Annotated in this window: 405 protein-coding genes, 12 pseudogenes, 5 riboswitches and 1 other annotated feature (2 of these 423 cut by a window edge); of the genes and pseudogenes, 290 read left to right on the top strand and 127 right to left on the bottom strand. The window is 57.3% G+C overall.

Features of this window, described 5'->3' with window-relative positions; all coding sequences use genetic code 11:
- From PD282_RS23610 to PD282_RS23595, 4 genes are all read left to right on the top strand, one after another.
- Positions 1-654, top strand: partial view of a type 2 periplasmic-binding domain-containing protein gene (locus tag PD282_RS23610; protein ID WP_274653753.1) — the final stretch only. It extends 993 nt beyond the left edge of the window; the window shows 654 of its 1,647 coding nt (coding positions 994-1,647); its start codon lies off the left edge, out of view; its stop codon occupies positions 652-654.
- An 80-nt stretch (positions 655-734) separates the two neighbouring features.
- Complete coding sequence (locus PD282_RS23605; RefSeq protein WP_420832324.1) at positions 735-1,706, top strand: ABC transporter permease; 972 nt, start codon at positions 735-737, stop codon at positions 1,704-1,706.
- A 16-nt stretch (positions 1,707-1,722) separates the two neighbouring features.
- Entirely contained in the window at positions 1,723-2,607 is an 885-nt protein-coding gene (locus PD282_RS23600; RefSeq protein WP_274653751.1) for a carbohydrate ABC transporter permease, read from the top strand.
- Positions 2,608-2,783: 176 nt separating this feature from the next.
- A complete protein-coding gene (locus PD282_RS23595; protein WP_274655446.1) occupies positions 2,784-3,878 on the top strand; it encodes a M24 family metallopeptidase in 1,095 nt (364 codons plus the stop codon).
- Positions 3,879-3,987: 109 nt separating this feature from the next.
- Here the strand turns inward: PD282_RS23595 and PD282_RS23590 are convergent, their stop codons facing one another.
- On the bottom strand, positions 3,988-4,719 hold the full coding sequence (locus tag PD282_RS23590; protein ID WP_274653750.1) for a PHP domain-containing protein: 732 nt from the start codon (positions 4,717-4,719) through the stop codon (positions 3,988-3,990).
- On the bottom strand, positions 4,691-5,767 hold the full coding sequence (locus PD282_RS23585; protein ID WP_274653748.1) for an ATP-grasp domain-containing protein: 1,077 nt from the start codon (positions 5,765-5,767) through the stop codon (positions 4,691-4,693). The genes PD282_RS23590 and PD282_RS23585 overlap by 29 nt, the downstream gene beginning before the upstream one ends.
- Positions 5,768-5,934: 167 nt before the next feature.
- On the opposite strand from PD282_RS23585, the gene PD282_RS23580 reads away from it, so the two are divergent.
- The 7 genes and pseudogenes from PD282_RS23580 to PD282_RS23555 all read left to right on the top strand — a co-directional run bounded on the left by PD282_RS23580 (position 5,935) and on the right by PD282_RS23555 (position 12,844).
- Positions 5,935-6,636: a PIG-L deacetylase family protein gene (locus PD282_RS23580; RefSeq protein ID WP_274653746.1), complete on the top strand. Its 702-nt coding sequence runs from the start codon at positions 5,935-5,937 to the stop codon at positions 6,634-6,636.
- A gap of 31 nt (positions 6,637-6,667) precedes the next feature.
- Positions 6,668-7,396, top strand: a complete 729-nt coding sequence (locus tag PD282_RS23575; RefSeq protein WP_274653744.1) for a glycosyltransferase family 2 protein — start codon at positions 6,668-6,670, stop codon at positions 7,394-7,396.
- A gap of 19 nt (positions 7,397-7,415) precedes the next feature.
- Positions 7,416-8,135 carry a glycosyltransferase family 2 protein gene (locus tag PD282_RS23570; protein ID WP_274653742.1) on the top strand — a complete coding sequence of 240 codons (720 nt, stop codon included), beginning with the start codon at positions 7,416-7,418 and terminating at the stop codon, positions 8,133-8,135.
- A 287-nt stretch (positions 8,136-8,422) separates the two neighbouring features.
- Positions 8,423-9,811, top strand: coding sequence for an RCC1-like domain-containing protein (locus tag PD282_RS23565; protein ID WP_274653741.1), 1,389 nt, complete (start codon positions 8,423-8,425; stop codon positions 9,809-9,811).
- A 24-nt stretch (positions 9,812-9,835) separates the two neighbouring features.
- Positions 9,836-10,627, top strand: a complete 792-nt coding sequence (locus tag PD282_RS23560) for an RCC1 domain-containing protein (protein ID WP_274653739.1) — start codon at positions 9,836-9,838, stop codon at positions 10,625-10,627.
- Between the two features lie 92 nt (positions 10,628-10,719).
- A pseudogene (locus PD282_RS27490) lies at positions 10,720-10,839 on the top strand (hypothetical protein); the annotation flags it as partial.
- A 169-nt stretch (positions 10,840-11,008) separates the two neighbouring features.
- On the top strand, positions 11,009-12,844 hold the full coding sequence (locus PD282_RS23555) for an RCC1 domain-containing protein (RefSeq protein WP_274653737.1): 1,836 nt from the start codon (positions 11,009-11,011) through the stop codon (positions 12,842-12,844).
- A gap of 33 nt (positions 12,845-12,877) precedes the next feature.
- On the opposite strand, the gene PD282_RS23550 is transcribed toward PD282_RS23555, so the two are convergent.
- On the bottom strand, positions 12,878-13,753 hold the full coding sequence (locus PD282_RS23550) for an SDR family oxidoreductase (RefSeq protein ID WP_274653735.1): 876 nt from the start codon (positions 13,751-13,753) through the stop codon (positions 12,878-12,880).
- Between the two features lie 112 nt (positions 13,754-13,865).
- Between PD282_RS23550 and PD282_RS23545 the strand changes: the two genes are divergently transcribed.
- The 4 genes from PD282_RS23545 (at position 13,866) to PD282_RS23530 (ending at position 22,921) form a co-directional block, all read left to right on the top strand.
- A complete protein-coding gene (locus PD282_RS23545) occupies positions 13,866-17,270 on the top strand; it encodes a DEAD/DEAH box helicase (RefSeq protein WP_274653733.1) in 3,405 nt (1,134 codons plus the stop codon).
- A gap of 97 nt (positions 17,271-17,367) precedes the next feature.
- Positions 17,368-18,666 (top strand): MFS transporter, encoded by a 1,299-nt coding sequence (locus PD282_RS23540; RefSeq protein ID WP_274653731.1) that lies wholly within the window; start codon positions 17,368-17,370, stop codon positions 18,664-18,666.
- A gap of 46 nt (positions 18,667-18,712) precedes the next feature.
- On the top strand, positions 18,713-19,723 hold the full coding sequence (locus PD282_RS23535) for an MsnO8 family LLM class oxidoreductase (protein ID WP_274653729.1): 1,011 nt from the start codon (positions 18,713-18,715) through the stop codon (positions 19,721-19,723).
- 423 nt (positions 19,724-20,146) lie between these two features.
- On the top strand, positions 20,147-22,921 hold the full coding sequence (locus tag PD282_RS23530) for an adenosylcobalamin-dependent ribonucleoside-diphosphate reductase (RefSeq protein WP_274653727.1): 2,775 nt from the start codon (positions 20,147-20,149) through the stop codon (positions 22,919-22,921).
- 124 nt (positions 22,922-23,045) lie between these two features.
- Here the strand turns inward: PD282_RS23530 and PD282_RS23525 are convergent, their stop codons facing one another.
- Complete coding sequence (locus PD282_RS23525) at positions 23,046-24,170, bottom strand: sensor histidine kinase (RefSeq protein ID WP_274653725.1); 1,125 nt, start codon at positions 24,168-24,170, stop codon at positions 23,046-23,048.
- Positions 24,167-24,850: a response regulator transcription factor gene (locus PD282_RS23520; protein ID WP_274655444.1), complete on the bottom strand. Its 684-nt coding sequence runs from the start codon at positions 24,848-24,850 to the stop codon at positions 24,167-24,169. Before PD282_RS23520 ends, PD282_RS23525 begins: the two co-directional genes overlap by 4 nt.
- Positions 24,851-25,120: 270 nt before the next feature.
- Here PD282_RS23520 and PD282_RS23515 point away from each other — a divergent pair, with 270 nt between their 5' ends.
- A complete protein-coding gene (locus PD282_RS23515) occupies positions 25,121-25,525 on the top strand; it encodes a DUF6223 family protein (protein ID WP_274653723.1) in 405 nt (134 codons plus the stop codon).
- A gap of 37 nt (positions 25,526-25,562) precedes the next feature.
- Positions 25,563-25,946 (top strand): VOC family protein, encoded by a 384-nt coding sequence (locus tag PD282_RS23510; protein ID WP_274653721.1) that lies wholly within the window; start codon positions 25,563-25,565, stop codon positions 25,944-25,946.
- Between the two features lie 73 nt (positions 25,947-26,019).
- Here the strand turns inward: PD282_RS23510 and PD282_RS23505 are convergent, their stop codons facing one another.
- A complete protein-coding gene (locus tag PD282_RS23505; protein WP_274653719.1) occupies positions 26,020-26,607 on the bottom strand; it encodes a helix-turn-helix domain-containing protein in 588 nt (195 codons plus the stop codon).
- Between the two features lie 263 nt (positions 26,608-26,870).
- Between PD282_RS23505 and PD282_RS23500 the strand changes: the two genes are divergently transcribed.
- Both PD282_RS23500 and PD282_RS23495 read left to right on the top strand, forming a co-directional pair.
- On the top strand, positions 26,871-27,455 hold the full coding sequence (locus PD282_RS23500) for a dihydrofolate reductase family protein (protein WP_274653717.1): 585 nt from the start codon (positions 26,871-26,873) through the stop codon (positions 27,453-27,455).
- 301 nt (positions 27,456-27,756) lie between these two features.
- Entirely contained in the window at positions 27,757-30,513 is a 2,757-nt protein-coding gene (locus PD282_RS23495) for a carbohydrate-binding protein (protein WP_274653715.1), read from the top strand.
- Positions 30,514-30,619: 106 nt separating this feature from the next.
- On the opposite strand, the gene PD282_RS23490 is transcribed toward PD282_RS23495, so the two are convergent.
- Complete coding sequence (locus PD282_RS23490) at positions 30,620-31,822, bottom strand: ROK family protein (protein ID WP_338045221.1); 1,203 nt, start codon at positions 31,820-31,822, stop codon at positions 30,620-30,622.
- Positions 31,823-32,099: 277 nt separating this feature from the next.
- Here PD282_RS23490 and PD282_RS23485 point away from each other — a divergent pair, with 277 nt between their 5' ends.
- From PD282_RS23485 to PD282_RS23475, 3 genes are all read left to right on the top strand, one after another.
- The gene (locus PD282_RS23485; protein ID WP_274653713.1) at positions 32,100-33,548 is read left to right on the top strand and encodes an MFS transporter; all 1,449 of its coding nucleotides are present in this window, start codon (positions 32,100-32,102) and stop codon (positions 33,546-33,548) included.
- 85 nt (positions 33,549-33,633) lie between these two features.
- A complete protein-coding gene (locus PD282_RS23480) occupies positions 33,634-33,984 on the top strand; it encodes a YidH family protein (RefSeq protein ID WP_274653711.1) in 351 nt (116 codons plus the stop codon).
- 399 nt (positions 33,985-34,383) lie between these two features.
- Positions 34,384-35,613 (top strand): chromate transporter, encoded by a 1,230-nt coding sequence (locus tag PD282_RS23475; protein WP_274653709.1) that lies wholly within the window; start codon positions 34,384-34,386, stop codon positions 35,611-35,613.
- Positions 35,614-35,683: 70 nt separating this feature from the next.
- Here PD282_RS23475 and arsC read toward each other — a convergent pair whose 3' ends face one another.
- The 3 genes from arsC to PD282_RS23460 are packed head-to-tail and all read right to left on the bottom strand — an operon-like array spanning position 35,684 to position 37,736.
- Positions 35,684-36,106 carry an arsenate reductase (thioredoxin) gene (arsC, locus tag PD282_RS23470; RefSeq protein WP_274653708.1) on the bottom strand — a complete coding sequence of 141 codons (423 nt, stop codon included), beginning with the start codon at positions 36,104-36,106 and terminating at the stop codon, positions 35,684-35,686.
- Positions 36,107-36,133: 27 nt separating this feature from the next.
- Positions 36,134-37,426 carry an arsenic transporter gene (locus PD282_RS23465; RefSeq protein WP_274653707.1) on the bottom strand — a complete coding sequence of 431 codons (1,293 nt, stop codon included), beginning with the start codon at positions 37,424-37,426 and terminating at the stop codon, positions 36,134-36,136.
- 13 nt (positions 37,427-37,439) lie between these two features.
- A complete protein-coding gene (locus PD282_RS23460; protein ID WP_274655440.1) occupies positions 37,440-37,736 on the bottom strand; it encodes an ArsR/SmtB family transcription factor in 297 nt (98 codons plus the stop codon).
- A 196-nt stretch (positions 37,737-37,932) separates the two neighbouring features.
- On the opposite strand from PD282_RS23460, the gene PD282_RS23455 reads away from it, so the two are divergent.
- From PD282_RS23455 to PD282_RS23430, 6 genes are all read left to right on the top strand, one after another.
- A complete protein-coding gene (locus PD282_RS23455) occupies positions 37,933-38,370 on the top strand; it encodes a MarR family winged helix-turn-helix transcriptional regulator (RefSeq protein ID WP_274655438.1) in 438 nt (145 codons plus the stop codon).
- 69 nt (positions 38,371-38,439) lie between these two features.
- Positions 38,440-39,504 carry an NAD(P)-binding domain-containing protein gene (locus PD282_RS23450; protein WP_274653705.1) on the top strand — a complete coding sequence of 355 codons (1,065 nt, stop codon included), beginning with the start codon at positions 38,440-38,442 and terminating at the stop codon, positions 39,502-39,504.
- Positions 39,505-39,742: 238 nt separating this feature from the next.
- Positions 39,743-40,294, top strand: a complete 552-nt coding sequence (locus PD282_RS23445) for a methylated-DNA--[protein]-cysteine S-methyltransferase (protein WP_274653703.1) — start codon at positions 39,743-39,745, stop codon at positions 40,292-40,294.
- Positions 40,295-40,767: 473 nt separating this feature from the next.
- Entirely contained in the window at positions 40,768-42,666 is a 1,899-nt protein-coding gene (locus PD282_RS23440; RefSeq protein ID WP_274653700.1) for a PrkA family serine protein kinase, read from the top strand.
- A 23-nt stretch (positions 42,667-42,689) separates the two neighbouring features.
- Positions 42,690-43,943 (top strand): sporulation protein YhbH, encoded by a 1,254-nt coding sequence (yhbH, locus tag PD282_RS23435; protein ID WP_274653698.1) that lies wholly within the window; start codon positions 42,690-42,692, stop codon positions 43,941-43,943.
- 16 nt (positions 43,944-43,959) lie between these two features.
- On the top strand, positions 43,960-45,210 hold the full coding sequence (locus tag PD282_RS23430) for a SpoVR family protein (RefSeq protein WP_274653696.1): 1,251 nt from the start codon (positions 43,960-43,962) through the stop codon (positions 45,208-45,210).
- 103 nt (positions 45,211-45,313) lie between these two features.
- Here the strand turns inward: PD282_RS23430 and PD282_RS23425 are convergent, their stop codons facing one another.
- From PD282_RS23425 to PD282_RS23410, 4 genes are all read right to left on the bottom strand, one after another.
- Complete coding sequence (locus PD282_RS23425; protein WP_274653694.1) at positions 45,314-46,432, bottom strand: acyltransferase family protein; 1,119 nt, start codon at positions 46,430-46,432, stop codon at positions 45,314-45,316.
- Positions 46,433-46,495: 63 nt separating this feature from the next.
- Positions 46,496-46,861, bottom strand: coding sequence for a GntR family transcriptional regulator (locus PD282_RS23420; protein ID WP_274653692.1), 366 nt, complete (start codon positions 46,859-46,861; stop codon positions 46,496-46,498).
- Positions 46,858-47,520: an ABC-2 transporter permease gene (locus PD282_RS23415; RefSeq protein WP_274653690.1), complete on the bottom strand. Its 663-nt coding sequence runs from the start codon at positions 47,518-47,520 to the stop codon at positions 46,858-46,860. Before PD282_RS23415 ends, PD282_RS23420 begins: the two co-directional genes overlap by 4 nt.
- Positions 47,513-48,367, bottom strand: coding sequence for an ABC transporter ATP-binding protein (locus PD282_RS23410; RefSeq protein ID WP_274653688.1), 855 nt, complete (start codon positions 48,365-48,367; stop codon positions 47,513-47,515). Before PD282_RS23410 ends, PD282_RS23415 begins: the two co-directional genes overlap by 8 nt.
- Positions 48,368-48,647: 280 nt before the next feature.
- Between PD282_RS23410 and PD282_RS23405 the strand changes: the two genes are divergently transcribed.
- The 12 genes and pseudogenes from PD282_RS23405 (at position 48,648) to PD282_RS23350 (ending at position 65,973) form a co-directional block, all read left to right on the top strand.
- Complete coding sequence (locus tag PD282_RS23405) at positions 48,648-49,514, top strand: carbohydrate ABC transporter permease (protein ID WP_274655436.1); 867 nt, start codon at positions 48,648-48,650, stop codon at positions 49,512-49,514.
- Between the two features lie 14 nt (positions 49,515-49,528).
- The gene (locus tag PD282_RS23400; RefSeq protein ID WP_274653686.1) at positions 49,529-50,404 is read left to right on the top strand and encodes a carbohydrate ABC transporter permease; all 876 of its coding nucleotides are present in this window, start codon (positions 49,529-49,531) and stop codon (positions 50,402-50,404) included.
- 112 nt (positions 50,405-50,516) lie between these two features.
- Complete coding sequence (locus PD282_RS23395) at positions 50,517-51,677, top strand: efflux RND transporter periplasmic adaptor subunit (RefSeq protein ID WP_274653684.1); 1,161 nt, start codon at positions 50,517-50,519, stop codon at positions 51,675-51,677.
- A 132-nt stretch (positions 51,678-51,809) separates the two neighbouring features.
- Positions 51,810-53,090, top strand: coding sequence for an ABC transporter substrate-binding protein (locus PD282_RS23390; protein ID WP_274653682.1), 1,281 nt, complete (start codon positions 51,810-51,812; stop codon positions 53,088-53,090).
- Positions 53,091-53,497: 407 nt separating this feature from the next.
- Positions 53,498-54,496 carry a glycoside hydrolase family 43 protein gene (locus PD282_RS23385; protein ID WP_274653680.1) on the top strand — a complete coding sequence of 333 codons (999 nt, stop codon included), beginning with the start codon at positions 53,498-53,500 and terminating at the stop codon, positions 54,494-54,496.
- 113 nt (positions 54,497-54,609) lie between these two features.
- Positions 54,610-54,750: a hypothetical protein gene (locus PD282_RS23380; protein ID WP_274653678.1), complete on the top strand. Its 141-nt coding sequence runs from the start codon at positions 54,610-54,612 to the stop codon at positions 54,748-54,750.
- A complete protein-coding gene (locus PD282_RS23375) occupies positions 54,734-59,170 on the top strand; it encodes an OmpL47-type beta-barrel domain-containing protein (RefSeq protein ID WP_274653676.1) in 4,437 nt (1,478 codons plus the stop codon). Before PD282_RS23380 ends, PD282_RS23375 begins: the two co-directional genes overlap by 17 nt.
- A gap of 379 nt (positions 59,171-59,549) precedes the next feature.
- Positions 59,550-60,308, top strand: a complete 759-nt coding sequence (locus tag PD282_RS23370) for a cyclase family protein (RefSeq protein WP_274653674.1) — start codon at positions 59,550-59,552, stop codon at positions 60,306-60,308.
- Positions 60,309-60,458: 150 nt separating this feature from the next.
- Positions 60,459-62,426 carry a dihydroorotate dehydrogenase gene (locus tag PD282_RS23365; protein WP_274653673.1) on the top strand — a complete coding sequence of 656 codons (1,968 nt, stop codon included), beginning with the start codon at positions 60,459-60,461 and terminating at the stop codon, positions 62,424-62,426.
- A 446-nt stretch (positions 62,427-62,872) separates the two neighbouring features.
- Positions 62,873-64,164: pseudogene (locus tag PD282_RS23360) on the top strand (ABC transporter substrate-binding protein).
- Positions 64,165-64,241: 77 nt separating this feature from the next.
- Entirely contained in the window at positions 64,242-65,135 is an 894-nt protein-coding gene (locus PD282_RS23355) for a carbohydrate ABC transporter permease (RefSeq protein WP_274653671.1), read from the top strand.
- Between the two features lie 43 nt (positions 65,136-65,178).
- Positions 65,179-65,973: a carbohydrate ABC transporter permease gene (locus PD282_RS23350; protein WP_274655434.1), complete on the top strand. Its 795-nt coding sequence runs from the start codon at positions 65,179-65,181 to the stop codon at positions 65,971-65,973.
- Here PD282_RS23350 and PD282_RS23345 read toward each other — a convergent pair.
- Positions 65,970-66,890 carry a LysR family transcriptional regulator gene (locus PD282_RS23345; protein WP_274653669.1) on the bottom strand — a complete coding sequence of 307 codons (921 nt, stop codon included), beginning with the start codon at positions 66,888-66,890 and terminating at the stop codon, positions 65,970-65,972. The genes PD282_RS23350 and PD282_RS23345 overlap by 4 nt on opposite strands.
- 131 nt (positions 66,891-67,021) lie before the next feature.
- On the opposite strand from PD282_RS23345, the gene PD282_RS23340 reads away from it, so the two are divergent.
- From PD282_RS23340 to copZ, 4 genes are all read left to right on the top strand, one after another.
- Entirely contained in the window at positions 67,022-67,957 is a 936-nt protein-coding gene (locus PD282_RS23340) for a cupin domain-containing protein (protein ID WP_274653667.1), read from the top strand.
- 9 nt (positions 67,958-67,966) lie between these two features.
- Positions 67,967-68,200, top strand: a complete 234-nt coding sequence (locus PD282_RS23335; RefSeq protein WP_274653665.1) for a DUF1450 domain-containing protein — start codon at positions 67,967-67,969, stop codon at positions 68,198-68,200.
- Positions 68,201-68,354: 154 nt separating this feature from the next.
- The gene (locus tag PD282_RS23330) at positions 68,355-68,735 is read left to right on the top strand and encodes a metal-sensitive transcriptional regulator (protein ID WP_274653663.1); all 381 of its coding nucleotides are present in this window, start codon (positions 68,355-68,357) and stop codon (positions 68,733-68,735) included.
- Between the two features lie 14 nt (positions 68,736-68,749).
- The gene (copZ, locus tag PD282_RS23325; RefSeq protein WP_274653661.1) at positions 68,750-68,953 is read left to right on the top strand and encodes a copper chaperone CopZ; all 204 of its coding nucleotides are present in this window, start codon (positions 68,750-68,752) and stop codon (positions 68,951-68,953) included.
- 49 nt (positions 68,954-69,002) lie between these two features.
- On the opposite strand, the gene PD282_RS23320 is transcribed toward copZ, so the two are convergent.
- On the bottom strand, positions 69,003-69,155 hold the full coding sequence (locus tag PD282_RS23320) for a hypothetical protein (RefSeq protein ID WP_274653659.1): 153 nt from the start codon (positions 69,153-69,155) through the stop codon (positions 69,003-69,005).
- 454 nt (positions 69,156-69,609) lie between these two features.
- Here PD282_RS23320 and PD282_RS23315 point away from each other — a divergent pair, with 454 nt between their 5' ends.
- Positions 69,610-70,188 (top strand): YdhK family protein, encoded by a 579-nt coding sequence (locus PD282_RS23315; protein WP_274653657.1) that lies wholly within the window; start codon positions 69,610-69,612, stop codon positions 70,186-70,188.
- A gap of 160 nt (positions 70,189-70,348) precedes the next feature.
- Here PD282_RS23315 and PD282_RS23310 read toward each other — a convergent pair whose 3' ends face one another.
- Together PD282_RS23310 and PD282_RS23305 are read right to left on the bottom strand one after the other, a co-directional pair.
- Positions 70,349-70,639, bottom strand: a complete 291-nt coding sequence (locus tag PD282_RS23310) for a hypothetical protein (protein WP_274653655.1) — start codon at positions 70,637-70,639, stop codon at positions 70,349-70,351.
- A gap of 18 nt (positions 70,640-70,657) precedes the next feature.
- The gene (locus tag PD282_RS23305; RefSeq protein ID WP_274653653.1) at positions 70,658-71,938 is read right to left on the bottom strand and encodes an ArsB/NhaD family transporter; all 1,281 of its coding nucleotides are present in this window, start codon (positions 71,936-71,938) and stop codon (positions 70,658-70,660) included.
- A gap of 437 nt (positions 71,939-72,375) precedes the next feature.
- Here PD282_RS23305 and PD282_RS23300 point away from each other — a divergent pair, with 437 nt between their 5' ends.
- Positions 72,376-73,230, top strand: coding sequence for a manganese catalase family protein (locus PD282_RS23300; RefSeq protein WP_274653651.1), 855 nt, complete (start codon positions 72,376-72,378; stop codon positions 73,228-73,230).
- Between the two features lie 237 nt (positions 73,231-73,467).
- On the opposite strand, the gene PD282_RS23295 is transcribed toward PD282_RS23300, so the two are convergent.
- The 4 genes from PD282_RS23295 to PD282_RS23280 all read right to left on the bottom strand — a co-directional run bounded on the left by PD282_RS23295 (position 73,468) and on the right by PD282_RS23280 (position 77,880).
- Positions 73,468-74,325 carry an MBL fold metallo-hydrolase gene (locus tag PD282_RS23295; protein WP_274653649.1) on the bottom strand — a complete coding sequence of 286 codons (858 nt, stop codon included), beginning with the start codon at positions 74,323-74,325 and terminating at the stop codon, positions 73,468-73,470.
- A gap of 81 nt (positions 74,326-74,406) precedes the next feature.
- Positions 74,407-75,873 (bottom strand): purine-cytosine permease family protein, encoded by a 1,467-nt coding sequence (locus PD282_RS23290; protein WP_274653647.1) that lies wholly within the window; start codon positions 75,871-75,873, stop codon positions 74,407-74,409.
- A gap of 98 nt (positions 75,874-75,971) precedes the next feature.
- Positions 75,972-76,550 (bottom strand): cysteine hydrolase family protein, encoded by a 579-nt coding sequence (locus PD282_RS23285; protein ID WP_274653645.1) that lies wholly within the window; start codon positions 76,548-76,550, stop codon positions 75,972-75,974.
- Positions 76,551-76,689: 139 nt separating this feature from the next.
- A riboswitch (guanidine-I (ykkC/yxkD leader) is annotated at positions 76,690-76,798 on the bottom strand.
- Between the two features lie 272 nt (positions 76,799-77,070).
- Positions 77,071-77,880 (bottom strand): AraC family transcriptional regulator, encoded by an 810-nt coding sequence (locus PD282_RS23280; RefSeq protein WP_274653644.1) that lies wholly within the window; start codon positions 77,878-77,880, stop codon positions 77,071-77,073.
- 121 nt (positions 77,881-78,001) lie between these two features.
- Here PD282_RS23280 and PD282_RS23275 point away from each other — a divergent pair, with 121 nt between their 5' ends.
- From PD282_RS23275 to PD282_RS23245, 7 genes are all read left to right on the top strand, one after another.
- The gene (locus tag PD282_RS23275) at positions 78,002-80,251 is read left to right on the top strand and encodes an FAD-dependent oxidoreductase (RefSeq protein WP_274653642.1); all 2,250 of its coding nucleotides are present in this window, start codon (positions 78,002-78,004) and stop codon (positions 80,249-80,251) included.
- Positions 80,252-80,428: 177 nt separating this feature from the next.
- Complete coding sequence (locus PD282_RS23270; protein ID WP_274653640.1) at positions 80,429-82,057, top strand: response regulator; 1,629 nt, start codon at positions 80,429-80,431, stop codon at positions 82,055-82,057.
- A gap of 12 nt (positions 82,058-82,069) precedes the next feature.
- Positions 82,070-83,833, top strand: a complete 1,764-nt coding sequence (locus PD282_RS23265) for a cache domain-containing sensor histidine kinase (protein WP_274653638.1) — start codon at positions 82,070-82,072, stop codon at positions 83,831-83,833.
- A 245-nt stretch (positions 83,834-84,078) separates the two neighbouring features.
- A complete protein-coding gene (locus PD282_RS23260) occupies positions 84,079-84,939 on the top strand; it encodes an ABC transporter permease (protein WP_274655432.1) in 861 nt (286 codons plus the stop codon).
- Positions 84,933-85,793 carry a carbohydrate ABC transporter permease gene (locus PD282_RS23255; protein ID WP_274653636.1) on the top strand — a complete coding sequence of 287 codons (861 nt, stop codon included), beginning with the start codon at positions 84,933-84,935 and terminating at the stop codon, positions 85,791-85,793. The genes PD282_RS23260 and PD282_RS23255 overlap by 7 nt, the downstream gene beginning before the upstream one ends.
- A 76-nt stretch (positions 85,794-85,869) precedes the next feature.
- Positions 85,870-87,417, top strand: coding sequence for an extracellular solute-binding protein (locus tag PD282_RS23250; RefSeq protein WP_274653634.1), 1,548 nt, complete (start codon positions 85,870-85,872; stop codon positions 87,415-87,417).
- An 18-nt stretch (positions 87,418-87,435) separates the two neighbouring features.
- Positions 87,436-88,263 (top strand): phytanoyl-CoA dioxygenase family protein, encoded by an 828-nt coding sequence (locus PD282_RS23245; protein WP_274653632.1) that lies wholly within the window; start codon positions 87,436-87,438, stop codon positions 88,261-88,263.
- A 284-nt stretch (positions 88,264-88,547) separates the two neighbouring features.
- Here PD282_RS23245 and PD282_RS23240 read toward each other — a convergent pair whose 3' ends face one another.
- The 5 genes from PD282_RS23240 to PD282_RS23220 all read right to left on the bottom strand — a co-directional run bounded on the left by PD282_RS23240 (position 88,548) and on the right by PD282_RS23220 (position 94,782).
- Positions 88,548-90,218, bottom strand: a complete 1,671-nt coding sequence (locus PD282_RS23240) for a CehA/McbA family metallohydrolase (protein WP_274653630.1) — start codon at positions 90,216-90,218, stop codon at positions 88,548-88,550.
- 127 nt (positions 90,219-90,345) lie between these two features.
- Positions 90,346-91,215, bottom strand: a complete 870-nt coding sequence (locus PD282_RS23235; protein WP_274653628.1) for a carbohydrate ABC transporter permease — start codon at positions 91,213-91,215, stop codon at positions 90,346-90,348.
- A gap of 3 nt (positions 91,216-91,218) precedes the next feature.
- Positions 91,219-92,094, bottom strand: a complete 876-nt coding sequence (locus PD282_RS23230) for an ABC transporter permease subunit (RefSeq protein ID WP_274653626.1) — start codon at positions 92,092-92,094, stop codon at positions 91,219-91,221.
- Positions 92,095-92,225: 131 nt separating this feature from the next.
- Positions 92,226-93,707, bottom strand: coding sequence for an extracellular solute-binding protein (locus PD282_RS23225; RefSeq protein WP_274653624.1), 1,482 nt, complete (start codon positions 93,705-93,707; stop codon positions 92,226-92,228).
- A 37-nt stretch (positions 93,708-93,744) separates the two neighbouring features.
- Positions 93,745-94,782: a LacI family DNA-binding transcriptional regulator gene (locus tag PD282_RS23220; RefSeq protein ID WP_274653622.1), complete on the bottom strand. Its 1,038-nt coding sequence runs from the start codon at positions 94,780-94,782 to the stop codon at positions 93,745-93,747.
- 346 nt (positions 94,783-95,128) lie between these two features.
- Here PD282_RS23220 and PD282_RS23215 point away from each other — a divergent pair, with 346 nt between their 5' ends.
- On the top strand, positions 95,129-95,998 hold the full coding sequence (locus tag PD282_RS23215) for an SDR family oxidoreductase (RefSeq protein ID WP_274653620.1): 870 nt from the start codon (positions 95,129-95,131) through the stop codon (positions 95,996-95,998).
- A gap of 18 nt (positions 95,999-96,016) precedes the next feature.
- On the top strand, positions 96,017-96,994 hold the full coding sequence (locus PD282_RS23210; RefSeq protein ID WP_274655430.1) for a helix-turn-helix transcriptional regulator: 978 nt from the start codon (positions 96,017-96,019) through the stop codon (positions 96,992-96,994).
- 9 nt (positions 96,995-97,003) lie between these two features.
- Here the strand turns inward: PD282_RS23210 and PD282_RS23205 are convergent, their stop codons facing one another.
- The 4 genes from PD282_RS23205 to PD282_RS23190 all read right to left on the bottom strand — a co-directional run bounded on the left by PD282_RS23205 (position 97,004) and on the right by PD282_RS23190 (position 99,877).
- Positions 97,004-98,017: an SPL family radical SAM protein gene (locus PD282_RS23205; RefSeq protein WP_274653619.1), complete on the bottom strand. Its 1,014-nt coding sequence runs from the start codon at positions 98,015-98,017 to the stop codon at positions 97,004-97,006.
- 228 nt (positions 98,018-98,245) lie between these two features.
- Entirely contained in the window at positions 98,246-98,782 is a 537-nt protein-coding gene (locus PD282_RS23200; protein ID WP_274653617.1) for a chromate efflux transporter ChrA, read from the bottom strand.
- A complete protein-coding gene (locus PD282_RS23195) occupies positions 98,770-99,393 on the bottom strand; it encodes a chromate efflux transporter ChrB (protein WP_274653616.1) in 624 nt (207 codons plus the stop codon). The genes PD282_RS23200 and PD282_RS23195 overlap by 13 nt, the downstream gene beginning before the upstream one ends.
- Position 99,394: 1 nt before the next feature.
- Positions 99,395-99,877 carry a chromate efflux transcriptional regulator ChrS gene (locus tag PD282_RS23190; protein WP_274653614.1) on the bottom strand — a complete coding sequence of 161 codons (483 nt, stop codon included), beginning with the start codon at positions 99,875-99,877 and terminating at the stop codon, positions 99,395-99,397.
- A 186-nt stretch (positions 99,878-100,063) separates the two neighbouring features.
- On the opposite strand from PD282_RS23190, the gene ggt reads away from it, so the two are divergent.
- The 4 genes and pseudogenes from ggt to PD282_RS23170 all read left to right on the top strand — a co-directional run bounded on the left by ggt (position 100,064) and on the right by PD282_RS23170 (position 104,387).
- Complete coding sequence (gene ggt / locus PD282_RS23185) at positions 100,064-101,650, top strand: gamma-glutamyltransferase (RefSeq protein WP_274653612.1); 1,587 nt, start codon at positions 100,064-100,066, stop codon at positions 101,648-101,650.
- Between the two features lie 273 nt (positions 101,651-101,923).
- Positions 101,924-102,274: pseudogene (locus PD282_RS23180) on the top strand (amidohydrolase family protein); the annotation flags it as partial.
- A 16-nt stretch (positions 102,275-102,290) separates the two neighbouring features.
- Entirely contained in the window at positions 102,291-102,911 is a 621-nt protein-coding gene (locus tag PD282_RS23175; protein WP_274653611.1) for a nucleotidyltransferase family protein, read from the top strand.
- Positions 102,912-103,145: 234 nt separating this feature from the next.
- Positions 103,146-104,387, top strand: coding sequence for an MFS transporter (locus PD282_RS23170; RefSeq protein WP_274653609.1), 1,242 nt, complete (start codon positions 103,146-103,148; stop codon positions 104,385-104,387).
- 162 nt (positions 104,388-104,549) lie between these two features.
- Here the strand turns inward: PD282_RS23170 and PD282_RS23165 are convergent, their stop codons facing one another.
- Positions 104,550-105,206, bottom strand: a complete 657-nt coding sequence (locus PD282_RS23165) for an MgtC/SapB family protein (protein WP_274653607.1) — start codon at positions 105,204-105,206, stop codon at positions 104,550-104,552.
- 164 nt (positions 105,207-105,370) lie between these two features.
- On the opposite strand from PD282_RS23165, the gene PD282_RS23160 reads away from it, so the two are divergent.
- The 9 genes from PD282_RS23160 (at position 105,371) to PD282_RS23120 (ending at position 116,124) form a co-directional block, all read left to right on the top strand.
- The gene (locus tag PD282_RS23160) at positions 105,371-106,099 is read left to right on the top strand and encodes a spermidine synthase (RefSeq protein ID WP_274653605.1); all 729 of its coding nucleotides are present in this window, start codon (positions 105,371-105,373) and stop codon (positions 106,097-106,099) included.
- Between the two features lie 51 nt (positions 106,100-106,150).
- Positions 106,151-107,074, top strand: a complete 924-nt coding sequence (locus tag PD282_RS23155) for a nucleoside hydrolase (protein ID WP_274653603.1) — start codon at positions 106,151-106,153, stop codon at positions 107,072-107,074.
- Positions 107,075-107,689: 615 nt separating this feature from the next.
- Positions 107,690-109,300, top strand: coding sequence for a response regulator (locus PD282_RS23150; protein ID WP_274653601.1), 1,611 nt, complete (start codon positions 107,690-107,692; stop codon positions 109,298-109,300).
- Positions 109,301-109,315: 15 nt separating this feature from the next.
- Positions 109,316-111,094: a cache domain-containing sensor histidine kinase gene (locus PD282_RS23145; protein ID WP_274653598.1), complete on the top strand. Its 1,779-nt coding sequence runs from the start codon at positions 109,316-109,318 to the stop codon at positions 111,092-111,094.
- Between the two features lie 101 nt (positions 111,095-111,195).
- Positions 111,196-112,536: an ABC transporter substrate-binding protein gene (locus PD282_RS23140; RefSeq protein ID WP_274653597.1), complete on the top strand. Its 1,341-nt coding sequence runs from the start codon at positions 111,196-111,198 to the stop codon at positions 112,534-112,536.
- 32 nt (positions 112,537-112,568) lie between these two features.
- Positions 112,569-113,519, top strand: coding sequence for a carbohydrate ABC transporter permease (locus PD282_RS23135; protein ID WP_274653595.1), 951 nt, complete (start codon positions 112,569-112,571; stop codon positions 113,517-113,519).
- A 6-nt stretch (positions 113,520-113,525) separates the two neighbouring features.
- Positions 113,526-114,362 carry a carbohydrate ABC transporter permease gene (locus PD282_RS23130; RefSeq protein WP_274653593.1) on the top strand — a complete coding sequence of 279 codons (837 nt, stop codon included), beginning with the start codon at positions 113,526-113,528 and terminating at the stop codon, positions 114,360-114,362.
- Positions 114,363-114,503: 141 nt separating this feature from the next.
- Positions 114,504-115,025, top strand: a complete 522-nt coding sequence (locus tag PD282_RS23125; RefSeq protein ID WP_274653591.1) for a hypothetical protein — start codon at positions 114,504-114,506, stop codon at positions 115,023-115,025.
- Positions 115,026-115,083: 58 nt separating this feature from the next.
- Positions 115,084-116,124, top strand: a complete 1,041-nt coding sequence (locus tag PD282_RS23120; protein ID WP_274653589.1) for a phosphotransferase — start codon at positions 115,084-115,086, stop codon at positions 116,122-116,124.
- A 12-nt stretch (positions 116,125-116,136) separates the two neighbouring features.
- Here PD282_RS23120 and PD282_RS23115 read toward each other — a convergent pair whose 3' ends face one another.
- The 4 genes from PD282_RS23115 to PD282_RS23100 form a co-directional block, all read right to left on the bottom strand.
- Complete coding sequence (locus tag PD282_RS23115) at positions 116,137-116,499, bottom strand: VOC family protein (protein WP_274653587.1); 363 nt, start codon at positions 116,497-116,499, stop codon at positions 116,137-116,139.
- 28 nt (positions 116,500-116,527) lie between these two features.
- Complete coding sequence (locus PD282_RS23110) at positions 116,528-117,433, bottom strand: ArsR/SmtB family transcription factor (protein WP_274653586.1); 906 nt, start codon at positions 117,431-117,433, stop codon at positions 116,528-116,530.
- 171 nt (positions 117,434-117,604) lie between these two features.
- Positions 117,605-118,396: a peptidylprolyl isomerase gene (locus PD282_RS23105; RefSeq protein WP_274653584.1), complete on the bottom strand. Its 792-nt coding sequence runs from the start codon at positions 118,394-118,396 to the stop codon at positions 117,605-117,607.
- 182 nt (positions 118,397-118,578) lie between these two features.
- Entirely contained in the window at positions 118,579-119,394 is an 816-nt protein-coding gene (locus PD282_RS23100) for a helix-turn-helix domain-containing protein (RefSeq protein WP_274653582.1), read from the bottom strand.
- 185 nt (positions 119,395-119,579) lie between these two features.
- Here PD282_RS23100 and PD282_RS23095 point away from each other — a divergent pair, with 185 nt between their 5' ends.
- Positions 119,580-120,389 (top strand): phytanoyl-CoA dioxygenase family protein, encoded by an 810-nt coding sequence (locus PD282_RS23095; protein WP_274653580.1) that lies wholly within the window; start codon positions 119,580-119,582, stop codon positions 120,387-120,389.
- A 174-nt stretch (positions 120,390-120,563) separates the two neighbouring features.
- Here the strand turns inward: PD282_RS23095 and PD282_RS23090 are convergent, their stop codons facing one another.
- The gene (locus PD282_RS23090) at positions 120,564-121,193 is read right to left on the bottom strand and encodes a DUF6518 family protein (protein WP_274653578.1); all 630 of its coding nucleotides are present in this window, start codon (positions 121,191-121,193) and stop codon (positions 120,564-120,566) included.
- A gap of 207 nt (positions 121,194-121,400) precedes the next feature.
- Here PD282_RS23090 and nfsA point away from each other — a divergent pair, with 207 nt between their 5' ends.
- From nfsA to PD282_RS23060, 6 genes are all read left to right on the top strand, one after another.
- Positions 121,401-122,147: an oxygen-insensitive NADPH nitroreductase gene (nfsA, locus tag PD282_RS23085; RefSeq protein ID WP_274653576.1), complete on the top strand. Its 747-nt coding sequence runs from the start codon at positions 121,401-121,403 to the stop codon at positions 122,145-122,147.
- Positions 122,148-122,387: 240 nt separating this feature from the next.
- Positions 122,388-122,552, top strand: coding sequence for a hypothetical protein (locus tag PD282_RS23080; RefSeq protein ID WP_274653574.1), 165 nt, complete (start codon positions 122,388-122,390; stop codon positions 122,550-122,552).
- Positions 122,553-122,688: 136 nt separating this feature from the next.
- Positions 122,689-124,440 carry a sensor histidine kinase gene (locus PD282_RS23075; protein WP_274653572.1) on the top strand — a complete coding sequence of 584 codons (1,752 nt, stop codon included), beginning with the start codon at positions 122,689-122,691 and terminating at the stop codon, positions 124,438-124,440.
- A complete protein-coding gene (locus PD282_RS23070) occupies positions 124,437-126,074 on the top strand; it encodes a response regulator transcription factor (protein ID WP_274653570.1) in 1,638 nt (545 codons plus the stop codon). Before PD282_RS23075 ends, PD282_RS23070 begins: the two co-directional genes overlap by 4 nt.
- Positions 126,075-126,180: 106 nt before the next feature.
- Positions 126,181-127,851, top strand: a complete 1,671-nt coding sequence (locus PD282_RS23065) for a type 2 periplasmic-binding domain-containing protein (protein ID WP_274653568.1) — start codon at positions 126,181-126,183, stop codon at positions 127,849-127,851.
- Between the two features lie 326 nt (positions 127,852-128,177).
- Positions 128,178-130,199: a beta-galactosidase gene (locus tag PD282_RS23060; RefSeq protein ID WP_420832373.1), complete on the top strand. Its 2,022-nt coding sequence runs from the start codon at positions 128,178-128,180 to the stop codon at positions 130,197-130,199.
- A gap of 433 nt (positions 130,200-130,632) precedes the next feature.
- Here PD282_RS23060 and PD282_RS23055 read toward each other — a convergent pair whose 3' ends face one another.
- A complete protein-coding gene (locus PD282_RS23055; RefSeq protein WP_274653564.1) occupies positions 130,633-131,004 on the bottom strand; it encodes a winged helix-turn-helix transcriptional regulator in 372 nt (123 codons plus the stop codon).
- A gap of 146 nt (positions 131,005-131,150) precedes the next feature.
- On the opposite strand from PD282_RS23055, the gene PD282_RS23050 reads away from it, so the two are divergent.
- The 5 genes from PD282_RS23050 (at position 131,151) to PD282_RS23030 (ending at position 134,688) form a co-directional block, all read left to right on the top strand.
- Entirely contained in the window at positions 131,151-131,879 is a 729-nt protein-coding gene (locus tag PD282_RS23050) for an NAD(P)-dependent oxidoreductase (RefSeq protein ID WP_274653562.1), read from the top strand.
- A gap of 13 nt (positions 131,880-131,892) precedes the next feature.
- Complete coding sequence (locus PD282_RS23045) at positions 131,893-132,354, top strand: DUF2269 family protein (protein ID WP_274653560.1); 462 nt, start codon at positions 131,893-131,895, stop codon at positions 132,352-132,354.
- A 229-nt stretch (positions 132,355-132,583) separates the two neighbouring features.
- A complete protein-coding gene (locus tag PD282_RS23040; protein ID WP_274653557.1) occupies positions 132,584-132,931 on the top strand; it encodes a hypothetical protein in 348 nt (115 codons plus the stop codon).
- A 210-nt stretch (positions 132,932-133,141) separates the two neighbouring features.
- Positions 133,142-133,669 carry a TetR/AcrR family transcriptional regulator gene (locus PD282_RS23035; protein WP_274653555.1) on the top strand — a complete coding sequence of 176 codons (528 nt, stop codon included), beginning with the start codon at positions 133,142-133,144 and terminating at the stop codon, positions 133,667-133,669.
- 125 nt (positions 133,670-133,794) lie between these two features.
- Entirely contained in the window at positions 133,795-134,688 is an 894-nt protein-coding gene (locus PD282_RS23030) for a hypothetical protein (protein ID WP_274653553.1), read from the top strand.
- A 200-nt stretch (positions 134,689-134,888) separates the two neighbouring features.
- Here the strand turns inward: PD282_RS23030 and PD282_RS23025 are convergent, their stop codons facing one another.
- The 8 genes and pseudogenes from PD282_RS23025 to PD282_RS22995 all read right to left on the bottom strand — a co-directional run bounded on the left by PD282_RS23025 (position 134,889) and on the right by PD282_RS22995 (position 140,994).
- Positions 134,889-135,728 (bottom strand): sugar phosphate isomerase/epimerase family protein, encoded by an 840-nt coding sequence (locus PD282_RS23025; protein WP_274653551.1) that lies wholly within the window; start codon positions 135,726-135,728, stop codon positions 134,889-134,891.
- A 35-nt stretch (positions 135,729-135,763) separates the two neighbouring features.
- On the bottom strand, positions 135,764-136,516 hold the full coding sequence (kduD, locus tag PD282_RS23020; RefSeq protein WP_274653549.1) for a 2-dehydro-3-deoxy-D-gluconate 5-dehydrogenase KduD: 753 nt from the start codon (positions 136,514-136,516) through the stop codon (positions 135,764-135,766).
- Between the two features lie 14 nt (positions 136,517-136,530).
- Positions 136,531-137,286 carry a DeoR/GlpR family DNA-binding transcription regulator gene (locus PD282_RS23015; protein ID WP_274653547.1) on the bottom strand — a complete coding sequence of 252 codons (756 nt, stop codon included), beginning with the start codon at positions 137,284-137,286 and terminating at the stop codon, positions 136,531-136,533.
- A gap of 34 nt (positions 137,287-137,320) precedes the next feature.
- Positions 137,321-138,157 carry a 5-dehydro-4-deoxy-D-glucuronate isomerase gene (kduI, locus tag PD282_RS23010; protein ID WP_274653545.1) on the bottom strand — a complete coding sequence of 279 codons (837 nt, stop codon included), beginning with the start codon at positions 138,155-138,157 and terminating at the stop codon, positions 137,321-137,323.
- Between the two features lie 207 nt (positions 138,158-138,364).
- Complete coding sequence (locus tag PD282_RS23005) at positions 138,365-138,667, bottom strand: hypothetical protein (RefSeq protein WP_274653543.1); 303 nt, start codon at positions 138,665-138,667, stop codon at positions 138,365-138,367.
- 104 nt (positions 138,668-138,771) lie between these two features.
- Positions 138,772-139,104 (bottom strand): annotated as a pseudogene (locus tag PD282_RS27485) (copper amine oxidase N-terminal domain-containing protein); the annotation flags it as partial.
- 429 nt (positions 139,105-139,533) lie between these two features.
- The gene (locus tag PD282_RS23000) at positions 139,534-139,845 is read right to left on the bottom strand and encodes a hypothetical protein (RefSeq protein ID WP_274653541.1); all 312 of its coding nucleotides are present in this window, start codon (positions 139,843-139,845) and stop codon (positions 139,534-139,536) included.
- Between the two features lie 135 nt (positions 139,846-139,980).
- The gene (locus PD282_RS22995) at positions 139,981-140,994 is read right to left on the bottom strand and encodes a LacI family DNA-binding transcriptional regulator (protein ID WP_274653539.1); all 1,014 of its coding nucleotides are present in this window, start codon (positions 140,992-140,994) and stop codon (positions 139,981-139,983) included.
- Positions 140,995-141,144: 150 nt separating this feature from the next.
- Between PD282_RS22995 and PD282_RS22990 the strand changes: the two genes are divergently transcribed.
- From PD282_RS22990 to PD282_RS22975, 4 genes are all read left to right on the top strand, one after another.
- The gene (locus tag PD282_RS22990; RefSeq protein ID WP_274653537.1) at positions 141,145-142,641 is read left to right on the top strand and encodes a tagaturonate reductase; all 1,497 of its coding nucleotides are present in this window, start codon (positions 141,145-141,147) and stop codon (positions 142,639-142,641) included.
- Complete coding sequence (locus tag PD282_RS22985; RefSeq protein WP_274653535.1) at positions 142,638-144,203, top strand: UxaA family hydrolase; 1,566 nt, start codon at positions 142,638-142,640, stop codon at positions 144,201-144,203. The genes PD282_RS22990 and PD282_RS22985 overlap by 4 nt, the downstream gene beginning before the upstream one ends.
- Positions 144,204-144,238: 35 nt before the next feature.
- Positions 144,239-145,645 carry a glucuronate isomerase gene (gene uxaC / locus PD282_RS22980; protein ID WP_274653533.1) on the top strand — a complete coding sequence of 469 codons (1,407 nt, stop codon included), beginning with the start codon at positions 144,239-144,241 and terminating at the stop codon, positions 145,643-145,645.
- 566 nt (positions 145,646-146,211) lie between these two features.
- Positions 146,212-149,619, top strand: a complete 3,408-nt coding sequence (locus tag PD282_RS22975; RefSeq protein ID WP_274653531.1) for a X2-like carbohydrate binding domain-containing protein — start codon at positions 146,212-146,214, stop codon at positions 149,617-149,619.
- 164 nt (positions 149,620-149,783) lie between these two features.
- Here the strand turns inward: PD282_RS22975 and PD282_RS22970 are convergent, their stop codons facing one another.
- From PD282_RS22970 to PD282_RS22950, 5 genes are all read right to left on the bottom strand, one after another.
- Positions 149,784-151,280, bottom strand: a complete 1,497-nt coding sequence (locus PD282_RS22970; RefSeq protein WP_274653529.1) for a response regulator transcription factor — start codon at positions 151,278-151,280, stop codon at positions 149,784-149,786.
- Complete coding sequence (locus PD282_RS22965; protein WP_274653528.1) at positions 151,277-153,007, bottom strand: cache domain-containing sensor histidine kinase; 1,731 nt, start codon at positions 153,005-153,007, stop codon at positions 151,277-151,279. Before PD282_RS22965 ends, PD282_RS22970 begins: the two co-directional genes overlap by 4 nt.
- A gap of 78 nt (positions 153,008-153,085) precedes the next feature.
- Positions 153,086-153,904: a carbohydrate ABC transporter permease gene (locus PD282_RS22960; protein WP_274655428.1), complete on the bottom strand. Its 819-nt coding sequence runs from the start codon at positions 153,902-153,904 to the stop codon at positions 153,086-153,088.
- 5 nt (positions 153,905-153,909) lie between these two features.
- Positions 153,910-154,839 (bottom strand): carbohydrate ABC transporter permease, encoded by a 930-nt coding sequence (locus tag PD282_RS22955; RefSeq protein WP_420832372.1) that lies wholly within the window; start codon positions 154,837-154,839, stop codon positions 153,910-153,912.
- Positions 154,840-154,914: 75 nt separating this feature from the next.
- Positions 154,915-156,252, bottom strand: coding sequence for an ABC transporter substrate-binding protein (locus PD282_RS22950; protein ID WP_274653524.1), 1,338 nt, complete (start codon positions 156,250-156,252; stop codon positions 154,915-154,917).
- 292 nt (positions 156,253-156,544) lie between these two features.
- Between PD282_RS22950 and PD282_RS22945 the strand changes: the two genes are divergently transcribed.
- The 4 genes from PD282_RS22945 (at position 156,545) to PD282_RS22930 (ending at position 161,774) form a co-directional block, all read left to right on the top strand.
- A complete protein-coding gene (locus tag PD282_RS22945) occupies positions 156,545-158,095 on the top strand; it encodes an NAD(P)H-hydrate dehydratase (RefSeq protein ID WP_274655427.1) in 1,551 nt (516 codons plus the stop codon).
- 376 nt (positions 158,096-158,471) lie between these two features.
- Positions 158,472-159,515 (top strand): LacI family DNA-binding transcriptional regulator, encoded by a 1,044-nt coding sequence (locus PD282_RS22940; protein WP_274653522.1) that lies wholly within the window; start codon positions 158,472-158,474, stop codon positions 159,513-159,515.
- 295 nt (positions 159,516-159,810) lie between these two features.
- The gene (locus tag PD282_RS22935; protein ID WP_274653520.1) at positions 159,811-160,455 is read left to right on the top strand and encodes a GntR family transcriptional regulator; all 645 of its coding nucleotides are present in this window, start codon (positions 159,811-159,813) and stop codon (positions 160,453-160,455) included.
- Between the two features lie 137 nt (positions 160,456-160,592).
- Positions 160,593-161,774, top strand: coding sequence for a helix-turn-helix domain-containing protein (locus PD282_RS22930; protein ID WP_274653518.1), 1,182 nt, complete (start codon positions 160,593-160,595; stop codon positions 161,772-161,774).
- 196 nt (positions 161,775-161,970) lie between these two features.
- Here PD282_RS22930 and PD282_RS22925 read toward each other — a convergent pair whose 3' ends face one another.
- Positions 161,971-162,801, bottom strand: a complete 831-nt coding sequence (locus tag PD282_RS22925) for a lipoate--protein ligase family protein (protein ID WP_274653516.1) — start codon at positions 162,799-162,801, stop codon at positions 161,971-161,973.
- Between the two features lie 28 nt (positions 162,802-162,829).
- Positions 162,830-163,222 (bottom strand): glycine cleavage system protein GcvH, encoded by a 393-nt coding sequence (gene gcvH, locus PD282_RS22920; protein ID WP_274653514.1) that lies wholly within the window; start codon positions 163,220-163,222, stop codon positions 162,830-162,832.
- 271 nt (positions 163,223-163,493) lie between these two features.
- A riboswitch (glycine riboswitch) is annotated at positions 163,494-163,592 on the top strand.
- A 3-nt stretch (positions 163,593-163,595) separates the two neighbouring features.
- Positions 163,596-163,705, top strand: a riboswitch (glycine riboswitch).
- 95 nt (positions 163,706-163,800) lie between these two features.
- Here gcvH and gcvT point away from each other — a divergent pair.
- The 4 genes from gcvT (at position 163,801) to fdhA (ending at position 169,283) form a co-directional block, all read left to right on the top strand.
- Entirely contained in the window at positions 163,801-164,910 is a 1,110-nt protein-coding gene (gene gcvT, locus PD282_RS22915) for a glycine cleavage system aminomethyltransferase GcvT (protein WP_274653512.1), read from the top strand.
- 5 nt (positions 164,911-164,915) lie between these two features.
- The gene (gene gcvPA, locus PD282_RS22910) at positions 164,916-166,274 is read left to right on the top strand and encodes an aminomethyl-transferring glycine dehydrogenase subunit GcvPA (protein WP_274653510.1); all 1,359 of its coding nucleotides are present in this window, start codon (positions 164,916-164,918) and stop codon (positions 166,272-166,274) included.
- The gene (gene gcvPB, locus PD282_RS22905) at positions 166,271-167,734 is read left to right on the top strand and encodes an aminomethyl-transferring glycine dehydrogenase subunit GcvPB (protein ID WP_274653508.1); all 1,464 of its coding nucleotides are present in this window, start codon (positions 166,271-166,273) and stop codon (positions 167,732-167,734) included. The genes gcvPA and gcvPB overlap by 4 nt, the downstream gene beginning before the upstream one ends.
- Positions 167,735-168,065: 331 nt before the next feature.
- Entirely contained in the window at positions 168,066-169,283 is a 1,218-nt protein-coding gene (gene fdhA / locus PD282_RS22900) for a formaldehyde dehydrogenase, glutathione-independent (RefSeq protein ID WP_274653506.1), read from the top strand.
- A 229-nt stretch (positions 169,284-169,512) separates the two neighbouring features.
- Here the strand turns inward: fdhA and PD282_RS22895 are convergent, their stop codons facing one another.
- On the bottom strand, positions 169,513-169,932 hold the full coding sequence (locus PD282_RS22895) for a GlcG/HbpS family heme-binding protein (RefSeq protein WP_274653504.1): 420 nt from the start codon (positions 169,930-169,932) through the stop codon (positions 169,513-169,515).
- Between the two features lie 348 nt (positions 169,933-170,280).
- Here PD282_RS22895 and PD282_RS22890 point away from each other — a divergent pair, with 348 nt between their 5' ends.
- From PD282_RS22890 to PD282_RS22785, 22 genes and pseudogenes are all read left to right on the top strand, one after another.
- Entirely contained in the window at positions 170,281-171,387 is a 1,107-nt protein-coding gene (locus tag PD282_RS22890; protein WP_274653502.1) for a GntR family transcriptional regulator, read from the top strand.
- A gap of 510 nt (positions 171,388-171,897) precedes the next feature.
- Positions 171,898-173,334 carry an extracellular solute-binding protein gene (locus PD282_RS22885; protein ID WP_274653500.1) on the top strand — a complete coding sequence of 479 codons (1,437 nt, stop codon included), beginning with the start codon at positions 171,898-171,900 and terminating at the stop codon, positions 173,332-173,334.
- Between the two features lie 79 nt (positions 173,335-173,413).
- On the top strand, positions 173,414-174,334 hold the full coding sequence (locus PD282_RS22880) for a carbohydrate ABC transporter permease (RefSeq protein ID WP_274653498.1): 921 nt from the start codon (positions 173,414-173,416) through the stop codon (positions 174,332-174,334).
- A 33-nt stretch (positions 174,335-174,367) separates the two neighbouring features.
- Entirely contained in the window at positions 174,368-175,213 is an 846-nt protein-coding gene (locus PD282_RS22875; protein WP_274653496.1) for a carbohydrate ABC transporter permease, read from the top strand.
- Between the two features lie 425 nt (positions 175,214-175,638).
- On the top strand, positions 175,639-176,205 hold the full coding sequence (locus PD282_RS22870; RefSeq protein WP_274653494.1) for an AraC family ligand binding domain-containing protein: 567 nt from the start codon (positions 175,639-175,641) through the stop codon (positions 176,203-176,205).
- Positions 176,162-176,491: a helix-turn-helix domain-containing protein gene (locus PD282_RS22865; RefSeq protein ID WP_274653492.1), complete on the top strand. Its 330-nt coding sequence runs from the start codon at positions 176,162-176,164 to the stop codon at positions 176,489-176,491. Before PD282_RS22870 ends, PD282_RS22865 begins: the two co-directional genes overlap by 44 nt.
- Before the next feature lie 132 nt (positions 176,492-176,623).
- The gene (locus tag PD282_RS22860; protein WP_274653490.1) at positions 176,624-178,012 is read left to right on the top strand and encodes a family 4 glycosyl hydrolase; all 1,389 of its coding nucleotides are present in this window, start codon (positions 176,624-176,626) and stop codon (positions 178,010-178,012) included.
- A 68-nt stretch (positions 178,013-178,080) separates the two neighbouring features.
- A complete protein-coding gene (locus PD282_RS22855; RefSeq protein WP_274653488.1) occupies positions 178,081-179,424 on the top strand; it encodes an ABC transporter substrate-binding protein in 1,344 nt (447 codons plus the stop codon).
- Between the two features lie 84 nt (positions 179,425-179,508).
- Positions 179,509-180,401: pseudogene (locus PD282_RS22850) on the top strand (carbohydrate ABC transporter permease).
- Positions 180,402-181,241 (top strand): carbohydrate ABC transporter permease, encoded by an 840-nt coding sequence (locus tag PD282_RS22845; protein WP_274653486.1) that lies wholly within the window; start codon positions 180,402-180,404, stop codon positions 181,239-181,241.
- 21 nt (positions 181,242-181,262) lie between these two features.
- Positions 181,263-182,009 carry a glucosamine-6-phosphate deaminase gene (locus tag PD282_RS22840; RefSeq protein ID WP_274653484.1) on the top strand — a complete coding sequence of 249 codons (747 nt, stop codon included), beginning with the start codon at positions 181,263-181,265 and terminating at the stop codon, positions 182,007-182,009.
- 18 nt (positions 182,010-182,027) lie between these two features.
- Positions 182,028-183,044, top strand: coding sequence for an NAD-dependent epimerase/dehydratase family protein (locus tag PD282_RS22835; protein ID WP_274653482.1), 1,017 nt, complete (start codon positions 182,028-182,030; stop codon positions 183,042-183,044).
- Position 183,045: 1 nt separating this feature from the next.
- Positions 183,046-184,116 carry a dihydrodipicolinate synthase family protein gene (locus tag PD282_RS22830; RefSeq protein WP_274653480.1) on the top strand — a complete coding sequence of 357 codons (1,071 nt, stop codon included), beginning with the start codon at positions 183,046-183,048 and terminating at the stop codon, positions 184,114-184,116.
- Between the two features lie 230 nt (positions 184,117-184,346).
- Positions 184,347-185,393, top strand: a complete 1,047-nt coding sequence (locus PD282_RS22825; protein ID WP_274653478.1) for an amidohydrolase family protein — start codon at positions 184,347-184,349, stop codon at positions 185,391-185,393.
- 17 nt (positions 185,394-185,410) lie between these two features.
- Positions 185,411-185,815: a Rieske (2Fe-2S) protein gene (locus tag PD282_RS22820; RefSeq protein WP_274653476.1), complete on the top strand. Its 405-nt coding sequence runs from the start codon at positions 185,411-185,413 to the stop codon at positions 185,813-185,815.
- Positions 185,816-185,997: 182 nt separating this feature from the next.
- Complete coding sequence (locus PD282_RS22815; RefSeq protein ID WP_274653475.1) at positions 185,998-187,326, top strand: extracellular solute-binding protein; 1,329 nt, start codon at positions 185,998-186,000, stop codon at positions 187,324-187,326.
- A 56-nt stretch (positions 187,327-187,382) separates the two neighbouring features.
- A complete protein-coding gene (locus PD282_RS22810) occupies positions 187,383-188,342 on the top strand; it encodes an ABC transporter permease (RefSeq protein ID WP_274653473.1) in 960 nt (319 codons plus the stop codon).
- Between the two features lie 19 nt (positions 188,343-188,361).
- Positions 188,362-189,243, top strand: a complete 882-nt coding sequence (locus tag PD282_RS22805) for a carbohydrate ABC transporter permease (RefSeq protein ID WP_274653471.1) — start codon at positions 188,362-188,364, stop codon at positions 189,241-189,243.
- A gap of 92 nt (positions 189,244-189,335) precedes the next feature.
- Positions 189,336-191,642, top strand: a complete 2,307-nt coding sequence (locus PD282_RS22800) for a helix-turn-helix domain-containing protein (RefSeq protein WP_274655425.1) — start codon at positions 189,336-189,338, stop codon at positions 191,640-191,642.
- Positions 191,643-191,767: 125 nt separating this feature from the next.
- Positions 191,768-192,754 carry a prenyltransferase/squalene oxidase repeat-containing protein gene (locus tag PD282_RS22795; RefSeq protein WP_274653469.1) on the top strand — a complete coding sequence of 329 codons (987 nt, stop codon included), beginning with the start codon at positions 191,768-191,770 and terminating at the stop codon, positions 192,752-192,754.
- A 127-nt stretch (positions 192,755-192,881) separates the two neighbouring features.
- Complete coding sequence (locus PD282_RS22790) at positions 192,882-193,265, top strand: hypothetical protein (RefSeq protein ID WP_274653467.1); 384 nt, start codon at positions 192,882-192,884, stop codon at positions 193,263-193,265.
- Positions 193,266-193,474: 209 nt separating this feature from the next.
- A complete protein-coding gene (locus tag PD282_RS22785) occupies positions 193,475-194,428 on the top strand; it encodes a Gmad2 immunoglobulin-like domain-containing protein (RefSeq protein ID WP_274653465.1) in 954 nt (317 codons plus the stop codon).
- A gap of 88 nt (positions 194,429-194,516) precedes the next feature.
- On the opposite strand, the gene PD282_RS22780 is transcribed toward PD282_RS22785, so the two are convergent.
- Positions 194,517-195,020 carry a DUF2690 domain-containing protein gene (locus tag PD282_RS22780; RefSeq protein ID WP_274653463.1) on the bottom strand — a complete coding sequence of 168 codons (504 nt, stop codon included), beginning with the start codon at positions 195,018-195,020 and terminating at the stop codon, positions 194,517-194,519.
- Between the two features lie 220 nt (positions 195,021-195,240).
- Here PD282_RS22780 and PD282_RS22775 point away from each other — a divergent pair, with 220 nt between their 5' ends.
- From PD282_RS22775 to PD282_RS22755, 5 genes are all read left to right on the top strand, one after another.
- The gene (locus PD282_RS22775) at positions 195,241-195,429 is read left to right on the top strand and encodes a hypothetical protein (RefSeq protein ID WP_274653461.1); all 189 of its coding nucleotides are present in this window, start codon (positions 195,241-195,243) and stop codon (positions 195,427-195,429) included.
- 262 nt (positions 195,430-195,691) lie between these two features.
- Positions 195,692-196,423 carry an alpha/beta fold hydrolase gene (locus PD282_RS22770; RefSeq protein WP_274653459.1) on the top strand — a complete coding sequence of 244 codons (732 nt, stop codon included), beginning with the start codon at positions 195,692-195,694 and terminating at the stop codon, positions 196,421-196,423.
- Between the two features lie 205 nt (positions 196,424-196,628).
- Positions 196,629-197,012, top strand: coding sequence for a VOC family protein (locus tag PD282_RS22765; RefSeq protein WP_274653457.1), 384 nt, complete (start codon positions 196,629-196,631; stop codon positions 197,010-197,012).
- Between the two features lie 363 nt (positions 197,013-197,375).
- On the top strand, positions 197,376-198,497 hold the full coding sequence (locus PD282_RS22760; RefSeq protein ID WP_274655423.1) for an NADH:flavin oxidoreductase: 1,122 nt from the start codon (positions 197,376-197,378) through the stop codon (positions 198,495-198,497).
- 305 nt (positions 198,498-198,802) lie between these two features.
- Complete coding sequence (locus PD282_RS22755) at positions 198,803-199,645, top strand: alpha/beta fold hydrolase (RefSeq protein ID WP_274653455.1); 843 nt, start codon at positions 198,803-198,805, stop codon at positions 199,643-199,645.
- 66 nt (positions 199,646-199,711) lie between these two features.
- On the opposite strand, the gene PD282_RS22750 is transcribed toward PD282_RS22755, so the two are convergent.
- Positions 199,712-200,074, bottom strand: a complete 363-nt coding sequence (locus tag PD282_RS22750; protein ID WP_274653453.1) for an SRPBCC family protein — start codon at positions 200,072-200,074, stop codon at positions 199,712-199,714.
- Positions 200,075-200,282: 208 nt separating this feature from the next.
- Between PD282_RS22750 and PD282_RS22745 the strand changes: the two genes are divergently transcribed.
- The 4 genes from PD282_RS22745 (at position 200,283) to PD282_RS22730 (ending at position 204,353) form a co-directional block, all read left to right on the top strand.
- The gene (locus PD282_RS22745; protein WP_274653451.1) at positions 200,283-200,612 is read left to right on the top strand and encodes an ArsR/SmtB family transcription factor; all 330 of its coding nucleotides are present in this window, start codon (positions 200,283-200,285) and stop codon (positions 200,610-200,612) included.
- Between the two features lie 340 nt (positions 200,613-200,952).
- The gene (locus tag PD282_RS22740) at positions 200,953-201,393 is read left to right on the top strand and encodes an acyl-CoA thioesterase (RefSeq protein ID WP_274653449.1); all 441 of its coding nucleotides are present in this window, start codon (positions 200,953-200,955) and stop codon (positions 201,391-201,393) included.
- A 34-nt stretch (positions 201,394-201,427) separates the two neighbouring features.
- Positions 201,428-202,666 (top strand): beta-ketoacyl-ACP synthase II, encoded by a 1,239-nt coding sequence (fabF, locus tag PD282_RS22735; RefSeq protein ID WP_274653447.1) that lies wholly within the window; start codon positions 201,428-201,430, stop codon positions 202,664-202,666.
- Positions 202,667-202,691: 25 nt separating this feature from the next.
- Positions 202,692-204,353, top strand: coding sequence for a class I adenylate-forming enzyme family protein (locus tag PD282_RS22730; RefSeq protein WP_274653445.1), 1,662 nt, complete (start codon positions 202,692-202,694; stop codon positions 204,351-204,353).
- Positions 204,354-204,588: 235 nt separating this feature from the next.
- Here the strand turns inward: PD282_RS22730 and PD282_RS22725 are convergent, their stop codons facing one another.
- From PD282_RS22725 to PD282_RS22705, 5 genes are all read right to left on the bottom strand, one after another.
- Entirely contained in the window at positions 204,589-205,377 is a 789-nt protein-coding gene (locus tag PD282_RS22725) for an alpha/beta hydrolase (RefSeq protein ID WP_274653443.1), read from the bottom strand.
- A 191-nt stretch (positions 205,378-205,568) separates the two neighbouring features.
- Positions 205,569-206,474, bottom strand: a complete 906-nt coding sequence (locus PD282_RS22720) for an RraA family protein (protein WP_274653441.1) — start codon at positions 206,472-206,474, stop codon at positions 205,569-205,571.
- 35 nt (positions 206,475-206,509) lie between these two features.
- Positions 206,510-207,898 (bottom strand): mandelate racemase/muconate lactonizing enzyme family protein, encoded by a 1,389-nt coding sequence (locus tag PD282_RS22715; protein ID WP_274653439.1) that lies wholly within the window; start codon positions 207,896-207,898, stop codon positions 206,510-206,512.
- Positions 207,899-207,933: 35 nt separating this feature from the next.
- Positions 207,934-208,716 (bottom strand): SDR family NAD(P)-dependent oxidoreductase, encoded by a 783-nt coding sequence (locus tag PD282_RS22710; RefSeq protein WP_274653437.1) that lies wholly within the window; start codon positions 208,714-208,716, stop codon positions 207,934-207,936.
- Positions 208,713-209,513: an SDR family NAD(P)-dependent oxidoreductase gene (locus tag PD282_RS22705; protein ID WP_274653436.1), complete on the bottom strand. Its 801-nt coding sequence runs from the start codon at positions 209,511-209,513 to the stop codon at positions 208,713-208,715. Before PD282_RS22705 ends, PD282_RS22710 begins: the two co-directional genes overlap by 4 nt.
- A gap of 303 nt (positions 209,514-209,816) precedes the next feature.
- Between PD282_RS22705 and PD282_RS22700 the strand changes: the two genes are divergently transcribed.
- From PD282_RS22700 to PD282_RS22685, 4 genes are read left to right on the top strand one after another with little or no spacing between them, the layout of a single operon-like run.
- Positions 209,817-210,731 carry a carbohydrate ABC transporter permease gene (locus PD282_RS22700; RefSeq protein ID WP_274655421.1) on the top strand — a complete coding sequence of 305 codons (915 nt, stop codon included), beginning with the start codon at positions 209,817-209,819 and terminating at the stop codon, positions 210,729-210,731.
- The gene (locus PD282_RS22695) at positions 210,728-211,567 is read left to right on the top strand and encodes a carbohydrate ABC transporter permease (protein WP_274653434.1); all 840 of its coding nucleotides are present in this window, start codon (positions 210,728-210,730) and stop codon (positions 211,565-211,567) included. Before PD282_RS22700 ends, PD282_RS22695 begins: the two co-directional genes overlap by 4 nt.
- Positions 211,568-211,603: 36 nt before the next feature.
- On the top strand, positions 211,604-212,935 hold the full coding sequence (locus PD282_RS22690) for an ABC transporter substrate-binding protein (RefSeq protein ID WP_274653432.1): 1,332 nt from the start codon (positions 211,604-211,606) through the stop codon (positions 212,933-212,935).
- Positions 212,936-212,978: 43 nt separating this feature from the next.
- On the top strand, positions 212,979-213,968 hold the full coding sequence (locus PD282_RS22685; protein WP_274653430.1) for a mannonate dehydratase: 990 nt from the start codon (positions 212,979-212,981) through the stop codon (positions 213,966-213,968).
- A 155-nt stretch (positions 213,969-214,123) separates the two neighbouring features.
- On the opposite strand, the gene PD282_RS22680 is transcribed toward PD282_RS22685, so the two are convergent.
- On the bottom strand, positions 214,124-214,624 hold the full coding sequence (locus PD282_RS22680; protein WP_274653428.1) for a DinB family protein: 501 nt from the start codon (positions 214,622-214,624) through the stop codon (positions 214,124-214,126).
- 103 nt (positions 214,625-214,727) lie between these two features.
- On the opposite strand from PD282_RS22680, the gene PD282_RS22675 reads away from it, so the two are divergent.
- From PD282_RS22675 to PD282_RS22665, 3 genes are all read left to right on the top strand, one after another.
- Positions 214,728-215,696, top strand: coding sequence for a helix-turn-helix transcriptional regulator (locus PD282_RS22675; RefSeq protein WP_274653426.1), 969 nt, complete (start codon positions 214,728-214,730; stop codon positions 215,694-215,696).
- Between the two features lie 17 nt (positions 215,697-215,713).
- On the top strand, positions 215,714-216,421 hold the full coding sequence (locus PD282_RS22670) for an HAD family hydrolase (protein WP_274653422.1): 708 nt from the start codon (positions 215,714-215,716) through the stop codon (positions 216,419-216,421).
- 102 nt (positions 216,422-216,523) lie between these two features.
- Entirely contained in the window at positions 216,524-217,369 is an 846-nt protein-coding gene (locus PD282_RS22665; RefSeq protein WP_274653420.1) for an aminoglycoside phosphotransferase family protein, read from the top strand.
- A gap of 46 nt (positions 217,370-217,415) precedes the next feature.
- On the opposite strand, the gene PD282_RS22660 is transcribed toward PD282_RS22665, so the two are convergent.
- Positions 217,416-218,201 (bottom strand): hypothetical protein, encoded by a 786-nt coding sequence (locus PD282_RS22660; RefSeq protein ID WP_274653418.1) that lies wholly within the window; start codon positions 218,199-218,201, stop codon positions 217,416-217,418.
- A gap of 299 nt (positions 218,202-218,500) precedes the next feature.
- Here PD282_RS22660 and PD282_RS22655 point away from each other — a divergent pair, with 299 nt between their 5' ends.
- From PD282_RS22655 to PD282_RS22615, 9 genes are all read left to right on the top strand, one after another.
- Positions 218,501-219,517, top strand: a complete 1,017-nt coding sequence (locus tag PD282_RS22655) for an alpha/beta hydrolase family protein (RefSeq protein WP_274653416.1) — start codon at positions 218,501-218,503, stop codon at positions 219,515-219,517.
- 307 nt (positions 219,518-219,824) lie between these two features.
- Positions 219,825-221,063: an ATP-binding protein gene (locus tag PD282_RS22650; protein ID WP_274653415.1), complete on the top strand. Its 1,239-nt coding sequence runs from the start codon at positions 219,825-219,827 to the stop codon at positions 221,061-221,063.
- Positions 221,060-221,959 carry a response regulator gene (locus tag PD282_RS22645; RefSeq protein ID WP_274653413.1) on the top strand — a complete coding sequence of 300 codons (900 nt, stop codon included), beginning with the start codon at positions 221,060-221,062 and terminating at the stop codon, positions 221,957-221,959. Before PD282_RS22650 ends, PD282_RS22645 begins: the two co-directional genes overlap by 4 nt.
- 425 nt (positions 221,960-222,384) lie before the next feature.
- Complete coding sequence (locus PD282_RS22640; protein WP_274653411.1) at positions 222,385-223,596, top strand: branched-chain amino acid ABC transporter substrate-binding protein; 1,212 nt, start codon at positions 222,385-222,387, stop codon at positions 223,594-223,596.
- Between the two features lie 30 nt (positions 223,597-223,626).
- A complete protein-coding gene (locus PD282_RS22635) occupies positions 223,627-224,613 on the top strand; it encodes a branched-chain amino acid ABC transporter permease (RefSeq protein WP_274653409.1) in 987 nt (328 codons plus the stop codon).
- A 10-nt stretch (positions 224,614-224,623) separates the two neighbouring features.
- Positions 224,624-225,916 (top strand): branched-chain amino acid ABC transporter permease, encoded by a 1,293-nt coding sequence (locus PD282_RS22630; protein ID WP_274653407.1) that lies wholly within the window; start codon positions 224,624-224,626, stop codon positions 225,914-225,916.
- Positions 225,913-226,698 (top strand): ABC transporter ATP-binding protein, encoded by a 786-nt coding sequence (locus PD282_RS22625; protein ID WP_274653405.1) that lies wholly within the window; start codon positions 225,913-225,915, stop codon positions 226,696-226,698. Before PD282_RS22630 ends, PD282_RS22625 begins: the two co-directional genes overlap by 4 nt.
- Positions 226,695-227,399 (top strand): ABC transporter ATP-binding protein, encoded by a 705-nt coding sequence (locus tag PD282_RS22620; RefSeq protein WP_274653403.1) that lies wholly within the window; start codon positions 226,695-226,697, stop codon positions 227,397-227,399. Before PD282_RS22625 ends, PD282_RS22620 begins: the two co-directional genes overlap by 4 nt.
- 1 nt (position 227,400) lies before the next feature.
- Entirely contained in the window at positions 227,401-228,387 is a 987-nt protein-coding gene (locus PD282_RS22615) for a DMT family transporter (protein ID WP_274653401.1), read from the top strand.
- A 39-nt stretch (positions 228,388-228,426) separates the two neighbouring features.
- On the opposite strand, the gene PD282_RS22610 is transcribed toward PD282_RS22615, so the two are convergent.
- The gene (locus PD282_RS22610; protein ID WP_274653399.1) at positions 228,427-229,626 is read right to left on the bottom strand and encodes a branched-chain amino acid ABC transporter substrate-binding protein; all 1,200 of its coding nucleotides are present in this window, start codon (positions 229,624-229,626) and stop codon (positions 228,427-228,429) included.
- Positions 229,627-229,757: 131 nt separating this feature from the next.
- On the opposite strand from PD282_RS22610, the gene PD282_RS22605 reads away from it, so the two are divergent.
- Positions 229,758-230,669, top strand: coding sequence for a LysR family transcriptional regulator (locus PD282_RS22605; protein WP_274653397.1), 912 nt, complete (start codon positions 229,758-229,760; stop codon positions 230,667-230,669).
- 116 nt (positions 230,670-230,785) lie between these two features.
- Here PD282_RS22605 and PD282_RS22600 read toward each other — a convergent pair whose 3' ends face one another.
- Both PD282_RS22600 and PD282_RS22595 read right to left on the bottom strand, forming a co-directional pair.
- Positions 230,786-231,157 (bottom strand): ArsR/SmtB family transcription factor, encoded by a 372-nt coding sequence (locus PD282_RS22600; protein ID WP_274653396.1) that lies wholly within the window; start codon positions 231,155-231,157, stop codon positions 230,786-230,788.
- 2 nt (positions 231,158-231,159) lie between these two features.
- Positions 231,160-231,588 carry an SRPBCC family protein gene (locus PD282_RS22595; RefSeq protein ID WP_420832371.1) on the bottom strand — a complete coding sequence of 143 codons (429 nt, stop codon included), beginning with the start codon at positions 231,586-231,588 and terminating at the stop codon, positions 231,160-231,162.
- Between the two features lie 184 nt (positions 231,589-231,772).
- Between PD282_RS22595 and PD282_RS22590 the strand changes: the two genes are divergently transcribed.
- Positions 231,773-232,426, top strand: a complete 654-nt coding sequence (locus PD282_RS22590; protein WP_274653393.1) for an HAD family hydrolase — start codon at positions 231,773-231,775, stop codon at positions 232,424-232,426.
- A gap of 53 nt (positions 232,427-232,479) precedes the next feature.
- On the opposite strand, the gene PD282_RS22585 is transcribed toward PD282_RS22590, so the two are convergent.
- Positions 232,480-232,929 (bottom strand): GNAT family N-acetyltransferase, encoded by a 450-nt coding sequence (locus PD282_RS22585; protein ID WP_274653390.1) that lies wholly within the window; start codon positions 232,927-232,929, stop codon positions 232,480-232,482.
- A 285-nt stretch (positions 232,930-233,214) separates the two neighbouring features.
- On the opposite strand from PD282_RS22585, the gene PD282_RS22580 reads away from it, so the two are divergent.
- Together PD282_RS22580 and PD282_RS22575 are read left to right on the top strand one after the other, a co-directional pair.
- Positions 233,215-234,471: an FG-GAP-like repeat-containing protein gene (locus PD282_RS22580; RefSeq protein ID WP_274653388.1), complete on the top strand. Its 1,257-nt coding sequence runs from the start codon at positions 233,215-233,217 to the stop codon at positions 234,469-234,471.
- Between the two features lie 33 nt (positions 234,472-234,504).
- Entirely contained in the window at positions 234,505-235,563 is a 1,059-nt protein-coding gene (locus PD282_RS22575) for a Gfo/Idh/MocA family protein (RefSeq protein ID WP_274653386.1), read from the top strand.
- Positions 235,564-235,602: 39 nt separating this feature from the next.
- Here PD282_RS22575 and spoVB read toward each other — a convergent pair whose 3' ends face one another.
- Positions 235,603-237,153, bottom strand: a complete 1,551-nt coding sequence (gene spoVB, locus PD282_RS22570; RefSeq protein ID WP_274653384.1) for a stage V sporulation protein B — start codon at positions 237,151-237,153, stop codon at positions 235,603-235,605.
- Positions 237,154-237,554: 401 nt separating this feature from the next.
- Positions 237,555-237,808, top strand: a binding site (T-box leader).
- A gap of 167 nt (positions 237,809-237,975) precedes the next feature.
- On the opposite strand from spoVB, the gene asd reads away from it, so the two are divergent.
- Entirely contained in the window at positions 237,976-239,061 is a 1,086-nt protein-coding gene (gene asd / locus PD282_RS22565; RefSeq protein ID WP_274653382.1) for an aspartate-semialdehyde dehydrogenase, read from the top strand.
- 210 nt (positions 239,062-239,271) lie between these two features.
- Here the strand turns inward: asd and PD282_RS22560 are convergent, their stop codons facing one another.
- The 7 genes from PD282_RS22560 to PD282_RS22530 form a co-directional block, all read right to left on the bottom strand.
- Positions 239,272-240,171: a LysR family transcriptional regulator gene (locus tag PD282_RS22560; RefSeq protein ID WP_274653380.1), complete on the bottom strand. Its 900-nt coding sequence runs from the start codon at positions 240,169-240,171 to the stop codon at positions 239,272-239,274.
- Between the two features lie 198 nt (positions 240,172-240,369).
- Positions 240,370-240,885 carry a hypothetical protein gene (locus PD282_RS22555; RefSeq protein ID WP_274653378.1) on the bottom strand — a complete coding sequence of 172 codons (516 nt, stop codon included), beginning with the start codon at positions 240,883-240,885 and terminating at the stop codon, positions 240,370-240,372.
- Positions 240,886-241,021: 136 nt separating this feature from the next.
- Complete coding sequence (locus tag PD282_RS22550) at positions 241,022-241,903, bottom strand: CgeB family protein (protein WP_274653375.1); 882 nt, start codon at positions 241,901-241,903, stop codon at positions 241,022-241,024.
- A gap of 5 nt (positions 241,904-241,908) precedes the next feature.
- Positions 241,909-242,985 (bottom strand): polysaccharide pyruvyl transferase family protein, encoded by a 1,077-nt coding sequence (locus PD282_RS22545; protein WP_274653373.1) that lies wholly within the window; start codon positions 242,983-242,985, stop codon positions 241,909-241,911.
- A gap of 56 nt (positions 242,986-243,041) precedes the next feature.
- A complete protein-coding gene (locus PD282_RS22540; RefSeq protein WP_274653371.1) occupies positions 243,042-244,115 on the bottom strand; it encodes a polysaccharide pyruvyl transferase family protein in 1,074 nt (357 codons plus the stop codon).
- A gap of 22 nt (positions 244,116-244,137) precedes the next feature.
- On the bottom strand, positions 244,138-244,845 hold the full coding sequence (locus PD282_RS22535) for a glycosyltransferase family 2 protein (RefSeq protein ID WP_274653369.1): 708 nt from the start codon (positions 244,843-244,845) through the stop codon (positions 244,138-244,140).
- A gap of 55 nt (positions 244,846-244,900) precedes the next feature.
- Positions 244,901-246,190: a glycosyltransferase gene (locus tag PD282_RS22530; protein ID WP_274653367.1), complete on the bottom strand. Its 1,290-nt coding sequence runs from the start codon at positions 246,188-246,190 to the stop codon at positions 244,901-244,903.
- 314 nt (positions 246,191-246,504) lie between these two features.
- Between PD282_RS22530 and PD282_RS22525 the strand changes: the two genes are divergently transcribed.
- The gene (locus PD282_RS22525) at positions 246,505-247,575 is read left to right on the top strand and encodes a branched-chain amino acid aminotransferase (RefSeq protein ID WP_274653365.1); all 1,071 of its coding nucleotides are present in this window, start codon (positions 246,505-246,507) and stop codon (positions 247,573-247,575) included.
- A 71-nt stretch (positions 247,576-247,646) separates the two neighbouring features.
- Here the strand turns inward: PD282_RS22525 and PD282_RS22520 are convergent, their stop codons facing one another.
- The gene (locus tag PD282_RS22520) at positions 247,647-249,770 is read right to left on the bottom strand and encodes a beta-galactosidase (RefSeq protein ID WP_274653363.1); all 2,124 of its coding nucleotides are present in this window, start codon (positions 249,768-249,770) and stop codon (positions 247,647-247,649) included.
- 264 nt (positions 249,771-250,034) lie between these two features.
- On the opposite strand from PD282_RS22520, the gene PD282_RS22515 reads away from it, so the two are divergent.
- From PD282_RS22515 to PD282_RS22485, 7 genes are all read left to right on the top strand, one after another.
- Positions 250,035-251,804: a sensor histidine kinase gene (locus tag PD282_RS22515; protein WP_274653361.1), complete on the top strand. Its 1,770-nt coding sequence runs from the start codon at positions 250,035-250,037 to the stop codon at positions 251,802-251,804.
- A gap of 22 nt (positions 251,805-251,826) precedes the next feature.
- Positions 251,827-253,359: a response regulator gene (locus PD282_RS22510; RefSeq protein WP_274653359.1), complete on the top strand. Its 1,533-nt coding sequence runs from the start codon at positions 251,827-251,829 to the stop codon at positions 253,357-253,359.
- 206 nt (positions 253,360-253,565) lie between these two features.
- Positions 253,566-254,900, top strand: coding sequence for an ABC transporter substrate-binding protein (locus PD282_RS22505; protein ID WP_274653356.1), 1,335 nt, complete (start codon positions 253,566-253,568; stop codon positions 254,898-254,900).
- A gap of 28 nt (positions 254,901-254,928) precedes the next feature.
- Positions 254,929-255,816 (top strand): carbohydrate ABC transporter permease, encoded by an 888-nt coding sequence (locus PD282_RS22500; protein ID WP_274653354.1) that lies wholly within the window; start codon positions 254,929-254,931, stop codon positions 255,814-255,816.
- Positions 255,806-256,633: a carbohydrate ABC transporter permease gene (locus PD282_RS22495; RefSeq protein ID WP_274653353.1), complete on the top strand. Its 828-nt coding sequence runs from the start codon at positions 255,806-255,808 to the stop codon at positions 256,631-256,633. Before PD282_RS22500 ends, PD282_RS22495 begins: the two co-directional genes overlap by 11 nt.
- A gap of 35 nt (positions 256,634-256,668) precedes the next feature.
- A complete protein-coding gene (locus PD282_RS22490; RefSeq protein ID WP_274653350.1) occupies positions 256,669-256,995 on the top strand; it encodes a beta-galactosidase in 327 nt (108 codons plus the stop codon).
- Positions 256,932-258,608, top strand: coding sequence for a beta-galactosidase trimerization domain-containing protein (locus PD282_RS22485; RefSeq protein WP_338045218.1), 1,677 nt, complete (start codon positions 256,932-256,934; stop codon positions 258,606-258,608). Before PD282_RS22490 ends, PD282_RS22485 begins: the two co-directional genes overlap by 64 nt.
- A gap of 171 nt (positions 258,609-258,779) precedes the next feature.
- Here the strand turns inward: PD282_RS22485 and PD282_RS22480 are convergent, their stop codons facing one another.
- Positions 258,780-259,289 carry a DUF2690 domain-containing protein gene (locus PD282_RS22480; protein WP_274653347.1) on the bottom strand — a complete coding sequence of 170 codons (510 nt, stop codon included), beginning with the start codon at positions 259,287-259,289 and terminating at the stop codon, positions 258,780-258,782.
- Between the two features lie 307 nt (positions 259,290-259,596).
- Positions 259,597-259,812, bottom strand: a complete 216-nt coding sequence (locus PD282_RS22475; protein ID WP_274653345.1) for a CDGSH iron-sulfur domain-containing protein — start codon at positions 259,810-259,812, stop codon at positions 259,597-259,599.
- 191 nt (positions 259,813-260,003) lie between these two features.
- Between PD282_RS22475 and PD282_RS22470 the strand changes: the two genes are divergently transcribed.
- The 9 genes from PD282_RS22470 (at position 260,004) to PD282_RS22430 (ending at position 270,641) form a co-directional block, all read left to right on the top strand.
- Complete coding sequence (locus tag PD282_RS22470; RefSeq protein WP_274653343.1) at positions 260,004-260,888, top strand: carbohydrate ABC transporter permease; 885 nt, start codon at positions 260,004-260,006, stop codon at positions 260,886-260,888.
- A gap of 14 nt (positions 260,889-260,902) precedes the next feature.
- Entirely contained in the window at positions 260,903-261,727 is an 825-nt protein-coding gene (locus PD282_RS22465) for a carbohydrate ABC transporter permease (RefSeq protein WP_274653341.1), read from the top strand.
- Between the two features lie 121 nt (positions 261,728-261,848).
- Complete coding sequence (locus PD282_RS22460; protein WP_274653339.1) at positions 261,849-263,210, top strand: ABC transporter substrate-binding protein; 1,362 nt, start codon at positions 261,849-261,851, stop codon at positions 263,208-263,210.
- Positions 263,211-263,311: 101 nt separating this feature from the next.
- Entirely contained in the window at positions 263,312-265,138 is a 1,827-nt protein-coding gene (locus PD282_RS22455; protein WP_274653337.1) for a cache domain-containing sensor histidine kinase, read from the top strand.
- A complete protein-coding gene (locus tag PD282_RS22450; RefSeq protein ID WP_274653335.1) occupies positions 265,116-266,720 on the top strand; it encodes a response regulator transcription factor in 1,605 nt (534 codons plus the stop codon). Before PD282_RS22455 ends, PD282_RS22450 begins: the two co-directional genes overlap by 23 nt.
- A 43-nt stretch (positions 266,721-266,763) precedes the next feature.
- Entirely contained in the window at positions 266,764-267,570 is an 807-nt protein-coding gene (locus PD282_RS22445; RefSeq protein ID WP_274653332.1) for a sugar phosphate isomerase/epimerase family protein, read from the top strand.
- 22 nt (positions 267,571-267,592) lie between these two features.
- Entirely contained in the window at positions 267,593-268,675 is a 1,083-nt protein-coding gene (locus PD282_RS22440) for a Gfo/Idh/MocA family protein (protein ID WP_274653330.1), read from the top strand.
- A 385-nt stretch (positions 268,676-269,060) separates the two neighbouring features.
- On the top strand, positions 269,061-269,618 hold the full coding sequence (locus PD282_RS22435) for a GNAT family N-acetyltransferase (RefSeq protein ID WP_274653328.1): 558 nt from the start codon (positions 269,061-269,063) through the stop codon (positions 269,616-269,618).
- Between the two features lie 81 nt (positions 269,619-269,699).
- Entirely contained in the window at positions 269,700-270,641 is a 942-nt protein-coding gene (locus tag PD282_RS22430) for a LysR family transcriptional regulator (RefSeq protein ID WP_274653327.1), read from the top strand.
- A gap of 20 nt (positions 270,642-270,661) precedes the next feature.
- On the opposite strand, the gene metE is transcribed toward PD282_RS22430, so the two are convergent.
- On the bottom strand, positions 270,662-272,932 hold the full coding sequence (gene metE / locus PD282_RS22425) for a 5-methyltetrahydropteroyltriglutamate--homocysteine S-methyltransferase (protein ID WP_274653326.1): 2,271 nt from the start codon (positions 272,930-272,932) through the stop codon (positions 270,662-270,664).
- A gap of 228 nt (positions 272,933-273,160) precedes the next feature.
- Here metE and PD282_RS22420 point away from each other — a divergent pair, with 228 nt between their 5' ends.
- On the top strand, positions 273,161-273,502 hold the full coding sequence (locus PD282_RS22420) for an ArsR/SmtB family transcription factor (RefSeq protein ID WP_274653325.1): 342 nt from the start codon (positions 273,161-273,163) through the stop codon (positions 273,500-273,502).
- 40 nt (positions 273,503-273,542) lie between these two features.
- Positions 273,543-274,049, top strand: coding sequence for an SRPBCC domain-containing protein (locus PD282_RS22415; protein WP_274653324.1), 507 nt, complete (start codon positions 273,543-273,545; stop codon positions 274,047-274,049).
- 78 nt (positions 274,050-274,127) lie between these two features.
- Here the strand turns inward: PD282_RS22415 and PD282_RS22410 are convergent, their stop codons facing one another.
- The 3 genes from PD282_RS22410 to PD282_RS22400 form a co-directional block, all read right to left on the bottom strand.
- A complete protein-coding gene (locus PD282_RS22410) occupies positions 274,128-274,421 on the bottom strand; it encodes a YciI family protein (protein ID WP_274653323.1) in 294 nt (97 codons plus the stop codon).
- A gap of 111 nt (positions 274,422-274,532) precedes the next feature.
- On the bottom strand, positions 274,533-275,390 hold the full coding sequence (locus PD282_RS22405; RefSeq protein WP_274653322.1) for a helix-turn-helix transcriptional regulator: 858 nt from the start codon (positions 275,388-275,390) through the stop codon (positions 274,533-274,535).
- 289 nt (positions 275,391-275,679) lie between these two features.
- Complete coding sequence (locus PD282_RS22400; protein ID WP_274653321.1) at positions 275,680-276,738, bottom strand: ATP synthase beta subunit C-terminal domain-containing protein; 1,059 nt, start codon at positions 276,736-276,738, stop codon at positions 275,680-275,682.
- A gap of 211 nt (positions 276,739-276,949) precedes the next feature.
- Here PD282_RS22400 and PD282_RS22395 point away from each other — a divergent pair, with 211 nt between their 5' ends.
- Positions 276,950-277,897, top strand: coding sequence for a phosphotransferase family protein (locus PD282_RS22395; protein ID WP_274653320.1), 948 nt, complete (start codon positions 276,950-276,952; stop codon positions 277,895-277,897).
- A gap of 535 nt (positions 277,898-278,432) precedes the next feature.
- Positions 278,433-278,828: a hypothetical protein gene (locus PD282_RS22390; protein WP_274653319.1), complete on the top strand. Its 396-nt coding sequence runs from the start codon at positions 278,433-278,435 to the stop codon at positions 278,826-278,828.
- Positions 278,829-278,886: 58 nt separating this feature from the next.
- Here PD282_RS22390 and PD282_RS22385 read toward each other — a convergent pair whose 3' ends face one another.
- The 3 genes from PD282_RS22385 to PD282_RS22375 all read right to left on the bottom strand — a co-directional run bounded on the left by PD282_RS22385 (position 278,887) and on the right by PD282_RS22375 (position 282,348).
- On the bottom strand, positions 278,887-279,153 hold the full coding sequence (locus PD282_RS22385) for an AbrB/MazE/SpoVT family DNA-binding domain-containing protein (protein WP_274653318.1): 267 nt from the start codon (positions 279,151-279,153) through the stop codon (positions 278,887-278,889).
- Positions 279,154-279,339: 186 nt separating this feature from the next.
- On the bottom strand, positions 279,340-280,734 hold the full coding sequence (locus PD282_RS22380; protein ID WP_274653317.1) for a glycine--tRNA ligase: 1,395 nt from the start codon (positions 280,732-280,734) through the stop codon (positions 279,340-279,342).
- A 312-nt stretch (positions 280,735-281,046) separates the two neighbouring features.
- On the bottom strand, positions 281,047-282,348 hold the full coding sequence (locus tag PD282_RS22375; RefSeq protein ID WP_274653316.1) for a CapA family protein: 1,302 nt from the start codon (positions 282,346-282,348) through the stop codon (positions 281,047-281,049).
- 189 nt (positions 282,349-282,537) lie between these two features.
- On the opposite strand from PD282_RS22375, the gene PD282_RS22370 reads away from it, so the two are divergent.
- From PD282_RS22370 to PD282_RS22360, 3 genes are all read left to right on the top strand, one after another.
- On the top strand, positions 282,538-283,416 hold the full coding sequence (locus PD282_RS22370; protein ID WP_274653315.1) for an ROK family protein: 879 nt from the start codon (positions 282,538-282,540) through the stop codon (positions 283,414-283,416).
- Positions 283,417-283,844: 428 nt separating this feature from the next.
- Positions 283,845-285,923, top strand: coding sequence for a serine hydrolase domain-containing protein (locus tag PD282_RS22365; protein WP_274653314.1), 2,079 nt, complete (start codon positions 283,845-283,847; stop codon positions 285,921-285,923).
- A 238-nt stretch (positions 285,924-286,161) separates the two neighbouring features.
- On the top strand, positions 286,162-287,355 hold the full coding sequence (locus tag PD282_RS22360; protein WP_274653313.1) for a MalY/PatB family protein: 1,194 nt from the start codon (positions 286,162-286,164) through the stop codon (positions 287,353-287,355).
- A gap of 34 nt (positions 287,356-287,389) precedes the next feature.
- Here the strand turns inward: PD282_RS22360 and PD282_RS22355 are convergent, their stop codons facing one another.
- Positions 287,390-287,875: a hypothetical protein gene (locus PD282_RS22355; RefSeq protein ID WP_274653312.1), complete on the bottom strand. Its 486-nt coding sequence runs from the start codon at positions 287,873-287,875 to the stop codon at positions 287,390-287,392.
- A 155-nt stretch (positions 287,876-288,030) separates the two neighbouring features.
- Here PD282_RS22355 and PD282_RS22350 point away from each other — a divergent pair, with 155 nt between their 5' ends.
- The 4 genes and pseudogenes from PD282_RS22350 to PD282_RS22335 all read left to right on the top strand — a co-directional run bounded on the left by PD282_RS22350 (position 288,031) and on the right by PD282_RS22335 (position 290,152).
- Positions 288,031-288,258 carry a helix-hairpin-helix domain-containing protein gene (locus tag PD282_RS22350; RefSeq protein WP_274653311.1) on the top strand — a complete coding sequence of 76 codons (228 nt, stop codon included), beginning with the start codon at positions 288,031-288,033 and terminating at the stop codon, positions 288,256-288,258.
- A 127-nt stretch (positions 288,259-288,385) separates the two neighbouring features.
- On the top strand, positions 288,386-288,769 hold the full coding sequence (locus tag PD282_RS22345; protein WP_274653310.1) for a VOC family protein: 384 nt from the start codon (positions 288,386-288,388) through the stop codon (positions 288,767-288,769).
- A gap of 66 nt (positions 288,770-288,835) precedes the next feature.
- Positions 288,836-289,546, top strand: a pseudogene (gene thyX / locus PD282_RS22340) (FAD-dependent thymidylate synthase).
- 36 nt (positions 289,547-289,582) lie between these two features.
- A complete protein-coding gene (locus PD282_RS22335) occupies positions 289,583-290,152 on the top strand; it encodes a histidine phosphatase family protein (protein ID WP_274653309.1) in 570 nt (189 codons plus the stop codon).
- Positions 290,153-290,191: 39 nt separating this feature from the next.
- Here PD282_RS22335 and leuB read toward each other — a convergent pair whose 3' ends face one another.
- Complete coding sequence (leuB, locus tag PD282_RS22330; RefSeq protein ID WP_274653308.1) at positions 290,192-291,292, bottom strand: 3-isopropylmalate dehydrogenase; 1,101 nt, start codon at positions 291,290-291,292, stop codon at positions 290,192-290,194.
- 111 nt (positions 291,293-291,403) lie between these two features.
- Here leuB and PD282_RS22325 point away from each other — a divergent pair, with 111 nt between their 5' ends.
- Positions 291,404-292,381 (top strand): phosphotransferase family protein, encoded by a 978-nt coding sequence (locus tag PD282_RS22325; protein ID WP_274653307.1) that lies wholly within the window; start codon positions 291,404-291,406, stop codon positions 292,379-292,381.
- Between the two features lie 62 nt (positions 292,382-292,443).
- Positions 292,444-294,135, top strand: a complete 1,692-nt coding sequence (rlmD, locus tag PD282_RS22320; RefSeq protein WP_274653306.1) for a 23S rRNA (uracil(1939)-C(5))-methyltransferase RlmD — start codon at positions 292,444-292,446, stop codon at positions 294,133-294,135.
- Between the two features lie 161 nt (positions 294,136-294,296).
- On the opposite strand, the gene PD282_RS22315 is transcribed toward rlmD, so the two are convergent.
- Entirely contained in the window at positions 294,297-294,884 is a 588-nt protein-coding gene (locus PD282_RS22315; RefSeq protein ID WP_274653305.1) for a TetR/AcrR family transcriptional regulator, read from the bottom strand.
- Positions 294,885-295,099: 215 nt separating this feature from the next.
- On the opposite strand from PD282_RS22315, the gene PD282_RS22310 reads away from it, so the two are divergent.
- A complete protein-coding gene (locus PD282_RS22310; RefSeq protein WP_274653304.1) occupies positions 295,100-295,822 on the top strand; it encodes a DsbA family oxidoreductase in 723 nt (240 codons plus the stop codon).
- 136 nt (positions 295,823-295,958) lie between these two features.
- Positions 295,959-297,080, top strand: a complete 1,122-nt coding sequence (locus tag PD282_RS22305; RefSeq protein WP_274653303.1) for an NADH-dependent flavin oxidoreductase — start codon at positions 295,959-295,961, stop codon at positions 297,078-297,080.
- 168 nt (positions 297,081-297,248) lie between these two features.
- Here PD282_RS22305 and PD282_RS22300 read toward each other — a convergent pair whose 3' ends face one another.
- Positions 297,249-297,752: an Rrf2 family transcriptional regulator gene (locus tag PD282_RS22300; RefSeq protein ID WP_274653302.1), complete on the bottom strand. Its 504-nt coding sequence runs from the start codon at positions 297,750-297,752 to the stop codon at positions 297,249-297,251.
- A gap of 220 nt (positions 297,753-297,972) precedes the next feature.
- On the opposite strand from PD282_RS22300, the gene PD282_RS22295 reads away from it, so the two are divergent.
- The gene (locus PD282_RS22295; protein ID WP_274653300.1) at positions 297,973-298,416 is read left to right on the top strand and encodes a carboxymuconolactone decarboxylase family protein; all 444 of its coding nucleotides are present in this window, start codon (positions 297,973-297,975) and stop codon (positions 298,414-298,416) included.
- Between the two features lie 63 nt (positions 298,417-298,479).
- Positions 298,480-299,235, top strand: coding sequence for a YjjG family noncanonical pyrimidine nucleotidase (locus PD282_RS22290; protein WP_274653298.1), 756 nt, complete (start codon positions 298,480-298,482; stop codon positions 299,233-299,235).
- Positions 299,236-299,281: 46 nt separating this feature from the next.
- Here the strand turns inward: PD282_RS22290 and PD282_RS22285 are convergent, their stop codons facing one another.
- The 4 genes from PD282_RS22285 to PD282_RS22270 all read right to left on the bottom strand — a co-directional run bounded on the left by PD282_RS22285 (position 299,282) and on the right by PD282_RS22270 (position 300,754).
- Positions 299,282-299,674: a hypothetical protein gene (locus PD282_RS22285; protein WP_274653296.1), complete on the bottom strand. Its 393-nt coding sequence runs from the start codon at positions 299,672-299,674 to the stop codon at positions 299,282-299,284.
- A gap of 52 nt (positions 299,675-299,726) precedes the next feature.
- Positions 299,727-299,918: a YgaP family membrane protein gene (locus tag PD282_RS22280; protein ID WP_274653294.1), complete on the bottom strand. Its 192-nt coding sequence runs from the start codon at positions 299,916-299,918 to the stop codon at positions 299,727-299,729.
- A 166-nt stretch (positions 299,919-300,084) separates the two neighbouring features.
- The gene (locus PD282_RS22275; RefSeq protein ID WP_274653292.1) at positions 300,085-300,336 is read right to left on the bottom strand and encodes a Crp/Fnr family transcriptional regulator; all 252 of its coding nucleotides are present in this window, start codon (positions 300,334-300,336) and stop codon (positions 300,085-300,087) included.
- A gap of 250 nt (positions 300,337-300,586) precedes the next feature.
- Complete coding sequence (locus PD282_RS22270) at positions 300,587-300,754, bottom strand: hypothetical protein (RefSeq protein WP_274653291.1); 168 nt, start codon at positions 300,752-300,754, stop codon at positions 300,587-300,589.
- A 231-nt stretch (positions 300,755-300,985) separates the two neighbouring features.
- Between PD282_RS22270 and PD282_RS22265 the strand changes: the two genes are divergently transcribed.
- From PD282_RS22265 to PD282_RS22225, 9 genes are all read left to right on the top strand, one after another.
- On the top strand, positions 300,986-301,951 hold the full coding sequence (locus PD282_RS22265; RefSeq protein ID WP_274653289.1) for a LacI family DNA-binding transcriptional regulator: 966 nt from the start codon (positions 300,986-300,988) through the stop codon (positions 301,949-301,951).
- A 157-nt stretch (positions 301,952-302,108) separates the two neighbouring features.
- Positions 302,109-303,395, top strand: coding sequence for a sugar ABC transporter substrate-binding protein (locus PD282_RS22260; RefSeq protein ID WP_274653288.1), 1,287 nt, complete (start codon positions 302,109-302,111; stop codon positions 303,393-303,395).
- A 97-nt stretch (positions 303,396-303,492) separates the two neighbouring features.
- Positions 303,493-304,368 carry a carbohydrate ABC transporter permease gene (locus PD282_RS22255; RefSeq protein ID WP_274653287.1) on the top strand — a complete coding sequence of 292 codons (876 nt, stop codon included), beginning with the start codon at positions 303,493-303,495 and terminating at the stop codon, positions 304,366-304,368.
- Positions 304,368-305,204, top strand: a complete 837-nt coding sequence (locus tag PD282_RS22250) for a carbohydrate ABC transporter permease (RefSeq protein WP_274653286.1) — start codon at positions 304,368-304,370, stop codon at positions 305,202-305,204. The genes PD282_RS22255 and PD282_RS22250 overlap by 1 nt, the downstream gene beginning before the upstream one ends.
- Positions 305,201-306,463: a sulfatase family protein gene (locus PD282_RS22245; protein ID WP_274653285.1), complete on the top strand. Its 1,263-nt coding sequence runs from the start codon at positions 305,201-305,203 to the stop codon at positions 306,461-306,463. The genes PD282_RS22250 and PD282_RS22245 overlap by 4 nt, the downstream gene beginning before the upstream one ends.
- A 53-nt stretch (positions 306,464-306,516) precedes the next feature.
- Positions 306,517-308,292, top strand: coding sequence for a metallophosphoesterase family protein (locus tag PD282_RS22240; RefSeq protein ID WP_274653284.1), 1,776 nt, complete (start codon positions 306,517-306,519; stop codon positions 308,290-308,292).
- A gap of 146 nt (positions 308,293-308,438) precedes the next feature.
- Entirely contained in the window at positions 308,439-308,939 is a 501-nt protein-coding gene (locus PD282_RS22235) for a hypothetical protein (protein WP_274653283.1), read from the top strand.
- Between the two features lie 229 nt (positions 308,940-309,168).
- Positions 309,169-311,262, top strand: coding sequence for a hypothetical protein (locus PD282_RS22230; RefSeq protein WP_274653281.1), 2,094 nt, complete (start codon positions 309,169-309,171; stop codon positions 311,260-311,262).
- 261 nt (positions 311,263-311,523) lie between these two features.
- A complete protein-coding gene (locus PD282_RS22225; protein WP_274653280.1) occupies positions 311,524-312,375 on the top strand; it encodes a DMT family transporter in 852 nt (283 codons plus the stop codon).
- 27 nt (positions 312,376-312,402) lie between these two features.
- On the opposite strand, the gene PD282_RS22220 is transcribed toward PD282_RS22225, so the two are convergent.
- Positions 312,403-313,167, bottom strand: coding sequence for an AAA family ATPase (locus PD282_RS22220; RefSeq protein ID WP_274653279.1), 765 nt, complete (start codon positions 313,165-313,167; stop codon positions 312,403-312,405).
- A 170-nt stretch (positions 313,168-313,337) separates the two neighbouring features.
- Between PD282_RS22220 and PD282_RS22215 the strand changes: the two genes are divergently transcribed.
- Positions 313,338-313,904, top strand: coding sequence for an HAD-IA family hydrolase (locus PD282_RS22215; RefSeq protein ID WP_274653277.1), 567 nt, complete (start codon positions 313,338-313,340; stop codon positions 313,902-313,904).
- Between the two features lie 10 nt (positions 313,905-313,914).
- On the opposite strand, the gene PD282_RS22210 is transcribed toward PD282_RS22215, so the two are convergent.
- The 3 genes from PD282_RS22210 to PD282_RS22200 all read right to left on the bottom strand — a co-directional run bounded on the left by PD282_RS22210 (position 313,915) and on the right by PD282_RS22200 (position 316,777).
- A complete protein-coding gene (locus PD282_RS22210) occupies positions 313,915-314,736 on the bottom strand; it encodes a nucleotidyltransferase domain-containing protein (protein WP_274653276.1) in 822 nt (273 codons plus the stop codon).
- A gap of 205 nt (positions 314,737-314,941) precedes the next feature.
- A complete protein-coding gene (locus PD282_RS22205) occupies positions 314,942-315,469 on the bottom strand; it encodes a hypothetical protein (RefSeq protein ID WP_274653275.1) in 528 nt (175 codons plus the stop codon).
- Positions 315,470-315,685: 216 nt separating this feature from the next.
- Positions 315,686-316,777 carry a DUF3626 domain-containing protein gene (locus PD282_RS22200; RefSeq protein ID WP_274653274.1) on the bottom strand — a complete coding sequence of 364 codons (1,092 nt, stop codon included), beginning with the start codon at positions 316,775-316,777 and terminating at the stop codon, positions 315,686-315,688.
- A 222-nt stretch (positions 316,778-316,999) separates the two neighbouring features.
- On the opposite strand from PD282_RS22200, the gene PD282_RS22195 reads away from it, so the two are divergent.
- Positions 317,000-317,701 (top strand): class I SAM-dependent methyltransferase, encoded by a 702-nt coding sequence (locus tag PD282_RS22195; protein WP_274653273.1) that lies wholly within the window; start codon positions 317,000-317,002, stop codon positions 317,699-317,701.
- 816 nt (positions 317,702-318,517) lie between these two features.
- Here the strand turns inward: PD282_RS22195 and PD282_RS27400 are convergent.
- Positions 318,518-318,781, bottom strand: a complete 264-nt coding sequence (locus PD282_RS27400; RefSeq protein ID WP_338045217.1) for a PIN domain-containing protein — start codon at positions 318,779-318,781, stop codon at positions 318,518-318,520.
- 57 nt (positions 318,782-318,838) lie between these two features.
- Positions 318,839-319,072 carry a hypothetical protein gene (locus tag PD282_RS22190; protein ID WP_274653272.1) on the bottom strand — a complete coding sequence of 78 codons (234 nt, stop codon included), beginning with the start codon at positions 319,070-319,072 and terminating at the stop codon, positions 318,839-318,841.
- A 418-nt stretch (positions 319,073-319,490) separates the two neighbouring features.
- Between PD282_RS22190 and PD282_RS22185 the strand changes: the two genes are divergently transcribed.
- The 5 genes and pseudogenes from PD282_RS22185 to PD282_RS22165 all read left to right on the top strand — a co-directional run bounded on the left by PD282_RS22185 (position 319,491) and on the right by PD282_RS22165 (position 322,675).
- Positions 319,491-319,907 (top strand): hypothetical protein, encoded by a 417-nt coding sequence (locus PD282_RS22185; RefSeq protein ID WP_274653271.1) that lies wholly within the window; start codon positions 319,491-319,493, stop codon positions 319,905-319,907.
- 15 nt (positions 319,908-319,922) lie between these two features.
- Positions 319,923-320,345: a hypothetical protein gene (locus PD282_RS22180; protein WP_274653270.1), complete on the top strand. Its 423-nt coding sequence runs from the start codon at positions 319,923-319,925 to the stop codon at positions 320,343-320,345.
- Positions 320,346-320,672: 327 nt separating this feature from the next.
- Positions 320,673-321,092: pseudogene (locus tag PD282_RS22175) on the top strand (transposase).
- Between the two features lie 128 nt (positions 321,093-321,220).
- Positions 321,221-322,129, top strand: a complete 909-nt coding sequence (locus PD282_RS22170; RefSeq protein ID WP_274653269.1) for a sugar phosphate isomerase/epimerase — start codon at positions 321,221-321,223, stop codon at positions 322,127-322,129.
- 45 nt (positions 322,130-322,174) lie between these two features.
- Positions 322,175-322,675 (top strand): GNAT family N-acetyltransferase, encoded by a 501-nt coding sequence (locus PD282_RS22165; RefSeq protein WP_274653268.1) that lies wholly within the window; start codon positions 322,175-322,177, stop codon positions 322,673-322,675.
- A 66-nt stretch (positions 322,676-322,741) separates the two neighbouring features.
- On the opposite strand, the gene PD282_RS22160 is transcribed toward PD282_RS22165, so the two are convergent.
- On the bottom strand, positions 322,742-323,920 hold the full coding sequence (locus PD282_RS22160) for a hypothetical protein (RefSeq protein WP_274653267.1): 1,179 nt from the start codon (positions 323,918-323,920) through the stop codon (positions 322,742-322,744).
- A 334-nt stretch (positions 323,921-324,254) separates the two neighbouring features.
- Here PD282_RS22160 and PD282_RS22155 point away from each other — a divergent pair, with 334 nt between their 5' ends.
- The 16 genes from PD282_RS22155 (at position 324,255) to PD282_RS22080 (ending at position 342,228) form a co-directional block, all read left to right on the top strand.
- Positions 324,255-325,445 carry a copper amine oxidase N-terminal domain-containing protein gene (locus PD282_RS22155; RefSeq protein WP_274653266.1) on the top strand — a complete coding sequence of 397 codons (1,191 nt, stop codon included), beginning with the start codon at positions 324,255-324,257 and terminating at the stop codon, positions 325,443-325,445.
- Between the two features lie 110 nt (positions 325,446-325,555).
- Complete coding sequence (locus PD282_RS22150; protein ID WP_274653265.1) at positions 325,556-326,074, top strand: hypothetical protein; 519 nt, start codon at positions 325,556-325,558, stop codon at positions 326,072-326,074.
- Entirely contained in the window at positions 326,071-326,637 is a 567-nt protein-coding gene (locus PD282_RS22145) for an SLOG family protein (RefSeq protein WP_274653264.1), read from the top strand. The genes PD282_RS22150 and PD282_RS22145 overlap by 4 nt, the downstream gene beginning before the upstream one ends.
- A 262-nt stretch (positions 326,638-326,899) precedes the next feature.
- Entirely contained in the window at positions 326,900-327,328 is a 429-nt protein-coding gene (locus tag PD282_RS22140) for a BlaI/MecI/CopY family transcriptional regulator (RefSeq protein ID WP_274653263.1), read from the top strand.
- A gap of 2 nt (positions 327,329-327,330) precedes the next feature.
- On the top strand, positions 327,331-328,206 hold the full coding sequence (locus PD282_RS22135) for a M56 family metallopeptidase (protein ID WP_274653262.1): 876 nt from the start codon (positions 327,331-327,333) through the stop codon (positions 328,204-328,206).
- 164 nt (positions 328,207-328,370) lie between these two features.
- Positions 328,371-329,735: an MATE family efflux transporter gene (locus PD282_RS22130; RefSeq protein ID WP_274653261.1), complete on the top strand. Its 1,365-nt coding sequence runs from the start codon at positions 328,371-328,373 to the stop codon at positions 329,733-329,735.
- Between the two features lie 209 nt (positions 329,736-329,944).
- Entirely contained in the window at positions 329,945-330,412 is a 468-nt protein-coding gene (locus tag PD282_RS22125; RefSeq protein WP_274653260.1) for a 2-thiouracil desulfurase family protein, read from the top strand.
- Between the two features lie 261 nt (positions 330,413-330,673).
- A complete protein-coding gene (locus tag PD282_RS22120) occupies positions 330,674-332,077 on the top strand; it encodes an FAD-binding oxidoreductase (RefSeq protein ID WP_274653258.1) in 1,404 nt (467 codons plus the stop codon).
- Positions 332,074-333,486: a (Fe-S)-binding protein gene (locus PD282_RS22115; RefSeq protein ID WP_274653257.1), complete on the top strand. Its 1,413-nt coding sequence runs from the start codon at positions 332,074-332,076 to the stop codon at positions 333,484-333,486. Before PD282_RS22120 ends, PD282_RS22115 begins: the two co-directional genes overlap by 4 nt.
- 531 nt (positions 333,487-334,017) lie before the next feature.
- A complete protein-coding gene (locus tag PD282_RS22110; protein ID WP_274653256.1) occupies positions 334,018-338,163 on the top strand; it encodes a LamG-like jellyroll fold domain-containing protein in 4,146 nt (1,381 codons plus the stop codon).
- Positions 338,164-338,602: 439 nt separating this feature from the next.
- The gene (locus PD282_RS22105; RefSeq protein ID WP_274655420.1) at positions 338,603-339,613 is read left to right on the top strand and encodes an LLM class flavin-dependent oxidoreductase; all 1,011 of its coding nucleotides are present in this window, start codon (positions 338,603-338,605) and stop codon (positions 339,611-339,613) included.
- Positions 339,614-339,832: 219 nt separating this feature from the next.
- Positions 339,833-340,585: a nucleotidyltransferase domain-containing protein gene (locus tag PD282_RS22100; protein WP_274653255.1), complete on the top strand. Its 753-nt coding sequence runs from the start codon at positions 339,833-339,835 to the stop codon at positions 340,583-340,585.
- A gap of 229 nt (positions 340,586-340,814) precedes the next feature.
- Entirely contained in the window at positions 340,815-341,192 is a 378-nt protein-coding gene (locus PD282_RS22095; protein ID WP_274653254.1) for a MerR family transcriptional regulator, read from the top strand.
- Complete coding sequence (locus tag PD282_RS22090) at positions 341,170-341,487, top strand: thioredoxin family protein (RefSeq protein ID WP_274653253.1); 318 nt, start codon at positions 341,170-341,172, stop codon at positions 341,485-341,487. The genes PD282_RS22095 and PD282_RS22090 overlap by 23 nt, the downstream gene beginning before the upstream one ends.
- 98 nt (positions 341,488-341,585) lie before the next feature.
- On the top strand, positions 341,586-341,723 hold the full coding sequence (locus tag PD282_RS22085) for a hypothetical protein (RefSeq protein ID WP_274653252.1): 138 nt from the start codon (positions 341,586-341,588) through the stop codon (positions 341,721-341,723).
- Positions 341,707-342,228: a DUF6886 family protein gene (locus tag PD282_RS22080; protein WP_274653251.1), complete on the top strand. Its 522-nt coding sequence runs from the start codon at positions 341,707-341,709 to the stop codon at positions 342,226-342,228. The genes PD282_RS22085 and PD282_RS22080 overlap by 17 nt, the downstream gene beginning before the upstream one ends.
- Positions 342,229-342,264: 36 nt before the next feature.
- Here PD282_RS22080 and PD282_RS22075 read toward each other — a convergent pair whose 3' ends face one another.
- On the bottom strand, positions 342,265-343,014 hold the full coding sequence (locus tag PD282_RS22075) for an SDR family NAD(P)-dependent oxidoreductase (protein WP_274655419.1): 750 nt from the start codon (positions 343,012-343,014) through the stop codon (positions 342,265-342,267).
- 82 nt (positions 343,015-343,096) lie between these two features.
- Positions 343,097-343,570 carry a heme-degrading domain-containing protein gene (locus PD282_RS22070; RefSeq protein WP_274653249.1) on the bottom strand — a complete coding sequence of 158 codons (474 nt, stop codon included), beginning with the start codon at positions 343,568-343,570 and terminating at the stop codon, positions 343,097-343,099.
- Positions 343,571-343,763: 193 nt separating this feature from the next.
- Here PD282_RS22070 and PD282_RS22065 point away from each other — a divergent pair, with 193 nt between their 5' ends.
- The 10 genes from PD282_RS22065 (at position 343,764) to PD282_RS22020 (ending at position 353,790) form a co-directional block, all read left to right on the top strand.
- On the top strand, positions 343,764-344,801 hold the full coding sequence (locus PD282_RS22065) for a LacI family DNA-binding transcriptional regulator (RefSeq protein ID WP_274653248.1): 1,038 nt from the start codon (positions 343,764-343,766) through the stop codon (positions 344,799-344,801).
- 207 nt (positions 344,802-345,008) lie between these two features.
- The gene (locus tag PD282_RS22060; RefSeq protein ID WP_274653246.1) at positions 345,009-345,890 is read left to right on the top strand and encodes a TolB family protein; all 882 of its coding nucleotides are present in this window, start codon (positions 345,009-345,011) and stop codon (positions 345,888-345,890) included.
- A gap of 94 nt (positions 345,891-345,984) precedes the next feature.
- Positions 345,985-347,094, top strand: coding sequence for a Gfo/Idh/MocA family protein (locus PD282_RS22055; protein ID WP_274655417.1), 1,110 nt, complete (start codon positions 345,985-345,987; stop codon positions 347,092-347,094).
- Positions 347,095-347,222: 128 nt separating this feature from the next.
- Positions 347,223-348,902, top strand: coding sequence for an extracellular solute-binding protein (locus tag PD282_RS22050; RefSeq protein ID WP_274653244.1), 1,680 nt, complete (start codon positions 347,223-347,225; stop codon positions 348,900-348,902).
- Positions 348,903-348,985: 83 nt separating this feature from the next.
- On the top strand, positions 348,986-349,903 hold the full coding sequence (locus tag PD282_RS22045; RefSeq protein ID WP_274653242.1) for an ABC transporter permease: 918 nt from the start codon (positions 348,986-348,988) through the stop codon (positions 349,901-349,903).
- A gap of 16 nt (positions 349,904-349,919) precedes the next feature.
- Positions 349,920-350,819: a carbohydrate ABC transporter permease gene (locus PD282_RS22040; RefSeq protein ID WP_274653240.1), complete on the top strand. Its 900-nt coding sequence runs from the start codon at positions 349,920-349,922 to the stop codon at positions 350,817-350,819.
- A gap of 18 nt (positions 350,820-350,837) precedes the next feature.
- Complete coding sequence (locus PD282_RS22035; protein ID WP_274653238.1) at positions 350,838-351,740, top strand: NAD-dependent epimerase/dehydratase family protein; 903 nt, start codon at positions 350,838-350,840, stop codon at positions 351,738-351,740.
- A gap of 40 nt (positions 351,741-351,780) precedes the next feature.
- Positions 351,781-352,233 carry a VOC family protein gene (locus PD282_RS22030; RefSeq protein ID WP_274653236.1) on the top strand — a complete coding sequence of 151 codons (453 nt, stop codon included), beginning with the start codon at positions 351,781-351,783 and terminating at the stop codon, positions 352,231-352,233.
- A 424-nt stretch (positions 352,234-352,657) separates the two neighbouring features.
- A complete protein-coding gene (locus PD282_RS22025; RefSeq protein ID WP_274653235.1) occupies positions 352,658-352,921 on the top strand; it encodes a hypothetical protein in 264 nt (87 codons plus the stop codon).
- Positions 352,922-352,968: 47 nt separating this feature from the next.
- The gene (locus tag PD282_RS22020; protein ID WP_274655415.1) at positions 352,969-353,790 is read left to right on the top strand and encodes an aldo/keto reductase; all 822 of its coding nucleotides are present in this window, start codon (positions 352,969-352,971) and stop codon (positions 353,788-353,790) included.
- Positions 353,791-353,954: 164 nt separating this feature from the next.
- Here PD282_RS22020 and PD282_RS22015 read toward each other — a convergent pair whose 3' ends face one another.
- From PD282_RS22015 to PD282_RS22005, 3 genes and pseudogenes are all read right to left on the bottom strand, one after another.
- Complete coding sequence (locus PD282_RS22015; protein ID WP_274655413.1) at positions 353,955-354,170, bottom strand: S-layer homology domain-containing protein; 216 nt, start codon at positions 354,168-354,170, stop codon at positions 353,955-353,957.
- Between the two features lie 6 nt (positions 354,171-354,176).
- A pseudogene (locus PD282_RS22010) lies at positions 354,177-354,230 on the bottom strand (S-layer homology domain-containing protein); the annotation flags it as partial.
- 13 nt (positions 354,231-354,243) lie between these two features.
- Positions 354,244-354,621, bottom strand: a complete 378-nt coding sequence (locus PD282_RS22005; protein WP_274653234.1) for a hypothetical protein — start codon at positions 354,619-354,621, stop codon at positions 354,244-354,246.
- Between the two features lie 279 nt (positions 354,622-354,900).
- Between PD282_RS22005 and PD282_RS22000 the strand changes: the two genes are divergently transcribed.
- Genes PD282_RS22000 through PD282_RS21990 form a run of 3 tightly spaced genes read left to right on the top strand, consistent with a single transcriptional unit; the run spans position 354,901 to position 356,706 of the window.
- Positions 354,901-355,632, top strand: a complete 732-nt coding sequence (locus PD282_RS22000; RefSeq protein ID WP_274653233.1) for a glycerophosphodiester phosphodiesterase — start codon at positions 354,901-354,903, stop codon at positions 355,630-355,632.
- Between the two features lie 43 nt (positions 355,633-355,675).
- Complete coding sequence (locus tag PD282_RS21995) at positions 355,676-355,828, top strand: hypothetical protein (RefSeq protein WP_274653232.1); 153 nt, start codon at positions 355,676-355,678, stop codon at positions 355,826-355,828.
- 14 nt (positions 355,829-355,842) lie between these two features.
- A complete protein-coding gene (locus tag PD282_RS21990; RefSeq protein ID WP_274653231.1) occupies positions 355,843-356,706 on the top strand; it encodes a phosphotransferase family protein in 864 nt (287 codons plus the stop codon).
- Positions 356,707-356,930: 224 nt separating this feature from the next.
- On the opposite strand, the gene PD282_RS21985 is transcribed toward PD282_RS21990, so the two are convergent.
- Positions 356,931-358,004 (bottom strand): permease, encoded by a 1,074-nt coding sequence (locus PD282_RS21985; protein ID WP_274653230.1) that lies wholly within the window; start codon positions 358,002-358,004, stop codon positions 356,931-356,933.
- Between the two features lie 147 nt (positions 358,005-358,151).
- On the opposite strand from PD282_RS21985, the gene selD reads away from it, so the two are divergent.
- The 3 genes from selD to PD282_RS21970 all read left to right on the top strand — a co-directional run bounded on the left by selD (position 358,152) and on the right by PD282_RS21970 (position 361,193).
- A complete protein-coding gene (gene selD / locus PD282_RS21980) occupies positions 358,152-359,204 on the top strand; it encodes a selenide, water dikinase SelD (protein WP_274653229.1) in 1,053 nt (350 codons plus the stop codon).
- A gap of 25 nt (positions 359,205-359,229) precedes the next feature.
- Positions 359,230-360,270, top strand: coding sequence for a tRNA 2-selenouridine(34) synthase MnmH (gene mnmH, locus PD282_RS21975; RefSeq protein ID WP_274653227.1), 1,041 nt, complete (start codon positions 359,230-359,232; stop codon positions 360,268-360,270).
- A 74-nt stretch (positions 360,271-360,344) separates the two neighbouring features.
- Positions 360,345-361,193 (top strand): alpha/beta hydrolase, encoded by an 849-nt coding sequence (locus PD282_RS21970; protein WP_274653225.1) that lies wholly within the window; start codon positions 360,345-360,347, stop codon positions 361,191-361,193.
- A gap of 90 nt (positions 361,194-361,283) precedes the next feature.
- On the opposite strand, the gene murQ is transcribed toward PD282_RS21970, so the two are convergent.
- Entirely contained in the window at positions 361,284-362,201 is a 918-nt protein-coding gene (murQ, locus tag PD282_RS21965; protein WP_274653222.1) for an N-acetylmuramic acid 6-phosphate etherase, read from the bottom strand.
- A 53-nt stretch (positions 362,202-362,254) separates the two neighbouring features.
- Complete coding sequence (locus PD282_RS21960) at positions 362,255-363,175, bottom strand: BadF/BadG/BcrA/BcrD ATPase family protein (RefSeq protein ID WP_274653220.1); 921 nt, start codon at positions 363,173-363,175, stop codon at positions 362,255-362,257.
- Positions 363,176-363,496: 321 nt separating this feature from the next.
- On the opposite strand from PD282_RS21960, the gene PD282_RS21955 reads away from it, so the two are divergent.
- From PD282_RS21955 to PD282_RS21925, 7 genes are all read left to right on the top strand, one after another.
- Complete coding sequence (locus PD282_RS21955) at positions 363,497-364,702, top strand: exo-beta-N-acetylmuramidase NamZ family protein (RefSeq protein ID WP_338045257.1); 1,206 nt, start codon at positions 363,497-363,499, stop codon at positions 364,700-364,702.
- Entirely contained in the window at positions 364,674-365,795 is a 1,122-nt protein-coding gene (locus PD282_RS21950; protein WP_274653216.1) for a serine hydrolase domain-containing protein, read from the top strand. Before PD282_RS21955 ends, PD282_RS21950 begins: the two co-directional genes overlap by 29 nt.
- 40 nt (positions 365,796-365,835) lie before the next feature.
- Positions 365,836-367,152 carry an ABC transporter substrate-binding protein gene (locus PD282_RS21945; RefSeq protein WP_274653214.1) on the top strand — a complete coding sequence of 439 codons (1,317 nt, stop codon included), beginning with the start codon at positions 365,836-365,838 and terminating at the stop codon, positions 367,150-367,152.
- 41 nt (positions 367,153-367,193) lie between these two features.
- On the top strand, positions 367,194-368,135 hold the full coding sequence (locus PD282_RS21940) for a carbohydrate ABC transporter permease (RefSeq protein WP_274653212.1): 942 nt from the start codon (positions 367,194-367,196) through the stop codon (positions 368,133-368,135).
- Between the two features lie 18 nt (positions 368,136-368,153).
- Complete coding sequence (locus tag PD282_RS21935) at positions 368,154-368,978, top strand: carbohydrate ABC transporter permease (protein ID WP_274653210.1); 825 nt, start codon at positions 368,154-368,156, stop codon at positions 368,976-368,978.
- Positions 368,979-369,028: 50 nt separating this feature from the next.
- Complete coding sequence (locus PD282_RS21930) at positions 369,029-369,871, top strand: MurR/RpiR family transcriptional regulator (RefSeq protein WP_274653209.1); 843 nt, start codon at positions 369,029-369,031, stop codon at positions 369,869-369,871.
- Between the two features lie 138 nt (positions 369,872-370,009).
- Positions 370,010-370,777 (top strand): HAD family hydrolase, encoded by a 768-nt coding sequence (locus tag PD282_RS21925; protein WP_274653208.1) that lies wholly within the window; start codon positions 370,010-370,012, stop codon positions 370,775-370,777.
- Positions 370,778-371,001: 224 nt separating this feature from the next.
- Here PD282_RS21925 and PD282_RS21920 read toward each other — a convergent pair whose 3' ends face one another.
- A complete protein-coding gene (locus PD282_RS21920) occupies positions 371,002-371,418 on the bottom strand; it encodes a VOC family protein (protein ID WP_274653207.1) in 417 nt (138 codons plus the stop codon).
- 13 nt (positions 371,419-371,431) lie between these two features.
- Complete coding sequence (locus PD282_RS21915) at positions 371,432-371,578, bottom strand: hypothetical protein (RefSeq protein ID WP_274653205.1); 147 nt, start codon at positions 371,576-371,578, stop codon at positions 371,432-371,434.
- A 125-nt stretch (positions 371,579-371,703) separates the two neighbouring features.
- On the opposite strand from PD282_RS21915, the gene PD282_RS21910 reads away from it, so the two are divergent.
- From PD282_RS21910 to PD282_RS21895, 4 genes are all read left to right on the top strand, one after another.
- Positions 371,704-372,237: a CYTH domain-containing protein gene (locus PD282_RS21910; protein WP_274653203.1), complete on the top strand. Its 534-nt coding sequence runs from the start codon at positions 371,704-371,706 to the stop codon at positions 372,235-372,237.
- The gene (locus PD282_RS21905) at positions 372,234-372,830 is read left to right on the top strand and encodes a P-loop nucleotide/nucleoside kinase family protein (protein WP_274653201.1); all 597 of its coding nucleotides are present in this window, start codon (positions 372,234-372,236) and stop codon (positions 372,828-372,830) included. The genes PD282_RS21910 and PD282_RS21905 overlap by 4 nt, the downstream gene beginning before the upstream one ends.
- Before the next feature lie 397 nt (positions 372,831-373,227).
- A complete protein-coding gene (locus PD282_RS21900) occupies positions 373,228-373,599 on the top strand; it encodes a hypothetical protein (RefSeq protein WP_274653200.1) in 372 nt (123 codons plus the stop codon).
- 155 nt (positions 373,600-373,754) lie between these two features.
- Positions 373,755-374,162, top strand: coding sequence for a winged helix-turn-helix transcriptional regulator (locus PD282_RS21895; protein ID WP_274653199.1), 408 nt, complete (start codon positions 373,755-373,757; stop codon positions 374,160-374,162).
- A gap of 53 nt (positions 374,163-374,215) precedes the next feature.
- Here the strand turns inward: PD282_RS21895 and hxlB are convergent, their stop codons facing one another.
- On the bottom strand, positions 374,216-374,776 hold the full coding sequence (hxlB, locus tag PD282_RS21890; protein ID WP_274653198.1) for a 6-phospho-3-hexuloisomerase: 561 nt from the start codon (positions 374,774-374,776) through the stop codon (positions 374,216-374,218).
- A gap of 6 nt (positions 374,777-374,782) precedes the next feature.
- Positions 374,783-375,404, bottom strand: a pseudogene (hxlA, locus tag PD282_RS21885) (3-hexulose-6-phosphate synthase).
- Between the two features lie 503 nt (positions 375,405-375,907).
- Positions 375,908-376,007: riboswitch (purine riboswitch) on the top strand.
- A 124-nt stretch (positions 376,008-376,131) separates the two neighbouring features.
- Between hxlA and PD282_RS21880 the strand changes: the two are divergent.
- The gene (locus PD282_RS21880) at positions 376,132-377,559 is read left to right on the top strand and encodes an NAD(P)/FAD-dependent oxidoreductase (RefSeq protein ID WP_274653197.1); all 1,428 of its coding nucleotides are present in this window, start codon (positions 376,132-376,134) and stop codon (positions 377,557-377,559) included.
- Positions 377,560-377,773: 214 nt separating this feature from the next.
- Here the strand turns inward: PD282_RS21880 and PD282_RS21875 are convergent, their stop codons facing one another.
- Positions 377,774-378,442 (bottom strand): TetR/AcrR family transcriptional regulator, encoded by a 669-nt coding sequence (locus PD282_RS21875; RefSeq protein ID WP_274653195.1) that lies wholly within the window; start codon positions 378,440-378,442, stop codon positions 377,774-377,776.
- Positions 378,443-378,675: 233 nt separating this feature from the next.
- Between PD282_RS21875 and PD282_RS21870 the strand changes: the two genes are divergently transcribed.
- Positions 378,676-379,845 carry an MFS transporter gene (locus PD282_RS21870; RefSeq protein WP_274653193.1) on the top strand — a complete coding sequence of 390 codons (1,170 nt, stop codon included), beginning with the start codon at positions 378,676-378,678 and terminating at the stop codon, positions 379,843-379,845.
- Positions 379,846-379,887: 42 nt separating this feature from the next.
- The gene (locus PD282_RS21865; RefSeq protein WP_274653191.1) at positions 379,888-381,321 is read left to right on the top strand and encodes an aldehyde dehydrogenase family protein; all 1,434 of its coding nucleotides are present in this window, start codon (positions 379,888-379,890) and stop codon (positions 381,319-381,321) included.
- Between the two features lie 116 nt (positions 381,322-381,437).
- On the opposite strand, the gene PD282_RS21860 is transcribed toward PD282_RS21865, so the two are convergent.
- Positions 381,438-383,501, bottom strand: coding sequence for a GxGYxYP domain-containing protein (locus PD282_RS21860; RefSeq protein WP_274653189.1), 2,064 nt, complete (start codon positions 383,499-383,501; stop codon positions 381,438-381,440).
- A 444-nt stretch (positions 383,502-383,945) separates the two neighbouring features.
- Here PD282_RS21860 and PD282_RS21855 point away from each other — a divergent pair, with 444 nt between their 5' ends.
- From PD282_RS21855 to PD282_RS21825, 7 genes are all read left to right on the top strand, one after another.
- Positions 383,946-385,115, top strand: coding sequence for a GntR family transcriptional regulator (locus PD282_RS21855; protein WP_274653187.1), 1,170 nt, complete (start codon positions 383,946-383,948; stop codon positions 385,113-385,115).
- A 488-nt stretch (positions 385,116-385,603) separates the two neighbouring features.
- Positions 385,604-388,807 (top strand): alpha-mannosidase, encoded by a 3,204-nt coding sequence (locus PD282_RS21850; RefSeq protein WP_274653185.1) that lies wholly within the window; start codon positions 385,604-385,606, stop codon positions 388,805-388,807.
- Between the two features lie 79 nt (positions 388,808-388,886).
- Positions 388,887-389,804 (top strand): ABC transporter permease, encoded by a 918-nt coding sequence (locus PD282_RS21845; protein WP_274653183.1) that lies wholly within the window; start codon positions 388,887-388,889, stop codon positions 389,802-389,804.
- A 23-nt stretch (positions 389,805-389,827) separates the two neighbouring features.
- On the top strand, positions 389,828-390,724 hold the full coding sequence (locus PD282_RS21840) for a carbohydrate ABC transporter permease (RefSeq protein WP_274653181.1): 897 nt from the start codon (positions 389,828-389,830) through the stop codon (positions 390,722-390,724).
- 95 nt (positions 390,725-390,819) lie between these two features.
- Complete coding sequence (locus PD282_RS21835) at positions 390,820-392,490, top strand: extracellular solute-binding protein (RefSeq protein ID WP_274653179.1); 1,671 nt, start codon at positions 390,820-390,822, stop codon at positions 392,488-392,490.
- Between the two features lie 151 nt (positions 392,491-392,641).
- The gene (locus PD282_RS21830) at positions 392,642-394,846 is read left to right on the top strand and encodes a hypothetical protein (protein WP_274653177.1); all 2,205 of its coding nucleotides are present in this window, start codon (positions 392,642-392,644) and stop codon (positions 394,844-394,846) included.
- A gap of 147 nt (positions 394,847-394,993) precedes the next feature.
- On the top strand, positions 394,994-396,121 hold the full coding sequence (locus tag PD282_RS21825) for an N-acetylmuramoyl-L-alanine amidase family protein (RefSeq protein WP_274653175.1): 1,128 nt from the start codon (positions 394,994-394,996) through the stop codon (positions 396,119-396,121).
- Between the two features lie 255 nt (positions 396,122-396,376).
- Here PD282_RS21825 and PD282_RS27480 read toward each other — a convergent pair.
- Positions 396,377-396,724: pseudogene (locus tag PD282_RS27480) on the bottom strand (hypothetical protein); the annotation flags it as partial.
- Positions 396,693-396,941, bottom strand: coding sequence for a ribbon-helix-helix domain-containing protein (locus PD282_RS21815; protein WP_274653172.1), 249 nt, complete (start codon positions 396,939-396,941; stop codon positions 396,693-396,695). The pseudogene PD282_RS27480 and the gene PD282_RS21815, both read right to left, overlap by 32 nt.
- Before the next feature lie 279 nt (positions 396,942-397,220).
- On the opposite strand from PD282_RS21815, the gene PD282_RS21810 reads away from it, so the two are divergent.
- The 16 genes from PD282_RS21810 (at position 397,221) to PD282_RS21735 (ending at position 418,823) form a co-directional block, all read left to right on the top strand.
- Positions 397,221-398,645, top strand: a complete 1,425-nt coding sequence (locus PD282_RS21810; protein WP_274653170.1) for an ABC transporter substrate-binding protein — start codon at positions 397,221-397,223, stop codon at positions 398,643-398,645.
- 202 nt (positions 398,646-398,847) lie between these two features.
- Positions 398,848-400,077 carry a ParB/RepB/Spo0J family partition protein gene (locus PD282_RS21805; protein ID WP_274653169.1) on the top strand — a complete coding sequence of 410 codons (1,230 nt, stop codon included), beginning with the start codon at positions 398,848-398,850 and terminating at the stop codon, positions 400,075-400,077.
- A gap of 114 nt (positions 400,078-400,191) precedes the next feature.
- Entirely contained in the window at positions 400,192-400,980 is a 789-nt protein-coding gene (locus PD282_RS21800) for a 3'-5' exonuclease (protein WP_274653167.1), read from the top strand.
- A 219-nt stretch (positions 400,981-401,199) separates the two neighbouring features.
- Complete coding sequence (locus PD282_RS21795; RefSeq protein WP_274653165.1) at positions 401,200-401,949, top strand: IclR family transcriptional regulator; 750 nt, start codon at positions 401,200-401,202, stop codon at positions 401,947-401,949.
- Positions 401,950-402,173: 224 nt separating this feature from the next.
- A complete protein-coding gene (locus tag PD282_RS21790; RefSeq protein WP_274653163.1) occupies positions 402,174-403,631 on the top strand; it encodes an NAD-dependent malic enzyme in 1,458 nt (485 codons plus the stop codon).
- Between the two features lie 397 nt (positions 403,632-404,028).
- Complete coding sequence (larB, locus tag PD282_RS21785) at positions 404,029-404,709, top strand: nickel pincer cofactor biosynthesis protein LarB (RefSeq protein WP_274653161.1); 681 nt, start codon at positions 404,029-404,031, stop codon at positions 404,707-404,709.
- Positions 404,706-406,187 carry a nickel pincer cofactor biosynthesis protein LarC gene (larC, locus tag PD282_RS21780; RefSeq protein WP_274653158.1) on the top strand — a complete coding sequence of 494 codons (1,482 nt, stop codon included), beginning with the start codon at positions 404,706-404,708 and terminating at the stop codon, positions 406,185-406,187. Before larB ends, larC begins: the two co-directional genes overlap by 4 nt.
- A 277-nt stretch (positions 406,188-406,464) precedes the next feature.
- The gene (locus PD282_RS21775; RefSeq protein WP_274653156.1) at positions 406,465-407,721 is read left to right on the top strand and encodes a nickel pincer cofactor-dependent isomerase, group 22; all 1,257 of its coding nucleotides are present in this window, start codon (positions 406,465-406,467) and stop codon (positions 407,719-407,721) included.
- A 63-nt stretch (positions 407,722-407,784) separates the two neighbouring features.
- Positions 407,785-408,786: a 4-hydroxythreonine-4-phosphate dehydrogenase PdxA gene (gene pdxA / locus PD282_RS21770; RefSeq protein WP_274653154.1), complete on the top strand. Its 1,002-nt coding sequence runs from the start codon at positions 407,785-407,787 to the stop codon at positions 408,784-408,786.
- Between the two features lie 483 nt (positions 408,787-409,269).
- Positions 409,270-410,277: a Gfo/Idh/MocA family protein gene (locus PD282_RS21765; RefSeq protein ID WP_274653151.1), complete on the top strand. Its 1,008-nt coding sequence runs from the start codon at positions 409,270-409,272 to the stop codon at positions 410,275-410,277.
- An 8-nt stretch (positions 410,278-410,285) separates the two neighbouring features.
- Positions 410,286-411,155: an aldo/keto reductase gene (locus tag PD282_RS21760; RefSeq protein ID WP_274653149.1), complete on the top strand. Its 870-nt coding sequence runs from the start codon at positions 410,286-410,288 to the stop codon at positions 411,153-411,155.
- Positions 411,156-411,185: 30 nt separating this feature from the next.
- A complete protein-coding gene (locus PD282_RS21755; RefSeq protein WP_274653148.1) occupies positions 411,186-413,336 on the top strand; it encodes an alpha-amylase family protein in 2,151 nt (716 codons plus the stop codon).
- Positions 413,337-413,510: 174 nt separating this feature from the next.
- Positions 413,511-414,221, top strand: coding sequence for a cyclase family protein (locus PD282_RS21750; protein WP_274653146.1), 711 nt, complete (start codon positions 413,511-413,513; stop codon positions 414,219-414,221).
- Positions 414,222-414,439: 218 nt separating this feature from the next.
- Positions 414,440-416,224, top strand: coding sequence for a family 10 glycosylhydrolase (locus PD282_RS21745; RefSeq protein WP_274653144.1), 1,785 nt, complete (start codon positions 414,440-414,442; stop codon positions 416,222-416,224).
- 578 nt (positions 416,225-416,802) lie between these two features.
- Positions 416,803-417,819 carry a methyltransferase domain-containing protein gene (locus PD282_RS21740; protein ID WP_274653142.1) on the top strand — a complete coding sequence of 339 codons (1,017 nt, stop codon included), beginning with the start codon at positions 416,803-416,805 and terminating at the stop codon, positions 417,817-417,819.
- A gap of 140 nt (positions 417,820-417,959) precedes the next feature.
- Entirely contained in the window at positions 417,960-418,823 is an 864-nt protein-coding gene (locus tag PD282_RS21735; RefSeq protein WP_274653140.1) for a protein phosphatase 2C domain-containing protein, read from the top strand.
- An 18-nt stretch (positions 418,824-418,841) separates the two neighbouring features.
- Here the strand turns inward: PD282_RS21735 and PD282_RS21730 are convergent, their stop codons facing one another.
- Positions 418,842-419,177, bottom strand: coding sequence for an ArsR/SmtB family transcription factor (locus PD282_RS21730; RefSeq protein WP_274653139.1), 336 nt, complete (start codon positions 419,175-419,177; stop codon positions 418,842-418,844).
- 264 nt (positions 419,178-419,441) lie between these two features.
- Between PD282_RS21730 and PD282_RS21725 the strand changes: the two genes are divergently transcribed.
- Positions 419,442-419,864: a DnaJ family domain-containing protein gene (locus PD282_RS21725; protein ID WP_274653136.1), complete on the top strand. Its 423-nt coding sequence runs from the start codon at positions 419,442-419,444 to the stop codon at positions 419,862-419,864.
- A 118-nt stretch (positions 419,865-419,982) separates the two neighbouring features.
- Here PD282_RS21725 and PD282_RS21720 read toward each other — a convergent pair whose 3' ends face one another.
- Positions 419,983-420,480: a hypothetical protein gene (locus PD282_RS21720; protein WP_274653134.1), complete on the bottom strand. Its 498-nt coding sequence runs from the start codon at positions 420,478-420,480 to the stop codon at positions 419,983-419,985.
- Between the two features lie 197 nt (positions 420,481-420,677).
- Between PD282_RS21720 and PD282_RS21715 the strand changes: the two genes are divergently transcribed.
- The 15 genes and pseudogenes from PD282_RS21715 (at position 420,678) to PD282_RS21645 (ending at position 439,090) form a co-directional block, all read left to right on the top strand.
- Positions 420,678-422,216 carry a spore germination protein gene (locus PD282_RS21715; protein WP_274653132.1) on the top strand — a complete coding sequence of 513 codons (1,539 nt, stop codon included), beginning with the start codon at positions 420,678-420,680 and terminating at the stop codon, positions 422,214-422,216.
- A 25-nt stretch (positions 422,217-422,241) separates the two neighbouring features.
- On the top strand, positions 422,242-423,420 hold the full coding sequence (locus PD282_RS21710) for a Ger(x)C family spore germination protein (RefSeq protein ID WP_274653130.1): 1,179 nt from the start codon (positions 422,242-422,244) through the stop codon (positions 423,418-423,420).
- On the top strand, positions 423,417-424,526 hold the full coding sequence (locus PD282_RS21705; protein ID WP_274653128.1) for a GerAB/ArcD/ProY family transporter: 1,110 nt from the start codon (positions 423,417-423,419) through the stop codon (positions 424,524-424,526). The genes PD282_RS21710 and PD282_RS21705 overlap by 4 nt, the downstream gene beginning before the upstream one ends.
- A gap of 70 nt (positions 424,527-424,596) precedes the next feature.
- The gene (locus tag PD282_RS21700) at positions 424,597-425,229 is read left to right on the top strand and encodes a phosphatase PAP2 family protein (protein WP_274653126.1); all 633 of its coding nucleotides are present in this window, start codon (positions 424,597-424,599) and stop codon (positions 425,227-425,229) included.
- Positions 425,230-425,295: 66 nt separating this feature from the next.
- The gene (locus PD282_RS21695) at positions 425,296-425,868 is read left to right on the top strand and encodes an RNA polymerase sigma factor (protein WP_274653124.1); all 573 of its coding nucleotides are present in this window, start codon (positions 425,296-425,298) and stop codon (positions 425,866-425,868) included.
- A 513-nt stretch (positions 425,869-426,381) separates the two neighbouring features.
- Positions 426,382-428,667: an AraC family transcriptional regulator gene (locus PD282_RS21690; RefSeq protein WP_274653122.1), complete on the top strand. Its 2,286-nt coding sequence runs from the start codon at positions 426,382-426,384 to the stop codon at positions 428,665-428,667.
- Positions 428,668-428,830: 163 nt separating this feature from the next.
- Entirely contained in the window at positions 428,831-430,408 is a 1,578-nt protein-coding gene (locus PD282_RS21685) for a type 2 periplasmic-binding domain-containing protein (RefSeq protein ID WP_274653120.1), read from the top strand.
- A 27-nt stretch (positions 430,409-430,435) separates the two neighbouring features.
- Positions 430,436-431,386 (top strand): ABC transporter permease, encoded by a 951-nt coding sequence (locus PD282_RS21680; protein WP_274653118.1) that lies wholly within the window; start codon positions 430,436-430,438, stop codon positions 431,384-431,386.
- 23 nt (positions 431,387-431,409) lie between these two features.
- A complete protein-coding gene (locus tag PD282_RS21675) occupies positions 431,410-432,264 on the top strand; it encodes a carbohydrate ABC transporter permease (RefSeq protein ID WP_274653116.1) in 855 nt (284 codons plus the stop codon).
- A gap of 82 nt (positions 432,265-432,346) precedes the next feature.
- Complete coding sequence (locus PD282_RS21670; RefSeq protein WP_274653114.1) at positions 432,347-434,365, top strand: alpha-amylase family protein; 2,019 nt, start codon at positions 432,347-432,349, stop codon at positions 434,363-434,365.
- Between the two features lie 196 nt (positions 434,366-434,561).
- Positions 434,562-434,672: pseudogene (locus tag PD282_RS21665) on the top strand (ABC transporter permease); the annotation flags it as partial.
- Between the two features lie 180 nt (positions 434,673-434,852).
- Entirely contained in the window at positions 434,853-435,128 is a 276-nt protein-coding gene (locus tag PD282_RS21660; RefSeq protein ID WP_274653112.1) for a TolB-like translocation protein, read from the top strand.
- Positions 435,129-435,140: 12 nt separating this feature from the next.
- Positions 435,141-436,307, top strand: coding sequence for an oligogalacturonate lyase family protein (locus PD282_RS21655; RefSeq protein WP_274653110.1), 1,167 nt, complete (start codon positions 435,141-435,143; stop codon positions 436,305-436,307).
- A gap of 100 nt (positions 436,308-436,407) precedes the next feature.
- Positions 436,408-437,681, top strand: a pseudogene (locus tag PD282_RS21650) (alkaline phosphatase).
- A 152-nt stretch (positions 437,682-437,833) separates the two neighbouring features.
- Positions 437,834-437,935, top strand: a riboswitch (purine riboswitch).
- A gap of 111 nt (positions 437,936-438,046) precedes the next feature.
- Entirely contained in the window at positions 438,047-439,090 is a 1,044-nt protein-coding gene (locus tag PD282_RS21645) for an aromatic ring-hydroxylating oxygenase subunit alpha (protein ID WP_274653108.1), read from the top strand.
- Between the two features lie 128 nt (positions 439,091-439,218).
- On the opposite strand, the gene PD282_RS21640 is transcribed toward PD282_RS21645, so the two are convergent.
- From PD282_RS21640 to PD282_RS21625, 4 genes are read right to left on the bottom strand one after another with little or no spacing between them, the layout of a single operon-like run.
- Positions 439,219-440,328 (bottom strand): GerAB/ArcD/ProY family transporter, encoded by a 1,110-nt coding sequence (locus PD282_RS21640; protein ID WP_274653106.1) that lies wholly within the window; start codon positions 440,326-440,328, stop codon positions 439,219-439,221.
- 52 nt (positions 440,329-440,380) lie between these two features.
- Complete coding sequence (locus tag PD282_RS21635) at positions 440,381-440,611, bottom strand: hypothetical protein (protein ID WP_274653104.1); 231 nt, start codon at positions 440,609-440,611, stop codon at positions 440,381-440,383.
- 15 nt (positions 440,612-440,626) lie between these two features.
- Positions 440,627-441,826 (bottom strand): Ger(x)C family spore germination protein, encoded by a 1,200-nt coding sequence (locus PD282_RS21630; protein ID WP_274653102.1) that lies wholly within the window; start codon positions 441,824-441,826, stop codon positions 440,627-440,629.
- Positions 441,827-441,839: 13 nt separating this feature from the next.
- Positions 441,840-443,399, bottom strand: coding sequence for a spore germination protein (locus PD282_RS21625; RefSeq protein ID WP_420832323.1), 1,560 nt, complete (start codon positions 443,397-443,399; stop codon positions 441,840-441,842).
- Between the two features lie 329 nt (positions 443,400-443,728).
- Here PD282_RS21625 and PD282_RS21620 point away from each other — a divergent pair, with 329 nt between their 5' ends.
- The 3 genes from PD282_RS21620 (at position 443,729) to PD282_RS21610 (ending at position 445,757) form a co-directional block, all read left to right on the top strand.
- The gene (locus PD282_RS21620; RefSeq protein ID WP_274653098.1) at positions 443,729-444,547 is read left to right on the top strand and encodes a class I SAM-dependent methyltransferase; all 819 of its coding nucleotides are present in this window, start codon (positions 443,729-443,731) and stop codon (positions 444,545-444,547) included.
- Positions 444,544-445,371, top strand: coding sequence for a serine/threonine-protein kinase (locus PD282_RS21615; RefSeq protein ID WP_274653096.1), 828 nt, complete (start codon positions 444,544-444,546; stop codon positions 445,369-445,371). Before PD282_RS21620 ends, PD282_RS21615 begins: the two co-directional genes overlap by 4 nt.
- 200 nt (positions 445,372-445,571) lie before the next feature.
- Positions 445,572-445,757 (top strand): hypothetical protein, encoded by a 186-nt coding sequence (locus tag PD282_RS21610; protein ID WP_274653094.1) that lies wholly within the window; start codon positions 445,572-445,574, stop codon positions 445,755-445,757.
- 21 nt (positions 445,758-445,778) lie between these two features.
- Here the strand turns inward: PD282_RS21610 and PD282_RS21605 are convergent, their stop codons facing one another.
- Positions 445,779-447,233, bottom strand: coding sequence for a SulP family inorganic anion transporter (locus PD282_RS21605; RefSeq protein ID WP_274653092.1), 1,455 nt, complete (start codon positions 447,231-447,233; stop codon positions 445,779-445,781).
- A 295-nt stretch (positions 447,234-447,528) separates the two neighbouring features.
- The gene (locus PD282_RS21600) at positions 447,529-447,861 is read right to left on the bottom strand and encodes a winged helix-turn-helix transcriptional regulator (RefSeq protein WP_274653090.1); all 333 of its coding nucleotides are present in this window, start codon (positions 447,859-447,861) and stop codon (positions 447,529-447,531) included.
- A gap of 167 nt (positions 447,862-448,028) precedes the next feature.
- On the opposite strand from PD282_RS21600, the gene PD282_RS21595 reads away from it, so the two are divergent.
- The 8 genes from PD282_RS21595 (at position 448,029) to PD282_RS21560 (ending at position 459,214) form a co-directional block, all read left to right on the top strand.
- Positions 448,029-448,967, top strand: coding sequence for an aldo/keto reductase family protein (locus PD282_RS21595; RefSeq protein ID WP_274653088.1), 939 nt, complete (start codon positions 448,029-448,031; stop codon positions 448,965-448,967).
- A gap of 217 nt (positions 448,968-449,184) precedes the next feature.
- A complete protein-coding gene (infC, locus tag PD282_RS21590) occupies positions 449,185-449,676 on the top strand; it encodes a translation initiation factor IF-3 (RefSeq protein ID WP_274653086.1) in 492 nt (163 codons plus the stop codon).
- 85 nt (positions 449,677-449,761) lie between these two features.
- Positions 449,762-450,811 carry a LacI family DNA-binding transcriptional regulator gene (locus PD282_RS21585; protein WP_274653084.1) on the top strand — a complete coding sequence of 350 codons (1,050 nt, stop codon included), beginning with the start codon at positions 449,762-449,764 and terminating at the stop codon, positions 450,809-450,811.
- 320 nt (positions 450,812-451,131) lie between these two features.
- Entirely contained in the window at positions 451,132-454,134 is a 3,003-nt protein-coding gene (locus PD282_RS21580; protein ID WP_274653082.1) for a beta-galactosidase, read from the top strand.
- On the top strand, positions 454,131-455,099 hold the full coding sequence (locus PD282_RS21575; protein ID WP_420832322.1) for an ABC transporter permease: 969 nt from the start codon (positions 454,131-454,133) through the stop codon (positions 455,097-455,099). Before PD282_RS21580 ends, PD282_RS21575 begins: the two co-directional genes overlap by 4 nt.
- Before the next feature lie 20 nt (positions 455,100-455,119).
- Positions 455,120-456,028 carry a carbohydrate ABC transporter permease gene (locus tag PD282_RS21570; protein WP_274653080.1) on the top strand — a complete coding sequence of 303 codons (909 nt, stop codon included), beginning with the start codon at positions 455,120-455,122 and terminating at the stop codon, positions 456,026-456,028.
- Positions 456,029-456,218: 190 nt separating this feature from the next.
- A complete protein-coding gene (locus PD282_RS21565) occupies positions 456,219-457,829 on the top strand; it encodes an ABC transporter substrate-binding protein (RefSeq protein WP_274653078.1) in 1,611 nt (536 codons plus the stop codon).
- 410 nt (positions 457,830-458,239) lie between these two features.
- Complete coding sequence (locus tag PD282_RS21560; RefSeq protein ID WP_274653076.1) at positions 458,240-459,214, top strand: aldo/keto reductase; 975 nt, start codon at positions 458,240-458,242, stop codon at positions 459,212-459,214.
- 96 nt (positions 459,215-459,310) lie between these two features.
- Here the strand turns inward: PD282_RS21560 and PD282_RS21555 are convergent, their stop codons facing one another.
- The 3 genes in view from PD282_RS21555 to PD282_RS21545 are tightly spaced (at most 15 nt apart) and all read right to left on the bottom strand, a layout consistent with a single transcriptional unit that may run on beyond the window.
- Positions 459,311-459,526, bottom strand: coding sequence for a hypothetical protein (locus PD282_RS21555; protein WP_274653074.1), 216 nt, complete (start codon positions 459,524-459,526; stop codon positions 459,311-459,313).
- Positions 459,527-459,541: 15 nt separating this feature from the next.
- Positions 459,542-460,735 (bottom strand): Ger(x)C family spore germination protein, encoded by a 1,194-nt coding sequence (locus tag PD282_RS21550; RefSeq protein ID WP_274653072.1) that lies wholly within the window; start codon positions 460,733-460,735, stop codon positions 459,542-459,544.
- A protein-coding gene (locus PD282_RS21545; protein ID WP_274653070.1) for a GerAB/ArcD/ProY family transporter crosses the window boundary here: on the bottom strand, positions 460,732-461,373 show its 3' portion. 456 nt of this gene lie beyond the right edge of the window; 642 of the gene's 1,098 nt are visible here — the last part of the coding sequence; its start codon lies off the right edge, out of view; its stop codon occupies positions 460,732-460,734. The genes PD282_RS21550 and PD282_RS21545 overlap by 4 nt, the downstream gene beginning before the upstream one ends.

The raw sequence follows: 461,373 nt of genomic DNA, 5'->3' as shown, positions 1-461,373 counted from the left end.
GTGCAGGCCGCGGACCCGAAAGCGAAGCTGATCGGCGTTCCTTATCCGGTCTTGAAGAAAGGGGATATCGCCCCGTTCGGCCAGAAGGATTCCGCTTATTCCTACGGCGGCTCCGTCGCCATCTCCGCCCAGTCGAAGAACGCCGAGCTCGCCGCCCGGATGCTCGATTACGGGTATTCGGAGGAAGGAAGCCTGTTCTTCAACTTCGGCACCGAGGGCGTCAGCTACAAGATGGATAACGGGTATCCCCGCTATACCGACCTGATCATGAAAAATCCGGATAACCTCGCGCCGGCGCAGGCGATGTCGATGTATATCCGGGGCAATTACAACGGGCCGTTCATCCAGGATAAACGGTACATCGAGCAGTATCTCGCCCTGCCGACGCAGCGCGACGCCGTGAAGACGTGGCAGAAGACGGACGAGGACAAGCACCAGCTGCCGCCGGTCACGCCGACCCCGGAGGAAAGCACCGAATTCGCCAAAATCATGAACGACGTCAATACGCTCGTCGACGAAATGACGCTCAAGATCATCCTCGGCGTCGAACCGGTCAGCAGCTTCGATTCCTATGTCGCCAAGATGAAATCGCTGAAAATCGACCGCGCGCTGGAAATTCAGACGGCTGCGCTGGAACGGTACAACAATCGTTAACGCACGGCGCGGAGAGCCGGGAGGGCGCCTGCTCTCCCGCTTCCGGGGCGTGATCTGCCAGGCACAAAGGAGACGATCGGATGGACAAATCCGCCGCAAGCCGCGCTGCCGCGCCCGCTGACGTGCGGCTCCGCAGCACTTCAGGCTTTATCGCCCGCTTCACGCGGGATTTTGCGATCAACAAATATTTGTACGCGATGATGCTGCCGGTTATCGCCTATTACGCCGTTTTTCATTACGCGCCGATTTACGGCGCGCTGATCGCCTTCAAGGATTACTCCCCGATGAAGGGGATTCTCCACAGCGAATGGATCGGGCTGGCTAATTTTCGGGATTTCTTCACCTCGTATTATTTTTGGCGCATCCTGAAAAACACGCTGCTCATCAGCTTTTATACGCTGCTGTTCGGATTTCCCGCGCCGATCCTCCTTGCGCTTATTCTGAACGAGGTGCGCGGCCGGTTTTTCAAGAACTTTGCCCAAATGGTCAGCTATATGCCGTATTTTATTTCGCTCGTCGTCATTTGCGGGATGATCGTCAGCTTCACGAACAACGGCGGCGTCGTCAACAACCTGCTCACGCATTTCGGCTACGACGGCCAGGCGATGCTGCAGAAGCCGGGACTGTTCCGGCCGATCTACGTGCTGTCGGAAATCTGGCAGAAAATCGGCTGGGAATCGATTATCTATATCGCGGCGCTGACCGCCATCGACCAGGAGCAGTACGAAGCGGCAAGGCTGGACGGCGCGAGCCGCCTGAAGCAGATGCGGTACATTACGCTGCCCGGCATCATGCCGACGATCACGATCATGTTCATTCTTCGTATCGGCAACCTGCTCAACGTCGGCTTCGAGAAAATCATTTTGCTCTACAACTCCGTGACGTACGAGACGGCCGACGTCATCGCCTCCTTTGTCTACCGGAAGGGGCTGATCGAGTTCGGGTGGAGCTACAGCGCGGCGGTCGGCCTGTTCAACTCCGTCGTCAATCTGGCGCTGCTGATCGGAGCGAACCGCATGGCCCGCAAGCTGAGCGAGAACAGTCTATGGTAAGGAAGGGGGATGGACGATGAAACGAAAAGATTTCGGCCGGGCGGACCTCTTGTTCGATACGGTCGTATACGCCGTGCTGCTTGTGCTGATCGTCGTCACGCTCTATCCGCTGCTGTATGTCGCGTTCGCGTCGTTCAGCGACGCCGGAAAGCTGGTGGCGCACACGGGCTTCCTGTATGCCCCGCTCGGCTTCAGCCTGGAAGCGTACAAGAGCGTGTTCAAGAACCCCGGCATCCTGACCGGGTACCGCAATACGCTGTTCATCCTGGTGTTCGGAGTGGCCGTCAACCTGATCGTGACGGGGCTCGGCGCGTATGTCCTGTCCCGCCGGGGCGTCATGTGGAACCGCTTCTTCATGATCGTCATCGTGATGACGATGTTTTTCAGCGGCGGGCTCATTCCGCTATACCTGATCGTGAAGGACGTCGGCATGATCGATACGCTGTGGTCGACCATCATTCCGTTCGCGGTCAACACGTTCAACCTGATCATCATGCGCACGGCGTTCCAGTCCGTGCCCGAAAGCCTGGAGGAGTCCGCCAAAATCGACGGCGCGGGCCATATGACGATCCTGCTGCGCATCATCGTGCCGCTGTCGATGCCGGTCATCGCCGTCATGATTTTGTATTATGCGGTGGAAAAGTGGAACGGCTGGTTCTACGCCTCGATTTTCCTCAAGGATCACGACCTGTACCCGCTGCAGCTCGTGCTGCGCGAAATTCTGATTTCCAACTCGACGGAGAGCATGTCGACCGATTCGTCCAACGCCGACCGGTTCCAGATCGGGGAGACGATCAAATACGCGACGATTATGGTCGCTACGGTGCCGATCCTGTGCGTCTACCCGTTCGTGCAAAAATATTTCGTGAAGGGCGTCATGGTCGGAGCGCTGAAGGGGTAACGGTCCAGGCAGGCGGGAGGCCGGGGCGAGGCCGCCGCAACGGATGGCGTTTTCCGCCGCATTCGGCAGCCGCTTCCCGTTCGCGATTGACGTCCCGAAGCCGTTTCTCTACACTGAAGGGTAACAACAACTGACCGAACAGCGAGCGCAAATTCAGGAGAGAAAAGGTGATCCGGATGAACGAGCGAATACGCGGACTCGAGGCGTATATGGAACGCGAAGGACTGGATGCGGCGGTCGTGACGCTGCCGAAGCACGTGTATTATTTGACCGGTTATTTGAGCGATCCGCACGAGCGGTTTCTCGGAGTCGCGCTGCGGCGCGGCGAGGAGCCGTTCCTGCTCGTGCCGGAGCTGGACGCGGAGGCCGCGCAGGCGGCATCGGCCGTGAAGACGATCTACACCCACAGCGACACCGGCAATCCGTTCGAGGTGCTGCGCGAGGCGCTGGGGACCGCGGCGCAGGGCCGGATCGGCATCGAGAAGAGCAGCATGACGGTCGAGCGTTATGAACGGTTGACGGAAGCGCTGAAAGCGAAAAGCTTCGCCGCCGTCGACGATGCGCTGCGCGATATGCGGGCGGTCAAATCGGCGGACGAAATCGCGCGGATGAAGCATGCCGTCCGGCTCATCGAGGACGTGCTGCGGGACACGCTGCCGCTCGTGAAGCCCGGCGTGACCGAGATCGAGCTCGCCGCCGAAATCGACTACCGGATGAAGAAGCTCGGCGCCGACGGGCCGTCCTTCCCAACGACGGTGCTCGCCGGCGAGAAATCGGCGCTGCCGCACGGCAGCCCGGGCAGACGCAAAATCGCCGCAGGCGAGCTGCTGCTGTTCGATATGGGCGTCTATGCGGACGGCTATGCGTCGGATATTACGCGCACGTTCGCGGTCGAGGACATTTCCGATACGCTGAAGACCGTGTATCATGCGGTGCTGGAAGCGAATCGGCGCGGGATCGGCGCCGTCCGCGCGGGCGTGCGCATCGCGGAGGCGGACCGTTCGGCGCGCCGGGTCATCGAGGATGCGGGCTACGGGGCGTATTTCACCCACCGGCTCGGCCACGGCCTCGGACTGGACGTGCACGAGTACCCGTCCGTGCATGGCGCGAACGAAGAGCTGCTGCGCGAGGGAATGGCCGTCACCATCGAGCCGGGCATCTATTTGCCCGGCGCCGGCGGCGTCCGGATCGAGGACGACGTGATCGTCACGCGGGACGGCGCCGAGGTGCTCACCTCGTTCCCGAGAGAGCTGACGGTGATCGGCGGATAAAGCAGTGGCACGAACAAAATAACGGCAGCGCCAACAAGCGCCATGCTTTGCGAAGCATGGCGCTTGTTCGCGAAGAAGCATCCCAGCCGCCGCGGACCGGGCCGGGCGGTCAGGGGGACGAGGAGGTCCGGAAGCTTAAATACCGGTCGATATCGACGATGCGGAAATGCTCCTTGTCCATGTACTCCCGGACGAGCCTGCTGTTTGCGATCAAATCCGGTACGGCGTGGCTGTCGGAGGAGATGAGGAAAACGGCGCCTTTATCCGCGGAAATCCGGATGACCTGCTGGTCCGGGGTGTTGTAGCGGACGTTCAGCTCGAGAATTTTGCCCGAGGCCGCGATCCGGTCGGTTATTTCCGCCATCGGCAGATCCGTTTCCCGGACTCCGAATCCATTCAGCTCCGACAGCGGATGGGCGATAATATCGACGCGCGGATTTTGGAGCAGCCCGTAGAACGCCTGGAGCCAGTCCCCGATAATCTCGCTTTTCTTCGCCTTCTCCCGGTCGGATTTCGACCAATATCCGCCCGTCTTCGGAATGCGGTGGATGGAGCCGAGAATGAGATCCACCAGCGCGTCAAAGGACGGATCGGCGTCGATATCGCCGTCCAGCGAGGTGACCTTCGCTTCGATTCCCGAATAAAGCCGGATCCGCGGCCGGCAGCGCTCCTTTAACGCTTCCAGATGCGCGGCGTAGGCCGGTACCCAGTCGCTCGTTCGCCAGACGTGATCGGTGATCGCGACCGCTTCGTAGCCGATGCCGGCGGCGGCTTCGATCATCTCTTCCGGCGTATTCCTGCCGTCCGAGTAACTAGAGTGCATATGAAGATCCATGAACATCGTAGAACACCTCCTGCCAATAGCGCGTCATCCGGGTTCCCCATTTGACGTCGAGCTCATCCGGCCGCGGGGCGATGCCGAGCGCCAGTTTGGCGGCAAGCGCCGGAAGATTGACCCCGGCCGCCGTGCAGTGAACGATGGTGCCTTGAATTCGCGGATTGATCTCGACGATTTTCGGCCGGCGATGCCGGTCGCGCCGCACCTGCACGCCGATGTTTCCGTTCAATTGCAGGCGCTCCGCGGCCGCGACGGCATAATCGATCACATCCTGCTCCTTGACGATCAGTCCCTTGGTCGTAATGCCTCCCGCAGTGCTCTCCCGGAGCCTCGGAACGGCCGCGACGGCTTTACCGTCCGCGACGAGAAGGTCCACGCTGTACTCCTCGTAGGGCAAATATTCCATGACGAGCGTTTCTGGAATGGCGGGATGACCGTGCAAAATCCGCTTCAATTCTTCCTCGCTGATATGCGCCGAGCTCGGCTTTTCCCGGAAAAGCGCCTGAAACCGGTCGGCGCCGCGGTCGACGATATGAAACCCGCGGCTGCCGTCGGATACGACCGGCTTGAAGCATACCGGAAGAGCGGGATAGCCGAGCTCGTACATGGCCTGGATCAGCGCTTCCGGTGTATTCGCGAGCCGGAAATCGGGCACGGCCATTCCGCAGCTTTGAAGCGTTTGGTACAGTTGCCCTTTGTGAATGACGCCCCGCAGCGAATCCGCCGAAGAGATCAGCATCCGCGTTCCGCCCCGCAGCAGCTCCTCTTTCGCCTCCGCAAGCTTGACGAGCTCATCCGTAACGAGCGAAAAGATCACATCCACTTTTTCTCTGGCGCACAGATCCCGTACAAACGGAATGAACGACGCTTCCGACGCTAAGGGGCCGGCGGTATGCCGGTCGGTCAGATGAAATCCGGCGGCGTCCGGATTGCAGTCCATGCCGATCAGAACGCATTCCAGATCCGGACTGGACCGGAGCGAGCGGACGACGCCGGAAGCGGCGGGTGAGCCGGCTCCTGTCAGAAGAACGCAAACGGGCCGTTTAGCCATATCGATCACCATCTCTCTGTTTCTTCTCTCCCACTATATAAACGGAGAAAGCTTTAAGCGCCGGACAGGCGACCAATTTTCGGATGAATTGGGGCGAAGCATAGGAATCTGTTACAGCTTCCACATAAATTAGGTTTGATCAACCCGCAAAGAAGGTGCCATATCTAATGGACGTTTTTCTCTGCTCCGGGCAGCGTGCGCTGGTCCTCGCTCCTCATGCGGACGACGAGACGCTGGGCTGCGCCGGTGTCATTCAAAAATATGTAAGCCAGGGCAGCCCGGTTCGAGTCGTGGTCGCCGCATTAACCATCAGCGATTCCAAACGCTACCGTAAGGAAGAGAGCGGCTATGGCACCTATAGCGGAACGAAGCGAATAACGGAATTACAGGAAGCGATGCGCCGGCTGGGCGTGACGGATTATCACATTCTTTACCCGGATCGGACCGGCAGGCAGCTGTACGACAGCAAGCTCGACCGGATCCCGCGTGCGGAGCTGGTCGGAAAAATCGAACGCCAAATCGAGGCGTTTCGTCCGACGGTCCTGTACATTCCGTCCCTGACGAAACACCAGGACCACGAAGCGATTCATCAAGCGGCCGTAACGGCGGCGCGTCCCTACTTCTGGAACGGCAGCGTTCTGATCTACGAGACCGACGGCGAGCTTTCCTTTCAGCCGAATCTCTATATTTCGCTGACGGAAGAAGAGATGAAGCGCAAAATGACGGCGCTGGAGGCGTATAAAACGCAGCTTGGAACGATACGCCATCCGGTGCATCCCGATAGTCTCCTGCATAAAGCCAAATTCCGCGGCCAGCAAATTTACGAGGAATTTGCGGAAGCCTTTCAAGTCATCCGGATGCGCGGGTAAACTTTCAAATGGAACGGGAGGATGCATGGACATGGCGATAAGGCGCAGCGCGGCGCCGGCCCGGGCACCGGGAATCAGCGTGGTGACCTGTACGAACAAGCCGGCCTTTCTGCACATGCTGCTGAGCAATTACGGGCGCCAGACGTACCGCAAAAAAGAGCTCATCATTGTCGTGAACAACGACAGGGCCCGGCTGAGCCGTTATCGACGAATGGCGGCCCGATACCCCAATGTCCGTGTTTACCGGCTTCCCGCCGGCCGCACGTTGGGAGCCTGCCTGAACTATGCTTCGGCGCTGGCCCGTTACGCCTATATTGCCAAAATGGACGACGACGAGTATTACGCTCCCCGTTATCTGTACGATATGATGCGGTCCTTCGGCAGATCGGGGGCCGACGTCGTCGGCAAACGGGCCTATTTTATTTATTTGAAAGGAAGCCGTCTGCTCATCCAGCGGTTCTCAGCGCAGAACCGGTTCGTTTCGATCCTTGCCGGGGGCACGCTGGTTTACAAGAAGCACGTATGGAGGCGGGTGAAGTTTACGAACCGCTCATTGGGAGAGGATGTGCTGTTCTGCCGGGGCTGCAGGAGGAAAGGGTTTAGGCTGTACGCCGGCGACCGGTACAACTTTTGCGCCCTGCGGCGGGAGCGGCACGACAGCCACACCTGGAAAAACAGCGATAGAGCGTTTCTGGCCCATCCTCAAACCCGGATCATTGCGCGAGGCGCCAATTACAAGCCGTACGTCGTGCGTTCATAGAAAAGAAAGGAGGGGCATCATGAATGTCCATGCAAGGCGATTCGCCGGCGTCTCGGTTATAACCTGCACGAACCGTCCGTCGTTTTTCCGGATGCTAATCGATAATTACAGAAGGCAGCGTTACGGGACGAAGGAGCTGATCGTCGTGCTGAACAAAAACAGCATGAACCTGCAGGAATACCGCCGGAAGGCCGCTTCTTACCGCAATATTTCGGTCTACAAGGTGCCGGAGAGCTTTTCCTTGGGCAAATGCTTAAATTACGGGATCGGCAAAGCGGTTTACCCGATGATCGCCAAATTCGACGACGACGACTACTATTCGCCCAATTATTTAATCGAGCAGGTCCGGGCGCTGCATCGTACAGGCGCCGGCATCGTCGGCAAAGCGGCGCATTTGAAATATTTTCAGGGGAGACGCCTTCTGGTCATCGTAACGCCCGGCCGAAGGAATACCTTCGTGAAATACGTGGCCGGAGGAACGCTCCTGTTCCGAAAGCGGCTGCACAGGCGAATCCGTTTCGCGCCGAAAACGGTCGGCGAAGATATCGACTTTATGCGCAGGAGCCGGGCCGCGGGCTGGAGGCTGTTTGCCACGTCGCCCTACAATTTTGTAGGCATTCGAAGGAAAAACAAACGGAGTCATACATGGAAGGCGAAAGACGAGTTGATCTTGAAGGGAAGCAGGTTTGTCGCCAAAACGGCCCGATACCGCATATGGGCGGACCGGCCGGTAACCTGAAGCTCCCGGTCCCGACAGTTCCGATGACAGGCGCGGAGCTGTCTTTTTTTTCAAATTTTAACGATATTGGCAGGGGTTAATTTGGTATACTTGATAGACGAAGGAGGACTAGATTGCCGTATCGCAATCCATAGCGTTTGAAGTCACGAGACGAATGGAGATTGGAAGCGGCTGTTGGTTTGAAGAAGTCCATCGTAGACGAAACCTCACCGTCCAATATACATACACCTGCCCCTGCAATCATTCCTGCTTGGCTTCTTCAAGCTGAAATCGACAGGAGGGAAATAATGAGAAGAATATCTATTTTCGGCATACTGTGCCTGGTTGTTCTGCTTTTCGCCAGCCCTGCGGCTGCGCAGTCCGTTCAACAAGCCGGCGGCAAGGCCGTCATTGCGGCAGGGAGCGGCAGCTTGGCCGGTATAGGCGGCGGCGTATGGGCTTGGGGGTCCAACGAGTATGGGCAATTGGGAGTCCCCCAAAAAAACGGGATTCATCTAACGCCCGGACAAGCCGTCCAATTGAACGATATCAAGGCGGTAAGCGGCGGCTGGCAGCACAGTCTGGCCCTGAAAAAAGACGGAACGGTGTGGGCGTGGGGAAACAATTCGAACGGCGATCTCGGCTACGGCTATGACAGCGCGCAGGCGCGCACCGTTCCGGTTCAAATCCCTTCGCTCGATTCGGTGACCGGTATCGCGGCGGGCTTGTATCAAAGCCTGGCCGTAAAAAGCGACGGGACGGTGTGGGCGTGGGGAGGGAACGATTTTGGAGAACTGGGAGACGGCACCCATACTTCCCGCTCCGTTCCCGTTCAAGTGAAAAATCTCGATTCGGCAGCCGCCGTCACGACGGGCGGGACCGTGAGCCTGGCGTTAAAAAAAGACGGAACGGTCTGGGCGTGGGGAGAGTCGCTGTCCAGGGACTGGAATTATGGCCCGAATGCCAAGCAGGTGGCCGTTCTCGACTCGGTGACGGCCGTCGCCGGAGGCATGTCGCACGCGATTGCCTTGAAACGGGACGGAACGGTATGGGCGTTCGGTGATAACGGTTACGGCCAGCTCGGCAGCGGGACGGTAACCGCCGTCGAACTCAATCCGGTTCAGGCAGCCCATCTCGATTCGGTCGTTTCCGTGGCGGCGGGCGATGACCACAGTCTGGCTCTACGAAGCGACGGAACGGTATGGGCGTGGGGACGCAACAATTTTGGCCAGCTTGGGGATGGAAGCACCCAAGACAGCAATACCCCCAAGAAGGTAGCGGGCCTGGATTCCGTCGTCGCCATTGCCGGGGGCGCCGATTTCAGTCTGGCCGTGAAAAGCGACGGCACCGTATGGGCGTGGGGCGATAATGGATCCGGCCAGCTGGGGAGCGGGGATACGGCGGCGCATTCGACCCCCGTACAAGTAACCCGTCTCGGCGGGGCCGTTTCCGTTTCCGGCGGCACGGATTTCAGCCTGGCGGCCGACAAGGACGGCCGGGTGTGGGCGTGGGGCAATAACGGCAATGGCCAGCTTGGCGACGGCAGCCCGATCAATCATTCCATCCCGGTGCTGAGTAAGCTCATGCAGCCCGTTGCGCTCGCTTCCGCAAGACAAGGGGATTTTACCTTGGCCGTCGATCCGGACGGTTCGGTATGGGCGTGGGGCAATAATGGTAAAGGCCAGCTTGGCGACTGAACCACGGAGGACCGGTCCACGCCGATGAAGGTCCCCCGCCTCGATTCAGCGGCAGCCGTTGCCGGGGGGTACGGGCATAGCCTGGCGTTAAAAAAAGACGGAACGGTGTGGTCGTGGGGGCTGAACAATTGGGGCCAGCTCGGTGACGGAACGACAACGGACCGTTTGACGGCGAAACCGGTGCCCCGCCTGACATCGTCGGTTTCCATCGCGGCGGGCTATGGCCATAGTTTGGCGTTAAAAAGCGACGGGACCGTCTGGGCGTGGGGTGAAAACGGCGGGGCGCTCGGAAACGGAAGCGCTGTCAACAGCTCCGTCCCTGTCCGGGTGTCCGGTCTTGATTCGGCGCTCGCGATCGCCGCGGGCGACAACCACAGCATGGCCTTAAAGCGCGACGGGACGGTTTGGACGTGGGGAGATAACTTTAACGGCCAGCTTGGGGACGGAAAAACGTTCGAAATGCAGCATAACTCGCTCATTCCCGTCCAGGTAACCCATCTGGCTTCCGTCATCGCCGTCTCTGCGGGAAGCTTTCATAACCTCGCGTTGAAAAGCGACGGCACCGTATGGGCGTGGGGCGATAATTTCAGCGGCCAGCTTGGGGATGGAAGCACAAACGGCTCCGCAGTTCCCGTTCAGGTCTCGGGTCTGGATTCGGTCGTTGCCATCGCTGCGGGCGATTCCCAAAGCCTCGCCTTAAAAAGCGACGGCACGTTATGGGCATGGGGGAACAATTCCGAAGGCCAGCTTGGCGATGGAACGTTCACCGACCGGTTAACGCCCGTCCGGATTACGCATTTGCCTTTGGCGCGGTGAGGAAGCCATCGGTTCTTTTTGATGGAGGAGGGACTTATCCGTGAATCGTTTGTACCGGATTTTCAGTATCGTGAGCTTGATGATCTTTCTATTTGCCAATTCGGCGGCTGCACAAGATAAAGGACTCGGAAAGCGACGGAACCGTCTGGGCATGGGGGGATAATTCCGACGGTCAGCTCGGCGACGGGAAGACGACGACGGGCTGTCACCCGTCCGGATTACCCGGCTGCCTTTATAGCGGCAAGGACAGAACGGGAAATCATCGTCGCTGCTGCACAAAGCAAGTCAAAGCCTTGAGGGGTTGTCCTTCAAGGCTTTGGCATGCCCAACGCGAACCGGTTATCCGGTCATTCTGTTTCATCCAGGGGAGGCATACCAATCGTGAATCGAATCTATCGAATATTCGGTGCCGTCTGGTTCATTTCTTTTCTTATTGTTCATTCGGCGGCCGCTCAGACGGACAGGCAGCCGGGAGAAGCAAGTCTATTAGCCGGCACAACGCCCGGACAAGCCGCCGGTCCTGGCGGTACCGCCGCGGTCAGCAGCAGCGGCAGTCACAGTCTTGCGCTCCGGAACGACGGGACGGTGCAGGCATGGGGGGCGAACGATTTCGGCGAGCTTGGAGATGGAAGCGCTTTATTATACCGGACCGTTCCCGGCCCGGTTCCTGGCCTTGAGGACGTAACGGCCGTCGCCGCGGGAACGACGCATAATCTGGCGCTGAAAAGCGACGGAACCGTCTGGGCCTGGGGACGGGATACTTACGGCCAGCTGGGCGACGGAAGCGGCTGGTCTTGGGAAAAGAACTATAACGGTCCGCACAGCGACCGGAACTTCGTGGACCAGATCCATCCGGTTCCCGGACAGGTGCAAAATCTGGATTCCGTCATTGCCGTCGCGGCGTCAGATGCATTAAGCCTTGCGCTGAGAAGCGACGGGACGGTATGGGCATGGGGAGACGCCCAGCCGTTCGGTCTTGGCATCACGGCCGTTCCCGCTCCGCTGCCGGGTCTCGATCAGGTCGTTGATATCGCGGCGGGCAGCGGCTATATGCTGGCGCTGAAAAACGACGGGACCGTCTGGGCGGCGGGATACAATACGCTCGGAGAATTGGGCGTCGGAACGGCGGTAGATCATCCCGCTCCGGTCCGGGTAACCGGTCTGGATTCGGTGGTATCCATTGCCGCCGGCGGGCTTCATAATCTGGCGCTCAAACGGGACGGTACGGTATGGGCGTGGGGCAGCAATGCGTGGGGAGCGCTGGGGGACGGAAGCACTGTGGCGCGGTACGTTCCCGTGCAAGTATCGGGACTGGGTTCGGTCGTTTCCATCGCCGCAGGCAGCGATCACAGCCTTGCGGTAACTAGCGACGGATCGGCATGGTCCTGGGGAATCAATATTTTTGGCCAGCTGGGGGATGGGGGCACGGCGATCCGAACCGTTCCCGTCCGGATACAAGGTATCGGCTCGATCCGGGCCGCGGCCGGAGGGGAAAGCCACAGCTTGGCGGTCGGACCGGACGGGCGGGTATGGGCGTGGGGCGCCAACGGGCTCGGCCAGCTTGGCGACGGCACGACGACGACGCGCTTGACGCCCGTGCCGGTCGCGGAATTGCCCGCGCCGTCCGTCGACCGGACGCCGCCCGTCACTGCAGCGGTACTCGACCCGGCCAGCCCTAGCGGCCGGAACGGCTGGTATACGCAGGACGTCACGGTGACCCTCTTCGCCAAGGACGATGCATCCGGCGTGAGCGCAACGGTCTACCGCATCAACGGCGGGAACTGGGGCCCGTATACCGGACCTGTGACGGTTAATCGCGACGGGGCCTATACGTTTGAATACCGCAGCACGGATCATGCGGGAAACGCCGAAGCTCCCCGGCAGATCGGCTTCCTTGTCGATCAAACGGCGCCGGACTTAAGCGTTCAGCCGGCTAGGACCGTTTTTCGGCCGCAGAGCCAAATGCAGTTTCCCAAAATGACGATCAAGACGTCCGATGCCGGATCCGGGGTCGACTCGGTCGTGCTGACCGCCATAACGTGCAGCATGCCGAACGACGTTCATGGCGGGAAGCGAGCGGATAAGGGGCCCGGCCCGATGACAGAACGGCCCGGAAGCAGGAACGGTCGCGTCTGCGCCATCACGTATACGGCGACGGACAAGGCAGGCAATCGGACGAACGCCACGGTCGCAGTCCCCGTTCAACCGGCCGATTGAATCGGCGGCGGACCAAGCCGTCCGGAACGGCCGTTATTCGGCCGAAGCGGCCTGTTTGAAATAAGCCGCGAGGTCCCGGCTGCCGTAACAAGGCGCCGCCATATCGCGGGTCATGACATGATAAACGAATTCGAACGCGCCGGCATTACCCGGGCTCAGCCGCTTCATGACCGGGATAACCGGCCTTATCAGCCATGCCGGAACGGCTGCGATCCGTTCCGGTTTGCCGGCCGCTCGGAACGCAAGCCCTGCGATCTGCCGGTGGGTCAGCATTTGCGGACCGCCCACCGGGAGCTCCGCATTGCCGGCTGCCAATCCTTCGGCGCAAAATGCAGCCAGATCGGCGCCGTGGATCGGATTCATTTTCCGGTCTCCCGTTCCGAACAGGTAGACGCGCCCCTTGCGGGCCATTTGCAGAAAATCCTCCATATCGGAAAAATAGCCGGTCGGCCGAACGACCACATGACCGAGCTCCGACTGCTTCAACCGGCGGACGAATCGTTCCTTCGCGGCGGTCAGCGAGCCCGGTATCTCGCCGCCTTTAAACACGGAAATGTACATGAACCTGTCCGTTCTTTCGCTTGCTTCGGCTTCCCGCAGCACATTCAGATTCCCCTCGTAATCGACATCCATATAAGTCGCGCCGTCTTTTTGACGCGTGATGCCGATCGCGGAGATGACTGCATCCACCCCGTCGCACGCCCCTTCAAGGGTCGAAGGCTTCGTCGCCTCGCCCTTGAAGACTTCGTCCGTATACGACCGGACGGACGGGGACCCGTGCGGCCCCGGCTGGGCAAGCGATTCCGGGTTTCTCGCCAAAGCCCGCACCCGATAACCGCGTTCCTTCATCGCCTTGACCAAATACCGTCCCAAATATCCGGTAGCGCCGGCTATCAGCACCGTTTGCATTCGTCAGCCCCTCTTCCGGTTTTTTCCTATTGTACCACTTGCGGGTTCATCTTACCTGCCGATTCTGTTATCATAGACGGATAAGAAATAGCGAAAAGGAAGGTCGGACGGCATGAGCGTTAAGCTGACGGAGCGGGTGATCAAGCTGCTGTGCGGGCGCCGGGCATTCGAGGAAGGCGAGGCTTGCGTCCGGGCGGACAAGGTTACGCTGACCGGCAGCGATCCGGATGCGCCGGTCTACGAGGCGGCGGTTGCAGGGCGGGGGCGGGCGATAAGCCGGGTCACGGTCGAAATCGACGGCGACGGGGACGTCTATGCGGACTGCGACTGCCCGGCATTTTGCGGTTCGGGCGTCTACTGCGGGCATATTGCCGCCGTATTGATATACCTTCATGACCGGGACAACGGCAGCCGGCCACCAATCCGCGCGGCCTTGCCGCCGCTTGAAACGCACGAAGACTTCTCCGGCAAGCGGGACCGCCGCGAGCCCCGGACGACCGGCGCTTCGCAGCCGGACGGGGCGGCAGCGGCGGAACGCCTCCGCGCGGCACGCGACGCCGAGCTCGTCAGCGGCCTCATCGGCCTGTTCGGCGATCGGCCGCTCCGCCCGAGCGGGGCGGGAGCGTTCGTCGATACGCGCGAGCCGCTGAAGGCCGAATTTACGCTAAGAACGGTGCCTTCCGGCGGCCAAACGATGTTCGGCGTCGAAATGAAAGCCGGGACGAAGCGCCTTTATCCGGTGTCCAACATCGCCGATTTTCTCGAAGCGGTCAGCCGGCGCGAGCCCTTCACGGTCTCCCGGCATTTTAGGTACGAGCCCGGGATGTTTTGCTTCGGAAAAGAAGACGATGCGGTGCTCCGGCAGCTGGTTGACATCGCGCAGAACGAGTCAGTGTTTCGCGAGCCTGCTGCCGGCCGTTACGCCGCGCGGCCGTCCCGGGCGTCCGGCAGCAGGCTGCTGCTCGTTCCCCCTTTCGCCTGGGAGCCGCTGCTCCCGCTGCTCGCGGCCGTGCCGTCGGCAAGGCTGGAAACGCCGGATGGCACGGCCGAAGGGATTCGCGTATCGGACGAGCCGCTGCCGGTCCGCTTTGAATTCGGAGAAGCGGAGCCGGAGCCGGACGGGCAGGGGGACTGCACGCTGGAGGTGCACGGCTTGGAGACGCTGACCGTGATGGAGCCGTACGGCGTCGTCCTGTTCGCAGACCGGCTGCTGCAGCCGGGGGCGGAAGCGTGCAGGCGGCTTGCGGAGCTGAACCGGATGCTTGCAGGCGCCGGCATACGGCACATCCGGGTCCCCGCGAAAGACGCCGAGCTGTTTCTGGAGAAGGCGGTTCCGGGCCTGATGAAGCTCGGCAGCGTTCGCATCGCGGCGTCGCTGTCCGAAAGGATCGTCCGGCTGCCCCTCAAAGCGCGCGTCTATTTGGACCGGGTCCGGGACCGGCTGCTGGCCGGGCTGGAATTTCAGTACGGCGACATCGTCCTGAACCCGCTGGACGGGAGCGGCCGGCAGCGCGGCGAGGAACGCATTTTGATGCGGGACGGCGAACGGGAGGAGCGAATCCTCGGGCTGATGGACCAAGGGGACGCGGTCAAAACCGAAGGCGGCTATATTCTGGCCGGCGAAGAAGCGGAATACGAATTTCTGTACCGGATCGTGCCGGAGCTGGAGAAGCTGGCCGATATCTATGCCACCTCGGCGGTAAAGTCAAGGCTGCATGCCGGCCGGCCGCCGAAGGTGACGGTGGAGGTCGACGAACGGACCGACTGGCTGGAGGTGCGATTCGATCTCGAGGCGATTCCGCCGTCGGAAATCCGGGAGGTGCTGCGGTCGCTTGAAGAGAAGCGCAGGTTCCACCGGCTGCCGAGCGGGGCGCTGATGCCGCTCGAGACCGCCGAGCTGCAGGCGATCGCCCGCGTCCTGAACGAGCTGGGCACGCTGCGCGGCGGCATTCCGGGCATGGACGCCCCCGGCGTCTTTCGCCTGCCGGCGCACCGCGGCCTGCGCCTGATCCATTCGGACCTGGAGGGCGGCGCCGTCAGGCTCGGCAAATCGCTGCGCCGCCTGCTGGACGACATGCGCAGCCCGGACAGCCTCGATTTTCCCCTTCCGGACGGGCTGAAGCCCGTGCTCCGGGACTACCAGCGGCTCGGCTACCAGTGGCTGCGCACGCTCGCCCATTACCGCTTCGGCGGCATCCTGGCGGACGATATGGGCCTCGGCAAAACGGTGCAAAGCATCGCCTTCCTCGTCTCCATGCTGCCCGAGATCCGTGCGCGGAAGCAGCCGGCGCTTATCGTCACGCCCGCTTCCCTGATGTACAACTGGCTCGGCGAGCTCGGCAAATTCGCGCCCGAGGTGCGGGCCGTCGTCGCGGACGGCGGCAGAGCGGAGCGCGGCCGGGAGCTGCGGCGGGCGATGGCGGAGGCGGATGTCGTCATCACGTCGTATCCGCTGCTGCGCAGAGATGTGGAGCGGTATGCGGAGCATCGGTTTCACACGCTCATTCTGGATGAAGCGCAGGCGTTCAAAAATTACGCCACCCAAACGGCGCAGGCGGTCAAGGCCGTGTCCGCCGCGCACCGCTTTGCGCTGACCGGAACGCCCGTCGAGAACCGCTCCGAGGAGCTGTGGTCGATTTTCGATGCGGTGTTTCCGGAGCTGTTCCAGGACAGGCAGTCGTTTCTCGACCTGTCCCGGGAAGCGGCGGCGAAGCGGGCGCGCCCGTTTCTGCTGCGCCGTCTCAAGTCCGACGTGCTGTCGGAGCTGCCGGAGAAGATCGAGACGGTGCAGTCCTCGAAGCTGCTGCCGGAGCAGAAGAAGCTGTACGCGGCCTACCTGGCGCAGCTGCAGCATGAGACGCTGAAGCATTTGAGCGAGGACGGCTTTCAGAAGTACCGGATCAAAATTTTGGCCGGACTGACCCGGCTCCGCCAGCTTTGCTGCCATCCCGCTCTGTTTGTGGAGGGATACAAAGGCGGCTCCGCCAAATTCGAGCAGCTGCTGGAGATCGTGGAGGAATGCCGGAGCGCGGGCAAGCGGCTGCTCGTTTTCTCGCAGTTCACCTCCATGCTGCGGCTGATCGGAAGGGAGCTCGGCGTGCGGGGCGTCCCCTTCTTCTATCTCGACGGCGAGACGCCAGCGGACGAGCGGATCCGGCTGTGCGACCGGTTCAACGCGGGCGAGCGCGAGCTGTTCCTTCTCTCGCTCAAGGCCGGCGGAACCGGACTGAACCTGACCGGTGCGGACACCGTCATTTTATACGACCTGTGGTGGAATCCCGCCGTCGAGCAGCAGGCGGCGGACCGCGCGCACCGGATCGGGCAGCGCAGCGTCGTTCAGGTAATCCGGCTCGTGGCGCAGGGCACGGTGGAGGACAGCATGTACAAGCTGCAGCAGCGGAAGCGGAGCCTGATCGACGAGATGGTCGCGCCGGGGGGCGGAGACGAGCTGTCCGCGCTCGGCGAGCGCGAGATCCGGGACATTTTGCAGCTGGAGCAGACGGGAGAAAAGGGGTAAGCCTCCGTTTTCATTCGTATTCATGCATAGGCCGGGGTAACGAGAATAAATAGAAATAGAACGTATTCCAACCGACATCGGCGTAGGAGGCAACAGCATGCGGAACAAATGGCGCAATACCCCGGCTGCGTATGCGCTCGGCATGTTTGCCATGATGGTGCCGAGCCAAGCGTTCAGCTCCTTTTACAGCTATTATTACGTGGATAAGCTCGGTCTCGGCATCGGGCTGGCCACGCTCGCCCGCACGATTTACATGATTTGGGACGCCGTTAACAATCCGCTCGCCGGCTACTGGTCCGACCGCACCGATACACGCTACGGCAGGCGCAAGCCGTGGATCATAGCCGCCGTGCCCTTCATGATGCTGACCTTCATCATGATTTTCGCCGTGCCGCCTGGCTTGCGGGGGACCGGGCTGTTCTGGTGGTTTCTCGCCGCGCTGATCCTGTTCGAGGGCGTCGCGACGATTCTCTGGGTCAATTACGGCGCGCTTTTCCCGGAGCTGTTTCGCGGCAACCGGATGCGGGCGAAAGCGTCCGCCGTGCAGCAGGCGTATCAGATTGCGGCGCTGCTGATCGCCACCGCGCTGACGCCGATTTTGTTCGGTGCGATCGGCTTCGGACCGATGGCCGTCCTGTATTCGCTGGTGTTCGCCGCCGCGATGCTCCTGTGCGTTCGGCTGGTCGAGGAAGACAAAGAGTCGCGGCGGGAGCAGCCGCTTCCGCTGCTTGAGGCGTTTCGCGCCACGCTGACGAACAAGCCGTTCTGGCTGTTCAACATCGCCAATTCGTTCGCGCAGACGGTCAACGGTCTGCTTGCTTCGATCATCCCGTTCTACGCCAAATATGCGCTGCACATTCCCGAATCCCAGGTCTCGCTGCTGATGGCGTCCATTTTCGTTTCCGTCATTCCGCTCGTGTCCGTCTGGTATATCATCGTGCGCAGGCTCGGCGGATTCCGCAGCTGGCGCCTGTCGCTTATCCTTTACGGCTTGTCCGCCGTTCCGCTTTGGTTCGCGGGTAACCTGGCTGAGGGAATTGCGGCGGGCATCGCCATCGGCTTCGGCCTTACCGGATTTCTCGTCACTCCGAACGTGCTGAGCAGCCGGATCATCGATCTCGACGCGGAGAAGACCGGCCGGCGGCGCGAAGGCATCTATACGGCGGTGAGCGGTTTTATCACCCGCTCGAGCGGGCTGATCTCCGCGCTGGCCTTCTGGATTGTCGGCATCCTATTCGGCTATGTCAGCGGCGAAAATCCGGGCCCTCATGCGGAGACGGCGTTCCGCGTGCTGATCAGCGCCGTGCCCGTGCTGCTGCTCGCCGTATCGGTGGCGATTTCGCTGTTTATGCGCGACTTTTCCGAAGAGCCGGTGCGGACGGAGGCGGAAAGCTGAACGCCTTATTCAATAAGTCCGGTGCCGGGCACTGCCGTTTAACTATGTGACGCAAAGGAAGGGATTCGCCATCGCAAACGGACAACCATTGAAGCTCGGCGTGCTGGACCTCGTTCCCGTCTTGAACGGGGCGGACACTTCCGCGGCACTGGAGCAGGCCGCGCGGCTCGCCCAGGCAGCCGAAGCACTCGGCTACGGCCGCTATTGGGCGGCCGAGCATCACGATATGCCGGGATTGGCCTGCACGGCGCCGGAGGTGCTGCTCGCGCATGTCGGAGCGAGGACGCGGCGGATCCGGCTCGGGTCCGGAGCGCTGCTGCTGCCGCACTACAGGCCGCTGAAGGTGGCGGAATCGTTTCATATGCTCGCGAGCCTGTATCCGGGCCGGATCGACCTTGGCATCGGCCGCGCGCCCGGCGGCACGGCGCACGTCAGCATGGCGATGAGCGGCAACTTTCTGGAGCATGTCCGGGAGATGCCGGAGCTGCTGCGCAGCTTGACCGAGCTCGTCGGCGGACGCTACGAATACGAGGGCGTGCCCGTCACGGCCAGGCCGGTTCCCGCCGAGCCGCCCGAGCTGTGGCTGCTCGGCACGAATGCGCGCAGCGCCGGCTACGCCGCGCAGTTCGGAACCGGCTACGTGTTCGGCCAGTTCATGAGCGACGCGGGAGCGGAGGAAGCGCTGGCCGCCTACCGCGGCGGGTTTGTCCCGTCGCGGCTGTGCCCGTCGCCCCGCGTCATGATCGCGGTCGGCGCGGTATGCGCCGAGACGGAAGCGGAGGCGCGGCAGCTGGCCGCGTCCGCCGGCGCCCTGTTCCGCCCGGAGGGAGCCGGAGACTCGGCGGCGGACTCCACGCCGCTTCCGGGCGACTCGCCCGCCGGGGGGCCTGCCGAGGGCCGGAGGCTGCTTGCCGGCAGGCCGGAGGACGTGGCGGCGCAGCTAAGGGAGCTGTCGCGGCGGTACGGCACGGACGAATTCATCGTCGTGACGATGACCGGCGATTACCGCAAACGGCTCCGGTCGTACAAGCTGCTGGCCGAAGCGTTATGGGGCTGACGCGGCCGAAGCGGCTTGGCATCCGCGGACCGAAAAGCACGCCGGCGAATTTCTCGATTTCCATAAGGTCAGGCTGTCCAAACGGCAGTCCGGAATGCGTCTCTTCGCATCTCGGACTGCCGTTTTATGCTTGTGCGCCGGTTTTGGGAAGCTTTGCATATTCAGCGGTTACTTTTCCAAAATGATGCAACACTAATAACGCATGAATGTCCGCGGCATCGTTCACAGGCTTCCGTAAAGGAAAACCGGCCGTCCGAGGCCGATAAACCGCGTGCGCGGGAGCAAGAGGAAGCTTGCTCCGCAGCAGCCGGCGTAAACCGCCGTTAACGGCAGGCGGTTCGTTTCAAATCAATATATTGTGTGTTATAATAATTTTTATAACTATATATTGTGTTAATTGAGGGGAACGGAGGTTGTGACGGGATGGCATCCGGCAATGGAACGAAGCGTCTTGAAGGGCTGAGCGAGAAAATCTTTTTGGACCGTTACGCGTGGAAAAACCCGGATCCGAAGCAGGCGAAGCCGGGTGATATCGTGCTGGTCATGACGAAGGACGACCCGAAGTTTCCGGTGAAGGAGGTCGGGGAGGTCGCGGCGGTCGACGGCGGAGAAGCGACGATCCGGCTGCGGAATGGCCAAACGGTGCAATCTCCGGTGGAAAAGCTGACGCTGACGATCGAAGGAACGCCGGAGGAAATGTGGGACCGGCTGGCGGACTCGATCGCTTCCGTCGAGCGGACGGAAGAAGCGCGCCGGCTGTGGCGGGAGCGGTTCCGCTTCGCGCTGGACGACTGGAAGCTCGTCCCGGGCGGGCGGATTGCCGCCGGAGCGGGCGCGAGCGACGAGCTGACGCTGTTTAACTGCTACGTCATTCCGTCGCCGCACGACAGCCGGGGCGGTATTATGCGCACGCTGACGGAAATGACGGAAATCATGGCGCGCGGAGGAGGCGTCGGCATCAACCTCTCCTCGCTGCGGCCCCGCCGGGCGGTCGTCGCCGGGGTGAACGGCTCTTCGAGCGGCGCGGTGTCGTGGGGCGGGCTGTTCAGCTACACGACGGGACTGATCGAGCAGGGAGGCAGCCGCCGGGGCGCGCTTATGCTCATGATGAACGACTGGCACCCCGACGTGCTCGACTTTATTACCGTCAAGCAGACGATGGGCCAGGTCACAAACGCCAACCTCTCCGTATGCGTCAGCAACGCGTTTATGAGGGCGGTGAAGGAAGACCTCGAGTGGGAGCTCGTGTTCCCCGATACGAAGGATAAGGCGTACGACGAACGGTGGGACGGCGATCTTGACAAATGGCGGCGAAGCGGCGGCAGAGTCGTTCCCTACAAAACCGTACGCGCCCGCGACGTCTGGCACACGATCATCGAATCGGCCTGGAAGTCGGCCGAGCCGGGCGTCGTTTTTATGGAATATTACAACGAGGTGTCGAACAGTTGGTACTTTAATCCTATAATAAGTACTAATCCATGCGGCGAACAAGGACTTCCGGCATGGGGTGTTTGTAACCTGTCGGCGATCAATCTGTCCAAGTTTTACGATGCCGCGCGGCACGACGTCGATTGGGAGGAGCTCGCCAAGGTGACGCGGTGGTCGGTACGCTTCCTCGACAACGTCATCGAGGCGACGCCGTATCATTTTGAGGAAAACGAGCGGAATCAGAAAAAGGAGCGGCGCATCGGCCTTGGTTCGATGGGATTGGCGGAGCTGATGATCCGGCTTGGCATCCGTTACGGAAGCCCGGAATCGCTGGCGTTTCTCGATAAGCTGTACGGCTTCGTCGCGCGCGAAGCGTATCTGGCTTCGGCCGAAATCGCCGCGGAGAAAGGCTCGTTCCCGGCGTTCGAGGCGGAGCCGTTCCTGCAGAGCGGCTTCATGCGGGCGATGACGGAGGCGTATCCGGAGGTCGCCGCGGCGGTGCGGGAGCGGGGGATGCGCAACGTCACGGTCATCACGCAGGCGCCGACGGGCAGCACCGGCACGATGGTCGGGACGTCGACCGGGATCGAGCCGTATTTCGCCTTTGAATATTTCCGCCAAAGCCGGCTCGGCTACGACAAGCAGTACGTGCAGGTTGCGCAGGACTGGAAAGAAGCGCATCCCGGCGAAGAGCTGCCGGACTATTTTGTGACGGCCATGGACTTGACGGCGGAGGAGCATATCCGCGTGCAGGCCGCGATCCAGCGCTGGGTCGACAGTTCGATTTCCAAAACGGCCAACTGCCCGAACGATTTTACGGTTGAGGAGACGAAGCGGCTGTACGAGCTGGCGTTCGAGCTCGGATGCAAGGGCGTCACCATTTACCGCGACGGCAGCCGCGACGTGCAGGTGCTGTCGACGGCGAAGGAGGAGAAAACCGGCGAATCCGGGCGGCCGGCCGGCTCCGAAGCCGGGGCGTCCGAAGCCGCACGAGCCGGCTCCGGTGCAAGCGAAGGCGAAGCCCGCACCAGTACCGAGACGCTTAGCGCCGGGCAGGCCGGCACCAATGCCGGGCCGGCGGGGAACGCAAGCGGCAGCTCCTCAGCCGCCGAATGGCCGGCAGTCGCTCCGGCCGGGGGCGAGTACGGCAGCTTCGCAGCCGCCGAATGGCCGGCAGCCGCTCCGGCTGCCGCAGTTCCTGCACCCGAGCCCGACGTCGTCGACAAGGCGTACCGGAACCGCCCGCAGGTGCTGCGCGGCGCGACGTACAAAATCAACACGCCGTTCGGCATGGCGTACATTACAATCAACGACCTGAACGGCTCGCCGGGCGAGATTTTCCTGAACGTCGGCAAAGCCGGCTCGGACGTGTTCGCCATGTCGGAGGCGCTCGGCCGCGTATGCTCGCTGTTCCTGCGCTACGGCGACCACGGGAACAAAGTGAAGCTGCTCATCAAGCATTTGAAAGGGATCGGCGGCACCGGCGCGATCGGCTTCGGCGCGAACCGCGTGGAGTCGATCGCCGATGCGGTCGCCAAGGCGCTGGAAATGCATGCGCAAACCGGCGAGCAGGCAGCTGCGATCGAATCGGCTGAACCGCATGGGGTCGCCGGTTCGGAGCTTGGCCGCGCCGCCCATGAACAACCCGCGCATGGAAACGAAGGCGGCCCGTTCCCGCTCGACTTGTGCCCGTCCTGCGGCGCGGCGGCGCTGCTTAACGCGGAGGGCTGCCGGACATGTGCCAGCTGCGGCTACAGCCGCTGCAGCTGAAGCGTATTTTTGATGCTTAAAAAATGCAAACAGGCCAGGCATAAAAAATGCCTGGCCTGTTTTATTTTACGGTGAAGCCGTTGTTAAACCGCCTAATCGTTTATCTTGATGAACCGGAAATTGGTTATCCGTCATTACCCGAAGGCAAATAAACGGTAAAAGTCGTACCTTGATCAGGCTCACTCTCGACCCGGATAAACCCGCCGTGGGCTCTGACAAAATGATGCGCTATCGATAATCCTAGCCCCGTTCCGCCCGTATATCGCGATCGGGCCTTTTCAACGCGGTAAAAGCGATCAAACAGGTGGACCAGCTCTTCGGCCGGAATACCGATACCGGTGTCGGTCACCGAGACACAGGTATAGAATTTATTCCGATCCAAGACCTTGTCTTTCATGACCGCCGATATTTTACCGCCCTCAGGCGTGTAGCGGATTGCATTCGTCAATAAATTAATGAACACCTGCGTGATCCGTCTCGCGTCGGCCATCACCGTTACCGGCCTTGCGTTCGAATCGAAACGCAATTCCAGTCCGTTTTCCTCAGCCTCCATTTTCACATCATCAACGATTTGTTCAAGTCTTGCCGATAGGTCGAGCGGTTTGCAATCCAATGCCAAACGACCCGCCTCAGCCAACGATAAGACATGAAGATCTTCCACAAGCAGTCCCAAGCGGATCACTTCGTCATGGAGCCTGAGCAGCATGTCCGGAGGGGCGTACTGATCGGACTGTTGGGCATTTTCTAATTTGAGCTGCATGATCGAAAGCGGAGTTCGAAGCTCATGAGCGACATCCGCTACGAGCCGCCTGCGGGCGTCCTCAGCTTCCCGGAGGCGAAGCGTCATTTCGTTGAATGTCTGGATGACTTTGCCGTATTCGTCCTTGGATTGTACAGGAACGTTCACGTTCAGATCCCCCTGCTTAACGCGCTCGATAGCGGCAACGAGCTTTCTAAGCGGGATCGTCAGCACTCCTGAAATCCATAAACTGAAAAGCAGCCCGATTGCGAGGAAAAAGATTAAATTCTCAAGCCCGAATTTCTGCATCCTGCCTGAAACATACGTTTTCAACATCTCGATTTGTTCCCCGGGCGGTGCGTTCAAATAAGAGGCACTGATTTCTTCCTTACGAAATTGATCGAATAAAGATTCCATGTAAACCTGTTTGGTTACGGCATGAGCACCGCCGATAATAACAACGAGCAGTCCCATGCAAACAAATATTTTTTGGCGTGCCGTCAGCTTCATGATCGTTCGCCGAATCGGTACCCGAAACCGTATACCGTTTGAATATAACGAGGATTGGCCGGATCGTCCCCAAGCTTTCGGCGAAGATTCCGGATATGGGAATCCATCGTTCTTTCGTATCCCGTATACTCGTCCTCGAGTGCGACTTTTAATAAATGCAGGCGGGTGAAAACCATTCCGGGACGCGCAGCCAATGTGTACAGTATTTTGAATTCCGTCGGTGTCAGCTGGATCTCCTTGCCGTCCATGAATACCTGACATTTGGACTCGGAAATAATCAAGTTGTCTCTTTCCAACATCGACCTGTCTTCCGGTCCATGCAAGCGGCGAAGTAAAGCTCGGATGCGCGAAGAGAGCTCGCGTAAGCTGAACGGTTTTGTCAAATAATCGTCCGCACCGATTTCCAGACCGACGATTTTATCCGATTCATCCGATCGCGCCGTGACCATAATAATACCGCAATGCGAGGTTTGCCTTAATTCTCTGCAAACATCGATGCCGCTTTTCTCGGGAAGCATCCAATCGAGTACGACGAGCTCAGGCCGTTCGGACCGGGCAATCGCGAGCGCTTCCTTGCCGGTACAGGCGGTCAATACCCGAAACCCTTCACGCTGCAGGTAGGTGTGCATCTCCTCAAGCATTTCCGGTTCGTCCTCCACAAGCAACAATTTCGGATCCATTCCAATCACCTCTTTCCAGTCTGCTCCCAGTTCGAGGATACACCGCTTACCGCAAATTATAACGTGAATTAACATGCTCATGAAGGAATCCGCACAAAAAGAAGAAGATCTGCATAAGTTCTCGACATTTATTGTTTAAACTGACTGTGAAACGGGAGAAAAAGCCAACGAAAGCGAGGATTCAAAGATGAGCAACTCGTGGTTTCATTCATCGCTCGGCTGCCGCTTGCCCTTCGGGCGCCAAAATCAACAAAGAGGTGAAATTAACAAATGAAAATAAAGCTGGTTTCATTCATCGTACTTTGTGCATTTCTACTTGTGCCGACGATTGCGTCTGCTGCAGTGACCAACGGTAATGTCGGATACGGATTAACCCCCGGGCGGCTCTGGGCCTCGCTGGACGCGGTGGCGGGGCTGATCAGCGCGGTCATCGGCGGGCTGTCTCTGGCCCGTTCCGCCGGTCGTTTCGGCACCGGAAGCGGGCGGCGCGGGGCGATCGCGGCCGCGGTGACGGGACTGATCGTCATACTCTACGCTTTGCTGCATCTGATCCTATTTACAGGTGATTTCGGCTCTGGCGCCGGGCGAGCCGGAGTCATCATTGCCATCGTGGTGGGGCTGGCCGGCATGGTCCTCGCTGGGTTCACTCTGGCCCGCCCCAGCCGCACCAGCTGACCCGGTCCAAATCATTGTATGTATAGGAGGAGAAAGAATGGCCCCTATCAGGGTACGTTACATTGTCGACGATGCAGATGCGACAATCGCGTTCTACACACAGCATCTTGACTTCATTGTCAAAGCACATCCAGCACCCGGTTTTGCCGTTTTGCAGCGAGGTGATTTCAGCCTTCTTGTGAATGCCAAAAATGGTCAAGGCGGAGCCGCTCAAGCCATGCCGGATGGGCGAAAACCGGAACCCGGCGGCTGGAATCGGATTCAAATCGAGGTCGATGACCTGGACGGCTTGGTCGAGACCCTGCGTAAAGCCGGCCTGCGCTTCCGAAACGATATGGTCACCGGTTTTGGCGGCAAGCAAATCTTGCTGGATGACCCATCGGGTAATCCGATCGAACTTTTCGAGCCTGCAGGCAAATGAATGTTGATGTGTTTGTGTTAATAAAGGAGAATCGACTTGAAGGATCGAGCACTCATCCCGGCCGTGGACAGAGCTAAGCGAAGCACGAAGCTCCTATTTGATCGTGGTGAAATTGGTTGACCTTCTGAGAAATACGCTTGGGAGTAATGCCGGAAAATTGTTTGATATCTCGAATAAAATGCGATTGATCGTGAAAGTTGAGCGCATAAGCAACATCGCTTAACCGCACGTATTTTCCGGTATCCATTAACCTTATCGCTTCGTTAAACCGTTTCACCCGAATATAAAATTGCGGCGTAACGCCGACCGTTTGCATAAACCTTTTTTCAAGCTGCCGTTCCGATAGATTTAAATGTCCGAGCAAATCTTTTACCGTGACTGCATAAATGTTGTCCTGGATGAAACGCAGGCCTTCTTCAACCAAAGCATCCCTGGTTTGGGCATGCCGCAGCCTTGCAGATAAAAAAGCGGACATCAGCTTCACGCATTCTTCGCCGCTCTTTGCATCGATCAATTGCTCGTTAAGCTCTTCTCCTGCGAAATCAGGATACCATCGATTTGAATTGGTCAGAACGGACGCGTCCATACCGAACAGCGATTTGAGCGCATGCGGTTTCAGTACGGCTTGCACCGTTAGGAACGGCCCGCTGTTGAAATGCATGACCGCAAGCTCCATGGAGAAATAAAGTCGGCAGATGTACGATGCGTCCGGAGGCGGTGACGATACTTTTAATGGCCGAATTCCCGTTAAGGTGCTGAAATACAAGACCGGGCATGCCGTTTGGACATACTTTGATCGCCACTCCTTCCGAACCTGCGTATTCCGAAAATCGAAAATACTCCACATCGCTTTCAAGCCTTTCTGGAGGGGGAACATGCCGAAAGGTAATCGATCTCACGACATCGCGAATAGGAGGAGAAAAAATGAGCAGGATCGTAGTGATCGAGCATCTGACGCTTGACGGTGTCATGCAAGGGCCGGCCAGGCCTGACGAGGATACCCGTGACGGCTTCGAAAACGGTGGATGGGGGATCGCCGGCAACGATCCCGTCATGATGCCGGTGCTTGGCGCGCGAATGGGCAGCGCGTGGTCGCTTTTGGTCGGGCGCACCACCTACGAGGACTTCGCCAAGGTTTGGCCCAACCAGCCGGAGCCGACCCCCTTTACCGAAGCACTTAACAATGTGGAGAAGTTCGTCGCCTCGACTACCTTGACGGAGCCGCTGCCCTGGATGAACTCCACGCTTCTGAAAGGAGATGCTGCCGAAGCAGTCGCCGAGCTGAAGAGAGTGCATAATAAAAACCTGGTGGTCTTCGGCAGCGGCGTGCTGGTCCAGTCGCCGATGCGGCGGAACCAGGTCGACGAGTACGTTCTGCAGATTCACCCGCTGGTGCTCGGCAGAGGGCGCCGCCTGTTTCCGGACGGCAGCCCGAGTTCGCGTCTCAAGCTTGTCGAATCGGTAACGACGGATACCGGCGTCATCATCGCGACCTATCAGCCGGGTTAGGCATACTGAGCGGTATTCCGATTCTAAATTTCCGCCGCTGCTGTCATCATCCGAAACCATATACAGGAGCCGCGCGGCCCCGCTATTACGCATAACCGCATTCCCGAAAGCATTCGGGAGAGCGGTTATTTTATTTTGCGCTGAACTTATCGGGAGGGGGAGTCGATACAAGTAGTAGGGAGGCTAGAACGAAATGAGGAATCTTGTAATAGGTTATAGAAACGGTATATGGATACTCCTATTGGCATTTGTTACCGCGGCAATGGTTATTCCCGCCGTAAAAGCGAGAGGTGAAGGTACGATGCTGAAAACGGGAAATTATGTTTACAGCCCTGCAACGGACGGAGGCAATTCGCCCGATCTGAGGGCGACCGGGCTCATTTCTTCAGCCAATGGCGTATTGTTTGACGGAACGGCGGCTTATGCCGGCTGGATGGGGCGCGCGGGAGCGCCGTCGACGGTGCATGTGGTGATCGACCTGCTGAAGGACTACCCCCTGGACCGGATCCGCATGGTGATGAATTCGCCGAACAAATATTGGGGCTTTAAGGACATCACCGTCAAATTTCGTCCGGAGGCGGCAGCGGGTTATTTCATTGCGGACCGGCATGTCAGGCAGGGGACCGATTTGAATTACGCGGTATCCGTACCGATGCTGAACCGGACGGCCAGGTTCATCGTGCTGGACATCCGGCGGACGCAGCCGTTCCAGCATATTCCCCTTACGGAAGTCGAAATCTTCAGAGGCACCGGCGATGAAGGGCAGAATCCGACGCCCGCTTATAACGCGCAGCAATTGAAAGACGAGCTGAACAAAGACGCCCTGATCGCGGACCGGTACGGCCAATGGGCCAATGACAGCTGGCCGGGCAAAGTGACCTCCGACGCGCAGCTGAAGCAGGAATACGCGGACGAGGCCGCCGCTTTGGCGAACGCTGCGCGGGATCCGTCAATATACGACCAATATGGCGGCATCAAAAGCATCGGCCAATACGCGAGCACCGGGTACTTCAGGCTTCAAACAATTAACGGCAAATGGTGGTTCATCACGCCGGACGGGTATCCCTTTATCTTAAAAGGCGTCGACGCCGCAAGCCTGTGGGATTCCGGCTACAAAACGCTCGTCGAGGACGCGAACGGCAACCCCAGGCAGATTTTCGAGCAGCTGCCCGACCGGACGGCTTACGCTCCCGCCTATACGCGGGATGCGAACGGGGTCTATCTCAGCTTCGTCGTAGCGAACGTCATGAAAAAATACGGCAGCGATTTCGAAGCGAAATGGGAGGATATCACGAAAAAAAGGCTGATCCAGTGGGGGTTCAACGCCTTCAGCAAGTGGACGAAGCCGAAAAGCATCGCGTTTCCGTATATTCAAACGCTTCAGGATCCCCCGAATTTGAGGCGAATTTTGTGGACGTACGACGTGTTCGACCCGCAGAGCGAAACCATCATCGAGAATGCGATCAAGACCCAGCTTATCAATTCGCGGAGCAGCAAGTGGCTGATCGGTTACGTCTACGATAACGAAGCGGGCTGGGACTCCGAAGTCGTGGGGCAGGTGCTGAAGTATACGTCCGGTTCCCCGGCCAAAAGCGCATTTGTCGATTTTCTCGCGCAGAGGTACGGCGGCGATCTGGCCGCCGTCAACCGGCTTCTGGGCACGAATGCCCCAACGTTCGCCGCGCTGAAGGATATCCAGCTGAATATTACCCGGGTTCCCGCCGCAGATGTATCGGAATATATCCGCCTGGCATCCCGGACCTACTTTTCAATGATCCGGAACATTATTAAAAAATACGACTCCAACCATCTGTTCCTGGGCGCTTCAATTGTTCCGACCTGGCGGACCAGCTTGGACTGGGATCAGGCGGCTATGGATTACGTCGATGCGTTCTCCGTGGACAGCTATACGAGGAACGCCGATTGGATCGCGAGGTACGAAAAGTACGGGAAGCCGCTGCTCAATCTGGAGCACTCCTTCGGCTCATCCGACCGCGGACTTTCCTATATCAGCGCGCCTACGATGACGACCAGCATTGTGGACCGGGGTATCGCGTATCGCGAGTTTGCCGAGAGCCAGGCTGCCGATCCGCTCTTTGTCGGCTCCGGCTGGTACGCCTATTACGATCAGCCCGTCACCGGACGCCCGGACGGCGAGAACTATAACATCGGGCTTGTCAACCAGCAGGACCAGCCGTACACGGAGCTGGTGAACATCATGAGAGCCGCTCACGCCGGCTTGGAAAATGTCCATCTCTACGGGACGAACCTCGCCTTGAACGCATCCGCCGCGGCAAGCTCCTCCTATTCCGCCGCGTTCGCCGCCGGGAATGCGTTCGACGAGGCGGCCGGAACGCGATGGGCATCGAAATATACCGATAACGAGTGGATCTACGCCGATCTCGGCTCCGTCCGGGAGGTAAGCAGAGTAAGGCTGAGCTGGGAAGCGGCATACGGGAAGGCATACAACATCGAGGTGTCCGACGATACGATCAATTGGCGAAACGTTTACGCCGCCAACGCGGGAGACGGCGGCATCGACGACATCGCATTCGCGGTTGTCGCCGCAAGATATGTGCGCATGCGGGGCATTAAAAGGGGGACGCAGTTCGGCTATTCCTTATGGCGATTCGAGGTATACGCTCCGCCTGCCGCGAAGCTGGCCCCCGGACCGGTCAAAATCGAAGCCGAGAATTTCAGCTCGCAAATGGGGGTGACGGTACTTCCGTTATCGGCGGGCTCCGAAGCGATGAAAATCGGTTCGCTCCAGCCCGGAGACTGGGCGGCTTACGACGGCATCGATCTGACGGGGATGCTCAGCATCGATTTCAGGCTTTCCTCGGCCGCTTCGGGCACGATGCGGGTACGGCTGGAAAGCCGTACGGGTCCCGTAATCGGCACGTGCAGCGTCGTTTCCACGGGCGGCTTGCAAAACTGGACGATCACGAGCGTTCCGATTGCGCCGACCGTCGGCATCCAGAACCTCTACTTGACGTTTGAAGGCGCCGCGGAGCAGGAGATCGCCAATATCGACTATTTTATCGTCCGTCCGAATTAAAAGAACGATTGTCATTCCGGCCGCAGCGCCGGATATTTTTTTGCCGGATGCTTGTCCCGGGCGGTTCGTGACCGGCGCGCGGGGCGTATCTTTACGCCGCAACGGTTTAAAGCTCCAATTGGTCCCGCACGATCAGCGCCGCCCCGGTCACAACCGCGTCTTCCTTAAGCTCGCCTTTCGAAAACCGGGGCTCGTAAGCGGGGTAATAATAGGTGTTTTTCCGTGCGATCTCCGTTGCGGTCTCGTAATACATCGGATTCGAGTTAATCAGCGCGCCGCCCAGAAAAACGATTTCCGGATGGAAGACGTTAATCAAATTCGCGAGACCTACGCCGAAATAAACGGCCGATTCGCGAAACCATTCGCGTACGGCAGGCTCATCCGCCGCCAGCGCCTGCACGAGCACCTCGAAGCTCAGCTGCTCGGGCGAGACGCGATATTTCTCCGCCAGCGGGCTGTTCCCCATTTTCGCCTGGGTACGGGCCTGTTTCTCCAGCGCCTGCACGGAGGCCAGAGCTTCCAGCGCCCCGTAATTTCCGGCGGCATAGAGCCGCGGACCGTCGGTTTGAATGATCATCTGCCCGATCGACCCTTCCATATCGACCGTGCCGTGAACGATCTGGCCGTACGACATCATCGCCGAACGCAGGCTCATTCCGGCATGGACGTAAAGGGCATGCTGGATTTTTTCATGGCGGATCGACCACTGTTCCCCGATTAGCGCCGTATTCGCCCCGTTTTCGAGCAGGGCCCGAAACCCGGTTTCTTCTTCGAACATCCGGCAGATCGGAGCCTGCGCCCACCCTTTGGCCGGGAAGTACAGCGGATCCAGGATGACGCCGTTCTTCCGGTCCAGCGGGCCGACCGCCCCGATGCCGAGCCCGAGAATCCGGTCCGGTCCGATCCGGTGATCCTTCAAAAAGCTCCGCATCAGCCGGGCGGCGTATTCGACGAGCCGGGCGGGCGTAATCGATTCGTCCATCCGCCACCGGACGAGCGATTTCGGATTCATCTGCAAATCGAACAAGCCGAGCGTCGAAGTCAGCCTCGAAATTTCCAAGCCGAAAATATAGCCGTAATCCCGGTTGATTTTGTACAGGATGGGCCGCCTCCCGCCGCTGGAGGGACCGAGTCCGGTTGTTTCGATCAGCCCTTCGGCGAGCAAGTCCTCCAACAGCCGGGTCAGAGTGCTGCTCGTCAGCCGGCTGGACGACAGCAGCTCCGCTTTGGAAACCGTATCCCGGTCGGCAATTTGCTGATAGATGCGTTTTTTGAGTGAAGGAATCGATCGTTCCGGTTCGTTCATCATGAGTCCCCGCTTATCCGCGTATTTGAATGGGAAACATTCAGTTCGATTATAGCCCAACCTTGGCGGTTTCGCTATTTCAATCGGTACAAGGACGGCAACTTAATTTCAATTTGGATAAAAAAGCGGGTATTCAAGGAGACTTCAGGGACAATCCATGAATTTAACCGGGCGATTTATTTATTTTTTCTCTTTTTGAAAGAAAGTTCGTCTCAAAATGGATGAAAGATGATAAACTTGAAGGAGACGAACGTCGGTATTTTTTGAAGGGGGGCACCCGGTGCAGCATTCATTGAGAAGGTTTATAGATCCGGCCGAGCGGATTGCGAACCGTAAAGGGTATTATTGGTATGTCGTGTTCACGGTCTGTATCGGCGCGTTTATGGCGGCGCTGGATGCCAGTATCATCAATTTGTCGCTCCCTCTTCTGGTCAATCAGTTTCACGTTTCGATGCGCGATGTGGAATGGGTCAGCCTTGTTTATTTATTGACGCTGGCCTCCCTGGTCATTACATTCGGAAGAATCGCGGACATGGTGGGCCGAAAATGGATGTATGCCTTCGGTTTTCTCGTGTTTTTGATCAGCTCCGTGTTTTGCGGGTTGTCGGACAGCCTGCCGGCTCTGCTCGTGTCCAGAGTGTTTCAGGCTGTGGGCGCAGCAATGCTGCAGGCGAACAGCGTATCCATCATCACCGGCGCCGTACCGTCGGTTCACCGGGGCAAAGCGATCGGCATTCAGGCCGCCGCTCAAGGAATCGGACTGAGTCTCGGTCCGGTGCTGGGCGGAGCCATCCTGTCGCTCGGAAGCTGGCGCTGGCTTTTTTTCGTCAATGTGCCGATCGGCATTGCGGGGACGCTGCTGGCCGTGCTGCTGCTGCCGAAAGACGCCCGCAAACGGGGCAGGGAGCCGTTCGACATCTGGGGCTTTATGTTCCTGACGCCTGCGCTTGTGCTCTTGATTTACGTTCTCAATAAGGGAGCTGCGGCAAGCTGGTCTCCTTTCTATACGCTCTGCGCGTTTGCGTCGCTGTTGGCTTTTATGGCTTTCATCCGGGAAGAACGAAGATCGGCGCATCCGCTTCTGGATGTGACGTTATTTTTCAACCGCATTTTTTCCGTGGGAAATGTGCTCGGGCTTCTGTCCTTTACGTCGATGTACGGCGTTCTGTTTCTCAGCCCGTTTCTGATCGAAAGAATGTTCCACATCTCGACCTTAATGACCGGCCTTTATTTAGCGCTGGTGCCGGTCAGCATGACGTTCTTCACCCCGATTTCGGGCTATTTATCCGACCGCTTGGGGCCGAAGAAGCCCGCCGTTTGGGGACTGGCCGCGATTACCGCGGGATGCCTGCTGACCGGTTTCATTGCCGGCGGCCGCCTGGAGCCGCTGCTGATCGGCCTGCTGCTGACCGGGGCCGGAATGGGGATGTTTACCCCGCCGAACAACAGCAATGTGGTCGGCACGGTGCCGTTTGAGCGGCTGGGCGTGGCGGGAGCGACGTTAAATATGAGCCGGACGCTGGGCATGGGCATGGGCGTTACGATCAGCGGGCTGCTGTACCAGCTGTTTTCGAACATGTGGGATTCGGGCTCGGGAGAAAGCATCGGCGCGTTCCGGGCCGCCTATTTGTGTATGGCCGCCATCGGCATGATTGCACTGATCGTGCTGCTTTTGCAGAAGCATCAGGGAAGACGGTATTCGGACGAATACATTGAATATTATATTTGAATAGGATCAGGCGGAATGGGCCAAGCTTCAAAGGAAAACAAAAACAAAGACTGTCCGGAGACGACCTCGAAGGAGAGTATGAAGCTTGCGGAATACGTCAAACGATTCCAGGTTTATTCAGCAGCATTTGGCCAATGAACGCACCTATTTGGCGTGGGTTCGAACATGCATCGCCATTATCGGTCTCGGATTTTTGGCAACCGGCCTGTTGTTCCGTTCCAATATCGAGCATTGGATCTCGATGACTGCGGGCGTTGGAGCCGTGTTTTTGGGGATAGGGATCCTTGCGATGGCGACGAGGGATTTTTTCTGGAAACGAAAAGCCATCAACGAGGAGCGGTTTCGATCTCCCGCATTTATGATCGGGTTCGCTTTTTTCTCCCTGGGATGTATCGGCGCTCTGCTGGCCGTTTTGATCCTGATCTTGGCGGTCTAAGCCGAAAATGCGTTAAAAATGCGGACTGGACATTGAATAGTGCTATACTTTACGAAGAATGATAAGATTTTGATAGCACCATCTAAACAGCGGCTGGCTCAGACTCGAAAAACGAGTTTTGACTGCCGCTGTTTTTATGTCCCGTCCTATCTACCCATGTCACCCTGCAGGATCGCAAACGGCTTTTTCCTTCGAAAGACGGCCAGCACCGCTTTTCCGGCAATACGACGGTCCAACAGGCTCCGGGCGGCACGGCGATTTGGGTTGAGTTAATAGAGGCAGAAGAAAAAGGGAATTAAGCGCGGGAACCGAATATCTCAATATGCACAGCATGGAGTCAACCGGGTTAATAAAGGATTAACGCCAACAAATGAAAATACGCAAAGGGGCGGGGAAAAGATGCCTGAACCGGTAAACGGTAACTCGCAGCGCACTTCAGCAATCGTAAAGGAAAAGCCCAAGGGCCGGATTCTGGAAATTCTCGCTGCATCGACAAAGCTGGGATTGACGTCATTTGGCGGTCCCATCGCGCATTTAGGCTATTTTCGGGAGGAATACGTCAAACGCAGAAAATGGCTGGATGAAAAAAGCTATGCCGATTTGGTCGCCTTATGTCAATTCCTTCCGGGACCCGCCAGCAGCCAGGTCGGGATCTCCATCGGAATCATGCGCGGCGGACTGCTCGGCGGGATCGCATCCTGGTGCGGTTTTACCTTACCGTCCGCATTGGCCTTGATGATCTTCGCTTATGCGCTGAAAAACTACGATGCGGGTAATGCCGGCTGGCTTCATGGGCTAATGATCGCGGCCGTTGTCGTCGTCGCCCAAGCCGTCTGGGGAATGGCGCGAACCCTTGCTCCCGATCGTACTCGGGGAACCATTGCCATCTTGACGGCCATCATCACCTTGCTGTGGCCCTCCGCTTACGGCCAACTGATTCTGATCGCGGCGGCGGGGCTGTTCGGAAGGTTTTTTCTGCCGAAATCCGAGCTGCCGGAAACCCCTCGTCTTGGCTTGCCGATCAGCCGTCGTACAGCGGCTGCCGCCTGGATCGTCTTTTTCGGATTATTGATCGGATTGCCGCTGCTGAGACAAGCTGTCGCTTCCCATTCATTAGCGGTGTTCGACAGCTTTTTCCGGGTTGGCTCACTTGTTTTCGGCGGCGGTCATGTCGTGCTGCCGATGCTTCAAGCGGAAGTGGTGCCGCCCGGCTGGCTGACGGATTCCCAGTTTCTTGCCGGTTACGGAGCGGCACAAGCCGTGCCTGGCCCGTTGTTCACCTTCTCGGCCTACTTGGGAACGGTTATGAACGGGTGGCAGGGAGCGCTGATCGCGCTGATCGCCATGTTTTTGCCGTCCTTTTTATTAATTGCGGGCTCATTGCCGTTTTGGGATGCGGTCCGCCGCCGTCCCAATTTCCAATCGGTCCTGAAAGGGATCAACGCTGCCGTGGTGGGCATTTTGCTAGCCGCCTTGTTTAATCCGGTATGGATGAATGCCATTCATACCCCTTACGATTTTTGTCTTGCGGTTGCGGCATTCGGGCTTCTTATGCTGTGGAAGCTGCCGCCTTGGGTTGTCGTACTATTTTCCGCAGCGGGCGGCGCTTTGATCGCATATCTTTCCTAGAACAACGTCAGGGAGTTCCCAGGATCCGAATCATTTACGGCAGCATGCATCCGTTTGACGGCCGTCAAGATTATTTTCCTTCCTTCACGAACAATTCGATCCGCGCTTTAATCGCATCGCGAACGGCGCGGAACTGCGCCATGATTTCCTCTTCGGTACCCGTCGCTTTGGCCGGATCGTCGAAGCCCCAGTGCCATTTGATCACATTCGGGTTGGAGATGACCGGGCAGTGCTCGTCCGCATGGCCGCACAGCGTAATGACATACGCGGCCCGGTTCAAAATCTCGGGATCGATCACGTTCGATTCGTTGCTCGAAATGTCGACGCCGGCTTCTTTCATCGCTTGAACCGCGCGGGGATTGAGGCCGTGCGCTTCCAGGCCAGCGCTTTTCACCTCGTACACATCGCCGCCGATCGTATTCAGGAACCCGTCCGCCATTTGGCTGCGGCAGGAGTTGCCCGTGCACAGGAAATAGACCAGTTTCTTCTCCATGATTTTAATCTCCTTTTTATCGAGGGTTTAACTGATGATTTTAAGCCAAAGATACAGGCCGGTCAGCGTGATGAACAAGACCGGAACGGTCAGGACGATACCGGTTTTAAAATACGAGCCCCAAGTGATTTTGACGCCTTTGCGCGAGAGCACGTGCAGCCAAAGCAGCGTCGCCAAGGAACCGATCGGCGTGATTTTAGGCCCCAAGTCCGAACCGATGACATTGGCGTAAATATAGGCTTCCCGCAGCAAACCGGCCGAATTTGTGCCTTGAATCGCCAGCGCGTCGATCATGACGGTCGGCATATTGTTCATGATCGAGGACAGAAACGCCGCGATAAAACCGGCGCCAATCGTTGCCGCATACAGACCCTGCCCGCCGACCCGCTCAAATACCTTCCCCAGCTCATCGGTCAGGCCGACGTTGCGCAGGCCGTAAACGACGACATACATCCCGATGGAGAACACGACAACCGCCCACGGGGCTTCTTTGATAATCGTTCCGGTTTTGATTTCCGGACTTCTTCGGGCGACGAGAATAAAGACGATTGCTGCCGCGCCTGCAATGATGGAGACCGGCACATGAATATACTGGCTCGTTAAATAGGCAGCCAGCAAAACAGACAAAATAATCCAGGAAACCTTAAATAAGAACGGATCTTTGATCGCTTCTCTCGGCGTTTTGAGCTGGAGTAAATCATACTGCTTCGGTATTTTTCGGCGGAAGAACAGGTACAGTACAAGCAGGCTGGCCCCGACGGAAAAGAGATCCGGCACGATCATCCGGCTGGCATACTGCACGAATCCGATGCCGAAGAAGTCGGAGGATACAATGTTGACCAGGTTGCTGACGACAAGGGGCAGCGAAGCCGTGTCCGAGATGAACCCGCTGGCGATGACGAAGGGCAGGATCATCCGTTCGTCGAGCTTCAGCGCTCGCACCATGGCCAGCACGATCGGCGTCAGAATCAGCGCGGCGCCGTCGTTGGCGAAAAATGCGGCAACCGCGGCGCCGAGAAGGATGACATAGACGAACATGAGGCGTCCGTTCCCTCCGGCAAAACGCGCCATATGAAGCGCCGCCCACTCGAAAAATCCGATTTCGTCCAGCAGCAGCGAAATGAGGATGACGGCGACGAAAGCGAGCGTCGCGTTCCAGACAATTTGGGTCACATCCCAGACGTCATGGATGCTCACAACGCCGAAGATCAGGGCAAGAACTGCGCCGCCGATGGCGGACCAGCCTATATTCAGTCCCCGAGGCTGCCAAATCACAAAGATTAACGTAATCAGAAAGAGAACGGAAGCTAGTGCAAGCATAGAACCTCCATAGTTAGCAGCAGCTATTGGGTTTATGGGCATTCACGATTTCCTTCATGGACGGAAGCCGGCTCAAGATATCGTTTAAATACGGTTTGTCTTCCACATGAAGCGAATAATAAATCCATTGGCTGCGCCGGGTTTCATTCACGATCCCGCCGGTTTTCAGCTTCTTTAGATGCTGACTGATATTCGGCTGGGTCGTCTCGAGGATATCCACGATATCGCAAACGCACATTTCTCGTTCCTTCAGCAGGGCGACGATCGTTAATCGGGTTTTATCGGAGAGTAATTTTAGCCTATCGGCCATTTCAGCGATGGACGATTCAATGGAAACCACGTTCTGCACTCCTTTCCCTTGGCGAGTCTCTAACTCTCGCCCATTATATAATTGAGTGATTATATTATCAAGTGCTTATATTGTATACGGCAGCAAAGATAAACGTTGCGAATATATACTTGAATTTTTCAACTAAATGAAGTATAACAAGAACGAGGTGATTCAAGTGGAAGAAGTGCGGCTCCTGTTGCACCGGATATATCGGCATTTCGGGCTGTTAAACAAAAATTGCTGCTCGGTCGGAGGACATGATGTATCCCTGCTTCAAAGTCAAATTCTATACGAAATCGACCGTTCGCATCAACCGTCCATGCAGCAGATTGCGTTTAGTCTGGGGCTCGATATTACGGTATTCAGCCATCAAGCGCAAACGCTGATCCGCAAAAATTTGGTGGCGAAGCAAGCATCCGAGTCAGACAGAAGGGTGTACATTTTAAAGCTGACGACTGAAGGAAAGTTTGTTACAACGGTCATTAACGAGCAGATTCATGCTTATTTGGATCGGATTTTTGCCGGCATGTCCGAATCGGAAAGGGATACGGTCGTTCGCGGGTTAACGACTCTTAACGGAGCCATGGAGAAATTTCCGATTTGCTGCGAATAGCCCGGGAGAGAGCGGTGTTCTCTCTTTTACGAAAAACTTGAAATTTTCAACTAAAGGAGCGGTAAAACCATGTATGAGCAAGCAGATGTTGTCGTTATTGGCGGTGGTCAAGCCGGCCTCGCTGCGGGGTATCATCTGGCGAGAAAAAAAATTGCTTATATAATTCTCGAGTCGCAGGCACAGTCGGCTGGCTCATGGCCGAATTATTACGATCGTCTCAAGCTGTTCTCGCCTGCACGGTTTTCATCACTGCCCGGAATGAAAATGCCGGGCAACCCCGCCCGTTATCCTCATCGCGACGAAATTGTCCAGTATTTGCTTGCTTACAAGGATGCCTTCGACTTGTCCATTATCGCGAACCAACAGGTGCATAGCGTCAGGAAGGAAGGGAATCAGTTCGTCGTTTTTACGGCAGAAGGGAAGGCATTTCGGTCGAAGGCCGTCATCAACGCGACCGGATCGTTCCGCAACCCGTATATACCGGGCATAACCGGCCAGGAACGATTTCGCGGCATCACGCTTCACTCGTCCGAATATCGCAATCCCAAGCCCTTTGAACAGAAGCGCGTCGTCGTCGTGGGGCGAGGCAATTCGGCCGTCCAAATCGCGGTGGAATTAGCGGATGTCAGCGACACCAGCTTGGCGGTTTTAAAGCCTGTTCAATTCACGAAGCAGCGTCTTTTCGGTAAGGATGCCCATTTCTGGCTCCGGGTAACGGGATTCGACACATTCCCGTTTTGGCGGTTCGGTTTATCTGCTCCAAACCCGGGAGCTGTCATCGATCTTGGGAAGTATCAGGAGCGCTTGCAAGCGGAGAGGCCCTATCAACAGCGGATGTTCACGGCGTTTTATGAGGACGGGGTAATTTGGCCGGACGGGAGCAAGGAGAAAATAGACGCCATCATTTGGGCTACGGGGTACCGCCCGGGGCTTGACCACCTCCGATCAACGAGAGCGCTCGAACAGGATGGGAAACCTCTCCACACTGCAGGAGTCAGCATAAGCGAGCCCGGCTTATATTATGTCGGACTTCAGGGACAACGCTCATTCGCTTCGGCAACGCTGCGCGGCGTTGGAAGCGATGCAAAATACGTCGTTCGACAGCTGTGCAAGAAGCTTCAAAGCCGAAATTGAAAAAAAGCGGATTCCGAATGTGGTAGCAGAGCCTAAGGATGATTCGAAGCCGTTGGATTGGATGCGGGGACGGGCGTTGAATACTGCATTGCTTCGGCAGTAATCAAAGCAATCCGTCCTTGATTCCCTTTCGAATTGTTGCCTCTCCATTCGACATTGCGTACAAAGGCCCCGTTTTGGGATTATACTGTTCGTAAGGAATAGGATAGGCAAGAACCCGACAGGGAGGACTCATTATATGAAAAACGACACGAATGCGCCGATCTATTGGACGCAGCTTCAGCTTCAGGAATGGAATCTGCACCTTGCGGCGACTTCGAACGGGCTATGTTATGTAGGCTCTCCAAATAAGCCCTTCGGCGAGCTGGCCGATTGGGCCGCCGCCAAGTTTTCCGGCCGTCCGCTGGTCCGGGACGACGACAGCCTGAAGCCTTATGCCGGCGGGCTCGCCGAATATTTACAGGGGAAGAGCCGCGGCTTTACTCTCCCGGTCGACTTGACCGGAACGGCGTTCCAGCTTGACGTCTGGAAAGCGCTGCGGAATATCCCGTACGGACAGACGAAATCGTATTCGGACATTGCGCACGAGATCCAAAAACCGGCCGCTGTGCGGGCGGTAGGCGCGGCTATCGGCGCGAATCCCGTGCTGATTGCGGTTCCGTGCCATCGGGTCATCGGCAAAAACGGGGCGTTAACCGGCTATCGCGGAGGCATGGACATGAAAACAAAGCTGCTGGAGCTGGAATGCGGCGCCGTACCAGCAGCAGCCGGCAGCCTGCGGCGTGTCTGAAGCTCCGGCGGACGCATCAAACGCAGGACAGCTTTCAATGAACTCATTGGCCCGGTTCAGCCGTTCGAACGGAGGAACCGGCCGATCGGCCTCAGACTCCGCGGTGCGGAGTTTTTTGTTGATGGCGCGACTTGCGACTGTTCTAATGTCCCGGTTTCCAGCCCTCTCTGCCGTCGAATCGAGGATTTCCCGCGCCGCATGTTTCTCCCTTTTTTTGCCGTCGATACAGGTTTAGAGCGAATCAATCCCGTACATACTAGAAGCAAAGACTATGAATACAGAATATTCATATTTATCTGACAATTGAAAAATGCTATAATTACAGTTACAAAGAGTTGCCTAGCAGCCGCATAATTCGCCGTTTAGACGCCGTTCACGATTTCCACGGGCACGCACACACATGCGATACCGAGAGATCCGGATTGTGTCTATTTGCCGTTCTCTCGAATCTCTAAACCGAGGAGGAACCAAAAATGCTGTTTCTGGATAAGCTGGTCGACTACCGGGAGAAGGAGCATCAGCTGCATTGGGAAGGGACGTTTGCCGATTATGTGGAGCTGGTGCGGGAACATCCGGGCATTGCCGCGCTCGGTCACGAGCGCATTTACCGGATGATCGAATCCGCTGGGATTGAGGAACGCGAGGAAGGCCGCCGCGAATACAAGTTTTTCAGCTCCGCGCTGTTCGGCCTGGAGGACGATCTGCAGACGCTGGTCGAGGAATATTTCCGCCCGGCGGCGCAGCGGCTCGATGTGCGCAAACGGCTGCTGCTTTTGATGGGGCCGGTCAGCGGCGGCAAGTCGACGCTGGTCGCGCTCCTCAAGAAAGGACTGGAGCAGTTCTCGCGGACGGACGAAGGCGCCGTTTATGCGATCAAGGGCTGCCCGATGCAGGAGGAGCCGCTCCATCTGGTGCCGCACGAGCTGCGCGGTGATTTTCACCGCGAGTTCGGCGTGAAGATCGAAGGCGATCTTTGCCCGGTCTGCCGCATGCGACTGGAGACGGAATTCGACGGGCGGATCGAGAACATGCCGGTTACGCGCGTCCTGTTCTCGGAGGCCGGCCGCGTCGGCATCGGCACCTTCGCCCCTTCCGATCCGAAGTCGCAGGATATCGCCGACCTGACCGGCAGCATCGACTTTTCCACCATATCGCAGTACGGCTCCGAATCCGACCCGCGCGCGTACCGTTTTGACGGAGAGCTGAACAAGGCCAACCGGGGCCTGATGGAATTCCAGGAAATGCTCAAATGCGACGAGAAATTTTTGTGGAATTTGCTGTCCCTGACGCAGGAGGGCAATTTCAAGGCCGGCCGCTTCGCGCTGATCTCGGCGGACGAGCTGATCGTAGCGCATACGAACGAGACGGAATACCGCTCTTTTATCGCCAACAAGAAGAACGAGGCGCTGCACTCCCGCATGATCGTCATGCGCATCCCCTACAACCTCAAGGTGAGCCAAGAGGAACGCATCTACACCAAGCTGATCGAGCAGTCGAATATCCAGAACGTTCATATTGCGCCCGGCGCGTTGTGGACGTCCGCCGTATTCAGCGTCCTGTCGAGACTGAAGGAGTCGAAGAAGCCCGGCATGGATCCGGTGAAGAAAATGTACCTCTACGACGGTGTCGAAATGGACGGCGTCAACAGCGGCGATCTGCAGGAGCTGAAGAAGGAGTTCCAGGATGAGGGCATGTCCGGGGTTGACCCGCGTTACGTCATCAACCGCATTTCCAGCGCGCTGATCAAGGGCGACAAAAAATGCATCAACGCGCTCGACGTGCTGAAATCGATGAAGGAAGGGCTCGACCAGCATGCCTCGATTACGAAGGAAGAGCGTGAGCGGCTGCTGAATCTCATTACCCTCGCCCGCAAGGAATACGATCATAAAGCGCGGACGGAAGTGCAGCGCGCCTTCGTCTATTCGTTCGAAGAATCGGCACACACGATGCTGAACAACTATTTGGACAACGTCGAGGCGTACTGCAACGGCTTCAAAATGAAGGATCCGATCACCGAGGAGGAGCGGGAGCCGGACGAGAAGCTGATGCGCGCCATCGAAGAGCAGATCGGCGTGACGGAAAATCAGAAGAAGGCGTTCCGCGAGGAAATTTTGATCAAAATCTCGTCGCTGGCGCGCCGGGGCCGGAAATTCGATTATACGTCCCACGAGAAGCTGAAGGAAGCGATCGAGAAAAAGCTGTTCGAGGACCTCAAGGACGTTGTCAAAATTACGACCTCGGTGAAAAATCCGGACGAAAATCAGCTCAAACGGATCAACGAGGTTTCGGGGCGCCTGATCGAGCATCACGGCTACTGCGCGGTTTGCGCCAACGAGCTGATGAAATATGTGGGAAGTCTGCTTAACCGGTAAGCAACGAAAGCGGGGTGGATCCGATGCATGAACCTTTGTTCGTATTGTCACAGGAGGACTGGTCGCTTCATCGTAAAGGCGAGCTTGATCAGCAGCGGCATTCCCGCAAAATCAAAGAAGCGATTAAAAACAACCTGGCCGATCTGGTCAGCGAGGAATCGATCATTACGTCCCAAGGGGGCCGCATCCTGAAGGTGCCGATCCGCGGGATGGACGAGCCGAGGTTCCGCTACGATACGAGCGGCAAGAAGCAGGTCGGGCAGGGGAACGGCGGCACGCAGCCGGGCGACGTGCTCGGACAAGCTTCGCCGGGACAGCAGCCCGGGCAGGGAAAGGGCCAGGCCGGCGATCAGCCCGGCGTCGACTACTACGAGGCCGAAATTACCGTGGACGAGCTGGCGGAGCTCATCTTCGAGGACCTTCAGCTGCCGCGGCTGAAGCCGAAAAGCGAAACGGATCTGACGGTCGACGACATCCGCTTTAACGATATCCGCCGCAAAGGCATGATGGGCAACATCGACAAACGGCGCACGCTGATGGAAGCGGTGAAACGTCGGGCGCTCTCCGGTTATACAGGAGCCGGTCCGGATGAGCCGGCTGCGTCCGGTCCGAGGTACGGGGCGGCCGCAGAAGCGCGGTTCCCCGCTGCGGGCGGAGACGGCGTCCGGCCGGAGCCGGGCATGCCGGCCTTAATCACGAACGAGGATTTGCGCTTCAAGACGTGGGAGGATATCCGCAAGCCGCAGAGCTCGGCCGTCGTGCTGGCGATGATGGATACGTCGGGCTCGATGGGATCGTTCGAGAAATATTTGGCTCGCAGTTTCTTCTTCTGGATGGTCCGGTTTTTGCGGACCAAATACGAGCAGGTGCAGGTTTGCTTCCTTGCCCACGATACCGAAGCGAAGCAGGTCGACGAGGAATCGTTTTTTACGAAAGGCGAAAGCGGCGGCACGCGCTGCTCCTCCGTCTACGAGCTCGCGCTCGAGGTGCTGGAGAAGCAGTACCCGCCGCAGCATTATAATGCGTACGCGTTTCATTTTTCCGACGGCGACAATCTGGACTCGGATAACACGGCCACCGTCGGCCTGGTGCAGAAGCTGCTGGAGCAGGTGAACATGGTCGGCTACGGCGAGATCCGGCGGTACGGCCTGGGGGGAAGGCTGTGGGACTCGATGTCCCAGGTCGAGCATGAGGGCTTTATCCGTTCGGTGCTCCGGGAGAAAAGCGACGTGTACCGCACGCTGAAAGACTTTTTCGGCGAATCGGCTGCGGTGTGAAAGGGGAGAACGGCGGGTGAAGCAATTGGAATACGACCGGCTGGAGCAGGCGATCGGAGAGATTACGGGAATGGCGGCGGAGGAAGGACTGGACTTCTTCCCGATGCGATACGAAATTTGTCCCGCGGAGGTGCTGTATTCGATCGGCGCTTACGGCATGCCGACGCGGTTCTCCCACTGGAGCTTCGGCAAAGCGTATCAGCGCATGAAGTCCGAATACGATTACGGCCTCAACCGGATTTACGAGCTGGTCATCAACTCCGATCCGTGCTACGCCTTCCTGCTCGACCGCAACACCCTGTTGCAAAATAAACTGATTGTCGCCCATGTGCTGGGACACAGCGATTTTTTCAAGCATAATGCGATGTTCGCGGGAACCGACCGGAAAATGGTCGATCGGATGGCGGTATTCGCCGAGCGCATACGCGAATTCGAGCAGGCGTACGGGGCGGACGAGGTGGAGCTGATTTTGGACGCGGGATTGTCGATCCAGGAGCATGTCGATCCCCACCGCCGTTTCGGGCGCAAGGAAGGCTTCAGCGAATCGGAAGGCGGCAGCAAGGACGTCATCGGCTTCATTGCCGGCGGCAGCCGGACGCTGCAGGATTGGCAGCGCGAGATCCTGTACATGCTGCGCGAGGAGATGCTCTATTTCTGGCCGCAGATGGAGACCAAAATTTTGAACGAGGGCTGGGCCACCTACTGGCATCTGCGCCTCGTCCGGCAGCTCGAGCTCGGCGATGCGGAAATCCTTGAATTCGCCAAAATGAACGCCGGCGTCGTGCAGCCGGGAGCCGGAAGCCTTAACCCGTATTATTTGGGACTGCGCATGCTGGAAGCGATCGAACGCGAGGAAGGACGGGAAGCGCTGTTCGAGATCCGCGAGACGGAATCGGACGTCTCGTTCCTGCGGAACTATTTGAACCGGGCGATGATCGAAGAGATGGATCTGTTTCTTTTCCAGCGGGAGGGCGCCGTCTATAAAGTGACGGACAGGGACGCCGCGCAGGTGCGCGATACGCTGATCCTCCAGCGGACGAACGGGGGCTTCCCATATATTACGGCGATGGACGGCGACTATCACAGCCGGGGAGAGCTGCTGCTGGTGCACCGGTACGAGGGGCTTGCGCTCGACCGCAAATACGTGGACCGGACGCTGCCGCTGATCCACCGTCTTTGGGGGCGACCGGTACACCTGGAGACCCGTACCGAAAGCAATCATCCGCTTCGATACCTCTGCACGGGGCAATACGTAACGACGGAATGAGCCGCGATAGGCGAGGGGCGGGAACCCGGCAGGGTTCCCGCCCCATTTTCATTAGCGGCTTGATCGTCTTGTTCCGCCGCCGAAAGACGGCGTCAGGCCGGATCTAACGTTTGATTGCTTTCATGCCGAACAGGACGCGCAGGACGTTCAGCTTTCGGATCACGAAATGATAGAGCGTAAAGATAACCAGACCGACCGCCGTGACGAGAAAAACCAGTTTAACCGGGACCGGCCAGTTCAGCGCATAAATCAGGTAACCGGTCGTGACGATCACAGGCTGATGCAGCACATAAATCGGCATCGAGGCTTCCATGAAGTACGAAAGCGCCGGTCCGCGGGTGTTCTTCAAATAGCGGTCCGCAAGGAAGAAAATAAAGATCAGCCCGCACCAGCAGCTGACGGCGCGGTCGAACACGAAGAGCGCCGACAGAGCGGTTCCGCTTGCCGGAATGCCGCGCCACATCCAAAACATGAACGCGATCGTGGCGATAACGGCCGCAGTCCCCATCACCCCGCCCGTTCTTCGCACAAACGCCTTGAACGGCTCCTTGGAAAAGATATAAAATCCGCCGATATAGACCGGTAAATAAACCAGCAGCCCCCAGCCGCCCAAATCGGCAATGTCGTTGAACAAAGCGGCCAGCACGAACAACGATACGAGCAGGAGGGCAAAATGTCCCCATCCGAAAGCGTTCGGTTTTCCTGCATGCCGGGTTTTAACGAATAACGGCAGAGTCAGCAGCGAGAACAGAAGCAGAGCAAACAGATACCACAAATGCAGGCCGGTAAAAGCAAAGTTCCCCTTTCCGCCGATATCCAAATAGAGGCCGTCGAACATATGCGGAAGAAAATCAATCAGCGAGCCGTGGAATTGATGGTGGCTCGATTTTTCCATATAAACCTGCGGCGGCGATAACAGGAATACGCCGAATGCGAGCGGAATGCCAAGCCGCAGCAATCGTTCCTTCAGAAAGCTTTTCCCGTCCCTTTTTCTGAGCGAGTAATAAGCGCTGATGCCCGAAACGGCAAAGAAGACAGGCATCATCCAATTCACGACCAAATTCGTATAAGCGAAGATGTAGGTATTGTTCATGGAATTGTTTTTGACATGCCAAGGAAGCGGATTGAAAAACATGGAGCAGTGATACAAGACGACCACGAACGTCACGATAATCCGAATCCAATCCAAATCCGTTTGGCGCACGGTTCCGGCAGGTTGCACGGCCTCAGCCCCTCCGAATGAATATTCCTGATGCCAGGAATGGCTCCTTGTTCAATAAATCGTTCAATAAATCTTTTTTAACAGCTCGATCACTTCGTCCAAGGTGAGGCCGAAGGATTTGTAGTAGGAGGTGTCGCTTTCCATTTGCTTCAAAATCATATCATTGCGCATTTGAAGCATCTCCTCAGGAGAAAATTCGGCGACAAAGCAACCCTTGCCGGTAACGGTGTTGATCAGACCGCATCGTTCGAGCTCCTCCCACGCTTTCTTGACGGTGATGACACTGACGCGCAGCTCCTGGGCCGCCTGCCGAATGGGCGGCAGAACGTAGCCGCTTGGAAGCTCGCCTTTCAAAATTTGGGCGCTGATCTGATCGAATAGCTGCTGATAAATCGGTTTCTCTGAGGCGTTCGAAATCAATACGTTCATAAAATTTCGACTTTGAGGAATCGTTTCGCCGCAATCCGGTAAGCGATCAGGTTGAATGCCGCAAAAATTACGATTCCTGCGATCAGAATGGAGGCGTGAAAGGCTATATGTTTGGCGGCGGTAACATTGAAAATGTTGGATACGGACGGAATATCGATGCCCAGCCATTGTACAATTCCGGTAAAAAGCATGGCGGCTATAATGGCTGCAGCCAGTGCCCCGCCATATTTGTACGCCGTTTTGTAATACAAGGGAATAAAGACGATGTTGAAAATCGCCAGCATGACCATACAGAGTCCCCAGAAACCCATCGTCGGGGCGAAGAACAGGTAGGTGATGTGCATGTTCGAGTAGAGAAGATTATGAATCACGCCGAAAATCATCGCAAATCCGACGTGCAGAATCTCCAGGATGACAATTACGGCTATCCTCGCTTTCACCATATCTTTCTTGGTTACGGGCAGCATCGAGGTAAACGTCAGGTCATTGTGCATTCTAAAATTGCCAAACATGTTCGGGAGCGAGATCCAGCAAAAATACATCGGGACAATAAAATAGACCCAGCTGGGAATGAGCATTAACATCGCAATCAAAAAAGGGAAGACGAACATAATCGGCTGAATGCCTAATTTCAAATCCTTCATCACCAGATTATACATACGCAGGCTCCTTTTTCGCGAAGTAAATCATAATTTCCTCCAGATTCGGCGTGGTGGCGTTGATGCCGGAGGAAGGATCGAAATCTTGCGAGCGAATCAATCCCGTAAAGCCGAACGAATTGACTTTGTAGGAAATCATCCCGTCTTTCACCTGGTCCAGCTCGCTTTCATCACCGTTCAGCAAGCGATAAGACTGCTTAAACTCTTCTTTCTCGGCGCTGTTAATGATTTGTCCGTCCGCGATAAAAGTAATGAAATCCGCGCACTTTTCCAAATCGGAGGTAATATGGGTCGAGAAAAGAATACTGATCTCGCCGCCTGCGACAAGCTCTTGAAAAAGATCCAGCAGATCGTCTCTGGCCACCGGATCGAGCCCGCTTGTCGGTTCGTCGAGAATAAGAAGCTTTGCGCCATGGGATAAGGCAAGAGCCAGACTGTACTTGACTTTCATCCCCGTTGACAATTCGGCGACTTTTTTATTCTCATCCAATTTGAATCGTCTCAAATAACCGGAGTAGGCCTTTTCGTCCCAATTTTTATAGAAGCTCTTGATCGTATCGGTCAGCGTTTTGATCCTGCTGCGCGTATAAAAGTCGATGCCGCCGAATGCGCATCCGATTTCTTGCTTCAATTCGAGTTCGTGTTCGGCCATGTTCTTGCCCAGAATATGAACCTCTCCGCCATCGGTACGAATCATATTCATGATCGATTTGATGGTGGTGGTTTTCCCCGCTCCGTTGGCTCCGATAAAGCCCATAATATAACCCCGTTCCAGCTGAAACGATACGTCCCTCAACTGAAAATGGGGGTATTTCTTGTTTAAGTTTCGAATGTCTAATGCCAGCATACCGTACCACCTCGCAAAATTGTGTATATCGTATAACCACAATATAACACGGGTAAGTTTAGGAAGTCAATGACCAAATATTTTTCCAAAGGCATCCAAACATGGACCTTATGCCCGCGGCGGCGAGTGTTCAATTTTTGGAAAATTTTATCTTTTACCCGCTTATTATTTTAAAAGTTCCTCCTATTCTACATGTAGGTATGAATGGAGGAAACGGAGCATGAAGAAGCGGTTTTTTGCGCATGGCGTCTACGCGGGGAGCTTCGGTGCAGGGAGCAAAATGAAGAAATGGATTCGCGGCGATTCAGCGGCCGCATGGCTGTTTCTCGTTCCGAGCGGAGCCGGATTTGCGCTGTTTTACCTGATACCGTTTGTCAGAGCCGTATTCGATTCGTTTACGGACGGCACGGCGGACAGCCATTTTGCCGGATTGGCCAATTACCGCGGGCTGCTTGCGAGCGAGTCCTTCCGCAAGGCGGCGTCCAACACGTTTTATTTCAGCGCGGTTAGCGTTCCGCTTATCCTTGCGCTGTCGTTAGTTTTGGCGATGCTGCTCAACAAAAATCTGTATGTGAGAAGTTGGCTGCGAACCGCATATGTGCTGCCGCTTGTCGTTCCCGTCGCCTCGATTGTTCTGATCTGGCAGATTCTGTTCGATTGGAACGGCTCCGTAAACGCCTGGCTGAGCGGCTTCGGATACGAACGCGTGGATTGGATGGAGACCGATGCGGCCCGGGTGGTCGTCCTCGTCGTTTATTTATGGAAGAACATCGGCTATAACGTCATTTTATTGTTGGCTGGACTGCAGCAAATTCCGAAGGAGTATTACGAAACCGCCCAAATTGAAGGCGCCGGGCGTTTCCGGCAGTTTCGCAGCATTACGATGGTTTATTTGACGTCCGCCATGTTCTTTGTCGTCATCATGTCGATTTTGAATTCGTTCAAGGTTTTCCGGGAAACGTATTTGATCGCAGGCGATTATCCGCATGACAGTATCTATATGCTGCAGCATTATATGAACAATATGTTCGCGTCGCTGGACATTCAGAAGCTGACGGCCGCGGCAGCTTTGATGGCCGGAAGTATTCTTCTGATCGTCACGGGATTGTTTACGCTTGAACGCCGGTATCGGCGGTTCATGGAATAGGGGGAAGGAAGGGAGTGCCAGCTGCCAAAGGAGTGAAAAAAATCGCGTTAACCGTTGCCGCTGCTGCAATAGCCGTTCTGTTTTTGTTCCCGGTCGGGATCACGTTTACAAATTCGCTCATGACCGGGCAGGAAATAAGCATCGATTACGGGCCCATCGGGCAGATGAACGAAGAAGCAGCCAGGAGAGCGGCCTCTTTTTCGAATTTAAAGCTCGTGCCGGATCAAGTGACCTTGGAGCAGTATGGCAAAGTGCTGGCGGGCAGCCCGAAATATTTGATGATGTTTTGGAATTCGGTTTTTATGGTCGTGCCGATCGTCGCCGGACAAACGTTTGTCGCAGAGCTTGCCGCTTATGCGTTCTCCAAGCTGCGGTTCCATGGGCGGGATCGCCTGTTTCTCGTCTATGTATTGACGATGCTGATGCCGTTTCAAGTGACACTGGTGCCGAATTACCTGATGGCGGATGAGCTTGGGCTGCTGAATCGGGCAGGTGCGATGATATGGCCCGGCATATTCGCGCCTTTCGGCGTGTTTATGCTCCGGCAGTTCATGCTGGATATTCCGTATGCCTACATCGAGGCGGCCAAAATGGATGGAGCGGGACATGTGCACATTTTCGGCAAAATTATCATTCCGATGATCAAACCGGCCCTCGCTGCCCTTGTTGTTCTCCTGTTCGTCGATTACTGGAACATGGTGGAGCAGCCGCTCGTTTTTCTGGACGATCCGTTCAAGCAGCCTTTATCGGTCTATTTATCCAGCATCAACGGAGATACCGGGATTGCTTTCGCTGCGTCCATGCTCTATATGACGCCGATGGTGCTGCTGTTTCTGTACGCGGAATCGTATTTCGTTCAAGGCATCCAATTGTCCGGCATTAAGGGATAAGGTTTGCGAAGAGCGCAAATTTGGCTTTAGGCGAACTCTTACCATGCGCGAGCAGCGGATTTTTCAACGGAAATTTTGTAGCGAAATGCTTTTAGGAGGAGAAAGACCGGAGATGGAGCTGGCTAAAGAACCGGGTGTTCGCAGGCGCAAACGAAGCATTCAAATCGTGACCGCTGCGTTTATGGGGCTGTTACTCTTTTTTACGCTGTTCAGCAGCACGCTGCAAACGCTGACTTTGCCGAAGGTCATAACGGAACCGCTGGCAAGCGGAAGCCTTTTATTTACGATCGAGGGCAGCGGCACACTGCAGCCGGTCGCCGAAGCGAGATTATCGAACCCGGCCGGGTTGAGCGTCCGGAAAATCCTCGTCAAAGAAGGAGACTCGGTAAAGAAGGGACAAAAGCTGATTCAATATGACAGCGATACGCTCAAAGAGGAATTGGAAGACGAAACCGCCAGCCTGGAGAAACTGAAAATCGAGCTGTTGAACGCTCAGGACGCGTTCATCCGGTCGACGAAGGGAGGAGATGACAACGATATCCGGAGTGCGGGACGCGCGATCGAAACGCTTAAACTCGATGTAAGCTCGCAGGAACGCAAAATCATCGAGCTGAGAGACAGCCTGGCAGGCAAACAGGAGCTGACTGCTCCGTTCGACGGCAGGATAACACAATTGAATGCCGTCGAAGGGCTGGCATCATCGGGAGAACCGGATGTTCAGATCTCGAATACCAGCCTTGGCTATGAGCTGGCGATATCCGCCGATGCCGCGCTTTTGTCCGGCTTGGGGATTTCGGTCGGATCGAAGGTCGGGGTGGAGGTCCGGCCTGCCCAGGAACGGCAGCCCCGTATCATCGACGGCACGATCGCTGAAATGGACCCTGCTGAACCCGGAAACGCGAGCTCGTCCGGAGATGAGAGCGGCCAGACCTTACCGGTTCCTCAGCAGGTCATTCGCATCAAGGTCGCGGATCCGGAGCTTAAAGGAGGTGAGCAGGCACGGGTCAAAATCGAGAAACGCTCCCTCGCGGAAGGAAAGGTTATATCCAGCGAGGCTGTGCATCAGGACCGTGACGGCAATTTTGTTTATAAAATGGACGAGCAGAGAGGAGCTCTGGGAAATGTTTTCATTGCCCGCAAAGTCCGCGTTCAGTCCATCAGGGCGAATGGCAGCGAGACGATGATTCAAGCCGACAGCCTCTATAAGGGCGATCTGATTATTCTGGAAAGCAGCGAGCCCTTACAGGACGGAAACCGTGTTCGTTTGCAGTAGTTATGTGCGAAGGAGTCCAAAGGGATAAGCCTTTTATACGAAAGGACCGGGCGGGAATCTCAAAGAAGCTGCTTGATGGAAAGCCGGCGGTTTCGCGCGGAATCGAGTTCGATTAGGGGAGAAAATGATGCAATGAAAAAGTGGCTGTACAGCTTGGGGACCGGTATGTTAATCCTATCGATCTCCGCATGCAGCTCCGGAGGCGGCGGGGATACGGCAACTAAAGACAAACCGGGTGTCAAAGCGGGGAAAACAACCGTTACGTTGGCGGTCCAGCAGCCGAGCGCCTTTTATGAGACGGCGAAGAAGAAGTTTGAAGCCAAGTATCCGGACATCGATCTTCAAATTCAAGTTACGGAAGATTATGAAAAATACCAAAAAACGATCAATGCGGCCATCCTTTCGCGGAAAGGCCCGGATCTATTCGAAATAAGCGACTTGCCTCTCGATGATTATGTGAGCAAACATCTTCTCCTGAACATGGAAGAACCGATGGAGCAGTGGAATAAAAACGATTACCAAATGAACATTTTGGACGCGTTGAAGTCAAATGGCGGTTTGTATGCCATGCCGATCGGGTTCTACCTGCGGGCGTTCGTAGGCGATGGAGACATGCTTAAGAACGTGAACATCGACGATAAGCATTGGACTTGGAAGGAGTTTGAGGAGATTTCGAAGAAACTGGGAGAGAGCGGTACGGAACGCCGTTACGCGATGGCAAGCGAGCCTCCGGAGGTTCTTCTTCAAGAAAGGATCGTGGATCAATACACGGCGTTCGTGGATCAAGCCGCAAAAAAGGCGAAATTCGACGCTCCCCAATTCGTGGAAACGATGGAGCAGATTAAAAAAATGTACGATAATCAAGTCATGACTTCGGAACCGGCGGATGCAGGCAGGCAAATGTTCTATTCGACCGTTTTGCAGTCGCCGGCGGATTTGATCAAAGGTCTGTATGGCATTTTCCCAAATCCGAAGCTGCTGCAAAAACCGGAACAACCCGGCGGAACGCGAATTGTCCCCGCATCGGAGTTCGCCATTCAAGCCCAATCTCCGGTTAAAGAGGAGGCTTGGAAGTTTATTGCCTTCTTGTTATCCGGCGAAGGGCAGTCCCTGCAAGAAAGACAAGGATTTTCACTGCTTAAATCGGTGAATGAGAAGCAGCTGGACGATATTCAGAAACAGGTCGGAAGCGGAACGTACAAGCTTCCGGACGGGACAGCGCCCAAAGTGCCGAACGAACAATTCACCTCGTTCAAGCAGTTCATCAATACAGCGGATTATTATTCGGATGCCGACGGTAAAGTGATTTCCATTATCGGAAACGACTCCAGCGCGTTTTTCGGCGGGCAAAAGTCTGCCGGGGAAGTCGCCAAGCTGATCCAGAATAAAGTGACAACCGTGTTAAACGAATAGCAAGTATGGAGCTGAAGCAGCGCACCTCGTGCGCTGTTTTCTCAAATTCCGCCAAGTATAAGCGCGAATGCGGAGACCAATATACAGATCGGCTGTACAAGCATGACGATCAAAAGGTAAGGGCCATGCGACCGGAGCTTGAGAACAAAACGTTGAACAAGGAAAAATAGAAGGAGATTGCCGGCAGGTTCCTGCCATGGCAGCGCTGGAAGATATGTCCGATACCGGCTGTCAGCCTATAAAAAGACGAGTATTGACAGATTTGGCAGGGAGGCGTAACATGGGGTCTGTAAGCGCTTTCCAAATGCAGCGGATCCATCGCAATTAGCATGATGACTAGCTTGCGATTCGAGCCTTCATTCATTTATGAAACCCATTTCATAACAAGCAAGGGAGGAGCTGTCGATATGCCGGTTTATAACGCCGCTTCGGACGCGGCCAATCCGCGCAAGGGCCATCGGCTGAAGGATATCCCGGTACACGATCCATTTGTAGTGGCCGATAAGGAGAACCGCGTTTATTATCTGTACACCAGCGCGATTCCCCGGTTCACCGGCCTCGACCGGCACGGCGTGCTGATGTATAAAAGCGCGGATTTGCTGGACTGGGAAGGCCCTTTTGTCGTTTTTACCGTTCCCGACAACGTGTGGGCGCATCCCGGCCACGGGACATGGGCCCCTGAGGTGCACGCGTACCAGGGCCGATATTATTTGTTCGTCACTTTACATAATCAGGAACGTATTCTCGCGGAGCCTCCCGAGGTGTGGAAAATCAATCACATGCGGGGCACCGCCATCGCGGCGAGCGACTCCCCGGAAGGGCCGTTCCGCCTGCTGCAGACGGACGGCCCGGTTCCTCCGGCCGATTTTATGACGCTTGACGGCACGTTGTACACGGACGAGGACGGCCAGCCGTGGATGGTGTATGCCCACGAATGGATTCAGCTCATTGACGGCACTTTTGAAGCGATTCGGCTGCGCGGCGATTTGACGGAAGCGGGCGGCGAGCCGGTTCATCTGTTCAAGGCTTCGGACGCCCCGTGGATCAAAGCGGAGGCGAAGCCGGACACGAAGCACCGCGTCTATGTGACCGACGGCTGCCAGCTGTACCGGACGTCGGGCGGCCGCCTTGTCATGCTGTGGTCCAGCTACAATAAGGACGGCTACGTGCAGACGATCGCGCGGTCCCGCTCGGGCAGGCTGGAAGGACCTTGGGAACAGCTCGAACCGCTCGTCTATGGAGACAGCGGGCACGGGATGCTTTTCGAAACCTTCGCGGGAGAGACGCTGCTCATTTTACACCGGCCGTTCCGGATGCCCGAGTCCAGAGCGAACATTTATGCCATGCGCGATACCGGCGTCAGCTTCGAAGTCGTGCGCGCACGCGATGACCTCCACGGCAGCTAGCGGGAGGGAAGCCTCCCTGTACGTGCAGGCGGGGCATTTGTTTTCGAGTTTAGTGAAACCGGTTTCACTTATGCCGGGTTCATCAAACGATAGCTGTTGGGTGAGAGGAGGAGATGATCGATCCGAAGGGAGGAGGAGCCGCTGAGCTGCCTTCGGCCGCTTCGGCAAAGACCTTTGAAGCAATACAACGCTTGCACTACCGCTTAAGTGACGAACGCGATAAAGGAGAGGGATTTCGTGAAGAAAAGGTATAACAAGCCGGCATGGCTGCCGCTGCTGCTTGCCCTGATCATACCGCTCCAGTTTGTGCAGCCGAAGAGCGTTTCGGCTGCGCCCGCAGCGCCGCCGGTCATGCTGCAGGACGACTTCTCGGACGGGGATTATACGGCGAATCCGGTATGGACCGTTGCTTCGGGCACATGGACCGTCGCCGCGGACCCGGCCGATTCCGGGAACAAGGTGCTGCGCCAGACGGATACCGGGGAGGGCATTATTACCGCAGGGGATCCCGCCTGGACGGATTCCTCGATATCGATGCGTTTCAATACCGGGGACGGCGGAGGCTATCCGGGTATTTTGGCGCGCGTTCAGGATGACAAGGATTTTTATTATTTTCAAATGCAGGCCACCGGAACGCTGGTGCTCTCCAAGCGGATTGACGGCACCGACACCGTGATCAAGAGCGCCGCTTACCCGATGAGCAAAAACACGTGGTATACGCTTAAAATGGTGCTCGTCGGCAGCTCGATCAAGTGCTATATCGTGAGCGGAGGGACGGACAAGCTCGTTTTCGATGCGGCCGATACCACCTATGCCGGCGGCAAAATCGGCATCCGAAACAAGTGGCAGGCGATCCAGGCCGACGACGTGACGGTCGCGGGCGCACCGCCTGCCAACGCCTCCGCCGTTCGGTCCGACGCTCAAACGGGCTCCTCGATCGCCCTTCAATGGGATCCGGCCGACGGAGCCTCCAGCTACAACGTGTACCGTTCGACGACGCCGGGCAGCGGCTACGCTTTCGTGGCGAACACGACGGACACCGGCTTCACGGACACGGGCCTGACCTCCGATACCGCCTATTATTATAAAGTGGCTTATCTGTACGGCGGGTTGACGGAATCCCAGTGGTCGTCCGAGCTGAGCGTGCGGACGAAGCAGGTGCCGCCCGGCGCGCCGACCGGGCAGACGGCGGCCGCTATCGATTCGTCTTCGGTCGGGTTAAGCTGGACGGCCGTTCCCAAGGCGACCGGCTACAGGGTTTACCGCTCGGCGGACGCCGGCCAGACCTTCGCCAAGGTATACGACGGAACGGCGACCAGCTGCACGGATACGGGACTCGCTCCCGCTGCGGCTTACCGGTACAACATCACGGCCTATAATCCGAGCGGCGAATCGCCGGCCGCCGCCGCGCAGGCGACGACCTACCGGTACGACGCTCCGGCGAACTTCAAAGCGGCGTCGACGACCGCTTCTTCCGCAGCCTTGACCTGGGACCCCGTGAAAGGAACGGCGGTCAGCTACAAGGTGAGCCGGTCGTCAAGCGCGGACGGGACGTACGTCCAGCTGTACAGCGGCACGGACACGTCGTTTACCGATACCGGTTTGACGCAGGGCACCGGATATTTCTATACCCTTAGCGCCGTAATCGACGGGACGGCAACGGCCGTATCGAAGCCGCTCGGCGTCGGCACGGTGCGGACCGCTTATACTCCCGACCAGATTTGGGCGGATACGAGCGGCAATCCGATCGATGCGCACGGGGCAGGGTTCCTGTACGATCCGAAGACCAAAAAATATTACTGGTACGGCGAATATCATAAAGGCGCGTGGCCCTCATCGGGCGTCAGAGTCTATTCCTCGACCGACCTGCTCAACTGGAAGGACGAAGGCATGGCGCTGACGATGGTCAAATCGATGGACGATTTTACGAACGATCCGCTGATTTCCAAGCTGTATGCGGGCAGGACCGATACGGTCGACATTTGGGCGGACATCCGGCTGGGGCGGATTATCGAGCGGCCGAAGGTCATTTACAATGACAAAACGAAAAAATACGTCATGTGGGCGCATATCGACGGGGACAAAGACCCTTACAACGACAATGCGAACTACGGCAAAGCCCAGGCGGGCTATGCGCTGAGCGATTCGCCGACCGGCCCGTTCGTGTATCAGAAGAGCTACCGGATGGACCAGTGCCCGCCGGATCAGACCGATTATCAGCCGGGCAATCCGGGGATGGCGCGCGATATGAACCTGTTCAAGGACGACGACGGCACGGCTTATCTGATTTACTCCAGCGAAGAGAACCGGACGATCTATATCTCCAAGCTGACGGACGATTATACGGACGTGACCGGATGGCATAAGGACGGCCGCGTGGACGCAAACGGCAATCCGGTGCGCGATTCGACCTATAAAGGCGTGTACGGCGTCGATTATATCCGCGTATATCCGGGCGGCACGCGCGAGGCTCCGGCGGTGTTCAAATATAACGGCAATTATTATCTGCTGACCTCGAGCGCAACCGGATGGTCGCCGAACGAGAATATGGTCAGCGTTTCAAGCAGCATGCTGGGTCAGTGGTCGCCGCAGGTCGACCCGTTCGTCCGGACGTCGCCTTCCGACCCGAACCCGTTGACGTCGTTCAACTCTCAGACGGCCTCCGTCCTTCCGGTCGACCCGGCCAAAGGCAAATTTATCTACGTGGGCGACGACTGGAACGGCGGCAATTTCTCGGCAAACGGCGGCGCAAAATACATTTGGCTGCCGATCGAATTCGGGCAGGGCTCGGATATGACCATCAAATGGTACGACAGCTGGACCAAGGATCTGCTGGACCATATGGGCAGCGTGTCGACAAACGTCAAGCTTCCCGAGGTGATCACTACCGGAACGGCGCTTTCGCTTCCGCAGCAAATCGAAGTGACGCCGAGCGGCGCCGCCGAAGCGATAACGACGCCGGTCTCGTGGACGGTCGACGCGCAGCCGGTGACGGCGGACACCTTCGCGCAGCCGGGTCCGTATACGCTGCAGGCGACGCTTCCGGCGTTCAACAACAAGACGCTGAATTTTAAACTGTATGCGATTCCGGACAAAACGGTCTATTTCGTCAACAGCGGCGGCTATGCCACAAGCGATTATACGCTGATGACCGCTTACATGCAGGATACGCTGATCAACAAGGATGCCGTCGAGCAGCCGTACAATCCGGCGGACGCCGTTCCGTGGGGATACACAGGCACGAACTCCAATCCGGCCGGTTCGACGAGCGGAGATATTTTCAACACGCTCCGGTATTTGAACGGCGGCAATGTCGTCCATTCGCCGGCAGGTACAGACCTGACGTACAAGTTTACGGTCCGAAACGGAACCTACACGGTATACACGGGCTTTAACGATATTTGGAGCAACAGCACCCGGAAGGCGGACTTGTACATCAACGGCGCGAAAAAGAACGCGATCACCTTCATCTCCGACAAGGTGTACGCCAACACGGTCGACGTCACGGACGGCACGATCAACGTTACGGTGCGAAATACGGCGGCGCAGGATCCGCTCATCAACTGGATCATGATCGTCGACCCGGCGCAGACGCGCGACCACGCGATGGGGCTGAAGGCCGTGCCATCCGGGGCCGGTTCGGCGGCGATTACCTGGAACAAAACGCCGGGCGCTCTGACGTATACGCTGTACCGTGCGGCAGGCCCGGATGGAACGTATTCGCCGGTATATAGCGGGAGCGAGGCGGAATTTCACGACACCGGACTTGACCCCGAAGTCACGTATTATTACAAGGTCAGCTCAACCGGCCTCTCGTCGCCGGAATCGCCGGTGTCCGAGCCGGTCACGCTGGAATTCGATCATACGAAGCCGGTGACGACGCTTGCGCTGACCGGAACCGCAGGCAGCGGCGGCTGGTATACGTCGGAGGTGACCGCGGCACTGACCGCGTCGGACGATTCGTCGGGGGTGGCCAAGACCGAATACCGGCTTGGGGACAGCGGCGACTGGACCGTCTATTCGGAACCGATTAAGCTCGCCGATGACGGCTTGTACACGCTGCAGTTCCGCTCCACGGACCAGGCAGGCAATGTGGAGGACGCCAAGACGTCAGCGGTCAAGGTGGACAAAACGGCGCCGGCATTCAAGCTTTTCGCGGACGGGCGCGAGCTGCAAGCCGGGGATTCGATCAGCGACGACCAGCCGGTCACGTTCGAGGTTTACGATAACCTGTCGGGCGTTGTTTCGGGCCAAATCAGCGTAAGCGATCTGGTGTACGCGATCGATCCGGCCAAAGGACCGAGCGTCACGATCGATATGGCGGGCATGCCGGGAACCCATGCGGTGGCGGTCCAAGCCGCGGATGCCGCCGGAAACAAGCTTCAAAGCGGCCTGCAGTTAAACGTCACGACGAGCATCGATTCCATAGAAGCGCTGCTCGGTCGCTACCGGGCGGAGCTGAGGGAGCCTTTGGCGCAGCAGCTCGGCAGCAATCTTGCGCAGGCCCGGCACCAGCTTGAGCTGGGACGGCCGGACCAAGCTGCGAAGATGATGGGCGACTTCGCGAAGCATTTGAACAACGGCGCGCTCGGAACGGATGGCGACGAGCACGCGAAGGCGGTTCTGAACGCGGACGCCCTTGCGCTGATCGCGCAGTGGTCCGGCGTGTCATAATCCGCCGGCTGCCGCGCCATATCGGCACGCGGTTTTTGCAGCGGCCTGCCCCGCCCGCGCCGGGGGCCGTACGAGATCCGCGCGGCGCGCGGGTTGGCGCAGCGGCACTACCCGCCCGCGGCCAGGTCCGACTGAGCAGGGGCTTGCTTCATCCGCGCGGATTGCGGGTTGACGCGGCGGCAATACCCGCCCGCGGCTTGCTCCGGCCGAGCGGCGGCCTTGCTAGATGCGTTGCGGCATGAACCATGTTTGCGGCCTTTGTCCGGCGATTGCCGGACAAAAGCCGTTTTTTTCGGCGCGGTATGCGGGTTGAGCCGGGGATGACTTCCGCGGCGCGGCGGGATATAATGTGAACGTTAAAGAGAGGGGAGAGAAATCGATGAAGCTGATAGACTTAAGCGTGCCGCTCAGCCCGCGCATCCGCGAGCCGCTGCCGGCCAAAATCGACTACGCCTCCCACGAGGCGGGGGCGCTGCAGGCGGCTGCCGTGCTCGGCCTTAAGCCGGATGATTTTCCGGAAAGCAGGGCATGGGCGACGGAAACGGTGACATTGAATACGCATGCAGGCACACATATCGACGCGCCATGGCATTACTGGCCGACGTCGGAAGGCCGTCCGGCCAGAACGATCGATGAATTGCCGCTGGAGTGGTTTTTCTCCGACGGCGTTCTGCTCGATTTCAGCGCCAAGCCGCCGGGCTACGAGATTACGGCGGACGATCTCGCCGCCGAGCTGGAGCGGATCGGCTATGCGCTGAAGCCTTACGATATCGTGCTCATCCGGAGCGATGCGGACAAACGGCTGTACGACGAGCATTATGCTTATCTTCATGCCGGCGTTTCGGCGGAAGCGACGCTGTGGCTGCTGGACCAGGGCATCAAGGTCGTCGGCACGGACGGCTGGGGCTGGGACATTCCGCTCAACCTGCAGGCCGAGGCGTATAAAAGGCAGCCGCGGGACGGCGTGCTCTGGGCGGCGCATTTTATCGGCAAGGACCGGGAATATTGCCAGATCGAGAAGCTGGCCAATTTGGACCGCATTCCGAAGCCGTTCGGGTTTAAAATCAGCTGCTTCCCGGTCAAAGTGGAGAAGGCGAGCGCCGGCTGGGCGCGCCCGGTCGCTATCCTGGAGGACTAGGAAGCGCCTTTCCGTCATCGCGCCGAACGGATAGCATCGCCATCTGATCTGCCGCAGCAGACAGATACTGGAGCAGGCGGCGGTTGCGCCATTCATTTTTCAATCGATTTCGGGAATGGAAGGCGAATTTTCGAGGGGAGTGAACATGCGATGCCGGACTGGTCGTATCAAACGATCTTTCGCCCGCTGCTGTTCCGCCTGCCGGCGGAAACGGCCCGCGATATCACCTTGGGCGCGATGGGAACGCTGAGCCGTCTGCCCTTCGGCCAGCTGGTCATCCGCACGCTCGGCCATATGGAGTTCAGCGGCGCGCTTGTCAGCGACAAGCTCGGTTTTCCGGTCCGTTACCCGGTCGGCCTCGCCGGACCGGTCGACCCGCGGCTTACCGCCCGCAAAGCGATGTCCCCCTTCGGCTTCGGGTTCATGGAGATCGGGCCCGTCACGCCCGAACCCTGCGGCGAAAACGAAGAAGTGCGGCTGTCTCCCCGCGAGGAAGCGATCTTCTACCCTTCTCCCTTCCGCAGCGAAGGGATCGACCGAATCGAGCGGCGGCTAAGAAAATCGCGGCCTTCCGCCCTGCCGAATATCGTGCGGATCACCCCGATGCCCGGGAGCGGCCCGGAGCAGGCCGCCGGGCAGCTGCTCGAGCTGATGCGCCGGCTCGAGCCGTACGCGGCGGCTTTTATCGTCGACGGCTGCGTGGAGGCGGGGGAGCCGGAGCGGACCCGGCGTTTGCTGCGCGAGCTTAGGGCGAAGCTGGCCGGGACGAACGATTCCCCTTCGAACGGCAAGCCGCTGCTGCTCGCCCTGCCGCTGCAGCCGGATGCGGAAACGCTGGCGGCCGCGGTCGATGCCGTACTTCATGCCGGCTGGCGGGGCTTCTATATCGCGGACGGCATCTATAGCGGCGGCGGTTTCGTCGTCTCCGGCGAAGCCAAACGGCCGGGGCTTGAGCTGCTGCGCCGCTTGCGCCTGCTTGCGGGAGAAGCGCCGGCGGTGCTGGCGGCATGCGGCGTGCACGAGCCGCAGGACGCGCTCGAGCTGCGCAAGGCCGGCGCCGACGCGGTATTGCTGCACAGCGGGCTGGTATATGCCGGCCCTGGCTTGCCGAAGCGAATTAACGAGGCGCTGATCTACGAAACGGAGCAGTCGTCCCCGGAGGATGACGACCGCCGTGCGAAGCCCGGCTTCTTCGGCGGCTGGGGGTGGATGACGCTGCTCGGCCTCGGCATGATCATCGGCGGCATTCTGGCCTGGATCGTCGCGTCGACGAGCGTCATGCTGCCCTACGACGCCGCCTTCCTGGGGGAGGACCGGTCCGAGCTCATCCGGGCCAATCCGCGGCTGCTCGGCTTTATGTCCCACGACCGCGTCACGCTCGCGGGGACGATGATCTCAATCGGCGTGCTGTATGCGATGCTCGGCCGGTACGGGCTTGGCCGGGGGCTGCATTGGGCCAAAACGGCGCTGCTCGTTTCGGGCATCGTCGGCTTCAGCTCGTTTTTCCTGTACCTCGGCTACGGCTATTTCGATCCGCTTCATGCCTTGGCGGCCGCGCTGCTGCTACCGCTTTTCGTCCTCGCCATGCGGGGCCGCGCCGAACGGGCGGTGGACCGCCTTCCCGCGCTGACGAACGGCGGTGTCTGGAAGCGGGCTCTGTGGGGCCAGCTTTGCTTCGTCGCGCTCGGCGCCGGGCTTGGAATCGGCGGGATCGTCATTGCCTTGGTCGGCATCACGAACGTCTTCGTGCCGGAGGATCTCATGTACCTGTGCACCTCCGCCGACACCTTGCGGCAGCTGAATGAGCGGCTGCTTCCGCTCATCGCTCACGACCGGGCCGGCTTCGGCGGCGCGCTGTTCTCCGATGCGGCGGCGCTGCTGGCGACGGCCCTGTGGGGCGTGCAGGAAGGCCGGCGCTGGCTCTGGTACATGCTGCTGGCGGCGGGAACGCCCGCATTTGCCGCGGGGCTGTCGGTACATCTGTCGATCGGGTACACGAATTTCTTCCATCTGCTCCCGCTGTATGGGGCGCTGGCCGTCTACATCGCGGGGCTGATTCTGCTCTATCCGTATTTGACCCGGCGGCCCCTATCGTCCGCTCTAGGGACGGACCGGTAATCGCCGGCGTTCAGATGGCAGTCCCTTAGAGAGCCGGCCCTTCGATCCTCCGGTGTGTAAGAACACAGGAACAGGAACGCGCGGGGTGTTCAACCGCCAGAATCCAGCGTCTCGCTATTACGCCAGCCCTTCGGCATCAGCTGCCGAAGGGCTGGTTTTTTTTCGGCTGCTTGCCGGCTTAAGGCGGCGTTCAATTGGGTTTGGTTTATATGAATTAAGTAATATTATTGCAATTGAATATCTACACCTTCTCTTAAGCGGCTTACGACCAATAGATTAATGAATTTATAATTATATTAATACAAGTATTTACATGGCAGGAGCAATGTGCTATTTTAGATTTCGGAAACGTTTTCAATTCGGTCCGATGCGAAACCTGACGATTTTATTTATTCGAGGGAGGTTGCAGGATGAAGAGATTTTTGGCGGGATTTTTAATTTTGACCATGGGGTTTCTGTTGTTCGGATGCGGCAAATCTTCCACGGCTACCGGGGCGAAAACGAGCGTCATGGACGGGGGAGCGGGGGATAAGGCGACAACGCTCAAATATTGGACGTTCGTCGAGCTGCACGGGAAGCATTTCGAGTCGATGCTGAAGAAATGGAACGAAAAATACCCGGACCGGCAAATCAAGCTGGAAGTATCGGTCATGCCTTACGACGATATGCATAACAAGCTGTCGATCGCCCTTCAAACCGGCCAGGGCGCGCCGGATATCGCGGATATCGAGGTCGGCAAATTTCCCGATTTTCTGAAAGGCACTCCGCAGCTCGAAACGCTGAACGATATCGTGGAGCCTTATCGGGATTCGATCGTCAAGTCCAGGCTCGATCTCTATACGAAGGACGGGAACATTTACGGCATTCCGACCCACGTCGGCGCCGCAATGGCGTTCTACAACACCGAAATTCTGGACAAGGCCGGCGTGAATTACAAGGACATCGTCACCTGGGACGATTACAAAAAAGCGGGCATCGAGGTATACAAAAAAACCGGCGTACATATGGGCACGGCGGACACAAGCGCATCCTGGCAGGAATCCATGATGCTGGCGCAGCAGGGAGCCGACTATACGGACGACAAGGGCAACCCGATCGTCAACTCGCCGCAAATGATCAAGGGCCTCACGATCCTGAAGGATTTGCAAAAAAATAACGTCATCGCCACGATTGCCGGCGGACAGCCGGATACGGAGGAAGCGTACGGCGAATTCAACACCGGCAAATACGCGAGCATGATGATGCCGTTCTGGATCATGTCCCGCTTCGTCAATTACATGCCCGATCTGAAGGGCAAGATCGCAATTGCGCCGATCCCGGTCATCGAGAAGGGAATGCCGACCTCCTACGGCGGCGGCGGTACCGGCACGGTCGTTACGAAATCGTCGAAAAATATCCAGCTGGCGAAAGACTTCCTGGCCTTCTCCAAATTGACGGTGGATGCCGAGATCGTCATTTGGAACACGCTCGGCTTTGATCCGTCAATACGAAGGTTTGGGACATGAAAGAGGTAACGCATAATCCGAACAACCAGTTCGTGCAGTACTTCGAGAACAACCCGTTCGACGTATTGAATCAAATTAAGGACGGTATCCGGCTGATCAAGTCGACTCCCGCTTCGCCGACGATCAACAACGTGCTGGACACGACGACGCTTAACGAGATATTCGAAGACGGCAAAGATGTCAAGCAGGCGCTGGACGAGGCGCAGGACCAGATTGTGCAGCAGCTGAAGTAGGGGAACGCCGGCGGCGCGCGCGGGCCGCCCTGCCGCAGGGCGGCCGTATTCCAGGATAGAGAGGAGATGGACGGAGCATGGTCAAACGGTTCCTCTACTCGCAAAAGGTCGCTCCTTATATATTTGTGCTTCCGTTCGTATTGATTTTTCTGGTGTTTTGGCTGTATCCGCTGCTGAACTCGGTGGAAATGAGCTTTCAGCAGACGACGCTGGGCCAGCCGGCGCAGTGGATCGGGACGGACAATTACGCCAAGCTGCTGGGGGATACGATCTTTCTGAAGGCTGTCGAGAACAGCGCGCTTTATATGGTACTGACCCTGATCATCCTCATTCCGTTTCCGATGCTGTTCGCCGTGTTCATCAACTATAAATTTATGTGGGGCAGAGAGTTTTTCAAATCGGCCTTTTTCTTTCCGGCGCTGACATCGGTCGTCGTGGCGGGCACCATTTTTCGGCTGATGTTCGGGGAAATGGACGGCTCGCTGATGAACAGCGTGCTGAAGCTGTTCGGAGCGGGGCCGGTCAAATTTCTGAAGGAGCAGTCGACAGGCTTCGTCGCGCTTGTTTCCTTGGCGGCCTGGCGCTGGACCGGCGTTAATATCCTGTATTTTCTGGCGGGACTGAAAAACATTCCGGACGAATATTACGAGGCCGCCTCCATCGACGGCGCCTCCTCGTTCCAGAAGTTTACCCGCATCACGATGCCGCTGCTGAAGCCGACCACCGTCTACGTGCTCACGATCAGCATTTACGGCGGGATGGCGATGTTCGTCGAGAGCCTGATGCTGTGGAACGGCAACAATTCGCCCAAAAATATCGGGCTGACGATCATCGGCTATTTGTACCGGCAGGGCATCGAGAAAAACGATCTGGGCTACGCCGCCACCGTCGGAATCGTGCTGCTGCTGGCGACGATGATCGTGAACCTGACGCAGCTGACCTTTACCGGCCTGTTCAGGAAGGAGGAATAACGTGGAACAGAGACAGCGCATCGCCCAAATCCTGCTGCTTGCGATGTTTGCGATTCTGAGCGTGCTGGTCATCCTGCCGTTCTATGCGATTACGATCGCTTCCTTCAAGCCGGGGCAGGAGCTGATCCGGTACGGGCTGAATTTGAAGCTCGATTTCTCGGTTATGACGCTTCACAATTTCGTTTTCTTGTTTACGGGCGACAATTCGTATTTCGTCTGGTTTTTCAATTCCGTTACGCTGACTGTGGTGCAGGTCGCGCTCACGCTGCTGGTCAGCTCCGCCGTGGCGTACGGGTTTGCCGCTTACGATTTTAAGGGAAAGAACGTCCTGTTTATATGCGTGCTGATGATCATGATGGTGCCGTTTGAAATTTTGCTGCTGCCTCTGTATACCCTGACCTATGACCTGGGGCTGATGAATACGTACACCGCGATCATCCTGCCCGGTGTGGCCAGTGCAGGCACCATCTTCTTCTTCAGGCAGTATTTGATCGGCGTCCCGAAGGAAATGATCGCGGCCGGCAGGGTGGACGGCGCGAGCGAATACGGGATTTACGTTCGTCTTATTGTGCCGGTCATGAAGCCGGCCTTCGCGGCGATGGGGATCCTGAATGCGATGCAAAGCTGGAACAACCTGCTGTGGCCGTTCATGGTGCTGAGCGATCCCGGCAAATATACGCTGCCGATCGGTCTGAAAACGCTGCTCACGCCTTACGGCAACAACTACGATTTGCTCATCGTCGGTTCGTTCTTCTCGATTTTTCCGATCTTCATCCTGTTCCTGGCGTTCCAGCGCTATTTCGTCGACGGAATGACCGCGGGGGCGGTAAAAGGTTAGCCGCCTGCATTCTTCTGCTCCCCGCTCGGGCCGATGGTTCGCGCGCATTTTTCGGCGATTTGCAAAAAATTGACCAGCAGTTGGGAGCGGTCCGATTTGCGCCAGGCGATGCCCATGGCGATTTCCGGCAGCGAGCTGCCGAGGCTGATATAGCTTACGTGCTGCGTATGAAGATTCATCGCCGAAATGGGCACCATGGCGACGCCGATTCCGGCCGCCACCAGGCTGATGACCGTTTGAAACTCCAGCGCCTCCTGCACGATATTCGGGTGAAAGCCGGCCTCCATGCAGGTGCCCAGCACGACGTCGTAGAAGCCGGCCCACGTTTTTCTGGACAGCATGACAAACGGGGAGCCGGCGAAATCCGCGAGGCTGAGCGGGCTTTTGCGGGCGAGCGGATGGGTATGCGCTACGGCAATTACCGACGGCGACGATGCAAGAATGGACGTCGATATGGAGTCGTCCGATACGGGCGGCCGCAAAATCGCGACATCGATCCGGCCTTCGCGCAGCGCTTCGATCTGGGCCGGCGAAGACAGCTCGGAGAGCGACAGCTGCACGGCGGGGAACAGCGACCGGTATTCCCGGATGACGGCCGGCAAAATGTCGTACGTGGCGGAGCCGACGAACCCGACCGCCAGGGAGCCGAATTCGCCCCGGTGCGCGCGCTGCGCGATTTCGGCGGCCTGCTCGATGCCGGCCAATATTTTTCGGACCTCGATCAGAAAATATTTGCCCGCTTCCGTCAGCGCGACCCTGCGGTTCGTGCGATGGAACAAAACGACGCCGAGCTCATGCTCCAGCTGCTGAATCTGCATGCTGAGCGGGGGCTGGGTCATATTCAGCCGCTGCGCCGCTCTGCCGAAATTAAGCTCCTCCGCAACCGCCGCAAAATACTCCATGTGCCGGATTTCCAATGGGTTTCTCCTCCTGTACGATTCGCGCTGCGAATTGTTTATCATGTAATTATATATTAGACGCACTTATTATGCCGGATATACAATACTCCTTGCAAGGTGATTTCGACACATCGAAGGAGGAGTAAACCGTGAGCGATACGGCGCAGAAGAACGGCTGGACGGCGGCAGCCCGTCTTTACGAATACTCGAAGGCGGCGGACCCGGTCGGATCCGGGACGATCAAGCCGGTGGCCATGAAGGAGTTTTCGCCCGGCTTATATGCCGGCGGTCCTTCCCGGATCGTACCGCTCGATCTGTCCGCGGAGCTGGGAACCGGTTATCCCGCCACCGCCCCGTCGCTGCTGGCGAATTTCGTTCGCATTCTCGCAGGGGAGAGCCTGAAAACGAATCCGAATGCCACGAGCGAGCTGTATTATGTCATCTCCGGCAAAGGGCATACCGATATCGGCCGCGATCAAGTGAGCTGGAAGCAGGGCGATTTTATCGTGCTGCCGACGGGCTTTGCAAGCGTTCATACCGCGGAAGAGGAGACCGCGCTTTATTACGTGGTCGATACGCCGCTGCTTCAATATCTCGGCGTCACCGCCGACAAGCCGCGCTTCCGCCCGACTCTGTTCTCGGGGGACGAGGTTCGCGCCGAGCTGAAGCGGATCGCGTCGGCGCCGGGAGCCACGAGCAAAAACCGGCTTTCCGTACTGCTGAACAACGAGGAATTCGAACAGACGCTGACGGTGACGGAGACGCTGTGGGCGATGTACGGGCTGGTGCCGGCGGGCGAGGTGCAGATGCCTCACCGGCACAATTCGGTGGCGCTCGATTTTATCGTCGATTGCAAGCCGGGCGTGTATACGCTGGTCGGTGAACAGATCGACCGGAAGACGAAGCAGATCATCGACCCGGTGCGCGTCGACTGGGAACCGGGCAAAGCGTTCGTGACGCCACCGGGCTTGTGGCACGCGCATCACAACGAATCCGGGGAAGAGGCATACGTGCTGCCGATTCAGGATGCGGGGCTGCAAACGTACCTCCGCACGCTGGATATCCAGTTTCTATTCCGCGATTGATGAAGGACCATGAAACCGGCCGTCCTTTTTTGCGCGCGAAATCTTAAGGCAGCCGGGGCCGGCGAAGCGCTGAGCAGCCTGCGGCGCGATAACCGGGCCGACTGCGATACGTATGTGTTCGAATGTCTGAACCGCTGCATCGAATGCGGGAAAGCTTCGTTTTGCAAAATTCGCATGAACGTGATCCAGGACCCGGACCGGGAGCGTTTCCTGCGAAGGATCCGCGAAACAATCTCGAAATAAGGAACGATGCCCTTACCTGCTGCCCGGGTAAGGGCATTTTTCATGCGCCGGATAGGGCGGAGGAAACCGGTACATGCTAAAACCGGTATTTTGTGATTGGGGATTGATATACCCTAATGGGGTATGGTATGATTGCGAGCAAGGGAGGGTTGATATGGAGCAGCACGACGAACAAGAACTTCATCTCGATACCGGTTCCGCTCAAGAGCCGGAGCACGTTCACAGATCGGATGACGCCTGCCGCACCGAAGCGGGTGAACGCAGAAGCCATCATTCCGAGAAAGTCAAAAGCAATCTGACATCGCGTCTTAACCGGATCGAAGGCCAAATTCGCGGACTGAAGGGCATGATCGAGCGGGACACATACTGCGACGACGTGCTGAACCAGATTGCGGCCGTCCAATCCGCGCTGAACAGCGTCGGCAAGCTTCTGCTCGAGCATCATATGAACAGCTGCGTCGTCGAGCGCATTCAGGAAGGGGATCATGAGGTTATTAAGGAACTGATGATTACGATGAACAAATTAATCAAATAAAGGAGAGACGGAGCATGCAAAAGACGACTTTTCAAGTGGAAGGAATGTCCTGCGGCCACTGCGTGAATGCAGTGGAAGGCGCGGTGAAGAAAGCCGGCGCATCCGGCAAAGTCGATTTGAATGCAGGATCGGTCACGGTGGAGTACGACGAATCCAAAGTAACGCTGGCTGCGATTAAAGAAGCGATCGAGGACCAGGGGTACGATGTCGCGAAGTAACGGGGCTGCGTGACCGTTTTTTTTACCGGCCATGGACAGGGAGGCTTCTCTATTTGATCGAAGAGAAGAATCGTGTTCCGCTGCCGGAAGACGGCGTCAGCCGTTTCTTTTTGTCTTCAATATACCCCATATGGGTATTTTGGATGACGATAACGAGGTGGGTCAGCATGAAAAACAGCCGGATCAGCAGACAACGCTTCAAATTGCCGGGATGACCTGCGCGGCTTGCGCCAATCGGATGAGAAAGGGCTGCGGAAGCTGGAAGGGGCTGGCGAAGCGACGATGGCGCTCCGCTCCTTTTCGGTCGTGCTAAACGCGCTGCGGCTCAGCGGGTGAAGCTATGCAATTCTTTTCGAACGGGGTATCTTGCAATTCAGCCCTTCGGACGACGTTTATAAATCCGAAAATCCGGCAAGCCTTACACCGAACGTATAAAAATGGCTGCCGGCCGCAGCGAGGCACCTCAGCGGAACGTTTACGCCGGAGGGACGGGGCGGGCGAGTGCCCGGACTCGTTTTTGATGGCGATGCGTGCGCAACTATATATTAAAAAGCTTTCATCAGTCGTGAACACGCTATTGTTCTGCACAGGATTTTCATAAAGTACGGGGGGAGAAGAAAAATTTTGAAAAACGATTTAAGAAAGGGTGTGACATCATGAAAAAAAAGCTGTTGATGCTGATCGTCCTTGCCGCCGTTCTCACGCTGAGCGCATGCGGGAAGCAGGCCGATTCCGACAAGACGTCCGATGCCGGTAACGGAAGCGGGCATTCGGATATGGGGAATATGGAGAGCATGGATATGAATCATTCCGGCTCCGGAGCGGTGCCACAAGGGTTAATGGAGGCTAAACATCCGACGTTTAAGGCGGGAGATCACGTTGTCATCCATGCCGATCATATGGAAGGGATGAACGGCGCCCAAGCTACCATCGACGGCGCGTACGATACGATCGCCTACGCAGTCACTTATACCCCGACAACCGGCGGCGCGAAAGCGCCCGGCCATAAATGGGTCGTGCAGCAAGAAATCAAAGGCGCCGGTAGCGAGCCGTTGAAGCCCGGGACGGCCGTTACGCTCGAAGCCGATCATATGGAAGGCATGAACGGCGCGCAGGCGACCATCGATTCCGCCGAGAAGACCACCGTCTACATGGTCGATTACACGCCAACGACAGGCGGCGAACCGGTCAAAAATCACAAGTGGGTCGTCGAAAGCGAGCTTTCGAAAAACTGAATCCGTATGCAAAAGACCGGGGGCGATATTCCCCGGTCTTTGAGCCGATTTCATCGCCGTTACCCGCGAGAGTGTCACGAAACGAATGGGCCGAAAACATGCCTTAAATCCATGCAGCCCGGCGGCAAGCCGGGCTTATTCGTTTTCGCCCGAACCCGGTTCAACCCGGCTCCTCCGTCCACTCCACGCTGCGCAGGAAGCGCCGCTTAAACAACTCCGCGATGAAATCCGCGACATGCTCCGGCTTCACGATCACTTTGTAGACAAGGTTTGGATAGGCGTAAAACAGCACATCCGTAAAATCGTCGTTATGCTCGAACGTTTCCTTCACCCGGTTCAAACGGTCGCCGTACGGCGTTTCCCGCAGCAGCCGGATCGTATATTCGACGCCGTCGTCATAGGGCGTTTCGCGGATGTCGACCGCATCCGGGTCGAATCGGTAGTTCAGCATATGTCCGGGCCTCCTTTTTCAGATTAAATACCTGAGATAAATGTAAACAGCCGATAATGCAATCGAAAGCAGCATAAGCGGGAACCCGATTTTCAGATACGGCAGAAACCGGATCGGGTGGCCTTCTTTGCCGGAAAGCCCGGCGACGATCAGATTCGCGCTTGCGCCGATCAGCGACCCGTTGCCGCCGAGACATGCGCCAAGCGCCAGGCTCCACCAGAGCGGCTCGAGATTGTCGACGCCCATTTTTCCCATTTCCTGAATAAGCGGAATCATCGTCGCCACGAACGGAATGTTGTCGAGGAAGGCGGAGGCGATGGCGCTGAGCCACAGAATAAGCATTGAAGCGGCCAGCAGGTCGCCTCCGGTCCATTCGATCGCGCGGACGGCCAGCTCGTCGATGACGCCGGTCTCGATCAGCCCGGACACCAGCACGAACAGTCCGATGAAGAAGAAGATCGTAGTCCATTCGACGCGGGCGAACGCCTGCTCCATAATGTGCTCCCCCGTCAGCAGGAGAAGCAGGAAGGCGCCTGCAAGCGCCACCGTCGCCGATTCGAGATGCAGCGTCTGATGCAGGAAAAAGCCGAGAATGGTCAGGCCCAGCACGGTCAGCGACTTCTTCAGCAGCTTGCGGTTCGTGATCAGCGCGGTCGCATCCTGCTCCATCAGGCTTCGTTTCCGCTCGTCCGTCGTACGAATCTGCTTTCGAAACAGCAGGATGAAGAGCGGAATGTAAACGAGCAAAATGATGGCTGCGATCGGCGCCAGATTGACGATGAAATCCATGAACGACAGCTCCCGGACGGCGCTGCCGATCATAATGTTCGGCGGATCGCCGATCAGCGTCGCCGTTCCGCCGACATTGCAGGCGATAATCTGGCTGATCAGAAATGGGACCGGGTTTACCCGCAGCTGCCGCGTGATGCTGAACGTCACCGGCACCATCAGCAGCACGGTCGTCACGTTGTCCAGGAAGGCCGAGCCGACGGCCGTAATCAGTGCGAGCGCGGTCAGGATGCGCAGCGGCTCGCCTTTCGCTTTTTTGGCGGCAACCACTGCGATATACGCGAACAGACCGGTTTCCGCCGTAATGCCGACGATGATCATCATGCCGATCAACAGCCCGAGCGTATTGAAGTCGATGTGATGCAGCGCCGTCTCCTGATCGACAATGCCCAGTACGACCATCAGGATGCCGCCGATCATGGCGACGATCGTCCGGTGAATCTTCTCCGTCATGACGAGCGCATAAATAACAAGGAAAATTCCGATTGCCCAATAAGCCTGCTGCTCCATACATGCCCCCCATTGAACGAATAATGTTATTTTGCCCAAAAAAGACAAAAAGAGCCCGCTGTTGGCAGGCTCCTCCGGTACTGCATTCGTATGATGTTGTTCATGAAAATTATATACCGCCGCCCAAGGGGATGTAAAGCCGGGCCGCGGCCCGGCATGTCCCTATTTCGCCTTTACCTGGACCCAATCAAGCCCCGAGAAGTCCCATTGCTGCAAGTTTCTTGGTTCCGGTTACCGGGGAACATCCGCATAAGAAGCATCCGCACAGGACAAGAAGCATCCAAACCTTCATCATGGATCGTCCTTCCGCATTTTAAAACTAAGACGTGGTAACGAAGCAAAAGGTTTCCAGATAGCCGCCGAATAGTTCTCAAACAGAAGCTCAAACTAACCCATGTTAAACCTAATTTGGCAACCATGGAGGTCGCATACAGCCTATGTATTTCTATAAAGAAGACCTGATCAACCTGATTGTGCCGGACAAGCCGGATCCTTCGGCGGCCCGGGTCATTCAGGAAATTCTCGGCGGCCGCTTCGGCGAAATGCGCACGATGATGCAGTTCTTTTTCCAGAGCAACAATTTCCGGGGCAATGCGCTTCAGTACCGCGACCTCCTTCGCGGCATCTTTCTGGAGGAGCTGAGCCATGTCGAGCTCGTTCAGCATACGATCAACCAGCTGCTGACCGGCACCGGAGAAGAAATGCCGGGCAATGCGGGGACCGATGCGGCTCCGCTGGACGAAGCGGTGAAGCATGCGAATCCGCACCATTTTATCGTCGGCGCGCAAAGCTCGCTGCCGGTGGATGCGGCCGGCAACCCGTGGATGGGCAATTGCGTGTACAACCACGGCAACCTGATCACGGACCTGCTGAATAACCTGATGCTGGAATCCACCGGCGTGCTGCAAAAATCGCGGATTTACGAAATGAGCTCGAACAAAACGTTCCGCGAAACGCTGGCATTCCTGATCGTCCGCGACAACGCCCACCAGAATGCGTTCGCCAAGGCGCTTGAGACGCTCGGCGTCGACTGGGGCAGGCTGTTCCCGGTCCCGAACTACGATCTGAACAAATATCCGGAGTGCCGAAAGTATGTGGAAATGGGCTTCCACAACGCCCAGTTCAACTTCCGCCTCGATCAGACGCGGATTGGAGAAATTTTCACCGGCGAATCGCCGAGCCGCGACGACGGTACCTTGCAGGTCGTTCAGCCGCCGGACGGGTATCCGCTGCCCGTCATGCCGGAGCTGCCGAGCGAACACAGCCCCGGATTGTACGACCTGAATCAATAAAGCGAATCTTCGGAGGGGAAGCGGATGCGCTTCTCCTCTTGCTTTTCTCGGTTGCCTTGCTTAAAATTCCAGCGTCCCAGTTTGGTTCATTTTATCGCGATGCCAAAGGATCGCAAAAGCAAAATCCCGCCTTCGAGAGCGGGATTATTTGTGCGGGTTGTATTCTTTTTCATGGGAAGCAGACACTCCCGATTCGATCTTTACCGCTGGGATCACGGTCATATGAAGCCGCACGAGTCAGAGCTTTTGCACCATATTCTCACGGGAGGCGAGCAGCTCCGCATGGACCAGTTTTAAATTATACTGGTGAAAATGATGAATACCGATCGCGATCGGCTGGCCGTCAAACAGGAAATCGTCGCCGGATTGAACGATTTCCTCCACGGTTAACCCGCGTTCGATGCCGTCGCTTACAAGCTGTACGGCCCGGTTCAAATAATCGCTGGATATGTCGATACGCCGCTGAATTTCCCGACGGCCTAAAGCCGCCGGGCCATGCTGCGTGATCACCGTATCGATGGCATGCGTTTCAACGATCTCGCTAAACAGCGATAGCGTGTCCATATAGGCGCGGTATGACGCAAACACAAAGGGGAATTCGACTTCCGACAGATAGTCGCCGACAATGGCGGTTTGGCCGTAAATCGAAACCAGCCCGTCCCACGTGTGCCCCTGAGCGTGGTAGAACGTCATCTTTCCCATCTGCTGACCGTGACGGACCTTATCGTCGATCGGAACGCGCGGCATTTTCCCCGTCCACTTCCGGTCGACGTAGAACTCGCTGTCGAATTTCTCGACCTTCCCGATATGATTCATTTCATTGGATTCATCCCACTTGCCGGAAGCGATAACGGTATATCCGGGGAACTCAAAAACGCCGGCGATGTGATCCCAGTCGGAATGCGTGAGGATCAAGTATTTTTTCCGGTCCGGCGTCTCGAAGCTTCGGGCGAGCTCCCGGATTTCGCCGATTTCGTCGGGAAAATAGCAGGGGTCGAACACATAGATGGACGCTTCGTCGACCAATACGACACATTGCAGCTTTTGGATGTGGCCGGTTCGGACGTACACGCCGGGGCGCAATTCGTGAATCATGTTAACACGCTCCTCTTTTTGACCTATGGGAGATCTAACGGGATGCCTTTTCAACATAAATCGGCCTCCCTTCCCGTCGGCTCACAATTTATTTGAATCGTACGTGGCTCTGGCGCTCGCAGTAAATTTCTTCGCTTCGCCGACCCGGGCCGACAACGCCGCGTAAAGGGCACCGGCAACCAGCGGACCGACAAACGGGCTAAGATCCATTCCGGACAGCACATGGGTGGAGAAGGGGCTTGCCCACAAGGTGGAATTGGCACACATGAAGGCAGCCGCTGCGCCGACAATAAGGGCGGCAAAAGCTTTCCCGTTAACGCCGGAGGAATACCAGTATCGGCTGGACGGATTCAGGGTGACCAGATCCGCGCTGTAATAGTTTCCTTTATGGATCCAGTGATGCACCAGATAGATGCCGGTCCAGGGGCCGATAAAGACGATGGAGAGACTTAAAAATTGGACGAAAAAATCAACGAAGCCGGGACTGAAGAATAGCGCGTAGCAGCCGACGCCCACCGCTAGAGCCGCGTCGATTACGACGGATATATAACGCTTCATCCGAATGCCTATGGCGAGGAAGCTCATAGCCGAGCTGTACGAGTTCAAATAGTTGTTGGCCACCTGGCCGAGGATGATCACGAGCAGAAAGGGGATGGCGAACCATGTCGGCAAAACGTTTCCCATCGTCGAGACCGGGTTGGCGCTAAATGCGGAGCCGTTGATGAAGGTACCCAGCAGAACCCCGATGGACTGGAAAAGAAGCGATGCAATGCCGCCGCCGATGCTCGTATACCAGACGATCGCTTTCGGGTTCGTCTTCGCGTTCAGGTACCGCGAATAATCCGCCGCGTAGTTGGTCCACGTCATGGAAGTCGACATGACGCCGATTGCGGCGGCAAGCACAAGGGTCGGAACGAGTCCTGCGGCTGCATAGCTCGAAGCGGCCGGATGGAAGCTAAAATCGACTTTCGGCAGCAGCAGCAGAGTCATGACGATGGCCAGTACCCCGACGGCATAAGACAGATACCGCTGCACGACAAGCACCAGGGCGTGCCCGATAATCGGGACGCTGAACGTAAGAACGACAGCGACCAGAACCCCGATGAGCGTAGGTCCCGTTCCGGTCGCAGGAATTCCGATTTTCGAACCGAGCCCGAGCAGCGCGTCGACGGTAAGCACAATCGTCACGCTTTCCCATCCGACGAGGTTCAGCCAGCTTAAAAAGGACGGCACCGCATTTCCTTTCACGCCGAACGAAGCCCGCGAAATCGCCAGCGTAGCCGTACCCGCGCGCGGGCCAGGCGTACCGCATAGTCCGACCAAAACAAAAGTAAGGCTGCAGAACAAACAGATGGCCAGCGCTTCAACCAAGCTCAGCCCTAACGTCGTATACAGCTGCCCCACGATTACCCCGCTAATGGTTAATTGCCCGGCCATCCACACCCAAAACAGCGACCGTGGCGTTCCGTACCGGTCTTGTTCGGGCACGATGTCAATACCGTACTTTTCCATTTGAAACGCGCCCGCTTTCTCCGCCTCCAAGCTCATGATCATCACCCCGCGAAATAAAATGTTTCGTAGACCGTAAATCGTTTCGATCATGCTGTGCCGAAAAGGACTAAGCCGGCCTTCGATTGTTTCGAAGATCAGCTGCGGGCCGCTGCTGTTGTCAGCTGCCCGATCGTTTGGTTCGTTTCCGTCAAGGCCTCCCGCTGCAGGTAACGAATGGCACGGAGCGACGCTTCATGCGCTTCCCTTGTGGAGCCGCTCACCGCATCGGCGACCACTTTCAGAAAGTAATTATGCTGGTGCGCATCCGCGCACGTGTAATGCACGCAGACGTCCGTCATGAAGCCGCAAACGATCAAGGTCCGCACCCCGAGCCCTTTCAGCAAAATTTCCAGATCCGTTGCGAAAAAGGCGCTGTATCTCCTTTTCACGATGATATACTCGCCCTCCAGCGGACGAAGCTCGTCGACGATATCGACATCTTCCGAACCTTCGAGACAGTGAATGCCTTCGGCGCCGTCCAGCTCCCTTCCAAAGTCCACCAGACTCGGCCTGTGCATCTCCTGAGTCTGAATGACCGGAAGCTTAGCTTCGCGCGCGGCTTCCAGCAGCCGCCTAATGTTGCCGATCGCTTCGGAAGCGTCAAAAACATCGTTCATAAACCCTTTCTGAGCGTCGATAATCAACAGCGCAGCGCTGCCATGCCCATCGTTCATTTCGAAACCTCCCATCGATTTGGTTTGACCGTACCGATTGCTGCCCGCATCATGCCTGACCATCTCCGGTTCCATGGATCCGTCACATCCGTTCACATTCTTGCGGGAAAATAAAAAAGCCCGGGGAAATCTCATTGAGATCTCCCGGGCTTTTTCCCCTCCGTGTACACGTCGGACGGACGTGCGTTTTCTCTCGGACCAGCCGGCTCTTCCAGCAAAAGAGACGCGGAACCCTAGAAAACTGACATGAAAATATGCGGTTTCATAAAACCTGCTCTTAATTTAGCATGGGCCGGTTTTATATGTCAATATATATTACATGAATTTGTTTAAAAATGGATATAATTTGTTTGGACACAATAAATACTTACCGTAATATGTTAGTTATAGATGATGTCTGATGATGTGCTCATTTGACTTGGAATATGCCTCTGACCCTTGCATAAATAAAGAGGTACGGAGGCAAGCCAGAACAAATCATTTCTTCCCCCGCGGGAACTTATAGAAGAGGGGCATGCCGCTAGACCCGGTGCGCTTTCCGGTAATGGGAAGGCGTCATGCCGCGTTTTTGACGGAAAATGCGGCTCAAATAAAACCCGTTTTCGTAGCCGCACGACTGCGCGATCCGGTCGATGGTCAGCTCCGTTTCCGCGAGCAGCCGGCATGCCCGGGCGAGGCGCTGCTCCGTGACGAAGCCGGAGGGCGTCATGCCGTAGGCGGTCCGAAACCGCCGGGTCAGCTGAACCGGCGTGAGACGCAGGGAATGGGCCAACTCGCCGAGATCGATCCGGCCGCAGGCATGTTCAAGCATGAACTGCCTTGCCATGTACATATCGGGATCGGTGTCCGCGCGGTCCGTCTCCTCCGACCGAAGGCTTCGCTCCATCTGGAAGGCGGCGAACAGGTCGGTCAGCAGATGCTGCTGATACAGCCGGAAGCCGGCGTTTCGTTCCCGCGCGAGCCGCTGCAAATACCGGTAGTCCGACGTCAGACGGGACGTGTCGGACAACGTGATTTTGCCGAAAGGAAGCGGCCCTTCCCCGGAATTTCCGTCCTCCGATTCCAAGCTGCCCGTGTGCAGCGAAAAATGAAAGAAGTGAAACGAGAGCGGGTCCAGCACTCTGCGGTGAAACCACGTATCCGGCGGGCACACGACCAAATCGCCGAATGCCGCCTCGCCTTCGCTTCCGCGGATCGTATAGGCGAACCGTCCTTCCTGAACGGCGAACAGGGTCCAATACGGGTAGAGATCGCGGTCCAGGGCGAACCGCTCCTTCCGGTGCCAGTAGACGTGCGAAACCAGCTTTACGGCTGAAAATCCGGCTTCCATACTTGCCCCACCTTTGAAATAACAGATATGTCATATCGTAACAGGGTGTATGTTATTTGCAAAGAGGGTGAGCTAATATGAAATCAAGGATATGAAATTTAGGGCAGAGGGAGTGTGGAAGGTGAAGCGGGAAGTCGTACAATCGGATATTACGGTGATCGGCGGCGGGCTTGCAGGCGTTTGCGCGGCGGTAGCCGCCGCCCGTTTGGGCAGGACGGTCTCGCTTGTTCAGAACCGCCCGGTGCTCGGCGGAAATTCCAGCAGCGAGGTGCGGGTCTGGGTGTGCGGGGCGACCGCCCACGGCACGCAGCGTTATGCCCGGGAAACCGGGATCATGGGGGAAATGTTCGTCGAGAACCAGTTCCGCAACAAGGACGGCAATCCGTATTTCTGGGACCTGGTCGTGCTGGAGACGGTGCGGGCGGAGCCGAATATCCGGCTGTTCCTGAATACGGACGTGCACGAGGTGGAGGCGGACGGCGGCGAGAACGACCGGACGATTCGCTCCGTTACCGGCTGGATGATGGGCTCGGAACGCCGGATCCGTTTTGAAAGCGGATTCTTCCTCGACTGCACCGGCGACGGGCTGGTCGGCTTTCTGGCCGGCGCCAAGCACCGGGTCGGCCGCGAGGCAAGGGACGAATATAACGAAGAGTGGGCTCCCGAGCAGGCGGACGGCATTACGCTCGGCAGCACGCTGCTTTTTTACACGAAAGATGCGGGACATCCGGTCGCCTACCGGCCGCCGAGCTTCGCCAAGGACATTACGCAGACGTCGATTCCGATCAAGCGGGTCATCCGCAGCGGCGACAACGGCTGCGCCTACTGGTGGATCGAATGGGGCGGCGAGCTGGACACGGTCCATGACAACGAGCGCATCCGCGACGAGTTGTGGGCGGTTATTTACGGCATTTGGGACTACATCAAAAACTCGGGCAAATTCGACGCCGACCGGATGACGCTGGAATGGGTGGGCTCGATGCCCGGAAAACGCGAGTACCGGCGGTTCGTCGGCGATTACGTGCTGAACCAGAACGATATTATCGCCCAGCGCGAATTCGAGGACCGCGTCGCCTTCGGCGGCTGGTCGATCGACCTGCATCCGCCGCAGGGGATGTATTCAGTCGAAAGCGGCTCCAAGCACTTGTATTCGGACGGCGTTTATCACATCCCGTTCCGGTCGCTTTATTCCGCCAATGTCACTAATATGCTGATGGCCGGACGGGATATCAGCGCTTCGCACGTCGCCTTCGGCACGACGCGCGTCATGGCGACCTGCGCCGTCATCGGCGAGGCCGCCGGCACAGGAGCCGCGCTCTGCGCGGCGAAAGGCGTCACGCCGCGGGAGCTGCACGCCAGGCATATGCGCGAGCTGCAGCAGCTGATGCTGAAGCAGGACGCTTCGATCATCGGCCTGGGCAGCGAAGATCCGGCCGACCTGGCCCGGATGGCCGGCGTAACCGCATCCAGCACGCTGACGAGGCTGGCCGTGGAAGAGCCGTCGGAGGCGTATCCGCTGAAGACCGACGTCGGTCTGCTGCTGCCCGCCGACCCGGAAATTGCCGGCATCGAGTTTCTGGTGGATGCCGAAGAACCCGCGGCGCTCCGGGTGGAGCTGTGGGATACCGGGCGCGGCGAGAACTGCGTGCCGCATGCGCTGCAGGCGGAAGCAGCGACGCACGTTGCGAAGGGAGCCGGGCAGTGGGTGAGGCTGGACCTCCGCTGGAGGCCGGATACTCCGCGGAACGCGTTTCTGATCGTAAAAGCGGGCGAAGGGCTGTCGCTTCATCTGTCCGCGGAGCCGCAGACGGGCGTGCTGACCTTTATGAAAGGGCCGAAGCCGATCGTCTCGTCGAATCTCGAGGACCATCAGCCGGATCAGCCCGTCGTCCAGTGGAGCATGCGGCCGCTGGTGCGGAAGCCGTTCTGCTTCCGGCTGCTGTCCGAAACGCAGGCGTTCTCCCCGCAAAAAGCGGTCGACGGCTATCACCGCCCGTATGCCGGACCGCACATGTGGTCGTCCGCCGCAATGTCGTCCGATCGGCCGGAATGGCTGGAGCTGAGCTGGCCCGCGCCGGTCAACATCGGCTCCGTGCACCTGACGTTCAACGACGACGTGAACGAGGATCTGATCAATCTGCATCATCATTCGACGCCGTTCGAGGCGATTCCGGAGCTGATCCGGGACTACGGCGTTCAAGTTTACGTCGGCGGCGAATGGCGAACAACCGCCGAAGGGCGGGACAATCACAAACGCAAGCATGTGCACGTCTTCGATTCGGCGCTTACCGCGGACCGGATCCGCATCGCGGCATACGCGACCAACGGCTGCCCGCGCGCCGAAATCGTCGAGGTTCGCGTCTACGAATAGCATGACGCCAGGCTGCTCAAGATGGTTCTGCCTCTTTCGGCGGAACCATCTTCTTCTTATTTCCAAATGCAAACATCTTCGTCGCTATTTGGTATAGTGGTGCATATATGCTTGCAACAAGCATGGCGTGCATAACATATAATAATGCAAGCGTTTTCGTAAAAGGAGTGCAGCTTGATGAAAAACGAATCGATGACCGTGCTGGTAGTAGACGACGAACTGCCGATCCGCGAGGAGCTGCGGCTGTTCGACTGGGCGTCCCGGGGCGTAAGCTGGATCGGCGAGGCGGACAACGGCGAAGAGGCGCTGAGGCTGTGCCGCAGCCGCACGCCGGATATCGTCATCACCGACATCACGATGCCGGCAATGAACGGCATCGAGCTGGTTCGAAGACTGAAAGAGGAGCTCCCGCGCACTCAGGTCATTCTGCTGACCTGTCATTCGGAGTTCAAATATGCGCAGGAGGCGGTCGGGCTCGGAGCGGTCGAATATTTGCTCAAGGTCGCGATGGACGACGACGATCTCGCGCGGGCGCTGCAGAAGGCGAAGGAAGCGGCAAGCCGGGCCTGGTCGCTGGAGCGGGAAGCGGCGGACCGGCGGCGGCGGGACGTTTCGGAGCAGCTGCTCCGGCTTCTTGCCGGGCCGGCCGGGCAATGCGCGGATGCGGACGCTGCGCTGGAAGCCGCTCTGCAGGCGCTGCCCGTCGGCCGGCGGCCGCAGATCGCCGCGCTTCACGCCGAGACGGGCAGCCGCGGCCGCGGCTTGACGGCTCGCGAAATCGAAGACCGGCTGACGCCGCTGGAACGGCTCCATTCGTTTGCATGGATTCCCGCTTCGGACGGCATCTACTGGCTGCTCTTCGAGACGCAGAGCGAAGGCCGGCCGCTGCCCGGCGCATACCGCCGTCTCGAGGCGATTATCGAAGCGCTGCAGAGCTCGCTGGATGAGCGGCATGCCTTTCCCGGCGGCGCGGACCGCCTGCATGCCGTCGCGGGAGGCTGCGCCCGCCCGGCCGGCCGCGCCTGCACCGGGGGCGCCGGCCCCGCAAGCGGCGCGGGCGAGCTCTCCGGTCTGCTGCGCGGCGTCTGCGAGAAGCCGGCCGCGGCGTTCTATGACGGCGAACGCCGCGTATTCACCGTGCAGGCGGAGCTGCCGGCTCCGCTGGACGACCGGGCCGGGAAGGAGCTCGCCGATTTGCTGGACGGGGCGCGGTGGGACCGGGAGCAGCTGGCGCGGACGATTCGCGGCGGCTGGCTGCAGCTGGCGATGCGGCGGCGCATCGATCCCGGGGAGCTGAAGGCGTTCGCCGCGGATTGGATGAGCGCCTGGCGGCGAAGCGAAACGCCGCTTGAACCGGGATGGAAAGGGGCGCGGCGGATCGAAGCCGCGGCAACCGCGGCCGAGCTGGCCGAGGCGATGATCCATGAAATCGAAACGGCAGGCGGCGGACGGAAAGCCCGGCTGGAAATCGCGGAGGCGAAGCGGTACATCGAGGCGAACCTGAAGCAGCCGCTCACGCTGGCGGTCGTTTCCGCTCAGGTCGGGCTGAGTCCGCATTATCTCAGCAAGCTGTTCCGGGAAGAAACCGGCATCCCGTTCAACGATTACGTCACCGGCAAACGAATCGAGCGGGCGGCTTATCTGCTGCGGAACACGGCGCTGCGGGTATACGAGGTGGCGCAGGAGGTCGGCATTCCGAGCTACCGGTATTTTGCCGGCGTTTTTCGCGAGGTGACGGGCGTATCTCCGACCGAACTGAAGAAATCCGCCCAGGAGCAAGGACGGCCGGGCGAGCGGAACGGCTGAGGAGGCGGAGCGATGCGAGCGTTTGTCAAATGGTACAGGAGCTGGAGCCTCGCGACGAGGCAGTTCCTTTTTTTGTTTATCGTCACGTTTGCGTTTCTCGCTCTGCTGGCCTGGAACAATTACAACCGGGCGGCGGAGCTGTTCCGCGACCAGATGGTATCCGACTCCGGTGAACTGATTGCCCGGACGAACCAGTTTCTCGATACATATTTGAACAGCAGTCAGAACGTGCTGCTGCTTTTATCGACGAACGCAGACCTTATCGCCGGCGGGGAAGACAGGAAGATTTCAGGCGAGCTGAGCCAGATCGCCAAAAACAACAGCACCTTCGTCAAAACGCTCTACATCGTCCGCAAGGACGGGAAGGTCTATGCGAGCGATCAGATGGTGTACGACGTAATCGGCAATCCGGAGCTGAAAAACGTGTACCGCAACTCGCAGCAAAGCTACGGGGCCGTCGTGATCAGCCAGCCTTACGTCTCCCCTGTATCGGGGCCGACGGTGGCGATATCGCTTCCGGTGAGCGACGGAAACGGCACGTTTATCGGGGTCGCGGCGGTCGAGCTCGATCTCGACAAGCTGAACCGGCAAATCGGCGAGCTGACCTCCGATGCCTACAAGACGTTCGTCGTGATGTCCGACAAAAACAAGGTGGTCACGTTCGACCGGGACAGCGAGCTGCTGCCGCAGAAGCCGGCCAGCTATCACGAGGACCTGCCGGACCCGTTTGTCGAGCAGTTGGCCGCGCTTCCCATAACGGCGAGCGAGCTTACCGAATCGACGGGAAGGTTCGTCGTCGTGAAGTCGGGCCAGAACCGGCTCGGCTGGACGCTGATCGTCCTCATGAAGGACAGTTATTTCTACAAAAACGTCATCCGCCTGTTCGACAATTACAAAACGGCCGCCGGCATCTGGGTCGTCATGCTGCTGTTTCTGGCGTTCGCCATGTCCCGCTACATGACGAAGTCGGTCCGCACGCTCGCCGTCAAAATGGACCGCGTCCGCGACATGGGCGTCGTCCCGAGCCTTGCCGTGAAGCGGGAGGATGAAATCGGGCGGCTCGCCCGCAGCTTCAACGCGATGATGGAGCGCATCGGCAACCTGCTGGACGAGACGAAGCGGATGGAGGAGCGCAAGAAGCGGCTGGAGCTGAAGGTGCTGCAGAGCCAGATCGCGCCCCATTTTCTGTACAATACGCTGGCGTGTATCGGCAGTCTGGCCAAGCAGCACCGGACCGAGGAGGTGAAGGAGACGATCCGGTCGCTCGTCGGCCTGCTGTCGCTCAGCTTCGACCGGACGGCGGAATTTATTACCGTCCGCGAAGAGCTGGAAGGGCTGAAGATGTATATTCAAATTCAGCGTATCCGCTACGGGGACAAATTCGGCTGCGAGATGGACGTCCCGGAGGAAGCGATGTCCTTCGGCATTTTGAAGCTGACGCTGCAGCCGATCGTCGAGAACGCGATCTTCCACGGCATCGCCCCCAGGAGCGGAGGCGGGACGATCCGCATCCGGGGCTCGATTCGCAGAGGGAAGCTGCGCTTCTTCATTCGCGACAACGGCACCGGCATGGAGCCGGCAAAGCTTGCCGATATGCTGGACGAGCGGCAGCCGGAGGAGAACGATGGGCATTTCTCCGGCATCGGGATGACCAACGTGCACCAGCGGCTGCGGCTCCGCTACGGCTCGCCGTACGGGCTGCGTATCGGCAGCGTGCCGGGGGCGGGGACGGTCGTCTGCGTCACGGTTCCCGCACGTCCGCTGCCGGCGGAATAAATTGTAGAATCTGTGCATCATTTTGCAATAATGCTGTATAGTTGGCAGCCTGTCCGCCTTGCTATACTTGATTTGCGCAGACTGAATGCGCTTACAAGGAAAGTGAGGTGAGCCGCCGCTTGAGCCGTATGAGTCAGCCAAACCGGACGGAACGTTTGGAAGGGCTTTATCCCGGGGAAGCCGCCGGGCCGTCCGCCCGTGCCGGAATTCTCCGTACCGTCTGGCGCTTCCGTGCCTTCTATTTGATGCTTCTGCCAGGCGTCATTTATTACATCGTGTTCAAATATATCCCGATGTACGGCGTTGTCATCGCGTTTAAAGATTTCAACATGTCGGACGGCATCCTGCTGAGCCCGTGGGCGGACCCGTGGAACAAATATTTTTTGCAGTTTTTCCACTCGCCGTATTTCACCCAGCTGCTGACCAACACGTTCCTGATCAGCGTCTACAAACTGATTTTCGGCATGGCGCCGCCGATCCTGATGGCGCTGCTGCTGAACGAATGCCGCGTGAGATGGCTGAAATCGCTCATCCAGACGCTGACGTATATGCCCCATTTTCTGTCCTGGGTCATTATCTACGGCATTCTGCTCGCGCTGCTGTCGCAAAGCTCCGGCCTTGTCAACCAGTGGATCGAGAACGCGGGCGGGCAGTCGATTCCGTTCCTGACGTCGACCTCCTATTTCCGCTCGATTCTCGTCGGCTCCGAAATATGGCAAAATCTCGGCTGGGGCGCGATCATCTACTTGGCCGCCATTACCGGCATCGACCCGACCCTGTACGAGGCGGCGCGGTCGGACGGCGCGGGCCGGCTGCGGATGATCTGGCATATTACGCTTCCCGGCATCCGCAGCGTCATCGTCATGCTGCTCATTCTGAACCTCGGCCATCTGCTGGATGCGGGCTTCGAGCAAATTTACATCATGTATAACATTCAAGTATATGCCGTGGCGGACATTCTTGACACCTGGGTGTTCCGGACCGGCCTGCAGCAGCTGAACTTCAGCCTCGCTTCGGCGGTCGGGCTGTTCAAGGCGGCGATCGGGCTCGTGCTGGTATTGGCCTCGAACAAACTCGCGAAGCGCTGGGGGGAAGGCATATGGTAAAAAGCCTGGACGACCGCATTGCCGGCGCCGTCGTGATCGTCATTTTGCTGCTGTGCGGGGCCGTGGCGGTATTCCCGCTCCTGTACGTGCTGTCCGTGTCGATCACGCCGTTCAGCGAAGTGCTCAAGAACGGCGGCTTCATTCTCATTCCGAGAGCGGTTACGTTCGATGCTTATAACAAGCTGCTGACCGAATCGAACATCCCCCGCGCGTTCGGCGTGACGGTTATCGTGACGGTCGTCGGGACGATTCTCAACCTGGCGATCACGGGGCTTATGGCGTACCCGCTCAGCCGCAGGCAGCTGCCGGGCCGCAGCCTGTTTCTGATGATGGTCGTGTTCACGCTGCTGTTCAGCGGCGGCATCATTCCGACCTATCTCGTGGTCAAGTCGCTTGGACTGCTGGATTCGATCTGGGCGATGATCCTGCCGAATCTCGTCTGGAGCTTCAACGTGCTCATTATGAAAAGCTTCTACGAAAGCCTCCCGGAGGAGCTGTTCGAATCCGCGCGGATGGACGGCGCGGGCGAATTCCGCATCCTGTGGCAGATCGTCGTGCCGCTCTCGGTGCCGGTCACGCTCACCATCGGCCTGTTCTACGCCGTGGGCCACTGGAACGAATTTTTCCAGGCGATCATGTACGTGACCGACCGGACGCTGTTTCCGCTGCAGGTCATCGTCCGCGAAATATTGGTCCAGACGCAGCAGCCGCTCGAGAATGCGGAGAACATGACGCCGACGCAGACGCTGCAGATGGCGTCCGTCATTATGGCCAGCCTGCCGATCATCGTCATCTATCCGTTTCTGCAGAAGCATTTTACGAAAGGCATGCTGCTCGGCTCGGTCAAAGGTTGAAGCCCGGCCGCCCGTTCGTTAAAGGGAATAGGGCCGGTTCAATAATATCATGCGCATGAAGAGAGGGGTTTACGGGATGAAAACAAGAAAAACGTTAGCCGCCGCACTCGCCGTTTTGCTGCTGACCGTCGGCCTGCTTGCCGGCTGCTCGCCTTCCGGCAAATCGACCAATGGCGAAGGAGCTTCCGCGCCTTCGAACGAAGGCGGCTCCGCGCCTACCGGCGGGACGTCCGGTGCGGTGAAGCTGGACATTATCGAGACCGGCAACAACTTGCCGACTCCGGATAAAGACTACATCAAGGAAGCGCTCGACAAGGCGCTCGGGACCGACCTGAACTTGACCGTCTACGCATCGGCCGACGATTACAAGAACCAGCTGAACGTCAGGCTCGCGTCGGGCAATTCTCCCGATCTGTTCCAGGTGCCGGACCGCGCTTCGCTGAAGCAGTTCGCGCAGCAGGGATTGCTGCTGGATCTGACGCCGTATATGGAGCAGCTTCAGCCGGTCAAGTCGTTTATCGGGGACGAAAGCCTCAAGAAAACGACGATCGACGGCAAAATCTATGCCATCCCGAAAGCGCCGAACATTCCGTATAACACGTACTGGATCCGCAAGGATTGGCTCGACAAGCTCGGCCTGCAGCCGCCGCAGACGATCGACGAATTTCTGAATGTCGTGAAAGCGTTCGCAGAGAAGGATCCGGACGGCAACGGCAAGAAGGATACGATCGGGCTGACCGGCAGCAAGCTGTCGACGTTCTCGCCGATTTTCGGCGCCTTCGGCGTCGGGGACCCGAATACGTTCTACGTCAAGGACGGCAAGCTCGTCAATTCCCTGTACGACCCGGCGATGAAGGACGCGCTTGCGTTCATCAAGAAGCTGAACGACACCGGCGCGGTCGATCCGGAGATTATGGCCAATACCGGCCTGCAGCATCAGGAGAAAGCGATCAAGGGCCAGGCGGGCATCGTCTGGATCGACTGGCCGAACATGAGCAAGGACCAGTTCACTGAGCAGATCAAGAAGGTGAACCCGAACGCGGACTGGATTCAGCTGGCCCCGCCGAAAGGACCGGGCGGCCAATACGACGGCCCGTTCGATATCGGGGGAACGTCCGGCATCTATGCGATTCCGAAGGCGCTGGAGAAAAACAAAGACAAACTGCAGAAGGTGCTGGACCTGCTTAATTACGTCTCCGGCAAGGAAGGCTCGATGCTGGTGCAGTACGGCATCGCGGGCAAGCACTATAATCTGGAAGGCGATAAAGTGGTGCCGACCGATCTGATGGCCAAGGAAGGCGGCTTCACCTGGCTGTACCAGTTTACCGGGCGGCCGGAAATGTCCTACCTGCAGACGAAATTCGCTCCGCAGGCCAAATATATCGAATTCGCCAACAGCCAGCCGCGGATCCAGATTTTGAACGGCTTCCTGACCAATCCCGACGGCTTTAATCCGGCGGACGCCACGCGGTTCATCGAGGAAAATTTGGTGCAGTTCATTTACGGAAAAGCACCGTTGGACGGCTATGACAACTTCCTGAAAACGCTGGAAACGAGCATGAATTTTAAAACGTACATGGACGATTCGATGAAGCAGCTGCAGGATCTCGGGTACGGCAAATAAGAAGGAGGAAGCTTGATCATGACGCAATTGCAGGACATTCCGGAGCTGGTCCGCCGGTTCCGCCGGGACGGTTATCTGATTTTGCGCGGCGTGCTCCCGGAGGAAAAGGCGGCAAGGCTGAATTCCGCCATCGACGGCATCCTTGAAGAGGAGCCGGAGGCGTTGTCCTACAATATTTACAACAGCGTGGAGCGGCATCCGGAGCTGATCGACGAACCGGCGCTGCTGCCGCTCATGGTCAACCTGATCGGCTACAACATCCAGCTGCATATCTCGCATTTGACCGTGCGAAAGCCCAATCCGGATGGCGTGAGGACGGAGTCCCAAAGCTTCATCCATTGGCATCAGGACGGCCCGCATCCGCAGTTCCCGCGCATTCACGGGCTGACCTCGACCTATTACGTGAAAATCGGGTACATCCTGAGCGACATGTCGCAGCCGGACCGGGGCAATACGAAAATCATCCCCGGCAGCCACCTGAAGTCGGATTTCGCTCCGGTGCAGAAGGATGTGAACGTGCCGGTCGACGGGGAAATGCAGGTGTGCGGCAAGCCGGGCGACGTCTTCATTTTCGCGCAAAACCTGTGGCATGCCGGGGCGCCCAACCGCTCCGGGTTTACGAGGCGGCAGCTGTTCATGGGCTACAGCCCGATCTGGATGCGGCCGATCGATTACCACAAAGCGTCGGACCGGCTGCTGGCGGGAGCGAGCCCGTTCCGCCGCCAGCTGCTGGGCGATATCAGCAGCAACTGTTTCAAATATTACGTGCCCGAGGAATCGATGGTGCCGCTAAAAGCGTTATGGCTCGGCGGCGAGCTCGGGGAGGACGCGTATTCGGTGGAATAGAACGAAACAGCGGGCAGCCGGTTGAGGGCTTCCCGCTGTTTTTTCTTTCCATTTGCATCGGGTAAAAGGTACGAGAAGCGGCACCGTTCGGGATTTTGACAAGGAGGCCTTTTCTACGCATGCATAGTAAAGGGAACCAAGCGAATTCATTTTTAAATCAACACTTTGCCATTTCGTCGGCAAGGCGGTTTTTGATGAAAGGCAGAACGGAACGCGCTATTCAAAAGGGAAAGTTGCTCACTCGATTGAAAAGCGGAAACAGGACAATTCCGGCCCAGTCTAATCTAGCGATTCTTGATAAAAATCGGGTTCGTAAGGCAGGTCATGACGGATACGTCCGTGTCCGGCACGAAACGGCGAGCTTCCAAACGGTAAAAGAGGCGATCCGCCGAGCCGGCGAAGATCAGCCGGGCGCTCCCGCCGGGGCCGGTCTGTACAAGCAGCGGCTCCGGCAGGCAGCCGAAACCGGTGCCGGGCCTTGCCATTAGGGCCGCGGAGCTGGTCGCTGCCGCTGTCCTGTCTGCCGCGCTTTCCGCAGCGGCAGTTTCGCCGGCAGCAGGCCCGTACGCTTCGGTTCCGGCAGCAGCATTCCGGCCACCGGCCAACGCGTTCGCGGCCGAGATGTCTTCGGCGGCAGCTTCCGCCGCCGACCTGCAGCCGGCCGGCGCTGCCGTTGCAGCTGCCTGTGTATCCGCCAGCGCCCGCAGCTCGCGGCCGCCGGCGAAGCCGGCAAGCTTCCGCGCCGCTTCGGCCCATTCGGCCTCCCGGTCCGCCGGCCCTTCCAGCCGCCACTGCGCTTCGATGCCGCGGTCGGACCAGAGCGCGAGAACGTCGCCGGCCGCGCCCGACACTTCGATCGTAAGCGGCACGGCGCCGTCCTCATCCGGCAGCGCGATATCGCCGCTGCCGCTGCCGCGGGAGTCCATTGACGCGAACGTGCCGTCCGGCGCGTACGACAGCACGACCCGCCCGGCGCGGATGCCGTCCATGATGCCGGACACCGTGTCCGTCTCGGACCGGACGAAAGCGGTCGGCCCGCCGTGCCGCACGACGCTGTTTGGGCGGTGCGTATCGCTGCCGCCGAGGGCGATAATCCGATGGCCGGAAGCGAGCTGCTCCTGCCACCAGCGGACGGCCGTTTCGTTCAGGCCGCGCCACGGCCCGTTCCATACCTCGATCGCATCGAACGGAACGTCGAAGCCGAGCAGCCACGGGCAGTCGGGGCAGAAGGGGTGGTTGAGCGAAACGAAGGCGCCGCGCTCCCGGGCTTTCGAAAGCCCATCCGCCGCGTCCGCGCCGTTCAAGACGCGAAAATCGTCCAGCGCGTCGGGCTGTCCGAGCAGGTTCACATGCCCCATGTAGCTCGTCAGCTCCACGCCCGGAATGACGAGCAGCTTCTCGTCCGGAACGCGCGCCGCCGCGTTCTGGGACGCAGTATTATGGTCGGTCAGCGCGATAAAATCGAGCCCAAGCGACCGACAGCTGTCGAGCGCGCCCGCGATCGTGTACGTGCCGTCGCTGTGGACGCTGTGCGTATGAAGATCGCCCTTCAGCCAGCGGGGGACGGGCGGCGCGAGCGTCACCTCCAGCTTCGCAAGACATCCCGCTTCCGGCACGCGGTAGGCGCCGAGCAGTACGGCCCATGTGCCCGGCGCGACCGGTCGGGGCAGGTAGCCGGGCGTCGCTTTTTCCGCCGAGACGAAGACTCGATCGCGCGCGCCGCCGCTCCAGCCGACGATCCGTTCCGGGGATCGCAGGCCGAGATCGACGACGCAAGGTCCGCCGCCGTCATCGGAGCCGGTGACGGACAGCCGCACTTCCACGCGTTCGTACCCTTCGCCAATCTCGAACGGAACCTCCAAATAAGTGCGTTCTTCGCTTTTATCGATAAGCCGCTCCAAGGTGAATCGCTTTTCCTGCCGCGTTTCCATCTGCCGTTCCAACTCCTTCCGCAATGGGCCGGCTCCCGAAGGCCGGCTGTATCTGCAACCTTATAAGCTTCGAGCCGCCGCGTCCTGCCGCCGATTCATGCCGCGAACTGAAGCCGGGCGCCGGCAGCTGCGCGAAGCGCCATTACCGCCGCTATTCTTTGCTCGCCCCGAGCAAAATGCCCTTCATGAAATATTTTTGCACGAACGGATAGACGGCCAAGAGGGGCAAAATGCTGATGATAATGCCGGCCATCCGCACGTTTGTCGTGATCAGGTAGTTGCTCGACACCGCGCCGGTATCGACGATCATCGATTTAAGTGCCAGCTGCAGCGTATATTTCATGCTGTCGTTGATGAACATGACGGCGGCGGTGAAGGCGTTCCAGCGGCCGACGAATTCGAACAGCGTCACCGTCGCGAGCCCGGCCGTGGCCAGCCGCATGTACATCGTCAGAAAGATGCGGAACTCGCCCGCGCCGTCGATTTTGGCCGATTCCGCCATTTCGTACGGGACGCCGAGAAAAAAATTGCGCATCAGCAGGATCGAGAAGCCCGATACGAGCCCGGACAGCACCAATACGCTCAGCGTGTTGATCAGGTGCAGGTCCTTGTTCACGATATAAAGCGGGATCATGACCGCTTCCTGCGGCACCATCATCGTAATCAGGATAAACGTGACCATGATCCGTTTGCCGGGCAGCTCCGGGTGAATGAGCACGTAGCCGGCCAGGCAGGACAGCAGCACATGCAGCGCGGTGCCGGCAACCGTCACGATCGCGCTGTTCAGGAACGGCCGCCACAAGTCGAGATTTTCCCATACGGTGCGGAAGCCCTCCAGGCTGAACGATTTCGGGAACAAAATAATGTCCGGCTGCATCGAGGCCACTCCGGACGAGAACGCCAGCGCAATGACGTTCAGAAACGGTATGATCATGGTCAGCATCAGCGCGAGCAGAAACAGCGCGTTCAGCGCGTCGAAGCATTTGTTCGCCCAGCCGAGCCGGTCGTATCGTTCGCTCATCGTTTACACCTCATCGAAGCGCGTGACCCATCGTACGACGAGCGTCAGCGCCAGCGTTAACAGGACGACGAAGAAGCTGGCCGCGGCCGCCGTCCCGATTTGAATATCCACCATGCCTTTTTGGAACGTATACATCATCAGGACGTCGACCTTCGGTGCCGTCGTCGGATTCCGCAAAATGAATACCTCGTCGAAAATCCGCAAAATGCCGAGCGTGTTGAGCAGAAAAATGACCTTCATCGTGCTCGACAGCTGCGGCAGCGTCACGAAGCGCACCTGCTGCCAGCGCGAGGCGCCGTCCATCCGGGCGGCTTCATAAAGCGACGGATTGATCGACATGATGCCCGCCAGAAACAGGATGCAGTTGTAGCCCATGTCCTTCCAGACCGCGAGCAAAATCATGATCCAGCGCGCCCAGCCGGGATCCGCGAGGAAATTGACCGGCTGATCGAGCCCGGCTTTGACGAGCAGCAGGTTGACCAGTCCGTTGTCCGGCGACAGCAGAAAAATCCACATGCCGCCGATGACGACCCAGCTCAGCAAATGGGGGATGTACAGCACCATTTGCGCCAGCTTCTTGTACCAGGCCTGCAGCACCTCGTTCAGCGACAGCGCGACGACAAGCGGAGCGGCAAAGCCGATCAGCAGGATGCTGCCGCCGATGATGAACGTATTGACGAGCGCCTCCTGGAACGACGTATCATGCAGCACGGCGCTGTAGTTGGACCATCCGACATAAGGCCGGTCGCCCATCAGCCGGTAATCCTGAAAGCTCGTCTGCAAGCCGCGGACAAGCGGGTAATAGGCATAGACGAGAAAATAAACGACGACCGGCACCATCATGACGTACAGCGGCCCGTATTTGCGGAGCGTTCTCACCGCATTTGCACTTCCTTTCCGGTCAAATCGACCCGCAGGCGAAGATTGCAAGCCGGAGAGAGAACTCCAAGCTTGCGGGCGGGCGTACGGCCGGATTCAGCCATACGCCCGCCCTCATGCCTCGGCCTGCGCTATTCGTCGATCAGCTTCTTCGCAAACAGCTCGTCGCGCATTTTTTTGACGGCTTCCTCGGCGTCCATCTGGCCGGCCATCGCTTTCAGCGCATAGTTTTGCACGATTTTCTCGGCGTCGGACCAGCCCGGCAGCGCCAGCTCCAGCGTCGCGTATTTTTTCGCCAGGTCCTGTGCTTCCTGCACGCCCGGCAGCCCGGGGAACGGCGGCTTCACGTTCTGGTTGTACCAGAACGGCACGCCGTGGTCCATGTTATGCTGCTTGCCGGTATCCGTCAGCGTATACGTATCGCCGCTTTTCGTATAATCCACGTCTTCGATGCCGATACTGCCCAGCATAATGCCCGGCTGCGTGTTCCAGAATTCCAGAAACTTCTTCGCCGCGTCCGGATGCTCGGCGTTTGCCGGAATGAACCAATAGTCCGGGTCGCCGCGGCGCATCAGAATCGTGCCGCCCGGCCCTTCGGCCGAGGTGATGCCTTCGGCCTGGAACGACGTATTCGGGTCTTCCTGCTTCTTCAGGCTGTTGAACATGCCGACCCAGGCGTCCCAGTACGTAATTATGCCGACGCGGTCCGTCAGAAACAGGTTGCGCATTTTGCCGGTGTCGTTCGTGATGAAGTTCGGATCCATGATGCCTTCCTTGGTCAGCTTCGCAAACCACTGATACATCGGAACGGCCGCTTCGGTCGCGTACGGAATCGTCCGTTTCCCGTCCTTCATGACGTAGCGGTATTTGAGGCCGGCGGCGCTCATGAAGCCCTGAATATCGTAGAGGCCCGACGTGCTGAGACCGTAAGTGTCGGCTTTCCCGTCGCCGTCCGGGTCCTGCTCTTTGAACGCTTTGAGCACGTTGTAATAATCGTCCAGCGTCTTCGGCTCCTGCAGGTGGAGCTTGTCGAGCCAGTCCTTGCGGACGATCGGCATCGTGCCGCCCTGGAATTTGCTGAATACGGCAACGATGCGGCCGTCCTTGTCCTTCAGCTGATCCCATTCGCTAGTCGGAATGACGGACGGATCGGAGAGCACCTTGGACGATTTGACGAAATCGGTCAAATCCGTCACGACGCCCTGATCGACGAATTCGGCGAGCTTGCCGAGGTCGCTGCCTTCAATCAGGTCGTATTTCTCGCCGGAGCCGAGCGCCGTCAGCACCTTCTGGTCGTAGTCGCTCGCCGGGCGCTCAAGCGTGGCGTCGATGCCGGTCAGCTTCTTGATCTCGGCTTCGAACTGCTTGTTCTCCTCCGGCGTTTTGCCGCCGACGTTCGCCGTCAGGATGCGCAGCTTCATATCGGCGGCCGGCTTATCCGAAGCCGATGCTCCGCTGCCCGATGAGGACGCGCCCGAACCGGTGGAACCGTTCCCACCTGCGGATGCGTTCCCTCCGGCCGCGTTTTGGCCGCTGCCGCCGCACGCCGAAAGCACCAGCGTGCCGGCCAGCGTCAGTGCGGACAGCGCGGCCCATGTTTTCTTCATTGTCATGTCAATCCCATCCCTTTCACGTGGACTTGATTTATGGTTAGCGGGGCGGACCCGAGCAGGAACCGCGCACGACAAGCCCGGCCTGCACGAGTACGCGCCGCACGGCATTCGCGCTTTCCGAGAGCTGCCCGATCAGCAGCTTGGCGGCTTCCATGCCGAGCTGCTCCGCATGCAGCCTGACGCCGGTAAGCGGCGGCGAAAATTCGGGAAACAGCACGGAATCGTCGCTGAAGGCCAGCACCGACAGCTCCCCGGGAATGCGGCGGCGGCACAGCTCCGCCGCTTTGTAGACGCCGAGCGCCATCGTGTCCGAATCGGCGATGACAGCCGTCACGCCGCGGCGCGCCTCCAGCAGCTTCACTACTGTTTCGCGGGCAAAGTCATAGGAAGATAATCCTTCGCTGCCGCTCTCGGGCAGATGATGGACCAGCAGCTCTTTGTCCGGTTCCAGACCTATCGCGCGAAAGGCGTTCCAGTAGCCTGCGGCGCGGTCCGCCGCCACCGTTCGCACGGCGGGCGCGTTCAGAAACAAAATATCCCGGTGCCCCATCCCGAGCAGATGACGTGTGACCAGCTCGGCCATGCCGGCATTGTCGTTGTCAACGTAGCTGATCTGCGACTCGTACGGCTTGGGCGGCCGTCCGATGATGACAACCGGCACGCCGCCGACGATCCGTTCCTCGATTCGGACGTCGCCGCTTTCGGGATCGAGGATGATTTCGCCGTCCACCGGACTCGAGGTCATATGCTCCACTTGCGAGCTGAACGCTTCGGACAGCGAATTGACGAGCAGCCGGTAGCCGTGCGCGTAGCATGCGCTCAGCACGCCGTTCAGCAGCGACAGCTGGAACTGGCCGAATTTGAACGATTCGCCCCGAAGATTCAAGCCGATGATGCGGGTCGAGCGGTTCGCGAGGCTTCTCGCCCAGTAATTCGGCTTGTAGTTCAGCCGTTTGGCCGCCGCCAGCACACGCTCGGTCACTTCCTTGCTGATCGGGCGCTTTCGGCTGAACACGCTCGAAACCGTGCTCTTCGAAACGCCTGACGCCCGGGCGACATCATCGATCGTTGCCAACTTCCTTCTCGCCCTCTTTCCTCTTCGTGCAGCGGCAAACGGAGCTGGCCGATTCCCCATGCTGCACCCCAAGATTAAACCGGTTTTGTCATACCTGTTTAAAACCGGCGTGTTGGTTTTGTAAATCGGAACGAAACGGCGTATTAGTTCTGTAAATCGGAACGAAACGCCGGGGCGGGAGCGGGAAATGGGCGGGTGAACCGCTTGTCGGCCATTAAACCGCTTTAATAACGTTTTCATTGTATTCGCTTCCTTTTTCATATATGACAAAGGGTGTCATGAAGGCTCGGGTATACTTGAATCGTACCGGTACGAATTTTTCGAAGCGGGAGGAGCAGCCTGAGCTATGAAACCTTTGCAAGGAAAAGTGGCGGTTGTGGCCGGAGCGACGCGGGGAGCGGGACGAGGGATCGCGGTGGCGCTCGGCGAAGCGGGAGCCGTCGTTTACTGTACGGGCCGAAGCGTGAGAGGAAATCTGTCCGGGATGAACCGGAAGGAAACGATCGAGGAGACGGCGGAAATGGTGACGGAAGCCGGCGGAACGGGCATTCCGGTCCGGACGGATCACACCGCGGAAGAGGAAGTGAAGGCGCTGTTCGAGCGCGTTGCGGATGAACAGGCGGGAAGGCTGGATATTTTGGTCAACGACATTTGGGGCGGCGATCCGCTTACGGAATGGGGAAAGCCGTTCTGGGAGCATTCGCTTGCGGACGGGCTGCAGATGCAGCGTCTCGCGGTCCGTACGCACATGATTACGAGCCGTTACGGCGCGCCGCTCATGGTCGCCGGAAAGAAGGGACTGCTGATCGAGATTACCGATGGCGTCGATTACCGGTACCGCGGCAATATATATTACAGTTTGGCCAAAATATCGGCGATCCATCTGGCGGAGGCGATGGCGGAGGATTTGCGGCCCTTCGGGGTGACGGCGGTGGCGCTTACCCCCGGTTTTCTCCGATCGGAGGCGATGCTTGATCATTTCGGCGTATCGGAGGACAATTGGAGGAAAGCAGCGCGGACCGACCCGCATTTTCTCATGTCGGAAACGCCGGCGTTTGTCGGGCGGGCGGCGGCCGCATTGGCGGCCGATCCGGACGTGTTCCGCAAAACGGGGCAGGCTCTCAGCAGCTGGTCGCTATCGGACGAATACGGATTTACCGATTGCGACGGAAGCCGCCCGCATTGGGGCAACTATGCGAAGGAGCAGGGATTTTAAGCAGGGGAGGGACGGAATCTGAGAGCGGACCGGCTGATTGCCATTCTGATGTTTCTGCAAAACCGCGGCCGAATGACGTCGCGCGAGCTGGCGGATAAGCTCGAGGTGTCCGAGCGGACCGTTCACCGCGACATGGAGGCGCTGAGCGCGGCCGGCATTCCGGTCGTCGCCGAGCGGGGGAGCGGCGGCGGATGGTCGCTGGCGGAAGGCTACCGGACGGATTTGACCGGGATGAAAAGCAAAGAGATGCAATCGCTGCTTCTCGCTCAGCCCTCTTCCGTCCTGCACGATCTGGGCATGACCGGCGTATTCGAAGGGGCGTTCCGAAAGCTGCTCGCCTCGCTGCCGGAGGCGCTTCGGCAGGAAGCGGAGGTCGTCCGCCGGCGCATTCACGTGGACGGCGCGGGATGGCATGAGGCGGCCGGCGAGCAGGTTCCTTCGCTGCCGCTCGTTCAGGAGGCGGTATGGGCGGAACGTACGCTGCGCTTCCGGTACCGGCGCGGTGATGGGACGGAGTCGGCGGAGCGTATCGTCTGTCCGCTCGGTCTGGTGGCGAAAAACGGCATCTGGTACCTGGTCGCCGCGGCGGATGACGAGGTGCGCACCTTCCGCATTTCGCGCATGAGCGGAGCGGCGATGGGGGACGAACCGTTCGAGCGGCCCGAGCCGTTCGACTTGGCGGCTTACTGGGAGGAATCGACCGCGCGCTTCAAGGCTTCGCTTCCGCGCTATCCGGCCCGGATCCGGGTGCGCGAGGAGAAGCTGGAGCGATTGGCCGCGCACCGGTACGTGAAGCTGGTGAAGGTATCGCCGGCGAATGCCGGCTTCGCGGAGGCGGAAGCCGAATTTAACACGCTGGAGTCCGCCGTCGAAATCCTGCTCGGCTTCGGCGCTTCCGTTGAAGCCGTTGAGCCGGCGGAGCTCCGGGCGGCGGTGCTGGCCGAAGCGCGGGCGATCGTAACGCGGCATGCCGGGAAGTCGGAGCCGGACCGCTGACGTTGCGGTTTAAAACGTAAACTGCAGCTGCTCCACGGCTTCGGGCCGGGAGGACTGCTTTGGTGCAGCCTGCTCCCCAGCGAATTCGTTAATGGTAGCGGCCGCCATTCCGCCGGCCTCGTCCGGACGCACCGCGTCACGGCGCATACCCCTTCCTGCAAATCCGTACCGTTCCAAAAGCTTCTTGGCCAGTTCCATTACACGGTCGGCGTACGCGCGATTGGCGTACGCGCCGGCATACAGGCTGCCGTATGCCCGCAGCAGGTGGGGAAAATGCGTTTCCAGCGTATGCATGTACCACGCCTTCACATCCGGCGACAGCCGCAGCACGGACGCATAGGCGAAGGCGGCGCGGTGCGCTTTGGCGGCGGAAATCAGCTGCTCCAGATCTTTGGCCGAATCGGTCAGGCAGGGAAGGATCGGCGCGATGAAAAGGCCCGCCTTGATGCCGCTGCGGCAGAGCGTCTCGACCGTTTCCAGCCGTTTGGCGGGAAACGGCGACGCGGGCTCCAGCTTGCGGGAGATGTCGGCGCGCAGCGTGTTGATGCTGATGTTGACCGACTCGATGCGCATCGCGGTCAGCACGTCGAGATCGCGCAGAATGAGCGGAGAGCGCGTCGTAATCGAGGTCCGGAGTCGGTATTTGGCCAGCACCTTCAGGCACTCCCGCGTGATGAACGCTTTGCCTTCGACCGGCTGGTACGGGTCGGTGGCCGTTCCGATGGCGACCGTGCCGATTTCGCGCGCCATCGCTTCGAGGCCGCCGCCGTGCCGTTTTAGCTTTTTGGCCAATTGAGCCTCCAGCGCTTCGGCGGCATTTTGCTTGATCGTGATCCGGTTCTGGAATTCGTCGTCCGCTTCCCGCCCGATGAAGCTCTGGAACGCCCGCGCATAGCAGAAGCTGCATCCGTGCGCGCAGCCCCGGTACGGATTGATCGACCAGTCGAACGGCATCGATTTCGCCGTGACGCGGTTCAGCGTCATCTTCGTCTCGACGGGCTCGTAGCTTTTCTTCGCCGCCATCTCGTTTGCCCCCAGTCCACGCAGAACATACGTTCTGTTTTGACCCAGTATACCACATGACCGGCGGCGGAAGCCACCTTCGGGGGAACGGTAAATATTAGGCGCGTGCCCGTCTGCCGAAACCGCGGCGATTCCCGAGACCTCCGCGCTTAGACGCGAAAAGCGAAAACGACCGCCGAGCGCTCCGCGCTTAGACCGTGAAAAACGAAAACGGCATGTGCCCAATGGTCATACGTGCGACAATACCAACCCGCCGTAAGCGAAAGCGGCGAGAATGACGAAGGCGGGATGGATTTTGCGGATGCCCATCGCCCAGAACGCGACGGCCGCAATGCCGAGCGACTGCCAGATGCCGATGCCCTTGATCGTGCCCGCCGCCATCTGCCACGTCAGCACGACCATCATGATCGCGATGACCGGCTGCACGAGCAGCGTCATGCCTTTGACGACGACCGACTGCCGGTATTTGTGCAGCAGGCTGAGCATGAAGATCAGCGCTGCCGCAGACGGGATGGCCGTCGCCGCGAGCGCGGCGATAAGCCCGACCGTTCCGGCCTGGTTGAAGCCGACGAAGGCGGCGATTTTGGTGGCGATCGGTCCGGGCAGCGTGTTGCCGAGCGCCAGCATGTTGGAAAACTGCAAATCGTTCAGCCAGCCGTAATGCGTTACAATTTCCCTGTACATGAGCGGGATCGACGACGGACCGCCACCGTAGCCGAGCGCGTTCGCAAGGAAAAAACCGATGACGATTTTCAGCCACTCCATGTCGACGATTCCCCCTTGCGGCTTTTTCGTTTCAGGCGCCAGGCTTGCAGACGCTCCGTGGTTTTGAAATGAACGGCCCCGTAAGCCAGAAACAGCACGATGACGATGGCCGGGTGAACGGGGACGACCTCCAGCAGCAGGAAAGACACGGCGAACATGGCCGCGCCCATCCATTTGCCCATTCCTTTGACCGTGCGCTGCGCGAACTCGTACGCCATCATGCCGATCATGACGGCGATGACCGGCGTTACGGCATGGATCATGCCGGCGACAATGCGCGATTTGCTCAGCAGCTGCACGATCGACATGAGCGCGATCATCGCCGCCGCGGAGGGAAGAATGTGGGCGAGCATCGCGACGGCCGCGCCGGGCCAGCCTTTTTCCCGGTACCCGAGGTAAGCGGCGATCTTCGTGGCGATCGGCCCCGGCAGCGCGTTCGCGATGGCGAGCACCTCGCCGAACTCCTCGTCCTTCAGCCAGCCGTAGCGGGTCACCGCCTCGTAGCGGATGAGCGGGATGACCGACGGGCCTCCGCCGTAGCCCAGAATCCCGGTCCGCGCCATGGCCGAGGCCAGCTGCCGGTAACGGTTGTCTTTTCCAAATACACTCATATCATAACCTCAATCCCATGCGGCTCTTATGCCGCGTGATCAGTACCTGGCAGTCGACGCTTGTGATGCCCGGCAGCGGGTACAGCTTTTCCTTCAGAAACGATTCCATCTCCTGGTTGTCGGCAAAAAGGCCGTGCATGTGCAGCTTGCTGGGCCCGGTCATATGATACAGGCTCGTCACGGCCGGCTCCTCCGCCAAAATGTCCGCGATTTGCTGCAGCGATTTCGGCTCGACTTCGACGTTGAAAAAGGCCGAAACGGTGATCCCCATTTTCGCGGGATTGACGACCGCCGTAAACCTTTCGATGACGCCCTGCTCGATCAGCGTATTGATCCTGGCCTGAACGGCGACGCGCGAAAGGCCGATTTCCTTGGCCAGATCCGTATACGAGATGCGGGCGTTCGCAAGCAGCTCGCCGATAATTTTCCGGTCGATTTCGTCGATGTGCACGTTCGGGAATTCGGATAAGGACTTGTTCTGCATCGACTTCCCCTCCCAATTGTAATTAAAACGGGAATTTTGATTACCATCTGTTTAAATATAACGGCATACCTATGCAATTTCAATAAAAATTTGCAAATTTCATTGCGAGATATCAAATTGATATTGAACCGCGGCGCTCCGGTATGTTATGTTGATTGACATATAGCGGGAGGGGGGTTTGGGACCATGATAAAACAAGTACCGGCGATCGGAACGGAGACGATGGTCGTCAGTCCGCATTATTTGGCATCGGCGGCCGGTGCCCGCATGTTGGAGAGGGGCGGCAACGCCTTCGACGCGGCGGTGGCGGTCAGCGCCTGCCTGGCCGTCGTTTATCCGCATATGACCGGAATCGGCGGCGATTCCTTCTGGTTGACGTACCAGCCTTCCGAGAAGCGCGTCCGGGGCTACAACGGAAGCGGCCGCTCGGGACAAAAGGCGGTGCGGGAAGCGTTCGCGGACTGCGATCGGATTCCGATCCGCGGCATCCGCGCCGCGCTCACCGTCCCGGGCATGGTCGATGCATGGGATGCGGTGCATCGGACGTACGGGCGTCTGAGCTTTGCGGAGGTGCTTGAGCCCGCCATCGGCTATGCGGCGGACGGGTTTCCGTTGTCGCCGCACCAGCACGCGAATTCGGTACAGGCCGCGGACGTGCTGGCCGCAGCTCCGGAAACGGCCGCTGTCTTTCTGCCGGGCGGCCGCGTGCCCGCGGCCGGCTCGCGGTTCGTTCAGACGCAGCTGGCGCGCACGCTGCGGGAGCTTGCCGGCGGCGGCCGGGACGCCTTCTACAAGGGCGTGATCGCCGCGGAGATCGTCCGGTTCATGGAGCAGAACGGCGGCCTGTTGGACGCCGACGATTTCGCAAGTCACCGCGGCGAATGGGTGACGCCGCTCGTAAGCGGGTACCGCGGGCTCGACGTCTGCCAGATGCCGCCGAATTCGCAGGGCTTTTCCGGGCTGATGGCGCTGAACGTGCTGGAGCGTTTCGACCTTGCCCGCCTCGGACACGGAACGTACGAGTATTATCACCTGCTGGTCGAAGCGCTCAAGCTGAGCTTCCGCGACCGCGACGAGTTCCTCACCGACCCGGCGTTTCGGGATATTCCGCTTGCGCGGCTGCTCAGCAAGGAATATGCGGCGTCGCTTGCCGCCGAGATCCGGATGGACAGGACCGTTGAGCAGGAAGCCCGGCCGGCGGGCAGCGACACGGCTTATGCCGCCGTCGTCGACCGGGACGGGAACGCCGTCTCTTTCATCCAGAGCATCTATTTCGATTTCGGCTCCGGCGTATCGGCGGGCGATACAGGCATTCTGCTGCAAAACCGCGGCTCCTTCTTCTCGCTCGACCCGGAACGCGCCAACTGCCTGGAGCCGCGCAAGCGGTCGTTCCATACGCTGATGCCGGCGATGGCGCTGCAGGGCGGCAAGCCGTACCTGCTGTACGGCACGCAGGGCGGCGAGGGCCAGCCGCAGACGCAAACGGCCATTTTCACGCGCATGGTCGACTTCGGCATGAATCCGCAGCAGGCGGTCAGCGAGCCGCGCTGGGTGTGGGGCCGGACGTGGGGCGAGCCGACGGCGGAGCTGAAGCTGGAGTCGCGCATCGACGCGGCCGTCGCGGAATCGCTTGCCGCCGCCGGCCACCTGGTGCGCATCGTCGGCGCATTGGACGGCGCCATGGGCCACGCCCATGCGATCAAGGCCGACGAGAACGGCTTCCTGCAGGGCGGCGCCGATCCGCGCAGCGACGGGGCCGCCATCGGCTGGTAACAAGCGGCCGCATGCATAAAAACCTCCGGATTTCCTTCCCGTAAGGAAGCCCGGAGGTTTTTTGCCGTGCCGAAAGCCGCGCCGCGGGCGGCTTATTGATGGGCCAGCGCCTGCTTAAACAGCTGCACAAGCTTTAATTTCAGCAGTTCCTGCGCGGAATCGGGCGCTTTGTCAATCAGCGGCGGCAAGGCGGCATTATATTCGGGAAAATGGACAAAATCGCTTCGTCAACGAGGGAATGCATGCTCTTCAGATACTTCAGCCGCAGACGCAGCCTCGGAAAATCGCGGCGAAATCGCCTTTGTCGAAGCCGACCGCGAAATATTCAACGTGGTCTATCTTGATCATATCAGCATGGCAAGGCCAAATTTGATTTTAGCCCGCAGTATCTGGTTGAATGAAGAGGAGAAAGAAATTATTCGCCGCCGGGGCGTCAAGGTGACGCACTGTCCAGGCTCGAATTTGAAGCTGGCTTCGGGCGTGGCGGACATTCCGGATCTGTTCGCGCCTGGCGTGAAGATGAGGCCGGCCAAGACGGTGGGCCCTGCAACAACAATCTCGACATGTTCCAGGAATCGGCTGTCCGCTTACATCCAAAAGGTGAAGCACGGCCCCGGCGCGCTTCAGAAAGGGAAGAAAGATGAATATTACGGGCATTTATTTGGCGGCGGGCGCCGGGTCGAGGCTCGGCGGGAACAAGCCTTCCGCCGAGCTGGCTCCCGGCGTCCGTCTGGGCGGCGCCGGGCTGAGGACCTTCATGGCCGCCGGATTCGAACGCATCGTTCTCGTCGTACGAAGCGGGGATCGGCTGGACTGGCTGCGGGAAGTAACGAACGAGCGCACGCTCGCGCCCGAAATCGCGGTCTGCGCGGATGCGGACAAAGGGATGGCGCAGTCCCTGAAGTGCGGGATCGGCAGAGCGGAGGCCGCCGGCGCGGACGCAGCCGTCGTCATGCTCGCCGATCAGCCCTTCGTCACGGCGGAGCTGCTGCGCGCCCTTGCGGAGAGCCTGCAGGCGGATCCAGGCATCGATTACGCGGCCAGCGGGCATGCGGACGTGGTCGGGCCTCCCGTTCTGCTGACGAAATCGATGTTTGCGGCCGTCCGGAGCCTGGAAGGCGATCAAGGGGCGAGACGGCTGCTGAAGGATTCGAATTTTAGAGGAAAGGTAATCCGGGTTTCCGTCCCGGAACAGCTGATGGACGTGGATACGCCAGAAGATCTGCGGGCTGCCCGCCTGTATGCGGCTGGCCTTAAGTGATTGGGACGGCGTAACGGCCGGGCTTCTTCTTCGCCCAGCCGGAACCCGGCGCAAAAAAACGTATAGGCAACCGCTGTGCCAAGTGGTACACTGAGGTTAACTAAGTTTGGGATTCATCCCAGCGATATGAACCTTCCCGACGATTGAAAAAGCGTATGAAACCGCCGGCCGAATGCATTCGTCGCCGGCGGTTTTCTGCTGCGTTCACGGGGAGTGAAAACGGAGGTTGTACCCGTGATCACATCGGCAGAAACGGCCAAAGAAGTGAAGGCGCAGGCGATCCGGACCGGGACCGTATACTCGATCCTGTTTGCGGTCAGCGCCGTGCACATGCTCAACGATTCCATGCAGTCCGTCGTCAGCGCGTTGTTCCCCGTTCTCGAAGAATCGCTCCATTTGAACTTTACGCAGGTGGGCTGGATCGCCTTTACGCTGAACATGACCTCGTCGGTCATGCAGCCGGCCGTCGGCATCGTCTCCGACAAGCGGCCGTCACCATGGATGCTCCCGGTCGGCATGGCCATGAGCATGCTCGGGATGGCCGGTCTCGCGTATGCGCCCGGCTTCCTGATGCTCATTGTGGCCACCGTCTTCGTCGGCCTCGGCTCGGCGGTGTTTCACCCTGAAGGCTCGCGGGTCGTCTATTTCGCCGCGGGCGCCCGCCGGGGACTTTCCCAGTCGATCTACCAGGTCGGGGGGAACTTCGGCCAGTCGCTGGCGCCGCTGATGACGATGTTCATCTTCCTGCCGCTCGGGCAGCGCGGAGCCGTCTGGGGCACGATCCTTGCGGCTTTTGCCATCATCATTTCACTGAAAGTGATGCCCTGGTACGCTTCGCAGCTCGCCGAGCACGGCAAGCCGGTCAAGCGGAAGCCGGCCGCGGGCGAACGGCTGGCGCAGTCGAAGGAAAGCCGCACGATCGCCTTCGCGCTCGGTCTGCTCATTCTGATCGTTTTCGCCCGTTCGTGGTACGGCGCGGCGATCGGCACCTTTTACCAGTTTTATACGATGGATGTTTACGGGTTATCGAAGGAAGCGGCTCAAATTCCGCTGTTTCTGTTCATGGCGGCGGGCGTGGCCGGCACCTTCTTCGGCGGGATGATGGCCGACCGCTTCGGACGGAAAAACATGATGTTCTACTCCATTGCGGGGTCCGCGCCGTTTGCGCTGCTCCTGCCGCACCTCCCGCTCGCATGGATGTACCCGCTGATCGTCGTGCTCGGCTTTATTTTGCAGTCCGGCTTCTCGGTCAGTGTCGTCTATGCGCAGGAGCTGCTGCCGGGTAACGTCGGCATGGCCTCGGGGCTGATCACCGGGCTTGCCTTCGGGATGGGCGCGCTGGGCGCGGTCATTCTCGGCAAAATGGCGGACGTCTACGGCCTTGCCGACGTCATGATCTGGTGCAGCGTGCTGCCGGTGCTCGGCATCCTCGCCGTCTTTATGCCGTCGGACCGGAAGCGGCCGTCCGTACAATAAGATCGGGAAAAACAAGCCTTGGCGGCGGCGCCAAGGCTTATTTTTTCCAAAATATAAGTTCCGAAGTGACCCTTCTTATAATTCCAAGCGAAGAAATGGCTAATACGCCATAGACGGCGTCAGCCGTTTCTTCTTGCTTTGCCCGGAGCCGGGCTGCCTCTTTCAATGAACCTCCACGGTATGGACGAACGCCGCGTCCTGGATGAGCGGCAGCAGCTGCTCGGCCTCCATGCCGGCGGGCATTCGCACCGTAATGTCCAATTGAATGTCCGAGACGCCTTTTTCCGCATGAAAGGTTAAAATCGCGACGTCCTTGCCGCGCAGCAGCTGCTCGATGCGGCCGACGGCGCCGGGCTCGTTCGCCAGACGGATGGCGAGCTGATCGGTCTTCGGCGTGGCGAGCCAGCTGAAATGGCTGTGCAGCAGCAGCTGCGCGGCAACGATCAGCACGGTCACGCCGATGCCGATGACGAACAGGCCCGAGCCGATCGCCATGCCGATGCCGGCAGTCGCCCATAAGCCCGCGGCGGTCGTCAGGCCTTTAACCGTCTGCCGCTGCATGAAAATCATGCCCGCGCCGAGAAAGCCGATGCCGCTGACGACCTGCGCCGCCACCCGCGACGGATCGAGCGCAACCGAGGCGGAACCGGTCATATCTCCGAAGCCGTATTTGGACACCACCATCATGAGAGCCGCCCCGATCGCGACGACGAAGTGCGTTCGTATGCCCGCTTCCTTCATCCGGCTTTTCCGTTCGTAGCCGATCACGATGCCGCAGACACCGGCCAAAACGATCCGCAGCAAGTACTCGTATTCCATGATGACATCCCGCCTTTCGACATGCTCGTGCCGCGAATGCGCCTTCATTTATCTTATCACAATCCGCTTTGAACGGGAGCCATGACGTTTGCCTGATTATTGGCCGTTTCGGCCCGGACCGCACTGTGCTACACTCTCTTTGACGGAAGGAGGAGAAGAAAGAAGTGCGCGTGCTGTTCAGGCAGCCCGGCGAAACGGGCGAGATTACGGTTTGCGAAACGGCGGAGCTGTACAGCGAAAAAGGCCGCTTCCGGGTGCTGCAGTTTGCGGACGGGGCGGTGCAGGGAGCGATCGATCTGGACCGGCCGGAACGCATCGTGCTCGAGTATCCGCAGGCGATCCTGCATTTGATGGCTTGCGGCGATCCCGCTTACGAGGACGTTTTTCTTATCGGGCACGGCATCGGGACGATTGCCGGGCACGCGGCCGGGAAGCGGGTAAAGTCCGCGGAGCTGGACGGAACCATAGCGGAGCTGAGCCGGACGTATTTCGGATTCCGCGGGGATCGCGTACATATCGGCGACGGGCGCCGCCTGCTCGAACGGGAGCGGGCGAATGCGTACGATTATATCGTCGTGGATGCGTTTACGGAGAAAGGCACGCCGGCTCATCTAACATCGGAGGAGTTTTTTGCGCTGGCCGGCGGCAAGCTCGATGCGGACGGGGCGGTCATCCTGAACCTCGCAGGGAAAGGAGCGGACGATCCGCGGATTCATGCCGTTTATATGTCGCTCGGCGCGGTGTTCGCTTATACGAAAGCGTTTGCTCTGCCGAAGGACGGGGCTGCCGGGCTCCAAAACATCCTCTTGATGGGCAGCCGCCGCCCGATTGTTTATCGTGCGCGCCGGATGGCGGGTTTTGCTGAAATCCGGATCGGCGCAGGGCTGTACTGATGCGAGATACGACAAAAAAAGACGGACGTGAATTGAAGGAGGTTAACGGTTATGCTGAGGTATGCAGAGATGACCGAGGACAAGCGGATCCGGCGGCTCGCTTTTCCGAACGGGCGCATCCGCATGGTGCTCGATACGGATACGTACAACGAAATCGACGACCAGTTCGCCATCGCGTATGCGGTCAAATCCCCGGAAAGGTTGAAGATCGAAGCGTTCTATGCGGCGCCGTTCCATAACGAGCTGTCGAGCGGACCGGAGGACGGCATGGAGAAGAGCTACCGGGAGCTGCACAAAATCGCATCGCTGCTGCCGGAAATGTCCGGCACCCCGATCCTTCGTGGCTCCACGGCGTACTTGCCGGGCCCCGATACGCCTGTGGAAAGCGAGGCGGCGCGCGATTTGGTCCGGCGGGCGATGGCTTCGCCGGATGACGACCCGCTCTACGTCGTCGCGATCGGGGCGATTACCAATATCGCCTCGGCGATTGCCATGGAGCCGCGCATTGCCGGGAAGATCGTCATCGTCTGGCTCGGCGGAAATGCGCTTCATTGGCCGGACACGAACGAGTTTAATTTGGCGCAGGACCTTCACGCTTCGCGCATCGTATTGGACAGCGGCGTTCCGCTCGTGCTGATTCCGTGTATGGGCGCAGCCTCCCATTTGCTGACGACGCTTTCGGAAATGCGCGATTATGTGCGGGGTAGCGGCCAGCTCGGCGATTATTTATACGAGACGTACAAAGCATGCAGCGCGGACCATTTCGGCTATTCCCGCGTTATCTGGGATATTTCGGCGGTCGCGTGGCTGCTGAACGACGGCTGGTGCCCGAGCTCGCTCGTCCACAGCCCGGTGCTCTCCGCGGACTTTCGCTGGAGCGCCGACCCTACGCGGCACCTGATTCGCGTTGTCCGCCATATTCACCGCGACCAGGTGTTCACCGATCTGTTCGGCAAACTGCGGAACGCGGACTGACCGTAACCCGCATTGCCGCCATGCCTTTTTGCCTGGGTTAAAACGCATCCCCCCGCCTGACAAGGCGGGCCGCTGAGTTAGGCAGCCCAGTCGGAACGCTTTCGGCTGTACGTGAAGCCGCCGCCGGGTCCCCCGGCGAATGCAGCAATTTCAGCTTAGTTTCAATGGAATCGCGCTCGAAAGAGACAGCGCCAAACGTACTTGTACGCTTGGGGCTGTCTTTTTTTGTGTCGTGAAAACACACCCGTTTGCCCGCCCTGGCGAAGCCTTGCGCCCGGGTTCCCGCCGTAGGCAGGGAGAAAGGGAATCTGTGGAAAGTGAACCGGACATAACGGATCAATTGGCAGCTCCGCCATATCCTGCTAAGGGAGGAAAAAGGTCAAAATTCACGACATCCGGCTGCGAAATCCAACGAATAATGTCGCAATTTTGAATAAAATGAATCCACAAATTCCTAATGCGGGCATCGAGGCCTATATGTTAAATTATTGGGTACATCTGAGTCCTGCAATGTGACGAAATCTGACGTGAAGGAGCGGATGAATAAGAAAAATCGGAGTGAACGGACCCTACAAAAATCGGTTGTGAAAGCGAATACAAAAAAGGAGGAATAACATGTTTTCCTTGCTGATCGTAGAGGACGAGCGTTGGATTCGAAAAGGGCTGTGCGGGACGATCGACTGGGAGGCCGAAGGCATCCGCCTGATGGGCGAGGCAGCGGACGGCGAGGAGGCGCTCCGGATGGTCGAATTGCACGCGCCGGACATCATCATTACCGACATCGTCATGCCCGTTATGGACGGTATCGCTTTGCTGCAAGAGCTGAGGAAGCAGAAGCTGGAAACGAAGGTGATCATCATGAGCGGCTACAGCGAATTCGAGTATGCGCGGGACGCGCTGAAAAACGGGGCGTTCGACTATATCCTCAAGCCTTTTCAGGAGGAAAGTATCCTGGACGTCGTTCGGCGCTGCGTGCGCGAGCTGAAGCAGGAACGGGCGAAGGAGGCGGAGCTGCACACGCTCGCCCGGTCGGCACGCGAATCGATGCTGCTCGCCAGGCAGCGGCTGTTCGACATGCTGCTCTCGCGCGAGCCGTATACGGCCGGCAGGCTGGAGGAGCAGCTGCGCGCGCTGCGGCTCGATCTCGATCCGCGCGCAATTCGCGCCTTCGCCGTTAAGGTGACGGATTGGGGGAGGAAGGCGGAGACGGCCCGCGACCGAGCGCTCATCCTATACGCCCTGGGCAACATAATGGAAGAAACGGGGCGCCGCTTCGGTCCCCTGCTGGCCATCCCGCTCGCGGAACGGAAAAGCGCCGGCGAAGCCGATCTCGCCCTGCTCCAGTCCGAATCGCCTCCGGCCGGCCTTGCGGAACCGGCTATCGCTTCCAGGCTGCCGTGGCTGATTGCCCAAGCCGGCCAGATGCTCGGCATCCGGATCGCCATCGGCTATTCGGAGAGGGAGGCTGATCTCGCCCAGCTTCCGGAGCTTTACGAGGAGGCGCTGCACGGCGTCTCTTTCTGGTTTTACGACGGCGGAGGCATTGCGAAAGGCGCTCCTTCGCAGCAAGCGGGCGCGCCTTATTTCGGCCCCGCCGGCTGGGACACGCGCTTCGCATCCGCGCTGAAGGCGGGCGACGCCAAGCTGCAGGAGCAGCTGGTCCGCGAGCTCGTCGCGCATGTACACGCCGAGCGGGAGCGTTACCTTCCTTTGACGGTCATCCGAGGCTTAAGGCTGCTGTTTCAAAATGTCAACGCCAAGCAAAATTCGCATCTTTGCCGCCGCCCTTCAACCGAAGAGCAGGCCGTTTCCTTCCGCCTTCCGCTGTGCACGTTGAGCGGGCTTGAGGAGGCGCTGCTCGCCGAGCTGCGCCGGCAGCGTCCGGAGAGCCGGCCGCAGCGCAGCCGCAAATGGATTATCGAGCGGGCGCTGCAGTATATGGATCAGCACCGGGACGAGCCGGTCACCCTGGGCGACGTAGCCGAGCATCTCTATTTGAACCACTCCTACTTCAGCAAAATATTCCACGAAGAAATGGGCGAAACGTTCAGCAAATATATCGTCCGGTCGCGCATCGAGCGGGCGAAGCAGCTGCTGAAGGAAACCACGCTCAAAATTTACGAAATTTCCGCCGCCGTCGGCTACACCGACGTTCGTCATTTCACGAAAGTATTCAAGGAGCTGGAAGGGATACCCCCGGTTCAGTTCCGCGAGCACGGACTGTAAGGGGGCGGCCGGAGGATGAAATGGCTGCCGAAATTTCAATGGACGTCCGTCGGACACCGCTTGTTTTTTCTCTGTTTTGTGGGCATTTCCGTCAGCATCGCGATCATGGGCTTTTATTTTTACAACAAATCGACCCGCATCATTCAGGAGAAGGTCGGCTCCATTACGCAGCAGGCGATCCGGCAGTCGGGCGAGCGTCTCGACCTGATCATGGAGGAATACAGCACCAGATCCTTCTATTTATTAGGAAGCAAGAAGCTGCAGCAAAGCATTAAAGACGATTTCACGGACAATTACGAGCGGGACGAGACGAACAAAGAAATCGGCGATTTTATCGCCAACCTGCTCAATTCGAAAAATGATTTGGTCAACCTGTACATTTTCGGCGAATATGCGAATTCGTACAAATATTCGACCGGCTACAGTCCGATTCCGGCCCCGACGGCTGCGATCCGGTCGCAGGCGTGGTATCGGGACATCATTCGCGGGGACGGCCGCGTCGTCTGGTTCGGCATGCGGAAATCGCTGGTTCCAAAGCCTTGGGCGGACGACCGCTGGCAGGGGCCTGTATTCTGCTTCGGCCGGGCGATCAAGGACATGAACAATCTCAACCGGATCATCGGCGTCATGCTGATCGAAATCGATCCGGCAACCATTTTGTCGCAAATTAATTTGGGCGATTCGGGCAGCACGATGATCGTGGACGGGAACAACCGGATCGTCGGCAACCGGGACAGCCGCATGCTGCTGCAAACGATTCCGTTCCGGCTGTCCGGCCAGGATTCCCGGATCGAAACGAAGAAGATCGGGCGCGAACGGATGATGGTTATGCACGCCGGACTGTCGAACGGCTGGAAGCTGGTCGGCCTCGTGCCTGCGGAAGAGCTCGTTCAGGAATCGCGGATGGTGGGGCGGTTTACGCTTTATTTGGCCGCCGGATTTATGACCGTGGCCGTCGGGTACGCCCTGTTCGCGGCGTGGCAGCTCAACAAGCCGGTGCAGCAGCTGCTGCGGGGCATGCAGGAAGCAAAGAAGGGCAATTTCGAGATTCAGATCAGCGCCCACCGCAAGGATGAATTCGGCATTTTGTCCCGCGGCTTCAATGGGATGATCGCGCGGATCAAAGCTTTGATCGACGAGCTGTACGTGCAGCGCCTGCTGCAGCAGGAACTCCAGCTCAAGATGTTCGCCTCCCAGATGAACGCCCATTTCTTGTACAACACGCTCGATTCGATTCGCTGGATATCGAAAATTTACAAGGTGGACGAGATCGGCACGATGATTTTTTCCTTGTCCAATTATTTCCGGGCGAGTCTCAGCGAAGGCCGGGAGTTTGTCAAGGTGAGCGAAATTATGACGCTGATCGACAACTATTTCGAGATCCAGAAAATCCGCTTCGGGGACCGGATCGAAACGTCCGTCTCCGCCGACCGGGAGCTGGCGGAATGCGAGGTGCTGAAGTTCGCGTTCCAGCCGATCGTGGAGAACGCCATTTTCCATGGGCTGGAGAAGAAGCGGGGCAAGGGCAGCGTCGCCATCGCGTGGAACCGGGTCGGGGATAACCTGCAGTTTGTCGTCACCGACGACGGTGTCGGCATAACCCCGGGCAAATTGAACGAAATCCGGGAAGCGCTGAAGGATGGCGAAAAGAACCGGGAGGGCAGCAATTTTGCGCTGAAAAACATCAATTCCCTCATTAAATTGATTTACGGCAGCGGGTTCGGACTCGAGATCGAGAGCGTGCTCGGCGCGGGCACGAAGGTGACGGTGCTGCTGCCGATGAACAGAAAATGACAAAATCACACCCGGTAAAAACAAAAATCACCTGCCATACAGGACCAAAGTAAGCCTTTACAATAAGAAAGAAGCATTCGAAACCAAAAGGGAGGATCTTCATGATCAATCGGAAACCGTTCATTCTTTTTTCCACTACGCTCTTGACGGCCGCAGTAGCGCTTTCGGGATGCGGCAGCGGCGGCAACTCCGCCGAAGGAGGCACGTCGGACAGCGGAGGCAGCAGCGGAAAGAGCGGCGAACAGACGACGACCGTCGATTTCTGGGTCAACTGGGGCGGCGATTTCAAGAACGATTACCAGAAATATGTCATTGACGAATTCGAAAAAACCCATCCGAATATTAAGGTGAAAATGACCTACGTCGAGGGGACGGACAAGCTGCTGACGTCGATTGCCGGCGGCAATCCGCCGGATGTCGCGCAGCTCGACCGGTTTATGGTCGGCTCCTGGGCCGCCAAAGGCTCGCTTGAGGATCTGTCGCCGCTGATCGACCGGGACGGAATCAACAAGGACGATTATTACCCCGGCGTATGGGCGGAAGCGACTTACAACAACAAGGTGTACGCGCTGCCTTGGGGAACGGACGCCCGGGCGCTTTATTATAACAAAACGCTGATGCAGAAAGCGGGCCTCGACCCGAACAAGCCGCCGAAAACGATGGACGAGCTGGACGCGATGTCGGCAAAAATGTTCAAAAAAGCCGGCGGCGGCAAATACGACGAAATCGGCTTCATTCCCTGGATGAACCAAGGCTTTATTTATACGTACGGCTGGGCGTTCGGCGGCAAATTCGAAGAAAACGGCCAGCTGACGCCGAACAATCCGGAGAACGTCAAGGCGCTGGAATGGATGGTCAGCTACGCGAAGAAGTACAATATCGCAACCTTGTCGAGCTTCTCCAACGCGATGGGCCAAACCGGCATCAATCCGTTCTGGACCGGCAAAGTCGGCTTTATCGTCGACGGCAACTGGATCCTGAACGATTTGGCGAAAATGAAGCCGAACTTCGAATGGGGCGTGACGCCGATTCCGTCGCCGGCAGGGCTGCCGTCCACGACCTGGTCCGGCGGGTTCTCGTACGCGATTCCGAAAGGCGCCAAGCATAAGGAAGCGGCATGGGAGCTGATGAAATTTATCGCCGGCCATGACGGAACGCTCCTTTGGGCGAAGCGTCCGGACGGCACGAACGATATTACCGCAATGCCGAAGGTCAACGAAGAGCTGAAGATGGACCAGAACCCGAACCTGAAGGTGTTCCTTGACCTGATGCCGACGGCGAAATTCCGCCCGGTCACGCCGGTCGGCCAGAAGCTGTGGGACGAACTGGCCCGGGTGCAGGATCTCGCGATCAACGGCAAGGGCCAGCCGCAAGCGCTGCTGGATGAAGTGAAGAAGAACGTGGATAACGAACTGGCAAAAGTATCTCAACCGCAATCCTGACGTCCCTGGCGTTCCGGAGAAAGGAGACGAAAATGGCCGCAAACGACAATGTGGCAGGCACGGTCAAAACCGTTCGGGCAGCCAAGCGAGGGTCCTCCTCGTACGAGCGAAAAATGTCGTTGTACGGCTTCCTGTTCGCTCTGCCATGGATACTCGGCATTCTCATATTCAGCGCCTATCCGCTCGTGATGTCGATTTATTACAGCTTTACGACGTACAGCATTCTCGACCCGGGGCAATGGGTTGGCGGCGGTAACTACAAGGATCTCATGGCCGACGGCACGTTCTGGATCAGTATTTACAATACGCTGTACTATACATTCATTTCCGTGCCGCTTAACATTCTGGTCGGCGTCGGCCTGGCGCTGATGCTGAATACGAAGATTCGGGGACAAGGCATCTACCGGACGATCTTCTTTCTGCCCAGCCTCGTTCCCGCCGTCGCGACGACGATCATTTGGCTCTGGCTGCTCAATCCGCAGTTCGGTCTGGTCAACTATTGGCTGGAGAAGATCGGCATTTCCGGACCGGGCTGGCTCGGCGACGAGCATTGGTCCAAGCCGTCGCTCATTCTGATGGGCGTATGGGGCGTGGGGCAGGCGATCGTCATCTACCTGGCCGGGCTGCAGGATATCCCGCAGGATTATTACGATGCGGCGGAGGTGGACGGCGCAGGCACGGCGCTGAAGCTGCGCCATATCACGCTTCCGCTCATGACGCCGGTTATCTTCTTTAACCTCATCATGGGCACGATCGGCGCCATGCAAAATTTCGTCCTGCCGTATACGCTGACGAACGGTACCGGTTCGCCGGCTAACTCGCTGACGATGTACGTCATGTATTTGTACCAGAACGCCTTCAATTATTTGAAGATGGGGTATGCTTCGGCCATGGCGTGGATTCTGTTCCTCATTGTGGCTTTGCTGACGGTGCTCATATTCATCACGCAGAAACGCTGGGTCCATTACCAGGGAAAGGAATGAGCCGCTATGAAAAATATGACCGCGCAGCGATCCAAAAATCTGGTCACGCATCTGTTTCTCATCCTATTCGGGCTGTTCTTCCTTTCTCCGTTTCTGTGGCTCGTCTCGACGTCGCTGAAGCCGGATACCGAGCTGTTTCTGTGGCCGCCGAAATGGATTCCGAGCACGCTCATGTGGAGCAATTACCCGGATGCGATTGGTTATTTTCCGTTCTTCACCTATTTGCGCAACACGCTCGGCATCACGGCGCTGGCAACGATCGGCGTCCTGCTGTCCTGCCCGGTCGTCGCCTACAGTCTGGCGCGCATTCCGTGGAAGGGCTCGAAGCCGCTGTTTGGGATTACGCTGATCCTCATGATGCTGCCGTATCAGGTGACCATGATTCCGATCTTTATCGTCTTTAAAAAATTGGGCATGGTCGGAACGAACGTCCCGCTGTGGCTGCCTGCGTTCTTCGGGGCTCCGTTCTACATCTTTCTGCTGCGCCAGTTTTTTATGGGCCTGCCGAGGGAGCTGGAGGACGCGGGACGGATTGACGGCGCTTCGGAGATGCGCATTTATTCGCGGATCATGCTTCCGCTGTGCAAGCCCGCGCTGCTGACGGTCGCGCTGTTTCAAATTATCGGCAGCTGGACCGATTACCAGGGACCGCTCATTTACTTGTCGGATGAATCGCAGTATACGCTGATGCTCGGTCTGTCCTCGTTCCTGACGCAGCACGGCGCGGAGTGGCAGATGATGATGGCGGCCAACGTCATGATTACGCTGCCGATCATCGTTCTCTACTTTGTCGTACAGAAGGCGTTTATCCAGGGCATTACGTTCTCGGGAATTAAAGGATAAATTCCTTCCCAATATCGCTATCCATGAAAGCCCCGATTCCATTTGCGAATCGGGGCTTTTATGTCCGCCGATTATGCTTGGCGAATTTTAGGGAATAATCGATGGTGAACGATCACATTCTGCTAAAAGGAGCTTGCATCGATGCGAATCAGAATGAGAAGAACGATAACCGTTTTGACGGCGGTACTTCTGCTGACGACGGGGATGTTTACCGGATCCTCGCTCGCATTCGCCGAACCGGATACCCAGCGGCCCGACGACAAAAAGTCCGGGCTGGAAGTGACGACGGATTATCTGTTCGCTTTGCGCACCGCCGACCAGTTTCTGCAGGCGTGGCTGAACCGCGATCTTGCGGCCGGAACGGCGCTGGTCACCGACAAAGTGAAACGGGAAGCGGGCGAAAACGGCTTGTTCGCGTTTTTCGTCGGCACGTCCAATCCGCATCACGAAGCCTTCGAGCTGAAGGGGAAACGGCAGGCCGACGCGAATACGTATATATTCCGGGCTTGGCTGTACGAGCATGTGACGGGCCAGCAAATTCAGCCTTTCAAGCGGGGCAAAGGCAGCGCGTTCGAAGTAGTCAAAACGGGCGTGAACGAAGCGGGCGAGGGAATTTGGAGGGTGAACAGCCTGCCGCAGGAAGCCGGCAATCCCGTCCGTTAAGAGCTGCCCGCCGTCAAACGGGGCGTTCATCCGCTGAGCCCGGCGGGGAGGGGAAAGAATGAAGGTCAAGTACGCGATACGGGACAATGTGCTGATCGACGGTTTGAACCGACATTACGGGCTGCATATTCGGGAGCTGTCGTTCATTCCGCATGGGGACTCCGCCTATTCGTACCTGGCGTCGGACGGGGAGGGACGGCGCTGCTACATGAAGCTGTTCGACCTGGCCAACGCGCGCCAGAAGGCGGGAGCCGAGCGGCTCGACCTGTATATGCCGTTTATTTGGAACGTATACGAGCGCGGAATTTTCACGCGGCTGTCGTGTCCGATCCGCACGGCTGAGGGCCGTTTCAAGGCGGAGCTCTCCCGCGGGCTGACCGTGGCGCTGTTTCAATTTATCGACGGGGAAACGCTGGCCGGGGCTTACCCGTTCCCGGAAGCGGTTATGAGGAGAATCGCCGATTCCACCGCCATGATCCACCAGTCCTTCGCCCCGCTCCCGAAGGCGGATGCGCCGTACGAACGCGAGACGTTCGATCTCTCGTTCGCGCCGGACTTGACGGGCTATTTGCGGGAACTGGACCGGAATGGAACGGGCGGAGATCCGTACCGGACCCGGCTGCGGGAATTGGTGCTGCCCCAACAGGCGGAAATTGCCGGGCTGCTGGAGCTTTTGCAGGACATTCGTTCGAATGCGAGTTTCACCGAATCGGAAAAGGTGTTCTGCCACGGGGATATTTGGGGAGGCAACCTGATCTCGGCTCCGGACGGAGAGCTTTATTTTATCGACTGGGAGGCGATGATTTACGCCCCGCGCGAACGCGATTTGTTCCCGTTCCTCGGGGAAACGTTCACGGCATTTATCGCTTCGTACCGGAAGCGGCTCGGCCGGCCGGTCTCGCTCCAAGCCGGCCTCCTCCGCTTTTACATCTACCGTCATCATCTCAGCAATTTGACGAATTGGATCGCGAACATCCTGCACCGCAATACGAACGCCGAACAGACGGTCAACGATTTGGAAATGATCGAACATCACTGCCTGGACCGGTGGCAAAGCGCGGAATCCGATATCGGGCGGGTGCAGCAGCAGCAGGAATAGGCTTTCGTCCGGCTAACGGGCCGGTTCGGAGAAATGCCAGCAGACTCCCGCAGGATCGATCAGATGTATTTCGCGTTTTCCCCAAGGGTAAACCGTCGGCGGCTTCACCTTGATCGGGTATTTTTCCGTCAGCTCTAGGGCCTGAATGTGCGCCCACCATTCATCGAGGCTGTCGACGGCAAGCTCGAGCATATAATTCTGCTGGAACTCCTCGTGATGAAAATGCTGCAATAAAAATTCCTGTTCTCCCGTCCGGTAAACGGTCAGGCTGTCGTCGGAATACGTTCGTTCGAATCCAAGCTCCTCGAAAAAGCGCTGAGCAAGCGAATAATCCTTGCCCGACGGAACGAACGGGCGCAGTTTGACGGTTTTCATGCTCGTGATTCCTCCCCGAGAATCGAGATTAATCTTCGTAATACACGGCTACTTCGATTTCTTGATCGTAATTGCCGAACTGCCGGCCGAACAGGCTGACGCCGCCGCAATGGCGGGCCGAATCGTGGCAGGCGATGCGAAAGCGGATGTCTTCGCCGACGCCGATGGACAGATCGCCGGCTTTCACGTCGGACATTCGAACGCCGTCCATATACGAGCCGTCCGGCCGGAGATGGATCGTTTTGAGCAGCCCGTGCTGGGTGCCGTGCGCCCACCACTGCGGCGTATAGACTCCGGGCGTGCTGCCGAAATCGCCGGGGCACGTCCAGGTGCCGACAGCCATCCCGTTCAAGTAAAAGGTGAGGTCGGACGGCCAGTTTTCGTTGTAGCCGGGCGCTTCCGAACATATCTCCAGCGAAATCGACAGGCTGCGCACCTTTTGGCTGCCGACCAAATAATTCGGGATGCGGTATTCGAGATAGCCGCTGCCGAACCAGATGTGCTTGGCCCGGATATGGTCCGGGTCCGAAAAATAACGCGGGTCGTCGATCATGCCGATTACGGCGTCTTCCGACGCGAGACCGCACGTCGGCTTGACCTGACAGGCCGAGTACTGCCCGATCGGGATCGAAACCTCGTAGCGGTCGCGGTCCGACAGCTCGCGCGTCTTGAACTGCAGCGTGACCGATTCCGGAAGGAGCCGGCACACCTTCCGCCGGCCTCTCGTGCCGGATACGCTTTCGGTGCCGACGATGCCGGCGTCCTCCAGCTTCTGGATATGCTTGGTTACGATAGCGGAGGAGATGCCGAGCGCTTCGGCAAGCTCTTTAATGTTCATCGGCTGCTCGCCGAGCAGCTCGATGATTTTGACGCGCGTTTCCGACGAGAAGCATTCGAGAAACGGCATGTTGCGGCTGTGAACCTGCACGTTCATCCTTTAGCCTCCGGCATTCATTTTTCTCCATTATATAACCCTGTAGTTAACTAATCAACTTATTTGTTTAGAAAAGCAGGCGAAAAAAAGCCCCGCTCGCTCGGTTCTGCGGAACAGAATCGGGCCGGGGCGAAACGTGCTATTTGATCACGTCCGGGTGTCCTTGCGGCGCTATTTGATGACGTCCGGTTCCTTGTAGTCGACGCCCTTCGTATCGACCGTCACTTTCTTCATGACCGGCGGCGTAAGCGGCTTGTCGTTCGCATCGCGCTGCAGGTTGACGATGTCGTCCGCCGTGTCCATGCCTTCGATCACTTTGCCGAAGGCGGCGTACTGCCCGTCAAGGTAATCCGCGTCCGCCACCATAATGAAGAACTGGGACCCCGCCGAATTCGGGTCCTCGGCGCGGGCCATCGAGATGACGCCGCGGGTATGCTTCAGGTCGTTCTGGACGCCGTTGCCCGAGAACTCCCCTTTGATGCCGTAGCCGGGTCCGCCTGCGCCCGTTCCGTCCGGATCGCCTCCCTGAATCATAAAGCCCGGAATGACGCGGTGAAAAATCGTGCCGTCATAAAACCCTTTCTTCACGAGCGATATGAAATTGTTCACGGTGTTCGGCGCGACCTTCGGGAACAGCTCGATCTTGATCGTTTTGCCGCTGTCCATCTCGATCGTGACGATCGGGTCGTTCTTGGCGCCGAATTTCTGGATGTCCGGATCGACTTTGGAGTCGTTTGTCCCGGGCGAAGCCGCGTTCGTATCCGAAGTCCCGGCTCCGGCGTTCGTGCCCGAATTTCCCGCGCCGGCATTCGCATACCCGTTCGTGCCGGCTGCATTCGAGCCTGCGGCCGATGATCCCGCATTCGCGTTCGAAGCGGGCTTCGTCCCGCAGCCGGCCGCGAGCAGGACGAAAGCCGCCAGCATGATCAGCCATGCCGCGCGCCGCGTCATGATGTTGCGCATAGCGAAATCCTCTCAACCTGTATTGTCCTTCCACATCATAGCACAGCGCGGGAGGTCATCTCCAGCTTGTCCGGGAGGGGGCGGGAGGAGCGGCCGTAAAGTTATAAATTCGAGGACTGAAGCTGAGGGTAAAGAAAAGGCGCATCCAATTTTACGAGCTGTAATTTCAATCGGTTTTCCCGCTAGCCCTCCGGCCGCATCCGTTTCTTATACGCGCTCGGGCTCATGCCGGCCCATTTGCGGAACTGGTTGATAAAATGGTTATAGTTCTGGAAGCCGGCGTCGTAGCAGACCTCGGCGGCGCTGCGGCCGGAATGCTCGAGCAGGAGGGCCGCCTGGCGGACGCGCATCCGGTTCAGCGTATCGACGATGGACAGACCCGTCTCCGCCTTGAACAGGTGCGACAGCCGCGACGTGGAGACGCCGACCGCCTTCGCCAGCTCGCCTACGCGCACAGGCTCGCGCATCCGCAGCGACAGCAGGTGCAGCGCCTCCTCGACGCGGGGGTCGATGCCCCGGCGCTTCCGCTGGGCGAGCAGCATAAGCACTTCGCGCAGCGCGTTCAGGCACAGCTCGTTCCAATAATCGCTGCGCTCGCGCGAATCGGCCAGAATGCGCCTGAACGCCCGGTAAATCCGTTTGCGGACGTGCTCGTTCTCGATTCGCTGCTGCGACAGCGGCTCCTCCGGCAGCAGCCCGGACTCCACCTGCCCCGGCGAGAAATGCGCCCATACGAAATGCCATTTCGCGTCCTTCGCCGTGCCGTACCGGTGCGGCGTATCGGGCGCGAGCAGCGTGACGTCCCCCGCCCCGCACCGCAGCGGTTCCCGCCCGGGAACGGCGAAATATCCTTCGCCCCCAAGCGTATACGCGATCAGCCAGTCCCGAAAGCCTTGGGGACGCCGAATGGCGTACGTATCCGGCTCGTGAAAATAGCCGGCGATGACGATGCCCTGCGGTTCGCCGTCGTCCGCGGCCGGACGTTCGATATCTTTCACTTGCTCCGCTCCTTTCCGGTTAACCGTTTCCTCCGTCCAGCATACCCGATATCCGCCCCGGAGCGCCAGCATAATAGCAGAATCGTGTGACTTTTTGACAGCATTGATCATTCCTGAAGGGCGCTTCCCGCGGTATGCTGAATACAAGGCATCCATCGCCATGACGAACAGGAGGGACCGTAAAAATGAACACGACGCTGCGCTCGCTGACACCGGAGCAGAAACGCCATTTTGACACGGAAGGCTATTTGATCGTAAAAGGATTGTTTAGGGACGAGGAGCTGCGCGAAATCGACCGGACGTTCGAGCACATCGGCAGCCGGACGGTGCCGGGCTACTTTGAGCCGGATATGTCCCCGGAGAACACCGACCCGCTGAAGCGGTTTCCGCGTATCGTGCATCCGCACCGGTTCGACGAGACCGCCAAAAAATATATGCTGCACCGGCCGGTCCTGGACGTACTTGCCGATTTGTACGGTGAGGAAGCGCTCGCCGCGCAGAGCATGTTCTATTACAAGCCGCCGGGCTCGCGCGGACAGGCGCTCCATCAGGACAACTTCTACTTGAAGGTCGAGCCGGGCAACTGCATCGCGGCCTGGACGGCGATCGATGCGGCCGACGAAGAGAACGGCGGGCTGTTGGTCGTGCCGAAAACGAACGATTACGAGATCGTTTGTCCGGAGCTTGCGGACGCGAAGGAATCGTTTACGTCGCATTATGTAAAACCGCCGAAGGAGGAGAAAGCGATCCCGGCCATTATGGACCGGGGGGACGTGCTGTTCTTCAACGGCAATCTCATCCACGGCTCCTACCGGAACAAATCGAAGGACCGCTTCCGCCGGGCGTTCATTTGCCACTACGCGAACGAGTCTGCGACCGCCATTTCGGGCTATTACCGCCCGCTGTTCCGGGCGGACGGCTCCGCGGTCGACCTTGAGGCGAACAGCGACGGGGGGCCGTGCGGCTCCGAATTTGCGCCGCTCTACCCGCACTGATTATGCCGCGTAAGCCGGCAGTGAGGACGTTTGGCTGCGGTGTATGCCGCGTAAGCCGGCTGTAAATTGCACATAGGGGACCGCCCTGTTTTCCAGGACGTTCTCCTTTTTGCGTTCGCGAAACAATCGGATGCCGGCGGGCTGCCGCCTTGTATATGAGGCGATTTCCGTGCGTCAGCCCGTCAGACTGTCCAGGATTTGATAGCCGATGAGGCCCAAAGATACGACGGGAAGCATCGCGATCAGCGCGGCGCCGCGGGCTTTGAGCGATCGTTCCAGTCCGAGCGCGAGGACGAACCCGATCGCGACTTGCGCAGTCCCGACATCTGTCATATGGCTGTAATCGGCAAAGTTCATAAACAGATGCAGGCCCTCCGCTACGAATGCGCCGCCTATTATCGCGCTGCCGCAAGCACGGCTTCGGCCGCCGCCGTTTTTCCACAGGCAGCCTGCAATTCCGAACACGATTCCCCCGGCGACCGCCGCTCCGCTCCAGACCAGCATATAATACGCCGAGTGCGCAACGCCCTGAACGAACATGGCATAGACGTAGTAGCCGGCCACCATTCCAAGCAGCGCGAAGATGCCGGCCATGGCGGCCCGCGTTTTCGAGGAGCCCGGTGCCGCGGCAAAGAAAGCGGGCGTCAACCAGACGGATACGGAATTGGCAAGCGAATTCCATTGCCCCGGAAGCACCTGCTGGCCGAACACCGTCAATATGCCGATGGTAAGCCCGATGACGGCAGCGCCGATTTCGATCCATTTTCGATACAGATTCCCCAGCGAAACCATCTCCTCCTGCAACTCTATGCTCCGGCATCTCCTTTTGAGCCGGCCGGACGGGCAGCCCTGAGCGGAAACGGCCCGAAACCGGCCGATGTCTCTCGTTCATTAGATGACGAGATCGGTCCCGATTAAGTTTGGCCGGCGTTTCGACTGGCAAAAAACCGCTTGCCGGGAGTACAATGGGAGGGAAACGGACTTAATTTAGAACGAATGGAGGAAACCATCATGAACGGTACAATCGAAAGGCTTCTCGCCCACCGGTCTATCCGCAAATACAAGCCGGATGTTCCCGTTACGCAGGAGCAGCTGGAGACGATTATCGCCGCCGGGCAGGCGGCGTCCACGTCGTCGAACATTCAGGCGTACAGCATCGTCGGCGTGACGGATCCGGAGCGCAAAGCGCGGCTGGCCGAGCTGGCGGGAAACCAGAAGCATATCGTCGAATGCCCGCAGTTTCTCGTCTGGTGCGCCGATTTGAACCGGCTCCAGACGGCGGCCAAGCTGCACGACGCGGATGCGGAAATCCACATGACGACGGAAGCGTTCGTGCTCGCGACGGTCGATACCGCTCTCGCCGCGCAGAATGCCGCCGTCGCCGCCGAGTCGCTCGGCTTCGGCATCGTCTATATCGGCGGCATCCGCAACAATCCGCGGGACGTCGCGCAGCTCTTGCAGCTTCCGAAGCTGGTCTACCCGCTGTTCGGCATGTGCATCGGCGTGCCGGATCAAGAGCCCGACCACCGGCCGCGCCTGCCGCTTTCGGCGGTTTATCACCGCGAGTCGTATTCCGGCGAAGTGATCGAAGACGGCATCCGTCAGTACGACGAGACCATGCAAGCGTATTATAACAGCCGCGCAGGCGGCGGACGGGATACGGTCTGGTCGAAGGAAGTGGCCGCGCGTATGGCGCAGGGTCCGCTGCGCCCGCATTTGCACGATTTTTTGCATGGACAAGGCTTTCGTTTGATCTGAGATCCATACTCGGGAGCCGGCTCCGACCTGCTTGAAATGCAGGCGGCGGCCGGCTCTTTTTTTTATTCCGGGCAAAGTTAAGCGGGGACGGCGGATGCCTCTTCTCTTATCGTTCTCATAGTGGATATGAAAAGTGCGTATACCTTGGATTTATGCCATGTTGCCCCTTCGCGGCTCCGCCTAAAATGGATAGTGGAGATACGCGGCTGCAAGCGTACCATTTCAGAGGAGGGGTTCAATGTGAAACGAGTTCGGAGAACGGCAGGCTTTATCCTGATGCTTGTCCTCGCCGTCTGCACCGCGGCGGGCGGCCTCACACCCGGGCGTGCGGCGGCGGAGGCGGCGAAGCGCACGGACAACGGGGATCGGGGCGGGCGCATTGACGATTTCCGCGTTTCCCGGTAACGGCCGCAAATATGGGCGATTAGAGCACAGCGGCCCTGGCCCCTTACCCTCCGGGCGAGGGGCCGGTTTCCATTGCCTAGGCCCGCCGTCTTCCTTACAATGAGGCTATCGACACCATTCGACGAGGCGGTGCCTAATGCCCCAGTACAATCTGTTCAAAAAAATGGTCGTCCTGCTCCTCATTATGCTCGTCCCGATCGTCGGACTTTATTTTTACTCGAATCAGACCAGCACGCGCGTATTGAGGTCGGAGCTAAACCGGTCCAATACGAACCAGCTTGTATTTTTTCAAAATCAGGTAAACGCTAACATGGATAATCTGGCGCTTTGGCCGAACCTGCTGATCCAGGATCCGGACATTTTGAGCCTGAAGGACATTTATTCGTACGAGCGGTATTTGGACCTGGATACGATTACGCTGGTCAAGCGCATCCAGACGAAGCTGAACATTCAGGAAAGCTCGTCGAACTGGCGGAGCAGCCTGTTCATCTATTCGCCGGCGCTGCGGCGGGTTATTACGGTGAACGATGTGCGCCGGTATGACGAACAAGAGCTGAAAAAGCGGCTGAAGCCGGGCTGGCAGGTGATCCGGACGGGGAACCCGGGACAGGAAGCGTATAAATTTTCGCTCATCACCGTGTATCCCTATTCGGACCTGCCGCATCCGGAGAACGCGGATATTATTATCGAGGTGCAGTTCGACAGCGCCAGCATCCAGGACATGCTCGACAAGTTCAAAAGCGCCGGCCGCAGCGATCCGCTGCTGTACAAGAAAGGCACGGGCACGATTTATAACCGGACGGCCGACCGGAAGCTGGCGGACCGGCTGGTCGCCGCGCTGTCGGCGGACAAGCTGCAGGACGAAAGCCGGACGATCCGCCTGGGCGGCAGCTCGTACCTGGTCAACGTGGTCAGCTCCGAGACGACGGGCTGGTACCTGATCGACTATATGCCGCTTGCGACGATCGTGAAGCCGATCGAGCAGACGAACCGGCTGTTTTATTACGCGGTCGGCTGCCTGCTGCTCATGAGCTGCCTGGCCGCCTATTTGCTCTATGCGCAGGTGCAGGTGCCGCTGAAACGGCTGGTGCACAGCTTCCAACGACTGAAGAACGGCGATTATTCCGTCCGCCTGACCGGGCGGGGACCGGGCGAGTTCGGCTTCGTCTTCACCCGCTTCAACATGATGGTCGAGCAAATTCAGGATTTGTTCGAAAAGGTGCTGATGGAAAAAATCCATGTGCGCGAAGCCCGGCTGAAGCAGCTTCAGTCGCAGATCAACCCTCACTTTTTTTACAACTGCTTCTCGTTCATTTCGAGCATGGCGAAGCTGCGCAATCACGGGGCCGTCGTCGCGATGGCGGAGAACCTGTCCCGCTATTACCGGTATACGACCCGGCAGGAGCGCGAGCTGGTGCCGCTTGCCGAAGAGCTCGACTTCGTCAGCAGCTACCTGAGCATCCAGAACATGCGGATGAGCCGCCTGCAGGGCGAAATCGACATCCCGCTGCGCATGAGGAGGCTGAGCATCCCGCCGCTGGTGCTGCAGCCGCTTGTCGAAAATGCGGTCATCCACGGCATCGAAAGACGCGCGAATGCGGGGCGCATTCGCATTGCCGGGGAATATGCGGAGGGCGAATTCCGCATTTCGGTCGAGGACGACGGCGCCGGAATGAGCGAAGCGGACCGGGAGCTTCTGAAGCGCAAGCTGGGCATGCCGATGGACGAAGAAATGGGGTGCGGCCTCTGGAACGTGCATCAGCGGCTGCAGCTGCGGTTCGGCCAGCGGGCGGGGCTTGAGCTTGACCAATCTCCGCTCGGCGGCATCAAGGCGACGATCGCCTGGACGACGCGGGAGCAGAGCGAAACGGATGGAGAGAGCGCATGATTGAAATTTTGCTTGTCGATGACGAAGCTTATGTGACGGAAAGCCTGGAGCTGACGATCCCGTGGCGCGAGATCGGGATTTCGAGCGTCTACCGGGCGGCCTCGGCGCAGGAGGCGCTGGACATTTTGGCCGAGCAGTCCGTGGACATTCTCGTGACGGATATCCGGATGCCGGAGATGGACGGGCTGCAGCTGATCGAGGAGGCGCTGAGACGCTGGCCGGATCTGAGGTGCCTGCTCCTGACGGGCCATTCCGATTTCGAGTATGCCAAAAGAGCGGTTCAGCTGAAGGCGTTCGATTATATCCTGAAGCCGGTCAGCGACGAAGAATTTGTGCTGAGCGTGACGAATGCGATCGAATCGCTCAAGGACGAGTGGAACCAGTCGGATAAATACAACCAGCTGCTCTACAAGCGGAAAACGGACCTGACGGTCCTTCGCGCGAACTTCATGCAGGACCTGCTGCTCGGCAGAAGGATGTCGCGCCGGACGGTGCAGAGCAAGCTGAGCCAGTACGAGCTGCCCTTTCAGGCCGGAGACATTGCCGTCCTGCTGCTCGTTCAGCCGGAGACGGCATTTGCCGGCCTCGATCACCATTCGATGTCGCTCATGGAATATGCCGTCGGCAACATCGCGGAGGAGGTGTTCGCCGGCGAATATCACCTGACGCATACGAAAACGCCGCATAACTGCCTGGCGCTGCTCGCGGCGATCAAGCCCGATTTTCGCCGGAGCATTGAGCGCGGCGATTACGAAGAGCGGCGGCGGGCGAGCCTGGAAAATAAAGTGCGCGCGTTTCAGCGTAATGTCGGCAACTATTTGAAGGCGGATATCTCCATTCACGTGACCGAATGGTTCGCGTTTCCCGACGATATCGCCGAGGCTTACCGCACCGGGTTGAGCGCCCAGCTGCTGGACAGGCAGGGGGAGCCGGGGGCGATCTATTTTGCCGGCGACCGGTACATGGACCGCGGCTCGTCGGTCAAATCGATCGAGCTGCTGTACAAGCCGCCGGCGCTGATCCACCTGCTCGAATCGAATCAATGGGACGCCGCGCAGCGGAAAATAACCGACGTGTTCGACGATCTGGAGCAGAGGCGATATACCGGGGAAAACCTGGTGGAGGTTTTCTTGTCCGTCACGAATGCGTTCATGTATATGGCGCACAAGCAGGGGCATTCGATCTACCGCCTCGACCGGACGGGAGGAAATCCTCTGGTGGATCCGAGCCTGATCCATTCGCTCGATTACGTAAGGCAGTGGTCGATCGGCATGCTGGATACGATCAGGACGGAGCTGTCCGCCAGCGACACGCATACGAAGAGCTTCATTATCCGCCAGGTGCAGGAGATCGTCTCCGGCGAACTGGGGCACGAGATGTCGGTCAAGACGATCGCCGACCGCGTCTTTCTCCATCCCGTCTATTTGTCCAAAATTTACAAGGCGGAGACGGGTGAAAGCCTTGGTGATTATATGATCCGGATGCGGATGGAGAAGGCGCTGTACCTGCTGAAGAACAGCAACAAAAAAATATATGAGATCACAAGCGAGCTCGGCTACCAGAATCCGCAATATTTCAGCAAAATGTTCAAAAAGGCGTACGGCGTGACGCCGAACGAATTTCGCGACCAGTGACGGGCAGGCTTGAAGGCGCGGCCGCGGCTGCAGGGCGGGGGCTGCGGCTGCCGGGGCGGCCCCCGGCGGGCAGACAGGCGGCGGATACGAGGGGAGGAGGTGCGGCATGAGGCTGTTATCGGGAACAGCGGTGCTGGCAACATTGCTGGCGGTGCTGCTTACGGGCTGCGACGGCGGGGGAAACGGGGGCGCGGCCGTCCGGCCAAGCGATCCGGCGCAGGAGACCGGCGTCATGAAGGCCAAATACGATCCGCCGGTCACGATTTCGACCGTATGGGCCGTCGATCCGGCGCTGGCGTTCAAAAACAACGAAACGATCGAGAACAACGTCGCGACGAGATGGGCGCTCCGTCAGTTCGGCATCAACATCCGGACGCTCTGGTCCGTGACCGATACGAACGGCGCCTTCGCCACGAAGCTGCGCCTGGCTTTGTCCTCCGGCCAGGAAATGCCGGACGTCGTGACGATCGGCGACGCGCAGCTCGCCCAGGACATGATCGACTCGGGCGTCTTCGCCGACGCCGGCGCCCTGTTCGATAAATACGCGAACGCAACCTGGAAGAAAGCGATGAACCTTGACCCGACAGTCTGGGATCCGTATATCCGCGGCGGCAAGCGAATGGGCATTCCGGTGCTCGATTACGCCTACAACCACGATTACCTGCTCTGGATCCGCCAGGACTGGCTGGACAAGCTGGGCCTGAAAGCGCCGCGGACGATCGGCGAGCTCGAGCAGGTGATGGACGCGTTCAAAAACCACAACCCGGACGGCCTTACGCCGGACGAGGTTATCCCGCTCAGCATCGGCTTCAAAAATTCGATGAATACGTGGATGGGCGACCCGTCCTGGATTTTCGGCGCCTACGGCACCATTCCGCAGCAGTGGAACCTCGGCAAAGACGGCAGGCTTGCCTACGGCTCGATCCAGCCGGGCATGAAGATGGGCCTGCAGAAGCTCCATGAATGGTACGAAAAAGGCTATATTCCGAAGGAAGCGGCGCTGTGGGACGAGAACAAGACGGCGGAGCCTGCGGTCGAAGGGACGGCGGGCATCATTCCGGGGCCATACTGGATGAGTGGCTGGCCCTTGCAGGATACGGCGAAGAACGCCCCGAACGCCGTATGGAAGCCGTACCCGATCCCGACCGGTCCAAGCGGCAAAGCGCTTCGCCACGGCACGAATTATACGAACGGGGTCGTGCTGATCAACAAGAAGATGAAGCACCCCGAGGCGCTGTTCACGTATGAAAATTACCTCTTCGACAATTTTGCCGATCCGCAGCCGGGAAGCCCGTTCGATCTCGGCTTGTTCAAGGGCTACGATTACGACATCGACGCCAACGGCAGCCCGCTGTTCGGCAGCAAAATTCCGGGCGGCTACGTTAACTCGGTGCGGTATCTGCTCATCCGCGACGGCGCCCGCATTCCGGACGCCCAGATGAGGTCGATCATGAAGCTTGCCGGCGGGCAGAAGCCGGTGACGCGCCTGGAGACGGAGATCGCCAACACCTACGGCCCGGAAACGGCGGACGCGGCCAAGGTGCTCCTGTCGCAGCCGGGCATTTCGCTGACCGACAAGTTCACCGGCCCGATGACGCCGACGATGAAGAGCAAGCTGGATTATTTGAACAAGCTGGAGCTGCAGACGTTCAACGAAATCATTTACGGCAGCAAAAGCGCCGCCGCCTTTGACAATTTCGTGCATGCGTGGAGAACGTCCGGCGGCGATGCGATGACGAAGGAAGTGAACGGCTGGTACGCCGGCGTTCATTACTAACGGCGATTCCGCTGGCGGAGCGACGGCCCGGGCGGCGCAGGCGGTGCGGCGTTTGCGCAGTCGTGCAGGCCGCTTTCCACAAACGTGCAGATCAAATTTTTATAGGTGCGCTCCAGGTCCCGATCCTGTATCCTTTTTTACAGAACGTTTGTGTACGGCCTATGGGCGGCTTCTGTCCGGAAACGCTCGTTATGGCATAAGGAATCAGCGGCGTTTGTTCGGCTCGCTGTATGACGGACTCATTGTTATATTTTAACCGGAAAACGAGAGGAGAAATTCCATTGACGACCAAATTTCCGCCGATCAGCGGCAAGCTTCCGGCCTTTATGCACGGGGCCGATTACAACCCGGACCAATGGCTGCACGACCCGGAGGTGCTGCGGGAAGACATCCGGCTTATGAAGCTGGCCAAATGCAACGTGATGTCCGTCGGCATTTTCGCGTGGAGCGCACTGGAGCCGGAGGAGGGCGTGTTCACGTTCGGATGGCTGGACCGCTTGCTGGATACGTTCGCGGAGAACGGCATTTACGCCTGGCTGGCGACGCCGAGCGGCGCGCGTCCGGCCTGGATGTCGCAGCGCTATCCGGAGGTGCTTCGCGTCCGCGCGAACCGGGTGCGCAATCTGCACGGCGCGCGCCACAACCACTGTTACAGCTCGCCGGTTTACCGCGAGAAGACCGCGGTCATGAACCGCAAGCTGGCGGAGCGCTATTCGCAGCACCCGGCGGTCGTCGGCTGGCACGTGTCCAACGAATACGGCGGCGAGTGCCACTGCGATTACTGCCAGGAGGCGTTCCGCGGCTGGCTGAAAAACAAATACGGCTCGCTGGACGCGCTGAACCTCGCCTGGTGGACGTCGTTCTGGAGCCATACCTATACGGACTGGGCGCAGGTGGAATCGCCGTCCCCGCAAGGCGAAAATGCGGTGCACGGGCTGAATCTCGACTGGCGGCGCTTCGTCTCCGACCAGACGATCGATTTCTGCAAGGCGGAAATCGCGCCGCTTAGAGCCGTGAACCCGGATCTTCCCGTTACGGCGAACATGATGGACCTGTTCGACGGGCTCGATTACCGGCAGTTCGCCGAGATTCTCGACGTCATTTCGTGGGACGCTTACCCGACCTGGCATGAGGCCGCAAGCGACCGTGAGGTTGCCGCCTGGTTTGCGTTCGACCACGACATGTTCCGCTCGCTGAAGGGACGCCCGTTCATGCTGATGGAAAGCACGCCGAGCCAAACGAACTGGCAGCCGGTCAGCAAGCTGAAGCGGCCGGGCATGCACCGTCTGTCCTCGCTGCAGGCGGTCGCGCACGGCTCCGATACGGTGCAGTATTTCCAGTGGCGCAAAAGCCGCGGTTCCTCCGAGAAATTTCACGGCGCGGTCGTCGACCATGCCGGCCACGAGCATACGCGGGTATTCCGCGATGTCGCCGGGCTGGGAGAGACGCTGTCGAAGCTGACGGAGGTGCTCGGTACGGGCGTAAAGGCGGAAACCGCCATACTGTTCGATTGGGATAACCGCTGGGCGGTTAAGGATGCGCAGGGTCCGCGCAATAAGGATATCGGCTATGAACGGACCGTGATGCAGCATTACCGGGCGTTCTGGGATATGGGCGTGCCGGTCGACGTCATCGGCGCGGCAGGCGACTTCGGCGGCTACAAGCTCATCGTGGCTCCGATGGTTTATCTGCTGCGGGAAGAGACGGGCAGGCGGCTCGAACGGTTCGTCGAAGGCGGCGGAACGCTCGTCGTCACGTACTGGTCGGGCGTCGTCGACGAGAACGACCTGTGCCACCTCGGCGGCTTTCCCGGCCCGCTGCGGAAGACGCTCGGCATCTGGGCCGAGGAGATCGACGGGCTGCACGATCACGACCGCAACGGCATTGCGCTGCTGGAGGGCAATGCGCTCGGGCTTGGCGGCTCGTACGAGGCCCGCGAGCTGTGCGAGCTGATTCATACCGAAGGCGCCGAGACGCTGGCAGTGTACGAGGACGACTTTTACGCCGGCCGCCCGGCGCTGACGGTTAACAGGTTCGGGCATGGCAAGGCGTATTATTTGGCGGCGCGGACGGACGAGCCGTTCTACGGCGCCTTCTACGGCAGGCTCGCCGCCGAAGCCGGCATCCGCCGTGCGCTTGACACCGAGCTGCCGGCCGGCGTGACGGCGCAGGTGCGCACGGACGGGGAGCGCGATTACGTGTTCGTTCTCAATTTCAGCGGCGCAGCGCAGCGGATCGAACTGGACGGCTGCGCCTACACGGACGTCGAGTCGGGCGAACCGGTAAGCGGCGAGCTCGCCCTCGACATGCACGGCGTGCGGATTTTGAAGCGCGCGGCACGGGGCTGATCGCAGCGGCCGCCGGTGCGGCAAGCCTGCGTGAGCGGGGGGCGGTGCGCCCGGCTTACGTCGTGCAAATGCGGCGGCAGGCTTTGAAGAAGATGCCTCGCGGCGAGCAAATGCGACAGCAGGTTTTTGAAGAAGATGCCTCGCGGCGAGCAAATGCGGCAGCAGGTTTTGAGGACGATACCTCGCGGCAATATGTGCGGCGGCAGGCACTTCGAAGACACGAAAATTTAAGGCATCATTGCATGTAATATCGGACTTCGCGGGGCGGTAAGCCTATACGGCTTGCACCGCATGCCCTTTGACCTCGGCAGGAATGCTTGCCGGGGTCATTGGCATGTGCGGCGACAGGCGTGTTTGAAGGATTCGATTCGGAGTGTATCGGGAAACGAGAAAGAGAATTGAAACGGACTGCCGCAGCAGCCGGCTTTGTATGTTAAGGAACAGACAGCGGACTTGCGGGCTGCTGGGCAGCCGGCTTTAAGCCCGCCCCGTTATGATTTTCACCCCATTGGCACATGACTTCCAACACCGGGACCAGCGTCCGGCCATATTCGTTCAGCTCGTATTCCACTTTTGGAGGGACCGAAGGATAAATCGTTCGTGTTACCAGCCTGTCGTTCTCCAGCTCCCGAAGATGCTGCGACAGCATCTTCTGCGTTACCTCGGGAATCCGCTTCTCCAGTTCGCTGAACCTTTTGGCGGAGTCGAGCAAATGCCAGATGATTAATGGCTTCCATTTCCCGCCTAAAATTTGAATCACCGTCTCGATCGGGCATTTCCGTTCCTCAATCTCTGCACGGATCAACAACATATCCCTCCCCGCTCAAGGCTTACTTTCAAGTAAGTACCCTACAAAATAGTGGGTTCTTATCAAGATTTTAGAGCGATGCTATGCTTAAGTCAATCCAGGGATGGAAATTTTGAGCATACGTAGAAAGAGGGAAAAGGACGATGAAAATCATCGTTTTCGGAGCAACGGGAAATACAGGACGAAGAGTGCTGGCGCAGGGCGTTAAAATGGGACACGAAATGACGGCATTCGTTCGCAGCCCCGAGAAGCTGTACGAGCAGCAAGGCGAGCATACGATGCGGCAGGTGAAGGTGATCGTTCGGGACATCCTGGATCCGGCAAGCGTATGTGAGGCGCTTTCGAATCAAGACGCCGCCGTTATTGCAGCCGGCAACGCGGGCCAGGGAGAAGAATTCGTCCGTATCGTCGACAATATTGTAAGCCAGTGCGAGAACCAGCCAAGCTTTGCGGGGCGGGTTTGGTTAATGGGAGGCGCCGGCCTGCTGGATATTCCTTATACCGATCTCATCGGCAACCATTTGCCCGGTTTCCCGCCCATGTATAAAACGCATAACAAAAATTTCGAACGGCTGCAGCGGACTCGGCTCGATTGGTCTGTGATGTGTCCGGGAACCATGCTTGATTCGATCGGGCAATCGGCGCCGGTTCGGCTGCATGTGACAACGGAAATTTTGCCGGTGCCCATTCCGGAGACGATACGGGAATTTTCCGAGGCTGAAATAGCCGGTCACTTATTCAGCCGGTTTCAGGAGCTGGATGTCACTTACGATGATGTGGCGAATTGGATGTTAAATCATATCGAGACCGGAGGGCCGTTTAAAGGGAAAAGAGTCGGCCTTGCCTACCGGAGCGAATTGCCGCTGCGCTGAGGAGGGAGAAGAAATGGTCGGTTCATTTGGCTGGCTGCTCGTTTTTCATCTTTTTGCGGCGATAACCGTAATCGGGCCTGCTTTTGTGGCGCCCGTCATCCGAAGATCCGCCAAAACCGCCGTCCAGGCGCGCTTTGCTTTGGACATCACGGCCAAGCTTGCCTGGGTGCCGAAAATTGGCGGAGCCGTGCTGATTATCACCGGGGTTTGGCTCATGATCATAGCGAAGATGGGGTTAACCCAGCTGTGGCTGAATCTATCCATTCTTTTATCGCTGCTCATGGTTGTCGTCATTGACGCATGCATCGAACCCCGCATCAATAAGATCGCGCGGATCGTATCTGAAAGTCAAGGGCAGGGGGATGAAGTACCCGCCGAGTTCGCGCAAGCTATGAAAAAAATCGCGCCGCTTGAATCGGCGGCACAGCTGATGATGATGATCATCGTCGTATTTATGGTGATGAAACCATTTTAAAGGCCGGACGCCCTGCCCGATCGGGAGCATTTGCCCATCTGTTCATAGCCGGGATGCACAAGCACATTCTCTTTCCTCTGACGCGATCGCCTCATGGGGTCAAACAGACGCTTGATTTAATATCGATCGGGGCATGCCGATTTGCGGCTTCTTCATTTTATTTCCGGGCGGTATGAACAAAACGGAGGGGCTGTACGTCTTATTGACATCATGAAAGGAGGCTGCAAAGATGTCGCGGTCGATTGAACTTACTGAAGAAAAGCTCATTCTTCATCTCACTGGACTGACTGTCGCCGCTGCTTTGAAAAAGGAGATCGAAGTGCCTTATTCGTCGATCCGGAGTGTGACTGTCGAGGATTTTCAAGTGTCCATGCTGAAATTCAGGATCGGTGCCTCGATTGCGGACATACGAGAGGGACGCTTCCTGATCGGCGATCGTTGGTGCTTCATTTCCTATGAGAATCATAACCATGTCATCGTTCTGGAATTAACGGATCATAAATTTGGCAAGGTCGTGTTCCAGACGGAGAACCCGGAGGAAACCAGAGACCTTATCCTGGAAAAAATGTCCCGCTGACCGCTACATCCGGAAAAGTACGGACTCAACTCCACTTCCTGCAGGATTCGGCCTGGATAATGGACGTGTCGAGAGGATGCCAGAGCATTCCGAATCCTTTTAATTGTCAAATGGAGCAGGAAGCAGACAACAATTTTCCGCTTGACGGTCGCCATTTATTCCCTTATATTTTATTTATTAATCAATAAATAAAATATAAGGAGGACGACGATGGTTGTCCGCGAAGACCGGAAAGAACTGATCATTGACAACGCCGTGGGGATTTTCGCGGAAAAGGGATATTACAAGGCGACAACGGCAATGGTGGCCGCCGGTGCAGGTGTGACGCAGCCGTACGTGTTTCATTTTTTCCGAAATAAAGAAGAGCTGTTTAACGCGGTCGTAACCCGGGCGGCAGGACGAATCTGCGAAATCTTCAACCGCATCGAAGCGCCGGCGGACCGGCTGATGGATACGATGGGGAATGCGTTTTTGCAAATTATGAGTACCCATCGCGACGAGATTTTGCTGCTGATGCAGGCGTACACGATCGCCGAGCCGGGAATCCGCGCGGTCGTCCGGGAAAAATTCGGCATGATTTACGATGAGGTCGTCGCTAAATTCGAACAGGCCCGAGTGCCGAACGTGAGAGAGGCGGCCAGTCAATTTATGGGGACCGGTCTCCTGATTGCGCAGTCGGAGGTGCTGGAGCTGCCGCGGCTCCTTTGGTGCAATCACAAAGCCGCGCAGCCGGAGTGACGGGCATCTGAAGTGCGGGAAGCGATAAACATATCGGATCGAAGGAGGACAGTAAAGGCTGTCCTTTTATCGGGACAGGTATTTATTTATCAATCAATAATAGAAAAGGAAGGGGATGATTGTTCATGGCTATGGAGAACAACGGCGCTGCGGCGTCCAATCGGAAAATGAAACTGTTCGAAGGGGAAAAATGGCTGGTCCTTATCGGTCTGCTCGGCTTTGCGCTGGCTGCGTTTGCCGGCGTCTACGTGCTGCGTTACGGTGCGGTTGTATTGCCGGAAGGCGACGTAAGCAGAGCCTTCTCGTTCGATGCGGCGATTGGGATATTCGCGATTTCGATCGCGGCGATTCTGCCGCTGGCTTCCCTCAGCCCCCGCGCACGGAAAAGGTTCCGCCTATTCTATGCCGCTTCGCTCCTGTACGGTTATGCGGTGGAGACGATCCAGCATTTTCGCGGCATCAATCCGCGGTTCACGAAGGTTGGAACGGTCGGCGATTCCATCGCGGGCGGCTTGTTCGGTCTGGAAGCGATACTGATTGTGGTTGTCACGCTGCTGCTGGCCGCGGCTTATTTTCGCCCGAGACAGCCGCATGAGCGCCCGCTCGTCGCACTCGGTATCCGGTATGCGTTTCTTTCGCTGCTGTTTGCTTTCGCGGCCGGAACGTGGATGATTATCATGCAGAGCCGGTATACGGGGATGTCCGGCAACCTGATCGTGCTTCACGGGCTCAGCTTCCATGCGCTTCAGGCGCTCCCGCTGCTCGGGTGGCTGCCGGAAAGGGCATTGACCGGAGTCAAAACGGCGCGGCTGCGCCTCCACATCGGCGGCATCGCCTGGATGGCTGCCATGGCGCTGCTGTTCGTGCAAACCGCGCTCGGGCATACCGTATTCGAATGGACGGCGCTGCCGGTCGCCGCCGGCGTGATGCTGGCCGTCTGGCTCGGCACGGCGATCGCCGCCGCGGCGGAGCTGCTGAAGCCGGCAGCGGCGCAGTCCGACGCCGGCTTTCGGCGTTAACGGCCCGGTCCGGCGCAAAGCTGCGCGGGCCGGGCGCCGGGCACGCGGCGGCTCAGCGCATCCGCGGCCGGGCGGCGGCTGAGCGCCGCACAGGCACGGCGGCGAAGCCGAAGCCATGCGGCGCGCGCAGGCGGCTTGCGGCCCGCAGCCGCGGCCAATACAAAACGCGGCGGGCATGCGATCCCGCCGCGCTTTTGCCGTTACAGTGCGGCGGTCATCGCCTTCACGCGCTGTACCGCCGGCCCGATCGTCTCGCCGGTCAGGCATTCGAGCGAGATGTCGACGAGCGGTTTATGCGCCTGCAGCTTGCGCAGAAACCGTTCCGTCCGGAACGCGCCGCCGCCGGCCGGAACCTGCAGCAGCCGCCCGTCCCCGCCGGGCTGCGCATCCTTCAAGTGGGCGAGCACAATGCGGTCGCCGAGCAGCTCGAAGGCGCGGTTGACGACGGCGTCCTGCTCGCCGAAATTGTCCGGCGACAGGAGATTGACCGGGTCGAGCACGATGCCGACATTCGGCGACGGCACCTCCGTCAGCAGACGGGCCGCCTTGTCCGGCGTCGAAAGCGTATGCGGGGCGGCCGGCTCGATGCCGACGAACACGCCGCGTTTCTCGGCTTCCTCGGCAAGCTCCTCGGCCGACCTTCGCAGCGCTTCCCAGCCGAGCTCCTCGTACCGCTCAGGGTCCGCCCCGGCGAATGTCCGCAGATCGCCGGTCTCCGTGGCGACGATCGGGGCGCCGAAATCGCGCGCGAAGCGGAGATGCTCCTTGAAGCGCGCGATTTCCAGCCGGCGCCGCTCCGGGTCCGGATGAACCGGGTTGATATAGCAGCCGAGGACGCCGATACGAATGCCCGCGCGCGCAAAACGTTCGGCAATCGCATTCGCCAGCCCCGGGCTCAGCCTGCCGGGACCGGTATCGATGTCGGCGATCGCCTTGGACAGCGCGAGCTGGACGAAGTCGATGCCGCTGCCTTTCAGCCGTTCGGTCAGCTCCTCAAGCGGCAGTCTGCCGACGGTGTGCGCCAGCGTGCCGATTCCCATATACATCGTCCTTTCTTGGTTCCGTGGATCCGGGATTATCGGGCCATCCAGCCGCCGTCCACGCACAGGACGTGGCCGTTCATATAATCCGATGCGGAGGAAGCGAGGAAAATGGCCGGACCGACCAAATCCTCCGGCGTTCCCCATCGTCCGGCGGGAATGCGTTCGGTGATCGACCGGTAACGGTTCTCGTCCGCGAGGATCGGCGCCGTGTTGTTCGTCTTCATGTAGCCCGGAGCGATGGCGTTCACCTGAATGCCGCGGCCGGCCCATTCGTTCGCAAGCGCTTTCGTAATGCCGGTTACACCGTGCTTGCTCGCCGTATAGCCGGGCACGTTGATGCCGCCTTGAAACGAAAGCATCGACGCGATGTTGATGATTTTGCCGCTGCCCCGGTCAAGCATGCGCTGTCCGGCCAGCTGGCACAGGAAAAAGACCGCGTTCAGATTCAGCCCGATCACCTCGTGCCAATCCTCGCGGCTGTGATTCGCAGCCGGCGTGCGGCGGATAATGCCCGCATTGTTGACGAGAATGTCGATGCCGCCGAAAAAGCCCGCCGCGTTCTCCACGACGTCCTCCAGCACATCCTCGTTCCGCAGGTCGGCCGCGATCAGCTCCGCGCGTCCGCCTTTGGCACGGATGGCTTCGACCGTTTCGGCGCTTTCGGAGGACGCCACGGCGACAACATTGGCGCCGGCTTCGGCAAAGCCGACGGCCATCGCCCGGCCCAGGCCGCCGGACGCGCCGGTGACCAGCGCCGTTTTGCCGGATAAGTCAAACAAATTCATAGCGGGAAGCCTCCCTATTCATATTCAACCTCTACCCCCGCCTTGCGGAACCGCTCCGCCGTTTCGGGCGGCAGTCCGCCGTCGGTGATCAGCTTCGATACTTCCGTAACCGCCGCGAAGGTGCGCAGCGCGCACTGTCCGAATTTATAATGGTCGGCGACGGCGTATACCGTGCCGCTCGTTTCGATCAGCGCCCGCTTGAAAGCGATGAGATCGCCCGTATAAATCGTAAATCCGTATTCCGGATGAACGCCGGTCGCGGACAGGAACGCCTTGCGGATATTCAAGCCTTTCACGAACGCGGCGGCTTCCGGCCCGGCCAGCATGTTGCGGATACGCGTGCCGCCCGGCACGACGAGCCGGATCTCGTCCTTGCGCACAAGCTCGGCGATGATGTGCAGGTCGTTTGTCACGACCGTGAGCGGGCGGTTGTCGAGCCGCCGCGCAATCTCCAGCGTCGTGCTGCCGCCGTCGAGCGCGATGATGTCGCCCGGCTCGATATAGCGCAGCGCCCGCTCGCCGATCTCCGCCTTCTCGGCGGCGTGCTTCACGTTCGGCTCCCTGCCGGGCAGAAGGCCGAGCTGGTCGATCTGGGCGAGCACCGCTCCGCCGTGCACGCGGACGAGCAGTCCTTTCGCTTCGAGCTTGGCCAGATCCTCGCGGACCGTTTTGCCCGTGACCTGCAGCCGCTCGCTCAGCTCGCCGACGCTGATTTCCTTTTGCGCAAGCAGCATTTCCATGATTTGTTCATGTCTGCGTAGGGGGTTCATCGGCACTCTTCCGTTTCTGAATGGAGTATACCGATTATTTTAAATCCTTCATGGCGACGGCGTCCATGTCGTCGAAGATTTGATTTTCGCCGCCCATTCCCCAGATGAACGTATAGCTGTTCGCGCCGACGCCGGAGTGGATCGACCAGCTCGGCGAAATGACGGCCTGCTCGTTGCGGACGACCAAATGGCGCGTCTCCTGCGGCTCGCCCATGAAATGAAATACGGTGCCTTCCGCTTCCGGCATATCGAAATAGAAATAAACCTCCGAGCGCCGGTTGTGCGTATGGCACGGCATCGTGTTCCACATGCTGCCCGGCTTCAGCAGCGTCATGCCCATGACCAGCTGACAGCTTTCGACGCCGCCGGGAAGGATGTAGCGGTAGATCGTGCGCTCGTTCGACTGCTCCAGGCTTCCCAGGTGCCGCGGCGACGCGTCGCCGATGGCGATTTTTACGGTCGGGTACGTTTTGTGGGCAGGCGTGGAGTTCAGGTAAAAGCGGGCGGGGGCGGCCGGATCCGCGCTTGCAAACTGCACGTCCTTCGCTCCGAGGCCGATATACAGGCCGTCCTTCGTCTCCATGTCGTAAGCGGCTCCGTCCACGGTCACCGTGCCTTTGCCGCCGACGTTGATGATGCCGATTTCGCGGCGCTCGAGGAAGAAATCCGAGCCCATCTCCTGTTTATCCGCTTCCAGCCGCACCGGCTCGCGAACGGGCAGCGCCCCGCCGACGACGAAACGGTCCGTGTGCGAGTATACCAGCGTGAGCCGGTCCGTCTCGAACAAACGCTCAATCAGAAATTCCTCGCGCAGACGGGCGGTGTCGAACTGTTTCACCTCGCGGGGATGAGAGGCATAACGAATGTCCATTTTTGCACAGCGCTCCTTTTAGGTTCATATGGGTTCATATAAGTTCATTACAGGTTTAAATTAATCCATAATCGGTTTGAATACAAGAGAAAATTTGGAAAAGGCGAGCGGGAATTCAGTGTTGAATGAGCTGCTTAAGCCCGCTGTTAGCGCCGAGGCGATACAAAAGGAGGGGAAGCCCCCTCCTTCTATATGATGATTAATGAATTATTGGCTGTCTTTTTCATTAGGCTGGATAATGTCTGTGTATAAATCACTAGTGTAAGTTTTCCGCAAGCTTGAATCCCCTAGAATGGTACCGTAGCTTATAAGGCCTGTACTTTCTCGATAGAAAGCAAGCAAACCAGGGAAGTCATTTAAATTTTGATGGATCCCTGCTTCTGAACGATAACTATTTCCAACGGCTGAATAGATAGCTTGCCATACCACCTCTGCCATTCCATCATGGATTTTAATATATGAAATCGCATTTCCTCCGTTATAGAAGTAAGCTGAAGCATCATTCGGCATAAAAAAGTAACCGTAGCCCGTATGAAACGGTTGCAAAGCTTCTGGAAGCGGTTTGAAGCTTTTGTATGTCCATGGAAGGAGAAGCGCTTGTCTTCGTTTTTCAGCTAAGGTATCGGACGGTTTTGTTGTGGTTTGTAATCTGTGGTTTCAAGAAACAACATGTCTCGTTCCGGCTGGTAATTCAAATTCAAGGAAAATTGCTCGGTTATAAACCGAATGGGAACCATCGTCAAACCATTCATAATGTGAACAGGAACATCGAGAGAAACAGGTGTATCGTTTTTATAGGCAGCATTTGTATCGATAAGCAGCTTTAGTACATCATTTGTCTTAGGATTGGCAATAGTGACTTGTTTTGTTGTTTTATTATAATTGTAGATCAAGCCGAGAGAAGATAATATTCGAATAGGTAGGAGTGAACGATTGGCGATAATGACAGGCTTGTATTCTGGAGCTGCTAAAACTTCCGTTTATAATTACCGTCATGGGAAGGCCCTGAGCAGAACCTGGTTTTGTACTTGCCGCAAAGACGGTAGAAGCGCTTGTTAGTAAAAATACAACTGACAGCAGGCATAAAAATAATTTTTTCATAGTTTTATCCTCTCCACCGATGGTCTTTCTATATGATTACATATAAGAGGTTTAATGTAATTTTTTTACAATCGGTAGGATTTTGTTTCCCTAAAATATTTCCTTGTTGAGTTAAACCTCTGTACGTTTTCCCGCACCAAACACTTTATGTGTCTTCGTTTATGTACAAGCTCGCGGCATTTAAAGTTGCGCAGGAATAGTTATTTCTTGCATTCTTTACAGATGAGGGGTTTCATTATAGGATTTATTGAAATTTATCCTTGGAAGGACTGATTTTAGGATGGAATGGGGAACTGCCATTTCGCAGCTTTTAAGCTTTGTTTTTTTTGGTCTTGGTAATCGTAATTATTGTGAGCTGCTTCAAAAGAATGAAACGGATGGAAGAAAAAATAGCCCGTCTTGAGGTTCAAATCGAGCAATTGCAAAGCCATAAAAAAGTGAATTAAAAACGCCGGGATGCAGCTTTTACTCTGGATCTGTTGCTGCGGAAATGGATTGATCACAAGCCGCCGGCACGCAGCTTTTACTCTGAATCTATTGATCGTGAAACCGCGGGCTGCAGCTTTTACTCTGAATCGATTGATCATGGTGCCGCCGGGAAACAGTCTATGCTCCTGGACCGGCCGATCGTGAAACCATAGTGCTTACATTCCGGCATCCGCGAAGCTTCACCAAGGCCGTTCGTGACGCAAGTACAGCGCCTGCCGGCGGGCTGCGCCGGGTTATACCGCCTCGTCCCGAGTCGACCGGCGGCCGGCGAATTCGGGCTCGAGCGCCACGCTCGCCGGGCGGCCCGGGAAGCCTCCGTCCTCCGCGGCATCCTCCGGCGAAAGCAGCCGCTGCAGCAGCCCGACCGTCTCCGCGGCGATGCGGGCGACAGGAGCGCCGACGGCGGAAACGGGCACTTCGAGCCGCTCCATGTGCGGGATGTTGTCGTAACCGATCAGCGCCATGTCGCCGGGCACGCGCACGCCCGATTCCTGCAGCGCCCTCAGGATGCCGCCCGTCAAATCGAAGCCGCCGGTGATGACGGCCTGCGGGCGCCGCGGACCGGCCAGCAGCCGCTTGGCGGCCGTGTAGCCCTGCTCCCAGTTCGAGCTCTCCGTGCGCACGATCCAGTCCTGGTTCAGCGGCAGCTTCCGCTCAAGCATTTCTTCGACGAAGCCGAGATATTTGTCGGCCTGCTGGGTCGACGCGCCCTGAAAGCCGACATAGGCGATATCGGTAACGGCTTGCTCGGCCAGCCGGGAGACCGCCAGCCGGATCGCCTGCTTCCGGCCGAGGTCGACGTAAGGCACGGCCATGTTGTCCGGCTTGCCGATGGACAAGAGCGGAATGCCGGCCGGCGGAGCAAGCGGAACGGACGGCTCCAGCTCGTTCTCGAACAGCAGAATGCCGTCGACCTGCAGCCGCTCGAACAGCTGGATCGCCTCCTGCCCGACCAGGATCGACAGCAGCATCGTCAGTCCCCGCTTCTGCAGCTCGCGATGGATCTCGTTCAGCAGCGCGGTCAGCGCGGTCCGTTCGACCGTCGGCCAGACGACGCCGATCATCCCCGTTTTCTTGGTCACGAGGCTCCTTGCCGCGAAATTCGGCTTATAGCCGAGCCTGCGTGCCGCCTGCACGATTTTCTCCCGAGTATCGTCTTTGACGAGCGGACTTCCGTTCAGCGCCTTGGCGACGGTCGAGTAGCTGACGCCGACGTAGCGCGCGATGTCTTTAATGGTTATGCCCATCCGATCTTCCCCCCGAATCTTTCACTCCATATTATCGGAAAGCGATGTAATTATCAATCCGTGAATCTAAAATAATCATTGTAATTATGCGGATTTTGGCCTATAATCCAAAAATAACAACGTTGTTATTCATGAGGAGGAAATTCGGGAATGGGAGAGCGGCCCTTATTGACGGGCGCCTTACTGGAAGGCGAGGAGCGCAGCCGGTACGAGGCGATGCGCCGGAGCCCGGTGACGGTGCTGCAGATCGGGGAAGGCAATTTTTTGCGCGGGTTCGTCGACTGGATGCTCCATGAATGCCGAAAGCAAGGCGTTTATGACGGCAGCGTCGCGGTCACGCAGCCGCGCGCAGCCGGGAAGGCGAAGCTGGACGCGATCCGGCGCCAGGACGGGCTGTATACGCTTGTCGTTCGCGGGCTGGAAAGCGGAGAGCAGGTAAACCGCAGCGAACGGGTGACGGTCTTCTCGGAAGCGATCGACCCTTACGAGGAATGGCAGCGTTTTCTTGCGCTGGCGGAGCTGCCGAGTCTGCAGTTCGTCGTCTCGAATACGACGGAGGCGGGGCTTGCCTATTCGCCGGAGCGTTACGGCCCGGGCGAGCCTGTGCATTCGTTTCCGGGCAAGCTGACGGCGCTGCTGCACAAGCGGTACGAGCATTTCGGCGGCGCGGCGGACAAAGGGCTCGTCATGCTGCCGTGCGAGCTGCTCGAACGCAACGGCGACGAGCTGAAGCGATGCGTGCTGCGGTATGCGGCGGATTGGGGACTGCCGGCCGGGTTTGTGCGCTGGGCGGAAGAAAGCTGCCGGTTTTTGAACGGTCTGGTGGACCGGATCGTGCCCGGCCATCCGGGAGAGGAAGCCGCCGGGGAGCTGCAGGACGGGCTCGGCTACGAAGACCCGCTGCTTATTACGGCCGAGCCGTATTACATTTGGGCGATCGAGGCCGAAGCCGGCATGGACGAGCTGCTGCCGCTGCGCAAAGCGGGGCTGAACGTCCACTGGGTGGACGATCTGAAGCCGTTTCAGCTGCGCAAGGTGCGCATTCTGAACGGGGCGCATTCGCTCATGACGCCGCTCGGGCTGCTGAACGGGATCGAAAGCGTCCGGGAAGCGATGGAGCATCCCGAGCTCGGGCCTTTCATCACCGGCGCGGTCGAGGAGGAAATCGTACCGGCCGTGCCGCTGGACCGCGAGGAGCTGATGAGCTACGCCCGGCAAACGTACGACCGTTTCCGCAATCCGTACCTGCACCACAGGCTTGCGGATATTTCGATGAACGGCGTGAGCAAGTTCAAAGCGCGGCTGCTGCCGACGCTGGAGTCGTACGCGGAGCAGCGCGGCGCGGTTCCGCGGCGCATTGCGCAGGCGCTGGCCGGACTGCTTCGCCTGTACAAGGTGAAGCGGACGGAGAACGGCTTTGAGGGCCGGAACCTGCTCGGCGGCAGCTACGCCGTGCGCGACGACACGGCCGTGCTCGGCGAGTTTGAAGCCGCCTGGGCGGCTGCGGACCGCGGCGCTTCGGCCGCGGATATGGCAGCGGCGCTGCTCGGAAACGAGGCGATTTGGGGAACGGACTTGACGCGCATCGGCGGCCTGGCGGACACCGTGGCGGAATTTTTGACGGCAATGGAGCGGAGGCAGCGATGAACGATTGGATACGGCTTCATCCGAGCGACCATGTCGTCGTGGCGCTGCGGACGCTGGCGCCGGGAGAAACGATCGATCTCGGCGGGCCGGGTGCCGCAGCCGCCGCCGGAGTTGACGCCGGTTCAACCGAGGCGGCCGAATTTTCGCAAGCCGAAGGAAGCCGGATCGTCACCGTACTCGACGAAGTGCCCAAAGGACACAAGCTGCTGACGAAGCCGGTCCGGCAGGGCGAGCATATCCTCAAATTCGGCTATTCGATCGGCGTCGCGAAGGACGACCTCCAGCCGGGCAGCTGGTTGCATACGCACAATATCGGCACCGGGCTGAAGGGAATGATCGACTATACGTACGAACCGGTTCCTCCCGCCGTCGTTCCGAAGCCGGGCGCGGAGCGGACGTTCCAGGGATATATCCGGGAAAACGGCGAGGCGGGCATCCGCAACGAAATTTGGATCGTCAACACGGTCGGCTGTATCAACAAGACGTGCGAGACGCTTGCTCGGATGGGTTCGTCCCGGTTCGGCGGGCGGGTGGACGGCGTGTACCATTTCGCGCATCCGTTCGGCTGCTCGCAGCTTGGCGACGATCTGACGTATACGCAGAAGCTGCTTGCTTCGCTTGTGCGCCATCCGAATGCGGCCGGCGTGCTCGTCGTCGGTCTCGGCTGCGAGAACAACCAGATCGAGTCGTTCAAGCAGGCGATCGGCGGCGTTCCCGAAGGGCGCGTCTTGTTCCTGAAATCGCAGGAGGCCGAGGACGAGCTGGAGGAAGGCTTGGAGCTGCTGGAGCAGCTTGTCCGGTATGCGGAGCGGTTTAAGCGCGGGCCGGTTCCCGTCTCCAAGCTGAGAATCGGCCTGAAATGCGGCGGCTCGGACGGCCTCTCTGGCATCACGGCCAACCCGCTTGTCGGCCGGGTTGCGGACTGGATCGTCGCCGAAGGCGGCAGCGCGATTCTGACCGAGGTCCCCGAAATGTTCGGAGCGGAGACGATTCTGATGAACCGCGCGCAGGACGAGGAGGTGTTCGGCCAAATCGTCCATTTGATCAACGATTTCAAGCACTATTTTATCCGCCACAATCAGGAGATTTACGAGAATCCGTCCCCGGGCAACAAGGACGGCGGCATCAGCACGCTGGAGGAAAAGTCGCTCGGCTGTACGCAGAAGGGCGGCCGTGCGCAGGTGAGCGGCGTCTGGCCGTACGGCGAGCGGATCGGGCGGAGCGGCCTCAATCTGGTGGAGGCGCCGGGCAACGACCTCGTCTCCGTCACGGCGCTGGCGGCGGCGGGCGCGCATGTCGTGCTGTTTACGACGGGCCGGGGAACGCCGTTCGGCGGGCCGGTGCCCACGGTGAAAATATCGACGAACAGCGAGCTCGCGCAGAAGAAGCGGAACTGGATCGATTTCAATGCCGGGAGGCTGCTGGAAGACCGCAGCATGGAGCAGCTCGGCGAAGAGCTGGTCGACGCTATCGTGGCCGTTGCATCGGGTGAGGAGCAGACGATGAACGAGCGGAACGGCTTCCGCGAGATTGCGATTTTCAAGGACGGCGTTATTTTGTAAAGATCATTTATTCTAATTCAGAGGTGAACGAGAAAATGAAAGCTTTTCTGGACGACAATTTTTTGCTGAACAACGAGACGGCGGTTCGACTGTACCACGACTATGCGAAAACGATGCCGATCATCGATTATCACTGCCACCTCAGCCCGCAGGAAATTTACGAAAACAAGCGGTTCGGCAATTTGACCGAAGCTTGGCTGTACGGCGATCATTATAAATGGAGAGTGATGCGCGCGGCCGGCTTCGCGGAGGAGCTGGTGACCGGCGGTCCCGGGGCAAGCGACTATGACCGTTTCCTCGCCTGGGCGAAAACGGTGCCGCAGTCGCTCGGCAATCCGCTGTACCAGTGGTCGCACCTGGAGCTGCAGCGTTTCTTCGGCATTTACGACCTGATTAACGAGAAGACGGCGCCGGCGATCTGGGAAAGCACGAAAGCGCAGATGGAAGCCGGAGGCTTCGCCGCGCGCGACCTCATTTCGAAATCGAACGTCAAGGTCATCTGCACGACGGACGACCCCGCCGACTCGCTCGAATATCACGCCGGCATCGCAAAGCTGGACGGTTTTGACACGAAGGTGCTCCCGTCGTTCCGTCCGGACAAAGGGCTTGAGATCAATCGTCCGACCTTCCTGCCCTGGCTGAAGCGGATGGAGGAAGCGACCCAGTCGGGCATTACCGATTACGACAAGCTGCTGGCGGCGATCGAGTCGCGGATCTCGTTCTTCCATGAGGTTGGCTGCCGGGTATCCGACCATGCGCTCGATTTCGTGCCGTATGCGGAGACGACGAAGCAGGAAGCGGCCGCGATTTTCGCCAAAGCGCTGCAGGGAGGCGCCGTCAGCTTCGAAGAAGAGAACAAGTACAAGACGTACACGCTGTTATTCCTCGGCGCGCAGTACGCACAGCGGGGCTGGGCGATGCAGCTGCACATCAATGCGCTGCGCAGCAATAATACCCGGATGCTCCGCGAGCTCGGCCCGGATACCGGCTACGATTCGATTAACGACAGCAGCGTCGCGTTCCCGCTGATGAAGCTGCTCGATTCGCTGGAGCAGGATAACGCCCTGCCGAAGACGATCCTGTATTCGCTCAACGCGAACGACAATTACATTCTCGCAGCGGTCATGGGCAGCTTCCAAGGCGGAGGCGTCCCGGGCAAAATGCAGCTCGGCTCGGCCTGGTGGTTTAACGATACGAAGGACGGCATGCTGGACCAGATGAAGGCGCTGGCCAACGTCGGTCTCCTCAGCCGCTTCGTCGGCATGCTGACCGACTCCCGCAGCTTCCTGTCCTACACGCGTCATGAATATTTCCGCCGCCTGCTGTGCAACCTGCTCGGCGAATGGGCGGAGAATGGCGAAGCCCCGCACGACATGGAGCTGCTCGGCGGCATGGTGCAGGACATTTCGTACAATAACGCCAAGGCATATTTCGGGTTTTAACCAATTATCCCCAGGTACCCGGCGCCGTCCTCGGACGTGCGCCGGGTTTTTGCTTGCCGTCTCTGATCAAGCCTATCGGGAAATGTTACCTCTTGTGAAAACCCCCTGTTTTAGCCGATCCACGGAAATGCGGCACCGCCGTCCCCGCTGCATGAAACGCAAAATGGACGTTTGATTCCAAACTGCACCCCGCAAAATGGAAGAAATGTACGTCGAAAGACCGAACTGTACCTACCCGGAATGGACCGCAGCCACTATGATGACTGATGTGATAACGCTGTCATAAAGCGATGCCCGGTTCTCGGCGAGAAGGATGCAGGACGGGCGGATTGGTCCGCGCAGGCGCCCGCTGAAGCGGAACCCCGGGTTGAACGGCGGTACCGTCAGCTATCGTCCGTTTCCGTTATTGTCCGCCAATGAAAGCGATATCATTTTTTGCAAGGCCCATGGAAGCGGAAGCGTACATGGGGTTTTTTCGGCTTGCTCCGGCTTGTCGACCACGGCTTATCGGCCGGGGCAAGCCGGCCGGAACGTTCATTTTAATTCAGAAGGAGATGAGGGGAATTTTGAATCGCCTAGTACGAAAAACATGGCTCGGCCTGCTGCTGGCCGCGGTCATCATCGGGCAGTTCGGCTACATATCGCCTGCGCGCGGCGCGGCGGAAGCGGCCGACAACGGATTGGCCCAGAAGCCTTACATGGGGTGGAGCAGCTACAGCATGCAGGTGTACGACGGCCAGGGCAACTGGACGTCGGAGGAAAAGATTAAAGCGATGTCCGACGCCATGCACAAGAAGCTGCAGTCTCACGGCTACAACTATATCAACGTCGACGCGGGCTGGAACGGCAGCATGGACGAATACGGCCGTCCGGTTCCGAGCACGACGCTTTATCCGCACGGCTTCCAGAATCTGATCAATTACGTGCACCATAACGGGCAGAAGATCGGCATTTATATGATTCCGGGTCTTTCGAAGGATGCCTATGCGCAAAACTTGCCGATTTACGGCACGCAGTGCCATATGCAGGACATAGCGGCGCAGCCGCTCCGTACGGCGGACTACTGGAATATCGGCTATAAAATCGACTTCAGCAATCCTTGCGCACAGAAATATATCGATTCGATTGCCGACGAGCTTGCGGCTTGGGGCATCGATTTCGTGAAGTTCGACAGCGTGACGCCGGGCTCCGGCCATAACGACACGACGATCGACGCGCGCGACGACGTAGCAGCCTGGTCGAAGGCGCTGAGCAGGCACCACATCTGGTTCGAGATTTCCTGGGCGCTCGACCATAATTATGTCGATTATTGGAAAAAGTACGCCAACGGCTGGCGCGTCGACTGGGACGTGGAGGCGTATAACCCGGAGGTCGGCCTGACGCAATGGGCGAACATCGCCCGGCTGTTCCCCGACGCCGCGCTTTGGTGGCGCGATGCGGGGCCGGGCGGCTGGAACGATTTCGACTCGCTCGATATCGGCAACGGCGAAACGTCCGGTCTGACCCGGGACGAGCGCCAAACGGCGATGACGCTCTGGGCCGCATCGGCGGCGCAGCTGTACATCGGAGACGACATTACCAACTTGGACGATTACGGACTGCAGCTGCTGATGAACGACGAAGTGATCGCCGTCAATCAGGCCGGCCATCCGATCCATCCGGTTTCGACCGCGACCAACCGGCAGGTATGGTACGCCAACAACGGCGACGGCACGTATACGGTGGCGCTGTTCAATCTGGGCACAAAAGCCGCGAGAATCGGCGTCAATTGGAGCGATATCGGCTTGAATGGATCGGCCTCCGTGCGCGACCTGTGGAAGCATAAAGAGCTCGGCACGTTCAAGACCGGTCTGGATCCGGTTTATTTGGAGCCTCATGCTTCGGCACTGTTCAAGGTGACGGCGAAGAGCGGCACCTCCAGCGTGAACGACGACGACACCGGCGTCCGTTATACCGGCAATTGGGCCCGTAACGGCGGCAAAGAGCTGGTGCACGACTCGCAGGACCTGACGGTCACGATCGGCGATTCGGCCGTGCAAAACAGCGGCGCCGGCGGTACGAGCAGCACCGCCGCTGCCGCCAATGCGGCCGAATCGGGCGATGTCGTCAATCCGGGTACGGTAACCGCTGCCGTATACGACAGCGATACGGTCTCGCATTCTGTCTATCTCAACGATACGGAGCCGTCCGTTTCCTACAGCGGCACGTGGGGATACAGCTCGGGAAGACCGGCCGGCAATAACGATTATATGAACGACGTGCATTACGGCCAAAACAGCGCCGAGTTCCAGTTTACGTTTACCGGCACGGGCGTTGAATTTTTGACCGAACAGGATGCCGCCGGCGGCAGCATCGATATCGATGTCGACGGGCAGCAAAAACAGGCGGCAACCGCCTATGACGGCAGTGCGCATAACGTCGGGCAGTACGTCGTCTACAGCGTTTCGGGCCTGCCGAACGTCCAGCATACGCTGAAAGGCGTGAAAACGGGCGGCACCTATTTGATCGTCGACGGCTTCAAGGTGACGGCGGACTCGCTTCTCGGGACGGCATCCGGCAGCCTCGACCGGGATCAGCCGGCCGATGTCACGGTAACGCTGCCGAACGGCACCGCATCCTTGACGGGAATCAAGAACGGATCGGCGGCACTTGCGAAGGATACCGACTATACAGTTTCCGGCAATAGCGTGACGATCAAGAAGGACTATCTGTCCCTGCAGCCGAACGCCGAAACGAATTTGAGCTTTGCCTTCGCGGGCGGCGATTCGCAAACGTTCGCCATCGCGGTTACCGGCGCGTCGGCAAGCACGATCGATCCGGCTGAAGCGACCTTCGACAAGAAAACGTCGGCACAGGCGGACGTGACAACGAAGCTTGCCCTGAACGGAAATACGCTGACCGGCATTCAAAACGGCGGCGCCGCCCTCACCGAAGGCACCGATTACACGGTCTCGGGCGACACGGTAACGATCGGCAAATCTTATTTGGCGCAGCAGCCGGTCGGGGATCTCGCGCTGACGTTCGAATTCAGCGCCGGAGCGGCGCAAACGTTGACGATTCACGTCATCAACTCGGCGTCGCCCGGACGTTTTCTGACGCTGAACAACGACGCGCCGGGCATCAGTTATACGGGCTCGTGGAATCACAGCGGCGGCCGGAACTTCGGCGACTATATGGACGATGTGCAATGGACGGAAACGAACGGGGATTTCTTTGAATATACGTTTAAAGGCACGGGCATCCAGTATATAACGGAAATCGATCCGTCTGAAGGTTTGGCCGATGTCTATATCGACGGCGTGTTGACGAAAACGATCGATACGCATGCCGATGTGCGGCAGCCGCAGCAGGCCGTGTTCAGCGCGACCGGTCTGACCGACGGACTGCATACGATCAAGGTTGTGAAAAAATCCGGCCAGTTCATGCTGCTCGACACGCTGAAGGTGCAGAAGCCGGATCTGATCGACATCTCCGAGGCCGATTTCAATCCGTCCGCCCCGGCCGACGTGACGGTGAACGTCATCGGCAGCATTGCCAACCTGGACGGCATCGCCAATGGAACGCAGGCACTTGTAAACGGCGAGGATTATACGGTGTCGGGAAATGCCGTCACGATCAAGAAGGAGTACCTCGCGGCACAGCCGGCCGGTACGACGAACCTGACGTTCAGCTTCAAAGGGGACTATATGGACGACGTGCATTACACGGAAACGAACGGCGATTATTTTGTATACGGCTTTAAGGGAACGGGCATTGATCTCATCATGCCGATGGGGCCGAATCAAGGCGAAATGGACGTTTATATCGACGGCAGTCTCCGGAAAACGGTGAACGCCTTTGCCGAAGCCCGCAGCTCGCAGCAAACCGTATTCTCCGTTTCCGGTCTGAAGGCCGGTACGCACAGCATAAAAGTGGTCAAAAAATCGGGAGGTCTGATGCTGGCGGACGAACTGAAGTTTACGGTTAGCCGGTAATGACAAAGGCCAAGGGAAATAAAGGCTTCTCCGGAAATGCCGTGAGCCTGCCCATGGCTTGCGGATTCGCATAAGCAAACGAGCCGCACGAGAGCAAGTGAAAAAAGGAAGTCAAGCAATCGACGGTAGTCGGTGGAAGACGGGAGAATGGGGGCGTGAAGCCCTTATTCCCCCGTCTTTTCGACTTTGCGGCAGTCGGACGGATATTTGCCGAACGTTTCCGTGAACAGCTTGGTGAAATGGCGCGTGCTGTAATAGCCGACCCGCTCGGCGACCTGCTTGATGTGCAGGTTCGTATTGAGCAGCAGCTCCTTCGCCTGAAGCATGCGGATGCGCGTCAAATATTTAATAAAGGTTACGCCCGTTTTCTTGTGAAACAGCGTGCTCAGGTAGGTGACCGAAACGTTCAGCTCGCCGGCGATCTGCCCGATCCCGATATCGTCCGTATAATGCTTGTCGATATACTGCAGCACCTGATCCACCAAATTTGCCGGGGCCGGCTCCTTCGCGCCGCAAAGCGCGCGTTCGCCGAGCTTCCGCAGCTCCTCCGGCTCGAAGGCGCCCGGCGCATCCCGCGGAAGGTCGAGCCCGAGCGCGAAACGGCAAAAATGGCGGGCCGCTTCCCGGACCGCCCCGTTCTCGAACAAGCGGGATTTGCCGAGCAGCATTTCGAGACTGCCGACCGCGCTCTGGTACTGCAGGTGCATCCCGTTGCGGAAATGATCGGTGATCGTACCAAGCAGCCGGCCCGCTTCCAGCTTATCCGGCGAAGCGGCTTCCCGGGCAAGCTCCTTGTAAGCCAGCTGACGCCCGGCGCCGCAAACGGCGCGGAGATCCGCCCACTGCGCCAGCTGCTTCAGCTGCGCGTTCATTGCCTCGAAGCCCTGGCAGTCGTCCGTCGCCAGCACCGTCGTCAAGCGCTCCCCGCCGCAGCGCCGCCCGGCTGTTTCCGTCGCGCGCTCGAGGAAGCGGCCGGCCTGCTCCCGGGCCGTCTGTCCGAGGCCCGGATCCCACGCCGCGACGGCGGCCATTTCGCCGCCGGGCAGCGCAAGCAGCGCCGCGTTCATGCCGTAGACGAGGTGGCGGTCGGCAAGCTCGCGCAGCTCTTCGTACAATTCCCGCTCGAGCACGGTGAGCCGGCCTGCGGGCGATGAAGCGTCCTGAATAAAGATGCGGCCGGCGAACCGGCCGCGGTAAAACAGGCTGTCGCGCTCCTCGTATTTGAGCGTCGCGAGCCCGTTGCACAGCGCAAACAGATGATTTTCAAACTGCTGGTTCAAGAGGCTGATGTAATCCTTGTTATCCTTGTAAATATGCAGCAGCGCCTTCTCCAGCTCGGCGGGCGCGACCGGCTTGAGCAAATATTCCGATACGCCGAGCCGCAGCGCCTGCTGTGCGTAGGCAAAATCGGAAAATCCGCTCAGGATGACCCAGTTCGTCACCGGGGACAGCGTTTTGCCGGCGCGAATCGCTTCGATTCCGTCCATCTTCGGCATGCGGATGTCGACGATGGCGATGTTCGGCTTCTGCTCGGCGACGACCCGGAGCAGCTCTTCGCCGCTCGCGGCTTCGGCCACCTGCCAGGCCGCATCCATGTCCTTGATCATGCTTGCAAGGCTTACTCTGACGAGGCTTTCGTCATCGGCGATCACCAGTTTCACGTTCCGTTCACATCCTTTACCGGAATGAGTATGCGGACGGTCGTGCCGCGCCGGACGGCTGTCTCCACGTCCAGCCCGGCACCTTCGTACGCCAGCGACAGCCGCTCGCGCACATTGGCCAGCCCGACGCCCTGACGCGCCTCCCCCGGGTCGAAGCCGGCGCCGTCGTCGGCAATGCAAATCTGGATCCGGCTCCCGTCCCCCGCTTTCACCAGCGAGGCCCGGATCGTGAGCATGCAGGGCGTCTCGCTCGGCTCGATGCCGTGAATGATCGCGTTCTCGACGACCGGCTGAAAAAGCAGCTTCGGAATGCGCGCCTGCTCCGCCTCGGGGTCGCATTCGATGGAGAAACGGAGCTTCTCGGCAAAACGGATCTGCTGCAGCTCGCAGTATTTGGCGATAAAATCCATCTCCTGCTTCAGCGTCACCCCGTCGGCATGCTCAAGCGTATAGCGCAGCATGCCGCCCAGCGACAGAATCGCGCGTTCGAGCAGCAGGCTTTGACCCGTCCGGTTCAGCCCGATAAAGCTGTTTAGCGTATTATACAGAAAATGCGGCTGAATCTGCGCCTGCAGCGCCCGGTATTCGGCATTCCTCCGGTCCAGCGCGGAGCGGTATTCCCGGTCGATCAGCTCCCCGAGCTGGGTAATCATGGTGTTCAAATGACTGCCGAGCTGCGCCACCTCGTCGCTGCCGCGTGCCGGATAAAACGTTTTCAAATCGCCCCGCTGCACGCGTTTCATCACGCGGACCATCTGCCGGAACGGCGTCACCAGCCAGCGCGAGACGGTGAAATACAGCAGCAGCGCGATCACAAGGCCGGACACGATAAAATACAAGCCGATCCGGTAAATTTTATGCAGCTGGTTTTCGATGACCGCTTCGGGGTACAGCATGACGATTTGCCAGTCGGCCGGGCCGACTTTTTTGCTGATGACCGAATAGCGGCCCTGGCCGTCGTTCAAGATGCGGCTGCCGTCCGCAAGCTGACGCCGCATCCCGGACGACAGCGGGCCGCTGGCGTAGATCAGCTTCTTCTTGTCGTCCAGTATGGCCGCGACCGAGCCGGCGGGCAGCTGAATGCCGCCGATCAGCTTCTCGAGCACAATCGTATCCGCGTCGGCCATGATGACGCCGAGCGGCCGCTGCGAGTCCGGATCCTTGATCAGGCGGGCGACGGAGAACACCTCCTCGCCGCCGTCCTGCAGGTAGTCCTGCATATGGGCGCTGATGAACGCCACGTTGCCGTCCGCTTTCAGCGCCTGCAGATACCAGCTCTGCTTCTCGAACGGGAACCCTTTGACCGCCTGGTTTACATAGCCGTTCGGCGACGTCACGTAAACCGAGCCGTCCATCGGCAGCAGGATCGTGCCGAGGATGTCCTGCCGCAAATTTTTGAGGTATTTCGGCAGCGTCGCGTACAGCTGCTGATCGGCGTACCACTGCTGGTAGGGCGTCAGCAGCTTCCATTGAAACGTCGACTTTTCCTTCAGCGCCCGCATCACGTCGTCGTTCAAATACGGGGCGATCGTCATCCGGTCGAGATCGTCGAGGTACGTCTCGATTTCGAACGTGAGCGCGGTCAGCATGCCGTCCGTCAAGGTAGACGCCTGTGTCGTAATCAGCTGCTGGTAATACGACGGCAGCCAGGTCACGAGGGCGACGACGGGGGCGACGACCGTGGCCAGAAAGAGCAGCGATAACTTGAACCGGATCGAATGCAGCATGAGGGCTCCTCCTTCGCGGGTCATCCACCTCCATCATAATGGAAGCGCGGCGCTCCGGAAAAGCCTGCCGGACCGGCGTTATCCCTTCACCGCGCCGGACGAAAGTCCCGTGATGAAATACCGCTGCAGGAACAGGTAAATGACGATCATCGGCAGCGCGCCGATCAGCGAGCCGGCGGCTACCCAGTTGATTTGGCTCGTATACATGCCGAAGAAGCTGGATAGCGCCACGGTGAACGTATGCAGCTCCGGCTTTTGCAGGAAGAAGACGGAGAATTGGTAGTCGTTCCACACCCCGACGCCCGTCAGGATGATGACCGTCGCCGTAATCGGCTTGAGCAGCGGCAGAATAATCCGGTAAAACAGCGAGAACCTTCCCGCGCCGTCGATCATCGACGCCTCGTCCAGCTCGCGCGGAATCGTGCTGATAAACCCGGTATACAGGAAGATCGTCATCGGCAGGCTGAACGTCACATGAAGCAAAATAATGCCCCAGTACGTGTTCATGCCCCCGATGTTGACCATGTACTTGTACAGCGGCACGAGGATCGTAAGCGGCGGAACGATCAAGGCGGAGACGAACAGCCCGTAAATGAATTTGTTCCAGCCGGTCTGGCGCCGCGCGAGCGGGTAGGCGGCGATGGAGCCGACGGCTACGATCAGGACGACGGACAGCACGGTCACGATGATGTTGTTTTTGAACGCCGACGCGAGATCGGCCTCCCGCCACGCATTGACGAAATTGTCCAGGTACAGGTAGCCGGGCAGGATCCATTTGGAGCTGAGGTCGTCCGCCGCTTTGAACGATGTCGTGATCAGAATGTAAAACGGCAAAATGTGGATGAGACAGATGACGATCGACAGGGCGGTCAGCCAGAACGATTTTGTTTTGCCCATGTTCATCAGGCCGTTACCTCCCGTCTGCGGAGCAGCACCAGCGCGGTCAGGCTGACGATGGTGATGATCACGAACATCAGCACGCCGATCGTCGCCGCGTAGCCGGCGTCCTCACGTCCGAAATAAAGCAGGTACATCATCGTCGAGAGCGAAGCGGAGGCGTAGCCGGGTCCGCTGTTCGTCATCGCCGTGATGACGTCGAACAGCTTCAGGCCGCCGATCAGGTTCAGCACCATGCTGACGGTGAACGATGGCGCAAGCAGGGGCCACGTCACCCGGGCGAAACGAGAGAACGCCCCGGCGCCGTCGATCGTCGCCGCTTCGTAATAATCCTTCGGAATCGACTGCAGCCCGGCCAGAAACAGCACCATCGCGATGCCGAGGTACTGGTACGTGTTAACGAACGTAATGATCCAGACGTTCGACTTCGGGTCGCCGAGCAGGTTGGAGGGCTGATCCTGGAACAGCTTCAAAATGTCGTTGATCGCGCCGCCGTCGTATTGGAAGAAGAAATACCAAATATAGCCCATAATGAGCGCGCTGACGATGACAGGCAAATAGATGATCGTACGGACGACGCCGCGCGTGCGGATGCTCGTGTTCAGAAACAGCGCGTACAGCAGGCCGATCAGGTTTTGCAGAACGGTGCTGCCCACGCCGTAAATGACCGTGTTTTTAAGCACCCGGGCCATATCCGGATCGTCCATCATGCGGGCATAGTTGCTGAAGCCGATCCACTTGTAATTCTGGTTGTAGCCGTCCCAATTCGTAAACGAGATCTGCACCCCTTTGAGGAAAGGGTAAAAAATAAAGACGATAAACAGGATCAGCGCCGGCACATACAGTAAATTGAGCAGGGAGCCGCCGCGGACGAGCCGCTTGAAGTAACCGCTTCTGACCGGCAGCTGCTCGTAAGACGCGCCGAGCGGCCGCATATTCGGCTGGGCCACAACTTTCACCCCTTTCGAAAATAAACCGGGAGGGCGCTGTGCGGCCCTCCCGCAAATCCGTTACTGATCGCGGAGACGTTCGAACTCGGATTTCATTTTTTTGGAGAAATCCGCGGGCGACAATTCGCCGGCCAGCAGCGCGGTGCCCGTCTTGCACATGACGTCCCACATCCCGTTCGGCAGGTAGACGCGGTCGAAATACGGGAAGACGCGAACGTTTGCGAACTGGTCGTAATAAGCCGAGAATTCGTGCTTCGCTTCGATGCCCTTCAGGCCGGCGGGAAGCTTGGTCGAGTTGGCGATCTTCGTCATATTTTCCGGCTTCGCGAAGAAATCGATCAGCTTCTTGGCTTCGGCCAGATGCTTGCCGTCTTTCCAGGCGCCCATCGTATAACGCTCGCCGCCGGAGAAGTTCTCGCTGTCGCCGGCCACCATGGACGGAACGGGCATATAGCCGATTTTTACGTTCGGGTTCACTTTGTAGGCGTCGTCGGCAAAGGACGGGCCGCCCATGACGAACGCCACTTTATCCTGCGCGAACCGCTGCGGCATGTCGCTGTTTTTGGCGGTCAGGAAATCTTTGTTCAGGTAGCCCTTGTTTTTCAGGTCGAGCAGGTCCTGCGCCAGCGGCGTCCATTTGTTCCAGTCGAATTTGCCGTCCAGGAAGTTCTGGGCTTCGTTGGTCGCCGGGCTGATAAAAGCCGACGTCGCGAACTGATCGAGGAAACCGCCGATCGTGCCGTTGTCGACGCCGGACATGAAGAACGGGGAGACCTCGCCCTTGCTCTCCGTCACGATTTTCTGGGCCGCCGCCATCAGCTCGTCGAACGTCTTCGGCGGCTCGATGCCGTATTTGCTGAGCACGTCCGCGTTATACGTGATGCCGTCCTTCGCTTCGCTCATGACGAGCGCGTACACCTTGCCGTCGCTGTCGGTGACGACGGGCTTGATCGAGTCCGTCAGCTGCGACGCCCACGGTTCGTCGCGAAGGTCGGCCAAATATTTACCGTAGCGGATTTTCGCCCAGCCGTGCGTGTCGAAGACGTCGGGCAGATCGTTCGCCGCCATTTTGACCTTCAGAATGTTCTCGTATTCGGTGCCGGGAAACTGGAATTCCACCTGGATGTTCGGGTTTTCCTTCATAAAGTCGGCCGCGATGCTTTTCATCACTTCCTGGTTTTTCGTTTCGCTGATCGTGCTGTAGACGGAAAGCCGGATTTTGTCGCCGCCCCCGCTGCTGGCGCTTGAATTGCCGGAGCCGGTGTCGGCCGATTGCCCGGTGTTCGCCGAGTCATCGCCGGATGCGCCGGACGACCCGCTCGGGCGCTGGGAGCAGCCGAGCAGCGCAATCGTCAGGGTCAGGATAATTGCGATCAGACTGAAAGCCGATTTTTTCATGAAGCCATGGACCTCCTTTTTTTAAAAACGTACATGGATAAATTTGATATCCTCCTTGCGCTTTAATCGTATCATGACTGGTAGCGCTTACAAGTGTACCGTTTTTCAGGTGTAAGCGCTATTTTTTTAGGGGAAACGGGTCGAGGTTTGTCGAAAGCGCGGCGCACCGTCTTAATCCCGTTCCGCCGATTATGATAGGATAGGGGTGAACGGGTCCTAAGCTCGTTTGCTTGTTCGAATCCTTGGAAGCAAACCGCGTGAATCGCGGACAACGATAAGGGAGGCATGCAGGATGTATATCGTGACCTCAAAGGAAATGCGCGAAATCGACCGGGCGGCGATCGAGCGGATCGGCATTCCGGCGCTCGTGCTGATGGAGAACGCAGGACGGGCGGTTGCCGAGGAAGCGGCGGCGCTCGCCGTGAGCGGTGCGGGCCGGACGCTGAAGCGGTGGCTTGTACTGGCAGGCAAAGGCAACAATGGCGCGGACGGCGTCGTCGCCGCCCGGCACCTCGCCGAGGCGGGCTTCGAGCCGATGATCGTCTACGCCGGCGACCCCGCCGCATTCGGCGGCGAAGCGGCGGTGCAGCGGGATATCGCGATGCGGCTTGGCCTGCCGCATCGCGTTTATGGGATGGGCGGCGAGGCCGTCCCGTGGGACCGTTACGACGGCATCATTGACGCCCTGCTCGGCACGGGCAGCAAGGGGGCGCCCCGCGGCGCGTATGCCGAGCTGATTCGCGAGGCGAACGGCAGCGGCCTGCCGATCGTCGCCGTCGACATCCCGAGCGGGCTGGACGCCGACACCGGGGAAACGCACGATCCGTGCATCCGCGCGGCGCGCACGGTCGCGCTTGCCTTCGGCAAGTGCGGCCTCGTCCAGCACCCCGGCGCAGCCGCCGCCGGCGAAGTGACCGTGCGGCCGATCGGCATTCCCGCCGCGCTGGCGGAGGAGCACGGCGTGCGTACGTTTGCCCTCGGGGAACGGACGCTGCGCGAGCGGCTCGGCGTCGACCCGGAGCGCCGGCGCGAGACGGACACGCACAAGGGCACATACGGTCACGCGCTGATCGCCGCGGGCAGCCGCCCGATGAGCGGCGCGGGGCTATTGAGCGCCAGGGCTGCGCTGCGCGGAGGCTGCGGCCTCGTCACGTGGGCGGTGCCGGACCGGCTCGTCGACCCGATGACCGGCCGGTTCCCCGAGGCGATGCTCGCCGGCCTGCCCGACGCCGGCCTCGGCGGCTGGAGCGAGGTGCGGCCGGACGATCTGGCCCGGCTTGCAGCCGGGAAGGACGCGCTCGTGCTCGGTCCGGGCCTCGGCCGCTGGGACGGCGGCGCCGGCTGGCTGCGAGAGGTATGGACGCGCGTCGACAGCCGCGTCCCGTTCGTGCTCGACGCCGACGGGCTTAATCTGGCGGCGGACGCGCACGATTTCGCGTCGTGGCCGAGGCGCGAGGGCGGTGTTGTCTTCACGCCGCACCCGGGGGAGATGGGCCGCCTGGCCGGCATCCCGACGCGCGAGGTGCAGCGGGACCGCATCGGCGCGGCGCGCCGCTATGCGCTTCGGCACGGCGTCACGCTCGTGCTGAAGGGTGCTCGTACCGTCGTCGCCGCGCCGTCCGGCGACGTCTACATCAACGGCACCGGCAATCCCGGCATGGCGACGGCCGGCGCCGGCGATGTGCTGGCAGGCCTGATCGGCGGCCTGCTGGCTCAAGGGCTCACAGCAGAGCAGGCGGCTGCGCTCGGCGTATGGCTTCACGGAGCGGCGGGAGACCGCGCCGCCGCCCGGCGGTCCGCGCCGGCGTCGCTCATCGCCGGCGAGATTGCGGACGAGCTGTAAGCCGTCCGCGCCGCCCCCCAGGGGAATCCCAGTCGACAAGGATCGGGATTTCCCGGGAAATCCGCCAGCCGGCCGAACTTGCCGCCTGCCGCGGAAATCGGCTTGACGCCAACGGTCATGAGACCGGAATCGCTTGCGCCGCGGCGATTGCGGAGCAGGATGGACTAACGATTGCCGTCAACGGCTTTTTTTGAACCCCGCCCGAATTCCATCGCTTGTTTCGATCCGGAGACGTGCCCGCAGGAGCGCACATTCGCTCTGCGGAGACCGCGCGGAGCGGGCGTCTCCCGCCCGCGTTTCCCGCTCATTTTCAAGCCGCCGTCATGGTTCAACGCCCGCGGATATGATAAAATAAGCAAAAACGGAGTGGGTACGTTTGAAAAAGGTCACCATGCAGCAAATTGCCGACCAGCTGGGGGTGTCGAAGTTTGCCGTGTCCCAGGCGCTATCGGGGAAGCCCGGCGTAAGCGACGAGACAAGAAACCGGATTATTCAGGCCGCGGCGGCCCAGGGCTACTACAGCCAGCGTCATACCCGCGGGAAGGCGCGGCCGGTTTCGCTGCAGGAAATGGAAAAGAAACCGCCGGCATTAAAAAATACGGTGATCGTGCTCATCCCGAACGTTCGCTACCAGCTGCCGGAAAGCGCATTTTGGGGAAAAATCGCCGACGGTGTTATCGCGGGGCTGGCCGACCGGGGCATCGGCAGCATGGTGGTGACCGAGCACAACTCGGACCGGTTCCTTCATATTATCAATCCGGCCAGCGTGCTGGGGCTGGTCGGAATCGGTCTGGTCGCCGACCAGATCGTGCTTGAAATCCGTAATGCCGGCATCCCTTTCGTGCTGATCGATCACGAGGATTCCCTCATTTTGTCCGATACGATTTTTATGAACAACTACGATTCGGTGCACAGACTGACCGAATATTTGATTTACCTCGGGCACAAAAGCCTGAAGTTCGTCGGCAATCCGGGCTATTCCCGCAGCTTCTTCGACCGGTGGCTCGGCTTCCGCACCGCGCTCGAGGAAATGCGGCTTCCGGTGCAGGAGGCGGGAGACCGTCTGCTTCAGATCGAGGACGACAGGGAAGTCGAGGACATTTTGAAATCGATGTACGCCCGGAAAAGCATGCCGACCGCCTTCGTATGCGCCAATGACGCGACGGCGCTCCATGTTCTCCGGACGCTGGCGGAGCTCGGCATTCGCGTTCCGGAGGACGTTTCCGTCACCGGCTTCGACAACACCGAGGAAGCAGCCAGGCTCTCGCCTCCGCTCAGCACCGTCGACGTGCCCAAAACCGGCATGGGAAGACGCGCGGTCGAGCTGCTGCTGCGGCGGATCGAGAACCCGGACAAGCCGTTCGAGAAAATGCTCATTCACGGGGAGTTCATCAACCGCCAGTCCATTGCGCCGGTTTAATAAACGGGAGAAGCAGACCGCCGTCGGTTTGCCGGCTCTCGGGTCTGCTTTTGTTCGACTGGAGGAAAGATTAACTTTCTGCCTGCTTTCCCGATCGATTGTTCGAAGGGAAAAAGCTTGCACTGCCCCCGGCACAGCGTCAGCCGCTTCCGCTTGACAAACAAATCCGTATAAACGTCCCCCTTTTCTTGAAATTATCAGCTTGACGGGCGGAATTGCGTTTCTATAAGATGTACGTACAGCCCGCCGATGGCCGGCCAAGCGGCGCTGCCGAAAGGAGAGGTCCAAATCCCTGATGGATACCGTAAACATTCCCCAGAATCCGACTTCGCTTAGCGAACATGTCTACTTATCGTTGAAACGAAAAATTTTAAAAGGGGATTTGCCGCCGGGCTACCGGCTGATCGTGCTGGAAATCGCCAAAGCATTCGATGTGAGCCAAGCGCCGGTCCGCGAAGCGCTGGAGCGCCTGAAGCAGGAAGGGCTGATTGTCGGCAGGATGAACAAAGGCTCGGCCGTCTCCGAAATTACGTTCAAGGAAATCCGGGATATTTACGAGCTGCGGCAGCTGCTCGAAGGGCATGCGCTGCGCGAAACGATGAAGGTGCTGACCCCGGAGGACATCGCCAGCCTGGAGCGGATTTTGGCCGACATGAAGCTGGCCGTCGACGAGAACGATTCCTACCGGCTGGTCGAGCTGGACATGCAGTTTCACGGCTATTTCTACCTGCGCAGCGGCAACGCGCTGTTTCTGGATATCTGGAACAGCATCAAGACGAAAATCATGCGGTTCATTTCCGTGACGAACCAGGATCATTCCGGCTACAGCATCCCGGATTCGCATGCGGAGCTGCTCGATATTATCAAATCCGGCGACGTGGACCAGGCGGAGAAGAAGCTCGTCCGGGGGCTCGATTTCTATAAACGCTATACCGGATAGGATAAATTTGCGGTATTCAAATCATCTGCAGCAGAGTATAATTAGGATTATCGATAATCGATAAACGATAAGTCGCCCGGTTCTGACCTCAAGCGATGCATCCCGATCATCAGCCTTTGCCAAAGGGGAAATGGAGAATGCAGGTAAACGAACTGCTGAGCAGAGACGATGCCATCCTGACGCTGCTCAAAAACCGCCTGTTTATGGACCTCGTCCGCAAGGAGGAAGGCGGCAGCCGGCTGTTCAAGGAGGGACTGAGCTTCCTGAATGTCAGCTCGACCTTCGCCTTTCCGACGCTGGCCGTCCTCGAGCCGTCGGGCCTCCCGCAGGATGAGCACGAACGGAAAAAAGCCGCGCTGCGCATCCGCGGCGAATTGCAGCGGCAGGCGGCGGACGGAAGCGTCGCCTTTCTCGATGACGAAGGCCGGGTCGGCCTTTTGTTCTCCTGGGTGTCCAAGGAGGCGGTTGAAGCGGTGCGGGAAAGACTGTGCGGCCGGCTGAACCTTCCGGTCACGGTCGGCGTCGGACAGCCCTGCGGCAAGCTTTCGGACGTGCACCATTCCTACCGGCAGGCACTGGAAGCGCTTGAGGACAAGTTTTATCAAGGCTTCGGGAAGGTCGTCTACTATAACGAGCTTGCAGGCTGCCGCCAGTCCTGCGAATATCCGCTCGCCAAAGAGCGCGAGCTGTTCGAACGGCTTACATCGCTGGCGGATCCCGCCGGTATCGAGGAGGCCGTCGACGATTTTTACGGGCATCTGCTGGAAGAGGGGCCGCTGCGCCGGCAAAGCGTCGACGAATTGACGATCCGGCTCTTGATCGGGCTGGAAAAAAGGCTGTTTACCGAAGCCGGAGAAGAAAGCGCATACAGCTCCAAAGGCTGTGAAATTATGCCGGTTTTCAAAATGGAGACGCTCGGCGAGCTTAAGGCGTACGTGTGCGGACAGCTGAGAAGCTGGCTGGAGCCGCGGCGGCTGCCGCCCGCGGAGACGGAGAACCAGCGCGTCATCATCAAGAAGACGATCGAATACATGGAGCGGGAGTACGACTGCGCAACGCTGCACAATACGGCGCAGAAGGTATATATGACGCCGACCTATTTAAGCGCGCTCTTCAAAAGCAACACCGGCAAAACGTTTATTGAGCAGCTTACCGACATCCGGATCGAGAAAGCAAAGCATATGCTGAAGAGCACGCACCTGAAAAATTACGAGGTCGCCGAGAAGGTCGGCTATAAGGACTCCCGCTATTTCAGCCAAATTTTCAAGAAAAAGGTCGGCCTGTCCCCGAGCGAATACCGCGAAACGGCGGCAAGATAAACAGGCGCGTCAAGTTACGATTCTGACGAATCGTTATTGCCGAATCTTTTCGTTATCTCAAGTTAATGTGCAAGCCTGGCGGATACCGTAATCGGCTTGCCCGTCGGACTTGCGGTTCGCTCCATCCTCGTCCGGAGCCGCTCCGCCCAATAGACCGGCATGGCCGGCAGAGCGGCTTAATTCGATTCCCGTCCGGTTACCTTTTCAAATTCCAGCCGTCGGAGCCATATTTCTCCGCTGCGAGGCGTCCTGCCAGCTCCGTTTCATACCCGGTCAGACCGCTTTCCGGCAAATCGGTGTCCAGCCCTTCCGAAAAGCCCGCGCGAAACGCATCCTCGACTTCCCGCATCGTCGCGGGAGGCAGGTTTTTCCGGGTCAGGCACGTTTGAATCGCTACCGCTTTGCGCTCAAAAAGCCTTTTCATTCGCTCCCGGTCCGCAGGCTCCGGAAACCGGAGAACGCTGAACAGCTTGCCTGCATCCAGTTCGAGCAGGATGGAGCCGTGCTGAAGGATCACTCCCTTCGAGCGCATCTGCGCGCTTCCCGCGATTTTTCTCCCTTCGACGACCAGCTCGTACTTGGAAGGCGCGTCGAAGCAGGCGGCCGTGCTCAGCCGGCCGTCTTTGCCGGCCGGCTGATGCAGGCAGGCCATTTCGGCGTCCAGCCCGAGCCTGCGAAATCCGAGCAGCAGGCCCATGCTGAGGACCCGGTAGGCTTCCGTCACATTGCCGGGAATCCCCGGGTAATTTGCGGATACGACCAGACTGTAGGTCAGCTCCCGGTCGTGCAGCACCGCCCGTCCGCCGGTCGGCCGGCGGACGAAGCCGAGGCCGCGCTCGCGCAGCGCTTCGAAGTCGATCTCTTTCTCCGCCTGCTGAAAATAACCGATGGATAGCGAGGCCGGGCTCCAGCCGTAAAAACGGACGGTCGGCGGGACCAATCCCTGCCGGTGCGCCGTCAAGATCGCCTCGTCGATCGCCATGTTTTCCGCAGGAGAACGATTGCCCGTATGAACGAATCTCCACATCGCGCGCCCCTGTTCCGCCGCGTTCCGGCTATTTGCCGGAGACGAAGGCCGCGTATTGGTCGGGCGTAAGCAGGGCCGCCACCGCTTCCGCCGCGTCCCCGTCTGCTTCGATCTCGACCATCCAGCCGTCGCCGAACGGATCCTCGTTCACTTTCTCGGGAGCGTCCAGCAGCGATTCGTTCACCTTGACGACCTTTCCGCTCACGGGACTGAACAGGTCGGACACGGTTTTGACCGATTCGATCGTCCCGATCGGCTGGCCGGCTTCCACCGCGGTTCCGACCTCCGGAAATTCGATAAACACGATGTCGCCGAGCTCGCACTGCGCGAAATCGGTGATGCCGATCCGAATGACGCTGCCGGCGGCCTGCGCCCATTCGTGCTCCTCCGTATACCCCAAACCCGCTCTAATATCGCTCATCGCCATCTTCCTTTCCTTTTCAGATTCATACACGTAACCGTTTCCCGCATCCCGTATTGGCAAAAAGCCGGGCAACTCCGGGGCAGCACCTCCATATAGTATTTATACAAGCGGAAAAATGGCCGGAGAACCGGCTCTTCGCGAAGTTAGCGTAATGCAGATTTTACAGTAATGTCAATATAGCTGACACAAATTTCGCAAAATTTCGAAATTGGAGTTGACACTTTTTCCGGGGACATGTTATATAAACGTTAACAACTGAAAATCGCGGATGATGGCATCGGGAGAGACCGCCGGAACGATGGGGCGGCGCCGAAGGAGTAAACCCGCCACGGGTGAATCTCTCAGGCAAAAGGACCTGTGCCGGACGCGCCTCTGGAGAGAACGTCAGGATGCGCCGAAGCCGGCGCGCGCCGGCGTCACCCAAGGGGAAACCTGAACCGGAACCGGGTTCGGGGCAACTCTCAGGTACAAGGGACAGAGTGAAAAGGAACCGCCGGGCGGCAAGCCGCAGCGGCAGGACCCTTTTTGCGCCTGTCCTTTTTGCGTTTCGACCATCCTTGCGAGGAGTGAGAACGATGGCAGAACTGAAACGAACGCCGCTGTATCCCTGTTACGCCGGCAATCCCGGGGTCCGCTGCATCGACTTTGGCGGCTGGGAGCTTCCCGTCCAATTCGCGGGCATCCAGAAGGAGCACGACGCCGTGCGCCGGCGGGCCGGTCTGTTCGATGTTTCCCATATGGGAGAGTTCCGGGTAACCGGCCGGTTTGCCGAAGCTTTTCTGCAGCATATGCTGACGAACGACGTGACCCGGCTTGCGGACGGGCAGGCGCAGTACACGCTGATGTGTTATCCGGACGGCGGCGTTGTCGACGACCTGCTGGTGTACCGGATCAGCGCCGACCGGTTCATGCTCGTCGTGAACGCCTCCAATATCGAAAAGGATTACGATTGGCTGCGCGAGCACCTGATCGGGGACGTCGAGCTGGAAAATCTTTCGGACGAACTGGCGCTGCTCGCCCTGCAGGGACCAAACGTCGCTGCCGTCATGGAGAAGCTTGTCGCGGGGCCGGAGACGAGCGGCCTGAAGCCCTTTCACTTTACCGCGGACGTGTCCGTTGCGGGCACGAAAGCGCTCATATCGCGAACCGGGTACACCGGCGAGGACGGCTTCGAGCTTTACGTACCGGCGTCCGGCGCCGCCGGCGTCTGGGACGCGCTGCTCGCCGCGGGCGGGCCGCTCGGCCTGGAGCCGGCCGGGCTCGGCGCCCGGGATACGCTCCGCTTCGAGGCGCGGCTGCCGCTGTACGGCCAGGAGCTTTCGCGTACGATTACCCCGCTCGAAGCGGGGCTCGGCGTTTTCGTCAAGCTTGGCAAAGCGGATTTCATCGGCAGGGAGGCGCTGCTGAAGCAGAAGGCTGAAGGCGTGCCGCGCAAGCTTGTCGGCATCGAGATGGTCGACCGCGGTATTCCCCGCGCTCATTATCCCGTTTTTGCAGGCGATCGGCAGATCGGCGAGGTGACGACGGGCACCCAGTCTCCGACGCTGAAGCGTAATCTCGGGCTGGCCCTGATCGAAGCCGGCTATGCCGCCCTCGGCACCGGGCTCTTGGTCGATATTCGCGGCAAGCGGCTGAAGGCCGAGGTCGTGAAGACGCCGTTTTATACAAGAACGCCAAAGGAGTGAGAGACGTGCCCAACCGTTACCGTTATATTCCGATGACTGAGCAGGACCGGGCCGACATGCTGGGGACGATCGGCATCGCGTCGGCGGAGGAGCTGTTTCGCGACATTCCCGAGGCGGTCCGATACCGGGGCGTCCTGCCGATGTCGCCGGCGCTCGACGAGTTTTCGCTGCTGGAGCATATGAAGGAGCTGGCCGGCCGCAACGCGGATACGGACCGGTACGTGAGCTTTCTGGGGGCCGGCCTTTACGATCATCATATCCCGGTCGCCATCAACCATATCGTTTCCCGCTCCGAATTTTATACCGCCTATACGCCGTATCAGCCGGAGATCAGTCAGGGAGAGCTTCAGGCAATCTTCGAGTTCCAGTCGTACATTTGCGAGCTGACCGGGATGGCCGTCGCCAATGCCAGCATGTACGACGGCGCTACGGCGCTGGCCGAAGCGGGGGCGCTGGCGTCCGGCGCGACAAAACGCAAGCAGCTTGTCGTTTCGCGCACCGTTCACCCCGAAGCGCGCGAGGTCGTCCGCACAATGGCCCGCGGCCTTAATCTGGAGGTCGTCGAAGCCGGGTACGCGGACGGCGTGACGGATTTAGACGAGCTGAAGGCGGCGGTTTCGGAGAAAACGGCGGCCGTGCTCGTCCAGTCGCCGAACTTTTTCGGCTGTCTGGAGGATATCGCGGCGATCGAGCCGATCGTTCACGGCGCGAAAGGGCTGCTCGTCGTCAGCGCGAACCCGATGTCGCTCGGCCTGCTGAAGCCGCCCGGCCGGCTCGGCGCGGACATCGTCGTCGGCGATGCGCAGCCGCTCGGCATCCCGCAGTCGCTCGGCGGACCGACATGCGGTTTCTTCGCGGTCGCGGAGCCGCTGATGCGCCGGATGCCCGGCCGGATCGTCGGCCAGACGACCGACATCCAGGGCAGGAGAGGGTTCGTCTTGACGCTGCAGGCGCGCGAGCAGCACATCCGCCGCGAGAAAGCGACGTCCAATATTTGCTCCAACCAGGCGCTGCTCGCCTTGTGCGCTTCCGTTTACCTGTCGGTCATGGGCAGGGAAGGGCTGCGGGAAGCGGCCAATCTGAACCTGCAAAAGGCGCATTACGCCGCCCGCCGGCTGGCTGCCGAACAGGGTGTCGCGCTGCCGTTTTCGGCTCCCTATTTCAACGAATTCGTCGTTCGCCTGCCCGAAGGAACGTCCGTGAAGGAGCTGAATGCGAAGCTGCTGAAGGAAGGGTTTCTCGGCGGCTACGATTTGGGGATCGCCTACCCGGAGCTTCAAGGCTGCCTGCTGGCTGCCGTTACCGAAAAACGAAGCAAAGCCGAAATCGACCGCTTTGCGAGCCGACTGGGGGAACTCGTATGACTACGAAACCGGAAAAAGCGCTGATCTTCGAATTAAGCAAGCCCGGCCGTACCGCTTATTCGCTTCCTCCCTGCGACGTGCCCGAGGAGGCGCCGGACGAATATATTCCGGCATCGATGCTGAGGGAAGGCCCGCCGCAGCTTCCGGAGGTTTATGAGGTGGACGTCATCCGGCACTACACCGAGCTGTCGCGGCGCAATTTCGGCGTAGACAACGGTTTTTATCCGCTTGGCTCCTGTACGATGAAGTACAATCCGAAGCTGAATGAAGATACGGCCCGGCTCGCCGGCTTCGCCAAAATCCATCCGTACCAGCCGGAGGAGAGCATCCAGGGCGCGCTTGAACTGATGTATACGCTGCAAAACGACCTGGCCGCGCTGACCGGCATGGACCGGGTGACGCTGCAGCCGGCTGCGGGAGCGCACGGCGAATGGACGGGGCTCATGATGATACGCGCGTACCATGAAAGCCGCGGCGAGACGCGTACGAAGGTCATCGTGCCGGACTCCTCGCACGGGACGAACCCCGCCAGCGCCGCTATCGCCGGGTTTGACACGGTGACGATTCAATCGAACGAACAAGGGCTGGTGGATCTGGACGCGCTGCGCCGGGCGGTCGGCAGCGACACGGCGGCGCTTATGCTCACCAACCCGAGCACGCTCGGCCTGTTTGAGAGGGAGATCGTCGAGATCGCAAAAATCGTCCACGAGGCGGGCGGCTTGCTTTACTATGACGGGGCCAATTCGAATGCCATTATGGGCGTGACCCGTCCCGGAGATATGGGGTTCGACGTCGTTCACCTGAACTTGCATAAAACGATGAGCACGCCGCACGGCGGCGGCGGCCCCGGAGCCGGTCCGGTCGGCGTCAAAAGCAAGCTGATTCCTTATTTGCCGAAGCCCATCGTCGGGCGTAGGCAGGACGGCAGCTACTTCCTTGATAGCGGCAGGCCCGAATCGATCGGGCGGGTCAAAGCGTTTTACGGCAATTTCGGCATTCTTGTCCGCGCGTATACGTATATCCGCACCTATGGTCCGGAAGGACTTCGATACGTATCCGAATGCGCGGTGCTGAACGCCAACTACATGATGCACCGGCTTGCGCCCTACTATGAAATCCCGTATCCCGGCGTCTGCAAGCACGAATTCGTCATGTCCGGCCGCGGCCTGAAGCCCTATGGCGTGCGGACGCTCGACGTGGCCAAGCGGCTGCTCGATTTCGGCTTCCATCCGCCGACCGTCTATTTTCCGCTCAACGTCGAGGAATGCATCATGATCGAGCCGACCGAAACGGAAAGCAAGGAGACGCTCGACCGGTTCTGCGACACCATGATCCAAATCGCCGAAGAAGCCAGAACCAACCCGGAGCTGGTCAAAAATGCGCCGTACGGCACGGTCGTCCAGAGGCTTGACGAAACGTCGGCCGCCCGCAAACCGGTGCTGAACTGCTCCTGCGGGTAGAACGGATTATCGCGCGAACGATCGGAATACATTTTCCGAAAATGTCCGTTAGGATAGAATGAACCTGAACATCATGACGAACAAGCCGAGGCTGCTGGGTAAATCCGAGTGCGGGCTTGACGAATCCGGAGCCTTCGGGCTCTTTTTTTGCTTGCGTCACTTCCTTAAACGATAGATGACGAAACCAGTCGTTCCATGCCGAATATGTCTCTCCTGCTGCGGAAGTAAACGATTTTGCATTGTTCTTGCGAGCGTCCGGCTTGTATAATGGGGGGAGCAACATGAATGCGCTTACGGAACGCTGGCAAAATTCCAAATGAGGAGTGAAGTCATGTCGGGAAACCGCGCTGTTGTGTATGTTGAGCCGGGCAAGGTGGAAGTAAGGGACATTGCGTATCCGGAACTGGTGTTAAGAGACGGGCCAGGAGTCAACCCGCTCAATGTCGGACGCAAATGTGATCACGGCGTCATCCTAAAAGTCGTGACGACTAACATTTGCGGGAGCGATCAGCACATGGTCCGCGGCCGTACGACCGCACCGAGCGGTCTCGTGCTCGGACATGAAATTACGGGCGAAGTCATCGAGGTCGGTCGCGACGTAGAGTTCATCAAGAGGGGCGATCTCGTCTCCGTCCCATTCAATATCGCCTGCGGCCGGTGCCGAAGCTGCAAAGAGCGTAATACGCACGTGTGTGAGAACGTCAATCCGGATCGTCCGGGGTCCGCTTACGGCTACGTCGATATGGGAGGCTGGGTTGGCGGACAATCGGAATACGTCATGGTTCCCTATGCCGATTTCCAGCTGCTAAAATTCCCGGATAAAGAACAGGCGATGGAGAAAATATTGGATTTGACGATGCTGTCGGACATTTTCCCGACCGGCTACCACGGAGCCGTCAGCGCAGGTGTCAGGCCCGGTTCGACCGTTTACATAGCGGGTGCAGGCCCTGTTGGTCTGGCTGCCGCCCATTCCGCGCAGTTGCTTGGAGCGGCGGTCGTCATCGTCGGCGATCTGAACGCCGACCGGCTCATGCAGGCACGCAGCTTCGGCTGCGAAACCGTTAATTTGCGGGAGCACGACGATCTCGGCGAGCAAATCGAAAACATTCTCGGCGTTCCCGAAGTCGACTGCGCAGTCGATTGCGTTGGCTTTGAAGCGCACGGCCACGGCCGTTCACACGGCGAAGCGCCGGCAACCGTACTCAATACCATTATGCAGGTTACGCGGGCTGGCGGACGTCTTGGCATTCCCGGATTGTATGTGACCGGCGATCCAGGCGCATCCGATGCCGATGCCAAAATCGGAACGCTCAAAATCCGCTTCGGTCTCGGATGGGCCAAGTCGCATACGTTCGTTACCGGACAGACGCCCGTCATGCAGTACCACCGCAGCTTGATGATGTCGATATTGAGCGGCAGAGCGCAAATTGCGAAAGCGGTCAACGCGACGAAAATAACGCTGGATGAGGCGCCTGCCGCCTACGCGGAATTCGACCGGGGCGCTTCGAAGAAATTTGTCATCGACCCGCACGGTTTCTTGCAGGCCTAGGTGAATAGCTTTCGCATCGCTCGGGGTGGCCGGAGCTGGGTCTTGGTATCTTCAGGGTGCTTAACTGAGCGATTAAAGCGATCTGGCATCGTTGAGGTTGACAAGATGGACGGTCATAAGTTCGAGCATCGCCGTACAGGCAAGTATTGATTCCATATGCAGCGTTTGCGGCAGGGCTGCCTTAATGGCAGCCCTCTTTTCCCGGTTCCGGTCGATCGTGAACGTTTCATTATTTCTTAATCAGATTTGCGAATGCTTCCACGCCCGCCTCTGCCACTTTTACATCGTTAGGAACGGCGCTGCCGCTTACGCCGATTGCGCCGATGATCTCGCCATCTGATTCCAGCGGAATTCCACCCCCGAAAACGATGATTTTTCCGCCATTTGTGGTGGTTAAGCCATACAGTTCAGCCGATGGAACGGTGGCATCCGCCAAATTTGCCGTCGCCGTTTTGAGTGCTACGGAGGTCCATGCTTTGTTTTGGGCGATTTCGATGCTAGCCAGCCAAGCATCATCCATACGATGAACGGCCACGAGGTTGCCTCCTTTATTCACTATGGCTATGACCATAGCAATACCGAGGCTTTTGGATTCCTGTTCTGCCGCTTCGATGATCTTCTTAGCCAAATCTAACGTCATTTCCATCATTCGTATCTCCTCCTGATTTTTCGATTTGATATTTATTCCAAGATCATTATCTCAAAAAATTAGCCTGAATTGCCAATTAACGCAATATTATATTCAAATTTTTCGATCGTTCGGGATCTTGGTTCGGGCGTGAGCGTTCGGATTTCCAACTTTATCGCGGCACGTTCGGCTTTATACGCGCAATCAAACGTGAAGCGCTGGCCTACCTTTTGTGAACGTCCTGTCCGGTATCCTCGTTTTGCAGAAAGCGAACAATATAATTACCGATCATCATTGAGCATACATGGTATATATGATATGTTTGATATATTATATTATTTCTGCAGGTGATCACGGATGGAAACGCCGATGTATAAAAAAATTGTTCACTATCTGCTGGATGAAATTCAAAGCGGGCGATTAAAGCCGGCCGACCGCATCCCTTCGGAAAAAGAGCTCGGCCAAATGTTTCAGGTCAGCCGGATCACGTCCAAAAAAGCGCTTGACCAGCTGTCGCAAAGCGGCATGGTCGAGCGCATACGCGGGAAAGGCTCCTTCGTCACCGTTTCTCCCCCGGTCCATTTCGCCCCTTTCCAAGAAAGCCCCAAGCCGCTGCCCATTGCTGAACGGTTAATCGGCATCGTATCCACGGATTACTCGGAAACGTTCGGCCTGGAAATCTTGCGCACGATCGAACGGCTTCTTTCGCGGATGCAGTACCATTTGATCGTGAAGTTTACGAACGGATGTCAGGATCGGGAAGAACAAGCCATCCGGTCGCTTGTCCAGGCCGGCGTGAAAGGCATGATCGTCTGCCCGGTCAACGGGGAGCATTACAATGCCGAGCTGCTGCAGCTGGTTTACAAGCGTTTTCCCGTCGTGCTTGTCGACAAATACTTGAAAGGCATTCCCGCCTGCGCGGTCTACACGGACAACAAGCTGGCGTCTCAAGTTTTGACGAATTATTTGCTGGAGGAAGGGTACGAGCGGATTGCCTTTATTTCCTCTTCGGAAGAAAATACGAGTTCCATCGAGGAGCGGGTTTCCGGCTTTACGTCGGCGCTGCTGCAAAGGGGCATCATGATCAGCCAAAGCAGCCTGTTCACGAAGCTTTCCCGCCGGCTTTCGGATAAAAACGGCAGCCGCGACGAAGACAATTTAAGGAGTTTCCTGGAGGAAAACCCGCAAATCAAGGCGTTTGTCGCCTGCGAATATTACAACGCCGTCCTGCTGGCTTCCGTTTTGAAAAAGATGGGCAAAAAAATTCCGGAAGACTGCGCCATTGCATGCTTCGATTTCATCAAACAGCCGATCGGCGAAAAGGTGTTTCCGCATATTAAACAGGACGAGACCGCGCTCGGCGAAAAGGCGGTTGAATTGCTGCTCGCGCAGCTGGAAGGCAAGGAGGTGCCTCTGCAAACGGTAATCGATTTTAAGCTTGTGCGGCATGACTCTTTTACGAAAGGAATGAGTTGAGATATCAATCTTGTATTTTGTTTGAAATGTAATGACATATCAAAAATGATGTGATAATATTATACCAACAAAACAAGTATAATAGTTGGTATGACATCCAACAGCTACGTCAGTCTTCCTTCCCAACTATTCTTCTTTCTTCGAAGCCTCTTTTTCCAATTTTCGGCTCTACATAGGATGCTCGGTTTCAACCTGGGAAAACGATAACTTTTCGCCTTCTTTCTCTGTTCTTTTTTCTCTGCAGAGCGAAGGGATGAAGCATGTTTCGCCGCCAAAACGCCCCAGCCGGTTCTTCTCGGCCTGCTAATGAAAGCGTTCTCTTGTTGTTCGAAATTACATGTTCCGTTATACGGCGCAGTTTCATTCGGGAACAAGATCCGCCAAGGATCTTCTTCTATACATTTTTCGATACGGGAGGGGTCCAGCCAACGCGAGCCTAAGAAACCTACGAACGATAACATCCAGAATTCGGCAGTCTGAACAATAAGGACAAGGAAGGCGGTACGAAGGATGAATATTCGAAAATCGCTGCTGAGACGGTTGCCCATGTTATTGGCCCTGCTGCTTGCCTGCTCCCTGGCGGCATGCTCCTCCAATTCGGCGTCGTCCCCGCAAGGAAATGCCGCTTCGAGCGGCTCGGGCAATAATGCGGCCGGCAAAGCCGATGACGGCGGGAAAAAAGTGATCAAGGTTGCTTACCAAAAATTCGGGACGCCGCCCATATGGGGCGAAGAGTGGCTCAAGCAGGTCAAAACCCAATTCGAATCGCAGAACAGCGGGGTAACGGTGGAGCTTGTGCCGATCCAAGCCTCCGAGAACGATTTTTATACGAAAATCGCACTGATGATGAAATCCGATGAAACCGCTCCCGACATTGTGACGGAGGATACGTTTCTCATTAATTCCGATGCGGCGGCCGGCTATCTCGAGCCTTTGAACGACAAGGTGTCGGCATGGCCGGATTGGAGCAATTTCGTCGATGCGATGAAGCAGGGCGTAACGAGCAGCGACGGCAAAATCTACGGCGTTCCGTACAGCACGGACACCCGGGGGCTGTGGTACGACACCAATATTTTCAAAAAAGCCGGTCTGCCGGTGCCTTGGGAACCGAAGAACTGGAACGACATTTTAAACGCGGCCAGAACGATTAAGCAAAAGGTTCCGGGCGTGACGCCGTTCTGGAGCAACGTCGGCAAAGCGACGGGCGAAGCGACGTCCATGCAAACGTTCGAAATGCTGCTTTACGGCACGAATGACACGCTCTACAACGACAGCACGGGCAAATGGGTGGCGCAAAGCCCGGGATTCAAGGATGCGCTGCAGTTTATTTCCACCATCGCCAAAGAAAAGCTCGGTCCTCCGCCCTCTCAGGTTCTGAACGGGCAGGCGGGCAATACGCTCGTCGACCAGCTGATGCCGAAGGAACAGGTGGGCATCGCGCTCAACGGCAACTGGCTTCCGGGCTCCTGGGTTCAGAACGGAGCGGCGCCGTGGCCGGATGGAACAAAGGTCTATCAGCTCGCCGCCATGCCGACGCAGAACGGGCAGGGCCCCGGATTCACGTCCATGTCCGGCGGCTGGGCGCTCTCCATCGCGTCGAAATCGAAGCAGAAGGATGAGGCCTGGAAGTTTATCCAGCTCGCGATCAACAAGGACAACAACAAATGGTATAACATGCATCAAGGCAACCTGTCGCCGAGAAAGGATGTCGCTGACGATCCGGAATATGCGAATACGCCGGGCCAATCGTTCGCGCAGGCGACCAAGTTTACGGCATTCACCCACTTCAGGCCGGCCAATACCGATTACCCGGCGATTTCCACGCAAATTCAGAGCGTCGTGGAAGGGGTAGCCACGGGCAGCCTGACTCCCGATGCGGCCATGAAACAATACGCGCAGAACGTCGAACGCATAGCAGGCAAAGACAAAGTCGAGGAGAAGAACTAGTTTGGATTGCTGATCTCCGGACGCCGCCAAGCTGTATGAGCGGCGTCCGGTATTCCTTCTCCGGGGAGGTTTCGTAACGATGAAGGCTAACGTCGACGCATCCGTGTCCTTGTACCGGGGCAGCCATTTTTCTCGCCAAAGAGATTCGTACCGGGCCGCGATTTTTCTTTTTCCAACGTTCGCTTTGCTCCTGGTCTTTTTCTTTGTTCCGATCGTGCTCACTTTTTATTTCGCTTTTACGAATATGTCCTTGACGGGATCGGCTTCCATCCACACGGAGTTTGTGGGGTTTGATAATTTCAGTTCGATGTTCGCGGACCCCAACTTCCGTACGGCCGTCTGGAACACGATCATCGTGCTTATTTTTTCGGCGGTCATCGGCCAGCAGGTGCTGGGCCTGATCATCGCGCTCATGATGAACGAACGGAACCGCAAGTTTCGCAGCCTGATCGGCACGCTCGTCATCGCAGGGTGGGTCACGCCGGAAATTGTCGTCGCCTTCATCTGGTTTGCTTTTCTAAGCGACCAAGGCACCGCCAACATTATGCTCGGCTGGCTCGGAGCGAAACCCGTCTCCTGGCTGTATCAATTTCCGATGACGTCCGTGGTGGTGGCGAACATATGGCACGGGACGGCATTTTCCATGCTTGTGTTTCAGTCGGCGCTCGGCGATGTGCCCAAAGAAGTTACGGAGGCCGCGATGATTGACGGCGCTTCCGGCTGGCAGCGGCTGTGGCGGGTCACGCTTCCGATGATCAAGGGCTCCATCGTCACGAACATGGTGCTCATTACGCTGCAGACGCTCGGCTTGTTTACGCTCATATTCTCGCTTACCGGCGGCGGGCCGGGCAACAAGACGGAGACGCTGCCGCTTTATATGTATCATCAGGCGTTTGCGAATTACCAGCTCGGCTACGGTACGGCGATTTCGCTCATTTTGCTCGTCATCGGCATTATTGCCAGCATCAGCTATATCCGGTTCCTGAAGGTTCAAATTTAAGCAAGCGCATGGCTTCAAAGGAGGGAATTTCCGGTGCCAAAACGCAGCATTCGGTGGAACCGCTTTGTCGCGGAGAAAGTCATTGCCTACGCTGTGCTCAGTCTGATCGGCGTTTTATTTATCGTTCCTTTGCTGTGGATGATCTTTGCCTCCTTCGATCCGGCGGCGACGTTATCGGTCAACGTACCGGCCAAGCCGACGCTTCAGAACTTCGCCTCCATCGTCACGGATAAGGCGAACCAGCGGGCGTTTGCCAACGGTATTTTTTTGTCGCTGGGTCAATCGATTCTGATCGTCATCGTCGCCGGTTTGGCGGCGTATCCGCTGTCGCGGTACCAGTTGAAATTTAAACGCCCCTTTATGTATATCATTTTGTTTACCACCGGCCTGCCGATTACAGCGGTGATGGTGCCGGTGTACGAGCTGTTTCTTTATCTTCATTTTGAAGATTCGATTATTTGGACGATGATGTTCTTAACGGCGACAGCTCTTCCGTATGCGATCTGGATTATGAAAAATTTCATGGACTCGGTTCCGATCGATTTGGAGGAAGCGTCATGGGTGGACGGGGCGTCCGTATGGGCTTCGCTGCGAAAAATTGTCGTCCCGCTCATGCTTCCCGGTACGTTCACGGTGGCGATTTTTACCTTTTCGCACAGCTGGGGCAACTTTTTCGTGCCGTTCATTTTGATTCAGACGCCGGAGAAACTGCCGGCCTCGGTTAGTATTTATCAGTTTTTCGGGCAGTACGGCACGGTCGAATACGGCAAACTGGCTGCATTTTCCTTCTTGTATACCATTCCGGCGGTGCTTCTCTACATCCTGTCGCAGCGGTATATGTCCGCAGGCTTTAACTTCAGCGGCGGTACCAAGGGGTAACCGGGCCGGCCACGGGCTGGCAGGAAGTCGTATCTCTGTCGGATAAAAGAAAACCGTGATCCGCTTGACCCTGGAAGGTTGACGGATCCCGAACCAGAGCCTTAGGGCTCTTTTTTCGTGTTCCGGGAGCTGCCGCAAGGAGCTGATTTCCTCGATACGGATTGCTCCGGTTATTATTCCGATCGGTGCATAAGCATCTACAATGGGATTCGTGAAAATGAAGGAAAAAGGGGCCGCGAAACAGAAGCAATACATGCTTGCCCCCGAATTTACGTACACGTGAATACGGGGGTCCGTATGATTCGCGTTTCCGCTTGGAATGAAAGTCGAAGGAGTTTGTCGTAAAATGTCAGAATTTTCAGTTTTAAAATCGCATGCTGTCGGTTCATGATGCAAATCAAGGAATCGAAAAGGGGATGAGCAGGGTGGAGCAATATCAAATCGATTTCCAGCATTCGTTCGATTCTTTTTTTATCGAGCGCGTCAAAAGAACGGAATCGTTCAATATGACCGCGAACGACTGCCACGACGTCTACGAAATTTATTATATGCTTTCCGGTGAGAGATACTATTTTATCAAGAATCGAAACTATTTGGTCAGAAAAGGTGATTTGGTCATTATCAACTTTCACGAGCTGCACAAAACGTCGGACGCGCCCAATGTCGTTCATGAACGAATTCTGATCAATTTTCGGCCGAAATTTCTAAAAGACATGCCGATTAAAAAAGACGGCGTCGATTTGTTATCCTGCTTCGGGCCTTCCCGGATTTTGCGGCTGACGCTGGAGGAACAGCATGTTGTTGAAACACTGCTGAAAAAAATGATCAAAGAGGAGCACTGCCGCCCGATCGGTTACGTCCTTCATGTGAAGGTGCTGCTCATCGAATTGCTGCTATTTATCGCCAGATATAACAGCGACCAATGGGAGTGCAATTTTACGTTCCAAAATGCGCTGCACAAAAAAATTTCAGAAATCGTTTTCTATCTATGAAAACTATCACGAGAAAATATCGCTCCGAACCATCGAAAACCGATTTTTTATCAGCCCTTATTATTTCAGCCGGTCATTCAAAAAAGTGACCGGTTTCACCTTCGTGGAATATTTGAACCGGATCCGCGTGCTTGAAGGCCAGAGACTGCTGAAAGAAACGAATAAACCGGTCACCTGCATCGCGGAAGAAATCGGTTACGACAGCGTCAGTCATTTCGAAAGAAAATTCAAGGAACTGACCGGGCTGGCCCCGTTGAAATTCAGAAAATCGGTCAAGCTGCAATAAATGTTCTGCCGAGAGCAAAATAGGTTGAAAAATGAAAAAACAAGCAATAAATGTATAGCTCAATCGTTATTTTTTGCTGTATAAGTGAAGATATCTCGGGAGCAATCCTATCAGGAGAAGGAGAGTGCAGACGTGGAATATAGCGGCACCCAGGTAAAGGATATCAACATCGCTTACATCGGCGGAGGATCCAAGGGGTGGGCCTGGGCTCTCATGGGGGACTTGGCCATGGAGGGCGATCTTTCCGGCACAGTCAAGCTTTATGACCTTAACTTCGAGGCCGCGCATGTCAACAGCCTGATTGGCAACAGTCTGAACAATCTAGCCGGCGCGGAAGGGAAATGGCGGTATCAAGCGGTCGAAACGCTGGAAAAAGCGTTGACGGGGGCGGACTTCGTCATTATCTCCATCCTGCCCGGCACGTTTAAGGAAATGGCGTCCGACGTCAATCTCCCGCAGGAGTACGGCATCTACCATTCGGTGGGAGACACGACGGGTCCCGGCGGAGTTGTACGCGCGCTCCGCACGATCCCGATGTACGTGGAGATGGCGGAAGCGATAAAAGCGTATTGTCCCGGCGCCTGGGTCATCAATTACACGAATCCGATGACGCTTTGCACGCGAACGCTCACGGAAATTTTTCCGCAAATCAAAGCGATTGGCAGCTGTCACGAAATATCCGGCACGCAGCGGCTCCTGGCCGCGATGCTGAAGGATTTGAAGGGAATCGGGGATGCCGATTACAGAGACATTTCGATCAATGTGCTCGGCATTAACCATTTTACCTGGATTGATGCGGCCTCTTATCAGGGAACCGATTTGATGCCCGTTTATCGCGAGTTTGCGGACCGGTATTACGAAACCGGCTTCGAAGAGAAGCCCGGTCAATGGATGAACAGCCATTTCTCGTCGGCGTACCGGGTCCAGTTCGATCTGTTTCGCAGATACGGCATCATTGCCGCAGCCGGCGACAGGCATTTGGCGGAATTTATGCCGCTCGGGTGGTATTTGAAGGATCCCGAAACGGTGAAATCCTGGAAGTTCTCGCTCACTCCGATCGAATCCCGGATGCAAAAACAGGAGGAGCTGACGATCAGAAGCAAACGGCTGGCCGCCGGGGAAGAAAGCCTGCAGCTGAAGCATTCCGGCGAAGAAGGAATCCGGATGATCAAAGCGCTGCTCGGCTTGGGCGATTTCGTCACTAACGTGAATGTGCCGAATGAAGGCCAAATTAAAGGACTGCCGCTCGGCTCGGTTGTCGAAACGAACGCGCTGCTCATCAGGGACAACGTAAAGCCGGTCCTGGCGGGACAGCTTCCCGTGGATGTCGAGAATTTGGTGGCTCGGCATATACGGAATCAAGAAACAGTGCTGAAGGCGGCGCTGCTCAAGGATCACTCGCTCGCCTTCCGGGCTCTCTTGAACGATCCGCTCGTATCGATCGGGATCGGCGCTGCCGAGCAGCTGTTCGACCGCATGCTGCAAAATACGAAAGCGTACCTGCCCGGGTGGCAGGTGTAACCGATCCGGACTCGGGGACGGCTGCCGGAAGGGGCATGTTTCACATTTTGGATGGGAGGTCGTTCGGCATGATGAAAAATAAGTGGATGTCCGCATTTTCCTTGATCGTCCTGTCGACAGCGCTGATGGCCGGCTGCAGCTCGGGCGGAAATGAACCTGAAACGAAGAAGCCCGATACTGCGGACGGTTCGAAGGCGGGCGGAGCGCCGCAGCAGATTTCGTTAAGGGTCGGATGGTGGGGCTCCCAGGACCGGGCCAACCGTACGCTGAACGCGATCAAACTGTTCGAGCAGCAAAATCCGAACATCAAAATCTCTGCGGAATTTTTAGGGTGGGACGGGTACTGGGAAAAAATGTCGACGGAAGCCGCCGCCAAAAACTTGCCGGACGTCATGCAGATGGACGACGCTTATTTGCCGGACTATGTGCAGCGCGGACTGCTTGAGGATATGACGCCGTACGCAGCGTCCGGCGCGCTGAACTTGCAGGACGTCGACGACAGCTATGTGGCCGCCGGCCGGATCGACAATAAGCTGTATGCGCTCAGCCTGGGCGCAAACGCCGTGGCGATCGCTTACGACCCGGCCATGTTCGAGAAAGCCGGCGTTCCGGAACTGAAGCCGGGGTATACGTGGGATGAATATGCCGATACCGCGCGTCAGCTGCAGCAAAAATTGGGCAAAGGGGTATACGGGATGCCGCTGTCGGACGATATCGACAGCTTTAAGCAGTTTTTGATGGAGCGAGGCGCTTATTTGTACAACAAGGACGGCACCGGCTTGGGCTACGACGACGACAAGCTTGTCGCGGAGTGGTTTACGTACTGGAACAAGCAGCGCGAGGACAAGGTCGCTCCGCCGCCCGATATGACCGCCAGCTTGACGGCGCTGGAGGACCAGCTGATCGTGCACCGGAAGGCGCCGTTCCTGACGCTTCACAGCAACGAAGTCGTGGCGGTGACCCAATCCGCGAACCGGCCGATCAAGCTGATCGAATACCCGAGCTACCCGGGCGGACAAAAGCCCCAGTATTTGAAGCCGTCGCAATATTTCTCGGTCACGAGCGATTCCAAACAAAAAGACGCGGCGATTAAGTTTATCGACTTCTTCACAAACGACTTGAAAGCCAATGAAGCGCTGGGCGGCGAACGCGGCGTCCCGATTGCCGGAAAAGTGAGGGAAGACCTGAAGAAACAGCTGGACCCCGCCGCAAAAATCGCATTCGATTACGTCGATTATGTAAGCAAAAATTTCCCTCCTCTAACGAACAAAGATCCGGCGGCGGCCAGCGAAATCAACGACACGCTGTATAAAAGCATATCGGATCAGGTCAATTACGGACAGCTTACGCCGGAGCAGGCAGCCAAAGCGTTCCGCGAGCAGGCGGAAAAAATTTTCAAGCCGAAAAAATAAGTCGGTTCTTCCGGAGGAGTGGCGCAAATGGCAAACGGTCCGAAGACAGCGGTCAAACCGTCCGTCATTGACGGCAGCGCCAAATTGTTGACGGGATGGAAGCGGGATTTGGTCGGATACGCGTATATTTCCCATGGCTTCTGGGCTTTCTGTTATTCGTCATCGGTCCGATGGCCGCTTCCCTCTACTTGTCTTTTACAGACTACAATATGCTGTCCGCGCCGCATGGGGTCGGTCTCGACAACTACATCGCGATGTTTACCGATGATCCGAGGTACTGGACGGCGCTTAAGGTGACCTTCACGTTCGTGATCATTTCCGTTCCGCTTAAGCTTGCGTTTGCCTTGTTGATCGCCGTCTTGTTTAACGGCAAGCACAGGGGGCTTGGCGTTTACCGGACCGCTTATTATATTCCATCGATCATCGGCGGCAGCGTTGCCGTGGCGGTCATGTGGAGACAGCTGTTCGGCGTGGAAGGGGCGGTCAACAGCGTTCTGATTCACTTCGGAGTCGAACCGAAAAATTGGATTGCGAGCCCCGATTATTCCTTGTGGACTCTCATCCTTCTCGTGGTCTGGCAGTTCGGCTCCCCCATGCTTATCTTTCTGGCCGGGCTCAAGCAAATTCCGGCCGATCTTTACGAATCGGCGGAGGTGGACGGAGCCGGCCGGACCCGGCGGTTTGCGAGCATCACGCTCCCCATGCTTACCCCGGTCATTTTCTTCAACTTGGTCATGCAGACGATCGACGGTTTTATGACGTTCACCCAAAGCTTTCTGGTTACGCAGGGCGGCCCGCTGGATAAAACGCTGTTTTACGCCTTGTACCTGTACCAGAAAGCGTTCGGCGGCACGTTCAGTATGGGATATGCGTCGGCTATGGCCTGGATTTTATTGCTGATCGTCGCCGCTTTTACCGCCCTCATTTTCAAGTCGTCTTCCGCTTGGGTGTATTATGAATCGTCGGAGGATAAGTAAATGGCCAAAAGCGTTCAAGGCATCGTTTATCATGCGTTCGTCTCGATATTGGGCTTGTTCATGCTTTACCCGGTGCTGTGGACGCTGGCCAGCTCCCTTAAGCCCGAGAACGAAATATTCGTGAATGCCGCCAGTCTCATCCCGTCCCGACTGGAATGGAAAAATTACGCCGAAGGCTGGGCGGGCTTCGGCACCGCAGGCTTCAGCCTGTTTTTTCGAAATTCGGCCATCGTAACCGTCGTGACGGTAGCGGGCACCTTATTTTCGTCCACGCTCGTTTCATACGGTTTCGCCCGTTTGAATTTCAGGTATAAACCGGCTTTATTCGCCTGCCTGCTCTCGACATTAATGCTTCCCGGTCAAGTGACGCTGATTCCGCAGTATATTTTGTTTCACAAGCTGGGATGGGTAAACACCTTTTTGCCGCTGGTTGTGCCGGCGTTTATCGGCGGGGTGCCGTTCTTCATTTTCCTGATGATTCAATTCATCCGGGGAATCCCCAAAGAGCTGGATCAGGCCGCTTTCATCGACGGCTGCGGCACCTTCGGCATCTTCCGGCACATCGTACTGCCCCTGACGATGCCGGCACTGGCGACCGTATCGATTTTCTCCTTCTATTGGACGTGGACGGATTTTATGGGACCGCTCATTTATTTGAATAAACCGGAATTGTATACGGCTTCTTTGGGCCTCCGAATGTTTTCGGATCCGTCGGCGGTCACGGCATGGGGGCCGATGTTCGCCATGTCCATCCTGTCCCTGCTTCCGGTTATCGTCATTTTCTTATTCTGCCAGAAATATCTTGTCCAGGGCATTGCGACAACGGGCCTGAAAGGATAAAGAAACGGAAGGATGGTCGTCATGAAAGTCCATGTGCTGGAAACGCCCGAGCTGCTGGGGCAAATAGCGGCGCTGCATGCCGCGCGGTTTTTAAACGAGCGAATTCGTGAAAACGGAAAAGCAAGAATCATTCTGTCTACCGGCGCTTCCCAGTTCGAGTTTTTCAAGGCATTCGTCAAAACCGATGTGGACTGGAGCAAAGTGGAGATGTTCCATTTGGACGAATATGTCCGGCTGCCGGAAAGCCATCCCGCGAGCTTCAGAGCGTATTTGAAACACCGGTTTCTTGCCGAAGCGAATGTCCGGGAGGCGCACTTCGTCGATGGCGAAGGAGATGTCGAAGCGAACATCCGGCAGCTGAATGCGGAAATCGGGAAGGAACGGATCGACCTCGCGATGATCGGCATCGGGGAGAACGCCCATATTGCGTTTAACGATCCGCCGGCCGACTTTGAAACGAAGCAGCCCTATATCGTCGTGGAGCTGGATGAAGCCTGTAAAAGACAACAGGTAGGCGAGGGCTGGTTCGATACGATCGAGGAGGTACCGGGGCAGGCCATTACGATGTCCGTTCACCAGATCATGAAGAGCGACTGCATCATCTCCTGCGTTCCGCACAAGGTGAAGGCCGGCGCCATTCGATCGGCACTGGAACAACCGGTGACGCCTGCGATTCCGGCCACGATTCTTAAAACCCACCCGAATTGGTCGCTGTATCTGGATCAGGCTTCCGCTTCGGAAAGTCAGGACCTGTTTCAAAACGACTGAACCGGAAGGAGGATCGGGATGCGAACGTTGGATGAGCTGGAGCAAGCCATGACGAAGCCGTCAACGAAATTAATCGAGGATATGAAGAACATCGAGGGCGACCTGATGCTGCTCGGGGTTGGCGGAAAGATGGGGCCGTCTCTTGCGAAGCTGGCGATGAATGCCATACGCGAAGCCGGAGTGAACAAGAAGGTGTACGGGGTGTCCCGTTTTTCCGAGCCGGGATTGCAAGATGAGCTGGAGCGCTGCGGGCTGGAGACCATCGTCTGCGATCTGCTGGATGACGCATCGCTGCAAACGCTTCCGGACGTAAGCAATGTCATCTATATGGCCGGCACGAAATTCGGAACGACGGGCAATGAGCATTTGACCTGGGCAATGAATGCCTATTTGCCCGGGAGGGTGGCGGAAAAGTACCGCAGCTCTCGTATCGTCGTCTTCTCGACCGGAAATGTGTACCCGCTTTCCCCGATTCACTCCGGAGGGGCGACGGAGGATTTCGCGCCCGCCCCGGTCGGAGAGTACGGCCAGTCTTGTCTCGGGCGGGAACGCGTCTTCGAATTTTTCAGCCGCCGCAGCCGGACGCCGATGCTCATGTACCGGTTAAATTATGCGATCGACATGAGGTACGGCGTGCTGCTGGAGCTCGCCAAATCCGTGAAGGATGGCAGGCCGATCGACCTCGCCATGGGCCATTTCAACTGCATCTGGCAGGGAGACGCGAACGAGATCGCTCTGCGCTCCCTGCTTCGCTGCGAAAGTCCGGTCAACAGGCTGAACGTGACCGGGCCGGAAACCGTTTCGGTTCGTTATGCCGCTGCGGAATTGGGCAAACGGCTCGGCATGAAGCCGGAGTTTACCGGCAGGGAAGCGGAGACGGCGCTGCTCAGCAATGCCTCGAAATGTATGCGGCTGTTCGGATATCCGGGCGTCTCCCTGCTGCAGATGATCGACTGGACTGCCGAGTGGGCTGCGCACGGAGGGGCTACGATCGATAAGCCGACTCATTTTCAGCAGCGGGAAGGGAAGTTTTAGCATGGCGGCCAGGCGCAATTTAACGGAAGACCAGAACCGGGCGCTGCATGACGGGCTCGTCATACCCGCGCATCCGCTTGCGCTGCTGGAGGACCGCGGTCTTGACGAGACAAGCCAGCGCGCCCTGACCCGGTATTACATCGCATCCGGTGCGGGCGGCGTCGCGGTAGGCGTTCATTCGACCCAATTCCAAATTCGCGATCCGAGGTTCGGCCTTTTCGAGAAAGTACTTCGAATGGCGTCCGAGGAAGTGGACCGAGCCCGGATCGAAAGGCCGTTCCTGAAAATTGCCGGTCTTTGCGGCGGGACGGAGCAGGCGCTGGCGGAAGCCGATATCGCGGCCGGGCTCGGCTACGATGCGGGTCTGCTGAGCATGGGAGGGTTAAACGAATGGACGGAGGAGCAAATCCTTGACCGAACGGCTCTGGTTGCCGAACGGATGCCGATCATTGGTTTTTATCTTCAGCCATCTGTGGGAGGAAGGCGCTTCACCTTCGGCTTCTGGAAACGGTTTGTCGACATTCCCGGGATTGCCGGAATCAAAATCGCGCCGTTCAACCGCTATCAAACGCTCGATGTCGTACGGGCTGTATGCCATTCCGACCGGCGCGACGAAATCGCGCTGTATACCGGCAATGACGATCATATCGTGAGCGATTTATTGACCGTTTACCGCTTTCGGGTTGGCGGACAAACGGTGGAAAAGCGGATCGTCGGCGGCTTGCTCGGCCATTGGGCCGTTTGGACGCATAAAGCGGTCGCGCTGCTGGAGGAAATCAAGAAAGCGCGCGTCCGCGGAAACATCGATCCCGAGTGGCTTGTGCGCAATATGGAGGTGACGGACTGCAACGCGGCCTTCTTCGATCCCGCCCACGGCTTTGCCGGCTGCATTCCCGGCATTCATGAGGTGCTGCGCCGTCAAGGCTTGATGAAGGGCACGTGGTGCCTCAATCCGCATGAAACGCTGTCGCCGGGACAAATGGAGGAAATCGACCGCGTATACCGGGATTACCCTCACCTTCACGACGATGATTTCGTTCGCGCACATCTGCAAAGCTGGCTTGCCGAATAAGGCCCGGAGAACCGCGTCGTACACATCGGCATAACAACTGGCATCATCCGAATTCCTGCTCCTATTTGTCGGTGCGAATACACCGACATTTTTTTCTTCTTATGGCGTTTTCCCCTTGTTTTTCCCGGCCTTCACTGACACATTTTGTGCTGCTAAAGGATTTTCAGTGGTTTCGGAAACCGCTTTCTTCTATGCTGGAATTAATCTTAAACAGGCAGGAGGAATAGGGGATGAGCAGTACCAGGATCATCGATTGCGATGTACATCCTTACCCAAAAAACAGGGACGAAATCCGGTTCTATTTGAAGGAGCCCTGGAAAACCCGGTATACGGGTTCCGGACGAGGCTTCTATGGAAACCCGGTTCACGGGTCGCGCCTTGATGCCAACCCGCCCGGCGGCGGACCGGCAGGATCGGATCCGATCTTTTTGCGCGAGCAGTTAATCGACGAGTATGGGGAAAAGCATGCCGTCCTGCTTCCCAGAGCGTTCTGCAATCTGCTTCCCGACCCCGACTTCGCCGCCGCAATCGCCGCCGCCTATAATGATTGGCTCGCAGACACCTGGCTTGGCAAATTCAATGAAGACGGCGTGTTCAAAGGCTCCATTACGATCGCGCACCAGGATCCGTCAGCGGCGGCGAAAGAAATCGAACGCTGGGCCGGGCACCCTCATTTCGTCCAGGTGATGACGGATTCGGGAGCAAGAGCCCCGTTCGGACAGCGGCAGTATTATCCGATCTATGAGGCCTGCAGCAAATACGGGCTGCCGCTGGCCATTCACCCCGGCACCGACGGCATGGGAATTAACGTTCAGCCGACTCCGGGGTATCCGACGCATTATATCGAATGGCACACTTGTCTTTCGCTCGGCTTTCAGGCCCATTTGGTCAGCTTCATCACGGAAGGGGTTTTCGAGCGATTCCCCGATTTCCGCGTTGTCCTGGTCGAAGGAGGCGTGTCCTGGCTGCCTGCGTTATTGTGGAGGCTGGACGCCGAATATAAAGCGCTGCGGTATGAAGTGCCGTGGTTGAAGCGAAAGCCGAGCGAATATGTCCGGGACCATGTCCGGATCACGTCGCAGCCTTTGGAGAGGCCCGAGCACGACCGGCATTTGCTGCAGGTTCTGGAAATGATGGATGCCGAGCATATCCTGATGTTTTCAAGCGACTATCCCCACTGGGATTTTGACTCTCCACGGCTCGCTTTTCCGAAGCTTCCGGAACCGCTGAAGCAGCGCATCTTTTACGAGAACGCAAAAGCATTTTATCGATTGTAGGAAAGAAGGCGATCCGAATGGGAAGACATGTTGTCTGCAGGGTGAAGGACATGATGGAGGGCTCCAGGAAAATCGTCGTGCTGGAAGGCCGCTCGATCGGAATCTTTCATGTGAAGGGCGAGTTTTATGCGTTAAAAAATAGCTGTCCCCATCAGGCCGCGCCTTTATGCGTCGGGACCGTTACCGGAATGACGCTGCCATCCGGCCCCGGAGAATACCTGTACGGCCGGGACGGGGAAATTGTCAGGTGCCCCTGGCACGGATGGGAGTTCGATCTTTTATCGGGCAAATCCATTTATGATCCGCACCGGTGTCTCGTGAAAACCTATGACGTCGAGGTGGAGAAGGCGGAGGCGGAATCCGTCTCCGTCGAAACGTTTGCCGTTCAGGTGGAAGAAGAGCAAGTCGTTGTTTACATTTAATTTTGGGGGTGTTTCAAATGACAGCTAAACGTCCGAAATTAGCCGTGTGTACCGCCGCTCTTATGCTATCGGTCCTGCTCATCCTTTCGGCCTGTAATAACAAGGCGGCTCCTGCAGAGAACCCCGCTTCGGATAAAATGACGATCAAAATCATGTCTTCTCTGCAAACCGAGCCTTTGGATATGAACAGCGCATTTTGGAAAGGGCTGGAGCAAAAAACAAATGTGCATCTGGACATCGATTGGGTCCCCATTAACGACTATATCAATAAAGTCAATCTCGTCCTGGCTTCGGGCAACATTCCGGAAGTATTAACCGTGACGGAAACGAACTTGTCCACGCTGATCGACGCGATCAATAAGGGCGTTTTCTGGGATCTGGGAGAGTTCTTGGGCGACTTCAGCAAATACCCCAATCTGAAAAACAACGTGCCCGCCAGCGCCTGGAAGCTGCTCCGGTACAACGGAAAAATTTACGGGCTGCCCCGCACCAGACCGCAAATTACGGCGGCGGACATGATCCGGAAGGATTGGCTCGATAAACTCGGGCTGCCGGTTCCCCAAACGACGGATGAGCTGCTCGATACGCTGAAGAAGGTCGTGGACAGCGACCCGGACCAAAACGGCAAAAAAGACACGATCGGCCTTATGTTCGACGAGTCGTACCGCATGGCGTTTGGCGGCGCCGATCCCCAGTATACTTCCAGCGGGGGCATGTATCCGGCGGAATTAACCGATGCCTATACCGATATGGTTGCGTGGTACCGTAAAGCATACTCGGAAGGGCTTATGTCCCAGGAGTTCTCGGTCATGAACGATTCGCAATATTCCGATATGTTCGGTGCCGGACTAGCGGCATTTTACCGGAAAAATCCTTGGCATCAATACGGACTGGAGCAGGATGCCAACAAAGCGCAGCCAGGCGCCAAAGTGGAGCTCATTCCCTATTTGAAAGGGCCGAAAGGATCCTCCGCCGTGCTTTCGCCGGGCTTCTACGGAGGGCTGTACATTCCGAAAACCGTGCCAAAGGACAAGGTGGAACGCATCCTGCAATTTTACAATACGACTGCCGGGGACGACATCACGAAGTATATTACTTACGGGATCGAAGGCGTACATCACACCGTTGAAAACGGCGTCATCAAAATGACCGATCAGGGGAAAAAAGAAATCAACAATTCCACGATAGAGCCCTTTGTCTTGAAAATGGATCCGTGGTCCAAGACGGACAGCCCGATTGCGCCAAACGAGATCAATTTGAAAAACAGGGAGAAGGTAAAGCCGATCCTGGAAGCGGGAAAAATCGACCCTTATTCCGTCATCAATTCCTCCACATGGGTGACGCAATGGCCGAAGCTTCAGGGCGAATTTACGACCAAGCGAACCGAGGCGATTATCGGGAAAATTTCGATGGAGCAGTATAAGGGATATATCGGGCAGCTCCGTTCGGACAAACAATTCGAACCGGCGTTCAAGGAGTTCGCCGAAAGCTATAAGTCGTTGTTTCAATAAATGCCGCGTCCGGGCTGCCTGACCGGCACCCGGACGATTTTCAAGGAGGAGGAGACATGAATCGACGCGAACAAGCCTTATCCGGCCCCGGCCCCGTCTACAGCAGCTGGAAATCAAACCGCTGGCCGGCGATAAAAAAGTATCGTTACATGTATTTGCTGGTCGGAATCGGGTTGATTTACTTCGTCTTGTTTAAAATCGTGCCGATGTGGGGGCTTGTCCTCGCCTTTCAAGATTACACGCCGGTTTTGGGGATGACGGGCAGCAAATGGGTCGGAATGAAGCATTTTGCGGAATTATTCGATTACAATCAATTTTATGTGCTGCTTCGCAACACGCTGCTGATCAATATTTTCAGTCTTGTTTTCCTGTTTCCGCTGCCCGTCTTTCTGGCCCTGATGCTGAATGAGGTTCGTCACGAGGTGTTTAAGCGGATCAATCAGTCGATCGTTTACATTCCTCATTTTTTATCCTGGGTCATTATTAGCAGCATGACCTTTTTTATGCTCTCAACCGATGTGGGCATGGTAAATAAGGCGATCAGAAACTTAGGCCATGAACCGATCGCTTTTTTAAACAACCCCCAATTTTTCTGGGGCATGTTGACCCTGCAAAATATATGGAAGGATGCCGGCTGGGGAACGATTATTTTTTTGGCCGCCATTGCCGGCGTGGACCCTTCGCGTTACGAAGCCGCGGTCATCGACGGTGCGGGCAGATTCAAGCAAATATGGCATATTACGCTGCCGGCCATTCGGCCGACGATCATTATTTTGCTTATTCTCCGGCTGGGACAAATCGCGGATGTCAGCTTCGAGCAGGTGCTGCTCATGCAGAATCCATTGGTTTTATCGGTTGGGGAAGTATTCGATACCTTTGCCTACAAACAAGGCCTGCTTAGCGGGCAGACCAGTTTGGGCGTCGCGGTCGGATTGTTTAAAGGGATCGTAGGCGGAATGCTGGTCGTTTTATCCAACTACATCGTAAAAAAGCTGGGACATGAGGGGATTTATTAAGAAAGAAAGGTGGTCTACGATGAGCTTCGTACATCAAAAAAGACTGACGGCTTTTGATTATTTCAATTATTCCGTCCTGCTCTTCATCTCCCTCCTTTGTATGTTCCCGATCCTGTATATGATTCTGGTTTCGTTGACGGATAAAAATGTTTACGTCCCGTACAGTCTGCACATATGGCCCAAAAAATGGTCGCTGGGAGCTTATGCCTATATTTTTTCCACGCCGAGCTTTCTGCACGCCTTGAAAAATACATTCGAGATTACGTTCATCGGCACGATCTGCAATCTGCTTGTTACGTTCACGATGGCTTACGGGGTGACGGACAAAAATATGCCTTACCGCAATTTTATTATGGGCCTTGTCGTCTTCACGCTCATTTTCAATGCGGGCATTATTCCGAACTACCTGTTGGTGAAAAACCTCGGCATGCTGAATACCTTATGGGCGCTTATGATTCCGGTGCTGACGAATGCCTGGAGTCTGATTGTGGTCAAAAGCTTTTTGGATTCCATTCCGGGGGAATTAAAAGAATCCGCAAAGATCGACGGCTGTACGGACCTCGGGGTCTTCTTCCGGGTTATCCTGCCGCTTTCGAAGCCGGCCATCGCCGCATTTACCCTGTTTTTTGCCGTTTCGCATTGGAACACCTATTTTAACGCCGTTTTATATTTAACGGACACGGATAAATGGACGTTACAGGTATTGGTAAAAACGATCGTCATCGACGCCAGTTCCAATATGACCGGCAGTATGGCGGCTTCGAGCGAGGACATCGTGCTTCCGCAGGAAACGATCCGTCTGGCGTCGGTTGTCGTGGCCATGCTGCCGATCCTCATCGTGTATCCCTTTCTTCAGAAGCATTTTGCCAAAGGAGTCATGCTGGGATCCATTAAAGGTTGATTACCCTTGTACATGGAACAGGATTTATGCTAATTCCAAGCGAATATAGGATAAAAAGGTTTTCGTTGCAGGGAAGGGGCGCAGGCAGCGTGATGGTAAAACGTTTGTTTCAGCTCTTGCATCGATTCGCCAATCGGAGGCATACGCCCCATAAGTATTTATACCGGATCTTATGGTTCGGAAGCATTTCGGTATCCGTTCCTGTCATTTTGGCCGGAATCGTATTTTATCAATTTATGGTTAAAAACGCTTTCGATCAAGTGCACAAAATGTCCGAATATTCCTTGAAGCTGGAGGAGGACCGGCTGGAACGAATTTTTCAAAGCTCAGAGCTTTCGCTCCTTCAGCTCTCGGCGGATCCCTTAATCAGCAATTCGTTCCTGGACGGCAATGCCGCCGATAAACCGTTAATTCATCTGGAAATTATGAAATTGATTCAATCGGCCCAAAATACAAATGATTTTGCCGGCAATATTATCCTGTACAACAATGCCTCCGAGGATATTCTGGATTACAGGCACGGCTTCGTTCCCAAGAAATTAGAAGGCACGATCAGCTATATGCTGGATCGCCTGATGCAGTCCGGCCCCAAAAACCGCTGCCTGTATATAGCCGAGGCGAACGGCTTCCTGGGGTGCGTCCGCTATCTATCGGCCGCCAATTCCGATCAAGCGAGAGGGCTTCTCATTGTTCAGCTCGACAACGAATTCATTCAAAAATATTTGGAAGAGCCGTCCCTTTACAGCACCAACCAGTCGGTCATGATCCTGGATTCGTCCAACCGGCTGTTAACGCACATCGGAAAGTATTTCGCCGATGAACAAACCGATTCAAACGAGCGGGCGGTTCAGCGGATTATCTCTTCGAGCGAAACGAAAGGCAGTCTGATGATGACGGATTCGACCGGCGAGCGGTTTTATTACACGTATTTGAAAACGGAATTGGGACGCACGTACATTGCCAAAATTGCCGAATCCGAGATTTTGCACAACATCATCTGGATCCGCTATTTTATTTCACTCAGCATCCTGCTTTTCATTAGCATCGGCATCCTGCTGACGGTCGTCACCGGTTTAAAAACGTACAACCCGATTCGGAAGCTGATCGACTTCGGGAGAACGATCAGCGGGAAACAGGCGGCGCAGGCCCATGCCCAAAATGAGATCTCCTTTATTCAGGATTGCTGGACACGGTTAAATGAAGAATCGCGGAAAAATGATGCCTACATCAAAAAATGGGAACCGACGGTTCGGGACAGCATGCTGCTGCAGTTGCTGGAACGGGAGGCCAACCGGCAGGACGATCTTGTAGACCCGAATCTGGCCTCCTCCCTGGCGGAAAGAGACTCGTTCGTCGTAATGGCCATTCGGTCAGAGCATGTATACAGGGAAAACCGGTTTCATAAAGGCGACGGTCCGATCGTTTCGTTTATCGTTAAAAATATGTTCAACGAAATCCTGATGCAGCAAAAACAGCTGAACGGCTATGTGGTTATCGATCGCAACGGGCTTGGGGTCGGTGTGCTTTCCTTGAATCGGACCGCGCCGGAGGAGGATGTGCAATCATTGCTCCGGTCGTTTGCAGGACAGCTGAGAGATGCTTTTCAGCAGTATGTAAGACTGGAGGTCGGGATCGGAGTAGGCGGAATCTACGGGAGCTTTCAGGATATTTATCGCTCCTACCGGCAGGCCTTGGAGGCTCTTCAGAGCCGGATATACAAAGAGCACGGCCCCATTTTATTTTTTCAGGATATGGAGAGCCCGAAGAAATCTGCGGCTTTTCATTACCCGATGGCGATAGAAGAAATTCTTCTCGAGCAGTTGCAGAATCGGAAATACGATGAGGCCGGCAAAAGTTTACTGGAATATATGGCAGCCGTTAAATCGTCCCAATCCTGTCGTGCGATATCAAACTGTTACCTTTTGCTGCTGTCTTCGGTGACCAGAACGCTGTATCAAGCCGGATTTACCGACGTTTTGGATGAAGATCTCCACGCCATTCATGACAGGCTGACATCCGCGGAAATATTCGATTGGTTCACGAAGCATATTTTTCCGCTTTTCGAACGCGTAACCGGGACCAATCAAATCATCGTCAATGTCCGCCAATATATTCACGATCATATCCATGAGGATATCTCGCTGGCCCAATGCGCGGAATATATGGGGATCAGCGCTTCTCATCTCAGCAAGCTGTTCAAGAAAGAAGCCGGGATCAATTTTTTGGATTATGTATTGGACCAAAAATTAAAGAACGCGCAGGAGCTATTGCTCAGCACCGATTTGAGTCTCCGGAAAATCGCCGAAACCATCGGATGCTCCGAACGCAGTTTAATACGAAACTTCCAAAAGGTTATTCATATGACCCCTAATCAATATCGGTTGAATAAACAGCACTGATCAAAGCGGGCATCGCAGGCCCGCCTTATTTTATTTCTGCCGTCAAAACAGGAAAAAGAAGGCCCGGACTAGAAAAATAGAAGGATGAAAAGATCCTTTGACCAAGAAACGGAGGAATCGGATACATGGATACCCATGAGTCCAAATGGAAAGCTTTGGAGCCTAAGGAATCGGTCCTCAATTGGCTGCTGGATTCCGACCCTGCGATTCGCTGGCAGGTGATGCAGGACCTGACCGGTGCGCCCGCTGAGGAGGTTGCGGCCGAGCGCGCGCGGATTGCTTCCGAGGGCTTGGGCGCCCGGCTGCTTGCCCTTCAGGCGGACGACGGGTCATGGGCCGGTGAGGCGTGGAACCACGGCTGGGACTCGACCATGCATGTCCTTACGCTGCTGCGGGAATTCGGCCTCGATCCCGCAAGCGGCGAGGCGCGCCATGCGGCGGGCCTCGTCCGCGATCGCGTCAATTGGCGGGGGTGGGACTGGGACGGCGCCTGGCGGGGATGGGGTTTTGTCGGCAATCCTTTCTTCGCGGGTGAGGTCGAGCCGTGCATCAACGGCCAGGTGGCGGCGAGCGGCGCTTATTTCGGCCAGGACGTCCAGCGGATCGTCGACCGCCTGCTCGGGGAGCAGCTGCCCGACGGCGGCTGGAACTGCGAGGCCGAAAAAGGGTCGACGCGGTCGTCGTTCCACACCACGATCTGCGTGCTAGAAGCTCTGCTCGAATACGAACTGGCCGGCGGGAACGGCGCCGGGGTAACGGAGGCGCGCCTCCGCGGGCAGGAGTACCTCCTCGAACGCCGCCTGTTCCGGCGGCGGACGACCGGTGAAGTCGTCAACCCCGCCTGGACGCGCTTCTCTTTCCCGACCTGGTGGCACTACGACGTGCTGCGGGGACTCGACTATTTGCGCAAAGCCGGCGCCGCGCCGGACGAGCGTATGGCCGAGGCGATCGGGCTGGTCGAGTCGAAGCGCGACGGCGAAGGCCGGTGGTTGCTCGAGAATGTGCATTCCGGCACGATGCCGGTCGAGGTGGACGAGGGCGAGGGCCGGCCGAGCCGGTGGAACACGCTGCGCGCTTTGCGAGTGTTGAACTGGTATTCGGCGGGGGCTTAAATCGGCTTGAGGTGTCGTGCGGTGCATTAACGCGGCGATGCGTTAAATTGAGAGATCGAGGAAACCGTGCAACCTTCTCTCGAATCCGCCGTCTATAAGGGAAACGGGCAAAGCGGGGGAAGAGACCATGAAGCGAGCGGGAATGCTGCTGCTCCTTGCTTGTGTCGGGCTGGCCGGATGCGGAACGTCCGTCGATTCGCTTGAAGGTCAAGTTGACCATTTTGACGCCAAGGCGAAGACGTTTAACGTAGGCTGCACGGATGAAGCCAACAAAGGCAAAAAGGGAGCGATCGCCGATGTCGGCTATTTATGCACGGTACATTACTCGGCCCAAACGATCTTTCGCGACGAAAGCGGCAAACCGATGAAGCCGGGCGATTTTACGGACGGTATGATCGTTCGGGTTCATCTTGCGAAGCCGGTGAGTATCAGACGCAGCATTGAGCATCACAAGCTGCCCAAACTAAACGCCGACGAAATCGCGCTGATGGCCCGGACCGCCGGGTCTTAGGCAGCTTCGGCCGCACCTGTGCAGCCCCGGACCGTCTGAGTCCATTGGCCGACTCATTCCTGCACCAGGGAACGAATACATTAGTGTACGCACGGACAACCGGTTTAAGGCCGGTGCGGAAAACGACGGGAAAGAATGATGCTCCGAACCGATTCTCCGAAACTTCTGCCGGTCCGATTGCGTCTATTGGTCAAAAGGAGCTGAGGATCATGAGAAGACAGAACGGATTGTTAAAGCTCGCTTTGATCGGGGTTGCGGCTTTGCTTGCTTCCTGCAGCCCGGAACAAAAACCCGCAAACGCCGGGGGGGACAAGACGGCTGAAGAGGATCGGCCGGAGGTACAAGCGTTCGACAAGGGGACGGTCATCGAAAAAGAGGGAAACCGCTGGCTGATCACGGCTTACGACGACCAGAACGGCACACCCGCGGTTAAAGCCATTTGGTTCACGGCCGATGAGCAGACGGTCATACAGGATAGTACCGGCCAAGCGGCGTCTGCGGACGGGATTTCGGTCGGTGCGCAAGTGGAAGCTTGGCATACCGGCGCCGTAAGGGAGTCGTACCCGGAGCAGGCAGCCGCCGCCAAAATCGTGGTGCATGACGATCCGCAGGATATTCCTGAAGGGCTGATCGGCCGCGCACAGGCCGTTAAGGCTGCGCTGCACGCATCGCCGCCGGACCCGTCGTCGGCCGCATTGGCGGTCAAAGACGCCGTGCTGGATACGGAGCGCGGGATCTGGAACGTGGAGCTTGCCGCGCATGAGACGATCGACAAACCTGTTGCCGTTCGAATCGACGCCCGGTCCGGCGAACCCGTCCAGGCGCCGGTGGCGGAGAACGACGCTTTCCGCGTATTTTCGCCGAAGCCCGGAACGGAAGCGGGTCCGTCTTTTACGGTCGAGGGGGAAGCCCGTGTATTCGAGGCCGCCTTCAGCTGGAAGCTGGAGGACGGGCACTACATTTTGGCGGAGGGCCACGAAATGGCCGATGAAGGCGGACCGGCCTGGGGTCATTTCCGCTTTGACGTCAGCTACGAGAAAGCGTCGCAGGCCGATATGCAGCTGATCCTGTTCGTTTACAGCGCCAAAGACGGAAGCGTCGAGCATCAGCTCGTCATTCCGCTTAAGGTTCCCGAGCCCTACATTGCATATGAAGCCGGGTGAAACGTTCAGGAAGAACTGACACCTGCAAACGACAACCGCCTCCCCTTCGTTCTGACGGATATTCCGGTCTCCGCCTGATATTGAGCCATTAATAATACCCGGTTTGGCTTGAATAACTGCCGACAAACCCGGCGGCAAACGCGTAATTTCCGGCGCCGTCATACACTTGACCGGTAAAACAGGAGGTTTGACCTTTCATGATATTCCCGTTCCCGCCCTTAGAACCGCCTGTTGAATCACAGAAAGCCAAAATTCTTAAGCCGCTGCTGTTGTAACCGTAAATCCCTGCAGACCCGTAGTTATCGGAAGGAGCCGGCGAATAAAGCTTCAAATACCCCCAAGCCGTTTGGCACTTCGTACTGAATCGGAGCTGTATATAGCCGAGCTTTGTACCGGATTTGTTATAAATATACTTGGAGTCTTCCGTAACGGCCGTATTGGCGCAGCCGGTTGAAATCGGATTTGTAAAATCATAGGACAGCGCAAATGCTTTTTCCGTCGGCGCAACGGCAACTGTCAGGCTAAAGACAAGCGTGAACAGCACGCTCGCCGATAATACCTTGAACATCATTTTACGTAATTTCGGTTTCATGAAAATTCCTCCTGACCGGATCTCGGCGTCGGCGGTCATTCCGGCGCTCTGCCATAAAATCGATCGTCTTCCAAAATCGACTCCTTTCCTCAAAATATGCGTGCCTGTTCATTCCATACTTTAGAAATGAATGCTATTTTTGTCAAGGATGAATTAGGCGAATCCAGTCCAGTCTGACTGCATCTTGCGGAGTAGTCTTCTAGAAAGGGAGGTGCAGCAAATGGCAGTTTTTGCTTTTGTCAGCATGTACATCATGCCTGCTGCAGGTGTCTTGTTTATCGTTGCTTTGCTGAGAGCCATTAAAAAAATCGTGCAGGGCAAGTCGTATTCGGCTGAAGTGTTTTGGAGCAGCGTACTGTTTGCCGGTATCGTTTGGACGATCAGTGTGACGAATCTGCTGACCGACTAAATTTCGGTGGAGGACCACATGCCAATCGCACTTCGAACACGGCAGTCTCGATTCGGCCAAGCGCACCCGCAAAGAGCGGTGACGTCCCGCGCCGGGTAACGCTTTGCTTTGGACAGCCCGACTGGTAAAATTTGATTATCCGGTGTTTCACAAGGTCATCATCTTACCCGTAAACAATAACGTTCGGGAGCCGCCTTGCAAACCCGTTTATATGAACGCCTGGATTTGGAACAGACCGGGTACAGGAGGAGGCAGTTCAACCATGCATGACGGCGAAAATCGCGATATTGGAGGAGTGCCCTGCATCGTCATGGAGCCTGCGGCAGAGCCGGCGGGTCACGTTATGCTGTTTCACGGCTGGGGCTCGACGATGGAAAGCTACAGGTTTTTTGCCTCGCTGATCGCGAGCTGGGGGTACCGGGTGATCGTGCCGGAGCTGCCGCTGCACGGGGCGCGCGGGAGCATCGACTATGCGGATGCGGCGGCGCTGCAGGCCCATTTTTGGCCGGTTGTCCGGCAGGGCATCCGGGAAGCGGGAGCGATTGTGTCGGAGCTGACGGCCGAATCCTCGGTTGCGGTCGTCGGCCACTCGGCCGGCGGATTTATTACGGCCGGCGCCTTCGCCCAATACGAGCGGGTTCATGCCGCGGCGGTGATTAACGGGTCCTGCGCCTGGGTCAAATTCGAGGAGCAGTACCGCGAGAAGCTCGGATTGCCGCCGATGGAAGCGGGCGACCGGGACGTCTTGAGCCGGGAGGACCCGCTTTCCCGCATTCGGCTGAATCCGCCGAAGCCGCTGCTGCTGCTGCATGGGCAGGAGGATACGACCGTGCCGATCGACAGCCAGCGATATTTCATGGACGAGATGTCCGGGGCTTCGGAGCATGTTCAGTTCGTTGAATATTCGGGCGTCAATCATCACATCACGCTGGGGATGCTGCAGCGGATTCATGCTTTTCTCGGAATATCGCTGCCAAGGGGGCTTCAAGGGTAAGTCTTCCGGCGAGGCAAACGCCGAAGCCAAGGGATATGACCTGCATACTTTTGGTATGGATTTCATCCCGTCTCACAAATTATCGGATGCCCGCGCCGTTTCCAACGGGAAGTGCTATAATAAGGCAGATTAAGCCCAAAAAGCCCGCATCCGCTCTTACCCGGGGGACCGTGTGAGCAAGTGCGGCATGAAGGAGGAACTTCCGATGTTCGAATACGAATTTTTGCACCATGTCAGCCTCGCGGTACGCGATCTTTCCCGATCCCGGCGGTTTTATACGGAAGTGCTGGGTTTCAGGGAAATCGAGCGCCCGCCGTTCAATTCCAAGGGCGTCTGGTATGCCGTCGGGACGCAGCAGCTTCATCTGCTGGAAAATGAGCAGGGACAGGCGCTCCGGCAAAGCGGTATCGATACGACCGACGGCCACTTCGCCGTATGGGTGAAAAGCTATGCCAGGACGATAGAAGCCCTCGAAGCGGCCGGCCTCCAATACGAAGCGAGACCCGACAGCCTGGCAGGATTCTCGCAAATTTATGTCCTTGACCCGGACAGCAATATTATCGAATTCGATTCCGCTTACGGCTCCTGACGAAGCTGCAGGGCGGCGGACCTTTTCCTTTGCTTATCTGAACATAACCGAATGAAGTTTACCGTCTCTCGGATAAGGGTCCCGTCGACATAAAAGGTTGGCGGGACCCTTAAAACGAACGCGCATACAAACCAGGCGTTGCTTTTATGCCGCGGCCTACACGACTGGAGTCCTCATCTTGACTGATTTTTATCCGTTACGCATCTGAATCCTCGCTTATTACCGTTCAGGGAGAAAACTGTGATTAGCGAGGATTGACAAACAATGAACGCTTATTTTATTATTAGAACGATCGTTCTAATAAATGAGCGAAAGGATTCGAAGAGTATGTTCGATCCATTTCAAACCGGAGGTGTAATTGTTATGAAAAGTAAATCTTCATTCTCGGTTGACTCACTATTTAAACCATTTACGGCTGACAATTTAGAACTATCAAATCGAATCGTAATGGCACCCATGACCCGAGGCTTTTCGCTTGAGGGAGTTCCGGGTAACAATGTTGCTGAATATTATCGTCGAAGGGCGGCTAATGACGTCGGGCTGATTATTACAGAAGGAACCTTAATCAACCATCCGGCTGCAGCAGCCAAACCGAATAGCCCGAACTTTTATGGCAAAGAAGCCCTAAACGGATGGTCACACGTCGTAAATGCAGTACATGATGCGGGAGGACGGATTTTTCCGCAGTTATGGCATGTAGGAATGGAGAGAAAGACGGATGCTTTGCCTAACGCCGGTGCGAAACCGATTGGACCTTCGGGTCTTGACGCTTCAGGTGAAAAAGTGACAAAGCCTATGAGCGAGTCTGAAATTGCAGATGCGATCACTGCATATGCTCAGGCCGCAGAAGATGCCAAACGCTTGGGATTTGACGGCATTGAATTACATGGAGCACATGGGTATCTGATTGATCAATTTTTCTGGGATAGAACCAACAAACGAACCGATCAATACGGGGGCAATCTTGCTCAGCGGACGCGATTTGCTGCAGAGGTTATAAAAGCATGCCGCAATAAAGTCGGGTCTTCTTTCCCGATATCCTTTCGTTTTTCTCAATGGAAAGTTGGAGACTACTCGGCAAAGCTGGCAAACACACCTCATGAATTAGAACAATTTTTGACGCCTTTGACGGATGCAGGAGTTGATATTTTTCATTGTTCTACCCGCAGATTTTGGGAGGCCGAGTTCGAAGGATCCGATCACAGCCTATCGGGATGGACGAAAAAATTAACGGGAAAACCTGTCATTTCAGTTGGATCTGTAAGTCTTGACACCGAATTTACAAGCAGTCTTTTTGAAAGAAAAGACTCCGCCCATCATGCTAATTTTGAAATTCTTATCGAGATGCTTGAGAAAGGCGAATTTGATTTCATTGCCGTTGGAAGGGCTCTTCTAATGGATCCTGCCTGGGCAATTAAAGTCAAGGAAGAGCGAATGAATGAGATTCTGCCATTCTCCGTTGAAGCTTTAAATGATTTAAAATAATTGTGGTGGAAATTGATTATAAGGATGACAAGAACGGCAAACGCTGTTAATTCGAGAACGATCGGTAAAATTCAAACGTAATATGATATGACGAATATCGAAGAAAGGGCACTTATGAACTGTGACCCGGATTATGGACGGTTTAGAATTTGGCAATACTTGATGCTCAATCTAAATTTTATACTTTAATGAGAACGACCATTCCCTTAAAAACTTCTACAAAACGGTATTTATTTTTTTGGTAACGAAGATACTACGCTAAACAAATAAGCAGTTAGAAAAATCGAAATTGAGGGGAAATATCGATGTCAAATTATACTGCACCTAACTTGACTGTCACTTCAAGCAATCAAACCACTTTCACTTATCGCCGTTTCGGCAAAGCCGGTACGACCCCGGTTGTGTTCCTGCAGCACTTCCGCGGAAATATCGATAACTGGGACCCCGCGCTTGTTGATGATATCGCAGCTGAACGTGAAGTCATCCTCTTTGACAACGTTGGAGTCGGAGGTACGACAGGATCAACACCGCGCACCATTACTGAAATGGCCCACGGTGCTTTGGAATTCATTGACGCTCTTGGATTGACAAGCGTCGATCTGTTCGGCTTCTCCATGGGAGGTTTTGTTGCTCAAGAAGCCGCACTCCTTCGTCCGCACAGGGTACGACGCCTGATTCTTGCCGGGACCGGTCCTCAGGGCGGCCGCGATATGCACGGCTGGAATGACGAAATAAATCGTCATGCTTACAAGGATGTCCAGGGCGCTGAAGACGTACTCTACTTGTTCTTTGCTCCGACTTCGACCAGTCAGGCCAAAGGACTTGAATTCGTAGGACGGATCTTCACCCGGACAGAAGGTCGCGACGAGATGCCTTCGTTGCAAGTACGCGATGCTCAAGCGGAAGCGATCATCGATTGGGGCATTCCGGATCCGAGCAAACTGGCACGTCTTGCAGGAATTAGCCAGCCAACGCTTGTCGCGAACGGCAACAATGATATTATGGTGCCGACTGTCAACTCCTACTTGCTTGCCGGACACCTTCCAAACGCAGAGTTAATGATTTACCCGGATGCGAATCACGGTTTCTTATTCCAGTATCCGCATGAATTCGCCGCGGAAATGAATACCTTCCTGAATAAAAAATAAACTGGACTTGCAAGCGAAATGGGATCCGCAGCTGCGGATCCCATTTTGATTGAGATTTACAAGCGATTATTGCTCCAATGCTTTTCCAAGCTTGCCGTACCAATTCGTCCAGCCCCACTTGGCGCCTTCAAGTCCTTGGACAGTCGAAATTCCGGATTGTTCGAGATGAAGATTAATCCTGCCGTCCCCGAGATCTTTTAGCGTCCAGGTGACCGTATGCTTCTCCTCTCCGCTTGCCCAAGTATAGGACAACCGGTTTGGCGGTTCAACGGCTAGCACTTCGCCATCAACGATGCCATTCCAATTGCCGGCCGGCTGCAAACGGAACTGAAAACGATGGACTGCTACGGGCTTGAAATCATTTTCCGTGATCCACTTGGCAAGTTTACCTGAATCCGTCAAGGCCGTCCAAAGCCGGTTCCTCCTCACCTTTTAAATAGATACCAATCGGTGTCGTATTTGATTATAGGATACCAAATGGTATCACGTAAACGGGAGTTTTTTTCTTCGTATGAGAGCCGTCGGTTAACTAAGCTAAGGAAGGAAGGCGGAGAATCCTATTGACGGGATTCTATATGGCGTCCTATAATCAAGGCACCATTGGGTGTAGTTTCATTTATGCGAGGAGCGGGTGATGATGAGCGCAGTCGAACATACGCGGGATGTTTATTATGCCGTGGCCGATCCCACCAGGCGCCGGCTCATTCGTCTGCTGGCGGATGCGGATGAGCTGCCGCTCAATCGGTTGACGGTTCATTTTTCAATGGGCCGCGCGGCGGTTTCCAAGCATTTGACGATTTTAAAGGAAGCCGGACTCGTGACCGAGCGCAAAGTGGGCCGGGAGACGCGAAACCGGCTTAATCCCGCCCCGCTGAAGGAGCTCCAGGATTGGCTGTCGTATTACGAGAAATTTTGGAAACAAAATATGGCTCGCCTGGATCAGTTTTTGAGGGAGGAGCAGGAATAAAGCAGGTTCTGCGGCTCGATTTCCGTTCAAACGCTGTTTACGTTTGCCAGACAGTTTAAACTGGCCGGAACGATCCGAGGCTCGATTTTTGTCATGAAGGGAGATTATTTAAGCAAACCAGCAAAGCGGTGGATCCGATCCATCGCTATTTCGCGTTTGCAGCTGCGTCTCATGGCGCTTTGCCGAAAAAGCGGGGGATGAAGAACGGAGTATTGGCGGCTCGGCGTCATTTTTCGACTTGCAGGCGATCGTCTTTAAATTTTCGTTCTCGGGTGTATAATTACACTTATACGTATTTAGTAGCTATATAATCGAAAGAAGAAAGGAGGGGGAACGGATTTTGCAGGGCTTATATCCCGAAACGGAGATGGACATGACTGTAACCTGGGGGGATTGCGATGCGGCGGGCATCTCGTATTACGCGAGAACGTTCGACTGGTTTACGAACGCGCGTATGCACTTCCTTGCCTGCTATCGTTTCCCGTATATGGACACCTTCCACAGCCAAGGCATCTCGCTCGTCTGCCTGACTGCGGAATGCCAGTATAAGAAAATGGTCAGGCCCGACGACAAGCTTGCGGTGCGCACGACGCTTGCGGAGCTGACGCGTACCCGGATGACGTTCGTTTACCGGATATTCAAAGCGGACGGCGAGCTTGCCGCGGAGGGCAGGACGACGCACGCCTGCACGGATCATGAAGGCAATGCTTTTAATTTGAAAAAAAGGTTTCCGGAATTGTGGCGGCAGCTGACGGACACATGGGCTGTATTTCAAAGCTGAACCGGATCCGCAAATAATGGGGGAAGCGCCGAACATGTTTGGAGAGCGAATCGCAATTACGGGAATGGGAGCCGTCACCCCGATCGGGATCGGCGTCAGGTCCTACTGGGTAAATTTGCTGGAAGGCAGAGGCGGCGTCTCGACGATCTCCCGTTTTGATCCGGAAGGGCTTCCGGTCAAAATCGCGGCGGAGGTGAAACATTTTCACCCGGCCGACTTTCTGCCCAAAAAACTCGTCGGCCAAACCGACATTTTCATGCAGTTTGCTTTGGCCGCCGCGGCGGAAGCGCTGGCGGACAGCAACCTGCAGGCGGAGCCGGAACGCGTCGGCATCGTGCTGGGAACCGCGCTAGGGGGAATTTCCTCGGCCGCCGATGCGCAGGAGCAGATTACAAGCAGCGGCAGCTTTCGGGTCAGTCCGCATCTGGTGCCTAAAATACTGGGCAATATCGCCGCGGCTCATATCGCCATGGCCCACCGGTTTACAGGGCCGAGTCTGACGGTCGGCACCGCATGCTCCTCCGGAGCGGATGCCGTCGGGCTCGCCGCCATGCTGCTCGCAACGGGACAAGCCGACGCGGTCGTCGCGGTCGGCGCCGAGTCGATTCTGACCGGCCTTATGGCTGCCGGTCTCGCTTCTGCCCGGGCGTTGTCCATGCGCAATGACGATCCGGCCGGAGCGAGCCGGCCGTTCGATCTGCAGCGGGACGGCTTCGTGATGGGCGAAGGGGGAGGCGCGGTCGTCCTGGAAACGCTGCGCGGCGCCGAAGGGCGGGGGGCCGATATCAAGGCCGAGCTGCTCGGATACGCCAGCTGCACGGACGCCTACCACGTCACCTCGCCGGAGCCGGAAGGGCGCGGCGAAGTATACTGTATCCGGCAGGCGTTGGAGAGGGCTGGACTCGCGCCTTCCGATATCGGCTATATCAATGCGCACGGCACGTCGACGCCGATCGGCGACCGGATTGAAACGAAGGCGCTCAAGACGGTTTTCGGCGATTCGGTCCGAAGCATTCCGGTCAGCTCGACCAAAGGAGCGACCGGCCATTTAATGGGCGCCGGCGGTATTACGGAGCTGATCGCCTGCATCCAGGCGGTCCGGGAAGGCGTGCTCCCGCCGACGATCAACTACGAGCATCCGGACCCCGAATGCGATCTCGACTACGTGCCGAACCGGGCTAGACAGACCGAAGCGAAGGCGGCGATGTCCAATTCGTTCGGGTTCGGCGGCCAGAACGCTTCCCTGATCGCCGGGCGGTACGGCGGCTTTTAACCAATTATGCGAAAGGATGGGCGCGATGAACGCTTATACCTACGATGCGAGTATGTTTCAGGATACATTCGAGTACGGCTATACGTATATCAACGGTTTTTTGCGCAATGTGCGCCGGTTCGGCGGACGTCCCGCCGTCACCTGTCCGCAGCGCGGGCGGACCTGGACGTACCGGGAGCTGAACCGGGAGGTCAACCGGCTGGCTCATGCGCTGCTGGAAGACCGCGTCGGCAGGAACGATGTCGTCATGTACCAGCTGCTCAATTCCGCCGAATTTATTTTCAGTTATTTGGCGCCTCAGAAAATCGGAGCGATCACCTGTCCGATCAATTTCCGGCTGTCGCCCGGCGAAACGGCTTTTATCCTCGACGACAGCAAGCCGGCCGTGTTCATCTACGATGCGGAAATCCGCGAAACGGCGGAGCAGGCGCTCGCCATGGCGAGCCACCGGCCGAAGCGGGTCGTCATGGTCGATATCACCGGCAGTCTTAAGGCGAGTCCGGAGAATTTGACCTACAGCGATTATGTGAAAAATCATTTGGAGGACGAGCCGGAGATCGAGCGTCCCCGCCATATTTACGACGAAACGACCCGGCTGTACACGTCCGGCACGACGGGAAGACCGAAGGGCGTTCCGCTGAACAATATCAACGACGTGCTGTCGGCGCACGACGTGGCGATGCATTTTCCGCTCAGCCCGATCGATAAAACGATGAATATGAGCCCGTGGTTCCATCGCGGAGGGCTGTATTCCGGCGGCCCCAATCCGACGCTGTACGTCGGGGGAGAAGTCGTCATTCTTCGGCATTTCAACCCGCGGATAACGCTTGATTATGTCCGGCAGTACAGCCTGACGTTCCTGATCGGCGCCCCGCCGATGCTCAAAATGCTGCACGGCGCCCAGCTGAAAAATCCGGCCGATCTGTCCTCGTTAAAGGGGATCGTCACGATGGGCGCGCCGCTTGAGCGGGAGGACTGCATCCAATACCAGGAGACGCTGACGCCGAACATTTTCAATGGATACGGGACGACGGAGGCGTTCTGGAACACGTTCCTTCGCCCCTACGATCTGCCGGAAATGGCCGGCTCGGCCGGGCGTTCCTGCACGGACGACGAGGTAGCCGTGGTGAAGGTGTATCCCGACCGCAGAGCGGAGCCGAACGATTTTGCGGCCCGGGACGGCAGGGAGGTCGGGGAAATCATTGTCCGGGCGCCGGCCAAAACCACTTATACGTACGTCAACAACGAGGCCGAAAGCCGGAAGGTTTTCTATAAAGGGTGGATCTATATCGGGGACATGGGCACATGGGACGAGAACGAATATGTCACCGTCGTGGGCCGTAAAAACGATATGATCGTGTCTTCGGGCGAAAATATCCATCCGGTGCAAATCGAGGAAATTTTGAACCAGCATCCGAAGGTCAAGGAAACAGTCGTCGTCGGCGTGCCCGACGAGCTTCGCGGCGAAGCGGTGACGGCTTATGTCATCAAGGCCGATCCTTCGCTTACGGCCCGGGAGCTGAGCCAATACTGCACGAACCATCCGATGCTGGCCAATTATAAGCGGCCGCGCTTTTACCGGTTTATCGACGAGCTGCCTTATACCGCAACAGGGAAAAAGAAGCATTTTGAGGTAAGAGCCTTGGCGGTCGAAGACCAAAAGCAGGGGCTGTTGGAGAAGGCGTGAGACGCGAATCGCCCTTGCGGCGGTCGGACTGGCGGCGAGGGGGCATCTGGAGAAGGTTGATCCAGCGCAGACCGGCGGGTCCGCTGCGGCTTCCGGTTTGAGAATAAGACAGCAGGCCAGCCGGCGTTCGGCTGGCCTGCTGTCTTTTGAAGGCGGTGCGAGAAACCTCCAACAACCCGTTCGAGCTTGTCCCGGCAAGCGCAGACCGTCTGCGTACCAATTTCGGCTTTGGACTTTAAAACCCGTGCTTTTTCAGCCAAATCCCGCACAGCTCCGGCCAGTGACGAATGGTCGGATGATTGCGGGCAAGCCCAAGACCGTGGCCGCCGCTTTCGAAAATGTACATTTCGTAAGGCACCTTGTGCTCCGTGAGCGCGGAGGCGAACAGGAGGAGATGGCCGGTATGGACGTTTTGATCGTCGCCGGTAATCCACATGAAAACGGGCGGCGTGTCCGGCGTGACGTGCCGTTCGTTGGACAGGAAGGACTTCAGCTCCTCCGTCGGATCGTCCCCGAGCAGGTTCGCGTGGTACGGATGCGGATAATGAATCATCGTAATCCGCGGATAAGCAAGCACCATCAGGCTGGGCCTCGAGCTGTGCCGTTCGATCGGGTCTTCGGCTTCAGGATCGCCGAGGTCGTAATGCGTGCCGATCGTCGAGGCGACATGACCCCCGGAGGAAAAGCCGATCACCCCGATGCGCTCGGGATCGATATTCCACTCCCCGGCATGGTGCCGGATCAGGCGCATCGCCCGCGTCACGTCCATTAACGGACAGGGATGGTGATACGGCGCAACCCGGTATTTCAGCACGACGGCCGCGATGCCGAGCCCGTTCAGCCAGGCGGCGATCGGCTCGCCTTCCGATACCGATATCGACTGGTACCCGCCACCGGGGCAGATCAGCATGCACGGCGCGGGGCGCTCGCTGTTTTCGAGCAGAAAAGGCGTAATGGCCGGGCAGTCGGCCGGCTCGCTTCCTTTTGCCAGCGGCGCTCCGTCCGGCCAAAGCAGAATAGACACGGAAAAACCTCCTCATTCCCCAGCTTCAGGGTGAAATCGTTACCGTTCCGCTTCAATATCCTGCCAAGCGGAAACGCTTCATGCCTTATTGTACACGTTTTCAATTCACCGGACATTATAAATTTCTCCAACACAAACAGACCGGAACATGATTTCCATGTCCCGGTCTGCCGCTGACAGCGCTCTGCGTCCTACAGCCGCACGTCGTTCGACGGGCCTTTGTCCGCCGCTTTTCGCGCTTCTTCGAGCTCGCGGTCCCAGTTCAAATGGCGGTATTCCGCCGCCTCCGCCGAGCTGTTGAACCAGTCGACGAAGTCCTGCCAGAGCGGGACGGTCCACGAGGCGTCGATCTGCGCCGTCGTATAGACGCCTCCTTTCAGGCGGATAAAGCCGAAGATGTCGCGCACCTGCGATTTCTCCGCCTGCACGACGGTCAGCTCCGCAAGGTGCGGCGGGATGAAGATGACGCCTGAAGGGGTGCCGAGCACCACGTCGCCCGGCAGGCAGACGGCCCGGCCGATGCGGGTCGGCACGTTCATGCCGATCATCGTGCAGTCGGCGATCGCCGTCGGGTCGCTGCCGCGGAAAAAGACGTTGATGTTCTCGATCTGCATGACCTGCTGGTTGTCGCGGATGCCGCCCCAGATAACCGCCCCGCCGCGCTTCGTGCGGGTGGAGATCGCCGTGGACAGGTTGCCGCCGACATAGGTGCCCTGATAGATTTTATCGTACATGTCGACGACGACGACGTCGTCCTCGCCGAGCGAGTCGATGACCCACTGGTTGAAGAAGCCACGGCGGCCTTCCTCTTCGTGGCCGTATTGAAGCAGCGTTTCGTGCAGGTCCGGGCGCTTCGGCACCATAACGGCGGTGACCGCCCGGCCGACCATCATTTTGCCCGGGTGAACGATTTTGAAATCGCCCTCGAACTGGTTCGTGTAACCCCGGTGCCAGAGCGGACCCCACGCTTCCTCCAGCGTGATTTTGCGCATGCGCCGCAGGACGTCGTCGGATACTTTGGGCCGGCCGTTCGGAAAACGCTCGCCTTCCCACAGCGGTGTTAATTGTACGATATCTTCCGCATTGTCGAACTTCATGGTTCGAGCACCTCTCTTTTCATCCTGATTTAACGTTAACTCCACTGCCGGTCGTTGCCGAAATAATCGTTCCAGCTGTCGGTCGCTTCCCACATGCCCGGAATTTGCGGGTGCAGGTGCTGAGCGATCACTTCGTCGTTCAGATCCTCGATGCCGAGGCCCGGCGCGTCGGGCACGGTGATAAAGCCGTTATTGACCAGCGGCTTCGGCAGCTTGCTGATTACGATGTCGTCCCACCAGTCGACGTCGACGGAATGGAACTCGAGCGCGAGAAAATTTTCCGTCGCGGCCGCGGCATGAACGGCCGCCAGGCAGGCGATCGGGCTTTCCGCCATATGGATCGCCATCGCGACGCCGTGCTCCTGGGCCATGTCGCCGATTTTCTTCGTCTCCAGGATGCCGCCCGTGCTGAGCACGTCCGGGTGAATGACGGAGACGCCGCCGGCTTCAAGCAGGGGCCGGAAATTTTCTTTCAAGTAAATGTCCTCGCCGGTACAGATCGGCGTCGATACCGCGCGGGACAGCCGGACATACTGGTCGGTGTACTGCCACGGCACCATATCTTCCATCCACGCCAGGTTAAACTTATCGACGCGGCGTCCCAGCTTGATGCAGTCCTCCACGCCGATGTGGCCGAAATGGTCGATCGCGAGCGGCACTTCGTAGCCGATGACGGCGCGCACGTCCGCGACGTACTGCTCCAGCATATCGAGCCCTTTCTCCGTCACGTGGATGCCCGTGAACGGATGGGCGATATTGTGGATGTCATACATGCGGCTGCGGGCGCTGCGCAGCTCGGCCGCCGACAGCTTGCCGCTCTGCCGGCCTTCAAGCCACGCCTTCGACAGCGCTCTCATTTCCTCCAGGAAGCCAAGCGGAGCGCTTAACGTGCCGGGCTCGCGGATGATCTGGTTGATGCCGAGGTCCATTTTCAGGAACGTATAGCCTTTCTCCATCCGCTCCTTCAGGGCGACGCCCATCGCCGTCCCCGTATCCTTGCCGCGGACGTCGGTATCGCAGTACATCCGGATGCTGTCGCGGAATTTGCCGCCGAGCATCTGATAAATCGGGATGCCGTACGCTTTGCCCGCCAAATCCCACAGCGCGATCTCAAGCCCGCTGACGCCGCCGCCCTGGCGGGCATGGCTGCCGAACTGCTTGATGCGCCGGAACAGCTTGTCGATCTGGCACGGATTCTCGCCGAGCAGACGGCTCTTCAGCATAAGGGCGTAGGTTTTGTCCGCGCCGTCGCGCACCTCGCCGAACCCGACCAGGCCCTGATTCGTATACACCTTGATCAGGCTGCAGTGCATGGGCGCGCCGGCGATATCGGCAAAACGGATGTCCGTAATGCGCAGCTCGGAGGGGCTGGAATGGGTATTGACATGGGCTAACGTGCTTTCATACGTTTCTTGATTGGGCATGGTTGGACTCCTTTTGTCTTTATTGAGCGCACGACTTACAGCAGCATGCTGGCGCCGTCCAGCCGGGTCGATGCTCCGTTCATAAATTCCGATTCGTCCGAGGCGATATAACAGACCATGCCGGCGACGTCCGCGGGCATTCCGACGCGGCCCATCGGGAACTTCCGCCTGATGTCGCGCCGCAGCAGCTTCGCCCGTTCCGCGTACTCCTCGGGTACGAACGGCCTCGTTTCCTTCGTGCCTTTATTGTCGACATGGACGGCCCCCGGCTCGATCGTATTGACCGTGATGCCGTATTTCGCCAGCTCGATCGCGGCTTCGCGGGCGAGCATTTTGATGCCCCCCTTGGTCATCGCATAGACGGTATCGAAATCGGTCGGCCGTTTGCCGTGAACGGACGAAATGTTGACGATCCGCCCGGAGCCTTTCGCTTTCATGTAAGGGACGACGGCCTGCATGCACTGCCAATAGCCTTTCAGGTTGATGTGCATCAGCCGGTCGTACGTCTCGTCGTCGTAATCGAAATTTTGGTTGAGCTGCAGGGCGGCGTTGTTGACGAGAATATCGATACCGCCGTAACGCGCCGCAACCTCCGATACCATCGCATCGATCTCCGCTTTATGCGCCGCGTTCGCTTTGACGATCATCGATTCCCCGCCGAGCCCGGCGATTTGCTCCTGCGTATCCTTGGCTCCCGCGTCGCTCGAATTGTAGGAGACGGCGACCTTCGCGCCGCGTCTGGCGAGCTCGATCGCAACGCCTTTGCCGATTCCGGTGCCGGCGCCGGTAACGACGGCGATTTTGCCGGACAGACTCATAGGGCACCTCCCGCGGGAAGCGGCATGTTCATTTTGAAATCGAGGTAATGCATCAGGAAGCCGCCGTCCATCCGGATATCCGCGCCATTGATGCAGCGCGCCTCGTCCGACGCGAGGAAGAGCACAAGCTCCGCCAGATCCTTGTGCGTGCCGAGTACGGCGCCCGGCACCTTGTACCGGTAATGCTCGTACAAGCCCGAAACGTCGCTGGAAAAGACGGCGTCGTCGCCTTCCGCCGGCCCGAATTCGATCGTGTTGACGCTCACGCCGTGCCGGCCGAGCACGACCGCCGCTTCGCGGGCGAGCATTTTGACCGCGCCTTTGGAGGCGCTGTAGGCAAACGAGGAGCCCGTCGGCTTCTCGGCATGAATCGAGCTGACGAAAATGATTTTGCCCGCCCGTTTCGCCTTCATTTGCTCGCCGGCCGCCTTCGCGCAGACGTATGCGGTTTTCGCGTTGGCGTTCATCATTTCCAGAAACAGCGCCTCGTCGCCGTCCTCGACGCGGATCGGCTTCACGAGGTTGTTGTTGTGAACCAGAACATCGACGGTCCCGAGCCGCTCCGCCGCCGTTTCCAGCACGCGGGCGGCTTCGTCGCTCCGGCTTAAATCGGCCGTGACGACAAGTACGTTTGCGCCCGTCTGCCGGGCCAGCTCCAGCTCCGGCCCAAGTTCCCGTCCGGCGGAGGCGCTGTTCAGAATGAACGATGCGCCTTCTGCGGCCAGCCGGAGCAGCACCGCTTTGCCGGATGAAAGGTCGGCGTCCGTGATGAACACAACCTTGCCTGGCAGCCTCACGGTTCGTTTCCCCCCTCATGAGAATGGGCTTTCCACCCATTGCAAGTTCATGATACAAATGAGGGCGGGCAGGTGCGATGCCGTAAATTTATGATTTTGTTTGTTTTTTTGCAAACCGTTTTGCCCGAAAATCAAAAACGAAAAAATCAAACAATTTCGTAAAATCGTCCCCTGTGAAAATGAAAGCGCTTAATGTTATTTTATACCCATGCTTTTTAAACTCTGGTTTTGGAAAGGGGGCATGAAACGGATGGGGTAAAGCGGGTAAATGCCGATACAGCGGCGGCAGCGGCGCCCGGCCGGATAACGGCGCTGCGCAAAAAGAAACACACCGGCGAGACGAATGTGGCGGGCTACGTGTTTATTTCTCCCTGGCTGATCGGCCTGCTGCTCTTGACGGTGTGGCCGATTGCCCAGTCGATCTATCTGTCGTTCACGGATTATTCCTTGCTGGAGGACCCGAAATGGGTCGGCGGGGCCAACTATTCGAACATCCTGTTCAACGACTCGGTGTTCCGGAAATCGCTGTCCGTTACGTTCGCGTTCGTTCTTTTTTCCGTTCCGCTGAAGCTGTTTTTCTCCCTGATGGTCGCCCTGCTGCTGAACAAAAATATGCGGGGCATCCATTTGTACCGGACGGCGATTTATTTTCCGTCCCTCATCGGAGGCAGCATCGCCGTATCCGTCCTGTGGCGCAATATGTTCGGGCTGGACGGCTACATCAACCAGGTGCTCGCCTGGTTCGGCATTCAGGGCATCGGCTGGATCACGAACCCGCACACGGCGCTCGGCACGCTGATTCTGCTCGGCACGTGGCAGTTCGGCTCGACGATGGTCATTTTCCTTGCGGGGCTGAAGCAGATTCCGCAGGATTTGTACGAATCGTCCGCCGTCGACGGAGCGGGCCGGGCGAGGCAGTTTTTTCACATTACGCTGCCGATGCTTTCGCCCGTTATGTTCTTTAACCTGGTGCTGGGCATCATCGGATCGTTCCAGATGTTCACCTCGGCGTTCATCATCACCAAGGGCGGGCCGATCAACTCCACGTACATGTACGCGCTGTTCCTGTTCGAGCAGGCGTTCAAGCATTACCATATGGGCTATGCGTCCGCGCTGGCCTGGATTTTGCTGGTCATCATCGCGGCTTTGACGGGCCTTAACTTCCTGGCTTCGCGCTACTGGGTATTCTACGAATCCGACGGGGGGAAAGCGAAATGAATACGTCCCGCCGAACGTTTGCGGGAACGGCGAATCATATCGTCCTTACCGTGCTGTCGCTGCTCATGCTGTATCCGGTTTTCTGGTGGGTGGGGGCATCGCTGAAAACGACCGCGGAGATGAGCCTGCCGGCCATCTGGCCAAAAACGCCGATCTGGTCGAACTACTCGAAGGGCTGGTCGTTTACGGGGGAGTACACCTTTACGCACTTCTTCGGCAACACGCTGCTGATGGAATGCTGGAACGTGCTCGGCGCCGTGATCACGAGCGCGATCGTCGCTTACGGCTTCGGCAGGCTTCGTTTCAAGCTGCGCGGCTTCTGGTTCTCGATCTTGCTTCTCACGATGATGCTGCCGGGACAGGTGACGGTCGTTCCGCAATATATTTTGTACAACAACTTCGGTCTCGTGGACAGCTATATCCCGCTCGTGCTGCCGCATTTTTTCGGCGGCGGCGCCTTCTTCATCTTCCTGCTCGTCCAGTTCATCCGGGGCATCCCGCGCGAGCTTGACGAAGCGGCAAAAATCGACGGCTCTTCCGTATACGGGATTTTCGCCCGGATCGTGTTCCCGCTGCTCAAGCCGTCGCTCGTAACCGTCGCCATCTTCACGTTCATTTGGAGCTGGGACGATTTCTTCGGCCAGGTGCTGTATCTGAGCTCGGTCAGCAAATATACGGTCGGCCTTGCGCTGCGGATGTTTGTCGACCAGTTCGAAATTCAATGGGGGCAGCTGCTGGCGATGTCGCTGCTTTCCATCGTGCCGTCGGTCGTGGTCTTTTTCCTCGCCCAGAAGCATTTCGTCGAAGGCATCGCCACAACCGGGCTGAAAGGCTAAATCATTCACATACGATTTTAGAGAGGGGTTCGGAGAATGAACAAACGCAAACATCGTATGCTCGTCAAAGGCGGCGTCCTGCTGGCTGCGGCGGCGCTGGCGCTGACGGGCTGCAGCAGCGGCGGCAAAAGCGGTGCGCAAACAGGCGATTCAGGCGAGGGTTCCGGCAATTCCGGCGCCAAAGGCGCGAAGCTGTCCATCATGTGGTGGGGAGCGGACGACCGTCATCAGGCAACTTTGAAAGCGCTTGACTTGTATACGGAGCAGCATCCGGAAATTTCGTTTACGCCCGAATATTTGTCCTGGGACGGCTACTGGAGCAAGCTGACGACGCTGGCGGCGTCGAAATCGATGACCGACGTGCTGCAGATGGACGGTGCCTATATCCAGGATTACGCAAGCAGGGGGACGCTGGAGGATTTGTCCGACATCGACTTCTCCGGCATCATCGACCAGAAAATTATCGACAGCGTGAAAATTGGCGGCAAGCTGTACGGCGTTCCGCTGTCGCTGAACGGCCAAGGCTACGCGTTCAACAAAGCCGACCTGGCCGCAGCCGGCGTCACGCTGCCGCACAAGGACTGGACGTGGGACGATTTCTGGAATTTCGCGAAGGAAGCCCGGCAGAAGCTGCCGAAGGACAAATATCCGATTTCCGACGCTTCGAACGGCTGGGACTCGTACCAATACTACCAGACCGCCATGGGCAAAGGCCCGGTCATTTCGCCGGACGGCAAGAAGCTGAACATCGACAAGGATCTGTGGTATACGTTCAACAATATGTACGCACAGTTCCGCAAAGACGGCGTCGTGCCGTCGCCGGACGAACAAGGCGCGTTCGTCGAAAACGATCCGAAGGCGGACCCGATGGCTTCGGGCAAAGTTATGACAAGAGGCGCGACGGTCGCTTCGGTCAGCGTGCTGGAAACGCTGATGCCGGGCAAGGTCGGCGTCGTCAACATCCCGGTCGGTCCCGCGGGCGGCGGCTGGGCGCAGCCGACCATCTTCCTCAGCGTCAGCGCCAATTCGAAGCACAAGGAAGAAGCGAAGGCGTTCCTGAAATGGTTCGTATCGGATAAAGAAGCCGGCCAGACGCTCGGCCTCACGCGCGGCATTCCGGTTAACGATACGATTTACAAGGAGCTGGAGCCGAATCTGCAGCCGAAGGACAAGATCGGCAAAGAGCTGATGGACGTCGTGTCGGACAAGGCGCTTCCGTTCTATCCGGCGCCTCCGGGCTGGTCGGAGTGGGTGCAGGCGTACCAGAATGAAATGGATGCGGTTCGGTACGGCCAGGAGACGCTGGATCAGGCGTACAACAATATCGTCAAGCTGGGGCAGGATACCGCCGCGAAGCAGGGCGGCTGATCCTTTTGCCACACAATATTTTTCGAAAAGCGTGGTGAGCGCGATGCGGCTCGCGGAATTTTTCCCGTCGCAGCCGAACCGGCTGTGGCGGCTGGCCAAGCAGATGGGCGTCGACTATGCGGTCGGCCCGCTGGCCTGGGAGGAGAAAGGGCAGCACAAGCCCTGGGACCTCATGCCGCTCATTCATATGAAGCAGCGGTTTGCGGATTACGGTCTGACGCTCGAGGTTATCGAATCGATGCCGCCGTCAAACAACATCAAGCTGGGAACGCCCGAGCGGGATGAGGAGATCGAGGTATTCAAGCAGTTCATCGTCAATATGGGAGCGGCCGGCATACCGGTCTTGTGCTATAACTTTATGGCGCAGTTCAACTGGTTCCGCACGTCGACGACGACCCGCACGAGAGGCGGGGCGCTGGTCTCGAGCTATGACCATTCGCTTATGCTGGACGCGCCGCTGACCGAAGCGGGAGTCGTGACGGAAGAGCGGCTGTGGGACAATTTGAACTATTTTCTGACGCAGATCGTGCCTGTCGCGGAGAAGGCGAAGGTGAAGCTGGCGCTCCATCCGGACGACCCGCCGATTTCGCCGATCCGCGGCGTATCGCGGATTTTGCGCAGCGCCGATGCGCTGCAGCGCGCCATCGATCTCGTGCCGAGCGAATACAGCGGCATCACGCTTTGCCAGGGCACGCTGGCGACGGCCGGCGAAGACATTCCCGCGGTCATCCGCCGCTTCTCCGAGCAGAACAAACTGTTCTTCGTTCATTTCCGGGACGTGCGCGGTACGCCGGATAAATTCGAGGAGACCTTCCACGACGACGGGAAGACGAACATGCTCGAAGCGATGGAGGCGTATTACGAGGCCGGCTTCGACGGCCCGGCCCGTCCGGACCATGTGCCGACGATGGACGGTGAGGACAATGCGAATCCGGGCTACGAGCTGCTCGGCCGGCTGTACGGCGTCGGATACATCAAGGGCCTGATGGAAGCGGCGGCCGCGAAGAAGAAGGCGGAGGCGGCCGGGCGGTAGAACAATCCTGCCGGCTGGCGGAATTCGGGGCTCGGATGGCGGAGCGGCCCGGCCGCTCATAAGGAAGGCGCTCTTCGCAAAGAGCGCCTCTTTTGGCGGCGGAAGCACGGCTATGCGGCTGTTCAAGCGCTTATCTGATAAGCCGTGCTCAATCGTTATTCAAACATATAAAATGCATAGTCCGTCGGCACGCCGGCATGTCCGAGCTGCCGCAGGATCGACGTCACCTGGCCGCGGTGGTAGGTGCCGTGATTCACGACGTGCTGGACGAGCTCGCCAAGGAGCGCCTGCTGTTCCCCGATTTTCGGATGGAAGACCGGTATCGTCCGGTCGAGATCCCGCCCGTCGGCGAGGAAAGCCCGGTACTTGTCTGCCGTTTCGTCAAACTTTCGCTCCTGCCCGCCGAGCTTCATTTCCGCAGCTTCCTCATTCGCTCTCATAACCACCGCCCGCGCTTCGTCGAAAGTAGCGCCTCTTATGACCGACAACCACATTTCATCCACCGCGTAAATGTGCGCAAGCACCGCGAGGACGTTCGGGAACGCGTTCTGCACCTCGGTTTCGGCGGTGCCCTCCGGCAGCTTCTTCACATGATCGAATACCAGCTTGTTCGCCCAAACGTGATAGTTATACAATTTAACCGTTGGATGTTCCATTTCATTCCCTCCCGAGTGTCTTTCATTCTTGTCTGGACCCATGATACCATAATGACAGTGACAATTGCTGTCAGTGAAGTCAGGCTTTGAAGGAGGTCGCTGGATGTCCAAAGCCGACAATATGCTGGCTATTCTTTGGCTGCTCAAAACGCGCAGACGGCGGACGGCGAAGGAGCTTGCGGAGGAGCTGGAGATGAGCGTCCGCACCGTGTACCGGTATATCGACGCGCTCTGCGCGAGCGGGGTGCCGATCGTCTCGGATGCGGGGCATAACGGCGGCTACAGCCTGCCGGACCATTTCAACGACGCGCCGCTGTTTTTCGATCTGGAGGAGCAGAAAGCGCTTGTGCATGCGGCGGCGTTCGCCCGGGAAGCCGGCTATCCGAACGGCGAAGCGCTTAACCGGGCCGTCGCCAAGCTGAAGCGGTATGCGAGCGAGGAGCAGAAGCAGGAGCTGAACCGGCAGGAGACGGGTGTGGACGCCATTCATCCGCATTTCGGCGAGGAGCAGGAAACGGCGCTGAAGGCGCTCGAGGCGGCGATGGCGGACGGCTGCACCGTGCGGCTCGATTACCGCAAAAGCTACGGTCAGGCAGTGAAGCGCCGCGACATCGACCCGTACGGGCTCGTGCATTGGAAAAGCAAATGGTACGTTGTCGGCTTTTGCCGGCTGCGAAGCACAATCCGCAGCTTCCGTGTCGACCGGATCGAAGGCGACGTCGTCCGGACGGGCGAGCGGTACGAGCGGCCTGCGGATTTCTCGCCGCGGGAGGCGCTGCTGCGGGATCTGCTGCCCGGCCGCGGCAAGGAGGAGGCGCTCGTTACGGTGCGCATTCAAGGCCGGGAATCGGCGATCGACGATTTGTGCGCTCATTGGTTTCTCGGTCATGCGGTGGCGGAGCGGTCCGCATCGGAAGCGGTTTTCCGGCTGGACGAGAACGCCGCCTTCAGCCGCATGCCGTACCTTCTGATGGCGTACGGAGGCACGATCCGGGTGGCCGGGCCGCCGGCGATGAAGGACGCGATGGTTCGCGCGGCGGCGCGCCTGCACGAGTATTACGAGTCGATGTAACGGAGGGGGGCGGCAATATGAAGCCGGTCAAAGCGGTCTTTTTCGATTTATACGAAACGCTCGTTACGGAATTCGCGGACGGCAAAAGGCTGTCGAACCGCAAAACCGACTACGCGGCACTGCTCGGGCTGCCGAACGAGGCGTTCAAGCGGGAATGGGCGGCGCGGCAGCAGCGGCGGATGACGGGACATTTTCCGGACTATTATGCGGTCATCGCAGATATCGCGCGGGAGCGGGGGCTGGACGTCGATCCGGCGAACGTCGAGCGGCTTTACCGGGATCGCTGCGCGGAGAAGGAGCTGCCGTTCCGGCGCGTCCGCCCGGACATTCCGGCGATGCTGGGCAGGCTCCGGGAGGAAGGCATGAAGCTGGGCCTGATCAGCAACTGCACGGAGGAGGAGGTCCGGGGCTGGAGCGGAAGCCCGCTGGCGGCGCTGTTCGACGACGCGCTGTTTTCGTACGAAATCGGGATGGCTAAGCCGGACCGGGCCATTTACCTGCTTGGCTGCGAGCGGCTGTCCGTTCTGCCCGAGGAGTCGATCTTCGTCGGCGACGGAGGCTCCGGCGAGCTGGAGGGCGCCCGCGCGGCGGGCATGAGGCCGCTGCATGCGTTCTGGTACAACACGTATGTGCAGAGCGACGCGAAAAAAATCGGCCGGCCGGAAGAGCTCGTGCGGGAGCTGACCGGAAAGGCGCAGGATGGCGATCGTTCGGACGAGAACTGAAATCAAGGCGCCGATCGGGTTTTTGCAAAGCCGCAACCGAAAATTAAAGCAGCACATCGAGGCGATGGCGGCCGAAGAAGGGAAAGGGGGACCGGACGCAAGATGGACAACATTATGGACAAGCTTCGCGAAAAAGGGATTCTGGAGCGGTCCGTCGTACGGGCGGAGAAGCTGAAGGGCGGGACGGCCAGCACCGTTTACGCCTTGTACGACGGCGGGAAGCCCGTTTATGCGCTCAAGCTGAACGACCCCGCAACCGTGGAAGCGGAATTTCGGTTTTTGTCCGCTTATGCGGGCAGTCCGCTGCTTCCGCAGCCCGTTTATGCCGATCCGGGCTTTCGTTATTTCGTCTACCGCTACCTTCCCGGCGATACGGTTTATCGCAGGGGCGGCAAACGCGGCATGCTGACCGGCCTTGTCGACAGCCTGATCAACCGGTACAAGCGGTTCGAATCGTGCGAAGGGTACGGGCATGTCGATTCGCCGCAGCCCAGCTGGCGCGCCTTTCTCCATTCGAGAGAAGAATGGGCGCTCGAGACGATCGCGGACCGGCTGCCCGAAGACGATCACCGGCTGGTGCGGCAGTTCATCGCTTCCACCGCGGCGAACAGCCTGCCCCGCTATTACCTGCACGGGGATTGCGGCGTGCACAATTTTCTGTTCGGCGGCGGGAAGCTGACCGGCGTCATCGACCCGACGCCGGTTGCGGGCGAGCCGATGTACGATTTGATTTACGCGTTCTGCTCGTCGCCGGACGATCTGGACGAGGACACGTTTCAATCCGCCGTCAGCCGGCTCGATCCGCGTCTGTACGTTCCCGGGCGGCTCAATGAAGAGGTGCTGACCGGCTTGTACTTTCGCATCGCGACGTGCCTGTTCCATCACCCGCACGATTACGCCGAATACGCCAAGGCGTGGGAATATTGGAAAAGCAGGGCGGGTGCTTAAGCAGCGGGAATAATCCGTTCGCTCCGTCCGCCCGTGAAACGAGAGGTTATATGCCGGGCCATTCGCTATTGTTCGTATAACCTGCTTCATAGGCGTTTCTGACGGCTTCGGCGAGTCCGGCCGTGTAATTGACGACGGTCAGCTTCCCCTCTTCGATCGCCGCTTTCGCATATGCATCCGAATAATAGAGCGCATCGTCCGCAGTATGAACCAAATAATACTGCCGTTCGCTGCCGGCTTTGCGGCTTCTGGCTTTCGTATCCCGGATCTTCTTGTTCCGGGCCAGCCGTGCGCCTTCATGAATATCGACGCCCCAGATGACCTGGGTGCTCGTATCCAGGACCTCGTAGCCGACGACCACCTTCCGGTCATGACGGTCGGACAAAACGAGAAGCTTTAACAAGGTGCAGTCCGATTCCGGCCGATATACGCGTACTGCGGTCCTGGAGGGCGAAGGGGCTGCTTTTTTGAAACGGGATTTTTTGCTTCCGGCGGCGGGTTCGGCGGTTTTACGCCCGTTTGTTTTTTTGCCGGCGGTTTCCGCCTTTTTTCGGCCGCCTGACTCTTTGGACAGCTTCTTCAGGAGCCGCTGCTCCATATCCCGTTTCATTTTCTGCATATCTTGGTTCATTTTACGGGCTAAATTTTTCTCCAGCTTCACCTGCAGCTCGCGGGCGTTGTCCGGCGCGGAGGCGGCGCCCGCCGTTTTCCCGGCCGTGCCGGTTTTCCGTTTCCGGGCCTTTCTAGGCGCCCGTTTCGGTTTCGTAAGCGAATGCAGCGTTTTTCGGAGCTCCTCGAGCAAGGATTTGTTTTCCTTGCGCTGCCTCGGCATAAGCGGTCCTCCTCATCGTGAGATGACGTATACAAGCGGCCTGCAGAGCAGGCCCTGCGGCATCCGTTCCGGTCTCCATGCCGAATGCCCCGCGCCTCCTGCAGATCACGGGGTTGTCCGAACCATTTTCATGGATTTTACCAGAGCCTCAAGTCAAGCGTCAAGCCTGCGGCGGCTAAGCGCGGCCGCGGCCTTCCGCCTGTGCAAGCCAAGGAAAACATGAATTTACGAAGGGAATCGGGCGTGCGTCCCGAATCTCTTAATAAGGATCGTCATTCTGTACCGTGGAGGGACCTGAAATGTGGAGTCCGGACCGATATATGGAGAAGCTGTACGAGAGCGTGACGCCTTCCGAAAGCTTGGACCGCGTCACCTCGAGAGAGGAATGGAATGTGTGGAGAGAGCGCCTGCGGCACCGGTTTGTAAGCCTGCTGGGCGGATTTCCTTCGGAGGCTCCCGATCTTTCCCCGGAGGTGATCGAATCCGAGGATTGCGGCGAATATACGCGGGAGCGGATTCAGATCCAGACCTTCCCGGGGCTCTTCATGCCGGTTTACGTGCTCGTCCCGAAGAAGCGCGGCGCCCGTTCGGAAGCCGTCATCGCCTGCCACGGCCACGGCTACGGCAGCAAAGATATCGTGGGCTTGACCGAGAACGGCGAGAAAAAGACCGGAGACCCTGGGTACCAGAAAAATTTTGCCGTCGAGCTCGTGAGGAGGGGCTATATCACGGTGGCGCCGGAGTTATTGGGCTTTGGCGACCGGAAGCTGGCGGAGGAGGCACAATCGCCGAACTCCTGCCATCGTCTCTCGACCTTCCTCCTGGCCATGGGCCGGACGATGGCCGGTTACCGGGTCTACGAGACGCTGCGCTGCGTCGATTATTTGCGGTCGCGCGGGGACGTGGACGCGGATCGAATCGGATGTATGGGAATTTCCGGCGGAGGGCTGGTCTGCTCGTTTGCGGCCGCGGTCGACCCGCGCATTACGGCTGCGGTTGTAAGCGGTTTTACGAATACGTTCCGGGCGAGCATCCTGTCCATTCATCACTGTGTCGATAATTATGTGCCGGGCTTGTCGCTGGCGGCCGAAATGCCGGATCTGCTCGGCCTGATCGCGCCGAGACCTCTTTTGATCGAAGCCGGCAGCCGGGATCCGATCTTCCCGGTCGACGCGACGCTGAAAGCGTACGAAACGATCAAGAGCGTATACAAGCTGCTGGGCCGGGAAGAAAAAGTAGAGCTGGACCTGTTCGAGGGCGTCCACGAAATATCCGGAAATGTCGCTTACGACTGGTTTCGGCGCGTATGGTCCTAACATCAAAACGAGCTTTTTCTCTTTCGGCCGAGGTCGATGGAGAAAAAGCTCCGCAAAACATTTTCATTCGAATAGCAGCCGAAGCCGATGAAAAAGTTTGCCGGCAGGCAGACTCTTTTCGCCCAAACAAAATCCTTCTGCACACTTCCGCCGCTTATCCTTTCGAAATTCGCCTTCACAATTCGCGCTGCGTTCAATACCGTGAATAAGTCTTCAAATCATGTTAGCGAAATGTTAGAATATTTATCATCAAAAAAGAGACAAGGGAGGGGAATTATGTCTGTTAACCCGGCATGAGCGAAGAAGGATGCACGGTCTGGTTAAGAACGAAAAGCTGCAAATGGGAATGGTCGCGGCAGCGACGGCCGTTGGCGCTGAATTCAAAATCAATCCGTTTCAAGGCGACTTTTTTCGCATCGGGCTCGGCGTCAGCACGTTTTTGCTCTTCCTGCTGTTCATGCGGCACTTGTCTTATATCAAAACGGGCGTGGTCACCGGTATCGCGAACGCGGTCGTGCAAAACAGCGTCGCGGCCGGCGCGTATTATTTCGTATATGCCGCCGGGCTGAGCCTGATCCAAAAAAGGCTGGACCGGCTTGAGCCTCTGGCGCTCGGCGGCCTGATCGCGGCGATCGATTTCATCGCCAATTTGACCGAGCTGTTTTTGCGCGGCATTCTGCTGGGCACTCACCGGTTTTATTTGCACGAATGGTTTTATTTGCTCATGATCGCGCTGGTGCGCAGCTACTTCGTCATCGGTCTGTTCAGCAGCATTTCGGTCAGCCAGATGCGCGTCCTTCATGCCGAGCAGGAGAAAAGAATGGAGCAAATGCTGAGCGTCGGCGCCGGTTTGTACGGGGAAACCTTTTATTTGAAAAAATCGATGGATACGATCGAGCGGATTACCGCGAGCAGCTTCGACCTGTACCGCAGGCTGAAGGAAGACCGCCTGACCGTCTACAGCTCGCAGGCGCTCGGCATCTCGCAGCAAATCCACGAGGTCAAGAAGGACTCCCAGCGAATATTGGCGGGCCTTATGAAGCTGTACGACAGCGAATTTACGGTCGGTCTCACGTATTCCGAAGTGGTTCGCTTCGTGATCAAAGGAAACCGCGAATACGGGGAAATGCTGAGGAAGAAAATTATTATCGAAGCGGAAGGCGATGCGGACTTCCAGACGCCGAATTTCATTCCGCTGCTTACCGTGCTGAACAATCTGGTGGCGAATGCGGTCGAAGCGATCCGGAAGCAGGGAACCGTCGGCCTTCAGGTGCTGGAAGAAGAGCGCGAGCTGGTTTTTGTCGTGACGGATTCGGGCCTGGGGGTTCCAGAAGAGCTTCGCGGCATCATTTTCGAGCCGGGTTTTACGACAAAGTTCAACGAGGAGGGAATTGCGGCAACCGGAATCGGTCTCTCTCATGTGCGCGATATCGTCGAGACTTTCGGCGGAAGCATCGGCGTGGGGCCGGCAGGCAAATCCGGCGGCGCGCAATTTGTCGTCCGTCTTCCCAAAATCCGTTTTTTACAAGGAGGGCCAGCGCGGTGACGTCTACGTTCGCGATTGTTGACGATGATGCGGTAAGCAGGCAAATGCTGCAGCATATTATCGAGGATTCCCTGCTCGGCGATGTAGTCGGGGCGGCGGCGGGCGGGAGAGAAGGCGTCCGGACGATTTTGAACCGGATACCGGACATTGTGCTGATCGATCTGCTCATGCCCGACCAGGACGGTATCGAGACGGTCGCGCAGCTGAAGGAGAACGGCTTTCGCGGCAAATTCATCATGATTTCGCAGGTCGAGAACAAAGAGATGGTCGGCCAGGCGTACCAGACCGGTATCGAGTTTTTTATCCATAAACCGATCAATCGCGTGGAAGTGGTCTCGGTATTGGCGAAGGTGAACGAGCAGCGGCGCTACGAACGGCACCTTTATGAAATCAAGCGGGCGCTTTCGGCATTCGGCGATGCGGAGCAAACGCCGCTTCCCAAAGCGCGGACCGTGCGCGATACGGTCAGTCCGATTTTGATGGACCTTGGCATTCTCGGCGAAAACGGCAGCAAAGAAATTGTCGCCATTATCGAGTATTTGGCCTTGCGCATGGAGGAGCGAACGTCCGATTTTCCGCCTTTGAAAGAACTGTACGAAGCCGCGGCTCGCAAATATAAGCAAAGCAGGGGCGACATCGAGAAGGAGAGCAAGGCGATCGAACAGCGGATTCGCCGGACCGTCATGGCGGCGCTGACGAATTTGGCGTCCATCGGTCTCACCGATTACAGCAATCCGAAATTCGAGCATTATGCGCCGCTCTATTTCGATTTTCAGGACGTCCGGATGAAGATGAGGGCGATGGACGAGGAGCCGCATCCGGACAAAGGAAAGGTCAATATTAAAAAGTTCGTGCAGGTACTCTTCCTGGAAACGCTCGAAAAAATGAGGACATAAGAAGAAGGATGCGCATCAAGCGGCGATGTCAGCTTCTCCAACGCCGGGAGCGAGTCCGTCGTTTTAAACGCGCAAAACAAGAGTAAAGCGGAACAAACGGTTATTACACGGGTGCGGTGCCTTGAAGGTATCGCACATTTTTTTTGCGCCTATGTGTAGGATTCTGTAAGTTTTTGTAGGGTGTGCTTTATTTTATAAGAGAAAGGTCTCTGTTAACAGCGTAAGTAATATAATAAAACATCACCATGACATACATATTACGCGGAAATCGGTCGTGCCGGCCGTACAGATGACCGTTGAAAGGCGAAATGCAGGGTCAAGCCGGCGGCAGTCCTGGCCCCCGCGGCAGCCTTCGCGCTTGCGGCAGTCTTGGCGCCTGCGGCCCGCGCTTCGTCCTTCGAAATGAATTTCAGGAGGGGAACAAGATGAAAGTGAAGAAAGGGCTCTCGCTCGCCATGGTGACGGTGATCGCAGCCGCCATGCTGGCGGCATGCGGCAGTTCCGGGAAGAACGGCACGGAGGGGGCGGGAAACGGCGGCGGCAGCGGAAGCAGCCTGCCGGTCATTAAAATAGCCTCGCAATCGCCATTGTCCGGAGGCAGCTCGATTCAGGGGGAAGCGATCAAGCTCGGCGGCCAAATGGCGCTCGAGGAACGCCAGGATGAATTTAAACAGCTCGGCTTCGATTTGCAGTTTGTTCCTTACGACGATCAGGGAGACTCGAAAAAGGGAGTGGCCAACGCCGAATTGATCGGCGCGGACAAATCGGTCCTGGCCGTGCTCGGCCACCTGAACTCCGGCGTGACGATTCCGTCTTCCGTCGTCTACGAGAAATATTCGATCCCGATGGTAACCCCGGCGAGCACGGCGACGGAAGTCACCGACCGCAAGCTGAAGGCGGTGGACCGCATCGTCGCGCGCGACGACTTCCAGGGACCGGCGGGCGCCGAATACGCGGTGAAAACGGCCGGCGCCAAAAACATTTTCATTATCCAGGACCAGACGGCATACGGCAAAGGGCTTGCCGACAGCTTCCAAACTGCGGTTAAAGGGCTCGGCGCGACCGTTTCCGGGTACGAAGGGATTACCGTCGGCGACAAAGACTTCAGCGGCGTGCTGAACCAGGTGCTGAGCAAGAAGCCGGACTTTATTTTCTTCGGCGGCATGTACAATGAAGGCGGCCTGATCGTCAAGCAGGCCCGCGAGAAAGGCATTACCGCGCCGATCATGGGCGGAGACGCCATCGACTCGTCCGGCATGGTCGATATCGCCGGGGACAAATTGACGGATGTGGCGTACAGCTCGGTATCGACGGACATCACCAAATCGAACAAGGATTGGGCCGACAAGTATACCCAGAAATTCAAGAAGAACCCCGAGAACTATTCGGCATACGCTTACGACGCGATGAACGTCATCCTGGACGGCGTGAAGAAGGCGATCGGCGACAACGGGGGCAAGCTGCCTTCCCGCGAGCAGGCGCGGGACGCGATCCGCGCCACGACCGACTTCCAGGGCGTCGCAACGAAGGTCAGCTTCGACGACAAAGGCGACAACAAGTTCGCGAAAGTGTTCATCTACAAATTCGATGGGCCGAAATATCCGGGCGAACTCATATCCGAGGTCGATCCGAAATAAATGTCCGGCATTGGAAAAGGGGTTTGACGCATGATTTCGGAAATTATTCAGACGCTCCCCCAAGTACTGGTTGACGGGCTTGCGCTGGGCGCCGTGTACGCCGTCGTCGCGATCGGATACACCATGGTGTACGGGATTCTGGAATTTATCAACTTCGCGCACGGGGAAATCTTTATGACCGGCGCATTCGTCGGCACGGCGGCGCTGTTTCTTTTCCGCTCCGCCGGCTGGCTGGGCGGCATGCCGGGATGGACCGCTTATCTGCTCGTCTTCATGATCGCGATGTTGTTTACGGGCGTGATGGGGGTCGGCATCGAACGCGTGGCGTACAGGCCGCTCCGCAAAGCGCCCAAGCTCATCTCGTTTATCTCGGCGATCGGCGTTTCGTTCCTGCTGCAGGATATCGTCCGTTTTATCGCCGACCTTCGGACGGGCAATTTTCTCGTCACCGGCATCACTCTCTACGGAGGCAACCTGAAGGTGGCGACGTCCTCGGTCTGGCATGTGTTCGACGATGCGTTTATTAAAACGAATACGGTCATCGTGCTTGCGGCCGCCGTGCTGCTCATGATCGGGCTCGACTTCTTCGTGAACCGGACCAAATGGGGCGTGGCGATGCGCGCCGTCGCCCAGGATCGGGAAACGGCTTCGCTTATGTCCGTCAACGTCAATCGGGTGATCGCGCTGACGTTTTTTATCGGCTCCGCTTTGGGCGGCGGCACCGGCGTCCTGTTCGCGCAGCAGTACGGCACGATCGACCCTTATATCGGCTTCACGCTCGGCATGAAAGCGTTCACCGCCGCCGTGCTGGGCGGCATCGGCAACATTCGCGGCGCCATGTTCGGCGGCCTGCTCATCGGTCTGATCGAGATGTTCGCATCGGCGAATCTCGGCATAATAACGGGCGGAAGCTTCGGTGCGGAATATAAAGACGTCGTCTCCTTCCTGATTCTGATCGTCGTCCTCATCTTCAAGCCGGAAGGGCTGCTCGGAAGAGCGGTCAAAGAGAAAGTGTAGGTGACAGGCGGTGCAAAAATGGTTAACCTTGTTAAAGGAGCGTCCGCTTGCGCAGGCCGCGCTTTACGCGGCGTTCGTCGTCGTTACCGCGCTCGGCGTCTATTTGTCGGATAAATCGGTCGTGTCGTTCCTGCTGCTGCTCTCTTCCCTGCTGCTGCTGTACTATACGGCGTTTTCGAATGGGGTAAAATGGATCGTCGGCGGCGTGCTTCTGCTGATCGTCATCCCGTTTGCCGCGTCGGGCGGAGCTTCCCACGAATCGTATATGGAGGTTGTCACGCAGTGCGGCATCTATGTGGCCATGGCGCTCGGCCTTAACATCGTGGTGGGCTTTGCAGGGCTGCTCGATTTGGGGTTTATCGCCTTTTTTGCGGTCGGCGCCTATTCGTACGCCATCTTCTCCACCCCGCAGGCGAACAACTTCATATCCGGCCAGCTGTTTCCGCTAGGCGGGGCCTGGTTCTGGCTGTTCATTCCGATCGGCGGCTTGATCGCCGCTTTGTTCGGCGTGCTGCTCGGCCTGCCGGTGCTCCGGGTCAAAGGCGATTATTTGGCGATCGTCACGCTCGGCTTCGGCGAAATCATCCGGCTGGTGTTCAACAACCTGTCGAAGCCGGTCAACATTACGAACGGAGCGATGGGCATCTCGTCGATCGAGCCTCCGAGCTTGTTCGGATATTCATTTACGTTTCCGCACCAGTTTTATTTTATCGTCATGGCTATTCTGGCCGTCGTCCTGTTCGCGGTGAGAAGGCTGGAGCATTCCAGGCTGGGGCGTTCGTGGAAGGCGATTCGCGAAAACGAAATCGCGGCCCAGGCGATGGGCATTCCGGTTATCGCCACCAAGCTGACCGCCTTTGCGGTCGGCGCCTCGTTCTCCGGCATGATGGGCGTCGTGTTTGCCGCGAAGCAGACGTTCATCGATCCGACGAGCTTTACGCTGGTCGAATCGGCGACGGTGCTGGTAATGGTCATCCTCGGCGGAATGGGCAGCGTTCCCGGCGTCATCCTGGGAGCCGCCATCGTGACGATTTTGAACCTGCAGGTGCTGACCGAGCTGACCAACTGGTTTAATCAGCTGACGCTGAACGGCGTCGTCAACATCCCGGCCGCGCTCTCGCCGTCGAAGATGCAGCGGTTCATCTTCGGCGCCATTCTGGTGCTGATGGCCATTTTCCGGCCGAACGGGCTCATATCCGCCAAAAACCGCAAAGCGGACGCGGAAAAGCTGAAGGCGCACCGCGTTCCCGCGCCCGTTCCGGCCTCTCAGTCCGCCGAACAGAGCGGAGGTGCGTTCAAATGAGCGTGCTGAAGGTTACGGGGCTGGTCAAGCGGTTCGGCGGACTCACGGCCGTGAACGGTGTGGACTTCACGTTCCCGGAAGGGAAAATATCCGCCGTCATCGGTCCGAACGGAGCAGGCAAAACAACCTTCTTCAATATGATTACCGGCCTCTATACGCCGGACAAGGGCGACATCGAGCTGGACGGAAGGTCGATCGTGAAGGCGAAGCCGCACCAAATTACGGCCAAAGGCATCGCGCGCACGTTTCAAAACATCCGTTTGTTCGCGAGCATGACCGTGCTGGAGAACGTGATGGCCGGCATGCACATTCATCTGAAGGCGCGGCTGATCGGCACGCTGCTGCGGCTGCCGAAGGTGCGGCAGGAGGAAGAGGACGCCGGGGCGGAAGCCTGCCGCCTGCTGGAATATGTCGGGCTGGACGGCTTCCTGAACGAGCAGGCCGGCAGCCTGCCGTACGGCGCCCAAAGACGACTGGAAATCGCCAGAGCGCTCGCGACCCGGCCGAAGGTGCTGCTGCTGGACGAACCGGCGGCAGGCATGAACCCGCGGGAAACGGCCCGGCTGATCGCGCTCATTCAACAGATTCAGCGCGAGATGGACATGACGGTCGTGCTGATCGAGCATGACATGAAGCTCGTCATGGAGCTGTCGGACAACATTCTCGTCCTGGACTACGGCACGAAGATCGCGGAAGGCGCCCCGGATGACATTCGGTCGAATCCGCGCGTGATCGAAGCCTATTTGGGCAAAAGCGCGCTCCGGAACGAGGTGATTTCATGAGCTTGCTGCAGCTTCACAAGGTACATGCCTATTACGGCGCGATCGAAGGCCTGAAGGGCATCTCCCTTACCGTGAACGAAGGGGAGATCGTCACGCTGATCGGTTCGAACGGCGCCGGCAAGTCGACGACGCTGAAGTCGGTCTGCGGCCAGGTCAAAATCAAAGGGACGATTCTGTTCGACGGCAAGGACATTTCCGCCCAGCCCCCCCATCGGACGGCGCTGGACGGGATTGCGCAGGTGCCGGAAGGCAGGCGCATCTTTCCGCGCCTGACCGTGAAGGAAAATTTGGAGATCGGCGCGTTCTCGGTGAAGGACAAGAAAACCGCGAGAGAACGGATGGAGCGCGCGTTTGCTTATTTTCCGCGCCTGAAGGAACGGCTGCATCAGCCGGGGGGCACGATGAGCGGCGGCGAGCAGCAGATGCTCGCGATCGCCCGGGCGCTCATGATGCAGCCGAAAATCCTGCTTCTGGATGAGCCGTCGATGGGACTCGCGCCGATCATCGTGGAGCAGATTTTCGACATCATTCAGGAGCTGAACAAAGCGGGAATGACCGTGCTGCTCGTGGAGCAGAACGCATACCAGGCGCTGCAAATCGCGCATCGCGGCTATGTCATTCAAACCGGGGAAATCATCATGGAAGACGACGCCCGCGCGCTCCTGCAGAGCGAGCAGGTCAAGGAGGCATATCTGGCTTAAGATGCGACCGATCCTTTACGGCATTCTGGCTTCATTCTTCTTCTCCGCAACCTTTGTGCTGAACCAGGCGATGAAGCTTGCCGGCGGCAGCTGGATGTACACCGCTTCGCTCCGGTTTATCTTTATGCTCCCTTTCCTTCTCCTGATCGTATCGCTGAGAGGAAATTTGCCGGCTCTATTGAAGGATATGCGTCAGCGGCTGCGGACCTGGCTCTGGTGGAGCTTCGTCGGCTTCGGCGTCATGTACGCGCCCGTATGCTACGCCACGCAGTTCGAGCCGGGCTGGCTGATCGCGGGAACGTGGCAGATCACGATCGTGGCGGGCGTCCTGCTTGCCCCGCTGTTTTACAGGGTGATCGATACGCCGGACGGTCCGGTCAAAATAAGGCAGCGCGTTCATTGGAACAGCGTCTGGATGTCGCTCGTCATCCTGCTCGGCATCGCCGTCATGCAATCGGGTCAAGCCGGCCGCATTTCCGCGGCCGATTTGCTGCTTGGAGCGGTGCCGGTGGCGTTCTCCGCGTTCGCCTACCCGCTCGGCAACCGGAAGATGATGGAGGTATGCGAAGGCCGGCTCGATGCGTATCAGCGGGTGCTCGGCATGGTAATCGCCAGCCTTCCGCTGTGGATCGTTCTGTCCGCGGTTGCATTCATGCAAAGCGGGCTGCCGAGCCCTCAGCAGACCGGCCAGTCCCTGCTCGTCGCCTTCAGCTCGGGAGTCGTCGCGACCGTGCTGTTCTTCAGCGCGACGGATATGGCGAAGGGTTCCGCGCAGACGCTCGCCGCCGTCGAAGCGACGCAGTCGGGCGAGGTCGTGTTTGCCGCCGCCGGCGAACTGCTGCTGCTGCCGGTTCCGCTTCCTCCCGCGGTGTCCTGGATCGGAATGTTCCTCGTCATCGCGGGCATGACGCTGCACAGCGTCTATTCGGGCAGAGGCCGCAGCGCCGCCGGAGCGGTCGGGAAGAAGGGGACGCTTACGGCAGATTGAGGCCTCGAAGCGGGGGCGGCCCGCCTATTACGGTTCGATTTACCCGATTTCGGAAACGAGCCTGCCCGGGTAGGAGGCGTCCTCAAACCGGTAAATAAACATGCGGGCAAACTTGTTGTCGCCTTTGCCGTTAAAGCTGACTTTCGTGCTCACTCCCTGGAAATTATGCGTGCCGCGAACCGCCTCTCGCACCTGCTCGCGGGAGGGAAGCTTCCCGCCGTTTGCGAGGATGGCGGTTTTCAGCCCGTTCAGGAGGACCGACATGCTGTCGTAGGCGTAAGCGGAAAATCCGTCGGCCGGCTTGCCGAATTTCCGGCGGTAGGCGTCGGCCCACCGTTTTCCGCTGTCCGTCCGGGTAATGTCCGCTACAGGAGAGCTGTACAGCGCATTCCGGATGTCGCTGCCGGCGAACCGGACGATTCCGGACGAATCCAGGCCGTCTCCGCCCATGAAGCGGGCGGTCACGCCTTTTTCCCGCGCCTGCTTCAGCAGGATGCCCGCTTCCGAATACCGGCCGCTGAAGAAAATGAGCTCCGGCTGCGCGCGCAGCACCTGATTCAGCACCCCGTTGAAATCCTTATCGCCCCTGGCGATGGCTTCATAGCCGGCAATGCGCGCGCCCATCCGCTTCGCCGCTTCCACAAACGACTCGGCCAGACCTTGGCCGTAGGAGGTATTGTCGTGGATCACGAACAGGCGGCTCGCGCCGGCCGTCTTCACCGCATAATCGGCGGCGGAGGGGCCCTGCACATCGTCGCGGGCGACGATCCGGTTTACCGTTTTGAGCTGTCTGTCGGTCACTTCCGTTGATGTGCTCGCAGGAGACACCATGACCAGGTTGTACTTCTCGTAAATGACCGAGCTGGGGACAGATACGTCGGAGTCGAGGTGCCCGACGACGCCGAGGATGGACGGATCGGCGCCGATCAAGGCGGCGTTGGCGACTCCTTTGGAGGCTTCGGCCTGATCGTCGTAGGGGATCAGCTTCAACCGGAAGCCGAGCTTTTCAAACTCCGCCCGGTGATCGTCCAGCGACATTTCCGCTCCGAGCTTGATCGCTTCGCCCGGAATGGCGCTTCCTCCGGACAGGGGGGATTGGGTCGCAATCCCGATGACGGTTAAGGGACGGTCATGGCCGCTCTGCGGCGGAATACCCGCCGGTCCGCTGCCGTATTTGGCCAGCAGCACGAGCAGCAGCGCGGAGATGAAGTAAAGGGGTAATGCAAATGTGTTCCTCACAAAGAGCCGCTCCTCCCGATCTTGAATCTCGAAAACGTACTTCTGTTCTGATCGTACATGACGGCATATAATCGTGTCATACGATCATTTCGATCATCATCATCGGCCGTTTCGATGGGAGGGCGAACGAGGTGGAAATAAGGCAGTTGAAGACGTTTTGCACGGTGGCGGCGGAGCTCAGCTTTACGCGGGCGGCCGAAACGCTCGCTTATGCGCAGTCAAGCATCACGGCTCAAATTCAGGATTTGGAGCGCCAGCTCGGCGTTCCTCTCTTCGACAGGCTGGGCAAGCGCGTGGCGTTGACGGAAGCGGGCGGCCGGCTGCTGTTCTACGCGGAACGCATTCTGCAGCTGGCGGATGAAGCGAAATACGCCGTCCCCGGGAACGAAGAGCCTTCCGGCACGCTGCGGATCGGCGGTCCGGAAAGCTTGTTTACGTACCGGCTTCCGCGAGCGCTGCGGGAATTTCGCGCGCGATGTCCCAAGGTCGAGCTTCAGTTTCAGACCGGCCCGTTTTGCAGCGACCTTAGACGGCTCGTGCTGCAGGGGACGGTGGACGCGGCGCTCGTGCTGGACCAGCGGATCCAATCGGACGTCTTGAACGTCGAGCCGCTGGTTGTCGAACGGCTGGTCGTGATTACGGAGCCGGGCCATCGGCTGGCCGCCCGGGAGCAGGTGCAGCTATCCGAGCTGGAGGGCGAGGTGCTGCTGACGACGGAATTGGGCTGCAGCTACCGGACGCTGTTCGAGAAAACGCTGCGCGGTGCGGATGCGGAGCCTGCGGCAAAGCTCGAATTCGTCAGCGTGGAGGCGATCAAGCAGAATGTGATGGCCGGAATCGGCATCGCCGCGCTTCCCGAAATGACGGTGCGGGCGGAGCTTGAATCGCGCCGGCTGGCCGCCCTCCGCTTTGCGGACTGCGACCTGTCGGTCGTGACGCAGCTCCTGTGGCACAAGGAAAAGTGGGTTTCGCCCGCGCTGCGCATTTTTTTGGAGACGGTCAAACGAATGGCCGCGGGCGGAGCGGGGCCGGTTACGGGCTGAACTCCCGAGCCGGCTGGCCGCCTGCCGAATTTCCCCGCAGCTTGTCACATTTGCCGGCAGAGGACCCGGGGCCCCGCATCGCCCCTTGGCCGTCAGGCTCATCTGCAAGGTCCGGTCTATTCCTTGTCCGCCAAGCCCGGCGCGGAAGCCGTGCCGGCGTCTTCCGCACCATCCGCTTCGACGAATCGTTTCAGCGCCGCCAGCTTGTTCTCCCAAAACCGTTCGTAATAAGCAAGCCAGCGCTTCAGCTCGAGCAGCGGCTCGGTCTCCAGCCGGTACCGCGTCTCGCGTCCGACCTTCCGTTCCTTGACGAGACCCGCTTCGGCCAAAATGCGCAGATGCTTCGAAACGGCCGTCCGGGTCATCGGATAATGGCTGCTGATCGCGGTGACGGGCATTTCCTTGTCGACGAGCAGCTGCAATAGGCTGCGCCGGGTCGGGTCGGCGATCGCCTGAAACACATCGTGTTTTTGCGTCTGCGCCATCATCTTCAAGCTTCGACGAGCGCTTTGAGCCGCTGTCCGATGCCCGTCCAGCCCTGCTCCATGCCGCCGCGGACCGTATCGTGCGGCTGGCCGAATTCGGTCGCCTTGTCCATATCCCAGCCACCGTGAATCAGCGTAAATTCCGTCTTCCCGCCGTCCAGCTCGCGCAGCTCGAAGGTAAGCGTCCAATCCTTGCCCCACTTGAACGAAAGCCGGTGCGGGGGATCGATTTCCGTTACTTTGCAGGGCGATTTGCCGAACGGACCGGCCTCGAGATGAAACTCCCGGCCCACCTCCGGCCGAAAATCGTTCGGCATAAACCAGGCGGCTATCCCTTCCGATGTGGCGACGGCGTCCCATACCTTTCCGATCGGGGCGTTAAACGTCAGCGTCTGGCGGATATCCGGCAGCGTTTGGTTGTCCATGTCTGTCAGCCTCCTAGAATGTTCGTCCTTTTGCGAAACTATTTGGTTTCGTAATGAATTATAGGGCACCGTTTGGTTTCGTGTCAACGGCCTTTTTCTTCTCCACAAAACGTCTCCATTGTTGTATGATACTTCCAAACGGGCTTGGGTATGCAGAAGGGCATGAACCGGGCGGCAAACGGGGGCGTGAAGCATGAGCGGATGCGGGACGATCAAAGGGATTTTGTTCGATATGGACAATACGCTGCTGCAGTCGAGCATCGATTATCCGTCGATGAAGCGCGGCGTTTACGAATATTTCAGGGAGCGGGGCGCGATGGACGGCGATTTCCCCGTGGAGGCTCACACGACCGCAACCGTGCTTGAGCACGTCAGATTGGCCGGAGGGGACGCGGAGCTGCTCGACGGGGCGCTGGAGGTCGCCGCGCAATATGAGCTGGCCGGGATGGAGGGAGCGGGGCTTGAGCCGGGCGCGCGCGAGCTTCTCAAAGCTCTTCGCGGCCGATGCATTCTAGTCATTGTCACGAACAACGCTTATGCGGCGGCGGTCCGAGCGCTTAAGTCCACCGGTATTCTGGACCGGTTCGACCTGATTGTCGGCCGCGAGCAGATGACGGCGATGAAGCCGGCGCCGAGCGGTTACTTGTATGCCATGGAGCGGTTCGGGCTTATTTCCTCCGGGGAATGGCTTTCCGTCGGCGACGCCTGGATCGACGGCAAAGCTTCGGCGGAGGCGGGCGTCCGGTTTGTCAGCTACCGGACGCCGGTCGCAGATATGCTTCAGCGGGGCGTGAAGCCCGTTGGACGAATCGGGCATTTGCTCGAGCTGGCCGATTGGGTCGGCTGAACCCGGCGGTCAGGCCCCGCTTTATTTCGCCTAAGGCTGTTGGTGCTCGTAACCTATCGTTCAACCTGCAGCAGCATATCGAGATGAGGGATGTTGTCTTCCATATAGACCTCGGATACGGGGCGGAAGCCGAACGAGCCGTAAAATTCCCGCAAATAGGCTTGAGCCTGAATCTTCACGGCCGTCACCTGCCATTCCTCGCGAATAAACGCCAATGCTTGCGTTAAAAGCTCCTTCGCCATTCCTTTTCCTCTGTATTCCTTATTGACCAATACTCTGCCAAGAGACGGCTCCGGATAGGAAACGCCCGCCGGCACAATCCGCAAATAAGCTGCAATTTCCCCGTCCAATTCGTGAAACAGATGCAAACAATAAGGATCTTTGCCGTCCACCTCGAAATAAGGGCAGTTCTGCTCGACGACAAAAACGTCCGTTCTTGCTTTCAAAATGTGGTAAAGCTCAAGATTGGTCAATTCCTCGAAAGCGAGTAATTTCCAGCCCATAAGTTCTCCCTCCCGCGGGGCGTTATATGCCTGAAAACCAAATATTCGTATAAGTGAGAATTATAGCACGTTCCCTTTCGCCTGTGTATGACCGAAGAAGTAAAAACTTGGACGAGAAGGGGAAATTGCGCTCGTAGAACGGTTTTACCGGGTAGCATTTTTATGCAGGAAAGGAAAAGCATCCGCCTTAAGCCGCGGGTAAAAAAGTGACATTGCCGGAAAAAATCGCATGCTTTAAGCTTGTGCTGTACGACAGGTCCATAAAAACAGGGAGGGAACGAGCCGATGGCTGCAACGGAATCTGCGCCTTATTTGGCGGGAACGGTGGATATTCGGGCTGCGGGTCCAAGGTGCAAAATGCTGCTTGGAGACCTCGACGGAGACGGCCGGATGGAAATCGTCATGGTCCAGCCGGGCAGCCGGAAGGACGTCCGGTATATTCCTCACCAGGTGCAGTGCGTGACCGCGTTCGACCTGCTGGGCAACAGGCTGTGGCAGACGGGCACGCCGCATCCCGAGGCGGGAGGGCCCGGAGCGGACTATCCGGCTCAGCTGTATGACTGGGACGGAGACGGCCGGCTTGAGGTGCTGTGCGTCATGGAGGACCGGTTTGTTGCGCTCGAAGGAGCGACCGGCAAAATCAAACGGACGCATCCGCTGCCCGATCCGCAAGCGCATGACTGCATTATCATTGCGAACGTATCGGGAAACGACCGGCCGGGCGATATTCTGCTGAAGGACCGGTATTCCCGGATGTGGGCGATGGACCGGGATTTCAGGCTGCTGTGGACGCACGAGGGCAATATCGGCCATTTTCCATGGCCATACGACTGGGACGGCGACGGCCGCGACGAGGTGATGGCGGGCTACGACATGTTAAGTCCGGAAGGGCGAGTGATGTGGTCGTGCCGCGGCCTCGACGATCATGCGGACTGCATATGGACCGGGGATGTAAACGGGGACGGGGAACCGGAAATTGTGATTGGAGGCAGCGTAACCGTCCTGTATGACCGGCACGGACGGGAGCTGTGGCGTTACGAAGGGTCGATCGAGTCGCAGCATGTTGCGCTGGGAAAGTTTCGCAGCGACTTGCCCGGGCTGCAAATCGCGGGCCTTGACCGTATCATTCGCGGCGGCAGGGAAAAGCCGGGCAAGGACGGCATGTTCCTGCTGGATGCGGAGGGCAGCGAAGTGTGGAAGGAAGAGCGGACGACTAGCGGCTGGCTGACGATCATCGAAACGCTGCGCGGCTGGGATGACGGCCCGCTCGACTATATATTGGCCTTTCGGAGGGGAGGCGGCCTATATCCCGCGCTGTACGACGGCCATATGCGGACCGCCGTGCAATTTCCGGCGGACGGGTATGCGGCGCACGCCGATTTGCTCGGCTCGGGCAGGGAGCAGGTCGTCATTTACGATCACGAAACGGCCTCCGTTTATTCCGGCAGTCCGGTCGATTTGTCGGCTTCGGTGTCCGGCGCGCCATTGAAAATGAGCAAACGTCTGTACAGCTCCACGCTTTATCCGGGAGGCGAAGTGTAATTGAATCGTGATTGATCTGGGGGAGGTTGAAGGGTGGAAAAGCCGGTGTACCGGGTTGCGTTATTGGGTTTGGGAAATCGGGGATGGTCCCATCTTGCGGGCTTCAGAGCCAACGCGGATCGTTTTTGGATCCAAGCGGTCTGCAGCTCTAGCAGGGACAAGCTGCGAACGGTGAAGGAGCAGGACGAGGCTTACCTGACGTATACGGATGCCGAACAGATGCTGGCGGAAACGAGGCCGGATGTATTCTGCTTCGCGACTCCGCCGAATGTACGGCTGTCTCTTATTCAGCTGGCCGCCCGGTACGGGGTGAAGGCCGTCGCGATGGAAAAACCGATCGCGAATTCGCTGCAGGAGACGAGGGAAATTTCCCGGCTGTGCCGCGAACACGGGATACAGGTCGTCGTTTGCCACCAGCACAAATATTTGCCGTCGTTCGCGAAGCTGATGCAGGTTGTCCGTTCGGGGGAGATCGGCGACGTCGTCCGTATTCATGCCAAAACGCGGGGGTGGTTGTATAATTCGGGCACCCATTTCGTCGATTATATGCTGTGGATCAACGGCGGAAACGAGGCGGATTGGGTTGTCGGGCACGTGCACGGCAAAAGCAAGCTTGACGACAGCCATCCCTCCCCGGATTTTGCGCTCGGGGAGCTGCATTTCAAGAACGGGGTAACGGGTGTCATCGAATGCGGGTATTTAAGCCCGTCGTACCTGCCTCCGGAACGGTTTTGGACCGACAACCGCTTGACGGTGTACGGAACGCACGGATACGCTTGGGCGGAAACCGACGGACGGTGGGCCGCGTTTACCCGGCATTCGCACGGCCGGCTGCTGGAAGGCCAAGAGCTTCCCTGGTCCCCGGCCGTAAAGGATGCCATCCAGGCGGAGTATACGAAAGATTTGGCCGATTGGATGGATGACCGGAGCAAGCGGCATCCGTGCCATTTTGAGATCAGCGAGCACGGCTATGAAATTTTGTTCGCCATTTGTGCCGCCTCCCTGGATCACACGCGAGTTGACCTGCCGCTTCAAAGCGGCTTGCATGCGGATATGATCGGGCGTATGATGCAGGAGCTTCCCGAAGTCTGAAGCGAGACCGGGTATGCGCGCCCCTTGGACGCAAGCCGCTTACCACGGCACCGAAATCGTGTAGCGCATCCCTTTCCATTTCAGCGTATTCGTCAGCACGAGCGCAATGAAATAGAAGACCGCTGAACAGGCGATCGAGCCGGCCGTGCTCCATAACAGCGTCATCCCGTGGGCGTTAAAATAATCGAAGGTCCACCGCCCGCAAAGCGCCATCAGGACCATGCACAAGCCGACTTTAATATACGGTTCGACCCTCCAATAAAATCCGATCGAGCTTGAAACCGAGAAAAAGTTCAGCAGCGTTTGCATGATCATGCCGATGCCGAAGCCGTAGGCGACGCCGATGATGCCGAATTGGCTGCCAAACACGAAAATAGACACCGCCTTGAACGCCGTGGCTACGATAAAATTCGTTAGAACGGCGTTCGCGCGGCCGAGTCCGAGCAGAATCGCATGCAGCGGCGCATCGAAATAATGCAGGAAAAACAGGGGCGCCAATATTTTCAGCAGCAGCCCGGCCTCCGGCGCATTGTAGACGAGCTTCGTCAGCGGCGTTGCCCACTGGAACAGGATAACGGTTGCCGGCGCGCCGATTAATAGCCCCAGGCCGAGCGCCTGATTCATCCGTTCGTGCATCAGCAGCCCGTTCTTGTTCACCGCCGCTTCGCCGATTGCCGGTATAAGCGCGGTGGACAAGGATTGGGTAATAAAGCTCGGCATAAAAAGCAGCGGAAATACGTAGCCGGCGAGTAAGCCGAACTGCTTCGTGGCCACCGCCGTGCCGATGCCGGCCAGTGCCAGGCTCGATGTGATGAGCACCGGCTGAATGGCGCCGTACACCGATTGAATCACGCCGTGTCCGGTTGTCGGCAGGCCGATCCGCAGCAGCTCGGCAAGCAGGCTTTTTCCTGTCTTCAAATGCTTCGCCCAGGTCTCACCCGGTACCTTCGGCTCTCCGTTCAGCTTGTAGCTGACCGCCAGAAACAGAAGGCCGATCGCCTCGCTGACGACCGAAGCGGTCATCGCGCCCGCAGCCGCGTATATGACGCCGTACGGCATCAGCAAATGCACGATCGCCAGCACGCAGGCGATCTGCACCGTATGCTCGAGCACGTCCGATGCGGCGATCGTCATCATGCGCTGCATGCCGCGGAAGTAGCCCTTCAGCACGGCGGAAACGGCGACGATAGGCGCAATCGGCGTAATAGCGAGCATCGCGTAATAGGCGCGGTGGTCGCTCAGCAGAAGGGAGGCGATCCACTCGGAGCCGAGCAGCGAGACGGCCGTAAGCGTCAGGCTCAAGAACCCGGTGACCGCGAGCGAAATGTGCAGGATGCGCCGCACCTTTAGCCGGTCGCCGGAAGCGTCGGCCTCGGCGACCATTTTGGAAATCGCCACCGGCAGGCCGAGCTCCGTAATCGTAATGACGAGCGGCACGAGCGGATGCGCCATCATCAGCAGGCCGATTCCTTCGGCACCCAATACGCGAGCGACAAACATACCGCTGATAAACCCGAGAATACGGTTGATGAATGCGGCTGTCGACAATATCATCGTCCCTCTTATGAACGATTGTTTCTGCTGCCCCATGCCTTGGTTCCTCCCGAAGATCGAATACTTAAGTGTATTCTTGATCCGGAAAAGCATGCGAACAAGCTGATATCCGGTGCCAATTCTAATCAACCGGCTCTACTGTATTTCGAAAGGCAAAAGCACAAAAAGGCCCCGATATCGCGGCCTTTTATTGCAAGCTGAATATTGAGTGCCAGCGGAAAATTGCGATAACAAAAATGTCATTCCTCACCCGATTGTACGGGCGGACCCAGCCACTCAGGATCGTAGGTAGTCCCGGCCAAGACGGATTCCAAGTTTTGCGTGTCGAAGTCGATGGGGACAAATGTGACCGTGCGCAGCCGGCCGTCGAAAAAGCAGCGCTTCGAAAACGGAAGGTTTACCTCCCGGCGATTATTTGATAATATAAGTGCAACATTTGAAATGCGATGACGAGATGAGTAAATAAAGGGACGCTTTCACAGAGAACTCCGGCAGCTGAGAAGGAGTAAAGCGGCTTTATTGAAAAAAGCCTCTGAGCAGCGCATCGGAACCCCGCAAGGGAGATGGTGCGACAGGAGCTCCTGTTACAGAGCCGGAGTATACGCATTACATGATGCCGTACTTGAAGAGGCCGATCCGGCGACGGACCGGCGAAATTAGGGTGGTACCGCGAGCGAATCTCGTCCCTGAGACTGTTGTCTCAGGGGCGGGATTTTTTTCATCTATTCGGAAAGGTTCGCTTTGCGCCATGTTCTACCGCCGACTGTCGGCGTCAGCCGTTTCTTTGCTGCCGTACACCAAGGCGGATTGCTTGCATATGTAATCACTAGACCCTTTGAAGAAAGGAACTGAAGTCTCATGACAGGTAAATTGAAGGTTGGCATCGTAGGAGGAACGGGCATGGTCGGCCAGCGTCTCGTTCAGCTGCTGGAAGGGCATCCCTGGTTTGAAGTGACGGCGATCGCGGCAAGCGCCGCTTCGGCGGGCAAAACCTACGAAGAATCCGTGCAGGGCCGCTGGAAGCTGTCCGGCCCGATTCCCGAGCAGGTGAAACCGATCGTCGTTCAGGACGCATCGAACGTTGAAGAGACTGCGGCAGGGGTCGATTTTATATTCTGCGCGGTCGATATGAACAAGAAAGACATTCAAGCGCTGGAAGAGGCTTATGCCAAAACGGGTACGCCCGTCGTCTCCAACAATTCGGCGCACCGCTGGACGCCCGACGTCCCGATGGTCATTCCGGAAATCAACCCGGGTCATATCGAAGTGATTGCCGCGCAGCGGAAGCGGCTTGGCACGGGCACCGGATTTATTGCCGTCAAGCCGAACTGTTCGATTCAGAGCTATGTGCCGCCTCTTCACGCGCTGCTTGATTTCAAGCCGGTCAACGTGGTCGCGACAACCTATCAGGCGATTTCCGGGGCCGGCAAAACGTTTGCCGATTGGCCCGACATGATCGACAATGTCATTCCGTATATCGGAGGCGAGGAAGAGAAAAGCGAGCAGGAGCCGCTGCGCATATGGGGCCGCGTCGAAGGAGGCGAAATCGTGAAGGCAAACGCGCCGCTTATTACGACGCAGTGCATTCGCGTTCCGGTAACGGACGGTCACCTGGCCGCGGTATTCGTCTCGTTCGAGAACAAGCCTTCGAAAGAAGAAATGATCGCGCGCTGGCGGGAATATAAAGGACGGCCGCAAGAGCTTGGCCTGCCGAGCGCTCCGGGGCAGTTCATCACCTATTTCGAAGAAGAGAACCGGCCGCAGACGAAGCTGGACCGCGAGCTTGAGCGCGGCATGGGCGTGTCGGCAGGACGGCTGCGCGAGGACTCGATTTACGATTATAAATTCGTCGGTCTGTCGCACAACACGCTGCGCGGCGCGGCGGGCGGCGCCGTACTGATCGCCGAGCTGCTGAAAGCGGAAGGATATATTCAGGCGAAATAATACGAGGACTCGTTGACCTCCAAGCTGCAGAAACGCTTGCTCTTGGCGGTTCCGCCGGTCAGGAGCAGAAGCGCTCGCTCTTGGAGGCTTGACGCCCGGTCAGGAGCCCGGACATGCATTGCCGTCGAAGCTCATGCTCTTGGTAGCTTGTCGCCCGGTCTGGTCCCCCTGCGCGCATAGCCATCGAAGCGAATGGCCCTTGGCGGCACATCAGGCGCCTGTACGCGCAAGGTCCGTTTCCGCAAATTCCGCCCGCAGGAGCGAAATAAACGTATCGATGGACGTGCACATAAACAGCCCTTTCGGATAGACGACGCCGATCGGCTCCTCGGGGACCGGTTCGACGATCGGAATGATGCGGACGTCGTCGTCGCGGACCGTTTCGACGTACGATTTCGGCAGAACGGCCGCGCCGATGCCGAATTTTGCCGCTTGCAGCATCGTATCGAGCGTAGACAGCTCCAGGATAGGCGTCACGGCGAAGCCGGCTTCCTCGCAGCACTTGTCAAACATCTGCCGGACGTAATAGTTCCGCTGCATCAGCGTGACCGGCACATGCTGCAGCCGCCGCAGCGGCACCGATGGTTCGCCGGCCAGTTCATGCTCCCGGGAGACGGCAAGCTGCAGCTGCTCCCGGTAAAGCGGGAAGCTCTCCAGCTGCTCGTCCTCGATAGGCAGAAACACGATGCCGAGATCGATTTTATGATGAAGCAGCAGGTCGATCGTCCGCTCGGTCGCGAGCTGCGTGACCGACAGCTCGACATCCGGGTACAGCGCGTGGAACGAGCGGATCGCCGGCAGCAGCAGATGGTTGCCGGAGCAGCCGATGCGCAGCCGGCCGCGCTTCATGCCGCGCAGCTCGTTGATGGCCGCCTGCGCTTGGGCCAGCTCGCCGAATACCTTCAGGCCGTGCTTGCGCAAAATGGTGCCGGCTTCGGACAAATAGATTTTTTTGCCGATCCGGTGAAACAGCGGCGCTTCAAGCCGCCGTTCGAGAAGCCGGATTTGCTGGCTCAGCGTCGGCTGGCTGATCCCCAGCTTTTCCGCGGCTCTCGTAAAATGCATTTCCTCGCAAACCGCCATAAAATATTCCAGCAGCCGGTTGTCCATGTCCGCTTCCTCCATCCATTAATCATAGCTATTATCTATGATACTAATGGATTTATGTCAATTGATCAATCGTTAGGAGCTTGCCTCCGCAAATAAAGAAAAGGATGCCCAGCCTAATGCTGGCAGCATCCTCTCAACAAAGCCATATAAGTTTGTCCCAGCGTATGAACTCGCTTGCTCCTGTACCAAGAGGCAGCATTAGTCTTCCGCGGTAATGACGACTTGATCGACGGCAACTCCGCCAATTGTAATGAGACCGCCGCCAAGCAGCACGAATCGCAGCCGGGCTTGTACGGCATCGGCCGGTTTAAGACCGGAGGTAATGACGTGATTTTCCCATTGCAGCGGAGTGAGCGCGCCGGCTTCGATCGTTTCCAGCGTTTCCTCCGATATGACCGAATAGCCGTCCGCTTCGCCTCTTTGCCAGCGGATACGGGTTTGGAATTGACCGTTTAATAAGCCTTCCACGCCGACGAGCGCTCTTACCGCATAGCTGAGGCGCAGGTTCACGGCATTCGCATCGACCGGGAACGCTTGGCTGAGGATCGCATTGGGAGCGGGAGTAAGAGGAGGGATCGCGACAAGAGGTCCCATTGCGGCAACGGAATCGCCTTCGAATGCATCGGCGTCTACCGAAGAAACGACGGGACCGCCCGTTTGCCAAGGGAGCAGGCCTCCTTCGAACGAAAAGTTTTGAACGAGATTGACAGCCATATTGATCACCTCCTTCTTGTTTAAGCTACACTATCTTATGACAAGCTATCTCTTTTTGCTCGATGAATTCACCTATTTTTATAGTATTTAACAGTATATGTTTATTGAAGCCGGGGCTCTTCAGAGTCCCTTCATGTTATAATTTCCGGACCCATTTGAGCAGCTGAAGTGCGCGTTGATCGTAGGTTTGCGAAGCTAGGACATAGCTTTGACCGCTGCGGGCAATCTTCTGCGCCTCATCCGGATGATATAAATAATAATCCAGTTTTTCGTATAAATCCTCCATCGAACTGTAGACGACGAGATGGACGCCGTCTTTAAACAATTTCGCTTGTTCCGGCGTATGATCCGTTAACAGCAGCGCGCCGCACCCCATGCCTTCAAAAATGCGCATATTAAACGATTTGATGCGATCGGCCGTCTGATTGAAAACAATTTTGGAGTCTCCGTAAAGCTGACCCAATTGATGAAGAAAACAACTGGACCGGAGCGATAACGTTTTATCGCCTCCAAACAAGGTTTCAATTAAACGGAGACTGATCTCGCGCTGCCGATACATGCTGCTTTTACCGCCTACAAAAGCGACGTCGACCTTCCGGTCGCGGTAGGGCTTGGTTGAATAATAAATATGCGGATCCACTCCAAACGGAAAAAACCGGACGGGAACGGGAAAATGAGAAGCCAGATGCAGCGAATGCGACATGAGCATAAGGTCCGGTTTATACCAGCTGCACATTTCTTGATTGGCGGCAAGGCGGTTTTCTCCGTGATGAATCCAGAATAGCTTCGGAATTTTCACCAGATGAATGTTTTTGACGCGCACTTTGGGACGGGAAGGGCTTTCGACAAATAAGACCGCGCAGTATCGGTTGGTATCGATATACGAAAAGTTGGCCAGGTCTTCGATCACATCGACATGCAGCCCGATCCTGCGCAGGGCGTCCTCCAGGAAACGGCCTGGCGTATAAGGGGTTTTTCCATAACACATCAGTATGGACCCTCGGCCCGAAGCAGTCATTTGAATTACTCCTTATTCAGGGAATGGAAAAATTTGTCCGTCAACCTGCCGTCATACCTTCTCAGTTCTTTATCCATGGAACGGATCAGGCTCGGACGATCCTTCTCGATTTCTCCGGTCAGCCGCACGATGTCTCCCAGTATCTTCGGCGAATCGGTCGGGATGACAAACGGCAGAGAGGCAATCGAAGCGCCGAAGTCGAATACTTTGAAACGATACCCCAAAGCAATGAACGGGACTCTCATCACGGCGGAAAAAATGCTCGCATGAAGCTTGAAATTGATCGTAAACCTGCACAGCTTCATGGCGGCCAAATGCTCGTAAGGCGAAAACGAATCGATCAGATGAACCTTGCCCGGCATATTGATTTTGTCCATAAGCCGCTCGGTCGAAGGGATATCCTTCGGCCAGACGACGATCATCAGAATCCGGTAACCTTTGTTAATCAAAAATTTCGCGGCAAGGGCCAGCTGATCCTCGACGTAAGCTTCGTTTTTTCCATAGATCTGGTTGTTGGCGGTGCCCCAATTGATTCCGACATAGGCTTGGTTACGGCTTAAGATCCGCTCTCCGGGAAACGTATCCGCGGCGTCCTCGGGCTTCAACAGAAATGCCGGATCCCCGCCGATACGCAATTTCACGGGGTCCGCGCCCAATTGACAGAGGAACGAGTGGCTGAGAGGACCGCGTACGGAAGCGAATTGCGCGCCGTTTAGAATGGCTGTGATTTTATCCTTCGTATCCTGCGAAATCAGGCTGGCTGGAATCGGTTTATTGCGAAGAAGACAGGTGAGACCGACTCTTCCGGCCAATTTGTCCAGCCCGGATCCCCATATCGATACGGGTTTGTTCTTCATCATCGCATTATATAAGAACGAGATATAAGACGGCGCGATCAGCGAGCCCCCGCCAAGCACGACGGAATCGAAGGGCGCAAGGTCCATCTTCTCATTCTGTATGGCAGCCGTGACAGTCGCGTTTTCGTTTAAGTACTGATTCGCATAACGCCGGAATAGTTCCCACATGACATCGTCGCCGGCATTTCGGTATCCGATCTCTCCTAAATATAAAATGTTGGTCAACCTGCCTACCTCCAATTTTGACTGCCGTTCCGCTCGTTCAGCCTATCGCCGGCCGACTACCACCCATCGTGAAAAGGACGCTGCAGCGGCTCCCTGTACATGGCCAAATTGCCTTTCAATTGGTGAAGATAGGAGTTTCGCTGCCTGTCGATCGCGTTCTTCCGTTTGATCAGCTGCCCGGACAGATCGGGCGAATCGGTCGATAGGACATATTGGGAGTGTTCAAGCGAGGCCGCGAAATCAAAGGTCTTGAACCGGTATCCGAGCGCCAGGTAAGGGACCTCGGCCGCGGCGGACATGACGTTTGCATGCAGCTTGAAGTTAACGGTAAACGCGCATCGCCGGATGATGCGCATGAGGTCGTGCTCCCGATAGGTCCGGGGAACGACGCGGACGTGCTCGGGGATTCCGATTTTCTCGAAAAGGCGAAGGCAGGACGGCCGGTCGGGCTCCCATACGGTATAGATGTAGATTTGATACCCCTTCAATACCCACTGGAGCGCGGCTTTTGCCAATTCGTCTTCTACGGCCTGCTCCCGCTCTCCATAGATCCGGTCGTAGGAGGTCCCCCAGTTGATGCCGATCACCTGCTCGCCGTCTGTCCACATCTCCGAATCGGACGGCGGATCGAGATGATCCGCCGTGAGCAGCAGGCCCGGATCCCCTGCCGTTTCGATTGTTGCCGGATTGACGCCAAGCTCCACCAGCAGCCGTTTGGTTAACGGTCCCCGGACACCGGCGAATACCGCGTGCTCAAACAGCAGCCTCAGCTTTTTTTTGTAGGCGGCGGAGAATGCCGCTTCGAGCGGAGAACCGGATTCGTTCAGCAGCGCATTCATGTCCGCCTTGCTTATCCAATCGGAGCCGCTTCCCCATATCGCAATGCGTTTGCCCTGCTTCAGCGCATGGTAAAGGACGTCCACATAACCGGGAATAAGCAGCGACCCGCCTCCCAGCACGACCGCATCGTATTCATCGACCGCCGTCAAATCGATACCCGGCATCGAAGGTACGATGCTGCGGCTCTGCAGATGCGCCAGCGAACGCGATGTATCTCGAAAAAGACGCCACATTAAATCGTCGCCGATATTACCGAAGCCGATCCAGCCGACATAGAATATAGGATTCATGCTTCCTCCTTGAGAAAAGGCATTACCCGTAGTACTCATGAGACCGCTGTTTGTCGTGGATCCGATAATAATAAAGGGGCAGGTTTAAATTATCGATTCGCTCGCCGGCCGCGATGAAATGGGCGATATGTTCGTAATCCTCCGCACCCGGCAATCTCCTGGTGAGCCCGCCCAGCCGATCGAAGAGCGAAGCGCGAAATAAAAGGGTGCCGTGGCATACGCAATGAAGGCCGTTATCGTAAGAGGCTTTGATGTTGTCCATGCCGTATTTGAGCCAGCATTCCCGTTCGGGCGAGTCGAAGCGGCCGTCGCGAAAATAGTGATAAGAAGTGCCGACCGCGCCCAGCTCCGGTCTTTGCAGCATCGCATTCACTTGGTGCTCGATGCGCTGCGCATGGGATAAATCGTCCGCATCCTGCGTGGCGATAAACTCTCCGCGGGCCAGATACATAGCGGTCGTCATCGCGCCGGAATACCCGCAGTTTCGCGGCAGCCTTAGAGCGACAAACCGGTTACGGATATCAAAGAAAGGATTTTTGCGGGGGGCCCCGGTTTTCCACTGCTCGATCGTTTCCCAGGTCGCGTCGGTTGACCCGTCATCCACCGCGATGATTTCGATATCTTCATACGTCTGCAGGATCAAACTGTCCAAGCATTCCTTTACATAAGCGCTGCAGTTATAACACGGCACCACGAAGCTGACACGGCCCGAAAGACGTTCACTGTTCATGCCATGACCCCCAGGCGCGCAAGAGTAGGATGATCATATTGCGACAAACATGCTTTCATTCGTCCAGGAGCGGCTGGGTTTTCATATAACGAGCGTATATACTGAGCAGCTCCGGAATTCTGTCCACCACGTCGTAACGCTCTTTGACGAATTTCCTTCCTACCCAGCCGAGGTCTTCCTTTTGGCGGGGGGACAACGATAAGACTTTACGGATATCCGTTTCAAAGGCGTCGACCGTACACGGGCTGCCGGGACCGTGATCGCAAAACCAGGTATCCCAGGCTTTGTCGTACTGCTGTTTATTATGCATGAATCCAAGGTATCCTTTGGCCCCGGCGACGATCGTCTGGCATTCGCAGGCAAGCGCTTCGAGAGCGGTGCGGCCGGTACCGATAAAACAATCGCTGGACGAATAATACGGGCGCAAATGGAGCACCTCGCCGGGCATAAGCACGAATTTGCCGTCCATTTCCTTATGAATGGCCGATACCCGCTCGCGGACTTGCGTATTTTGCCGCCCTCCGCCGATAATAACGAGCCGCAAGGCCGGATAATCGGTCATCACAAGCTGCCGGCAGGCTTCGATGACGGCGAGCGATATGTCCGCCTTCTCGAAGGATAGCCGCGCCGCATAGGTGACGATCGGTCCTTCCTCGGGCAGGCCTAACGAGGACCTGACGAAAGGCCGGGTTGCCCGGCTTAACGCAAATTCCTTCAGATCGATTCCGTTGGTCAGCAGTGTCGCCGGAATATTCCACTGCTGCAGCTTGGCGGCGGCGGAGCTGCTGATCGCGATGACTTCATCGCAGTCATCGAGCAGACGAATCAAATCGCCGTCGATCATCGTGAGATGGACCGTAAAGACGATGGGAATGTTCATTTCCTTTGCCGCCTGAACGGCAATTTTTCCGGACGGGAATTGATGCGCGTGCAGCAGTCCGATATTTTCCTCCCGGATAATCGCCTTTAAATGATCGATCAATTCCGATTCCGTCTGAGCGTTATACTCAAAGGTATCCGTTACAAAATCCATCGTATAAACGGGGCATCCCAATGCAACGAAGGAATCCAGCATGCGGCCGCTTTTGCCGGCGATCGCGACATGCACTCCGTTTTTCATTAATTCGCGCGCCAATCCGAGCGTATGTGTCTCCGTACCGCCCACATTGAACTGATCAATGACAAGAAGCACGCTGTATTCGTTGGACAGCAGCCGTTCATCGGGCGCCGGCAGCTTGACGATCATCGGCTTGCCCGACAATTGAATGTTATCCTGCACCTGAATCGTGTGATTGACCGTTTTTGTGGTCGTGACCCTTCGGGCCGGCCTGCTTTTTTGTTTCATACCATCACTCCCATGCTTAGAGTTATTTTGCCCGCGTTTCCTGCGGGATGCCATCCTATGCGTGACATGGGGGTCCATTTGTCGATACAGGTTTCGTTTCATCCCGTGACGTTCGAACACTGGTATCTATATACAATTAATTCGCCGAGCCTTATACACGACATGGACAAAGAACCACGCCGGAGCCCGTTTTAAGCGGTTTGAAGAATCATAGTTTTAATCTATGACCGTAATTGATATTTTCAAATTGATCAATTGTTCGTGTTCTTCTATAGTGGTAGAAAAGAACTGTCACTTGAAGGGACGGATGACCGATGAAGGAAACCATACGCGTGGTGAACGGCAAGGCGAAGGCGAAGCCGGATCCGAATGCGCTCGGGTTCGGCAGTTATTTTACCGATCACATGTTCATGATGGATTATTCGAACGAACAGGGCTGGCACGACCCGCGTATCGTGCCGTATGCGCCGCTGCAGCTGGACCCCGCGGCGATGGTCTTGCATTACGGCCAGGCCGTATTCGAGGGGCTGAAGGCTTACCGTGCGGAAGACGGACGCGTGCTGCTGTTCCGGCCCGGCCGCAATGCGGCACGTTTCAATCTGTCGAACGAACGGCTGACCATGCCGCAGATGGACGAATCCGATTTCATCGAAGCGGTGAAAGCGCTGGTGGCGGTCGACGCCGGCTGGGTCCCGGAGCTGCCCGGCGCATCGCTCTACATCCGCCCGTTCATCATCGCCACGGAAGCCGCGCTTGGCGTACGCCCCTCGTCCCGATATTTGTTCGTCATCATCCTGTCTCCGGTCGGCAGCTATTACGGGCAGGGCATGAAGCCGGTCGACATCTACGTCGAGGACCGGTACGTCCGGGCGGTCCGCGGCGGGCTCGGCGTCGCCAAAACGCCGGCCAACTATGCGTCGTCGCTGAAGGCGCAGGAGCTGGCGAAACGCGAGCATTACGATCAGGTGCTGTGGCTCGACGCGGTGGAGAGCCGGTACATTGAAGAGGTCGGCAGCATGAACGTGTTTTTCCGCATCAACGGCGAGTTTGTCACGCCGCTGCTGAGCGGCAGCATTTTGGACGGCGTCACCCGGAGTTCGATCATCGAGCTGATTAACGCCTGGGGGTACGAGGTCAGCGAACGGCGCATCGCGATTGACGAAGTATACCGCGCGCACGCGGAAGGGACGCTACAGGAGGTGTTCGGCACGGGAACGGCGGCCGTCGTGGCGCCGGTGGGCAGCCTGTGCTGGAACGGGGAACGCATCGAAATCGGCCGCGGCGAAGCCGGGGAAATGGCGGCCAGGCTGTACGAGACGCTGACCGGCATTCAGTACGGCCGGCTTCCGGACGAGTTCGGCTGGACCGTCACCTGCCTTGAATGATCGAACCAAGCGATAAAAAGAGGGATCCGCACGCATGGAGCGCGCGGGTCCCTCTTTTTTTAATGGGCGGATTAGTTTAATTCCAGGATTGCGGCATCGCGGCCTTCTACGGTTAAGGTGAAGCATTGTCCGGCCAAGGTTAGGTCCGAACGGCCCCGCAAAACGTTGGCATGGCGAGGGGCTGCGATTCGTTCGTCGACCGTGACGGTGACGGTTTGCTCGGACACGTTTTCATTCAGCACCCATAAGAAATATCGTCCTTCATGGGAAGAGAGTCTTGCGATCACGTTGGACTTGTTGACCTGAACCATAGGCTTTGAGCCGTTTAAATGAAGCAGGGAAGCGAACCACGCTTTTGTCTGCTCGTCCGGTCGCTTCTTATAACCATAGCCGATCATGGAACCGGCCAGTCTTGCTTTCCCTTTCCCATAAGCATGGTCGGTAACTGCAACTTCCCCGTCCTCGAACCAACCGGCGGCCGCAGCGCCCTGCAGCTCGTAGGATTGGCGAAGCAGCCCCCCGCTGATCAAAGCATCTCCCTCCGGCAGACGGGCCGTGATTTTCAGGTCGTTCCAGCGTTCGAGCCCGAAGGAGACGCGCTTCTCCCGGCAGCCGAACACGGCTTCCATCCCCCGGTTGGGCTGGGTTTCGATCGCGTGCGCCTGATCCGTGAAGTAGCCGAAGCCGGCCTCGCCGATCAAACTTCCGCCGCTTCGGGTCCATTCGATCAAGGCGGAGACGGTCGAATCCTTCAAGGCCACGGGGAACGGTACGTAAACGACCGCGTAATCATGGATCTGATCGAGCTTAATAATATCGCATTGAATGTTGGCATGCATGAAAGCTTCGTAAACGCCTTGCAGCGAAAGCGAGTAATATTGCGTACTTCCATATGCGGCATAACAGTGGGCTTGCGCCTCCTCCAGCAGCAGTACGGCAGCCTCGCCTTTGACCGGCTTTGATTTCCACAATCTCTCGTTTGCCGGTTGATGGGCCCACTTGGCAATGGAGCAAGCCATCTCGGAACGCTCCGTCCTGCTGCCGTCCATCCCGTACCAGCCGTATGCTCCGAACAAGGGGCCGTCCAGCAGCGGACGCCATCTTGGGTTGAGATATCCTCTGGCCCCGGCCATGAAGGAGATCATGCTGTCCAGCCGGATATTTTCCGGCTCGGCCATTTCATCCTTTTCCGGCGCAGGACCGGAATCGGCGCGACGCTGCTCCCACGTGGAATTGCCGATCGCCTCCGCCCTCCAAAATGGTTTGCCTTTGGAAGCGGACCGGATCATATCGCTGGCCAGCAGCGTATGGCAGCGGTTGGAATACCAGTACGTATAGCCGAACACATCGGCAATTTCGGCCGCGCGGTAATCGTCGCCGCACGCCGGCGCGATGTCGCTGAAGCTCTTCGCATTGCCGTGCGCGAGAATCGGATGCTCCGGATCGGCGCTGCGCAGGAGATCCGCCCGCCATTGCATCCACTGAAACGTGTTGTCGTTCTGAAAGGCGATGGCGTCCAATACATCGGGATAAGGTCCGATAGTCCGGGGGAGCTCAACGTCCTCCCACGTTGTGAAGCTGTAGCGGAACCAGGCTTTGCCGAGCGTCCGAAGATCCCCGTACTTGCGTTTCAGCCACTCGCGGAAGCGCGCTTGCGTAGCCGGGCAGTAACAGATCAGCTGCGGGTCGTATAGCGAGCATTCGTTCCAGATGTCATAGCCGTAAAGGGCCGGATGGCTGCGATACCTTAAAGCAAGCTCCCGCAAAAACCGGCCCGCCAGCTCCGCCACCTCCGGATTGTCGAGACACATGGCGTTATGACCGCCCGTAATGCAGCTTCCGTGCATCATGTTCGGCCGCTTGACGCCCTGAATCGTTTCGCGGCGGGCATGGGGATAACGGTGGTAGAGCCATTCCGGAACGTCGGTAATCATTTCCGCGATGACCGTATCGATGCCGTATTTTTGCGCGAGGTCCAGATGAATATCGTAGTCTTCCCAATCGAATTCGCCAGGGGCGACTTCAATCGCCCCCCAGGGAAACCAGTGCCGGAACATGTTGTGCCCATCCTCGACAGCAACGGTATAATCCCGCTCCCAGTCCCTCCGGGGAGGGTTCGTCTTGCGGAAATAAACGGCGCCGAAATGAATGGAGCTCTTGTATTCGGTACGCCGGTCTTCAGGCTGACTCGTCAATTGCTTCCAGCTCCTTTCCATTCGAGTTCATTACCTATTCCATATTAAAGGATAGGCCGGATGAATGATTTTGGAAATATTGGTTTGATCAGCTTGGATTTTTCACGGAAGCAGCTGGCGATGGGCCGAAAAAGTTTGTTTTCCTTTGCACTCGAATACCGATCCTTCCCCCATGTGGACATTCGATTCCGCTTTTACTATGCTGATGGTGAGGAATTTCATGCGTGGCGCTGCAATATGTATGCGCTATCAAGGAGAGTTGGCATGCAGCATCGCAATCATTTCATGCGAATCGGCGGTTTGTTTCGGACAAATTCGCTGACCTTGAAGTTGATCGCCACTTTGCTTGCGGTTATTACCGTGGCCGTGACCGTAACGGGCATCATCACTTACAACCAGGCCGTCCATTACGTCGAGCGGGAAAATGTTCAGTATGCCAGCAATGTCGCGCTGACCATCAGCAGCGAAATTGACGGCTACATGGACGAAATGGATCGGATCGGCAAGATTGTGCTGGGCAATGCCGAGGTGCAAAGAATCTTGTCCGACAGTCAATCGCCGTCCTATACGTCCATTCAAAAGCTGAAGGATTCCGAGTATATTACCAATCTGATCATAAGTTTCACCTCGGTCAGGGACAGCATGATGATCAACCTGTATAACGGCAGTCTCGAATCCTTTTACACCGGTCCGTCGCGATTTGCCAATTTCGACAGCGACCTGAAGGATCGCGCCTGGATTCGCGCTAATCTGAGCAGGATCAATTCGCGGGAAATCCATCTGGTGCCCCCGGACAAAATCGATCAAGGATTGCCGACCAGGCTGTTCGGCGTGATTCAATGCGTCAACCGGATCGATAATAACGCCACCTTCGGTTATATCACCATTATGTCCGATATTAATATTCTGCACAATATTATTAACGATGACGTGCTTTCCGCCGATAACGGCGTTCACATCGTCGTTCTCGATCAGGAGCGGACGGTGCTGCTCGATTCGAATAACCGGTTGACGGGAAAAAAATATACCGCCGAAAATCGCCCGTTTGTTACGCAGGTTTCGAATTTATCCGGTTGGACCACTGTCGTGGCGATACCCAATACGTTTAAGAACGCGTTGCTGAACGTGAAAGAGGTTCGTAATCATTTGCTGTGGATGTCTGCCCTGGTCATTGTCGGCTCATTGATCCTGGCCGCCCTCCTATCCGTCTATATGCTTCAGCCTATTCGCAGAATTATTAAATCGATGAGGCTTGTTCGCAACGGCAATTTTGATATTCAGCTGAACGAAGAGGGACTGGATCCCGAGATGAAGCAGCTGTACGGCGGCTTTAACGCCATGGTCTTTGAAATCAAGAAGTTAATCCGGAAAATATACGATGACGGGCTGCTGCTGAGGTCGGCTCAAATGGATGCTCTGCAGCTGCAAATCTCCCCCCATTTTTTGTACAATACGCTTCAAACGATGGAGGCGCTCGGAGAAGTGAGGGAAGTTCCTGAGGTTCAAATCATCGCCGAGTCCTTGGGCAAGCTGTTTCATTACAACATCAGAGGTAGCCATATTGTCAGGCTGGGGGATGAACTCGACCATGTCCGCACGTATTTTGACATTGAAAAAATCCGCTTTCGCGATAAGGTGGACTGCATCATCGACGTCGACGATAAGCTGAAGGAATACCGGATTCTGAAATTCATTCTGCAGCCGATCGTGGAAAATAGTATCCTACACGGCTTTAGAGGGTTGAAGCGCAAAGGGATTGTGACGATTCATGCCGAAGCGGATAACGGGGTGCTTACCATACGGGTCAGCGACAACGGGGCCGGCATTCGGTCTCCGATCCTTCGTTTCTTGCATAAACGATTGGAGGAATGCCGCGAAGGATCTTTTTCAGGCGCTGCCGGAGACTTGATCGGCATTTTCAACGTACAAAAACGATTGATTAATTATTATGGAGTCCGTTACGGTCTTTCGATCGAGAGCGGAGAACATGCCGGGACGACGGTTACGTTAACGCTGCCGCTTACTTACGATTGAATCTTTGAAACGAGGTGGAAATATGTATAAAGTGGTTGTCATCGACGACGAGGAGCTGTTAAGGCAGGGGCTGATCAGCAAGCTGCGGAAAAGCGGCTTTCCGATATCCCGGATCGCGGAGGCCGAGAACGCCGAGACGGGGCTGAAGGTCATCGCCGAGGTTAAGCCGCATATCGTGCTGTGCGATATACGAATGGAAGAAACGGACGGGCTTGAACTGATCCGCATGGCCAAACAGAAATTTCCGGGAATCAAAACCGTCATCATCAGCGGCTACAACGAATTTCAATATGCGGCGAAGGCGCTGAAATTAGGCGTCACCGATTATCTGCTTAAGCCGATCGACCGATCCGCACTCGCGCAATGTCTGCTTCGATGTTTTGAGTTGATTGATAAGGACCGGCAGGACGGGCTTCTAAAAAAGCAGCTGTCCTATATCGAACACACAGGCCTCGTCAAAAGCAAATTATCCCAAATCGACAGCCGGGATTGCGATCCGGACGAGATTTTTCAAGCCGGAGGGGAGCAGGCACAGTATCGGAGCGTCTATGTTTATATCGATCCCCGGACGAAGGGCTGGAACCCGAATGTGTTCGGCGAAGTGCTTTCCCGGTCCGGGCGCTGGGCGTTTCACGAAAATGTGGTCATTTTCGAAAATAAGCCCCGGGAATACGCCATTTTATTTTGCATTCCCGAACCGGACGAGGAAGGGGCGTCCAATCACGATATTGACCATTTTGTCACGGAATTGCAGCAGGAGCTGACTGGCCGTTCGATTTTTCAGTATACCCTCGGCATCAGCGAACGGCAGAGCGGATTTTCCGCCAGCTACCGGGAGGCCGTTTCGTGTATAAAGACCAGAGTGCTGCTCGAGGAAAATCAAATTGTACGTCCGTCCGACATCCTCCTATTTCCAAACGCTTACAAACTTCCTCCACAAAAGATCGCGATGCTGAAGCATTACACCGAAAACGGCGATTATCAAGGCGTTTCCGCACTGCTTGACGAAATATTGTGCGAAATCGGCCAGCTTCAGTCCTCATACCGTTCCGTGCAGACTTTGTATGCCCATCTCAAAATTATCGCGTCGGAGGAATTCGGCTTCGATCCGGAAGAGCGAATTCCGGAATGCCCGGGCGAAATCTATCGTTTCGATTCGCTGCGGGAAATGATGGATTGGGTGAAAGAGCTGTTTCTGACCATTATTAACGTTTCCCATCTTCGCGAGCATTCCAAGGCGGAAACGATTCACAGATTAAAGGAATACATCGATACTCATTATTCGGACGATATCAAGCTAGAGGAAATCGCGGAGCTGCAGCATTATAACCCGAGCTACTTAAGCCTGATGTTCAAAGAAGTCATTCAAATGAATTTCCAGGATTATTTGCTGCGGGTACGGATGAATAATGCCAAGGAAATGCTGGCTTCGGGAAAATATAAGATCAAAGAAATCGCCCGGATGAGCGGATTTAAGAACCCGCATTATTTCAGCACGGTATTCAAGAAAACCGAAGGCTTGACGCCGAAACAATTTGTAAGAGGCAGCCGTTAATATTTGCGCTGAACGTTGACGCGGGTAAAGGTCAACGTTTTTTTTCTGTGAAAATGAAACTTTTATACTTTCGCATCCGCTTCCGCGGCATCAAAACCTAATAAGGACGATGGTTTTTACATAACTTCACTTATCTATTTTTTAACAATGTTAGCCCTTACAATGGTGGAGACTTCAAAATGACGATTGGAAGGGAGATCCGGACGATGCGGAGAACATGCGTATTTCTGCCAGTGTTGTTCGTGTTACTCATCGGTTTGGCGGCCTGCTCGAATGGAAAGGAAGCGGTAAACGGCGGATCCGATCCGGGGCAGGCGGCCTCAGGCGCGGTAAAAACGTTAAAGCTGTTTACGAACTCGCCGGAAATGGTGGATACGTTAAACGCCTACACGAAGGAATTTGAACGGAAGATGCCGGGTTATACGGTCGAAGTGACCGCGATTCCGGGCGTTGAAGCCTATAATACGGCGATGACGGCAAAGCTGGCTGCAGGCGATCCTCCGGATATCTTCATTTATCAATGGGGAACGCAAATTCAGTTGTATGCCAAAGGCGGCCACTTGTTGGATTTGTCGGGAAAAGGGTTTGAAGACAAGCTGAAGCCGATCCATAAAAAATTAAACGTGTATCAGTGGAAAACGTACGCACTCCCGATTCAGCAGACGGTTTGGGGCATGTATTTCAATGCCGACCTGGCTAAAAAATACGGCGTGAACGAAATGCCGAAAACCTTCAGCGAGTTTCTCGCGGCATGCGAAACGCTGAAAAAAAACGGGCTGGAGACGCCTATCGTGATCCCGGCCAAAGACGCCAGCGGAGCGAATGCATTTAATTTCGGCTACCTGCATTTAGTGATTTCCGGACAAAATCCCGATTTCTACAAAGAAACGGTTGAAGGCACGAAGCATTGGAACGGCCCGGAAATGCGCGGCTTGTTCGACGCTTACGGGAAAGTGCTGAAATATGCCAACAAAGATTTGCTCGGGCTTGATCCGGACGGCGCAAGACGAAGATATGCCAATGAAGAGGCCGTGTTCTATATGGCGGGAACGCCCGATAGCGTCGCCATACGGCAGCTGAACCCGAATATCAATTTTATTATCGCGCCTTATCCGCTGCTGGAGAACGAGAGCGACTATAAGACGATAGCGGATTTCGATTCCGCGGTTTCGGTTTCGAGCAAAACGAAATATCCCGATGCCGCAGTCGCTTATCTGAATGAAATGTTCACGGTGGACAGCGGCAATTTGTTCGCGAAAAATTTAAATGAAATTTCCGCGGTGAAAGGAACCTCCGGCAATATTGACAAGAGTTTGGAGAACGAGGTGCCGCTGCTCGACAGCGGTAAATATGTCGGGTTTTCCGAGCGCGAGTGGATTCCCGGCATCAAAGATATTATGAAAAAGGCGACGCAGCAGTGGATGGCCGGCGAAGATGTCAACCAAGTGCTGGACACGATGGAGAAGGAGCATCAGCGTCTGCTTAACGCATCGCCCGATTTTAAAAAGGATTTCATGGATCTGCATGTCGAAACGCAATAGAAACTGGCGAGGGCGAGGTGGAATAGGAATGCGGCCGGGCCTAGGCGAAAGAAACGAAAGCTTTCAATATTTTATACTGACGATTCCGGCGGTCGTTCTGTTTGCCGTCTTTATGATTTACCCGGTGATTGGAGGCATTTTCTATAGTCTTACGGACTGGAACGGAATCGATATGCGTTTTCATTTTATCGGCTTATCGAACTACAAAACCTTTTTTCACGATTTTTACGTGCTGATCCCGCTGCGGAATTCGTTTGTGTTTGCTTTTTTGCTCACCATTTGCCAGAATATCGTTTCTCTGCTGATCGCGATTGCGCTTCATCGGCGGCTGAAAACGAAAAATCTGCTGCGGACGCTGCTGTTTCTTCCCGTCTTGTTAAGTCCGCTTATGGTCGGCTATCTGTGGAGCTATCTGTTTACGGATCCGATTGCCGAATTGGGAAAGGCGCTTCATCTTCAGACGATGGCTAACAATTACTTGGGCAGTGCCGCAGCTTCTCTTTACGCGGCGGTGTTTGTGAATGTTTGGCGCATGCTCGGCTGGACGATGGTCGTTTACATCGCGGCTCTGCAGGGTATACCGGGCGAGCTGTATGAAGCGGCGGAAATGGATGGAGCCGTGGGCTGGAGGAAATTTATTTATATCACCTCTCCGCTGATCATTCCGGCTTTCACCGTCAATCTGGTCATGACGATGGAAAGAGGCTTCAAAGAATTCGACCTGCTTTTTTCGCTTACGGGCGGAGGCCCGGGGAACGCCAGCGAAATTATGTCCCTCACGATTTATCGCGAAGCGTTCCAAAATTACCGGGCGGGGTACGGGGCAACCCTGGGCGTCATTCTATTTCTCATCATTGTGGCCATCACATTAATTCAGCTGAACATACTAAGAAGGATGGAAGACAATGCCATATAAAAAGATGAAATTCGCCATTTGGGAGATTTCGCTGATCGCCGTCACGGTGGTCTATTTGTTCCCTTTTTATATCATGGTCACCCAGGCTCTGAAGACGCCGCCGGAGACGCTCAAAAATCCGCTGCGCCTGCCGGCGACGCTGTATCTCGACAATATTAAAAGCGCATGGAAGCTCATGAATTTCGGAACGGTGCTGACGAATACTTTTCTGGTTACGCTGGTCAGCGTCGTCGGGATTGCCTTGATTTCCGGGATGTGCTCCTTCACTTTGGCGAAGAGAAGATCGAAGATGTACGGAATCATGTACTATGTTTTTGTTTGCGGACTGCTTATTCCCTTCTATATGACACTGAGTCCGCTGGTCAAGATGATGAAGGATTTGTTCCTGATGAACAGTCTGCTCGGGCTCTCGCTCGCGTATATCGGCAGAGGCATTCCGTTCGCGGTGTTTCTATACGTCGGGTTTATCCGTTCGATACCGCAGGAAATGGGCGATTCCGCCCTTATTGACGGGTGCTCACCGGGCAAAATGTACTGGTATATCTACTTTCCGATGGTCAAGCATATTACGGCCACTTCGATCATTTTGAACGCATTATGGGTATGGAACGATTTCCTGTTTCCGCTGCTTACGCTGCAGGATGCGGGAAAACGGACGATCACGCTGGCGCAGTACGCCTTTTACGGCATGTATAACACGCAGTGGAATTTGGCTTTCGCCTCCTATCTGCTCTCGATGCTCCCGCTGGTCGCCGCTTACTTTTTACTGCAGCGAAGCGTCGTCGAAGGCATTGCCGCCGGTGCAGTAAAGGGCTGATGCGGATTGCGATCCATCCGGAAAGGAAGATGAACATGACGGGCTCAATACGAATGCCTCAGTTTCCATACGGAGCCGTTTATTTCCGCAAATCAAATCCGCCCCGGGAGGATTGGGAGCGAGATTACGCCGCCGCGGCTGCGGATGGCATGAACAGCTTTCGCCACTGGTTTATGTGGGGCGCGATCGAAACGGCTCCCGGCGTATATGATTGGTCGGATTACGACAGGCAGCTTGATCTTGCCGCCCGGAACGGCATCGTGACGATTGTCGCCGAGATGACGACCTTTGCGCCGCTGTGGCTGGTCAGCACGAATTTTTTTATGACCGTTATTCGGTGGAGCAATTTAAAAACTGGCTAAGGGAGAAATACGGCTCGCTGAAGCAGGTGGGAGGAGCCTGGCAGATGTACAGCCTTCAGAGCTGGAACGATGTTCACCCGCCGTACCGGCCGGGGCCGTATGCACACAGTCTGGATTGGCTGAAATTTAAAAAAGATAATTTCTACGAGCTCATGCAGTGGCGAATCGATACGATCCGGGCGAACGACCCGGACAGCCTAATCATGGCACATGGAGAAGCAGCCGCATTGAATAATTATCGTCTGGGAGGCTCGGACGAGTGGAGAGCAGCCGCCAAAGTGCAGGTTTACGGCTACACCTTCGCACACGAAAGGCACGGGACCCAGCTGTGGAAACAGATGCATGCGGCGGATTTAGTCAGAGCCGGTTCGGAAGGCAAGCCCTACTGGCATAACGAAATACAAGGCGGTCCTGTATGGTTCAATCCGTTCTCGCATACGACGATTAAGGGAAGTACGAGAGATAACGGAAGGTTTCCTACGGACGAAGACGTAAGATTCTGGAGCCTTGCCTCCATTGCGGGAGGCGCAAAGGGAGTGCTTAATCCGAGGTGGCGGCCGCTTCTTGACGGACCGTTGTTCGGCGCCTACGGTTATTACAATATGGACGGTTCTCCCAATTCCCGAAGCCGGATGGCAAGTGCTCTGGCCAAGTGGATCAATCATCCGGACCGGAAGGCCTTTTGCGAATCGGTGAGCGCGCGAGGACAGATCGGCCTGCTTGTCACTCAGGAGGCGCTCGCCTTCAAATACCTGCTCGGACTCGGGGTTGATTCGGACGTTTACGATGAGGCTATATCCGGCGCCTACCGGGGGTTCTTCGATAATAACATTCAAGCCGATTTCGTATCCATGGATCAAATTGACAGGTACGATCTTCTGTTCTATCCGTTTCCGGTCCTGATGGAACGTGAAGACGCCCGCAAGCTGACCGAATGGGTGGAAAAGGGCGGAAAGCTGATCTGCCAGGGCTGCCCCGCTTATTTCGGGGATACGGGTCGGGTCGGGACGCTGCAGCCCGATTTCGGCTTGAATGTACTGTTCGGCGTGAAACAGCACGAAGCGGAGTTTATGCCGGATTTGGATGACATACGATTTCATTATGCGGGCAAAGAGGTGCGCGGCGGATTATTCATGCAGAGCTATATTTCCGAAGGAGCGGAAGTCAAAGGCACCTATCCGGACGGCACGGCCGCAGTGGCAGAATACGCTTACGGCAAAGGGAAAACACTTCTTATCGGCACGTTTCCTTCGGCAGGTTATTACCATCATGCGGATGAGAATTCGCGGTCCTTTTTTGCAGGTGTGCTGGCATGGGGCGGAAAAAAGCCGGAAGTTGCGATCACCGGCGACGGTGTTTATACACGCTTGTTCGAAAAACCGGGTGGAGGAATATTCCTATGGATTCTAAATCCGGGCAAAGCTGCAATCGATGCGAATCTTTCCTTATCCGAGGAGCTGGGGAGCTTCAGGCTCGGCCGGGTGCTGTGGGGGCAGTGCCGGAATAATATGAACCGCAACTGCATCCGGGTCAAGGTTCCTCCCAAAGACGGAATTTTGCTGGAATTGGAGATATCCCGCTATCAAGCTTCGCATATCCGGACTTATGGATAATATCAATCATAAGCAGGCCTGCCCTTTTGATCCATCCGGCATATATTGCCCCGGAAATGTACAGGCGGCGGTTTCCCCGGAATAACGATGAAAAAAGCCCGGTTTTATCTGTCCGATAAAACCGGGCTTGCTTTTTAAGTTCGGGCCATCAATTATCCGTGCAGGAAGTGACTAATAACGTCCGGTATACGTGTAAGCGATGAGCGCCCCGGATGAAGAATATACATCCGCTTCGGCCTGAGCGTTATACGGATCTTTATCGTACAGCTGGGCGGTATAACAGGAGGTCTGGCCTTTCATAACCACATCGTTTCCGCCGCTGCTGGCACAGCTGACCGTTGTTCGATACGTGCTGCCATTATAACTGTCTACCCAAACATTTGCATAATAATTGTATGGAGCAGACGAATAAAACTTCACGTAACCCCACGCCGTATGACAATACGCACTTCCTTTTAACTGCACATATCCGATTTTTACGCCGCTTTTATAAATATAATTGGTTGCGTAGGTGATCGGGCTTTTGGATGCGCAGCCTGTCGAATAAGGATTCGTACCGTCATAGCTCGCGGCATAGGTTCGTCCCGCCGGCACGGCAGCAAACGTCATCGCAAAGACAAACGTAAACAACACGCCAATCGATAATGCCTTCGAAAATTTTCTTCTTACCTTCTTTTTCATTAAACGTTCCTCCTCAATCAGAATCGTTGTGTCATTGCTTAACCGCTCGTCACACCTCCCTATAATTTCCTTTCAAACATTTTGAAACAAAATGTTCCATATGCTTCCTGCTGTGTCACAACTGTACCACATTCATTTTGTAGAAGTAACCTGAATCTTGTCGAATCGAAATCTTTCGCATCCGCCGGAAAAATACGGAGTGACGCTCATTCCGACGGTCACCGAAGCCCGTCCGCTCATCTGCCTCCGAACCGATAACAGCAAACAGCCCGGGCTCATTCCGAGCCCGGGCTGCCTTTTGACCATCCTACTCTTTCTTCGCTCTCGGCGCGCTTTCGAAGCCGATCGCCTTGTGAGAGCCGTCGCAGAACGGTTTATTGCCCGATCCGCCGCACCGGCACAGGGAGAACGATTCCTTGTGCTCGAACAGGTTGCCTTCCGCGTCCACCAGCTCGACCGGTCCCGACACGCGAAGCGATCCGTTGTCGTTCACTTTGATTGTTACTTTGTTTTCTTCAGCCATAGATATTCCTCCTCCATACAAAAGTTAATACAAGTATATCCAGTTGCGATGGAAAAGACTAGCCGGTACGTTCTTGTGAAGGTCCCGGCCCCAAAAGTAAAAATTTTTTTGAATCGGTCAACTTTCTTCCTTATGACGGCGCTCCCCGGTCTCTATAATGGGATGACATAAGGGTAAAAGGGGAGATGCCGATGAGTAGAAGGAATCTGACCGAGACGCTGACGGGTTATTTGTTTATCGCGCCGATCCTGCTGGGGCTGACGGTGCTGACTCTCGTGCCGATTCTCGTCTCCTTCTTTTTCAGCCTGACGGATTGGAGCCTGGTGCAGGGGTTCAAAGGGATTCATGTCACCGGATTTAAAAATTTCAGCCTGCTGTTCCGCGATCATGTGTTTCTGAAATCGATGGCGAACAACTTCATCTTCATTCTCGTCGTTCCGGCGACGATGGCCGTTTCGATCGTGCTCGCGGTGATCATCAACAAGCATGTCTATTTCAAAAGCCTGTTCAAGGTCGTCTATTTCATGCCCTATATTTCCAGCATTGTGGCGGTTGCGATCGTGTGCCAGGTTCTGTTTCACCCCGAATACGGCCCCGTGAACGAAACGCTGCATGCGCTCGGGGTCGCCAATCCGCCGAAATGGCTCGCCGACCAGAACTACGCGCTGCTCACGGTGATGATGATCTCCGTGTGGGCCGGGCTTGGCTACAACCTGATCATTTATATGGCCGGGCTGCAGAACATCCCGAGGGATCTGTACGAAGCGGCGGAGATCGACGGCGCGTCGCCGATGAAGCAGTTTTTCCGGATCACGCTGCCGCTGCTGTCGCCGACCTCCTTCTTCCTGACGGTGACGGGCGTCATCGGCTCGTTTAAGGTATTCGACATTATCGTCGTGCTGACCGGCGGCGGACCGTCATTCTCCACCTCGGTCATGGTGTATTATTTGTACGACCAGGCGTTCGTCAATTTGAAGACGGGCTACGCCTCGTCCGTGTCGGTCGTGCTGCTGTTCTGCGTACTCGCCATTACGCTGGCGCAGTTCTACGGGCAGAAGAAATGGGTCAATTACTAAGGGGGGGATGAACCATGAGCATCGGTTTGCGCAAAACGGCGTTCACGGCGGTCATGCTGACTGCCGGCTTCTTCTTCCTGTTCCCCTTCTTCTGGATGATTTCCGCCTCGCTGAAGACGGAAACGGAAGTGTTCGATTTCCCGATCCGCTGGATTCCGGAGCACTGGAACGCGGTAAAAAATTACAGCGCCGTCTGGATCGGTTCGCCGTTCGGGCTGTATTACTGGAATTCGATCAAGGTCGCCGTCTGCACGATGGCGATGTCGGTAGCGTTCTCGAGCATGGCGGCTTACGGCTTTACGAAGGTGCGCTTCAAAGGACGGGACGCGATCTTTCTCCTGCTGCTCGGCATGTACATGATCCCGCAGCAGGCGATTCTCGTGCCGCAGTTTATTTTGTACCGCTGGATCGGGCTGTACGACACGCATATCGGCCTCATTCTGCTGAACTGCTTCAGCGTGCTCGGCACGTTTCTGCTGCGCCAGTTTTTCCTCAGCGTGAACGACGAATTCATCGAATCGGCCCGGATGGACGGCGCGGGTCACGTCCGCATCTTCCTGTCGATCATGCTCCCGCTCGTCAAGCCGGCCCTTGCGACCTACGCCATTCTGCGGTTCATTTGGACGTGGAACGACTACCAGAACCCGCTGATCTTCCTGTCGAACGACAAGCTGTTCACCCTGCAGCTCGGCATCCAGTCGTTCGGCAACGAGAACGGGCAGTACTATTCGCTCATGATGGCCGCGGCCGTGTCCGCCATCGTTCCGCTGTTCATCGTGTTCATCGCCGGGCAGAAGCAGGTGATCGAGGGGATCTCCGCGGGCGGCGTGAAAGGATAGAGCGGCGAAAAGTAAAAATTTTTACAAACAAGTAAAAAATGTGGATGTTTAGCCGGTGTACCCGGTTGCTATGATGAGGGTGCACAAATACATGAATACGATTCCATGGAGGGGTGCTTCGATGAGAAAGACGGCTTCAATGCTGATGACGGCGGTGCTTGCGCTCGGGCTGCTGGCCGGCTGCGGCAGCGGATCCGGCGATTCCGGGCCGCAGGCTGCGGGAGACGGCGGAAACGCCGGCGGCGGCAGCGCCGGCAAGCAGGTGACGATCAAGGTGGACACCTGGCTGTCCGAGGAGACGGCGCACTGGAGCAAAATCATACCCGAATTCAACAAAGAATATCCGGACATCAAAGTCGACATGAACATTTTGGCGCCGCACGACGACTCGCACGAGGCGATGAAGAAGCTCGATCTGGCGGCGGCGTCGGGGCAGCAAATGGACGTCGTCATGATCAACGATTCCGCGGGGTACTCGCAGCGCGTCAAAGCCGGCATGCTCGCTCCGCTGGACGAATTCCTTCAGGCCGACGACGTGAACTACGACGACGAATATAAAGCGAGCACGCAGATAAACGGCCATTATTACGCGCTTCCGGGCCGGTTCCTGACCTGGTTCGTCATGCTGAACAAGGAGAAGCTGGACGAAGCGGGACTGCCGGTGCCGACGGATTGGACGTGGGACGACTTCATCGCGTATGCGAAGAAGCTGACGAAGGGCGAAGGGCCAAGCAAGCAGTACGGGACTTATTTCCACAACTGGATGCAGTACATTACGCTCGCCCTCGTGAACGATCCGAACAATAATCTGATCCTGACGCCGGATGGCAAGCTGAACATCGACAACGACCGGGTCCGCAAATCGCTGGACATTATCAATCAGGTGGAAAACGTCGACAAATCCGCGCCGTCTTATGCCGACGTCATCTCGCAGAAGCTGGCGTACCGCAACCAATATTTCGGCGGCAAAGCGGTCATGCTCCCGACCGGCAACTGGATGATCACGGAGGCGGCGGGTACGGACGCGCTGCCGGCGACGTTCAAGACCGTATTCGCGCCGTATCCGAAATATAAGAAGGACGACCCGAACGGGCAGACGGTCGCGACGATCGACTATGTCGGCGTGGCCGCGCATTCCGAGCACCGGAAGGAGGCGTACCAATTCGTCCGCTGGTTCTCGACCAAAGGGCTGCTGGCGTCGAAATCGATGATATCGGCCTGGACGAAGGCGGACCTCTCGCAAATGATCGACGGCCTGCTGTCGAGCGCCAAAAATCCGGACATGGTCGACAAGGCTTCGCTGGAAAACGTGCTGAAGACGACGAAGGCGGTTAAAATTCTCGTGCCGCCGACGTACGAGAGCGAGGCCGAGGACCGTTACACGGCCGAGGTCGAGAAATATTTGCTTGGCAAGCAGGACCTGGAAACGACGCTGAAAAATGCCGAGAAGGCCGTGCAGGATGTCGTAAATGCCAACAAATAGCCGGCGCCCCTCATAGTATAATGGTTCTATCCCAGGATTGCCGGGAAGAGGCCCGCTCTCTTCCCGGCTCCTGCATGCAGACAGCAAAGAAGGGATGAACCTTGCGTAATCCGATCCGGACGTTTCTGCAGCGATTATCGCTTCGCCGGAAAATCAAAATTTCCATCGTCGTCTGCCTGATCGCGCCGCCGATTATCGCGATCCAGGTCTCGAACTATTTTACGCGGGACGTCATGCGCGAGCAGGCGGCCACCTATGCGCGGGAGTCGCTCGATGCGGCCAATTTGTTTACGACCGACCTGATCAATTCGATGATTTACATTACGAACAACATCCAGTTCGACAGCGAGACGACGTCGCTCCTCAAGCGGCTCGGCAAAAAACCGGTCGACGAGACGGCGCTCGTCATCGACGGCCAGAAGGTGACGAACAAGCTCGAAGCGGTGGTGCTCTCCAAGGATCACATTTACGTGTCGATCGTGCTGCCGAACGGCGAATTTTTCACCAACTATTCCGTCGCCGATTTCAATCCGCTGCGCTTTCAGTCGGAGCCCTGGTTCCGCAAGCTCGATTCGTTGAACGACTACGACATCTACTGGGTCGGCGCGCACCCGACGTATTTGGCGTACAGGCAGAAGGACAGCCCGTACATGATCACGATGGCCCGGGCGCTCCGGGCGGGCGCTCCCAAACCGTACGCTTATTTGGTCGTCAGCGTCGAGGAGCGGCCGATCCAGAACTTCTTCAACAAATACGCCAGCAGCCAGCGCATGGTGCTGATGGACGCGAAGGGCAGAATCATGGCCAGTCCGGACAACAAGCAGGTCGGCTCGCCGTTCGAATATTTCTCGTCCCTTGCCGGCGATGGGGAAGCGAGGTTCCTCATGCTGGACCGGCAGCAGTATATGCTGCTCAGCGAACCGCTTCCGTTCTCCGGCTGGCGGGTGGCGAGCCTGGTCCCGTACGAGAACGCCATCGGCAAAATCCAGCGGATCCGGGAATACGACTACATGTTCCAGTTCGCTTTTCTGCTGATTTTTATCGTCTTCTTGTTCTGGCTGGTGAGCCGGATCATGAAGCCGATGCTTGCGCTGGCCAAGGTTGCCGCGAGCGTGAAGACGGGCATGCTCGGCGTAAGGACGAATATCCGCGGCGCGGACGAAGCCGGGAGACTCGGCCAGGTGTTCGACCAGATGCTCGACCGGATCGAGGCGATGATCCGGCAGATTACCGAGGAGCAGGCGCGCAAGCGCAAGGTGGAGCTCGAACTGCTGCAGGCGCAGATCAATCCGCATTTTTTGTTCAACCTGCTCAACTCGATCCGGCTGAAAATCCAAATGAAGGGAGACCGGGAGAGCGCGGACATCATCGCCTCGCTTTCGAGGCTGCTGCGCATGACGATCAACCGGAACAACGAATTTTTGCCGGTTCACCAGGAGGTGGAGACGGCTCAACATTACGTCAAGCTGATGAATGTCAGGCATAACCAGAAGATTCAATTCGAAACGCATGTCGCCTCCGACGCCATGCTCGAACACATTCCGCGCTTCACGTTTCAGCCGCTGGTCGAGAACGCTTTTATTCACGGCCTCAAGCAAAAGCACGGCCGGGTCGAGCTGTCCGTCTGGAAGGAAAACGGCGAGCTTGTCATTTCCGTCAAGGACGACGGAGGCGGGATGGAGGAGGATACGCTCGCCGCGATCCGCGACCGGTTCGGCCGCGATCCGGAACGGGATCGTCCGGAAGATGCCAAGGGCGGCATTACCGGAATCGGGCTGAAGAACGTGCACGAGCGTTTGGCCATGATTTACGGAAGCCGTTTCCGGATGACCGTGGACAGCCGGCTCCGGCAAGGGACGGAAATACAGCTGCATATTCCGACGAACGCGGGAGGGGAAGCCGGACATGTACAAGGTTCTGCTCGCTGACGACGATTATCCGGTCATTGAATATCTAAAACAGGAAATTCCGTGGGAGGCGCTCCGGCTGACCGTGGCGGGCGAGGCCGAGGACGGCGTCGAAGCGCTCGCGAAAGCGCGCGAGGTGATGCCCGATCTGCTCATTACGGATATCGGGATGCCGGGCATGAACGGGATCGAGCTCATTCAATCGGTCAAACGGCTGAACGCCGGCATCCGTACGGTCATTTTGTCGTGCCATAACGATTTCGGGTACGCCCAGCAGGCCGTGAAGCTGAACGTCCAGGACTATGTGCTGAAGGAGTCGATGGAGAGCGAGGAAATCGCCGGGATATTGGAAAAGCTGGTCGCGCAAATCGAGGAAGACCGCAGGGCGGAGGCGCGCAGCCGGGACCTCGCGCAGTTCGTGCGGCAGAACCGGTCGGTGCTGAAGGAGAAAATGGTCGCCACGCTCGCGGGCTCGCCGATTCTGGACGAAGCGGACTGGCTCGGCACCTTCAAGGCGCATCAGGTCGACTTCGCGCGCAGCGCCTATCTCCCGGTCTTCGGCTATATGAACGGCCGGGCCGGCCAGCTCCGGCGGTTTCAATCGCAGGAAATTCTCATGTACGCCGTGAGCAGCTGCATGGACGAGATTCTGGCCGAATCCGGCAGCGGGGCCGTCTGCTTCCCGGCCTCACAGGACGGATTCTTGTTCCTGTTTCCCGTTAACGGGAGCTGCGGCGGCACGGCCGATCTGGCCCGCATGCAGGCGGAGACTATTCAGTCGGCCGTCCGCCGGTCGCTGAAGATCGGCGTCTCGTTCATCGTCTCGGACAGCGGCTGCCGCGATGTGAAGGCGCTGAAGGCGGAGCTGGGCGGGCTTATGGCGGTGGCGGAGAAGCGCTTTTATTTGCCGGACGGGATCGTGACCGACAAGCGGCGGGCCGATCTGCCTTATGCCGCCGAAGACATTTTCGCGCACTACTCCCGGATGGCGGACGAATTCGGGGCGCTGCTCGCCGAAGAGCGGACCGGCCGGGTGGAGGAGACCGTTTCTCGCTGGGCCCGTTTTTTTGAGAAAAATCGTTTCCAGCCGCAGGAAGTAAAGAGCTTCATATGGAAGCTAGTTATGGACCAGCATATCCGGCTGCGCTCGGCGTATCATATGGATTTTGCTTTCTCAACCGAGTCGCTGCAGCAGGAAATGCTGGCGGCGGAGTCGGTGTACGAGCTGGAACGGTGGCTCTGCCGCGTCTGGCGGTCGCTGATCGGCACCCTGTCGGCGATGACCGGCGGGTCTCGCAGATCGGAGATCGTGTTCGTCCAGAAATATGTGCAGAAGCATTTGGACCGAAAAATGTCGCTGGAGGAAGCGGCGGACGCGCTGTATATGAACCCGAGCTATTTCAGCCGGCTGTTCAAGAAGGAAACGGGAGAGAGCTTTATCGGCTACGTGACCCGGGTGAAGATGGAGAAGGCGAAGGAGTGGCTCGAATCGTCGGATCTGACGGTCGAGGAAATTGCGTACCGGCTCGGCTACGATAACAAAAGCTATTTCAACAAATGCTTCAAGACGGTTTTCGGCGTTTCCCCGTCCCGGCTTCACTAACGCGGGCGTGCGCCGTCCAAATCCATGAGGAAGAAGGAACGGTATGAAAATCGCTTTTCAAACGCTGGCCTGTCCGGACTGGGAATGGGCTAAAATTGTGCAGGAAGCAAGGCGTATGGGCTACGACGGCATCGAGCTTCGAGGGATAAACGGCGAGATGTATTTGCCGAAGGCGCCGCCTTTTCTCGAGGAAAATATCGCGCAAACGATGGCCGGCCTCCGCGAAGCGGGCCTTGCGATCTGCTGTCTCGATTCGTCGTGCGCTTTTCACGACCCGCAGAAATGGGAGGGGGCCGTTCAGGAAGGGTGCGATTACATCGACCTCGCCGTCAAGCTCGGCGTCCCGTTCGTCCGGGTATTCGGGGATGCGCTGCCCGAGCGGGAGGAGCAGGCCGTTACGCTGGAGCGGATCGCGAAAGGGCTTACCGTGCTCGGCCGCTACGCCGAAGGCAAGGGCGTAACCGTGCTGCTGGAAACGCACGGCGACATCCGCAGCGTGAAGCTGATCAAGGCGATTTTCGCACAAACGGACAGCGGCGCGGTGGGGCTGCTGTGGGATTTCGAGCATCCCTATCTGCACGGGGAGGAGCCGGAGGTGACCTTCGGCGAATTGTCCGCCTATATCAAGCATACGCATGTGAAAGACGCGAAGCGGCTGCCGGACGGCAAGAAGCTGTGCCTGATCGGCGAAGGCGACGTGCCGGTGGCAAGGATGATCCGGATTTTGCGGGAGAACGGCTATGACGGCTGGCTGTCGCTCGAATTCGAGAAGAAGTGGGCCCCTTATCTGGAAGAGCCGGAAGTCTCGCTGCCGGCGTTCAGGGCGTTTTGCGAACGGCAGCTTGTTTAATAAAAGGAGTTGAACCTAAGCTATGGGAAAACGATTGCAAGTCGGCATTATCGGACAAGGACGCAGCGGCAAAAACATTCACGCCGATACGCTGAGCCGCCTGCCGGACAAATTCCGGATCGCGGCCGTGGCGGATCCGCTCGAAGACCGCCGGCAGCGGGCGAAAGAGGAATTCGGCTGCGATACGTATGCCGATTACCGGGAGATGATCGAACGGACCGACCTGGATTTCGTCGTCAACACGACGCCAAGCCACCTGCATGTGCCGGTTTCGCTGGAGCTGCTGCAGAAGGGACAGCACGTGCTGTGCGAGAAGCCGCTCGCCCGCACCGCCGCGGAGGTCGACCGGCTGACGGACGTCTCCCGCGAAACGGGGAAGCGCTTGTACGTCTTCCAGCAGTCGCGGTTCGCTCCGGCGTACAAGCGGATCCGGGAGCTGATCGATTCCGGAACGATCGGCCGCGTCGTGCGCGTCGATATCGCCTACAACAATTTCGCGAGGCGGTGGGATTGGCAGACGCTGCGCGAATTTAACGGCGGCAACCTGTACAACACCGGCCCGCATCCGGTGGATCAGGCGCTGCGGTTTCTGGATGCGGACGGCATGCCGCAGGTGATGTGCGCGATGGACCGGGCCAACACGTCCGGCGACGCGGAGGATTTCGTCCAGCTGATGCTGCGCGCGTCCGGCCGGCCGGTCGTGAACGTGGAGATTTCGTCTTGCTGTGTTTATCCCGGCTCGACTTACAGCATCCAGGGCACGCTCGGCGGCATTCGCGGTTCCTTTACGAGCCTCGAGTGGAAATATTTCAAGCCGGAGGAGAACGAGAAGCAGGAGCTGATCACCACGCCGTATGTGGATGAGAACGGAATGCCGGCCTACTGCCGGGAGGAGCTTCGCTGGCACGAAGGCAGCTGGACGTTCGCGAGCGAAGACGGACTCGGCCATTTCGACGCGATGTGCAAGGAGTATTACGAGCGGCTGCACGCCCATCTGACGGCTGGCGCTCCGCTTGGGGTCACGCTGGAGCAGGTGCGCCAGCAGATCGCCGTCATGGAGGAATGCGTCCGCCAGAACGAAGAAGCGCTGTCCGGTTCCAGATAAGCCGCTGCCGGCCGGCCGGACGGTGCCGCGCGGCGTCTTGGTGCCGGACTGAAGGTGCAGTCGGAGTCGCCGCTGCCGGCCGGACTGCACCGCCACGGCGTCTCCGTGCCGGACGAAGGTGCAGTTGGAGACGCGGCTCGAGCGCTTAGTTGAGCGCAATCGAAAAATTTTGATGGACATGAAATTGGATTTGGTGCAGACTTAAAGAAAATTCGGGTTTCCACAAGTACTTTAACTTTATAACCGCTAATGGCGGTTTTTTTCTTTACGTGAAAACCAGAATGTTTATGGACGTTTGCGGGAGGACAAGAAAAGGGAGAGGATTCAGTGCGAAGACTCGCCATCGTGTGGTTTTTAACAAACTTGAATGAATGGGGCATTGCTTATGGTTCAGCTTGCCGGCGGGCAAATCGAATTGCGAGAGCTTGAGTTTACGGACTGGGCCGGCGTCCATGCCTATGCTTCGCTGGAAATCGCATGCCGTTACCAGCCCTGGGGACCGAATACGGAGGAGGAGTCGCAAGCCTTTGTACGGGAGGCTGTAGAAGACGGCGCACAAACGCCGCGGACGCGGTTCGTTTTTGCAATCGTTCCCCATAATACCGGCAAAATGATTGGCGCAGGCGAGCTCAACATTCGGGATCGAACGAACCGAAACGGCGAGATCGGCTACATCGTCCACCCGGATTATTGGGGCCGGGGCATTGCGACGGAAGCGGCCGTTTTATTGACGGATTTTGGTTTTCAAGCCTTGCGTCTTCATCGCATATACGCAACCTGCGATCCGAGGAATACCGGGTCCGCCAAAGTCCTGACCAAGCTCGGAATGACGCAGGAAGGACGATTGAGGGATACCCTGCTTCTCCGGGACGGGTGGCGCGATTCCCTGCTGTTTGGCATACTGGAGGAGGAGTGGAAGTCGAGCGCTGCAGGGAAAGTTTGAATCAACTGCTTCATTAGGCAAACTGCCGTTGAACACCGCTCTGCGGACAAGACATGGAATACTTCATAAGGACGGATAATCATGACCTTGCAGCAATTGAAATACATTTTGACGATCGTGCGCTGCGGTTCCATTAGCGAGGCGGCCAAGCAGCTTTTTATTTCTCAGCCCAGCTTATCCAGCGCGGTGAAAGAAATCGAGCAGGAAATTGGCGTCGACATCTTCCTGCGGACATCCAAGGGCATCGTGCTTTCGAATGAGGGAGCCGAATTTCTGTCCTATGCCAGGCAAGTCGTAGAGCAGGCAGAACTACTTGAGCAAAGGTACATGAACAAGAAACCGGCGAAAAAGCTGTTCGCCATATCGACGCAGCACTACGCTTTTGCCGTCCAAGCGTTCGTCAGCTTAATGAAAGACTTGAACACGAATGAATATGAGTGTACGTTTCGCGAAACCAGGACCTATGAAATCATCGAAGATGTACGAAATCTGCGCAGCGAAATCGGAATCCTGTATCTCAATGATTTTAACCGGAAGGTCATCGAAAAAATATTAAACGATAGCGAGCTCCGATTCCATCCGCTGTTCGTAGCCAAGCCGCACGTCTTTATCAGCTCGGCACATCCGCTGGCGGCCAAGCCGCTGATTGAAATCGAAGATTTGGATGAGTTCCCGTGTCTTTCATTCGAGCAGGGCGAATACAATTCGTTTTATTTCTCGGAGGAAATTTTAAGCACGAGGCTGTACAAGAAGAAAATATCGGTCAGCGACCGGGCGACCTTGTTTAATCTTCTGATCGGGTTGAACGGGTATACGATCAGCTCGGGCGTGCTTAACGAGGACTTGAACGGCGAGCACATTATATCGGTGCGCCTGCAAACGGAAGAGAATATGCAAATCGGATATATTACGAATAAGAAAGCCAATCTGAGCCGACTTGCCGCTGACTACGTCCGAAAGCTAAAAAGCGTGATCTCGGAGTTTGGTTATTCCATTCTAGGGAAAGAGGATGAACACGTATGAGTTCATCCTCTGATGTACCATTACAAGGTTTCTCTGACCTCTTTCGCAGCCTGAACCAGATGACGCAAGCTTTCCCACGTTTCGCTTACACCGCGCGTCTTCAGACCGCAGTCCGGATTAACCCATAGCTTGGTGGTGTTAATTTTATCCAGCATACGGCGCAATCCCTGCTTGAGTTCCTCTACGCTTGGTATCCGCGGGGAATGAATATCGTACACTCCGGGACCAACCTCCGTTTGGAAGCCGCACGCATTGATCGCATCGATAATCGCAAGGTCCGATCGGGAAGCTTCGAACGTAATGACATCGGCGTCCATCGCATCGATATCGCGAATGATATCGCTGAATTGGCTGTAGCACATATGGGTATGAATTTGCGTGTCGGCCTTAACACCGCTATGCACCAATCGGAATGCAGGGATCGCCCAGCTTAAATACTCCGATTGCCAATCCGACTGGCGAAGCGGCAGCTTTTCTCTCAGCGCGGCTTCATCGATTTGAATGATTTCAATTTGATTCGCTTCCAGGTCCAGCACTTCATCCCTGATCGCAAGCGCAATCTGGAGGGCGCTGTCCTTCAAACTGATATCTTCGCGGGGGAAGGACCAGTTGAGAATCGTGACCGGGCCGGTTAACATCCCTTTTACCGGTTTGCCGGTTAAGCTCTTGGCGTAGACCGAATACTCCGCCGTCATGGGTTTGGAGCGGCTAATATCCCCCCATACGATCGGCGGTTTCACGCACCTTGTTCCGTAGGATTGCACCCAGGCATTTTTCGTGAAAATAAACCCGTCCAAGCTTTCGCCGAAATATTCAACCATATCGTTGCGCTCGTATTCGCCATGAACAAGCACGTCCAGGCCAATCTCTTCTTGAAGAGCGATACATTCCGCGATTTTATCGAAGTTGAATTGCTTGTACTGCTCCTCGGAAATGTCGCCTTTTCTAAAGGAGAAACGATTCGCCCTCACATCCGCAGTCTGCGGGAACGAGCCGATCGTCGTCGTCGGCAGCGGAGGCAGCTTGAATTTTGCTTTCTGAATCGCTTCCCGTTCCGCGAAAACGGGCAGCCGCTTAAAGTCCGCATCCGTTAAGCTTGCCGTTCTGGCCTGTACCGTCACGTTTCCTTCGAAACGGGTATCGCCGAAGAGCTTCTCATTCTGAATATAGAGGGCGCTCGAATATGGATCCGCTTGCCCCAGAATTGCTTTGAGCTCGGCAAATTCACGAAGCTTCTCTTCCGCGAACGCGAAATAGCGTTTCTTCTCGTCCGACAGTGCCGTTTCGCGCTGTAACGAATAAGGTACATGCAGGAGCGAGCAGGAGGTGCTGAGTACAAGCTGCTTGGCGTGTCCGGTCAGCTCTTGTACAAGCGCGAGCGTGTTTTTATAGTTGTTCCTCCAAATGTTCTTGCCGTTAACGACACCGGCGAACAGTATTTTATCTTCTGCAAATCCAAGCTGCCGCACGAGTTCCAGCGACTGCTTCCCTTCGATAAAGTCGATTCCGATTCCGTCGAAAGGGAGGGCTTGAAGCTCCCGATAGCAGTCTCGAACATCCCCGAAATACGTTTGCAGCAGGACCTTGACGCTGGCTTTGCCGGAAAGAATTCGGGAATACAGCTTCGTGAAGAGCAGAAGATCTTCTTTGGAGAGGTCCGCTACCAGCTGTGGCTCGTCCAGTTGAATCCATTCGGCGCCGAGCTCGTTCAGCCTCGATAACACGTCCGCATAAGCCGCGGCTGTCTCCTGCACGAAATCGCCGGCTTGTTTGCCGCCGTTATATTTGGCAAGTTTCAACAGCGTAAACGCTCCGATCAACACGGGCTTTGTCGTTATCTGATGCTGCTTCGCCTCCAAAAACTCATCGAACAGCTTTGTTCCGGCTGCCCGGATGGCGGTGGAATCGTCGATTTCGGGTACCATGTAGTGATAGTTCGTGTTGAACCATTTTTTCATGGCTAACGCTTTGACGTCTCCTTGCGCGCCTTGATAACCTCTGGCCATCGCGAAATACGTCTCTAACGGGGGAAGACCGAGTGCCCGGTAGCGCTCCGGAATGATATTAAACAACGAAGCCGTATCGAGAAGGTTGTCATAGAAGGAAAAGTCGTTAGACGGAATAAAGTCGATCCCATGCTCTTGTTGACTTTTCCAATGGCTGGCTCGAAGCTCGGCACCGGTCCGATGCAGCTCATCGATCGTGATTTCGTTTTTGAAGTATTTTTCGGATGCGAATTTAAGCTCCCGCAGCGAACCGACTCGGGGGTAACCGATAAGTGATGTTTTCAAATTCTCACCGCTCCCTGCTCTGAATGATGAGATCATTATAGAGCCGGCGGCGCATCAACGAAAAAGACATAAATACTATGACGAGCTATAGGTTTTTTATATGGACCATTAATTATTCCTTGACAGGAATATTCCTTATTGTGTATATTTAGATCAACGGGAAGTTGACCATAACGGTAAAGGGGATGAGGGGATAACAAAAGACCCACACTAAACGAGGTGAGCGGCATGCCGGGGGAAAATCCGGGTCTTGACTTGACCATGCTGAGCGCTCTGGCCGAACCGAATCGTATGCATATCGTTGAGCTTTTGCGCGGCGGTCCCCTGACCGTGGGGGAAATCGCCGACCGGCTGGGGCTTCGCCAGCCTCAGGCTTCGAAGCATTTGAAGGTACTTGGCGCGAGCGGGATCGTGGAAGTGAAGGCCGAAGCCAATCGCCGGTTCTACAAGCTCCGGTCCGAGCCTTTCCAGGCGCTGGATGGTTGGGTAAAAACCTTCCGGAACGTCATGGAAGACAGATTCGACACGCTGGAAGACTACTTGCGGGGGCTGCAGCAGACGGAAAAATAACAGGTTGATGTTCAAATATTGAATCGCGGGAGGAAATACAATGTCAATGGTTTCGAGAGTGGAAAACGAACGGGTGCTGGTACTGGAGCGCGTTTTCGACGCGCCGCGCGAGCTGGTGTTTAAAATGTTTAAGGAACCGGAGCATCTCAAGCATTGGTGGGGACCGAAAGGCTGGGAGCTTCCGGTATGCACCGTCGATTTCCGGGCGGGCGGCGTTTGGCACTACTGCATGAAGTGCGCCGATCGGAACCAGGGAGATTTTTACGGTATGGAATCTTGGGGTAAAGCCGTCTATAAGGAGATTGACGAGCCGGAAACGATCGTCTACACCGATTACTTCTCGGATGCGGAAGGGAATGTAGATGCGAGCTTGCCGACAACCGAGGTCACGCTGACATTCATCGATCTGGACGGCAAAACAAAACTGGTCAACCGTGCGGAATATGTTTCTGCAGAGGCCCTCAAAACCGTCATCGACATGGGCATGGAGCAGGGCATCACCGAAACGTGGGATCGTCTGGAAGAGCGCCTGAACGCATTCAAGTAAGGAATATGGGGCAGCCGCCTGGCTTTGAGAGCCGGCGGCTGTTTTTTTACCCCCTGGGATGCAAGTTGCAACAGTAACTTATTTTTCGGGTACGACCGCATTCATCGGATAAAACTCCGTATTCATGAGCTTTCCCTGAACAGCAGGATCGTTCCGGATGAAGCCGCGTACCTGATCCTCGCTCTCCGCCTTCACGATCCCGAGCCCGTAGGGTCCTTTGTCATCCATGACCGGCCCGAAAACCAGCACATGGCCATGATCCATAAGGTTTTTCCAATACGCGACGTGCGTGTTCATGATTTCTCTTTCGGCTTCGGTCATATCCCCGGGAAACGTAGGTCTAGCCGGCGGGTACTTTAACATAAAATACATGTTCAACGCTCCTTCGTCATTGAAATGAACGGCTGACTCAAGCTTTTGGTTCCCTTCGATATCGTTAAAATAACCACATTCTCCACGCTCCTCCGACCCATTACTTTGAGCTTAACAGAGGAGGGGCGTGTCGTATTGTATAAATGGGAACTGCCTATTCATTGAAAAAATCGTTTCCAGACGGTTGCTCCGGCGGATATACTCTCCCGGCGTAAAGCCGGTAAACCTTTTGAACTCCCTGATAAAATGAGACTGATCATGATATCCGTCCGGATACCGGGCCGCAGCCGGATTCAGGTTGAGGCTTTTGTAAATCCGGTCGAATCGGACAAGACAGACGTATTCCTTTGGGCTCAGGCCGACATAATCCGCAAATTTACCGGTCAGGTATCGGCGGGAACAGCCGATTTCTTCCGAAAGGCCGCTTACTCGGATCAATCCCCCGCTTGCAACGATACGGTTCACGGCATAGTCGGTGATGGGATCCGACTTGATGACAGTGCCCAGCCTTTGCAGCAAAAATAGCTGCAAGCAGCGTACTTTGCTGTCCAGGTCCTGCAATTCAGACAGTCGTTCCTGAAGCTCGCGCCCGGGTAAATGGAACACACTTTGTGCATCAAAGATGCCGTCGGTGAGACCGCTGAGAGCCGTATCGAAAAAACGGTACGCCCCCTGCGGCTTGAATTCGACGCACAGATTGCCATATTCCCGATCACTGTCGATGAGGGCGGGTTGTGCGGTCAGCCCGATGACGAAACACGAGGCTTCCCGATGCTCGCGATTGAAGCCGCCAATCGTACTCCGCATGTTGTTTTTATAGGGAATGACCAGCTTGATTTTACCGTTCGGAGCAATCATGTTGAAGTTATTTTTAAGAAGTCCGGTTCTCGTCTCCAGTGCAAAAATCGACGCGATGTAGGGCTGCAGCCGAGGATGTGGAGTGAACGCCCTGAACACCAGATTTTCCATCCTGTTCACCACTTTGGATTCTTTTGAACCAACGAAGAAAATATTGAACCTGCAGCGCGTAACGTTGGGTCGGCATTTCGTAACCGGTAACCAACAAGCGCCTGCTTATCTAAATTCTATTGGATGGATGATGCGATGTCTACACGGGATGACGAAGGAGAGATTCCATCGCGATCTGACTGAATGCCATCATACGAGTATTGTCAAAGTCAAGGCTGTCTCGCCGAAACGGGGGACCGTCCGGAAAAAATAGCCGCCTGGCTTGGCAGCCGGCGGCTTTACCTCCCTGTTAAGACCGGACCTCCAAACGTCCCCTGAACATCAGCTCCGAAGGTTCGATTTCATCCGTCTCCCCGTCAAGAATCCGTTTGACATCGTCCAGCGTCTCGTAAAGCGTCAGCCACTCGCCGGGTTTCTTCGTAAAAGGCTCGGCGACATAAAAGGGCTGGGCGAGGTACGCTTCAAGCCGTTCCCCCCGCTTGTAAAATTGCAGGTCCGGCTCCGGGATCCGTTCCATCCCTCGTGCGGCAACGAGCGGCCGCAGTTCACGGTATCGGCGCAGCAATTTCCGCGCCCGCTGCTGCGTCGTCAGATGGACGGCGTCCAAATGCGAGCCTTCCAGTACGGTCGATGTGGAGGCGACGGGATCGATCGCGGGATAAATGCTGCGGCTGATCAAATCGGAATCGAACCGCCAAAGGGTATCCAGAGGTCCGTATGCCCCCTGGTCGTCCGCAAGCTCATACTGGATGTCGACCAGCGCAATGGTGACCGGTCTGGCGCCGGCCTCCTGCAGGCTTTCGCGCAGCGCAAACAATTCGCCGGACAAAACCTTGCTCCGGTCCAGGCCAAGCAAAACATCCTTTTCCTCGCGAAGGCTGACAATCCGCTCATAAATTTCGTCCTTGGTCGAATGCGTAAACTCCGCCTCGGCTTGGACGTCGCCGATTCCCGGCGCATCGGCGCCAGGATGCCAAAAAACGGCAGCATATCCCCGTTTCTTCATCCGGAGCATCAGCTCGGACAGCAGCACCAGCTGCCCCATGTTCGCCCTGGCCACCAATCCCACCGTACCGCCTCGCACGACCGGCGCCAGCAAATCCAGCGCTTTAATTCCCGTTTCGATCATCCGTACATGACCTCCCCGAATAATAAGTTCATCCAGCGAGCAGCCAGCTAACGACGCAAGGGCCGCGAGCGTTCGCACTTCGGCCCGCCCGACCGGAATTTTGCCCGTACATAGGTTGGACACCGTCGCCGCCCGGAGTCCGGCTGCCCGCGCCGCGGAAGTTAGATTCGGCACGCGCCGGCGCAATAAAGGAACGTTAAGCTGTAAATCGTCATCCATATTTCAGCACCTCCTTGTTACTTTAAATAGTAATTTAAATTACTCTTAAAAGCAATACTTGATTTGCGGTGATGGGTGAACTATTTTGAATGGGCCCTTGAAAAGAAAACCGGTCTTGTTCCGTTATACTAAAACGTTATCGTGAGCTTGGCGCCGATTTCGGATATCCTTTTTCTTAAGAGCCAATCATGAGGGGAGAGGGAACGAAGGAATGCGTAAAAAAGACCCTCCGCAGATCGAAGTCGTTACCCAAATTGCGGCCGATTGCCTGAAATCGGCTACTTTCCGAATCGAGAGGGTGCTGAGCGGCGTATCGACGTATGTGTACCGGATTCATGCCGGCGGGGATACCTTCTATCTTCGGATTTTGCCGGAACCGGACAACAGCTTTGCCGCGGAGGTTCATGTCCATGCCTTACTCGGGCAAAATGACGTTCAAGTGCCGGAGGTCGTTTATTTCGAGCCTCATCATGAAGCTGTCGGGATGTCCGTCATGCTGGTCAAAGAGATTCCCGGTTCCCCCGTGGAAAGCTGTTCATCCCGCGGCGAATACGAGCGCGTCCTTGCTAAAGCCGGCAAACAGCTTGCGCGCATCAACCGGATCAAAGTCGACGGCTTCGGCTGGGTGCACCTGGACAAAGCGGCGTCCGGCCCGGCTTTGCGGGGCGAGAAACGAGCGTGGCAGGACTTTGTCTATGAATTTCTGGACGGCGATTTGGCGCGGTTATCGGACAATTTGCTCGCTAGCGGGGACGTGTCCCGGATCAAAAGCACCCTGAACGACGGAGCGGCATGCATGTCCAGGCATGAATTCCGCTTAAATCACGGCGATTTTGACGATTCGCATATTTTCTTCCGTGGCGGAACATTCTCGGGCATCATCGATTTCGGCGAAATCCAGGCGAACAGCCCTCTGTACGATCTGGGCCATTATCTCTTGCATGACGGTCGGCAGATGTTTAGCGGCTTTGATGCCTTGGCAAAAGGGTATGACGAAGTGAGCAGACTCACACATGACGACCTGCACGAAATCGAGCTTTGGGCCTTGTGGATCGGGATTCGGCGGCTGTCGATCGTGAGCGGCAGGCCCTGGAACGATTATCACGGCCATTTAACGAAATCGGTCAAGATGATCATGGATCGTCTGGCGAAAAGTTGATTGCGGCTTTCACGAATTGAAACGAAGCGGCTGTCTAAGACATTGTCTTAGTCCGCCGCTTTTTCCATCTATAGGAGAAGGTTAACTTTTCGCCGGTCTAAAGGGAAGAAACTGATTCCGCCGCCACAAGACGGCGTCACCCGGTTTCTTCTTAATTGATCTAGACAAATTGCCGCCCCTTCCGGTGCCGGACGATCTTCAAACCCGCGAATTTCCTGAGGGGTACGCCCTTTTTTCAATTGAATCTAGAATAATTGATCCGGACAAATTCACGGAAGCTTAACATGCCGTTTGCATTCGCCGAATCTTGATTTATTCCCGACTAACACGGGGCGCTTATGCTGGATACAGGTTGATCATCCTTCGTTGTGGCCGCGGCAAAGGAGTGCATGAAGTCATATGGCAAATCGATACTCGGCGATTTCAGCTGTTCTGATGAAGGAAATCGATCAAGGGCTCTTCCATGAGGGAGGGAGACTGCCGACGGAGAAGGAGCTGTGCGTCCGGTTCCAGGTCAGCCGGGAGACACGTACATTTGCGGTTTTATTATGCGCCGCTTCGCGCCTGCAATCCGGTCGAGACCGCGGAGGGCCGCTATTACCAGGTCGCCGCAAGCGTGCATTACGAGGTCGATCGTCCCCGCCAGATCCATCCATATGCCGACGAATGTCCTTACTGCGGCTGCACGGGAGAATACGCCGCCTACATGGGCGGCACGATCAGGGAAAAGAACGAGAAGGTTCACGATCCGCTTGGCGTGGAGCTCATTCTCTACGTCACCATCCGCGGCGAACGGATCGTTGCTTTTGACAGATTGAACCGTCTGGCCGACCGGTACGACGTCCGCATACAAGAGATTGCGCCAGGCCCGGAGCGGAACGATATGACGACGGGCAAAATCGGCGTGGTTTATCTCAATCATCGATCATAGGAAAGGGCAGCGATAAATGGCCCGGGGACATGTTCCCCGGGCCATTCAGGGTTCGGCTTCAGTTGGATCCGACGGCAACGCGAACGTGCGAACCAATTTCGCCGGCACACGTTTGGCAAATTAATTTGCCTCTATAATACGCCGTTTGGTCCGCATTGCCGCAAAATACGCAAGCCGGCTCGTATTTTTTCAGCAGGACACGCTCCCGGTCCACGTAAATTTCAAGCGCGTCCCCTTCCGCGATACCGAGCGAGCGGCGAAGCTCAATCGGAAGCACGATCCGGCCAAGCTCGTCCACCTTTCGAACGATTCCGGTCGCTTTCATTCTTTTCACCTCCGTTTCGTTCTGTCGTCCATGAACCACCCTTTCTTAGTAATTCCACACCCTAAATTGAATTCCTTTATTTGACTTTTTAGTGACAATTTTTCCGGAGCCCGATAAGAATATACGCCAATCCCGCGGCCGGGCCATAGGCTCCTCAACAAGGAGCCCTGCGAGCCGCCTTCGCCACTAAAACCGTACACGCTCCTGGAGAAAAGCGTTCAGCTCCGCAGCCGGCATGCGAACCTGCGACATCGTATCGCGGTCGCGCACCGTAACCTGGCCGTCCGTCTCGGACTCGAAGTCGTAGGTGATGCAGAACGGCGTACCGATTTCGTCCTGCCGGCGGTATCGTTTGCCGATCGAGCCCGTATCGTCGTAATCGACCATAAAATCGGCGGCCAGCCCGGCAAATACGCGCTGCGCGCCTTCCGCCAGCTTCTTCGAGAGCGGGAACACCGCTGCCTTGTACGGCGCAAGCGCCGGATGAAGCCGGAGCACGGTGCGGCTGTCTTCGCCGTCCAGCTGCTCCTCCTCGTACGCGTCGATCAGAAAAGCGAGCGTGACGCGGTCCGCTCCGAGCGAAGGCTCGATGCAGTACGGAATATACCGCTCGTTTGTTTCCGGGTCGAAATAGTGGAAATCTTCGCCGGAGTGCGCCATATGCTGCTTCAGGTCGTAGTCGGTCCGGTCGGCGATGCCCCACAGCTCGCCCCAGCCGAACGGGAAGCGGTATTCGATATCGGTCGTCGCGCTGCTGTAGTGCGACAGCTCGTCTTCCGAATGATCGCGCAGACGAATCTGCTCCTCGCGAATGCCGAGCGACAAGAGCCAGCTGCGGCAGAAGCCCCGCCAATAAGCAAACCACTCGAGATCCTCCCCCGGCCTGCAAAAGAATTCGAGCTCCATCTGCTCAAACTCGCGCGTCCGGAACGTAAAGTTGCCCGGTGTAATCTCATTGCGGAAGCTTTTGCCGATTTGGCCGATGCCGAAGGGCGTTTTCCTGCGCATGGCCCGCTGCACGTTTTTGAAATTCACGAAGATGCCCTGTGCCGTCTCCGGCCGCAAATAAATTTGACTGGCGCTCGACTCGGTAACGCCCTGGAACGTTTTAAACATGAGGTTGAACTGGCGGATATCCGTAAAATCCCGGCTTCCGCAATCCGGACATGCGATTTGGTGCTCGTTCATAAGCGCCGCCATCTGATCGAAGGAGAGTCCGTCGACGACAAGCTCGATGCCTTTTGCGTCCAGCGCGTTTTCGATGATTTTGTCGGCCCGATGGCGCGCCTTGCACGTCTTGCAGTCGATCATCGGATCGTTGAAATTGCCGACATGGCCCGAAGCCGCCCACGCCTGCGGATTCATCAAAATCGCCGCATCGAGCCCGACGTTGTGCGGGGACTCCTGAATGAATTTTTTCCACCACGCGCGCTTGATGTTGTTTTTGAGCTCGACGCCGAGCGGGCCGTAATCCCAGGTGTTCGCCAGTCCGCCGTAAATGTCCGAGCCGGGAAAAATAAAGCCGCGGTGCTTGGCCAGCGCCACGATGTGCTCCATCGTATTGTTTGTGCGGGTTGTCATCGTAACATCTCCTTCTCTGAAGATTATGACTTCTTTGCGAATAGAAAAAAGCTCCCGCCCCGGCATCGAGCATCGATGCCCAGGGACGAGAGCTTAGGCGCACCCGCGGTTCCACCCCGGTTGGCCCTCCTTGTGCGGACGGCCCCCCTTTTTTACATGCCGGTTCGGCTCCGGACTGCCGTTTCCCTGAAGCTCCTTTCCGGGCTTGCACCTTCCCCGGATCGCTGGGCAGGAGGATATTCAGGTATTATTGGTCCATCGCGGCCGATTTACGAAAACTTACCCTGATCGTACCGGAATACGGCCTGTAAATCAAGGCGAATCCATTATCGCCGGAGCGTCCGGTTCCGAAGCGGTTCGCGAGTCCGGAGGAGCACCGGAGCCGGGCGGTTCCTCGACCGGAACGTCCGGCTCCGAAGCGGTACGCGACTCCTGGGCAGAACCGGCGTCGGCCGGTTCCTCGATCGGAACGTCCGTTACCGAAGCGATACGCGATTCCGGAGCAGAACCGGCGTCGGGCAGTTCCTCGAGCAGCGGAAGAACCCCTTGATACATGCGCTGCGCACGCCGATAGGCGCGGTTCATCCGTACCTTTTGCCCGGCCGGGCCGCGATCGGACGCCAGAAGCGCCGGCCGGAGCGGCACGACTTGACATGGGTGCCGGCCGCCGTCTTTCTCGATGCTCACCCAGGTCGGCACGTAGTCGAAGCCCGCAAGCCGAACGGAGCCGTCGGACGTTTTGCGCAGCTTAACGCGCGCGATCATACCGGTCAAGGCGTCATCCAGGCCGTGCAGCCGCGTCGATATGAAGTTGCCCAGCGAATAAATCGCCAGTCTTCGCCTCGTTCGGCCGTTCACATCCTTGACCGTGCGGCATACCGCCGGCTGAAGGACGTGCGGATGCGCGCCGAGCACGACATCGGCTCCCTGGCGGAACAGGTACGAGACCAGCTCCTTTTGCTGAAGGGAAGGCCGCCGGTGGTATTCTTTTCCGGTATGCATGCAGACGATAATGAAGTCCGATTTCGCGCGCATTCGTTTCAAATCGTTCGCGATCCGAGAGCGGGCGAGCTTGTTCACGCCGGCCGCCTGATCTTTCGGCACCGGAATCCCGTTCGTATCTCTCGTATACGATAAAATGCCGATCCGTACGCCCTCAACGTCCCGAATGCAGAGCGACTTGGATTCTTCGCCGGACCGGTAGGTCCCGGTATGGGCAAGCCCGCACCGGTCGAGCACGTCCAGCGTCCGTTTGAGGCCGCGAATGCCGTAATCCATACAATGGTTGTTTGCCGTCGCGAGCACGTCGAAGCCGGCCGCCTTCAATGCGGTGGCGAAACCATCCGGACTTTTGAAAACCGGGTTGCCGTTTTGGCGTTTCGATTTCGTATAACTGACATCCGTTCCGCCCGCGAGGGTTGTCTCCAGATTGCCGATGGTCAAATCCGCTTCCTGCAAATAGCGGGAGACCGGCTCGAACAGGTGCCCGAAGTCGTACGGTACCTTATCCTGACCGGCTGAGCCGCTGCGTTTGCCGCCGGCGTGCAGCAATCGAACCAGCATCGGCTTCATGATGAGATCGCCGACCGCAGCAACGATAATCTCCTTCGACATGCCATCTTCCTTTCGCCGTAGGGGCCAAAATCCGTTACGACACTATATTCCCGCCCGGCCGGCTTTGTTCCGTAAAAGACCCCATATGGAATTTTCGCTTCTCGTGATAAGATAGACAGATGAATTCCCCTTATCTGCGGCCAGCGGGCGGCTTTAGGGGATACAACGAGGATCTGGAGGAACGGAAACATGCGTATTGGAGCAATCGAAGCAGGCGGCACGAAATTTATTTGCGGCATCGGAAACGAACAGGGGGTCATTCAGGACCGGGTCAGCTTTCCAACCGAGCGTCCGGAACGCACCCTGGCGAACGTGATCGCGTATTTCAAGGACAAGCAGGTCGAGGCAATCGGCATCGGATCGTTCGGCCCGCTCAATATTGACCCCGAGAGCCCCTACTACGGGTATATCACCTCGACGCCGAAGCCGGGCTGGGGGAATTATCCTTTACTGAATACGCTGAAAAATGAATTCGACGTTCCGTACGGCTGGGATACCGACGTCAACGCGGCCGCATACGGCGAAGCGATTTGGGGAGCCGCGCGGGGACTGGACAGCTGCGTGTATTATACGGTCGGAACCGGCATCGGCGTCGGCGTCTATTCGGAAGGGAAGCTGATTCACGGCCTCGTTCATCCGGAAGGCGGGCACGTGCTCACAAGACGCCACCCGCAGGATGAATTCGCGGGGCATTGCCCGTACCACCGGGATTGCCTCGAAGGCATGGCGGCCGGACCGGCGATCGAAGCGCGGTGGGGCAGGAAAGGCAGCGAGCTTCCCGCCGATCATCCGGCCTGGGAAATCGAGGCGTTTTATATCGGACAGGCGGTAAGCAGCGTCATTTTGATGCTGTCGCCGAAAAAAGTGATTTTGGGCGGCGGCGTCATGCATCAGGAGCAGCTATTCCCGCTGATCCGCAAGGAAGTCCTGCATAACCTGAACGGCTATGTGCAATCGGATCAGCTTTTGGCCCAAATCGATGCCTACATCGTTCCACCGGGGCTGGGCGACAATGCGGGGCTGGCCGGTGCGCTGGCGCTCGGATTGAAGGCTGTCGAACAGGCGTAATGGACACGAAGAACGCTCATGAGGGTTTTGGCGGCGGTTCCAGCTTCATCCGCCGGATTTGAAACCCGATGACAAGAATACGTATGAGGGCCGGCTTGCATGACAGCCGGCTTTTTCTTTTGCTGCCGTTCGGCTGCCGCAATCCTATCATTTCGATCCGCTCGCGATAGGTTCAGTAGCGTCCGACCTATCATTCTATTCGCTTGCGATAGAATTAATAGCGTCTGACCTATCATTCTAGCCGCTCTTAATAGATTCAACAGCGTCCGGAATGGTCCCCCGCCGTTTGCTTTAAGGCCGTGGCTCTCAATTTTTTCCGATAAATGGACACATTTGGAACGTTCGCGCGTATTACTAGAGACGGCTTCCTGCGCTGCGCCCGATGCGCTGCTGCAGAGAAGCTGAGCAAATCTTTCAGGAGGTACGGAATGGGAAAAAGAAGATTGTGGCTGCCGGCGGCGGCATTGGGACTGATGATCACGCTGCTTGCGCCGGCCGGGGCGATGGCCGCCGGCCAGAGCGATACGTCCGCCTATGCGGAAACGCAGAAGGAGGCGGCGGACAAAGCCGCGCTGCTCACGGGGACGACTTACAATATAACCAGCGTTCAATATGCGCTGATCGATCATGGACGCATTGTCGTATCCGGTCAGACCGGCCGAAACGACGAGAAAGGCAAAAAACCGCTGACCGCGGATACGATGTACGGCATCGGGTCCACGAGCAAAATGTTCACGACGGCCGCCGTCATGAAGCTCGTCGACGAGGGGAAAATCGATCTGGATACGCCCGTCGTTCACTATATTCCCGATTTTACGATGAAAGACGAACGCTACAAACAGATCACGCCGCGCATGCTGCTGAATCATTCATCCGGTCTTTACGGTTCAACGCTTGGCAACGCCTTTTTGTTCGAAGACAATGATACATACGCACACGATACGTTTCTCGAGCATTTGGCAAGCCAAAAGCTCAAGGCCGATCCGGGGGCGTATTCGGTTTATTCCAACGACGGGTTTACGCTTGCCGAAATATTGGTCGAGCGCGTCAGCGGCATGGATTTTACGTCCTTCATCCATCAATATATTACGCAGCCGCTCGGCATGTCCGATACGATAACGCCGCTGGACAAGGTCAATACTGCCCCAATGGCGGGACTTTATTACCCGTCGTTCAAGGGGCAGCTTCCGAACGAAACGGTCAACTCCATCGGAGCGGGAGGCATCTATTCCACGGCGGAAGATCTGGTCCGTTTCTCGCAAATGTTCACGGGTCAAACCGAAGGCCTGCTTTCCGATTTATCGGTGCAGGCGATGGAGCAGGCCGAATATAAACGGGGCATGTGGCCGCCGGATGCGGACAATATCGTAGGCTACGGGCTCGGCTGGGACAGCGTCGACCTGTTCCCTTTCGGCGAATACGGCATTCAGGCCCTGGCGAAGGGCGGGGATACGATTCTGTATCACGCCTCGCTCGTCGTGCTGCCCGGGGAAAACATGGCGGCGGCCGTCCTCTCCTCCGGCGGCTCGAGCACGACGGACCAAATGCTCGCAGCGGATATTCTGCTCCATGCGCTGAAGGAGAAGGGCGAGATCGCGGCATTCAAGCCCGATAAGTCGTTCGGCCAGCCCGTCAAGGCGCCCATGCCGGAGGAGCTGGAAAGCCAGGCGGGGATGTACGGCGCGACGAATCAATTGATCAAGGCGGAAATCAGCACGGACAGCGAGCTGTCGATCACTTCGCCGCAAGCGCCGGCCTCACCGGCGCAGACATTCGTTTATACGGCGGACGGCACGTTCATGAGCGCGGACGGCAGCACGAAGGCGAGCTTCGTCAAGGAGAAGAACGGCCAGACGTACTTATGGGTCCGGCAGTATGCTTCGCTGCCGGGACTCGGCCAGATTGCCGTGTCCCAATATTCCGCCGAAAAGCTTGAGCCCAACGACATCACGCCGGATACGGCTGCCGCATGGGCGGCACGCAGCGGCAAGCAGTATTTGCTGATCAGCGAGAAATATTCGTCGGAAGTGTATATGGCGCTGCCTGCCGTGAAAGTGAATTTGTTCCCGGACGCGCCCGGTTATATGCTGGACCAAAAAATAACGGGGCCGAATTCGTCGGATGGCGAGCTGCAAATTCCGGTCATGGCCGGCAGGGACAATCAGGCGTTTACGTTCTTCACGCAGGACGGCGCCGAATATTTGCAAGCCGCCGACAGCCTGTATGTGCGGGAGGATGCCTTGAAGCCGATTTACGCCGGGAAGAAGTCGGCACTCACGATTCCGTCCAGCGGCTACTCCAGATGGCTGACGGTACCCGAGCAGGCGGCCGGCAAGACGATGGATGTGAAAATGCCCAAGCACGCCTCGTTCGCCGTCTACGACGATAAAGGCGCCTGCGTCTATTACAGCATCATCGGCGGCGGCCATCAAGTTACGCTGCCCGCCAACGGGAAGCTGATGTTCGCGGGCGACGCCGGCGTGAAAATGGAAATCACGATTAAATAACAAAACGCGGAGCTCCGTCAGGCAATGGCCTTAAGCCCGCCGCTGAAAACAAGAGAAAGCGTTGGCCCCGGGGTCAACGCTTTTTCGTTTTGGATCGGAGCCTTCCGGACCTTCCGACTATCTAGCGGATTGTGCATTTGACCATCTTCCCCGCCCTTGATAAGATCCAGATAGAAGGTTTTTGACAGACAACGAAACAAACGTTAAACGTTCAAGTATACGGACTGGGGTGACGAGAATGGAGTATTCGTTTGACAACCGCGTGGACATGACCGGAACCGGATCCGCAAAATGGGAGATGGCCGATCAAGTTTTCGAAGCCGAGGGCTTGCTGCCGATGTGGGTGGCGGATATGGATTTCCGCGGGCCGGATCCGGTGATCCGGGCGCTGAAAGAACGGGCCGAGAACGGCGTGTTTGGCTACACGTTCCGGCCGGGATATATGGCGGAAGCGGTCGCGGGCTGGCTGAAGCGCAGGCATCGCTGGACCGTGCCCGAGAACTGGATCACCTTCTCGCCCGGCGTCGTCGCCGCGCTGCGCACATGCGTCGCCTGCTATACCGCTCCGGGCGACGGCGTCATCGTTCAGCCGCCGGTGTATCCCCCGTTTTTTTCGGTCGTGAAGGAAGCCGGGCGGGAGCTGGTGCTGAACCCGCTCCAGGAAGCGGACGGCCGCTACCGGATGGATTTCGACGATTTACGCCTGAAGGCACGCGACAGCGGGGCGAAAATGCTCATTCTGTGCAGCCCGCACAACCCGATCGGCAGGGTGTGGACCCGCGAGGAGCTCGAAACGCTCGCCTCCATCTGCACCGAATACGACATCACGGTCGTGTCCGACGAGATTCACGCCGATCTGGTGTTTCAGTCTCATGTCCATACGCCTTTCGCGGCGCTTTCTCCCGAACTGGAAGCCCGGACAATCGTGTGCATGGCGCCGAGCAAAACGTTCAATATGGCCGGCCTGCACTCGTCCTTCATCATCATTCCGGACGAAGCGAAACGCGACAAGTTCGACACGCACCTGAAAGAAGCGCACCTGACGATGATGAACCCGTTTTCGCTGACGGCGGCCAATGCGGCCTACCGTTACGGCGACGAGTGGCTGGACAGCGTCCTGGCTTACATCGAAGCAAACATCGATTACTTCAGCGTGGAGATGGCGGCGAGACTGCCCGAGCTGCGTTTTGCGAAGCCGGAGGGCACCTATATGGTCTGGCTCGACTGCCGCCCGCTCGGCATGACGCCGGACGAACTGAAAAGCTTCATGCTGCGCGAGGCGAAAATCGCCATCAACGACGGCTCCTCGTTCGGGGAAGAAGGAGCCGGCTTTATCCGGGTCAATCTCGCCGCTCCCCGCAGCGTCGTGGAAGAAGGAATTTCACGCCTGGAAGCGGCCGTCAAAGCGAGAAAAGCGGGTTCGGGGCAATAAGCCGCGTTCTCTCTTGGCAGATCAAACATAGCCGCTAGTCCCAAGCCGGCAGCGTACCCGAGGAGACGGTATGGATGTTTTCCAGCAGCCACGTTCTATCGTTCTCGCGTTCGACGCGCTGCGCAGCCTGCAGGGCAAGCGCGAGATATTCATCGCGGCGGGCGGCGTCTCCTTGGATTTCGCAGGCCCGGGCCAGCGCTTCATAAGCGAAGCCGGTATCAAAATCGTTCAGCTGGTGGCGCAAACAAAGCGACAACGATTTTTCGGCATGAAACATCGCGGGCTCGGCTCTTCCGGTGAGCGCATACACCCGTGAAATCAGCCATTCGCCTCTCGCGAAATGCAGCGGCGTTCCGGCCATTCCCCAATGAAATCGGGAGGCATGGGCGGCGTGAACCATCGTTTCGTCATCGGCTTCGCTCCGGTTCGGTTTTTCAATGAAGTCCCACGTCGCATTAAACAAATCGGCCGCCAATTTCTTGTGAACCTCGGCGTCCACATGGAGCTTTAATTCGGTCATCGGTATCCTCCGCTGGGGTTATGGGATAAACGGCATCGCGTGCCGATTCAAATCCATGTAAACAAGCCGGGCGGCGATTGTCAAGCGTTTCGTCCCCGGCGATGGCTTCGGAATCGCAATACGGATGAGGAAGCATTTTGGAAAGGAGAGATCCAATGGCGGAAAATCGCTGGACAGAAACGGACGTCGATCTTCCGGCAGGGCTGTCCCGGCCGGCAAGACGGGCGCTCGAAGGAGCGGGCTATATACGGCTGGAGCAGCTCGCGAAGGCGCGCGAAGCGGATGTTCTGAAGCTGCACGGCATGGGGCCGAAAGCGATGGAGCTGCTGCGGCAGGCGCTGGCGGACAAGGGGCTTTCGTTTGCGGAAGCCGAAAAAGGTTGAGAAAATGAAGAACGGACGGATTTCGAAAATCGCATGATGGGGAAAAACCGCCGTCATCGTCGGCGCGGAAAGCGGCCCTTGCCGCAAACCGGTCTTCTCCGCCAGCGCAAAAATGGAGGAATTCATCTTGCTCGCTTCACTGGAGCACGTCCAAATCCCGGTACGCCAAATGGACCGGGCGATCGCATGGTATACGGAGCAGCTCGGCTTTCAATTGAAGAGCCGGGACGGCAATCGCATCGCTTTTCTTCATTTGCCGGAAGGGCCGCATCTGATGCTGTGGCAGACCGAAGACGAATCGGCGGCCGCGAACTTTAAAGTGAACGGCACGGATTTTCCCGTGCTGTTATTCCGGACAAGCCGGATTCACGAGCTTTATGAACGGCTCGCCGGCATCGGAGCCCGCATCCAGCAGTATCAGGACGACGGGTTCGCCTGGGTGCTGAAATTTTACGATCCCGAAGGGAATCTGTGGGGCGTGCTGCAGTTCAGCTCCCCTTCCGGCGAGTGAAGCCGGGCAAACCGTTGCGGAAAAAACGAAGCCTGTGGAAGTAGAAAATAGGGGGAGTTTGGGCGGATGACGATGATGAACGTGCTGGATCATGGCTATGTGCGGCTGGTGGACCATTTGGGCTCCGATCTGACCGTAGTGAATGCCGCCCGCGTCTCGTATGCGAAAGAATCGTTCGAGCTTTCCGAAGGCGACATAAGGCTCATTAAATTTCTTGCCCGGGAAGGGCATACAAGCCCGTTCAGACACGCAATCGCGCAGTTTGAAGTCTACGCGCCGCTCATGGTGGCCCGGCAGTGGTGGAAATACGTTGTCGGCTCGGCTCATTATGAAGGCACTGGAGACAGCCTGGACGCCTGGAACGAATCCAGCCGCCGGTACATTACGGAAGAACCGGTATTCTACACCCCGCAGGCGGACGAATGAAGATCGAGGCCCGAGAACTCCAAGCAGGGCAGCGGCGAGGCCGTCTCGTGGGAGCTCGGCGAGAAGCATACGCGGGAACTGATGGCGTACGTCGAACAAGGCCTGAGAAAATATGAAGCGGCGCTAGCCGACGGCATCTGCGCCGAGCAGGCCCGCTTGTTCCTGCCCGCCTACGGGATGTACGTCCGCTGGTATTGGACGGCCTCCCTGCAATCGGTCGCGCACTTCCTGGCGCAGCGGCTGGAGCATGACGCGCAGAAAGAAATTCAGCTTTATGCCAAGGCGATTCTGGAGCTGATCCGGCCGATGTTCCCGGTGTCGCTGGAGATGCTGACGGCAAAGAAAATCTGAAATCGTCATCTGCGCCCGATGAAGTGGAGGAAAGCGATGAAAACGAACGTTTACATGGTCCGGCATGCCGATTCGCCGTTCGTCTTCGGCGAAGAACGCACGAGAGGACTTTCGCAGGAAGGCTTCGCCGCGGCGAAACGGGCCGCCGAATTTTTCACAGATGTCGAGATCCATTACATTGCGTCGAGCCCCTACGCCAGGGCGAAACAAACGGTCCAAACCATCGCCGAGCAAAAAGCGCTGCCGATCGACGAGTTCGAAGCGCTCGCCGAACGTGCGATCAAAGGACTGGATTATAAAGCGCCATGGGAGGAGCTGCTAGCAGCCATCCGACGGTCTTTCGAGGACAAAGACTTTGCGCTGGCAGGCGGCGAATCGACACGACAGGCGCAGGAGCGGGCGGTCCCGGTCCTAGAGAAGCTGCTGCAGGAGCGGCGGGGCCAAAATATCGTCATCGGCACGCACGGCAATATCATGACGATCATGATGAACCATTACGATGATTCGTATGGGTATGCGTTTTGGGATGCAACGACGAAGGCGGACATCTATAAACTGGTCTTTGACGGGAACCGGCTGGAGCAGGTGGAGCGGATCTGGAGCTAGATATTGCTTCCAGGCTCCGGCCGGATGCGGGAAGCGGCGTTACCTGCCTTTCAGCCGCTCCCGCAATGCTAAGGCGATGCATTCGCCCATTTCTTTGGTGCCCAGCAGCTTGCGGGGGTCGTCCAGCTCCGTGTATAAATCGGCCGTACGATAGCCGGATTCCAGCGTTCCCTTGACCGCGTCTTCAATGGCGGCGGCTTCGGCTTCCAATCGAAACGTATGCCGCAGCATCAAAGCGACGCATCGAATGGCGCCGATTGGATTAGCGGCATTACGCCCTGCGATGGCCGGTGCGGACCCATGGATCGGCTCATACAGCCCGAAGCCGGAATCGCCGAGACTTGCGGACGGAACCAGCCCGATCGAGCCCGGCAGCACGGCAGCTTCATCCGACAAAATATCGCCGAACAGATTGCTCGTCAGTATAACATCGAACTGTTTCGGGTTTAAGATCAGCTGCATGGCTGCGCTATCGGCATGGAGGTAATCGAGTTCGATGCCCGGGAAGGCCGCCGCCGTTTCCGCCGCGATTTCCCGCCACAGCACGCTGCTTTTCAGCACGTTCGACTTCGCGACCAGCGTGACCTTTCGTCTTCGTTTCCCGGCCCATTCGAACGCTTTGACGGCAATGCTTCGGATTTCCGATTCGGTATACGCCTCCACATCGGCATATTCCCTTTCACCCTGCACGATTCGCTCTTTCTTTTCGCCAAAATACATACCGGATATCAGCTCGCGGACGATGACGAAATTGACATCTCGAATCCGCTGTTCTTTAATGGGAGACAGATGCAAGAGCGGCTCGTCGATTTTCGTTTCCCTGAAATTGGCATAAAGATGAAAATGCTTGCGCAGCGGAAGAATGGCTTCACGCTCGATGCCCGACCATTTCGGATGGTTCAGCTCCTCCGGCGGACCGCCGAACGGGCCTTTCAGCAGAGCGTCGCATTTCTCGGCGCGTGCCAGCGTGTGTGCCGGAAGATGCTCGCCGTATTTGTCGTATGCTTCGCCGCCGGCTTCCAGCGGAACAAGGTCGAACCGAAGCTGACGGTGCGCTTCGATCACGCTCAGGATGTTCAACGCTTCCTGCATCACTTCGGGGCCGATGTAATCGCCTTTCAACACGCCGATCTTTGTCATAGGGGCCTCCTGGAAATTGATTTTTAGATGATTCTAATCCAGATCCTGTTATTAGTGAAATATATATATGAAATAGACAAAATAGTTTTTTCCTATAAGAGGAGGAGCCGCATGAAAGAAGGTTGGGAACGCATATTGCCGCCGGTCCACTATGATGTGCTGCAGATCAGCGAGATTGTTCGCCCGGCTTTTCCCCATCGCAAGATCGCGGCAGCCGAACGGATCGGGATTGGGCTCAGCAACGTGAATTATAAAATCACACTCGACGGAAGCGATGTGCCTTATGTCGTCCGGTTGTACAGGATGGGAACGGAAACCGCGGAAAAAGAGCTGGCGATTGCGCGGCTGATCCGGGAAACGGTGCCGGTCGCCGACTTCCTCTATGCCGACACGAGCTGCAGCTCGTTTCCCAAGCCGTGGGCGGTGCTGGAATGGAAGGAAGGCGTGCTGCTGCGCGATGTCATGCAGAACAGCAGCCCGGAGGATATCGCGTCGGCCGCGGCGTCTGCGGGAAGCGTGCTGGCGGACATTCACCGTCACCCTTTTGCCGAATCCGGGTTTTTCGACCGGCATTTTCACGTAACCGAGCGCATCGAAATGAGCGGCGAACGGTTCCTCTCCTTCATCGAAAACAGCCTCTCCCATGAACCTTGCGGCGAGTGGCTGGGCGGGGAGCTGTCGCGGGAGGTCCGGTCCTTTGCCCAAAAATACGCCCCGTTATTATCGGAAAGCGGGGAAACGCCGGTTCTCGTCCATTCGGACTATAACGGCCTGAATATTTTGGTGCGGCAGGGTTCGGCGGGCTGGGAGGTTTCGGCCGTGCTCGACTGGGAGGATTCGTTTGCCTTTAGCCGGAACGCGGACATCGCCAACCTGCTGCGATATGAAGAGGACGGTTCGCGATTCGAAAAGCATGCGGTCGCGGCTTACCTGGCGCAGGGCGGGAAGCTGGAGGGAAACTGGAAGCTTCTGTCCAAGCTCGAGGATCTCGTTGCCCTATGCGATATGCTGAGCAGTTCCACGTCGAACACGCCGAACCGGGTGCGGGACCTGCAGCGGCTTATCGCGCGCACGGTGCGGTCGTATTAGAACATGAACGTGCGTTCATGATATAGTGGAACGAGAACGTTACGGAACGGGGACCGAAGACGATGGACAAACGTGCAGGCAAAAATCGCGCCGGCCAGGCGCTGCCGGGGACGAAAGGAAGCCGAGGTGAGGCGGGCCGCGCGGGCGAAAGTACCCGGCGTGAGCGGGGCTTTGCGGGCATGGCGGAGACGAAAGGAAGCCGAGGCGAGGCGGGCCGCGCAGGCGGAAGCGCCCGGCGTGAGCGGGGCTTCGCGGGCATGGCGGAGACGAAGGGAAGCCAAGGTGAGGCGGGCCGCGCGGATAAAAGCACCCGGCGTGGGCGGGGCTTCGCTGGCAAGCCGGCGGACGCTGCCGCGGTGCGGATTCACGGCGCTCAGCGAGCATCGGCCGACGACGTGCGGGTAGGCGACCGGATCGTCGTCACGATCAAGAGAATCGGCATTAACGGCGAGGGCGTCGGCTATTTCCGCCGCAAAGCGGTGTTCGTGCCGGGGGCGCTCCCGGGCGAAGTCGTCAAAGCGCGCGTCACGGCGGCGGAGAAGAACCGGCTCGTCGCGGAGCTGACGGAGATTGAGAAGCGCTCACCGGAGCGAATCGAGCCTGCGTGCCCGGTCTATGAGGCATGCGGCGGCTGCCAGCTGCAGCATCTCTCGTATGCCGGGCAGCTGGCGGCCAAGGAAGAGCTGGTGCGCGAGGCGTTCTCGCGCTATGCGGGCATCGAGGGGGCGGCGCTGCCGCTCCGCCCCATGCTGGGGATGGACGAGCCTTGGGGCTATCGCAACAAGGCTCAGCTGCAGGCAGGCCGAGGCCCAGGCGGGCGGCCTGCGCTTGGATTGTACGAGCCGGGCAGCCATCGGCTCGTTGACATTGCGGGGTGCGCGGTCCAGCACCCCGCCTTGAACGCGGCGGCCGCCGCCGTGCTCCGCTGTGCGGAGCAGTGCGGCGTGCCGCTTGGCGAGCGCGGACGCGGGCTGCGCACCGTCGTGCTGCGCGTCGCGCCTGCGGCAGGCGAGCTGCAGCTGACGCTCGTCGCCGCGGAAGAGCGGTTCGAAGGCCGCGATCGCCTCGTCGCGGCCATCCGGCGGGACATTCCCGCGATCACGTCGATTTCCGTGAACGTGAACAAGGACAGGACGCCGCTCGTATTCGGCGAGCGGACCGTCCTGCTCTGGGGCAAACCGGCGCTGGAGACGGAGCTCGGCGAGCTGCGGTTCGCCCTGTCGCCTCGGGCATTCTTCCAGCTGAATCCGGCCCAAACGACCAAGCTGTACGACGCGGTACGGGAAGCGGCGGCGCTGACCGGCTCGGAAACCGTGGTCGACGCGTATTGCGGCACGGGCACGATTGCGCTTTGGCTGGCTCCGTTCGCCCGCGAAGTGCGGGGCATCGAAACGATCCGCGAGGCGGTGGACGATGCGGAGCGCAACGCCGCCCTGAATGGGCGGACCAACGCCCGCTTCTATGCCGGGAAAGCGGAGGAGCTGCTCCCCCGCTGGACGGAGCGCGGGTTCCGCCCCGACGTCATCGTTGTCGACCCGCCGCGTACCGGCTGCGACCCGCGCCTTTTGCAGACGATCGTCGACACGAAGCCGAAGCGTTTCGTCTACGTCTCCTGCAATCCGTCAACGCTTGCCAAGGACTGCCGTTTCCTGTTCGAATCAGGCTTCAATTTGGAGTGGATCCAGCCGGTCGACATGTTCCCTCACACGGCGCATGTGGAGTGCGTAATAGGAATACAACGAATCGATACGTAGAAATCCTTTGTTTTCAACTCTTTGCGCGATTTATGACGTTCACGGTGTTCAGTAAGCTATCCCGATCCGGTCTATCTGGCCGGATCGGGATTTTTTTGTCGGTAACAAGTTTTCGAACTCGTATCGCTTCGAGGACTGTGAGATGTTGATCTTGCAAGAAATTATTCGTCCGACTTTTTGGTAGAATTTTTTTGTGCATAATACATTTCTAACATGTCCCATAACTGCTCGGCAACATTCTGCGGAGACAGGGGCATCTTGTTTTTGATCCACCATTCCACGACGCCAACGTATGCTGATAACATAAATTGAACGGCAACCTCTTTGTTGCCTTCCTCGTAATTCCCGCTTACTTTCAGTCGTTCAATTATTCCGTTTTTGACTAATTGAATCAATTGCTCCTGAAAACAAGAGGTACCTTTGTTGGTAAGGATCGTGAAATAAAAAGAAAAGTGTGCTTCAAAATAAAGAAACATCGGCAGAAGGGAAAGATCAAGATTGAATTTTTCCTCTGGAAGTTTTGATAGAATGCAAAATTCCAACATATTGCCCAAATGTTCTTTAATCGCTTTGTCGAGCAAATCAAATTTGTCCGAATAATGAAGATAAACTGTACCCCTGTGAATATCGGCTCTATTCGAGATATCGTTAATCGTAATCGTATCGAAGTCTTTCTCGGACATCAATTCAATCAGAGCTTGATAAATGGCTTCCTTCGTCTTGATGGTTCTTCTGTCTACTTTCGACATGGTGTTATGACCTCCCCTCGGCTTATGTTTCTGATCAAATTTGAACGATGTGTCAATTACATGACACAAATCACTTTTTTGAACATTGAGATACAGTATGGACTCTTTATAATGTAAATCAATACATTTGAGTTAATCAACAGATGTCGTCTAATCATGTTGAAAATATAAAAATGTAGAGCTCTAAAAAATTACGGAAGAGAGGCGGAATGATCATGAAAATTGAAGTTTGGTCGGATATCATGTGCCCGTTGTGTTATATCGGTAAAACGAATTTAGATAAAGCTCTAGAACAATTCGGTCAAAAGGATCAAGTAGAAGTCATCTACAGACCGTTCCAGCTATTCCCTGATGCTCCCAGCAAAACTGGAAAAAATTATTATGATTGGACAGCCGAGATTCATGGTGGCGGAATGTCCCCTGACTTTGTAAGAGAAGGTAATAAAGCGGTGATCCAGATGGGCAAAAGTGTTGGCCTCACCTATAATCTTGACACATTGATTCCATCCAATACGACAGATGCTCTACGCGTGGAGATTTTTGCGCAGGAACAGGGCAAAGCAGCGGCATGGATGGCTTCCATTTATAAGGCTTACTTTACTGATGCATTGGATATCAGCGATCATGAGACATTAGCTATGTTAGCTGGCGAGAGCGGTCTTGACGCCAGTGAAGTTCTTGCCATGCTATCAACTGATCGATACAAGGATACGGTCAAGAAGGAACGCCAAAACGGATCCAGAAAGGGAATTGCCGGAACACCGTTCTATATTTTCAATGATAAGTATGCCGTCTCTGGGGTAAGAAGCAGTGATGCATTCCTCGATGTAATTGAACAAGTCTGGAGAGAGGAACATCCTCTGCAGATGATTGACAATGGGGCAAACGGAAATTTCGAGGGCGGTATCTGTGGGGAAAACGGCGTGTGCAACATATAAATTGATCCGCGTTCTTAGAGGCGACCCAAAATGAATTGAGTTTCGAAGCCCTTAATGGCTGACAGTCTGATTTGTATAATTTGCAAACATCATTTTTTTCTCAGGGCAACTTTACTAGCAGGGGAGTAAATCTAAAATGAAAACAAACTATGAACCGATCTTTGAACCTTTGACCTTTCGTTCAGGCGTACAACTCAGAAATCGGGTGCTTATGGCACCGATGACCAATTCCTCCTCTCATGAGGATGGAACCGTGTCAGAGCAAGAACTGGCTTATTATCAAGAGCGGGCAGGGGGCGTCGGTGCAGTTATTACAGCTTGTGCACATGTTACGCCGGAAGGTAAGGCTTATGTAAACGAACTCGGTGCGGATAGTGATGCTTGTATTCCTGGGTTGGCCAAACTTTCGCGCACGATTCAAGATCAAGGATCGAAGGCAATTTTACAAATTTTCCATGCTGGGAGAATGACATCGCAAGATTTAATTGGCGGGCAGCAGCCGATTAGCGCCAGCGCAATAGCAGCAGCACGTCAGGGCTCGGTTGTCCCGAGGGAAATGACAGAAGAAGAAATCCATGACATCATTAATGCTTTCGGCGAAGCAACTCGTAGAGCCATTGAAGCAGGCTTTAACGGTGTCGAAATTCACGGCGCAAATACGTACTTGATTCAACAATTCTTTTCCCCTCATTCTAACCGCAGATCCGATCGGTGGGGAGGCACGATTGAAAAAAGAATGGCGTTTCCACTTGCCGTCATCAACAATGTGAAACATGTTGTCGCTGCCCATGCCAAAGAGCCGTTCGTCGTCGGGTATCGAGTATCTCCTGAAGAAATAGAAAATCCGGGCATTACAATGGAAGACACGCTGCATTTGGTGGACGCTTTGGCCGAACAGGAGCTCGATTACATTCATGTGTCGGTAAGAGGCTTTTGGGATGGATCAATTCGCGATAAGGAGGATACCCAATCACGCATCCTTCGCATTCAAGAAAGGGCAGCTAATCGAGTCGCCATAATTGGAGTGGGAGGGCTTTCTTCGCCAGAAGATGTTGCCAAGGCTCTGGACACCGGAGTATCTTTAGTGGCTTTGGCGCATGCTATCATTATGGAGCCCAAGTGGGTCGAGAAGGTTCAAAGTAATCGGGATGCCCATATCCGAACGACCTTGCCGAAATCGGCTCAAAAAGAACTGGTCATACCGGATCCCATGTGGAATTTGCTTTTAAGTGTGCCTGGCTGGTTTCCGGTTGTGTAAGCACGTTACCCAGGCTCATCGTAACGATTTTAAGAAGGAGTAGTAGCCGTTCTTGATGCGGCTTCGAGCATAAATAAGGCCCGCAGACAGAATGGTATCTGCGGGCTTCCTTATAGAAGTAGTAAACTGCGGTTTATCAAGGATTATAGATCTTATATCTGCCCACCCTTAGACATTGTTGCTGCTTGCAAAAAAATCGCGTGTTTTTTGGCGATCCTTAGGTGTTAATACGCGATTAAGCTCATCATTTAGCCAACTCAAGGACTTGTTGCGTAACGTATTCCGCATGTTTTCTTCAGCCTCAAGCATCGATAATTTAATAATGCAGGGAGTGGCTTTTGCACATGCCTCAAAATCCTCATCTTGGCAAAGATAACTGTTATTTTTAATGTTTTTACATTGAAAAATGGGGGTCGCACCTTCAACAGCTTCTACGACATCCCAAAATGAGATCTCCGCAGGAGGTTTTGCTAATTTATATCCACCTTTTACCCCCGGAATGGAGCTAACGATACCCGCTTTAGTTAACTTACCGAACATCTTCGATAGGTAGGTTTCCGAAATTCCTTGAAAAGCGGATAGTTCCTTAATACCAATGGTCGTATCGGGAGGAATATCTATCAAATAAACTAAGCAATGTAGTGAATACTCAACTCCAATACTATACTGCATAGAAACACCTGCTTTCATAAAGCAAACTTGATACTAAACATCTTAGGTGGCTTAATAACTCTTTGTCAAACAAAGGTTTGAAAAATTTTTTGCGAAAGAGCCATCTGTTTACTGATTGACAATCCAGCTATAAAATTATATTGTCGATATATATAATCGTCGATTTTATATATCGATGATATGATCAAAACAAAATAACTTACACACGGAGGAGATCACCATGCAAGTTAGATTTGACTATACGAAAACAAGTCCGGAAGCTTTCCAAACCATGCTGAAGCTGGAAGGATTCATTAAGACAAGTGGATTGGATCCAAAGCTGTATGAACTCATTAAAATCAAAGCATCGCAAATCAACGGCTGCGCTTTTTGCATTAACATGCACACAAAGGAAGCACGGAAGATGGGCGAGTCTGAGCAGCGGATATATTTACTGAATGCATGGCGTGAAGCACCGTTCTATACGGATAAAGAAAGAGCAGTTCTAGAACTCACAGAAGCAGTGACCCGTATTTCACACGGTGGTGTGTCACAGGATTTATACGAGAGAGTGCGAAAGCATGTAAGCGAGGAAGAATATGTAGCAATTATTATGGCGATCAATGCCATCAACTCTTGGAATCGAATCGCCATCTCTACTGGGATGTACCCTGAACAGGACTAACGTGAAGGAGAAATCAGCCATGCAGCCGTTTTTTTTGACAGGCTGGAACCAGTGAGGTGCCACATGGCTGGACCGCCGGAATCCCTGTGCATTTATGCACAGGGACTTCATCATAAACACAAAGACGGAGGAAAGATGAGATATAAGATCCTATTATTTGATCTGGATGATACATTGCTGGATTTCGGCGCGAATGAAGTGGATTCATTAACCAAATTGTTTCTTCAATATGGATATACATTTTCGGATGAGTTGTTTCAATTATATAATTCTGTAAATAAACAGTTATGGACTGATTATGAAGATGGGAAAATTCCACTCGATGTTGTTCTGAACTCCAGATTCTCGGAAACGATGTTGAAGCTGGGGAAAGTCGTTGACGGATTAGAATGGGAAGGTTTGTACAGAGAATTGTTGAGCGATGGAAACCAACTGCTGATGGAGGGCGCAATGGATGTCTGTCATCGCTTATGTAAAACCCATCGAATGTTCATAATCACGAATGGTATCACCCACACGCAAATCAAACGCTTGAAGCAATCGGGACTATATGACTTTTTCGAAGACATCTTTGATTCACAAAGCATTGGTTATCAAAAACCGGCAGAAGAATTTTTTGATTACGTGATTGGTCATATCTCAGATTTTCATAGAAAGGATGCGCTTGTCATTGGAGATTCGTTAAATACGGACATCAAAGGTGGTCTTATATCCGGCATTGACACCTGTTGGATCAACAGAAAAGCGCAGAAAAGTCCGGCAGAAATTAAAAGCACATATACGATCTCAAGTTTAACGGAGCTAGTTCCCATCTGCTAGGCTGAATTGCTTTTACGGTTTCTATTCCAACAATGTCGAACACTTCCTATAGGCTAAGCCGCGACGTCATCCGCGTTCCGGCAGGCGATGCGGCCTTGCCGGGTGAGTCTACGGCCGGACCGATGGAGTCGAGGTCCAGGCCGAGTGCGATTTCGGCGCCTACGATCGCGCCGGCCGATGTTCCAATGATGAGATCCGCTCCGGCAAGATCGATACTGTGGGCGAGGAGACCGGCCGCGAGTCCGCTTTCCCAGGCCCGGCCGACCGGTCCGCCGCCTCCGAGAACGAGCGCTCGACCGCGGGTCCGCAAAGAAGTGCTTGCTGGTGAATTCGGCATGAACCTCTTTCGAGCAGTGGATTGATGACTCCATGACAGACCCGCGAGCGTAATAACGGCCGCAATACCTATTCCTGTCCATTTCGTTTTTGTCCATTTCATGGTTTTAAACCTCCTTCATTTTAGTAAAACGGGTAAGGATAAACGCCGCGCGTTAGCGAATGCTGCACGTATTGCGGCCAAGCATTTTATTAATTGCACATCTTTGCGTTAAGCCGGTGAATAACAAAGGAATGGCGACCAAGCCGAACAACTTCCAATAACCGGGTAAAAAATAAAAGAGCGTTAAGAAAGCAATTCCGAATACGATACGAGTAACACGATCGGCTCCACCTACGTTTTTCATTGCAGCTCCTCCTTTTCCGTTAGATTGTCTTTACAGATTTGATGATACCAGCGCGGGATTAAAGCGACCGTAACTTGATCACACAGAAGAAAAAATGCGGCTGTTTACGGAGATCCAAATAAAAAAGGCCGGGGAACAAGCCCCGGCGTTGTCATCTTACGATCGTTTAAAGCTCCATATAATGTTCCAGCCCGGTACGATTGACGAGCGTAATTTTTCCTCTTGTAATAATCAGACCCTCTTTTTCAAGAAGCTTCAACGTTCGGCTGATGACTTCCCGGGCGGTTCCCAATTCGACCGACAACGTGTCGTGAGTGATCAGAAGGGTATCGCTTCCATTCTCGGTCATCTGAATCAAATATTCGGCAATTCGTCCGCGGATGGACTTGAAGTTGATGCTGTCCAGAAGGTTGGACATGATGATAATCCTTTTGGCAAAAGACTTGAAAATAAACTGGCGGAAGCTTCGATACCGGTCTGACCAATCGCGGAAAATACTTGCCGGAATCGCCAGTGCAAGACAGCGCTTTTCCGTACAGGCTGAAGCTTCATATTCACTCTCGCCGAGAATGCTTGACGTCGTGAGCGGGCAGCATTCTCCGCCATGAATGCGGTAAAGGGTTATTTCTCTGCCGCTGCCGCTTATTTTGTACATTCTGATCGTTCTTTCAAACCATAAGCGCATACTCAAGGAACTGGCCTTCTTGGATCGCTTTATTTGGCTCCAGTGTCAGGACTTCAATTCCTTGTTGGCTCCAATCCTGCTCGGAGATTTCGGACAGGCTTGGGAAAAGCGAAACGATTTGAGGAATATGCGCAAGTACGGTTGAACTCACCGATCTCATCTCCTTATGAAGCTGCCTTTCTTGGCAGAATGCATGTTACCATAATGGGCTGGTTCATGTCTGTGATCGTATCACACACAATCTTCCCTTCAAAAACTTGTCACAAGCCGGCTCAAGCGGCTCGCGGCTGCTGCGGACCGGCCAAACGCGAATCGTTTAGTAAATTTACAAAAAACAAATCTATGTTATATTAAAAGTGCTGAATTTCAAAGGAGGGTAATCATGATTGGATTGAAGGACATAGCAAAGCTTGCGAATGTCTCGGTCTCTACGGTTTCGAATGTGTTGAACGGGCGAAAAAACGTAGGGAAGGCAACCCGCGAGCGAATATTGCAAATCTGTTCGGAACAAGGATATTCCCACGCATCGAACAAGCATTCTAAGCCGTCTCAAACCCGTACAATCGCCTTTATTTTCAGCGACTTCGATCGTGATTTTTACTTGAAAATCATTCAAGGGATCAGCGACTGCCTGACGGAAAACGGGTACGATTTGATCATCTGCACGAGCAAGTCCAGCGGAAACGTGATGAGGCGCCATTTCGCGAGCGGCTGCATCAGCCTGGACGGCAGTATGACGGACGATTATTTGATCTCGATCGCCAAACCGGATTTTCCCATCGTCTTGATGGACCGCATCATTGAACATCCGTATGCCAATACCAAAAGCGTGATCGTCGACAACTATCCGGTCATGTGCGAAATGGTACAAGGGCTGGTGGACAAAGGCTACCGGCGGTTTGCGTATATCGGGGGGCTGGAGTTTACGCTGGATAACCAGGAACGCTTCGCGGGCTTGACGGACACGCTGGAGAAGAACGGCATCCAATTTGACCGCCGCAACTATTTTCACGGAAATTACCGCGAGAACAGCGGGTATCAGGCCGCCAAAATCCTGATTCTGAGCAATGCCTTGCCCGATGTGCTGGTCTGCGCGAACGATAATATGGCCATCGGAGCGATCCGGGCATTCGAAGAAAACCGGATTAAAGTGCCGGACGATATCGCCGTCACCGGATTCGACGATTCGGACTCCGCGGCGATGGCAGGCTTGACCACCATATCGATTCCCCGGTACGAAAGCGGCTATTTGGCCGCCAAGGAGCTGCTCGGTTTGATTGCCGGAACGGGCAATAACGAGCCGTTTAAGCTGAGCGCCGCGATTCGATGGCGGAAATCAGTAAAATGAGAAAAATTTAAGTAAATTTAATTAAAACTTTAGCATATACATGATAGGTTTTACTTGTGTAATCGCCTTCATTTGGGTTGACAATCCAAATAAAAAGCAATAAGATATGATGCGTAAAATCGTTTTACTAAAATGCGCTTTAGGGGAGGGGAAAATTGTGAAACAAGTAAAAAAAGCATTCGGTTTATTAACGGCAGCGGCTTTGGTTGCCGCCTTGGCGGGATGCGGAAGCTCGAACAGCGGCAATTCGAATACAGCCGCCGGATCGGAACCGGCTTCGGGTTCGGCGGCGCCGGCTAAAGAAAAACTGCAAAAAATATCCATTTTCCAATCGAAGGTTGAAATTTCCGACGCTTTGGAAGCACTTACAAAGAAGTACACGGAAGAAACGGGCAATGAGGTTGAAGTATGGGGCGCTGCCGGGGATGACTACATGACGCAGCTGCAGGCCAAATTGACCGCCAATCAGGGACCGTCCATTTTCAGTATCGGTACGGGTGCGCCGGCGGATAAGCTGAAGTCCTACTTTTACGACCTGAGCAATGAACCGTATGTGAAGGATATTGCGCCGAATATGGCGTTGAAGGAGGACGGCAAAGTCGTCGGCGTTCCTTATGGCGTAGAGGGCTTCGGTCTGGTTTACAACAAGGACCTGGTTGACCCCAAAAACGTGACCGAACTCGCCTCGTTCACCAAAACGATGGAGGAGCTGAAAGCGAAGGGCATTAACCCGCTGAGTTTGTCCCAGGAAGCGTTCTTCCTGATCGGCCACATCCTGAATACTCCGTTTGCTCTGCAGCCGGATCCGCAGGCGTTTATCGAGAAATTGAACAAGGGCGAAGTCAAGATGGCCGATACGAAGGAATTCCAGGAATTCGGCAAATTTATGGATGTCATCAAGGCCGACAGCAAAAACCCGCTCGAAGTCAAATACGATACGCAGATGGGCGACTTTGCGACAGGCAAAACCGCGATGGTCCACCAAGGCAACTGGAGCTACACGATGCTGAAGGACTTCGGGAACATGGACGACAAGCTCGGCATGATGCCGTTCCCTTTGGAAGGAAACAATAAAATCGCGGTCGGCGTCGCAAGCAACTGGGTCATCAACGGCAAGGCGAGCCCGGATGAAATCAAAGCCGCCGAAGCGTTCCTGAACTGGCTGTTTACAAGCGATACCGGTAAAAAAGCAATCGTCGACGATTTTAAATTTATTCCGGCAATGACGAATATTCCGGCAGACAATCTGGATCCGCTGTCCAAAGTCGTGTACGATGCGGCGAAGAGCGGACAAACGATTCCTTGGGCAACGAATTACTACCCGCCCAATATCGTGGTGAACGATTTGACTCCGGTTGCGCAGGCCTATTTCCTCGATAAGAACATGACCGGCCAGCAGCTGCTGGAGAAGCTCGACGCCGCGTGGGCAAAAGCTGCCAAATAAGCAGCCGGTAGGTTACAAAACGAAAGCCTAACCCCAAACGTTCGTTCACTTCGCGCGTTAGGCTTTCGTTATCTTTTCGGTAAGGGCGGGCATGAATATGAACAAAACAAAGGACAGAGCTTGGTTCGCTGTTTTCACGGTTCCGCTCCTTTTTATTTTTACGACGGTCGTCATTATCCCGTTTATCATCGGAATATTCTACTCTTTCGTTACCTGGGACGGCATTCCGGCCAATCCCAAAGTATTCGTGGGCGTCGATAACTATATCCAAATCTTTAAAGACCAGCGTTTCATGGCATCGGCGTGGCATACGGTCAAATTTACCGTGCTGGCGCTGCTGTCGGTCAATGTGCTCGGGCTGGTCTTTTCGCTGCTGGTGACCTCGAAGCTGCGCGTAAGCAATGCCGCGCGCACGATGTTTTTTATGCCGAACCTTATCGGCGGGCTTATTCTCGGCTATATTTGGCAGTTTCTCTTTACGGATGCCATGGAGTTCGTCGGCGACAAAACGGGCTTGCACCATGTGTTCTTTAATTGGCTGCTGAATCCGCAATTTGCTTTATACGCGATGGTGATCGTATTCACCTGGCAGATGGCGGGATATACGATGATTATTTATATTGCGGGCATTCAGGGCATTCCCGACGAAATGATCGAAGCCGCCAAGGTGGACGGCGCCAATCTGTGGCAGCGAATCACCCGGATCATATTCCCGCTGCTGATGCCGGCCTTTACGATTTGCTTATTCATGACGCTTTCGGGCGCATTCAAAATTTATGACGTCAACTTGTCGCTGACCAAAGGCGGACCGAACAACGCAACCGAGATGTTCGCCATGAACATTTTCAACGAAATATTCGGCTACGGGCGTTACGGGCTCGGTCAGGCCAAAGCGATCGTCTTTTTCCTCGTTGTCGCGATTCTCACCCTGACTCAGGTCGCGATCACCAAAAAGAGAGAGGTGCAGATGTAATGAAGAAAGCAAGCCGCGCGTTATTCGAGGTCCTGCTTGTTGTTCTTGCGCTTGCTTTCCTTTCTCCGATTTATATCATGGTGGTCAACTCGTTCAAAAACCGGGCGGAGCTGTACGAGAGCGCGCTTGCGCTGCCGCATTCGATCAGCTTTCAATATTACGCTCAGGCGATGGCGAAGATGGATTTTTTCACCGCCTTTTTGAACTCCTTAACGATAACCGTGACCTCCGTCGCGATCGTCGTGGTGCTGGCTTCCATGACTGCGTGGATGCTGGCCCGGACGGAACATAAGCTGAGCAAATTCATCTTCATGGTGTTTGTCGCGACGATGCTGATCCCTTTCCAAACGATCATGATGCCTCTCATGCAGGTGATGGACTGGATTCGCACCCATCTGCATATCCCGATGCTGAATACGCGCGGGGGCTTGATCTATATGAATATCGGCTTCCATGCCAGTATGGCGGTATTTCTCTATCACGGCTTCGTCAAGTCGATTCCGGTCGCCCTGGAGGAAGCCGCCACCTTGGACGGCTGCAGCAAATTCGGCCTGTTTTGGAAAATCGTTTTTCCGATGCTGACCACGATTACAGTAACGATCGCGATTTTGGACGTCATGGCCATGTGGAACGATTATTTGCTGCCTTCCCTCGTATTGTCCGATAAGTCGCTGCGCACGATCCCGCTGTCGACGTTCTATTTCTTCGGCGAATTCACGATCGTGTGGAACCTCGCGATGGCCGGGCTTACGCTGACGATTATACCGGTTGTCGTCTTTTATGTATTCGCACAGAAATATATTATTAAAGGGATCGCAGCGGGGGCGGTAAAATGAATATCGTGCTGATTCACACCCACGATACCGGCCGCTTCATTCAGCCCTACGGCTATGCCGTCGACACGCCCCATTTGTCGCGGTTTGCCCGGGAAAGCCTGCTGTTCCGGCAGGCGTATTGCGCAGGGCCGACCTGCTCGCCAAGCCGGGCCGCGCTGATGACCGGGATGGCGCCGCATTCGGCGGGCATGTTCGGACTGGCGCATTTGGGGGCGCAGTTGGACGATTACAGCAAGCATCTGGTTTCACATCTGAACCGTCATAACTATGAAACCGCGCTCTGCGGCATTCAGCACGAAGCGCCTCGTGCCGAGATGATCGGTTACAGCAAAATTGTCGGGAATCCCGACTATGATATGAGCGTGTTTGATTTCGATTCGGCCGGCTGGGACCGGCATAATGCCCTTGCTGCCTCCGGCTTTATCCGCGAGAGCCGCGATAAGCCGTTTTTTTTGTCTTACGGGATGTTCAACACGCACCTTAATTTTCCGAAGACGGCGGACGAATTGAACCCGGATTACGTGATGCCGCCGTTTCCTTTAAGCGATCATCGCATCAACCGGGAGCAGTGGGCGGCGTATTTGACTTCCGCCAAAATCGCGGACGAATGCGCCGGAATCGTATTGGATGCGATCCGCGAAGCGGGACTTGAGTCGAATACGCTCGTGATCTTCACGACGGACCACGGCCTGCCGTTTCCGCGGATGAAATGCAGCCTGTTCGACACCGGGATCGGCGTTTCGCTTATCGTTCGCACGCCGCACAGACATCGGAGCGGGGAGGCGACGGACGCGCTGGTCTCCCAGGTCGACCTTTTCCCGACGATCTGCGAGCTTGCCGGTCTTCTGAAGCCCGGATGGCTGCAGGGGCATTCCTTGCTTCCGATTTTGGAGGGTAGCTCGGAAGCGGTTCGCGAAGCGATTTTCGCCGAGATCAATCATCATGTCGTCTATGAGCCGATGCGATGCGTCCGCGACGAACGGTACAAATATATCCGCAATTACGGCGGGCCGTCCTATTTCGAGCCGAATCTGGATGCCAGCGAATATCGTACGTTTCTGCTGGAAAACGAATTTTTGGATACGGAGAAGCCGCGGGAGATGCTGTTCGATCTGTATCTGGATCCTATGGAACGCGTCAATTTGGCGGAGGAGAGCCGCTTTGCGCCGATGAAGCGCTCCATGGCTTCATCTTTGGACGAATGGATGGAAGCGACGGGCGATCCGATTCTGACCGGCGAAGTCCCGCTTAGACGTTGAGAAGCGGAAGGCGGCATAGGGCGGCAAACGCATAGCGAAGGAAGTGACCGGCAATGAGAATCGTAATCCTGGGTGATTTTCATTTAAACCCCGAACAATATGAGGCGACGCAGGCCGCCATGGAAGATATCCGGCGCTGCCGGGCTGATCTCGTCATTCCGCTGGGGGATTTCGGAAGCCGGATGAAGATCGGAACCGTTGAAGGGCTTGAGGAAGCGCAGCGCTTCCTGCGGATGCCGGGAGTGCCGCTTCGACCGATTCTCGGCAATCACGATTTGGAGCGTGAATCCGGCGCAGGGGAGCAGCGGAAAGGGACGATGCAGGAACGGTTTGTCCGGATGTTCGGCCTGGATAAACCTTACGGGGTCATGGAATTCGATCGTTTCCGGTTCTTTTTCGCATCCACGGAACCGCAGGACGAGAATTCCTGCTACGACGTCCAGGAAGTGTTCGCGACGGACGAGCAATTCGACTGGCTGAAGAGCAAGCTGAAGGAGCGGCCGAATATTCCCGTTATTTTCTTTACGCACGCTCCGCCGGTCGGGGCGGGACTGCGGACGGTGCCGCGGGTTCATGTGCGTTCGACCAATGCGTACCTGGACGAAAATCACGATCCGTACCGGTGGTACCGCTTGTTTAAACATACGCCGGAAATTGTCATGTGGTTTTCGGCCCACTATCACCTGAGCCACGTTCATCCGGACTCGCATACGTACCGCTTCGGCACTCATTTTTTTATAACGGGCGTACACGGCGCCTCTTTCACGAGGGACGGGAACCGGCAGTCCCGCATATTGGAGCTCGAGGAAAACTCGGTAAAGGTGCTGACGCTCGACCATAGCGAACGCTCGGTCACGGAAGAGGGAGGATGGACGTTTGGAGGTCCCTTGAAGCGCTTGGTGAACCCGACCGTGCTGTCCCCCAAATGCGTTCACGCCGTTTCCGTCGGGGAATCCCCGGCCGCGAGGGGCGGGCTTGTCCCTTTGTCTCCCGACCGCTGCCTCGTTTCGACGCAGGACGGGTTTACTTGGGAGGTCGAACCGCGGGTAGAAGCGGTGTTCGGCACCCTCCACATCGGCCCCGCTTTAACGGGCGCCGCCGTTTCCGGGGATTGCGTCTGGATGGCCTGGGGCAGCGAGGTCGGCCTGAGCGACCGGCGGAGCCCGTGGAGGTTTGTGCGGGACGCGAACGGGCCTTGGCCGCTCGTGAAGGAGCGGCTGAAAAACGGCGCGACCGCCATCGCCGCCCGACCGGACGGCGGGATCTGGGCGGCAGCTGGGCTGGAGCTCCTGAGTATGAGCGGCTCACCGGACCGGGCGGCCCTCGCCGCCGAACCGTACGCCCCGCTCCCGGAGCCGAGCCGGTCATTGATCGCGGACGGATCGTCGCTGTGGACCTTGTCCGAATCCGGAACGGTCTATCGTTACGATGAGCGCGGAGGGTTCGAACCCGTTCGAAACGCGCTTGCATGGGATACGTGGAAAGGTTATTCTGCTGCTCTTCACCCGGAAAACGGCAGGCTGCTGCTTTCATCGGAGGACGGCCATCATACATTCACCGTGACGCTGCCGGTTCCGGTAACGGAAGCGAAGGAGGTTCAGGTCGTTTGCCTGGGCGGACACCGCGTCCTTGCAGCGGCAGCGGGGGAAGCTTTTGTCTCGGTTGTTAGTGAACAAACCGTCGTCAGGCTGGAAACGGGCGGAGGTTTTGTTACGGCCCTCAGCCGGTCTTATCCGAACGGCGGCGAGGAAATTTGCGAATCCTTTTATATCGGCCTAAGTCCGGCTAACGAACGCAGCCGGCCGCAGCTGCAGTTATGGAGCTTATGATTCGACCGGCTGCGTGAACCCGTTTCTCCATCCGCGGTATTTTCCCGGCTCCCGCCCCATAAGCGAACAAACGGCATGTGAACATGACCTCAAATCGTCCGGATGCTGCGAAAACTATGGATGGGCACGGGGAGGGAGGAATACGCATGGAACAGCCTATCGTTTCGGAAGACGAAATGATGAAAGAAGCGGAGTTGTTTTTTAACATTTTTTCCGTATTCATTCACGAGATGGATCAGATTGAGCGCACGCGCGGGAAGGTCAACGAGTTTCAGCTCATGCAGGCTTTTTTTCACGCCAAGGATACGGTGGGAATTTTGGGCTGGGAACGCAGGCAAACCGTAAACGCCATATTTGAAAAGTATATGCATATTTTTCGGGAGCTCGGGCGGCACAGTGCGGATGAATGGGTATCGCTCACGTTCGGGTTCCGCTTTGACACGAAAAAGGAGACCGAGCCTGTAACCGGACCGGAAATGCCTACGATACCTCCGGATACGGAAAACCGTTTGTCCGGCAGCGAAGAAACAAGCGGCAGCCAAAATGCAGAGCCAAGCATTGAGGAGCTGTCTCTGCTCATCCTAGAAAAAGAGGCCGAGCTGCTGCAGCTCTACCGGGCATTTTATAAGATGAAGCGAGATTCCTGAGCTGCTGATATGGATCCCGAGTTGCTTTCTGCACACATAAATGAATACGATTTACGAAGCGGCTGATCGATTCAGCCGCTTTTTTTTGAGTTGTTCACGACTTATTCAGAGAAAAGACGAATCATCCGCATCGCAAAAGCATATATAGAAGTATGCCGATGGTTCGCGTAAACCTGCACGAAAAAATGTAAGCGCATCCATTGGTACAAGAGGTAAAAGGAGGTTTATAATGGTGAGACGGTTTAAATTGTCACGAAGTCGTCTTTTGACGCTTTTTTTGGCCTTCACGATGCTGTCGGCGCTTATTCCCCCGGGAGGGGCCAGCGGGGAAGACACCCTGCTCAAAACGGGGAATTATCTCTACAGCACGCCGCCGGATGGCGGCAGCTTGCCCGACAAGGGCATGGCCGGGCTGGTATCCTCGGCTGATGGCGTGCTTTTTGACGGATTAACGTCAACGTACGCCGGTTGGATGGGAGGCCCATCCTCCCCGGGGACGGTCCAAGTGGTCATCGATCTGCTCAAGGATTATCCGCTGGACCGGATTCGCGTCGTCATGAACTCTCCCAACCAATATTGGGGCTTTAAAGAGCTGACCGTCAAGTATCGTTCGGAGGCGACCCCGGATTATTATTACATTGCCGCCAAACAAGCCAGAACGGGAACCGACCTGAACTATTCGCTGACCGTACCGATGTCGGACAAGTCGGCCAGGTTTATCGTCTTGGATATGAAGCGCACTCAGCCTTATCAGCATATCCCCTTGACGGAAATCGAAATTTATCGGGGCACGGGCGAAGAAGGGCAAAATCCGGGGCCGGCGCTGACCGCGGAAGAGATGAAGGCCGAGCTGAAGAAAGATGCCCTGATGGCGGATAAATACGGCCAGTGGATCTATGAGAACTGGACGGGAAAGGTGACGTCCGACGACCAGCTGCGGCAGGAATATGCGAATGAAGCCGCTGCGCTGGCGAAAGTGAAGCTGAACCGTCAGAAATACGATCAATACGGCGGGATCAAAAGCGGGGGGCTGTATGACAGCACCGGTTTTTTCCGACTTCAGCAAATCGACGGCAAATGGTGGTTCATCACCCCGGACGGATACAAATTTTTTCTGAAAGGAGTCGACGCCGCAAGCATATGGGAATGGGGATACGGCACGCCGTACCATAAAACGGACGGTACCCCGAGACGGGTATTTGAGGAGCTTCCCGATCCGAATAAGTACGCCGCCGCTTATTCCAACGATATCAATGGCGAAAGAGTGAGCTTCGTCACCGCCAATGTGATGAAAAAATACGGAAGCAACTACGAATCGAAATGGGAGGACATCACCAAAAAGCGTCTGACCCAATGGGGCTTTAACGCCTTCAGCAAATGGTCCAGGCCCAATCATCTGTCGTTCCCCTATATTTTCGTCCTGCAGGACCCTTCAAACTTAAGAAGAATTCAATGGACCTATGACGTTTTTGACCCGCAGAACGAGTCCATTATCGAATCCTCGATCCGCACTCAGCTCCAAAGCGCGAAGGACGACCGGTGGTTAATCGGCTATACCTACGATAATGAAGCCGGCTGGACCACCGATATCGTAAAAGAAATCCTGACGTATCGTGCGGATTCTCCGGCGAAAAGCGCATTCGTGGATTTTCTTGCGCCAAGGCACGACAATAACCTTGACGCCGTCAATCTGCTGTTGGGTACGAGCGCCGGATCGTTCGCCGACTTGAAGGACATCCCGATCGATATTGCCAAGGTTCCCGCCGCCGATGTATCGGATTATATCAAGCTGGCTTCCAAAACTTACTACTCTACGATCAAGGATATCATCAAAAAATACGATACCCGCCATCTGTTCCTCGGTTCGTCCATCGTTCCCACGTGGCGGACCAGCCTGGACTGGGACGAGGGGGCGATGGAGATCGTCGATGCCTTTTCCGTCGATAGCTATACGAAGGATGCGAGCTGGATTTCCAAATACGAAGCATTCGGAAAGCCTCTGCTTAATCTGGAGTTTTCCTTCGGCACGTCCGGCCGCGGTTTGGCCCCCGTGAATGCGGCTGCCTCGGCGGCAAGCACGGCGGACAGAGGGACGGCCTTCAAGTCGGTCGTTGAAAGCGAAGCCGCGAATCCGTTGTTTGTCGGCTCGGGCTGGTTTACGTATTACGACGAGGCGGTGACAGGGCGCAGAGACGGCGAAAACTTCAATACCGGCCTGCTGAACCAACAGGATCAGCCCTATACGGAGATGGTCAATATCATGAAGGACGTCAATGCCGGGCTGGAAAATATTCATGCATCCGGGGTGCCCGGCCAAAACTGATCCCCGGGAATAGAATACCGTTCGGTTGTCCGATCCGGCGGCGGATTAAGAACTGGACGGACAGCGAATCGTTTCGCCTTGCAAGCGGCTTCATCTTCATTCAAATGAACCTTTTTGTTTCGGTTTCGGAAAGGCGCGCTCCCGCCTGAAACAGAATCAAAAAGGTTTTTTTCATGTTCTGGAAAGAAGGGCATTTCAGGATCGACAAGGGGGTGCTACAATGAGGTCATCGATTTTGACCGGGATAAAAGCAGGTGCGGGATGTACAGCTTTGCCATTCTGTTGGTGCTCGGTTCGGGATTTTTTCATTCGGTCTGGAACCTATTTACGAAGCGAAGCCGGAACAAACATGTTTTTCTCTGGTACTGCCAGCTCGCTGCCGTTCTGCTCTTTCTGCCGTGGGCGATTGCGGAATGGGACGGCGGTTCCTTAACCGAAACAGGGCTTATGGTCGTGCTCGCGTCCATGTTTCTGCATGGGTTGTATATCTTTTTGCTGGCTTCCGTGTACTCCATAGGGGATTTATCGCAGGTTTATCCGATTATGAGGGGCACGAGCCCGCTGCTGGTACCGCTTCTCGGGGTAACGCTGCTTCAGGAAAGGCTGATGATTGCCGGCTGGCTGGGCGTCGTCACGATTGTGCTGGGTATTGCTCTGCTGAGCGATATCAAGTTCAAGCGCCGGACGTCAACGTCATTCGCAGCGCCACTATTGGCGTTGGCGGTGGGCGTTTGCATCGCCGGCTACATCGTGACGGACAAAATCGCGCTTCAGTATTTGCCGGCGGTCCCTTTGAACGAAGCGATGAACGTGAGCAATTTATTGGCACTTTCCTTGGTGGCTCTCAAGTCGGGCGAAATGCGGCGTGAGCTGCAACTGAACTGGAGCGTCATCCTGCTTGGCGGAGTACTTGCTCCGGGAGGGTATCTGCTTTTCCTGTTCGCCTTGTCGCTTGCGCCGGTCGCGCAGCTTGCGCCGATGCGGGAAATCGGCACCGTCTTCGGGACGGTGATGGGGATTTTTATTCTTCGCGAAAAACAAGGCAGGAGGCGAATCCTCACTTCTTTATTGATTACCGGGGGGATCATCACGATTGGCGTTTGGGGCGAGTAAACCTGTTTACCGGTAATAGCTCACGAGCTAGTCCTCGTCCCGAAACAGCTCCCGCAGCATCCGCTGCCGGTTGTTCAGAAACTCGCGCGTCAGGCTGAAATGCTCCGTTTCCTCAAGCGTCACTTTCTCCAGTCCGTCCGCGCCGAGCTGAAAGATGACAGAGTCCGGGTAAGCCATCAAAATCGGAGAATGGGTGGAGATGATAAACTGCGAGCGGTTTCGGACAAGGTCATGCAGCCTCGACAGCATGGACAGCTGACGAAAAGGAGAGAGGGCCGCCTCCGGCTCGTCCATCACGTACAGCCCGTTCCCTCTCAGGCGGTTCATGAACGCGGTGAAGAACGATTCCCCGTGCGATTGCTCGTGCAGGGACTTGCCTCCGAAGCTGTCGATGATTTTGGGGCCGCTTAACGGTTCGCGGTCCAGCTCCTCGATATTGCTGGCCAGGTTGTAATAGCTTTCGGCGCGGAAGAAAAAGCCGTCCCTCGGCTTATACGCTCCCCGGGCCAGGCGCAGATAGCGGTGAAGCTCCGAATGGGAAGCGTATGTTGAGAACGAAAAATTCAGGCTGCCGCCTTCCGCATTAAATCCCCAGGCAATCGCAATCGCTTCCAGAAGCGTGGATTTGCCCATGCCGTTTTCCCCCACGATATAGGTTACCTTCGGATGAAGGGGCAGCTTATCCAGCTCGCGAATCGGCGGCAGGTTGAACGGATACCGGTCGAACCCGGGCACTTCGTCCCTCAGCAGTTGAACGGATCGTAAATAGGCGGTTGATGGATCGGATCGCATCTTGAACGAAACCCCTTTTATACCGGATAATGTCATTATAACCGATACCGGAGATGAGGTATCCGGCCGATTGGGAGGGACGGGATGATTTCGCGCAGCGATTACCGGTTCGACGACTATCGATATTACGATCGGGACGGGAAGCTCATCGATCTTTAAGGAGCGGAAGCATGAACATTTTATGGGATTTCGACGGCACGTTGTTTGATACGTACCCGGCGTATACGAAGATTTTCACGGATGTGCTGGGCGGGAAGTATACGGCGGATGAGGTGCTGCGCGAGCTGAAAATTTCGTTTTCCAGCGCAATCGATCGGTTGGGTCTGAACGCGGAACAGCTGCTGGAGACCAAGCGAAGGGGCGATCTGCTCCTGCCGGAGCATTTCTCGACCTTTCCGGGAGTTGAACAGGTGCTGCAGACCGCGGACGCGAATGTGATCATGACCCACAAACCGAGGGCGGAGCTCATGCCTATTCTCGAGTATTACGGATGGACGCGGTATTTTGCCGACATTGTGACGCCTGACGACGGCTTCCCCCGAAAACCGGACCCTGCCGCGTACCGGTATCTTCATGAACGGAACAGGCTCGATCTCATCATCGGCGACCGCGAAATCGACATTTTGCCCGGGAAGGCGCTTGGCATTCGAACCTGTTTGTTTCAAAACGATACGCCCGGCGCCGATTATTATCTGTGGCAGTATAACGATTTTTTTAACACGGTGGCCGGCGGCTGATTTTGCCGCCTTAACCGCTATAAGCACGGTTGCTGTCCGCATGGATGAGGCGCAGCAATTCGATCAGCTCGTTCAGGCGATGGAGCTGCGAATCGTATGTTCGCTCCGGCTGCAGACGCTTAATGGCGATCGCTTCCCGGATCAGCCCGTGCCATCTTGCGTGCAGCAGCTCCAGACCGTAGCGCCCCGCCTCCGTTTTACTGGTCACCTTGCGCTCCCGGATCGTATACAGCTGTCTCAGCATGCCAAGCACGCACCATTCGACGGCAAAATCCAGCTCGGCCGGCTTGAGCTGCGGCCCGGACGGACCGGATGTACGGGCATGCTGCTCCAAACGGCCGATCCAGTCTGTCCAGTATGTGTTCATGTTGCCGATGACATAATCGGTCATCGTATCCTCTGCAATTTCATAGGTTAAAAGGACCTCCGGGCCGTATACCCGGATGCCGTGATGCTTCAGCACCCACCAGGTCACGGGATTCAGATCGGCGCCCGTTCCGTCCGTGCGGAGACGTTTCTCGAAATAGGTCACGACCGAAGAAGTGTCGTGTAACGATTGGCCCAGCTCGCTTCGGAGCAAGTAGGCCCCCATCATATTCGTGCCGGGAAGCGACTGCTCGACCTCATCGTGCGCCGCCGCTACGACCTTGATTTCGGAGCCGCTCAGCGGCTGATCGACGACCGCGAGGAAGTCGATATCGCTTGAGCCTTCGATATAATCGCCGAGCGCGACCGAGCCATACAGGTAAACGTTTTGCAGACGGTCCCCAAGCCGTTTCGTCAGAGCCGAGCATAAGGCTTCCACGGTGACGTTTACATTGTCCGGCAGCATCACGTTCCTCCTTGTACAAATGGATTTTAACGCAGAAAGCTTGAAACGGGTAGTGCGACAGCCATCAGAACGACAGCGCCGAAGAAAAAATAACCAGTTCCGCCTTTCCGGAGGGATGAATCGAAAATCGAAAATAGCCGTCAGGAGTTCTTTGATCGAATTCCTGACGGCTGGTTTTTATTTTAACTTGCCTGGCAAAGCCGAATCAATCCCAAAATTGAATGGACGCATGACCGCTAAACGTTTCATACACGTAAAACTCCGCTTTTTTGTTGGAGCCGTCGACGTACGAACCGATGTTGTAATACGTGATGGTATCGCCGGGATACAGATAAAACCAGTTGTAGCCGCCTGCATAAACGGGATCGTCCGCATTATCGGGATCGTATTCCATCAATTCGTACCAGGCACCGCCGCTCGGACCGGAGGAGATTTTGTATTTAAAATTGCCTCCGCCGGAATAGACATAATTCGAAGGGTTTTCGCTGGAATCCGAATTATGCGTCCCTAAATAATCCCATTCCCCGGCGCCAAACGGCGTGATTTGATTGGCGTGCGTAATCGTAACGCTGCCGGCCGACACCGCTCCCCCATTGGGCGGGCTCGCCTTCCTGTCGCTGCTTCCGTCCGTTCCTTTGGCAAATGCCGACGAGAACGGAATCGCCAGCGCAAATACGGCGGCGGTAAACATTACGGCGGCTTTCTTCACCTTCAGATTCGGTAAAGCTTTCACATCAAACGCCTCCTATAAAATGTAATGTTTTCCTTGCGGTGCTTAATATAGCATATTCCGTATGTCGAAGTAACCTTGATCCTGTCGAGATTTGCCGATTTCGTAAACTTAAGCGTATCTTTAGCTACACCCTGTAAGTTCCCTGTTTATAGCCGAGACTCATGCAGGGATGCCGGCTAACGAATTTCCTTTCGCTGTGTAATTGGCCTCATGCGGTTATGCCTCGGATAACGGTTTTCCGTAACGCACCAGCACGTGCCACAGCAGCTTGAGCTCCTGAAGAACCTCGGCAGCGGTTCCCAGGTCGCTCCACGCCCGGGGGCTGCGGCTGAGATCCGCTGCGGCGGCGCCGATCCGGCATGCGTCGATCCGATTATGACGTGCGATGCGTTTGGCCAGCGAGGGCATCGCCGGACCTCTGAAATCCGAAGGCACCTCGTCGGCCGAAAGGACAAACCCCATGTGCCAGTAGAGCCCGATCGAATATTTCCGGCACAGCCGCTCCAGCGTCCGGCCCGTATCCGTCCCTTTGAATGAGGGATCGGCAACAAGCAGCTCGGCGTCATCCCAAAGCGATACGGCGCCATGTACCTGGGCTTCGATATAGTGGTTCAGGTTGCGCACCGGTTCCTTGCATGCCGGATTTGAATACGGCTTCTCGAGATTGGCGAGGAGATGATCGACCCATTTTCGCGGTGTCAGACTTCGTTCGCCGATCGCGAAGTCGCTGAAAAACGCATCCTTGAGCAATGCCGCCAAAATGAGCTCGAACGCCTCGTACGTCCCCTTTTCCTTCGGGTTCTGATGCGAGTCCAGGTAGGTGTAGGTCGAGCGTTTTGAAACCTCCGGCGACAGCAGCAAATAGCACGATCCGAACCGCGGGGCCGGCCCGTCCGGATGCCGCATCACGTCCAGCGCGCCGTATTTGGGACGTTCGCCCGCGGCCAGATCCTCCCGGTGATAAGCGCCCCCGAACAAGCGCTTTTCCCACAAATCGCGCTGCCCGCCGGGGTAAGCCGACAAGCTGCCGCTGGATAAATGCGTCTCGAACTGACTTTTGTACGCGCCTTGCTCGAGCAGCGATTCGGCAACGCTGCGCATGGTTTGCGGAACGAGCCGGTCGGGGTGAAAATGCAGGGCAATCCGGGCATGCGCCTTCAGCTTGGAGACGGCCGTTTCAAACGTTAGGCGCGAGATATCGGACATGCGAAGAACTTCCTCCATGACGGAGCGGGCTTCAGGCGCATGGCTTCGGGCATATGCGGTCACGTTTTTCAATGCGAGAAGCTGAGAGGCAGAAAGGTTCATGGCATGACACGGCTCCTTTATCGCAGCTATCATCGTTTTACCGGTTGACGATCATCGTTCGACGATACATAGAGTATACGGCCGGCAGGCTTGGTGATGAAGGGGAAATGGATGCAAAGGACCGAATCCGCTTTTCCCTAAAGTAGGAAAAATGGGGACGGGTGCAGAATGAGTAGCAATCAGACCGTTTGCAGTACAACTTCGATTGGGGGCCAGTTGATCATGCATAAGTCCACGGAAGACGTATACGATTTGCTTTACAGCTTCAAGAATTACGAGCGGGAAGCCGGAGAGATCAAGGAATATATTCTCGCCCGGTGTCCGAAAGCCCGAACCATTCTCGACGTGGCATGCGGGACGGGAAAGCACGCCCAGTATTTAAATGCCAATTTTCAGGTGGACGGCATCGATATCAGCCCGCGTTTTGTCGAAATTGCCCAAGCCCGGAACCCCGCTTCGGCTTTTTGGTGCAAGGATATGACGTCGTTCGAATTGGACCGCCAATACGATGCGGTGATCTGTTTGTTCAGCGCGATTGCCTACGCCAGCTCCGGCGAGTCGTTGACCCGGACGCTCAAGCAGATGAAAAAGCATACGAAGCCGGGCGGCTACCTGTTCATCGAGCCTTGGTTTACGCCGGATACGTGGAGTCCCGGTAATGTTTCGATTTTGAACGGCGGTAACAAGGAACTGAAGGTGAGCCGCATGTCGCATTCCAGCCGGGCGGATAAGATCTCCATCCTGAATTTCGACTATTTGATCGGCACGACGGACGGCATTACCCATATTTCCGAGAAACACGAGCTCGGCTTGTTCACGGTCGGCGAAATGATGTCCGCTTTTCGGGAAGCGGGGCTTGAGGCGGAGCACGACCCGAAGGGAATCGGCGGAAGAGGTATGTATTTTGCGAAAGCGATGCGGTAACAAAATCATCGTCATCGCTCCTATTCGAAGGGAAGAAGCCAGTTTGACTAAACTGTATTTACTTGAGCCCGAAGTCAGCGGGCAACTAGGTGAGAAAACTATATATTACCATAATAGTGCATTCACGTCGGATAGAGTAGGATTTTTACATTATGAATTTGATGGTTGGTTAGGTGACAACTTGTTGAATCTACACCCTGTTTTATAATCGCAAGTGAATTGAATGAAATTTTTAAAAAAAGAAAATTAGCCGATTTCAAAGTAGAAGAATGTTTAGTAACCACATCGGAAAATTTTAAAGAACTTTATCCTGATCGAAAGCTTCCAAAGTTTGTTCGACTTATTCCATCGGGAACAGTTGAAATAGAAGGGGACTCCTTTTTAAATTGGTCAGGGCATGCTTTTTGTTTATCCACAAAAGGATACTTGGTAGTTACAAGTGAAGTTGCTATAATTCAAGAACATTTAAAGTTTTGTGATATCTCAGTTCTTAATGAATTGAAATCTTAAAAAAAATGAATCCCAAGCGGTCTAGAGGGACTGACCCCCATTTGTGAGACAGGGATCAAAACACCTTTATTAAACAGCCAGTTGCCGATATTCAGCCGGTGACTGGTTTTTAGTTTCGTTTGATTTCGAAATGCGAGAATACAAGGAGTAGGACATTCCGGTTGCACTGTCTCCTGAAATAAAAAAACCGACTCTCCAACTTATAGTAGAAGAGACGGTTAAGCTTCAAAATCTATATATATTCGTGGGATATCCAATTCTTGCTCGACGAAGTTCATGTCAGAATCTCTAGAAATTAATGTAAGTTCATAGTTCATAAACTGACGCTGTCGCAATAATAAGCGCATCCGGAGTTTTTAACTTACGTCCCTTACGTTTAAGATCCCTACGAACCGTCCCAGCCAATTTTGCAATATCTGACGTAACATCTATACATCTTTTTGATGTAAACAGCTTTTCTGCACGAAGTTGTTCCTCGTGTTTTAACCCTGCAAACACCTCAGAAACTGTAATTGCAAAAATAAATCGGCATTTTATCACGGGACGCCTGTTGAACAAAATCGATAACATTACTCTCGTTAGTAAGAATTGCAATCGCAATATTCGTGTCCAGGAGATACCCTCTACTCATGCATTCCATTCCTCACGCGATTTGCCCACTTCTTCAAGGAGCTCTTTCCCTCGTTCAGGCGTTAAAGTACCGGCCGCTTCCAAAAGATCATCGACGGAATAGTCGTCTTCTTGAGCTTCCACAGTTTGCTTTTCAAGATCAATCAATACACGAGAGTTATTTATGTTGAGTTTTTGAAGGATGGATTTTATCGCACTCGCGGCTTGTGGATCCATTTTTTTGGGGATCATCGTTATCCCTCCATCGTCACTTGATAACTCATTATAACATAGGTTCGGCTGTTTCAATAATTACCATTTCCCTCATTTGTATGGAACTTCAATACTCGTAAGTTAAATCATTCGATGAGGAACAAGATCAGTAATCGTTATTCAAAAATAAGGCTTAATGGACTGATATATTAACTCAATAGGGGAGGCCGTTTAGGCCTCCCTTTCCACGCGCGGCGGCCTTGCAACCAAAAGAAATTTAAGCAGAATAGCTTTAAAGCTACATTAGTACAAAATATGGGGTTTTGGACATATGTCTTTACCGATGAGTAAACGTGAGGATATGGGATTGATATATTTGGAAAAATAGGATAAAGTTACTTTGGGCACAAAATCTTAAGGCACCGTACTAATAATTTAAAAAAAGAGGTGTTTTAATTTGAAACTAGTAAACAAAGTAGCATTATTTTCTTCTGCCTGTGTTTTGGCCCTTGCAATAGGAGGCTCAGCCGGTGCAATGGCTGCTCCGGTTGAAAACGTGAGTCCGAGTACTGAAACAGAAATTGTTCCGTATGTAAATTGGACTGGTTCAGCTTACATAACTACAAATGCGTATAGTAACATTACATCTTCTAACAATTTTTTCAATGATTCTCCTCTTGTTACAAACAGTGCAAACAGCCCAGGAACTATTACTGTAAGAATTTTAGACTCCAAAGGTGCTCAAGTAGGGAGTACCAAAACAATTGCTGCAGGTAAATCCGTAAGACTTGACCAGATACCTTGGAATAGTGGGACTTATACACTGCAGGGAAAAGGAAGCGTATCTGGGACATATTATATTTCTATTGATTAAGGAGTTGTGAGAAATATGGTTAATGGTCAACTTAAGAAAATTGGTTGGATTAGTGCGATTTTCGTTACATTAACCATTATTTTTGTTTGTTTTTATCAAGTTTATCAAAACGTAGGGACCGTTCATGATTACTTTTCCCCTAAAATGACCTCATTTCTAACTATTGATAATGAAACTGATGAATGGAGCAGTATTAAATTTAATGGTCAAGATTCCGTTAAATTTGATAGCGTTTTTTGGGATAAGACAATCACAAATGATGGAAACAGTACAGGTAATGTGGTTATCAGAGTTAAGGATGGAAAGGGAGATATTGTGATCGATGAGTTTCAGGTGTCTCCCGGACATTTCAAGGAATTAAGTGGTTTAAATAAAGATAAACAATATTACTTTGAGCTCAAAGCTGCAAAAGGGCAATTCTTTATTAATGCAACATAGAAGAGCCTTGCTTTGGGAAACATAAAAGCGGCCTTTGTTCACATCGTGTGTGCAAAGGTCGTTTTTTTGTTATTGTTAGATACAAAGAAATGTCAAAGAGAGTTTATATTATAGTCCATATTGGGGCCACCTCACGAAACGAAAATAATAATCGTACGCTAACGAGTGGGTAAGCCTTGCCCGTCCTCCGTTTGCGGACATCGACTGTTCAATGTGTCAGGTTGAAGTGTACTTATTATTGGCGTCTAACCACAGTCTCAAAATCGTCTGGATAGGGTCGATTTCACTTTTATTCTGACGGCTAATTCACCGGTTCTATGAACCTAACTGGACACATCGACGAGCTTAACGTACTTTATTTCGAATAAACTGGTTACGACTCAAGACGCTCAGAATGCGCTGAAGGATTTGTTTGCTGAAACGATTCAAGAAATGCTGGAAGCCGAGATGGATACCCATCTGGGCTATGAGAAGCATGATGCGAAGAGCAAGAAGACGACAAATAGCCGCAATGGCAGGAGCCGGAAGACGATCACCAGCGAGTATGGCGAAAAAGAAGATTGAAGTGCCGCGCGATCGGCAGAGCGATTCTAGCCGTTGGTCGTGAAGAAGCATCAGTCGAATGTCACCGGCATCGAAGATCAGATCGTGGCGCTCTACGCGAAAGGCGTCAGCACGCGGGGGATTCAAGACCATCTCGTTAGCCTGTACGGCATTGACGTGTCCCCGACGCTCATTTCCAAGTAAAGAAAACCAAAATGAAAGTTTAAACTTTGAACACTTGAGATGCAGTTGTATCATCTACGTCAGCATTCACATCGTAACGTTTTGGATGAACTGTATGATACCAACTGTACATTTTGGAGGCGGGCGGCGTGAAGCGGTTCATGATCGGGCAGTACGGCTCGTTTGACAGCCGGAAATACGAGCGGGATTTCCGGGACGATTTTTTCGGCATCGAGGCCTGCTTGTTCGCGGCTGAGGAGGATACGGCCAAGCTGGTCCTGGAATCGAGGCGGAGGGACTTTTGCGTCGGGGTCCATTTTCCGTTTCGGGCGGGAATGTCCAAGCTTCGGGATGCGCTTGTTCTGTCTCCGGACAACCGGATCAGAGCGGAAGCGTACGGTTTGATCGAGCGCGAGCTGGAGTTTCTTCGGGCGGTGCAGCCGCTTTATATCCTGTTCCATTATCCGAAGCCGGTTATTTTGGACGAGCGGGTGGACTGGAGCGGGTGGCGCTTCGCCGATCCGGCGGAATACATCAGCGAGAGCAGTATTACGATCGACGAATTAAGAGCGGGGACCGAGCATCTTCTGCAGTGGCTGAGTGAAAAAGGCAAAGCGTACCGCTTTATTCCCGTGCTCGAATTCGACGCGTTGAGCCGGTATATTTACGACACCGATATGCTGGAGGAGCTGCTGCAGCGTTACCGGTCGGTGCGTTTGTGTCTGGATACGGGGAGAATGTTTTTGCAGGAGAAGCTGGATCCCTATTTCGATGCCGGCCGGGTCATTCATAAATATGCCAAGTATGCGTATCTGGTGCATCTGTCCAACTTACAGTACAAGGATGGGATCGTCCTTCACCATCATCCCGTATTGCCGGACCAGCAAACCGAAGACGGATGGGCGCCGATCGAAGCGTATTTGCAGGCCATTCTGGAAGAGAGCCCCGATGTGAAAATCATGTTTGAGCACCGGTCCGACCGGATCACGGAAGATCAGCTGTCGCAGTGTTATTCCTGGGTTGAGCGGATATTCAATGAAAGCTGTAACCGGCCGTGAACGGCTGTCGGTCGAAAATTTACCAATGGAAGGACGGCGGGAATCATGCTGGAAATCGAACGATTGCATACGGTCGAGGAGACGATCGGCGAGCTGTCGGAGCTGCTCGTGCGGGTCGTGGACGGAGGCGCGTCCATTAACTTTTTGCCTCCGCTGGACATCGCGGAAGCGGAGGAGTATTGGAAGCGCGTCCTCGAACCCGGCGTGATCTTGTACATCGCGAAGGTCGAAGGCCGGATCGCCGGAACGGTGCAGCTGCAGCTGTGCGTGAAGCCGAACGGCAAACACCGGGCCGAGGTCGCCAAGCTGATGACGCATCCGGACTTCCGCCGCAGGGGAATCGCCCGCAGGCTGATGCAGGAGGTTGAAGCGAGAGGAAGAGCGGAAGGCCGGACGCTGCTTACGCTCGATACGCGCGAAGGGGACCCCTCAAACCTTCTGTACGCCTCGCTCGGCTATATTCAGGCGGGCCGCATTCCGCAGTTCGCCCTTTCCGCAAACGGCGAACTCGACGCCACGATTTTGTATTATAAGCTGCTTTCCTGAACGCGGTCTTCTGCCCGGACCTTGAAGCCCGGAACGATCTCCGGGCTTCTTCCGAGAGCTATCGCATCAGTATCGAACGGCGTACAGCGAATCTCCGGCAACCCGGTACCAGGCGACAAGCCGGTATGTAGTACCTCCGGGTCCCGGTAGCTCCTGCTCGCGGTATTTGAAAACGGACGGGCTCCTGGAGATGGCGACTGTTTTGCCGGCGCTTGTGAAGTGCAAATACGATTTATCGTTGTACGTAAAGGCGACCGTCCCGTCCGGTCCCAGCTCGTTAATGGAAAGTGGCGTCGTATAGAACGACCAGCCTGCGGGACAGTCGAAAACTTGCTTGACCGTGCCCTGCGGCGACCGCACGTTGACGACCCAGCTGTTTTGTTCCTTGTTGTATTCCGTGTAAGCGACCCATCCGTTATTGATCCGGTAATCGCTGTCCGGAACATAATAATTGCCTTTGGCCCATGGGTTTACCGCCAATGTGGTCACGGTTTGATCGGCACTGCGCAAACGGAGCGCCCACTTCATCTCGGAATAATTGTTCTGCACCACCAGTTCCCGGTAAACGATGTTGTTTCCATCCGTCAAAGGCCCATAATAGCCTAACGTCCAGCCGTTCCATTGCTGCACCTTGGCGGAAGGCGAAGCGAGCTTTGTCACGGTGCCGTCCGGAAGCGCCTCGTAAAGCGCAAGCGCATTCACCGGTGCGCTCGGTGCCGTATAAATCACGGTTTTATCCGCAGTAATATCCGTCTTATCGTAGCCCGGCTCGCGGGACTGTCCGGTCGTCAGATCCACGGTATGGCGCGTGAGCACCGCAAAATTTCCGTTTCCCCGGACGGCGAAAAGCTGTTCGCCGTTTGCAATTGGCTCGGCTTGGCCGTTCTTCCAGCTGTAAACCGACTGCAGCCTCGGCCATATATCCGTACTTGGGTCGGTATTCAGTTCGTACACGACGCCTTCCGCAGACAGCTTTGCTTCCCGGATGATGTCGCTTGTGCCGGCGGCGTCGTACACCTTCATCTGGCTTCCGTCCGCCCGGTTGTACAGCCAGAGGACTTTGTTGTCGGCCGTTTCCCAAATCACGCGGGCTGCATCAAAATCTCGGATCGGTCCGCCAAACTTGTTCAGCAGCAGCTGAGCGGCTTCGTCATTCGCGTCCGCGGCGGCCGCGCCCTGGAAAGGAAGAACCAGCAGGACCGACAGCATCACGGCCCATACGTAAGGATGGAATCGTCGCTTCATTTCGGATTCTCCTCGATTTTTATTTTTTGTTTGACTTTAAGCCGACTCGGGAACCTCGCTCCTCTCCCCCCTTTAAACTCGTCTTTAAAATAACATGCTGTAGTATCGAGGCTTATTCATACCATTCGCAGCAGATCTCCTGTTTTGTGGAGGATTCGCAAAAATTTATCAATTTTATGGGTGAATTTAACTTTTGCCTTGCAGGTTCCTTGCTTGAACCGTTAATGCAGCACTGCCGATTCAGCCGCGCAACTAAAATCTTTTTTTCGCGTCTATATAAAAAAAAGGCTGGAACGAAATGGATGACCATCCGGCGAAAAGGAGATTGCGCTATATGAGGGCAATTTGGAAGCGGGCCGGTCTGAAGCTTGGATTGGCCGTGTTGCTGTTAGGGGGCGCGCAAGCTTTGTGCGGAGCCTGGGGAACCAACGGCATCGCCGCCGCGGCCGATAACGAGACGGTTCTCCCGCAAAACGTTTGGTACGCGGATCCGGCGGCGAAAGACGGTTCGATCATCCGGCAGGGGAAAATTTTAGTGCCGGTTCGGACTGCGGCGCTGCAGCTTCAAATGGGTCTTTACCGGAATGCCGCCGCGCATACGGTCACACTGCTGAATCCCGTACATCGGATCGTCTTTCAGCCGGGCGTCCGGACGGCCGTCGTGGACGGGAAGAAGGCCGGGCTGGACATGGCGCCGGTCATCGTGAACGGCAGCCTGTACGTCCCTTTTCGTTTCCTCGCGCAAACGTTCGGGTACCCGCTTGGCAAACGGGATTCGCAGTATATCATGACGTTTCGCAATCCCTATTCCGAGGGTCAATTCGGCAGCGAGACGTACTGGATGAACAATGCCGGCGGGGACTTGTATTACTCCAACGGCACGACTGCACCGGCGCGGATCGGAAAGCTGGATATGCGCATCCAGGGCCTAGGGGGCATCAGCGTTGAAAAAACGGGCAAGCATTCCATTCTGCTCACCGTCAGAGATAACTACGGAGAGGATATTATGGGTGCGCACACTGACGTGTACCAGGCGCTGCTGCTGAACAACCGCGTTCTGACCGAATCGAAAGTAAATTACACCGGCAGCTTCAACATCAACAATGTCAAATCCTACGAAGGAGACCCCGTCATGATCGACGGCTCCTCCGCCAAGCGGGTCGATCCGGACACCGGCAGGACGGTGAAAACCTACGACATGGCGGCGCTGACCGGCGGCAATCCGAAGGACAGCTACGACTTGGAATACGTATCGGACGATATTTTGCTGATCCGGCCTTTCTCCACTTCGATGCTGACGGCGGTCGATTTGGAGACGAAGCAGACGACCGCTCTGTATAAAAAGCTTCTGCCCGACGACCAGCAGAAATGGCTGGAAGCCACGGCGGCGCCAAACGGTGCGAACGGCTATCAGGGAGACGGGCTCCTGTTCGTCAAGCGGGCGGGGAACGGGTTCGAATTCCAATGGTACGACCCGAAGCTCCGCAAAAAGGTCATTCTGAAATGGGACGATTCGAATCGCTGAATGAAACGTAAGAGGCCTTAGCGGGCCTCTTCTTTTTGTGGTCCACGCCGAAATGCGGTAAACTAATCCACATGAATTCCGAACATTAATCGAAAAAGGAGCAGTCAACGATGCCAAAAACCGCAGGATCCGTTCCCTACGGCTACGAGTCGGAGACGGAGCGGCAGAGGGGCACCTTGATTTATTACGATTCGTTCGAGCATACATCGGACGAGGAGCTGGACCGGGCCGCGTCGAATGCGGAGGAGCGCTCGTTCGCGAAGCTGGTGCTGTACCCGCTGCACGAGGAAACGGTGAAGCGGATGACCCGGGAGAAGGCGAGCCCGTTCTACAAACGGGAGGACCGGCTGCACGACTGGAAGCGGGAGCGGGGCTTGCCTGCGGTCGCCATCGAGAGCTGGGACGGCAAACGAAAGAAATATACGCCGGTCGACACGGCCCTCCGGTTTTTGACCGAAAAGTACGACGCCCCCCATTTCCTCTACCTCACGCCGGAAACGGCCAATATGTTCGCCTCGTTCGCTTCCTTCGAGGAATGGATCGTGAAGCTGCGGCTGCTGCTGGCATCGGAGCCCGCCTCGCCGCATCCGAACCTGGAGCGGTACAGGCACCGCTGGAGCGCTTTATGAAGAGCGTTCTCGTCACGGGCTACCGCGCGCACGAGCTTGGCATTTTCGATCAGAAGCACAAGGGAATCCCGTACATCAAGAGAGCGATCGAAGCCCGGCTCGTGCCGCTGATCGAAGAGGAAGGGTTGGAGTGGGTGCTCACACCCGGTCAATACGGCGTCGACCTGTGGGCGTGCGAGGCGGTCATCGGACTTAAGGCGCGGTATCCGCACCTGAAGCTGTCGATTATAGCTGCTTATTTGAACCCCGAGGAGAAATGGAAAGAAGACAAGCAAACCTATTACCGCGAAATTCTCGGCGGCGTCGACTATTACGCGACCGTAAGCCATCAGCCGTATAACGGCGTTTGGCAGCTTACTGCCAGGGACGATCTCCTGATGCGCAAGACGGACGGCATCATTCTGTTCTACGATGAGGAGAACGGCGAAGCCAGCCCGAAATTTATGAAACGGCGCGCGTTCCAAAAGCGCGACGAGGACGGTTACCGCTGCATCGTCATAACGGCGGAGGACGTCCAGAACATCGCGGACGAGGAGCTGCGGGACATGCCGTTTGACGCTTAAGGCGCTTCTGCTGCCGCTCCGGAAAAGCCGGCCGGCCGGACGGACGGTCTCGGGCGTCTCGACCTGCGTTTCGAACGGTCTCCGGCGTCTTGACCGCGTTTCGGACGGTCTCGGGCGTGCCTGCGTTTTGGCTGCCGGACTGATCCGGTTTGTTGAAAGAGCCTTCCAATAATCCGCTGAACGGCTCCCATTCTGGTATAATAGGAGAGACAGCCGCTTTAGGTCTGAACGTGCTGATTACCAGACGGAAAGTTGTGTGCTTATGTCGGGAATTAACAACTACCATTTGAATGAAGAAGGACTGCAGCGTTTTTTCGGGTCGCTCCAGGCCCGGATCATGGAAACGATATGGGCTTCCGACCAGTTGAGCATCAAAGAGGTGCACGCCCGGCTGAACGATGAAAGCCCGATCGCGTTGAACACGGTCATGACGGTCATGAACCGCCTGGAGGAGAGAGGCATTTTGCGGAAGTCGACCACCGGCCGGGGAAAAAACAGGCTGACGCTCTATTCGGCGGTCCAATCGAAGGAGCAGTTTTTGGCGGAGCAGGCGAAAACGGTGACGCACGGCTTAATCCGGGAATTCGGCGACCTCGTCGTCGCGCATATGGTGGACGCGATGGAGGAAGCGGACCCCGCGCTCATCCAGAAGCTGGAACGAAAACTGATGGAGCTGAAGCAGAGGAGCTGACCATGACGGGAAAAGGGAATCCCAGTCCCAATGTCGTCCTCGGGGCCGTCTTTCTGATCGGTTTCGGCGTGCTGCTGGAAATGAACTTTCTCTTGATCCATCATTTGGGGAACGCGCGGTACGAGTCGACTTTTTATCGTACTGCGTGGCAGTTCCTGAGCGACCTGCTGACGCAGCATCATCCGCTCGAAGTCGTTTTTCTGGCGGCGACCGGTTATACCTTCTATCAAATCGTCGGGCGAAGCGCCCGGCAGGCCGTCGCCGGCCGGAAATGGACCCGCTATTTTGCGGAGCATGCCGATGCGGGCAAGATGGAGAGGTTGAACGCCGCCTACCGGAAGTGGAACATCCCGATTACGATCGTTCGCGATCCGTCCGTCCTTGCGCTGACGACGGGGTTTATCCGCCCGCGGATCGTGCTGTCGACCGGCCTTATCCGGCTGCTGTCGGCGGAGGAACTCGAAGCCGTGCTGCTGCATGAGCGCTACCACTGCCGCCAGCGGCATACGGTCAAAAAATTTGCCGTGCAGCTGATGATGGACGGCATCGGGTATATTCCGATCATCCGCTCTCTGGGGCGGCATTATTTTATCGGCATCGAGCTGTCAGCGGACCGGTATGCCATGGACCAAATGAACTCTTCCTACGAAATCGGCTCCGTCCTGCTCAAGCTTGTTCGTCACAACGGGCAGTATGCCGGGGTTGGGGCAGGGGGAACGGTTCATTTTGCCGATACGGCGGTGAATTACCGGATCGAGCAAATCGTAAATCCGGATCAACCCGTCCGCGTTGCGCTTGCAAGCGCAAAAACGGTCGCGATATCGGCGATCCTGCTGTCGTTGATGCTGGCGGCATTGCTGCTGGAATGTCCGATTTAATCGGAATATGGAATAAAAGGGGATCCGTAAAATGAATGGACGAACGCCGATGATAAGCCCCTTTCGGGCGTCCAGAACTTCATAAAAAATTCTCCTTGTACGTTGCGCCGTTTTCGTGTAAAGTTTGATGAGTTTCCATTTTAATACGAATGCGGCGGTGCATGATGCAGCTGATTAAACAAATTCTTCGATTGGCCATTCCTTCGATCGCAACCTTCTCCTCCATGACCTTTACCGGCTTGCTTGTCCTTATGATTGTAGGAAAATTGGGGGCTGCCGCCATTGCGGTGGTCGGCATCACCAATATTTTGATGTATAACCTGTGGGCCATGTTCTCGGGACTGCAAAGCGCGATCAACTACCTGGTCGCCCAGTGCTACGGGTCCGGCGACATGCGGCTCGGCAATCAGCGGATGCAGGTCGCGCTGCTCGGTTCCGCCGGTCAGGCCGTGCTGCTGCTGATCGGCGGTTTAACGGTCCCTTATCTGATGCTCAAGCTGATGGGCGCGAACGAATCCATTTTGGACCTCGGGGCGCCGTATGTGCAGGTCCGGATGCTGGCGCTCATGTTCACGATGTTCAACACGGTTTTCTACGCTTATATGCGGGCTACCGGGGATACGCGGACGCCGATGACGATTTCCCTGATCAACAGCGGGCTTGTCGTCAGCCTGACATATCTGCTCGCTTACGGAAAGCTCGGTTTTCCGGATTTGGGGCTGCAGGGGGCGGCATGGGGCATGTTCACCGCGGAGCTGTCGGCCTTTTTGCTGAACCTGTTTGTGTATTACCGCTTCCTGAACGGGCTGTATCTGACCCGCACCTGGGTGCGCATCGAGCTGCAGCAGGTCCGTCTGGTCCTGTTCGAAAGCGTGAAGCTGGGCATTACCGAATTGTCCAACAGCCTCGGAATGCTGGTCTTCACCAGCTGTATCACGCGGCTCGGAACGGCGGCCATTGCCGCCAACGAAATCGCCCTCAACATTTTGTCGTTCGGGTTCATGCCTTCCAACGGCTTCGGCGCCGCGTCGACGATCGGCATCGGCCAGGAAATCGGGAAAGGCCGGGCGAAAGAGGCGAGGAAATTCGGGCTTGTGACGGTATATCTTGGCGTCGGGTTTATGGCTTTAATGTCGGTTGCGTTCATTTTATTCGCCCTGCCGATCGCGAAGCTGTATACGTCCGAAGCGGACGTGTACGAGAAGGCGGTCTCGCTCATCCATCTCGCCTCGTATATCCAGCTGTTTACCGGCGCGAACATTATTTTTGCCGGAGGACTGCGCGGGGCGGGCGATACGACGTATTTGTCCCGAACGGCGCTGCTGCTCAACTGGGCGTTATTTATCCCGTGCACGATTGTGTTCACGCGGGTGATGGATCTCGGGCAGGTGGGCGCGTGGTCGGCCCTGTGCACCCTGATCGTATTATTCGCCGTCTGCAATTGCTGGCGATATTTAACGCTCGACTGGACGCGGGTGCGAAGCAAGTCGAGAAGCGCCGCGCCCGAAGCGGTGACAGTGCATGTGTAGCGAATCAATGGGAGAATCCGCGAGCGATCGCGGATTTTTTGCGGGCACGGGAAGGTGTGCATTCGACTTTCCGGGAATACTGCAGGAAATCGGCCTTCGATTTCGGTCGTCTATTTTTCAAATATCGCATTCTGGTTTATAGTTGGTTTTGTCCTGGATTTGTTGATTGTGAAGTTGAAGAGAAATTCAACAATTGGGGAGGGACATCCATGATCCTGATCAGTTCCTGTTTGGCGGGGCTTGCGACAACTTACGACGGCCGGGACAACTACCGTGAAGAAATCGCCGCGCTCCTGCAGCAGGGGAAGGCCGTTTTGGTCTGCCCGGAGCAATTGGGCGGCCTGCCGACTCCCCGCCCGCCGGCCGAAATCGTCGGGGGCAGCGGGGCCGATGTTCTGGACGGCAAAGCGAAGGTCTTGACGAACGACCATCGGGACGTGACCGCGGAGTTTATCCGGGGGGCCGAGCAAACGTTGAAAATTGCCCGGACCGTGAACGCGAAATACGCGATTTTGAAGGAGTCCAGCCCTTCTTGCGGCAGCACGCTTATCTACGACGGCACGTATTCCAAGCGGAAACAGCCGGGGTTCGGAGTAACGTCCGCCCTGCTCCGGCGCAGCGGCATCGAGGTCTATTCGGAAGCGAACTTCAAGTCGCTGCTGGATAAAATCAATTAAGCGCACAACCTAAGCAAAACCGGCTCGCCTGTCAAGCCGGCCGACAACCAGTCCCTGGATCTTAAGGAGGCTGGTTGTTTGCTTTTGGGGCCGGATGCGTTGAAGCCCTAGGGAGCCGCGTTTTGACAGAAACGGCCGAAGGGCATAAAGTTGAACCTATAGAGCCCGGCATGCAGACCTTGTCATCGCTAAATAGAGGGATGGCGCCGCGCAGGACGCGGTCGGGACGACGATCGGAATCAACCAAACGAGGTGAAGGGAATGGAAGAGAACGCTCTGCAGGAGCTGCTCGCCATCGTGCCGGAGGAACGGGTATTTCTCGACTTGGCGGAGCGCTATTCGTACAGCTTCGATGCGTCCTTCGGTGAATATTTGCCGGAGGCGGTCGTACAGCCGCTGAACGCGGAGGAAATTTGCCGGATCGTCAAGCTCGCCAATCGCCGCCGGATCCCTCTGTATCCGAGAGGGGCCGCCACCTCGCTGAGCGGCGGTCCGCTTCCGGTTGAAGGCGGCGTCGTATTGGATATGACCCGCTTTGCGCGCAAGCTGATCATCGACCGCGAAAATTTGCTCGCTGTCGTATCGCCGGGAGTCATTACGGCGGATATTCACAAAAAGGCCGAGGAGGCCGGATTGTTTTATCCGCCCGACCCGAGCTCTTCGCATGTGTCGACGATCGGCGGCAATATGGCGGAGAATTCGAGCGGCCCCAAAGGCCTGAAATACGGCACGACCAAGGAATACGTCATCGGGCTGGAAGTGGTGACGCCGCTTGGAGACCTGATTCGCACCGGCGGCAAAACGGTGAAAAATGTGACCGGCTACGACTTGACCCGCCTCATCGTTGGCTCGGAAGGGACGCTTGGGATCATTACGGAGATCATCCTGAGGCTCATTCCGAAGCCGAAAGCGCGAAAAACGCTGCTTGCCGCGTTTGACCGCATCCAAGACTCGGGACACGCGATCACGAACATTTTATCGTCCGGCATTTTGCCCGCCGCCATGGAGCTGATGGACAACGCCTGTATTCGGGCGGTGGAGCAGTTTCAGCCGAGCGGCTTGCCGGTCGACAAAGAAGCGCTCATTTTGGTGGAAGTGGACGGGCATCCGGCGGCGATCGAGGAAGAAATTCGCAGCTGTGAAGCGATTTGCCGCGAGCAGGGGGCGAGCCTGGTGAAGGTGGCCGGAGACGAGAAGGAGCGGGAGGAGCTGTGGCGCGCCCGCAGGATGGTGTCGCCGGCGATTACCCAGATGGGGCCGACGAAAATTTCCGAGGACGCAACCGTGCCGCGCAGCAAAATTCCGGAGATGATGGAACGGCTGAAGCAAATCCGCGACAAGTATCGATTAAATCTGGTCGTATTCGGGCATGCCGGGGACGGGAACCTGCATCCGAACATCATTACCGATAAACGCAACAAGGAAGAGATGAGGCGCGTCGAGGACGCGGTCGGCGACATTTTCAAAGCGGCGGTGGCGCTCGGCGGAACGCTTTCCGGAGAGCACGGCATCGGGCTCCTCAAGGCGCCTTATATGGAAATGGAGCTTGGAGAGGCGGGCCTGGCGATGATGAGAAGGATCAAGGAAGCGTGGGATCCCAACAACATCATGAACCCGGGCAAAATCTTTCCGCAGCCGGGCCGGACGAAGGCGGTGCTGACATGAGCAAAACGGAGCCGCGGCAAAAGCTGTTCGAAGCGGCGTATAACGAGGCCAACCAGTGCGTGCAGTGCGGCTACTGTCTGCCGGTGTGCCCGACGTATATTTCGATGGGCAAGGAATCGGCTTCGCCGAGAGGGCGCATTAATTTGGTGAAGCTGGCTGCGGAGGGGAAAATCGATATCGGCGGCCATTTGACGCAGCCGATCGATCTGTGCCTGGGCTGCCGAGCCTGCGAGACGGCCTGCCCGGTCGGCGTTCCGTACGGGCATATCCTCGAGTCGGCCAAAGAAGCGATTGCGGATCGGCAGGCCATGCCGCCTCAGCGGCAGCCGTCCACGGGTGGGCCGGCGGCGCCGTCAGGGCCGCAGTCCGCTGCGGCGCATACGGCGCAGGGCAGCCTGCGGAAGCGCGTCTCGTGGAAGGAGCGCGGACGGGACCGGCTGAAACGGCTCGCGATGCGGCAGCTGCTTCCTTATCCGCGCAGGCTCCGCACCGCTGGCAATCTGCTTTGGCTGTATCAGAAGAGCGGCGCGGGGAAGCTGCTTCGCCGGACGAAGCTGCTGCACGCCCTGTCCGAACCGGCCGCCGCGTTCGAGCAGGCGCTGCCCGAGGTCGAGCCGCCTCGCATGCGGTACGAATGGGGGAGCGTCATCCCCGCCATGGGTGCGAAAAAAGCGCGCGTCGCTTTTTTCGCCGGCTGCCTGATGGACGCGATGATGAGCCGCACCAACCGGCTCACCGTCGAGCTGCTGTCGCTGGCCGGCTGCGAGGTCGTGATTCCCGCGGGACAATCCTGCTGCGGGGCGCTGCACGCCCATCAAGGGCTGAAAGCGCAGGCGCAGGAGCTGGCCAAATCGAATATCGCCGCCTTCGAGCTGTCCGGGGCCGATTTCTACGTCAATAACGCCGGCGGCTGCGGCGCGATGCTCCACGAATACGGCCATCTGCTCGCGGGGGATGCGGCGTGGGCGGAACGGGCGCGGCGTTTTGCGGAAAAGTCGCGCGATGTGACGGAAATGCTGCACACGTACGGACCGCTGCCTTTTGTCAAGCCGTGGAACGGCGTCATGACCTATCAGGATTCGTGCCACCTGCTGCATGTGCAGGGCGTGCGCACCGCGCCGCGCGAGCTGCTGAAGTCGATCCCAGGCGCCACGTTCATCGAGATGGAAGGCAGCGACCGGTGCTGCGCGTCGGGCGGCATCTATAATCTGCTGCATTACCGGGAGTCGATGAGCATCCTGGACGCCAAAATGGACAACGCGAATGCGACGAAGGCCGATGTAATCGTCACCACGAACCCGGGCTGCCTGCTGCAGATGCGGCTTGGCGTGCGCCGCAAACCCGGGGATCACGACATGGAAGCGGTGCATCTCGTCGAGGTGCTGGCCGAAGCGTGCGGATTGGATTAGTGTCGAGCCGCGAAAGTCATGACAGGCCCGGTCCAATCCGGACGGGCTGGCGATTTTCCCCGCGCTGGCGCAGGTGACGAAATGGCCGGACACGAAGCGGAACCGCTCCCGGCCTGGCGTCGAACGCGATGCCGGCTCCCTTTCTCTTCCTTACAAATTGGCCATCCCTCCCATGCTTCCGGGACTTCGCTCCCTCTCCAAACGAGAATCGCGCTGTCGATTGCGCGTTTTTATGTTTGCTGCCGTCGAATGGGATGCCGGTCGGCGCATGAGCCGGGTAGGAGGACCGATTATGAAACTACAGTCCGTAGGATGGATATTTCCGAAATGACAGTTATGCTATATTCTTCCTGTAAAATAAATTAGTCCTTAGTAATAAATAGCAGAAAATGGGGTGGGTTCCGGGCGCTCGAAGCGGCGTCCAACTGCGGACAGACGGATCAACCATGAAAGCAAATGCTTCCGAAGCAGGTTTTGCTCGCGAAAAAGGTTAATCACAGAGGTTCGCAAAACTTTGAGGGAGGTAAAGAGATGGAACGAGGCACGACGCTGTTTTTGCTCAAAAACGACCGGACGGGTGCGTTTGACGGATCGGTCATCGGCATTTCAATTACGGGCGCGGTCAATGCGAAGCCGCTCGAGATGGAAATGGGCTTTCGTCTGGACGGCGGCTTTATCGAGCTTGCCCGGAGCAGGGAGCTGGGGCAGCTGCAGTCCTTTACGCTTGAGGCGACGATCGAACCCGACCGGGTCGGCGGAAAACGCCAAAACATTTTGGAGGCACAAAGCCCTTCGGTCGCTTTGTTTATCGAAGCGAACGGCAAGCTCGTCGGTTCCGTACATACGGCGGCCGGCTGGGTGAGCGTCGACAGCGGCAGCACGCTTGTGCAGGCGGGACGAACGTCTCGCGTCCGGTTGACCCGCGGCGATAACGGACAGATGGAGCTGCAGATCGACGACAAGACGGTCGGCAGCAGCTCGGTGCCCGGCCCGATTCAGAACGTAGGCGAGCTCGGCTTCAAGATCGGCGCAGGCATTGACGGCAAGGCGTACGCGTATGCCGGCAGAATCAGCAACGTCGCGGTCCGGAGCGGCGCGGTAGACGGCGCATTCAACGCAGGCCTGCAGCAGCGATCGTCGGCGATCGAGCAATCGGTCCGCAGCGCCACCGGCATCCAGGACATCGCCGTCAACCTGATTCCGGACGTGAGCCGCTCGCGGCTGCAGCCGATCAAGGATTTGATGAATGCCGCGGGCGTGGAACGGCTGTCCGATCTGGAAACGCTGAAGCTGACGACCAAGACGGTGATGACGCCCGGCAAAGTCGTCGTCGCTCCGCGCAAAAGCATTGCGGTGGCTATCGATTGGAAAGCGGTTGCAGCCGCGCTGGGGATAGCGACAAGCGGTGGCATCATACGCGAAAACCTCGCCAAGTATTTGGCCAACCGGAACAGCGTGCCGACCTTGCGCCGGATCACCGCTTCTCCGCCGGTCATTTCCGCGCCTTCTGCCGGTTCGGTTAACACAGCCCCGGCAGCGGGAATCAACCCGGCATCGCCTGTGACGCCGCCGTTGCGCACGACGCTCTCGGCCTCGGCGCTCGGCTCGCCGCTTATCGCTAAACGTACCGGCGCGGTGATGCCGACGATCGTGCTGCGCGAAAGCCCGGCGCTTCGCAAGCCGGCCGAACCGAGCGTCATGTCGGGGGTGTTCACCATCGACAAGGACGCGATCCGGCTGAACGACAGCTCGCTGATCGCCAAGCTCGAAGCGGGCAACCCCGCACAGTGGCCGATCACCTCGGAGCAGCCGGTGCACGTCTATTCGCTGACGAAAATTCCCGTTACTTCCGCGGTTATGATCGCGCAGACGATCGACCTGACGAATACGGAGCTCGTCATCGAACCGGACGTCACGACCTTTTATTTGATTGCAGAGAAAGTCATTTGCGGAGCCAATGCAAAAATCACCTGGCGCAAGCCGGGCGGAAGCACGCCTCCGCGGCTTGATAACCCGGATTTGAACGGACGCGGATGGTCCGGCGTGCATACGAAGCCGAATTCGCGGGACGGGCTGGACGGCGAAGACGGCCGTGCAGGCGAGTCGGGCATTAACGGCGCGAAAGGTCAGAATGCGCCTCATCTGGAAATATGGGTCAAGGAAATGAGCGCCATGCCGAATATCGACTTCAGCGGCGAAGAAGGGCGAAAAGGCGGAACCGGCCAGCGCGGCGGACGCGGCGGCGACGGCGCGGACGGCCATGTCGGCGAACGCTGGTGGTTGTTCGGCTGGCACTGCAGCGCCGACCCCGGCGACGGGGGCGACGGCGGCGACGGAGGCGACGGCGGGAGAGGCGGACGCGGCGGCAACGGCGGCGCAGGCGGCAATATTACGATCGGCGTCCTGGACGGAACGCTGGAATCGACGGTCACGAACAAAGCGTTCAAGCTGAAAAATCAAGGAGGCGCAATCGGACGCGGCGGCGACGGCGGTCCCGGCGGAGCGCCGGGAGCGGGAGGCATCAGCGGCGTCGGCGAAACGTGCAAAGACGCGCGCAACGGCCGGAAAGGCGACCAAGGCCAGCCCGGACGGGCGGGGATCGACGGCGCTTACGCAGGTCTCGACGGCAGCATTCGTTTCTTCGAATTTTCGGAGGACGCATGGGAGGATTTGCTGACGCGCCCGTGGGTCTCAGAAATTACGCCGTCGCAGGCGTTTCCCGGCGACGCCGTCATCCTGCGCGGGAGCCATTTCACAAGTCACGACCGCGTCCTGCTGGACGGCGCGGTGCTCGTGCCGGCCGTGAACGCCGACGAGAGCCTGACGGTAACGATCCCGGCCGGCTCGGCGGGGGGCGAGAAATCGATCAGCGTCCGGCGGGAGGACGGGACGGAGAGCAACCGGCTGACGCTGCGCATCAAGCCGCAGCTGAACGCGCTGAGCGGCGGGCTCGTTCCCGGCGCGACCGTCACGCTGACCGGCCGCGCGTTTCTGAGCGGCGCGGCGGTCCTGGTGAACGGCGCCGCGGTACCGGCGAATGTGACCGGTCCGACGCAGCTGACGTACGTCATGCCGGGAACCGGCGGCGGAGGCAGCTCCGGCGGAAGCGCGACGGTGCAGGTCCGCAATCCGGACGGTCTCGTCAGCAACAGCCGAACGGCCAAGAAGGCCTCAGTGCTTGAGGTGCCGTTCAAATACGGCGTGCATAACCTGCCGTTCCGCAATTTCTCGGACGGCGTCCCGAGCTGGGGCACGTACCAGGATACGTTCGGCGCGGCGGAAATTTGGCACGAGCAGCTCGATCCGATCTTCGGCCATCCGATATTAACGGCGGCATTTTACGGCTTCTATCAACATTTTCTGAAAGGCGAAGATAACGGCGGCCTTGCCACGGGCTTCTGCACGTCGATGGCCGCGATCGTGGCCGACAATTACTGGACGGGGCGCAACGACACGCACACGCTGACTAAAGAAAGCCTGCATGAGCAGCTGACGGCGGTCCACGGCCGGCTGCTGAGCCGCGAAAGCCTTCTTCATTTTCACGACCAGGGTCTCGAAGGAATCAAGCGGGTGGCGAAGACGTACCGGGAGATCGAGCGCACGTTCCTGCGCGGCTGCGACCGCGACAATGCGCCGCTTCTGTTCTTCATTCCCGCCGGCGAGGTGTGGGATGCGGGCTACCAGGAGAAGCTGAAGGATTCGCACTGCGTCATGCCTTATAAATTCGTCTATCCTCCCGAGCATCCGGGACCGCAGCTGTCGCCCGACGGCAGCACGACCGTCACCGATCTGGACGGCGTCCAGATGTTCGTCTGGGACTGTAATTTCCCGACGGATTCGGCGGAAGACAACGGACCGAACTGCCGGCTCGTCTTCCGGCGCAGCGGCAGCGATTTCGCCTTCGATTACATCGGGGGCGACGGCGCTACGAAATTCCGCAGCGAGGACGGCATTACGCTCGGCATGATGACGAACGGACAATATTTGCTGGCCGACCATGATCTTCCGTTCAGCGGTCCGTTCGGCCTGACCCGCTTCGTTATCGATTTCCTGCTGTCGCCGGCCGATATGCAGATTACCGACGAGAATGGTCTGACGACGGGGCGGTTCGGTTCGCAGCTGCAGGCGAACATTCCGGGCAGCCTCCCGTGCTACCTCGTCCCCGGCGCCTATATGCTGCCGGAAAATGTCCCGCTTACGCGCAAAATCGTCGGCACCGGTGACGGCACCTACACCTACAATTCGATTTTGCCAAACGGCGTCTCGATCGTCATTTCGGACGTCGCCACGCACAAAGGGCAGGAGGATGTTCTGGCCGCCAATGCCGACTGCACCCAGCTTCGTTTTACGCCGGGCGCGGAGAAGAACTTCACCCTGACGCTTGCGCGGCAGGTGGAGGATCAGGTGCGGGCCGTCGCGATTATGGGGATCGGCGGCGGACCGTCGTCCGGGCTCGACATTACGCTGTCCCCGGAAATGTCGCTTGTCCGTGTCGGCAACCGCAGCGGCTCTAAAACCGTCGACGTCCGCGCGTTCGCGGTTCACAAGGGGGCGGAGGTTCCGCTCAACGGCCGGGTCGCCGGTGTCCAGCTTCCGGCGAACAACGATCTGGTCGTATCCGTATCGGACTGGACGGCGGCGCTTCAATTGAACGTTCAAACCGTCAGCTTTAACTGACCTTTCGGCTTGCTGTATAAAGCCGTGCGGGCAGCGGGTTGCATCAACCTGCCGCGACCGCGCGGCTTCTTTTTTTGTCATGCTTGACGAAACATTTTGCCGGGCATAGACGTATCGATTGTCATGTGTCCGGCAAGCACGCCGGTTTGCAGTCGGCTGCGTCTGCCTGCTTACTGCGAGGCCAAAGCGGTATTCTCGATACGGTGGAAGGTTGGTTTCATGCATTAAAGTAAGCGGCTATAATAAGTGAAGTGATATTTGCTCGGGTTATCGCCCGTTTCCGCGCTTTTCCCGCGCCTCCGGCTGTTTGCGGCCGGGGGCGTGCTTGCGTTATGATGCTGAAAGAACCGGTTTCGTCCCATTGGCGGACGAGAACGGGAACGGTGCGCTTCAGTCGCATTTCATCATTGGATAAAACGGAGGGGTTCGGGTGACGAAGATCAGGCTGAGCGTGCTCGATCAGACGCCGGTGCCGCAGGGCGGCACGGCCGCGGAGGCGCTGCAGGAGACGGTGAAGCTGGCGCAGCTGGCGGAACGGCTCGGCTATACCCGGTTCTGGGTGGCCGAGCATCATAATATGCCGAGTCTGGCGCATTCCAGCCCGGAAGTGTTCCTATCGCATATCGCCGCGCGGACGGATTCGATCCGCGTCGGCTCGGGCGGGGTCATGCTGCCGCATTACAGCGCGTATAAAGTGGCCGAAAATTTCCGCCTGCTCGAAGCGCTGTATCCGGGACGCATCGACCTTGGCCTCGGCCGGGCGCCGGGCGGCATGCCGATCGTCACGCGGGCGATGCAGGAAGGGCGGATCGGCGGCATCGACCGGTATCCGCAGCAGATCGACGACCTGATGCATTATTTAAACCTGGCGCGCCGCGCGGAGCATCGCTTCCCCGGCCTGCAGGCGCTGCCCGAGGTTGAAGGGGCGCCGGAAATTTGGCTGCTCGGCTCCAGCGGCGACAGCGCGATGCTGGCCGCGGAGCGCGGACTGTCGTTCGCGTTCGCCCAGTTCATCAACGGCGCCGGCGGGGAGTCGGCCGTCCGCTATTTCCGCGAACGGTTCGAGCCGTCCGCGCAGGGGACGGCGCCGAAGTCGATGGTTGCCATTTTCGCCGTCTGCGCCGACACGGACGAAGAGGCGGAGCGGCTCGCGGCCAGCATCGATTATCAGTTTGTCATGCTGGAGCAGGGCCGACTGACGGACGGCGTCGTGCCGCCGGAGCAGGCGCTGGCGTACGCTTATTCGCCCGTCGAGCGGATGCGCCTGCGGGAGAACCGCAAGCGGATGGTCGTCGGCTCGCCGGCGGCGGTGCGGGAGCGTCTGCTGGCCATGAGCGAGGCGTACGGCACGGACGAAATCATGATCGCCACAATCATGTACGACTACGAAGCGAAGCGGCGGTCGTACGAGCTGCTTGCCGATGCGTTCGAGCTGAATGCCCGCGCGTAAGGGACGTTTGCTGCACCGGGGGAGCGAGCTTGCGCAAAATGCGCGGCCGCTCCTTTTTCTACGAAATGGATGCTACACGCCTCTTGTGCGCTGTTTTTGTTACAATGATAAAAAGAATGCCGGTCTGTAATTGAAAAAAGGAATATGCACCTGCATCGCAGCCCGCAAAATATACGGAGGAGCAGCTCGTAAACGAGTCATCGGCAAAGGTGGTGTGACATGAACACCCATGTCCAACAGGTGGTTTCAGATTATTTTAACGGCCCGCTGAAGCTTCAAAGCGCATTTCCCTTCGTTGCGGAGGCTTTGGGCACCGCATTGATCGCGGTTACCGGAAGCTATTCAATCGGAACGTTTAACGAAACATCGGATCTCGATTTGGAATTGATCCTGCCTGACGAGCGATACCTCGCTTTGGTCGACCGGGCGGGCGGGGTCCAGCACTTGTGGGTTCACGACGGGGATCATCGGCCCTTAATGGATATTAAAATGCGGCCCTTGAGCTGGCTTCAAGCCCGGCTGAATGGAAGCGATCCGGAGGTTCTATGGATATACCGTCACGCGGTTGCGATCCAGGATCGCGAGCAGGTGCTGCCGCAGCTGCTCCATGATGCAGCCAAGCGATTTCATCTCACGCTGCCCGATTTAATCAAACAGGCTTACAAAGACTTTCGCACGGGAGTTACCGTTGAGGCGGCACGGGAACCTCTAGGCAAATCGATTATGATGAACCGAACAATCGAATCCGCGCTGGCCTTACCTTTTCTTGTACGCAACGAGCCTTATCCTTACCCGAAGTGGAAAAGGTTTTGGCTCAACAACAGCCACGAGCAAGGGGCGGAAATTGTAACGCTTTGTGAACAATGGATCGCCGGGAACCCCGTATATCGAACGTTAAGGAACGTCATGGATTCCATCTTGACCGAGGCGGGTTATCGGGATTTAACGACCCACTTCTGGCGAAAGGCTTAATTATCACGGGGATCGGGCTGCACCGCCGTATAACGCCGGTTGATCCGCGCCAACTGCTGCTGCGGGGCTGGGCGTTCCGGGCAGCCGGGCGAAAAGCACGCCCGTAAACAAGCCGGCCGTTCTTGCCTTGATGGCAGCGGCCGTTTCTTTTGTCTTGACCCTCACATCGATGTCATCGTTTAAAATAAACGTGCGCCTGTACCGCATATAACGGAAGGGGACGGGACTTATGAAAATCGGAGAGCTGTCGGCGCGGACGGGGGTCAGCATCCGCTCGCTCCGCTATTACGAGCAGCAGGGGCTGCTCGCGCCGGTTCGGCAGGACAACGGCTACCGGGAATATTCGCCGCTTGCCGAGGAACAGGTGCGCGTCATCCAGTTTTACCTCTCGCTCGGGATATCGACCGTTCAAATCGCCGGCTTCCTGCACTGCGTGCTCCAGCGCAAGGAAAGGTTCTGCTCGGAGGTGCTCCCGATCTATAAGCAGAAGCTGGGGGAAATCGACGAGCAGATCCGCCTGCTGCAAAACATTAAAACAAATCTTGAGGATCGCATCCGTTCGATCGTCGAAGAGGAGGAAGAAGATGAGTGTTCAAGCTGTCAATGATGCGACGTTTCGCGGGGCGATTCGCGCCGAAGGCGTAACGCTGGCCGATTTCGGCGCCCCGTGGTGCCCGCCCTGCCGGGCGCTGGAGCCGGTCATCGAAGAGCTGGCCGGCGAATTCGGGAACCGGGCAGCGGTCGTGGCGGTCAACTGCGACGAATCGCCGAAAACGGCGGCCGATTTCGGCGTCATGTCGCTGCCGACCGTGATTGTTTTCCATAACGGCGAGCCTGTGGAGAAGCTGGGCGGCCTCCGGCCGGCAACCGCCTATCGATCTCTGATCGAGAAGCTGTTGTAAACAGTCGAGCGGACGGCGCAAGATTCATCCGTGCGTGAATCGCGTCCTTATGGTAAATTGAAGGTCAACAACGTAAATCGGACGATGGGAGCTGCGACATGAGCAAAGGCAATTGGGACAGCAAGCATGACGACCTGAGTAAGACGCGCGTATGGGATGATGACGAAGACGGCCTGACTGTTTGGACGGCAAAAGTTCTGGATTATGCGGAGTCTGCGGATGCTGTATCATTTTAGCGAAAATCCCGGCATCGACATGTTCGTGCCGCGTGAGCAGCCCGCCCGCATTGGCTTTCCTCCGGTTGTTTGGGCGATTGACGACGAGCATCAAATTACCTATTATTTCCCGCGCAATTGTCCGCGGATCGTTTACCGGCGGTCGGCAGGCATAAGCGCCGGGGACGAGCGGAACTTCTTTGGATTTACGGGCGCACATACCGTCGTGACGGTCGAAGCCGGCTGGTACGAAGCGATAAAAGGATGCACACTCTATCGTTACGCGCTGCCGGAGGCGGGCTTCGCATGCTTCGACCGTTCGGCGGGCTATTATATTTCGCGCGAAACGGTGCGGCCTGTCGATGTCGAGCCGGTGAACGGGCTGATCGAACGCATCCTGGAGACCGGGGCGGAGCTGCGGTTCACGCCCGATCTGCATCCGCTTCGCAATGCCATTCTATCGTCGACGGTGAAGGATTTCGGCATATACCGATTCCGATTTGCAAAGGAGCCGGGTGAAGGATGAAGGTCGTCACCTGCCCGATCGCCGCAAAACGCGCTGCTAAATCACGTACGGATGCGCTTCCATTTTCTCTGCTTCGCTGACAGCCTCTTCCAGCGTCATTCCGGCAAAATGCTGCGCATGCAGGAAACGTCCGCTTTTCTTATCGTTCACGAATGCACCGACGGCGATGCCGGGGATGACGCTTTCCACCGCATTCGGCGCTTTGGGTCCGCCCATGTCGGTTCTGCACCAGCCGGGATCCGTCAGACTAATGATGACGTTCGTGCCGTCCAGCCGCGAAGCCAGATCCTTCGTGTATTTGTCGAGCGCCGCCTTGCTGGCCGCATAGCCCGACTGCTCCGGCTCGTTCTTGATGCCGCTCGTCGTATTGACAATGCGTCCGAAGCCTCGCTCGATCATTTTCGGAATAAAGCGGTTACAAATAACCGCTGGCGCGATGAAATTGATCCGGAAGCTCGTCTCGAAATCTTCCACAGGCGTCTTGTAGTAGTCGGTCCGGTAAGCGATTTGCACGGCCGCGTTATTGAACACGATATCGACGACCGTTCCTCTCGCTTCGATTTCGTCCAGCATCGCGGTGACTTCCTCGCGGCTCGCCAGATCCGCCTGGGCGCAGTACGCATCGACCCCCAGCGCTTTAACTTCCCGCTCCACCTGCTGTGTATGCTCCAGCTTCCGGCTGTGCAGAATCAGATTGCAGCCTTGTTTGGCCATAAAGATGGCTGTCTGATATCCGACGCCCCGGCTTGCGCCGGTAAGAAGTGCCCATCTTCCTTTTACATTCATCAACACGCCAAGCTCCCTCCTATTTTTCAATCAAAGGCAAGGTTAACTTTTCGGCTGACTTTCGCTATACGGCGGCAGCCGTTTACAAAAGCGAAGCGAAATATCGTTTCAGCGCCGATGTCACCAGCGTGTGGTCCTGATCGCCGGGCAGGCCGGAAACCGCAACGGCTCCGATGACGCCGGCGCCGCGCACGCGGATCGGAAACGCGCCGTTGTACGGGGCATACTGCGAAGGATCGAGAAAATAACGCTCCGCAATCGTTTTGCCGGAGCCTCGCAGCTCCGTTTCCAGATAAAACGAGCTGCGCCCGAAGCGCTCCACGACCCGCGCCTTGCGGGCGGCCCAATCGTCGTTGTCGGCGGAAGTGCCCTCGAACGCATAATGAAACAGCTGCTGAGCGCCCTTGCGGATTTCGATGGTCACGGCTTTGCCCTGCGCCTTGGCCAGCTCGATAATCGTCAGTCCGATCTGCAGTGCTGTGTCATGGGTGAACGAATCGAACTGCAGCTCTTCTTCTTCCCGAATCAGCTCGTCCAGCGAACGCCCGGATGTCATAAGCGATGTTCCCTCCGTCAGTCATAGATGGAAAGCCCTGGTTGCCCCCAGTATATCATAAACGCGTGTTTATTCAAGGGCGTTTTTCGGTGGACCGCAAAAAAAAGTTTTTAAAATAGCGCTTGACAGCGCTTTATCGGCGTGTGGTATATTGAAACCGTAAACGCGCGTTTACGAAAGAGGTAGGCAACTTTTGAAAACCAATCCTATAAACAGCGCCGAGATCGCCCGGCTCGCCGGCGTTTCCAGAAGCACGGTCAGCCGGGTGATCAACAATTACGCCAACGTTCCCGCGGAAACGCGTGACAAAGTGTTGAAAGTGATCGAGCAGCACAATTATTTTCCCAACGTGTCTGCCCGGGTCCTGGCCGGCAAACGGGCGTGCACGATCGGCCTTTTTCTGATCGAGCCGCGCAGGGTGTCCGGCGACGTTCTGACGAACGGGCTGATCGTCAGCGTCATTGAACACGCTTCGGCCTGCGGCTATTACGTCCTGACGCATATCATTCGCGACGCCAAGGACAGTCGCACGGCGAAGGACGTCAAGGAAATTTTTTACCAGCACAGAATCGACGGGGGGATCTTTATCGGCGCGGCGAACGGCGAGCCGCTCATCGAAGCGCTGGTCGAGCAGGGCTTTATGGTCGGCGTCGTGGACCAGCAGCCGGCCGGTCCGAAACCGAACCGGATCGTCGCCAATTTCAACAACGATTCGGGCATGAAGCAGGCGGTCGCTTATTTGGCGGGTCTCGGCCATACCCGGATCGGCATTATTAACGGGGACTTGAACCGGCTCTCCGGCGTGACCAAATACGAGGGCTTCCGCAATGCCATGCGCATGTGCGGCATCGGCGTCAACCCGGATTGGGTGCTGCCCGGCGATTTTCACGAGGAAAGCGGCTATGAGGCCATCCACCTGATGCTCCGCAGCGGGTGCGAGCTGCCCACCGCCGTCATTGCGGCCAACGACAGCGTCGCGTTCGGCGCAATCCGGGCGCTGAAAGAGCAGGGGCTGAAGGTGCCGGAGGATATGTCCGTCATCGGCTTCGACGACCATGCGCTGAGCCGGCTGCATCATCCCGCTTTGACGACGATCCGGGTCGATTTCAGCGACATGCTGAAGCACCTGACCTCGATCCTGATCGCCAAAATCGAGGATGCGGAGGACATCGACAAAGAAATCACGCTGGACTGCAGTTTGGTTATCCGCGATTCGTGCAGAAGAATCTAGCTTTATTTCGGCAAATATAAACACGCGTTCATAGGATCGGCGCTGCCGCCGGCGGCCGTTTCCTGCGAACGGCCCGCGAAGAAGGCGGCCGGATGGCACGGACGCGGCATCGCCGATTCGCAGACTTCGGAAGGATCGGAAGGGTCGGAAGGAATGAGGATTCGGCCTTCCGTGGACGCATCAACATTACGGATGGAGGGCGAACGATTGAAAACGCTTAAAGAACCGCGCAAGGTGGAGAAACGGAACGTCATCAGCTATCTGGAGACGATGGACGTCGAAAGCGGGGAGCGCGAGCTTCTGGCCGAGTTCGACGATCTGATCGAAGCGCCGAACTGGACCGCGGACGGCAAGAGGCTCATTTACAACAGCGGCGGCCTGCTCTATTCGTTCGATTTGGCGACAAAAGCCGGCACGGCGATCGATTCGGGATTCGCGAATCAGTGCAATAACGACCATGTGCTCTCGCCGGACAATAAGCGTATCGCGGTCAGCCATCATACGAGGGAAGACGCCCAGTCGCGCATTTACATTTTCCCGCTGGCAGGCGGGCAGCCGGTTCTCGTGACGCCGATGGCGCCGAGCTACCTGCACGGCTGGTCTCCCGACGGGAAAACGCTGTCGTACTGCGCGGAACGCAACGGACAGTACGACATTTATACCATTCCGGCGGACGGCGGCGTCGAGACGCAGCTGACCGATACGGAGGGGCTGGACGACGGGCCCGAATATTCGCCGGACGGCCGTCACATCTGGTTCAACTCTACGCGCTCAGGGCTCATGCAGGTGTGGCGCATGAACGCGGACGGCAGCGAGCAGAAGCAGATGACGTTTGACGAGAGCAACAACTGGTTTCCGCACGTTTCGCCCGACGGCGGCAAGGTTGTTTTTCTCGCCTACCGCAAAGGCGACGTCGCGCCGAATGATCATCCCGCAAACAAGAACGTCGAGCTCCGGCTGATGGACAGCGCCGGCGGTCCGTTTCGGACCTTGGCTGAGCTGTTCGGCGGACAAGGGACGATCAACGTCAACTCGTGGTCGCCCGACAGCAGGCGGATCGCTTTTGTCAGCTATAAGGTGAAGGGCTAACTCAGCGTCAGACGCTTGCCCGTGAACGATGCGGTCCGGCAGGCGGTCGAAAGGGGGATGCAGCGTGAACGTGAAGAAGAAAGCCCGGATCGGCATGATCGGCTACAGGTTTATGGGAAAGGCGCACAGCCACGCCTATCGCGATCTGCCCTTCTACTTCGATACGCCGGTGGAGCCGGTGCTGCAGGCGGTCGCGGGCCGCAGCGAGGCGGAAGTCGGCAGGGCGGCCGATAAATTGGGCTGGCTGTCCTGGGAAACGGACTGGCGGCGGCTGCTGGAGCGGCCGGATATCGACGTCATCGATATCGGCGCGCCGAACCATCTGCATGCGGAAATCGCGATTGCGGCCGCGGAAGCGGGCAAGCACGTCATCTGCGAGAAGCCGCTGGCGGTCAGCGCGGACAAGGCGGCCGAAATGCTGGACGCCGTCCGGAAAGCCGGCGTCGTGCATATGGTGTGCCACAATTACCGGTTCGCTCCGGCGGTGCAGATGGCTCGCAAGCTGATCGCGGAAGGGCGTCTCGGGACGATTTACCATTTTCGCGGCGAATATTTGCAGGACTGGCTCGCGGATCCGAGCCTGCCGCTTAACTGGCGCCTTCGCAAGGCGGACAGCGGGTCCGGAGCGCACGGGGATTTGATGTCGCACGTGGTCGATCTGGCGCGGTACCTTGTCGGCGAAATCGCCGAAGTGTCCGGCATGCTGCATACGTTCGTGCAGGAGAGGCCGATTGACGGCAGGCCGGGCGAGAAGGGGCGGGTCGACGTCGACGACTCCTCGTCGTTTCTGGCCAAATTCGCGTGCGGCGCCCTCGGCGTATTCGAGGCAAGCCGGTTCGCGAGAGGAAACCGCAACGGCAACCGGTTCGAGATCAACGGCTCCAAAGGCTCGCTCCGCTGGGATATGGAAAACATGAACGTGCTGCAATTGTACCTCGAAGACGATCCCCAAGGGGTTCAGGGGTTTCGCACGATTTCGTGCACGGAGGCGGTTCACCCGCTGGCGGGCAGCTATTGGCCGGCCGGACACATTATCGGTTACGAGCATACGTTCATCAACATGATGGCCGCGTTCATGGAAGGTCTGTACCGGGGCGTCAGCCCGTCCCCGAATTTCGAGGACGGCTACCGCAATCAGCTGCTGCTGGAAGCGGTCGAGCGGTCGGCGGCAAGCAGGCAGTGGATCGCCGTCCCGCCGTACTGACTGAAAACGCGCGTTTACGGCGGACGCAACCACACGCTGTAATCGCTTTCATATAGATGCCGTCCGCCGTCTTTTTGTTTAAGCTTCAAAGGGTGTGTCGTACCGCAAAAAAAGGGAGGTAATTGCAAGTGAACAAGACGATCACCAAACGGGCAGTACCGCTTTTTGTCAGTGCAGCGCTTTTGACCAGCGTCGCCGCTTGTACGGGCGGCGGCAATGACAAGGGCTCGAATTCGGGCTCGGACAGCGCCGAATTGCCGGACGCAAACGGCAAATACGCGCAGCCGGTCACGATGAACTGGGCCGTCCAGACCGCGGCGGCTTCGAAGCTGCTCGACAACGAAACCTACGATGACAACCGCTGGAGCCGCCTAATCAAGGACAAGCTCAACATCGATCTCAAGGTCGCCTTTTCCGCCGACAGCAGCACCGACGCCTACAAAAACAAGCTGAACGCCGTCATCGCTTCCGGCGACCTTCCCGACATTTTCAAAACGCAGGATGCGAACGTGTTCCTGCAGCTGGCGCAGAACGGGCAGCTGGCCGATCTCACCGACGTTTTTAACAAATATGCATCCGATTCGATCAAGGAATACCAGAAACGGTTCCCCGATTCGTTCAAGGGCGCAACGGTCAACGGGAAGCTTTATGCCATCCCGCGCATGAACGACAACTTCCATGAGGCGCCGTTCCTCTGGATTCGCGAAGACTGGCTGAAGCGGACCCATTCCCAGCCGCCGAAAACCGTCGAAGAAATGGTCGCGCTCGCCGAGAAATTCGCCAAAGGCGATCCGGACGGTGACGGCATCAACGGCGACACGTACGGTCTGGCGCTCAACAAGGATCTCATCCGTCAAAACCACGGCAGCATTCTCGGTCTCGTCTCGGCCTTCGGCGTCCCCGGACGCGACGAAAGCATGTTCTACCGCGACGAGAACGGCAAAATGACGTTCGCCTGGATCCAGCCGAACATGAAGAAGGCGCTTGCCCTGCTCGCGGATATGTACAAGAAAGGCCTGATCAACAAGGAATTTACGAGCAAGGACGAATCGGCGCTGGTCGAAGACATTACGAGCGGCAAAATCGGCATGGCGTACGGCAGCAACTGGGGCACCTGGTATCCTTACAACAACGTGTACAAGAAAGACGGCGTGATCGTCCATCCGTACCCGATTCCGACCGAGTCCGGCATCGATTACAAAATCGGCATCGAGAGCAACGCAGTCGGCCAGATGACGATGGTGAGCGCGAACTACAAGCATCCCGAAGCGGCGATCGAAATTTTGAATTTGTACGACAAAACGGTCAATTACTCCACGGCCGACGATTACAAGAAATATTGGGCGGACGAGCAGTACAGGCTCTCCCCGGTGTATATCGACATGCCGGGTGAGGTTTTCGCATCCGATATCCAGAAGGCGCTTGACAAAAAATCGTCCGACGGCCTGCCGCCAGCCGCAAAACCACTGTACGACTACACCGTGGGCTTCGAGAACGGGACGATGAAAAACGACGACAACGCCTTCGGAACCTGGGGGCAGATGTCCAAAGAGGGCTCGCTGCCGATCGTCCTGAACAAATATATCCCGGACAAGGCGATCGTGCAGAGCATTCTGGGCATTCAGCGGCCCGACGTGTGGCTGACCAACGTGGCTTCACTGGATACGCTCACGATCACGGCTTTCACCGACATCATCACCGGCGCCAAGCCCGTCGATTACTTCGACACCTTCGTGCAGCAGTGGCTTAAGGCGGGCGGCCAGCAAACGCTCGACGAGATGGACAAGCTTTACCCGGCCGGCAGCTAAGCGATTCCTAAAGCGGCCTGCGGCGGATTCGCTTCGCCGCAGGCCCGCCGGTCCTATTTTAAGCTACAGGTGGTGGAAAACGGATGTTTGCAGCTTTGAAACGGAAGGACAAGCTGATCAGGGAGCTTCCCTTGTACATCATGCTGATCCCCGCGGTTGTGCTGGTGGCGATCTTCAGCTACGGCTCCATGGGGGGCGTTATTATCGCTTTTCAGAAATTCGTTCCGGCGAAAGGGATGTTCGGCGACCAGCAGTGGATCGGCCTTCAAAATTTTCATACGCTGTTCGCGATGCCCAACATCGGGCCGGTTATCCGCAATACCGTTATTATCGCCTTTTGCAAAATGATCGCGGGAATCGTGGTGCCGGTCGTGTTCGCGCTGCTGCTCAACGAAGTCCGGCATGTGCTGACGAAGCGTATGTTTCAGACTTTGGTCTATTTGCCGCATTTCCTGTCCTGGGTCATTTTATCCGGCATTCTGATCAATGTGCTGTCGCCGACCGGGGGATTCGTCAACGTTCTCCTTGGCAAGGTCGGCATCCAGCCGATTTATTTTCTCGGCAGCCCGACCGCGTTTCCCATTACGATGGTCGTGACCGATATTTGGAAGGGCTTCGGCTTCGGATCGGTCATTTATTTGGCTTCTCTGACGAGCATCAATCCGGCGCTTTACGAAGCCGCCGTCATCGACGGCGCGAACCGCTGGAAGCAAACTCTGCACATTACGCTGCCCGGCATCTCGTCGATGATCGTGCTGATGACGGTGCTCGGCCTGGCCAACATTTTGAACGGCGGGTTCGACCAAATTTACAATATGTACAGTCCCGTCGTATATTCCACGGGCGATATTTTGGATACCTTCGTGTTCCGGCTCGGAATCGAGCAGGCGCAATACGCGCTGTCCACGGCCGCTGGCCTGTTCAAGTCCGGCGTGTCGATGATTTTCATTATCGTTTCCTATTATTTGGCCGATAAATTCACCGGATATCGAGTCTTCTGAAAGGAGGACAGAAACCATGACGATCAAGGCGTCCCTGCCGCGCAAAATATTTCTGGTGTGCAATACCGTTTTCCTGCTGCTGATCGCATTTGTATGCGTGGCGCCGTTCATTAACCTGCTGGCGGTTTCTTTTTCGGACAAAGTTGCGGTCGAAGCGGGCGAGGTGACGTTTTTTCCGATCGGCTTTACGACGGTTTCGTATGAATTCATTACGAATACCTCGAAATTTTTCGTTTCGCTGCTGATCTCGCTGAAGCGGGTGGCGATCGGCGTGCCGCTTAATTTGCTGCTGATCATCATTACGGCATATCCGCTCTCCAAGTCGAAGACGGATTTTGGCGCACGGAACATTTTTTCCTGGTTTTTTGTCGTGACCATCCTGTTCAATGCCGGGCTGATCCCGACGTATATGGTAGTCCGGACGACCGGGCTGATCGATTCCGTCTGGTCGCTCGTGCTGCCGGGCGCGCTTCCCGTATTCAGCATGCTGGTCGTGATGAACTATATGCGCAGCCTGCCGAAGGAGCTGCTGGAAGCGGCGTATATCGACGGCGCGGGCCATGTGCAGACGCTGCTCCGCGTCGTGCTGCCGGTGTCGCTGCCCACGATTGCGACCGTAACGCTGTTCTCGGTCGTCGATCATTGGAACAGCTGGTTCGACGGCATGATTTATATGAACCATATCGAGAACTATCCGCTGCAGACCTACCTGCAGACGGTTGTCGTAAATCCGCAGGAATTTATGCGCAACAACACCGATCTCAGCGGCAACCTGTCCAAATATTTGTCGCTGGTCAGCGCCCGCACGACGGGTGCCGCGCAAATGTTCCTGGCCATGATCCCGATTCTGCTTATCTATCCGTACCTGCAAAAGTATTTTACGACCGGTCTTGTGATGGGCAGCGTCAAGGAATAATATGGAAGGAGTGGTACAATGAATGTATTCGTAACCGGAGGAACCGGGTTTATCGGCTCGTATGTCGTCAAGGAACTGCTCGATCACGGCCACACGCTCACGCTCCTTGCCCGGAATCCGGACAAGGTGCCCGGGTTTGTCGGCCATGAGCGAATTCGGTTCGTCGCGGGAGGGATGGACGACGCGGACGCAATCGCCGAAGGGCTGAAGAATCAGGACGCCTGCGTGCATGTCGCGCTCTCGTGGCTGGGCGGGACGGCGATGGAAAACATGATGCATGAAACGGTGCCCTCGGTCCGTCTGTTCCAAGCAGCCGCGGACGCAGGGGTCCGTAAAATCATTTACACGTCGTCCATCGCCAGCTTCGGCACGGCGCCCCACCACGACATGGGCTACATCAAGCCGTCTACCTATTACAGCGCCACCAAAGCCGCCTCGGAGGCCTATCTGATGTCGATTGCGCATGAATACCGCATTCAAGCCAATATCGTCAGGCCGGGCTATACGTTCGGCAATCCCTGCGTCGAGGGCGGACCGCTTTATCCTGACCAGAAGCTGGTCAATATGGTCCGGAGCGCCCGCGCCGGCGAGTCCATGACCTTCGTGAAGAACGACGGCACGCAGTTCATTTGGGCCGGCGACCTGGTGAAGGTATACACGGAGCTGCTTCACTCGGACAGCTTGAACCGCAATTACTACACCGCCGTCAGCACCGAATTCCGCACGTGGGCGCAGATCGCGCAAATGGCGGTCGATCTCCTCGGCTCCAAAAGCCAAATTGTACTGAAGGACAAGGGGCGTCCCGACCCCGGCGACAGGCCGATCGACGTCTCGGAAATCCAAAACACGTTTGGGTTTGCTTTCAAGGCGGACGAGTACATGAAGGATCATCTTCGGTACCTGAGCACCTTGGAATTGTAATCGCCGCTTAAATCCGAAAAAGAGGAAGGTGCATTTTGAAATGGAAAATAACATCAGCTTCGACGGTTTTATCCAGATTGCGATTGTTGTAAAGGATATTCAGAAGGCCGCCGAGACATGGGCGAAAATGTTTAATGTTCCCGTGCCCGAGATCCGCGATAATCCGCCTGCTCATAACCCTGACCTGACATACCGCGGAAAACCCGCTTTCTACGGCCTGAAGCTGGCGGTCATCCGGGTCGGCAGCTTCGTCATCGAGCTGCACGAGCCCGACGAGCATGACAGCACGTTCCGCGAATTTCTGGACAAGCACGGCAACGGCGTTCATCATCTCGGCTTCCAGGTCGGCGAAAAGCGCGACGCCATTATCGGCGAGCTCGAAGAGATGGGCTACGAAATGCGTACGATCGGCTATTATCCGGGCAGCAGCTGGACGATTGTCGACACCGAGGACGATTTGGGCGTGAATCTGAACATCAAGCCCCGGGCTTAGGCTGAGCGGCAGGTGACTCACATTCCGTCCCACTCCAAGCGAACGGCACGGTGACGGCCTGCACCCGGAAGTCAGTCTGCAGAAGGCGAACGGAACGGTGACGGCTCGGCACCCGGAAGGCAGTCCGCAGAAGGCGAACGGCACGGTAACAGCCGGAACTCGGAAGTCAGTCTGCTTAGGTGGAAATAAATAGAAGATTTATGGGGAATCCTCGCTGCTGCCGGCGAGAATTCCCTTTTTTTCCTATGCACGAAGCGGCCGATTATTGTGCTTCCCTTCGTCGCAAGCGGTGGATTTTTTACCGCCCTTCGGCCTGCTGCGCTTCGTTTTCCCGCCGCATATGTCCTGCCTGTTGCCTTGCTTCCCCGCCCTTGATAGGATGGAGGAAGGCAAACGATACAAGCTTTAACGGAGGCGTAAACCGATGAACATTGTCATTCAGCGTGCGGAGATTACCCGGGAGCCGGAAGGCGGGTACCGGGGACGCGTTTTGTTTGAGGCGGAGGGGCACAAGCGGCCGTACGAGGTGACGCTGCTCAGCAAGAACGGCAGCAGCTGGGATTACAGCCTGAGCTTCGGCCGCGAATCCGGTCCCGAGGAGCAGATTCATGCCATGGAAGCGGCGCTGGAGGAAGACGACGAGCTGTTCGATACGTTGGTCGACGCGGTGATGGCGAAGCTGAGCTGAAGGAGGGATACCAAGTGGCAAAGCGTACGGTTACGCTGCCGGACGGCATGGAGCTGCCGGCGATCGGCCAGGGAACCTGGCGGATCGGGGACGATCCGTCCCGCAGAAAGCAGGAAATCGCGGCCATACGGCTGGGTATCGAGCTCGGCATGACGGTGATCGATACTGCGGAGATGTACGGGGAAGGCTTGTCCGAGTCTCTGATCGGCGAAGCGGTAGCGGGCGTCCGGGACAAGACGTTCCTCGTTTCCAAGGTGTATCCGCACAACGCGGGAAGAGGGCGCATCACCCGCAGCTGCGAGCATAGCCTGCGGCGTCTCGGGACGGACCGCCTCGACCTGTATTTGCTCCATTGGCGCGGCAGCATCCCCCTCAGCGAAACGGCGGAGGAGATGGAACGGCTTGTGGAGGCGGGGAAAATTTTGCGCTGGGGCGTTTCCAACCTGGACACCGCCGATATGAAAGAGCTGACCGGAACGGCTGCCGGCTCCCGCTGCGCCGTCAACCAGGTGCTGTACCATTTGGGCTCGCGCGGCATCGAGGTCGACCTTCTGCCCTGGCAGTTGGAGCGCGGCATCCCGGTCATGGCGTATTCCCCGCTGGCGCAGGCGGGAGCGCTGAGAAAGGGCCTGCTCACCGACGGGACGGTGCGGGAAGTGGCGCAGAAGCACGGCGTTCAGCCGCTGCAGGTGCTGCTCGCCTGGTCGGTTCGCAGCGGGAGCGTGCTCGCGCTGCCGAAGGCATCGACGGCCGAGCATGTGAAACAGAATGCCGCCGCGTTCGAGCTCGAGCTGACGGAAGCGGATCTGAAAGCGCTGGACGCCGCGTTTCCGCGGCCGGCGCGAAAGGTGCCGCTGGATATCATTTAACGAGGCGTTGTCTGCGGCTTCCTCGCCAACCGGGACGAAAGAAAAAGGAGCTGTCTTTCACGGTCAAGCTCCCCTTGCAGAAGCAGGATCAAATCCATGCTTCTGTAAGGGAGCATGCCGTAAGACAGCTCCTTTGCCGTTACATCGGAGACTATTCGCGCCGGTCAGGCGGCGGCCGGGAACTTGACGAGGACCGTTACGGCCTCTGCGCGGGTAACCGCGTCACCCGGGGCGAATAATCCGTCGCCGCGGCCGGCGATTAGGGCTCGATCCTTAACCGCATGGACGGCGCCTTTGGCCCAGGCCGGAATATCGGCATCGTCCGCGAATCCGGTTAATCCGGACGCGCTTGCATCCAGCTTCAATGCCTTGGCGATCATAACCGCCATCTCGGCACGGCTGATCGCAGCGTCCGGCTTGAACGTACCGTCGGCGTACCCGTTCGGTCCTCCCTCAACCGGCCGAGCCGCCGGACATGGCGGCCGGCGACGGCAGCGGGCGCGTACGCTCCTGCGCTTGCTCCCGCCTATCGCCCAGGCCAAACCGGCGAAGCTGATCCCATTGTCCTTCTCGGATCAGCACTTCTGTCTGCTTGCGGCCGATCAGGTCGAAATGCGGATAACGGTCGCGGCGGTGAATATAGCGCGGCTCGAGACCGTGCTTTTCGCACCAGGCGGAAAGCCGGGCGAGGTCGGCGCAGCCGACTTTGGTGACGGTTTTGCAATCCGCAAACCGCGGGTCCAGCCAATAATGGGTCAGGAAGGCGATCTCGCCCTTCAGAACGTTCCGTTTCCACTGCTGCAGCTCTTGTCTGTCAATGCCGAATGCCAAAGGTCCGATCCCCTCCTGGTCCATGATACCTCAGTTTTAGCACATTGTATCACCGGACCGGGATGAAGTCCACCGATCGGATTCGATCCCATTGCGGTCTCGGACGAGGCCGTGAACTGACCCTCCTTGCGTCTTCCTCCGTTAGGATAAGCATGGAATGTTAGCCGAATGTTTTTTTCGAAACGATAAGAATTTGTATATTTTGCTGCTCCCTGTATACAGCGAAGCGAGCCGTCTTTTATGATGAAGGTGGAAAAAGAAGCGAAAGGAGCTATAACGATGGATACGAACAAGCCGATCATCATCGGTCATCGCGGGGCGGCAGGGGAAGCGCCGGAAAATACGCTGGGCTCGTTCCGGCTGGCCGCGGAGCAGGGGGCGCACGCCGTTGAGCTGGACGCGCATTTGTCCGCGGACGGGAGGCTGATGGTTTGCCACGATGCGACGCTGGACCGGACGACCGATCGTTCGGGCTGGATTGGCCGGATGCAGGCGTACGAAATCCGGGAGGCGGACGCCGGCGTGAGGTTCTCGGAAGCTTATGCCGGGGAGAAGGTGCCGTTTCTTGACGAAGTGTTCGAGCTGCTGCCGGCGGGCATGATGATCAACGTCGAGGTGAAGCATGCGTACGGCGGCAAACTGGCGCCCGTTCTGCTGGAGCTCCTGCGCAGGACGGACCGGCTGGGAAGCACGGTCGTCTCCTCGTTCGACCATAAGCTGTTGGCTGCGATAAAGAAAGCGGAGCCCGCCGTCCGAATCGGTCTGCTCTATGCGGCCGATCTGGTTGACCATGCGGCCTATGCGGCATCGCTCGGTGTTGACGTATACTCGCTGCATCCCCAGCATATGCTGATCGGCCCCGATGACACTGCCGAAGCGCGGCGGCGGGGGCTTGAGGTTTATCCGTACACGGCAAACGGCGAAGAGGAGCTGAACAGGCTGATCGCAAGCGGCGTATCGGGGATTATTACCGATTATCCGGCACGGCTGGCTGCGCTGCTCGCACGATGAACCGGTAAATCGTCGAAAGCCGCGGCAGGAGAACTGCGCCCGTTTGCCGAACAACAGGACATACGGGCAAGTGATTGCGAAAGCGTACGTCCATACGAGCAGAAATTGTACAAACGGTACGCACGGCGAGCACGGCTTGACGATTGCGGGCGGAAACGGCTTTTTCGCGCGCGGCGGAGACCGCCCGAAGTCCTGAAGGGAGGCGAAACAGTGCGCCGACATCCCGAATTCGATCTGATGCTGCATGACGACGGCGAGCTGGCGGAAGCGCTCGGCAGTCCGCTGACGGAGCGTGCCACGATTCACGAATGGCCTCTGTCTTGTGTTCAGCGCGTTCGCACCGCCGGCGGCGGCAAATTCATTTATAAAGTGCAGGCGCCGCCGACGCTGGAGGCGGGGTTCTATGCCCGTGCGCGTTCGCCGCTGCTGGTGCCCGCGCGTTTGCTGGAGGGGGAGGGCGAGACGAGCGCCCTCATTCTGGTGGAGGTTGAGGCGCCGCGGCTGGCCGATTTTCGGCCTGGCGAAGCGGAAGCGGCGGCAATTGCCGGCGATTTGGTCCGGCAGATTGCGGAGATCGAAGGCCGGCCGCCGATTTTGTTCGATATCGCGTCGGAGGACGGCTGGCTTCAGCACATCGGCGCCGCCCTGGACGATATTCGCGTGCTGATCGCGGAGGGTGGCTTCAGCCGGGTCGATTCCGCACTTGCGGACCGTCTCGAAGAGTGGAGCGAAGCGCCATCGGTACTGGACGCGATCCGCTTGCCGGCCGGATTTGTTCACGCGGATCTGAAAGCGGACAACGTACTCGTCGCGGCGCAGGGCGATTACCGGATCCTCGATTGGCAGCGGCCGATCCGCGGCCCGGTTGCGCTGGATACCGCGACTCTGCTCATCTCGCTCGGCTTCGATCCGCTGCGCCTGGTTCCGGCCGGGATCGTGCAGCTGTATCATTTTCTGCACATCGCCTGGTTCGCGCAGGCCGCACGCCGCTGGTATCCGCAGGGCAAGCCGTGGTTCGACGGGTTTATTCAACGAATCGCCGGGGAGCTGGAGCAGGCGATGCGTAAAGGCTGAGAAAATATCCAATTAAAGAGCAGCAGGTCGAGCCCCGGGGGCTCGGCCTGCTGCTCTTTATTTTACGGGTATTGATATGTGCTGCACGGATTTAACAATGGAATCAAAATTGCTGAAATAACCCTGCTTCGTTTCAGCGTTATCGCTCAGACATTCGGTATTATCCGACCATTCCGTGTTTCGTGTCGTGTTCCGTACAGGGATCGCCGCGTCTCCACGATCGTCTATAGAACTAAACTGCCAATGACGCCGCTTACGAGTCCCGTGACGACGACCGCCGCGAAAACGAACCCGACGACTTTTGCCGAAAACGACTTGCGGATCATCAGTATCGACGGCAGGCTGATCGCCGGCAGCGTAATGAGCAGCGCGGCGGCGGAGCCGGATCCGATGCCGTATGACAGGAACGTTTGGATGACCGGGATTTCGGCCGCGGTCGGAATGACGAACAGCGCCCCGGCCACCGCGAAAATGATCAGCGTCAGGATGCCTTCGGCCGCGCCTTCCCCAAGCGCCGGGAACAGCCAGGCTCGTACTGCGCCGAGCGCAAGCACGGCGATAATGTAGGCGGGCACCAGGTGGAGCGTCATCGACCCGACGGCCTTCAGCCAGCGGATAGCAAACGTGCCCTCCGGCCGCTCAGAAGGTACGGACGGATCGACCGCGTTTTTCGGGATTTGCTTGTCGCCGGCGAGCCGGTTCGCCCAGTAGCTGACGCCGAACGTCAGCAGCAGTCCGAACACAAGGCGCAGCAGCGTGAACTTCCACGACAGCACGAAGGTCATGAAGATGAGTGTCGCCGGGTTAATAAGCGGATTGCCGAGCCAGAAGGCGAGCGCCGCTCCGGCGGAAACGTTTTTTTTGCGCAGGCCGACGGCTATCGGCGCCGCGCAGCAGGTGCACATCATGCCGGGGACGGCTGCAAGGCCGCCAAGCGCGGTGCTGCCGAACGAGCTTTTGCCGAGCACGCGGAGCAGCCACCCGGAAGGGAGCAGCACCTGAACGAGCGAGCCGAGCACAATGCCGAGCACCGCCGCCTGCCAGACCGATTTATAATAGGCAAGCGCATAATTCCAGGCCGCGCTCCACGAAGGATCGGGAGCGGCGGCTTCCGTCCCGGTAATGATGGACGAGCCGATCGTGTGGTTCGCGATGGCTATTAACGCCTTGTGGTAATACGGCCACCATTTGACATAGGATAGGCCGGCGGCCGCGACGAGGACGAACAGCAGGACGAGCAGCATCGTTCTGCCGCGGCCTTCCGGGGCGCGCATCGTTGACGCTTCAGGATGAGCCATGATTAAAAAAACCTCCGGTACGATGAAATTCAAATGTTATTATTATAGCATACAACCTTTTGCGTACGATATTGATTTTCGTGTACTATTTAACTATGAGGCGGCCGGCTCCGGCCGGAAGCGAAACGGAAAGGAACGTGAACCTTTATGCAAGCGGATAAAATCAAGCTGACCTCTTTATCGTCCAAAGGCGGCTGCGGCTGCAAAATCGGACCGGCCGATCTGGCGCAGGTCATTCGCGCGCTGCCCCAGACGGCTCCGAACCCGGACCTGCTTGTCGGACTGGACACGAGCGACGACGCGGGGGTGTACCGGCTGAGCGATGAGCTGGCGCTCGTGCAAACGGTCGATTTCTTCACGCCGATCGTCGACGACCCTTACTCCTTCGGCCAAATCGCCGCGGCGAACGCGATCAGCGACATTTACGCCATGGGCGGGACGCCGCTGACCGTGCTCAATATCGTCGCTTTTCCGATCTCGACGCTGGACAAGCAGATTCTCGCGGATATTTTGCTCGGGGCGGCGGACAAGGTGAAGGAAGCGGGCGCGACACTCGTAGGGGGTCATTCGATCGACGACAAGGAGCCGAAGTTCGGCATGGCCGTCACCGGGCTGGTCCATCCGGGCAAGGTGCGGACCAACGCGGGCGCGAAGCCGGGCGACAAGCTCATTCTGACCAAACCGATCGGCGTCGGCATCCTGACGACCTCGATCAAGAAGGACCAGCTGTCCGATGCGGAGGTGGCGCGGGTCACGTCCGTGATGGCGACGCTGAACAAGACGGCTGCGGAAGTGATGAGCCGCTATGAGGTGAATGCGTGCACCGACGTGACCGGCTTCGGCCTCATGGGCCATTCGCTCGAAATGGCCAAAGGCAGCGGCGTCGGACTGCGCATCGCGAAGGAGCAAGTGCCGGTCCTGCCGCGCGTCAGGGAGCTGGCGGAGAACGGCTTCGTTCCGGGCGGGACGAAAAACAACTTCGCCCATGTCGAGCCTTCCGTCACGTTCGCGCCGGAGCTCGACCAGATCGACCGGTGGATCTTGTGCGACGCGGTCACGTCCGGCGGACTGCTCATTGCCGCGCCGGCAGACCAGGCGGAAGCGCTGCTGGACGATATGCGGAAGGCGGGCGTCGAGGCAAGCCTGATCGGCGAAGCGCTGGACGAGCATCCGGGACAAATCGAGGTAACCGTCCGGTAATCGGACCGCAAGGGAGCGAAAGCGATTGTTTCAGGACATTACGATTGAAGAGCTGCGGGAGCTGCGCGCGAAAAACGAAATCACCATGATCGACGTGCGCTCCCCTTCCGAATTTGAAGATTCGACCGTCCCCGGCAGCTTGAACATTCCGTTCTTCGACGACCGGGAACGGGCGGAGATCGGCACGCTGTACAAACAGACGAGCGTCGAGGCGGCGAAGGAGCGGGGGCTTGAGATTGCCTCGGCGAAGCTGCCGGCGTTCGTGAAGCAGTTCGGGCAAATCAAAGGGCGCAAAGCGGTATTTTGCTGGCGCGGCGGAATGCGAAGCAAGACGACGGCGACCGTGCTGTCGCTTATGGGCATCCATGTGTACAGGCTGGCCGGAGGCTTTCGGGCGTACCGGAAATGGGTCGTCGAGACGCTGGAGACGTTTGAGCTTAATCCTCCAGCCTATGTCATCCATGGCCATACGGGCACGGGTAAAACAGAGGTGCTGCGCCGGCTCAAGGAAGAGGGCTATCCCGTGCTCGACCTGGAAGCGCTGGCCGGGCACCGCGGCTCGATCTTCGGCCACGTCGGATTGAAGGCGAACAACCAGAAAACGTTCGACTCCCTGCTGCTGGAGGAACTGCATGCGCTGCAGCATGCGCCGTATATCCTTTTTGAGGCGGAAAGCAAACGGATCGGCAAAGTGGTGATGCCGGAATTTCTGGTGCGCAAGAAAGAAGCGGGAACCGCCATCCGGCTCGAATTGCCGGTGGACGAGCGGGTGCGGCAGATCATGGCGGATTACCGGCCATACGAGCATCCGGAAGCGTATTTGGAGGCATTCCGCCAAATCAAATCGCGAATCCACACTCCGATCGCCGCCGAAATCGAATCCTGTCTCGAGAAGGAACGGTTCGAGCCCGCTATCCGGATGCTGCTCGAGCATTATTACGACCCGAGGTATTCGCATACGGCCGAGCAGTATGAAGGAGCGGCACAAATCGAACTGAAGGCGGCAACGGTCGAGGAAGCCGTACAAGGCGTAATCGAGGCCATAAAATCGGGCGTACCGCTGTAAAATAGGAAACAGACCGGCCGGCCTTAACGGCCGGCTATTCCATTCGATTTGTTCGATGAGGTGACAACCCCGACATGCTTTACACGGAAATGGAGAGGCGCTGCGCCGACGGCACGCGGATGTTCGGCTGCCAGTGGCTGCCGGACGGCGGCGCGGCGGCGGCAAGAGCCGTCGTCGGCATCGTGCACGGCATGGGCGAGCACGCCGGGCGGTATGCGCACGTGGCGGAAGCGCTGACGGCGGGCGGCTGCGCCGTGCTCATGTTCGATCAGCGCGGCCACGGCCGGACGGAAGGGAAGCGGGGGCATGCGCCGTTTTACGACGCGCTGCTCGAGGGCGTCGACTGGCTGCTCGAGGAGGCGGAGCGGAGGTTTCCGGCGCTGCCGCGTTTTCTGTACGGGCACAGCATGGGCGGAAACGTAACGGTCAATTATGTGCTGCGCCGCAAGCCGCGGCTTAATGGTGCGGTCGTGACGGGACCGTGGCTGAAGCTGGCTTTCCAGCCCCCGAAGCTGCAGGCGGTCATCGGCCGCGTCGTCGAGCGCTTTTACCCGCGCTATACGAACGCCCGCCCGCTGGCGGCGGAGAAATTGACGTCCGACCCGGACATGGTCCGGCGTTACGTGGAAGACCCGCTCGGCCACGGTCAGATCACGGCCGGCTTTTTCTTCGGCGTGCAGCGGGCCGGCTTATGGGCGATCGCCCATGCGCATGAGCTGACGGTTCCGCTGCTGCTGCTGCACGGCGGCGTCGACCATGTGACCTCGATTCACGCCAGCAGAAGATTTGCCGAGAACGCGGGCGGGCTGTGCTCCTTTCGGGAGTGGCCCGGGTTTCTGCACGAGCTGCATAACGAGCGTGGGCGCGACGAGGTGTTTGCGTCGATTTTGCAATGGATCGACGAGCGAATCGCGGAGCGGTAAATCGCATGCCGCACACGAGAAAAGGGAGTGCCTCAACCAGGCGCTCCCTTTTCTCGTGCGGTTTCTCGTATGCAGCCGGACAGATCGCCGCTAGCTCCCTCCTGCCCCCGCAAGCTCGATCGCCTTGCGGATGTAGCCGTCCGTCCGCAGCAGCAGGTCGCGCGCTTCGTCGGCTCCGGCGTTCAGCAGCACCATGATGATGGCGGTTTTGACGTGACCGTCCGCTTCCAGGTACGCGCGCTCGACCGTTTCGCGGTCCGCGCCGGTCGCCATTTCAATCAGCCGTTTTCCCCGTTCCACCAGCTTCCGGTTCGAGGTCTGCATATCGACCATCAGATTGTCGTAGACTTTGCCGATCCGGATCATGGAAGCGGTCGTCAGCATGTTCAGAATCAGCTTCTGCGCCGTTCCGGCCTTCATCCGCGTGGAGCCGAGCACGACCTCGGGGCCGACGACGGCTTCGATCATGATCGATGCCGCCTCCCGCATGGCGGAAGGGGAATTGTTGCTGATCCCGACCACAGTCGCGCCAAGCTCCCGGGCCCGCTTCATGGCGGCGAGAACATACGGGGTCCGGCCGCTGGCGGCGATGCCCACGACCACGTCGCGGGGGCCGGGGTGAAGCCGCTCCACTTCCTGACGTCCCGATTCCTCATCGTCCTCCATTCCTTCGACCGGATGCCGGATCGCGCGCTCGCCGCCGGCGATGATGCCGATCACCTGGCCGGGATCGGTCCCGTACGTAGGCGGGCATTCCGACGCATCCAGGATGCCGAGTCGCCCGCTTGTTCCCGCGCCGATATAAATCAGGCGTCCGCCCTGCTTAAGGCCGGCGACAATGGCGTCCACGGCCAGCGCAATAGCCGGAATGCATGCCTTCACGACCTCCGGGACGCGATGGTCTTCTTCATTAATGAGCCGCAAAATGTCTTCCGTGGATTTCTCGTCGATATGCCGCGTCCGCTCGTTCTGCTGTTCGGAGATCAAATGACGGGTAGATAAGTTCAACTTCTGTTCCTCCTCTAAAATGAAGGGGCGGGAGCACCGGTTTGCCGCATCTGCTAAACGAATTTTCGCAGGGCAAGCAAAGCCGCCCCGTACGCGCTCTTCCGCTGCGATTTGACAACGGCGAGACGGGGAAGGCGTTCGTGCAGCCTCTCGCAAAAGGCGTCGCAGTAAAGCTCCGAATGGGCGAATATCGAGCCCGTTACGGCGATGCGGGTGCCGGCGAACCATTCGTCGCGGCCGCAGACGGCGCAGGCCAACTCCGCCAAACCGGCGGCCGCCTTCCGGATCAGCTCCGCCGCCGCGGGATCGCCGTGCATCGCGGCTTCAATTGCGAAGCGGGCATAATCCGCAATATGCTGTTTGCCGATGTGCGGTTCATAAACGATCGACCGCAAGTCGGCAGGCGAACCGATTCCGCTGTGGTCCAGCACGAGCCGGGTTATCGCCGTAGGCGGGCATACGCCGTCAAAGCTGAGCATGACGGCTTGGAGCGTATGCAGCCCGATATCGTAGCCGCTGCCTGTATCCCCCAGAATATGCCCCCAGCCTCCGGCCCGGTAATGCGTGCCGGACGGCGTAAAACCGAACACGGCCGACCCCGTGCCGGCGATCGCCACCAGTCCTTCGTTAACGCCGAGCCCGGCCGTCAGCGCGATTTCGGCATCGTTCGTCAAATAAACGGGCATGCGCAGCCCGCATCGCTTGGCGTAATGATCGGCGACATGCGACATGGCGCGGCTGCGTTCCGCTTCGGTATAAATGCCGGCCAGCCCCATGACGACGCCCCGGCAATCCCGCGGATCGAGCGGAACCTGGTCCAGCAGCCCGGTCACGTGCCGCATCGCCTCTTCGAATGCGACCGCTTTCGGGTTGCTTGCCCCGCCCTGCAGCAGCAGGAGCTCGTTCCCGTCCGGATCGGCCGCGATCAGCTCGGTCTTGGTGCCGCCTCCGTCCAACCCTAATACATATTGCATGGGATCCACCTGCTCCGATTTATCGTTTGCTGAATGTCTGAATGGGGAGAGTAGCTATAGAATACCCGATGGGAATCACTTTGTAAAATAAAATTTTAATTTTCCCGAACTGCCTCTGTAGGGATGAAACTGCTTTTACATATTGAAATATTGAGATAATACTCGAATTATAAAGGGTGAAACAGAGGGTTTAAAGTCGAAAGGAGTCAATTGAATTCAGGGCAACTTTAAAATAAATTTTTATATTGAAACTTAATTTTACAATGTTATAATACTTGCTGAGAAGGAAGTTGACATTTGGCGAGATTTCAAGCAGGGGGGATGGAATTGAACGGAGGCGTAAAGAGCGGAGCGGACCGGCTGGCTTCAGCCGGAGCCGCGCTGCTGAAGGGCAAACGGTTTATTCTGCTCACCAATCCGACCGGCATCGATTCTTTGTTCCGGTCGACCATCGAGCTGTGCAGGGGGCTGGAAGGCGCCGAGTTGGCCGCCTTTTTCGCCTGCGAGCACGGTTTGCGCAACGAACGGCAGGCGGGCGTCAAATTCGAAGACGAAACCGATCCGGCAACCGGCCTGCCCATCTTCAGCCTATACGGCAGCCGCAGCCGGCCGGCGCCTTATATGCTGGAGAACATAGACGCGGTCGTCGTCGACCTTCAGGATGTCGGCGTCCGGTTCTATACGTATCTGACCACGCTCGTGTACGTGATGGAAGCATGCGCCGCCCAGGGCGTTGAAGTGATCGTGCTGGACCGGCCGAACCCGCTCGGCGGAAACCGGATCGAGGGCGGCTTCCTGAAGGAAGGCTTTCAATCCATGGTCGGCGCGTGGCGGATGCCGGCGGTGACGGGCATGACGATCGGCGAGATTGCGAGGCTGGTCGCCGGAGAGATGAGCACCTTGTGCAGGCTGCAGGTCGTTCCGCTGGCCGGGTGGAACAGGTCGATGGAGTACGGTGAAACCGGCCTGCCGTGGATGATGCCGTCGCCCAATATTCCTTCGATGGATACGGTAAGGGTATATCCGGGCACCTGCCTGTTCGAGGGGACCAACGTATCCGAAGGGCGCGGCACGACGCGGCCTTTCGAAATCATCGGCGCTCCCTGGATCGACGGCCCGGAGCTGTGCGGCCGGATGAACGGACTCGGGCTTCCGGGCGTCCATTTTCATCCCGTCACCTTCACCCCCACCTTCAAGAAATATCCCGGGGAGCTTTGCCGCGGACTTATGATTTTCGTCACCGATCAAAAGGTTTACAAGAGCGCCGAAACGGGCCTCCGGCTCCTGCACGGCATCGCTTCCCTCTACCCCGAGCGGTTCGAATGGAAATTCGAAAACGGGGACGGCCTTCCGTTCATCGATATTTTAAGCGGCAGCGACAGGGTACGCCAATCGCTGACGGAACCGGGCGGCATCGACGCCATCCTGACGGAATGGCAGCGGGACGCCGAGAGCTGGAGGGAGCTCCGCAAGCCTTACCTGCTGTACGGAGCGGACGGTGCGAACGGATCGGGAAGCCATGCATGAGCGGCTCGAGCTTCCGTCCGGAATAAGCGAAGCGGCTGTTCTTCCGGTGCTGGAGCCGATTCGCCGGGCGATCCGCGAGCGGCTCATTCCCGGCGCTTCGGCGGCGATCCGGGCGGAAGGGCGGACGATTCGTTATGCGGCTGGGCTCGCCGTGGATACGGCCGAGCTGCAAATCCCCGCCCGGTTAGATACCCTGTACGACTGTGCATCGCTGACGAAGGTGACGGTTACGCTGCCGCTCGTGCTGAAGCTGACCGGCGAGGGCCGGCTCCATCTGGAGGACCCGATCGCCCGGTATTTTCCGGCCTTCGATTCGCCGGACAAGAAAGCGATTACGATCCGTCAGCTGCTTGCGCATACGGCCGGTTTCCGGGCGAGCGCCGATTTTTACAGCGTGCCCTGCGGCGCGGACGAAGCGCTGTCGCGCATTGCGGCCATGCCGCTCGAATACCGGCCGGGAACGAGCTGCGTGTATTCCGATCTCGGGTACATCGTGCTGGGGCAGCTGATCCCGCAGGCTGCAGGCATGCCGCTGGAAGAAGCGGCCCGGCAGTACATTTGGGGGCCGCTCGGCATGGCGAGCTGCCGATTTGTCCCGGACCCCGCTCTTGCAGGCGGCATCGCTGCGACCGAATACTCCGAAGCGCTGGGCGATTGCTGGCGCGGCATCGTGCATGACGAGAACGCCCGGGCGTTCGGGGGCGTTTCGGGCCATGCGGGACTGTTCGCCGCGGCGGACGACCTGCTCCGGTACGCGGCCCGGTGGCTGGAAGGCGCCGAATCAAGCGGCTTCCTGCCGCAGCGGCTGCGGGCGGAGGCGCTTGCGGCCCAGACGCCGGCTTTGCCGGGCATGAACCGGGGGCTGGGCTGGGTGCTGAAAGACGACCGTGCGGATGTGACCGGAACCCGGTCGTCCGCAAGGGCGTTCGGGCATACCGGGTTTACCGGGACGAGCCTGATGATCGATCCCGTCCGGAAGACGGCGGCCGTGCTGCTTACGAACCGCGTCCATTACGGACGCGGCCGCGATATTACCCGGCTGCGCACCGATTTTCACGATGCGGCTGCGGGCGTTTTGCCGGCGGCCGATTGACCGCCGAAACACCATTTCTATTTTTCGGGAGGGTATCAGGATGAAGTTGAGAAGAACGGGCGCTTTTGCCGCATTGTCGCTGTTTTTGCTGGCCGCAGGCTGCGGCGGAGGAGGCGGAGGCGAAAACGGCGCGCAGAATAACGCATCCTCCGGCAGCGGCGCTTCGGCGCCGCCCGCCGGGAACGAAACGGTCAAGCTGACCGTAGCCTCGTGGAATTCCGACCAAAATTTCGTCGACATGTGGAAGGATGTCCAGGATGCGCTGAACAAAGTATATCCGGGCATCGAGCTGGACTACCAGCCCGTCAAATCGACCGAATACAATACGGCGCTCAACACCGCGCTGCGTACGAATTCGGCGGCCGATATTATCCAGCTTCGCCCGTACGGAGCGGGGCAGGCGATCGCGGATGCGGGCTATCTCGAGCCCATCGACGGCCTGCAGGGGCTGGACGGCTTCAAGCCGGACCAGCTTGCGGCGGCGCAGGGCTCCGACGGCAAGCAGTACGGCGTGCCGATCATGCTAAGCTCGACGCAGCTGTTTTATAATAAGGACATTTTCGACAAATACGGCCTGAAGGCTCCGGCGACGTGGGACGAGCTGATCGCTGCGGCGGAGACGCTGAAGAAAAACAAGGTGACGCCGTTTGCGTTCGGGTCGAAAGAAGGCTGGGTGCTCTCCCTGACTCACGGCGCCATCGCGCCCGTGTTCCTCGGCGCGGATTTTCCGGGCAAATTCGCCAAAGGAGAGGCGAAGGTGGACAGCCCCGAATTCGTGAAATCCATCGAGGCGCTGAAAAGCCTGACGCCGTATTTTCCAAACAATTTCGAAGGACTCGGCATGGACGACATTCGCACGATGTTCGCGACGGGCCAGGCCGCCATGGTGTTCGACGGCAGCTTCGAAATCGCCGCCATTCAGGCGCTGAACCCGGATATCCATATCGGCATCGCGCCGGTTCCGTCGCCGTCCGGCGGCCAGCCTTCCGTAAGCGCCTGGGTCGACGGCTCTTATGCGATCAACAAAAGCTCCAAACAGATCGACGCCGCCAAAAAAGTGCTGCAATTCATGACCACGAAGGAATTCGGCACGATCGTGCTGCAAAAGGCGAAGTCGATTTCCCCGGTTGCCGGAGCCGCGTCGGATGACGAGCTGGTAAGCGAGCTGGCCAAGCTGTCCGGCGGAAACGCGTCGCCGTATTTCGCCGTCACGAACCTCGGCTACGGCGATCCGACGTCCAAGGTGACGCTCGAAAATTCGCTGCAGGGCATGTTCCTGGGCAAGCTGACGCCCGATCAAGTGGCCAAAGAAGTCCAGAAGAGCGTCGATACCTGGTTTAAGGCCGCCGGCAAATAAGGTGAGGCTCATTTTCCGGACATAAGATGAGGTGACTCAAGATGGAGCAAACGCAGCACGACCGGCCCCGGCGCCGATGGCTTACAAGCGGCGACCGGCTCATTCACCTGTTTCCCGTTCCGGCCGTTGCGGTCTATACCCTTTTTGTCGTCTATCCGATTTTCGCGGCTTTTACCTACAGTCTGTTCGACTGGAAGGGCCTCGTGATGGGCAGGTTCAACTTTTTCGGTAATTTTCGCACGCTGTTCACCCAGGAGCCGTTCAACCGGATGTTCCGGAACGCCTTCAGCCACAATCTGTTTTATTTCGCCGTCGAGCTCGTCGTGCAGAATGTCGTCGCCTTCGTGCTGGCGTATATCATTTTCCGCAAGGTAAAGGGCGCCCAGTTTTTCAAAATCGCCTATTTCCTGCCGCGGCTGCTCTCGATCATTATCGTCGGCTTCATGTGGAAGCTGATTCTGAATCCCAACATGGGCGTGCTGAACGTGCTCCTGAACAAAATCGGTCTCTCCTCCTGGACGCACGCCTGGCTTGGCGAGCCCGCGACCGCCCTGCCCGCCGTCGCGCTGGTCAACTGCTGGTTCGGCATCGGATTTTTCATGCTGATCCTGCTCGCGGGCCTGCAGTCGATATCGCCGGAGGTGCTCGAAGCCGCCAGGCTGGACGGCTCCAGAGGGCTCGGATACATCGTGTCGGTCATTCTCCCGATGATGTTTCAGCCGCTCGTGATCGTCGCCGTCATGACCTTCCTTCAGGCGTTCGAAGCGTTCGAGCTCGTGTTCGCGATGCAGGGCTCGCTCGGCGAGCCGTATTATTCGACGGATCTGCTGGCGGTCTTCTTCTACCGCACCGCGTTCGGCAGCAACGCCGGCGATACGGGCAACCTGGGTGTAGGCTCGGCGGTTGCGGTCGTCATGTTTTTCATCATCGCGACGATCTCGGGGCTGTTCATGGCCTTCGTGAACCGCAGGCAGGCGGAGTAGAAAGGAGGGGCCCGGCTTATGCTGACAACCGCGGTCAAACGAAGCGGGATCTATGTCGTCGCGGTCGGATATGCGGTCATCGCCTTATTTCCGATGCTGCTGATGATCGTTTCCTCGTTCCGGCCGAACGTCGATATTCTGACGAAGCCGCTGTCGCTGCCGAAAAAATGGAGCGCGGTATCCTACGAGACGCTGTTCGTCAAGCTTCATTACGCCTCGTATATCAAAAACAGCGTGTTCGTCTCGGCGGTCATGCTGGCGCTGCTCCTGCTCTTCAGCGTCATGGCTTCGTACTATATTTCCCGGTTTCCGTACAAATGGAACAATGGGCTGTTTTTTTACTTCCTGATCGGCATGATGCTTCCGATCAAGCTCGGACTCGTGCCGCTCTTTCTGCTCGTCAAGCAGCTGCACCTGATGAACTCTTTATGGTCGATCACCCTGATCCAGCTCGCGAGCAGCATTCCGCTGGCCGTGCTCATTCTGACCGGATTTTTCCGGACGCTGCCGAACGAGCTGGAGGAGGCGGCGCGCATCGACGGGGCGGGCCATATGGGCATGCTGCTGAAGGTGCTGGCTCCGCTCATGAAGCCGGCGATCGGGACGGTGACGATCATCCATTTCATCGGCGTGTGGAACGACTTTTTCTTCCCGATGATCTTTATCCAGGACGAAGCGAAAAAGACGATCACCGTCGGGATGCTGAAGCTGTTCAGCGAGTTTACGACCGACTGGAGCGTGCTGTTCGCGGGTCTGACGCTGTCCTCGCTGCCGATGATTCTGCTCTTCTTCTTCGCCTCGCGCCAATTCATGGACGGTATCACGGCCGGTGCGGTAAAATAAATACAGCCATGCGGAGCGCATGCGCGATCAACAGGCAAAGGAGCGAAGCCATGAACGGCGGACTTGTGCGGTTAAGGGAAATCATGAACGATATCACGCCCTCCGAACGGAAGGTGGCCGAATATATAATCGCGCATCCCGAAGAGCTCGTCTCCATGTCGGTCGCCGAGCTTTCCCGTCACAGCGAGGGCAGTCAGGCCGCCGTCATCCGGCTGTGCAAATCGGCGGGCTTCAAAGGCTATCAGGAGCTGAAGCTGAAGGTGGCCGGCGATCTGCAGCAAAGCGGCGGAAATAGCGGTTATCAGGAAATCAACCCGAACGATTCCATCGACCGGATTATCGAGAACGTCTCGAACAACAATATTCAGTCGATCCGGGATACGATGAAAATTTTGAAGCCGGCCCATGTGGCCAAAGCCGTCGAAGCGCTGCAGCGCGCCAAGCGGATTTACTTTTTCGGCATCGGCGCCTCCAATCTGATCGCGGCCGACGCGCAATACAAATTTACGTGCATCAACAAGACGAGCCTTTGCTTCGAGGACCCGCATACGCAGCTCATCTCGTCGGTGATGACGGATAAGGACGACGTCGCCGTCGGCATTTCGTATTCGGGGGAAAGCCGCTCGACCGTGGAATGCGTCCGCAGAGCCAGGGAGCAGGGAGCGACGACGATCTCGATCAGCCGTTACGGCAACACGTCGCTCAGCCAGGCCGCGGATATTCCGCTGTTCATTTCGTCGACGGAAAACGAAATCCGCAGCGGCTCCACCTCGTCGCGCATTACGCAGCTGAACGTGATCGACATCCTGTACCTGGGCGTAGCGAGCCGGGATTACGATCAATCGGTGAACTATTTGGAGAAACGGCGGAATATCGTGAAATTGTTCCGCTAGCGTGCTGCCCGGTACGGATTTACGGCTTCACGGGAGTATCGATCGTGCACTGCCGTGAACGCGTCGAAATCGGCTCGTCAATGTGCCGGAATAACGGCCGGAAAACGAAAGCTCGGATGTTTGATGGGAGGTGGGGGCGTGGAGCGCTGGATTACGTTCGATCTGGACGGCACGCTCATGCAAAACCCGTTCGGCGCCTGGATTTTCCCGGAAATCGAGACGCTTGTATCGGAAGAGCTGGGCGCGCCGTACAAAGCGAAGATGAAGCTGCTCGAGCGGCATGAAAGGCTGCTGCACAGCGGCCAAACGGTCGCCGCTTACGACTGGGACGCCCTCGCGGCGGAGCTGGCGCGGGAACTGGGATTGAAGCGCGTGTTCTCCATCGAAGAGCTGGTGCTGAAGCACGCCGTGCCGCCCAAGATTTATTTGCTGGACGATACCGTCATTCCCGCGCTGGACGAGCTGAGACGGGAAGGATATAAGCTGGCCGCGGTAACGAACGGTTACTACGCGTATCAGTTTCCGGTGCTCCGGTCGCTCGGACTGGCCGAGAGGCTGGACGAAATCGTGACGCCGGAGCGGGCCGGCTTCGCCAAGCCGGATACGCGCATCCTGGACGGACTGCGGCGGCGGGGGACGATTGCCGCGCACGTCGGCGACCGTCTCGACCACGACGCGGCGCTCGCCCGCGCCGCCGGGATCACGCCGGTGCTCGTAAACCGCAGCATGCCGGACGAGTTAACGGCGCTGCCCCCGGGGGAGCGGACGAACGCCGGTCCGTTCGCCGCCTTCCTGCAGCGGCTCGCCGCGCGGGAAAACCCGGCGTATGCGGAAGCCCCGCTGCCGGACCAGTACCGGCCGGATTACGCGATCCGCGAGCTGAGGGAGCTGCGGATGTGCCTATAGGAGAGGGACTTGAACGCGTGATTGCCGTTCGGTCCCTTTATTTTTTGCTATTTGGAATGAATTTTTGAATTCCAATTGGCCAGAAGACAATCTGTAGACGCGGATGGTAACTCAAGGGTTTGCACTTGCTGCGCCAACCGAATTTTCTCTTTTAAACATCAGAAAGCTGCCGGTGCGAACCGGCAGCTTTAATCATGCGTTGACCTTGTTAAAACAAGGGATGCCTAATTCTGTGATACAGCGCTCATATCCATATAGGCGATTTCCCACAGATGCCCGTCCAAGTCTTCAAAGCTTCTAACGTACATGAAGCCATGATCCGCAGGATCTTTGAACTGCTTGCCTCCCGCGGACAATGCCTTGTCAGCCAGTTCGTCGACATGCTCCCTGCTATCGGCAGAGAGTGCGATAATACCAGCAGCAGCGCTGACGACATCGGCAACCGGCTTATTGATGAACGTCTGGAAATACGATTCCGTGAGCAATTGAACAAACGTATGATCGTTAATAACCATGCAGGCCGAGTTATCGTCGGAGAATTGGGAATTGAACCCGAAGCCGATGGCGCTAAAAAATTCCTTCGTCCGGTTCAAATCTTTTACTGGCAAGTTCAGGTAAGTATAGTTCGACTGGTACGCCATTGTTTGGATCACCTCATCCTATTATTTTGAACATTTGTTCGTATTCCTGCTCTGCAATCCAATATACCATTGTAAGAATATTCTTGTAAAGGCATGCAATTATGCTTTTTACTCCTATTTTCCATTTGTTGATTTCGGGAATATGGTGACCTTTGTCCATTTGAGCGCTCCCCTGCAGCAACGCCGGCAGCGTTCCTGTCGTTGGCGTTTGGCGGATTCGGCCCAAACCGTTAGAATGAGTACAGGACGCAGGTGATTCCATCAGCCGGAAAGGAAGGTGTACCGATGGCGCTTGAAATTGAACGAAAATTTTTGCTGGACGGATTTCCCGAAACGCCGATCCGGGATGGGGAACTGGAACCGCTCATGGAGCAGCGAATCGAGCAGACCTACCTAGCTATCGACGGGGACGAGGAGCTGCGCATTCGCAAAATCACGGACGTCCGCAGCGGCCGGACGACCTATACGCATACGTTCAAAAAAGGCACGGGCCTCAGCCGCGAGGAAATCGAATATGAAATTTCCGCAGGGATTTACGAGCAAATCGCTGAGGCGCACGACGCGGTGGCGCTCACGAAAAACCGGACGACCGCGAAATGGAACGGCTGGACGGTCGAAATCGACCGCTACGACCAGCTTGAGCTTACGGTCGTTGAGGTGGAGTTCGGCTCCGAGGTGGAGGCGTCCGCTTTCGTTCCGCCGGAATGGTTTGGCCGGGATATCAGCCGCAGCCGGCCGTACAGCAACAAGACTGTATGGCGGGAGCTGCAGCGGAAAGCTGCGGCTTCGGCGGCTGCAAAAGGAGATGCGCCGTCATGAAGCCGCGGCTCGTCTTTTTTCTCGGCGGCGCTGGGGCCGGCAAGACGACGGCGGCCAAAGCGCTGGCGGCACGGCGCCGCGCGGCCGTTTTCGACATGGACACGCTGCTTCGCCCGGCGGCGGAAGCGCTTATGACGCTGGCGGGCCTCGATCCGAGCGACCGCGATTCCGACGCCTACAAGCAGCTGTGCCGGGACCTCGGCTACCGGATCACGATGGACGCGGCGCTGGAAAATATCGCGGTAGGCACGGACGCGTTCGTTATCGGGCCGTTCACTCGGGAGACGGACGACCCGGATTGGCTGGACCGGGAGCTGTCGCGGTTCGGCGTGACGCGGGAGACGGCTTTCGTGAAAGTCGTATTTGTCACGCTTGCGGATCCGGAGCTGTACCGGACGCGCATCCGGTTGCGGGGCTCGGAGCTGGACCGGTGGAAGCTGGACAACTGGAGCGCCTTCAGCCGGTCGCTGGCGCCGCGGGAGCAGAAATGGGGACTGCCCGGGGAGGCGGTGCTCCGGTTCGATAATTCCGGGCCGCTGGACGAAGCGAAGCTGGCGCAGCTGGAGACGTTTGTCTATGGGGATGGAGAATAACGGGCACGCCGAAGTGCGGAGGATGACCGGCAAAGCGCGGCCTGGCAAAAATGCGAGGAGCGCTGCCGGCGTCGTTAAGCGTACGTCCGCTGATGCAGGATGGGGAGCGTGTTATTCCTCGGTTTTTTCGGGGCGGGTATACTCGAATTCTTCATCCGGATCGTCGTAAGGAATCCGGTCTTCCTCGTAATACATCCATCATTCACCTCCTTGTTCGGGATTCAGCATACCAAGCCAGTTTAAAGCCTGTGTCAATCGGATGTAATGAATTCATGAAGATTCGCTTCGCGGAATGGTCCGTTCGTGCTCCATCCGGCATGATTTGCGGAATGCGCCATATAATGAAGACCGTATGGGAGCGTCCGGCAAAACGGCCGATCGGAGAGGAGCGGAGTCCATGGTGCGGAAAATACGCGACATGCGCAAAGAAAACCGGTTCACGGTTTATTCCGCCGCATCACTTGGCGGCATGCTGCTGCTGCACCTCGTGCATTGGCTGTCGATGCCGCTGCTGCTTGGCGCGGCTGCCGAGATGAAGGCGCACCGGCACGCAATGTCCGGCATGGGCGGCGGAGGAACCGGTTTTATCGTCATGAATACGATCATGCTGGCGGTTTTTATTGTCAACCTCATCGGCATGTATTATGCGGTCAGGCAGCTCTCGCACGCATGGAAGCACCGGAGCGGGTTCTCTAAGCATACGTGCCTTTGCTGCGCGCTATCCGCCGGCGTGCTTGGCATCGGATTGTATACGACCCTGACCTTGTAGGAAACGATGCCTTGAGCCAGATATTTTCCGTTCGAGAGAAACAATCGTGAAGCCGGCCGCCGATCGTTTGTCCCCTTGGGCGCTGCGAATGTTCCATAGATATGGACGCCGCAGCCCCGTTCGGGCTAGAATGAAGAGGCAGGGAGGTGACGCGGTTGTCGAACGCATTGAACGAACGGATCGATTTGTCGGAAATCAACTGCGAGAAGGAGCTGACGCTTGCCGTCATCGGCGGGAAGTGGAAAATGGTCCTCCTCTGGATTCTCGGCATGGAAGGAACGAAGCGGTTTGGCGATTTCAAGAAAATCATTCCGCAGATTTCCCATAAAATTTTGACGAACCAGCTTCGCGAGCTGGAGGAAGACCGGCTGATCAAACGAACGGTTTACCCGGTCGTACCGCCCAAGGTGGAATATTCGCTTACGCCGTACGGGGAAAGCCTGATGCCGGTACTGAAGCTCATCCGTTCCTGGGGGCTCGATTACAGTAAAAACGTGCTCGGCATCGTGCCGAACTCGCTGATCGGCAATCGCTATGACAACCAGGAAGAAGACGGGGCTTGACCGCTCCCGTCTTCTTTTTTTGTTCATCCGCAATTCGGATGCCGGATGAACGCTTATTCCAGGTTGGCATGCCGCGCGGCCATGTCCGGCGCGGCGACGCCTTTCAGCTCCATCAGCCGGAGCACGACGCCGTCGAGCAGGAGCAGCAGCGCCTGCTCGAACAGCGAACCCATCGGCTGGATGGAAATTTCCGCGCGGTCCGCTGCATCCTTCGCCACGGCCGGAATGCGTACGACCGTATCGGCGAGCCTGCCGATCGCCGAATCCGGCATGGTGGTGACGAGCGCGACTCCCGCGCCGAGCTGCTTCGCTTTGGCGGCCATCGCCGCGAGGCTCTTCGTCTCGCCGGAGCCCGAGCCGATCAGAAGCAGGCCGCTCGGCTTCAGCGCCGGTGCGACGGTATCGCCCGCGATATGGACGCAGACGCCCATATGCATAAGCCGCATGGCGAAGGCGCGCATCATGAGCCCGGAGCGGCCGGCTCCGGCGACGAAGACGGCTTCCGCGGCGCCGATGGACGCGGCCAGCCGCTCGGCCTCTTCCCCGGAAACCGCAAGCAGCACCCGCTTCAGCTCGTCCAGAATGCCGGCGGCATGCGAGGAGAATTCGGTCATCCCGGCTTACTCCTGCTGCCCGATCAGCCGGCGCATTTCCGCGGCCGCCGCTTTCTTGTCCTCGCTGCCGGTAATGCCGCCGCCGACGATGACAAGGTCCGGTCCCGCCCCGATGACCTCGGGCAGCGTGCCGAGCTTGATGCCGCCGGCGACGGCCGTTTTGGCGTTTTTGACGACGCGCTTGATGGCGGCCAGCTCTTCAAACGGATTTTTGCCGTCGGCTTGATGGTCGTAGCCGGAATGAACGCAAATGTAATCGACGCCGAGCGCGTCGATTTCCCGGGCACGGGCTTCGATATCGCGGACGTTGATCATATCGACCATGATTTTGCGGCCCTGCTTCCGCGCTTCGGTGACGGCCCCGCGAATCGTCGAATCGTCCGACGCGCCGAGCACGGTAATGATATCGGCGCCGGCTTCCGACGCTTTCATGACCTCGTAGCCGCCGGCATCCATGATTTTCAGATCCGCCAGCACCTTCTTGTCCGGAAATTGCTTCTTCATTTCTTTGACAGCGCGCAGACCTTCGTTAATGACGACCGGCGTGCCGATCTCCACGATATCGACATAAACGCCGACTTCCTCCACGACTAATATCGACCAGATCGAGTGCCAATTGCAGCTCCATTCGTCAACCTCTCCCTTTGCTTAATGGTTTGCCGGGAGGCTGGCCTCCCGTTTCATCGCCTATACTAATCGCGATTGCGCAGAATGGGAAGTACGCACTTTGAAGTAATGCTGTAACGTGACGGTAATGCGGTTACGCACGGGAAAGGCAGTAACGCCGGAGTAATGCGGTTACGTGCGGGAAAGGCAGTTACGCGGCGGAAACCGGAGCATCGACGCCTTTGGAGAGGTGCGTGATCAGCTTGGCCGGCCGGGGACGCCATCCTTAATCGCAGCTGTCAAAGGACGCTTCAGGCTCCGGCACAAAAAGCGCTGCATCGCTGCAGCGCGGCGGCAGCGGTTTGCAGCGGGTTAAAACGACAGTAGGTAAGATAATGTTCGTCTTTTCGGGCTGAATGTCGGGCGAGCCATAGAAACAACCTGTGTGACAAGCCAAAACCCGAATAATTCCGCCGTTGTCTGTTGACACATTCGGCTGTATGCGGTAACATTTCAAGTGCTGAAACAATTGAATTGTAACCTGTTCGTATAACCCCGAAAATACGGTTTGGGGGTTTCTACGAGGAACCATAAATTCCTGGCTACGAACGGACTGCCTTCGCATGTCCGTTTTGCGCCGGGATTTTTTTTGCGCGCATAAAGCCGCCGACTCGCGGATAGGTTGAAGACGGATGGCACGGGGCATGCGCTGCGCGAGAAGCCAAGCACAGTAGGAGGAAGATACGGACATGAGCCAATACGATGTAATCGTGGTCGGGGCCGGACCGGCCGGCATTTTCGCTTGTTACGAGCTGACGCTGAAGGCGCCGCACTGGAAGGTGCTTCTGGTCGACAAAGGGCATGACATCGACCGCCGCAGCTGCCCGATTTTGGACAATAAAATCAAGCTGTGCCCGCCGCCCGCAGGGCGAAAGGAATTCGCCGGCTGCCTGCCCGCCTGTTCCATTACGGCCGGTTTCGGAGGCGCCGGCGCTTACAGCGACGGGAAATTCAACATCACGACGGAATTCGGGGGGTGGCTGACCGATTACATTCCGCCTTCGAAGGTGCTGGATCTGATCCGGTACGTCGACCAAATCAACCTGGAGCACGGAGCCTCGACGGCCGTGACCGATCCGACGACGGAGACGATCCGCAGCATCGAGCAGCGCGGCTATGCCGCAGGCCTGAAGCTGCTGCGCGCGCAGGTGCGGCATCTCGGCACGGAGCAGAACCTGGAAATCCTGAAATCGATTTACGCTTATTTGCGGCCGCGCATCGATATGATGTTCAAAACCGAGGTAGAGGATATCGTAACGGTCAAGGAAGAGGGGGCGCACCGGGTGACCGGCATCGAGCTGAAGAACGGCGAACGGCACGAGGCAAGCCTCGTTATGATCGCTCCGGGCCGCGACGGCTCGGCCTGGCTGACGGGGCTTCTCAAGAAGCGCCGGTTGAAAATGTTCAACAACCAGGTCGATGTCGGCGTGCGCGTCGAAACGTCGGATGTCGTCATGCGGGAGATCAACGAGCATCTGTATGAGGGGAAATTTATTTTCAACACGTCGGTCGGGACGCGCGTGCGTACGTTTTGCAGCAATCCTTCAGGGCATGTCGTCGTGGAAAACCACAGCGGCGTCATGGCGGCGAACGGCCATTCCTTCAAGGATCCGGCGCGCGGCTCGGCCAATACGAATTTCGCGCTGCTCGTCTCGCACAAATTTACCGAGCCGTTCGACAAGCCGAACGAATACGCCCGCGAAATTTGCAAACGGGCCAACGACCTGTCCGGCGGCGGCGTCATCGTGCAGAAATACGGCGACATTCTGCGCGGGCGGCGTTCGACGGAAAGCCGAATTCGGGAGGGCTTCCTGGAGCCGACGCTGAAGGAGGCGGTGCCGGGCGATCTCGGCCTCGTGCTGCCCTACAATACGATGAAAAGCCTGATCGAGATGATGGAGGCGCTCGATAAGGTGACGCCGGGCATCGCGTCCGAGCATACGTTATTTTACGGTGTCGAGGCGAAATTTTATTCGGCGCGGCCGAAGCTGGCGGATACGCTCGAGACCGAAATCCGCGGTCTCTACTGCGGCGGCGACGGAGCGGGCATTACGCGCGGGCTTGCCCAAGCCGGCGCGGCGGGCGTCTGGATCGCCCGCAGCATGCTGGGGCGGTAAAGCGGCGAACAAATACGGCTTTCGAGGGAGGTGTCTCCCGAAAGCCGGTTTTCGCCGCGGGCTTCCGACTCGTCCGTACCTGTGCCGGAGCGGTAAAACGGCGAACGAAAAACGGCTTTCGAGGAAGGTTGCTTCCCGAAAGCCGTTTTTTTACGTCCGGGGTTCGGCGGCCCCGGCATCGCTTGCAAGGCTCGAACGCCGGCCGGATCTGCGCTTACAGCATCCGGTTGAACTTTTTGACGATGTAATCGATGACCGGTTCGATTCTCGCATCGTCGATGGCGGCCATATGTTCCGGCTTGAACAGGAGCGTCTTTTTGAAGCTGAAATAGTCGTGGAGGATTTGCTCCAGCGAAACTCCGTTCAGCAGCAAATATTTCGCGTCGACGATTTCCCGCAGCAGCAGATTGTCCTGCAGCACGATCAGCTTCTCGTTCACGGGATTAAAATATCCGCTGTCTATTCCTTCCCGGTAAAAGGCCGCCGCTTCCTGGTCGCGCCCGTGCAGCGCCTCCATCAGCCGTTCGTGGAGATCGGGATAGGCGGCCTGCAAATCCTTTTGAAAGACATCCGTCATATTGCCAACGAGCAGGATCGACTGCTCGAACAGCTTCAGAAACCGCTCGCCGATAGCCAGATCGTCCCGGCCGGCAGGCTGCAGGACAAGCTCCTTTATATAATCCTCGTAAAGGCCGACGATTCCCTCGACGACTTCCTCTTTCGACGAAAAATATTTGTACATCGTCGCCCGGCTGACATCCATATATTTGGCGATATCGTCCATGCGCAGGCTCTGGAACCCGTCCTTCATCACGTAGGGATTAAGCCGCTTAAGCAATTTCGTTTTCGTGAGCAGTTGACTGTTTTCTTGCCGGGCGTTCATGTCCGATTCCTCCTTCGAAAATGCCGCTTTGTTTATTATACACAACCTTCCTAACGAAATAAACGATATAATCAAAATAGACATTTTAAATATATAATGTTTACTTTGTCGATCAAACGTGCTATTCTTGTGCCAATCAAGGACAAAGGGGTGCATAAAAAGGTTGAAGCTAATCGAAATCTGACGGGCGAGCGGCCGAATAAAAGGATTGCTGGAGGAGGTATGAACTCAAAATGAAATTAAGCTTTCGCATCGCATTGTTAAGTCTGGCGGTTACCGCCTCGTTCGCCCCGATGCTCGCGGCGCCGGCGGTCAAGCTGCTGATGTCCGATTTTCCGGGTACCGATCCGCTGCTCATTCAGTGGGTCGTGACGTTATCGTCTATCTTTATTTTGCCGACGTTATTCGCGGTCCCTTATTTATCGGGGAGATTTTCGCGGAAAAGCATCCTGATCTTCGGTCTCGTCGTGTATATCGTCGGCGGCATCGGACCGTCCTTCGTGAACTCGGTCGGGTGGATTCTCGTATTCAGGGCCATTCTCGGTCTCAGTATCGGACTCGTCGCGCCGACCTTTAACGCGCTGATTGCGGAGAACTTCCAGGGTCAGGAACGGGCGAAAATGATGGGCCGCGTCACGGCGGTGAACGGGATCGGCGGCGCGGTCTTCCTGTCCATCGGCGGCTTCATCGCTTCGTTCGGATGGAGAAGCGTCTTCTTAAGCTACTTGTACGCGGTCGTGCTGCTTATCCTGGCGCTGCTGTTTATCCCCCGGGTCAAGCCGGCTCCAAGGAAAACCGGCGCTCCCGCCGGCAAGCTGCCCCCAAAATTTTACGGGATTGCGTTGTTAAGCGGGCTTCACGTGATGCTCTATTTCACCATTCCGACGAGCCTGCCTTTATTCCTCTCGGAAAACGGGATCGGCACCGCACAGGCGGTCGGTTATTTTACGGCGGTATCGCTGATCAGCATTTTTATCGCCGGGCTCGTATTCCCGCTGCTGACGAGACTTCTTCGCGGCGCGGTCGTGCCGCTTGGCCTGCTGCTGTACGGACTCGGCTTTTTGCTGGTCGGCGCCGCGCACTCGGTTACGTCAGTCGGCATTGCTGTATTTCTGATCGGCTTCGGGCAGGGGATTTTCTTCCCGCTGTCGTTCAGTAAAACGGCCGAAGCCGTGCCAAGGGACCGGATAACGGGGGGTATTACCGTGCTTCTCGCAAACATCTATGTCTTTCAATTTTTGTGCCCCGTGTTCATGAACGGCGTTCAGAAGCTGCTTCGTTTCTCGGCGAGCCGGGAAATGTACCTGTTTCTTGCTGCCGCGATGGGCGTCTGCGTTATCGTTTCCCTGCTCATAGTAGGAAGAGGAAGAGCGAAGCAGCGCTCGGCGGCAGAGGCTTCATAATTTCATCATTTTCAATTCTCGCAGAAAGAGGCGAATCACAGAATGAAACGAATCGATCGCATTTATATCAACGGACAGTTTATCCGGCCGAACGGTACGGAGGAAATGGATCTTGTGAATCCCTCGACCAAAGAGGTCATCGGCCGCGTCGTCCTGGGGAACGAGGAGGATGTCCGGCATGCCGTCACAGCGGCAAAAGAAGCTTACCGGACGCTGTCGCAGACAACGGTAAAAGAACGCGCCGTTATGCTGCAGCGGCTGCATGATGCGGTGCTGGCCCGAAAGGACGAGCTGGCGGCCGCCAATATCGACGAATACGGCGCTCCGAGGCAGGCGGCGATTTGGCGGATTCCCTTGGCGGCGAACAATTTTCTGGACGCGAAAGAGGCGCTCGAATCGTTTGAATTCGTGCGGTATATCGGGAAAGCGAAGGTAGTATTGGAGCCGGTCGGTATCGTCGGCATCATCACGCCATGGAACGCGAGCTATTCGCAAATTACGGGCAAGCTTGCGGCTGCCATCGCGGCCGGCTGCCCCGCTATTATCAAACCGAGCGAGATGAGCGCAATCCAGACGCAAATTCTGACCGAATGCTTCCATGAGGCCGGATTGCCGGCCGGGGTCATCAACGTGGTGAACGGGCTCGGCGCGACGGTCGGCGCGGAAATGACGCGTCATCCGGATATTGCCCTCATCTCCTTCACGGGCTCCACGCGCACGGGCAAGGAGATTTACCGGGGAGCCGCAGAGACGATGAAGCGGGTGACGCTGGAGCTCGGCGGCAAGTCCCCGACTCTTATTTTGGACGACGCCGATTTTGCCGAAGCCGTTCCCGCCGCGGTTAAGTCGTGCTTCGGCAATAACGGCCAGTCGTGCGTAGCCGGGACGAGACTGCTTGTGCCGGAGCACCGGCTGGAGGAGGTCAAGCGGCTGGCCAAGCAAGCCGCGGAATCGATGAAGGTCGGCGATCCGCTGAACGACGATACGGTGCTCGGCCCGATCGTCAGCGAGAGGCAGTATGAGCATGTGCAGCGGCTGATCCGCTTCGGCATCGAGGAGGGAGCGGAGCTCGTGACCGGAGGGGAAGGGCACCCCGAAGGGCTGGAGACGGGCTATTTCGTGCAGCCAACCGTTTTCGCGGGCGTGACCGAAGCGATGCGGATCGCGCAGGAGGAAATTTTCGGTCCCGTGCTGTCCATTATGACCTACCGGACGGAAGACGAAGCGGTCGAGATCGCCAACAACACGCCATACGGGCTTGCGGCGTATATCAGCTCATCCGACGCGGAGAAGGCCGGCAGGCTGGCATCGCAAATCAAGGCGGGCGTCATTCTGATCAACGGGGCCGGCTTCGAGATGAAAGCGCCGTTCGGAGGCTTCAAGCAGTCCGGGATCGGGCGGGAATACGGCGTGTTCGGCCTGGAGGAATGCCTGGAGACGAAGACGGTGACCGGGTGGGAATCGGCAGTAAAATAAGGACGAACGACAAAAGGCCGCTGCAGCAGCGGCCTTTTGCCTTTCCGTGAGAATGGAATTCCTACTTGACACCCGTTATTCACGACGTTGTGATCTTGCCGACAGAGTCTGTCGTCTTAATTTCCCGGAAGCCCGTTCGCTTCGCGAATAAGCGAGAAGTATTGATCGGCGCGGACCGCCTGGTAGTCCGGCCCGAGCGAATCGTTCAGCGCGGCGACGTCGGTCGGCGTCATGTTCCAGGCGAGAATGCCGAGCGAGACGAAGAGCGGCGACTTGCCGTCCCAATTCGCTTTGGCGTCCGCCAGAATGCGCTGGCCGTCCTGCACCGTGCTGATACCTTGAATCGTCGAGACCGGCAGCTTCCCGTTTACGATTTCGACGCCCGAATGGTCTTCCCAGCTGAGGAACAGACCCGGCACATGGTATTGATTCAGATAAGCGGCGGCCACCGAATCGCTGAGCGGAACGTTATTGCCGGCGACGCGGTTCAGGACGTACGGAATCGTCAGTCCCGTCTTTTTCAAATACGGATATGTTTTCTTCAAATAATCGGCGAACGAATTCTCCGGCCAGGCGTTCGGGTAGAAGTACCCGGCTCCGGAAGGACCTGCGATAAGCATATCGTTGGCCGTCGCGGTGTTCAGGTAATGGCCCAAAATCGCCGGCGCGCCGTCGTACAGCAGCGGGCTCGTCGTCCAGTTCAGCGGCACTTTCCCGCGGCCGGGGTCATCCCACAGATTCCGCATCCGGTGCTCGTTATATTGGAAATTGTCGCCTTCGCTGAACGTGTAGGTGACGTAAATTTTATTTTCCAGCTTGGGCATTTGTACCGGCTTCGGCGGCGCGACGTTCATCGACGTGCCGGAGAACACGGTCATGTTGCTGAACCAGTCGGCGGCGAGTACGTATACGCCGTGGTTCGAGGTGATTTCGGTCGAGTTGAACTCGCCCGCCACGTCGTTGCTGAACCAGCCCAAATACGGCGTGCCCGGCTTCACGTCGGACATGATGCGCTCGAACAGCTCGCGCTGCTCGGGTACGTTGGCGTCGAGCCAAAATACCACCGCTTTGTTCGCCACGGCATAGTCGCGCAGGTAGCCAAACGGCTCCTTCTGCTCGGAGGACAGCGGCTGCACGTTGCCGGCGGAAACTTTATACTGGTTCCACATGTCGACGGAGGCGGTCAGCTGCTTCGTGCCGGCCGGCGGCGTGAACTTGTAGACGAAATAGCTGCCGTTGTCGGCAAAACGGTGGCCGCCGCTGCCGTCGGACAGCTGCGAGTTCTGCCGGTCGTACAAAAACGGCTCCTCCTCCGGCGTGCCGGGAACGAACTGCGCGATCGTCTGCCCGTCGGCTTTGACCGTCACTTCGTGAACCGCGGGTCCCCAGCCGTCCTGCGGGAAAGCGTCGTCAAACCGGAGAAAGACCGAGTCGCTGCCGAGGTACGGCGTCAGGTCGAAATCGTACACCTTCCGGTTGCTGGCGTCGCGAATTTGGGACGCTTCCTGCGCGATCACCTGGAACGAGGCGGGAATGCCGCCCGGAATCGGGATCGATTTATCGGGGCTGAGGCCGATCAGCATCCGGTGGTTCGCCTGCGGCCACAGGTTTTCGTACTGCCAGGTATAAGCGTCCATACGATCCTTGAACTTGCCTTGAAAATCGTACAGCACCTGCAGGTTATACGGAGCGGCGGACAGCTTCTGCGCCAGCTCGGGGCTGGCGACGACGGCATCCTTTAGGCCGGCCATCGTGGTCGCCACGTTGATCGAATCGGGCACCTTCGGATCATAGACGATAACGCCTTTGACCTCGTTCTTGTACTTGCTCAGAATATCCCAGGCGCTGCTCTGGACCTTGTAAGGAACGCCGAGATCGTTCAGCCACGTGTAAGCGCCTTCTTCTTCGTCCTCGAGCAAATAAATGCGCGGTTCCGCGCGGTTGACGATTCCTTGCAGCGTCGCCATAAGCAGCTTGATGTCGCCGGGCGCGTTATAGACATCCGCGACGTCGAGCTGCTTCACCTTCTTGAAGCTGGGAAGCTGCTGCTGCTGCGGCCATACGATGGAACTGCCTTGTGCGCTTGTTACCGGCTGCGGCACTGTCGCGGCGGAGGCCCCGAGGGAGAACGTTACCGCGCCGGCTATTACCAGACCGATTGCGGTCAGCTTTCGAATCACAATTGAACACCTCGTTTTCTCGGATATGGTGGAGCTGGAGATTTCGAAATTCACCTCATAGGAAAGCGCGTACGATGAAGCATGAGAACGTCTTCCTATGGCGATCAAACCTGCCCGTTACCGGACCGCTCAATTGCGAATGGCGCCGATAAAAGGCGCTCACAATTGCATGGTCCGTTTTCCGTTTTCCGGATCCTCCTCCTTTGCTCGCCATTTTTAATACTACAATACATATTTAATATATTGGATATAGTTTTTACAAGTACTTCGACAAAAAATGTTTAAATAAAAGTTCGTTCGGCGCATAGCGAAGCACAAGAAGCTTATGAAATCCGCGAAACCTGCCGTCAGATGTAAACTGCTGCTGTACGCAGGCGGTTGCGCGATGCCGGTTAAAAATATAATATATATACTAAATATTCGACCGAAATTTGGTGATCTGAGATGAACACGACAGACCGGGTACCGCTTTACCAGAAGGTTCAGGAATATATCCGCGAGCTGATCGATACCGAAGGGCTGAAGGAAGGCGACCGCATCCCGACGGAGAAAGAATTGATGGAACGGTTTAACGTCAGCAAAATTACCGTCGTCAACGCCTTGTCGGGTCTCGCCAACGAGAAAATCATTACAAGGGTGCCGGGGCGCGGCAGCTTCGTGAGCGGCCGGGAGGCGGAGGAGCCGGCCGAAGCGCCGGCGCCGCAGGCCCAACCGTCCGCATCGGCGTCCGAAGCGCGGAGCGGGGAAAGCGGCGCCCGCACGGGCATTATCGGTCTCGTCATGCCTTCGATCTACGATTATTTCGCCATCCGGCTGCTTGAAGGAGTCCGCAAGACGCTGGAGGCAAAAGGCTATCGGAGCGTCATTCTGCTCTCCGGCGGCGTGCTGGAGAAGGAGAAGGAAGCGATCAAAACGCTGAAGGACATCGGGGCGGAGGGGCTGCTTGTTTTCCCGGTCGACGAGGAGCAGTATAACGAGGAAATTCTTGCGATGAAGTTCTCGGGCTTCCCGTTCGTCCTGATGGACCGTTATTTGCCGGGCGTGGAGACGAACTACATCGCCTCCGACGGCCGGCTCGGCACCAGTCTTGCGGTCGACCACCTGTGGGAGCTGGGGCACCGGGAAATCGCCATCTGTTCCGATTCGCCGCTGCAGACCGTTACGGTTCAGGAGCGGATCGAGGGCTACATGAACGCGCTGAAGAACAAAGAGGCGCTCATCAATCCGGCCCACATCATCACCGACTTCAGCGTGGACAGCCTGAAGGATGCCGAATCCCATCCGCTGTACCGGTATATCAAGAACCGGATGGCGACGGCGTACATTACGCTGAACGGACGGCTCGGCGTGCAAATTTATCAAATGGCGCGTCAGGCGGGCCTCAGCGTACCCGAAGACTTGTCCATCGTTAGCTTCGACGATCCGACCTCGATCGTGGAGGAATTCAGCATTTTTACGCATATCAAGCAGTTCGAATACGAGATGGGCTGCCGCGCGGCCGAGAATCTGCTGGACGTGATCCGGCAGGGCGGCGGCAGGGGTATCAAGTATGTCAAGACGCTGATCGAGCCCGAGCTTGTCGTCCGCCAGACGTCCGGCCCTCCCCGGGCGTAGGCCGCCGGACGACCGGTCTCCAGGGCATAAACGCAAGACGTCCGGACTCCTCGAGCGTAGACGGCAGACGTCCGGCCCTCCCAGGGTATAGTCCGGCGGCTGGCTGTCCGGCGCAGGAACGGCTGCAAACCTCCGGTTTCCGCTAAGGAAGCCGGAGGTTTATTTGCATGTGTCCGCGGTTATCCGCGGTTTGCGATAGGAACCGGCTTTGCCGCCCCTGAGCGGCGGCGGAAGCCGGTTTTTTGCATGCTTAAAACGTTCGGGACTCGCATATACCCTGGCTTGAACGGGCCAGGGCAAGGTGACTTCCCTGCCTGAAGCGGCAAAGCAAGCTTCGCTGTCAAGGAAAATATTATTCAATAAAAATATATTGAATATATACAATGCATATATTATATTATGGGTAGCCGAAGACGGCATACAGAACAGGCAGCCGGAAGATTAGAGCCTGGACGATATGGCCTGCAAAAAAGGAGACGGAGCTGTAAATGCCATACGAAACGATTAGACCCGAGCAACTGAAAGCGGTGCAGAACCGGCTTCAGGCGAGCATTTACGAGCCGGTTGCGCAGCTGGCCGTGACCGCCTGGGTGACGCCGGAGCCGGTGCCCTACGCGGAACGGATGTCCGGACGGCGGGTGGAGCTTGCTCCCGGCGACAAGTGGGGCGAGCTGTGGGACTGCGCCTGGTTTCATTTCAGCGGGGCGGTGCCGGAGCGGGCGAAGGGCGGCAAGGTCGTCCTGCTGATCGATGTAAACGGCGAGCTGTGCCTGGTCGACGACGATGGAACCCCCGTGCAGGGGCTGACGAATATCAATTCCGAATTCGATTATTCGCTCGGGCTGCCGGGCAAGCGCGTCGTGCACGTCAGCGAATCGTCGACAGGCGCGGAGCGGATCGACCTGTGGGGCGACGCCGGCTGCAACGATCTGTTCGGCCGGTTCCGCAGCGGCACGCTGAAGGAGGCGCTCGTCGCCGTCTGCCGGGAGGAGGTCCGGCAGCTGTATTACGACTGGGAGGTGCTGCTGGAGACGGCGGAGCGGCTGCCGGCGGGCACGGCGCGGAAGGAGCGCATTTTCCGCACGCTTTATGAAGCGTCGCTGCTGCTTACGGCCATTACCGACGAGCGCGTCGCGAAAGCCCGCGAAATGCTGGGCGGACAGCTGGCCCTTCGAGGCGGCGACCCGGTGCTGACGATCAGCGCCGTCGGTCATGCGCATATCGACCTGGCGTGGCTGTGGCCGATTCGCGAGACGATCCGCAAGGGAGCGCGGACGTTCTCGACGGCGCTGCGCATGATGGAGCGGTATCCCGATTACGTGTTCGGGGCAAGCCAGCCGCAGCTGTACGACTGGATGAAGAGCCGCTATCCGAAGCTGTACGGCCGGATCAAGGAGCGGGTGAAGGAAGGCCGCTGGGAGCCGCAGGGGGCGATGTGGGTAGAGTCCGACACGAACGTGCCCGGCGGGGAATCGCTCGTCCGGCAAATTTTGTACGGCAAGCGGTTTTTCCAAGCGGAGTTCGGGCAGGACATGAAGACGCTCTGGATGCCCGACGTGTTCGGCTATACGGCGAGCCTGCCGCAAATTCTGAAAAAATCCGGCGTCGATTACATGATGACGCAGAAGCTGTCGTGGAGCGTATACAACCGCCATCCCCACCACACGTTCATGTGGGAAGGAATCGACGGCTCGAAGGTGCTGACGCATATGCCCCCCGAGGATACGTACAACAGTCCGGCTGCGCCGCGTTCGATTGTGAAGGCGGAGCAGGATTATTTGGACAAAGGCGTATCCGACCGATGCCTGATGCTGTTCGGCATCGGCGACGGCGGAGGCGGCCCGGGCGAGGAGCACCTGGAACGGCTGGCGCGCGAGCGCAATCTGCTGGGCTTAAGCCCGGTCGTGCAGGAGCCGTCGGCGCGGTTTTTCGAGCGGCTTGCCGAAGGCGCGGACCGCTACCGGACCTGGAGCGGGGAGCTGTATCTCGAGAAGCATCAGGGCACGCTGACGAGCCAGGCCCGGAACAAGCGGTACAACCGCAAGCTGGAGAAGGCGCTGCGGGAGCTCGAATTCGCCGCCGTGCTGGCGGAGCTTGCGGGCGGACGGCCTTATCCGGCCGAAGCGCTGGAGGATATGTGGAAGGAAGTGCTGCTTTACCAGTTCCACGATATTTTGCCGGGCTCGTCGATCAAGCGGGTGTACGACGAGTCGCTGGAGCGTTACGCGGCGCTGCTGGAGCGGACCGGCCGGATGATCACCGAGGCCTATGCAGCGGCGGCCGGCCGGGAGACCGGAACGATCGTGTTCAACTCGCTGCCGTGGGAGCGGGAGGAATGGCTCAAGCTGGACGGGCGCTGGCGGCGCGTGTGCGTGCCGGCGATGGGGTATACCGTGCTGGATGAGACGTCCGGCGCCGGCGCCGATGTGTCTGAGAATGCAGCTCCCGGTCAGGCCTCGGGGCTTGCAGCGCAGGAGGCCGCGGAGAAATTCGAGACGCTGCGCGTGTCGGCAGGCGAGCGCGAGGCCGAGAACGAGCTGCTGAAGATCACGTTCGACGACAAGGGCGCCATCGTATCGATTCTCGACAAGGAGCAGGGGCGCGAAATCGTGCCGCAGGGGAAGCGGGCGAACAATTTGCGCGTTTACGCCGACGACGGCGACGCCTGGGATTTCCGTCAGGATTACCGGGAGACCGGCGGCATGCCGCTGCGGCTGCTGAACATGAGCGAAATCGCGGACGGACCGACGGCCGGTTTCGTCATGCGCTACGCTTTCGGCGAGTCCGAGCTTGTGCAGCGCGTCGTTCTGACCGCAGGCAGCCGCAGGATCGATTTCGAGACGACGGCGGACTGGAAGGAATCGGGCAAAATGCTCCGCACGTCGTTCCCGGCGGACGTCCGCGCGGACAGCGTCGTCTGCGACATTCAATTCGGGTACCTGAAACGGCCGACGCACCGCAATACGATGTGGGATTACGCAAAGGACGAAATCTGCGCGCATCATTATGTCGATCTGTCCGAGCCGGATTACGGGGTGGCGCTGCTGAACGACTGCAAGTACGGGCATCGCGCCGAAGGAAGCGAGCTCGACCTGAACCTGCTGCGCAGCCCGTCCTACCCCGATCCGGACGCGGACCGCGCCGGGCATGCGTTTACGTACTCGCTATATCCGCATCCGGGAGATCACGTCCGGGCCGAGGTGTATAAGCGCGGCTGCGAGCTTAACGTGCCGCTGCGGACGGCGGGCGGCGCGGATTCGGGCGGCTTGCGGCCGGATGAGCGGCGCGCGCCCGAAGCGCTGACCGCGACAGCCGGGGCGGCGGCAGGCGAGCGCAGCGGTACCGAGGCGCCGGCCGCAGCGCAAGCGGCCGTATACGAGACGGCCGCGGCTGCCGAAGGCGCGGCCGCATGGCCGGCCGGCCGGTCCTTCCTGCTGCCGGGTCATCCGCACGTGATGGTTGAGGCGGTGAAGCGGTCCGAGGACGGCGGCGGCCTCGTCGTCCGGCTGTACGAAACGGCCGGTACGCGGCTGCAGACGACGCTGGCGGCAGGCTTCTCTTTCGCGGAGGCATGGCTGGCCGACTTGATGGAGACGAAGCTCGAGCGGCTGGAGACGGACGGGGCGAACATTCCGCTGTCGTTCGGACCGTTCGAGATCAAGACGGTCCGCTTCGAGGCTCCCGCATTGTAAGGCCCCCGGACGGGCGGCGCGGCCCGGGCCGCCGCTCCGGCCGTCCGTCTTCTACACGACGAAGAAGGAGGAACCGCAAGTGACGGCATCCCTGCTGTGGAAACGCATTTGGCGGCACAGGCTGTTTTACCTGTTTCTGCTGCCCGGCATTGTCTGGTTTTTTATCTTCTCCTACGTGCCGCTCTTCGGCATCCAGGTCGCATTCCGCGATTTCCGGTTTACGGGCGGCTTTACCGGCAGCCCGTGGGCGGGACTGAAATATTTTCGCCAATTCTTCGATTATTATTTGGCCGGCGACCTGATCCGGAACACGCTGATCATCAGCGCGATGAAGCTTATCGTCGGTTTTACGATGCCGATCGTGCTTGCGATCCTATTGAACGAAGTTCGCAGCCTTAAATTCAAGAAAACGGTGCAAACGCTTTCATATCTGCCGTATTTCGTCTCCTGGGTCGTGGTCGTTACGCTGATGCAGCGCCTGCTCACCCCGTACGGCGGGCCGGTCAACGATTTTCTGGTCGCTTCCGGGGCGGTCAAAGACCCGATCCAGTTTCTGAACAATACGACCTGGTTTTATCAGATTATCGTCGGTTCGGACGTATGGAAAAACATCGGCTGGAACTCGATCATCTACATGGCGGCCATCGCCGGCATCGACCAGCAGCTGTACGAGGCGGCGAAAATCGACGGGGCGGGACGGTTCCGCCAAATCTGGCACGTGACACTGCCCGGCATACGCGGCATTTCCGTCATTCTGTTCATTCTCGCCACCGGCAGCCTGATGAGCGCGGGCTTTGAGCAGCTCCTGCTGCTGAACGGACCGGCGACGGCGGCGATCGGCAGCGTGCTCGACGTCCACGTCATTAATTCCGGCATCAGCGAAGGACGTCTCAGCTACGCGGCCGCCGTCGGATTGTTCCAGAGCGTCATTGCGCTGATTCTCATTTTGACGGTCAACCGGATTGCCCGCAAGGTGAGCGACGTGTCCCTTTTCTAACGAACCGGAAGGAGTGAGACGGTATGGCGAGCAGGAAGCTCCCTTTGTTCGAGCTGCTGAATTATACGCTTTTGACGCTGTTCGCATTAACGATGATTTATCCGTTCATTTATATTCTCGTCTATTCGCTGAACGACGGGAAGGACTCGATGCTCGGGGCGCTGTATTTCTTCCCCCGCAAGTTTACGATGGACAATTACGCGCAGGTGTTCGAGAACCATCGGATCTGGCAGGCTTATAAAATCACGATCATGCGGACGCTGCTGGGCACGTTCCTGCATGTGTCGCTCTGCACGATGATGGCGTACGCGCTGTCGAAGAAGTCGCTTCCGGGGCGCACGTTTTTCGCTTATTACATTTTTCTGCCGACCATCTTCAGCGCGGGCTTTATTCCGTTTTTCATTACGCTGCAAAAGCTGCATCTGATCAACACCTTCTGGGTATATGTCATTCCGCTGCTGTTCAGTTTTTTTCATATCGTCATCATTCGCACGTTTCTGCAGGGGATCCCGGAGGAGCTGGAGGAATCGGCGCGCATCGACGGCTACGGCGATTTTCAAATTTTCCTGAAAATCATTCTTCCGCTGTCGGGGCCGGTGCTGGCGACCATCTCGCTGTTTATCGGCGTCACCCATTGGAACGACTGGTTTTCCGGCGCTTATTACGTATCCGACAAAAATCTGATTCCCGTCCAGACGCTGCTCCAGCAAATGCTGACTGAAGCGGAAGCGCTTTCTTCTTCCTTGCAGCGGGCGTCCCAGGAGGGCGGACAGACGGTCAACGTCAACCTCGCCGGCTCGACGCCGGAATCGCTGCGGATGGCGCTGCTTGTCATTACCGTGTTTCCGATTTTGTGCGTTTATCCGTTCCTGCAGCGGTATTTCGTGAAGGGCACGATGCTCGGCTCGGTGAAAGGCTGAGCGCCGATTGGGCTTTTTGCGGCAAAAGGATAAACGTTCCGCGCTCGGCGGGACTTTATCATAGAGGACTATACTTGTTAACGGGAGGGGTTCGTATGTGGAACAAGCGGCTCAAACTGGCTTCGGCTTTACTTGCGGCGAGCTTGATGGGCGGCGCGCTTGCCGGCTGCACGAGCGGCGGTAATAACGGCGGCGGAAATACCGGGAGTTCCGATTCCGGCGGCAGCGCCGGCACGGGCAAGACGGTAACGCTGAAAATTTTGCACAACTGGAACGGCTCGAGCGGCGGCGACGTCGACATGACGCCGATCGCCAAAGCGATCGAGGAGAAGACGGGCGTGAAGGTGGAGTTCGATTATACGAAAGGCAGCGAGGTCGAGAAGGTCAACACGATTTTCGCGACGCAGGATCTGCCCGACATCTATACCGGCCCGGCATGGGGCGGCGAGCTCGACGGCATCATTAAAGCGGCGAACGAGGACCAGCTGGTCGATATTTCGGGCAAGCTGGCCAATTATCCGAACCTGGAGAAGGAGATCGCCAAGGAAAACATGCCGCCGGCGCTGTACGACAAGGCGGAAGGCGCCTTCGGCGACAAACGGTATTTGCTGTACCAGAACCAGCCGGCGACGGACAAGGACGCAATGGATTGGCTGTACGGCTTTTATATCCGTAAAGATATCGCGCAGAAGGTCGGCGTCGACCCGCAGTCGGTGAAGACGAAGGACGACCTGTACAGCCTGCTGAAAAAAATCAAGGACGCGGGACTGAAGGAAAACGGCCTGCCCGTCATTCCGCTCGGCGGCTTCCACAGCGGCTGGGCCGTCACGATTGGCAACACGATGTTTTACGGGGCGGATTATGCCGATAAAGGCGACGGGACGCTGGAGCATTCGTTCTTCACGAAAGCGTACGAGGATTACACGCTGTACTACCGGAAGCTGATCTCCGAAGGGCTGCTGGATCCCGAAGCGTTCACGCAGACGGACCCGATCGCGAACGAAAAAGTGCAGCAGGGCCGCATCGCCATTCTGGCCGCGCATTACCCTGCCATTCTCGACGCTTCCAAGGAATACGTGAAAGCGCATCCAGGCAGCGACTACGTGCCGATCGGGCCGCTGGAGCGGGCCGGAGCCGAGCCGAACCGGCCGGCCGACCTCGCGATTCAGGGCAATAACGTGACGGCCATCACGAAAGCGTGCAAAAATGTGGACGCGGCGCTGAAGCTGCTCGATTTCCTCGCGTCCGATGAAGGCTTCAAGCTCGTGCATTACGGCATTGAAGGCGTCCATTACGACATGGTGAACGGCAAGCCGGTCGCGAAAAAGGAATTTTTCGATAAATTCGCCACGGATACGACGGGCAAAGCAAAGAAGAACGAAGGCTTCGGCATCGGCTTCGAAAGCATGACCGGCCAGGACCGCACCAACTCGCTCGGCGGCGACATTTGGGCCGATCAGGATCGGATCGCGGCAATGGAAAACGCGCGCAAAATTCTCCGCCCGAACGGCATCAAGGTGATCTCCGCCTACAATCCGGGAGACGTCATCTCCAAATCGCCGGAATGGGACTCGCTGAAACCGTCGATGGATCAGATCAGCGACGTCTGGCAGCAGGCGATTTTCGCGAAGTCGGACGCCGACGCGCTCAAGATTCTGAATGCGCTGCGCGACCAGATGAAGAAGACCGGCTATGACGATGCGATGAAATATGTAAACGATAATTTGAAGGGCAAGGAAGTCGTGAAGCTGGGACTGCCGAACTGACGGTCCCGCACATGTCCGGAAATGCAGAGCGCGCGCCGTTTCCGAGCGCGCGCTCTGATGCTTCCCGCAGCGTCAGCGGCGCGCTGGCCTGCGAGCGGGAACCGACCCGGACAAATCGAACCGGCGAAGGCCGAAGGAGGTAAGTAACGTCTTGAGCGGATTAACGAAAAGAAGTCCCGAGTGGACCGGGTTTCAGGAGTCGCGGCCGTATGGGCCGAAATACGATTTGCGCACGGACTTCGTCATGGTATACGGCATCGGCGCCGATTTGCCGGAGCGCATCGAAGGATGGAAGCGGGCCGGCTATACGATTCACCTGATGACGGGCGTGTCATGGGGCCAGTACCAGGACTACCTGTATGGCCGCTTCGACGGCCGCGACCATTGGGACGAAGCGCAGACGGACAGGGAAGGCAAGCATCTGCTGCACGGCAAGGACGTGCCGTATATGGTGCCGACGATTTCGTTCGCCGAATATTTGGCGACGTACATCAAGACGGCGATCGATTGCGGCGCCGAGGCGATTCATATGGAGGAGCCGGAATATTGGGCTCAGTCCGGCTATTCGGAAGCGTTCAAGCGGGAGTGGCTGAACTACTACGGGGAGGAATGGATTCCCCCGCACAGCTCTCCGGACGCCCAATACCGGGCTTCCAAGCTGAAGGCGGCGCTTTATTACCGGACGCTGGACCGGATTTGCAGCCAGATGAAGGAATATTCGCTGGTGACGTACGGACGGACGGTCCGTTTCTACGTGCCGACGCACAGCCTCATCAATTATACGCAGTGGCGCATCGTCAGCCCCGAAGCGCTGCTCGTGTCGATGCCGTCCTGTGACGGCTTTATCGCGCAGATTTGGACGGGAACGGCGCGAACCGCGAATGTCTATAAGGGTGTCCGCCGCGAGCGGACGTTCGAGACGGCTTACCTGGAATACGGCATTATGCAGGAGCTGACGCGCGGTACGGGACGCGACATGTGGTTTCTGCACGATCCGATCGAAGACAACCCGCGCTACGCCTGGAACGATTACCGGAAAAACTACCGCGCGACCGTCGTCGCTTCGCTGCTTCACCCCGGGGTGAGCCGGTACGAGGTTTGCCCGTGGCCGCGCCGCGTGTTCGAAGGCAGCTATCCGAAGGAGGACGGCACCGGGAAAGAAACGATTCCCGGCGATTACGCCACCGTCCTGCTGACGGTGATGAACGTGCTGCGCGATATGCACAATCATGAAGAGGAGGCCGGGGACAGCGGCGGCCGGGCGCCGTATACGACGGGCATCGGTCTCTGCCTGGCCAATTCGGCCATGTATCAGCGCGGCGACGTCATCGCGGAGGGCGAAGACCGGCAAAGCTTCAAATACGACGGCACCGGGGCGCCCGGCTCGCTGTCGGCGGAGCAGCAGGAGCTGCTCGATTGGTCGGCCTTCTATGGGCTCGCGCTGCCGCTCGTGAAGAAGGGCATCCCGCTGCGTCCCGTGCAGCTGGACAATATTTTGACGTTCCCGGGCTATTTGGAAGGCTACCGGGTGCTGATGCTCAGCTACGAATTCATGAAGCCGGAGCACCCGGGCATCCATCAGGCGATCGGCCAATGGGTGCGGGAGGGCGGCGTGCTGATCTACGCCGGCGACGGCTCGGATCCTTTCCACGGCGTGCGGGAGTGGTGGAACCGCGGAGCCGGCAGCCGGACGTACGACAGGCCGGAGGAGCATCTGTTCGAATCGCTCGGGCTCGGGCGCAATCCGGAGGAAGGCGAGTATCCGGTCGGGGACGGGGCCGTTATTTATATCCAGGTGAGTCCCGCCGCCCTCTCGCGGTCGGAGGAAGGCGCGCAGCGCGTATGCGCCGGCGTTCGGCGGGCGTTGGAGCTGCGCGGAGAGGCGGGCGATTACAAGGAAAGCGGCGCGCTGCGAATCAAACGCGGCCCGTATGTGATCGCCCGCGCGCTGGACGAGACGGATTCGACATCCGCAACGGTACTGGAAGGCCGGTTTATCGACCTGTTCGAAGCGGACCTTCCCGTGCGGAACGGCGTGGAGCTGAAGCCGGGCGAAGATTGCCTGCTGTACGATTTGAACGGCGCGGGGAAGCCGGCCTTGACCGGAGAGCCCGAAATCCTGGTCAGCTCGTCGCGCATCCGCGACGAGCGGCGGGAAGCGGGCCGGCTCGTTTTCGTATCCGAGTCCCCGGCCGGTATGACCGTCAGCACGCGCATACGCTGTTCCGCTCCGCCCCGCAGGGCCGTGGCGGGGGGTTCGCAGCCGGCGGATGTCCGTTTCGACCCGGATACCGGCACGCTGCTTGTCCGTTATCCCGGCGATCCGGAGGGCGCGCAGGTCGAGCTGGAATGGTAGATTAGGCGCAGGAGCCCGGCTGCCGCGGGCTCCCGTTCGGTTCTTCTGAACGAAATTACGTCATGAATCTTTGAAAAGGGGTGCCCAATTCTCCCAGACGTTGATATAATGAACAATACAAAAAACACCAATGGAGAGGTTTGGGCATTGAAAAAAATCGTATGCGGAATGTTGATTGCCCTGTTGTTCCTGGGCGCAGCACGGGCGATTCCCGCCGAAGCGGGAACCGCGGGCACCTACAAGGTTTCGGTGGATACGCTTACCGTGCGCGATGAACCGAGCGGCAGCGCCGACGAGGTCGGGTACCTGAAGCAGGGCGAGACGGTAGCCGTCTCGGACGAGCAGTACGGGTGGATGAAGGTCAAGGCCGGCAGCCTGTCCGGCTGGGTGGCCGGCTATTATCTGGTGAAGACATCGTCAAAGGGCGCGTCGGCGTCCACGGCGTCTACGGCGGGCTCCTCTGGAAAAGGCAAGGACGACGTACATATTGCTTCCGTCTCCGACCAAGGAGTCGTGACGGGCGATTCCGTTCGTATCCGCAAAGGGCCGGGAACGAGCTACGATATGATCGGCAGCCTCAGCAAAGGGGACAAGGTCAACCTCCTGGACAGCAAAAGCGGCTGGTTTAAGGTGCTGACCGAAAGCCGGGTCGAAGGGTGGATGTCCGGCCAATATATCGGCGGCGCATCGGCCGGGGCTTCATCCGAAAATAAGCCGCCTTCCGCGCACGGCGGCCTCCGCGGCAAGGTCATCGTGGTCGATCCCGGCCATGGCGGCGACGATCCGGGCATGATCGGCACCTATTTGGGCACGGAAGAGAAGGACTTGACGCTCAGCACCGGGAAGCTCTTGGCGGACAGGCTGCGCAGCCTCGGCGCGAAGGTCATTATGACCCGCACCAGCGACACCAAGCCTTCGCTGTCCGACCGGGTGGAGATCAGCGAGTCGGCAAGAGCCGATGCGTTCGTCAGCATTCATTACAACTCTTCCACGAAGAATACTTCCGGCACGCTGGCTTTTTATTATTCGGAAAACAAAGACGAGCCGCTGGCGCGCGCCATCGACGGCCATCTCGGCAAGAATGCGGTCGGGCTGAAGAACAACGGCATCTCGTTCGGCGATTTCCATGTGCTGCGCGAGAATAACCAGCCAGCGGCGCTGGTGGAGCTCGGGTTTCTGACCAACAAGCAGGACGAGAAGCTGGTCCGGACGTCCAGCTTCCAGCGGGACGCGGCCAATGCCATCGCGGCCGGCCTGCAGGATTATTTTCAATAGGAATGAACAGGCGCTGTCCAATAAGTCACTCAAGCAAAAAAGTTGGAGGGAAACGTAACGTTTCCGCTCCAGCTTTTTTTTGTGGCGGCAGCTTTTGTAGGAAGGCAGCGAGGCAGCGCAAGCGACCTCTTTGATGGCCTCCTTCAACAGCCGGCTGGACAGCTTTACCGATCCTTTGGCTTCCGGCGGCAGCGCAATTTGCGGAAAATGTGCCGGATTCATGCCGTGCAGCCGGAAGACGGAGGCTCCCGCCCGAATGGTGAGGCGAGACGAATCCGCCGCTTCAATCGTTACCGGCCCGGCGGGCAGCCGCCGGAAAATATCGGTCAAATACCGTGCCGGGATGACGGCAGCGCCGTGCGTGCCGCCAGGCAAGCCGCTCGTTTGAGCGGGTATCGCGGCCTGTATGGACAGGCCGGTCTTGACGGCCGTCAGCGTAAGGCTTCCGGAGCCGGCTTCGATTTTTAGCCCGTTCATGATTGGCTGTTCCGAAGCATCGGCCGATATCGCATGGGTTGTATACTTCAAAGCGCGTAGCAGCTCGTTCCGGTCAGCGATAATCCGCACCCGCTCACCCCCGTTCCCCGTTCGCCATTCCCGCATGGATCAGCGTCCGCAGCAGCTCGGATTTCGAGCAGCCGAGGGCGGCGCACTGCCGCTCAATCGCCTCCCACGTTTCCCCGGGCAAAGTCAGCGATATTTTTTTCGTTTCGCCGATCGCTTTTCGGCCGGAGCCGGCTCGCGGACCGCCTCTTGCGAACATAAGCGACAGCTGGCCATCCCGGTCGGGAACGGCAAGTCTAACTTCTTTCTGCGGCATTCGGCTGCACCATCCCTATTTGAAATAGGTAACTAAAACCAAAAGAAAGCTACTTTTAACTTAGCATGTTTATACCCATTTGGCAACGCTGACCTAGCAAACAAGCGTCGAACCTGCCAGCTGCACGACGTGTGCGCCAGCCGGAGCCCGTCCGCTGACGCACGTATATTTTAGCAAGATTTTAAGTGTAAAATATGGGATTTGATAGAAAATATATGATACAATTTACAAGGAAAATTTAGGATTAACCGATCGAATTCGAAAAGAGGAGTGTGGGAGTTGAAGGATTTACGCTTCAGGCAAATCGCCATGATCGGGCTGGCCTGCATGCCGATTGTGCTGGCGGGATGCAGTCTGACTGGCGGAAGCCCGCAGAAAAGCACGGAAAAAAAAGCATTGAAGGTGATGTTTTACGACGAAAGATCGTTTTACAGTCAGCTCGGGCTCGCGTATTCGGCGGTTCATCCGGATGTGGACGTAACCGTCGTCACCAATCAGCAGAACGGCCCGTTCGATCCGAACAAAGATCCCGAAGCCGAGCTGGAGAAATTCGTCGACAAGGAACAGCCCGACGTCGTGATGCTGACCCCGGATCAGCTGACCAAATTTGCCGGAGAGAACCGGCTGCTGGAGCTCGATACGGTGGTTCAGGATAAAAACTATCACCAGGAGACGCTCATCCCCGGCTATCTCGATTATATGAAGGGGCTGACCGGCGGAAAGCTGTACGGCCTTTCCCCCATCTTTTACAGTCAGGTCGTGTTTTACAATAAGGACTTGTTCAATAAATACGGCATCTCGCCGCCAACCGATAAAATGAGCTGGGACCAGATGATTCAGCTCGCGCAGCGGTTTCCGACGGACGGCACGAAGGACAGCCGGGTTTACGGGCTTTCGCTCGGCTATACCACCGATCTTTATCAGCTCGGCAGCCTGATCGGTTCTTCCGAAAATCTCAGTACGGTCAATCCGGCCACCAAGCAGGTGACCATCAATACGCCCGCATGGAAGAAAGTATTCCAAACGGCGCTGAGTGCGATGAAATCCGGCACGCTTTATTCGGAAACGCCGACTCCGACAAGCGGCAGCACGAGCTACGAGGATTACCTGCTGCAGGATCCTTTTATCGCGGGCATGGTCGGCATGGTATTGCAGGGCGGCTACTATTTGCAGCAAATCAAGGAAGCGCAGACGAGAGCGGCGGACAAAGCGATCAAAAACTGGGATATCGTGACGATGCCGGTCGATCCGAACAATCCGGATTCCACCTCCTACATGTCGTTCAACCAGATTTACGCCGTGAACGCCAAATCGGTCAACGCCGACACGGCCAAGGAATTTATCCGGTATGTGACGAGCGAGGATTACGCCAGATTGGCATCCAAGCTGCAGGACGGCACACTCCCTGTCCGGACAGCGTATATCCAGGACGACGGCAATCATAATATGAAGGCGTTCTACAGTCTGAAGCCGTCGAATGCTTCGCTTAACGAGGCTTACAGCAAGCTCCCGCAGAGCTTTCTCATGTCGTTTTTCGGGATGGCGCAGCAGAAGCTGAAGGAAGTGCCGGATGGTAAAGCCTCGCTCGATCAGGCTTTGGCGGATATCCAGACGCAGGGCCAGCAGGAGCTGCAGAAGGCGCTGGCCGACGAGGCGAACAAAGCGCAGTCGTCGCAGTCGGGAAGCGGCACGGGCGCAGGCTGAACGTAAACGGACGGCCGAAACGGTTCATAACGAGCCGTTTCGGCCTTTTTTTTTGCTGCATCGGATCGTTTCATTGCGCTCAAGCATCGGCAGCTTCGGCCTTTTCCGGGCAGGAGGAACGTTTCCCGGTCTGCGGTACGTGGTATAATCGTAATATTCCCGCCATGACCGGCGGCATTACGAACGCGAGGAGAGGCACCGAGTGAACATCGTAGACATTCCGATCGACCAAATCGACGAAGACACCGGCCAGCCCCGTTACCGCTTCGATGAAGAAGCGCTTCAGGAGCTCATGCGCAGCATCGGAGAGCTTGGCCTGCTGTCGCCGATAAAAGTAAGGACGGCCGGGAACGGGCGTTATGTCATCATATATGGCAATCGCCGGTATAAAGCCTGCCGGCTGCTGGGAAAAGCGACGATTCCATGCATCGTATCGGCGGCGACGGACGAGACGGATATTTATTTGGAGCAGATTGCCGAAAATTTGACGCGCGAAGGCTTCTCGCCGATCGAGGAGGCGGAAGCGTTCGACAAGCTGCTGAACAATCCGAAATTCAGCAGCTCGGTCAAATATTTGTCCGGTAAGCTGGGTAAACCGGAGTCGTATATCCGCAACAAATGCGAGCTGCTGAAATTCGGCGGCGCGGTGAAAAAGCGGGTCGTGAGCGGAACGGAAATCCGCAAGGACCTGCTGACGGAGGAGCAGCTGCTGCCGCTCAAGGATTTGCCGCTCGAGCATCGCGATCCGCTGGCGCTCATCGCCGCACGGGACGAGCTGCCCGTTAGCGACGTGAAGAAGATCGCCCGCCTCTTCAAGGACAAAAGCATCTCGTCCGGCACGAAGGACAAGCTCTTGTATAAAACGGGACGCGAGCTGCTCGAAACGTGGTCCGTGTTCGAGCAGAACAAAGCGGAGCGCGCCAAGCCGGCTGCGCCGAAGACGGCGAAGGCGCAGCCCGGCGTGCCGGCGGCAGCTCAGCCGCCGGCAACGCCGTCGTCCGCGGGGAATGCCGCGGACGGCGCCGCTTCGGCGCCGGAAGCGCAGCCGGGCGGCGCCGCTTCGGCGCCGGAAGCGCAGCCGGGCGGCGAAGCGCCTGCAGCGCCCGGGCAGGCCGGCGCGGCGGCGCTCCCGCCGGCCGGGCAATCCGCGGCGCCGGGGCGGCAGGGCGGCCCGGCGCCCGGCGGCGCGCCAGAGCCGCTTGGCGGCGGACTGGCCGCGCCGGGAGCCGCGGACGGCGCGCCGGTGCAGGACCGGCTGCGGGAGCTGCTGGCCGCCGCGCAAAGGCGCGATTCGCTGACGCAGGAAGCGGCGCGCCTGATCCGGGCGATGGACGCGGCCGCCCGGGCGGATTTCGTCGCCGGCGTCGACGAGCTGCTTAGGCATTTGGAGCGCGAGCTTGAAGCCTGGCGGCAGGTCAAGAGCCTCGCATGAACGGCATTTAGCTTGGCGGCAGGTCAAGAGCCTTGCCCGGGCGGCATTTAGCTTGGCGGCGTTTTTCTGGTAGAATAGAACACGCGGGTACCAATCAGACGGAGGCCATTTAATTTGGATTATATTATCCTGGATATCGAATTTAACGGACGCAAATTCGCGAGCGATTTGCCGATGGAGGTTATCGAGATCGGAGCGGTCCGGCTGGACGGAGAGCTGCGGCAGAAGGACGAATTTTCCGCCCTCATCAAGCCGGTCTATTTTGCCAAGCTGAACGATTTTATCAAGAAGAAAACGGGCATTCCGCAGGAAGGCATCGACCGTGCGAGCGGCTTCCGTAACGTAATCGGGCAGTTCCTCGAGTGGCTGCGGCAAAGCGACGAGGTGCTGTTCGTGACGTGGGGCGGGGAGGATCTGAAGCGGATCGTGTTCGATACGCGGATGCACAAGCTGGACGACTCGTACTGGATGGCGGCCCGATATTTCGACCTGTTGAAGGGCTACCTTCGTTATAAGAACGTGACGAACGACGTCAGCGTCGAAGCCGCTCTGCAGGATTTGAACATCGTCCAGGAGGGATCGGCGCACCGGGCGCTGGACGACGCGAAAATGACGGCCGAGGTGTTCCGGAAAATATTCGGCTCGCTCGATTTCGAACGGGTGCAGCAGTACAAGGACACGTTCTCTAACGCCAAGGAGCGGCGCATCGTGAAAAATGCCGTCCGGACGCAGCTTTCGCAGAAGCTGGCGCCCTCTTGGGAATGGGTCGTGGAACGTTATTTCAAGGACAAACCGCTGGACAATCCTCGCAAAGAAGCGGAGCTGCAGGAGGTTTTCGCCGCGGAGGTGGCGAAGGCGCAGCAGGCCGCGGCCGCCAAAGCGGCGCGAAGCCCGATCGGTTAGCCGCCGGGGACCGCGTGCCGGACAGAAGAACGGGCAGTCAAGCCGGAGCTTGACTGCCCGTTTTTTTGGTCTGCCTGTTTTTCGCAAACACTATCGTTTTTCGGCGCAGTTGACGTTCGTGGAAGGGTATGATACGATTCGGGAAAATCGATTGTTCATTATGATGAACAATGTTTGAATTGTCGAACCCTATTTTAACGCGTTCAGGAGTGTGCAGCAATGAGTGAAAAGTATTCCGTTCCCGCGCTGGACCGGGCCCATGCGGTGCTGAAGCTGCTGGCGGAGGAGCCATACGTCTGGAAGCTGTCGGATTTGTCGAGGCGGCTCGGCATCAGCAAGAGCACGCTATATTCGCTGCTCAGCACGATGGAGCGGCTGCACTGGGTCGACCGCGACCGCAACGAGACGTATGCGGCCGGCAGCGCCATGGGCGATTTCGGAAGCGCCTACTTCCGCCAGTATGACTTGATCGAACAATTCCGGCGGAACGGGGAGCCGGTCATGCGCCGGCTGCGGGAGTCCGTGCAGCTGGCCAGGCTGGAAGGCGGCGATGTGCAGTATCTCGCCAAAATCGAGGCGCCGACTCCCGTTCAGATGGTGTCGGGCGTCGGCGTGCGTTTTCCCGCGCATGCGACCGGACTCGGGAAATCGCTGCTCGCTTTTCGTCCGGAGGAGGAGGTGCGGGCGGTGCTGCGGGACGAGACGCTGCGCAAGGTGACGGTTCATACGATCGGCTCGCGCGACGCGTTTATGAAGGAGCTGACTGAGGTCCGCCAGAAAGGTTACTCCATGGACCTTCAGGAAGGCGTCATGGGCTTCTGCTGCGTCGCCGCCCCGGTACTAAACCGCAGCGGGGAGGCTGTTGCGGCGGTCAGCTGCTCGATGCCGGTTCACAGCTGGGAAGGCAAGAAAGCGGAAGCGATGCGCGAAATCAAGGCGCTTGCGGATGTGCTGTCGACATCCATGTAATCGAAAGGAACAGGGATAAGTCCCGGATACCGGCGCATGGCCGGCGTCCGGGACTTTTCTATTGCCGGCGCTCCTGCCGGGTGCGGCTCCCGCGGATTCTCCTGAAAAGCGTGCGGCGGCCGCGTCTGCGTATTGACACCGCCCCGGAAACTATGCAAGAATGAATTAAAATCAATATAATAAACAGTGTTCAAAATAATGAACAAAAGGTTGGTGAACGGCAAATGGCTATCAGCACATCCGTTATTTTTCGTATTGAGATGGAACCGGCGAAGGTGCAGTTCGGGGATATCGCGACTGCGGTCAACCGCGCTGGAGGGGACATCGTCGCCGTCGACGTCATCCGCGCTTCGCGCGAAACGGCGATTCGCGACATTACCGTGGAGCTGAACGTCGACGCTTACGACCGGCTTGTCGCCGCCGTCAGGGCGCTGCCGGGCATCCGCATTTTGCACGAATCGGACAGTACGTTTCTGGCGCATCTCGGCGGCAAAATTCAAGTAACGCCGAAGGCGCCGATCAAGAACCGGGAGGACCTGTCAAGGGTGTACACGCCGGGCGTCGCCCGGATTTGCGCGGCGATTCAGGAGGACCCTTCCAAGGCATATACGCTGACGGCCAAGCGCAACACGGTCGCCATCGTCACCGACGGGACGGCCGTGCTCGGGCTCGGCGACATCGGACCGGAGGCTTCGATGCCGGTCATGGAAGGCAAAGCGATGCTGTTCAAGCAGTTCGCCGATGTGGACGCGTTTCCGATTTGCCTCGCCACGAAGGATACCGACGAGATCGTGCGGATCGTAACGGCGATTGCGCCGACGTTCGGCGGCATCAATCTGGAGGACATCGCTTCGCCGCGCTGCTTCGAGATCGAGCGCCGGCTGCAGGAGCAGCTCGACATCCCGGTTTTCCACGACGACCAGCACGGCACCGCGGTCGTGCTGCTAGCCGGTCTGCTTAACGCGCTGCGGCTCGTCGGCAAACGGGTCGAGGATATTTCCGTCGTCGTCTGCGGCGTCGGCGCGGCCGGCGTCGCCTGCATCGAAATTTTGCTCGCCGCCGGCGTGCGCGAGCTCGTCGCGGTCGACCGCGACGGCGCGCTTGCCGCAGGCGAAACGTATCAGCATCCGGCGCACGAGCGTATTGCGGGAATGACCAATTCCGGCTGCAAGAAAGGCCCGCTGTCGGACGTGATCGAGGGAGCCGACGTTTTTATCGGCGTATCCCGGGCGGGCGTGCTGACGGCGTCCGATATCGGCCGCATGGCGAAGGATCCGATCGTGTTCGCGATGGCGAATCCCGAACCGGAGATCGATCCCGAAATCGCCGAGCCGCTCGTCGCGGTGCTGGCGACGGGACGCAGCGACCTGCCGAACCAGATCAACAACGTGCTCTGCTTCCCCGGCATTTTCCGCGGCGCGCTCGACTGCCGGGCGTCGTGCATCAACGAAGAGATGAAGCTGGCGGCGGCGCAGGCGATCGCGTCCATCGTCACGGACGAAGAGCTCGATAAACAGTATATTATTCCGAGCATTTTTAATGAGAAGGTCGTGCAGCGGGTGCGGGAGGCGGTGATCGCCGCGGCGCTGCGCACGGGTGCGGCGAAGCGGATGCCTCCTGAGGCGCAGCAGTCCCAGGCCGATTTCAGGCAGACGGCCCAGAGTTCCGGCCGGAGAGCATAGTTCTTTTTGACGAGCCGCGCGAATGGCGTTGCAGGCCGGGCAAAAGGGGAGTAAACTATGACGCATCGAGACTAATGGGCTTAGCAGCGCTGCCGCAGGCTGCCGGTTCGCCGGCAGCCGGTCTTTTGCCGTCGACATCGGCGAAAAGATGGACATGCGGCGGCTGTCGAAGGAACAGGGACTGCCGCGTAAACGTGCGCGGCGGCAAACGCCGCCGCTTGCGAACATCAGCAAGGCGAAGGAGCTTCTTCTTCAGCGGCGTTTCGCCCGGTTCGCCGGTTATGCCGTATAACGGCATGAACCGCTGCCGGCGGACGCGGCGGCCCGTTCCGGGCAAGCAGCCCGAAGAGCCGCTTTCGGCGGCTTTCGGGGCCCGGGTAACGAGAGGAGGAGTCTCGTGTCATCATTTGAAGAGCTTGGTTTTTCCAAAGTGGATACCGACCGCGAAGCGCGCACCGGTCACCCCGAAGTCGTATTCGGGCAGCGCAAAACCCCTGAGCAGATTGCGGCGATCGTCGAGCGGCTGGTCGGACGGCACGGCCGTGCGCTGGTCACCCGCGCAGAGCGGCCTGCCGCCGATGCCGTTCAGCGGCTGTTCCCGGAAGCTGTCTACGATGAAGTTTCCGGTATCGTATCAATCGGCCGCAGTCCGGTGGAGCTGCCGGGCAAAGTGCTCGTCCTGACCGGCGGAACGACGGACATTCCGGTTGCCGAAGAAGCGGCCAGAACGGCGGATTGGATGGGCTGTACCGTCGGCCGCATCTATGATGTCGGCGTAGCCGGCATCGACCGGCTGCTGAGCTTCCGGGAAGAAATTCAGGCGGCCAGCGTGCTGATCGTGGCTGCCGGGATGGAGGGAGCGCTGGCCAGCGTAACCGCCGGGCTCGTCCGCAGACCGGTCATCGCGGTACCGACCTCGGTCGGCTACGGCGCCCATTTTCAGGGACTGACACCGCTGCTCGCCATGCTGACCTCCTGCGCAGCCGGCGTATCGGTCGTCAATATCGATAACGGCTTCGGCGCCGGCTACAACGCGGCGATGATGCTGCAGCTGGCCAAGGAGGTACATTCCGGATGAGGCTGCTGTATTTGGATTGTTTTGCCGGTATTGCCGGGGACATGACGCTGGCCGCTCTGATCGATTTGGGCGCCGATCCCGCTTACATCGCCGAGGAGCTGCGGAAGCTGCCGATCGATCCATTCAGTATGGATACGACGCGGGTTGTCAAGCAGGGCATTTCCTCCCGGCTGTTGAAGCTGGAAATTGGCGGAGGCGTCGAAAATCCGGCGGCTCGCGGCCACGATCACGATCATGACGGGCATCATCACCACGAGCACGGCCATGATCACGATCATGACGGGCATCATCACCACGAGCACGGCCATGATCACGATCATGACGGGCATCATCACCACGAGCACGGCCATGATCACGATCATGACGGGCATCATCACCATGAGCATAGCCATGACCACGATCATGATGGGCATCATCACCATGAGCACGGCCATGAGCACGATCATGACGGGCATCATCTTCATGCGCACAGCCATGATCACGATCATCACCACCGCAGAGCGTCGGATATTTTGCGGATGATCGAACAGAGTGCGCTGCCTGCCCGGGTAAAGGAGCGCAGCATCGCCATTTTCAAGCTCATCGCCGTGGCGGAAGGCCGCGTGCATGGCGTTTCGCCCGAAACGGTGCATTTTCACGAGGTTGGGGCGATGGATTCGATTATCGACATCATCGGCGTCTGCCTCGCGCTTGAGCAGCTGGACGTAGACGTCTGCATGGCGGCCCCCGTTCCCGTCGGACACGGGCGAATCCGTATCGCGCACGGCGTATACCCCGTCCCGGCGCCTGCGGTGGCGGAGCTGCTGAAGGACGTGCCGCTGGCTGATTTCAGCGCGAGAGGCGAGCTGACGACGCCGACGGGAGCGGGCATTTTAAAAGCGCTTGCAGTCCGGTTCGGCCCGATCCCGGCCGGTAAAATGACCGGCATCGGCTACGGCGCGGGCCGCAAAGATTTCGAGCATCCGAACGTGCTGCGGGCGATTCTGATGGATGTGGAGGACGCGCCGCGGCCAGTCGGCCAGTCAGCCGCCCACGACGCGCTTCGGGAGCGGATCGCAATTCTGGAGGCGCAGGTCGACGACATGACGGGAGAAGCGGCCGGCTTCGCGATGGAGCGGCTGTTCGAGGCGGGAGCGCTCGACGTGTATTTGACGCCGGTTTATATGAAGAAGAACCGCCCCGCAACGCTGATCACCGTCCTGTGCGCCGAGCCGTCCGCCGTACGTCTCGAAGCGGTGCTGCTGCGCGAGACGACCACGCTCGGCGTGCGCAGCCGGACGGCGGACCGCACCGCGCTGCGGCGGAATATCGTCGAGGCGCAGACGCCTTACGGCACGGTCCGGGTCAAGCAGGCGATCATGAACGGCGCCGTCATTCGCGAAATGCCGGAATTCGAAGATGCGGCCGCGCGGGCGCGCGCGAGCGGCGTTCCGCTCGCCGACGTGATGAACGCGGCGATAAACCGGGAAAACCGCTGACCGCAAGACGCTTTGCAGCGAGCTGTAACAGTGCCTCCCCTCGGCCGAAAGGCACGCATGTTCGCGAGGAACAAACCGGGCATAAAATCCCTGATTTCTCTCCTCAAGGCAGCGAAATAGGCGTCCGGCCGCATCTATGACCGGTCAGACCAAACGCCGTCACCGCGGACAAACTGTCCGCCGGGGCGGCGCTTACCGCCGGCCCGGAAATCTTTTCCGGGACCGGCCATCAAGCGTTATAATGAGATCAACATGTAAAAAAGAAGGAGGCCCCAGCGTGATATTGCCGAACATGATTAAAATCTCCCGGCGCTTTCATACGCCGGCGATTGACAATATCGAGGCCGAGATTGCGAAGGAGCTGGCGAAGCCCGAAATCGCCCGACGGATTCGGCCCGGCGCGCGGATTGCGATAACGGCGGGCAGCCGCGGCGTTTCCGGCATCGGCCGGATCATTGCCGCAATCGTTGCGGAGCTGAAGCGGGCCGGAGCCGAGCCGTTCATCGTGCCGGCGATGGGCAGCCACGGAGGCGCGACGGCGGAAGGGCAGGTCGAGGTGCTGGAAAGCCTCGGCGTAACGGAACGGCTGTGCGGCGCGCCGGTCATAAGCTCGATGGACACCGTGGAGATCGGAAAAACGCCGGGCGGCATCGCCGTCCACATGGACCGCCACGCCTCCGAAGCTGACGGCGTCATTCTCGTCGGCCGCATCAAGCTTCATACCGATTTCAAATCGCCGATTGGGCTCGAAAGCGGACTGATGAAAATGGCGTCCATCGGTCTGGGCAAGCACAAGGAGGCGCTGCTGCTTCATTCTTACGGCGTGCACGGCATTCGGGACATTATGCCGGAGGTCGGCCGGGTCGTCCTCGGCTCGGGCCATATTCTTTTCGGCCTCGGGATCGTCGAGAACGCGGCGGAGCAGACCGCCATCCTGGAGGCGATCGAGCCGGAGAGGATCGAGGAGCGGGAGCGGGAGCTGCTGGCCGTATCCATGGAGCTGTACCCGCGTTTGCCGGTTGAGGAGCTGGATATCCTGTTCGTCGATAAAATCGGAAAAAACTACAGCGGCACGGGCATGGATACGAATACGATCGGACGCATGCGCATTCAGGGCACGCCCGAGCCGGAGTCGCCGCGGATCAAATACGTCATCGCCGGCGATTTGAGCGAGGAGTCGCACGGCAACGCCCTCGGCATCGGCCTTGCCGACCTAACGACGGCGCGGCTGGTCGATAAAATCGACCGCAAAGTGATGAACGAGAACGTCATCACCAGCTCTTTTCTGGCCAGAGCGTCCGTACCGATCGTGCTGGATAACGATCGCGAAGCGCTTCTTACGGCGCTGCGGTCGACGTGGAACGTCGCGCCCGAGCGGGCCCGCATCGCCCGGATTTTCAGCACGCTGCACCTGGAGGAGCTGTACGTCTCGGAGTCGGTCTACGAAGAGATCCGTTCGATGCCGGACATCCGGCCGGCGGGCGAGCTTTCCCCATTTGCGTTCGATCCGGACGGCAACCTGCTGCCGTTCTGACTGAAGGCGGGCGGCTTCGGCACATGCTCGCGACATTCGGCAGCTTTAAGGAGGAATTTCAACATGAAACCGGTCATCGGCATTACAATGGGCGATGCCGCAGGCGTCGGGCCTGAGGTTATCGTCAAGGCGCTCGCTTCGGGAGAGACGTTTGAGCTGTGCCGGTCCTTCGTCATCGGCGACGCGGGCATTCTGGAGCGGGCGGTCCGGATTACAGGCGCGGACGTAACGGTTCGCAGAATCGGGTCGCCCGGCGAAGCGCTTTTCGAACGAAACGCGATCGATTGCCTTGACTTGGGCCTGCTGCCGGCAGACCTGCCGTTCGGCAAGCTGAGCGCGCAGGCGGGCGACGCCGCGTTCCGCTTTATCGCAAAAGCGGTGGAGCTTGCTCTTGCGGGCGAAATCGACGCGATTTGCACGGCGCCGCTGAACAAGGAAGCGCTGCGCATGGGCGGCCATCATTACCCGGGCCATACGGAAATCTTGGCGGACCTGACCGGGACCGAAGATTATTCGATGATGCTCGCAACACCCAATCTGCGCGTAATCCATTTGACGACGCATGTGGGACTGATCGAGGCCATCAGCCGGATCAACCCCGAGCGGACGTACAAGGTGATCAAGCTGGCGCACGAGACGCTGGAAAAGGCGGGGTATCCGCAGCCTTCCATTGCGGTGTGCGGCATTAACCCGCATGCCGGAGAGAACGGCTTGTTCGGCAACGGCGAAGAGGAAGAAAAGCTCGTTCCCGGAATTGAACGCGCCCGCGCCGAAGGGGTGAACGTGACCGGGCCGTATCCGGCCGATACGCTGTTTTACCGCGCGGCCAGAGGAGACTTCCAGATGGTCGTCGCCTGCTACCACGATCAGGGCCATGCGCCCGTCAAGGTGCTGGGAATCGAAGCGGGCGTCAACATTACGGTCGGCCTGAAGGGCGGCGTGATCCGCACCTCGGTCGATCACGGCACCGCCTTCGATATCGCGGGGAAAAATATCGCCGACGAGCGCAGCATGACCGCGGCGATCCGTTTCGCGGCGGATTTGGCGCCCAAGCGGAAAGGCTGAGCTTCAGCCGGGGCACCGGACGAGAAGCCTTCCGGCCTTCGACGGTTCCGGAAGCCTGATGATTCGCGCAAAGCCGGCCGGCACCATCTGCGGCGGTCCGGCATGCGGCGCTTGACCGGCGGCCCGGGCAGCTAACGCCTGACTGCGCCCGGCAAGCACCGCCGGAAGCGATGCAGCCGGCACACGTGAAGGACAAGCCGGAGAACCTTCGCCTAAGCCCGGTGCCGCGCGAAGCCTTCCGGCCTTCGACTGTGCTGGAGGCCGGATGACTCGCGAGGAGCCGGGACGCCTACCGGCGTACCGGAACGGTTCCCGCTGCTTTCCAATAAACGCGCTCCCACAGCTGCGGCGGCATATTAGGGCTTCCCCGATCAGGGGTGGAGGCTGAAGGCCCGTATTGGGCCAAAATCGGCGTGCGAATTGCATATTCGTCCGGTTGGCGGCGTGATTTTCTGCATTTCCTAACGAACGGGAGGTTGAAAGATGAGCCGGAAGGTGAAATTGGGCATCATCGGGTGCGGCGGCCATATGTTCGAGTTTTTGTACAATACGCTGAAATGGGCGCCGCCGGTCACGACGGCCGCCGTCTGCGATGCGGACGAAGCGCGTCTGGAACGTTTCGCAAGCGTTTACAACGTGCCGGGCCGCTACATGGACTACAACGAGATGCTGGCCAAGGAATCGCTCGACGCGGTTCTGATCGCCATCAATGAGACGGTGCATTACGATGCGGCCAAGGCGGCCATGCTGGCTGGCGCGCACGTCTTCGTCGAGAAAACGCCGGCGATGAATACGCAGCAGGCGCTGGAGCTGGCCGACACCCAGCGGCGGACCGGCCGCTACACAATGGTGGGCTTTAACCGCCGCTATATGACGGCTTACGCGATGGCCAAAGAAATTTCGTCGCGTTCCGAATTCGGCGGCATCCGGATGTACCAGTCGCATTTCAACACGTCGCCTTACCGCGACGAAGCCTTTTTCAAAATCAACCACGTCATTCACCACATCGATCTGGCCCGGTTTATGCTCGGCGAAATCCGTTTAACGCACGTCGAGCGCGTATCCCTGAGCGAGCGTATGGTTGGTTTTGCGATTTCGCTGCGGTCCGAGGGCGGGGCTATCGGTACGATCCAATCCGGCTCGCTGCTCGACGAGCTGTACCCGATGGAGCGGCTGGAGCTGATCGGCAGCCGCCGGAATATCGTCGTCGATAACGTGAAAAGCCTTGTTTATAACCGCCCGCCGGTCGAACGCAAGGACAAATTTCAGCCGTTTACGCTGGCCGAAGGCGGCGACGCGCTCGTCTGGAATCCGAGTCACGGCTTTTATCCGCGTATTTCGTACCATGGCTACGAGGATGAAATTCACCATTTCATCAGCGCCGTTGCGGAGAACCGCAAACCGGAGCCGTGCATCGACGACTCGGTCGAAACGATGCGGCTGCTCGATCAATTGGAAGCGCTTCTATTAACCGCAGAGCAGGGAGTGTGAGCGTCGGCATGGAGTATACCTTACTTGGACGCACAGGCGCGACCGTCAGCCGGATCGGCTATGGCGGCGCGGCCGCCGGGCTGAAAAATTATTTGCACGCCTTCGATCCGCAAAACCCGGATGACCGTCGGGGCATTCTCGAATCGGTCGAGGCCGCGCTGGATGAAGGGATCAACTATTTCGACACCGCCCCGGGCTACGGCAGCGGGCAGAGCGAGGAGCTGCTCGGGGAGGCGCTCGCGGGCGTAACGGAAGCGGGCGGCCATCCGCTCTTCGTTTCGACGAAGGCCGGCTACCACAGCCGCTCGGAGCTGCGCGCCTCCGTGGAGGCGAGCCTGAAGCGGCTGCGCCGTAAACACCTCGATCTGCTGCAAATTCACGGCGATACGATCCGTCCGGAGCAGGTGGACGATATTTTGCGGGAAGGCGGCATGGCCGACGAGATGAACCGCCTGAAGGAAGAGGGGCTTGTCCGTCATATCGGGTTTACGAGCGAGGACAACAATGAAGCCGTCTACCGGTTTATCCGCAGCGGCAGGTTCGATACGGCCCAGCTGTGCTATAACTTTATTTTCCAGCACCCGTACGAGCCGAGCCGCTCCTTCGGAACGCTGCTGGAGGCCGAGCGGGCGGGCCTCGGCATCCTGACGATGCGTACGCCGACCTCGGGGACGTTCCAGCGCTGGATTCAAATGGTCAATCCGGCCAACACGTTCGATTACACGCCCGCGCTCATCCAGTTCGTGCTGTCCAACCCGCTCGTCGATGTGGCGCTGATGGGAATGCGGGACGCCGAAATCGTGCGTCAAAACGCCGCGATCTGCCGCGATGCCGCCGGGCGGATCAGCCTGGACGAGCTGCACCGCCGTTATGTCTGACCATTTTTCCGATAAGGAGCGAATGAAGCGATGACGGAATCCATGTGGTACCGGAAGCAGCTGCGCATTCTGCAAACCGTGCTTCGCGAGCCGGACGCCGCCGGCTACGACGCGAAGGCGGTCGCCGATTACCTGGAGCGGATTCATGCCAACTGCATTGTCGTCAACGGCGGAGGCATCGTCGATTTTTTCCGCCACGATCTGTTCGGCGCCAATCCGAATCCGTTCATGACGGACGAGGATATCCTGAAGGATTTGACCGAAGCGTGCCATGCCAAAGGGATCAAGGTTGTGGTACGGGTCGATTTTCGCGGCGTGGACAAAAGAATCTACGAGCTGCGGCCCGACTGGTTCGGCGTCAACGCCGACGGGGAGCCGATGATCCGCGACAACCCGCTGCACGCGGCCATTTTCCAGCCCTGCTATCAAAGTACGTACCGCAACGAGCATGCCTATGCGTTTATCGACACCTTGTTCCGGCAGTACGACATTGACGGCATTTGGGAAAATTCATATACCCAGTCGGGAATCTGCTACTGCAAAAGCTGCGCCGACCGCTACCGCCGCGAGACCGGCAAGGAGCTTCCGCGAGGCGGCGATTTTCTGGACAGCCTGTATGATGAATACCGCGTCTGGAAGGCGGCCTGCGTCGAGGAGCACCTGCGCGATTGCCGGGCGGTCGTGAAGAAATACGGCGAGGATAAAGCGTACTCAGCCGAAATATTCGGCCTGTATCACGATCTGTTCAAATCGACCGGCCACGATTTATATGCGATTCGCGATCATTTCGACTTCCTCGTGACGCCGCTGTTTACGGCCGATCACCAGCCGCTGAACGGACCGTCGACGCTTATCAAATTTTTGCACAGCCTGGCCCCGGACAAAACGCCTGTCATGCTGTTCGGCCACCTGGGCACGAACAACAATCTGCGGTATGTTTCCTCCCCGGCGCAGGAGACGCGGCTGTGGATGTGGGAAGCGGTCAGCGCCGGCGGCTCGTTCTGGAACGTCGTCTTCAACGGCCAGCACCCGGCGGCGACGTACGACCGCCGAAACGCGATGCTGTGCGCCGATATTTTCGCCTACATGGAACGGAACGAAGACGTGCTGACGGCGCAGGATACCGTTCCCGACGTGACGGTGCTCTATTCGCGGGCGACGAACGGCGCGCTCGGCCATGCCGACCGCAGCAAGGACGGATACATGACGCACCTGATGGGGCTTGAGCAGACGCTGACCGACCGCCGCATCCAGTACCGGCTGCTGACCGACGACAAGCTGACCGACGAGGCGCTTGCCGAGACGGGCGTGCTCCTGCTCGCCAACGCCGCCTGCCTGTCGGATCGGGAGGTCGAGCTGATCCGCCGTTTCGTCCGGGGAGGAGGAAAGCTGCTTGCTACGCATATGACGTCGATGCGGCGCGAGGACGGCTCGCTTCGGCCCGATTATGCGCTTGGCGACGTGTTCGGCGTTACTTATACCGGCATCGTCAAGGACCATTCCGTCTATGGTTATCAGCGCGTCAAGGAGTTTCATCCCGTGCTGACAAAAGGCTTCGAGGATACGGAGCTGCTGGCGGGCTGGGGGCCGCAGGCACTCGTCCGGCTGAACGCCGATACCGCGCGGTCGATCGCGACGTACGTGCCGCCGATTTTCCCGCAGCCGCCGGAGCGCTCGTGGCTCCGCAGCTACGAGACCGAATATCCGACGCTCGCAATCAACCGCTTCGGCGAAGGCGAATCGCTGTTTTTCCCTTACGGGGTGGACCGCAATGTATGGGTACACGGCCACGGCGACTTTGCCGGGCTGATCGCAAACGCTGTCGAGTACCTGCTGAAGGGCAGGCGCAGGGTAAGCACGAATGCGCCGTCCAGCGTCCATTTCAGTTTGACTCGCAGCGGCGCCGAGCCGGGCGCTTACGTGCTGCATGCCGTGAATACGACCTCGCTGCCGCGCCGGCCGATACTGGAAACGGTGCCGGTGTCCGGGATCGAAGCGGAGCTGACGCTGGACGGCGCAAGTGCAGCCGAAATCCGCGGCTTGTTTGCCGACGGAGACGGGGACGCGCCGGTCGAATCGTCCTGGAAGCCTTCGGCGGAGGCCGGGAAGATCGCGGTTACGATTCGGTTTCCACAAATCAAGGAATACGCCGGCATTTACATCCGCACAAGCATTTCGTAAAGTCTTGCGGTGAATGCGGCTTCATGCTAGTTTGAAGGTAGCCGCCGTTGTCCGCGTTTTGCCGGCCGCAGCCGCTTTCGGAAAGCGGCCGCGGCCGGGCCGGGTCCGTAGCGGCGAAATGAATGTGCATCCTGCATACATCCCATTTTCGAAAAAGGAGGCGTCAACCGCTTCATGTCCAAAGCCAGCCAATTGTCGGCGCTTTTATCGTCCATGAAGGTGATCGATTTATCCCAGACGCTCGAAGAAAATATGCCCGTCGTCGAATCGCATTCCCGCTATTATCATACGCTGATCGATTCGTTCGAGACGGGGAGCATTGCGCTTGCCTATCAGCTGTTGATCGGCGAGCACTGCGGAACGCATATGGACGCAACGGCCCATTTTATCCACGAAGGACATCCGGCCCACCGCTATATGGACGAAACGCCGGTAGAGCATTTTTTCGGAAGGGCGCTGACGCTCGATTTCTCGCATTACACCGAGACGAATGCGGTTACGCCGGGCGAAATCGAGCGGTGGGAACGGGAAAACCAGCCCATTCGCCAGGGTGACATCGTCTTGTTCCGCTTTGGGTGGGACCGCTATTGGGTGCCGCGGACGGTGAGCCGCGACTACAGCCGGAAGTGGCCCGGCATTACCGGCGAAGCGGCGGAGCTGCTTGTCGCCCGCGGCGTGAAGACGGTCGGCTGCGACGCGATCGCGATCGACGGAAGCAAGGCGCCCGAATCTCCGGCGCACTACGCGCTGCTCGGCAATGGAGTCAATATTGTCGAAAACCTGACGAACCTGGACCAAATTGTCGGCGAGTCCGTCGTCTTCATCGCCCCGCTGAAAGTGAAAACGGGCTCCGGCGCGCCGATGAGGGCGCTCGCGTTCGTTTAACGGATCGCCGTCTATTACGCAGGGCCGACGGTATCATCGTCATCGTCTCGAATGGCAGCCGTCACGATATCCTCCGGCTTCAGGGCCGCCCGCTTCAGCTGCGGGCGGCTGATTTTTTTTCTCCGGCGAGCAACTAACGTGCCGTTTTCGGCGTCTACTCTATCAGGATCTGATCGAACAGAAGGGTAAACGCACGAGATTGCAGGGGGGAGACGACCATGAAATTCGTCAAATGGGCGGTTACGGCGGCGGTGCTCGTCATGAGTCTGCTGGCGGCGATTGCGCCCGCCGCTGCCGCTGCGGACCGGCCGATCGGCATTTATTTGGACAACCGAAAGCTTGCGAGCGATGTCGATCCGTTTATTATACCGAAGGTGAATCTGACGATGGTCCCGCTGCGCGTGATCAGCGAAGGAATCGGCGCAAGCGTTTTCTGGTCGCAGCAGACGAAAACCGTGACGACCGAAAACGCGGACACGACGATCAGCCTCACAGCCGGGGCGTCCGCCGGAACGGTCGGCGGCGTGTCCATCCCGCTCGCCGCCTCCGTTCAGAACGTGCGGGGCCGGATTATGGTGCCGCTTCGATTCGTGGGCGAGCAGCTCGGCCTGCAGGTCGACTGGAACGGGACGGCCCGCACAATCGCGCTGACGTCGAATGGAGGCGGCATTCCCCCGGCGAGCGGAGCCGGGACGGGAAGCGCGGGCGGGGCATCCGGCTCGCCGGGCAGCGGAGACGGCAGCGGCGGCTCGCTGCCGGGTGCAGGAGACGGAAGCGGCAGCCTGCCGGGTTCGGCCGGGGGCGGCGCCTCGCCGGGCTCTGATCTGCCGGATGGAACGAGCGTGCCGCCTGGGGCCGGCGATAACGGCGGAACGCTGCCAGGCTCCGGAACCGTTCCGGCAGCCGGCGGCTCCTTGAGGGGAGCCTGGGTATCGACCGTGTTCAATCTGGACTGGCCGTCCGCGCCTTCCTATGGAAATCCGCAGCGGCAGGAGCAGGAATTCGACTCCCTGCTGGACGATCTGCAGGGAATGGGACTGAACGCCGTGTTTGTCCAGGTTCGGTCTGTAGGCGATGCGCTCTACCCGTCATCGCTGGTGCCGTGGTCGAAGTTTCTGACGGGCACGCAGGGGAAAGACCCCGGCTACGATCCGCTCGCCTTCATGATCGCGGAAACGCATAAGCGGGGCATGCAGTTCCACGCCTGGTTCAACCCGTTCCGGGCCAATACCGACACTTCCACCGATAAGCTGGCGCCTAACCAAGTCGCGAAGCTGCATCCCGATTGGATTGTTGCGTCGGGCGGCGCCCTGTACATCAACCCCGGCATACCGGCGGCGCGGCAGCAGATCATCGACGCAATTATGGAGGTCGTGGCGCGCTACGATATCGACGGCGTTCATCTGGACGATTATTTTTATCCGACGAACGGGACGTTTGGCGACGACGCCGCTTACCAAACGTATAACGCCGGCCGTTTTTCGAACAAAGGCGACTGGCGCAGGGACAACATCAACCAGTTCGTGCAGAAGCTCGGCGAATCCATCCACAGCCTTAAGCCGGCGGTCAAGTTCGGAATCAGCCCCTTCGGCGTCTGGCGCAATAAGTCCGCCGACCCGACCGGGTCGGATACGAAGGCGGGCGTGACGTCCTATGACGACATGTACGCCGATGTGCGGACCTGGATCCGCAGCGGCTGGATCGATTATGTGATGCCGCAAATTTATTGGAGCCTGTCCTTCGGCGCGGCGCGGTACGATACGCTCGTCGACTGGTGGGCGAATGAAGTGAAAGGGACGGGCGTCTCGCTCTACATCGGCCATTCACCGTACAAGCTGGGTACCGCGGAAGCGGGCTGGCAGGATGCCCATGAAATCATCAATCAGCTGGCGTATAACAAGCTGCATCCGGAGGTCGCGGGCGATGTGTTCTACAGCGCCAAGGACTTGCGGAAAAACCCGCTCGGCGTCGCCGATTTACTGCGCGCTTATTACGGGGGATAACCGGATACGGGCAGCAATTGCGGAAGCCCGCATGGCTCCGAAGCCGGTTTTTTCTGAGCCCGTATGGCTCCGATGACGGTTGCTTTCGAAACCCGTTATGGCTCGGAAGCCGGTTACTTCCGCACCCCGTAAAGCTTCAAATACTTATGCTTCCGAAACCCATATGGCCCAAAGCCATACGGGTTTTCTTTTCGGGGCGGCGGAGCAGCGCCTCGTGCCCAGGTTCGCGGACGGCGAGCGTGCATGCTACCGCATTTTGTATGATGCTGGAAAAATATTGAGCCGAGCCCGGGTCTGCGTTATACTTAACGTATTCGTATCGATGGAGGGATCCGCGTTTTGATGATGGCCGTTTTTTTGACAGACGTTATCGGTTGAGCTTCAACTGAATAATCCGAAAGGCAGGAGAGCAGCCGGAGCGCCTCATTTTAGCGCTCGTTAGGGCTTTGTTTCCGCTTGTTTTTCGTCTGTCATATGAAACGAACATGGTCAATCACGCGCATAGAAGACGCGAATGGACGTTTGGTTCATTGGCGTTTTTTTATGCCCGAAAATCGAATACGAGGAGCGATGCGCTGATGACGCTGTATTTCGCTACGGTGCTGCCGGGGCTGGAGCACGTCCTTTGCGAGGAAATCCGGGTGAAAATTCCCGGCGCGGCGATTCAGGACTCCGAGCGGGGCAAGGTGAGCTTTTCATCGGGGCTGCCGCCCCGGGCGCTCACGGTATTGCGTTCGGCCGATAATCTGTACCGGACGATTTCCCGGTTCCGGGTCGGCCCTCATAAAATCCATCTGGCCGATCTCGAACGGGAAATCTATCGTTCCGACAAGCTGGAGGCCGCTTTTTCGAACCGGACCGGAGCGGTTTTATTTAAAGTCAATGCCAGCCGGACGGGGCATCATACTTATTCGCGTTTCGACGCTGCGGAGGCTGCCGCCCGGGGGATTGCAAGACGCGATTCGCGTTATGTTCATACGGCCGAGGGAGGGCACGAAACCGAATTTCGGCTCGATATTTTGCATGGCGATGCGGTTTTCGCGCTCAGGCTGACCGATGCATCGTTCCGTTACCGGACGGCGGAGAGAAGGTTCACGCCCGCTGCGCTTCGGCCAACCGTCGCCCATGCGCTGGTCTGGTTGTCCAATCCGGAACGGGCGGATGTTTTCGTTGATCCGTGCTGCGGCTCGGGTACGATCGTATCCGAACGGACCGCCTATCCTTATCGGCACATCCAAGGCGGGGATGCCGCCGCGGAAGCCGTGGATGCCTGCGCGGCAAATATCGGGTCTTGCGCCGGCGTTCAAATCCGCCGATGGGATGCCCGCCGGATGCCCATCGATTCCGGCTCGGTCGATAAAATCGTCACCAACCTGCCGTTCGGAAGGCAAATTGCGGTGGAGGACGGCTTTTACGATGCGGTTGTGGCGGAAATGAAGCGGGTGCTGAACAAAGAAGGCCGCGTTTTTTGCCTCACCGATGCGGATGCTGTGCTGCAGCGTGCTGCAGCGCAGGCCCGGATGAGCTGCACGAAGCGGGTGACGCTCAGCTTGAAAGGGCTCCATCCCTCGCTGTATGTGCTGGCCAAACCGTAAAGCAGGAACACAAGCAAAGCCGCCGGGGCGAACCGCTTTTTGCATCCGTGCCCTGCAAGATTCGAAAATTAGCTGGAGCCTCCTCCGGACAGCAGCCGTATGCCGTAACCGGACGGACCTAAAAAAGAGGTGCAGACGACGTGAACATAGAGAGCATGACGGTCAAAGGGATGGGGAATCTGAACGAGGACGCGCTGATCGTCAACGAACGGTGCGGCCTTTACGGCGTCGTGGACGGCGCGACTTCGCTCGTGCCGTACAGGGGAACAGGCGGAGAAACGGGCGGCTTCGCGGCCGCCCGGCTCGTTGCCGATTATATGAACGGCCTTGCGGAAGGTCCCGGAGAAGGGCCGGAGGCGCTTGCCGGGACGCTTATTCAAGCCAACCGGCTGCTGCGCGAAGCGATGGTTCGCGCCGGCATCGATACCGGGCGACATGAACAATTGTGGAGCGCGTGTGCGGTCGTCGTCCGGATCGGCGAGCGCTGGATCGATTATGCGCAGGCCGGCGATTGTATGCTGGCCGCGTACGGCAAGGACGGGACGATTCGTGTCGTCACGCACGATCAGCTGGCCCATGTGGACGATGCGACGAAAGCCGTCTGGACGCAGGGAGCCGCGCAAGGACTGACGACCCGGGACGAGCTGTGGGCGCATGCGCTGCCGCAAATCGTCCTCGGCCGCAAGCTTGCCAACCGCGACGGCGGCTATGCGGTGCTGAACGGCGACCCGGCGTTTGCGGGCTGCGTCGAATTCGGCAGGATCAACCGGCTGAATCTCGGTTCGCTGCTGCTGTTTACCGACGGACTGTACCTCCCGGTTCTTCCGGGCGAGTCGGACCGGGACGGCGCCGGAGAAGTCGCGGCGAAGGTGCGGGATATGGGGCTGGAGCGATATATGGATTGGCTGATCGGGACCGAAGAGAGTGACCCGGACTGCATCCGATTTCCCCGGGTAAAAAAATCCGACGACAAGTCGGCAATCCGCATTCGGCTGCACCCGTAAGGCGTACGTCGAGGCGGATTATTCCGCTCCCGGGGTCCCGCTTTGCAGCTCGCGCAAATAATCGTCCAGGCGGTCGAACCGATCGGTCCAAACCTCGTGAAAAGATTCGAGCCATCCTTCCAGCTCGACGAACGGCCTCTGCTGCAGCTTATAAATTCGCCGGTTGGCATCCGGCTTCATCTCGACCAGACCGGAATCGCTCAGCACGCGAAGATGCTTGGAGGCTTGCGGCTGATGGAGCCCGAGCTTCCCGGCGATTTCCCCGACAGTCAGCGGACCTCCGCGCAGCAGCTCGACGATATGCAGACGGTTGGGTTCGGCAAGCGCGCTCAACGTTTCGATACTGACAGCCATAAAACCCACTTCCTTTCCATTTCAATATAGCTTATTTTGAATATACGTGTAAAGGAATGCATATTGACTTCCGACATTTATTCCGGCTCATGCATATTCCCCTATAGAACTATTATGTTCGTGAACCCGGAAATGTTAACCCACAGGTAGGGAGAAACCGAAATGTCAACCATTCTTCACCGTTGACAGTCCCGCTGCAAGCATGCTCCAGGTATGATGAAATCAGAAGCCTGACATCATCTTTCATGGAGGGAGCTGTGCTGCATGGAGCATGACGGGGAGCAGGAAAAGAGAGGTCAAAGCGGGGAGACGGAGCGGGAAAAAGATCGGCCGACCGTTCCAGGCCTGGTCGACGACGCATTCATGGAATTCGTGAAGAAGGGCGGACTCGACACGCTGACGGGAAAAGGAAAGCCGCTAAAGCTGCAATCCGGCGACCCGCTTCAGCATGTGCTGAAGGAAGCGAACGTGCTGCCGAAATGGCTGATGCTGCAGAAAGAAATCCGCGGCGAGCTCCTGGCGCTCATCACAGCCTCGGACCGCGATCCTGCCGCCGATACGGCGGCCCGGATCGAACAGATTAACCGGAAAATTACGGCGTACAATAAAATTGTCCCGACTCCTTTTTTGCAGAAAATGAAAATTACCGCCGCCGACTTCAAGCAGCAGTACAGCAAATGGGAATAATAGGTGACCGGTAACGCAACCAGGTCGCCGCGTAAAAGTGGTCAAGGCTCGGATCCAGCTCCGAGCCTTTTTCTTATGAACCGTTAATTGTGGGCAATCGGCGCGTAATCCTCACGCACTAAAACACCGGGTTCCCATATTCGAATATAACATTCCCGGCATCATCCAAAAATGTCATTCTAAAACCATAATCGGTGATCCATTCATTCTTGATTATGTGCGCCTTTTGTTTAGGGAAATTATAGTCGAAGGATTCATCGTGAATTTTTACTCTTATCGTTTTCGTTCTGTCGATAATTTCTTGGCTTGTCATATACATGCCGACATACCCCGGATCCAATCCCCCTAAATAGATTGGAGTATCATTTTTTTGAAGTTCGGTATGAGAGGATATGAATTTTGCAGACTTTTTGCCCTTTAATACATAAATATCGACCTTGCCGGCGGATTCCGCAAAAAAGTAGTACCTGTCTTGATCAGCAAGCTCAATGGAGGATGTAAGGTTGTTTTCTTGAATGAATTTCGTCTTGTCTGCCTCGTTTAACGTTGTGCTTTGACAACCCGTTAAATTCATCCATGCAATGAAGAACAACACAAGTACAGTTCTTTTCCGCACGATGATGAACCCCCTTCATTCCCCAATCCATTTTATCACGTCTCCAAAAAAACGGTTCATTCAAAACGGAATTTCGTTTATGCATCTCGCGAGATTTGGAAAATATACAAAGCCGCCGGCAATATTGTAAACGGGCCGAATGATTGGAATAAATCTAGGGAAATATACAAAAACCGTTAATTTTGGAGGTGGCGCCGATGGCCGTCAAAACTCGCGTCGGGGACCAACAAGCAGGGATGGCCGTGCCGGAATCCGGTATTCCGGAGAACGCGAAGCTGTCGGGCCGGCTGCAATCGGACAAGGAGACGCTTCTCCGGATTTTCGAACGCTGCGGCGACCTCAAAATGCAGCCTTATCTCCTGCCGAACGGGACGGAAGTGCTGATCGTTTATTTTCACGGCATGACGCAAAGCTTTTTGCTCGAACAGCTTATCCTAAACCCGCTTCTGTCGCAAAGCGCGGTGCCGGAATTGTTGAAAGGCGCCGATTTGGCGCAGCACCTCCAGATGCAAGTGCTTCGCCTGCCGCTTTCCTTCGAGGACGGGAATATCCGGAAAATCTCGTCCAGTCTGCTGACCGGCCATGTCTGCATCCTTCTCGACGGATCTCCGAAGGCTATCCTGGCGGCCATCTGCGGCTCCGAGCACCGTTCGATCGAAGAGCCCTCGTCGGAGCTGTCGCTGCGCGGACCGCGGGCGGGCTTCATCGAGGATATCGTCATCAATTCGAATCTGATGCGGATCAAGCTGAGAAGCGAACGGCTGAAAATCGAGTATATGACGATCGGCAGCATCTCGAATACGATGGTCGCCGTCGTTTATCTGAGCGGAGTCGTCAACGAAACCGTTCTGCAGGAGGTGCGCCGTCGGCTGTCGGAAATCAAGCTCGACGCCGTGCTCGACAGCGGGTTATTGGAGGAATGGCTGGAGGAGAAGCATTATTCCCCGTTCCCGCAGCTCCAAAATACCGAACGGCCGGACGTACTGGCGGCGAATCTGCTGGAGGGCAAGGTCGGCATCATGGCCGACGGCTCGCCCTTTGCGCTCATTGCCCCTTATACGTTCTGGGGAGGCATTCAGGCGTCGGAGGATTATTACGAGCGGTTTATTTATACGTCGCTCATCCGGGCGCTGCGCATGCTGCTGCTGTTTCTGTCGCTGACCCTGCCGTCGATTTACGTGGCGATTACGACCTTTCACCCGCAGATGATGCCGACCGACCTGCTGCTCAGCTTCTCGTCCGCGACCGAGCCGAGCCCTTTTCCCGCCATTATCGAAGCGCTTATTATGGAGTTTCTGTTCGAAGCGCTGCGGGAAGCGGGCATCCGTCTGCCGAAGCACGTCGGATCCGCGATCAGCATCGTCGGGGCGCTCGTGATCGGGCAGGCGGCCGTGCAGGCCGGCGTTATCTCGGCTCCGATGGTTATCGTCGTCTCGATTACGGGCATCGCGTCATTCGCCATTCCGCGCTACAGCTTCGGCATCGGGTTCCGAATGCTCCGGTTCCCGCTGCTGTTCCTGTCTGGCATGTTCGGTCTCGTCGGCCTGGGCGTCGGCCTTGTCGCCATTCTCTGCCATCTCGTCAATCTCAGGTCGTTCGGCGTTCTCTATTTCAGTCCGGTCGCCCCGCTGTCGAAGCGGAATTTGAACGATGTCATCGTCCGCGTCCCCAGATGGCTCCAGCCCTTCCTGCCGAAAAGCGTCGCGGGCGGCTTGAAACGGCGGGGGACCGTATAACCTGCAACGCGACGGGGGAACCGCCATGCGTAAAATTGCGATTCGATGCCTGCTGCTCATCGTATTGATCCTGATTCCGACCGGCTGTTGGAGCAAGCACGAGCTGAAGGAAGTCGGCTTTATTCTCGGCTGGGGGATGGACCTCGAAGAGGCCGGCAAATACAAGGGCACGGCCCAAATTGCTCTGCCGTCCGCGCTGGCGGTTTCGCAATCCGGGGGCGGCCAGGCCGGCCGCCGGTACGTTACCCTTTCGGCATCGGGAAAAAGCATTCTGGACGTCGCAGGGGGCATCCAGCAAAAAACGTCCCGTTTTCTGTTTGCCGGCCACCGGCAAAATATATTTCTCGGCGAACGTCTGGCCCGTCACGGTCTGGCCCATATCATCGACGAGTACAGCCGCAACCCCAATGTTCGGCTGCGTACCGAAATTTTCGTCGTCAAGGGAGGAACGGCGAGCGAAATGCTGGATGCCAACCGGCCGTTTGAGCGGGTGCCGGTCATGGGATTCAACAAGCTCTATGCGACGATCGGCGGCAAGGCGCTCAATTCGTTTCTCGAGCTGCTGGTCGATTCGAGCGATCCGAGCAGCTGCCCGGTCATACCCGCGTTTAAGATTGAACCCGTCGAAGGCGATCATCCGGCTATTAAATACGCCGGGAGCGGGGTGTTTACGAAGGATCTCCGGCTGGTTGGATATTTGAACGAAGCGGAGTCGCTTCTGCGGCTCTGGATGTTAAATCAGCATTTCCGGACGTTTGCCTATACGCTGCCTGCCGATGAATCGAAGCAGCCGATTTCAGTCGAAATCGAGCATTTGAAGGGAACGATTCGCTCATCGGCGGTAAACGGCAAACCGTCCTTCCGGATCGAGCTCGGCGGCAAAGGTTTTCTTCGCGAGAACGAGACGGACGTCAATTTATCCAAACCGCACCGAATCGAGGACTTTGAGCGTCAGCTGAACGCCGCCTTGGAAACCGAGGTGATGAAGATGGTCCGCCGGACGCAAACGGTATACAAGACGGATATTTTTCATTTCGGGCAAAAGCTTCACCGCCAGCATCCCTTCGTCTGGAAGAAGATGAAGAACAATTGGGAGGAGAAGTTCCCCGAAGCGAATGTGACGATCGTATCGCGCGTCGTCATCTCCCGGGTCGGGCTGACCGGCACGCCGGCGCACTTACCGCAAGGAGGGGGCATGCCATGAAGCCGGTGATGAAAATATCGGGAAACCAGATTTTATGGATGCTGGCGACGATGGAATTCGGAGCCACCGTGCTGCTGACCTTTGCTCCGACGTTTGAGCACGCCAAGCAGGATGTATGGATCGCCGCGCTGCTGTCGGGCGCTTCCGCGCTGTTTATCACCTATCTCGCGGTGAAGATCGGCTCCTATTTTCCCAAAATGACGTTCGTCGAATATACGCAGGTGCTGTTCGGCAAATGGTGCGGCAGGCTGATCGTGGTGCCCTATTTTATCATGCTGTTCTCGGTGATCCCGGTCATCATGCGGCAGGGCGCGGATTTCATTACGATCACCCTGCTGCAGGAAACGCCGGTCTGGGCGGTTCTCGTACTGATCGGCATCATCACGGTCTATGTGGCGCTAAGCGGTATCGAAGGGATCGCCCGCTCCAGCGAATTTCTGGGACCGTTCATTTATTTTCTGCTGCTTGTTCTGATTGTGGCGCTGATGAAGGACGTCAATTGGCATTATGTACTCCCCGTGTATGTCGATACAGGATGGAAGGAAATTGCCCGCGGATCGGTCTATATGACCGGGTTTCTGGGCGAAGCCGTGCTGCTCATTTTTTTGTATCCGTTCATCGATTCTCCCAAAGGGGTTTACCGCTATACGCTGATCGGCGTCGGGCTGGCCTGGCTGTTTTTGGCGATGTGTATCGTGATTGTCCTGACGCTGTTCGGTCCCGATTTTGCGGAAAAAATGTGGTACCCCGCTTACGGCGCGGTTCGTTTCGTATCGTTAGGGGGTTTCGTGGAACGGATCGATCCGGTCGGCATCCTGATCTGGCTGTACAGTTATATTATCAAGCTGTCGATGTACCTCTTCATTACCGCTTACAGCTTCTCCCAATGGCTGAAGCTGAAGAAGTGGAAGCGGCTGATCTGGCTTGTCGTGGCGGTCGGCATCATCGGCGGCCTGCTGCCGAAGAACATCGTTTCGACGAATATGGTGTACGCCCAAACCGTCTTTCAGATGTACGTTCTTCCCATCAACATGGTGCTCATTCCGCTGCTCGTGTGGATCGCGGCAGCGATTCGCGCTAGAAAAAGGCCGAAGGCCGGAAGATAAATCTATGTAATCGTACCTCTTTTCAATATAATGGGAAGGGGTATTTTTGTTGACCTGGGGGAGAGAGAACATGTGGACCTTATGGCTGCTGCTGCTTGCCGCCGGCGGGAGGCTGGAACGTTTCGACTTATCGATTATCCATGCGGTGCAAGGTCGCGAGAACGCTGCGATGACGGCCGCCGCGGAGCGGTTTACCGCAATCGGCTCGTCCAAAGTCGTCATCCCGCTCGTGCTCGGAACGGCCGTCCTGCTGTTCTTCCTGCTGAAGCACCGGCGGGAGCTGGCGCTGCTCACCGGCGGCATGCTCGGCTCGACGCTGCTGAACGAGCTGCTTAAGCGGATCTATCACAGAGCGCGTCCGGATATTCACCGAATCGTGGCGGAAACCGGGTACAGCTATCCGAGCGGCCACGCGATGGCGTCGCTCACCTTTTACGGCCTGCTCGTTTATTTGCTTTGGCGGCACTTGTCTTCGCGGGGCTGGCGGCTCGTTCTGCTCGCATTCAGCTTCTGCATGATCGCATGTATCGGCCTCAGCCGGATTTACCTGGGCGTTCATTACCCTTCGGATGTGCTTGGGGGCTACTGGGCGAGCGGCTGCTGGATGGCGTTCTGCATCCTGCTGTATCGGCGTTATGAGCGCGGGAGACTCGGCGGCGGGCGGCGGAAGGCGAAATCGATCATTTTCACATCAGGTTCATAATCCGCTGGTACACTGATCGTGTGCGAATCTGAGCAACAACGCCTGACGATCGGGAGGCCGCCTGCTATGAAGCCGTGGACTGAATTCGAGGACGTCATCAAGCCGCATATGGGGCCGCTGCGGACCTACTGCCTCTATTTGACCGCATCCAAATGGGAAGCGGAGGATTTGCTGCAGGAAGCGCTGCTCCGCGCCTTTCAGATGTACCGGAAAAAAGGGGAGTTTCAGCACCCCCGCTCGCTGCTGTACAAAATTACGCGCAATCTTCATATCGATCTGTGCCGCCGGCGCCGCGGCGTCACCGTCCCGATCGAAGAGGCGATGGAGCAGCCGCACCACGACCAGAACTATGCCTCCGTCCGGGGACTGCTCGAGTGGCTGACGGAGTCGCTGTCCGAACGCGAGGTCGACATGCTGATGCTCGCCGAGGTGTTCCGCTACACGTATCAGGATATTGCCGACGAGCTGCGCTGCAGCGTTCCGGCGGTGAAGATGGTGCTGCACCGTTCGAAGCAGGCGCTCCGCAAGCAGGCGGAAACGCCGGAAGCGGATACGGTCAAAACGCGTAAAACGGGGCGGAAGCCGCGCAAGTTTGCGGTTGAACGCTGGACGGCGGCGCTGATGACGGGAGAGCTGTAGCGGCAGCAGAAGCAGGTTTTTTCGCTGCGTGCCGCTGTTGTCGATAGCCTTTTTTTGCCTAAGAGTCTTTGCCGCGGCCGCGGCGAAGGCTTTTTTTGTTGAAAAGCGAGTCTGCGCTTTACGAATTTCCATTCCTCTGCTGACACATCCTCATGCTATTTTCTTCCCGTGCCGTCAAACGACTTTACGATTCCGATCAAGCGCCGCTATTATCGAAAACAGGTTTTCCCGTTAGGCTATACATAGGTCCGGCGTCATTTTGATTCGTTCCGGGACATATTTGCGATCAAGAGGTGTCAGCAATGATGATGCGCTTAGCTCCCGAAACATCAGCTCCCGAGACGGTCAAGACCGGTGAAAAGAATATCGGCGCTGCGTCTTGGATTCATCTTTTCCATCGCCCCAATCGCTGCCGGCCTCCTCCTCACGTCATTTTTAACGGTTGGACCTCACGTGCGGCAGAGAACGCGCAGTCAAATAGAAGGCTATTGAAGCTTGAGGGGGACGGGAAGGATGAGGAAGTGGTTTAAATTCCTTTGGTTTCGAAAATATTTGGTCCGGATCATGGCGCTAGGCTGCTTGTCCGTTTGTTTGCCGATTATTTTAATCGGCACGGTTTACTATCATTACGCGGAACGAACGACCATTCGTCAAATCGAGGATGAAGCGGATTCTTCGCTGATGCTCTCCCAGGACCGCGTGGAAAAGATTCTTCAAACCCTCGAACTCGACTCCTACCGATTGGCCGCCAGCGAAATCATTCGAAAATCCTTGTATGCACCGCATTTCGATGAAGATCTGATTTTACACGGCAATATTATGAAAATGCTGGAAATCACAAAAAACGCGGACGATTATATCAACGATGTGGTGTATTACAATCAGCCGTTTGGCGCGGTGCTGTCGAATAATTACGGGTATGTGGACGCCGCCTCCTACCCGGACGGTCCGGATATTCGGGAAGCGATACGTCTGGATAAAAAGGCGCGCTGGGTGTATTTGCCGATGGGGAAAAAAAGAGGCTCCCTCTCCTATGTCCAATATTTGCCGGTGATACCGAACGACCGCGAGCCGAACGGCTTCGTCATGATCTATGCGAGCACCCAGGAGATCAACAACTATCTGGTCGGTTCACTGGGCATTTCGCTGCAGGCGTCCGTTCTGGTGCTGGATGAGCATAATCGGTATTTGCTGGGCACGGGGGAGTTCGCTCCGAATCAAGCGGGAGGCGCTCCGGTCCCGGGGACGGCCTTGCAAACCGTAGCCGCCAATTCGGAACGTACCGGGCATTTCTTCCAAAACAAGACGCTGTATGCCTATTCGAAATCGCCGATGGGCCGAACGTATTTGCTGGAAATCCCGTACAGCGAAGTGACGGAAAGCTTAAAGTGGAACCGGATGTTTTTTACGACGACCCTTTGCTTTTTCCTGAGTCTCGGCCTTCTTCTGACGCTGGCGGCTTCCTTCAGCGCCTATATGCCGATCCGGCAGCTGCTGAACTTGGGCAAACGTTTGTATAAGGAGAACGCCTCTCCGCAGAACGAGATTTCGTTTATCCGGCAATGTCTGAATCATTTGAAGGAAAAATCGGATCTCCTGATGCAGACAATCGACCATTTGGATCCGGGGCTGGTGGAGCAGTTCCTTCAGAAGCTCATGGAAGAAAATTCCATTATCGAGCATCTAATTGAAGAGAATGACTCGATTAAACGGATCGCCGGTCAGTCCAAGTATGTGATTCTGATCGTCACGGTCAGCAACCTGCACAAGGACAGGCGGTTCAATGCCAAGGATAACCGGATTCTGAAGTTTGTCATCCAGAATGTCATGAAGGAGCTGCTGGATAAGGATGGCTTGTCCGGCAGCGTCGTTCACGACAGCAAGCTGAGGGCGATCGCCGTTCTCTACGGGGAGCAGGATACGTCTTCCGGCATCTTTTTGCAGCAGGCCAAACAATACGCCCGTCAAATATCCGCTGCGATCAGGCAGTATCTGAAGCTGACCGTATTTGTCGGCATCGGCAATATAGTTGAAAGCTTCGAGGATATGCCAAGGTCATATCAGGAAGCGCTTGACGCGCTGCAAAGGCGGATTTACCGGGACGACGACGCGGTTCTGTTTATCGCCGATTCCTTGACCCGTAAAGGGGTCTATTATTATCCCTTTCATCTGAAACAAGCGGTGGTGGATGCGCTTATTTCCGGGGACGAGGCAAAAGCCGGAAAAAGTCTGGAGGAATATATTCGTGCGCTGAGGATTTCCGAATCGTATGAAATCGTCTCGCACGGATACCATGCCCTTCTTTATGCCGTCATGGAACTGCTGGAGCGCGAAACCGATTATGAAGCGGAGTATTTGCAGTGGCTGGACCTCCGGCTGTTCGATCAGCTGCAGGAACGGAAAACGCCCGGTGAAGTGTACGACTGGTTTGCAGAATATTTGTTTCCGATGTACCAGGGCGTCCGGGAGCGCCATTCCAACGTCCATACGATCGTTCAGCGTGTGAGCCGTTACATTCATGATCATGCCTGCGAAGACTTGTCGCTTTCCTCAATTGCGGATATGGTCGGGGTCAGCCCTTCCCATTTGAGCCGTTTATTCAAAAAAGAGATGGGCGTTTCGTTTTTGAATTACGTTCTCGAGTGCAAAATTCATGCGGCGATGATTTTGATGAAGGAGACGGACCTGAGCATTTCCGAAATCGCGGCCAAAATCGGTTATTCCGAACGGAATTTCTCCCGCGTGTTTCAAAAATATGTGCACATGACCCCCGGTCAATACAAATCGATGCAGCCGTAAAGGACAATTATTGTGTGAGGCAGCTTTTCCCAGTATACTTTCCGGCTTTTGGGCGGACAAATTTTTACCCGATCAAGGACTGTCGGTTTTTTTGGCCGAAGCCCGCAATTAAGATTAAAACCAAAGACGGCCGTCTTCATGCCAAACGAATGTGGAGGGAACGATGATCAAGCGTTATCGAGCAAAAGCGTGCATTGTGATGCTGTTAGGTCTTGTAATCGCTTTAATTGCCAGCGGCTGTTCGTCCGGGGGTTCGAACGGAGGGCCGGCCGGCAACACGTCCGGCGGGTCCGGCGCGGATTCCGGAGCTTCAAGCGGAAACAGCGGCACGCAGGAACAGGCTGACAGCGGCCCGCTGCCGGTTCAAATGATCGCCGGCTTGTACAATGAAGCGCCCGATATGAACAACGAATTTTGGGCGGAGCTGCAGAAGCGGCTTAATGTGAAGCTTGACATCAACTGGATTCCATCCGGGGATTTCGATACGAAGCTGGATCTGATCTTGTCTTCGGGAAATCTGCCCGAAATTGTCGCCTACCCGAACCAAACGCTTTCGCCATCGATGATCAGCGCGATCAAAAACGGGGCGTTCTGGGACCTTACGCCGCTGCTAGGCGACCTGAGCGCCTACCCGAACCTGAAGAACAACCTGCCGCCCAATGCCTTGAAGTATTTGTCCATGAACGGCAAGATTTACGGGCTGCCGAGAACGAGATCGCGGATCGACGAAGGACTGAATATCCGCAAAGACTGGCTGGACAAGCTGCATATTCCGGTGCCGACGACGCTGGATGAATACCGGGATGCGCTGAAGAAGATCGTGGCCGCGGATCCGTCCGGACAAGGGACATTCGGCATTATCGGCAACGGGACCATTGTAAGTGACGGGGACGGCACCTTCGAGGCGGCGTTCGGCGCTTACAAGCCCACCTATAACGACGACGGCGGTCTGATTTGGCATCAGCTGACCCCGCAATACACCGACATGGTGAACTATTTCCGCGGGCTGTACGCGGACGGCAGCATGGCCAAAGAGTTCTCCACGATGAAGGTGGCGCAAGCGCAGCAAATCGAATCGGCCGGCAGATCGGCGACCTATGTCCGCAGCATTAAATGGCTGTACGGCTTCGAAACGACGGCGAAGAAAGCTCAGCCGGACGCTCAAATTATGGTGCTTCCGCCGCTCAAGGGACCGGGCGGCTACAATGTCGAGCTTTCAACCGCAGTCAACGGGGGCTTCTTCATTTCGAAAAAAGTGCCGGAAGATAAAGTCAAGCGTATTCTGAAATACTTGGATGCCAGCGCATCGAAGGAAATGACCGATTTTGCCTATAACGGTCAGGAAGGCGTCCACTACAACATGGTGAACGGCAACAAGGTGCCTACGGATCTGGCGAAGCAGATTAATACGACAAGCTTGGGTGCCAGCGTACTGGCGTTGACGGAATGGGGCAAAGTCGACGATCCGGCGGCGCCGAAGGAATATAACGACGAGAAGCATAAAGAAGCAGCCGATTACGAGAAAGTCGGCGTCATCAATCCGTTCCTCGTGCTGCACTCGGATACGTGGTCCGATATTTGGCCGAAATATTCGGATGAATGGGAGTCCATGGTCACGCAGGCGATTGCCGGTAAAATTTCGATGGACGATTACAAAGCTTACGTAGCCAAACTGAACGACATGTCCGATTTCAAAAAGGCTTACAAGGAGTTTGCCGACGCTTATACCTACATCAAGTAACGCCTGAATCGAAAGAAGGGAAAAAGGATGGAAGCTGAACTTGCGCAAAACCCGATCGGAATGAGCCAAAGACCCGTCAGCTTGTGGAAGCGGCTGGTTCAGCAACGCTATATTTACCTCTTGATGCTGCCGGGCATCCTGTATTTCATCCTGTTCAAGCTGCTGCCGCTGTGGGGACTGCTGCTCGCTTTCCAAAATTTCAGTCCGTTCGCGGGGTTTCTGCACAGCGACTGGGTCGGGCTTAAAAACTTTACGGATTTGTTCCGGGATGATCATTTCTACGGCATGCTTCGCAATACGCTGCTGATTAATGTGTTCGGGCTCGTCTTTTTCTTCCCGATGCCCATTATTCTGGCGATCATGCTCAACGAGATCAAGAGCGAATCGTTCAAGCGCATCAACCAATCGATCGTATATATGCCGCACTTTTTGTCCTGGGTTGTCGTGGCGAGCTTGACCTACATTATGATGTCGACGGACGTCGGGATGATTAATAAGCTGCTGCATGAGTGGGGCTTCAATACCGTTTCCTTCCTGACCGAGCCCAAGCTGTTCTGGATCATTTTGACGGTACAGCTGATTTGGAAGGACGTCGGATGGGGCACGATTATTTTCTTGGCGGCCATCGCCGGCGTCGACCCGCAGCGTTATGAAGCGGCGGTGCTGGACGGCGCCAACCGCTGGCAGCTGATCCGGCATGTGACCCTGCCGGCGATCGCGCCGACCGTGATCATTTTGCTCATTTTACGGCTCGGGCAAATGGCCGATGTCGGCTTCGAGCAGGTTCTGCTGATGACGAATCCCCTTGTCAATTCGGTCGCCGAAGTATTCGACACATATGCTTACAATATGGGGATTTTGCGGGGGAACGTAAGCGTCGGGGTTGCCGTCGGTTTGTTTAAAGGCTTGGTAGGCCTCGTTCTGGTCATGTCATCTAATTTTGTTACGAAGAAAATGGGGCATGAAGGCATCTATTAAGCCATTTGAGGAGGCCTGCAGCCATGGTCCAAAAAAGATTTTCGCTGTTCGATGTGTTGAACGGGATCATCTTGATTCTGATCAGCGTGTGCGTCATTTTCCCGTTTCTCTATGTATTTAGCGTATCGTTTACGGATCCGGATTCCTATGTGCCGCTAAAGCTGTACCTGTTTCCGGATAAATGGTCCTTGTCGACGTACAAGTACCTGCTGTCCACCAACAGCTTCATCGATTGCTTTAAAAGCACGGCGTTTATCACCATTGTCGGCACGCTGTTCAATCTGGCCGTGACGTTCACGCTGGCCTACGGAATCAGCAAAAAAAATGTGGCGGGCCGGCCGCTGATCCTGGGCTTTATTGTTTTCACGCTGGTGTTCAACGCAGGCATCCTGCCGAACTACCTGCTCGTGAAAGAGCTGGGACTGCTGAACTCGTACTGGTCGCTGATATGGCCTTCGCTGACCAACGCCTGGAGCCTGCTCGTCGTCAAGAGCTTCATCGAAGCGCTGCCGGGCGAACTGGAGGAGGCGGCGAGAATCGACGGCTGCAACGATCTGGGCGTGTTCTTCCGGATTATCGTTCCGCTGTCTATGCCGGCGATTGCGGCCTTTACGCTGTTCTTTGCGGTGTCGCACTGGAACACCTATTTCAACGCGCTCATTTATTTGTCCGATTCCAAAAAATGGACCCTGCAGGTGCTGCTGAAAACGCTGGTCATCGATTCGGATTCGAGCGGCCAAAGCGACGATGTGATGGTCCCGCAGGAAACCATCAAGATGGCTTCCATCATTTTGGTCATGGCTCCGATTCTGGTGGTGTATCCCTTCTTGCAGAAGTATTTTGCCAAAGGCGTGTTGATCGGCTCGGTTAAAGGGTAAGATTCGGCGCGCAGGCAGGAGAAGGCCGGCTTGCCGGTAACGCTTCTCTTGCCCCGCGCAGCCGGCGGAAAGGAAGAAGAGAATGGACGTGAACGTCAAACCGTGGTGGAAAAAACCGCTTCGCGTGATCCAGCCGAATCTGCAGGTGAAGGATACGGCCCTCATCGATCCGGAACGGCTGGCTTCCCAATTGAAGAGGATGGGGGCCAACGCGGTCGTATTCAATGCCGGCGGGATATACGCCTGGTATCCGACTCGGGTGGCCTATCATACGGCCAACGAATATTTGCCCCAAAATGTCGATTTGCTTCGGGAAGTGATCCGCAGCTGCCATCGTCAGCAGCTCCGGTTTATTGCCCGGTTCGATTTCAGCAAAGCGGCCGACACGATCTACTTACATCGGCCGCAGTGGTTTGCGCGGGACGGTGAAGGTCAGCCGCACATTATCGGGGCGAAACGGCCGGGGAACTGGTCCTTGCTGATGTCCACCTGCATCAACGGGGCCTACCGCAATGAAGCGGTAGCCCTTCCCGTGCTCGAGGAAGTGCTGCGGGAGTATGAAATCGACGGGATTTTTTTCAATGCTCCCGGTTTTGTTGCCTGTACTTGCGAAAAGTGCCGGCGCAAATACAAAGCAAGGTATGGAACCGAGCTTCCGCGCGATTCCCGGGATTATAACCCCGATTGGGCGTCGAGCTGCATGAAAGACAACATGGAGAACATCTACGCGTTCGTCAAACGCGTTCATCCGTCGATTCCCATGATTCTGTATTACAATTTGTACCGCGACAACCTGTTTGACCGCGAACAGACGACGGATATGCTGTGCACGGAGCCCCAGGATGTTCTGTCCCTTGGCGTACGTCATATTCCGGCGTTCTGGAAACCCGCACTCAGCATCAAGCTGGGCCGGTCCTTGCCGGACAGGCCGGTACCGTTCGGCATCGTTCACTCGTCTCCGGGAATGGACTGGCGGCATACGGGCCTTCCTCCGGCGGAATACCGGTTTTGGCTCGCGCAAATCCCGGCTTACGGCGGGAGCATCTGGCATTCCTTGACCGGCATCCCCGATACGATCGGCGATAAACGCATTTTGGATACGGTCGGGTACATAAACCAGCAGGTGCAGAAGGTCGAGCCTTATATGGAAGATGCGCTTCCTTGGTCGCAAACCGCGCTGCTGTGGACGGCCGGCCCGTCGGCTGAAGGATGGGCGGACGGTCTGATCAACAGGCAAATCCCGTTTGACGTTTTGCTGGCGGAGCAGATTTCAACCGAGCGGCTGAAGCCGTACCGCGTCTTCATCGTCCCGGAAGGAGCCCGGCTTCCTGCAGTATCCGCGCTGACGGAATTCGTCGAACAGGGCGGCCGGCTGATCGTGGAAGGGGCGGTACCGGACGCTCCCGGCATCCATCGTCTTCTCGGCATTTCGGAGCAAACGCAAATCAGCGAAGAGCTGACGGCTTCGTACCTGCGGTTCGAAGGAGAAGGCAATCCGCTTCAGGCCGGGCTTGAGGCGACGGAGCTGATCGCCCACCGCGGGAAAGTCGTCTATTGCCGGCCTGCCGGATCGGCGGACGTGCTGGCGACCCTGGTTCCGCCTTTCTCGCCGCTGGAAAGCGTCGGCGCGCCGCCGGAACGCGCATCCCTGCCTGTGAGCCGAACCGATCTGCCGCTCGCCGTCCGGAACCGCCGGGGCAGGGGCACTGTATTATATTTCCCCTTTTCCCTGAGCGCTTTGATCAACGAATTCAAGCTCGGCGAGCATTATCAGCTCCTCGCTAACGCCGTCGTGACGGGCATCGGCGGCGAGCGCGACATGGAGGTGTCGTTTATGCAGGGGCTGCAGGTCACGATGTTCAAAAAAGAAGGCGCCGTGCTGATTCACTTCGTAAACGGAGCCGGACAGCGGCCGCTTGCGGCGTCCGTTCCGCTTCACGATATCGAGGTGAAGCTGCGTTTGCCGGGCGCCGGCAAGGTAACGGCCGTCAAACTGCTCATTTCGGAAACCGAGCCTGCCTATCAAGCCGAACATGGGATACTGCGTATCACGGTACCGAAATTGGAGGTATGGGAATGTCTGCTCGTTGAATGCGGATGATCTGCCGTCGACAGGACGGTGGAATAAAGCCCGGCAGTTTTGCCCGGGCAGCAACATTGCGCCAATTTAACAAGGAGGAGCTTGCCGCGGCAGGCTCCTCCTTGTTTCGTTGCAGCCGGATTTCGATTCGCGGGCGAGCTCCGATTCCCTTCGTTTCCCCAGTGTCATAAACAAACCATTGGGACAGGCCGGCGCTAAGATGGGCGTCATCGTCATCGCCACCGTCCCGATTTTGCTAGTCTATCCGTTTCTGCAAAAGCATTTCGCCAAAGGAGCTATGCTCGTCTCGTTAAAAGGTGATGCATGAACCCCGTCGAATAAGAAAAGGAGGCCGATACCGTGGAAACCATCGCCAGGAAGCGTTCTATCGGATCTATGATTTGCGGACGGCTCCGTTCACGGCTATTTCGGCTTCATCCGTCCCGACAATACGGAGCAAATCGAGCTCGACTTCCCGTTCCACAGCCAGCACTTCCACAGCAACGACATGGAGCTGATCGTCGGTGACGGACAGCGTTTCGTGAATCCGCATATTTTGCTGTGGAAGCGGAAGGGGAGCGACTTTGAAGAACCGCGGGTGCTCGCCTGCCATGGCGGAATGTCGATTTTGCAGGCATCGCACGTGCATCCGCTGTTTACGGAAGACGGCAGCCGCGTGCTGTATACGTCCGACCGGGGCGGGTACGCCAATATTTATTTGGCGGAAGTCGGCGATCCGGACGATCTGCCTAAGCTTTCCGACGTGCAATCAAAGAAGGAGTAAAGGGGGACGCTTATGCAGGGGAAAATATACAAGCCGGAATACAGGGAGTATCGGGACCGTATTTCGGGACGCCGCATCGTCCAGTTGACCGACTATTTCGCCCACAGCAATCATCTGTATTTTACGAATCATACGTTTTACCGCGACGATATTATTTTCAAGTCGCAGCGCGGCAACGCCAGCAACCTGTTCCGCCTCCATAGGGATTCGATGGAAATCGAGCAGCTGACCGATTTGCCGCAGCCTTCGTATAAGGACCGGTATTTCGACCGGCTGCTGGTGTCCTGCGTACACGAAGGCAGCGGGGAGGTATATATGTTTTACCTCGGCCGAGTGCTTGCGCTGCACCTGCGCACGTTTCGGCTGCGGACGCTCTACGATACGCCGGAGGGCTATTATCTGAGCTCGGGTTCCCCCAGCGCCGACGGAAAATATGTGATCGTATCGATCAACGAAAACAAGGTGCACCGCGAATTCGAAGGCGGCTTCTACGAGACGTGGGCGGCGTATCCCGAAACGCGGCTCGTCCGCATTGAGCTGGAAACCGGCAGAACGGACACCGTTTATGCGGAAAACTATTGGATCAAGCATGTGAACCTGTCGCCGACAATGCCGCAGCTGCTGACGTTCTGCCATGAGGGGCCGTGGGACCGGATCGACCATAGGGTCTGGCTGATGGATCTCTCTACCGGCAGCGTGACCAAGGTCATTACGGATCAGGGACCGGACAAATCGGTCGGTCACGAATATTGGCTGGCGGACGGTATGCGGCTCGGCTATCACGGCAGGAAACGGGAGCCGGGCGGGACGCTGCACGGCTACTTCGGCATGATCAAGTACGACAATACGGAGCAGGTCGAAGTCGATTTTCCGTTCCACAGCCATCACTTCCACAGCAGCGGACCGGATCTCGTCGTCGGCGACGGCCAGCGGATCGAGAACCCTCACGTCTTGCTGTGGAAACGAAGCGGCAATGCGTTCGATCCGCCACGCGTGCTCGCTTATCACGGCGGGATGGCGATCAATGCCGCCACTCACGTCCATCCGCGGTTCACGCCGGACGAGTCGCAGGTGCTGTTCACGTCAGACCGCGGCGGTTACGCCAACCTGTACCTCGCCGACGTCGGCAATGTTGACGATCTCCCGACGCTGGCCGAAGTGGCGGGGAAGAAACCGTGATGCTTGAATTATTTTACGAATCATTAATCCTCCTCGCATATTCCCATTACATACAAGCTGTAGTGTAAAGGGCGAACACAATTCAAACGAGGAGGCAAACATGAAAACACACAAAAAAACAAAATTAAAGTCGTTGGCCATCGGGCTGGCCGCGCTTTCTCTTGTCATGACAAGCTTAATAGCCGCGAAGGGCGGAAACGAAGCCGAAGCCGCTTCGAAGCAAACGAAAGCTAAAAATGTCGTTCTCTTTGTCGGCGACGGCATGGGAGCCGCCGCACGCGATGCGATCAGGCTTGCGACCGTCGGAGAAAAGGGCAGGCTGGCGATGGAATCGATGCCTTATGTCGGACTCGTTCACACCAGCTCCACGATTCCGGTAACGGACTCGGCTGCAGCGGCTACGGCCTTTGCCAGCGGCGTCAAAACGTATAACGGCGCCATCGGCGTGGATGCGAACAAAAAAACGTCAAAACGATTATGGAATATGCGAAAGAAGCCGGGAAATCGACCGGTCTCGTGACGACGAGCCAGATTACGGATGCGACTCCGGCCGCTTTTGCCTCCCATGTGGAGGATCGTTCCAAGCAAAGCGATATCGCCCTGCAATATTTGACCAAAAGCAAAGTGGATGTGCTTCTCGGCGGAGGTGAAGATTTCTGGCATCCTGCGGGAGACCCGGGTTCGTTCAAGGATGAACCGGCTGAGGATCCGTCGGAGAAAAGCAAAGGAACACAAGGCAATTTGGTGAATAAAGCGAAGCAATTAGGGTACAGCTACGTGACGAATAAAACGGACATGCAGAAGGCAAAAGGCGGAAAGCTTCTTGGGCTGTTTGCAAATGAAGAAATGTTCCAGCAAAAACCGGAGGGCGAAGGAGCCGTCTATAATCCGATTGTCTCTTTGCCCGATATGACGCAAAAAGCACTCCGCACGCTTTCTACTAATAAACAGGGATTTTTCCTCCTGGTTGAGGAAGAAGCAACAGACGAGATGGCCCATCAAAACAATGCCAAATTGACGATTAAAGCGGGACAGGCATTGGATCGATCGGTACAAATTGCGAAAGAATTTGCCGCGAAAAACCCGGATACGCTTGTGCTTGTGCTGGCCGACCACGAGACGGGGGGAATGACCCTCGAAGAAGTGGACGCAACCGACGAGTCCGGCGACCAAATTTCCAAGGAAGACGGTCCGTTCGCCATTGCTCATTCGAAATTGAATTTCGTGGTGGATTGGACGACTTCAGGTCATACGGCGGTCGATGTCCCGCTCACGGCAGCAGGTAAAGGCTCCGAATTATTCGCTGGCGTCTATGAAAATACGGACGTATTCCGTAAGCTTGCGGATGCTATGGGAATCCAGGTGAAGAAGTAGACCGGTACTGCAGATCCGGCACGAAGCTTCAAAAAGGATGCCGCGTATTTTGAAGTTGGATGTGGAAAAATCAACGGTACATGTCACTATAATTATCATTGACAGGTGATCCGCGGCGTGTTTGTAATGTTGATATAGAATTTGTGTTATGTTATATGACATAAACATTCTCTTGTATAAGCTCGCTAATCGGAGTGAGCGTCTCGACCAGGCAACCGTAATTGCCCCAGGCTACAAGAGGCTGTCAGATAACGACCTGACGTTTCGCTTTTTATGGAGACGAGGACAGGTGTGTTTATCTTGCGCCTCTGAAGCTTGGGGTTTTATTGCGTTCCATTCCATTTCCAGATGAAGGAGTGTCTTGCATGTCATTGCCCAAAAACGTTACCGAGTCCCAAGCGCTGCCTCGCGATTGCACGTTCTCCGCATCCGACTGGCAGGTCCTGTCTCCATTTTGGTATCCAGTTGCGATTTCCGAGGAGGTGAAGGATAAGCCGGTGCCGGTCAAGCTGCCTGACGTCAAATTGGTCTGCTACCGCAGCCGCGGCCAAGTCGTCATTGCCCGTGATCTGTGTTTCCATCGCGGCGCTCCGCTCAGCAAAGGCTGGGTGGAGAACGACGAGATCGTTTGTCCCTATCACGGCTTTCGCTACAACTGCGATGGCGTCTGCACCGCCGTCCCCGCCCATCCCGCAAGTAAAATTTCGCCGAAGCTCAAACTAATCACCTATCCGTCGATTGAAAGATACGGATTCATCTGGACCTCGCTTGCCGGAACCGAGCCGAATCTTCCGGCGTTTGCCGGCTGGGACGATCCCGATTACCTGAATGTTTTGCCGCCCGGCTTCGATATCGCGGGATCTGCGGGACGTCAAATGGAAGGCTTCCTGGATGTCTCCCATTTTGCCTTCGTGCACACGGAAACGTTCGGCGATCGCAACAATACGGAGGTCCCGCAATATAAAGTCACCCGGGAGGGCAGCGTGCTGTCGGCGGATTACTGGAGTACGGTCAGCAACTACGGCAAGGGGCAGGAAAATCCGGCTCCGGAAGGATTTATGTGGCTGCGCGCCTTCCGCGTTTTCGCTCCGTTTGCGGCAACGTTAACGGTCCACTTTCCCAATGACGGGAAGCTGATCATCTTGAACTTCGCTTCTCCCGTATCCGCGAGGTATACGAGGCTGTTTTGCCCGATCGCGAGAAATTTCGATAAAAGCGTTCCGATTGAAGAGATCGTGAAATTCAATTTGCAGGTATTCCAAGAGGACCGCGAAATGGTGGAGTCCCAAACCCCCGAGGACCTGCCGCTGGACTTGGCGGCGGAGGCGCACATTCCCGCCGACCGGACGTCCATTGCTTATCGCCAGCTGCTGTCGGAGCTTGGTTTAGGCCGAAATTATACCTCATGATTCAGGAGAGCTCCCTTTAGTCGAGTGTGCGAGGTTTCTTGACTGACCTATTCCAACACCCGCCCAACCGCCGGGTTATTTTTTGCTCTTCTCGTGCGAGTAAATCAGACGGACGGCAATGCCGGGCATCAATTGTGCTTGGGAACGCCAAACAGGCTTCGGATTTTAGACGTGCAAAGCAGGACGAAAGGCAACAGGAGCCCGAAGGTCGAACCGTAAAATAACCAGATGTGCTTAATAAAGTGCCCGACCGCCTGCGTGTTCGGAAAAGCGATAAGCGACAGGACAATCATCAGCATGCCGAGAGGCAGACTGAACGGGCGGGCGTCTTTGATTTCAAACAGGTTTGCAAACACGACAAGCGAACAATGAAAATAGATCACTCCCCGAAAGTACGTTGTAATAATCCAGTTAAAAGCGATGATCGCTTCGAGGCGCGTGAGAAAATCCCCGATATTGATTTTTTTTGCCAACGCATAGCTCGGGGCGATGTTCCTCGTCACCAGATCCGGACCAAGAACGAGAAGATTCAGGAGAATCACGATAATTAACAGAATTCCCCCAAATAATATTCCCATGTAAAAGGCTTTTCCGGCTGTTTTGCTTTGACTGACAGAAGAAGGGAAAATCATCAAAAAGATGACCGAAGCTACCGAAAACAAACTGAGATATAAAAGCGAGGCTTGTATAACCGGTCTTATTCCGTTCTCTAGTACTGGCTGTATATAATGGATTTGCGCTTGAGGCGCAATGAAGATAATGAGCGCAACGATCAAGATGATAAAAGGGATGAATAACAGCTCGGCCGATCGTGCAAAGGTTTCAACGCCGAGCCTGGCAGCGAGGATGACAACCGCTCCGAACAAAATATTCAAGGCGGCAATCGGCGTTTCGGGCTCCCAGAACGTTTTAATAAAGTCGCCTACAAAAAATATAATGAAGGAGCTGCTGGTAAACGCCCAGAAAAAGAAACAAAAATTGATCAGCTTTCCAAGCCATTTTCCGAACACTTTCTCATTGACCCGATCCAAAGTAAGATGGGGGAACAACCGGCCGACTGCTAAAAACAACCCGACATTTAATAATCCGCCCACGGTACCGAGTATCGCTGCAAGCCATGCATCCTGCTTGGCAAAACCGGCCAAGGGAGAGGAAGTATGCAAAAGAATCGTGCCAACCGAAAACAGAAGGACGAGGATCATGAACTGACGTGCCGATATATTCGTTTTTCCGGGCATGATAATCCCCCTTTCATACGAGACCTCTCGATCTGACGGTGCACGAAACCCGTTATGTCAAGGCGTTCTCCAATAATTTGCTGAACGGCTGGTAAATGAAGGTCAGCCAGTCGACGGGATTCGGGAGCTTAACGTGCAGACTCAACAAGATGCTTAAGGCGGTTCCCGTTAGCAGCAGGAATAAAAAAACCGTCAGTTCCTTCATGAGGCGCTTTTTGAATAGATTCGGCACTTCGATGAGAAAGATGGCGGCGGCTGAGAGAATTCCGACCATGACCCACATGTGTCCTGCGCCTCCTTACTGCTCGGTCTGCAAAAACGAATTCGTCACGGTCCCCAAACGCCGGGTCTTGACATCCGTCGTCACGTGAACCTGCAGGTCGTTCGTAAACGTCCGGTCCCAGTTTTGTTCCAGCTTCCTCCATGCCCTGGGATCGGCGCGTCGAATAACTTCGCCGAAACCGAAAATGTCGACTTTATATTTGGTTTGTACGTTTTTGATTGCGTCTTGAACAATATTCCGAACCGTTTGATTCGACCTTTGATCCAAATCGGCAATCGACTCCTTCTTCGTGAGGTCCATCTTGCATTCGACATCCTGCACGTTTTGTTCGATTCGAACATGGATGTTAATGATGGGGCGGCCTTTGATGACTTTTCCTTTCACTTCCGTCTCCGAGTTGATGACCTCGGACGAAATTTTCCCTCCCTCGGGACATGGCGTCACACCGATTGTACGATCCACTTTATTCTTGGTATAGTTGTACCCTTTGCTGTCTTTTTCGTTCAGCCAGCCCTGCAGTTTGTCTTCTTTAAACACGGCGAGACCCGTGTATTGCAAGCCGGCCGGCACCTCGGTCCGGAGCAGACTTTGCTGGTTTGCGGCTTGTTCCGGATCTCCCAGAATCCGGATGCCGGTCAATACCGGCTGCTTTCCGTCGCTCGTAAGATCGTTCATCAGTTCGTCCAGCTGGACGTGAACGGTCGGAGCCCATGTTTCTTTCGAAACCTCAAGCGATTTGAACATCGTATTGGCCGGGAGCTGTTCCAGCGGGGTTAAAACCCCTAATACTTCCCTTGCCGTTGCTCCTCTCGATACGGCAATATAAAAATCCGTCCGTAACTCGTTGTTTCTGGACAGGAAATCAAGCGTATTGCGGATGCCTTCCTTCGCCAGCCTTTCCCCTAAAATAAGCATCCGAAGATGCGCGAAATAAAGGTACCTGGGCGTAACCGTCGTCATTCTCCGGATGGCCTGAGGCACCGTTTCTCCTATTGCATGATAAATCACGGACGGAGGCCGCTCGCTGCTTGGTTTCTTGGCCGCTACGATACCCGGATCCATGACCTGCACGGTAACCTCGTATTGTTTGCCCGCTTTATCGATGCCGATCGCACCGACGATGGCAAGGTTACTGAGCTCGCGGCGGCTCCAGCAGCCGGTCGTCACGACCGGCAGGATCAGAACAAGCAGGAATAAGAACGCTTTTCGCTTCACGCCTTACAGCTCCTTATTTCCGCGGTTTCGGTTTTGGCGGAGAATACCGCTTGCGAATCGCATTGTTCCGGCTGATCAGACGAGGACGGGAAAGCAATGCCCACTGAGGCAGCCGAAAGATCGCATCCTTCTGGTCCGCAGGGATCATCGGCGCAAAAGGACTCATATAGGGAACCCCGAATGACCGTAAGCTGCACAAATGAAGCACAATGACAATGACACCGATAATGATCCCGAACAGCCCGAACGAAGCGGCAAGACCCATCATGGGAAAGCGAAGCATCCGGAATGTGTTGGACATGCTGTAGGCGGGAAAAACAAAGCTGCTGATCGCCGTGATGGCCACGATGATGACCATTGCAGCCGATACGATCCCCGCCTCGACGGACGCCTCCCCGATGATGAGCGTTCCGACGACGGATACGGCGGGGCCGATGGCTCTTGGCATACGAAGCCCGGCTTCCCTTAGAACTTCGAAGGCCAGCTCCATGATCAGCGCTTCGATGAAAGCGGGGAAGGGGATGCCTTCCCGCTGGGCCGCCAACCCGAGCAATAGCGGCGTAGGCAGCATTTCCTGGTGGAACGTCGTAATGGCGACATATAGCGATGGCGCAAATAACGTGATGAATATCCCGATATAACGAAGCATGCGGACAAGGCTGCTTATATCTGCGCGGTGATAATAATCTTCCGCCGCATGCAGGAAGGAAACGAACAAAGCCGGGACGATAAGAACGAAGGGGGTTCCGTCAACCAGAATGGCGACTTTGCCTTCCAGCAGCTCGGAAGCGATAATATCCGGTCGTTCCGAATTGAAGACGGTCGGGAAAGGGGTATACGTTTCGTCCTGAATCAATTCCTCGATATAGCCGCTTTCCATGATGCCGTCGATATCGATCCGGTCCAGACGCCTGCGGACTTCCTCGACCACTTTGTCGTTTGCGATTCCATTAATAAACATGATCGCGACATCGGTTTTGGTTACCCGTCCGATCGGTCTGGTCTCTACCCATAGATTCGGGTCTTTAATTTTGCGCCGAATCAAGGCGGTATTCGTTTGGAGCGTTTCGGAGAACGCTTCGCGCGGCCCGCGAACGGCGGATTCGGTGGAAGATTCGGTCACCCCGCGGTCCTTCCAGCCGCGAGTGTCGACCGCCACTCCGACCGCATGCCCATCCAGCAAAATGACGGTCTCGCCGGACAAAATCGCGTGGTACAACGTTTCAAAGTCCGTCACGGTTTTGATATCTCCGATTGTGACCGCTTTGTCCTGCACGATTTGAAACAGGTCGGAGGAGGATGAAACCGGTTCTTCCGTTATATCCAGGAAAAACGACTCCATAATGAAGTCGTTGATTACTTTTTCATCCGCCAAGCCGTCGGTGTAAAGGACCGCGATCGACGGAACGACGAAGGTTCTCGTGCGAACCTCGCGGATGATAATATCCGTACTGCGGCCGAGATCTTCTTCCGCCTTCCGGATATTCATCGCTAGGCTCGTTTGCAAAGGCTGGATCTCGTGTGCGGACTCCGTAGCTCCGCTTCCCGAATTCGAACGATTGGAAAATGTCATGGTGTTTCTCCTCGGCGATTGGTCCAGTAGTCATTTATTACCTTGCTGGAGCGGTTCTATACTTCTACGGGAAGCCATGCCGCAACGATATGGTTCCGTGATTCGGAACATCGCCCATGTCCGCACTCCGCATTACAAATATGAAAAAACCGCCCGGCTGTGCCGGGCGGTTGCTTGTTATCGGGTGTTGTCAAATAGAGGTACGTGTTCCGAACCACTTATATTAATACAATACCCGACGGTTAATTATAAGTCTATACTTTTTTGCTTTTTTTTCCTATGATTTGGGTTGCCGGCCGGCAACCGATCACGCGGGAGGGATGCGATTGTTGTTTCCGAATTTAAGCGAACATCCGGGCTGGGTAAAGCCTCATTCGTTTGCATGGTACAGGAGGATCGGCGAACGCCGGGGAAAATACGAATACCCGTGGCGTTACATTCCGGACGGACCGCAGGCGGAGGACGCCTTGACCGAAGCGCTGCAGGGCATCGTTCGCGGACGCGTACTGGACGTCGGCTGCGGGCACGGCGAATACGCGCTGCGATGGTCCGGTCAGGCGGAGGAAATCGTCGGCCTCGATATTACGCCTGGATTTCTCGAAACGGCAAAGCGGATGGGAAAAGGAAACCTGCGCTTTGTGAAGGCGAATACGAAGCAGGGACTGCCGTTTCCGGCGGCGTATTTCGATGCCGCTTATACCAAAAAGGGGCCGGGGAGCTGGTATGCCGAAGGAAACCGCGTAGTCAAGCCGGGCGGCGGGATCGCAGCCCTGCATCCCGGGGCCGACCGGGCGGCGGACGATGCGGAGGGCGATATGCGGGTTTATTTTCCCGGGTTGTTTCCGCCGTCTCAGGACGGCGGACCTTCGTTCGGTGAAACGCTGCGCGCGCGGCTTGCGGCAAGCGGGCTTGCGGACGCGGCGGTACGCACGATTCGCGAGCAAGGCTTTCTGCCGGAGCCCGAAGACGTGTTGTCCATGGCATGCTTCGGGCAGCCGGACGAAGTGACGGCGTACGTGTTGGACTGCTGCATGGGCCGAATCGAAGATCGGTTTGCCAGGCTCGCAGGGCCGAAAGGATTGCCGATTACCGGTTATTATTATCTGGTAACCGCCAGAGCGAACGGCAGGGGAGGGACGCACCTATGACGTATTCGTCGAATGTGCTGCTGGAAACAAATCGTGCGGACGGCGACTGGGCGGACTTTCTGGCTCGAAGCGGCCGTGTTTTCCGGGTGTTCGACAAGCAGGATTCGGGCTGCGTATCGTACGGCGTGGAAGCCGGGGGCCGCCGCCTGTTCGTCAAGCACGCCGGAGCGCCCGAAACGGCCGCTTTTTTGCGGCGGGCCGAGCGGATCAACCGCTCGTTCCGCCATCCGCTGCTGCCGGAGCTGCTGAACGCTTTTCCGGCGGGAGCGGGCTATGCGCTCGTCTACGAATGGGTGGACGGCGAGGTGCTGGGGACGCCCGAATTTCCCGGCGAGCAGGGAAGAAACGATCCCCGTTCCCCCCATTACCGGTTCCGGCAGCTTCCCGCGGAATGCATAGTCTGCGCGCTGAACGCCGTTTACGAATGCCATGTCCGCCTGGAGGAACACGGCTTTGTCGCGGAGGATTTTTACGACGGCTGTATGATTTACGATTTCGGGCGTCACCGTCTTCATCTGTGCGATTTGGACTGCTATCACGAAGGCCCGTATACGCTTGACCGGGAGCGGTGCTTCGGGTCGACGCGGTTTATGGCTCCCGAGGAATGGCGGCGGGGCTGCCTGATCGACAGCCGGACCAACGTGTATACGATGGGAGCCGCCGCTTTCGTCTTCCTCGCGGACGGCAGCCGCCGCGAAGCGGATTGGCGCGCTTCGGCGAAGCTGTACGAGGAGGCGGCCAAGGCCGTTTCGGACGGCCGCGAAGCCCGGTACGGCACCGTGGCGGAATTTTACGCCGCCTGGCTCGGCGCGCAGCCGGCCTGATCTCGGCGCTGCGTGCCGCACGCAAATGCGGTATAACGCCTGCATGGATCCGCCTTGGATGCATGCAGGCTTTTTCCGTTTAACGGCCGGCGGCCGGGGCAATACTGGTGATAATGTTGCACGCTGCACCGGAATCGGCGTATAATAAAAGGGTCCGGAAAGCGTTTTCAGACCATTGAAAATGACAGGAGGACCGCCCGATGATATCCGAAACCAAGTATCGGAAACGAGCGCTTGAGCTGTGGGAGCAATCCAGGGAAGAGACGAAGCGGGAGCTCGCACAGGAGCTCGCGCAGCATTCGGGAAAGCTTGCGTCCGTCTGCATGCATCTGAAATCGGCGATCGGCCATTGGTTTTCGTATAAAAAGAAGCACCTCGGATCCTGAATCCGAAGTGCTTCTTGTTTTTTAATGCCCCGAGGGCGCCGCAAGTCCGACCTGCTCGATCAGACGCCTGCTTTCCTCGTTCAGGCCGGCAATGACGGCTTTTTTGCCGTACTGCTCGTATTTGCCGATCGCCTTTGCAATCGCCGTTACGGCCGAATGGTCCCAGACGTGGGAAGCACTGAAATCGATCGTGACATGCTGCGGATCGTTCCGGTAGTCGAACAGGTTGACGAAATGCGACATCGTGCCGAAGAAAAGCTGGCCGGAGATGCGGTACGTTTTCCCGCCGTGCGGTCCGTCTTCGGCATGCGCCTTGATCTGCGCCGACCGCCAGCCGAAATTTAAGGCGCTTAAGACGACGCCGGTAATGACGCCGATGGCCAAATCCGAGGTGGCGACGACAATGGCGACGGTAATGACCATGATGACCGCGTCACTGCGCGGGATTTTGGCCAGCGTCCGCAGCGAGCTCCAATCGAACGTGCCGATGGAAACCATAAACATGACGCCTACGAGCGCCGCCATCGGAATTTGCCTCACGACGTCGCCGAGCACGAGGATGAGGAACAGCAGGAAAACGCCCGCCACGAAGGTCGACAGACGCGACCGTCCGCCCGATTTGACGTTGATCATCGTCTGGCCGATCATCGCGCAGCCCGCCATGCCGCCGAAGAAGCCGGAGACGATGTTGGCCAGCCCTTGTCCTTTTACTTCCCGGTTCTTGTCGCTCTTCGTTTCGGTCAGCTCGTCGACGAGCGTCGCGGTCATGAGCGATTCGGTCAGCCCGACGACGGCGAGCGCGAGCGAATAGGGAAGCAGGCTGATCAGCGTCCCGAACGACCACTCGATTTGAGGAAGATGGAAAAAGGGCGGCGTCTGCGTAATTTCGCCCATATCGCCGACGGTCCGAAGATCGAGATGCAGCGTCACCGATACGATGGTCATGATAATGATGGCGACCAGCGCGGACGGTACGGCTTTGGTCAGGATCGGGAACAAATAAATGATGGCGAGCGTCCCCGCGACCATGAGATACATCTGCCAGTTCGCGCCATGGAAATTCGGAAGTTGCGCCATAAAGATGATGATGGCCAGCGCATTGACGAAGCCCGTTATGACGGAATGCGGGATGAAGGTAATAAACCTGCCGAATTTGAGCAGCCCCAGCACGTACTGCACGGCGCCGGTTAAAATCGAGACGGCAAACAGATATTCGATGCCGTGTTTGGCGATAATCGGCCCCATCAAGGACGACATCGCGCCTGTCGCGGCGGAAATCATGCCCATCCGCCCGCCGACCAGGGAGATCGTCACCGCGATGCAGAAGGAGGCGTACAAGCCCACCATCGGGTCGACGCCGGCCAGAATCGAGAAGGCGATCGCTTCGGGAATAAGCGCGAAGGCGACCGTCATTCCGGACAGCACGTCCCGGCGGACGTTGAACAGCCAGGCATTTTTCAGTTTTTGGTAAAGCAAAATAAACTCCACTCCTCCGGTAAAAATGGGTTTGACTTTTCCGCCTTTGAAAAGCCGGTCCGTTCATAAGGCGTATCGTGCAGCAAATCTACTGTTTATAGCAGCCTTCCACTCTCAGGAAAGCCGGGTCCGATGATTCAACGTTAACTATTATACCGAGTTTACCTCCGCATCTCTACCCCCAATTTTTCGAAATCGTCCGCTGCCGGTAAAGCGGTCCGGCAAACGGCCGTTTCCGGGACAAACAAAAAACCGCCGTGCAAGCGTTTGCTCGCACGGCGGTATAACGATGATTTCAAGTCCACTTGGCGGCCCATACTTTCATCTGGTGAATGATCGAATGCAGATCCTCGCCTTTGGGCGTAAGCGTATATTCGACGGTAACGGGAACGGTCGGATACACCCGGCGCTCGATGACGCCCTTCTCCTCCATGTGCCGGAGGGTGCTGGTGAGCGCTCGCGGGCTGACAGCCGGTATGAGTCGCTGCAGCTCGCCGAACCTTTTTTTTCCGCAAAACAATTCGCGAAGCACGAGGAAGGCCCATTTTCCGCCGATAACATCGAGCGTCTTCTCAATGTTGCATTCAATGACGACAGGTTCTTTCGGAACGTAGTTATTAGCGCTCATGGTTCACTCCTTAAATGAAAACTAGTAAAAGCAAGTATAGTATATATAGATTATATAATAAAATGATAATTTTTTCACTACTTTCAATCGGGTACCCGTTTGTTTACAATGGGAATGTGTCGTGTTATCGTAACAAAATCGCAGCATTGCAGGAGGGAAATCAAACGATGAAATACCGTAAACTTGGCGGAAGCGGACTAAAAGTGAGCGAAATCAGCCTCGGCAGCTGGCTGACTTATGGCGGATATGTGGAACGGGAAAATGCGGTGAAATCGATTCATACCGCTTACGAGCTGGGCATCAACTTCTTCGATACGGCAAACGTGTACGAGCGCGGCGCGGCCGAAACGCTGCTCGGCGAGACGATCAAGGCGTTCCCGCGCGAATCGTACGTGCTGGCGACGAAAGCGTTCTGGCCGATGGGCGACGGCCCGAACGACCGCGGGCTGTCCCGCAAGCACGTCATGGAGCAGGCTCATGCAAGCCTGAAGCGGCTTAATGTGGACTATGTGGACATTTTCTATTGCCACCGTCACGATCCGGAAACGCCGCTTTACGAAACGCTGCGCGCGATTGACGATCTGATCCGCCAGGGCAAGGTGCTGTACGTCGGCGTCAGCGAATGGACCGCGTCGCAAATGGCGGAAGCGCTCGCCACGGCGGACAAATATTTGCTCGACCGCGTGGTCGTCAGCCAGCCGATTTACAATATGTTCGAGCGTTATATCGAGAAGGAAGTCATCCCGCTCGGCGAGCGGAGCGGCATCGGACAAGTCGTCTTTTCCCCGCTGGCGCAGGGCCTCTTGACGGGCAAATACAAGACGGTGAACGATTTGCCGGAAAACAGCCGCGCCGCGAAGCTGGAATGGGTGCGCAAAGGCATTACGGAGGAGAAGCTTGCGAAGGTAACCAAGCTGACGGCGGTTGCCGAAGAGCTGAATATTTCGGTTGGTCAGCTGGCCCTGGCCTGGATTTTGCGTCAGCCGAACGTGGCGAGCGCGCTCGTCGGCGCAAGCCGTCCGGAGCAGGTGGTCGAGAATGCAAAAGCATCCGGCATCGAGCTGTCGGCCGAAGTCATCGACCGGATCGAGGAAATTTTAAAATAAGGATTTTGAAATAAGGGATTGAAATCGGCTTCGAATAGGGTTCGTTCGAGCCGGGAAAAGCAGACCGCCGGGAGCGGAAATCGGTTGTAAATCGGTTTCCCGTTTCGCGGCGGTTTTTTGCTGTGCTACAATAGCGGGAGCGAGGCAGGACGATGGAACGGATTGCCGACCCGCCGGGTGCCGCACCGGCACAGGATACGAAACGGAGGGAACCGACATGATGCTCGTAAACGAAAAAATTAAAGCTTCCGAGGTCGATTTGACAGGGCTGGACGGCACGAAGCTCGGAATCGTCCCCATAGCGGAAGCGCTCCGGCTGGCGAAAAGCCAGAACGCCGACCTCATCTGCACGTCGCTGATGAGCAGCCCGCCGCCCTGCAGACTGGCGGCGAGAGGATCGGCGGGGCGCGAAGCGCAGCGGGAAAGGAAGGAGGCGCGAAACGACGGGCGTCCGGACAAGGTGAAGGAGATCCGGCTGACGGCCCGGATCGAGGATCACGATTACGAGACGAAGCGCCGGCAGGCCGAAAAGCTGCTCGCCTCCGGAAGCGCCGTGCTGCTCGCGGTGAAGGTACAGGGCAAGGATGGCCGGCAGGCGAAGGAGCTGCTGGAGAAGCTCGTCAAGGATCTTTCGGCAGCCGGAACGAAGGAGACCGGTATTCAGCTGAGCGGCAAGCAGGCGGCGGTCCGCCTGAACCCGGGCCGATAAATTTCTTTTCTTTAGAAGCTTACTTTTGGTATTCTTGAAAAAGGCTCGTTAAACGAAACTTTTTACCCGCGAGGTGATACCTATGATGAAACCGGTTACTGTTTATGACATCGCAAGGGAAGCGAACGTATCGGTCGCAACCGTGTCGCGGGTGCTGAACAACACGGCCCCGGTTAAAGCATCGACGCGCGAGAAAATCAATGCCCTCATCGACAAGTATCAATTTTCGCCCAATGCGCTTGCACGGAGCCTGATCAAGAAGGAAACGGGCATGATCGGCATCATTTTGCCCGACATTACAAACCCGTTCTTCCCGGAAGTGCTGGCCGGGCTCGAGCAGCAGGCGCGCAGCAACGGCTATACGTTTTTTCTGTGCGACACCGGCTCCAACAACCGTGATATTCAGGAGCAGTACCAGCGGGAGTCGCAGTATCTCGGCATTTTGACGGAAAAGCAGGTTGACGGCATCATCATGATCGGCGGGCGGATCAATCTGGCCCGGTGCAGCAAGGAGATGGTCCGGGAAGTGGCCGAGGTGAACAAACGGCTGCCGGTCGTGCTCATCAACGGCAATCTGCCCGGCGCTTCGCTGCATCGCGTCGCGGTCGACGAGAAAGCCGGCGGAGATATGGCGGCGCAGTATCTGATCGACCTCGGCCACCGGGAAATCGCCTTTATCGGCGGATATAAGCAAATGTCGAACACGATCTACCGGGTGCAGGGCTTCATTTCGGCGATGGAGCGCAACGGGCTTGCCGTGGACAAGCGCCGGATCGTATACGGCGGCCTGTCGGTCGATTCGGGCAAACGGCTCATGAGCGAGCTGCTCGGCGCGGGAACGCCGCCGACGGCCGTGTTCTGCGCCAACGACCTGACGGCCATCGGCGCCATTAAAGCGGCGGTGTCGGCGGGGCTGCGCGTGCCGGAGGATGTGTCCGTCGTCGGCTTCGACGATATTCCGTTCGCCGCGCACAGCATTCCGGAGCTGACGACGATTTCGCTTAAATGCAAAGAGGCCGGGCGGACGGCGGCCGACGTGCTGCACAAATTGATCACGAACAAAAAAGTGAGCAAGCTCACTTCGCTGCAGCCGGAGCTGATCGTCCGCGAGAGCGCGATGCCGCCGTCCAGGTAACGAAAAAAAGGATGAAAGCGCTGTCCGAAAGGCTGTAATTTATTTCTTGACAGCGCTATCATTTTGCATTAAACTCGAAGCCAAGAAGCAGGAAACACGTTTCAAATGCAGCAGGTAATGAAACCCGTTTCATTATGCTTTCCGTTTTTTGCGGCAGCAGTTATCGTTTCTTTTATGAAATACACTTGCAACGGTCAAAGTAGTCATTGTAATCGATGAACGCTTTTGAAATTAGCCGGCAGTCAGGTGTATTTTTTGTTGCCATTAATGAAATGGGTTTCATAAATCGGCAGCTATGATTCGAAAGGGGGCTTGAGCGGATGAGCATGCATCTGAAGGCGGCATCGGCTTCGCAGGTCGAGCTTACGCCGGATGCGCTTCGTATTGACGGCAGGTCGGAGATCGTCTTGTGCGCTTCGCTGTTTTATTTTCGGATACCGCGCGCCTTATGGCGGGAGCGGATGGAGCAGACGAAGGCGTTCGGGTATAACGCGATCGACGTCTATTTTCCGTGGAATTTTCACGAGCTTCGCGAAGGGGAGTGGTCGTTTGAAGGAGAGCGCGACGCCGACGCTTTCCTGCGTCTGGCGGCGGAAGCCGGCTTGTGGGTCGTAGCCCGGCCGGGCCCGTACATCTGCTCCGAATGGGACGGCGGCGCGCTCCCGGCATATCTGCTTGCCAAGGAACGCATGAAGCTGCGTGACAACGACCCGGCTTTTCTGCAGGCGGTGTCGCGGTGGTACGACCGCATTCTGCCGGTGCTCAAGCGGCACGAGCTGGGCGGCGCGGACGGAGGGACGGTCATCGCGCTGCAGCTTGAGAACGAGCTCGATTTCTACGGCTGCGCGGACCCGCTCGGATACATATCGGCGCTTCGCGATATGGCGCTTGCGTCCGGAATTACGGTGCCGCTTATCGCCTGCGCGGGACAAGGCGGATTATACGAGGCGTCCGGCTTCGCGGACGGCGTCGCGCCGGCTTGCAACTTCTATCCGAACGACCGCGATCCCGAATTCGAACGGAAGGTCGCGGCTTACGGATCGAGGCTGGAGGCCCGGGGGCTGCCGCTGCTCGTGACGGAAACGAACCGCTCGCATTTTCTGCTGCGGAGGCTGCTGTCGTGCGGAACGAAGCTGATCGGTCCGTATTTGCAGGTGTCCGGCACCGATTTCGGCTTTACCAATGCGACGAACAACTGGGGCAAGCCGCTCGCCTTCATGACGTCGGATTACGATTTTCGCGGCATGATTTCACCGGAGGGCCATATCCGGGACGAGGCGTACGAAGGCCGGCTGCTCCGCAGGGTAATCGAGACGTACGGCAGCGCGCTCGCTGAGGCGAAGCCGGCGCGGCGCCGGGATGACGGAACGGGCGGCTCGCCTCCGGCGAATGCGGCCGTCCGGCAAACGCTGGAGCTTGCCGGCGGCGGCCGGCTGCTGTTCGTCTCGAACGTCGGCGAGCGGGAGGAGACGCTTGCCGTCTCCTTTCGCGGGCGTGCGGAACCGGCAGCGGTATCCATCGCTCCGATGCGGTGCGCGATCCTGCCCGAGGAGGTGCCGCTCCGGCTTTGGGGGCTGGAGGGGACGCTGCAGTACGCATCGGCCGAGCTGGCCTGCGTAGCGATGGCAGCCTCCCGCACCGTCATGGTGTTTCACGCCGAACGCGGCGGCGAAATCGCGCTTCGGTTCGGCACTCCGCCGCACGTTTTGGATGCGGATGGCATGGAGGTGCGAATCGAAGGAAGCGGGGCCGCGCTTACGTTCGCGGGCGGCCGGCGATCCGGCTGCACCTTGGAGCTCGCGGGCGGCGGGCGGCTGACCCTTCTGGTCACGACGAGAGCGGAAATGCTGCTTTTTCGCGGTATTGATGAAACCGGTTCCATTTTGCTGGAGCAAAAAATCGAAGCGGACGTCGCCCCGCGGACGGAGGAAGGAACGGTCTGGTCGATCGGCCGGATCGATCCGCTTCGGCCGATTGGGAGCGGAGCGGGTGTGCCGCTTCCCGCGGCCGATTATTTGGAGCGGCAGGGCGTATACCGCGGCTTCGCCTGGTACGAAGCGGCATGGCGGCTGCCGCCGGGTAGCGCGCTGCAGGGCGTGCTGCTGCAGAACGCCGGCGACGTGCTGTCGGTTTACGAAGGCGGCCGGTTCTTGGGCACGATCGTACCGGGCGGCGGCAGCCGGTTTGTTCCGGCCGGCTCCGGCGATGGAGCCGGCCGGGATGCGCCCGCCGCCTCGGCCGGCGCCGGCACAGCCGCGCCGAAGGAGACCGCAGCGCCGGGAGCGGCGGACCTGTCCGCAGGCGGCCCGGAAGGGTCGCGGTTCGCGGAACCGCCTCGCGGCGGCAGCCTGATCGTCCGGACGGAAATTTGGGGGCATTCCAATTTCGACGACGTCCGGCTGCCGGGGCTGCGGCTCCACGCCCTTAAAGGCCTGACCGGCGCAGCGGCCGTGACGAACGTGCGGAACCTCAGCTCGAACTGGCGGATGCGCCGCGCCGGGGCCGGGTCGCACGAGCTTGATCCCCAGCTTGCGGCGCCCGGTCTTGACGACGGCGAATGGCCGGTCGTCGGCTTCGGCGGCTGGATGTCCGCCAACTACCCCGACCCGGCGTTGGAGTGTTACCGCCGGTCGTTCGAAACCTCGGCCGAAGCCGATTCGTGGACGCTGCATTTCAAGGGCATCCAGGCGCAGGCCCGCGTTTATGTCGACGGCTGCGATGCCGGACCCGTTCACCCGAACGACCCGCACGTCGACATCACCCGCTTCGTCGAAGCGGGGAGGACAGTGCAGGTCGCAGTGTTTCTCGAGCGGGCGGCTGGCCGGCAGGCCGGCGCCGTGCTCCTCTATGAAGGCGTGCGGGCGGACGAATGGCGGTTGTCGGCCGCTGAAGAGCCGGAGCTGCTCACCGCCGCCGAAGCCGCCCGCGCTCGCGCGGAGCGGACGGAGCTTCCCGTCACGCTCGCACCCGGCACGGCGGCCTGGCTTTACGGGCAGCTGCAGCCGCCGCCCGAAGGGGGCGGCTGGCGCATGCGCGCGGCCGGCTCCGGCATGAAGCTGACCGTCTTCTTCGCGGGCCGTCTCGTTTCCCGGCTGTGGCTGCCGGGCGGCGAAGAGCGGCCGGTCGTAACCGGAGGCAGTTCCGATTCGTTCTGGCTGCCGGGACCGTGGTTCGGCGAAGGCGGTGCGGGAGGCAGGGAAGGAACGCTCGCGATCCTGCTCGAGGCGGTCGTCCCGGACGCGCCCGCCGTGCTGAACGGTTTCACCTATCATCCCGCCGGCGGACCGGCTTCCGGCGCCGGCAACGAGGAGGCAAGCGGATGAAAACAGCAGCGGATACCGCCGTCCTGCCGAAGGTGCGGGAGCGGCAGACGGCTTCGCGGTTCAAGCATTTGCGCAGCAGCCGCACGCTGATTCTGATGTGCGTGCCGGCCGTCGTCTTTTTCCTGATTTTCGCCTATTTGCCGATGCCCGGGCTGTACCTCGCGTTCATCAAGTACAACTATACGGACGGGATTTTCAAAAGCCCGTTCGTCGCGTTCGACAACTTTCGTTTTCTCGTCATGACCGGCGACCTGTGGCGGCTTACGTTCAACACGATCGCGTACAACCTCGCCTTCATCGTGCTCGGGAATATCCTGCAAATATTCGTTGCGATCATGCTGAACGAGGTGCGGAAAAAATGGTTTAAAAAGGTATCGCAGACAATCATGTTCCTGCCGCATTTCATTTCGTATGTCATCGTCGGGCTGATCGCCTACAACGTGCTCAGCTACGATTACGGCCTGCTGAACCATATTCTGGCCGCGTTCGGCGCGGAACCGGTCAAAACCTATTCCAATCCGCATATTTGGCCGCTGATCATCATCATCACGTTCCTGTGGCAGTCGACGGGCTATGGATCGATCGTCTATTTCGCGGCTATCATGGGACTCGATTCGGAAATCGTGGAGGCGTCGGAAATCGACGGCGCCAACGCCTTCCAGCGCATTCGCTACATCGTGCTGCCGTGGCTCAAGCCGACCTTCATCATTTTGCTGCTGTTCTCGCTTGGCGGCGTTCTTCGCGGCAACTTCGGGCTGTTCTACAACCTCGTCGGAGCGAACAACACCTCGCTGTACGCGACGACGGACATTATCGAGACGTACGTGTTCCGCTCGCTGATGAACAATTTCAACTTCTCGATGGGCAGCGCCGTCAGCCTGTACCAGTCGGTATTCGGCTTCATCGTCGTCGTTACGGCAAACTGGCTCGTCAAGAAGGCTTCGCCGGAAAATTCGTTATTTTAGCCTTTTGGAGGTGACATCCCATGGAAGAAGCGGTACGAAGCGGCATCCGGTCCGATCCGAGCTCGGTCGCCGTGCGCACGCTCGGTTATGGGGTAATCGGACTGTTCGCGATCTGCTGTCTGCTCCCTTTTCTGCTCGTGCTCGGCACGTCGTTCACCACCGAAGGAGCCGTCCAGAAGCACGGCTTCAACTTATGGCCTCGGGAGCTGAGTGTGTTCGCGTACAAAATCGTGTTCGAAAATCCGTCGCAAATCATCGGCGCTTATGTCGTTACGATCGGCATCACGCTGGTCGGCACGGCGGTCGGGCTTTTCCTCGTGGCAATGACCGGGTACTCGCTGCAGCGGCCGGACTTCAAATACCGGAACGGCATTTCGTTCTTCATCTATTTCACGACGCTGTTCTCGGGGGGCATCGTCCCGTTCTACCTGCTCGTGACGCAGTATCTCAGCCTGAAGGACAATTATCTCGCCGTGCTGCTGCCGGGGCTGATGAGCCCGTTTCTCATCATTATGATGAAAAGCTTCGTCAGGTCGATCCCGCATGCGATCACCGAATCGGCGAAAATTGACGGAGCCGGCGACTTCACGATCTTCCTGAAGCTCATTCTGCCGATGACGACGCCGGCGCTGGCGACGATCGGACTGTTCATCGCGCTCGGCTATTGGAACGAGTGGTACAACGCGATGCTGTTCCTGTCTCCCGATGTGAAATACCGCCCGCTGCAGCTGTTTCTGTACAACGTCATCACGAGCGCCGATTTCATCCGCAATTCCTCGGCCTCTTCCAATGTGCCGCTGAAGGATGTACCGCTCGAGACGATGAAGATGGCGACGGCGGTCGTTGCAACGGGCCCGGTCATCCTGTTCTATCCGTTCGTTCAGCGGTATTTCATTAAAGGGATCACGGTCGGCGCCGTAAAAGGGTGACGGCTTTCCAAAAGGATAGGAACATGGCTCGACTGCTGTGGAAGTACTCGGCAGCAAACCGCACGGCGGCGCGGCCGCAAGTTTGATTTGGTATCGGGAGCCGGTCTTCATGAAGTCGGCTCTGGCATACAACCGGATATGAAAGCGCTTCCGGTCAAATCTGCAAGCAGGAAAAAAGGGAGGGTATGCAATGAGGACGATTAAAAAGCTCGCGATGGCGCTGCTGGCTTTAACGCTCGTCATCGGCCTTGCGGCATGCGGCGGCAGCAGCGGCAGCTCGGGCGAGACCGGCAGCAGCGGGGGAACGGGCTCGGCGGGCAGTGGATCGAACAGCGGGGGAGACGGCAAAATCGACACGTCCAAGTTCGAGACGATCACGTACGTCGTGCTCGGCGACAAGCCGACGAACGGCCAGCTGGAGAAGGTGATGGCCAAGGTGAACGCAATTATGAAGCAAAAAATCAACGCCGAGCTGCAGTTCAAATGGGTCGAATGGGCGGACTGGCAGACCAAATACAACCTGCTGCTCGCGTCCGGCGAGCCGCTGGACCTGATCACGATCGGCACCGACTGGCTCGATACGTGGGGCAACGCGCAGCGCGGGGCGTTCCTGCCGCTGAACGATCTGCTGCCGAAATACGCGCCGCAGACGTATGCGGAAATTCCGAAGGAAGACTGGGAGCAAAGCAAATACAAGGACGACATCGTGCTCATTCCGGAGGACCATTATACGCAGTGGGTCAACCACGGCTTCTTCTACCGCGGCGACTGGGCGAAGGAGTTCGGCATCACCCAGCCGATTACGGACTTCGAGACGCTGGGCAAATATTTTCAGGGCATCAAGGATCACAAGAAGGACGTCGTCCCGTGGGATGTGAACGGAACAAACGGCGCCCTCTACAACGGCTTCGCGACCGCTTATACGGACAACATCGAGCTGCCGATTTCGACGGGCTACGCGAACGTCTTTTACGCCAAATCGTACGATGAGCGTTATACGGTCGACAGCCCGATCTTCAACGACGATTTCATCAAATTCGCGCAGATGATGAAGGATTGGGGCGACAAAGGCTACTGGCGCGAGGACGTGCTGAATTACAAAGGCGACACGAGCGCCGAGCTGCAGGCGGGGCAATCCGGGGCGGACCAGCATCATACGCAGACGTTCAAAGGCCTGCGCGTGACGATGGACCAAAAGCAGCCGGGCTCCGATCTGCAAATGTTCGCGTTCTCCGATCAGCGCGGCAACCTGGTCTCGATGCCGATCACGCACGGCGGCACGTCGATCGGCGCGCACAGCAAGCATCCGGAGCGCGCGCTGATGGCCTACGAGCTGATCCGCCAGAACGAAGAGGTTTACCGTCTCATCAACTACGGAATCGAAGGCGTGCAGTACGTCCTCAAAGACGGCAAACGCGCCCAGCCGCCCGGCTACGACGACACGCGCGACAGCTTCTACAGCGACTTCTGGGGCGGCCGGGTCGACAAGTTCGAAATTCCGGCTGTGACGGACTGGGACGGCATCAACGACATTTACAAGAAATACGACAAAATCAAGAAGCCTTATCCATACGGTAAGTTTGTCTTCGACAAGTCGAAGGTCGACGCCGAAATGACGGCGATTACGCAGGTTGTCGGCGAAATGATGCCGGCCATTCTGTTCGGCAAAGCCGGCGATCCGGCGCAGGCGGTGAACGATCTGCGCAACAAGCTGAAGGCGGCCGGCTACGACAAGGTGAAGGACGAAATTCAGCGCCAGCTGGACGAATTCAAGAAGCAGGACCAGGCAAACGGCGCTTAAGCGTCAGCCGGCATCGGCCGCTCGGAAGCGGGGCCGGGCGAGCAGCGCTTAAGCGTCAGCCGGCATCGGCCGCTCGGAAGCGGGGCCGGTCGCGCAGCGCTTAAACCTGTCGGCGGTGGCCCGGGACTCCACGCAGTCCCGGGCTTCTTGCGCGCCAGGCGCCGCGGGAGACGGGAAGCCGCCGCGCGTCCGGCCCATCGCGCCCGTTCCGCGGGCTGCACGCCCGGTTCTTCATGACCGGTCCGCGAGCCTTTCATCCGGTCCTGAGGCAGATTGCTGCACGCGCGTTCACCTGCTTGTCCCGAGGTTATCTACTGAACTATTTTTCAGCTCTTACCAAATCGATCGAACTTTCTTACAATAGAAGATGGGGTTACTCATTTTGCAAGAATGCCAAGGAGGTTTCAAGCATGCAGTATGCGTATTTGGGCAAGTCGGGCATGAAGGTCAGCCGGCTCTGTCTCGGCACGATGAACTTCGGACCGAGCACCGAGGAGAAGGAAGCTTACCGCATCATGGATGCGGCGGTCGAAGCGGGCGTCAATTTCTTCGATACGGCGAACGTCTACGGCGGCGAAGAGCACCGCGGCTGGACCGAGGAAATCATCGGACGCTGGTTCGCGCAGGGCGGCGGCCGCAGGGAAAAAGTCATTTTGGCCACGAAGGTGTACGGCAATATGCAGCATCCGGTTACCGATCCGAACGAGGAGCGCGGTGTATCCGCTTACAAAATCCGCCGTCATCTCGAGGATTCGCTTCGCCGTCTGCAAACCGACCACATCGAGCTGTACCAGATGCACCACGTCGACCGCAACGTTTCGTGGGACGAGCTGTGGAATGCGTTTGACGTTCATATCAAGCAGGGCAAAATCGGCTATGTCGGTTCCAGCAACTTCGCCGGACGCGATCTCGTGAAAGCGCAATACGAAGCGAAGTCGCGCGGCATGCTGGGTCTTGTCTCCGAGCAGCATAAGTACAGCCTGCTCTGCCGTCTGCCTGAGCTGGAAGTGCTGCCGGCTTCGGAGGAGCACGGCATCGGCGTCATCGCCTGGAGTCCGCTCGACGGCGGCATCCTCGGCAACATGAATCCGCAGGCGGGCTCGAGGTCGGCGCGCCAGACGGAACGGATCGAGAAGCTGCGCCCGCAGCTGGATCAGTTCTCCAAGCTGTGCAAGGAGCTCGGCGAATCCGAAGCGACGGTGGCGCTTGCCTGGACGCTCGTTCATCCGGCGATGACCGCGCCGATCATCGGGCCGAGGACGCTGCAGCAGTTCGAAGACACGCTGCGCGTCGTCGACGTGAAGCTGTCCGAAGACGTGCTCGCCCGTATCGACGACATTTTCCCGGGTCCGGGCGGCGATGCGCCGAGAGCTTATGCATGGTAAAATCGGGTTAAACCGGCAGTGAAAGCCGGGCGTGGACTTGATGCGGATTCGGGTCCGCGCCCGGTTTTTTGCCCCTGAGCTTCTTCCCTTCAGCTTTTAGCTTCCGGAGGCAAGCTTCTTGATCAAGAAGGCAATCGGTTTATCGGGATTGGGCAGATCGACGCCGATTGCAGGCAGGAAGCCTAACGTAAAGCCCGCTGCGAGCAGAACCCCGTATACCGTCATTTCAGCCCACTGTTTTTTCCGCCACAGCCGCGGCAAATCGATCCAGGCGAGCAGCGTGAAGACGACCAGCAGCCCGAAAATCTCCATATTCGAAATCTCCCTTCATTCCTCCGCCAGATCGGGATACGTTCGCTGTCCGTATCGGCGCAGCTTCGCGTCCACCTTGACCTTAACCTCGATCTCCGGCATAATGCTCTCCCACTTCGGAGCCGCTTTCCTCCAATATCGGGGATACTTCCGATGCACGGCTTCCCCGAACTTGAATATATCGGTTTTCCACGCCCTCGCTTTCGTCAATGCGGAATGGACTTCACCTTCGATTACGGCAATCTGCGCCTTCTCGAGCTGTTTGAATGTGTCCGGCTTGGTCAAATTGACCCATTCGGACCGCTGTTCGCCCAAATTCCCCTCTTCCTTGATTTGGACCTCGATTGTAAGGCGTCCATTGACCAGTCTGGACTCGATCCGGCTTCTTGAGCGGGTAATTTCCAAAGCCGCTTTTTTCACTCCGCTTCCCGGCGATTTGACGATGATGACGCCGCTTTGCACCTTCCCTTCGACCCATAGAAGACCCCGGGTTTCTTTTCCGTCAAACCAGCCGGCCAGCCTGTCATTTTTCAGGATCGCAGTCCCGTCGATTTTCAGTGTTTTTTTGACGTCGTCCTTCCGTTCCGCCGCGGCGATTCCGGGCACGTACGGCGCGCTGGTGCGGCTGTCGATCGTTTTCATAAAGTCAACCAGCTTGATCTCGGCAATTCGCGAGGTCACGAAATAATCGCGGGTCAGGTTTTCAATCGCGTCGGCCGGCACTTTCTCCTGTTCGTGAATGCCCTCGAGAATAGCGGACGCCTTTTGCCCCCGAGCAATAAAGAGCCGGCTTCCTTCACGCGCTTCATGGTCCCGGTCGAGAAAATCGACCAGCGGGGCGAAACCTCTCTCTGCCGTCCGCTCTCCGATGACAATCACTTTATTATGGGAGAAAAACAGCTTCCGGTCGGCTTCGAACGTCGCATTGCGGGCGGCCTCGAACACGGTTTCCCCCGAGCTTTTGACGATATGCACTCCTCGATCTTCCCCGCTGCTCCCGCTTACGCCCCCTTGGTTCCCGCTCATCTTCAATTCGCCCGGCTTTACGATTTGAAAGGACACTTGAACCCGGTCATCGGCCAAATTGTCGATTCCGATCGCTTCAACGATGGATAGGGTATCCAGCTCTTTCCGATTCCAGCAGCCGGTAACCGCGAGCGCAGCCGATACGATCAGCAGAGCTCCGGTCAAGGTGCGGAGCTTCTTCATGCCGTACGGCCTCCTTTTTTGCGCACAAGCGCCAGGACGAGAAGCAATCCGGGTATAAAAACCATATAAAACAACGCGTACCACGTAAAAATTTTATAACTGGTGAACGACTTCAGCTCGACGGCGCTCGGCGCGATCATGATGCTCAGCGGAACCACGATGGCGCCGATCGGAAGAACGAACGGTTTATAATCTTTAAAGCCGAAAAGCTGCTTTATTCCGAGCGCCGCCATGTAGTAGTAGAAGGAGATCTTCACGAAAACGCCCAACACCCACACGCCCACATGAATCGATTCCAAATGCTCGAAAAAATTGCCGATGCTGATCATCCGGACGACCCGGAAATACGGAAACGAAAGCCGTTTGGCATGCTCGACCCCGTAGACGGTCAGTACCGGTATCGTAATGAGCACAAAATAGACACTGATTAATAAAAAGCTTAAAACGATCGCCCGTTTCGCTTTCTTCCGGTCGTTCAGAAAGGGAAGCATCATCGATACGCCGATAATTTCCACCGTTCTGGCCGCTGAAGTAAACCCGTTATAGAGTACGGGAATCAGGCCGTGCTCCATTACGGGCATCAGCTCTTTAAGCCGCATATCCCTGGATAGCAGCGCCAAAATGGTAATAACCGCAAT

Origin of the sequence: Paenibacillus humicola (assembly GCF_028826105.1) — a bacterium.
Taxonomy (GTDB): domain Bacteria; phylum Bacillota; class Bacilli; order Paenibacillales; family Paenibacillaceae; genus Paenibacillus_Z; species Paenibacillus_Z humicola.
This window is presented reverse-complemented; position numbering and strand designations above follow the sequence as displayed.

Bases quoted from the DNA above. Each gene is read 5' to 3' on its own strand.
- PD282_RS22490 (WP_274653350.1), top strand. From the start codon at position 256,669: ATGACGGGCTCAATACGAATGCCTCAGTTTCCATACGGAGCCGTTTAT.
- PD282_RS23490 (WP_338045221.1), bottom strand. From the start codon at position 31,822: ATGATGAACGAACCGGAACGATCGATTCCTTCACTCAAAAAACGCATC.
- PD282_RS23150 (WP_274653601.1), top strand. From the start codon at position 107,690: ATGTTTTCCTTGCTGATCGTAGAGGACGAGCGTTGGATTCGAAAAGGG.
- infC (WP_274653086.1), top strand. From the start codon at position 449,185: ATGATGCTCGTAAACGAAAAAATTAAAGCTTCCGAGGTCGATTTGACA.
- PD282_RS22300 (WP_274653302.1), bottom strand. From the start codon at position 297,752: ATGCAGTATAGTATTGGAGTTGAGTATTCACTACATTGCTTAGTTTAT.
- PD282_RS22945 (WP_274655427.1), top strand. From the start codon at position 156,545: ATGTATATCGTGACCTCAAAGGAAATGCGCGAAATCGACCGGGCGGCG.
- PD282_RS22660 (WP_274653418.1), bottom strand. From the start codon at position 218,201: ATGCCGAGGCAGCGCAAGGAAAACAAATCCTTGCTCGAGGAGCTCCGA.
- PD282_RS23605 (WP_420832324.1), top strand. From the start codon at position 735: ATGGACAAATCCGCCGCAAGCCGCGCTGCCGCGCCCGCTGACGTGCGG.
- PD282_RS23495 (WP_274653715.1), top strand. From the start codon at position 27,757: ATGCTGAAAACGGGAAATTATGTTTACAGCCCTGCAACGGACGGAGGC.
- PD282_RS23405 (WP_274655436.1), top strand. From the start codon at position 48,648: ATGAAGAAATGGATTCGCGGCGATTCAGCGGCCGCATGGCTGTTTCTC.
- arsC (WP_274653708.1), bottom strand. From the start codon at position 36,106: ATGGAGAAGAAACTGGTCTATTTCCTGTGCACGGGCAACTCCTGCCGC.
- pdxA (WP_274653154.1), top strand. From the start codon at position 407,785: ATGAAACCGGTCATCGGCATTACAATGGGCGATGCCGCAGGCGTCGGG.
- PD282_RS23310 (WP_274653655.1), bottom strand. From the start codon at position 70,639: ATGCTGAACTACCGATTCGACCCGGATGCGGTCGACATCCGCGAAACG.
- PD282_RS22375 (WP_274653316.1), bottom strand. From the start codon at position 282,348: ATGTCGAAGGAGATTATCGTTGCTGCGGTCGGCGATCTCATCATGAAG.
- PD282_RS23415 (WP_274653690.1), bottom strand. From the start codon at position 47,520: ATGTATAATCTGGTGATGAAGGATTTGAAATTAGGCATTCAGCCGATT.
- PD282_RS21680 (WP_274653118.1), top strand. From the start codon at position 430,436: ATGGAAGCTGAACTTGCGCAAAACCCGATCGGAATGAGCCAAAGACCC.
- PD282_RS23050 (WP_274653562.1), top strand. From the start codon at position 131,151: ATGAAAATCATCGTTTTCGGAGCAACGGGAAATACAGGACGAAGAGTG.
- PD282_RS21715 (WP_274653132.1), top strand. From the start codon at position 420,678: ATGGCCGTCAAAACTCGCGTCGGGGACCAACAAGCAGGGATGGCCGTG.
- PD282_RS22045 (WP_274653242.1), top strand. From the start codon at position 348,986: ATGTTTGCAGCTTTGAAACGGAAGGACAAGCTGATCAGGGAGCTTCCC.
- PD282_RS22670 (WP_274653422.1), top strand. From the start codon at position 215,714: ATGAAGCCGGTCAAAGCGGTCTTTTTCGATTTATACGAAACGCTCGTT.
- PD282_RS22580 (WP_274653388.1), top strand. From the start codon at position 233,215: ATGGCTGCAACGGAATCTGCGCCTTATTTGGCGGGAACGGTGGATATT.
- PD282_RS23120 (WP_274653589.1), top strand. From the start codon at position 115,084: ATGAAGGTCAAGTACGCGATACGGGACAATGTGCTGATCGACGGTTTG.
- PD282_RS21565 (WP_274653078.1), top strand. From the start codon at position 456,219: ATGAGGACGATTAAAAAGCTCGCGATGGCGCTGCTGGCTTTAACGCTC.
- PD282_RS21880 (WP_274653197.1), top strand. From the start codon at position 376,132: ATGAGCCAATACGATGTAATCGTGGTCGGGGCCGGACCGGCCGGCATT.
- PD282_RS23205 (WP_274653619.1), bottom strand. From the start codon at position 98,017: ATGGCGGCGAAGAAAAGCTACGAGCCCGTCGAGACGAAGATGACGCTG.
- PD282_RS23450 (WP_274653705.1), top strand. From the start codon at position 38,440: ATGTATGAGCAAGCAGATGTTGTCGTTATTGGCGGTGGTCAAGCCGGC.
- rlmD (WP_274653306.1), top strand. From the start codon at position 292,444: ATGGACAAACGTGCAGGCAAAAATCGCGCCGGCCAGGCGCTGCCGGGG.
- PD282_RS22240 (WP_274653284.1), top strand. From the start codon at position 306,517: ATGAGAATCGTAATCCTGGGTGATTTTCATTTAAACCCCGAACAATAT.
- PD282_RS21645 (WP_274653108.1), top strand. From the start codon at position 438,047: ATGTCATTGCCCAAAAACGTTACCGAGTCCCAAGCGCTGCCTCGCGAT.
- PD282_RS23580 (WP_274653746.1), top strand. From the start codon at position 5,935: ATGGACGTTTTTCTCTGCTCCGGGCAGCGTGCGCTGGTCCTCGCTCCT.
- PD282_RS21705 (WP_274653128.1), top strand. From the start codon at position 423,417: ATGAAGCCGGTGATGAAAATATCGGGAAACCAGATTTTATGGATGCTG.
- PD282_RS22805 (WP_274653471.1), top strand. From the start codon at position 188,362: ATGAGCTTCGTACATCAAAAAAGACTGACGGCTTTTGATTATTTCAAT.
- PD282_RS22770 (WP_274653459.1), top strand. From the start codon at position 195,692: ATGCATGACGGCGAAAATCGCGATATTGGAGGAGTGCCCTGCATCGTC.
- PD282_RS22475 (WP_274653345.1), bottom strand. From the start codon at position 259,812: ATGGCTGAAGAAAACAAAGTAACAATCAAAGTGAACGACAACGGATCG.
- PD282_RS21920 (WP_274653207.1), bottom strand. From the start codon at position 371,418: ATGGCGTACCAGTCGAACTATACTTACCTGAACTTGCCAGTAAAAGAT.
- PD282_RS21745 (WP_274653144.1), top strand. From the start codon at position 414,440: ATGAAATTCGTCAAATGGGCGGTTACGGCGGCGGTGCTCGTCATGAGT.
- PD282_RS22500 (WP_274653354.1), top strand. From the start codon at position 254,929: ATGCGGCCGGGCCTAGGCGAAAGAAACGAAAGCTTTCAATATTTTATA.
- PD282_RS22100 (WP_274653255.1), top strand. From the start codon at position 339,833: ATGAACACCCATGTCCAACAGGTGGTTTCAGATTATTTTAACGGCCCG.
- PD282_RS21575 (WP_420832322.1), top strand. From the start codon at position 454,131: ATGAAAACAGCAGCGGATACCGCCGTCCTGCCGAAGGTGCGGGAGCGG.
- PD282_RS22985 (WP_274653535.1), top strand. From the start codon at position 142,638: ATGAACGATTGGATACGGCTTCATCCGAGCGACCATGTCGTCGTGGCG.
- gcvT (WP_274653512.1), top strand. From the start codon at position 163,801: ATGGCAGAACTGAAACGAACGCCGCTGTATCCCTGTTACGCCGGCAAT.
- PD282_RS22800 (WP_274655425.1), top strand. From the start codon at position 189,336: ATGGTAAAACGTTTGTTTCAGCTCTTGCATCGATTCGCCAATCGGAGG.
- PD282_RS22315 (WP_274653305.1), bottom strand. From the start codon at position 294,884: ATGTCGAAAGTAGACAGAAGAACCATCAAGACGAAGGAAGCCATTTAT.
- PD282_RS22530 (WP_274653367.1), bottom strand. From the start codon at position 246,190: ATGAAACAAAAAAGCAGGCCGGCCCGAAGGGTCACGACCACAAAAACG.
- PD282_RS21700 (WP_274653126.1), top strand. From the start codon at position 424,597: ATGTGGACCTTATGGCTGCTGCTGCTTGCCGCCGGCGGGAGGCTGGAA.
- PD282_RS23585 (WP_274653748.1), bottom strand. From the start codon at position 5,767: ATGGCTAAACGGCCCGTTTGCGTTCTTCTGACAGGAGCCGGCTCACCC.
- PD282_RS23390 (WP_274653682.1), top strand. From the start codon at position 51,810: ATGAAAAAGTGGCTGTACAGCTTGGGGACCGGTATGTTAATCCTATCG.
- PD282_RS22445 (WP_274653332.1), top strand. From the start codon at position 266,764: ATGAAAATCGCTTTTCAAACGCTGGCCTGTCCGGACTGGGAATGGGCT.
- PD282_RS22525 (WP_274653365.1), top strand. From the start codon at position 246,505: ATGAAGGAAACCATACGCGTGGTGAACGGCAAGGCGAAGGCGAAGCCG.
- PD282_RS21675 (WP_274653116.1), top strand. From the start codon at position 431,410: ATGGTCCAAAAAAGATTTTCGCTGTTCGATGTGTTGAACGGGATCATC.
- PD282_RS23040 (WP_274653557.1), top strand. From the start codon at position 132,584: ATGTCGCGGTCGATTGAACTTACTGAAGAAAAGCTCATTCTTCATCTC.
- PD282_RS21710 (WP_274653130.1), top strand. From the start codon at position 422,242: ATGCGTAAAATTGCGATTCGATGCCTGCTGCTCATCGTATTGATCCTG.
- PD282_RS23265 (WP_274653638.1), top strand. From the start codon at position 82,070: ATGCGAGCGTTTGTCAAATGGTACAGGAGCTGGAGCCTCGCGACGAGG.
- PD282_RS21935 (WP_274653210.1), top strand. From the start codon at position 368,154: ATGCTGACAACCGCGGTCAAACGAAGCGGGATCTATGTCGTCGCGGTC.
- kduI (WP_274653545.1), bottom strand. From the start codon at position 138,157: ATGGACATTCGTTATGCCTCTCATCCCCGCGAGGTGAAACAGTTCGAC.
- PD282_RS21580 (WP_274653082.1), top strand. From the start codon at position 451,132: ATGAGCATGCATCTGAAGGCGGCATCGGCTTCGCAGGTCGAGCTTACG.
- PD282_RS22765 (WP_274653457.1), top strand. From the start codon at position 196,629: ATGTTCGAATACGAATTTTTGCACCATGTCAGCCTCGCGGTACGCGAT.
- PD282_RS23175 (WP_274653611.1), top strand. From the start codon at position 102,291: ATGAATATTACGGGCATTTATTTGGCGGCGGGCGCCGGGTCGAGGCTC.
- PD282_RS22895 (WP_274653504.1), bottom strand. From the start codon at position 169,932: ATGATGGAAATGACGTTAGATTTGGCTAAGAAGATCATCGAAGCGGCA.
- PD282_RS23285 (WP_274653645.1), bottom strand. From the start codon at position 76,550: ATGAACGATGGGCATGGCAGCGCTGCGCTGTTGATTATCGACGCTCAG.
- PD282_RS22555 (WP_274653378.1), bottom strand. From the start codon at position 240,885: ATGGCTGTCAATCTCGTTCAAAACTTTTCGTTCGAAGGAGGCCTGCTC.
- PD282_RS21570 (WP_274653080.1), top strand. From the start codon at position 455,120: ATGGAAGAAGCGGTACGAAGCGGCATCCGGTCCGATCCGAGCTCGGTC.
- PD282_RS22235 (WP_274653283.1), top strand. From the start codon at position 308,439: ATGGAACAGCCTATCGTTTCGGAAGACGAAATGATGAAAGAAGCGGAG.
- PD282_RS21795 (WP_274653165.1), top strand. From the start codon at position 401,200: ATGAGTGAAAAGTATTCCGTTCCCGCGCTGGACCGGGCCCATGCGGTG.
- PD282_RS23545 (WP_274653733.1), top strand. From the start codon at position 13,866: ATGAGCGTTAAGCTGACGGAGCGGGTGATCAAGCTGCTGTGCGGGCGC.
- PD282_RS22840 (WP_274653484.1), top strand. From the start codon at position 181,263: ATGAAAGTCCATGTGCTGGAAACGCCCGAGCTGCTGGGGCAAATAGCG.
- PD282_RS22370 (WP_274653315.1), top strand. From the start codon at position 282,538: ATGCGTATTGGAGCAATCGAAGCAGGCGGCACGAAATTTATTTGCGGC.
- ggt (WP_274653612.1), top strand. From the start codon at position 100,064: ATGATAAAACAAGTACCGGCGATCGGAACGGAGACGATGGTCGTCAGT.
- PD282_RS23530 (WP_274653727.1), top strand. From the start codon at position 20,147: ATGGCATCCGGCAATGGAACGAAGCGTCTTGAAGGGCTGAGCGAGAAA.
- PD282_RS21560 (WP_274653076.1), top strand. From the start codon at position 458,240: ATGCAGTATGCGTATTTGGGCAAGTCGGGCATGAAGGTCAGCCGGCTC.
- PD282_RS22130 (WP_274653261.1), top strand. From the start codon at position 328,371: ATGCAGCTGATTAAACAAATTCTTCGATTGGCCATTCCTTCGATCGCA.
- PD282_RS22250 (WP_274653286.1), top strand. From the start codon at position 304,368: ATGAAGAAAGCAAGCCGCGCGTTATTCGAGGTCCTGCTTGTTGTTCTT.
- PD282_RS23250 (WP_274653634.1), top strand. From the start codon at position 85,870: ATGAAAACAAGAAAAACGTTAGCCGCCGCACTCGCCGTTTTGCTGCTG.
- leuB (WP_274653308.1), bottom strand. From the start codon at position 291,292: ATGACAAAGATCGGCGTGTTGAAAGGCGATTACATCGGCCCCGAAGTG.
- PD282_RS23235 (WP_274653628.1), bottom strand. From the start codon at position 91,215: ATGAGCGAACGATACGACCGGCTCGGCTGGGCGAACAAATGCTTCGAC.
- PD282_RS22890 (WP_274653502.1), top strand. From the start codon at position 170,281: ATGTATAAAAAAATTGTTCACTATCTGCTGGATGAAATTCAAAGCGGG.
- PD282_RS21850 (WP_274653185.1), top strand. From the start codon at position 385,604: ATGCCATACGAAACGATTAGACCCGAGCAACTGAAAGCGGTGCAGAAC.
- PD282_RS22275 (WP_274653292.1), bottom strand. From the start codon at position 300,336: ATGTCCAACCTTCTGGACAGCATCAACTTCAAGTCCATCCGCGGACGA.
- PD282_RS22585 (WP_274653390.1), bottom strand. From the start codon at position 232,929: ATGGGCTGGAAATTACTCGCTTTCGAGGAATTGACCAATCTTGAGCTT.
- PD282_RS22510 (WP_274653359.1), top strand. From the start codon at position 251,827: ATGTATAAAGTGGTTGTCATCGACGACGAGGAGCTGTTAAGGCAGGGG.
- PD282_RS21960 (WP_274653220.1), bottom strand. From the start codon at position 363,175: ATGCAATATGTATTAGGGTTGGACGGAGGCGGCACCAAGACCGAGCTG.
- PD282_RS22080 (WP_274653251.1), top strand. From the start codon at position 341,707: ATGCTGTATCATTTTAGCGAAAATCCCGGCATCGACATGTTCGTGCCG.
- PD282_RS22435 (WP_274653328.1), top strand. From the start codon at position 269,061: ATGGTTCAGCTTGCCGGCGGGCAAATCGAATTGCGAGAGCTTGAGTTT.
- PD282_RS21640 (WP_274653106.1), bottom strand. From the start codon at position 440,328: ATGCCCGGAAAAACGAATATATCGGCACGTCAGTTCATGATCCTCGTC.
- PD282_RS23015 (WP_274653547.1), bottom strand. From the start codon at position 137,286: ATGAACCCCCTACGCAGACATGAACAAATCATGGAAATGCTGCTTGCG.
- PD282_RS22440 (WP_274653330.1), top strand. From the start codon at position 267,593: ATGGGAAAACGATTGCAAGTCGGCATTATCGGACAAGGACGCAGCGGC.
- PD282_RS22715 (WP_274653439.1), bottom strand. From the start codon at position 207,898: ATGCCCAATCAAGAAACGTATGAAAGCACGTTAGCCCATGTCAATACC.
- PD282_RS23465 (WP_274653707.1), bottom strand. From the start codon at position 37,426: ATGCTTGCACTAGCTTCCGTTCTCTTTCTGATTACGTTAATCTTTGTG.
- PD282_RS22405 (WP_274653322.1), bottom strand. From the start codon at position 275,390: ATGGAAAATCTGGTGTTCAGGGCGTTCACTCCACATCCTCGGCTGCAG.
- PD282_RS22190 (WP_274653272.1), bottom strand. From the start codon at position 319,072: ATGATCCCCAAAAAAATGGATCCACAAGCCGCGAGTGCGATAAAATCC.
- PD282_RS22495 (WP_274653353.1), top strand. From the start codon at position 255,806: ATGCCATATAAAAAGATGAAATTCGCCATTTGGGAGATTTCGCTGATC.
- PD282_RS21970 (WP_274653225.1), top strand. From the start codon at position 360,345: ATGCTTTACACGGAAATGGAGAGGCGCTGCGCCGACGGCACGCGGATG.
- PD282_RS23295 (WP_274653649.1), bottom strand. From the start codon at position 74,325: ATGATTCACGAATTGCGCCCCGGCGTGTACGTCCGAACCGGCCACATC.
- PD282_RS22650 (WP_274653415.1), top strand. From the start codon at position 219,825: ATGCACGGTCTGGTTAAGAACGAAAAGCTGCAAATGGGAATGGTCGCG.
- PD282_RS21855 (WP_274653187.1), top strand. From the start codon at position 383,946: ATGAACACGACAGACCGGGTACCGCTTTACCAGAAGGTTCAGGAATAT.
- PD282_RS22040 (WP_274653240.1), top strand. From the start codon at position 349,920: ATGACGATCAAGGCGTCCCTGCCGCGCAAAATATTTCTGGTGTGCAAT.
- PD282_RS23445 (WP_274653703.1), top strand. From the start codon at position 39,743: ATGAAAAACGACACGAATGCGCCGATCTATTGGACGCAGCTTCAGCTT.
- PD282_RS22865 (WP_274653492.1), top strand. From the start codon at position 176,162: ATGCGCTGCACAAAAAAATTTCAGAAATCGTTTTCTATCTATGAAAAC.
- PD282_RS23005 (WP_274653543.1), bottom strand. From the start codon at position 138,667: ATGCCGAATGATGCTTCAGCTTACTTCTATAACGGAGGAAATGCGATT.
- PD282_RS22150 (WP_274653265.1), top strand. From the start codon at position 325,556: ATGCCAAAAACCGCAGGATCCGTTCCCTACGGCTACGAGTCGGAGACG.
- PD282_RS23365 (WP_274653673.1), top strand. From the start codon at position 60,459: ATGCCGGACTGGTCGTATCAAACGATCTTTCGCCCGCTGCTGTTCCGC.
- PD282_RS22155 (WP_274653266.1), top strand. From the start codon at position 324,255: ATGAGGGCAATTTGGAAGCGGGCCGGTCTGAAGCTTGGATTGGCCGTG.
- PD282_RS22230 (WP_274653281.1), top strand. From the start codon at position 309,169: ATGGTGAGACGGTTTAAATTGTCACGAAGTCGTCTTTTGACGCTTTTT.
- PD282_RS21915 (WP_274653205.1), bottom strand. From the start codon at position 371,578: ATGGACAAAGGTCACCATATTCCCGAAATCAACAAATGGAAAATAGGA.
- PD282_RS22665 (WP_274653420.1), top strand. From the start codon at position 216,524: ATGGACAACATTATGGACAAGCTTCGCGAAAAAGGGATTCTGGAGCGG.
- PD282_RS23060 (WP_420832373.1), top strand. From the start codon at position 128,178: ATGCACGGGGCCGATTACAACCCGGACCAATGGCTGCACGACCCGGAG.
- PD282_RS23500 (WP_274653717.1), top strand. From the start codon at position 26,871: ATGAGCAGGATCGTAGTGATCGAGCATCTGACGCTTGACGGTGTCATG.
- PD282_RS23475 (WP_274653709.1), top strand. From the start codon at position 34,384: ATGCCTGAACCGGTAAACGGTAACTCGCAGCGCACTTCAGCAATCGTA.
- PD282_RS22755 (WP_274653455.1), top strand. From the start codon at position 198,803: ATGTCAAATTATACTGCACCTAACTTGACTGTCACTTCAAGCAATCAA.
- copZ (WP_274653661.1), top strand. From the start codon at position 68,750: ATGCAAAAGACGACTTTTCAAGTGGAAGGAATGTCCTGCGGCCACTGC.
- PD282_RS22775 (WP_274653461.1), top strand. From the start codon at position 195,241: ATGGCAGTTTTTGCTTTTGTCAGCATGTACATCATGCCTGCTGCAGGT.
- PD282_RS23330 (WP_274653663.1), top strand. From the start codon at position 68,355: ATGGAGCAGCACGACGAACAAGAACTTCATCTCGATACCGGTTCCGCT.
- PD282_RS22815 (WP_274653475.1), top strand. From the start codon at position 185,998: ATGAACAGCGCATTTTGGAAAGGGCTGGAGCAAAAAACAAATGTGCAT.
- PD282_RS23540 (WP_274653731.1), top strand. From the start codon at position 17,368: ATGCGGAACAAATGGCGCAATACCCCGGCTGCGTATGCGCTCGGCATG.
- PD282_RS22225 (WP_274653280.1), top strand. From the start codon at position 311,524: ATGTACAGCTTTGCCATTCTGTTGGTGCTCGGTTCGGGATTTTTTCAT.
- PD282_RS22675 (WP_274653426.1), top strand. From the start codon at position 214,728: ATGTCCAAAGCCGACAATATGCTGGCTATTCTTTGGCTGCTCAAAACG.
- PD282_RS22925 (WP_274653516.1), bottom strand. From the start codon at position 162,801: ATGTGGAGATTCGTTCATACGGGCAATCGTTCTCCTGCGGAAAACATG.
- PD282_RS23300 (WP_274653651.1), top strand. From the start codon at position 72,376: ATGTATTTCTATAAAGAAGACCTGATCAACCTGATTGTGCCGGACAAG.
- PD282_RS22365 (WP_274653314.1), top strand. From the start codon at position 283,845: ATGGGAAAAAGAAGATTGTGGCTGCCGGCGGCGGCATTGGGACTGATG.
- PD282_RS21870 (WP_274653193.1), top strand. From the start codon at position 378,676: ATGAAATTAAGCTTTCGCATCGCATTGTTAAGTCTGGCGGTTACCGCC.
- PD282_RS21610 (WP_274653094.1), top strand. From the start codon at position 445,572: ATGATATCCGAAACCAAGTATCGGAAACGAGCGCTTGAGCTGTGGGAG.
- PD282_RS21985 (WP_274653230.1), bottom strand. From the start codon at position 358,004: ATGGCTCATCCTGAAGCGTCAACGATGCGCGCCCCGGAAGGCCGCGGC.
- PD282_RS21790 (WP_274653163.1), top strand. From the start codon at position 402,174: ATGGCTATCAGCACATCCGTTATTTTTCGTATTGAGATGGAACCGGCG.
- PD282_RS22295 (WP_274653300.1), top strand. From the start codon at position 297,973: ATGCAAGTTAGATTTGACTATACGAAAACAAGTCCGGAAGCTTTCCAA.
- PD282_RS22695 (WP_274653434.1), top strand. From the start codon at position 210,728: ATGAATACGTCCCGCCGAACGTTTGCGGGAACGGCGAATCATATCGTC.
- gcvH (WP_274653514.1), bottom strand. From the start codon at position 163,222: ATGAGCGATATTAGAGCGGGTTTGGGGTATACGGAGGAGCACGAATGG.
- PD282_RS22255 (WP_274653287.1), top strand. From the start codon at position 303,493: ATGAACAAAACAAAGGACAGAGCTTGGTTCGCTGTTTTCACGGTTCCG.
- PD282_RS22115 (WP_274653257.1), top strand. From the start codon at position 332,074: ATGAGCAAAACGGAGCCGCGGCAAAAGCTGTTCGAAGCGGCGTATAAC.
- PD282_RS22855 (WP_274653488.1), top strand. From the start codon at position 178,081: ATGATGAAAAATAAGTGGATGTCCGCATTTTCCTTGATCGTCCTGTCG.
- PD282_RS23025 (WP_274653551.1), bottom strand. From the start codon at position 135,728: ATGGGAATCGGCACGCTGGCGCACACCGTCGGCAGACTGCCGCTTGAG.
- PD282_RS21755 (WP_274653148.1), top strand. From the start codon at position 411,186: ATGACGGAATCCATGTGGTACCGGAAGCAGCTGCGCATTCTGCAAACC.
- PD282_RS22640 (WP_274653411.1), top strand. From the start codon at position 222,385: ATGAAAGTGAAGAAAGGGCTCTCGCTCGCCATGGTGACGGTGATCGCA.
- PD282_RS22110 (WP_274653256.1), top strand. From the start codon at position 334,018: ATGGAACGAGGCACGACGCTGTTTTTGCTCAAAAACGACCGGACGGGT.
- PD282_RS23590 (WP_274653750.1), bottom strand. From the start codon at position 4,719: ATGTTCATGGATCTTCATATGCACTCTAGTTACTCGGACGGCAGGAAT.
- PD282_RS22795 (WP_274653469.1), top strand. From the start codon at position 191,768: ATGGATACCCATGAGTCCAAATGGAAAGCTTTGGAGCCTAAGGAATCG.
- PD282_RS22210 (WP_274653276.1), bottom strand. From the start codon at position 314,736: ATGCTGCCGGACAATGTAAACGTCACCGTGGAAGCCTTATGCTCGGCT.
- PD282_RS23030 (WP_274653553.1), top strand. From the start codon at position 133,795: ATGGCTATGGAGAACAACGGCGCTGCGGCGTCCAATCGGAAAATGAAA.
- PD282_RS23255 (WP_274653636.1), top strand. From the start codon at position 84,933: ATGGTAAAAAGCCTGGACGACCGCATTGCCGGCGCCGTCGTGATCGTC.
- PD282_RS22745 (WP_274653451.1), top strand. From the start codon at position 200,283: ATGAGCGCAGTCGAACATACGCGGGATGTTTATTATGCCGTGGCCGAT.
- PD282_RS23525 (WP_274653725.1), bottom strand. From the start codon at position 24,170: ATGAAGCTGACGGCACGCCAAAAAATATTTGTTTGCATGGGACTGCTC.
- PD282_RS22535 (WP_274653369.1), bottom strand. From the start codon at position 244,845: ATGAACAGTGAACGTCTTTCGGGCCGTGTCAGCTTCGTGGTGCCGTGT.
- PD282_RS23565 (WP_274653741.1), top strand. From the start codon at position 8,423: ATGAGAAGAATATCTATTTTCGGCATACTGTGCCTGGTTGTTCTGCTT.
- PD282_RS22400 (WP_274653321.1), bottom strand. From the start codon at position 276,738: ATGGATGACGATTTACAGCTTAACGTTCCTTTATTGCGCCGGCGCGTG.
- asd (WP_274653382.1), top strand. From the start codon at position 237,976: ATGACAGGTAAATTGAAGGTTGGCATCGTAGGAGGAACGGGCATGGTC.
- larC (WP_274653158.1), top strand. From the start codon at position 404,706: ATGAGGCTGCTGTATTTGGATTGTTTTGCCGGTATTGCCGGGGACATG.
- PD282_RS21910 (WP_274653203.1), top strand. From the start codon at position 371,704: ATGGCGCTTGAAATTGAACGAAAATTTTTGCTGGACGGATTTCCCGAA.
- PD282_RS23290 (WP_274653647.1), bottom strand. From the start codon at position 75,873: ATGAGCTTGGAGGCGGAGAAAGCGGGCGCGTTTCAAATGGAAAAGTAC.
- PD282_RS22885 (WP_274653500.1), top strand. From the start codon at position 171,898: ATGAATATTCGAAAATCGCTGCTGAGACGGTTGCCCATGTTATTGGCC.
- PD282_RS22035 (WP_274653238.1), top strand. From the start codon at position 350,838: ATGAATGTATTCGTAACCGGAGGAACCGGGTTTATCGGCTCGTATGTC.
- PD282_RS22420 (WP_274653325.1), top strand. From the start codon at position 273,161: ATGCCGGGGGAAAATCCGGGTCTTGACTTGACCATGCTGAGCGCTCTG.
- PD282_RS23395 (WP_274653684.1), top strand. From the start codon at position 50,517: ATGGAGCTGGCTAAAGAACCGGGTGTTCGCAGGCGCAAACGAAGCATT.
- PD282_RS22880 (WP_274653498.1), top strand. From the start codon at position 173,414: ATGAAGGCTAACGTCGACGCATCCGTGTCCTTGTACCGGGGCAGCCAT.
- PD282_RS23270 (WP_274653640.1), top strand. From the start codon at position 80,429: ATGAAAAACGAATCGATGACCGTGCTGGTAGTAGACGACGAACTGCCG.
- PD282_RS22265 (WP_274653289.1), top strand. From the start codon at position 300,986: ATGATTGGATTGAAGGACATAGCAAAGCTTGCGAATGTCTCGGTCTCT.
- PD282_RS22720 (WP_274653441.1), bottom strand. From the start codon at position 206,474: ATGAAGTTCGACAATGCGGAAGATATCGTACAATTAACACCGCTGTGG.
- PD282_RS23600 (WP_274653751.1), top strand. From the start codon at position 1,723: ATGAAACGAAAAGATTTCGGCCGGGCGGACCTCTTGTTCGATACGGTC.
- PD282_RS21725 (WP_274653136.1), top strand. From the start codon at position 419,442: ATGGAGCATGACGGGGAGCAGGAAAAGAGAGGTCAAAGCGGGGAGACG.
- PD282_RS22460 (WP_274653339.1), top strand. From the start codon at position 261,849: ATGAGAAAGACGGCTTCAATGCTGATGACGGCGGTGCTTGCGCTCGGG.
- PD282_RS22410 (WP_274653323.1), bottom strand. From the start codon at position 274,421: ATGTATTTTATGTTAAAGTACCCGCCGGCTAGACCTACGTTTCCCGGG.
- PD282_RS22995 (WP_274653539.1), bottom strand. From the start codon at position 140,994: ATGGGCATAACCATTAAAGACATCGCGCGCTACGTCGGCGTCAGCTAC.
- PD282_RS23165 (WP_274653607.1), bottom strand. From the start codon at position 105,206: ATGGAATACGAGTACTTGCTGCGGATCGTTTTGGCCGGTGTCTGCGGC.
- PD282_RS22195 (WP_274653273.1), top strand. From the start codon at position 317,000: ATGCATAAGTCCACGGAAGACGTATACGATTTGCTTTACAGCTTCAAG.
- PD282_RS21930 (WP_274653209.1), top strand. From the start codon at position 369,029: ATGAACGGCGGACTTGTGCGGTTAAGGGAAATCATGAACGATATCACG.
- PD282_RS22930 (WP_274653518.1), top strand. From the start codon at position 160,593: ATGCAGGTAAACGAACTGCTGAGCAGAGACGATGCCATCCTGACGCTG.
- PD282_RS22355 (WP_274653312.1), bottom strand. From the start codon at position 287,875: ATGACCGAATTAAAGCTCCATGTGGACGCCGAGGTTCACAAGAAATTG.
- PD282_RS22685 (WP_274653430.1), top strand. From the start codon at position 212,979: ATGCGGCTCGCGGAATTTTTCCCGTCGCAGCCGAACCGGCTGTGGCGG.
- PD282_RS22620 (WP_274653403.1), top strand. From the start codon at position 226,695: ATGAGCTTGCTGCAGCTTCACAAGGTACATGCCTATTACGGCGCGATC.
- PD282_RS22955 (WP_420832372.1), bottom strand. From the start codon at position 154,839: ATGCGGCCGCTCGGCGCGTCTTACGAGCAGCTGCCGGTCAGAAGCGGT.
- PD282_RS21905 (WP_274653201.1), top strand. From the start codon at position 372,234: ATGAAGCCGCGGCTCGTCTTTTTTCTCGGCGGCGCTGGGGCCGGCAAG.
- fabF (WP_274653447.1), top strand. From the start codon at position 201,428: ATGTTTGGAGAGCGAATCGCAATTACGGGAATGGGAGCCGTCACCCCG.
- PD282_RS23225 (WP_274653624.1), bottom strand. From the start codon at position 93,707: ATGACAATGAAGAAAACATGGGCCGCGCTGTCCGCACTGACGCTGGCC.
- PD282_RS22760 (WP_274655423.1), top strand. From the start codon at position 197,376: ATGAAAAGTAAATCTTCATTCTCGGTTGACTCACTATTTAAACCATTT.
- PD282_RS23115 (WP_274653587.1), bottom strand. From the start codon at position 116,499: ATGAAAACCGTCAAACTGCGCCCGTTCGTTCCGTCGGGCAAGGATTAT.
- gcvPB (WP_274653508.1), top strand. From the start codon at position 166,271: ATGACTACGAAACCGGAAAAAGCGCTGATCTTCGAATTAAGCAAGCCC.
- PD282_RS22830 (WP_274653480.1), top strand. From the start codon at position 183,046: ATGGCGGCCAGGCGCAATTTAACGGAAGACCAGAACCGGGCGCTGCAT.
- PD282_RS21760 (WP_274653149.1), top strand. From the start codon at position 410,286: ATGGAGTATACCTTACTTGGACGCACAGGCGCGACCGTCAGCCGGATC.
- PD282_RS22215 (WP_274653277.1), top strand. From the start codon at position 313,338: ATGAACATTTTATGGGATTTCGACGGCACGTTGTTTGATACGTACCCG.
- hxlB (WP_274653198.1), bottom strand. From the start codon at position 374,776: ATGACCGAATTCTCCTCGCATGCCGCCGGCATTCTGGACGAGCTGAAG.
- PD282_RS23260 (WP_274655432.1), top strand. From the start codon at position 84,079: ATGCTTCTGCCAGGCGTCATTTATTACATCGTGTTCAAATATATCCCG.
- PD282_RS22055 (WP_274655417.1), top strand. From the start codon at position 345,985: ATGATCGGCTACAGGTTTATGGGAAAGGCGCACAGCCACGCCTATCGC.
- PD282_RS23130 (WP_274653593.1), top strand. From the start codon at position 113,526: ATGAAAAATATGACCGCGCAGCGATCCAAAAATCTGGTCACGCATCTG.
- PD282_RS22305 (WP_274653303.1), top strand. From the start codon at position 295,959: ATGAAAACAAACTATGAACCGATCTTTGAACCTTTGACCTTTCGTTCA.
- PD282_RS23510 (WP_274653721.1), top strand. From the start codon at position 25,563: ATGGCCCCTATCAGGGTACGTTACATTGTCGACGATGCAGATGCGACA.
- PD282_RS21730 (WP_274653139.1), bottom strand. From the start codon at position 419,177: ATGGCTGTCAGTATCGAAACGTTGAGCGCGCTTGCCGAACCCAACCGT.
- PD282_RS23515 (WP_274653723.1), top strand. From the start codon at position 25,121: ATGAAAATAAAGCTGGTTTCATTCATCGTACTTTGTGCATTTCTACTT.
- PD282_RS22540 (WP_274653371.1), bottom strand. From the start codon at position 244,115: ATGAATCCTATATTCTATGTCGGCTGGATCGGCTTCGGTAATATCGGC.
- PD282_RS21625 (WP_420832323.1), bottom strand. From the start codon at position 443,399: ATGACATTTTCCAATCGTTCGAATTCGGGAAGCGGAGCTACGGAGTCC.
- PD282_RS22950 (WP_274653524.1), bottom strand. From the start codon at position 156,252: ATGAAAAAATCGGCTTTCAGTCTGATCGCAATTATCCTGACCCTGACG.
- PD282_RS23105 (WP_274653584.1), bottom strand. From the start codon at position 118,396: ATGCGCAACATCATGACGCGGCGCGCGGCATGGCTGATCATGCTGGCG.
- PD282_RS22680 (WP_274653428.1), bottom strand. From the start codon at position 214,624: ATGGAACATCCAACGGTTAAATTGTATAACTATCACGTTTGGGCGAAC.
- PD282_RS21840 (WP_274653181.1), top strand. From the start codon at position 389,828: ATGGCGAGCAGGAAGCTCCCTTTGTTCGAGCTGCTGAATTATACGCTT.
- PD282_RS21690 (WP_274653122.1), top strand. From the start codon at position 426,382: ATGAGGAAGTGGTTTAAATTCCTTTGGTTTCGAAAATATTTGGTCCGG.
- PD282_RS22090 (WP_274653253.1), top strand. From the start codon at position 341,170: ATGAGTGTTCAAGCTGTCAATGATGCGACGTTTCGCGGGGCGATTCGC.
- PD282_RS21550 (WP_274653072.1), bottom strand. From the start codon at position 460,735: ATGAAGAAGCTCCGCACCTTGACCGGAGCTCTGCTGATCGTATCGGCT.
- PD282_RS23135 (WP_274653595.1), top strand. From the start codon at position 112,569: ATGGCCGCAAACGACAATGTGGCAGGCACGGTCAAAACCGTTCGGGCA.
- PD282_RS22160 (WP_274653267.1), bottom strand. From the start codon at position 323,920: ATGAAGCGACGATTCCATCCTTACGTATGGGCCGTGATGCTGTCGGTC.
- PD282_RS22810 (WP_274653473.1), top strand. From the start codon at position 187,383: ATGAATCGACGCGAACAAGCCTTATCCGGCCCCGGCCCCGTCTACAGC.
- PD282_RS21695 (WP_274653124.1), top strand. From the start codon at position 425,296: ATGAAGCCGTGGACTGAATTCGAGGACGTCATCAAGCCGCATATGGGG.
- PD282_RS22085 (WP_274653252.1), top strand. From the start codon at position 341,586: ATGAGCAAAGGCAATTGGGACAGCAAGCATGACGACCTGAGTAAGACG.
- PD282_RS22325 (WP_274653307.1), top strand. From the start codon at position 291,404: ATGAAAGAAGGTTGGGAACGCATATTGCCGCCGGTCCACTATGATGTG.
- spoVB (WP_274653384.1), bottom strand. From the start codon at position 237,153: ATGGGGCAGCAGAAACAATCGTTCATAAGAGGGACGATGATATTGTCG.
- PD282_RS22075 (WP_274655419.1), bottom strand. From the start codon at position 343,014: ATGAATGTAAAAGGAAGATGGGCACTTCTTACCGGCGCAAGCCGGGGC.
- PD282_RS22730 (WP_274653445.1), top strand. From the start codon at position 202,692: ATGAACGCTTATACCTACGATGCGAGTATGTTTCAGGATACATTCGAG.
- PD282_RS22470 (WP_274653343.1), top strand. From the start codon at position 260,004: ATGAGTAGAAGGAATCTGACCGAGACGCTGACGGGTTATTTGTTTATC.
- nfsA (WP_274653576.1), top strand. From the start codon at position 121,401: ATGAACGGTACAATCGAAAGGCTTCTCGCCCACCGGTCTATCCGCAAA.
- PD282_RS21660 (WP_274653112.1), top strand. From the start codon at position 434,853: ATGGAGCTGATCGTCGGTGACGGACAGCGTTTCGTGAATCCGCATATT.
- PD282_RS22690 (WP_274653432.1), top strand. From the start codon at position 211,604: ATGAACAAACGCAAACATCGTATGCTCGTCAAAGGCGGCGTCCTGCTG.
- PD282_RS22220 (WP_274653279.1), bottom strand. From the start codon at position 313,167: ATGCGATCCGATCCATCAACCGCCTATTTACGATCCGTTCAACTGCTG.
- PD282_RS23370 (WP_274653674.1), top strand. From the start codon at position 59,550: ATGAAGCTGATAGACTTAAGCGTGCCGCTCAGCCCGCGCATCCGCGAG.
- PD282_RS23420 (WP_274653692.1), bottom strand. From the start codon at position 46,861: ATGAACGTATTGATTTCGAACGCCTCAGAGAAACCGATTTATCAGCAG.
- PD282_RS22790 (WP_274653467.1), top strand. From the start codon at position 192,882: ATGAAGCGAGCGGGAATGCTGCTGCTCCTTGCTTGTGTCGGGCTGGCC.
- PD282_RS22480 (WP_274653347.1), bottom strand. From the start codon at position 259,289: ATGAAAAAGAAGGTAAGAAGAAAATTTTCGAAGGCATTATCGATTGGC.
- PD282_RS21740 (WP_274653142.1), top strand. From the start codon at position 416,803: ATGACGCTGTATTTCGCTACGGTGCTGCCGGGGCTGGAGCACGTCCTT.
- PD282_RS21865 (WP_274653191.1), top strand. From the start codon at position 379,888: ATGAAACGAATCGATCGCATTTATATCAACGGACAGTTTATCCGGCCG.
- yhbH (WP_274653698.1), top strand. From the start codon at position 42,690: ATGCATGAACCTTTGTTCGTATTGTCACAGGAGGACTGGTCGCTTCAT.
- PD282_RS23195 (WP_274653616.1), bottom strand. From the start codon at position 99,393: ATGAGTGTATTTGGAAAAGACAACCGTTACCGGCAGCTGGCCTCGGCC.
- PD282_RS22990 (WP_274653537.1), top strand. From the start codon at position 141,145: ATGGGAGAGCGGCCCTTATTGACGGGCGCCTTACTGGAAGGCGAGGAG.
- PD282_RS21945 (WP_274653214.1), top strand. From the start codon at position 365,836: ATGAAGTTGAGAAGAACGGGCGCTTTTGCCGCATTGTCGCTGTTTTTG.
- PD282_RS23070 (WP_274653570.1), top strand. From the start codon at position 124,437: ATGATTGAAATTTTGCTTGTCGATGACGAAGCTTATGTGACGGAAAGC.
- PD282_RS22965 (WP_274653528.1), bottom strand. From the start codon at position 153,007: ATGCTGCATTCGATCCGGTTCAAGTTATCGCTGCTCTTTCTGGCCACG.
- PD282_RS21875 (WP_274653195.1), bottom strand. From the start codon at position 378,442: ATGAACGCCCGGCAAGAAAACAGTCAACTGCTCACGAAAACGAAATTG.
- PD282_RS22025 (WP_274653235.1), top strand. From the start codon at position 352,658: ATGAACATTGTCATTCAGCGTGCGGAGATTACCCGGGAGCCGGAAGGC.
- PD282_RS22395 (WP_274653320.1), top strand. From the start codon at position 276,950: ATGCGTAAAAAAGACCCTCCGCAGATCGAAGTCGTTACCCAAATTGCG.
- PD282_RS21750 (WP_274653146.1), top strand. From the start codon at position 413,511: ATGTCCAAAGCCAGCCAATTGTCGGCGCTTTTATCGTCCATGAAGGTG.
- PD282_RS22430 (WP_274653327.1), top strand. From the start codon at position 269,700: ATGACCTTGCAGCAATTGAAATACATTTTGACGATCGTGCGCTGCGGT.
- PD282_RS22070 (WP_274653249.1), bottom strand. From the start codon at position 343,570: ATGACATCCGGGCGTTCGCTGGACGAGCTGATTCGGGAAGAAGAAGAG.
- PD282_RS23305 (WP_274653653.1), bottom strand. From the start codon at position 71,938: ATGGAGCAGCAGGCTTATTGGGCAATCGGAATTTTCCTTGTTATTTAT.
- PD282_RS21635 (WP_274653104.1), bottom strand. From the start codon at position 440,611: ATGTGGGTCATGGTCGGAATTCTCTCAGCCGCCGCCATCTTTCTCATC.
- PD282_RS21555 (WP_274653074.1), bottom strand. From the start codon at position 459,526: ATGGAGATTTTCGGGCTGCTGGTCGTCTTCACGCTGCTCGCCTGGATC.
- PD282_RS22615 (WP_274653401.1), top strand. From the start codon at position 227,401: ATGCGACCGATCCTTTACGGCATTCTGGCTTCATTCTTCTTCTCCGCA.
- PD282_RS22310 (WP_274653304.1), top strand. From the start codon at position 295,100: ATGAAAATTGAAGTTTGGTCGGATATCATGTGCCCGTTGTGTTATATC.
- PD282_RS22120 (WP_274653258.1), top strand. From the start codon at position 330,674: ATGGAAGAGAACGCTCTGCAGGAGCTGCTCGCCATCGTGCCGGAGGAA.
- PD282_RS22935 (WP_274653520.1), top strand. From the start codon at position 159,811: ATGGATACCGTAAACATTCCCCAGAATCCGACTTCGCTTAGCGAACAT.
- PD282_RS23350 (WP_274655434.1), top strand. From the start codon at position 65,179: ATGTTTGCGATTCTGAGCGTGCTGGTCATCCTGCCGTTCTATGCGATT.
- PD282_RS22335 (WP_274653309.1), top strand. From the start codon at position 289,583: ATGAAAACGAACGTTTACATGGTCCGGCATGCCGATTCGCCGTTCGTC.
- PD282_RS23460 (WP_274655440.1), bottom strand. From the start codon at position 37,736: ATGGCCGATAGGCTAAAATTACTCTCCGATAAAACCCGATTAACGATC.
- PD282_RS21685 (WP_274653120.1), top strand. From the start codon at position 428,831: ATGATCAAGCGTTATCGAGCAAAAGCGTGCATTGTGATGCTGTTAGGT.
- PD282_RS22635 (WP_274653409.1), top strand. From the start codon at position 223,627: ATGATTTCGGAAATTATTCAGACGCTCCCCCAAGTACTGGTTGACGGG.
- PD282_RS22290 (WP_274653298.1), top strand. From the start codon at position 298,480: ATGGCTGGACCGCCGGAATCCCTGTGCATTTATGCACAGGGACTTCAT.
- PD282_RS22505 (WP_274653356.1), top strand. From the start codon at position 253,566: ATGCGGAGAACATGCGTATTTCTGCCAGTGTTGTTCGTGTTACTCATC.
- PD282_RS22960 (WP_274655428.1), bottom strand. From the start codon at position 153,904: ATGGGCAAAACAAAATCGTTCTGGCTGACCGCCCTGTCGATCGTCATC.
- PD282_RS21955 (WP_338045257.1), top strand. From the start codon at position 363,497: ATGGAATTGAACGGAGGCGTAAAGAGCGGAGCGGACCGGCTGGCTTCA.
- PD282_RS21815 (WP_274653172.1), bottom strand. From the start codon at position 396,941: ATGCCGCAGAAAGAAGTTAGACTTGCCGTTCCCGACCGGGATGGCCAG.
- PD282_RS23155 (WP_274653603.1), top strand. From the start codon at position 106,151: ATGCTGAGGTATGCAGAGATGACCGAGGACAAGCGGATCCGGCGGCTC.
- PD282_RS22385 (WP_274653318.1), bottom strand. From the start codon at position 279,153: ATGAAAGCGACCGGAATCGTTCGAAAGGTGGACGAGCTTGGCCGGATC.
- PD282_RS22835 (WP_274653482.1), top strand. From the start codon at position 182,028: ATGCGAACGTTGGATGAGCTGGAGCAAGCCATGACGAAGCCGTCAACG.
- PD282_RS23140 (WP_274653597.1), top strand. From the start codon at position 111,196: ATGATCAATCGGAAACCGTTCATTCTTTTTTCCACTACGCTCTTGACG.
- PD282_RS22780 (WP_274653463.1), bottom strand. From the start codon at position 195,020: ATGAAACCGAAATTACGTAAAATGATGTTCAAGGTATTATCGGCGAGC.
- PD282_RS22465 (WP_274653341.1), top strand. From the start codon at position 260,903: ATGAGCATCGGTTTGCGCAAAACGGCGTTCACGGCGGTCATGCTGACT.
- PD282_RS23440 (WP_274653700.1), top strand. From the start codon at position 40,768: ATGCTGTTTCTGGATAAGCTGGTCGACTACCGGGAGAAGGAGCATCAG.
- PD282_RS23190 (WP_274653614.1), bottom strand. From the start codon at position 99,877: ATGCAGAACAAGTCCTTATCCGAATTCCCGAACGTGCACATCGACGAA.
- PD282_RS22450 (WP_274653335.1), top strand. From the start codon at position 265,116: ATGTACAAGGTTCTGCTCGCTGACGACGATTATCCGGTCATTGAATAT.
- PD282_RS22785 (WP_274653465.1), top strand. From the start codon at position 193,475: ATGAGAAGACAGAACGGATTGTTAAAGCTCGCTTTGATCGGGGTTGCG.
- PD282_RS21600 (WP_274653090.1), bottom strand. From the start codon at position 447,861: ATGAGCGCTAATAACTACGTTCCGAAAGAACCTGTCGTCATTGAATGC.
- PD282_RS22015 (WP_274655413.1), bottom strand. From the start codon at position 354,170: ATGATCGCCAAGGCATTGAAGCTGGATGCAAGCGCGTCCGGATTAACC.
- PD282_RS21835 (WP_274653179.1), top strand. From the start codon at position 390,820: ATGTGGAACAAGCGGCTCAAACTGGCTTCGGCTTTACTTGCGGCGAGC.
- PD282_RS22280 (WP_274653294.1), bottom strand. From the start codon at position 299,918: ATGAAAAACGTAGGTGGAGCCGATCGTGTTACTCGTATCGTATTCGGA.
- PD282_RS22590 (WP_274653393.1), top strand. From the start codon at position 231,773: ATGAGCGGATGCGGGACGATCAAAGGGATTTTGTTCGATATGGACAAT.
- PD282_RS22125 (WP_274653260.1), top strand. From the start codon at position 329,945: ATGATCCTGATCAGTTCCTGTTTGGCGGGGCTTGCGACAACTTACGAC.
- PD282_RS23215 (WP_274653620.1), top strand. From the start codon at position 95,129: ATGAAACCTTTGCAAGGAAAAGTGGCGGTTGTGGCCGGAGCGACGCGG.
- PD282_RS23035 (WP_274653555.1), top strand. From the start codon at position 133,142: ATGGTTGTCCGCGAAGACCGGAAAGAACTGATCATTGACAACGCCGTG.
- PD282_RS23000 (WP_274653541.1), bottom strand. From the start codon at position 139,845: ATGATCAATCGATTCAGAGTAAAAGCTGCAGCCCGCGGTTTCACGATC.
- PD282_RS23410 (WP_274653688.1), bottom strand. From the start codon at position 48,367: ATGCTGGCATTAGACATTCGAAACTTAAACAAGAAATACCCCCATTTT.
- PD282_RS22165 (WP_274653268.1), top strand. From the start codon at position 322,175: ATGCTGGAAATCGAACGATTGCATACGGTCGAGGAGACGATCGGCGAG.
- PD282_RS23570 (WP_274653742.1), top strand. From the start codon at position 7,416: ATGAATGTCCATGCAAGGCGATTCGCCGGCGTCTCGGTTATAACCTGC.
- PD282_RS21765 (WP_274653151.1), top strand. From the start codon at position 409,270: ATGAGCCGGAAGGTGAAATTGGGCATCATCGGGTGCGGCGGCCATATG.
- PD282_RS21655 (WP_274653110.1), top strand. From the start codon at position 435,141: ATGCAGGGGAAAATATACAAGCCGGAATACAGGGAGTATCGGGACCGT.
- PD282_RS22845 (WP_274653486.1), top strand. From the start codon at position 180,402: ATGGCCAAAAGCGTTCAAGGCATCGTTTATCATGCGTTCGTCTCGATA.
- PD282_RS21615 (WP_274653096.1), top strand. From the start codon at position 444,544: ATGACGTATTCGTCGAATGTGCTGCTGGAAACAAATCGTGCGGACGGC.
- PD282_RS23280 (WP_274653644.1), bottom strand. From the start codon at position 77,880: ATGGAAGCCGGATTTTCAGCCGTAAAGCTGGTTTCGCACGTCTACTGG.
- PD282_RS22515 (WP_274653361.1), top strand. From the start codon at position 250,035: ATGCAGCATCGCAATCATTTCATGCGAATCGGCGGTTTGTTTCGGACA.
- PD282_RS22140 (WP_274653263.1), top strand. From the start codon at position 326,900: ATGTCGGGAATTAACAACTACCATTTGAATGAAGAAGGACTGCAGCGT.
- PD282_RS23145 (WP_274653598.1), top strand. From the start codon at position 109,316: ATGAAATGGCTGCCGAAATTTCAATGGACGTCCGTCGGACACCGCTTG.
- PD282_RS22145 (WP_274653264.1), top strand. From the start codon at position 326,071: ATGAAGAGCGTTCTCGTCACGGGCTACCGCGCGCACGAGCTTGGCATT.
- PD282_RS23595 (WP_274655446.1), top strand. From the start codon at position 2,784: ATGAACGAGCGAATACGCGGACTCGAGGCGTATATGGAACGCGAAGGA.
- PD282_RS23575 (WP_274653744.1), top strand. From the start codon at position 6,668: ATGGCGATAAGGCGCAGCGCGGCGCCGGCCCGGGCACCGGGAATCAGC.
- fdhA (WP_274653506.1), top strand. From the start codon at position 168,066: ATGTCGGGAAACCGCGCTGTTGTGTATGTTGAGCCGGGCAAGGTGGAA.
- PD282_RS22020 (WP_274655415.1), top strand. From the start codon at position 352,969: ATGGAGCTGCCGGCGATCGGCCAGGGAACCTGGCGGATCGGGGACGAT.
- PD282_RS23125 (WP_274653591.1), top strand. From the start codon at position 114,504: ATGCGAATCAGAATGAGAAGAACGATAACCGTTTTGACGGCGGTACTT.
- PD282_RS22415 (WP_274653324.1), top strand. From the start codon at position 273,543: ATGTCAATGGTTTCGAGAGTGGAAAACGAACGGGTGCTGGTACTGGAG.
- PD282_RS21940 (WP_274653212.1), top strand. From the start codon at position 367,194: ATGGAGCAAACGCAGCACGACCGGCCCCGGCGCCGATGGCTTACAAGC.
- PD282_RS23045 (WP_274653560.1), top strand. From the start codon at position 131,893: ATGGTCGGTTCATTTGGCTGGCTGCTCGTTTTTCATCTTTTTGCGGCG.
- PD282_RS23245 (WP_274653632.1), top strand. From the start codon at position 87,436: ATGACGCAATTGCAGGACATTCCGGAGCTGGTCCGCCGGTTCCGCCGG.
- PD282_RS23380 (WP_274653678.1), top strand. From the start codon at position 54,610: ATGATCGATCCGAAGGGAGGAGGAGCCGCTGAGCTGCCTTCGGCCGCT.
- PD282_RS22625 (WP_274653405.1), top strand. From the start codon at position 225,913: ATGAGCGTGCTGAAGGTTACGGGGCTGGTCAAGCGGTTCGGCGGACTC.
- PD282_RS22135 (WP_274653262.1), top strand. From the start codon at position 327,331: ATGACGGGAAAAGGGAATCCCAGTCCCAATGTCGTCCTCGGGGCCGTC.
- PD282_RS23505 (WP_274653719.1), bottom strand. From the start codon at position 26,607: ATGCATTTCAACAGCGGGCCGTTCCTAACGGTGCAAGCCGTACTGAAA.
- PD282_RS22600 (WP_274653396.1), bottom strand. From the start codon at position 231,157: ATGATGGCGCAGACGCAAAAACACGATGTGTTTCAGGCGATCGCCGAC.
- PD282_RS23065 (WP_274653568.1), top strand. From the start codon at position 126,181: ATGAGGCTGTTATCGGGAACAGCGGTGCTGGCAACATTGCTGGCGGTG.
- uxaC (WP_274653533.1), top strand. From the start codon at position 144,239: ATGAAAGCTTTTCTGGACGACAATTTTTTGCTGAACAACGAGACGGCG.
- PD282_RS23520 (WP_274655444.1), bottom strand. From the start codon at position 24,850: ATGGATCCGAAATTGTTGCTTGTGGAGGACGAACCGGAAATGCTTGAG.
- kduD (WP_274653549.1), bottom strand. From the start codon at position 136,516: ATGAATTTGTTTGACTTATCCGGCAAAACGGCGCTGGTCACCGGCGCG.
- PD282_RS22655 (WP_274653416.1), top strand. From the start codon at position 218,501: ATGTGGAGTCCGGACCGATATATGGAGAAGCTGTACGAGAGCGTGACG.
- PD282_RS23200 (WP_274653617.1), bottom strand. From the start codon at position 98,782: ATGGAGTGGCTGAAAATCGTCATCGGTTTTTTCCTTGCGAACGCGCTC.
- PD282_RS23550 (WP_274653735.1), bottom strand. From the start codon at position 13,753: ATGCAAACGGTGCTGATAGCCGGCGCTACCGGATATTTGGGACGGTAT.
- PD282_RS22820 (WP_274653476.1), top strand. From the start codon at position 185,411: ATGGGAAGACATGTTGTCTGCAGGGTGAAGGACATGATGGAGGGCTCC.
- PD282_RS23560 (WP_274653739.1), top strand. From the start codon at position 9,836: ATGAAGGTCCCCCGCCTCGATTCAGCGGCAGCCGTTGCCGGGGGGTAC.
- PD282_RS22030 (WP_274653236.1), top strand. From the start codon at position 351,781: ATGGAAAATAACATCAGCTTCGACGGTTTTATCCAGATTGCGATTGTT.
- PD282_RS22200 (WP_274653274.1), bottom strand. From the start codon at position 316,777: ATGAACCTTTCTGCCTCTCAGCTTCTCGCATTGAAAAACGTGACCGCA.
- selD (WP_274653229.1), top strand. From the start codon at position 358,152: ATGCAAGCGGATAAAATCAAGCTGACCTCTTTATCGTCCAAAGGCGGC.
- PD282_RS22380 (WP_274653317.1), bottom strand. From the start codon at position 280,734: ATGACAACCCGCACAAACAATACGATGGAGCACATCGTGGCGCTGGCC.
- PD282_RS23110 (WP_274653586.1), bottom strand. From the start codon at position 117,433: ATGAACGTGCAGGTTCACAGCCGCAACATGCCGTTTCTCGAATGCTTC.
- PD282_RS22710 (WP_274653437.1), bottom strand. From the start codon at position 208,716: ATGAGTCTGTCCGGCAAAATCGCCGTCGTTACCGGCGCCGGCACCGGA.
- PD282_RS21585 (WP_274653084.1), top strand. From the start codon at position 449,762: ATGAAACCGGTTACTGTTTATGACATCGCAAGGGAAGCGAACGTATCG.
- PD282_RS22350 (WP_274653311.1), top strand. From the start codon at position 288,031: ATGGCGGAAAATCGCTGGACAGAAACGGACGTCGATCTTCCGGCAGGG.
- PD282_RS21595 (WP_274653088.1), top strand. From the start codon at position 448,029: ATGAAATACCGTAAACTTGGCGGAAGCGGACTAAAAGTGAGCGAAATC.
- PD282_RS21900 (WP_274653200.1), top strand. From the start codon at position 373,228: ATGGTGCGGAAAATACGCGACATGCGCAAAGAAAACCGGTTCACGGTT.
- PD282_RS22550 (WP_274653375.1), bottom strand. From the start codon at position 241,903: ATGACTGCTTCGGGCCGAGGGTCCATACTGATGTGTTATGGAAAAACC.
- PD282_RS22285 (WP_274653296.1), bottom strand. From the start codon at position 299,674: ATGAAATGGACAAAAACGAAATGGACAGGAATAGGTATTGCGGCCGTT.
- PD282_RS23095 (WP_274653580.1), top strand. From the start codon at position 119,580: ATGAACACGACGCTGCGCTCGCTGACACCGGAGCAGAAACGCCATTTT.
- PD282_RS23075 (WP_274653572.1), top strand. From the start codon at position 122,689: ATGCCCCAGTACAATCTGTTCAAAAAAATGGTCGTCCTGCTCCTCATT.
- PD282_RS22825 (WP_274653478.1), top strand. From the start codon at position 184,347: ATGAGCAGTACCAGGATCATCGATTGCGATGTACATCCTTACCCAAAA.
- PD282_RS23315 (WP_274653657.1), top strand. From the start codon at position 69,610: ATGAAAAAAAAGCTGTTGATGCTGATCGTCCTTGCCGCCGTTCTCACG.
- PD282_RS22095 (WP_274653254.1), top strand. From the start codon at position 340,815: ATGAAAATCGGAGAGCTGTCGGCGCGGACGGGGGTCAGCATCCGCTCG.
- PD282_RS22360 (WP_274653313.1), top strand. From the start codon at position 286,162: ATGGAGTATTCGTTTGACAACCGCGTGGACATGACCGGAACCGGATCC.
- PD282_RS22180 (WP_274653270.1), top strand. From the start codon at position 319,923: ATGGTTAATGGTCAACTTAAGAAAATTGGTTGGATTAGTGCGATTTTC.
- PD282_RS21670 (WP_274653114.1), top strand. From the start codon at position 432,347: ATGGACGTGAACGTCAAACCGTGGTGGAAAAAACCGCTTCGCGTGATC.
- PD282_RS22000 (WP_274653233.1), top strand. From the start codon at position 354,901: ATGGATACGAACAAGCCGATCATCATCGGTCATCGCGGGGCGGCAGGG.
- PD282_RS27400 (WP_338045217.1), bottom strand. From the start codon at position 318,781: ATGTTATCGATTTTGTTCAACAGGCGTCCCGTGATAAAATGCCGATTT.
- PD282_RS22560 (WP_274653380.1), bottom strand. From the start codon at position 240,171: ATGGACAACCGGCTGCTGGAATATTTTATGGCGGTTTGCGAGGAAATG.
- PD282_RS22245 (WP_274653285.1), top strand. From the start codon at position 305,201: ATGAATATCGTGCTGATTCACACCCACGATACCGGCCGCTTCATTCAG.
- PD282_RS23355 (WP_274653671.1), top strand. From the start codon at position 64,242: ATGGTCAAACGGTTCCTCTACTCGCAAAAGGTCGCTCCTTATATATTT.
- PD282_RS23335 (WP_274653665.1), top strand. From the start codon at position 67,967: ATGAAACCGGCCGTCCTTTTTTGCGCGCGAAATCTTAAGGCAGCCGGG.
- PD282_RS23385 (WP_274653680.1), top strand. From the start codon at position 53,498: ATGCCGGTTTATAACGCCGCTTCGGACGCGGCCAATCCGCGCAAGGGC.